Annotated in this window: 398 protein-coding genes and 4 pseudogenes (2 of these 402 running past the window's edge); 197 read left to right on the top strand and 205 right to left on the bottom strand. The window is 68.5% G+C overall.

Features of this window, described 5'->3' with window-relative positions; translation table 11 throughout:
* Window positions 1–2222: the 3' portion of a CusA/CzcA family heavy metal efflux RND transporter gene (locus LDO27_RS04285; protein WP_224039882.1), read on the top strand. The gene continues 955 nt to the left of window position 1, outside the view; the window shows 2222 of its 3177 coding nt (coding positions 956–3177); the start codon falls outside the window, past its left edge; the stop codon is at window positions 2220–2222.
* Between the two features lie 121 nt (window positions 2223–2343).
* Window positions 2344–3648: a hypothetical protein gene (locus tag LDO27_RS04290; RefSeq protein WP_224039884.1), complete on the top strand. Its 1305-nt coding sequence runs from the start codon at window positions 2344–2346 to the stop codon at window positions 3646–3648.
* A gap of 74 nt (window positions 3649–3722) precedes the next feature.
* Here the strand turns inward: LDO27_RS04290 and yjdN are convergent, their stop codons facing one another.
* The 3 genes from yjdN to LDO27_RS04305 all read right to left on the bottom strand — a co-directional run bounded on the left by yjdN (window position 3723) and on the right by LDO27_RS04305 (window position 6336).
* Window positions 3723–4139: a VOC family metalloprotein YjdN gene (gene yjdN / locus LDO27_RS04295; protein ID WP_224039886.1), complete on the bottom strand. Its 417-nt coding sequence runs from the start codon at window positions 4137–4139 to the stop codon at window positions 3723–3725.
* A gap of 89 nt (window positions 4140–4228) precedes the next feature.
* A complete protein-coding gene (locus tag LDO27_RS04300) occupies window positions 4229–5605 on the bottom strand; it encodes a heavy metal sensor histidine kinase (protein WP_377747383.1) in 1377 nt (458 codons plus the stop codon).
* Between the two features lie 56 nt (window positions 5606–5661).
* Entirely contained in the window at window positions 5662–6336 is a 675-nt protein-coding gene (locus LDO27_RS04305; protein WP_222206943.1) for a heavy metal response regulator transcription factor, read from the bottom strand.
* Window positions 6337–6556: 220 nt separating this feature from the next.
* Between LDO27_RS04305 and LDO27_RS04310 the strand changes: the two genes are divergently transcribed.
* Entirely contained in the window at window positions 6557–7000 is a 444-nt protein-coding gene (locus tag LDO27_RS04310) for a hypothetical protein (protein WP_224039888.1), read from the top strand.
* Window positions 7001–7020: 20 nt separating this feature from the next.
* Here LDO27_RS04310 and LDO27_RS04315 read toward each other — a convergent pair whose 3' ends face one another.
* On the bottom strand, window positions 7021–7365 hold the full coding sequence (locus LDO27_RS04315) for an H-NS family nucleoid-associated regulatory protein (RefSeq protein ID WP_224039890.1): 345 nt from the start codon (window positions 7363–7365) through the stop codon (window positions 7021–7023).
* A 401-nt stretch (window positions 7366–7766) separates the two neighbouring features.
* Here LDO27_RS04315 and LDO27_RS04320 point away from each other — a divergent pair, with 401 nt between their 5' ends.
* On the top strand, window positions 7767–8030 hold the full coding sequence (locus LDO27_RS04320; protein ID WP_222206946.1) for a hypothetical protein: 264 nt from the start codon (window positions 7767–7769) through the stop codon (window positions 8028–8030).
* Between the two features lie 199 nt (window positions 8031–8229).
* Here the strand turns inward: LDO27_RS04320 and LDO27_RS04325 are convergent, their stop codons facing one another.
* Window positions 8230–8592, bottom strand: a complete 363-nt coding sequence (locus tag LDO27_RS04325) for a c-type cytochrome (protein ID WP_222206947.1) — start codon at window positions 8590–8592, stop codon at window positions 8230–8232.
* Between the two features lie 155 nt (window positions 8593–8747).
* Between LDO27_RS04325 and LDO27_RS04330 the strand changes: the two genes are divergently transcribed.
* The 3 genes from LDO27_RS04330 (at window position 8748) to LDO27_RS04340 (ending at window position 10580) form a co-directional block, all read left to right on the top strand.
* Window positions 8748–9245, top strand: coding sequence for a hypothetical protein (locus LDO27_RS04330; RefSeq protein ID WP_224040810.1), 498 nt, complete (start codon window positions 8748–8750; stop codon window positions 9243–9245).
* Between the two features lie 133 nt (window positions 9246–9378).
* Window positions 9379–10242: an NAD(P)-dependent oxidoreductase gene (locus tag LDO27_RS04335; protein ID WP_224039892.1), complete on the top strand. Its 864-nt coding sequence runs from the start codon at window positions 9379–9381 to the stop codon at window positions 10240–10242.
* Between the two features lie 179 nt (window positions 10243–10421).
* The gene (locus LDO27_RS04340) at window positions 10422–10580 is read left to right on the top strand and encodes a DUF3309 family protein (protein WP_222206949.1); all 159 of its coding nucleotides are present in this window, start codon (window positions 10422–10424) and stop codon (window positions 10578–10580) included.
* Window positions 10581–10704: 124 nt separating this feature from the next.
* Here the strand turns inward: LDO27_RS04340 and LDO27_RS04345 are convergent, their stop codons facing one another.
* The 5 genes from LDO27_RS04345 to LDO27_RS04365 form a co-directional block, all read right to left on the bottom strand.
* On the bottom strand, window positions 10705–11613 hold the full coding sequence (locus LDO27_RS04345) for a lysylphosphatidylglycerol synthase domain-containing protein (protein ID WP_224039894.1): 909 nt from the start codon (window positions 11611–11613) through the stop codon (window positions 10705–10707).
* Window positions 11614–11716: 103 nt separating this feature from the next.
* Entirely contained in the window at window positions 11717–12943 is a 1227-nt protein-coding gene (gene clsB / locus LDO27_RS04350; protein WP_222206951.1) for a cardiolipin synthase ClsB, read from the bottom strand.
* Between the two features lie 276 nt (window positions 12944–13219).
* On the bottom strand, window positions 13220–14137 hold the full coding sequence (locus LDO27_RS04355; protein WP_224039896.1) for a c-type cytochrome: 918 nt from the start codon (window positions 14135–14137) through the stop codon (window positions 13220–13222).
* Complete coding sequence (locus tag LDO27_RS04360; RefSeq protein WP_224039898.1) at window positions 14134–15900, bottom strand: GMC family oxidoreductase; 1767 nt, start codon at window positions 15898–15900, stop codon at window positions 14134–14136. The genes LDO27_RS04355 and LDO27_RS04360 overlap by 4 nt, the downstream gene beginning before the upstream one ends.
* Window positions 15897–16724, bottom strand: coding sequence for a gluconate 2-dehydrogenase subunit 3 family protein (locus tag LDO27_RS04365; protein WP_224039900.1), 828 nt, complete (start codon window positions 16722–16724; stop codon window positions 15897–15899). Before LDO27_RS04365 ends, LDO27_RS04360 begins: the two co-directional genes overlap by 4 nt.
* Before the next feature lie 125 nt (window positions 16725–16849).
* On the opposite strand from LDO27_RS04365, the gene LDO27_RS04370 reads away from it, so the two are divergent.
* A complete protein-coding gene (locus LDO27_RS04370) occupies window positions 16850–17212 on the top strand; it encodes a hypothetical protein (protein ID WP_224039902.1) in 363 nt (120 codons plus the stop codon).
* Window positions 17213–17322: 110 nt separating this feature from the next.
* Here the strand turns inward: LDO27_RS04370 and LDO27_RS04375 are convergent, their stop codons facing one another.
* Window positions 17323–19347: a gamma-glutamyltransferase family protein gene (locus LDO27_RS04375; RefSeq protein WP_224039904.1), complete on the bottom strand. Its 2025-nt coding sequence runs from the start codon at window positions 19345–19347 to the stop codon at window positions 17323–17325.
* A 253-nt stretch (window positions 19348–19600) separates the two neighbouring features.
* Between LDO27_RS04375 and LDO27_RS04380 the strand changes: the two genes are divergently transcribed.
* Window positions 19601–20104, top strand: a complete 504-nt coding sequence (locus LDO27_RS04380; RefSeq protein WP_224039906.1) for a hypothetical protein — start codon at window positions 19601–19603, stop codon at window positions 20102–20104.
* 3 nt (window positions 20105–20107) lie between these two features.
* Complete coding sequence (locus LDO27_RS04385) at window positions 20108–20662, top strand: M23 family metallopeptidase (protein ID WP_224039908.1); 555 nt, start codon at window positions 20108–20110, stop codon at window positions 20660–20662.
* A 39-nt stretch (window positions 20663–20701) separates the two neighbouring features.
* On the opposite strand, the gene LDO27_RS04390 is transcribed toward LDO27_RS04385, so the two are convergent.
* Window positions 20702–21721 (bottom strand): zinc-binding alcohol dehydrogenase family protein, encoded by a 1020-nt coding sequence (locus LDO27_RS04390; RefSeq protein WP_224039909.1) that lies wholly within the window; start codon window positions 21719–21721, stop codon window positions 20702–20704.
* A gap of 189 nt (window positions 21722–21910) precedes the next feature.
* Here LDO27_RS04390 and LDO27_RS04395 point away from each other — a divergent pair, with 189 nt between their 5' ends.
* Both LDO27_RS04395 and LDO27_RS04400 read left to right on the top strand, forming a co-directional pair.
* A complete protein-coding gene (locus LDO27_RS04395; RefSeq protein ID WP_224039911.1) occupies window positions 21911–22849 on the top strand; it encodes a LysR family transcriptional regulator in 939 nt (312 codons plus the stop codon).
* A complete protein-coding gene (locus tag LDO27_RS04400) occupies window positions 22846–23745 on the top strand; it encodes a DMT family transporter (protein WP_224039912.1) in 900 nt (299 codons plus the stop codon). Before LDO27_RS04395 ends, LDO27_RS04400 begins: the two co-directional genes overlap by 4 nt.
* A gap of 9 nt (window positions 23746–23754) precedes the next feature.
* Here LDO27_RS04400 and LDO27_RS04405 read toward each other — a convergent pair whose 3' ends face one another.
* From LDO27_RS04405 to LDO27_RS04415, 3 genes are all read right to left on the bottom strand, one after another.
* A complete protein-coding gene (locus LDO27_RS04405; protein WP_224039913.1) occupies window positions 23755–25233 on the bottom strand; it encodes a GntP family permease in 1479 nt (492 codons plus the stop codon).
* Window positions 25234–25236: 3 nt separating this feature from the next.
* Window positions 25237–26289, bottom strand: coding sequence for a patatin-like phospholipase family protein (locus tag LDO27_RS04410; protein ID WP_224039914.1), 1053 nt, complete (start codon window positions 26287–26289; stop codon window positions 25237–25239).
* A gap of 173 nt (window positions 26290–26462) precedes the next feature.
* Window positions 26463–27548, bottom strand: a complete 1086-nt coding sequence (locus tag LDO27_RS04415) for a methyl-accepting chemotaxis protein (protein WP_224039915.1) — start codon at window positions 27546–27548, stop codon at window positions 26463–26465.
* Between the two features lie 324 nt (window positions 27549–27872).
* On the opposite strand from LDO27_RS04415, the gene LDO27_RS04420 reads away from it, so the two are divergent.
* Window positions 27873–28178, top strand: a complete 306-nt coding sequence (locus tag LDO27_RS04420; RefSeq protein WP_224039917.1) for a TFIIB-type zinc ribbon-containing protein — start codon at window positions 27873–27875, stop codon at window positions 28176–28178.
* A gap of 134 nt (window positions 28179–28312) precedes the next feature.
* Here LDO27_RS04420 and LDO27_RS04425 read toward each other — a convergent pair whose 3' ends face one another.
* Both LDO27_RS04425 and LDO27_RS04430 read right to left on the bottom strand, forming a co-directional pair.
* Complete coding sequence (locus LDO27_RS04425; protein ID WP_224039919.1) at window positions 28313–29293, bottom strand: Bug family tripartite tricarboxylate transporter substrate binding protein; 981 nt, start codon at window positions 29291–29293, stop codon at window positions 28313–28315.
* A 40-nt stretch (window positions 29294–29333) separates the two neighbouring features.
* Window positions 29334–30806, bottom strand: a complete 1473-nt coding sequence (locus tag LDO27_RS04430; protein WP_224039921.1) for an amidase — start codon at window positions 30804–30806, stop codon at window positions 29334–29336.
* 112 nt (window positions 30807–30918) lie between these two features.
* On the opposite strand from LDO27_RS04430, the gene LDO27_RS04435 reads away from it, so the two are divergent.
* Entirely contained in the window at window positions 30919–31842 is a 924-nt protein-coding gene (locus LDO27_RS04435) for a LysR substrate-binding domain-containing protein (protein ID WP_224039923.1), read from the top strand.
* 45 nt (window positions 31843–31887) lie between these two features.
* On the opposite strand, the gene LDO27_RS04440 is transcribed toward LDO27_RS04435, so the two are convergent.
* From LDO27_RS04440 to LDO27_RS04465, 6 genes are all read right to left on the bottom strand, one after another.
* Window positions 31888–32616 (bottom strand): enoyl-CoA hydratase/isomerase family protein, encoded by a 729-nt coding sequence (locus LDO27_RS04440; protein ID WP_224039925.1) that lies wholly within the window; start codon window positions 32614–32616, stop codon window positions 31888–31890.
* Window positions 32617–32627: 11 nt separating this feature from the next.
* Window positions 32628–33215, bottom strand: coding sequence for a cysteine dioxygenase family protein (locus LDO27_RS04445; RefSeq protein WP_377747371.1), 588 nt, complete (start codon window positions 33213–33215; stop codon window positions 32628–32630).
* Window positions 33216–33220: 5 nt separating this feature from the next.
* Complete coding sequence (locus LDO27_RS04450; RefSeq protein WP_224039927.1) at window positions 33221–34393, bottom strand: CaiB/BaiF CoA transferase family protein; 1173 nt, start codon at window positions 34391–34393, stop codon at window positions 33221–33223.
* 246 nt (window positions 34394–34639) lie between these two features.
* Complete coding sequence (locus tag LDO27_RS04455) at window positions 34640–35611, bottom strand: Bug family tripartite tricarboxylate transporter substrate binding protein (protein ID WP_222206977.1); 972 nt, start codon at window positions 35609–35611, stop codon at window positions 34640–34642.
* Between the two features lie 84 nt (window positions 35612–35695).
* The gene (locus LDO27_RS04460; RefSeq protein WP_224039929.1) at window positions 35696–36454 is read right to left on the bottom strand and encodes an SDR family oxidoreductase; all 759 of its coding nucleotides are present in this window, start codon (window positions 36452–36454) and stop codon (window positions 35696–35698) included.
* Window positions 36455–36558: 104 nt separating this feature from the next.
* Window positions 36559–37512: a 2-hydroxyacid dehydrogenase gene (locus LDO27_RS04465; RefSeq protein ID WP_222206979.1), complete on the bottom strand. Its 954-nt coding sequence runs from the start codon at window positions 37510–37512 to the stop codon at window positions 36559–36561.
* A 115-nt stretch (window positions 37513–37627) separates the two neighbouring features.
* Between LDO27_RS04465 and LDO27_RS04470 the strand changes: the two genes are divergently transcribed.
* Entirely contained in the window at window positions 37628–38779 is a 1152-nt protein-coding gene (locus LDO27_RS04470; protein ID WP_222206980.1) for a citrate synthase family protein, read from the top strand.
* Here LDO27_RS04470 and LDO27_RS04475 read toward each other — a convergent pair.
* The gene (locus LDO27_RS04475; protein ID WP_224039931.1) at window positions 38769–39251 is read right to left on the bottom strand and encodes a DUF421 domain-containing protein; all 483 of its coding nucleotides are present in this window, start codon (window positions 39249–39251) and stop codon (window positions 38769–38771) included. The two genes, LDO27_RS04470 and LDO27_RS04475, sit on opposite strands and share 11 nt — an antisense overlap.
* Before the next feature lie 121 nt (window positions 39252–39372).
* Here LDO27_RS04475 and LDO27_RS04480 point away from each other — a divergent pair, with 121 nt between their 5' ends.
* Window positions 39373–40725: a cation:proton antiporter gene (locus LDO27_RS04480; RefSeq protein WP_224039933.1), complete on the top strand. Its 1353-nt coding sequence runs from the start codon at window positions 39373–39375 to the stop codon at window positions 40723–40725.
* Window positions 40726–40733: 8 nt separating this feature from the next.
* The gene (locus LDO27_RS04485) at window positions 40734–41984 is read left to right on the top strand and encodes a DUF2254 domain-containing protein (RefSeq protein WP_224039935.1); all 1251 of its coding nucleotides are present in this window, start codon (window positions 40734–40736) and stop codon (window positions 41982–41984) included.
* A gap of 26 nt (window positions 41985–42010) precedes the next feature.
* Here the strand turns inward: LDO27_RS04485 and LDO27_RS04490 are convergent, their stop codons facing one another.
* The 3 genes from LDO27_RS04490 to LDO27_RS04500 form a co-directional block, all read right to left on the bottom strand.
* Window positions 42011–42148 carry a MarR family transcriptional regulator gene (locus LDO27_RS04490; RefSeq protein ID WP_222206984.1) on the bottom strand — a complete coding sequence of 46 codons (138 nt, stop codon included), beginning with the start codon at window positions 42146–42148 and terminating at the stop codon, window positions 42011–42013.
* 14 nt (window positions 42149–42162) lie between these two features.
* Complete coding sequence (locus LDO27_RS04495; RefSeq protein ID WP_224039938.1) at window positions 42163–43215, bottom strand: alpha/beta fold hydrolase; 1053 nt, start codon at window positions 43213–43215, stop codon at window positions 42163–42165.
* A gap of 202 nt (window positions 43216–43417) precedes the next feature.
* A complete protein-coding gene (locus LDO27_RS04500) occupies window positions 43418–43915 on the bottom strand; it encodes a VOC family protein (protein WP_224039940.1) in 498 nt (165 codons plus the stop codon).
* Between the two features lie 299 nt (window positions 43916–44214).
* Here LDO27_RS04500 and LDO27_RS04505 point away from each other — a divergent pair, with 299 nt between their 5' ends.
* Window positions 44215–45750 carry a lyase family protein gene (locus tag LDO27_RS04505; RefSeq protein WP_222207060.1) on the top strand — a complete coding sequence of 512 codons (1536 nt, stop codon included), beginning with the start codon at window positions 44215–44217 and terminating at the stop codon, window positions 45748–45750.
* Window positions 45751–45855: 105 nt separating this feature from the next.
* Here the strand turns inward: LDO27_RS04505 and LDO27_RS04510 are convergent, their stop codons facing one another.
* The 3 genes from LDO27_RS04510 to LDO27_RS04520 all read right to left on the bottom strand — a co-directional run bounded on the left by LDO27_RS04510 (window position 45856) and on the right by LDO27_RS04520 (window position 49293).
* Complete coding sequence (locus LDO27_RS04510) at window positions 45856–46683, bottom strand: hypothetical protein (protein WP_222206987.1); 828 nt, start codon at window positions 46681–46683, stop codon at window positions 45856–45858.
* 64 nt (window positions 46684–46747) lie between these two features.
* Window positions 46748–47194, bottom strand: a complete 447-nt coding sequence (locus tag LDO27_RS04515) for a tetratricopeptide repeat protein (protein WP_224039942.1) — start codon at window positions 47192–47194, stop codon at window positions 46748–46750.
* A gap of 356 nt (window positions 47195–47550) precedes the next feature.
* Window positions 47551–49293, bottom strand: a complete 1743-nt coding sequence (locus LDO27_RS04520; protein ID WP_224039944.1) for an ATP-binding cassette domain-containing protein — start codon at window positions 49291–49293, stop codon at window positions 47551–47553.
* Between the two features lie 395 nt (window positions 49294–49688).
* On the opposite strand from LDO27_RS04520, the gene LDO27_RS04525 reads away from it, so the two are divergent.
* Window positions 49689–50621 carry an MBL fold metallo-hydrolase gene (locus LDO27_RS04525; RefSeq protein WP_224039946.1) on the top strand — a complete coding sequence of 311 codons (933 nt, stop codon included), beginning with the start codon at window positions 49689–49691 and terminating at the stop codon, window positions 50619–50621.
* A gap of 132 nt (window positions 50622–50753) precedes the next feature.
* Here the strand turns inward: LDO27_RS04525 and LDO27_RS04530 are convergent, their stop codons facing one another.
* Window positions 50754–51650 carry a LysR family transcriptional regulator gene (locus LDO27_RS04530; RefSeq protein ID WP_222206992.1) on the bottom strand — a complete coding sequence of 299 codons (897 nt, stop codon included), beginning with the start codon at window positions 51648–51650 and terminating at the stop codon, window positions 50754–50756.
* A gap of 152 nt (window positions 51651–51802) precedes the next feature.
* Here LDO27_RS04530 and LDO27_RS04535 point away from each other — a divergent pair, with 152 nt between their 5' ends.
* Both LDO27_RS04535 and LDO27_RS04540 read left to right on the top strand, forming a co-directional pair.
* Window positions 51803–52456 (top strand): hydrolase, encoded by a 654-nt coding sequence (locus LDO27_RS04535; protein ID WP_224039948.1) that lies wholly within the window; start codon window positions 51803–51805, stop codon window positions 52454–52456.
* A 377-nt stretch (window positions 52457–52833) separates the two neighbouring features.
* Window positions 52834–53862 carry an alpha/beta hydrolase gene (locus tag LDO27_RS04540; protein WP_224039949.1) on the top strand — a complete coding sequence of 343 codons (1029 nt, stop codon included), beginning with the start codon at window positions 52834–52836 and terminating at the stop codon, window positions 53860–53862.
* A gap of 70 nt (window positions 53863–53932) precedes the next feature.
* Here the strand turns inward: LDO27_RS04540 and argC are convergent, their stop codons facing one another.
* Window positions 53933–54865, bottom strand: coding sequence for an N-acetyl-gamma-glutamyl-phosphate reductase (argC, locus tag LDO27_RS04545; protein WP_224039951.1), 933 nt, complete (start codon window positions 54863–54865; stop codon window positions 53933–53935).
* A 124-nt stretch (window positions 54866–54989) separates the two neighbouring features.
* Here argC and LDO27_RS04550 point away from each other — a divergent pair, with 124 nt between their 5' ends.
* Together LDO27_RS04550 and LDO27_RS04555 are read left to right on the top strand one after the other, a co-directional pair.
* The gene (locus tag LDO27_RS04550) at window positions 54990–55874 is read left to right on the top strand and encodes a LysR family transcriptional regulator (protein WP_224039953.1); all 885 of its coding nucleotides are present in this window, start codon (window positions 54990–54992) and stop codon (window positions 55872–55874) included.
* Window positions 55875–56070: 196 nt separating this feature from the next.
* Window positions 56071–57054, top strand: a complete 984-nt coding sequence (locus LDO27_RS04555; protein ID WP_224039955.1) for an NAD(P)H-quinone oxidoreductase — start codon at window positions 56071–56073, stop codon at window positions 57052–57054.
* Window positions 57055–57274: 220 nt separating this feature from the next.
* On the opposite strand, the gene LDO27_RS04560 is transcribed toward LDO27_RS04555, so the two are convergent.
* Window positions 57275–57769: a hypothetical protein gene (locus tag LDO27_RS04560; RefSeq protein WP_224039958.1), complete on the bottom strand. Its 495-nt coding sequence runs from the start codon at window positions 57767–57769 to the stop codon at window positions 57275–57277.
* Between LDO27_RS04560 and LDO27_RS04565 the strand changes: the two genes are divergently transcribed.
* Window positions 57768–58916, top strand: a complete 1149-nt coding sequence (locus tag LDO27_RS04565; RefSeq protein WP_224039960.1) for a LysR family transcriptional regulator — start codon at window positions 57768–57770, stop codon at window positions 58914–58916. The genes LDO27_RS04560 and LDO27_RS04565 overlap by 2 nt on opposite strands.
* Before the next feature lie 150 nt (window positions 58917–59066).
* Window positions 59067–59579 carry a GNAT family N-acetyltransferase gene (locus LDO27_RS04570; RefSeq protein WP_224039962.1) on the top strand — a complete coding sequence of 171 codons (513 nt, stop codon included), beginning with the start codon at window positions 59067–59069 and terminating at the stop codon, window positions 59577–59579.
* Between the two features lie 243 nt (window positions 59580–59822).
* Here LDO27_RS04570 and LDO27_RS04575 read toward each other — a convergent pair whose 3' ends face one another.
* Window positions 59823–60269: a carboxymuconolactone decarboxylase family protein gene (locus LDO27_RS04575; protein ID WP_222207003.1), complete on the bottom strand. Its 447-nt coding sequence runs from the start codon at window positions 60267–60269 to the stop codon at window positions 59823–59825.
* Between the two features lie 154 nt (window positions 60270–60423).
* Between LDO27_RS04575 and pdxR (LDO27_RS04580) the strand changes: the two genes are divergently transcribed.
* Complete coding sequence (gene pdxR / locus LDO27_RS04580) at window positions 60424–61842, top strand: MocR-like pyridoxine biosynthesis transcription factor PdxR (RefSeq protein WP_224039963.1); 1419 nt, start codon at window positions 60424–60426, stop codon at window positions 61840–61842.
* A 20-nt stretch (window positions 61843–61862) separates the two neighbouring features.
* Here the strand turns inward: pdxR (LDO27_RS04580) and LDO27_RS04585 are convergent, their stop codons facing one another.
* Window positions 61863–62927 carry a VWA domain-containing protein gene (locus LDO27_RS04585; RefSeq protein ID WP_224039965.1) on the bottom strand — a complete coding sequence of 355 codons (1065 nt, stop codon included), beginning with the start codon at window positions 62925–62927 and terminating at the stop codon, window positions 61863–61865.
* 206 nt (window positions 62928–63133) lie between these two features.
* On the opposite strand from LDO27_RS04585, the gene LDO27_RS04590 reads away from it, so the two are divergent.
* On the top strand, window positions 63134–64450 hold the full coding sequence (locus tag LDO27_RS04590) for an MFS transporter (RefSeq protein WP_224039967.1): 1317 nt from the start codon (window positions 63134–63136) through the stop codon (window positions 64448–64450).
* A gap of 40 nt (window positions 64451–64490) precedes the next feature.
* Here LDO27_RS04590 and LDO27_RS04595 read toward each other — a convergent pair whose 3' ends face one another.
* The 3 genes from LDO27_RS04595 to LDO27_RS04605 form a co-directional block, all read right to left on the bottom strand.
* Window positions 64491–65816, bottom strand: a complete 1326-nt coding sequence (locus LDO27_RS04595; protein WP_224039969.1) for an epoxide hydrolase family protein — start codon at window positions 65814–65816, stop codon at window positions 64491–64493.
* Window positions 65813–66244 (bottom strand): cupin domain-containing protein, encoded by a 432-nt coding sequence (locus LDO27_RS04600; protein WP_224039971.1) that lies wholly within the window; start codon window positions 66242–66244, stop codon window positions 65813–65815. The genes LDO27_RS04595 and LDO27_RS04600 overlap by 4 nt, the downstream gene beginning before the upstream one ends.
* A 161-nt stretch (window positions 66245–66405) precedes the next feature.
* On the bottom strand, window positions 66406–67353 hold the full coding sequence (locus tag LDO27_RS04605; protein ID WP_224039973.1) for a GlxA family transcriptional regulator: 948 nt from the start codon (window positions 67351–67353) through the stop codon (window positions 66406–66408).
* 110 nt (window positions 67354–67463) lie between these two features.
* On the opposite strand from LDO27_RS04605, the gene LDO27_RS04610 reads away from it, so the two are divergent.
* Window positions 67464–68633: an MFS transporter gene (locus tag LDO27_RS04610; RefSeq protein ID WP_224039975.1), complete on the top strand. Its 1170-nt coding sequence runs from the start codon at window positions 67464–67466 to the stop codon at window positions 68631–68633.
* Window positions 68634–68724: 91 nt separating this feature from the next.
* Here LDO27_RS04610 and LDO27_RS04615 read toward each other — a convergent pair whose 3' ends face one another.
* Both LDO27_RS04615 and LDO27_RS04620 read right to left on the bottom strand, forming a co-directional pair.
* Window positions 68725–70395: a tannase/feruloyl esterase family alpha/beta hydrolase gene (locus tag LDO27_RS04615; protein WP_377747385.1), complete on the bottom strand. Its 1671-nt coding sequence runs from the start codon at window positions 70393–70395 to the stop codon at window positions 68725–68727.
* A 260-nt stretch (window positions 70396–70655) separates the two neighbouring features.
* A complete protein-coding gene (locus LDO27_RS04620) occupies window positions 70656–71507 on the bottom strand; it encodes a thioesterase family protein (protein ID WP_222207015.1) in 852 nt (283 codons plus the stop codon).
* Window positions 71508–71705: 198 nt separating this feature from the next.
* Between LDO27_RS04620 and LDO27_RS04625 the strand changes: the two genes are divergently transcribed.
* On the top strand, window positions 71706–72692 hold the full coding sequence (locus LDO27_RS04625) for a tripartite tricarboxylate transporter substrate-binding protein (protein ID WP_224039977.1): 987 nt from the start codon (window positions 71706–71708) through the stop codon (window positions 72690–72692).
* 38 nt (window positions 72693–72730) lie between these two features.
* Window positions 72731–74395 carry an alkaline phosphatase family protein gene (locus tag LDO27_RS04630; RefSeq protein WP_222207017.1) on the top strand — a complete coding sequence of 555 codons (1665 nt, stop codon included), beginning with the start codon at window positions 72731–72733 and terminating at the stop codon, window positions 74393–74395.
* Between the two features lie 10 nt (window positions 74396–74405).
* Here LDO27_RS04630 and LDO27_RS04635 read toward each other — a convergent pair whose 3' ends face one another.
* Window positions 74406–74990: a MarR family winged helix-turn-helix transcriptional regulator gene (locus LDO27_RS04635; protein ID WP_224039979.1), complete on the bottom strand. Its 585-nt coding sequence runs from the start codon at window positions 74988–74990 to the stop codon at window positions 74406–74408.
* Window positions 74991–75716: 726 nt separating this feature from the next.
* Between LDO27_RS04635 and LDO27_RS04640 the strand changes: the two genes are divergently transcribed.
* Window positions 75717–76409, top strand: coding sequence for an N-acetyltransferase (locus LDO27_RS04640; protein ID WP_224039981.1), 693 nt, complete (start codon window positions 75717–75719; stop codon window positions 76407–76409).
* A 45-nt stretch (window positions 76410–76454) separates the two neighbouring features.
* Here LDO27_RS04640 and LDO27_RS04645 read toward each other — a convergent pair whose 3' ends face one another.
* The 3 genes from LDO27_RS04645 to LDO27_RS04655 are packed head-to-tail and all read right to left on the bottom strand — an operon-like array spanning window position 76455 to window position 80556.
* Window positions 76455–77489 carry an HlyD family secretion protein gene (locus LDO27_RS04645; RefSeq protein ID WP_222207019.1) on the bottom strand — a complete coding sequence of 345 codons (1035 nt, stop codon included), beginning with the start codon at window positions 77487–77489 and terminating at the stop codon, window positions 76455–76457.
* A 38-nt stretch (window positions 77490–77527) separates the two neighbouring features.
* Window positions 77528–79075 (bottom strand): MFS transporter, encoded by a 1548-nt coding sequence (locus LDO27_RS04650; protein WP_224039982.1) that lies wholly within the window; start codon window positions 79073–79075, stop codon window positions 77528–77530.
* Window positions 79072–80556, bottom strand: a complete 1485-nt coding sequence (locus LDO27_RS04655) for an efflux transporter outer membrane subunit (RefSeq protein ID WP_224039983.1) — start codon at window positions 80554–80556, stop codon at window positions 79072–79074. Before LDO27_RS04655 ends, LDO27_RS04650 begins: the two co-directional genes overlap by 4 nt.
* A 122-nt stretch (window positions 80557–80678) precedes the next feature.
* Here LDO27_RS04655 and LDO27_RS04660 point away from each other — a divergent pair, with 122 nt between their 5' ends.
* Window positions 80679–81308: a TetR/AcrR family transcriptional regulator gene (locus LDO27_RS04660; protein ID WP_224039985.1), complete on the top strand. Its 630-nt coding sequence runs from the start codon at window positions 80679–80681 to the stop codon at window positions 81306–81308.
* Window positions 81309–81333: 25 nt separating this feature from the next.
* Here the strand turns inward: LDO27_RS04660 and LDO27_RS04665 are convergent, their stop codons facing one another.
* Window positions 81334–82359: a LysR family transcriptional regulator gene (locus tag LDO27_RS04665; protein ID WP_224039986.1), complete on the bottom strand. Its 1026-nt coding sequence runs from the start codon at window positions 82357–82359 to the stop codon at window positions 81334–81336.
* Window positions 82360–82459: 100 nt separating this feature from the next.
* On the opposite strand from LDO27_RS04665, the gene LDO27_RS04670 reads away from it, so the two are divergent.
* The 14 genes from LDO27_RS04670 to LDO27_RS04735 all read left to right on the top strand — a co-directional run bounded on the left by LDO27_RS04670 (window position 82460) and on the right by LDO27_RS04735 (window position 96921).
* A complete protein-coding gene (locus tag LDO27_RS04670) occupies window positions 82460–83692 on the top strand; it encodes an MFS transporter (protein ID WP_222207023.1) in 1233 nt (410 codons plus the stop codon).
* 234 nt (window positions 83693–83926) lie between these two features.
* Window positions 83927–85375 carry a catalase gene (locus LDO27_RS04675; RefSeq protein WP_224039988.1) on the top strand — a complete coding sequence of 483 codons (1449 nt, stop codon included), beginning with the start codon at window positions 83927–83929 and terminating at the stop codon, window positions 85373–85375.
* A gap of 291 nt (window positions 85376–85666) precedes the next feature.
* The gene (locus LDO27_RS04680; protein WP_222205187.1) at window positions 85667–86353 is read left to right on the top strand and encodes a hydrolase; all 687 of its coding nucleotides are present in this window, start codon (window positions 85667–85669) and stop codon (window positions 86351–86353) included.
* 271 nt (window positions 86354–86624) lie between these two features.
* On the top strand, window positions 86625–87446 hold the full coding sequence (locus tag LDO27_RS04685; protein ID WP_222205255.1) for an alpha/beta fold hydrolase: 822 nt from the start codon (window positions 86625–86627) through the stop codon (window positions 87444–87446).
* Between the two features lie 115 nt (window positions 87447–87561).
* A complete protein-coding gene (locus LDO27_RS04690) occupies window positions 87562–89457 on the top strand; it encodes an amidohydrolase (RefSeq protein ID WP_222205186.1) in 1896 nt (631 codons plus the stop codon).
* Window positions 89457–89888 (top strand): DoxX family protein, encoded by a 432-nt coding sequence (locus LDO27_RS04695; RefSeq protein ID WP_224039989.1) that lies wholly within the window; start codon window positions 89457–89459, stop codon window positions 89886–89888. The genes LDO27_RS04690 and LDO27_RS04695 overlap by 1 nt, the downstream gene beginning before the upstream one ends.
* Window positions 89885–91498: an MFS transporter gene (locus LDO27_RS04700; protein WP_222205183.1), complete on the top strand. Its 1614-nt coding sequence runs from the start codon at window positions 89885–89887 to the stop codon at window positions 91496–91498. Before LDO27_RS04695 ends, LDO27_RS04700 begins: the two co-directional genes overlap by 4 nt.
* A gap of 30 nt (window positions 91499–91528) precedes the next feature.
* On the top strand, window positions 91529–91867 hold the full coding sequence (locus tag LDO27_RS04705; RefSeq protein WP_224039991.1) for a XapX domain-containing protein: 339 nt from the start codon (window positions 91529–91531) through the stop codon (window positions 91865–91867).
* A 59-nt stretch (window positions 91868–91926) separates the two neighbouring features.
* A complete protein-coding gene (locus tag LDO27_RS04710; RefSeq protein WP_377747231.1) occupies window positions 91927–93021 on the top strand; it encodes a porin in 1095 nt (364 codons plus the stop codon).
* Between the two features lie 172 nt (window positions 93022–93193).
* Window positions 93194–93400, top strand: coding sequence for a type II toxin-antitoxin system VapB family antitoxin (locus tag LDO27_RS04715; protein ID WP_222205176.1), 207 nt, complete (start codon window positions 93194–93196; stop codon window positions 93398–93400).
* Window positions 93397–93777, top strand: a complete 381-nt coding sequence (locus tag LDO27_RS04720) for a type II toxin-antitoxin system VapC family toxin (RefSeq protein ID WP_224039992.1) — start codon at window positions 93397–93399, stop codon at window positions 93775–93777. Before LDO27_RS04715 ends, LDO27_RS04720 begins: the two co-directional genes overlap by 4 nt.
* Window positions 93778–93958: 181 nt before the next feature.
* Window positions 93959–94567 carry a copper resistance protein CopQ gene (locus LDO27_RS04725; protein WP_224039994.1) on the top strand — a complete coding sequence of 203 codons (609 nt, stop codon included), beginning with the start codon at window positions 93959–93961 and terminating at the stop codon, window positions 94565–94567.
* Between the two features lie 160 nt (window positions 94568–94727).
* On the top strand, window positions 94728–95414 hold the full coding sequence (locus LDO27_RS04730; protein ID WP_224039996.1) for a response regulator transcription factor: 687 nt from the start codon (window positions 94728–94730) through the stop codon (window positions 95412–95414).
* Complete coding sequence (locus LDO27_RS04735; protein ID WP_224039997.1) at window positions 95395–96921, top strand: sensor histidine kinase; 1527 nt, start codon at window positions 95395–95397, stop codon at window positions 96919–96921. The genes LDO27_RS04730 and LDO27_RS04735 overlap by 20 nt, the downstream gene beginning before the upstream one ends.
* On the opposite strand, the gene LDO27_RS04740 is transcribed toward LDO27_RS04735, so the two are convergent.
* Complete coding sequence (locus LDO27_RS04740) at window positions 96912–97631, bottom strand: response regulator transcription factor (RefSeq protein WP_377747235.1); 720 nt, start codon at window positions 97629–97631, stop codon at window positions 96912–96914. The genes LDO27_RS04735 and LDO27_RS04740 overlap by 10 nt on opposite strands.
* A gap of 243 nt (window positions 97632–97874) precedes the next feature.
* Here LDO27_RS04740 and LDO27_RS04745 point away from each other — a divergent pair, with 243 nt between their 5' ends.
* The 8 genes from LDO27_RS04745 (at window position 97875) to LDO27_RS04780 (ending at window position 109814) form a co-directional block, all read left to right on the top strand.
* Complete coding sequence (locus tag LDO27_RS04745) at window positions 97875–98249, top strand: response regulator transcription factor (RefSeq protein WP_224039999.1); 375 nt, start codon at window positions 97875–97877, stop codon at window positions 98247–98249.
* 60 nt (window positions 98250–98309) lie between these two features.
* A complete protein-coding gene (locus LDO27_RS04750; RefSeq protein WP_224040001.1) occupies window positions 98310–103532 on the top strand; it encodes a trifunctional serine/threonine-protein kinase/ATP-binding protein/sensor histidine kinase in 5223 nt (1740 codons plus the stop codon).
* Window positions 103533–103670: 138 nt separating this feature from the next.
* Window positions 103671–104360, top strand: coding sequence for a hydrolase (locus tag LDO27_RS04755; RefSeq protein WP_222205148.1), 690 nt, complete (start codon window positions 103671–103673; stop codon window positions 104358–104360).
* 211 nt (window positions 104361–104571) lie between these two features.
* On the top strand, window positions 104572–105471 hold the full coding sequence (locus LDO27_RS04760) for a LysR substrate-binding domain-containing protein (RefSeq protein WP_224040003.1): 900 nt from the start codon (window positions 104572–104574) through the stop codon (window positions 105469–105471).
* A gap of 198 nt (window positions 105472–105669) precedes the next feature.
* The gene (locus tag LDO27_RS04765) at window positions 105670–106815 is read left to right on the top strand and encodes an NAD(P)/FAD-dependent oxidoreductase (protein ID WP_224040005.1); all 1146 of its coding nucleotides are present in this window, start codon (window positions 105670–105672) and stop codon (window positions 106813–106815) included.
* Window positions 106799–107107 carry a (2Fe-2S)-binding protein gene (locus tag LDO27_RS04770; protein ID WP_222205142.1) on the top strand — a complete coding sequence of 103 codons (309 nt, stop codon included), beginning with the start codon at window positions 106799–106801 and terminating at the stop codon, window positions 107105–107107. The genes LDO27_RS04765 and LDO27_RS04770 overlap by 17 nt, the downstream gene beginning before the upstream one ends.
* Window positions 107104–108594 (top strand): (2Fe-2S)-binding protein, encoded by a 1491-nt coding sequence (locus LDO27_RS04775; protein WP_224040007.1) that lies wholly within the window; start codon window positions 107104–107106, stop codon window positions 108592–108594. The genes LDO27_RS04770 and LDO27_RS04775 overlap by 4 nt, the downstream gene beginning before the upstream one ends.
* 245 nt (window positions 108595–108839) lie before the next feature.
* A complete protein-coding gene (locus tag LDO27_RS04780; RefSeq protein ID WP_224040009.1) occupies window positions 108840–109814 on the top strand; it encodes a Bug family tripartite tricarboxylate transporter substrate binding protein in 975 nt (324 codons plus the stop codon).
* A gap of 100 nt (window positions 109815–109914) precedes the next feature.
* Here the strand turns inward: LDO27_RS04780 and LDO27_RS04785 are convergent, their stop codons facing one another.
* From LDO27_RS04785 to LDO27_RS04805, 5 genes are read right to left on the bottom strand one after another with little or no spacing between them, the layout of a single operon-like run.
* Entirely contained in the window at window positions 109915–110526 is a 612-nt protein-coding gene (locus LDO27_RS04785) for a hypothetical protein (protein WP_224040011.1), read from the bottom strand.
* The gene (locus LDO27_RS04790) at window positions 110513–111160 is read right to left on the bottom strand and encodes an SCO family protein (protein WP_222205134.1); all 648 of its coding nucleotides are present in this window, start codon (window positions 111158–111160) and stop codon (window positions 110513–110515) included. Before LDO27_RS04790 ends, LDO27_RS04785 begins: the two co-directional genes overlap by 14 nt.
* Window positions 111157–111759: a c-type cytochrome gene (locus LDO27_RS04795; protein ID WP_224040012.1), complete on the bottom strand. Its 603-nt coding sequence runs from the start codon at window positions 111757–111759 to the stop codon at window positions 111157–111159. Before LDO27_RS04795 ends, LDO27_RS04790 begins: the two co-directional genes overlap by 4 nt.
* Before the next feature lies 1 nt (window position 111760).
* Window positions 111761–112438, bottom strand: a complete 678-nt coding sequence (locus LDO27_RS04800) for a cbb3-type cytochrome c oxidase subunit II (protein WP_224040014.1) — start codon at window positions 112436–112438, stop codon at window positions 111761–111763.
* A complete protein-coding gene (locus LDO27_RS04805; protein ID WP_224040016.1) occupies window positions 112428–114056 on the bottom strand; it encodes a cbb3-type cytochrome c oxidase subunit I in 1629 nt (542 codons plus the stop codon). The genes LDO27_RS04800 and LDO27_RS04805 overlap by 11 nt, the downstream gene beginning before the upstream one ends.
* A 490-nt stretch (window positions 114057–114546) precedes the next feature.
* Between LDO27_RS04805 and LDO27_RS04810 the strand changes: the two genes are divergently transcribed.
* The 3 genes from LDO27_RS04810 (at window position 114547) to LDO27_RS04820 (ending at window position 116787) form a co-directional block, all read left to right on the top strand.
* The gene (locus LDO27_RS04810; RefSeq protein WP_224040018.1) at window positions 114547–114846 is read left to right on the top strand and encodes a hypothetical protein; all 300 of its coding nucleotides are present in this window, start codon (window positions 114547–114549) and stop codon (window positions 114844–114846) included.
* Between the two features lie 300 nt (window positions 114847–115146).
* Window positions 115147–115887, top strand: coding sequence for an aspartate/glutamate racemase family protein (locus LDO27_RS04815; RefSeq protein WP_224040020.1), 741 nt, complete (start codon window positions 115147–115149; stop codon window positions 115885–115887).
* A 123-nt stretch (window positions 115888–116010) separates the two neighbouring features.
* Window positions 116011–116787 carry a GntR family transcriptional regulator gene (locus tag LDO27_RS04820; protein ID WP_224040021.1) on the top strand — a complete coding sequence of 259 codons (777 nt, stop codon included), beginning with the start codon at window positions 116011–116013 and terminating at the stop codon, window positions 116785–116787.
* A gap of 28 nt (window positions 116788–116815) precedes the next feature.
* On the opposite strand, the gene LDO27_RS04825 is transcribed toward LDO27_RS04820, so the two are convergent.
* Window positions 116816–117715 carry an acyltransferase gene (locus LDO27_RS04825; protein ID WP_224040023.1) on the bottom strand — a complete coding sequence of 300 codons (900 nt, stop codon included), beginning with the start codon at window positions 117713–117715 and terminating at the stop codon, window positions 116816–116818.
* A gap of 371 nt (window positions 117716–118086) precedes the next feature.
* Between LDO27_RS04825 and LDO27_RS04830 the strand changes: the two genes are divergently transcribed.
* On the top strand, window positions 118087–118908 hold the full coding sequence (locus tag LDO27_RS04830; RefSeq protein ID WP_224040026.1) for an NADPH-dependent F420 reductase: 822 nt from the start codon (window positions 118087–118089) through the stop codon (window positions 118906–118908).
* Between the two features lie 82 nt (window positions 118909–118990).
* Here the strand turns inward: LDO27_RS04830 and LDO27_RS04835 are convergent, their stop codons facing one another.
* From LDO27_RS04835 to LDO27_RS04845, 3 genes are all read right to left on the bottom strand, one after another.
* Window positions 118991–120292, bottom strand: a complete 1302-nt coding sequence (locus LDO27_RS04835) for a UDP-N-acetylglucosamine 1-carboxyvinyltransferase (protein WP_222205115.1) — start codon at window positions 120290–120292, stop codon at window positions 118991–118993.
* 183 nt (window positions 120293–120475) lie between these two features.
* A complete protein-coding gene (locus LDO27_RS04840) occupies window positions 120476–121975 on the bottom strand; it encodes a M81 family metallopeptidase (protein ID WP_224040028.1) in 1500 nt (499 codons plus the stop codon).
* A 60-nt stretch (window positions 121976–122035) separates the two neighbouring features.
* The gene (locus tag LDO27_RS04845) at window positions 122036–123367 is read right to left on the bottom strand and encodes an MFS transporter (RefSeq protein ID WP_224040029.1); all 1332 of its coding nucleotides are present in this window, start codon (window positions 123365–123367) and stop codon (window positions 122036–122038) included.
* Window positions 123368–123611: 244 nt separating this feature from the next.
* Here LDO27_RS04845 and LDO27_RS04850 point away from each other — a divergent pair, with 244 nt between their 5' ends.
* Window positions 123612–124580: a LysR family transcriptional regulator gene (locus LDO27_RS04850; RefSeq protein WP_222205246.1), complete on the top strand. Its 969-nt coding sequence runs from the start codon at window positions 123612–123614 to the stop codon at window positions 124578–124580.
* Window positions 124581–124593: 13 nt separating this feature from the next.
* Here the strand turns inward: LDO27_RS04850 and LDO27_RS04855 are convergent, their stop codons facing one another.
* On the bottom strand, window positions 124594–125550 hold the full coding sequence (locus tag LDO27_RS04855) for a LysR family transcriptional regulator (protein WP_224040031.1): 957 nt from the start codon (window positions 125548–125550) through the stop codon (window positions 124594–124596).
* 121 nt (window positions 125551–125671) lie between these two features.
* Here LDO27_RS04855 and LDO27_RS04860 point away from each other — a divergent pair, with 121 nt between their 5' ends.
* Both LDO27_RS04860 and ggt read left to right on the top strand, forming a co-directional pair.
* Entirely contained in the window at window positions 125672–126652 is a 981-nt protein-coding gene (locus LDO27_RS04860; protein WP_224040033.1) for a Bug family tripartite tricarboxylate transporter substrate binding protein, read from the top strand.
* A 60-nt stretch (window positions 126653–126712) separates the two neighbouring features.
* Window positions 126713–128338: a gamma-glutamyltransferase gene (gene ggt / locus LDO27_RS04865; RefSeq protein ID WP_224040034.1), complete on the top strand. Its 1626-nt coding sequence runs from the start codon at window positions 126713–126715 to the stop codon at window positions 128336–128338.
* Window positions 128339–128356: 18 nt separating this feature from the next.
* Here ggt and LDO27_RS04870 read toward each other — a convergent pair whose 3' ends face one another.
* The gene (locus LDO27_RS04870) at window positions 128357–129232 is read right to left on the bottom strand and encodes a LysR family transcriptional regulator (protein ID WP_224040036.1); all 876 of its coding nucleotides are present in this window, start codon (window positions 129230–129232) and stop codon (window positions 128357–128359) included.
* A 143-nt stretch (window positions 129233–129375) separates the two neighbouring features.
* Here LDO27_RS04870 and argH point away from each other — a divergent pair, with 143 nt between their 5' ends.
* On the top strand, window positions 129376–130896 hold the full coding sequence (gene argH, locus LDO27_RS04875; RefSeq protein WP_224040038.1) for an argininosuccinate lyase: 1521 nt from the start codon (window positions 129376–129378) through the stop codon (window positions 130894–130896).
* Between the two features lie 50 nt (window positions 130897–130946).
* Here the strand turns inward: argH and LDO27_RS04880 are convergent, their stop codons facing one another.
* Window positions 130947–131312 (bottom strand): RcnB family protein, encoded by a 366-nt coding sequence (locus tag LDO27_RS04880; RefSeq protein WP_224040040.1) that lies wholly within the window; start codon window positions 131310–131312, stop codon window positions 130947–130949.
* 170 nt (window positions 131313–131482) lie between these two features.
* On the opposite strand from LDO27_RS04880, the gene LDO27_RS04885 reads away from it, so the two are divergent.
* The 5 genes from LDO27_RS04885 to LDO27_RS04905 all read left to right on the top strand — a co-directional run bounded on the left by LDO27_RS04885 (window position 131483) and on the right by LDO27_RS04905 (window position 136999).
* Window positions 131483–131791, top strand: a complete 309-nt coding sequence (locus tag LDO27_RS04885) for a DUF1272 domain-containing protein (RefSeq protein ID WP_224040042.1) — start codon at window positions 131483–131485, stop codon at window positions 131789–131791.
* Window positions 131792–131952: 161 nt separating this feature from the next.
* Complete coding sequence (locus tag LDO27_RS04890) at window positions 131953–132900, top strand: LysR family transcriptional regulator (protein ID WP_224040044.1); 948 nt, start codon at window positions 131953–131955, stop codon at window positions 132898–132900.
* 75 nt (window positions 132901–132975) lie between these two features.
* Window positions 132976–134394: an FAD-dependent tricarballylate dehydrogenase TcuA gene (gene tcuA, locus LDO27_RS04895; RefSeq protein ID WP_224040046.1), complete on the top strand. Its 1419-nt coding sequence runs from the start codon at window positions 132976–132978 to the stop codon at window positions 134392–134394.
* Complete coding sequence (gene tcuB / locus LDO27_RS04900; protein ID WP_224040048.1) at window positions 134387–135586, top strand: tricarballylate utilization 4Fe-4S protein TcuB; 1200 nt, start codon at window positions 134387–134389, stop codon at window positions 135584–135586. Before tcuA ends, tcuB begins: the two co-directional genes overlap by 8 nt.
* 99 nt (window positions 135587–135685) lie before the next feature.
* Complete coding sequence (locus LDO27_RS04905; RefSeq protein ID WP_224040050.1) at window positions 135686–136999, top strand: NAD(P)/FAD-dependent oxidoreductase; 1314 nt, start codon at window positions 135686–135688, stop codon at window positions 136997–136999.
* 4 nt (window positions 137000–137003) lie between these two features.
* On the opposite strand, the gene LDO27_RS04910 is transcribed toward LDO27_RS04905, so the two are convergent.
* Entirely contained in the window at window positions 137004–137906 is a 903-nt protein-coding gene (locus LDO27_RS04910) for a LysR substrate-binding domain-containing protein (RefSeq protein ID WP_222205082.1), read from the bottom strand.
* Window positions 137907–138010: 104 nt separating this feature from the next.
* Here LDO27_RS04910 and LDO27_RS04915 point away from each other — a divergent pair, with 104 nt between their 5' ends.
* From LDO27_RS04915 to LDO27_RS04925, 3 genes are all read left to right on the top strand, one after another.
* Window positions 138011–138997, top strand: coding sequence for a Bug family tripartite tricarboxylate transporter substrate binding protein (locus tag LDO27_RS04915; protein WP_224040052.1), 987 nt, complete (start codon window positions 138011–138013; stop codon window positions 138995–138997).
* Window positions 138998–139000: 3 nt separating this feature from the next.
* A complete protein-coding gene (locus LDO27_RS04920; protein ID WP_224040053.1) occupies window positions 139001–140200 on the top strand; it encodes a M20 aminoacylase family protein in 1200 nt (399 codons plus the stop codon).
* 205 nt (window positions 140201–140405) lie between these two features.
* Window positions 140406–141587, top strand: coding sequence for an NnrS family protein (locus tag LDO27_RS04925; protein ID WP_224040055.1), 1182 nt, complete (start codon window positions 140406–140408; stop codon window positions 141585–141587).
* Between the two features lie 58 nt (window positions 141588–141645).
* Here LDO27_RS04925 and LDO27_RS04930 read toward each other — a convergent pair whose 3' ends face one another.
* Entirely contained in the window at window positions 141646–142446 is an 801-nt protein-coding gene (locus LDO27_RS04930) for an alpha/beta fold hydrolase (protein ID WP_222205075.1), read from the bottom strand.
* A 111-nt stretch (window positions 142447–142557) separates the two neighbouring features.
* On the opposite strand from LDO27_RS04930, the gene LDO27_RS04935 reads away from it, so the two are divergent.
* Window positions 142558–144036: an HD domain-containing phosphohydrolase gene (locus LDO27_RS04935; RefSeq protein WP_224040057.1), complete on the top strand. Its 1479-nt coding sequence runs from the start codon at window positions 142558–142560 to the stop codon at window positions 144034–144036.
* A 6-nt stretch (window positions 144037–144042) separates the two neighbouring features.
* Here LDO27_RS04935 and LDO27_RS04940 read toward each other — a convergent pair whose 3' ends face one another.
* Window positions 144043–144690 carry an FMN-dependent NADH-azoreductase gene (locus LDO27_RS04940; protein WP_222205070.1) on the bottom strand — a complete coding sequence of 216 codons (648 nt, stop codon included), beginning with the start codon at window positions 144688–144690 and terminating at the stop codon, window positions 144043–144045.
* Complete coding sequence (locus LDO27_RS04945) at window positions 144690–145124, bottom strand: GNAT family N-acetyltransferase (protein WP_222205067.1); 435 nt, start codon at window positions 145122–145124, stop codon at window positions 144690–144692. Before LDO27_RS04945 ends, LDO27_RS04940 begins: the two co-directional genes overlap by 1 nt.
* A gap of 98 nt (window positions 145125–145222) precedes the next feature.
* Between LDO27_RS04945 and pdxR (LDO27_RS04950) the strand changes: the two genes are divergently transcribed.
* Window positions 145223–146692 (top strand): MocR-like pyridoxine biosynthesis transcription factor PdxR, encoded by a 1470-nt coding sequence (gene pdxR / locus LDO27_RS04950; RefSeq protein WP_224040059.1) that lies wholly within the window; start codon window positions 145223–145225, stop codon window positions 146690–146692.
* A gap of 9 nt (window positions 146693–146701) precedes the next feature.
* On the opposite strand, the gene LDO27_RS04955 is transcribed toward pdxR (LDO27_RS04950), so the two are convergent.
* Both LDO27_RS04955 and LDO27_RS04960 read right to left on the bottom strand, forming a co-directional pair.
* On the bottom strand, window positions 146702–147103 hold the full coding sequence (locus LDO27_RS04955) for a hemerythrin domain-containing protein (protein WP_222205062.1): 402 nt from the start codon (window positions 147101–147103) through the stop codon (window positions 146702–146704).
* 61 nt (window positions 147104–147164) lie between these two features.
* Window positions 147165–148370 (bottom strand): globin domain-containing protein, encoded by a 1206-nt coding sequence (locus LDO27_RS04960; RefSeq protein ID WP_222205060.1) that lies wholly within the window; start codon window positions 148368–148370, stop codon window positions 147165–147167.
* 210 nt (window positions 148371–148580) lie between these two features.
* On the opposite strand from LDO27_RS04960, the gene LDO27_RS04965 reads away from it, so the two are divergent.
* Window positions 148581–149084, top strand: a complete 504-nt coding sequence (locus tag LDO27_RS04965; protein WP_224040061.1) for an RrF2 family transcriptional regulator — start codon at window positions 148581–148583, stop codon at window positions 149082–149084.
* 69 nt (window positions 149085–149153) lie between these two features.
* On the opposite strand, the gene LDO27_RS04970 is transcribed toward LDO27_RS04965, so the two are convergent.
* Window positions 149154–150119: a copper resistance protein B gene (locus LDO27_RS04970; protein WP_224040062.1), complete on the bottom strand. Its 966-nt coding sequence runs from the start codon at window positions 150117–150119 to the stop codon at window positions 149154–149156.
* Window positions 150119–151990 (bottom strand): copper resistance system multicopper oxidase, encoded by a 1872-nt coding sequence (locus LDO27_RS04975; protein WP_224040064.1) that lies wholly within the window; start codon window positions 151988–151990, stop codon window positions 150119–150121. Before LDO27_RS04975 ends, LDO27_RS04970 begins: the two co-directional genes overlap by 1 nt.
* 191 nt (window positions 151991–152181) lie before the next feature.
* Here LDO27_RS04975 and LDO27_RS04980 point away from each other — a divergent pair, with 191 nt between their 5' ends.
* Together LDO27_RS04980 and LDO27_RS04985 are read left to right on the top strand one after the other, a co-directional pair.
* Window positions 152182–152868 (top strand): heavy metal response regulator transcription factor, encoded by a 687-nt coding sequence (locus tag LDO27_RS04980; protein ID WP_224040066.1) that lies wholly within the window; start codon window positions 152182–152184, stop codon window positions 152866–152868.
* Window positions 152865–154265 carry a heavy metal sensor histidine kinase gene (locus LDO27_RS04985; RefSeq protein ID WP_224040821.1) on the top strand — a complete coding sequence of 467 codons (1401 nt, stop codon included), beginning with the start codon at window positions 152865–152867 and terminating at the stop codon, window positions 154263–154265. The genes LDO27_RS04980 and LDO27_RS04985 overlap by 4 nt, the downstream gene beginning before the upstream one ends.
* Window positions 154266–154314: 49 nt before the next feature.
* Here the strand turns inward: LDO27_RS04985 and LDO27_RS04990 are convergent, their stop codons facing one another.
* Window positions 154315–155511, bottom strand: coding sequence for an MBL fold metallo-hydrolase (locus LDO27_RS04990; protein ID WP_224040068.1), 1197 nt, complete (start codon window positions 155509–155511; stop codon window positions 154315–154317).
* A gap of 291 nt (window positions 155512–155802) precedes the next feature.
* Between LDO27_RS04990 and LDO27_RS04995 the strand changes: the two genes are divergently transcribed.
* From LDO27_RS04995 to LDO27_RS05025, 7 genes are all read left to right on the top strand, one after another.
* The gene (locus tag LDO27_RS04995) at window positions 155803–156720 is read left to right on the top strand and encodes an RNA polymerase sigma-70 factor (protein ID WP_224040071.1); all 918 of its coding nucleotides are present in this window, start codon (window positions 155803–155805) and stop codon (window positions 156718–156720) included.
* Between the two features lie 214 nt (window positions 156721–156934).
* The gene (locus tag LDO27_RS05000) at window positions 156935–158014 is read left to right on the top strand and encodes a substrate-binding domain-containing protein (RefSeq protein WP_224040073.1); all 1080 of its coding nucleotides are present in this window, start codon (window positions 156935–156937) and stop codon (window positions 158012–158014) included.
* Window positions 158015–158078: 64 nt separating this feature from the next.
* Window positions 158079–159101, top strand: coding sequence for an ABC transporter substrate-binding protein (locus LDO27_RS05005; RefSeq protein ID WP_222205042.1), 1023 nt, complete (start codon window positions 158079–158081; stop codon window positions 159099–159101).
* 58 nt (window positions 159102–159159) lie between these two features.
* Complete coding sequence (locus LDO27_RS05010) at window positions 159160–159993, top strand: ABC transporter permease (RefSeq protein WP_222205040.1); 834 nt, start codon at window positions 159160–159162, stop codon at window positions 159991–159993.
* 10 nt (window positions 159994–160003) lie between these two features.
* Window positions 160004–160915: an ABC transporter permease gene (locus tag LDO27_RS05015; protein ID WP_222205038.1), complete on the top strand. Its 912-nt coding sequence runs from the start codon at window positions 160004–160006 to the stop codon at window positions 160913–160915.
* Window positions 160908–161975, top strand: coding sequence for an ABC transporter ATP-binding protein (locus tag LDO27_RS05020; RefSeq protein ID WP_224040075.1), 1068 nt, complete (start codon window positions 160908–160910; stop codon window positions 161973–161975). Before LDO27_RS05015 ends, LDO27_RS05020 begins: the two co-directional genes overlap by 8 nt.
* On the top strand, window positions 161972–162817 hold the full coding sequence (locus LDO27_RS05025; protein ID WP_224040077.1) for a phosphodiesterase: 846 nt from the start codon (window positions 161972–161974) through the stop codon (window positions 162815–162817). Before LDO27_RS05020 ends, LDO27_RS05025 begins: the two co-directional genes overlap by 4 nt.
* A gap of 9 nt (window positions 162818–162826) precedes the next feature.
* Here LDO27_RS05025 and LDO27_RS05030 read toward each other — a convergent pair whose 3' ends face one another.
* The 5 genes from LDO27_RS05030 to LDO27_RS05050 all read right to left on the bottom strand — a co-directional run bounded on the left by LDO27_RS05030 (window position 162827) and on the right by LDO27_RS05050 (window position 166822).
* Window positions 162827–163960, bottom strand: a complete 1134-nt coding sequence (locus LDO27_RS05030; protein ID WP_224040080.1) for a mechanosensitive ion channel family protein — start codon at window positions 163958–163960, stop codon at window positions 162827–162829.
* A 113-nt stretch (window positions 163961–164073) separates the two neighbouring features.
* Window positions 164074–165240, bottom strand: a complete 1167-nt coding sequence (locus LDO27_RS05035) for an MFS transporter (protein ID WP_222205241.1) — start codon at window positions 165238–165240, stop codon at window positions 164074–164076.
* Window positions 165241–165442: 202 nt separating this feature from the next.
* Window positions 165443–165715 carry a hypothetical protein gene (locus LDO27_RS05040; protein WP_224040082.1) on the bottom strand — a complete coding sequence of 91 codons (273 nt, stop codon included), beginning with the start codon at window positions 165713–165715 and terminating at the stop codon, window positions 165443–165445.
* A 39-nt stretch (window positions 165716–165754) separates the two neighbouring features.
* Window positions 165755–166006 carry a hypothetical protein gene (locus LDO27_RS05045; RefSeq protein ID WP_224040084.1) on the bottom strand — a complete coding sequence of 84 codons (252 nt, stop codon included), beginning with the start codon at window positions 166004–166006 and terminating at the stop codon, window positions 165755–165757.
* A 57-nt stretch (window positions 166007–166063) separates the two neighbouring features.
* Window positions 166064–166822: an SDR family oxidoreductase gene (locus LDO27_RS05050; protein WP_224040086.1), complete on the bottom strand. Its 759-nt coding sequence runs from the start codon at window positions 166820–166822 to the stop codon at window positions 166064–166066.
* Window positions 166823–167040: 218 nt separating this feature from the next.
* Here LDO27_RS05050 and LDO27_RS05055 point away from each other — a divergent pair, with 218 nt between their 5' ends.
* The gene (locus tag LDO27_RS05055) at window positions 167041–167802 is read left to right on the top strand and encodes an SDR family NAD(P)-dependent oxidoreductase (RefSeq protein ID WP_224040088.1); all 762 of its coding nucleotides are present in this window, start codon (window positions 167041–167043) and stop codon (window positions 167800–167802) included.
* An 18-nt stretch (window positions 167803–167820) separates the two neighbouring features.
* Here LDO27_RS05055 and LDO27_RS05060 read toward each other — a convergent pair whose 3' ends face one another.
* Both LDO27_RS05060 and LDO27_RS05065 read right to left on the bottom strand, forming a co-directional pair.
* Window positions 167821–168603 carry a glycosyltransferase family 2 protein gene (locus tag LDO27_RS05060; protein ID WP_224040090.1) on the bottom strand — a complete coding sequence of 261 codons (783 nt, stop codon included), beginning with the start codon at window positions 168601–168603 and terminating at the stop codon, window positions 167821–167823.
* Between the two features lie 144 nt (window positions 168604–168747).
* Complete coding sequence (locus LDO27_RS05065) at window positions 168748–169008, bottom strand: phosphopantetheine-binding protein (protein WP_222205017.1); 261 nt, start codon at window positions 169006–169008, stop codon at window positions 168748–168750.
* Between the two features lie 379 nt (window positions 169009–169387).
* On the opposite strand from LDO27_RS05065, the pseudogene LDO27_RS05070 reads away from it, so the two are divergent.
* The 9 genes and pseudogenes from LDO27_RS05070 to LDO27_RS05110 all read left to right on the top strand — a co-directional run bounded on the left by LDO27_RS05070 (window position 169388) and on the right by LDO27_RS05110 (window position 179511).
* Window positions 169388–171162 (top strand): annotated as a pseudogene (locus tag LDO27_RS05070) (AMP-binding protein).
* On the top strand, window positions 171159–172136 hold the full coding sequence (locus LDO27_RS05075) for an LpxL/LpxP family acyltransferase (RefSeq protein WP_224040092.1): 978 nt from the start codon (window positions 171159–171161) through the stop codon (window positions 172134–172136). Before LDO27_RS05070 ends, LDO27_RS05075 begins: the two are co-directional and overlap by 4 nt.
* Complete coding sequence (locus LDO27_RS05080) at window positions 172133–172768, top strand: LolA-related protein (protein ID WP_224040094.1); 636 nt, start codon at window positions 172133–172135, stop codon at window positions 172766–172768. The genes LDO27_RS05075 and LDO27_RS05080 overlap by 4 nt, the downstream gene beginning before the upstream one ends.
* Window positions 172768–175269 (top strand): MMPL family transporter, encoded by a 2502-nt coding sequence (locus tag LDO27_RS05085; RefSeq protein WP_224040096.1) that lies wholly within the window; start codon window positions 172768–172770, stop codon window positions 175267–175269. The genes LDO27_RS05080 and LDO27_RS05085 overlap by 1 nt, the downstream gene beginning before the upstream one ends.
* The gene (locus LDO27_RS05090; RefSeq protein WP_222205010.1) at window positions 175266–176108 is read left to right on the top strand and encodes a polysaccharide deacetylase family protein; all 843 of its coding nucleotides are present in this window, start codon (window positions 175266–175268) and stop codon (window positions 176106–176108) included. The genes LDO27_RS05085 and LDO27_RS05090 overlap by 4 nt, the downstream gene beginning before the upstream one ends.
* 9 nt (window positions 176109–176117) lie before the next feature.
* Window positions 176118–176894, top strand: coding sequence for a class I SAM-dependent methyltransferase (locus LDO27_RS05095; RefSeq protein WP_224040098.1), 777 nt, complete (start codon window positions 176118–176120; stop codon window positions 176892–176894).
* A gap of 98 nt (window positions 176895–176992) precedes the next feature.
* Window positions 176993–178195: a beta-ketoacyl-[acyl-carrier-protein] synthase family protein gene (locus tag LDO27_RS05100; protein ID WP_224040100.1), complete on the top strand. Its 1203-nt coding sequence runs from the start codon at window positions 176993–176995 to the stop codon at window positions 178193–178195.
* A gap of 16 nt (window positions 178196–178211) precedes the next feature.
* Window positions 178212–179018 (top strand): beta-ketoacyl synthase chain length factor, encoded by an 807-nt coding sequence (locus LDO27_RS05105; protein ID WP_224040102.1) that lies wholly within the window; start codon window positions 178212–178214, stop codon window positions 179016–179018.
* 7 nt (window positions 179019–179025) lie between these two features.
* Window positions 179026–179511, top strand: a complete 486-nt coding sequence (locus LDO27_RS05110; protein WP_224040104.1) for a hydroxymyristoyl-ACP dehydratase — start codon at window positions 179026–179028, stop codon at window positions 179509–179511.
* On the opposite strand, the gene fahA is transcribed toward LDO27_RS05110, so the two are convergent.
* From fahA to LDO27_RS05140, 6 genes and pseudogenes are all read right to left on the bottom strand, one after another.
* Window positions 179508–180773 (bottom strand): fumarylacetoacetase, encoded by a 1266-nt coding sequence (fahA, locus tag LDO27_RS05115; RefSeq protein ID WP_222205001.1) that lies wholly within the window; start codon window positions 180771–180773, stop codon window positions 179508–179510. The two genes, LDO27_RS05110 and fahA, sit on opposite strands and share 4 nt — an antisense overlap.
* Window positions 180774–180817: 44 nt before the next feature.
* Window positions 180818–182161 (bottom strand): homogentisate 1,2-dioxygenase, encoded by a 1344-nt coding sequence (gene hmgA / locus LDO27_RS05120; protein WP_222204998.1) that lies wholly within the window; start codon window positions 182159–182161, stop codon window positions 180818–180820.
* Between the two features lie 70 nt (window positions 182162–182231).
* Window positions 182232–182498 (bottom strand): DUF2783 domain-containing protein, encoded by a 267-nt coding sequence (locus LDO27_RS05125; RefSeq protein WP_224040823.1) that lies wholly within the window; start codon window positions 182496–182498, stop codon window positions 182232–182234.
* A gap of 39 nt (window positions 182499–182537) precedes the next feature.
* Window positions 182538–184226: pseudogene (locus tag LDO27_RS05130) on the bottom strand (FAD-dependent oxidoreductase); the annotation flags it as partial.
* 65 nt (window positions 184227–184291) lie between these two features.
* A complete protein-coding gene (locus LDO27_RS05135; RefSeq protein WP_222204994.1) occupies window positions 184292–185251 on the bottom strand; it encodes an MBL fold metallo-hydrolase in 960 nt (319 codons plus the stop codon).
* Between the two features lie 352 nt (window positions 185252–185603).
* Window positions 185604–186017: a helix-turn-helix domain-containing protein gene (locus LDO27_RS05140; protein ID WP_224040106.1), complete on the bottom strand. Its 414-nt coding sequence runs from the start codon at window positions 186015–186017 to the stop codon at window positions 185604–185606.
* A gap of 251 nt (window positions 186018–186268) precedes the next feature.
* Between LDO27_RS05140 and LDO27_RS25620 the strand changes: the two genes are divergently transcribed.
* The 3 genes from LDO27_RS25620 (at window position 186269) to LDO27_RS05150 (ending at window position 187955) form a co-directional block, all read left to right on the top strand.
* Complete coding sequence (locus LDO27_RS25620; protein ID WP_322790806.1) at window positions 186269–186562, top strand: TetR/AcrR family transcriptional regulator; 294 nt, start codon at window positions 186269–186271, stop codon at window positions 186560–186562.
* Window positions 186445–186873 (top strand): TetR family transcriptional regulator C-terminal domain-containing protein, encoded by a 429-nt coding sequence (locus LDO27_RS05145; protein WP_322790810.1) that lies wholly within the window; start codon window positions 186445–186447, stop codon window positions 186871–186873. The genes LDO27_RS25620 and LDO27_RS05145 overlap by 118 nt, the downstream gene beginning before the upstream one ends.
* A gap of 119 nt (window positions 186874–186992) precedes the next feature.
* The gene (locus tag LDO27_RS05150) at window positions 186993–187955 is read left to right on the top strand and encodes an alpha/beta fold hydrolase (protein ID WP_377747238.1); all 963 of its coding nucleotides are present in this window, start codon (window positions 186993–186995) and stop codon (window positions 187953–187955) included.
* 196 nt (window positions 187956–188151) lie between these two features.
* Here the strand turns inward: LDO27_RS05150 and fdhF are convergent, their stop codons facing one another.
* The 3 genes from fdhF to LDO27_RS05165 all read right to left on the bottom strand — a co-directional run bounded on the left by fdhF (window position 188152) and on the right by LDO27_RS05165 (window position 193998).
* Window positions 188152–190974 (bottom strand): formate dehydrogenase subunit alpha, encoded by a 2823-nt coding sequence (gene fdhF, locus LDO27_RS05155; protein WP_224040108.1) that lies wholly within the window; start codon window positions 190972–190974, stop codon window positions 188152–188154.
* 76 nt (window positions 190975–191050) lie between these two features.
* Window positions 191051–192760 carry an NADH-ubiquinone oxidoreductase-F iron-sulfur binding region domain-containing protein gene (locus LDO27_RS05160; RefSeq protein WP_224040110.1) on the bottom strand — a complete coding sequence of 570 codons (1710 nt, stop codon included), beginning with the start codon at window positions 192758–192760 and terminating at the stop codon, window positions 191051–191053.
* 293 nt (window positions 192761–193053) lie between these two features.
* The gene (locus LDO27_RS05165) at window positions 193054–193998 is read right to left on the bottom strand and encodes a LysR family transcriptional regulator (protein WP_224040112.1); all 945 of its coding nucleotides are present in this window, start codon (window positions 193996–193998) and stop codon (window positions 193054–193056) included.
* A 395-nt stretch (window positions 193999–194393) separates the two neighbouring features.
* Here LDO27_RS05165 and LDO27_RS05170 point away from each other — a divergent pair, with 395 nt between their 5' ends.
* The 7 genes from LDO27_RS05170 (at window position 194394) to LDO27_RS05200 (ending at window position 202024) form a co-directional block, all read left to right on the top strand.
* Window positions 194394–195362: a LysR family transcriptional regulator gene (locus LDO27_RS05170; RefSeq protein ID WP_224040114.1), complete on the top strand. Its 969-nt coding sequence runs from the start codon at window positions 194394–194396 to the stop codon at window positions 195360–195362.
* 104 nt (window positions 195363–195466) lie between these two features.
* Entirely contained in the window at window positions 195467–195766 is a 300-nt protein-coding gene (locus LDO27_RS05175) for an HAD family hydrolase (protein ID WP_222204980.1), read from the top strand.
* A gap of 193 nt (window positions 195767–195959) precedes the next feature.
* On the top strand, window positions 195960–197141 hold the full coding sequence (locus LDO27_RS05180) for a CaiB/BaiF CoA transferase family protein (RefSeq protein WP_224040116.1): 1182 nt from the start codon (window positions 195960–195962) through the stop codon (window positions 197139–197141).
* Window positions 197142–197209: 68 nt separating this feature from the next.
* Window positions 197210–197947: a FadR/GntR family transcriptional regulator gene (locus LDO27_RS05185; protein WP_222204975.1), complete on the top strand. Its 738-nt coding sequence runs from the start codon at window positions 197210–197212 to the stop codon at window positions 197945–197947.
* A gap of 2 nt (window positions 197948–197949) precedes the next feature.
* Window positions 197950–198765: an enoyl-CoA hydratase gene (locus LDO27_RS05190; RefSeq protein ID WP_222204973.1), complete on the top strand. Its 816-nt coding sequence runs from the start codon at window positions 197950–197952 to the stop codon at window positions 198763–198765.
* A 139-nt stretch (window positions 198766–198904) separates the two neighbouring features.
* The gene (locus LDO27_RS05195; RefSeq protein ID WP_224040118.1) at window positions 198905–199900 is read left to right on the top strand and encodes a Bug family tripartite tricarboxylate transporter substrate binding protein; all 996 of its coding nucleotides are present in this window, start codon (window positions 198905–198907) and stop codon (window positions 199898–199900) included.
* Window positions 199901–200044: 144 nt separating this feature from the next.
* Window positions 200045–202024 carry a metallophosphoesterase family protein gene (locus tag LDO27_RS05200; RefSeq protein ID WP_224040120.1) on the top strand — a complete coding sequence of 660 codons (1980 nt, stop codon included), beginning with the start codon at window positions 200045–200047 and terminating at the stop codon, window positions 202022–202024.
* A 168-nt stretch (window positions 202025–202192) separates the two neighbouring features.
* On the opposite strand, the gene LDO27_RS05205 is transcribed toward LDO27_RS05200, so the two are convergent.
* Window positions 202193–202999: an alpha/beta fold hydrolase gene (locus LDO27_RS05205; protein ID WP_224040123.1), complete on the bottom strand. Its 807-nt coding sequence runs from the start codon at window positions 202997–202999 to the stop codon at window positions 202193–202195.
* 204 nt (window positions 203000–203203) lie between these two features.
* Here LDO27_RS05205 and LDO27_RS05210 point away from each other — a divergent pair, with 204 nt between their 5' ends.
* The 4 genes from LDO27_RS05210 to LDO27_RS05225 are packed head-to-tail and all read left to right on the top strand — an operon-like array spanning window position 203204 to window position 207092.
* Entirely contained in the window at window positions 203204–204013 is an 810-nt protein-coding gene (locus LDO27_RS05210; protein ID WP_224040124.1) for an SDR family NAD(P)-dependent oxidoreductase, read from the top strand.
* Between the two features lie 25 nt (window positions 204014–204038).
* Window positions 204039–204365 (top strand): c-type cytochrome, encoded by a 327-nt coding sequence (locus LDO27_RS05215; protein ID WP_224040126.1) that lies wholly within the window; start codon window positions 204039–204041, stop codon window positions 204363–204365.
* Between the two features lie 10 nt (window positions 204366–204375).
* Window positions 204376–204834, top strand: coding sequence for a (2Fe-2S)-binding protein (locus LDO27_RS05220; protein WP_224040128.1), 459 nt, complete (start codon window positions 204376–204378; stop codon window positions 204832–204834).
* Window positions 204835–204845: 11 nt separating this feature from the next.
* Window positions 204846–207092: a xanthine dehydrogenase family protein molybdopterin-binding subunit gene (locus LDO27_RS05225; RefSeq protein ID WP_224040827.1), complete on the top strand. Its 2247-nt coding sequence runs from the start codon at window positions 204846–204848 to the stop codon at window positions 207090–207092.
* A 197-nt stretch (window positions 207093–207289) separates the two neighbouring features.
* Here LDO27_RS05225 and LDO27_RS05230 read toward each other — a convergent pair whose 3' ends face one another.
* The 6 genes from LDO27_RS05230 to LDO27_RS05255 form a co-directional block, all read right to left on the bottom strand.
* Complete coding sequence (locus LDO27_RS05230) at window positions 207290–208255, bottom strand: GlxA family transcriptional regulator (protein ID WP_224040129.1); 966 nt, start codon at window positions 208253–208255, stop codon at window positions 207290–207292.
* A 270-nt stretch (window positions 208256–208525) separates the two neighbouring features.
* A complete protein-coding gene (locus tag LDO27_RS05235) occupies window positions 208526–212407 on the bottom strand; it encodes an autotransporter family protein (RefSeq protein ID WP_224040130.1) in 3882 nt (1293 codons plus the stop codon).
* Between the two features lie 570 nt (window positions 212408–212977).
* The gene (locus tag LDO27_RS05240) at window positions 212978–213751 is read right to left on the bottom strand and encodes a fumarylacetoacetate hydrolase family protein (protein ID WP_224040131.1); all 774 of its coding nucleotides are present in this window, start codon (window positions 213749–213751) and stop codon (window positions 212978–212980) included.
* A 127-nt stretch (window positions 213752–213878) separates the two neighbouring features.
* Window positions 213879–216008, bottom strand: coding sequence for an acetate--CoA ligase family protein (locus LDO27_RS05245; RefSeq protein ID WP_224040132.1), 2130 nt, complete (start codon window positions 216006–216008; stop codon window positions 213879–213881).
* A 113-nt stretch (window positions 216009–216121) separates the two neighbouring features.
* Window positions 216122–217351 carry a formyl-CoA transferase gene (gene frc, locus LDO27_RS05250; RefSeq protein ID WP_222204962.1) on the bottom strand — a complete coding sequence of 410 codons (1230 nt, stop codon included), beginning with the start codon at window positions 217349–217351 and terminating at the stop codon, window positions 216122–216124.
* A gap of 43 nt (window positions 217352–217394) precedes the next feature.
* Window positions 217395–219149 carry a thiamine pyrophosphate-binding protein gene (locus LDO27_RS05255; RefSeq protein ID WP_224040133.1) on the bottom strand — a complete coding sequence of 585 codons (1755 nt, stop codon included), beginning with the start codon at window positions 219147–219149 and terminating at the stop codon, window positions 217395–217397.
* 424 nt (window positions 219150–219573) lie between these two features.
* Here LDO27_RS05255 and sucC point away from each other — a divergent pair, with 424 nt between their 5' ends.
* The gene (sucC, locus tag LDO27_RS05260) at window positions 219574–220770 is read left to right on the top strand and encodes an ADP-forming succinate--CoA ligase subunit beta (RefSeq protein ID WP_224040134.1); all 1197 of its coding nucleotides are present in this window, start codon (window positions 219574–219576) and stop codon (window positions 220768–220770) included.
* Window position 220771: 1 nt separating this feature from the next.
* Window positions 220772–221656 carry a succinate--CoA ligase subunit alpha gene (gene sucD, locus LDO27_RS05265; protein ID WP_224040136.1) on the top strand — a complete coding sequence of 295 codons (885 nt, stop codon included), beginning with the start codon at window positions 220772–220774 and terminating at the stop codon, window positions 221654–221656.
* 84 nt (window positions 221657–221740) lie between these two features.
* Here the strand turns inward: sucD and LDO27_RS05270 are convergent, their stop codons facing one another.
* Both LDO27_RS05270 and LDO27_RS05275 read right to left on the bottom strand, forming a co-directional pair.
* Window positions 221741–222502 (bottom strand): GntR family transcriptional regulator, encoded by a 762-nt coding sequence (locus LDO27_RS05270; RefSeq protein WP_224040138.1) that lies wholly within the window; start codon window positions 222500–222502, stop codon window positions 221741–221743.
* 153 nt (window positions 222503–222655) lie between these two features.
* On the bottom strand, window positions 222656–223630 hold the full coding sequence (locus LDO27_RS05275) for a 2-dehydropantoate 2-reductase (protein WP_222204949.1): 975 nt from the start codon (window positions 223628–223630) through the stop codon (window positions 222656–222658).
* A gap of 236 nt (window positions 223631–223866) precedes the next feature.
* Here LDO27_RS05275 and LDO27_RS05280 point away from each other — a divergent pair, with 236 nt between their 5' ends.
* A complete protein-coding gene (locus tag LDO27_RS05280; protein WP_222204947.1) occupies window positions 223867–225486 on the top strand; it encodes a glucan biosynthesis protein in 1620 nt (539 codons plus the stop codon).
* 175 nt (window positions 225487–225661) lie between these two features.
* Here LDO27_RS05280 and LDO27_RS05285 read toward each other — a convergent pair whose 3' ends face one another.
* Complete coding sequence (locus LDO27_RS05285; RefSeq protein ID WP_222204945.1) at window positions 225662–225847, bottom strand: hypothetical protein; 186 nt, start codon at window positions 225845–225847, stop codon at window positions 225662–225664.
* A gap of 646 nt (window positions 225848–226493) precedes the next feature.
* On the opposite strand from LDO27_RS05285, the gene LDO27_RS05290 reads away from it, so the two are divergent.
* The 3 genes from LDO27_RS05290 to oxlT all read left to right on the top strand — a co-directional run bounded on the left by LDO27_RS05290 (window position 226494) and on the right by oxlT (window position 232711).
* On the top strand, window positions 226494–228266 hold the full coding sequence (locus tag LDO27_RS05290; RefSeq protein ID WP_224040140.1) for a hypothetical protein: 1773 nt from the start codon (window positions 226494–226496) through the stop codon (window positions 228264–228266).
* A gap of 95 nt (window positions 228267–228361) precedes the next feature.
* Window positions 228362–230422, top strand: coding sequence for a hypothetical protein (locus LDO27_RS05295; RefSeq protein WP_224040142.1), 2061 nt, complete (start codon window positions 228362–228364; stop codon window positions 230420–230422).
* A 963-nt stretch (window positions 230423–231385) separates the two neighbouring features.
* Entirely contained in the window at window positions 231386–232711 is a 1326-nt protein-coding gene (gene oxlT, locus LDO27_RS05300) for an oxalate/formate MFS antiporter (protein WP_222204939.1), read from the top strand.
* A gap of 131 nt (window positions 232712–232842) precedes the next feature.
* Here oxlT and LDO27_RS05305 read toward each other — a convergent pair whose 3' ends face one another.
* The 4 genes from LDO27_RS05305 to LDO27_RS05320 all read right to left on the bottom strand — a co-directional run bounded on the left by LDO27_RS05305 (window position 232843) and on the right by LDO27_RS05320 (window position 239113).
* Complete coding sequence (locus LDO27_RS05305) at window positions 232843–235959, bottom strand: efflux RND transporter permease subunit (RefSeq protein WP_222204937.1); 3117 nt, start codon at window positions 235957–235959, stop codon at window positions 232843–232845.
* A 7-nt stretch (window positions 235960–235966) separates the two neighbouring features.
* Window positions 235967–237130, bottom strand: coding sequence for an efflux RND transporter periplasmic adaptor subunit (locus tag LDO27_RS05310; protein ID WP_222204935.1), 1164 nt, complete (start codon window positions 237128–237130; stop codon window positions 235967–235969).
* A gap of 5 nt (window positions 237131–237135) precedes the next feature.
* Entirely contained in the window at window positions 237136–238488 is a 1353-nt protein-coding gene (locus LDO27_RS05315) for a TolC family protein (RefSeq protein WP_224040143.1), read from the bottom strand.
* Between the two features lie 157 nt (window positions 238489–238645).
* Entirely contained in the window at window positions 238646–239113 is a 468-nt protein-coding gene (locus LDO27_RS05320; RefSeq protein WP_222204931.1) for a cobalt-zinc-cadmium resistance protein, read from the bottom strand.
* Between the two features lie 274 nt (window positions 239114–239387).
* Between LDO27_RS05320 and LDO27_RS05325 the strand changes: the two genes are divergently transcribed.
* Window positions 239388–239801: a hypothetical protein gene (locus tag LDO27_RS05325; RefSeq protein WP_224040144.1), complete on the top strand. Its 414-nt coding sequence runs from the start codon at window positions 239388–239390 to the stop codon at window positions 239799–239801.
* Window positions 239802–239874: 73 nt separating this feature from the next.
* Here LDO27_RS05325 and LDO27_RS05330 read toward each other — a convergent pair whose 3' ends face one another.
* Together LDO27_RS05330 and LDO27_RS05335 are read right to left on the bottom strand one after the other, a co-directional pair.
* Window positions 239875–240342 (bottom strand): DUF2269 family protein, encoded by a 468-nt coding sequence (locus LDO27_RS05330; RefSeq protein WP_222204927.1) that lies wholly within the window; start codon window positions 240340–240342, stop codon window positions 239875–239877.
* Window positions 240324–241715, bottom strand: coding sequence for an SDR family oxidoreductase (locus LDO27_RS05335; RefSeq protein WP_224040146.1), 1392 nt, complete (start codon window positions 241713–241715; stop codon window positions 240324–240326). The genes LDO27_RS05330 and LDO27_RS05335 overlap by 19 nt, the downstream gene beginning before the upstream one ends.
* Before the next feature lie 18 nt (window positions 241716–241733).
* Between LDO27_RS05335 and LDO27_RS05340 the strand changes: the two genes are divergently transcribed.
* The 3 genes from LDO27_RS05340 (at window position 241734) to LDO27_RS05350 (ending at window position 244755) form a co-directional block, all read left to right on the top strand.
* Complete coding sequence (locus tag LDO27_RS05340) at window positions 241734–242288, top strand: hypothetical protein (protein ID WP_224040148.1); 555 nt, start codon at window positions 241734–241736, stop codon at window positions 242286–242288.
* A gap of 138 nt (window positions 242289–242426) precedes the next feature.
* On the top strand, window positions 242427–243854 hold the full coding sequence (gene dbpA, locus LDO27_RS05345) for an ATP-dependent RNA helicase DbpA (RefSeq protein ID WP_224040150.1): 1428 nt from the start codon (window positions 242427–242429) through the stop codon (window positions 243852–243854).
* 49 nt (window positions 243855–243903) lie between these two features.
* Window positions 243904–244755, top strand: a complete 852-nt coding sequence (locus LDO27_RS05350) for a PA4780 family RIO1-like protein kinase (protein WP_224040152.1) — start codon at window positions 243904–243906, stop codon at window positions 244753–244755.
* 23 nt (window positions 244756–244778) lie between these two features.
* On the opposite strand, the gene LDO27_RS05355 is transcribed toward LDO27_RS05350, so the two are convergent.
* Window positions 244779–245429 (bottom strand): FMN-binding negative transcriptional regulator, encoded by a 651-nt coding sequence (locus LDO27_RS05355; RefSeq protein ID WP_224040153.1) that lies wholly within the window; start codon window positions 245427–245429, stop codon window positions 244779–244781.
* Between the two features lie 90 nt (window positions 245430–245519).
* Here LDO27_RS05355 and pdxR (LDO27_RS05360) point away from each other — a divergent pair, with 90 nt between their 5' ends.
* The 5 genes from pdxR (LDO27_RS05360) to LDO27_RS05380 all read left to right on the top strand — a co-directional run bounded on the left by pdxR (LDO27_RS05360) (window position 245520) and on the right by LDO27_RS05380 (window position 250737).
* Window positions 245520–247016, top strand: coding sequence for a MocR-like pyridoxine biosynthesis transcription factor PdxR (gene pdxR, locus LDO27_RS05360; protein ID WP_224040155.1), 1497 nt, complete (start codon window positions 245520–245522; stop codon window positions 247014–247016).
* 119 nt (window positions 247017–247135) lie between these two features.
* Window positions 247136–248482: an erythromycin esterase family protein gene (locus tag LDO27_RS05365; RefSeq protein ID WP_224040156.1), complete on the top strand. Its 1347-nt coding sequence runs from the start codon at window positions 247136–247138 to the stop codon at window positions 248480–248482.
* A 232-nt stretch (window positions 248483–248714) separates the two neighbouring features.
* Entirely contained in the window at window positions 248715–249779 is a 1065-nt protein-coding gene (locus tag LDO27_RS05370) for a porin (RefSeq protein ID WP_222204905.1), read from the top strand.
* Window positions 249780–250011: 232 nt separating this feature from the next.
* Window positions 250012–250374, top strand: coding sequence for a hypothetical protein (locus tag LDO27_RS05375; RefSeq protein ID WP_224040158.1), 363 nt, complete (start codon window positions 250012–250014; stop codon window positions 250372–250374).
* A gap of 54 nt (window positions 250375–250428) precedes the next feature.
* Entirely contained in the window at window positions 250429–250737 is a 309-nt protein-coding gene (locus LDO27_RS05380) for a helix-turn-helix domain-containing protein (RefSeq protein ID WP_224040159.1), read from the top strand.
* Window positions 250738–250796: 59 nt separating this feature from the next.
* On the opposite strand, the gene LDO27_RS05385 is transcribed toward LDO27_RS05380, so the two are convergent.
* From LDO27_RS05385 to LDO27_RS05415, 7 genes are all read right to left on the bottom strand, one after another.
* The gene (locus LDO27_RS05385) at window positions 250797–251117 is read right to left on the bottom strand and encodes a hypothetical protein (protein ID WP_222204901.1); all 321 of its coding nucleotides are present in this window, start codon (window positions 251115–251117) and stop codon (window positions 250797–250799) included.
* A gap of 81 nt (window positions 251118–251198) precedes the next feature.
* Window positions 251199–252800: a BON domain-containing protein gene (locus LDO27_RS05390; protein ID WP_224040161.1), complete on the bottom strand. Its 1602-nt coding sequence runs from the start codon at window positions 252798–252800 to the stop codon at window positions 251199–251201.
* Between the two features lie 344 nt (window positions 252801–253144).
* Entirely contained in the window at window positions 253145–254938 is a 1794-nt protein-coding gene (locus LDO27_RS05395) for a thiamine pyrophosphate-requiring protein (protein WP_224040162.1), read from the bottom strand.
* A 29-nt stretch (window positions 254939–254967) separates the two neighbouring features.
* Window positions 254968–256065 carry a flavodoxin family protein gene (locus tag LDO27_RS05400; RefSeq protein WP_224040163.1) on the bottom strand — a complete coding sequence of 366 codons (1098 nt, stop codon included), beginning with the start codon at window positions 256063–256065 and terminating at the stop codon, window positions 254968–254970.
* 245 nt (window positions 256066–256310) lie between these two features.
* On the bottom strand, window positions 256311–256688 hold the full coding sequence (locus LDO27_RS05405) for a hypothetical protein (RefSeq protein WP_222204894.1): 378 nt from the start codon (window positions 256686–256688) through the stop codon (window positions 256311–256313).
* A gap of 161 nt (window positions 256689–256849) precedes the next feature.
* Window positions 256850–257380: a DUF4142 domain-containing protein gene (locus LDO27_RS05410; RefSeq protein ID WP_224040165.1), complete on the bottom strand. Its 531-nt coding sequence runs from the start codon at window positions 257378–257380 to the stop codon at window positions 256850–256852.
* 174 nt (window positions 257381–257554) lie between these two features.
* The gene (locus LDO27_RS05415) at window positions 257555–258178 is read right to left on the bottom strand and encodes a class I SAM-dependent methyltransferase (protein WP_222204890.1); all 624 of its coding nucleotides are present in this window, start codon (window positions 258176–258178) and stop codon (window positions 257555–257557) included.
* Between the two features lie 291 nt (window positions 258179–258469).
* On the opposite strand from LDO27_RS05415, the gene LDO27_RS05420 reads away from it, so the two are divergent.
* The 5 genes from LDO27_RS05420 to LDO27_RS05440 all read left to right on the top strand — a co-directional run bounded on the left by LDO27_RS05420 (window position 258470) and on the right by LDO27_RS05440 (window position 263689).
* Window positions 258470–258820: a hypothetical protein gene (locus LDO27_RS05420; protein WP_224040167.1), complete on the top strand. Its 351-nt coding sequence runs from the start codon at window positions 258470–258472 to the stop codon at window positions 258818–258820.
* Window positions 258821–259132: 312 nt separating this feature from the next.
* Window positions 259133–259420: a DUF3649 domain-containing protein gene (locus LDO27_RS05425; RefSeq protein ID WP_224040169.1), complete on the top strand. Its 288-nt coding sequence runs from the start codon at window positions 259133–259135 to the stop codon at window positions 259418–259420.
* The gene (locus LDO27_RS05430) at window positions 259420–261060 is read left to right on the top strand and encodes a PepSY-associated TM helix domain-containing protein (protein ID WP_224040171.1); all 1641 of its coding nucleotides are present in this window, start codon (window positions 259420–259422) and stop codon (window positions 261058–261060) included. The genes LDO27_RS05425 and LDO27_RS05430 overlap by 1 nt, the downstream gene beginning before the upstream one ends.
* Window positions 261057–261413 (top strand): DUF3325 domain-containing protein, encoded by a 357-nt coding sequence (locus LDO27_RS05435; RefSeq protein WP_224040172.1) that lies wholly within the window; start codon window positions 261057–261059, stop codon window positions 261411–261413. Before LDO27_RS05430 ends, LDO27_RS05435 begins: the two co-directional genes overlap by 4 nt.
* A gap of 80 nt (window positions 261414–261493) precedes the next feature.
* A complete protein-coding gene (locus LDO27_RS05440; RefSeq protein ID WP_224040174.1) occupies window positions 261494–263689 on the top strand; it encodes a TonB-dependent receptor in 2196 nt (731 codons plus the stop codon).
* 24 nt (window positions 263690–263713) lie between these two features.
* On the opposite strand, the gene LDO27_RS05445 is transcribed toward LDO27_RS05440, so the two are convergent.
* The 12 genes from LDO27_RS05445 to LDO27_RS05500 form a co-directional block, all read right to left on the bottom strand.
* Entirely contained in the window at window positions 263714–264958 is a 1245-nt protein-coding gene (locus LDO27_RS05445; protein WP_224040176.1) for a cytochrome P450, read from the bottom strand.
* Window positions 264959–265025: 67 nt separating this feature from the next.
* Window positions 265026–266024, bottom strand: coding sequence for a class I SAM-dependent methyltransferase (locus LDO27_RS05450; RefSeq protein WP_224040178.1), 999 nt, complete (start codon window positions 266022–266024; stop codon window positions 265026–265028).
* 337 nt (window positions 266025–266361) lie between these two features.
* Window positions 266362–267678 (bottom strand): MFS transporter, encoded by a 1317-nt coding sequence (locus LDO27_RS05455; protein ID WP_224040180.1) that lies wholly within the window; start codon window positions 267676–267678, stop codon window positions 266362–266364.
* A gap of 13 nt (window positions 267679–267691) precedes the next feature.
* Window positions 267692–269236, bottom strand: coding sequence for an amidase (locus LDO27_RS05460; RefSeq protein ID WP_224040182.1), 1545 nt, complete (start codon window positions 269234–269236; stop codon window positions 267692–267694).
* A 272-nt stretch (window positions 269237–269508) separates the two neighbouring features.
* Window positions 269509–269688 carry a hypothetical protein gene (locus LDO27_RS05465; protein WP_224040184.1) on the bottom strand — a complete coding sequence of 60 codons (180 nt, stop codon included), beginning with the start codon at window positions 269686–269688 and terminating at the stop codon, window positions 269509–269511.
* A gap of 138 nt (window positions 269689–269826) precedes the next feature.
* Entirely contained in the window at window positions 269827–270534 is a 708-nt protein-coding gene (locus LDO27_RS05470; protein WP_224040186.1) for a GntR family transcriptional regulator, read from the bottom strand.
* A gap of 194 nt (window positions 270535–270728) precedes the next feature.
* Window positions 270729–271724, bottom strand: coding sequence for a 2Fe-2S iron-sulfur cluster-binding protein (locus LDO27_RS05475; RefSeq protein ID WP_224040188.1), 996 nt, complete (start codon window positions 271722–271724; stop codon window positions 270729–270731).
* Between the two features lie 36 nt (window positions 271725–271760).
* Complete coding sequence (locus LDO27_RS05480; protein WP_222204870.1) at window positions 271761–272240, bottom strand: GlcG/HbpS family heme-binding protein; 480 nt, start codon at window positions 272238–272240, stop codon at window positions 271761–271763.
* Window positions 272241–272268: 28 nt separating this feature from the next.
* On the bottom strand, window positions 272269–273729 hold the full coding sequence (locus tag LDO27_RS05485; RefSeq protein ID WP_224040191.1) for an aldehyde dehydrogenase family protein: 1461 nt from the start codon (window positions 273727–273729) through the stop codon (window positions 272269–272271).
* A 99-nt stretch (window positions 273730–273828) separates the two neighbouring features.
* A complete protein-coding gene (locus tag LDO27_RS05490; RefSeq protein WP_224040193.1) occupies window positions 273829–274560 on the bottom strand; it encodes a TenA family transcriptional regulator in 732 nt (243 codons plus the stop codon).
* Between the two features lie 139 nt (window positions 274561–274699).
* Window positions 274700–275614, bottom strand: a complete 915-nt coding sequence (locus tag LDO27_RS05495) for an ornithine cyclodeaminase family protein (RefSeq protein WP_222204863.1) — start codon at window positions 275612–275614, stop codon at window positions 274700–274702.
* Window positions 275615–275694: 80 nt separating this feature from the next.
* Window positions 275695–276393 carry a sulfite exporter TauE/SafE family protein gene (locus LDO27_RS05500; RefSeq protein WP_377747305.1) on the bottom strand — a complete coding sequence of 233 codons (699 nt, stop codon included), beginning with the start codon at window positions 276391–276393 and terminating at the stop codon, window positions 275695–275697.
* Window positions 276394–276733: 340 nt separating this feature from the next.
* Between LDO27_RS05500 and LDO27_RS05505 the strand changes: the two genes are divergently transcribed.
* From LDO27_RS05505 to LDO27_RS05520, 4 genes are all read left to right on the top strand, one after another.
* Window positions 276734–278269 carry a hypothetical protein gene (locus LDO27_RS05505; protein ID WP_222204860.1) on the top strand — a complete coding sequence of 512 codons (1536 nt, stop codon included), beginning with the start codon at window positions 276734–276736 and terminating at the stop codon, window positions 278267–278269.
* Window positions 278270–278349: 80 nt separating this feature from the next.
* Window positions 278350–278655 carry a 2Fe-2S iron-sulfur cluster-binding protein gene (locus tag LDO27_RS05510; RefSeq protein ID WP_224040196.1) on the top strand — a complete coding sequence of 102 codons (306 nt, stop codon included), beginning with the start codon at window positions 278350–278352 and terminating at the stop codon, window positions 278653–278655.
* A 14-nt stretch (window positions 278656–278669) separates the two neighbouring features.
* Window positions 278670–278963 carry a ferredoxin gene (locus tag LDO27_RS05515; RefSeq protein WP_224040198.1) on the top strand — a complete coding sequence of 98 codons (294 nt, stop codon included), beginning with the start codon at window positions 278670–278672 and terminating at the stop codon, window positions 278961–278963.
* Window positions 278964–279006: 43 nt separating this feature from the next.
* Window positions 279007–279333, top strand: a complete 327-nt coding sequence (locus LDO27_RS05520) for a 2Fe-2S iron-sulfur cluster-binding protein (protein WP_222204851.1) — start codon at window positions 279007–279009, stop codon at window positions 279331–279333.
* A gap of 13 nt (window positions 279334–279346) precedes the next feature.
* On the opposite strand, the gene LDO27_RS05525 is transcribed toward LDO27_RS05520, so the two are convergent.
* The gene (locus tag LDO27_RS05525; RefSeq protein WP_224040200.1) at window positions 279347–279925 is read right to left on the bottom strand and encodes a MarR family transcriptional regulator; all 579 of its coding nucleotides are present in this window, start codon (window positions 279923–279925) and stop codon (window positions 279347–279349) included.
* 503 nt (window positions 279926–280428) lie between these two features.
* Between LDO27_RS05525 and LDO27_RS05530 the strand changes: the two genes are divergently transcribed.
* Entirely contained in the window at window positions 280429–281016 is a 588-nt protein-coding gene (locus LDO27_RS05530) for a BON domain-containing protein (protein ID WP_224040202.1), read from the top strand.
* Between the two features lie 33 nt (window positions 281017–281049).
* Here the strand turns inward: LDO27_RS05530 and LDO27_RS05535 are convergent, their stop codons facing one another.
* A complete protein-coding gene (locus LDO27_RS05535; RefSeq protein WP_222204844.1) occupies window positions 281050–281901 on the bottom strand; it encodes a LysR family transcriptional regulator in 852 nt (283 codons plus the stop codon).
* 113 nt (window positions 281902–282014) lie between these two features.
* Between LDO27_RS05535 and LDO27_RS05540 the strand changes: the two genes are divergently transcribed.
* Window positions 282015–282722, top strand: coding sequence for a haloacid dehalogenase type II (locus LDO27_RS05540; protein ID WP_224040203.1), 708 nt, complete (start codon window positions 282015–282017; stop codon window positions 282720–282722).
* Between the two features lie 12 nt (window positions 282723–282734).
* Complete coding sequence (locus LDO27_RS05545; protein WP_222204839.1) at window positions 282735–283526, top strand: aldolase; 792 nt, start codon at window positions 282735–282737, stop codon at window positions 283524–283526.
* Between the two features lie 60 nt (window positions 283527–283586).
* Here the strand turns inward: LDO27_RS05545 and LDO27_RS05550 are convergent, their stop codons facing one another.
* The 4 genes from LDO27_RS05550 to LDO27_RS05565 all read right to left on the bottom strand — a co-directional run bounded on the left by LDO27_RS05550 (window position 283587) and on the right by LDO27_RS05565 (window position 287789).
* Complete coding sequence (locus tag LDO27_RS05550) at window positions 283587–284987, bottom strand: flavin-containing monooxygenase (protein WP_224040204.1); 1401 nt, start codon at window positions 284985–284987, stop codon at window positions 283587–283589.
* A 16-nt stretch (window positions 284988–285003) separates the two neighbouring features.
* Entirely contained in the window at window positions 285004–286005 is a 1002-nt protein-coding gene (locus LDO27_RS05555) for an NAD-dependent epimerase/dehydratase family protein (protein ID WP_224040205.1), read from the bottom strand.
* Between the two features lie 114 nt (window positions 286006–286119).
* Window positions 286120–286791: a TetR/AcrR family transcriptional regulator gene (locus LDO27_RS05560; protein WP_224040207.1), complete on the bottom strand. Its 672-nt coding sequence runs from the start codon at window positions 286789–286791 to the stop codon at window positions 286120–286122.
* A 107-nt stretch (window positions 286792–286898) separates the two neighbouring features.
* Window positions 286899–287789 (bottom strand): alpha/beta fold hydrolase, encoded by an 891-nt coding sequence (locus tag LDO27_RS05565; protein WP_224040209.1) that lies wholly within the window; start codon window positions 287787–287789, stop codon window positions 286899–286901.
* Between the two features lie 260 nt (window positions 287790–288049).
* On the opposite strand from LDO27_RS05565, the gene LDO27_RS05570 reads away from it, so the two are divergent.
* Together LDO27_RS05570 and LDO27_RS05575 are read left to right on the top strand one after the other, a co-directional pair.
* Window positions 288050–288658: a CGNR zinc finger domain-containing protein gene (locus LDO27_RS05570; RefSeq protein ID WP_224040212.1), complete on the top strand. Its 609-nt coding sequence runs from the start codon at window positions 288050–288052 to the stop codon at window positions 288656–288658.
* Window positions 288659–288666: 8 nt separating this feature from the next.
* Entirely contained in the window at window positions 288667–289578 is a 912-nt protein-coding gene (locus LDO27_RS05575) for a LysR family transcriptional regulator (RefSeq protein WP_224040213.1), read from the top strand.
* A 38-nt stretch (window positions 289579–289616) separates the two neighbouring features.
* Here the strand turns inward: LDO27_RS05575 and LDO27_RS05580 are convergent, their stop codons facing one another.
* The 5 genes from LDO27_RS05580 to gudD all read right to left on the bottom strand — a co-directional run bounded on the left by LDO27_RS05580 (window position 289617) and on the right by gudD (window position 295858).
* Entirely contained in the window at window positions 289617–290414 is a 798-nt protein-coding gene (locus LDO27_RS05580) for an SDR family NAD(P)-dependent oxidoreductase (protein WP_224040215.1), read from the bottom strand.
* A 206-nt stretch (window positions 290415–290620) separates the two neighbouring features.
* Window positions 290621–292012 carry a sensor histidine kinase gene (locus LDO27_RS05585; RefSeq protein WP_224040217.1) on the bottom strand — a complete coding sequence of 464 codons (1392 nt, stop codon included), beginning with the start codon at window positions 292010–292012 and terminating at the stop codon, window positions 290621–290623.
* Between the two features lie 266 nt (window positions 292013–292278).
* Window positions 292279–293316, bottom strand: a complete 1038-nt coding sequence (locus LDO27_RS05590) for a LacI family DNA-binding transcriptional regulator (protein WP_224040219.1) — start codon at window positions 293314–293316, stop codon at window positions 292279–292281.
* Between the two features lie 114 nt (window positions 293317–293430).
* Entirely contained in the window at window positions 293431–294423 is a 993-nt protein-coding gene (locus LDO27_RS05595; RefSeq protein WP_377747306.1) for a Bug family tripartite tricarboxylate transporter substrate binding protein, read from the bottom strand.
* Between the two features lie 94 nt (window positions 294424–294517).
* Window positions 294518–295858 carry a glucarate dehydratase gene (gene gudD / locus LDO27_RS05600; RefSeq protein WP_224040222.1) on the bottom strand — a complete coding sequence of 447 codons (1341 nt, stop codon included), beginning with the start codon at window positions 295856–295858 and terminating at the stop codon, window positions 294518–294520.
* A gap of 147 nt (window positions 295859–296005) precedes the next feature.
* On the opposite strand from gudD, the gene LDO27_RS05605 reads away from it, so the two are divergent.
* Window positions 296006–296884, top strand: coding sequence for an aminoglycoside 6-adenylyltransferase (locus LDO27_RS05605; RefSeq protein ID WP_224040224.1), 879 nt, complete (start codon window positions 296006–296008; stop codon window positions 296882–296884).
* 5 nt (window positions 296885–296889) lie between these two features.
* Here LDO27_RS05605 and LDO27_RS05610 read toward each other — a convergent pair whose 3' ends face one another.
* Complete coding sequence (locus LDO27_RS05610) at window positions 296890–297741, bottom strand: LysR family transcriptional regulator (RefSeq protein ID WP_224040225.1); 852 nt, start codon at window positions 297739–297741, stop codon at window positions 296890–296892.
* A gap of 114 nt (window positions 297742–297855) precedes the next feature.
* Here LDO27_RS05610 and LDO27_RS05615 point away from each other — a divergent pair, with 114 nt between their 5' ends.
* The 8 genes and pseudogenes from LDO27_RS05615 to LDO27_RS05650 all read left to right on the top strand — a co-directional run bounded on the left by LDO27_RS05615 (window position 297856) and on the right by LDO27_RS05650 (window position 305813).
* On the top strand, window positions 297856–298641 hold the full coding sequence (locus tag LDO27_RS05615; protein ID WP_224040227.1) for an SDR family oxidoreductase: 786 nt from the start codon (window positions 297856–297858) through the stop codon (window positions 298639–298641).
* A gap of 25 nt (window positions 298642–298666) precedes the next feature.
* Window positions 298667–299392 (top strand): ribonuclease activity regulator RraA, encoded by a 726-nt coding sequence (locus LDO27_RS05620; RefSeq protein ID WP_224040228.1) that lies wholly within the window; start codon window positions 298667–298669, stop codon window positions 299390–299392.
* Window positions 299393–299515: 123 nt separating this feature from the next.
* A complete protein-coding gene (locus LDO27_RS05625; protein ID WP_224040231.1) occupies window positions 299516–300511 on the top strand; it encodes a Bug family tripartite tricarboxylate transporter substrate binding protein in 996 nt (331 codons plus the stop codon).
* Window positions 300512–300552: 41 nt separating this feature from the next.
* A complete protein-coding gene (locus LDO27_RS05630) occupies window positions 300553–301734 on the top strand; it encodes an alpha-hydroxy acid oxidase (protein WP_224040233.1) in 1182 nt (393 codons plus the stop codon).
* A gap of 111 nt (window positions 301735–301845) precedes the next feature.
* Window positions 301846–302442: a GbsR/MarR family transcriptional regulator gene (locus LDO27_RS05635; RefSeq protein ID WP_224040235.1), complete on the top strand. Its 597-nt coding sequence runs from the start codon at window positions 301846–301848 to the stop codon at window positions 302440–302442.
* A gap of 5 nt (window positions 302443–302447) precedes the next feature.
* Window positions 302448–303823 (top strand): annotated as a pseudogene (locus LDO27_RS05640) (cytochrome ubiquinol oxidase subunit I).
* Entirely contained in the window at window positions 303820–304842 is a 1023-nt protein-coding gene (locus LDO27_RS05645) for a cytochrome d ubiquinol oxidase subunit II (protein ID WP_222204803.1), read from the top strand. Before LDO27_RS05640 ends, LDO27_RS05645 begins: the two are co-directional and overlap by 4 nt.
* 14 nt (window positions 304843–304856) lie before the next feature.
* The gene (locus tag LDO27_RS05650; protein ID WP_222205218.1) at window positions 304857–305813 is read left to right on the top strand and encodes an oxygenase MpaB family protein; all 957 of its coding nucleotides are present in this window, start codon (window positions 304857–304859) and stop codon (window positions 305811–305813) included.
* 3 nt (window positions 305814–305816) lie between these two features.
* Here LDO27_RS05650 and LDO27_RS05655 read toward each other — a convergent pair whose 3' ends face one another.
* The gene (locus LDO27_RS05655; protein WP_224040829.1) at window positions 305817–307298 is read right to left on the bottom strand and encodes an MDR family MFS transporter; all 1482 of its coding nucleotides are present in this window, start codon (window positions 307296–307298) and stop codon (window positions 305817–305819) included.
* A 974-nt stretch (window positions 307299–308272) separates the two neighbouring features.
* Here LDO27_RS05655 and LDO27_RS05660 point away from each other — a divergent pair.
* Window positions 308273–308719 (top strand): RNA chaperone Hfq, encoded by a 447-nt coding sequence (locus LDO27_RS05660; protein WP_224040237.1) that lies wholly within the window; start codon window positions 308273–308275, stop codon window positions 308717–308719.
* Between the two features lie 59 nt (window positions 308720–308778).
* Here the strand turns inward: LDO27_RS05660 and LDO27_RS05665 are convergent, their stop codons facing one another.
* The 14 genes and pseudogenes from LDO27_RS05665 to LDO27_RS05730 form a co-directional block, all read right to left on the bottom strand.
* A complete protein-coding gene (locus tag LDO27_RS05665) occupies window positions 308779–309072 on the bottom strand; it encodes an EscU/YscU/HrcU family type III secretion system export apparatus switch protein (RefSeq protein ID WP_222204798.1) in 294 nt (97 codons plus the stop codon).
* The gene (locus LDO27_RS05670; protein ID WP_224040239.1) at window positions 309069–310400 is read right to left on the bottom strand and encodes a flagellar hook-length control protein FliK; all 1332 of its coding nucleotides are present in this window, start codon (window positions 310398–310400) and stop codon (window positions 309069–309071) included. Before LDO27_RS05670 ends, LDO27_RS05665 begins: the two co-directional genes overlap by 4 nt.
* Window positions 310401–310445: 45 nt before the next feature.
* Entirely contained in the window at window positions 310446–310781 is a 336-nt protein-coding gene (locus LDO27_RS05675) for a flagellar protein FliT (protein ID WP_224040241.1), read from the bottom strand.
* Between the two features lies 1 nt (window position 310782).
* Entirely contained in the window at window positions 310783–311220 is a 438-nt protein-coding gene (fliS, locus tag LDO27_RS05680) for a flagellar export chaperone FliS (protein ID WP_224040243.1), read from the bottom strand.
* A gap of 67 nt (window positions 311221–311287) precedes the next feature.
* A complete protein-coding gene (gene fliD, locus LDO27_RS05685) occupies window positions 311288–312721 on the bottom strand; it encodes a flagellar filament capping protein FliD (RefSeq protein ID WP_224040245.1) in 1434 nt (477 codons plus the stop codon).
* Between the two features lie 57 nt (window positions 312722–312778).
* Window positions 312779–313144, bottom strand: coding sequence for a flagellar protein FlaG (locus LDO27_RS05690; RefSeq protein ID WP_224040247.1), 366 nt, complete (start codon window positions 313142–313144; stop codon window positions 312779–312781).
* A 288-nt stretch (window positions 313145–313432) separates the two neighbouring features.
* Complete coding sequence (locus tag LDO27_RS05695; protein ID WP_224040249.1) at window positions 313433–314947, bottom strand: flagellin N-terminal helical domain-containing protein; 1515 nt, start codon at window positions 314945–314947, stop codon at window positions 313433–313435.
* Between the two features lie 711 nt (window positions 314948–315658).
* The gene (locus LDO27_RS05700; RefSeq protein ID WP_224040251.1) at window positions 315659–316534 is read right to left on the bottom strand and encodes a class I SAM-dependent methyltransferase; all 876 of its coding nucleotides are present in this window, start codon (window positions 316532–316534) and stop codon (window positions 315659–315661) included.
* Between the two features lie 65 nt (window positions 316535–316599).
* The gene (locus tag LDO27_RS05705) at window positions 316600–317226 is read right to left on the bottom strand and encodes an acetyltransferase (protein WP_224040252.1); all 627 of its coding nucleotides are present in this window, start codon (window positions 317224–317226) and stop codon (window positions 316600–316602) included.
* Between the two features lies 1 nt (window position 317227).
* The gene (locus tag LDO27_RS05710; protein ID WP_224040254.1) at window positions 317228–318520 is read right to left on the bottom strand and encodes a class I adenylate-forming enzyme family protein; all 1293 of its coding nucleotides are present in this window, start codon (window positions 318518–318520) and stop codon (window positions 317228–317230) included.
* Entirely contained in the window at window positions 318520–319197 is a 678-nt protein-coding gene (locus tag LDO27_RS05715; protein ID WP_222204776.1) for an SDR family NAD(P)-dependent oxidoreductase, read from the bottom strand. The genes LDO27_RS05710 and LDO27_RS05715 overlap by 1 nt, the downstream gene beginning before the upstream one ends.
* The gene (locus LDO27_RS05720; RefSeq protein ID WP_224040255.1) at window positions 319194–319481 is read right to left on the bottom strand and encodes a hypothetical protein; all 288 of its coding nucleotides are present in this window, start codon (window positions 319479–319481) and stop codon (window positions 319194–319196) included. Before LDO27_RS05720 ends, LDO27_RS05715 begins: the two co-directional genes overlap by 4 nt.
* Before the next feature lie 153 nt (window positions 319482–319634).
* Window positions 319635–320720 (bottom strand): annotated as a pseudogene (locus LDO27_RS05725) (DegT/DnrJ/EryC1/StrS family aminotransferase); the annotation flags it as partial.
* An 8-nt stretch (window positions 320721–320728) separates the two neighbouring features.
* Complete coding sequence (locus LDO27_RS05730) at window positions 320729–324220, bottom strand: O-linked N-acetylglucosamine transferase family protein (RefSeq protein ID WP_224040257.1); 3492 nt, start codon at window positions 324218–324220, stop codon at window positions 320729–320731.
* Between the two features lie 342 nt (window positions 324221–324562).
* Here LDO27_RS05730 and fliE point away from each other — a divergent pair, with 342 nt between their 5' ends.
* From fliE to alkB, 10 genes are all read left to right on the top strand, one after another.
* On the top strand, window positions 324563–324883 hold the full coding sequence (gene fliE, locus LDO27_RS05735; protein WP_222204767.1) for a flagellar hook-basal body complex protein FliE: 321 nt from the start codon (window positions 324563–324565) through the stop codon (window positions 324881–324883).
* A gap of 435 nt (window positions 324884–325318) precedes the next feature.
* The gene (fliF, locus tag LDO27_RS05740) at window positions 325319–327040 is read left to right on the top strand and encodes a flagellar basal-body MS-ring/collar protein FliF (RefSeq protein WP_222204765.1); all 1722 of its coding nucleotides are present in this window, start codon (window positions 325319–325321) and stop codon (window positions 327038–327040) included.
* On the top strand, window positions 327030–328022 hold the full coding sequence (fliG, locus tag LDO27_RS05745; RefSeq protein ID WP_222204762.1) for a flagellar motor switch protein FliG: 993 nt from the start codon (window positions 327030–327032) through the stop codon (window positions 328020–328022). The genes fliF and fliG overlap by 11 nt, the downstream gene beginning before the upstream one ends.
* Window positions 328009–328848, top strand: coding sequence for a flagellar assembly protein FliH (fliH, locus tag LDO27_RS05750; protein WP_224040259.1), 840 nt, complete (start codon window positions 328009–328011; stop codon window positions 328846–328848). The genes fliG and fliH overlap by 14 nt, the downstream gene beginning before the upstream one ends.
* A 1-nt stretch (window position 328849) precedes the next feature.
* Window positions 328850–330304, top strand: coding sequence for a flagellar protein export ATPase FliI (fliI, locus tag LDO27_RS05755; protein WP_377747307.1), 1455 nt, complete (start codon window positions 328850–328852; stop codon window positions 330302–330304).
* Window positions 330297–330749, top strand: coding sequence for a flagellar export protein FliJ (fliJ, locus tag LDO27_RS05760; RefSeq protein ID WP_222204757.1), 453 nt, complete (start codon window positions 330297–330299; stop codon window positions 330747–330749). The genes fliI and fliJ overlap by 8 nt, the downstream gene beginning before the upstream one ends.
* Window positions 330750–330772: 23 nt before the next feature.
* Window positions 330773–332275: a flagellar hook-length control protein FliK gene (locus LDO27_RS05765; RefSeq protein WP_224040264.1), complete on the top strand. Its 1503-nt coding sequence runs from the start codon at window positions 330773–330775 to the stop codon at window positions 332273–332275.
* A gap of 171 nt (window positions 332276–332446) precedes the next feature.
* Window positions 332447–333529: a bifunctional DNA-binding transcriptional regulator/O6-methylguanine-DNA methyltransferase Ada gene (ada, locus tag LDO27_RS05770; RefSeq protein WP_224040266.1), complete on the top strand. Its 1083-nt coding sequence runs from the start codon at window positions 332447–332449 to the stop codon at window positions 333527–333529.
* Window positions 333526–334272 (top strand): 2OG-Fe(II) oxygenase, encoded by a 747-nt coding sequence (locus LDO27_RS05775; protein WP_224040267.1) that lies wholly within the window; start codon window positions 333526–333528, stop codon window positions 334270–334272. Before ada ends, LDO27_RS05775 begins: the two co-directional genes overlap by 4 nt.
* 41 nt (window positions 334273–334313) lie before the next feature.
* Entirely contained in the window at window positions 334314–334973 is a 660-nt protein-coding gene (alkB, locus tag LDO27_RS05780) for a DNA oxidative demethylase AlkB (RefSeq protein WP_224040268.1), read from the top strand.
* Between the two features lie 21 nt (window positions 334974–334994).
* Here the strand turns inward: alkB and LDO27_RS05785 are convergent, their stop codons facing one another.
* Genes LDO27_RS05785 through LDO27_RS05795 form a run of 3 tightly spaced genes read right to left on the bottom strand, consistent with a single transcriptional unit; the run spans window position 334995 to window position 337378 of the window.
* Complete coding sequence (locus LDO27_RS05785; protein WP_222204745.1) at window positions 334995–335414, bottom strand: OsmC family protein; 420 nt, start codon at window positions 335412–335414, stop codon at window positions 334995–334997.
* Between the two features lie 40 nt (window positions 335415–335454).
* Window positions 335455–336351 carry a DUF3626 domain-containing protein gene (locus LDO27_RS05790; protein ID WP_224040269.1) on the bottom strand — a complete coding sequence of 299 codons (897 nt, stop codon included), beginning with the start codon at window positions 336349–336351 and terminating at the stop codon, window positions 335455–335457.
* 55 nt (window positions 336352–336406) lie between these two features.
* Entirely contained in the window at window positions 336407–337378 is a 972-nt protein-coding gene (locus LDO27_RS05795) for an AraC family transcriptional regulator (RefSeq protein ID WP_224040271.1), read from the bottom strand.
* A 308-nt stretch (window positions 337379–337686) separates the two neighbouring features.
* Between LDO27_RS05795 and LDO27_RS05800 the strand changes: the two genes are divergently transcribed.
* Complete coding sequence (locus tag LDO27_RS05800) at window positions 337687–338514, top strand: class I SAM-dependent methyltransferase (RefSeq protein ID WP_224040273.1); 828 nt, start codon at window positions 337687–337689, stop codon at window positions 338512–338514.
* 95 nt (window positions 338515–338609) lie between these two features.
* Here the strand turns inward: LDO27_RS05800 and LDO27_RS05805 are convergent, their stop codons facing one another.
* Entirely contained in the window at window positions 338610–340487 is a 1878-nt protein-coding gene (locus tag LDO27_RS05805) for a PhoX family protein (protein WP_222204736.1), read from the bottom strand.
* Window positions 340488–340796: 309 nt separating this feature from the next.
* Here LDO27_RS05805 and LDO27_RS05810 point away from each other — a divergent pair, with 309 nt between their 5' ends.
* Window positions 340797–343103, top strand: coding sequence for an ATP-dependent DNA helicase (locus tag LDO27_RS05810; protein WP_224040275.1), 2307 nt, complete (start codon window positions 340797–340799; stop codon window positions 343101–343103).
* Window positions 343104–343184: 81 nt separating this feature from the next.
* Here the strand turns inward: LDO27_RS05810 and LDO27_RS05815 are convergent, their stop codons facing one another.
* Window positions 343185–344159, bottom strand: coding sequence for a Bug family tripartite tricarboxylate transporter substrate binding protein (locus LDO27_RS05815; RefSeq protein WP_224040277.1), 975 nt, complete (start codon window positions 344157–344159; stop codon window positions 343185–343187).
* Between the two features lie 405 nt (window positions 344160–344564).
* Here LDO27_RS05815 and LDO27_RS05820 point away from each other — a divergent pair, with 405 nt between their 5' ends.
* Window positions 344565–346409 (top strand): CocE/NonD family hydrolase, encoded by a 1845-nt coding sequence (locus tag LDO27_RS05820; protein ID WP_224040279.1) that lies wholly within the window; start codon window positions 344565–344567, stop codon window positions 346407–346409.
* Window positions 346410–346524: 115 nt separating this feature from the next.
* The gene (locus tag LDO27_RS05825; RefSeq protein ID WP_224040281.1) at window positions 346525–347475 is read left to right on the top strand and encodes a LysR substrate-binding domain-containing protein; all 951 of its coding nucleotides are present in this window, start codon (window positions 346525–346527) and stop codon (window positions 347473–347475) included.
* A gap of 12 nt (window positions 347476–347487) precedes the next feature.
* Here the strand turns inward: LDO27_RS05825 and LDO27_RS05830 are convergent, their stop codons facing one another.
* Complete coding sequence (locus LDO27_RS05830; protein WP_224040282.1) at window positions 347488–348189, bottom strand: glutathione S-transferase family protein; 702 nt, start codon at window positions 348187–348189, stop codon at window positions 347488–347490.
* Between the two features lie 147 nt (window positions 348190–348336).
* Between LDO27_RS05830 and LDO27_RS05835 the strand changes: the two genes are divergently transcribed.
* Window positions 348337–349251 carry a LysR substrate-binding domain-containing protein gene (locus LDO27_RS05835; protein WP_224040283.1) on the top strand — a complete coding sequence of 305 codons (915 nt, stop codon included), beginning with the start codon at window positions 348337–348339 and terminating at the stop codon, window positions 349249–349251.
* Window positions 349252–349264: 13 nt separating this feature from the next.
* On the opposite strand, the gene LDO27_RS05840 is transcribed toward LDO27_RS05835, so the two are convergent.
* The gene (locus LDO27_RS05840; RefSeq protein ID WP_224040285.1) at window positions 349265–350500 is read right to left on the bottom strand and encodes an MFS transporter; all 1236 of its coding nucleotides are present in this window, start codon (window positions 350498–350500) and stop codon (window positions 349265–349267) included.
* 97 nt (window positions 350501–350597) lie between these two features.
* Here LDO27_RS05840 and LDO27_RS05845 point away from each other — a divergent pair, with 97 nt between their 5' ends.
* Window positions 350598–351512, top strand: a complete 915-nt coding sequence (locus tag LDO27_RS05845) for a LysR family transcriptional regulator (RefSeq protein ID WP_222204726.1) — start codon at window positions 350598–350600, stop codon at window positions 351510–351512.
* A gap of 22 nt (window positions 351513–351534) precedes the next feature.
* On the opposite strand, the gene LDO27_RS05850 is transcribed toward LDO27_RS05845, so the two are convergent.
* Window positions 351535–352452 (bottom strand): LysR substrate-binding domain-containing protein, encoded by a 918-nt coding sequence (locus LDO27_RS05850; RefSeq protein ID WP_224040287.1) that lies wholly within the window; start codon window positions 352450–352452, stop codon window positions 351535–351537.
* A gap of 101 nt (window positions 352453–352553) precedes the next feature.
* Here LDO27_RS05850 and LDO27_RS05855 point away from each other — a divergent pair, with 101 nt between their 5' ends.
* From LDO27_RS05855 to LDO27_RS05865, 3 genes are all read left to right on the top strand, one after another.
* The gene (locus LDO27_RS05855; RefSeq protein ID WP_224040289.1) at window positions 352554–353846 is read left to right on the top strand and encodes an MFS transporter; all 1293 of its coding nucleotides are present in this window, start codon (window positions 352554–352556) and stop codon (window positions 353844–353846) included.
* A gap of 79 nt (window positions 353847–353925) precedes the next feature.
* A complete protein-coding gene (locus LDO27_RS05860; protein WP_224040291.1) occupies window positions 353926–354438 on the top strand; it encodes a GFA family protein in 513 nt (170 codons plus the stop codon).
* Window positions 354439–354584: 146 nt separating this feature from the next.
* The gene (locus LDO27_RS05865; protein ID WP_224040293.1) at window positions 354585–355670 is read left to right on the top strand and encodes a PDDEXK nuclease domain-containing protein; all 1086 of its coding nucleotides are present in this window, start codon (window positions 354585–354587) and stop codon (window positions 355668–355670) included.
* Here LDO27_RS05865 and LDO27_RS05870 read toward each other — a convergent pair.
* On the bottom strand, window positions 355667–356254 hold the full coding sequence (locus LDO27_RS05870; RefSeq protein WP_224040295.1) for a TetR/AcrR family transcriptional regulator: 588 nt from the start codon (window positions 356252–356254) through the stop codon (window positions 355667–355669). The genes LDO27_RS05865 and LDO27_RS05870 overlap by 4 nt on opposite strands.
* Window positions 356255–356324: 70 nt before the next feature.
* Between LDO27_RS05870 and LDO27_RS05875 the strand changes: the two genes are divergently transcribed.
* Entirely contained in the window at window positions 356325–356756 is a 432-nt protein-coding gene (locus LDO27_RS05875) for a VOC family protein (RefSeq protein ID WP_224040296.1), read from the top strand.
* 28 nt (window positions 356757–356784) lie between these two features.
* Here LDO27_RS05875 and blaOXA read toward each other — a convergent pair whose 3' ends face one another.
* The gene (gene blaOXA, locus LDO27_RS05880; protein ID WP_224040298.1) at window positions 356785–357681 is read right to left on the bottom strand and encodes an OXA-1206 family carbapenem-hydrolyzing class D beta-lactamase; all 897 of its coding nucleotides are present in this window, start codon (window positions 357679–357681) and stop codon (window positions 356785–356787) included.
* A gap of 191 nt (window positions 357682–357872) precedes the next feature.
* Between blaOXA and LDO27_RS05885 the strand changes: the two genes are divergently transcribed.
* The 3 genes from LDO27_RS05885 to LDO27_RS05895 all read left to right on the top strand — a co-directional run bounded on the left by LDO27_RS05885 (window position 357873) and on the right by LDO27_RS05895 (window position 363219).
* Window positions 357873–359522, top strand: a complete 1650-nt coding sequence (locus tag LDO27_RS05885) for a hypothetical protein (protein ID WP_224040300.1) — start codon at window positions 357873–357875, stop codon at window positions 359520–359522.
* 164 nt (window positions 359523–359686) lie between these two features.
* Window positions 359687–362272, top strand: a complete 2586-nt coding sequence (locus LDO27_RS05890; RefSeq protein ID WP_224040831.1) for a penicillin-binding protein 1A — start codon at window positions 359687–359689, stop codon at window positions 362270–362272.
* A gap of 20 nt (window positions 362273–362292) precedes the next feature.
* Window positions 362293–363219: a LysR family transcriptional regulator gene (locus LDO27_RS05895; RefSeq protein ID WP_222204713.1), complete on the top strand. Its 927-nt coding sequence runs from the start codon at window positions 362293–362295 to the stop codon at window positions 363217–363219.
* Window positions 363220–363223: 4 nt separating this feature from the next.
* On the opposite strand, the gene LDO27_RS05900 is transcribed toward LDO27_RS05895, so the two are convergent.
* The 4 genes from LDO27_RS05900 to LDO27_RS05915 all read right to left on the bottom strand — a co-directional run bounded on the left by LDO27_RS05900 (window position 363224) and on the right by LDO27_RS05915 (window position 366787).
* Window positions 363224–364015 (bottom strand): enoyl-CoA hydratase, encoded by a 792-nt coding sequence (locus LDO27_RS05900; RefSeq protein ID WP_224040302.1) that lies wholly within the window; start codon window positions 364013–364015, stop codon window positions 363224–363226.
* 17 nt (window positions 364016–364032) lie between these two features.
* On the bottom strand, window positions 364033–365007 hold the full coding sequence (locus tag LDO27_RS05905; protein ID WP_224040304.1) for a Bug family tripartite tricarboxylate transporter substrate binding protein: 975 nt from the start codon (window positions 365005–365007) through the stop codon (window positions 364033–364035).
* 125 nt (window positions 365008–365132) lie between these two features.
* Entirely contained in the window at window positions 365133–366296 is a 1164-nt protein-coding gene (locus LDO27_RS05910) for a CaiB/BaiF CoA transferase family protein (protein WP_224040306.1), read from the bottom strand.
* 125 nt (window positions 366297–366421) lie between these two features.
* Window positions 366422–366787 (bottom strand): glyoxalase superfamily protein, encoded by a 366-nt coding sequence (locus LDO27_RS05915; RefSeq protein ID WP_222204702.1) that lies wholly within the window; start codon window positions 366785–366787, stop codon window positions 366422–366424.
* A gap of 218 nt (window positions 366788–367005) precedes the next feature.
* Here LDO27_RS05915 and LDO27_RS05920 point away from each other — a divergent pair, with 218 nt between their 5' ends.
* Window positions 367006–368121, top strand: coding sequence for an NADH:flavin oxidoreductase/NADH oxidase (locus LDO27_RS05920; protein ID WP_224040308.1), 1116 nt, complete (start codon window positions 367006–367008; stop codon window positions 368119–368121).
* 25 nt (window positions 368122–368146) lie between these two features.
* Window positions 368147–368509 carry a VOC family protein gene (locus LDO27_RS05925; protein WP_224040310.1) on the top strand — a complete coding sequence of 121 codons (363 nt, stop codon included), beginning with the start codon at window positions 368147–368149 and terminating at the stop codon, window positions 368507–368509.
* A gap of 28 nt (window positions 368510–368537) precedes the next feature.
* On the opposite strand, the gene LDO27_RS05930 is transcribed toward LDO27_RS05925, so the two are convergent.
* From LDO27_RS05930 to LDO27_RS05945, 4 genes are all read right to left on the bottom strand, one after another.
* Window positions 368538–369407: a LysR substrate-binding domain-containing protein gene (locus tag LDO27_RS05930; RefSeq protein WP_222204696.1), complete on the bottom strand. Its 870-nt coding sequence runs from the start codon at window positions 369405–369407 to the stop codon at window positions 368538–368540.
* Window positions 369408–369486: 79 nt separating this feature from the next.
* Window positions 369487–369738, bottom strand: coding sequence for a hypothetical protein (locus tag LDO27_RS05935; protein WP_224040312.1), 252 nt, complete (start codon window positions 369736–369738; stop codon window positions 369487–369489).
* 264 nt (window positions 369739–370002) lie between these two features.
* Window positions 370003–370236: a DUF2188 domain-containing protein gene (locus LDO27_RS05940; protein ID WP_222204692.1), complete on the bottom strand. Its 234-nt coding sequence runs from the start codon at window positions 370234–370236 to the stop codon at window positions 370003–370005.
* Between the two features lie 78 nt (window positions 370237–370314).
* Complete coding sequence (locus LDO27_RS05945) at window positions 370315–370572, bottom strand: DUF2188 domain-containing protein (protein ID WP_224040314.1); 258 nt, start codon at window positions 370570–370572, stop codon at window positions 370315–370317.
* Here LDO27_RS05945 and LDO27_RS05950 point away from each other — a divergent pair.
* The 6 genes from LDO27_RS05950 (at window position 370562) to LDO27_RS05975 (ending at window position 376021) form a co-directional block, all read left to right on the top strand.
* The gene (locus LDO27_RS05950) at window positions 370562–370891 is read left to right on the top strand and encodes a hypothetical protein (protein ID WP_224040863.1); all 330 of its coding nucleotides are present in this window, start codon (window positions 370562–370564) and stop codon (window positions 370889–370891) included. The two genes, LDO27_RS05945 and LDO27_RS05950, sit on opposite strands and share 11 nt — an antisense overlap.
* Before the next feature lie 44 nt (window positions 370892–370935).
* On the top strand, window positions 370936–372393 hold the full coding sequence (locus tag LDO27_RS05955; protein WP_224040316.1) for an MFS transporter: 1458 nt from the start codon (window positions 370936–370938) through the stop codon (window positions 372391–372393).
* Between the two features lie 151 nt (window positions 372394–372544).
* Window positions 372545–372979: a YciI family protein gene (locus LDO27_RS05960; protein WP_224040318.1), complete on the top strand. Its 435-nt coding sequence runs from the start codon at window positions 372545–372547 to the stop codon at window positions 372977–372979.
* A gap of 209 nt (window positions 372980–373188) precedes the next feature.
* Window positions 373189–373410, top strand: a complete 222-nt coding sequence (locus LDO27_RS05965; protein WP_222204683.1) for a hypothetical protein — start codon at window positions 373189–373191, stop codon at window positions 373408–373410.
* Between the two features lie 486 nt (window positions 373411–373896).
* Window positions 373897–374565: a response regulator transcription factor gene (locus LDO27_RS05970; protein WP_222204680.1), complete on the top strand. Its 669-nt coding sequence runs from the start codon at window positions 373897–373899 to the stop codon at window positions 374563–374565.
* 130 nt (window positions 374566–374695) lie between these two features.
* On the top strand, window positions 374696–376021 hold the full coding sequence (locus tag LDO27_RS05975; RefSeq protein WP_224040321.1) for a cobyrinate a,c-diamide synthase: 1326 nt from the start codon (window positions 374696–374698) through the stop codon (window positions 376019–376021).
* A gap of 7 nt (window positions 376022–376028) precedes the next feature.
* On the opposite strand, the gene LDO27_RS05980 is transcribed toward LDO27_RS05975, so the two are convergent.
* A complete protein-coding gene (locus tag LDO27_RS05980; RefSeq protein WP_224040323.1) occupies window positions 376029–377525 on the bottom strand; it encodes an alanine/glycine:cation symporter family protein in 1497 nt (498 codons plus the stop codon).
* 430 nt (window positions 377526–377955) lie between these two features.
* Here LDO27_RS05980 and LDO27_RS05985 point away from each other — a divergent pair, with 430 nt between their 5' ends.
* The 4 genes from LDO27_RS05985 (at window position 377956) to LDO27_RS06000 (ending at window position 383832) form a co-directional block, all read left to right on the top strand.
* Window positions 377956–378570, top strand: coding sequence for an HAD domain-containing protein (locus tag LDO27_RS05985; RefSeq protein WP_222204674.1), 615 nt, complete (start codon window positions 377956–377958; stop codon window positions 378568–378570).
* A gap of 176 nt (window positions 378571–378746) precedes the next feature.
* On the top strand, window positions 378747–379643 hold the full coding sequence (locus tag LDO27_RS05990) for a hypothetical protein (protein ID WP_224040325.1): 897 nt from the start codon (window positions 378747–378749) through the stop codon (window positions 379641–379643).
* A 170-nt stretch (window positions 379644–379813) separates the two neighbouring features.
* Complete coding sequence (locus LDO27_RS05995) at window positions 379814–382825, top strand: transglycosylase domain-containing protein (RefSeq protein WP_224040327.1); 3012 nt, start codon at window positions 379814–379816, stop codon at window positions 382823–382825.
* Window positions 382826–383001: 176 nt separating this feature from the next.
* Window positions 383002–383832, top strand: a complete 831-nt coding sequence (locus LDO27_RS06000) for a hypothetical protein (RefSeq protein WP_222204669.1) — start codon at window positions 383002–383004, stop codon at window positions 383830–383832.
* A 21-nt stretch (window positions 383833–383853) separates the two neighbouring features.
* On the opposite strand, the gene LDO27_RS06005 is transcribed toward LDO27_RS06000, so the two are convergent.
* The gene (locus tag LDO27_RS06005) at window positions 383854–384882 is read right to left on the bottom strand and encodes an LLM class flavin-dependent oxidoreductase (RefSeq protein ID WP_224040329.1); all 1029 of its coding nucleotides are present in this window, start codon (window positions 384880–384882) and stop codon (window positions 383854–383856) included.
* 102 nt (window positions 384883–384984) lie between these two features.
* Between LDO27_RS06005 and LDO27_RS06010 the strand changes: the two genes are divergently transcribed.
* Window positions 384985–385605, top strand: a complete 621-nt coding sequence (locus tag LDO27_RS06010; protein ID WP_222204665.1) for a TetR/AcrR family transcriptional regulator — start codon at window positions 384985–384987, stop codon at window positions 385603–385605.
* Between the two features lies 1 nt (window position 385606).
* Here LDO27_RS06010 and LDO27_RS06015 read toward each other — a convergent pair whose 3' ends face one another.
* Window positions 385607–386593 (bottom strand): DedA family protein/thiosulfate sulfurtransferase GlpE, encoded by a 987-nt coding sequence (locus LDO27_RS06015; protein ID WP_224040331.1) that lies wholly within the window; start codon window positions 386591–386593, stop codon window positions 385607–385609.
* Window positions 386594–386862: 269 nt separating this feature from the next.
* On the opposite strand from LDO27_RS06015, the gene LDO27_RS06020 reads away from it, so the two are divergent.
* Window positions 386863–387114 (top strand): GlsB/YeaQ/YmgE family stress response membrane protein, encoded by a 252-nt coding sequence (locus LDO27_RS06020; RefSeq protein ID WP_224040332.1) that lies wholly within the window; start codon window positions 386863–386865, stop codon window positions 387112–387114.
* A gap of 91 nt (window positions 387115–387205) precedes the next feature.
* Here LDO27_RS06020 and LDO27_RS06025 read toward each other — a convergent pair whose 3' ends face one another.
* A complete protein-coding gene (locus LDO27_RS06025; protein WP_224040334.1) occupies window positions 387206–391222 on the bottom strand; it encodes a BTAD domain-containing putative transcriptional regulator in 4017 nt (1338 codons plus the stop codon).
* Between the two features lie 431 nt (window positions 391223–391653).
* On the opposite strand from LDO27_RS06025, the gene LDO27_RS06030 reads away from it, so the two are divergent.
* The 3 genes from LDO27_RS06030 (at window position 391654) to LDO27_RS06040 (ending at window position 394622) form a co-directional block, all read left to right on the top strand.
* Complete coding sequence (locus LDO27_RS06030) at window positions 391654–393024, top strand: tetratricopeptide repeat protein (RefSeq protein ID WP_224040336.1); 1371 nt, start codon at window positions 391654–391656, stop codon at window positions 393022–393024.
* Window positions 393025–393249: 225 nt separating this feature from the next.
* Window positions 393250–394098 carry an IclR family transcriptional regulator domain-containing protein gene (locus LDO27_RS06035; protein WP_224040338.1) on the top strand — a complete coding sequence of 283 codons (849 nt, stop codon included), beginning with the start codon at window positions 393250–393252 and terminating at the stop codon, window positions 394096–394098.
* Between the two features lie 293 nt (window positions 394099–394391).
* The gene (locus LDO27_RS06040; RefSeq protein WP_222204651.1) at window positions 394392–394622 is read left to right on the top strand and encodes an IclR family transcriptional regulator; all 231 of its coding nucleotides are present in this window, start codon (window positions 394392–394394) and stop codon (window positions 394620–394622) included.
* 76 nt (window positions 394623–394698) lie between these two features.
* On the opposite strand, the gene LDO27_RS06045 is transcribed toward LDO27_RS06040, so the two are convergent.
* The 3 genes from LDO27_RS06045 to LDO27_RS06055 all read right to left on the bottom strand — a co-directional run bounded on the left by LDO27_RS06045 (window position 394699) and on the right by LDO27_RS06055 (window position 397748).
* Window positions 394699–395454, bottom strand: a complete 756-nt coding sequence (locus LDO27_RS06045; protein WP_224040340.1) for a flagellar brake protein — start codon at window positions 395452–395454, stop codon at window positions 394699–394701.
* A gap of 276 nt (window positions 395455–395730) precedes the next feature.
* The gene (locus tag LDO27_RS06050; protein ID WP_224040342.1) at window positions 395731–396294 is read right to left on the bottom strand and encodes a methylated-DNA--[protein]-cysteine S-methyltransferase; all 564 of its coding nucleotides are present in this window, start codon (window positions 396292–396294) and stop codon (window positions 395731–395733) included.
* Complete coding sequence (locus LDO27_RS06055; RefSeq protein WP_224040344.1) at window positions 396291–397748, bottom strand: DNA-3-methyladenine glycosylase 2 family protein; 1458 nt, start codon at window positions 397746–397748, stop codon at window positions 396291–396293. Before LDO27_RS06055 ends, LDO27_RS06050 begins: the two co-directional genes overlap by 4 nt.
* A 169-nt stretch (window positions 397749–397917) precedes the next feature.
* Between LDO27_RS06055 and LDO27_RS06060 the strand changes: the two genes are divergently transcribed.
* Both LDO27_RS06060 and LDO27_RS06065 read left to right on the top strand, forming a co-directional pair.
* Window positions 397918–398292: a PHA-granule associated protein 4 gene (locus LDO27_RS06060; protein ID WP_222204642.1), complete on the top strand. Its 375-nt coding sequence runs from the start codon at window positions 397918–397920 to the stop codon at window positions 398290–398292.
* A gap of 402 nt (window positions 398293–398694) precedes the next feature.
* Window positions 398695–399225 carry a hypothetical protein gene (locus LDO27_RS06065; RefSeq protein ID WP_224040345.1) on the top strand — a complete coding sequence of 177 codons (531 nt, stop codon included), beginning with the start codon at window positions 398695–398697 and terminating at the stop codon, window positions 399223–399225.
* A gap of 123 nt (window positions 399226–399348) precedes the next feature.
* On the opposite strand, the gene LDO27_RS06070 is transcribed toward LDO27_RS06065, so the two are convergent.
* Window positions 399349–400506, bottom strand: coding sequence for an acyl-CoA dehydrogenase family protein (locus tag LDO27_RS06070; RefSeq protein WP_222204638.1), 1158 nt, complete (start codon window positions 400504–400506; stop codon window positions 399349–399351).
* A 168-nt stretch (window positions 400507–400674) separates the two neighbouring features.
* On the opposite strand from LDO27_RS06070, the gene LDO27_RS06075 reads away from it, so the two are divergent.
* On the top strand, window positions 400675–401613 hold the full coding sequence (locus LDO27_RS06075) for a LysR family transcriptional regulator (protein WP_222204636.1): 939 nt from the start codon (window positions 400675–400677) through the stop codon (window positions 401611–401613).
* Between the two features lie 169 nt (window positions 401614–401782).
* Here LDO27_RS06075 and LDO27_RS06080 read toward each other — a convergent pair whose 3' ends face one another.
* The 14 genes from LDO27_RS06080 to LDO27_RS06145 all read right to left on the bottom strand — a co-directional run bounded on the left by LDO27_RS06080 (window position 401783) and on the right by LDO27_RS06145 (window position 419679).
* Complete coding sequence (locus LDO27_RS06080; protein ID WP_224040347.1) at window positions 401783–402769, bottom strand: Bug family tripartite tricarboxylate transporter substrate binding protein; 987 nt, start codon at window positions 402767–402769, stop codon at window positions 401783–401785.
* A gap of 304 nt (window positions 402770–403073) precedes the next feature.
* Window positions 403074–404588, bottom strand: coding sequence for an aldehyde dehydrogenase (locus LDO27_RS06085; RefSeq protein WP_224040350.1), 1515 nt, complete (start codon window positions 404586–404588; stop codon window positions 403074–403076).
* Entirely contained in the window at window positions 404585–405514 is a 930-nt protein-coding gene (locus LDO27_RS06090) for a DMT family transporter (protein WP_224040352.1), read from the bottom strand. Before LDO27_RS06090 ends, LDO27_RS06085 begins: the two co-directional genes overlap by 4 nt.
* Window positions 405511–406755 carry a Zn-dependent hydrolase gene (locus tag LDO27_RS06095; RefSeq protein ID WP_224040354.1) on the bottom strand — a complete coding sequence of 415 codons (1245 nt, stop codon included), beginning with the start codon at window positions 406753–406755 and terminating at the stop codon, window positions 405511–405513. The genes LDO27_RS06090 and LDO27_RS06095 overlap by 4 nt, the downstream gene beginning before the upstream one ends.
* 22 nt (window positions 406756–406777) lie before the next feature.
* A complete protein-coding gene (locus tag LDO27_RS06100) occupies window positions 406778–407851 on the bottom strand; it encodes a histone deacetylase family protein (protein ID WP_222204622.1) in 1074 nt (357 codons plus the stop codon).
* 42 nt (window positions 407852–407893) lie between these two features.
* Window positions 407894–409645 (bottom strand): thiamine pyrophosphate-binding protein, encoded by a 1752-nt coding sequence (locus tag LDO27_RS06105; protein WP_224040356.1) that lies wholly within the window; start codon window positions 409643–409645, stop codon window positions 407894–407896.
* A complete protein-coding gene (locus LDO27_RS06110; RefSeq protein WP_224040358.1) occupies window positions 409642–409983 on the bottom strand; it encodes a cupin domain-containing protein in 342 nt (113 codons plus the stop codon). The genes LDO27_RS06105 and LDO27_RS06110 overlap by 4 nt, the downstream gene beginning before the upstream one ends.
* A 77-nt stretch (window positions 409984–410060) precedes the next feature.
* Entirely contained in the window at window positions 410061–411518 is a 1458-nt protein-coding gene (gene gabD / locus LDO27_RS06115) for an NADP-dependent succinate-semialdehyde dehydrogenase (RefSeq protein WP_224040360.1), read from the bottom strand.
* A 27-nt stretch (window positions 411519–411545) separates the two neighbouring features.
* Entirely contained in the window at window positions 411546–412808 is a 1263-nt protein-coding gene (locus LDO27_RS06120; protein WP_222204614.1) for a 4-aminobutyrate--2-oxoglutarate transaminase, read from the bottom strand.
* Between the two features lie 90 nt (window positions 412809–412898).
* On the bottom strand, window positions 412899–414563 hold the full coding sequence (locus LDO27_RS06125) for an ABC transporter ATP-binding protein (protein WP_224040361.1): 1665 nt from the start codon (window positions 414561–414563) through the stop codon (window positions 412899–412901).
* Window positions 414564–414574: 11 nt separating this feature from the next.
* The gene (locus LDO27_RS06130) at window positions 414575–415414 is read right to left on the bottom strand and encodes an ABC transporter permease (protein ID WP_222204610.1); all 840 of its coding nucleotides are present in this window, start codon (window positions 415412–415414) and stop codon (window positions 414575–414577) included.
* Window positions 415411–416415 (bottom strand): ABC transporter permease, encoded by a 1005-nt coding sequence (locus tag LDO27_RS06135; RefSeq protein ID WP_222204608.1) that lies wholly within the window; start codon window positions 416413–416415, stop codon window positions 415411–415413. The genes LDO27_RS06130 and LDO27_RS06135 overlap by 4 nt, the downstream gene beginning before the upstream one ends.
* A 232-nt stretch (window positions 416416–416647) precedes the next feature.
* The gene (locus LDO27_RS06140) at window positions 416648–418252 is read right to left on the bottom strand and encodes an ABC transporter substrate-binding protein (protein ID WP_224040363.1); all 1605 of its coding nucleotides are present in this window, start codon (window positions 418250–418252) and stop codon (window positions 416648–416650) included.
* An 86-nt stretch (window positions 418253–418338) separates the two neighbouring features.
* Window positions 418339–419679, bottom strand: a complete 1341-nt coding sequence (locus tag LDO27_RS06145) for an ArgE/DapE family deacylase (RefSeq protein WP_224040365.1) — start codon at window positions 419677–419679, stop codon at window positions 418339–418341.
* A gap of 146 nt (window positions 419680–419825) precedes the next feature.
* Between LDO27_RS06145 and pdxR (LDO27_RS06150) the strand changes: the two genes are divergently transcribed.
* From pdxR (LDO27_RS06150) to LDO27_RS06160, 3 genes are all read left to right on the top strand, one after another.
* Window positions 419826–421421 carry a MocR-like pyridoxine biosynthesis transcription factor PdxR gene (gene pdxR / locus LDO27_RS06150; protein ID WP_224040367.1) on the top strand — a complete coding sequence of 532 codons (1596 nt, stop codon included), beginning with the start codon at window positions 419826–419828 and terminating at the stop codon, window positions 421419–421421.
* A gap of 79 nt (window positions 421422–421500) precedes the next feature.
* Window positions 421501–422940 (top strand): FAD-binding oxidoreductase, encoded by a 1440-nt coding sequence (locus tag LDO27_RS06155; protein ID WP_224040369.1) that lies wholly within the window; start codon window positions 421501–421503, stop codon window positions 422938–422940.
* A 77-nt stretch (window positions 422941–423017) separates the two neighbouring features.
* Complete coding sequence (locus LDO27_RS06160; RefSeq protein ID WP_224040371.1) at window positions 423018–424967, top strand: Kelch repeat-containing protein; 1950 nt, start codon at window positions 423018–423020, stop codon at window positions 424965–424967.
* Window positions 424968–425021: 54 nt separating this feature from the next.
* On the opposite strand, the gene LDO27_RS06165 is transcribed toward LDO27_RS06160, so the two are convergent.
* From LDO27_RS06165 to LDO27_RS06185, 5 genes are all read right to left on the bottom strand, one after another.
* Window positions 425022–425576 (bottom strand): dihydrofolate reductase family protein, encoded by a 555-nt coding sequence (locus LDO27_RS06165; RefSeq protein WP_224040373.1) that lies wholly within the window; start codon window positions 425574–425576, stop codon window positions 425022–425024.
* A 61-nt stretch (window positions 425577–425637) separates the two neighbouring features.
* Window positions 425638–426693: a vWA domain-containing protein gene (locus LDO27_RS06170; RefSeq protein WP_224040375.1), complete on the bottom strand. Its 1056-nt coding sequence runs from the start codon at window positions 426691–426693 to the stop codon at window positions 425638–425640.
* Window positions 426690–427688 carry a DUF58 domain-containing protein gene (locus tag LDO27_RS06175; RefSeq protein ID WP_224040377.1) on the bottom strand — a complete coding sequence of 333 codons (999 nt, stop codon included), beginning with the start codon at window positions 427686–427688 and terminating at the stop codon, window positions 426690–426692. The genes LDO27_RS06170 and LDO27_RS06175 overlap by 4 nt, the downstream gene beginning before the upstream one ends.
* On the bottom strand, window positions 427666–428679 hold the full coding sequence (locus LDO27_RS06180) for an AAA family ATPase (RefSeq protein WP_222204593.1): 1014 nt from the start codon (window positions 428677–428679) through the stop codon (window positions 427666–427668). Before LDO27_RS06180 ends, LDO27_RS06175 begins: the two co-directional genes overlap by 23 nt.
* 14 nt (window positions 428680–428693) lie before the next feature.
* Window positions 428694–429587 carry a trypsin-like peptidase domain-containing protein gene (locus tag LDO27_RS06185; protein WP_224040379.1) on the bottom strand — a complete coding sequence of 298 codons (894 nt, stop codon included), beginning with the start codon at window positions 429585–429587 and terminating at the stop codon, window positions 428694–428696.
* 75 nt (window positions 429588–429662) lie between these two features.
* On the opposite strand from LDO27_RS06185, the gene LDO27_RS06190 reads away from it, so the two are divergent.
* Window positions 429663–430733, top strand: a complete 1071-nt coding sequence (locus LDO27_RS06190; protein WP_224040381.1) for a VWA domain-containing protein — start codon at window positions 429663–429665, stop codon at window positions 430731–430733.
* 30 nt (window positions 430734–430763) lie between these two features.
* Here LDO27_RS06190 and LDO27_RS06195 read toward each other — a convergent pair whose 3' ends face one another.
* Complete coding sequence (locus LDO27_RS06195; protein WP_224040382.1) at window positions 430764–432023, bottom strand: CaiB/BaiF CoA transferase family protein; 1260 nt, start codon at window positions 432021–432023, stop codon at window positions 430764–430766.
* A 31-nt stretch (window positions 432024–432054) separates the two neighbouring features.
* Window positions 432055–432843 carry an enoyl-CoA hydratase/isomerase family protein gene (locus tag LDO27_RS06200; protein WP_222204585.1) on the bottom strand — a complete coding sequence of 263 codons (789 nt, stop codon included), beginning with the start codon at window positions 432841–432843 and terminating at the stop codon, window positions 432055–432057.
* A gap of 184 nt (window positions 432844–433027) precedes the next feature.
* On the opposite strand from LDO27_RS06200, the gene LDO27_RS06205 reads away from it, so the two are divergent.
* The gene (locus tag LDO27_RS06205) at window positions 433028–434002 is read left to right on the top strand and encodes a LysR family transcriptional regulator (protein ID WP_222204583.1); all 975 of its coding nucleotides are present in this window, start codon (window positions 433028–433030) and stop codon (window positions 434000–434002) included.
* Window positions 434003–434024: 22 nt separating this feature from the next.
* Here LDO27_RS06205 and LDO27_RS06210 read toward each other — a convergent pair whose 3' ends face one another.
* Genes LDO27_RS06210 through LDO27_RS06220 form a run of 3 tightly spaced genes read right to left on the bottom strand, consistent with a single transcriptional unit; the run spans window position 434025 to window position 437222 of the window.
* Complete coding sequence (locus LDO27_RS06210; protein WP_224040384.1) at window positions 434025–435008, bottom strand: Bug family tripartite tricarboxylate transporter substrate binding protein; 984 nt, start codon at window positions 435006–435008, stop codon at window positions 434025–434027.
* Between the two features lie 37 nt (window positions 435009–435045).
* On the bottom strand, window positions 435046–436125 hold the full coding sequence (locus LDO27_RS06215) for an acyl-CoA dehydrogenase family protein (RefSeq protein WP_222204579.1): 1080 nt from the start codon (window positions 436123–436125) through the stop codon (window positions 435046–435048).
* On the bottom strand, window positions 436122–437222 hold the full coding sequence (locus LDO27_RS06220) for an acyl-CoA dehydrogenase family protein (protein ID WP_377747310.1): 1101 nt from the start codon (window positions 437220–437222) through the stop codon (window positions 436122–436124). Before LDO27_RS06220 ends, LDO27_RS06215 begins: the two co-directional genes overlap by 4 nt.
* Window positions 437223–437536: 314 nt before the next feature.
* On the opposite strand from LDO27_RS06220, the gene LDO27_RS06225 reads away from it, so the two are divergent.
* Window positions 437537–438553 (top strand): Bug family tripartite tricarboxylate transporter substrate binding protein, encoded by a 1017-nt coding sequence (locus LDO27_RS06225; protein WP_224040388.1) that lies wholly within the window; start codon window positions 437537–437539, stop codon window positions 438551–438553.
* An 88-nt stretch (window positions 438554–438641) separates the two neighbouring features.
* Here the strand turns inward: LDO27_RS06225 and LDO27_RS06230 are convergent, their stop codons facing one another.
* A complete protein-coding gene (locus LDO27_RS06230; protein WP_224040390.1) occupies window positions 438642–438890 on the bottom strand; it encodes a hypothetical protein in 249 nt (82 codons plus the stop codon).
* Here LDO27_RS06230 and LDO27_RS06235 point away from each other — a divergent pair.
* Window positions 438889–439584 (top strand): GNAT family N-acetyltransferase, encoded by a 696-nt coding sequence (locus tag LDO27_RS06235; protein ID WP_377747270.1) that lies wholly within the window; start codon window positions 438889–438891, stop codon window positions 439582–439584. The two genes, LDO27_RS06230 and LDO27_RS06235, sit on opposite strands and share 2 nt — an antisense overlap.
* A gap of 22 nt (window positions 439585–439606) precedes the next feature.
* On the opposite strand, the gene LDO27_RS06240 is transcribed toward LDO27_RS06235, so the two are convergent.
* The gene (locus tag LDO27_RS06240; protein ID WP_224040393.1) at window positions 439607–439987 is read right to left on the bottom strand and encodes a tautomerase family protein; all 381 of its coding nucleotides are present in this window, start codon (window positions 439985–439987) and stop codon (window positions 439607–439609) included.
* An 83-nt stretch (window positions 439988–440070) separates the two neighbouring features.
* Here LDO27_RS06240 and LDO27_RS06245 point away from each other — a divergent pair, with 83 nt between their 5' ends.
* Window positions 440071–440928, top strand: coding sequence for a LysR family transcriptional regulator (locus LDO27_RS06245; RefSeq protein ID WP_224040395.1), 858 nt, complete (start codon window positions 440071–440073; stop codon window positions 440926–440928).
* Window positions 440929–441100: 172 nt separating this feature from the next.
* Here the strand turns inward: LDO27_RS06245 and LDO27_RS06250 are convergent, their stop codons facing one another.
* On the bottom strand, window positions 441101–441988 hold the full coding sequence (locus LDO27_RS06250) for a DMT family transporter (RefSeq protein ID WP_224040397.1): 888 nt from the start codon (window positions 441986–441988) through the stop codon (window positions 441101–441103).
* Between the two features lie 288 nt (window positions 441989–442276).
* Here LDO27_RS06250 and LDO27_RS06255 point away from each other — a divergent pair, with 288 nt between their 5' ends.
* Window positions 442277–442627, top strand: coding sequence for a YggL 50S ribosome-binding family protein (locus LDO27_RS06255; RefSeq protein WP_222204566.1), 351 nt, complete (start codon window positions 442277–442279; stop codon window positions 442625–442627).
* Between the two features lie 39 nt (window positions 442628–442666).
* On the opposite strand, the gene LDO27_RS06260 is transcribed toward LDO27_RS06255, so the two are convergent.
* The 6 genes from LDO27_RS06260 to LDO27_RS06285 form a co-directional block, all read right to left on the bottom strand.
* On the bottom strand, window positions 442667–444850 hold the full coding sequence (locus LDO27_RS06260) for a glycoside hydrolase family 55 protein (protein ID WP_224040399.1): 2184 nt from the start codon (window positions 444848–444850) through the stop codon (window positions 442667–442669).
* Between the two features lie 369 nt (window positions 444851–445219).
* Window positions 445220–446284 (bottom strand): ABC transporter ATP-binding protein, encoded by a 1065-nt coding sequence (locus LDO27_RS06265; RefSeq protein ID WP_224040400.1) that lies wholly within the window; start codon window positions 446282–446284, stop codon window positions 445220–445222.
* A 53-nt stretch (window positions 446285–446337) separates the two neighbouring features.
* Window positions 446338–447234, bottom strand: a complete 897-nt coding sequence (locus tag LDO27_RS06270) for a carbohydrate ABC transporter permease (RefSeq protein WP_222204560.1) — start codon at window positions 447232–447234, stop codon at window positions 446338–446340.
* Entirely contained in the window at window positions 447218–448150 is a 933-nt protein-coding gene (locus LDO27_RS06275) for a carbohydrate ABC transporter permease (RefSeq protein WP_224040402.1), read from the bottom strand. Before LDO27_RS06275 ends, LDO27_RS06270 begins: the two co-directional genes overlap by 17 nt.
* Window positions 448150–449553 carry an ABC transporter substrate-binding protein gene (locus LDO27_RS06280; protein WP_224040404.1) on the bottom strand — a complete coding sequence of 468 codons (1404 nt, stop codon included), beginning with the start codon at window positions 449551–449553 and terminating at the stop codon, window positions 448150–448152. Before LDO27_RS06280 ends, LDO27_RS06275 begins: the two co-directional genes overlap by 1 nt.
* Before the next feature lie 19 nt (window positions 449554–449572).
* A protein-coding gene (locus LDO27_RS06285; protein WP_224040406.1) for a TauD/TfdA dioxygenase family protein crosses the window boundary here: on the bottom strand, window positions 449573–450239 show its 3' portion. The gene runs 263 nt beyond the window's last position; only the last 667 of its 930 coding nucleotides appear in the window; its start codon lies beyond the right edge, outside the window; it ends in the stop codon at window positions 449573–449575.

Below are 450239 nucleotides of genomic sequence, written 5' to 3' on the forward strand. Positions count from 1 at the left end.
CCCTGCCGGCCGGCGTGCGCGCCGTCACCGTCTACGACCGCTCCGTGCTGGTGGACCGCGCCATCGCCACCGTCAAGCGCAATCTGCTCGAAGGCGCCGCGCTGGTCATCGCCGTGCTGTTCCTGTTCCTGGGCAACCTGCGCGCCGCGCTGATCGCCGCCCTGGTCATTCCGCTGTCGATGCTGCTCACCTTCACCGGCATGGCGGCGTACAAGGTCAGCGCCAACCTGATGAGCCTGGGCGCGCTGGACTTCGGGATCATCGTCGACGGCGCCGTGGTGATCGTGGAAAACTGCGTCAGGCGCCTGGGCCATGCGCGGCAGCAGGCGGGCCGCGCGCTGACCCGCGCGGAGCGGCTGGAGGAAGTGTTCGCCGCCGCGCGCGAGGCCAGGCGGCCGCTGATCTACGGCCAGCTCATCATCATGGTGGTGTACCTGCCGATCTTCGCGCTCTCCGGCGTGGAGGGAAAGATGTTCCACCCGATGGCGATCACGGTGGTGCTGGCGCTGGCCGCCGCCATGCTGCTGTCGGTGACGTTCGTGCCCGCGGCGCTGGCGCTGTGGCTCGGCGACAAGGTGGACGAGAAGGAGAACCGCCTGATGCGCTGGGCGCGGCGCCACTATGCGCGCGCGCTGGAGGGCACCATCGCCAATGCGCCGGTGGTGCTGACGTTCGCGGCCGTGACCGTGCTGCTGAGCGGGCTCGTCGCCACGCGCCTGGGCAGCGAGTTCATCCCCAACCTGAACGAGGGCGACCTCGCGCTGCAGGCGCTGCGCATTCCGGGCACCAGCCTGAGCCAGTCCGTGGACATGCAGCAGCAGATCGAGCGCAGGCTGGCCGCGAAGTTTCCCGAGATCGAGCGGGTCTTCGCGCGCACCGGGACCGCCGAGATCGCCTCCGACCCGATGCCGCCGAATATCTCGGACGGCTACATCATGCTGCGGCCGCGCGACCAATGGCCCGACCCGGCCAAGTCGCGCGACACGCTGCTCGCGCAGATCCAGGCCGAGGTCGACGAGCTTCCCGGCAACCGCTACGAGTTCTCGCAGCCGATCCAGCTGCGCTTCAACGAGCTGATCTCCGGCGTGCGCAGCGACGTGGCGGTCAAGGTCTTTGGCGACGACCAGGCAGTGCTCGATGCCACCGCGCGACGCATCGCGGCGGCGTTGCAGGCGGTGCCCGGCGCGACCGAGGTCAAGGTCGAGCAGACCACCGGCCTGCCGATTCTCACGGTGGCGGTGGACCGTGCGCGCGCCGCGCGCTACGGGCTCAACATGGCAGACGTACAGGACACCGTGGCGATTGCCGTGGGTGGGCGCGAAGCCGGGACGATCTTCCAGGGCGACCGCCGCTTCGCGCTCGGCGTGCGCCTGCCCGAGTCCGTACGTGCCGATCCGGCGGCGCTCGCGCGCCTGCCGATCGCGTTGCCGGCCGATGCGCGCAACTCGAATGCGGGCACCAGCTACATCCCGCTTGGCGAGATCGCCACCCTCGACGTCGCGCCGGGCCCCAACCAGGTGTCGCGTGAAGACGGCAAGCGTCGCGTGGTGGTGAGCGCCAACGTGCGCGGCCGCGACCTCGGCTCTTTCGTACTGGACGCGCGCGCGGCGTTGGAGCGGCAGGTGGCGATTCCAGCCGGCTACTGGATCGCCTGGGGCGGCACCTTCGAGCAGCTGCAGTCGGCCACCGAACGGCTGCGCATCGTGGTGCCGCTGGCGCTGGTGCTGGTCTTCGGGCTGCTGTTCGCCATGTTCGGCAACCTGCGCGACGGCCTGCTGGTCTTCACCGGCATCCCCTTCGCCCTGACCGGCGGCGTGCTGGCGCTGTGGCTGCGGGGCATCCCGCTGTCGATCTCGGCGGCGGTCGGCTTTATCGCGCTGTCCGGCGTGGCCGTGCTCAACGGTCTGGTGATGCTGTCCTTCATCCGCGGCCTGCGCGAGGGCGGCACGCCGCTGGACGAGGCGATCCGCGTGGGGGCCCTGACACGGCTGCGGCCAGTACTGATGACCGCGCTGGTGGCCTCGCTCGGATTCGTGCCCATGGCCATCGCGACAGGGACCGGCGCCGAGGTGCAACGGCCGCTGGCCACCGTGGTGATCGGCGGCATCCTCTCGTCCACCGCCCTGACCCTGCTGGTGCTGCCCGTGCTGTATCGCTGGGCCCATCGGCGGCGTCCATATGGATTGCCGATGGCCGGGGCCGACGCCGTGCCGCGCGCCTGAAGAGGACGGGAAGAACGGCACGGCTCTTCCCGTTTCCTTTAGCCGGCAGTCAGGACCGATAGTAGCGAGACCACACGCTGGCTACGATCGCCGCTCATCGTCTTTCTCCCTCCAGCACGATATGAGCCCGGTCCTGACCATCACCAAGCAAAGCTACAGCCAGATCGACGAGGCGGCCCGCAAGGCCGCCGAAGCCCAGCGCAATTCCCCCTCCCACAAGAGCCCTCGCTACTTCACGCAGAAGGGTACGGTCCAGCTGGCGGGCCGGCCCGCCCACATCACCTATCAGTACGACGCCCTGGGCCGATCGACCAGCTACGCGCAACTGGACGAGCAACGCGGCCTCGCACGGCGCATCTTCGACAGGTTCCGCGGCATCCAATTCGACGGCACGAAGCGCCTGTCCGCGGGGGAACTGAAGGACCTCCTGCAGCTGGAGGCCGAATTCGACAAGGAAAGATCGCGCTATGCGGAGCAAGTGTTCGCCAAGCCGGATGCAAAGCCGGCGGACGCGGCCGGGACATCCGGGCAAGCGCGGGCCGCGGCCGATTCCGGGCAGCCGCTCGCCGGCCCATCGCATGGCGCCTGGCGTTCCCCCATCACGATGCGCGACCAGACCATCCACACGGTGTTGCGCACGTATGCCGAAACGGCGGATCACTGGCCGCGCGCCGTCCGGCTGCTCCAGACGCCGCGCATTGCGGAGGCCGCGTGGACCAACCCGACAACGCTGCGCAGGCTGCTCGAGGGCTGCCCGGACATGGACGCCGTCAACGCGCTTGCCGCGAGCTATCCGTTCTTCCAGCCGACGGCGGACGTCCCGGCCGATCAGGCAAACGCCTTGCGCACCCAGGCCGGCCTGAAGGCGATGCTCAAGGAACACACGCTGGCCCGTACGGTGGAGAAGAATGTGGTGGCGCTGCTGGCGGACCCCGCCTGCGCCAATGTCCGGTCGTCGTTCGACGCGCTTGCGGCGAAGGGCATCGACACCTCGCTGTTGCACGAGATGCTGCGCGGCCCGCTGCAGATCGTCCGGATGCCCAGGCTGCTCGAGGCGCTCTTCGACAAGGCGGAAAAACTCGACGAAGCGGTCCAGTTGGCCCACGCGCTACCCTGGAACGCCCAGTGGTCCCTGAACCGGCTGCTCAGGCACCCCGGCGTTTCCGACAAGATGGTCCTCGATTGCCACGCGACCATCAAAGAGCACGGCATCGACGCCGTACTCCCTTCGTTGCAACGCTTCCTGACCGGCCGCCTGGACCCGGACGAAGACAGCCCGATGAACCGCTACGCGCGCCATATCATCTGGGGCAACGATGAGGTCCGGGAAGCCCTGGAAAGGGTGACGCGCGAGCCGGGCGCGCCGACGTGGCTGACCCGCTCCCACACGGACTCGGGCAAGCGGGAGGCAATGTCGGAAATCTGAGCCGGACGTGACACGGCCCGCGCAAGGCGGGCCGTTCGGGTGGATGGGCGGGATCCCGGTGCCGGTAGCTGCCGCTACTCGACCACGTTAACCATCCATGGCACGCCGAACTTGTCCTGGACCATGCCGAAGCCCTCGGTCCAGAACGTCTTCTGCAGCGGCATCATCGGCTGGCCGCCCACGGACAGCGCGTCGAAGCGCTGCTGCGCCTCGGCCAGCGTCTTCGCCGTGACCGACATGCTGAAGCCGGTGAACGTCTGGGCCGGCATGCCTGGCATGCCATCGGACATCATCACCTCGTTCTCGCCCATGGTGACGTTGGCGTGCATGATTTTCTCGCCCCACTCCTGCGGCATCGCGGCGGAACCTTCCTGATCGGGGGCCTCGTTGAAGCGCATCTTGTAGGTGACCTGCGCGCCCAGCGCCTCGCCGTAGAACGCCATCGCCTCCTCGCAACGCCCGCTGAAGAAAAGATAAGGCTGTACTTGCATAGCTGTCTCCTCGATGTTGGGGCCGCGACGGGCGCGTCCCCGTCTTGAAAAGGGCGGCGCCGTCCCACAGAACGGCGCCGATGGAGGCATTATGCGCCGGCGGGGCGGAAAGGAAACATCAGCTCGAGCACCGTCTGGCCCGCGTCGCTGCGGGCGGTCGCGTTGCCGCCATGCAGCCGCATGATGGTGTCCACGATCGCCAGGCCCAGGCCCGTCGAGGAAGCGGAATTGCTGCGGGCGGGATCGGCCCGATAGAAGCGGCCGAAGATGTGGGGCAGCGCATCGGGCGGAATGCCCTCGCCGGCATTGGCCACGCTGATGCGCGTGCCCTCGCCGGAGCGCTCCACCGCGAGCACCACGTTGCTGCCCACGGGCGCGTGGCGCAGCGCATTGTCCACGAGGTTCGTCACCGCGCGGCGCAAGAGCGTCTGGTCCGCGCGCACCGCGGCCGCGCCGGTCAGCGTCAGGCTGACCTCGCGGTCCGCCGCGACCGCCTCGAAATATTCCGCCACCTTGTCCAGTTCGGCCCGCGCGTCCAGCAGCCTGACCTCCATGGCCACCTGGGCATGGTCGGCGCGGGCCAGGAACAGCATGTTCTCGATCATGCGCCCAAGCCGGTCGAACTCTTCGAGGTTGGACTCCAGCAGGGTCTCGTACTCCTGGACCGTGCGCGCATGCGCGAGCGTGACTTCGGTCTGCCCGACCAGATTGCTGATGGGCGTGCGGAAATCGTGCGCCAGGTCGGCCGAGAATTCGGACAGCCGCGAGAAGCTGTCCTGCAGCCGGGCCAGCATGCCGTTGAAGGCCTCGGCCAGTTCGCGCAGCTCGGTGGGCTCGGCCGATGCGTCCAGCCGCGTGGCGAGCCGGCTGGTGGTCACCGCCGATGCCTTCTGCGCCATGCGGCGCAATCCGCCGAGCCCGCGGCGCGCGAGCAGATAACCGAGCGCTGCCGCCACCGCGGAGCCGCACAGCGTCGCCCAGAAGATATGGAGCCCGTACTCCTTCATCAGCGCCGCCCGGTAGCCCGCGTCGCGCAGCACCACGATCTCGACGGCCCGGTCGGTATCGCCGAGCTGGCCGAGCGCGGCAATGCCGCGCGAGGCCACGCCATTGCGGGGATACCAGGTCTGCAGCATGCTGCGGTCCGGCATCACCGTGGCCGGCAGCACGCGCAGCGGCGGTACCGACTCGTGGCGCGGATTCAGTGTCACCAGCGGCGCGCCGCGGCGCGTGCGCACCAGCAGGATCAGCCCCTCGTGGCCGAGCGCCAGGTCGGTGAAGCGATGCATGCCCGCTCGCACGTCCTCTTCGGTGGTCACCTCGGACAGCAGATGGCGCACGAGCAGCACCTCGCCCACCAGTTCGTTCTCGTCGCGCTCCTGCAGTTGCGCGGACAGCGCGCAGGCGAGATAGGTGCCCACCGCCACCAGGATCGCCGCCGCGGCGGCGCCGAAGGCCAACGCCATGCGGGCGGTCAGCGAGGCGGGGATCAACCGGTCCAGCACGCGCGGGAACAGCCGGGTCAAGAGGCTGCCTCGTCGAGCACGTAGCCCATGCCGCGCCGCGTGTGGATCAGCTTGCGCTCGAACGGATCGTCGACCTTGGCGCGCAGCCGTCGGATCGACACGTCGACGACATTGGTATTGCTGTCGAAATTCATGTCCCACACCTGCGAGGCGATCAGCGAGCGCGACAGCACCTCGCCACGCCTGCGGGCCAGCAATTGGAGCAGCGCGAATTCCTTGGAAGTCAGTTCGATCTTTTGCCCGGCGCGCGTGACGCGGCGGCGGATGGTGTCGATCTGCAGATCGGCCACGTCGATGATCTCGCTCTCGCGCAGCGGTCCCCGGCGCAGGATGGTGCGGATGCGCACCACCAGTTCGGCGAAGGCGAAGGGCTTGACCATGTAGTCGTCGGCGCCCAGTTCCAGGCCCTTCAGGCGGTCCGCCAGTTCGTCGCGGGCGGTCAGGAACAACACGGGCGTGTCCTTGTCGCGCCGCAGTTCGCGCAGCACCTGCCAGCCATCCATGCCCGGCAGCATCACGTCCAGCACGATCAGGTCGTAGCGCTGGTCGCGCGCATGGGCCAGGCCGTCCACGCCGTCGCTGGCCAGGTCCACCACGAAGCCCGACTCGGTCAGGCCCTTCAACAGATAGGCGCCCGCCTTGGGCTCGTCCTCAACGATCAATATGCGCATTTCACACTGCCTTTCCCGGACGGGCCGGTAAGAGGCCATACCGTACACGAGCGCGGAGCAACTGCCGCGAAGATTGCAAGATTGTCATGTTGGCGTAAGCGGGGCGAGCGGTTGGGCGCCGGTACAATGCCGCTTGTCCCAACGGCCCCGCCCGAGCCATCGCGCGGCCCGCCAGATTTCGCGCACCGGGCCACCGGTCCGGCGCGCCAGCCGTCTCCCGATGAAACGACTCCTGCTCTGCCTGCCGCTGTGCTTCGGCCTCGTCGCCGCGCCGGCCCTTTCCACTCCCAACGTGCCGGCCCACGGCGGCGCGGGCTGCGGCGCCGGCGAACCGGTGGCCGATATCTCGCTGATGGACCGCCACGCGGCGCTCAAGTCAGCCGCCGAGGCCGCCATCGCCGGCCAGGCGCAAGCAACATGCCGTGACGACGGGAAGCCGGCGCCGGACCGCCACGCGGCCGACGCCAGCCATGCCGGGCATCGTCACCATCGCGCGGGCCATCATCGCCATGGCTCGGGCGGCATGTGCGCGGCTACCACGCCGATCGCCCTGCCCGAGCTGATGCAGGCTCATCACGGGCGCGCCACGCCCCGCGCACCGTTCGCGGAACTGGCGGAATCGGCGCCGGCCCTGCCGCTGCACCAGGGCCAGGCCCACTGCTGAAAGACGCCCGGAGCCCGGGCTCATTCGACGCGGTAGAACTCCATCGACTGGCCCGCGTTGACCGCCCGCTGCAACCAGTCGGGCGGCTCGCCGATGCCATCCCACGTCTGGCCCAGCGCATTGCGGTATAGCACCGTACCGGCGCACGGTTCCGCGTGGCCTGGCGCGGGCGGCGCGGCAAGCTGCATGGCATCTGCGGCATCCGGGGCGGGCGGGGGTGGCGACGATCCCACGTCGTCGCTGGCGCTGGAGGCGGCGTCGAAACAGCCGGCGGCTTCCAGATCGTCCAGCGTCAGGCCATGGCGATCCATTCGCTCGCGGATCCACGCCACCGCGGCTTGTCTGGCTTCATCGAACTCGGACATGACTATCTTGAGCGCCCCGGCGGCGGCGAAGACGGCCGGCGAAGCTGAGAGGACAACAGGGAATCGGCACAGGCCGATGGGACTTTTCGGGATTCTACAGGGTGCGGCCAAGGGTCTGTCCGCATCACGCGCCTTTTGCCATGGCCGCGCCGCATGTGCAAGCGATCCGCACAGGAACATGGAAAGGCTGTGGCAGCCAAGCCGCGAAACGTCGAATTACGCAAGACCCGGCCGGCGCAGACACGACAACGGCTCCGGTTGGACTGCCGGAAAGACCCGCCGCAGACCTCTTGCTGCATGACAGCATTGTCATCCTGGAGTCATGTTCCCGTGCTGGGCGGTTTTCTAGACTGCTTCCCACGGCCGGCCCTTTTGGCCGCCGCATCTCCGGAGAAAACTACATGTCCACTCTCAAGCACGCCCTGCTCGCCACGACCCTGGTTGCCACGTTTGCCGGCACGGCAGGCCTGGCCAGCGCCGCCACGACCCGCAGCGTCGATCCGTATTTGGACGGCGCCGCCATCAGCGAACGCGACATCTTCACGGAAGGCGCCCGCACCGGCACCCGCGACCCGTTCACCGACGGCGCCCGCACCGGCACGCGCGATGCCTTCACCGACGGCGCCAACACCACGGTCCGCGATTCGCGCTTCGACGGCGCCTGATGCCGCGCTCGCCGGCCAGCCGTCCTGAACGCACCGCCCCGGCCGCCCACGCCCGCTCGACGATCCCCGGACCCACGCCGGCGCGATCGGGGCGGGCATGCCGCAAGGACCTGCCCGCCTTGCCACCCTGCCTCGCCCTCGCCTGACCGGTTCCGACCCGTTTGCCCTTCCCTGATCGCCGCCCGACCCGGCGCCCCCGCTATTGCGCGGATTGCAGGTAGGCCAGAAGATCCTCGACCTGCCCACGGTCGCCGATGCCGCGAAAGCGCATCGTGGTGCCGGGCACCACATCGCCGGGCGCCCGCACGAACGCCGCCAGCGACTGCGGCGACCAGACGATGCCCGACGCCCTCATCGCCGCCGAATACCGGTAATCCCCGGCGCCTGCGGCCGGCCTGCCGACGATCCCGTGCAGGTGCGGACCGAAGGTGCTGCGCGGCGCCATGCTGTGGCATGACGCGCAGCGGGCCTTGAACAGCGCCCTGCCGGCCTGGATGTCGGGAGCGCCGTGCGCGGCGGCATGGCAGGCCAGGAGCAGTGCGAACGAGAAGGCGTACTTCATGAGGCAAGGTGGAATCGAAGGGGCGCGCGCATTGTAGCGCCGGGCCGTGACGCTTTTCGTTGTAAGCTCCGGGCCTCACCCCGGCAAGGCGGCACGCCCGCCGCCAAGGCGCGCCCGGGAGCAACGACGCAAAAGGACAATACCAGGTGGCATCCCTGCATCAATCCGCGGAGTCCGTCCCCGAGGACGGCGCCGATACCATTCACGAACCGCGCCTGTGGCGCGACAAGGGCTGGACCGCCCGCGTCATCAAGAACGAGGACGGCGACGGCTGGGCGGTCGAGATGATCCGCGACGGCAGCAGCGAACCGGCGCTGGTCGGACCCTGGACCATGGGGCGCAACAAGGTCGATCCCAAGCCGCTCGACGCCACGGCGCACCAGACGCTGGTCAAGACCGCCTCCGAGGTGATCCGCCGCCACGAACAGCAGTTGCACGCGCGCCTGAACAAGCAGGTCGGCATCGACACCGACTCCGGGCCCGTCACCGTCCGGCTGGCCATCACGCCGGACGAGTTCGAGCCCTTCGGCACTCTGACCGCCGTCGATGCGCTTGGCGAGACCCTCGCGAGCGTCAAGGTGGCGCCGGACTTCCGCCTCACGCGCGACAGCGCGCAGCGCTGGGCACAAGGCGGCTTCGACAAGGTGCGATAGGCCCGGCTGCCTTGCACCACCCGCGTATACTCGCGGCCACGAGGCAACGACCTCCGGCGCGCCGCGGCCCTTGCCAGGGCCGGCACAGGGCGCGCCACCCTCTTGCAATCCTCATCTGAAACGGAGCAGCAGTATGCGCGTCGCATTCCTCGGACTTGGCGTCATGGGCTATCACATGGCCGGTCATCTGGCCGACAAGGGCCATCAGGTCACCGTCTACAACCGCACCGCCAGCAAGGCGGAGCGCTGGGTCGCCGAGTTCGGCGGCGCAAGCGCGCCGACGCCGGCCGAAGCCGCGCGGGGCGCCGAGGTGGTGTGCCTGTGCGTGGGCAACGACGACGACCTGCGCTCGGTGCTGGTCGGCGCGGACGGCGCGTTCGGCGGCGCGGCGCGCGACTGCGTGTTCGTGGACCACACCACGGCCAGCGCGAACATCGCGCGGGAGCTGTACCAGGTGGCGCGGGAGCGCGGCCTGCATTTCGTCGATGCGCCGGTGTCCGGCGGGGAAGTCGGCGCGCAGAAAGGCATCCTGACCGTCATGTGCGGCGGCGACCAGGCCGTCTACGATCGCATCGCTCCCGTGGTGGCCGCCTACGCGCGGGCGGTCACGCGCATCGGCGACGCGGGCGCCGGGCAGCTGGCCAAGATGGTCAACCAGATCTGCATTGCCGGCCTGCTGCAGGGCCTGTCCGAAGCCATCGCCTTCGGCGAGCGTTCGCAGCTCGACATGCGCGTGGTGCTGGACGTGATCAGCAAGGGCGCCGCCGGCTCGTGGCAGCTGGAGAACCGCGGTCCGACCATGATCGAGGGCAGGTTCGACTTCGGCTTCGCCGTGGACTGGATGCGCAAGGACCTCGGGCTGTGCCTGGACGAATCGCGCCGCAACGGCGCGACGCTGCCGGTGACCGCGCTGGTGGACCAGTTCTATGCCGACGTGCAGCGCGCCGGCGGCGGGCGCGACGACACGTCCTCGTTGATCAAACGTCTGCGCGATTGAGGCGGGCGCGGCGCAGCCGCCGGTATCGCGGCCGTCGTCCGATTCCTACATCGCTTTCAGCAAGCGCCGGGAGGGAAGACGGGGCACCGGGGCCTATCGTGTAGTCATGCAGTACGGAGCCGCTCTGCCTGGCAGCGGGCAGCCCGCTAACACGAAGGCCACCATCACAAGGAGCCCACATGTCCCTCGGTGCCATTCTTCTTATCGTCCTGATCATCGTGCTGATCGGCGCACTGCCATCGTGGCCGTACAGCAGCGGCTGGGGGTACGGTCCCAGCGGCGGGATCGGCCTGATCGTCCTGATCGTGGTGGCCCTCGTGGTCATGGGACGCATATAGTCGGACAACGACAACGCACGCAGCGGTCATGCGTCAGGGGCGTCTCATCGAGACGCCCCTTCTCGTTTCAGCACTTGCGTTTCGGCGCCTGCGTTTCCCATCTGCACGTCGGGGCCCGCCGCCCTCAGGCGGGCGCCGCGGCGGCCGCCTTGCGGTGGCGCACCTCCATCCAGAAGTACGCGGCCACCGCCGGAGCCATCGGCAGCAGGTAGTACATCGCCCGGTAGGCAACCAGTCCGGCCAGCAGCGCGTGGTGTGGAATCTCGCCGCCCAGCAGCACCAGGAAGACCGTTTCCAGCACGCCCAGTCCGGCGGGGATATGCGCGATGGCGCCGGCCAGGCTGCTGACCAGCACCACGCCGACCACGGCGGACCAGGAAGTCTCGTGCGGCAGCAGGGCATGGATGACGGTGGCGATGGTCAGCCAGTTCACCATCGACAGCGAGCATTGCATCAGCGCGAAGCGCAGCGATGGCAAGTCGAACGTATGGCCGCGCAGCACCAGGTGCCGGCGCTTGGCGAACGCGCAGGCCAGGATATAGCCGATCGCCACCGCCACCAGCAGCACGCCGCCCGCGCGCAGCAGCAGCGGATCGCGGCCCCATTCCTCGGGCAGCACCACGATGCCGGACGACAGCACCACGCCGGCGAGCAGGCAGTAGCCGATCCAGTTGGTTACCACCCCGATCGAGTAGACCTTGGCGATCTGCGGCGTATTGAGTCCCGCATGGGCGTAGAGCCGGTAGCGCAGGCCCAGTCCGCCCACCAGGGCGCCCAGGTTCAGGTTGAAGGCGTAGCTGATATACGCGATGGTCATCACGCGCGAGGCGCGCAGGTGGTGGCCGGCATAGGCCCGGCCCAGCAGGTCGAACGACGCATGCAGGCAATAGCTGAGCACCACCAGCGCGAAGGCCGGGGCCAGCGTGCGCAGCTGGAACGACTGCACCGCGGTCAGCACCGCGCTCCAGTCGATGGTGCTCATCTTGCGGAAGATCAGCACTACCACCAGCGAGACGAACAGGATGCCCAGCACGCGACGCACCAGCGCCCAGCGCGAACGTGGACGCTGGCGGCGCTTGGCCGTGGCAGCAGCGGAGGCCGGGGCCGCCGCTGGAGTCGGAGTCGGTGGCGCCATCCTATTCGGCCCCCCGCTTCAGGATGACGATGCGCCCGCTACCCTCCGATTCGGGCACCGGCGGCGACACCAGCGTCGGCGTATGCGCCGGCAGCCAGCCGGCCCAGGCGGGAAAGCGGCGCAGGAAGTGGAACATCAGCGTGGTGGCCGTGGTGTCGAAGATCGAGCGCGGTTCGCCCCGACTGGCCTCGATCTCCCGGCAGCGGCTGTCCATCAGCTGCTGCAGCTTTTCGCGCAGGTGGCGGGTGAAGACCGCATCGCGGATCACGAGATTGGCTTCGAGGTTCAGCGACAGGCTGAGCGGATCGAGATTGCTCGAGCCCACCGTCGCCCATTCGCCGTCGGCAAGGGCGACCTTGCCGTGGAAAGGGCGCTCGCAGTACTCGTAGATCTTGACGCCCGCGTCGTGCAGGTGGGCATACAGCATGTCGGCGGCGCGCTTGACCCAGGGCATGTCGGGGTTGCCCTGCAGGATCAGTTGCACGCGCACGCCGCGCCGTGCCGCATCGCACAGCGCGTGCAGCAGCCGGTAGCCCGGCAGGAAATAGGCGTTGGCGATGATGATCTCTTCCTTGGCCGAGCGGATCGCCTTGAGGTAATGCAGCTCGATATCGGTACGGTGCTTGTCGTTGTCGCGCGTCACCAGCAAGGCCGGGGTCGGCCCCACGGACTGCGGCGGCGGCAGGTCGAACTCGGGCGCGGGACGGCGCGGGCGTTCGTTGGCCTGCATCACGCCCATCAGGAAGCGATGCACGTCGCGCGCGATCGGGCCGTCGACCTCCACCGCATAGTCCTGCTTTGCCTGCGGACCGAAGTCCCACAGATGCTCGATGGAGAAATTGATGCCGCCCACGAAAGCCTTGACGCCGTCGATGGCCACCAGCTTGCGGTGGAGCCTGCGGAAGACGTTGGTGCGGATGCCGAACAGAGGGCGGCGTGGCGCGAAGATATTGAACTGCACGCCGGCCGCGACCATCCCCGTGATGAATTCGGCGGAGAGGTCGTGCGAACCGAAGCCATCGACGGTGATGGCCACGTGCACCCCGCGCTGCGCGGCGGCGATCAGCGCCTCGCGCAGCGCCTGTCCGACACGGTCGTCGAACAGGATGAAGGTTTCGAGCAGCACACACTGCTTTGCCTGCGCGATGGCGGCAAAGACAGCCGGGAAATACTCTTCCCCGTTCTCCAGCAGGCGGATGCTGTTGCCCTGGGTCCAGGTAAGGCTCATGTGGAACGACCTTGGCAGGCTCGCGTTGGTATCGGGTCCACTATAAGCAGAAAGGGTGCCACCGAGCCCGAACGCCAGCGCTGCCACGCGCCCACGCCTCGGAACCGGGCCGAAATGGCGGCCCCGCGGGGCGCTTTTTGCGTCGGCACGTTGAAAGATCGACAGCAGCACGGCGCCCCGGAGTCACTATTCGCCAGTCGAGGGAGGCACTTTGTTGCAATCCATACACGCCGCGCGAGTAAAGATGACTTGTCCGGTACCTCGGTGCGCAACAGCCTATCGTCCGCCCCCCGCATAGAAAGTGCCCAGGGCCCTGGCATCGTCCTCGGTCAGCCGTTGCGCCGCCGCCCGCATGACGGCATCGCCGTCGTTGCTGCGCGTGCCGCCCCGGAAGGCCGCCAGCTGCTTCACGAGGTAGTCGGCCGGCTGCCCGCTCAAGCGCGGCAACAGCGGCCCCTGCCCTTCTCCCGCGCCGCCGTGGCAGTTGGCGCAGGCCGGCAGGCCGCGGGCATTGTCGCCGATGGCATGCAGGGTTCCGGCGCGGCCGGAAGGGGCAGTCGTGACCAGCGTCACCGCGGGCGCCGGCTGGCCGGCGTAGTAGCGGGCAACCGCGGCAATGTCCTCGTCCTTCAGCGCCTTGGCGATGGGGCCCATCACCGGATCGTTGCGGCTGCCGCTGCGGTAATCCACCAGCTGCTTGGCGAGGTACTCCGCCGACAAGCCCGCCAGCGACGGGAACAAGGTGCCCGCCGGTGCGGGCGTGGATACGGTATGGCAGGAAATGCACGGCGCGGCGCCGGCCCCGTTGCCCGCGCTCGCGATGGTCTGCCCGCGCCCGCCCGCGCCGCCGGCCGCGTCGGGGGAGGCGGTCAGGATGCGCGACCACTCCGGGTCCTTCGGCATGAAGTCGGTGGATCGCCGGATCTGCTCGGGCGCCGGCGCGGCCAGTCCGGTGCCGGGAACCGGGGCCGGTGCCGAGGCCGGCATGGCCACGGAGCTCTGCCGGGCCTGCTGCGCCTGCTGCTGGCCCCGCCCCGCCTGCGAGCCGCCATCGCCGGGGAACCAGTCCGGCCACATCTGGAAGATGACGCCGTAGAGCGGAGATGCCCCCAGGACGATCACCATCGCCACGATGGGCCACACGCGCGGCTGCCGTTGGCCGGCTGCCGCCACCTGCTCGTCGTGGGTGTTCATGCGATCAGCCTTCCCGGCGCCTGCAGATAGTGCCGCTTGACCGCATCGGCGATCCAGTACGCCGTGGCGCCGACCGTGCCGGTCGGGTTGTAGTTGGAGTTCTGCGGAAACAGGCTGGCGCCGGTGACGAACACATTGGGCACATCCCAGCACTGCCCGAAGCGATTGACCACGCTGGTGGCCGGATCGGCTCCCATCGCGGCGCCGCCTGTCAGATGCGTCGATTGGTAGCTCGTGGCGGTAAACGGCCGCTTGCGCGGGCCGGCCTCCGTCGCCACCACGCCTCGCATGGCCTTGCCGATGCGCTCGCCGCGCTCCGTGAGGAACGCCGAGAGCCGGATATCGTTCTCGGGCAGATCGTAGGTGATGCGCAGCAGCAGCTGGCCCCATGCGTCGCGATAGGTCGGGTCGAGGTCCAGGTAGGCACCTCGCGTCGGCATGGCCGAGCCGGTGATGGTGATCGACGCCGAATGGTTGTAGTAGCGCCGCACCGCCTTCTTCCACTCGCTGCCCCAGGCCGGCGTGCCGCGCGGTGTCGGGTGATAGCCGATCGGCGCGCCGCTCACTACCTGGATCTGGATATAGCCGCCGCCGACGAAGCCGTGCGGCCCGTGGTCGAAATTGTCGGCGCTGAAGTCATCCATCGTCACGGCGGCGGCGCCCGCGCCCATGAATGGGTTGATATGGGTCTGCTCGTTGAAGAACAGGTTCACGCCCGAGGTCGTCTGGTGGGTGTAGTTGCGGCCCACCACGCCCTGGCCGGTGGCCGGATCGTAGGGCTTGCCGATGCGCGAGAGCAGCAGCAGCCGCACGTTGTTCACGCTGAACGCGCACAGGAACACCATCTCGGCCGGCTGGAATACCTCCTGCCCCGCGCCATCGACATAGACCACGCCCCGCGCCTTCTTGCCTTCCTTGTCCAGCTCCACGCGCAGGACGTGCGTGTCCGTGCGCAAGGCGAAGGTCTTGAGCTTCATCGCCACGGGCAGCACGCAGACCTGCGGCGACGCCTTGGCGAAGTGCTCGCAGCCGAAGTTGGAGCAGAAGCCGCAGTACACGCACGCGCTCATCGGCAGCCCTTCGCTGTTCGTGTAAGGGCGGCTGGCGAGCGCGGACGGCTGGATATATGGGTGATAGCCCAGCGACGCCGCGGCCTCGCCGAACAGCGCCGAGGCGAACGGCACGCGCATCGGCGGATTCGGATACGGGCGCGAACGCCATGGCTCGAACGGATTGCCGCCCTCCTGCACCTTGCCCTTCAGATTGCCCGCATAGCCCGAGGCGCCGATCAGATAGTCGAAGCGATCGAAGTACGGCTCCAGTTCGTCGTACGTCAGCGGCCAGTCCTGCGCGGTGATGTCCGGCTCGAAGATGCCCGCCCCATAGCGCTTGGTGTAGTGGCTGCGCAGCTTGAAGTCGGTGGGATCGAAGCGGTAGTAGGCGCCGGACCAGTGGCTGCCGGCGCCGCCCAGATGATTGGCCGGGTAGGCGAATTGCCAGCGCCGCATCGGCAGCGCGGTCTGGCTGGTGTTGTTGCGGAAGGTGAAAGTCTCGGTGGCGGTGTTCTGGTGCAGCGCGTGGCGGCGCGTGTACTTGAGCTCGTCATGCACCGCGGGCGCCTGGAAGTCCGGCGAGGGCCAGCGCGGCTGGCCGCGCTCGAGCACCACCACCTGCTGGCCGGCTGCGGCTAGTTCCTTGCCGATCACCGAGCCGGTCCAGCCACCGCCCACGATGACCACGTCCACTGCGGGAAGCGTCTTCATTGGCGCCCTCCCTTGGCGGGCTGGCCAGCGGGCGTGCCGCTCGCCCCGCCGCCGCCCCCGGCAGCCGCGCCGTGCCCCGCGTGGCCACCCCCGCCATGCATGCCATGGGCGTTGGCGATGGATACCGGCGGGCGCACATAGGGCACGTTGTGGCGCTCGATATCGTTGGCGAAGCTGGCATAGGCGCCGGGAAAGCCGACGAGTTTCCAGGCGACCATGTCGCGGTTGCCGCCATGGATCGGGTCGGAGAAGAAGCCCTCCATGGTGCCGTCCAGCAGCATCTGGAAGAACACCTTGGCCGGCAGCGCGCCGGTGTCGATCTCGCCGCGCTCGAGCGCGGAGAGCATCGCGTCCTGCTGCGCCGCTGACAGTTGCGCAAAACCCTTGTTGCCGTGGCGCTGGCGGCAGGCTTCATCCAGGCGCGCCAGACCGAAGCGGAAGCATTCGGCAGGGGTGAACGCGAGCTGGTAGCCCTGCTCCGGCGTGCCGGCGGCAAAGGGACCATGGCGATAGAAGTTGTCGCCGCTGCCCCATGCCCCCGCCAGTTGCCGGTCGAGGAATTCGGTCACCCCCGCCTCGCGCGCGCCGGGGCCGAGATCGTCGGCGGGTATGAGGCGCGCGACGATCGCGTCGATGGTAGTTCTTTCCCTGTCATTGAAGAATTGGGGAACGCTGGCCAGTCGCGGGGCGCCCCGTGCGGCGGTCCCGGAAGCGGCGCCCTGGCTGGCGTCCGCCGCCAGCCCCGCCGCCGCCGCGGTAGCCGGCAGACCGGTGCCGATCGCCTTCAACAGGATGCGGCGCATCGGCTTGAACGGTTCTGTCATGGCGTGCTCCCGTCAAAGAACGCCCAAAGAAGCAAGAACCGTGTCACGAGTGACGGTCACGCCAACAGCAATGCCGCGCTGGTACGGCGCTTGCCTCGGCTCGGGGACCACTACCGGAAACCACCATGACCATCATCAAGACCACCGTGCTTGCCACCGTGGCCGCCGCCGCGGCCGTCGCCTCCATGTCCGCGGCGCAATCCCAAGGTGCGCGGCCGGCCGGGTCCTCGGCTGCGGAAGGCGGCAGCGGTGCCGCCAGCGCGCCGGGCGCGGGACAGTCGGGCTCCCGCGCGGCTTCCGGTGCAACCAGCGGCGCAACCGATACAGGCAACAAATCCGGAGCCGTGGCGACGCCAGGCTCGCGCGGCTCGGGCGCCAACGACGGTGTGCAGGGCACCGGCGCTTCCGCGGGGTCGGGCGGCTCAGCCGACATGCGCCCGGGTCCGGGCACCGATGCCCCTTCCGGCAAGACAGGCAACAAGCGATAGCGGCAGCGATGGCGGTGGCTGCGGCGGCCCGCGCAACGGTCGCAGAAAGAAGGGCCCGGGACGCATGCCCCGGACCCCGGCAGGCGCGCTATCGCGCCGTCATCGTGCGGTTACGGCGTGAAGGTATCGCCCAGCACCACGCCTTCGCGCCGCGGATCGGCGCCGCCCACCAGCACTTGGGAGCCCCCGACCGTCGCGCGGATGATCGCGCTCAGTCCGCTGGACTGGTTGCCCACGCTGACCGTGTGCCCCAGATCGCGCAGCCCCCTGACCAGCGGATCGTTGTCGCCGGGCAGGCCGCCCGACGGCGTGCTGGTATCGACCATCGGGTGTTCGCCACCGACGATCGCGGAGACGTTGTTCGACCCGAAGTCGATCATCGACACGGCCTGCTGCGCGTCCAGCCCCCAGTCCAGCGCGCCGACGATCGTCTTGGCCACGTACTGGATGATGGTCGCGCCGCCCGGCGAGCCGGTGGTCATCGCGAACTCGCCGCGGGAGCCGTCCGCATTGCGCTTGAACACCAGTGTGGGCGCCATCGAGCTGCGGGGCCGCTTGCCGGGCTGCACGCGATTGGCCACCGGCTCCCCGCCCACCGTCGGCTGCGCGCTGAAGTCCGTCAGCTCGTTGTTGAGCAGGAAGCCGCCCGTCATGTGGTACGAGCCAAGTCCGGCCTCGATGGTGGTGGTCATCGCCACCACGTTGCCGTACTTGTCCGCCAGCGACAGATGCGTGGTGCCATGCTCCGGCACCAGCGGCGAGGCCAGCGGCACCGAACCGAAGTTGCCGGCGGGCGCCGGCAGCGTCATGGCCCGGGTCAGGCTGATCATGGACGCGCGCTGGGCCATATACGGCTTGTTCAGCAGCGTGTTCCAGCTGCCGCCCGGCAGCGGCACGAAGTCCGTGTCGGCCACGTACTTGTTGCGGTCGGCATAGGCCAGGTTGCCCGCCTCCGCCACCAGATGCACGCCCGTCACGCTGGGCCTGCCCCCGTTCTGATCGCGGACGGTCGGCGGGTACGCGGCCAGATCGAAGTTCTCCAGGATGCCGAGAATCTGCCCGACCGCGATGCCGCCCGACGACGGCGGCGGCATGCCGCACACCTCGTAGCCGCGGTAGGTGGTGCACACCGGCTCGCGCTTCTTGGCCTGGTAGTTGGCCAGGTCCGCCAGCGTGGTCACGCCCGGCGTGGTCGAGCCGCCGTAGGTCGTCTGGATCTTGTCGACGATGGCGCGCGCGATCGGGCCGTCCTTGTAGAACGCATCGGCCCCGCCTTCCGCCACGGCGGTGAAGGTCTGCGCCAATGCGGGGTTCTTGAGGATCGTATTGACCGCGCGCGGCGTGCCGTCGGGGTTCAGGAAGTAGGCGGCCATCTCGGGGTCGCGCTGGATATTGGCCACCGTGGTCGCGCCGGAGATGGACGCGGCCATGCGCGGCGGAATGGCGAAACCATCGTTGGCGATGCGGATCGCTGGGGCGAACAGGTCCTTCCACGGCAGCTTGCCGTGCTCGCCGTGCGCCAGCTCCAGCACGCGCAGCGTGCCGGGCGTGCCGATCGAGCGGCCGCTGCGCACCGCGTTGGGCGCCGGGGCGGTCTGGTCGGTGGCGGACTTCCACTGGAGGTAGTTTTCGTCGGCGCCGGCCGGCGCCGTCTCGCGTCCGTCGTAGGCGGTGACGCGCTTGCTCTGCGCGTCGTAGTGCATGATGAAGGCGCCGCCGCCGATGCCGGAGGACTGCGGCTCGACCAGGTTCAGCACCATCTGCGCGGCCACCGCCGCATCGACGGCGGTGCCCCCGTCCTTGAGAATGTTGCAGGCGACCTGGGTCGACAGCGGGTTGTTGGTCACCGCCATATAGGTCTTGGCGTACACCGTGTTCTTCGGCGCATAGCCGGTGGCCACTTCCGGCGCACCGGGCTCGCCGGGCAGCACCACGACCGGGCCGCCGGTGGAGCCGTTCAGCTCGCAACCGGTGGCCACGGGCGGCGGTGGCGGCTCCGGTGGCTTTTCCCCATGGTGATGATCGTCGTCATCGCCGCCGCACGCAGCGAGCATCAGCGCGGCTACCGCAGCGCCCAGCAGCCGGGAGCGTTGCGGGATGTTGGAGCGGAAAGAGGCGTGGGGCTGCTGTCGCATGGCATTTCTCCTTGCGGTGCGCGTGGCGCGCGTGGGCGGGATGTCTGGAGAGCGGGGATGAGGACGTTGCCGAGAACTCGCGCATCGCGGCTGCGCGCAGGCAATCGACAGGCGATGACCGTAACGGCGTCGCGCCGCAACACACAATCGGGCACGTTCTCGATTTACAGACTCAGGGTTGTCCCCGATACTGATGGGCGCTTTTGCACCCAAGGCGCATGCCATGCGTCTCGCTCACCGCGCGGAGCCCATCATGACCGTGCCTCAGATACTGGTGATCGTCGCGCTGTGCATCTATGCGGTGTATCGACAGACGGTGCGCAACGAACTGAAGGGGAAGTCGCGATTCAAGCTCGCGCTTATCTACGGCATCGTCGGACTTGCCGTCGGGGGCTTCTTCCTGCCCAGCTCGCCGACCTCGTGGGCCATCCTGCTCGGCGGCGTCGTGCTCAGCGCGATGATCGGCTACGCGCGGGGCAAGCTCACGCGGGTATGGGAAGAGGATGGCCGGCTGTACTCGCAGGGCACGCCGTTGACGATCGCCCTCTTCCTGCTGCTGATCCTCGCGAAGTTCGCGGCCGGCACCGTCGAATACCTGACCGGCACGTCGCAGCACGGCGGATTCGGCGAAGTCATGCTGCTGATCGCGATCATGGTCGCGTTCCAGGCCGAGATCGTCTGGCGCCGCGCGCTGGCCCTGCGAGGGGAGCGGCCTTTCCATGACGGCATGCGTGCGGACCCCGATGCCTTCGGCTGACCGATGACGGCGACGCGCTCATGGTCCGGCTGGATCTGGCTGCTCGTGCTGGCGGCCATCGTGTGGGCCGCGTGGCCATGGCTTGCACCGATGGTCGAGCGCACCGTGTTCGCCGCCCGGCTCGCCGCACAGCCGCCGCCGCAGTGGTTGCCCGTTCCCGTGCAAGGCGTGACGACGCGGGCGCTGCAGGACACCTGGAACGCCAGCCGCTCGGGCGGGCGCAAGCATCAGGGTATCGACATCTTCGCGCCGCGCGGCCGCCCGGTGCTGTCCACCACCAACGGACTGGTCTCGCGCATCGGCACGAACAATCTCGGCGGCAACGTCGTCTGGGTCATGGGCCCGGGACGGCAGATGCACTACTACGCGCACCTGGACCGCTATGGTCCCATCATCGAAGGCGACATCGTTGCCCCCGGCACCGTGCTCGGCTACGTCGGCAATACGGGAAATGCACGGGGCACGCCTCCGCATCTGCACTACGGGATCTATGCGGCGGGGGGTGCGATCAACCCGTATCCGCTGCTGAAGGCGGAGCCAACCGTGGAGGCTCGATGAGGCTGCGCGCTGCGGTCCGAGCAAGCGCCACCGCGACCATCAATCCCCAAACCCGCTCAACACGATCTTCCCCACGCTGCGCCCGCTCTCGATCAGCGCGTGTGCCTCGCGCAGGTTGGCGGCATTGATGCGGCCGAGGTTGCGGTTCACGGTGCTGGTGATCAGCCCGGCGTCGACCAGATCGGCCACTTCGTTCAGCAGGCGGTGCTGGGCGATCATGTCCGGCGTCTGGTACAGCGAGCGCGTGAACATCAGCTCCCAGTGGAACGACACGCTCTTGCGCTTCAGGGAAACTATATCCAGCGGTCCGGTGGGATCGTCGATGCAGGCAATGTGGCCCTGCGGCGCGACGACCTCGGCGAATGCCGGGAAATGCTGGTCGGTCTGCGTCAGCGCCAGGATGTAGTCCACCCCGCCCGGCACGATGGCCTTGATTTGCGGCGCGAGGGCTTCGCGGTGGTTGATGACATGGTGGGCGCCCATCTCGCGGGACCATGCCTGGCTCTCGGGCGTCGAGGCGGTGGCGATGATCGTCAGGCCCGTCAGCCGCCGCGCCAGTTGCGTGGCGATGGAGCCCACGCCGCCGGCGCCGCCGATCACCAGCAGCGAGCCCGCCTGGGCGGGTTTGCCGATGCGCACGCCGAGCCGGTCGAACAGCAGCTCCCACGCGGTGATGCTAGTCAGCGGCAAGGCGGCGGCTTCGGCGAAGCCGAGCGTCGCGGGCTTGCGTCCGACCAGCCGCTCGTCCACCAGATGCAGCGCCGAGTTGGCGCCCGGACGGTCCAGCGCGCCCGCGTAGAACACCGCATCGCCCGGGCGGAACAGCGTGGCGTCGGGTCCGGTGGCAACCACGGTGCCGGCCGCGTCCCAGCCCAGCACCTTGTCCGCGCCCTTGGGGTCCACGCCGGCCCGCACCTTCGTATCGACCGGATTGACGGCGATGGCTTCGACCCGGACCAGCAGGTCGCGGCCGGTGGGCACCGGGTCGGGCAGCGTCACATCCAGCAGGCTGTCAGGCTGGTCGATGGGTTTGGCTTGGCGGTAGGCAACGGCTTTCATGGCATGTCCCTGATGGTTGGAAGGTCGGCCGGCGCGGTAAGTGGTGGCGCGCCGGCGTGGTGTGCAGGCAGTGTGGCCTTTCCCGATACGCAGAAAAACAGGCATCATGCGCAAACACTTTCGCCGAAACGGCGTAAATGCGCCCGTGCTGCCGATGCATTGCCACCCTGAACGACCATGCAGTCCCCGATGATCCGCTCCGATGACCTGGCCGTGTTCGTGCGCGCCACTGATGCCGGCAGCTTTTCCGCGGCGGCCCGCGAACTGGGCATCACGCCCTCGCTCGCCAGCAATGCCGTGCAGCGGCTCGAACAGGCGCTGGGCCAGCGGCTGCTGATCCGCTCCACCCGCAGCCTGCGGCTGTCCGAGCGCGGCGAGCGCTATCTGCCGTACGCGCGGGCCATGTTGCAGAGCCTGGAAGACGGGCACGTGTCGCTCGCGGCGGCACATGACGACGCGCTGGCCGGCACGCTGCGGCTCTCCGCGCCGTCCGACCTGGGCCGCAACGTGCTGGTGCCCTGGCTGGACGACTTCCAGGCCGAGTATCCCCGCCTGGACCTGACGCTGAACCTGAGCGACCGCATGGCCGACCTGTTCCGCCAGCCGCTGGACCTGGCGTTGCGCTACGGCCACCCGCCCGATTCCTCGCTGGTAGCCCAGCCACTGGCGCCGGACAACCGGCGCATGCTGTGCGCCTCGCCCGCCTATCTGGAGCGGCACGGGCGTCCCGCTTCCCTCGACGATCTGGCGCGGCACAACTGCCTGCGCTTCATGCTGTCGGACGGCGTGCATGAGCGCTGGCGCTTCGATACGCCGGCGGGCTTGCGCACGGTGGTGGTGGCGGGCAACCGCGTCAGCGACGACGCGGATGTCGTCCGGCGCTGGGCGCTCGCCGGCCACGGCATCGTCTACAAGTCCAGCCTGGACCTGCACGACGACGTGGCAAGCGGCCGGTTGGTGTCGCTGCTGCCGGCGGGCTGGGGCGAGCCGGCGCCGCTGAACCTGATCTGCGCGCACCGGTCGCTGCTGGTGCCGGCGGTCATCCGCCTGCGCGACTTCCTGCGAGAGCGCTGCGCGCGGATGGCGGAAGAGCGCAAGCGGTTCGAAGCCGCGGAGCCCGTCCGGTGAACGACGGCGCCGTGGCGCGCCGCGCGCAGCCGCTGTGGCTCAGGGCCGGACCGGCGATCTTCCTGTTGCTGTGGTCCGGCGGCTTCGTCTTCCTCAAGCTCGGCCTGCGCGATGCCGATCCCCTGACCTTCCTAGCCCTGCGCTACGCCTGCGTGGTCGGCATCCTGGCGCTGCCATGGCTCTGGCTGCGACCCGCGCTGCCCGGGACGCCCGCCGCCTGGTGCCATCTGGCGATGGTGGGCCTGCTGGTGCAGGCCGGCTATTTCGCCTTCACCTATCTGTCCCTGAAGGCCGGCATGTCGGCCGGCGCGGTAGCGCTGATCACCTCGCAACAGCCCATCCTCGTGGGCCTGCTCGCGCCCGCCCTCGCCGGCGAACGGGTCGACCGGGTGCGCTGGCTGGGCCTCGCGCTCGGCGCCGGCGGTGCCGCCACGGTGATCGTCGCGCAGTCGTCCATCGAAGTGGCGACGCCGCTGGCGCTGCTGTTCGCGCTGCTCGCGCTCGCCGCGATGACGGCCGGCACCTTGTGGGAAAAGCGCTTCGGCACGGACGTGCATCCGGTCACCGCCAACCTCGTGCAGTACGCGGTCGCACTGGCCGTGACGGCGCCGCTGGCCTTTCTGCTCGAACCCATGCACGTGGCATGGACGCCGGAACTGCTCGGGTCGCTGGCTTATCTGGTGATCGGCAATTCCATCGTGGCCATCACGCTGCTGCTGGCCATGATTCGCCATGGCGAGGCCTCGCGCGTGTCGGCGCTGTTCTTCCTCGTGCCGCCCATGACGACGCTGATCGCGCTCGCGGTACTCGACGAACCGGTGCCCTGGCTGGCATGGCCCGGCATGCTGCTGGCCGCGGCGGGGCTGTATCTGGTGATGCGCCGGAGCGCGGGCTAGCGAGTCCTTTCAGAACGAGCCGAACATGCCGCCGAGCACGATCACGGTGATCAGGGCCACGATGGGCCCGACGATGCCGACCACCACGATATCCAGATAGCTCTCGCGGTGCGTGGCGCCGCAAACCGCGAGCAGCGTCACGACCGCGCCGTTGTGCGGCAGGCTGTCCAGCGTGCCGGCGCCGATCACCGCCACGCGGTGCATCAGCGCCGGGTCCAGGCCGCTGGAGGCGGCGATCTCCATATAGGTTTCGCCCAGCGCCTGCAGCGCGATGGTCAGCCCGCCGGAAGCGGAACCCGTGAGCGCCGCGAGCACATTCGTCGCCACCGCCAGCGATACCAGCGGTCCGCCCTCGATGGACAGCACCCAGTCGCGCACCAGCGCGAAACCGGGCAGCGCCGCGACCACGGAGCCGAAGCCGACCAGGCTGGCCACGCTCAATACCGGAAGCACCGCCGCGTTGGCGCCCGCGTCCATGGTCAGCCGCAATGCCGGCAGCCGCCGGAAATTCAAGGCCACCAGGCACGCGATGGCGGCCAGCAGCGCCACCATGACCGACCACACGCCGCCCACCTCCATGACGCTGGTGCTGCCCCAGAACGGATCCCCCAGATAGTCCAGGTCCAGGCGCGGCAGCACGACCAGGCTCATCAGCAGGTTCACCGCGATCACCACCGCCAGCGGCAGGATCGCCACCAGCACCGGTGGTCCGCCCGCGCTGCGTTCGCCGTGGTGCGTCTCCGCCGGATCGAACGCGTTGGCGACGATGGCGCGCTCGCGCACCAGCGCGTCGGCGCTGACATCGGCCACGCCATGCGGGGCGCGCGCCGCCACGCCGCCCGCCATCTCCACCCGCGCGCCCGGCGCCGCCCGGCGCGCGGCGCGTTCGGCGCGGCCGAGCCACCACAGCCCGAAGGCGAGCATGATGGCGCTGGCCACCAGTCCCAGGCCCGGCGCGGCAAACGGCGTGGTGCCGAAGAACGGCATCGGAATGGCGTTCTGGATGGCGGGCGTACCGGGCATCGCGGACATGGTGAAAGTGGAAGTCCCGAGCACGATGGCGGCGGGCATCAGCCGCGACGGGATGCCCGCCGCGGCGAACAGCGCCTGGGCCATCGGCGCGAGCACGAAGAAGGCGACGAACAGGCTCACGCCGCCGTAGGTGACCAGCGCGCCGGCCAGCACCACGGCCAGGATCGCGCGGCCCGAGCCGAGCCGGCGCGTCATCGCCTCGGCGATGGCGGTGACCGAGCCGCTGTCGTCCATCAGCTTGCCGAACAGCGCGCCGAGCAGAAAAAGGGGGAAGACCTGCGCGACGAAGCCGGCCGCGCTCGCCATGAAGGTCTGCGTCCAGTGCGCCAGCAGCGGCTCGCCGGCGGTGGCGGCCGCCAGCAGCGCGGCGGCGGGTGCCAGCAGCAGGATGCTCCAGCCGCGATACGCGAGCCAGATCAGCGCGCCGAGCGCGATCAGGATGCCGATGAGACCCATGGCTCAGACCTCCCGCAGCAGTTGATCGAGGTCGAAGGACGACGTCTTGCCGATGGCATCCGCGCGGGTCGCCAGAAAGTCCTCGGCGCAGCGCCGGCCCTCGTCGCGCAGCATGCACAGGAACGGCCATTCCGCGTTGAGCTTGGCGGTGTAGCCCAACTCCGGGATCTTGTCGCTGAGAATCTGGTGGATCCGCATGCCTGCCCACTGCGCGCCTTCGCAGTGGCCGGGATCGGCGACCTGGCGCAGCAGCGCGATCATGCGCAGCTCCTTGAACAGCGGCGAGTTGAAGGACACCTCGTTGATGCGGCTGCTGATCTCGCGCGCCGTGCGCGGCGTGCCGGGCCGCTCCATCGGATTGATCTGCACGAGGATCGTGTCGCGCGACTTGCATTCGCGCACCAGCGGCGTAATGGTGGGATTGCCGACATAGCCGCCATCCCAGTACGACTCGCCATCGATCTCCACCGCCTGGTACATCGTCGGCAGGCAAGCCGAGGCGAGCAGCACCGGCGCGGTCACTTCCTGGTTCTTGAAGACGCGCCCGCGGCCGGTGCGCACATTGGTGGCGGTGACGAACAGCTGGATCGGCGCGCGGGCCAGCTCGTCGAAGTCGATCACCTCGTCGAGGATCTGGCTCAGCGGATTGAAGCCGTGCGCGTTCATCGTGTAGGGAGAGATCACGCGTGCGGCGAGGTCCAGGGCCAGGAACATCGGCGAGGAGTCGATGGACCAGCGCCCCAGCAGGATATCGAGCGGACTGCGCCGGTAGGGGCTGAACAGCGCGGCTTCGGAGACGCGGCGCCAGAAGTCCTCGAGCGCGGCGCGCGCCCCGTCTGGGCCGCCGCGATGATGGCCGTGGACGAGCACCGCGGCGTTCATGGCGCCGGCCGAGGTGCCGGAGATGCCGTCGATGCGCAGCCAGGGCTCCTCCAGCAAGCGGTCCAGCACGCCCCAGGTGAATGCCCCGAAGGACCCGCCTCCCTGCAGGGCGAGGTCCACGAGCGCGGGCTCGCGGCCGGACGACGATTGCGATGCGGGACGGGATACGGCCATTGGAATCTCCTGCATGCCAGGGGCAATGCAGGTCATCTTAGGCCGCATTCCGGCAATGTGCGAGTGCAACATCGCCCGACTGCGCGCGTCCCCCGGGCACTGCACGCCTTTCATGTCGGCGCGATGACGGCCGGCCTGTCAAGCGCGTATGCCCCGAGCGCGGGCTGCGCGAGCTACGAGGCGGCGTCCGCCGCCTGCGCGATCACGCCGTACCAGCCCATGCCGCGATAGCTCTCGTAGCCGGGCGTGAGCGCATAACCGACCAGCGCGCCATCGCCTGCACGGTACGTGCCGATGGCCTGGCCCCCGGTATCGAGCGCGAAGGTCTTCGCTTCCTTCCCGCCCTGCCGCGCGCCGTCCTTCTGCCGCTTCGAGTCCGCGATGACGCGGCCGTCCGCATCGACCAGCATGCAGCGCGTGCGCCCCCGCTCCTCGTCGGTGAGCCGGACGCTGTCGACCACGGTCGAGGCCTGCTTCGCCCAGTCGAAGAACACCGCCAGCGCGCCGATGACCTTCCCGTCGGCGGCGCCGCCCGCGCGCACCGCGGTGGCGTATGTGGCCACCTCCGCGCCCTTCAGTTCGGCCACCGTATCGACGTTGGCGGTCGCGTACTCGTCGCCGGAGCGGGTGCGCAGCGCCGCGGCGAACCAGTCCTGCCGCGCGGCGTTGGCCACGCCCGCCACGGCGAATGTGCCCGGCCTTCCGTTGGCGACCACGCGGCCCTCCAGGTCCAGCACCCAGATGTCGAGATAGACGGTGTAGTTGTCCAGGATGACCGACAGCCGCCGTGCCGCGTGCGCGGCCGCCTCGGGCGAGCCCGCGGCCAGGCAGTCGACCACTGCGGCGTCGGTGGCCCACCACCGCACGTCGCACGAGCGCTCGTACAGGTTGCGGTCGATCACGTCGATCATATTCAGCGCCAGATCGGTCAGACGCTGGCCCTGCTGGCGCTCCAGTTCCGCGACCATGCGCTCGCTGATCGCGCCCAGCTCGGTGCCCAGTTCGCCGGTGAGGCGGCCGATGCGGCCGGACACGTCCTTGACCTGGTTCGCGACCACGGCAAAGCCGCGGCCCGCCTCGCCGGCGCGCGCCGCTTCGATCAGCGCGTTGATGGCCAGATAGGTCGCCTCGCGGTTGATCAGGTCGATATCGGCGATCTTGTCGCGGGAAATGCGGCGGACCTCGCGGGTCAGGTCTGCAATGACGGAACGCTGCGCCGGGCTCTGTTCCTGGCGCGGCGTTGCTGCTGCTACGGACATCCCAATTCCTCCAGATGGTGGGCGCAGCGGACAATGGACAGGCCGTTGCGGCGGTGCATTGTGCGGGGTTATCGACGCCATTTGCATGACGCTTTAGCCACCGGCTGGAGGGGTGTTGTGCCGCACAGTTGCGGTGCCGGGAAGGCGAGAACGGTGCGGGTTCGGGCCGCGTTGCACGCCTACAGTGCCATGGAAATCGCCGTATTGGGGCACGTTGCGCCCAGAGCCCTGGAGCGATTGGCGCGAGCCGGCCGCCCCCGCCGGAACCAAGCCTGTCCGCGGAGGGTCAGACCGTCGTATCCGACGACAACGTTGAGGTGAAGCATGGAATGTCCGGTCTGCCCCCAAACCGCTCTGGTGATGTCCGAGCGGCAAGGCATCGAAATCGACTACTGCCCCAAGTGCCGGGGCGTCTGGCTCGACCGCGGGGAGCTGGACAAGATCCTCGAGCGGGCGGTCACCGCGCAGCCGGCCGCGTCGGCACCGCCCCCACAGCAACCGCAATACCAGCCGCAGGCGCAGCCCGCGCCCTATGGCAATGCGGGCGGCTACGGCCGGCGCGATGACGACCGCTACCGCGAGCAGAAGTACTACAAGAAAAAGAGCATCTGGCACGAGCTCTTCGACTGACCTTCAAACCATGCCGGCCCGCACCGCGGGCCGGCTTCGCTTCGAGCCGGCGCGCGCATCCGCCGCCGGAACCCCGGCAAGTGCTTCCCCCCGCGCCGGGGCTATTCCCCTCGATCTCTCCGCTTCAATCCGCTTCAATCCGCCCGAATGTCCGCGCGCGCCGCCACGGCGCGCATCAGGGGCAATTCCTTGTCGATGCGCGCGCGCAGCGCGGCGCCGTTGCCGGGGGCCGGGCTCAGCCCCAGTTCCACCATCCTGGCCTTGGTCTGCGGCGCGCTGGCGACCTCCGTCAGGGCCGTCTCCAGCTTGCTGGCTACCGCGGGCGGTAGCCCGGCCGGCGCGAGCACAGCAAACCAGGTACCCATCTCGAAGCCGGGATAGCCGCTCTCGGCCACCGTCGGCACATTCGGTAGCGCCGGCAGCCGCTGCGCCGACAGCACGGCCAGCGGCTTGATCTTGCCGGCGCGGATCAGCGGCAGCGTGGCAACGATGGTGTCGACCGCCACCGGTACCTGGCCCCCGGCCAGTGCCGTCAGGCTCGGTGCGCTGCCGTTGAACGGCACGTGCACCATCCGGATACCGGTGGCCGACTTGAGCATCTCCCCGCCAAAGTGCACCGACGAGCCGGTGCCAAATGAGCCATAGGAGAACTTGTCCGGACTGGCCTTGGCCTGCGTCACCAGATCCTTCAGCGTCGCCACGCCGGCATTGGGATTGGCCACCAGCACCAGGCTCATGTCGGCCACCAGCCCGATCGGCGTGAAGCTCTTGTGCGGATCGAAGGGCAGGTTCTGGCGGATCGCCGGATTGAGCGTGACCGTGGTGCTCGACGCGAGCAGCAGCGTGTAGCCGTCGGGCGGGCTCTTGGCGGTCAGCGCGGCGCCCACCACGGTGCTGGCACCCGGCTTGTTCTCGACCACCACCGATTGCCCGAGCTTGTCGCTCAGCCCCACCGCGAGCAGGCGCCCGAGCACATCGGTGGCGCCCCCGGCCGCGAACGGCACGATCAGCTTGATGGGCCGGTCGGGAAACGCGCCCTGCGCATGGGCGCCGGACGCGCCCACGGCCAGCACACCGGCGAACAGCGTGGAAAGAATGCGGGGCAATGCGTTCATGACATCTCCTGGCAGGGGATGGATGGAGGAAAGGTTGGATTCAGCCGAGCAACGGGCTGCGCACGCGGGAAAAACCGCCGGCCAGGTCGTAGGCATGGCCGACTTCCATCACGGCGGCGTCCGCCTGGGCCGGGCCGATGATCTGCAGGCCGGCCGGCAGACCCTGCGGTCCCACGCCGGCTGGCGCCGCCAGCGCGGGCAGGCCCGCCATCGTGGCCGGCACCACGGTCTGCATCCAGCGGTGATAGGTATCCATCCCGCGTCCGCCCACAACGTGCGGCCAGTCCTCTTCCGCCGCGAACGGGAACACCTGAGCGGCGGGCAGCACGAGGAAATCGACGCGCTCGAACAGCGCGCGCAGCGCCTGATACCAGGCGGTGCGCACGCGCATCGCGGCATAGATGCGCGAGGCATCGAGCGCCAGGCCGCGCTCGATCTCCCACACCGCCTCGGGCTTGAGCAGCACGCGCTTGGCGGGGTCGCGGTACAGCGCCGCATTGGCGCCCGCCACGGCGAAACTGCGCAGATCGATCCAGGCCTGCCACAGGCTGTCCAGGTCGAAGGCCGGCTGCACCGGCTCGACGCGGCAGCCCGCCGTCTCGAAGTGCCGCAGCGCATCCGTGCAGACCTGCAGTACACCGGGTTCGGTTGGCAGATGGCCGCCCAGGTCGCCCAGCCAGCCGATGCGCGTGCCCTTCACGTCGCGGTCCAGCTGCGGCGCGAACGCGCCGGGCGGCTCGGCACGGCGCGTCAGCGGCAGTCGCGCATCGAAGCCGGCCTGCACGGACAGCAGCAGCGCCAGATCGGGCAGATTGCGCGCCATCGGGCCGGCCACGCTGAACTGCTGGAAGAACACCTCCTCGGTGGGGCCGTGCGGCACGCAGCCGAAGGACGTGCGCAGGCCATAGACGTGGTTGAAGGCGGCCGGCGTGCGCAGCGAGCCCATCATGTCCGAGCCGTCCGCCACCGGCAGCATGCGCAGCGCCACCGCGACACCGGCGCCGCCACTGCTGCCGCCGGCCGAGCGCGACGGGTCGAACGCATTGCGCGTGGTGCCGTAGACGGGGTTGTAGGTATGGCCGCCGAGCCCGAACTCCGGCGAGTTGGTGCGTCCCACGAACAGCGCGCCGCCCGCGCGCATGCGCTCGAACACCACGGCGTCGGTCTCGCTGACCTGGCCCGCGAACAGCGGCGAGCCCTTGGTCGTGACCATACCGGCTGCCGGCATGATGTCCTTCGGCGCCTGAGGAAAGCCATGCAGCGGCCCGCGGCTCTCGCCCCTGGCCAGTTCGGCGTCGCGCTCCCGTGCCTGCGCACGCAGCGCCTCCCGGTCCATGGGCGCGACGATGGCATTGACGGTGGGATTGAAGCGGTCGATCTGGTGCAGGTACGCGCCGAGGACTTCTTCGCAGGACACCCGCCGCGCATGGATGGCACGCGACAGCGCGACGGCGTCGAGCTCGACGATATCGCCGCACGAGGAGGCATTCGGGGAGGGCACGGAGGCGGTCATGGGCGGCTCTGGAACTTGGCGTTGGCGGACAGCATAGGGCAGGCGCAGGTTTTCCCGCAATCGACGATTATTTCAAATATCCTTGCGTGAAACGCAAACCGGGACAAGCACCATGCTATCGCATCGCCTGCAGGACACCTCGTTGCGCTACTTCCTCGAAGTAGTGCGATGCGGCTCGCTGACCGAGGCGGCGCAGCGGCTCAGCGTCACGGTGTCGGCGGTGAGCCGCCAGGTGGCCGCGCTGGAGTCGCTGCTCGGCGTGCCGCTGTTCGACCGCCATCCGCGCGGCATGGTGGCCAGCGCGGCGGGGGAAGTGCTTGCCGCCTACGCCTTGCGCGGCGCGCTGGAAGCCGACCGCGTGGTGGCCGATATCCAGGCGCTGCAGGGACTGCGCCGGGGACGCGTGCGGCTGGCCAGCTCCGCCGGCTTCGCCATCGAATTCCTGCCGCGCGCCATCGCCGCGTTTCGCGAGCGCTATCCTGGGCTGCATTTCCATCTGCGCGTGGCCCGGCCGGCGGAGGTCACGGCCATCGTGCTGCGCGGCGACGCCGACCTCGGGCTGACCTACAGCCGCGCCGCCGAACACGGCATCCGCGTGGAGCATCGCCAGCCGGCGCCCGTCATTGCCATCATGCGGCCCGACCATCCGCTGGCGCGCTTTCGCTCCGTCACGCTCGCGCAAATGCAGCCCTACCCGATCGCCCTGCCAGAGGCGGACAACACCGTGCGGCAGCTGTTCGACATCGGCTGCGGCGAGCGCGGCATCGCGTTCGATCCCGTGCTGGTCACCAACCATTTCGAGACGCTGACCCATTTCGTGATGCACGGCGGCGGCCTCTCCATCTCCGGCGAGGTCACCGTGCGGGACCGCGTGCGGCGCGGCGAACTGCATGCAGCGCAGATCCGCGAACGCGGCATGAAGGGGCGCGCGATCGAACTGCAGACGTTGGCGGGCAGGACGCTGCCCGAGGGCGTGCGCGGCTTCCTGGCGTTCCTGAAGGAGCAGCTGGCGGCCGGCGATGAAAAAGCCAGGTGAGGGCTTGAGCGCCGTTCTGCGCTGCGGTTGTGACCCCGCCGCTCGCTAGCGCGCTCCGGCAGCCCGCCTGGCCGCCGCCTGCCGCTCCACATACGCGGCTACCCGCTCGCGCAGTCCGGGCACCGCCGCGGAGCGCACCAGCGCGGCCAGGTCTGCCGCGTCATTCAGGTCGGCATTGCCATCGGTGGCGCGCACAAGCGCGGCGGCCGGCTGGGCAGGACCCGGCGGCGGACAGGTGTGCGGGGCCGCTTCCACGCGCGCCGTGGCAAGTCCGGCCGCAAGCGCCTCCTGGTCGTCGATCAGCCGGCCGTCCTTGATCCACGCGCGCGCGCGCCGCGCGCCGACATGCGCGGCCAGCCGGCGGCTGCCGAGCACCAGGCCGAATCCGCGCCATCCGGGGAACGCGAAACTGGCACCGGCCACGGCGATGCGTTCCGCACACGCCGCGAACAGGTCGGCGCCAGCGCCCATGACGCGGCCCTGCGCGACGGCGACGGTGTGGAACGGTGCCCGGTTCACGCGCTGCAGCAGGAGCTCGATGCGGGTGAAGCGGGCCAGCAGACTGTCATCGGTCTCGTCAGCCAGTCCGGACAGGTCGAAGCCGGTACAAAAATGGCGCCCCGCTCCCTCGATGACCAGGCATGCCGGCGGGCGCGACCCACAGGCATCGAGCGCCGCGTTCAGGGCGTCCACCAGTTCGCGCGACAGGGCATTGCCTTGCTGCGGGCGGTTCAGGACCACCCGGCAGACTTCGCCCTCGCGGCGGAGCAGCAATGGGGCGTCGCTCATGCCGGCGCCTTGCCGGCGTTGGCGTAGCCGGAGACGAATGTCTTCATCGCGCCGGTGGCGGGGTCGAAGACGTGCCGCGACTGCTTGCCGATGTCGGTGCCGTACACATGGATGCTGATCGACACGCGGTCGTCGTAGGCGTTGCGCACCACATGGATATCGCCGAGCGCCGGCGAGACGAACGCCACGTCGCCCGGCTCCAGCCGCTCCGGCTCGCCCACCGCCACCATGCCCGCCGGGCCCCGCGCATACGCCTGCCCCGTCTCGGCGCCGCGCAGCATGCCGATGGCCCCCCACGTGCAGTGGTCATGGATCGGCGTCTTCTGTCCCGGCCCCCAGACGAAGCTCACCACGCTGTAGCGGTCCTGCGGATCGGCATGCAGCAGGTATTGCCGGTAGTACTCGTGATGAGGCTCGGCGAAGCGGGGATCGAGCCAGTCGTCCCGTGCCACCAGCTGGCCCAGCGCCTGCCCGACGCGCTCGAGCAAGGCCGCTTCCGTCTGGCCGCCGTCCGCGACGATGGCATCCATGCTCGCGACGAAGCGGGCCAGCGGCTGGCCGTCTGCGTAAGGTGAGCTATCCATGGCGATTACTCCTTGTCGGTGCGTGCGTTGGCGATGTCCCGGCGTACGGCTTCGGAATGCTCGCCCAATGCGGGCGGCGCGCTGCGCACCGGCACGCCCCGGCCGTCGATCCGGACCGGCGACGAGAACGTGCGCGTGCGGGTGCCGCCGGGAAGGTCGATCTCGCGTATCCAGCGCATGTGGCCGACCTGCGGATCGTCCAGTGCCTGCGCGTAGTCATTGATGCGCGAGTGCGGCACGCCGGCTTCGCGAAAGACATCGATCCAGTGGCCGACGTCCTTCCGGACGAAGACCTCTTCCAGCAGCACCTTCAGTTCCGCCTGGTGGCGCGCGCGCAGGGTCGGCGACAGAAAGCGCGGGTCCTCCGCGAGCGCTTCCATATGCACCGCGCGCAGGACGGCCCGCCACAGGCCGTCGTTGCCCGCGGCAATGGCGAAGTAGCCGTCGGCGGCGCAGTAGGCCTGGTATGGCGCATTGCGCGGATGGGCGGACCCCAGCTTGCCGGGGCTGCGGCCCGTGCCGAAGTACTCGCTGGTCTGCAAGGCGCCGATCGCCAGCGTGCAGCCGAACATCGGCACGTCCAGGTGCGCCCCGCGGCCGCGCGCCTTCGCCTGCAGCAGCGCGCTGACGATCGAGAACGCGCCGTACAGTCCGGACGCGAAGTCGGACACCGGCACGCCGCACTTGACCGGGGCGTCGGAATCGCCGGTCACGCTCATCACGCCGGCGGCCGCCTGGATCGTCAGGTCGAACCCGCCTTCGGCCGCGCGCGGACCGGTCTGGCCATAGGCCGAGATCGAGCAATAGACCAGTTCCGGCCGCAGTGCCGACAAGGCGTTGTAGCCGAGCCCGAGGCGCTCCATCACGCCCGGTCGGTTGTTCTCCAGCACCACGTCGGCCTGGGCGCACAGCGCGAGCGCGACCTCCAGGTCCTCGGGGCGCTTCAAGTCGAGCACGACCGAGCGCTTGTTGCGGTTCAGCGAGGCGAAGTTCTCGCTGAACCCCGCGTTGATCGGCGGCCAGGAGCGCAACGTATCGCCGCCCGGTGGCTCGATCTTGATGACATCGGCGCCCATGTCGCCCAGCAACATGGCGCAGAAGGGGCCGGCCGCGACGGAGCAGAACTCCAGCACACGGACGCCGCGCAACGGCAGGTCTTCGGTCTGAACATCGGTCATGGCGTGATCGGGTTCCTTTTCGCGGATGGCAGGACGCTGGCGCCAGTCTAGAGTCGTTCCCTATTCCGGTCGAGACCTCCGCGAACCGATGCGGGTTTTCCAAGGCAAGCGATGCCGGCATACAGTCCGATCTCGCGGCCTGGACATCCCGCCGGTGCCACCGGGCCGACGGTTGTAACCGCGCTGAAAAAAAACCGCACCGGCGAACCAGTGCGGCGGCGATGGCGTCAATTGCGCGAGCCGGCTCTACTCCTGCTGGATGCCCGCCTCCTTCACCACCTTGCCCCACTTGGCCAGGTCGGACTTGATCAGTGCCGCATAGTCCTGCGGCGTGCCGCCCTGCACCTCGATGCCCGCCGCCTCCAGCTTGGCGCGCACCTCGGGCAGCTTCAGCACCGCATTGATCTCCGAATTCAGCCGGGCGACGATGTCCTTGGGGGTGCCCGCGGGCGCGAGAAAACCGCCATTGGTGTTCGCGTCATAGCCCTTCAGGCCCTGTTCCTCCGCTGTCGGCACATTGGGCAGGGCCCTGGACCGACTGCGCGTGGACACCGCGAGCGCGCGGACGTTGCCCGCCTTGACCTGTTCCTGGATCGCGCTGACGGTGTCGATGTAGAGCACCGTACGGCCGGCCACCAGATCCGGATGGGCCGCCGACGAGCCCTTGTACGGCACCAGCAGCGTCGGCGCGCCACTGACCATGCGGAACATCTCGGCGGCCATCTCCTGCGCGCTGCCCCGGCCCGACGTGGCGACCTTGGCCTCGCCCGGATTGGCCTTCATCCAGCTGACCAGTTCCGGGAGCGTCTTGGCGGGCAGCTTGGGATAGGCGGCGAACACCAGCGGAATCTCGTGCGTGTAGACGATGGGCTCGAAGCTCTTCTCAGGATCCCAGCCCAGGTTCTTGAAAAGAAACTTGTTGATGTTGTGGCTGCCGCCCACGATGCCGATGGTGTAACCGTCCGGCCTGGCGTTGGCCAGCACCGCGGTCCCCAGATTGTTCGACGCACCGGGACGGTTTTCGACGATGAAGGGCTGGCTCAGCTTGACCGCCAGCTTCTCGCCCACGACGCGGGCGATCAGGTCGATGCCGCCGCCGGCGGGAGCCGGGACGATGATGGTGACCGGGCGGGTCGGGTAGTTCTGTGCCGACGCCAGGCCGGGCGCCGCGATGGCCGCGGCGAGGGCAAGGGTCTTCATCAGCGTGGTGAGGTGCATCGTTGTCTCCGTTCGTGTTCTGGTCAACTGGTGTCGACTCTGGTGAAGCCCCCGCGCGCTGCCGCGGGGTGTAGTGCGGTCGCGTCAGCCGCGTCCGACGAAGGGCATCGCGCTGGCCATGACCGTCATGGTCAGCACGTTGGCCTCCAGCGGCAGCGAGGCCATGTGGCGAACGGCGTTCGCCACATGGGTCGCATCCATCATCGGCTCCGGCGCGATAGTGCCGTTGGCCTGCAGCACGCCGCGCGTCATGCGCTCCGACAGCTCGGTCAGCGCGTTGCCGATGTCGATCTGGCTCGCTGCGATGTTGAAGGCGCGGCCATCCAGCGCCAGCGCCTTGGTCAGGCCCGTCACCGCATGCTTGCTGGCGGTGTACGGCGCCGTGAACGGGCGCGGCGTATGGGCCGAGATCGAGCCGTTGTTAATGATGCGCCCGCCCTGCGGCGACTGGCGGCGCATCAGCCCGAAGGCTGCGCGCGCGCAAAGATAGACGCCGGTGACGTTGGTATTGACCACGTTGAACCACGTCTCGAGCGGCAGCTCGTCCATCGGCACGGCCGGTGCGTTGACGCCCGCGTTGTTGAACAGCAGGTCGAGCCGACCGAACTCGCGTTCGACGGTGTCGAACAGCGACTGCACGCTGGCCGGATCGGTCACGTCGGCCGGCAGCGCCACCGCGCTCTGGCCGCGCCCGACCGCTTCGGCGGCCAGTGCCTGCAACGGCTCGGCCCGGCGCCCGGCCAGCACGACGGTCCAGCCATCGTCGAGCAGCGCGATGGCGGTCATCCGGCCGACGCCGCTGCCGGCGCCGGTGACGAGGGCGATCTTTCTGGAAGCGTTCAAGGACACTCTCCTGGGTTGTCACGGGTTGAAAGGCCGGTACCGGTCGATGCGCCCCGCAGCGCCAATATGGTTTCGCTGGATCGCGCAGCCGGGTGGTCGGGGGATCAGGTGGTCAGGCTCATGGGCGGGCGGCCGCCGGCCAGCGCCACCGCCACGCTCTCCACCACCATTTCCGCCATCGTGGTCCGGGTCTCCCAGGTCGCGCTGGCGCGGTGCGCCTGCAGCGTGGTGCGGTCAGACTCGCGCAAAGCAATCGGCACGCGCGGTTCGTCCACGAACACGTCTAGGCCCGCGCCAGCGATACGGCCGGCAGCCACCGCCTCGGCAAGATCTTTCTCATTGACGAGCCGGCCGCGCGCCACGTTGACGAGATAGCCGCGCGGCCCCAGTGCATCGAGCACCGCCGCATCGACGATGCCTTCGGCCTTGTCGGCCGCCGCGCAGAGCACCAGCGCGTCGCTGTCGCACGCCAGTTCGCGCAGGTCCGCGACGAACCGGTGCGGCACGTCGTCCATCCGCCGCAGGTCCGTGTAGCCGATGGGACAGCCGAACGCCGCCACGCGCGTGGCCACCGCGCGGCCGACGCGGCCCATGCCGACGATGCCGACCCGCATGCCGCTGAAGCGGCGCGCCAGCGGAATGGCGCTCGGTTGCGGGTGCAGTTCCCACTGGCCTGCGCGCACAAAGCGGTCGCCGGCGCAGATGTTGCGGCAGGCCGCGATCAGCAGGCCGATGGCGAGGTCGGCCACGTCTTCGGTCAGCGCACCCAGCGTGGCGGTGACAGCAAGGCCGCGCCCGCGGCAGTAGGCCAGATCCACCGCATCGGTGCCCACGCCATTGATGGCCACCACCTTCAGCGCGGGTAGCTGCTCCAGCATGTCGCGCGAGATCCCGGTGTGCCCGCCGGTGATGACCGCCTCGATGGAAATGCCGTAGTCGCGCAGCCAGGCCGCCTTGTCGGCGATCTCGAAGTACTTGTGCACCTCGTAGCGCTCGGCGAGCCGATCGTTGATCGCGGGAATCAGGATGGGGCTCAGTTGCAGGATGCGCGGCTTCATTTGCGTGTGGGATCGGCATCGGGCCGTTCGTCAGGAGTTGGCTGCATGGTATGCAAAGCTTGATTCAAATGGCAATATTGATCTATTAAATCAATATCAAGCTCGGCGGACAGACATGGGAACCTGGATATCGATGGACGAGGCATGCCAGCGCCTGGGCGTGCGCCCGCAGACGGTCTATGCCTATGTGAGCCGCGGCAAGCTGGAGGTCATGGCGGATCCGGCCGACACCCGCCGCAGCCTCTATCGGGCGGAAGATATCGCCGCCCTCGCCCGCCGCAAGCAGGCCGGTCGCAAGCACGAAACGCTGGCGGCCAATACGCTGTTCGGCGCGGAGCCGAGCATTCCCACCGCGCTATCCACCTTCGTGCGGCAGCGCCTGTACTACCGGGGCCAGGATGCGGTTACGCTGGCTGCCTCGGCGACGCTGGAAGACGCGGCGCAACTGCTCTGGGATGCGCAGCGGGCCGTGGATTTTTCGTCGTCCACGCGCGTGACCAGCCCCGGGCGCGTGGCCGCGTTCACGACGCTGGCCACGCTGGCCGCCACGGGCCACTCCACACATGGGCGCATGACCCACGTGCTGCATGGGGAAAGCCAGGGACTTGTCGGCCAACTGGCCAACGCGTTCGGCGCGCACCCAGGACAGCAGCCGCTGCACCTGCGCTTCGCGCGAGGCTGGAAGCAGCCCGCGCGCGTGGCGGACCTGCTGCGGACCGCCATGGTGCTGCTGGTGGACCATGAACTGACGAGTTCGGCCTTCGCCGCGCGCATCGCCGCATCGACCGGCGCGTCGCTGCCGGCGTGCCTGCTGTCCGGTCTGACCACGCTGTCCGGCCCATTGCATGGCGATGCCTCGGGACGGGTGAAGGCGCTGTTCGAGGAAGTGAAGCGGCAGGGCGAGGACCACGTGATCGCCCACCATCTGTCCACGGGTCTGCCGCTGGCGGGCTTCGGGCATCATCTCTACCCCGATGGCGACCCTCGCGCGGCGGCGTTGCTCGCGCTGTTCGAGCCCCCGGAGGTCATCGCCCGCTTCATCGCGAAGGCGAGCCGGCTGACCGGCTTGCAGCCCAATATCGACGTGGCACTGGCCGCCATGGTGACGCACTACGGACTGCCGGACGATGCCGCCTTCGCGATGTTCGCGAGCGCGCGCAGCATCGGACTGCTGGCGCACAGCCTCGAGCAACTGGGTGTGGGCCAGGTAATTCGCCCGCGCGGGCGCTATATCGGGGCCATGCCCGACAAGGCGGCTACCGCCTGAGGGCGGTGCTGATCGAGCCGTCGCTCTCGAGAATCAGGGTCTCCACATCGGCGACATCGCGCCCGCCGGCGGCGCGTACCGCGCCGAGCGCGTCCTCCGGCGTAATGCGTTCCCGCTTCATCGCCTCCTCGCAGAACTGGCCGTTGCGCGCCAGCAGCGTCGGCTCGCTTCGTACCCATTTCGCGATGCGGCGCGATCGCACGGACAGGTAGGCCACGACGAACTGCATCAATATCAGCAGGCCGAGTGCGGTCGCGCCTTCCGCGAGGGCCACCGACTCCTGGAGCAGGACGGCGGACAGCGTGGAGCCCAGCGCGACCGTCACGACGAGATCGAACGCATTCAGTTTGGCCAGCGTCCGCTTTCCGGATATGCGCAGGAAGACGATAAGCGTGACATAGGCAAGGATGCCCACGGCCACCGTCCGCACGATACCCTCCCAGTTCTGAAACAGCATCTCTTCCCAGTCCATGAGGCGCCTCCGTCGTTCCACCCGAGTCTGGCCACGGCGCGTCAACGCGTCTGTCGGACGACGACGGGTTCCCTGCGTCAGCCATTGCCAGCATCCGGGCCAATGGTGGCCATCGGCCGACATGTTGCAGCGCACGCGTACTACCATGCAGCATGGTTGGACAGACCCGTCGCAGAGGTGGCGACCGCCGCGTGCGATGCGCCCGACCTGCCGCGACACGCTTCGCGCGAAGCACGCCATGACACTTTTCCAAGCCATCGCCATCCTGCTCACCGCTGCTGCCATTGGCAGCTATCTGAACCATCGCTATCTCTCGCTGCCCTCGACGATCGGCCAGATGGCGCTTGCCGTCCTGCTGTCGCTGGTCGTGCTGGGGCTGAACCATATCGGCTGGTTCGATGCCGATGCGCTGGCTGATTTCGTGGCGGGCATCGACTTCTCGGACCTGGTCCTTCACGGCATGCTCTCCGTGCTGCTGTTCGCCGGCGCCATGCACATCTCGCTGGCCGAGTTGCAGTCCGTCAGATACCCGGTGTTCATTCTCGCAACGGCCGGCGTGGTCGCAGCAACATTCATCACCGGCACGCTGACATGGTTCGCCGCGGACATCGTCGGGATCGACCTTCCCTTTATCTATGCGCTGCTGTTCGGCGCGCTCATCTCGCCGACCGACCCCGTCGCTGCGCTCGGCATCCTGAAGGAAGTGGGCATATCCCGGGCGCTCTACGTCAAGATCGGCGGCGAGAGCCTGTTCAACGATGGGGTCGGCGTCGTGATATTCCTTGCGGTGCTCGGCATCGCGTCCAATCCCGGCCCGATCGAATGGACGCACTTCGCCGAGGTTTTCCTGTGGGAGGCACTGGGCGGACTTTGCCTGGGCATGGCGCTGGGCTGGCTGACGTTCCGGCTGCTCAAATCGATCGACGAATACAAGACGGAAGTCATGCTGACCCTGGCGCTTGTCGCGGGCGGCTATGCACTCGCGGAATTTCTCCATATGTCCGCGCCGATCTGCATGGTGGCGGCCGGGCTGATCGTTGGCAATCAGGGCCGCCGCAGCGGCATGTCGCAGCTCACCCGCGAGAACCTCGATCTGTTCTGGGAACTGCTCGACGAGATATTCAACGCGATCCTGTTCCTGCTGATCGGCCTGGAGCTCATGGTGATCACGGTCACGATGCCGGCGGTCGCACTTGGCGGGCTGGCGATACTTGCCGTGTTGCTCGGGCGCTTCATCAGCGTCGGCGTGCCGATCACCGTCCTGCGCCGCTTCCAGGATTCGGAGCTGGGGACGGTGCGGCTGATGACCTGGGGCGGGCTTCGCGGCGGGATCTCCATCGCGCTCGCGCTCTCGCTGCCCGCGGGGCCGGCCAAGGAAATCATCCTGCCGATCACCTATATCGTGGTCCTGTTCTCCGTTCTCGTTCAGGGCCTGACCTTCCGCCGCGTCATCCAGCTGGTGACGCGCAACTGAGACGGCCCATGTCGCGCTTTACCTGGCTTCTGACCGAACTGTCGACGCGCCTATGGATTCGCGCCAGCATCTATGCCGTGCTGGCGGTCATTACGGCGCTGATCTCCATCTATGTACGGCACTACATCCCGGAGGACATACCGCAGAAGATCGGCGCGGATGCCGTCGACGGCATCCTCAACATACTGGCTTCCAGCATGCTGGCCGTGACCATCTTCTCGGTCAGTACGATGGTGGCCGCCTATGGCGCCGCCACGAACAACGCGACCCCGCGTGCCACGCGGCTCCTGGTCGAGGACAAGATCTCGCACAACGCACTCTCGACGTTCATCGGCGCGTTCATCTTCAGCATCGTTGGCATCGTGGCGCTGACGACCGGCGCCTACGGCAATACCGGCCGGCTGGTCCTGTTCGTGGTGACGATCCTGATCCTCTGCGGCATCGTCGTCACGCTGCTGCGCTGGATCGAGTATCTGTCGCGGCTGGGCCGGGTCAACGAGACGATCCAGCGCGTGGAGGAAGCCGCCAGCGCCGCGCTCAGGGAACGACTGGCGAATCCCTATCTTGGCGGCACGCCGATGCTGCCCGGCGACAAGGCTCCGGCGGATACGGTGCCGTTGACGACAGACGACATCGGCTATGTCCAGCACATCGACATGGGGCTGCTCTCGGACGTTGCCGGCAAGCGCGACCTGCAGGTCTATATCGCTGCGATGCCCGGAAAGCTGGTGCATCCGACCCAGCCACTCGCCTTCATCGGTGGCGCGTGCAGCGATGACGACAGGGCTCGCGCCGTCAAGGCATTCATCGTCGGGCCGGAGCGCTCGTTCCGGCAGGATCCACGCTACGGCATGGTGGTGCTGTCGGAGATCGCCTCGCGCGCCTTGTCGCCTGCCGTCAACGACCCGGGCACCGCCCTGCACGTGGTGACCGTCGGCCTCCGGGTGACGATGGCCTGGCGCCGCAGGCACGAGCTTGCCAGCCAGGAGGCACCGCCTCATCCGCGCATCCATGTACCCGGCCTGGCGGTGGCGGACCTTCTCGAGGACTTCCTGGGCCCCATCGAGCGGGATGGCGCGGCCCATGTCGAAGTGGGACTGGTCATGCAGCGTGCGCTGGCGGCATTCGCCCAAAGCGGCGACGCCGACCTGCGCGAAGCCGCGCTGCGCCATGCCAGCAGCGCGCTGGCGCGGGCGCAAGGGGTACTGAACGAGACCGAAATGGTCGCGCTGCGCGCCGTGGCGCCGGCCGGCCGATAGCGGACCGGCCCACGGCGTCCTCTTGCTCAGCGCCCGGAATCGTCGTCCTTCCGCGCGCGCATCAGGCCAGGCATGCCCGTCCACACGCAACGATGCGCCGCGCCGCCCAGTTCCGAGGCCAGCGCCGACAGCGTCATGGCCGCCAGTACCAGCAGTCTTCGCATGATCGCCCCCTTGGTCAGCGGGCGTCGACGTCGAGCACCGCCTGCGCGAACGCCGCCGGCGCTTCCTGCGGCAGGTTGTGGCCGATGCCGCCCGTCAGGTGCCGGTGCTCGTAACGGCCGGTGAACTTGCTGGCATAGGCGCTGGGCTTGGGGTGCGGCGCCCCGTTGGCATCGCCTTCCATCGTGATCGTCGGCACGCCGATGGTCGGCGCCGTCGCGAGCCGCTTTTCGATATCGTCGAAGCGTGGGTCGCCCGTAGCCAGGCCCTGCCGCCAGCGGTAGTTGTGGATGGTGATTTCCACATGGTCCGGGTTGTCGAACGCGGCCGCGCTGCGCTCGAACGTCGCGTCGTCGAAATCCCACTTCGGCGATGCCAGTTTCCAGATCAGCCGGTTGAATTCCCTGGTGTACTTCTCGTAGCCGGCGCGGCCGCGATCCGTCGCGAAGTAGAACTGGTACCACCACTGCAGTTCGGCTTCGGGCGGCAGCGGCTGCTTGCCGGCCGCCTGGCTGCCGATCAGGTAGCCGCTGACCGCGACCAGTCCGCGGCAGCGGTCCGGCCACAGCGCGGCCATGATGTCCGCGGTGCGCGCGCCCCAGTCGAAGCCGGCAACCACCGCGTTCCGGATGCCGAGCGCATCCATCAGCGCGATCATGTCGGCGGCGATAGCCGAGGGCTGGCCGTTGCGCATGGTGGCGGCGGACAGGAACGTCGTCGAGCCATAGCCGCGCAGATAGGGGATGATGACCCGATAGCCCCGCGCGGCCAGCAGCGGCGCTACATCGACGAAGCTGTAGATGTCGTAGGGCCAGCCGTGCAGCAGCAGCGCGACCGGCCCGTTGGCCGGGCCGGCTTCCGCGTAGCCGACCCGCAGTTCGCCCGCGTCGACATGCTTGATCGGCGCGAACTTCGTATGGCTGCCCGGCGCGGCCGGTGGCACCGGCGCGGATTTGAACTGCGCGGTCTGCGCCCGCGCGGCCTGGGCCATGCCCAGATGCGCCGCGGCGAGCGTCAGTGCCGCCGTACCCAGAAAGCCCCGACGAGGCAGATCGATCTTGTTAGACACTTCCCTCTCCTGTGCGTGTTGGAACTGGGCACAGTCTAGGAAGCCGGTGCATGCGGGATGTGTCAGGGGGCGGGGGGTTTTGTATCGCCATGTATATGGCGCGAGCGGGCAAACAAGTCGATACGGTGGCCGGTGCGGGGAACGACTCCCGGGCGGGTCCTGGCCGTGCCGCCGCCCGGGGAAATGGGCTGTCGCCCTGCCGTCAGCCCTGCGGCACGCTCCGTCCGGCCCTTGCCGCCTCGATAGTGGCGATGTCGATCTTCGTCATGCCCATCATCGCTTCGAAAGCGCGTTTGGCTGCGGCGCGATCCGGGTCGGTGTAGGCCGCGGTAAGCGCGCGCGGCGTGATCTGCCAGGACACGCCCCAGCGGTCCTGACACCAGCCGCATGCATTCTCGCGGCCCCCGTTGCCGACGATCGCGTTCCACAGCCGGTCGGTTTCCGCCTGGTCATCGGTGGCGATCTGGAACGAGAACGCCTCGTTGTGCGTGACCTGCGGCCCGCCGTTCAGCCCCAGGCAAGGAATGCCGGCCACGGTGAACTCCACCGTCAGTACGTCGCCCTCCTTACCGGAGGGATAGTCGGCCGGCGCGCGGTGAACCGCGACGACCGCGCTGTCGGGAAAGGTCGCTGCATAGAAGTTCGCTGCATCCAGCGCGCCGCCGTCGTACCACAGACAGACCGTGTTCTTGCTGATCATTTGTCACCTCCTGAAGCGTCGATAACAGGAATCCCATACCGGCACGGGCCCCGGGCGTCCACATTGCCCCCCATTTATTGCGGTCGGAACGGCCGCCGTCGCCGGGCTCCGCCAATGTACTACCCGATGCGCGGTTCGTGTCCGCCATCGCACCGGACCCGCGCCCGGCGGCGGCATGGTTCCCCGGCGGAAGCCGCGGCGGGTAGAATCCCCGGCGCGACACGCCTCGCCGAAGGCGATCCGCGGCAGCAACACGGATGGCCGGATCACACAACAACACGGACGACAAAGACAACACCATGCGCCACCGCAGCCCGCGCCCCGCCGCGCCCTTTCCCGCCACCCGCCGCACCGTGGTCGCCCTGCTGGCCACGCTATGCGCCGGCGTCGCCGCCGCCCAGCCCGCCGCCAAGCGCGACGAGTTCTTCTGGCTCAGCGAGATCAACAAGGCCACCGCCGTGATCAATGCCGAGCAGGGCCTGCTGGACAAGGCCACGGTACCGCGCGTGGCCGCCGGCATCGGCAAGGTCATCCAGGACGGCAACCAGCCTGGCGGCAAGCGGCCTTCCACCGTCATCACGTACGAGCCGCTGCTGATCCAGGCTGCCGGCGTGGAAGTCACGATGCTGCATGCCGGCCGCTCCAGCCAGGACATGCATGCGACCTACCGCGCGGCCATCATGCGCGACAACCTGCTCGCGCTTGCCGACCAGCTCAACAAGACTTCGCGCACGCTCGTCGCGCTGGCCGGCAAGCACGCCGCCACCATGGTGCCCAACTACACCAACGGCGTCGCCGCGCAGGCCAACAGCTACGGCCACTACCTGCTGGGCCACGCCGCCGCGCTGGAGCGCCACGCGCAGCGCATCCGCGAGACCTACGCCCGCGTCGACCGCTCGCCGATGGGCACCACCGTTCTGAACGGCACGAGCTGGCCGCTCGATCGCCAGCGCATGGCGGCCTACCTCGGCTTCGGCGCGCTGGTCGACAACGCCTACGATGCCGCGCAGATCTCGTCCGCGGAATATCCGGTGGAAGTGGGCGCCATCGTCACCAGCATCGCGCTGCAGGCCGGCAACTTCGTGGAAGACGTGATGACGCAGTACGCCCAGCCGCGTCCCTGGATCCTGCTGGCCGAAGGCGGTGGCAATACCTACGTGTCGAGCGCCATGCCGCAGAAGCGCAATCCGGGCCTGCTGAACAATGCCCGCCGCAATGCCTCCACCGCCATCACGCTCGCCATGGGCCCCGTGATCCAGGCCCACAACATTCCGCCGGGCATGCCGGACGCCAAGGAGGTCAAGCCGAACAGCGAGATGGTGGCGAGCGGCGTCACCGTCCTGAAGGACTGGGACCGCATCCTCGCCGCGCTGGTCGTCAGCCCCGAGCGCGCACTGGAAGAACTGAACAGCGACTGGACGGCCTCGCAGGAGCTTGCCGACGTGCTGATGCGCAAGTACAAGGTGCCGTTCCGCGTGGGCCACCACTTCGCGTCGGAGATCGTCGACTACGCCAAGGCCAACAACATCCGTCCGAGCGACTTCCCTTATGCCGAGGCACGCCGCATCTACCTGGAGGCGGGCAAGGAGTACAACACGGGCGAATTGCCGATGAGCGAAGCCGAGTTCCGCGCCACGCTGAACCCGCTGACCATCGTGAAGAACCGCGCCACCGTCGGCGGCCCGCAGCCCGCGGAGATGGACCGCATGCTCAAGGCCGCCCAGCAGCGGCTTGCCGCGCAGGAACAATGGGCCAAGACCAGCCGGGGCAATATCGACGCGGCGCTGGCCCGGCTGGATGCGGACTTCGCGCGGTTGTCGGGTGGAGGGAGGTAGGAAGCGCGATGTTGGGACGTAGCCCGGCACATGGGGTGTGCAGCCGTCCCTCGCCCGCCGGCCGCTGGCAGCGGCCGGCGGGATGCGCGCGAAGCGCGCGGAGAATTACGAGCCGACCTTGAGGCGGCCGCCGCGCCCCAGTCCGCCCTTCACTTCCTGGGCCTTGTAGTTGCGCAGCGAGACGACCATGTTGTTGTAGGCGTCCATGAATGCCGCCACGGTGGCCTTGCCTTCCGGTGTGCGGGAGAAACCGCCGAGCCCGCCCGCCGCACCGCCGCCAAACGCGCCGAGGGCAGCGCCGAAGTTGGTTGCCGTGGAATTGCCTTCGGAGATGGACAGCTGCACGCCCGAGCGAATATCGAACATGGTCAGGGTCACGACCGAAGCCTTGCTTTGCATCGCACCGCCCACGAGGGCACCGACACCGCCAAACAGGCTACCGACACCGGCGGCAAGCTGCCCCGTGGAGTCGTTGTCGATAATGATCGCGGGCTCCATGTAGTAATCCGCCGCGACGCGTTGGCCCTTCTGCTGCTTCGAGCCTGCGCGGAATTCGCCGGAGTTGCGCTGCTTGTCCGTGATGGCCGACAGCTTGCTTTCGGTGCGGTTGTTGCCCACCGACGTGATCACGAAGCAGTTCGACTGCTGCACGGCGAGGCGGATCAGCGGCTCGATGGTCGTGATCTTGGTAGCCGCGCCGAAGCTTGCATACCATTCCTTGCCACGACCATCGTCCACGGCCAGTGTGCCCAGGGGCGCGTCGCAGCGCTCCAGCGAGGCGTTCGCATTGACGCTGGCTGCTCCACCGGCCGCACCGGTCGCCGCCGTGGGCGCCGTGCCGCTGCTGACGACGCCGCCTCCCGGGGTGACACAGCCAGCCAGAGCCAGGGACGTGGCCACTACGGCCACGCGCAAAGAAGTCGTCTTGGACATGAAATCGCTTCCTGTTGACGCAGGTTGTTGACGCAGTTGAGGGAGAGAGATGGGGTGGGAAGGCTTAGCGTGGCTGCCAGCCGGATACGTCCCACACCCAGTAGTACGGAAAGCTGGTGTACCAGACGACCCAGGACTTCCGGTACGTCTCGCGTACCTGATACAAGCTCCGTTCGTCCTGCTTGGCCTCGCGGGCTTGCGCAAGCAGTTCCTTGGCTTCCTTGTTGCCCTTGGCCGCGGCGCGCGCCAGCCAGGCCTCCGCCTCCGCGGGGTCCGGACCCATTTCCTCGAAGCCCATCAGATAGACGCGACCGAGCGCCAGCTGGGCCTGCACGTGGCCGTTTTCGCCCGCCTTGCGCAGCCACTGCAGGGCCTGGTGGCTGTCGAGTTCGACACCGTCACCGCGCAACAGGCGCAGGCCGAGGTCATACGCCGCGTCCGGATTGCGCTCGGCCACCTCGGCGAGCGCCTGCATGCGCCGCTCGGCGTCGGTCGGCGCGCTGGGAGCCATACTCGGCGACGTAACGATTCGTCGGTCCTGATCGGCGCAGACGCTGCCGTTGCACACGCGGACGGTCGGCGACCGGGACAACTGACTCTCCGGCGACTGCGCCGCGCATCCGGCCAAGCCGACTACGGACACGCATGCCAAGTGAACGAAAAGACGCATGAAAAATCAGCCCGAAGGCCGCGGAGGCGGTTCGCAGGAACCGGAATGTAAGTAAACGTTTAGAGTGTAACAGTTGGCATGTAATCCCGGAAACACATGTTTTGCCTGAGCGAGGCGCTGTTGTGGCGTGGGCGCTACTCATTTCAGCCCAAGGTGGGGACGCAGGTTCGCGCTGATGACCGGCCGAGCCCGCCGGTTCAGGCGGCGCGCCGCGCCAGCACCTCGTCGCGCGGACCGGCATCGACGACGCTGCCGGCCTCCACCACCACGATGGTGTCGAACCGGGCCAGCAGGCTCGGCCGGTGTACCGAGGCCACGATGCAGGCGGTGGGAAAGGCGGCGCTCATGCGGTCGAACACCCGGCCCTCGGCCTGGGGATCGAGCGCGCTGGTCGGTTCGTCGAGCAGCAGCAGCGAACTGCCGCGCGCCGCCAGTGCGCCCCGGGCCAGCGCCAGCCGCTGCCGCTGGCCGCCCGACAGATTGCCGCCGCGCTCGTTGATGGGGCTGGCCAGGCCCTCCGGCAGGCGCTGCAGCACCTCGTCGAACACACCGGCATGCATGGCCGCGTGCAGCGCGGCCGCATCGGCCGGCTCGCCGAAGGTGAGGTTTTCCTGCACGCTGGCCTCGAACACCTCGGCTTCCTGCGGAATCAGGGTGGCCAGCGTTCGCAGCGCCGGCCAGTCGATCGCCACGCCGTCGCGCCGCAGTTCGCCCTGCTGGGGGTGATAGAGACCGGCGAGCGCGCGCAGCAGCGTGCTTTTGCCACCGCCGCTCGGGCCGATCAGCGCCACGCGTGCGCCGCGCCGCAGCAGCAGATCGACGCCATGCAGCCCGCCGCGCGCATCGTCCGCATAGCGCCATCCCACTGCGCGCAGTTCCAGCGTCTGCCATGGCGCGTCCGGCACCACCGGCGGCACCGCCCCATCGGGATCGCCGGGCGCATCCCAGATCGGCTCGGCGCTGCCGTAGTCGGTGTGCATGCGGGCAAAGCTCTGGAAGTTGGACGCCATTGCGCCGACCACCGAGGCGGCCTGCTGCGCGTACTGGTAGATCATGAAGACGGTGCCAAGCAGCACCGCCTGCCCCGGCTCGCGGGTCTGGAGCACGTAGACCACCACGAGAATCCAAGTCAGCCCCATGCCGAGCAGATCCACGGCGAACCACTTTCCCTCGTTGAACATGACCGCGCGGCGCAGAGGCGCCATCACCGCGTCCATGCGCCGGCCGAGCAGCTTGCGCGACGCGGCCTGCAGGCGCAGCCCGATCACCGTGCCGGCGTTGCCGACGAAGTCCAGCAACGCGGCCGCATAGCGGCGCTCCGCGTCGTTCTCGGCGCGGGCCAGCTGCATCAGGATGCGGTCGAAGCGCAGGATGATCAGCGCGATGATCACGTAGCCCGTCACCGCGATCGCCCCGCTGGTACGCGACAGCAGGGCCAGCGCGACGATCGGACCCACGAAGTTGAACGCGCTCTGCAGATAGCCGAACTGGTTCTGCGCGAACTCCGACAACGCACGGCTGGACTGCAGCACGCGGTGTTGCAGCTCACCCGAATGCCGGCCATCCCGCCAGGCCAGCGGCGCCGACGCGATGCGCGCATAGAGCTGATCGGCCAGCCGCTCGCGCACGCGCACGCCCACGTTGCGCTCCAGCACCCGGCCCGGACCGTGCAGCAGCCACGACAGCAGATAGATGCCGATGAGATAGACGATCCAGCGGCCCGCCGTGGCGATGCTGCCCTGCTGCAGCGCGTTGATCGCCTGCGCGGCCAGCCATGGCATGGTCAGCCGCAGCAACTGCGCGCCGGACAACAGCGCGGCGGCGCCGACCATCTGCGATCGCACGCCAACGGCATGGCGCCACAGCGCGCGATACAGATCGCGGGCGGCACTGCCGAGGCCGATGGCTCTGGAAGGGGATGTGGGATCGGACTTCGCCATGCGGTCATGACTCCTTTGCCGTGTGTCGCACCACCGGGCCGATGGAAGCCCTGGGGGCAAAGGGAACTATTGTGCCGGAGCGACGGATGACACGGATTCCCACATCCCAACCGGGATGTCGCGCCGACGGATGGACTATCCCTTCGCACCGACGGCTTCGCGCGACCGTGTCGCCGTGCTGGATCCCATCGCCTTTCCGCCGCGCATTGTTGTCCTCCGGACAACACACTGAAGGCCGCCGCGACCCTACTGCGCTTCGCTGCCCTTGCCTAGAATCCGTTGCAACGATGGTTGCACGAGGCGTGCGACGGTCGAGCAAGACGTCCGCACGACGAAGCGGACATCGGCTGCCGCGCGCCGCGGCTTGTCCCCAAACCCACACAGGACTACTGGAAATGAGCGAAACAATCCGCAACGTGCAGCCGGTTACCGCCACGCTCGGCAAGGAAGGTTCCGGCGAACTCGTGTCTTCCCGCTACGCCGTTCGCATCGGCGACGTCGATGTCGTACTGATCAGCGACGGCATCCTGCCGCTGCCGACCTCCGTCATGTCCACCAACGCCAGCGAGGCGGACCGCAACGAATGGTTCGATGGCCGCTTCCTGCAACGGGACATGTTCGACTGGGCGCTCAATATCGCGCTCGTGCGCAGTGGCGATCGTCTGATCCTCGTCGACTCGGGCGTGGGCGACGGCTTCGAATACTTCACGCGCGCCGGCCGCACGGTGATGCGCCTCGAAACCGCGGGCATCGATCTCAGCGCGATCACCGATATCGTGATCACGCACATGCATATGGATCATGTCGGCGGGCTGAACGTCGATGGCGTCAAAGCGAAGCTGCGGCCGGACGTGCGCATTCACGTAGCCGCCGCGGAAGTGGAGTTCTGGAAGGACCCGGATTTCAGCAAGACGGTGATGCCCGAAGCGGTGCCTCCCTCGCTGCGCAAGGCCGCCGCAAAGTTCGTGCAGCTCTACAGCGAGAACATCGTGCAGTTCGGCCAGACCGTGGAGATCGCCGCCGGCGTATCGGCACGCGTGACCGGCGGGCACACGCCCGGGCACTGCGTCGTCGATGTTGCTTCGAAGGGCGAGAAGCTGACGTTCGTCGGCGATGCGATTTTCGAAGTCGGCTTCGAAAAGCCGGACTGGCAGAACGGCTTCGAACACGAGCCCGAGGTCGCGACGGCAGTGCGAATTGCCCTGCTCAACGAAGCCGCTGAAACCGGCGCCCTGCTGGCCGCCGCGCACGTCGCCTTTCCCTCCGTCGGTCACGTTGCCAGGAACGGAGACACGTTCCGCTTCGTGCCGGTGCAGTGGGACTACTGATCGCCCATTGATCGATCATTGATCGCAGATCGATCGTGGCGGTCACCGTCGTGTTGAACGCCGCGTGTTCCACCAGGACTCGCGGCGCTCGTTCTTCCGCGGCGACACGGCGCCCGGCGTAAGGGCAAGACCCTACGTAGGGACCGCTCCCGAAACATGCGGCGCGTGTTCGAAGTACTTGATCAGCAGTTCGGTCAGCACCCGTATCTTTCTCGCGGGATTCTGACCCGCCGGGCGCACCACGTATGCACCCGCGGGAGGTATCGGATAGCGCTGCATGACAGGAACCAGCGCACCGGAATCCAGGTGTTCCTGGATGAGGCCATTGGGCAGGTAAGCGATCCCGAGTCCTGCTACGGCGGCGGCGACCAACGCACTGCCGTTGTCGGCCTTGAAGCGCCCCTGCGGGCGAACCGAGATGACTTTGCCGTCATCCATCAGTTGCCAGGCCTCCGTGCCCTGCATCAGCGCCTGATGGGCCAGAAGTTCTTGCGGCGTTTCCGGCGAGCCGTGCGCTTCGATATAGCCGGGACTTGCGACGACCGTCCCGTGGACAGGTCCCACGCATCGCGCCACCAGGTTGGAGTCCCGCAGATGGCCCAGCCGTATGGCGCAGTCGAAGCCCTCTGCAATGAGGTCGACGAAATGGTCGCTATAGCAGGCCTGGATCTGTAGTCGGGGGTGGCGTCGCGCCATTTCGGCGAGCACGGGCGCGATGTGCGTCGGCCCGAATGAAAGCGGCGCGGCGATCCGCAACCGTCCCCGAAGCTCCCCCTCCGGAAGAATCGTTTCCCTCGCCACGTCGATTTCGGCGCAGACACGCGCCGCATGGTCCCGAAACGTGGCCCCGGCTTCCGTCAACGCGGCGCCCCGCGTCGAACGCGCAAGCAGCTGAACGCCAAGTTCCGCTTCGAGCCGCATCAGCCGGCGGCTGACGATCGACTTCGACACCCCCAGGCGCAGCGCGGCAGGCGAGACGCCCCCGGCATCAGCCACTTCCACGAATGTCCGGAGCTCTTCGATATCCATCTGGCGTTCCTCGATGCGCGACACAGCTAGCCGCCGAATGGTACTACCGTGCCGCGGAAGGGAACAACAGAATACGGCTTCCAGGCAACGTCGCCGCCGGCGCATGTTTCCGGGAAACCAACCCCGCTCACAACGGCAATGAGGATCCATCCATGACTTTTCGCAACGGCCTTGATTCGCTTCTTCGTCCGGAAGACTCGGTACTCGTCCTGATCGACCACCAGCCTTACCAGCTCGCGAACGTGAACAGCCACGAACCGCAGATGGTCATCAACAATACGGCGGGCCTCGCCAAGGCCGCCAAGGCCTTCGGCGTGCCGACCATTCTGACCACGGTGATCGCTGCCCGCGGCGGCGCACTGTTTCCCCAGATCGCCGAGGTGTTCCCCGGCCAGGAGATCATCGACCGTACGTTCATCAACACCTGGGAAGACCGGAAGGTCGTGGACCTCGTCAAGGCGACGGGCCGCAAGCAGCTGATCATCGCGGGCCTGTGGACCGAGGTGTGCGTGGCGATGCCGACGATCCAGGCCCTCGGCGAAGGCTGGGACGTAACGGTGGTGACGGATGCGTGCGGCGGTGTTTCCGTCGAGGCCCACCAGGTGGCCATCCAGCGCATGATTGGGGCCGGGGCGAACATGATGACCTGGCTGGCGGTCGCCGCGGAATGGCAGCGTGACTGGGCCCGGGCGGAGCAGGCCGCCAAGATCACGGAAGTGATCACGCAGCATGCCGGCGGCAGCGGCATCGCGTACCTGTGGGAGCAGCAGCTGCTGAACACGCCGGTGCCCCGCAACGCCGCGTGATGTGAGGGGATGACGAGGCTTGAGCGAGCACGGCAAGGTCGCCGGGCCCGTCTCGAGCCGCGTCGTCCTCCCCGGATCGAGGGGTCTCGCGCGATTCCCCGCAACAGGAATGGCGCGGGCGAACGGCAGGAGCGATGCCTTCGCCCCCACGGTCGAAGTCCGAAAATTAAATCGCTTGCTATTTAATTTCTCGCGATATATATTCCACTTCACCGACAGCGAACACGTCAGGACCGAGGAATCAAGCCTTCTTGATGCCCTTGCCCTGCTTATCTCTGTCAACGACGACCGTAGTGCGGCAAATAAATAGCGCGCTATTTAATAGTACGTAATTCAATCCAGGCGATGCTGCCTCAACGAACAAAGGAGTGTTGAACATGAAATCGATCCGCAAATCCATCGTCGCCACCGCCATCGGCCTTGCCGCCGCCAGCGGCGCTGTCGCCCACGCCGCCGGCAGTGCCGGTGTGGAACATCACACCCAGGCCTTTCTCGAAGCGCTCGAAGCCGGCGGCGGCAAGCCCATCGAGCAACTGAGCCCCAAGGACGCCCGCGCGGTCCTGTCCGGCGCCCAGTCCGGCGTCAAGCTCACCCTGCCCCCGGCCGACGTGCGGCAGAAGACCATTCAAGTCGACGGGCGCGACATTTCGCTGACCATCGTGCGTCCCGCGGGCGCCAAGGGCACCCTGCCCGCGTTCATGTTCGTTCACGGCGGGGGCTGGGTATTGGGCGACTTCCCCACGCACGAGCGCCTGGTGCGCGATCTGGTCACCCATTCCGGCGCCGTCGCCGTGTTCGTCAACTACACGCCGTCCCCGGAAGCGCAGTATCCCGTCGCCATCAACGAGATCTACGCCGCCACCAAATGGGTCGCCGAAAACGGCAAGCAGATCGGCGTCGATGGCTCGCGCCTCGCCATCGCCGGCAACAGCGTCGGCGGCAATATGGCCGCCGCGGTCAGCCTGATGGCCAAGGACAAGGGCGCGCCCAAACTGCGGTATCAGGTATTGCTGTGGCCGGTCACCGACGCGAACTTCGAGACCGGGTCATACAACGAATTCGAGCAAGGCCACTTCCTCACCCGCAACATGATGAAGTGGTTCTGGGACAACTACACCACCGATCCCAAGCAGCGCGCGGAAATCTACGCGTCGCCGCTGCGCGCGAACGTCACGCAGCTCAAGGGGCTGCCTCCCGCGCTGATCCAGGTCGCCGAGAAGGACGTGCTGCGCGACGAAGGCGAGGCGTATGGGCGCAAGCTGGACGCGGCCGGGGTGCCCGTTACGGTGGTGCGCTACAACGGGCTGATCCACGACTATGGCCTGCTCAATGCCGTGAGCACGGTTCCGGCGGTACAGGCAGCGATGCGCCAGGCCGGCAATGAACTGAAAGTCCATTTGAAGTAAGTGATGGCGGCCGGCGGCGGGAATCCCGACCGCCGGCCGGGACGCTCCCAACGGATCGCCCGAGCGCGGATCACGATTGCAGCGCGAGCATCAGATCCAGATTCTGAACCGCCGCGCCGGATGCGCCCTTGCCAAGATTGTCGAACACCGCGGACAGCAGTACGTGTCCGTGCTCCTCGTTCGGAAACACGCCCAGGTGCATGTCGTTCGTACCGTTCAGCGCTTGCGGATCGAGGTGCGTCAACGCACGCGCCTCATCCGGCGGCACGACGCGCACGTGCGCCGCGTCCGCGTAGTGGCGGGCAAGGCAGGCGTGCAGCGCGGCACCGTCCACGCCGGGCGCGAGCAGCCGCAAGTCGAGCGGCACCGTCAGCACGATGCCCTGACGGAACGCGCCATACGCCGGGACGAACATGGGCCGCTGCGCCAGTCCGGCATGCGCCTGGATCTCCGGGGCGTGTTTGTGCGCCAGCGCCAGACCATAGACCTGGAACGAAGGCGCGTTGACGGCATCCTTCCCCTCGTACTCCTCCACGCCGGCACGGCCGCGTCCCGAGTAGCCGGACACCGCATGAATCCCGATGGGATAGCTGTCCGGTATGAGCCCCGCCTGCAACAGGGGACGCAGCAAGCCAATCGCCCCCGTCGGATAACAGCCGGGATTGGTTACGCGTCGGGCGCTGGCGATGCGTTCGGGTTGTCCAGGGGCCATTTCCGGAAAGCCGTATGTCCAGCCGGGCTGCGTGCGATGGGCAGAACTTGCGTCGATGACTCTCACGTCCGGATTCACGATGGCACCCACTGCCTCGCGTGCCGCGGCGTCAGGCAAACAGAGAATGGCGATATCGCAGGCGTTGATGGCTTCCGCGCGACGGCGTGCGTCCTTGCGCTCCGCGGCGGCAAGCGTGAACAGCGTGATGTCGGTCCGATTGCGCAGCCGTTCCCGGATCTGCAGTCCGGTGGTGCCTTGGTCGCCATCGATGAAGACGGTGGGATTGCTCATGCGAGGAAGCCTCCGAGGTGGGTGGAATGTACAGAAGGAACGCCCATGATCCCCTGGCGGATAGAATAGGAAAAGTTGAATTTCACAACGCTCACATTCACCTTTTCTGAACCTGGACGTCACCATGCGAGAGATCAGTCTGGACCGTTTGCGCACGCTGGTCGCGATTGCGGAGCGCGGCTCATTCGCCGACGCGGCGCGCGCGCTGAATCTGGCGCCGCCGACGGTCAGCCTCCATATCGCGGACCTCGAAGACCGCATCGGAGCGCCGCTGCTGCTGCGCAAGCGCGGGCAGGTAAGGCCGTCGGCGATCGGAGAGGTGCTGGTGGAGCGCGCGCGCCGGCTGCTGGCCGATGCGGAGCAAGCGCTGGACGATATCCAGCGCCAGGTGCAGGGGCTGGAAGGACGGGCGCGGGTCGGCGCGTCGACCGGCGTGATCGCTCACCTGCTGCCGCAAGCGCTCGAGGTGCTGCGCCGGCAGCATCCCGCCATCGACATTCAGGTCGCGATCCTCACCTCGCAAGAGACGCTGTCCCGGCTGGCGGATGGAAGGCTGGACGTCGGTCTCGTCGCACTGCCTCAGCCCCCGGTGGCCGGACTGGTGATCAAGCCTTGGCGCCGCGACCCCGTGATGGCCTTCATGCCTGCCCATTGGCGGTGTCCGGCCCGCGTCACGCCTGACTGGCTCGCCGCCCAACCGCTCATCCTCAACGATGCCACCACGCGTCTGTCGCGGCTGACCGCGGAGTGGTTCGCGACGGCCGGCCACCATCCCACGCCGCGCATCGAACTGAACTACAACGACGCGATCAAGAGTCTGGTGGCGGCCGGCTACGGCGCAGCACTGTTGCCACATGAAGCCACCACCCCACTACCGGACAAGCGCATCGTCATGCGTCCGTTGCGGCCGGCGCTATGGCGGCGGCTCGGCATTGCGCATCGTGCGGGGCACGTGGAACGTTCCACGCAACACGTACTGGATGTGTTGTGGGGTCTCCGATTGGTGTAGGTACGCATGCCTGGGCTACGAAGCCGAGCCCGCGCGAATCGGTTATCGCCCCATTCCCACTGTCGGCGCAGTGATGCAATTTTGCATCTGTGAAGCTGAAGATTGCCGCGCCCATTCATCGGTTCCCCGCCCTATACTGCGCGCCAATGGCCGGGCGACCGTCGTCCGGCGCTGCGCAATCGATCAGGGACAAACCATGAAAGCCATCACGTTCGCTGCATTCGGCGATGCCGACGTTCTGCAACTCACCGACGTTCCGGAGCCTGAGGTCCGGCCCCATGACCTGCTGGTGCGCAATCGTGCGGCCGGCCTGAATCGCGCGGATCTGACGCACAGGCGTGGCGGGTACGGGCGAGCCAACTTCGGCGACTCGGACATCATGGGTCTGGAGATTGCCGGCGAGGTGGTAGCGATCGGCGCCGAAGTGCAAGGTTTCGCCATTGGCGACCGCGTCATGGGCATCGTGGGTGGAGGCGGATACGCGGAGCTGGCACGCATCGACCATCGCATGGCCATGCGCGTTCCCGATGAACTGGACGACGTACATGCCGGCGCGGTGCCGGAAGTATTCGTTACCGCCTGGGAGGCACTGGGCCATCTCGGTCGGCTCGCATCCGGCGACACAGTGCTTGTCCATGCCGCGGCTGGCGGCGTCGGCTCGGCGGCGGTGCAACTGGCGCACGCGACAGGCGCCAGGGTGCTGGCGACGGCGGACGGCAGCAAGCGCGAAGCCGTACTCGGCTTCGGCGCCGATATCGCCATCGACTACAAGGCCGAAGACTTCGAGGCGGTGGTAAATGACATCACCGAGGGGCGCGGCGTCGACGTGATCGTCGATTTCGTCGGAGCGCCCTACCTGGCACGCAATATCCGCTCCCTGAACTTCGGCGGCCGGCTAGTACAAGTCGGCATCCTCGGCGGAATCGACGGCGCCGAGCTTCCGCTGGACCGCGTGCTGTACCGCCATCTGCAAATCATGGGAACGGTCATGAAATCGCGCCCCCCGGCCGTCAAACATGCCATGACCCGCCGGTTCGCCGATACGTGGCTTCCACGATTGGCGGATCGCACGCTGAAGCCGGTCATCGACAGCACGTTTCCGTTGGAGAAGGCAGCGGATGCGCACCGCCGCATGGAATCCAACCGGAATGTCGGGAAGATCGTGCTGACCATGGCGTAGGCCGGGACGGCGGGCGCCAGCCCCGTTCGGTCTTCTGCGCCTTCACCGCCGATGCCGCCTATGCCTGGCGCGAGGACACGACCGTGCCTGCGCTGGAGCCGGGCAAGTGGGCCGGGTTTCGGGTCCATCCCTATCCGCGCCGGCGCCAAGGGTACGCGCGGCCAACACTACTGCTGGACTTGGCGCAGGCCATCACGCTCCTCGGATGCCGGCGCCCCGCCTAGGCCCCCGACAGCATCATGCCGATCGCTCGCTTATCCTCGCTTGAGAAGTCCAGCTCCGTCATGGTCTCATGCAACGTCGACATGGCGTTGCGAAGGGCCGACGTAATGCCCGATACGGCCTCGCGCAGCGCGGCGGTCTTCAGCTCCCGCTGACGCGGCGTCATCGTCTGGTCCGCAGCCACCTCCGACAGCTCGGCGGCCTTCTTGCGCAGTTCGGCCTGTAGCTCGCGAATCTTGAGCATCAGGTCCTTGATTTCGTCCGGATACTTGCTCTTCTTGATCGCGCTGGTGACAGCGTCCGAGTCGCCGTCCGCCGACTTCGACAGGGTGCGCCCGCCGAAAGACAGCGTAATCCGGTTCGATGACGACTGTACGGGTGCGGTCGGGCGCGCCATCTGTTCTTTTCCGGCCGGCGGCACCGGCGATGCGCCCGCGGTCGGCATGATGTGCGGCATCGCGGAATTCGACATGTCGGCGGCAATCGTTTGCATGGTGTCGTTCCTGTTCTTGTCGCATGACCGTTGCGGCGGTCTCGCGGGGATCCATGCTAACCAAAGTCGTATGCACGCACCTGCGAAACTTTCTGATAGGGGTATCTGCGGCGTTGATGGCGGCTTCGATGCGTCGACTGATATTGCGATAGAGCGATACACTGCGCGCCGCCGCGCCTTCGATGCGGCACACTTTCCAGACGTAGTGAAGCCCATGGATGCCGCTGACCTGAAGTACTTCGAGACCGTCGCCCGACTTGGCAGCATGAACAAGGCGGCCACCGAACTCCACACCGTGCAATCGAACGTTACCGGCCGCATTCGGGCGCTGGAGGGCGAAATCGGTGTTCCGCTTTTTGTGCGCCATCCCCGGGGCGTCACCCTGACGCCCGCAGGGCAGCGCATGCTGCCGTACGCCGGACGCATCGGCAATCTGCTCGCCGAAGCGCGCCGCGCCGCATTGGACGAGGGTGAGCCGAGCGGCCCGCTGGTGCTCGGCACGCTGGAAACCACGGCGGCGCTGCGGCTTTCGCCGGCATTGAGCCGCTTCGCGCTTCGTTATCCGACTGTCGACCTGTCACTGATCACTGGAACCACTTCCAGTTTGACGACCCGCGTGCTTGACGGGCAATTGGACGCCGCCTTTGTCGCCGGTCCGGTCACCCATGCTGAGCTGCACGGCGAACCGATCTTTCGTGAGGAACTGGTGCTGGTGACGCCCGACAACATCCGGTCGATCGACGCCATCGGCGCCACGGCGAACCTGAAGACAATCGTGTTTCGCGTGGGGTGTTCGTACCGGCAGCGACTGGAAACGGTACTGTCCGGGATGGGCCTGGTGCTGGCCCGGACGTTGGAGTTTGGATCGCTGGATACCATCCTCGCCTGCGTTGCCGGAGGGGTGGGTGTCACGCTTCTGCCGCGCGGCGTCGTGGAGTCGTCCGGGCAGCGGCACGCGGTTCGTATCCATGCATTGCCGCCCGACATGGCGGGCGTTGACACGCTGCTGATCCGCCGCTACGACGCGTACCCGTCGAGCGCGATGCTGGCGTTTATCCGCGCATTGGGGGAATCGGCTTTGGCTTCCGCCGATGCGCCGTCGCGTGATCATAGCGCGCCATCGGCTGTGCCCGGGACGCGCGGGTGAGACCGACCTCGCGGAACGTCCGGTCGACGGCCCGGGCCAGCGCCTGTACGCCGTCCCGAGCAGACGACTCAGGCGCGCCCGGGCGTGTTCGCGAATCGCCGAAACACGGTGACGAGGCCGCCATCAACAGACATAGCTTTTGAGGTCAGCATGAATGTCCGTATCGAGCCCGCCACCGCAGAACATTTTCCGGCATTGCAGGCCATCGAGCTGGCTGCTTTCGATACCCTGCGCGCGGCGGGCGCCGTTTCGGGGGAGGCGAGCGCGAGCAGCGACGAGGAATTGCAGCGGTATCTCGACGCGGGCTTCCTCCTTGCCGCCTATGACGCTGGCGGTGAGCCGGTCGGCTTCGGTGGGGGCTATGTAGCAGAGCAATGGCTCCACATTGGCGAGGTCGACGTGCATCCTGACTGGCAGCGACGCGGCATTGGAAGACGCCTGATGGAGGCCTTGCTCGACATCGGCCGTGCGCGATCGCTGAAGGGCGCAACACTGACAACAGACCGCCACGCCCCGTTCAACGCGCCGTTCTATGCCACGTTGGGATTCGATCCCGTGGAGCCGGACGCCTGCCCCGCACGCCTGAAGACGATTCTTTCGGCGGAAGAACAAAAAGGTCTCGAGCCGCTGCGGCGCGTCGCCATGATGTGTGTTTTCGGGTAAGCGGATATGCCTGACGAAGGAGCCCGACCGGCGCGCTCGGCACTGCGGTGCCTCGAACGCGTGGTGCCCCTCCCTGCCACCGGTTACGTATGTCCGCGATGTGGCCAGAGACAAATCCCACCCCACATTCCCCTGCCACGGGCGAGGATGGCGATGGCCCCCGCAGCATCGGTTTGCGATCACCAGATCCCGGAGTGCTCCGAGCGGCCATGGAACGTCAATTCCTGTGTCGGTGAAGCGGGATCACGACTTGGCGGCCACAGGAAGCCGAAACGGCGCACCCAGTCGGTTGAACGCATTCATTGCCGCAATCGCGATCGTGAGATCGACGAGGTCTTTGGGGCTGAACTCAGCCGAGGCGGCGGCATACGCCTCATCCGAGGCATGCGTTTCGCTGACGCGGGTCACCTCCTCTGCCCAGGCCAGCGCGGCGCGTTCCTGATCGGAGAACAGCTGGTGCACCTCGTGCCAAACCGGTACCAACGTGATCTTGTCGATCGACATGGTTTTCCTGAGGTCCCGGCTGTGCATGTCGATGCAGTGGGCACAACCGTTGATCTGCGAAACGCGAAGGAACACGAGGTGGACGAGTTCCTCGGGCAGGTTGGTCTTCTTCGTGACGTAGTGGTGGATGCCAAACAGTGCCTTCGCGCCGTCAGGTGCGATCTCTTGCCAGTTCAAGCGGGTCATCTCAGTCCTTTCCAGTCGTTGATGTGAGTAGCGACGCGGTCCGCGCACCCCGGGCAGCCTATCGACTGCGGCCGCGATCCATGTCATAACGCCACGTTACTCCGCCGGGGATTGGAGAAACAGGCCCAAAAACTGCCAAAACGACTGACCCAAGATGACTGACCCGAATACGCCCGCCGCGCTTTCCATCCAGGTGGACCCTGCCACCGCCGTGCCTATCGGCGACCAGATCCATGCGAGCCTGCGACAGGCAATCGTCGAAGGCCGGCTGTTACCCGGGCAGCGGTTGCCTTCCGGCCGGGACCTGGCCGCGCAGCTCGGCGTCGCGCGCGGCACCATCCGCGTGGCCTACGATCGGCTGATCGCCGAGAACCTGGTGTTCGGCGCTGGGTCTGCGGGCACACGCGTATGCGCGCGGCTGCCCCCCAGCCAGGCGGACGACGAGGCGCCGCTCGATGGGCCTTTGGCGGGTTTCACCCGCCCATATTCCAGCGCCCCGCTCCCGTTCCAGATGGGCGTACCCGCCCACGACGCGTTTCCCGCCAAGCTCTGGGCGCGCATGCGGGCGCGTGCCGCACGCGCAGATGCCAACGCTTACACCGCCTACGCCGACCCGCGCGGCGAATCTGCGCTGCGGGCCCAGATCGCGAGCCACCTGGCCGTCAGCCGGCAGATGCACTGTCACCCCGATCAGATCATCGTCACCAGCGGATACCGGCAGGGCCTGATGCTGGCGCTGATGGCACTGCGGGCGCACGGGCGCAAGGTGTGGCTCGAAGAGCCGGGTTATCCGCTGGGAAGGCGCGCGCTGGAATTGATGGGCGCCGCGATCGAACCCGTGCCGGTCGATGCCGAGGGGCTCCGCGTGGAAGATGGCATCGCCAGCGCGCCAGACGCCGTGCTGGCGCTGGTCACCCCGGGCCAGCACGCACCGCTGGGCGTGACTCTGTCGCCGGCACGAAGGCACGCCCTGCTCGACTGGGCGGCAACCACGGGCGCCTGGATCATCGAAGACGACTATCTCGGGGAACTGCAGCTCGACGGCCGGGCGGCGCCGGCCCTTGCCGCTGGCGAAGGTTCCAAGCGCGTGATCCACATCGGCGCGTTCAGCAAGACGATCAGCCCGGCGCTGGGCCTCGGCTTTGTCGTCGCCCCGCGCTCCGTGGCGGAGCGTCTGGTGGAAGTCTGCGCCGTGTTGGCCCCGGCGCCTAACCGGACCACCCAACTGGCGATCACGGAGTTTCTGGCCGATGGGCACTACCTGCGGCACCTGCGGCAGATGAAGGCGCTATATGCCGACCGCCGCAGCCTCGCGTTAGCGCGTTTGAACGAGGTCCTGCCGGGCACCATGACGGCGGGCCTCGGAGTGATCGCACCGCTCCCGCCGACCGTCGACGACTGCACCGTTGTCGGCATTGCCCGCGCACGCGGCCTCGCGCCTTCCGCTCTCTCCGCGTGGTACCTTCGCCGCCGTCACGCGCAACGCGGCTTGCTGCTGAGCGCGACGAACCTGCGCCTCGACAACGTCGAGGCCGCCTGCGCGACGCTCGGGAGAATCGTTGCATCCCGTTGAGTCGCAGCCCACAGCCCCCTTCACCGCCTGAACCACAACAACGACAGCCCGCAGGCGGCAATCAGCAGCGGCACCGCTACCGCCACCAGCAGGGCACTGATCTCGACCTCCTTGGTCTCCAGCGCAAACTTCGCGCTGAGCTGTCGGTACACCTGCGCAAGGTGCGCCGCCGAGCCGGCCTGGAAGTATTCGCCGTCGGTCAGCGCCGCGATCTCGCGCAGCGTGGGTTCGTCCAGCCGCACGGCGTCGAAGAGCCCGGGCGCTGCCGCGCCGTCGGCCGGGGGCTGGCCGAAGCCCACGGTGTAGACGCGCACGCCGCGCTGGGCGGCCATGCGGGCGGCGTCCAGCGGGTCCGGGCCGGTGGTGCGGCGGCCGTCGCTGAGCAGGATCACGGCGCCGTGCGGGTAGGAGCCGGGTTGTGCCGGTGGCAGTTCCTGGTCCCGTTTGCGGACGGCTTCCGCGGCCGCGGCTTCGGACAGCGATCTGCCGCTCGGTCCGGGGGCCAGCTTTTCGCCGCTGAAGAGGATGGCTTCGAGGTCGATGCCATCGTTGGGCATCAAGACGGCCAGTGCCTGGATCAGGCCGCTGCCGGTGGCGGTGCCGTGCTGGAGCTGGAACCGTTCGATGGCGTCCAGCATGTCGCGCCGGCTGTCGGTGGGGGTCTGCACCACGGTGGTCGTGGCGGCAAAGGAGACGATGCCAAGGCGCACACGGACGGGCAGCCCGACGATCAGGTCCCGCGCGGCCTGCTGCGCGGCGGCCATGCGGGTGGGTGCGACGTCGGTCGCGGCCATGCTGAGGGACGTGTCCATCGCGAGCACCAGTGTGACGGTCTCGGAGGGCAGCGTGACGGTGGCGGTGGGACGGGCGCAGGCCAGCAGCGCCGCGCCCAGCGACAGCAACAGAAGCAGCGGCGGGATGTGGCGCCGCAGCCGTCGGTAGCGGCCCTGCGCGGCCCGCGGCAGCGCAAGGCTGGAGTACGACAGCGCGAATTTCTTGCGCCGCCCGATCGCGTAGACGTAGAAGGCTGCCAGCAGGGGAAGCAGAAGCAGCAGCCAGAGCATTTGTGGCCACAAGAACTGCATGCCCCGCTCCTTGGCGCGTGTTAACCCGATGGTACTGCGTTTTCCATTGGCCCCGAGAATCCTCGCGCTCGCCGCCTTCACCGGGGCGATCGGCCGCCAACGCTAGAATGTCGGATCGACGCCACCACCCGCAGACGGACCAACCGCCAACGCCCCGGGCAGGCACGCGCCCGCCCCCTTCGGTCCGTCCCCACACAGTTGAGGCTATGACGAGCACTTCCATCACCCTGGAAAAGGGAATCCAGACCGCCGGCGTGGGCAAGTTCCAGTACCGCCTGTTCGTGATTTTCGGGCTGGTGTGGATGGCCGATGCCATGCAGGTGCTCTCCATCGGCTTCAGCGCGCCCTCCATCGCGAGGACCTTCGACGTGCCGATCCCGCAGGCCCTGCAGACCGGGACGGCCTTCTTCGTCGGCATGCTGATCGGCGCCTTTGTCTTCGGCCGCCTGGCGGACCGCATCGGCCGGCGGCCGGTGCTGATGACGGCCGTCCTGGTCGATGCCGCCTGCGGCGTGGCCTCGGCGTTCGCGCCGGACCTGTGGTGGCTGATGGCGCTGCGCTTCCTGACCGGCATCGGCGTCGGCGGCACGCTGCCCGTGGACTACACCATGATGGCGGAGTTCCTGCCGAGCGACCGGCGGGGGCGCTGGCTGGTCCTGCTGGAATCGTTCTGGGCAGTGGGCACCATCCTGCTGGCCCTGCTTGCGCTGGTGGCAGCCTCCTATGGCGACGATGCCTGGCGGGTCATCTTCTTTGTCACGGGCATTCCGGCCTTGATCGGCGTGGTGCTGCGGCTCTATATCCCCGAGTCGCCGTTGTTCCTGCACCGCAATGGCCGTTCGGAAGAGGCGCGCCGGGTGCTCGCGCGGGTGGCGAAGGTCAATGGCAGCAGCGCGGACATTCCGCCGTTGCTGAGCGACACGAGCGAGCGCAAGTCGGTGTTCGCGCTGTTCTCCGCGCGCCTTCGCCGACGCACGATCGGCCTGCTGGCGGCCTGGGCGCTGATTTCCATCGCCTACTACGGCGTGTTCGTCTATTTGCCGATCCGCCTGAGCGGCCAAGGCTTCGCGTTCATGCGGGGCGAGGTGTTTCTGGTGATCCTCGCGCTGGTACAGCTACCGGGCTTCGGGCTGGCCGCGTATGGCGTGGAGCGCTGGGGCCGCAAACCCACGCTGATCGGGTTCCTGCTGCTGAGCGCCGTCGGCTGCATGCTGTACAGCCTGGGCACGGCACAGGCCTTGGTCGTCGGTTCGACGCTGCTGATGAGCTTCGCGCTGCTGGGCACATGGGGCGCGCTGTATGCCTTCACGCCCGAGGTATATCCCACCGACCTGCGGGCGACCGGGATGGGCACCGCCGGCGCCATCGCGCGCTTTGGCGGCCTGTTCGCGCCGGCGATCATCGCACCGGTGATGAGCACGCATTTCACCTTCGCGCTGGCGATGATCTCCAGCATGCTGGTCGGCGGCGCCCTCGCCATCGCCGCCGTGAACGTGGAATCGCGGAATCGGGCGCTGGACTAGCGCCCGATTCCGGTCGGTCCCGACGGGGCGCCCGCCGTCCTCAGCGCAGCGCGCGAAACGCCGCGCGCACCTCCGCGCCGAACAGTTCCGGCTCTTCCCACGCCGCAAAGTGGCCGCCCTTGTCCACGCGGTGGTAGTAGATCAGATTGCGATAGGCGCGCTCCACCCAGTGCCGCGGCGGTCGATAGACCTCCCCGGGAAAGATCGTCACGGCCGCCGGCACCGCGATGCCTCCGCTTGCGGGACCGGCTGTGCGGTTGCCGGCGTTCAGCGGATGGCTGTCCCAGTAGATGCGTCCGCTGGACGGGCCGGTGTTGGTCAGCCAGTACAGCGTGATGTTGTCCAGGATATCGTCGCGGCCCAGCGCGCGTTCCGGATCGCCGCGGGTGAATACCCAGTCCGCCAGCTTGTCGTAGATCCAGGCGGCAAGTCCCACCGGCGAGTCCGCGAGGCCATAGGCGATGGTCTGCGGCCGCGTGCCCATCAGCGCCGCATAGCCGAAGCCCTTGTCGAGAAAGTCCCTCGCTTGGTCGAACACGGCGCGCTCCTCCGGCGTGAGCGTCGCCGGCGCGGGATCGCCACTGCGCAGCGCCCGGCCGACCTCCGGCGGAATCGTGGTGGCGCGTTCGATGCGGTTGACGTGAATGCCCAGCAAACCCGGCGGCGCCTGCCGGCCCATCGCGTCTGCCACGATGGCGCCCCAGTCGCCGCCCTGCGCGACATAGCGGCTGTAGCCGAGCCGCGTCATCAGGATGTCCCAGGCGCGGCCGATGCGCTCGGGGTTCCAGCCGGCATGGCGCGGCGCCTCCGAGAAGCCGAACCCCGGCAGCGAGGGCAGCACGAGGTGAAACGCGTCGTCGGCACTGCCCCCGTGCGCGGTGGGATCGGTCAGCGGCCCCACGCTCTTGAGCAGTTCCAGCACGGAGCCGGGCCAGCCGTGCGTCATGATCAGCGGCAGGGCCTGCGGATGGGGCGAGCGGATGTGCAGGAAGTGGATGTCGAGCCCGTCGATGCGCGTGACGAACTGCGGCAGCGCGTTGAGCCTCGCCTCGGCCTTGCGCCAGTCGTAGTCGCGTTCCCAGTAGCGCATCAAGGGCCGCAGCCGATGGCGCTGCACGCCCTGCGTGCGGTCGTCCACCGTTTCCGCGTCGGGCCAGCGCGTCGCAGCCAGGCGCCGGCGCAGGTCGAGCAGTGCCGCCTGCGGAATGTCCACGCGGAACGAACGGATCGCGTCCGACGCGAACGGCGGCGCGACCTCGGCGGCGGCCGTCACGGGACGAAGCGCGGTAAGCGCGGCCGCTGCCGCGCCACGCAGCAGCAGGGCGCGGCGCGACGGCATGGCGGGTGCGGTCGAACCGGTCGTCATTGCGCGTGCCCGTGGGCCGGCGTCGCGGACTTGCCCGGCGCGACCAGCGGGGCTCCCTTCGTCACGATATAGGTCGCCAGCTCCGATGCCTTGCCGCTGCCCACGTTGCGCGCCGAGTGGCCCGTGCCGGCCGGGATGAAAAGGGCCTCGCCGGCCTTCAGCGTGACCGGCGCCCTGTCCTCCAGCACGTATTCGAGCGAGCCTTCGAGGACATAGGCGATTTCCTCGCCGGGATGCGAATGCGTGGGCGCGAACGCCGCGGGGGCGAAGTCGACACGCACCTGGACGACCTCGCGTCCGGGTGCGCCGATGTCCTGCTGCAGCAGATCGGTACGGTGGATGCCGGCAGCCTGTGCATGCGCGGCATGGGCTGCCAAAGCACCACCGGCGATGAGCAGCGCCGCTGCCAGGGATCGAGCCTTTGTCATGGGTATCTCCTTTTCGGTAAGGCCCACGTGCCGGGGCCAGTACCGGCATTGCACCCGAGGCGCGTATCCGCGATATATCGATGGTCTCGGCTTCCCGTATCGCCCTGTGTGCGCGCCCGCGGCTGACACATTGCGATACGAAGCCGCGCGGCCTGGATGCGCTAGCGCGCGCGGCTGGCCCGGCCGGATTGGCGCACGGCCTGCGGCGCCTGCCCCAGCGTGCGCAGGAACGCGCGGCGCAGGCGTTCCCTGTCGCCCAGGCCCACTTCACGGGCGATGATGTCCATCGTATGGCGCCCCTGCTCCAGCATCAGCCGCGCGGCCTCCACGCGCAGGTGCTCGATGGCCTTGGCGGGCGACTGGCCGGTCTCCGCGCGGAACGCCCGGCTGAACTGGCGCGGACTGAGGCTGGCGACGCCGGCCAGCTCCTCGACCGACAGGCTGCCGCGCAGATTGGCGCTGGCGTAGTCGATGGCCTTCTGGATGCGGTCCGACTTGGGCCCCAGTTCCAGCAGCGCGGAGAACTGCGACTGCCCGCCGGCGCGCCGGTGATAGACCACGAGCTTGCGCGCCACGGTGCGCGAAACCTCGTCGCCGTGGTCGTTCTCGACCATGGCGAGCGCAAGGTCGATGGTTGCCGTCATGCCCGCCGATGTCCAGACCGGCCCGTCGACGATAAAGATCTGGTCGTCCTCCACCGCCACCTGCGGAAAGCGGCGCTGCAGTTCCGGGGCGAAGCGCCAGTGGGTCGTGGCGCGGCGCCCGTCCAGCACGCCGGCCTCCGCCAGCACGAATGCCCCCGTGCAAGGGGCGGCGACGCGCCGGGACACCGACACCGCGCGCCTGACGAAATCGAGCACGCCGGCAGAGACCGCGAAGACCGTTTCGACGCCGGATCCGAACATCACGGTATCGAAGACGGCGTCGCCGAAGGGCTCCGTCTCCACCCGGAAACCGGCAGACGAAGCGACCAGCCCGCCGGTTTCTGACAGCAGCGTCACCTCATAGGCGGCCTCCCCCAGCGCGATATTGGCCGTCTCGAACACCGTGATGGCGGCGAAACCCATCAGGTTGAAGTCGGGGAACACGACGAATCCGACCTTGTGCATACGTCACCTGTCTCATGTCCTAAATCACCATTATTTATGACATTTGAGACAAAACCAAGCCACCCTATGCTGGCACTGTCTTCTTCACCAGCCTTCTGCAAAGGTCAACCATGGATCGTCGCTTACTCATGCTTGCCATCGGCATGTTCGCCATCGGCACGGACAACTTCGTCGTCGCGGGCATTCTTCCCGGCGTGGCCGCATCCCTGCACACCACGCCAAGCCTTGCCGGCCAGATGGTCACCGTCTACGCCCTGTCCTACGCGCTGATGGCGCCGGTGATGGCGGCGCTGACGGGCGGCTGGCCCCGCAAGCCGCTGCTGGTGTCCGCGCTCGCGGTCTTCGTCGTCGGCAATATCGTCACCGCGCTGGCCACCGACCTGAACACCGTGCTGCTCAGCCGCGCGGTGGCGGGCCTGGGAGCCGCGATGTTCACGCCCACCGCGCTGGGCGTGGCCGCCCTGCTGGCCGATCCGGCCAGGCGGGGCCGCGCGCTCGCCACCGTCACCGCGGGGCTGGCCGCCGCCACGGCGCTCGGTGCCCCGCTCGGAACCTGGATCGGCGGCTTCGGCGGCTGGCGCACCACGCTGTGGTTCGTCGCCGCCGTCGGCCTGGTCTCGATGCTTGGCATCTGGGCGCTGCTGCACGCGGTGCCGCAACCGGCGCGGATCACACTGCGGCAGCGGTTGGCGCCGGTGCGCGACCTGCGCATCGCGCTGACGCTGCTGACTTCGCTGTTCGCGTTCGGCGGCTTCCTGATGGTCTATACCTACGCCGGGCTGGTGCTGTCGCGCGTAACCGGCGGCGACGAAAGCGTGCTTGCCGGCATGCTGCTGGTGTGGGGCGTGGCCGCGACGGTCGGCAACATGCTGGCCGGCCGTCTGGTGGACCGCTTCGACAGCCGGCGGGTCATCCAGGTCGCGCTCGGCGTGGCGATCGTCAACTTCGGCGCGCTGCCGTGGACCGCCGCCCATCCCGCCACGGCCGTGGTCGCGCTGACGATCTGGGGCTTGATCGGATGGGGGCTTCTCGTGCCGCAGCAGCACCGGCTGGTGTCCATCGCACCGGAGGTGGCGCCGCTGCTTCTGGCCCTGAACAACACCGCTGTCTACGGCGGCCTCGCCTGCTCGGGCGCGCTCGGCGGCCTGGTCCTGCTGTTCCTCGGGCCACAGTACCTGAGCCTTGCCGGCGCCGGCCTGATCGCCGTCGCCCTGGCGCTCACCACGCTGATCCCGGCCACCGCCGCACAGGCACGCTGGGCGGGCGCTGCCCGCGCATGACGCGCCGGCACACCGCGCGCTGCCCCAACGCAAAAGCCCCGGCAATCGCTTGCCGGGGCTTTTCCATTGCCGCGTTGCCTGCGGCGCGGCCCTACTGCGTCGCGCAGGTAAAGCTCGCCGCCACGTTGATGTCCCCCGTGCCGTTGTACTTCGGCCAGGACGGGTATTCGCACAGCGGCCGCGTGCGGCCGGGCACGCCGATGGTGTCCGCCACCGTCTGCGCCGGTGGCGCCGTGCCCCGCTCGACCCAGTTCTCCAGTGCTGTCAGCGAATCCCACGACGCGTTGAACGTGGTGCTCACCGCATGGCCATAGCCCGGGATCTCGTAATAGCGCATGAAGCTGGCGACGCGGCCGGCGCCCATGGTGGCCTGCACCCGCTCGTAGTACTGCGCCGTGGCGCGGGTACTGACCAGCGCATCGTGCGAGCCGTGCGCCATCAGGATCTTGCCCCCCTTGTTGGCGAAGGCGGACAGGTCCGCGCGGTTCACGTCCTGGATCGCGGTGAGCTGGCTGATGCGCGCCTCCCACGGTCCCGGGTTCTGCGGATCCAGGGTCAGCGAGTCGAAATTGGGATCGCGCGTGACGAAGAAGCGCACCCACTGGTCCCAGAACACGCTGAAGTACGGCGCGGTGGCGGGCATCGGGCTGGCCGGCTGCACCAGGTTCCATGCCAGCGAGATCACCGTGGCCTGCGCCGCCTGCGTACCCGCCATGCCAAGGTCGGTGCCCCAGACGTTGAAGCCGGGATACTGCGTCTCGCCGCTGCCCAGCGTGTAGTTGAACGTGATGGGCGTGTTGTAGACGTTCAGCGCCGCGATCTGCGGATCGGAGAGACAGTTGTCGCCCGTGTCGGCGCCGTTCGCGCAGCGCAGCGGCGCGCCGTTGAACTGCGCCGTGGCCGGATTGAAGGTGGCGTTGCACGCCGGGACGTTGCTGACCACGTTGTCCCGTGCGCCGTCCAGCGTGTCGCAGGCCGCCAGTGAGGCGTCGTACAGCGTCCTGCGCTTGGCCTGGTTGAGGAAGGCGCCCGGCGCGGCCAGCGCGCGGGTGATGCGGCCAAACTGCAGGTCCAGGCTGGCGGCGTTCCACGCGGGATACAGCACGATGGCGCCGTCCCAGTCCTGCGGCCAGCGCTGCACCACCGCCAGCGCCTCGCGCCCGCCGGTGGAGCCGCCGGCGAAGTACGCCTTGGTGGGGCCCTTGACGCCATAGCGGGTCTTGATCAGGTGGAGCGCGGTATCGCGGGTTTTCTTCAGCGCGTCGCCGGAGAAATTGCGCAGCGCCTCGTCGTTGACGCCGAAGGAGCCGTCGCGGCTGCCGAGCGGGCCGGCCTGGTGGCCGGAATCGCTGGAGAACGTGGCATAGCCGCGGCCGAGCGGCGTGGCCTGGCTCGTCGGGCCGGCCGGCACGTTGCCCTGCGGCGATGGGATGGAGCCGTTGTAGCCGCCGCCGCCGAACATCATGACCTTGCTGTTCCAGCTCGCGGGCAGGTTGACCTCGAACTTGATCGGTGGCGCGGCGGGGTCGACCGGACGGATATCGCCGGTGACCTTGCAGTACTCCCCGGTGGCTTGCGCGCCAGTGCCGCCGGCGGGCACCGTGGTGGCGGAGGTGACCACCGCGCCGTTGGTCGGCAGGCCGATCTCGGCGGCCGCGACGGTGATGCCGCCCAGTTCCGCGCAGCTGCGCGGCTTGCTGAACGGGTCGTCGTCATCGTCACCGCCGCAGGCCACCAGCATCATCGTCGCGCCGGCCACCATGGTCAGCAGCATCGCACGGCGCCGCATCGGCGAACCGCAGATTGTTTTCGCTAGCACGTGTTCTCTCCAGTCTCCGTTGGTGTCGTCGCCGGGATCCACAGACAGCAAGAGCAAAAACCGGCGCAGGCCGTGCTGCCGCTCTGGCGGGCAGCGAAGGCCACCATATGCCCGCCTGGCGAGACGGTCAATCGGGATTGGGACGGGGGTGCGCCTCCCTTCGCCGGACGCGCGACCGTGGCATGGGTCAGCGATCGCTTTCGTTACCCCGCCGGGGCGGCCGCCTGCCGGGGCTTGATGACCAACGCCTGCTGCGCGACGCCGATGCGGCCGAGTTCGTCGTGCAGCGTCGAGACGGTGAGCCCGATGCCGCTGGGCTGCACCACCGTCGTGGAGTCGACGCCGACCCACTCGCCGCGGGGCGGCCGGTGCAGCGACACCGTCAGGTCCGCGTTTGCGAACACGAAGCGGTCAAGCGGCACGGCCCAACTGATGCCATTGCCGAAGTCGGCCGCCGCGGCGGCGCGCGCGGCGCCGGACGCGGTCCAGCCGCGCACCAGCGGGACCCGCATCCGGAACCATACGGCCGCCCGCCCCGGGGCGGTTGCCGAGCCCGCGGCCACGCGGCTCTCCATCGCGGTGTAGTGGAAGGACGTCTGCATCGCCATGCCGGGAATGCGCAGCGGCTCGTCGCAAGCATCGGGCGGTGGCAGTTCGGGCGCCATCGGGGTGGGCGACAGATCGAGTTCGCGCTCGCGGATGAACATGGCAACGCCGCGCACCACCGGCATGCCCTCGTGGAACAAGCAAACCTCGACGCGCCGCACCGATCCGCCCGGCTGCACCGCGGCGCTGGCGATCAGCGGCGCGATCGGCACCGGCCGCAGGAATTCCAGCGTGAGCCTCGCCATCGCCCAGCCCGGCTCGTCGCCGAGCTGCCGTTCGGCGATGGCCGTCAACAGCGCGGCCGGCGCGCCGCCGTGCTGCGCGCCCGGATGCCAGGGGCCGCGCGCCAGTGCCGATGGCAGGATGTCGTCGCCGCTGCAGCGGAAGACGCTGTCGGCGTCAGCGTCGTTATCGTTATCGTTGCGGGATTCGTTGTCGTTCGGGGACACAGGCATTCTCCGTGAGGTATTTCCGGGGGACGTGGGGCTCGCCAGTCCGGCCCGCCGCATGGTGCACCGCGAAATGCAGGGTGGAAGTTCCGGCCCGGGGTACTGTACACCTGCCGGGCGGATAGTTGATTTGATCAATTACCCCGGCTGCTCGTACATTGCCAGCGATCCTCAGCAGAAGGATTTCCAGGAGACCCCATGTTTTCGCCATCCCTCGCCCGCGCCGGCGCCCGAGCCGTGCTCGCCACCGCGTTGGCCATCGCCGTTTCCCACACTACCCCCGCCCTTGCCCAGAAGCTGGAAGGCCCGCTGAAGCTCGTGGTCGGCTACGCGCCGGGCGGCGCCTCCGACCGCGCCGCGCGCATCGTGGGTCAGGCGCTGCAGGACAAGTACGGCGTCACCGTCATCGTCGAGAACAAGGCCGGCGCGGGCGGACGCCTCGCCGCGCAGCAGTTGAAGAGCGCGCCCGCGACGGAAAACGCGCTGATGCTGGGCAATCCCGCTGTCATGGTGGTGGCCCCGCTGGTCTTCAAGGACACCGCCTACGATCCCGAAGCCGACTTCACGCCGGTCTCGCTGGTCACCACCTACGACTTCGCGGTGGTTGCGGGCACGCGCGTGCCCGTGCGCGAGATGACCCATCTGGTCGCATGGCTGAAGGCCAATCCGGAGAAGGCGTTCTTCGGCGTGCCCGCCACCGGCAGCCTGCCGCATTTCTTCGCGCTGATGCTGGGCGACCGCGCGTCGCTGAAATCCGATGTGGTGGGCTACAAGGGCTCCGCCCCGCTCGCCACCGACCTGCTGGGTGGCCAGGTGCCGGTCGGCATCGATACGCTGGACACCGTGCTGCCGTTGCACCAGGGCGGCAAGGTAAAGATCCTCGCGGTCTCGGGCAACACGCGCTCGCCCTTCGCCAAGGACATCCCTACGCTGAAGGAAGCGGGCATCGATCTGGCCGCCGACGGCTGGAACGCGTTCTTCGCGCCCAGGGCAATGCCTGCCGCCAAGGTCAAGGCCCTGGCCGCCGCGATCCAGTCGGTGATGGCGGACCCGGCCGTGAAGCAGCGCTTCCTGTCGGCCAACATGCAGCCGGTCTCCACCTCGCAGGACGAGACCGTGCGCGTGCTCAAGGCCTACAAGGCGCAGTGGCAGCCGGTGGTCAAGCGCAGCGGCTTCCAGCAGTAGCGCCGCCGCACGGCAACACCTTACGGAGCAAGCAAGCCATGGCGCGCAACATCCTTTTCATCATGTGCGACCAGTTGCGCTGGGACTATCTGTCCTGCACCGGTCATCCCACCATCCGCACGCCGAATATCGACGCCCTCGCCGCGCGCGGAGTGCGCTTTTCCCGCGCCTATGCGCAGTCCACCATCTGCGGTTCGTCGCGCATGAGCTTCTACACCGGCCGCTACGTGGACTCGCACGGCGCCGCGTGGAACAACTTTCCGCTCAAGGTCGGCGAGATGACCTTGGGCGACTATCTGCGCCCGCTCGGCCGGCGCACGGTGCTGGTCGGCAAGACGCACATGGCGGCGGACACCGAAGGCATGGCACGGCTGGGCATCGATCCCGACTCGACCATCGGCACCCGCGTGGCCGAATGCGGGTTCGATCCGTACGAGCGCGACGACGGGCTGCACGGCAGCGGCCCCGCAGGCCGCTACGACCCGAGGCCGGTGCGCTACAACGAGTACCTGCGCCAGCTCGGCTACGCCGGCGACGACGGCTGGGACGACTGGGCCAACGCGGGCGAGGACGAGCACGGCAACCTGCTCTCCGGCTGGCTGCTGCGCAATTCGACCCGCCCCGCGCGCGTGGCCGAGGAGCATTCGGAAACGCCGTACATGACGCGGCGGGCCATGGAGTTCATCGACGACGCGGGCGACCTGCCGTGGTGCCTGCACCTGTCGTATATCAAGCCGCACTGGCCCTGCATCGCCCCCGCGCCGTACCACGCCATGTATGGCGCCGCCGACGTGCCACCGCCGGTGCGCAGCGAAGCGGAAAAGGCCGACGCGCATCCGATCTACCAGGCCTTCCTGCAATCGCGCGTGAGCAAGTCGTTCTCCCGCGACGAAGTGCGCGAGGCGGTGATTCCCGCCTACATGGGCCTGATCACGCAGATCGACGACCAGATCGGCGTACTGATGGCGCACCTGGAGAAGAAGGGGCTGACCGGCGAGACGATGATCGTGTTCACGTCCGACCATGGCGACTATCTGGGCGACCACTGGATGGGCGAGAAGGATCTGTTCCACGAGCCGTCGGTCCGGGTGCCGCTGATCGTCGTGGACCCGACCCCCGAGGCGGACGCCGCGCGCGGCTCGGTTTGCGATGCGCTGGTCGAGGCCATCGATCTGGTGCCGACCTTCGTGCAGGCGTGCGGGGGCACCGCGCAGCCGCACCGGCTCGAAGGGCTCGCCCTGCAGCCGTGGTTGCACGGCCAGCGGCCCGAGGCGTGGCGCGAGTACGCGATCAGCGAGTACGACTATTCGTCAACCGGCGCGGCCGTCTCGCTGGGCGTGCGGCCGCTGGACGCGCGGCTGTTCATGGTGGCCGACCGCCGCTGGAAGTACATCCACGCGCCGGGCTTCCGGCCGATGTTGTTCGATCTGGAAAGCGACCCGGAGGAGCTGCGCGACCTCGGCGCGGACCCGGCGCATCGCGAGCAATGCGAGCGCATGTATCAGGCGCTGGCCCGATGGGGCCTGCGCCAGTCGCAGCGCACCGCCATCAGCGACGAACGCATCGCCGCCATGCGCGGCGCCTCCGTCCGTAAGGGCATCCTGCTGGGGTTCTGGGACGAAAGCGAGCTGCCGGACGAACTCGTTCACGAGAAATGGCGCGGCGCGCGCGCGGCGCTGGCCCGGCGGGGGCCGACAGGCTGACGTCGCCTGCTTATTCGCCGTCGCGCTCGCCGTCGCCCGGCCCCGGCCACTGCGGCCGGGCGGCGCTGCCGCGCCATCGGCTCGCGCTGATTTCCGTGGCGAACTCGTGGTTGACCCGCTGGGCCTGCTGCGTCAGGTCGTCCAGCAACTCGTCCAGCAGCGCCAGCCGCTCGGGCGACAGGCCGGCGACCAGCCGGGCATTGATGGCCGCGATATCGGCGAACAGCGCCCGCTGCAACGTCGTGCCGAGCGTAGTCAGCTCGACGGTGGCGCGGCGCTGATCGCCCGCCACGCCACGGCGCCGGATCAGGCCCTTGCCCGACATCAGCGTAATGGCGCGCGACACTCGCGCGCGGTCCAGATGGCATTTGCCGGCCAGTTCCGACGGCGACTGCGGGCCGTGGGCCGCGAGCAGCCCGAGCATGTGCCATTCGCGGCGCGAGACGCCGTACTTGCCTTCGCACAGGCGGATCACCGCCGCGCCGCTGGCGGCCATCAGCCGCGCCAGGCGGTAGTTCAGAAGATCGGTGATATCGGCGGGCTGCGCCAGGCTGCCCTCGCGGGGAGCATTCGCCGCGTTCGGATTGGTGGTCACGAAAGATGCCGGTGGAACCTGAAAACCGGCATCTTACTGCGGGGCCGCGGCATGGCTCCGCGCGCGCGGGCCAACACCGCCCCGCCCCTCCCAAGATCGCTGACGGCATGCGACCCGTTCAGGCGCAAGTGGCGCAACTGCTGCGGTGAGGGCCGCCTGCGCTCCAGGAACGAAGCCGCGCAGTGCGCCATGGGCGCGCGCGGCTTGACCGGGTCGCCGCGATCTGGCATATAGGTCCATCGGCGCCGCCCGGTATCGAACGCCGCGCCGACTCAGGATTCCCCACCACTCCTCTCCAGCCGATGACCACGCATCCGTCCCACGCAACGCTTCGCGCGCATGCCCCGCATGCCGGCGAGGCGCGCGTGCACGGCGGACTCGCCCGCGTCTACGGTATCGGCCGGACCCCTGCCCCCGCGCGCACGCCGCGCGTCACCGCCGTGCTTTCCCTCGCCGTGCGAGGGGTCGCGGACTGAACAGTCCCAAGCCAACCTTCCTCGCACGGCCGCTCCCCCAAGCGGGCGATCCTTCGCCCATCGTTTCCACACGCGACTTTGGGAGAGTCACCATGCCAGCGATCTATCGCATGACGCTCTGCACGATAGCGGTCATCGCGCTGCTGTACCTGGTCCTGCGCGGCTAACGCGCGGCTCGCACCCGGACAGGGGCCGGCGCGCCCCTGCCTTGCGCTCCCACGTCGTCGCGACTGCCTCCGGGAGGTCTCGCTTGTCCTTCGCCATTCCTTCGTTCGCCAACCCACTCGCCTTTGCCCTGCCCTCGCCGCGTCCGCTCGCGCTGCGCATCGACGTGGAACTCGATCAGGTCGAATTCGACCGCGAATTCCAGACCTTGTACGACCGCATGCAACGGCGTGGAGACTGCCTGTACGACATGCCGGCGCTCGAACTCGACATGCCAGGCCTGGTGCTGCGCGTGCGCGAGGCGGACGGCGAGTTCTATGTCTACGTGGAGGACCGCTTGCGGCAACGGCTCGCCGGCTACACGGTCTTCAACCGGCTGATCGAACTGAATCGCCGCGCCGACCGCTATTTCCGTGCTCCGCATTCGCGCTTCGCGGCGCCCTACCGCCGCCGTGGGCTGGCCACCGCCATCTACCGCTGCGCGCTCGACGCGGGCCTGTGCCTGCTGAGCGGCGCGCGGCAATCGCCGGCAGCGCATGCGCTGTGGGCATCGCTGTCGGGACAATACCCACGCGGCTACGCCGACCTGGGTGGGTGCGGCGACAAGACGCCGGCCTACCTGGGAGAGACAGTGCAAGAGGACGTGCTGCAACGCCTCTCCACCCGCATGCTGTTGCTCGGCCGGGGATGGACGATCGACGCGCTGGTCGCTGCGGCGGCGATGCGTTGCCACGGCCGCGGCGGGCCCACCGCGGGCACGGCCGCGGCGTCGCGCTGATGCGCACGGGGCTCTCGTGCCGAAGTCCGCCGCGGCAAGAGGGCGTCAGCCCCTGACATCGACCTCCGGCTGCACCGACATCCCCACCCTCAGGCGCTGGGCGTTGGCCTGGCCCGGATCGAGCGCGATCCGTACCGGCAGGCGCTGGACGATCTTGGTGAAGTTGCCGGTGGCGTTATGCGGGGCGATGGTCGAGTAGCTGACCCCGCTCGCGGGGCCGACGCTGTGCACGCGACCGGTGAATACCTCGCCCGGCAGCGCATCGACGGTGAGGCGTACCGGTTGCCCCGGCCGCATGCGCGCGAGCTGCGTCTCGCGGAAATTCGCCTCGACGTAGATGTCGGCCAGCGGCACCACCGTCATCAGCGGGTCGCCGACCTTGGCCAGATTGCCCACGCGGATGTTCTTGTGGCCGATGGTGCCGGCGATAGGCGCCGCGATGCGGGTGTGGGACAGGTTCAGCTCGGCCTGTCCCAGTGCCGCCTCGGCCTGCGCCACGGCCGCGGTTGCACGCTGCGTCTCGGCACGCAGGATGGCGAGCCGTTCCGTTTCGGCTTCGAGCACGGCGCTGTCCTTGCTGTGCTGGGCGTCCTGCACGCGCAGGCGCGCCTGGGCCTGCTGGCGCGACTGTTCCGTGCCCGAGCCGTCGGCGGCGAGGCTGGTGTAGCGCTCGAAGTCGGCACGGGCCAACTGCCGGTTTGCCGCATCGGCCGCGAGCGTCGAGCGCGCCTGGCGGATGACCGATTCCTGCACTGCGGTCTGCGCCTTCAGCGCCTCGGCGGTGGCCCGCGCGCTGTCCAGCATGGCCTTGGCGCTGCGCACGGCGATGAGGTAGTCGCGATCGTCCAGGCGCGCGAGCGGCTGTCCGGCCTGCACGCTCTGGTTGTCAGCGACCAGGACTTCGGTGACCAGGCCCGCGACGCGCGGCGCGACCACGGTGATATCGGCGCGGATATAGGCGTCGTCGGTCGACTGCGTGCCCGAAGAGGCTTCGGGCCGGTTGGCGAGCAGGGCCAGCAGTGCCGCCGTCGCGACGACGGCGCCCCCGACCAGCAGTTTGGATGTCTTGGTGAGTGTCATGATGCGGGTGATACCGGGCTGAGTGACTTGACTTGGTGTCAGGATGCCGCCGCCTTGCGCGGCGACGGGATGTATTGCAGGGCGAAGGCAAGCGGGATCAGCGCCACTGCCAGCACCGCGAGCAGCAGGTAGGCATCGGCGACCGACAGCACGGCGGACTGGCCCGCGATGGTCGCCGCGAGATCCGGCGGCGCGGGCGCCTGTGCCATTGCCGCATGGTCCAGCAGCATTTCCTTGTGAAAGCGCGAGCGCAGTTCGACCACGCGCAGGATCAACGCCGATCCGACCAGCGAGCCGAGCGCGCGCAACAGGTTGACGATGCCCGCCACGAACGGGCCTTCCATCGGCCCAACCACGCTGGTGGCCAGGAACAGCATCGCCACCACCGCCATGGGCTGCCCGACCGCCTGCAGGCCCTGCGCCAGCGCGAACTCTGCCCACATCCACTGCGAGGTGAGGTGCGCGCCCAGCACGCAGGCCGCGGCTACGCACGCCAGGCCGACGGCCAGTACGGCCCGCGCGTCGACCCAGCGGCGATACAGCAGCAGCGACACGGCGGGCGCGATGACCAGCTGCGGCAGGCCGATCATCAGGCCGACCGGTGCGCTCTGCAGCGGGCGGTAGCCCCAGGCTTGCCCCAGATGCGTGGCCGGCAGCAGCGATCCGGAGAGAAACACCACCAGCAGGCAGACGAAGATCGAGAAACCCAGCCCGAGATTCCTGCGCAACAGCAGTTGCAGTTTGAGGAACGGCGATGGGTGGCGCCATTCCGTCCAGAGGTAGAACGCCACCAGCAGGCCCCCGGCCAGCAGGCTCGCGCGGATCAGCGGCGAAGCGAGCCACTCCAGCCGGTTGCCCTGGTCCAGCGCCACCGTCAGCAGCGCGAGGCCGACGACGCCGAAGGCCATGCCGAACCAGTTCGCCTGCGCGAAGCGCTCGGGACGCACCGGATCCCGCGGCAGACCCCATGCCACCAGCATGGCGGCCGCGACATTGGCGGGGACGATCTGCCAGTAGACCATGCGCAGGGCCGGCCACTGGTCGGTCCACAGACCGGCCAGCCAGGTGGAGACATTGGGCGCGAACGTGGCCGTCATGGCGTACAGCGCCAGCGCATAGAGGCGGATCGACGGCGGCAGGAAGCGCAGCGCGGCCATCATCAGCAGCGGGATCATGGTGCCGCTGGCCATGCCCTGCACGAAGCGCATCCCCAGCAGCAGATCGATGTCCCTGAGGAACGGCAGCAGGCTCGCGATGCCGGAGGCGGCGAGCAGCATCAGCAGGTGAAAGCGGCGCAGGCCCAGCGTCACGGCAAACCAGCCGGCCAGCGGCATGGCGATGACCTCGCCGGCTGCATAGGCGGTGGCGAGCCACGAGCCATCGTCGAGTCCGAAGCCGTTGGCGCCGCGGATGTCCGGCAGCGTCAGCGTGCCGACGCGGCTGTTGATGCCGGCGGTCATCGCCGCGACGAAGACGCCGAGCAGGCCGAGCGCCAGGCGCGGGCCGAAGGCCGCCACCGGGGGCGCGGCCGACGGTGGCGCGGCCGCACCAGGCGGCATGGCGACGGTCGCCGGCATCCCGTTCATTGCGCGCTCCCGGCGAACGGCGCGCGGGAGGCCGCGTGCGACGCGGGTGGCGGCGCCCATCCGCCGCCCAGCGCCTTGTAAAGGTGTACGACGGCCACCACGCTGCCGGTGGCCGCGTCGCTGAGTTCCAGTTCGCTTGCCAGCACGCCGCGCTGCGCCGTGAGCACGGTCACGTAGTCCGCCACCCCGGCGCGATACGACGCTTCGGCGGCCTGCAAGGCCTCACGATTCTGGGCGAAGGCCTCTTCCAGCGCGGTCCGGCGTTGCTGCTGGGCGACCAGCGCATTCAACGCGTTGTCGACCTCGTGCCAGGCCTGCAGCACGGTCTGCCGGTAGGCGATGGCGGCCTCGCGCTGCCTGGACTCGGTCAACTCCAGCGTGCGGACAAGGCGCCCTCCCTCGAAGATCGGCAGATGGATGCGCGGGCCGACGAAGAACTGCGTGGACGACCACAGCCCCAGGTCCTGGGCGTCGAACGCCTGCACGCCGAACCCGCCGGCCAGCGAGATGCGCGGATAGAAGTCAGCCTTGGCGGCGCCGATGGCGGCGGTCGCCGCGTGCAGCCGCGCCTGCGCGGCCTGGATATCGGGCCGGCGCTGCGCCAGTTCCGATGGCACGCCGACCGGCAGGCGCGGTGCGGCGCCGGGCAGCGGGCGCGCCTCGGCCAGTTGGGCGTCGAGCGCGCGCGGCGGCTGTCCGACCAGCAGGGCCAGCGCGTTCAGCAGCACGCCGTGCTGATCGCGCAGCTGCGGCAGCAGCGCGTCGACGGCGGCGAGCTGGGCGCGGGCCGATGCGAGATCGAAGCGTGTCGCCACGCCGTTGCGCTGCCGGCTCTGCGCCAGTTCCACCAGATGCGTGGCGATGGCGTGGTTCTGCCCGGCGATGGCGAGCCGCTTCTGCACGCCACGCAGCGCCAGATACTGGCGTGCAATCTCGGCGGACAGCGAAACCTGCGCGCCGCGCTGCTCCTGCATGGTGGCTTCGAGGGAGGCCAGCGCGCCTTCGCGCTGGCGCCGCACCCTGCCCCACACATCGAGTTCCCAGCTCGCATCGAAGCCCGCCTGCCACAGCTCGTGGGCGGCCGTGCTCGCGCCCAGCCGGGCCATCGGGCCGTTCTCGCTGATGGCCTGGCGATCCATACCGGCCTTCAGGCCGACGCGTGGAAACAGCGCCGCCATCACGATGCCGCTGCGCGCGCGGCTCTGCTCCACGCGCTCCGCGGCCGCCTGCAGGCTCAGGTTGCCGTCCCAGGCGCGCGCGATCAGCGCATCGAGCACCGGGTCGTCGAGCAGGCGCCACCAGTCGCGTGGCACTGGATCGTCCGCCAGCGCCTGCACCGGCTGGCCGTCGCGGGGCTGCATGGTGGCGGCGGCCGAGGCGGCCTGCGGCGGTTCGAAGTCCGGGCCCACGGCGCATCCGGCGAGCAGCGCGGCCGCTCCCAGGAATCCGTGCCATCGGCCAAAATGCGTGACGAAAGACATGCTCGATCCAGTAATCCGAAAAATAAACTAAACCTATCGGTACAGGATGCTATGCTACGTGGCGAGACACGTCAACTTTTTTAAACCGCTCGGTACACATGAAAAAGCGCGATACGACATCTGTGGAAAACGCTCCCGAAGCCGCCCCCGGTCCCACCGGCAAGGCGCTGACCGTGCTGGACGCGGCCCGCGACGTCTTCCTGACACACGGCTTCGCCGGCGCGACCACGGACATGATCCAGCAGGCCGCCGGGGTGTCCAAGGCCACGGTCTATGCCCACTACGGCACCAAGGAGAACCTGTTCGCCGCGGTGATCGACCGCCAGTGCTCCGAGCACATGAATGCGCTGCGCGGGCTCGGCACGTTGCCCGGCGGCATCGAGGCGGTGCTGCGCGCACTGGCGCACGCCTACCTCGAGTTCGGTCTGGCGCCCGCGGGGCTGGCGCTGTTCCGCGTGTCCGCGGCCGAGGCACCGCGCTTCCCGCAGCTGGCCCGTACGTTCTATGAGAAGGGCCCGAAGGTGTACTGCGGCATCGTTGCCGAGCACCTGGAACGCGCGGTGCAGGCCGGCGAACTGGAACTGGGCGATACCACGCTGCAGGAGGCCGCGGCCCTGTTCTTCAGCCTGGTGCGCGGCCAGGCGCAGCTGGAGTCCCTGCTGCACGCCGAGCGCAAGCCCACGGCGGCGCAGAAGAAGCGGTGGGTCGAACTGGCGCTGCGGACGTTTTTCGGGGCGTTCGGTACGCGCTAGACGGCACGAGCGTGCCGCCCGTCCGCTATGCCCGCGCGGATACCACCGCCTGCACGGTGCGCGACGACAGCGCCTTTGGCACGGCGACCCGCATCTCGTCGACGAAGCTGCGCAGCTTGGCCGGGTAGTAGCTGGCGTAGGGATAGATCAGATACATCGGCAGCGGCTGCGCGTGCCATTGCGGCAGCAGGTGGACCAGCTCGCCGCGGGCGATGTCTTCGGTAAACAGCCAGCTCGAGCCGACGGACACACCGAGCCCGAGCAGCGTCGCGCTGCGTAGCGCATACAGGCTGTCGGTGCTGATGCGCGGCTGGAAGACGACGCGGCGGCGCTCGTCCGTGCCATCGCGCGTCAGCGAGATATCGGTGCGGTAAAAGGTCCGCATCGACAGCCACGGCAGCCGCTCCAGGTCCTCCGGCTCCCGGGGCTGCGGCATCCCGTGCAGCAGTTTCGGCGACGCCACGACAACGCGGGGTACGTCGCCGAGACGGATCGCCACCGTGCCGGGGTCCTGCACCTCGCCGACATGGATGGCGCAATCGATCGCGCCGCCCACGAAGTCCGGCATATGGTCCTCCAGCAGCCATTCGACCGACACCTTGTCATGGCGGCGCACGTAGTCGGCCAGCGGCCCGATCAGCAGCTGCTGCCCGAACGCGTGCGGCACCCACACGCGCAGCGTGCCTTCCGGCTCGTGCCGCACGCCGCGCAGGTCCTCCTCGAAGTTGGCCCAGTCGGCCACCAGCGTCTTGGCCCGCTCGAAACAGCGCTGGCCATCCTCCGTCAGCTTCATGCCGTGGGTGGATCGCTGCAGCAGCCGCACCTTCAGCAGCGCTTCCAGCGCCTTGAGCCGGCGGCTTACGGTGGGCTGCGTCGTGCCGAGCTGCGCGGCAGCCTGGGACAGGTTGCCGGCCTGCACGATGCGCACAAAGGTCTGCACCAGTTCGATGCGATCGCTGCCAGCGGCGCGCAGCGTGGTTTCCACGCTGCCGCCCTCGTCGCCCGTCGGGGCCTGTTCCGCCTGCCGCATGTCCTGCCTCTCCTGCTTCATACCGTTCCCGTATAGCTGTTGTACGCCGCGCGCCTCTACCGGGCGGGCCCGTGCTGCACCACACTGCGAGCCAACACAACTTCCCTCCAAGGTATCGATCATGTCGTCGCTACAATCCGCGCCCGCCACAGCCGCCACCGTGCGGGCCGCCCAGGCGCCCGCCGCTTCCCTGCCCGGCCGGCTCGTGCTGCTGCTGTCGGCGGGCGCGGGGCTGTCCGTCGCCTCCCTGTACTACAGCCAGCCGATGCTCGGCATCATGGCGCCCGATCTGGGCGCCTCCAACGCGGCGGTGGGCTTCGTGCCCACGCTGACGCAGCTCGGTTACGCGCTGGGCATCCTGCTGCTGGCGCCGCTGGGCGACCGCTTCGACCGCCGCCGCATTATCCTCGCCAAGTCCGTGGCGCTGGGCCTTGCCCTGCTGCTCGCGAGCTTTTCCTCCGGCATCGGCGTGCTGCTCGCGGCCAGCCTGGCGATCGGGCTGGCCGCGACCATGGCGCAGGACATCGTGCCGGCCGCCGCCACGCTGGCGCCCGAAGCCGAGCGCGGCAAGGTCGTGGGCACGGTGATGACCGGCCTGCTGCTCGGCATTCTGCTCTCGCGCGTGGTCAGCGGCTTCGTCGCCGAACAGTATGGCTGGCGCGCGATGTTCGTGGTCGCGGCGGCCAGCATCGCCGCCATCGGCCTCATCGCACGGCGTGGCCTGCCCCGCTTCGTGCCGACCAGCAATCTCTCGTATGGCGCCCTGCTCGGTTCGCTGCTGACCCTGGTGCGCCAGCACCCCGCGCTGCGCCGCGCGGCGCTGGCCCAGGGGCTGCTGGCGGTCGGGTTCAGCGCGTTCTGGTCCACCCTCGCCGTGATGCTGCATGGCGCCCCCTTCCATCTGGGCAGCGCGGCGGCGGGCATGTTCGGCCTTGCCGGTGCAGCGGGCGCGCTGGGCGCCCCGATCGCCGGCCGCATCGCCGACCGCCGCGGGCCCGAACTGGTGACGCGCCTTGGCGCGGCCCTGACCGCCGTCTCGTTCGCTTCCATGCTGTTCCTGCCCATGCTGTCGGGCCCCGCGCAGCTGTGGGTCATCGCGGCCAGCGCCGTGGGCTTCGACCTTGGCGTGCAGGTCACGCTCGTCGCCCACCAGACCATCGTCTACGGCATCGATCCCGGCGCCCGCAGCCGCCTGAACGCGGTGCTGTTCGTCAGCATGTTCACCGGCATGGCGGCCGGCGCGGCAATGGGCGCGCTGCTGCTGGCCCGCTTCGGCTGGACCGGCATCGCCGCGATGGCCACGCTCTCCGCCCTGGGCGCGCTCGCCGTGCGCCTGCTGCCGTCGCGCCGCTGATGCGCCGGTGCGTGCGGACGGAACTGTGCGGGTGGGCGGCCGCGCTGTCCACCCATACCAAAAGACAGTTCCCGCCGCCTCCCTTTGTTCCTATGCTGCGCGGCCAGGGTCCATGAGCCGACGTGGCGCTCGTGGACCTGCCGCAGGACGGCAGCACATGGAAGGCCGCCCGCTGGCGGCCTTTTTCATGCCCGCCGACAACCCACCGCAAACGAACAACAACGAGAGGTCACGATGAGCAGCAACGACAGCAAGGACATCCTCACCACCGCCGCCGGCGCCCCGGTCGCCGACAACCAGAATTCGCTGACCGCCGGCCCGCGCGGACCCATGCTGCTGCAGGACGTGTGGTTCCTGGAAAAGCTCGCCCACTTCGACCGCGAGGTCATCCCCGAGCGGCGGGTACACGCCAAGGGCTCGGGCGCCTTCGGCACCTTCACGGTGACCGACGACATCACCCGCTATACCAAGGCCTCGATCTTCGCCCAGGTCGGCAAGCAGACCCCGCTGTTCCTGCGCTTCTCCACCGTCGCCGGCGAGCGCGGCGCGGCCGACGCCGAACGCGACGTGCGCGGCTTCTCGGTCAAGTTCTACACCGACGAGGGCAACTGGGACGTGGTGGGCAACAACACCCCGGTGTTCTTCGTGCGCGACCCGCTCAAGTTCCCCGACTTCATCCACACCCAGAAGCGCAACCCGCGCACCAACCTGCGCGACCCCATCGCCGTGTGGGACTTCTGGTCGCGCCATCCCGAATCGCTGCACCAGGTCACCATCCTGATGAGCGACCGCGGCGTGCCGCAGAACTACCGCCAGATGCACGGCTTCGGCTCGCACACCTACTCGTTCATCAACGAGGCGGGCGAGCGCTTCTGGGTCAAGTTCCACTTCAAGTCGATGCAGGGCATCGCCAACTGGACCAACGAGGAAGCGGCCGCGGTGGTGGCCAACGACCGCGAGAGCGCCCAGCGCGACCTGTACGAGAACATCGAGCGCGGCAATTTCGCGCGCTGGAAGCTGCGCGTGCAGATCATGCCCGAGGCCGACGCGGCCACCTACCGCATCAACCCGTTCGACCTGACCAAGGTCTGGCCGCACAAGGACTACCCGCTGATCGACGTGGGCGTGCTGGAGTTGAACCGCAATCCGGACAACTACTTCGCCGAGGTCGAGCAGGCCGCGCTGAACCCGTCCAACGTGGTGCCGGGCATCGGCTTCTCGCCGGACCGGATGCTGCAGGGCCGGCTGTTCTCGTACGGCGACGCGCAGCGCTACCGGCTGGGCGTGAACCACCACCAGATTCCGGTCAACGCGCCGAAGTGCCCGTTCCACAACAGTTTTCACCGCGACGGCGCGATGCGGGTCGACGGCAACCAGGGCAGCAAGCTGAACTACGAGCCCAACCGGCTGGGCGCCTATGGCGCCAGCGCGCGGGCGAGCGAGCCGCCGCTGGCCGTCGGCGACCAGGCCGACCGCTTCGACCATCGCGAGGACGGGGACTACTACAGCCAGCCCGGCGCGCTGTTCCGCCTGTTCGACGAAGGCCAGCGCCAGCGTCTGTTCGGCAATATCGCCGCGGCGATGCAGGGCGTGCCGATGGAGATCGTCAGCGTGCAGCTCGAGCACTTCCGCAAGGCCGATCCGGCCTATGGCGAAGGCGTCGCGCGAGCGCTGGGCCTGTAAGCGCGGGGGTCACCTCGCGACGGTGGCGTGGCGGGACGCACTTATACGAAGAGGTGATGGCGCCGGTGTGTCCCGGGCACTACGCTTCGACCGACCCGTGGACGCCACCCGCGGGACGCGCGCCAAAGCCGCGAACCGGCCCCGCCGCTAAGTTGAAGTTTTTTGAACGTGTATGTGAGAGATGAGCGGTTTTAGGGATCACATTTCTCCGTATAGTTCATCCCAACGCAGCGAAACAAACCAACCGCGACGTTGCAATAAATTCACCGAACTAACCTAAAGGAAGAAATCATGTCGAACGCCAAGCTGGAAGTCCTGACCCCGCAAAACAGCCAACTGATCATCATCGACCACCAGCCGCAGATGGCCTTCGGCGTGCAGTCGATGGACCGCCAGACCATGAAGAACAACGTGGTCGGCCTGGCCAAGGCGGCCAAGATCTTCGATATCCCCACCACCATCACCACCGTCGAATCGGACTCGTTCTCGGGCTACACCTACCCCGAACTGCTGGACGTGTTCCCCGGCAAGCAGACGCTGGAGCGCACCTCGATGAACTCGTGGGACGACCAGAAGGTGCGCGACGCGCTCAAGGCCAATGGCCGCAAGAAGGTGGTCGTCGCCGGCCTGTGGACCGAAGTCTGCAATACGACGTTCGCGCTGTGCGCCATGCTCGAAGGCGACTACGAGATCTACATGGTGGCCGACGCCTCGGGCGGCACCACCAAGGAAGCGCACGACTACGCCATGCAGCGCATGGTGCAGGCCGGCGTGGTACCGGTGACCTGGCAGCAGGTGCTGCTCGAATGGCAGCGCGACTGGGCCCGCCGCGATTCGTATGACGCGGTGATGAAGCTGGTCAAGGAGCACTCCGGCGCCTACGGCATGGGCGTGGACTACGCCTACACGATGGTGCACAAGGCCGAGCAGCGCACCGCCACCCCGCACGAGTCGATCGCCCCGGTCGCCGCTCGCTGATCACCGCCAGAACTCTCGCGATCTCCCGGCAAGCGGCGCGCCGCACCACGGCGCGCCGCCCCGAATCCTCTTTCCCGACAGGTCCACAGACATGAACAACAACAAGGTCGAACAGACCACCGAAGCCCTGAATCCCGCCCGCCGCAAGCTGATGATGGCAGGCGCCACCACCTTCGGCGCCGCAGCCGTGGCCACCTTCGGCGCGGCCCAGCAGGCCGACGCCGCCCCCGCGAAGTCCACCACACCTCAAGCACGACAAGGAGCGAAAGCGATGCAGACGATCACCACCAAGGACGGCACCGAAATCTTCTACAAGGACTGGGGCTCGGGCCGCCCGGTCGTGTTCTCGCATGGCTGGCCGCTGAACTCGGACGCGTGGGATGCGCAGATGCTGTTCCTCGCGCAGCGCGGGTTCCGCGTGATCGCGCACGACCGCCGCGGCCACGGCCGCTCGGGCCAGCCGGCGCAGGGCAACGACATGAACACGTACGCCGACGATCTGGCGGCGGTGATCGAGGCACTGGACCTGAAGGGCGCGACGCTGGTCGGCCACTCCACCGGCGGCGGCGAAGTCGCCCGCTATATCGGCCGCCACGGCACCAAGCGTGTCGCCAAGGCCGTGCTGATCGGCGCGGTGCCGCCCACGATGGCCAAGAGCGCCGCCTACCCGAACGGCCTGCCGCTGGAGGTGTTCGACGGCATCCGCAAGGGCGTGGCCGACAACCGCTCGCAGTTCTACCAGGAACTGGCCGTGCCCTTCTTCGGCTTCAACCGCCCGGGCGCCAAGGTCGCGCAGGGCACCATCGACGCCTTCTGGGCGCAGGGCATGACCGGCGGCATCCTCGGCCAGTACGCCTGCATCAAGGAATTCTCGGAAGTGGACTACACCGAAGACCTGAAGAAGATCGACGTGCCCACGCTGATCCTGCATGGCGAGGACGACCAGATCGTGCCGATCGGCAACTCCGCCCAGCTGTCCGCCAAGATCGTTCCCAACGCCAAGCTGAAGGTGTACCCCGGCGCCTCGCACGGCATGTGCGTGGTCAACGCCGACCAGGTCAACGCCGATCTGCTGGCTTTCCTGCAGGGCTGACGCCATGGCTGCCGATCAGGACAACCCCAAACGCGACGGCGTGCCGCTGAGCCGCCGCCAATTCATCGCAACCGCCGCGGCACTTGGCGCCGCGGCGGCCGGACGGAGCTTCGCCATGACCCCTTCCTCCACCCCTGAACTCGTGCTCGTCAACGGCAAGTTCACCACCCTCGACCGCTCGCGCCCGCAAGCCGAGGCCGTCGCGATCCGCGATGGCCGCTTCATGGCCGTGGGGTCGAAGGAGGAGATCATGCCGCTTGCCGGACCCGCCACCAAGGTGGTGGACCTGCAGGGGCGCCGTGCGATACCGGGCCTGATCGACAGCCACATGCACATCATTCGCGGTGGCCTGAACTACAACATGGAGCTGCGCTGGGACGGCGTGCGCTCGCTCGCCGATGCGATGCGCATGCTGCGCGAGCAGGTTGCGCGCACGCCGGCGCCGCAATGGGTGCGCGTGGTCGGTGGCTTCACCGAGCATCAGTTCGTGGAAAAGCGCCTGCCCACCATCGAGGAACTAAACGCCGCCGCGCCCGATACCCCGGTCTTCATCCTGCACCTGTACGACCGCGCGCTGCTGAACGCGGCCGCGCTGCGCACCGTCGGCTATGACAAGAACACGCCCAACCCGCCGGGCGGCGAGATCGTGCGCGACAAGGCGGGCAATCCCACCGGCCTGCTGCTGGCGCAGCCCAATGCGGTGATCCTGTACTCCACGCTGGCCAAGGGCCCGAAGCTGCCGCCCGAGTACCAGAAGAATTCCACGCGCCATTTCATGCGCGAGGTGAACCGCCTGGGCGTCACCGGCGTGATCGACGCGGGCGGTGGCTACCAGAACTATCCGGACGACTACCAGATCATCGAGGAACTGCACCGCGATGGCCAGCTGACCGTCCGTCTTGCCTACAACCTGTTCACGCAGAAGCCGAAGGAAGAGCTGGCCGATTTCAGCAGCTGGGCCGGCAAGGTCAAGCCCGGCCAGGGCGACGATCTGTATCGCCACAACGGCGCCGGCGAGATGCTGGTCTACAGCGCGGCCGACTTCGAGGACTTCCGCGTGGCGCGTCCCGAGATGCCGCCCAACATGGAGGCCGACCTCGAACCGGTGATCCGCCTGCTCGCCGAGAAGCGCTGGCCGTGGCGCCTGCATGCGACCTACGACGAGACCATCGGCCGCGCGCTGGACGTCTACGAGAAGGTAGCCAAGGACGTGCCGTTCAACGGCCTGCACTGGTTCTTCGACCACGCGGAAACGATCTCCGACCGCAATATCGACCGTATTGCCGCGCTCGGCGGCGGCATCGCCGTGCAGCACCGCATGGCCTTCCAGGGCGAGTACTTCGTCGAACGCTACGGCGCGAAGGCGGCCGAGGCAACGCCGCCGGTCAAGCGCATGCTCGAGCGCGGGGTGAAGGTCGGCGCCGGCACGGACGCGACCCGCGTGGCCTCGTACAACCCGTGGGTCTCGCTGTCGTGGCTGACCACCGGCAAGACGGTCGGCGGCATGGCGCTGTACCCGCAGGCCAACCTGCTGGACCGCGAAACGGCCCTGCGCCTGTGGACCGAAGCCAATACCTGGTTCTCCACCGAGGAAGGCAAGAAAGGCCAGATCAAGGCCGGCCAGCTCGCCGACCTGGCCGTGCTGTCGGCCGACTACTTCGCCGTGCCCGGCGACGAAATCCAGGACATCACCTCGGTGATGACGCTGCTGGGCGGCAAGGTGGTCTACGGCGACGGCGAGTTCGACAAACTCGCCCCGCCGCTGCCGCCCGCGATGCCCGACTGGGCACCGACGCGGCGCTACGGCGGCTACCAGCCGCGCAAGCCCGACGCGAAGCAGGCCATGCTGCAGAAACAGGCCATGGCCGCCGCCTGCGGCTGCGCCAGCTCGTGCGGCGTGCACGGCCACGCGCATGCCGGCGCCTGGGGCGCCAACGTGCCGACGTCCGGCAACCGCGCCGACAACAACGCATTCTGGGGCGCGCTGGGCTGCTCCTGCTGGGCCATCTGATGGCGGCCCCGATCAATGCGCGCCGCGCTGCCCTGCTGGGCAGCCCCACGCTGCAATGGGTCGCGCTGCTGTTGCTGTGCGCGGCCTATCTGCAAGGTGGCATCAACAAGGCGGCCAATCTCCAGGGCGCAGTCGCCGAGATGCAGCACTTCGGCCTGTCGCCCGCGCTGCCCTTCGCCATCGCGGTGATCGTGCTGGAACTGGGCGCCTCCGCCATGATCCTGGCCAATATCCAGCGCTGGCTCGGCGCGCTGGCGCTGGCACTGTTCACGCTGGCCGCCACCTTCATGGCCAACCGCTTCTGGGAAGTCGCCGGCCCGGAGCGCTTCATGGCGGAGAACGCCTTCTTCGAACACCTCGGCCTGGCGGGCGGCTTCCTGCTGGTGGCCTGGCATGACTGGAACACACGCCGCGGAGACCGTACGCCATGACGCAGCAAACCGCCCCATCCCCCGCGGCGCCCGCCAGCCAGGGCAGCTTCGCGCCGCTGGCGCAGGGCACCTTCGCAGTGCTGTGGGCCGCCACCGTGCTCGGCAACGTCGGCAGCTTCATGCGCGACGTGGCCAGCGCGTGGCTGGCCACGGACCTGTCCGGTTCGCCCGCCGCCGTTGCGGCCATCCAGGCCGCCGCCACGCTGCCGATCTTCCTGCTGGCGCTGCCGGCCGGCGTGCTGTCGGACATTCTCGACCGCCGCCGGCTGCTGATCGGCATCCAGATCGGACTGGCGCTGGTCAGCGGCACGCTGATGGTGCTGGCGCACACGGGCACGCTGACCATCGAGCGGCTCGCCGCGCTGGCCTTCTTCGGCGGCATCGGCGCGGCGCTGATGGGCCCGGCGTGGCAGTCCATCGTGCCGGAGCTGGTGCCGCGCACGCAGCTCAAGAGCGCGGTGGCGCTCAACGCGCTGGGCGTCAATATCGCGCGCGCCATCGGGCCGGCCATCGGCGGCCTGCTGCTCGCCAGCGTGGGCGCCGCGGCCACTTACGGGATGGACCTGCTCAGCTATGTGCTGGTGATCGCGGCCCTGGTCTGGTGGCGCCGCGCGCCCAGCGGTGTGGACCCGCTGCGGGAACATTTCTTCAGCGCCTTCCGGGCGGGCCTGCGCTTTACGCGCGCCAACCGCCGGCTGCATGTCGTGCTGGCCCGCGCTGCCGTGCATTTCGCCTTCGCCAGCAGCGTGTGGGCACTGCTGCCGCTGGTGGCGCGGCAACTGCTGCAGGGCGGCCCCGGCCTGTATGGCGTGCTGCTTGGCGCGGTCGGCGCCGGCGCCATCGGCGGCGCGCTGATCCTGCCCAGGCTGCAGCGCCGGCTCGATGCGGACGGCCTGGTGCTGGCCGCCGCGCTCGCATCGGCGGTGGTGATGGGCAGTCTCGCGCTGGCGCCGCCGACATGGCTGGCGTTGCCGCTGCTGCTGGTGCTCGGGGCGGCGTGGATCATCGCGCTGACCACCCTCGGCGGCACCGCGCAGGCCATCCTGCCGAACTGGGTGCGCGGCCGCGCCCTGGCCGTCTACCAGATGGTGTTCAACGGTGCGATGACCGCGGGCAGCCTTGCGTGGGGCTTTGTCGCCCAGGCGCTGGGCCTGTCCAGTGGCCTGCTCGTCGCCGCCGCCGGGCTCGCGCTGTTCGCACTGATCATGCACCGCGTGAAACTGCCCGCCGGCGAGGACGATCTCGCGCCGGCCAATCACTGGCCCGAGCCCGAGGTGGCCGCAGAGGTCGAGCACGATCGCGGCCCGGTGATGATCCAGGTCGTCTACCGCATCGCTCCGGAGGACCGCACCGAGTTCCTGCGGGCCATCCATCGCCTGTCGCAGGAGCGGCTGCGCGATGGTGCGTTCAACTGGGGCGTGATGGAGGACGCGGGCGATCCGTCGCTGATGACCGAGTGGTTCCTGGTGGAATCGTGGGCCGAGCACCTGCGCCAGCACCGCCGCGTGGCCCATGCCGATGCCGACCTGCAGCGCGATCTCGCCCGCTTCCATCGCGGCCCCGGCGCGCCCGAGGTCAGGCACCTGATCGCCGCGGCGCCGCCGCGCTGACCTTCCCATCACCGAACGTTGGAGCACGCAGTGAAACTCTATCTTGTCTCCCTTGGCGCCGGCATCCTGGTCGGTGTGCTGTACGCCCTGATGCAGGTGCGCTCGCCCGCTCCGCCGGTGGTGGCCCTGGTCGGCCTGCTTGGCATGCTGATCGGCGGCCAGATCGTGCCGCCGGTGCAGCGCCTGCTGGCCGGCGAACCGGTCACCATGGCGTGGTTCGGGCGCGAATGCGTGCCGCAGATTACCGGCCTGCCGCCGGCGGCCGGCAGCGCGGCCGACGGGGCCGCGGCGGCCACCGCCCCCGCCGACGCCCGCCCGGGCCGCAGCGCCACCGCACCCGGCACCGACGACATCGGCTGCAAGGGCTGACCCTTCTCTTCCGGCGGTGGCACCCGCCGCCGGAAGCCCCGCTTCACCCAAGGAATCCCATGGCATCAAACCTGTCGGCGTGCATGCTGACGGCGTGCGCGCTGGGCGCGTCCGGCGCGCACGCGCAATCCTCCGTGACGGTCTATGGCCGCATCAACACGGCGCTGGAGTATGCGCACGCGAGCACGGCCACCGACGGCACGCGTGTTGGCGGCGTCGGCCGCCTGACCAACAACCGCTCGGTATTCGGCCTGCGCGGCGAAGAAACGCTGGACGGCTCGCTGAAAGCCATCTGGCAGATCGAAAGCACGATGGCGATGGATACGGGCGCCGGCGAGATCGCCGCGCGCAACACGCGCATCGGCCTCACTGGCAGTGCCGGCACGCTCTTCATGGGCAACTGGCACACGCCGTACACCGAATCGACGCTGGCCTACGATCCGTACTATCCGACCACCGCGGGCTATATGGCCCTGATGGGCAACGGCTCGGCATCGTCCAGCAACAACATCGAGGACACCAGTTCCTTCGACCGGCGCCAGAAGAACCTGCTCGTGTACAAGACACCGGCGTGGGGCGGGCTGTCCGGCGGCATCGCGTGGGGAGTCAACGAAGAGAAGACCACGGTGCCGCGCGACCCGGCGCTGTACTCGTTCGCCGTCGGCTACGACCGGGCGGGCCTGAACCTGACGGCGGCCTACGAGGTCCACCAGCACTACCAGACCGCGGGCCGCAACGACGACGCCATCAAGATCGGCGCCGCCTATCAGTTCGGCGATACCCGCGTGGCGCTGGTGTACGAACGCCTGCACTATCGCACCGCCACCGGCGATCTGACCCGCAACGGCTACTACGCCTCACTGGTGCAGAAGCTCGGGCCCGGCTCGGTGCGGCTGGGCTTCGGCGTGGCAGGCAACGGCCATGGCGATGCGCAGGAAACCATCGGCTTCTTCCGGGCCGGTCCCGACACCGGCGCGACGCAGATCACCGTCGGCTACGACTACCCGCTGTCGAAACGCACCGCTGTGTACGCCTACTACAGCCGCATCGACAACAAGCGGCATGGCGCCTACGACTTTGCGATCAACCAGCTCGGCGTCAGCGAAGGCAGCGATCCGCAGACGGTGGCGCTCGGCGTCAGGCATAGCTTCTGAGGCGCCCGTCAGGCTGTCTGCCTGCTTGGCCTGCCGTCCGCGGGAAAGAGCCGGGTTGTGGTGAGCGCCTGCGGCGCCATCGGCCTTTCCATGGGCAATCCCCGCCGTGACACCCTTGCTACGATGCGCGGATCGATGCATATTCGCATCAATATTGAAGCGGAGAAGCCCCATGCGCACTACTGTCACGATCGACGATTCCCTCTATGAGAAGGCGCTGGAAATGGCTGATCCCGGCATGGACAAGGCGGACCTGTTTCGAGAAGCGATCAAGACATTCGTGCGGGTGCAGGCGGCCAAGCGCCTCGCAGCGCTGGGCGGCAAGGCGCCCGCCATGGCCAGCGTGGCGCGGCGTCCGGGGAAGCCGGCCGACCAATGAGAGTCCTGATCGACACGTCGATATGGGTGGAGCACTTCAAGCAACGCAATGAAGGGCTCGTCGCCCTGCTGGAAATGGACCTTGTCCTCACGCATCCAATGGTGGTGGCGGAGATCGCTTGCGGTACGCCTCCGGCGCCGCGCAAGCGAACGCTGCATGATCTCGGGCTCCTGCAGGAATGCCACAGCGCGAGCACGCCGGAGTTGATGGCGTTCATCGAGCGGGAAAAACTGTACGGCCTTGGCTCTGGCCTGATCGACCTCGCACTGCTCGCTTCCACGCTGATCACTCCGGATGCCCGGCTCTGGACCCTGGACCGACGCCTGATGAATCTGGCAAAGCGGTTCTCCGTGGCATACGGCCGGAAAACGCACTGATGCTCGCCAGGCAACGGCGTTCCCGGTTCACTTTTATCACATCAATTAATTTGAATAAGTAATCCGACAAACGCGCTGCATCCGCCTCTTTCCCTGCCCTATAGTTCAGTCATCGGCGCGACACACAGCAAGCGACGAACCGACGAATAACTTCAACAACTTAGCGATAGAGAGAGAAATCATGACCAACAGCGCCCTCACCAAGTTCCTGCCCGCCCTGACCCTTGCCCTGCTCGCCGCCGGCGGCGTGCAGGCAGCGCCCACCAGCGGCTCGGCAGATTCCTACGGCTATCAGTTCCGCAGCGCCCCCGGCCCCGTGCGCGACGTCTATACCGACGGCGCCCGCATCGGCAATGTGGATGTGTTCACCGAAGGCGCCCGTACGGTGGCCAGCCTCCGCGACGCCTTCACGGACGGCGCCCGCAGCCGCGATGCCTTCACCGACGGCGCCCGCAGCGGGGACGTCGATGTGTTCACCGAAGGCGCGCGCATCGTCGCCGGCCTGGACCGCACCGGCGTGTCGTCGGTCCCGGGCCGCACCCGCGACGCCTACACGGATGGCGCGCGTGGCCGCGATGCCTTCACCGACGGTGCCCGCAGCGGCGATGTCGATGTCTTCACCGAGGGCGCGCGCATCGTCGCCGGCCTGGACCGCACCGGCGTGTCCTCCGCCCCGGGCCGCACCCGCGACGTCTACACGGATGGCGCGCGTGGCCGCAACGCCTACACCGATGGCGCCCGCAGCGGGGACGTCGATGTGTTCACGGAAGGCGCGCGCGTGACGGTGTAAGTCCATCGGACTCCGCACGGCCCGGCCCCCTAATACCTTGGTAGTAAGGGGGCCGACGCGCCCCCCGGATAGTGCAAGAATGCGCCCGCGAAGGCTTCGCGCCCTCGCGGCCAACGGCCGGCGTCCAGCCGCCGTGGCGAACCCTGGCAAGGAGCGCATCTTGAACACTTCCGCCCGTCCCGCCCCGGACCCCGCCTCGAGCCCCATCGTCTATGTAGTGGATGACGACCCCGCGATGACCACCGCCCTGTGCGGACTGCTGCGGTCCGTGGACATCGGCGCCGAGCCCTTCCACACCTCGCAGGACTTCCTGGCCTACCCCCGCCCCGACGCGCCGAGCTGCCTGGTGCTGGACGTGCGGCTGCGCGGCGGAAGCGGGCTGGCCTTGCAGGACCAGCTCAACGCGATGCACGATCCGCTCCCCGTCGTCTTTATCACCGGCCATGGCGATATCCCCATGACGGTGCGCGTGATGAAGGCCGGCGCCGTGGACTTCCTGACCAAACCCTTCACCGATCACGATTTTCTCGATGCGGTCGGCGCATCGCTGGAGCGCGATCGCGAACGCCGCGCGCAGCGGCGGTCGGCGGACGACCTCGCCGCCCGCTATCTCGCGCTGAGCGCCCGCGAGCGCGAAGTCATGCAGCATGCGGCCTCGGGGCTGATGAACAAGCAGATCGCCGACAGGCTCGGCATCAGCGAGGTCACGGTCAAGATCCATCGCGGCAATGCCATGCGCAAGATGCAGGCACGCACCTTCGCCGACCTGGTGATCATGGCGCACGAGGTGGCCGGCACGGTGCCCCCGCAGCCGCAACCGACGGGCGATGAGCGGCGAGCCGCGTGACGGGCGCGGCGGGCACGGCGGCATGCCGGCCATGATGCCGCCGCCATGGGCCTGGCAGTTCAGCGCCGCCGCCGGCACGGCGGCGGCCATCTTCTACGTGGACACGCGACCGGGCATCGACTACGCCATCGCCGTGCTGTACGTGGTGGTCGTCATGCTGGTGCAGCCGCTGCTGCATGCGCGCGGCATCCTGCATGTGGCGCTGCTCTGCATGGCGTTGACGGTGCTGGCCCTGCCCGTCTCGGCGCGCGGCGAACCCCACGCCAACTCGATCGCGCGCTGTACCGTGAGCCTGGCCGCCATCGCCATTGCCGGTCTGCTGGCTTACCGCAACCGCATGGCATTCGACCGCATTCGCGGCCAGGAGGCCGAACTGCGTCGCGTGGCGGCACTGCTCGCGGGCTCGCAGGCGCTCAGCGCAACCGGCAGCATCGGCCTGGACCCCGGCCGGCACAGCGTGGTTTGGTCGGAACAGGCCGCCCGCATCTTCGGGATCGACTTCGCGCAGCAACCCACCATCGAAGCGCTGTTCGAGCGGGTGCACCCCGACGACCACGCCGCCGTCCACGCCGAACTGGAAAAAGCACGGCGCGGCGCGGCTCGCCTCGAGATGGAGCACCGTATCGTCACGCCGGACGGGCAGACCCGCTTCGTGCGCTACGTCGCGCATCGCGTCGATGCCAGCGGCGACGCCCCGGAATACCTCGGCGCGCTGATCGACGAAACGGCAACGCGGCAGCAGAACGATGCGCTGCATGCGCTGCAGAACAAGCTCGCCCATGTGGCACGCGTGACCACGCTCGGGGAAATGGCGGCTTCGCTGGCGCACGAGCTGCGCCAGCCCCTGGCCGCCATCACGCTCGACGCAGCCACCGCCGCACGCTGGCTGGGGCGCGCGCCGCCCAACGTGCAGGAGGCCGTGGCGGCGCTCACGCGCGTCGGCGCGGAGGCGCAGCGCGCGGACCAGGTGATCCGCGGACTGCGGGCGATGGTGGAGCCCAATGGCCAGAGCGGAACGCGGTTCTCGCTGGCGGAGGCCACCAGGGAAATCCTGCCGCTGCTGCGGTGCGAACAGGAACGCAGCGGCGCGCGCATCGAACTGGCCATGCCATCGTCGCTGCCCGAGGTACTGGGCGATCGTGTGCAGATCCAGCAGGTGCTGATGAACCTGGCGCTCAACGGCCTGCAAGCCATCGCCCCGGGCGGCAACGGTAACGCCGCCGCGGCCAGCGTGGTCAGGATCTCCGCGGAAGAGGCGGTGGACGGCCGGATCGTCGTCGGCGTGGCCGACAACGGGGCGGGCATCGCACCGGAATGGCAGGCGCGGATCTTCGAGCCGTTCGTCAGCGACAAGTGCAACGGCATGGGAATGGGCCTGTCGATCTCGCGCTCGATCGTCGAGCGCCATGGCGGCTTGCTGATGGTCTCGTCGGCGCCGGGAAGAACGGAGTTTTCGTTCACCCTGGCCACCGCCGGCGGCCCGGCGGCGACGCGACTTCAGGCGTGAGGATCGGGATGGCGAGCCGCCGGCGCGGGCGGATCGGTTGCGCGTGCCCCGGCTTCGGCCGGCACGAGCAGCCCGAGGGCCTGCGCCAGCAGTACCAGATCGGCAAAGGTGCGCGCCTGCATCTTGCGCATGACCTGTCCGCGATGGATCTTGACGGTGGCCTCGCTGAGCCCCACGGTGCCGGCAATCTGCTTGTTCAGCAAGCCCGAGGCGGCCAGCGTCATTACCTGCCGCTCGCGCGGCGACATTGCCTCGAAGCGCGCGCGCAGCGCCAGCGCCTGTTGCGCCTGCGCCCGGCGCTCGCGCTCCCGTGCCAGCGCGGCGAACACGGCATCGAGCAGTTCGCTTTCGCGAAATGGCTTGGCGATGAAATCGATTGCGCCGGCCTTCATGGCGGTGGCGGTCATCCGCACATCGGCATGGCCGGAGATGAAAACGATGGAGAATGGCTGCTCGGACTGGGGCAGGCGAGCCTGGAGATCGAGGCCGCTGGCGCCGCGCAGGCGGACATCCAGCACCAGGCACGTCGGCGCGTCGACCCGGGCGGCGGCCAACATTTCCTCGGCGGAGGCGAAGGCGCGCGCGGCCAGGCCGACGGAGCGCAGCAGGCTGACGAGCGCGTCGCGCACGGCGGCGTCGTCGTCCACCACGAGCACCATCCCATCCTGCGTGGCCTCGCCACCTTGCGAACTTGCTGAGATGCTGGTCAAGAGAGAATCCGAAGGCCCAAATGCGTTTCACCGGCCGTCCGCCCCTGGCGGCGGACGACGCGCCGAATATAGCAGACCACATTGCGCATGCGTGCGGCATGACGGCGACGCAACGGCCGGCCCGGCGGTTTCCCCGCCAATACCACAGTATGATTCCGCCCTTGCCCCCGTGCGGTTATTCTTGCCGTCAAGCGATGCGGGCCCAGCCGGCTCCGGTCATCGCTACCACCACCAGGAACGCTTGTGAACGCCGCTCCAGTCATTGCGGTCGTCGACGACGATGCTTCGGTCCGCCAGGCGCTGGGCAGTCTGCTGCGCTCCCTCGACATGCACGTGGCCCTGTACGAAAGCGGCTCGCAGGTGCTGAGCGCCGTCGATACGCAGGCCATGTCCTGCGTCGTGACGGATATCCAGATGCCCGGGATGAACGGGCTGTCCCTGTGTGCCGCGCTGCGCGAACGCGGCCTGCGCATGCCCGTCATCTTCATGACGGCCTTTCCCGAGGAGCGCTACCGCCAGCAGGCGGCGGACCTTGGGGCCTTCTGCTTCCTGAGCAAGCCGTTCGTGGAAGCCGACATCATCCGCTGCATCGAGGCGGCGCTGGAACCGGAGGCATAGTCCCGCCCGTGCGGCACACCGCTACACTGCTGCCTGTCCATCCCCCAGGCAATGCGCATCATGGCAACCTCGAGCCGTAGTCCAACCGTATCCGAGCCGCCGTTCGACGAGGCATGGCTGGCCCGGTGCGCGCATGTCCTGCTTTGCAGCGAGGACGGCATCGCCGCCCATCGACTCGAAGACCCGGCCACCGGCAAGCGCTGGCGCACGCTCAGCGCGCCGTGGGAACCGGACGCCGGATGCCGCCGGCTCGAGCATGAAATGCGCCTCGCCCCGTTGCTCGATGCCGCCTGGGCCGTGGTGGCGCTCGCCGCCATCCGCGCCTCCGACCGCCTGTTCCTGGTCTTCGGGCACGAGGAGGCGCCCACGCTGGCGCAGGCCCTCACGGCCGAGCCTCCGTCCGTTGGCGCCTTCTTCGATTTGGCGATCGGCGCTGCACGCGCCGTTGCGGCGGCCCACGCGCAAGGGGTGGTCCACAACGATATCCGGCCGGCCAATCTGCTGGTCGACGCCTCCTTCCACGTGCGGCTGAAGGGCTTCGGCCATGCCAGCGCCGCGGGCAGGCCGCAACCCGCATACCCTCCGCGCGATTTCGCCATGCCTTATATGGCGCCCGAAGTCGTACGGCAGAATCCTGCCGCCGCCACGGTGCACAGCGATCTCTACGCGCTCGGCGTCACGCTGTACCAGGCGCTGACCGGCACCCTGCCCCTGCGCGCGGACTCGGCCGCCGGATGGCGGCATGCCCATGTCGCCGTGGAGCCGGTGCCCCCGTCCGCGCGCCGGCCGGATGTGCCCGAGATGCTGAGCCAGCTCGTGCTCAAGCTGCTGGCCAAGGATCCCGGCGGCCGATATGGAAGTGCGGCCGCCTTGCTCGCCGACCTGCTGCGCAGCCGCGCGCAGTGGCAGGCCGAGGGACGCATCGCCCCGTTCGCACTCGGCGTGGCAGGATCCCTGCCGGCGCTGGCGTTGTCCGGCCGCCTGTTCGGCAGGGCGGCCGAAATGGAACAAATGGACGAAGCGCTGACGAACGTGGCACGCAGCGGCAAGCCCGGAATCGTGCTGCTGGGCGGCGCCGCGGGCGCGGGCAAGTCGTCGCTGGCGGACCACCTGTGCCGCCTCGCCGCCAGCCGGGGCGCGCGTTTTGCCGTGGGCAAGAGCGATCAGTTGCAGCGCGACATCCCGTACGCGCCGTTGGCCCGGGCGCTGCGCGCCCTGACCATGGCGGCGCTGGGCGAGGATGGCGACTCGCTGGCGCGTGTGCGGGAGCGCCTGCTGCGCGGGCTCGAGGGCCAGGGCCGCGCCATCGCCGAGATCGTGCCGGAGATCGAGCACGTGATCGGGGCGACCCCCCCGTTGAGCAGCGTGCCGGCGCAGCAGGCGCGCACGCGCGTTCACAGTGCGATCCTGCATGCGTGCGCGGCGTTCGCCGAGCGCGGCCGTCCACTGGTGCTGTTTCTCGATGACCTCCAGTGGGCCGACGAATCCACGATGTCGCTGCTCGAGGCGTTCGCCGTGCGGCCGCCGGAAAACGTGCTGCTGACGTTGGCCTACCGCGATCACGACCGGGTGTTCACGCAGTCGATCGGCTGGCTGCGCCACGCGGACCGTGCTGGCGCCCTGCGCCTGACCCGCATCGCCGCCGGCCCCCTGCCCCCCGAGGACCTTGCGCAATGGGTTGGCACGGCGCTGGGCGCCGGCACCGGGCAGATCGATGGGCTGGTACGCGTGCTGCACGAGAAGACCGCGGGCAACCCGTTTTTCGCCCACCAGCTGCTGCGCACGCTGGTGGACGACGGCGCGCTGCGCTACGACGGCGAACAGGGACGGTGGCTGTGGAACGAGGCCGATCTCGCCCGGCGGCAGTACTCCGACAATGTGGTCGACCTGATGCTGTGGCGCCTGGAGCGCCTGCCGGCCGCCGGCCGCGACATGCTCCGGCATCTCGCCTGCATCGGCCTGCGCTGCGACGACGTCCTGCTGGCTCGCGTCGCCGGCACGACCGAGGAGCGGGTCAGGGAGCAGCTGGAGCCTTGCGTGGAAGCCGGGCTGCTCGCGCGCGAGTCCGCGGGCTATGCCTTCGCCCACGACCGCGTGCTCGAAGCCGCCTACGCCCTGACCGCGGCCGGGGACAGGCCCAGCGCCCACGCGCGTATCGCCAATCTGATGATCGCCTCCTGGCGCGACGACCTGGCCGACCATGCCTTCGAGATCGCGAACCAGATCGAGCGCGCCGCGCGGCATGAACTGTCCGTGCAGGAGCGCGTGGCATTCGTCCGCGCCCTGACCATGGCGGGGCGGCGCGCGCGGAACGCCGCCGCACTCGCGCAGGCGACCAGCTATGTCGCGGCCGCCGCCGAGCTGATGGACGCGTCATGGTGGTCGTCGCATTACGCGCTTGCCTACGATGCGAGCCTGTTGCGCTGCGAATGCCTGCTGGCCCAGGCCGATCTGGCCGGCGCGGCGCGGGAGATCGACGCCCTGCTCACCCGCCGGATGCCGGCGCTGGACCACGCGGCCGTGTACCGGCTCAAGGCGACCCTGCGCACGCTGCACTCGGACTACGAAGGCGCCATCGAGGCCGCCCAGACCGGCCTGGCGCTGCTGGACGTGCCGCTGCGGCGCGCGCCATCGCCGGCGCAAATGCGCGAGGCCCGCGATGCCGTCACGCGCGCATTGGACGGCCGGCCCATCGCGGCATTCGGGCAGCTGCCGGCAACGGCGGACCGTCGCATCGAAACCGCGATGGGTCTGCTTTCCACGCTGATCTCCTCCGTATTCGTCAAGGACGGCATCAGCTTCCTCCATCTGGCCAAGATGGTGGAACTGAGCCTGCGGCACGGTTGCACGCCGGAATCCGCCTATGGGCTGTCGTGGTATGGCGTGTACCTGGCGGCGCTGTATGGCGAGTACGAGGAAGGGCTGGACTGTGGCCTGGCGGCGCTGGCGCTGATCGACCGCCACGGCTACGAAGCGCAGCGCATCGCCACGCTGGTGGCGCTGGACCAGGTCAGCCCGTGGACGCGGCCGCTGCCCTATGCGTTGGCGCATGCCCAGCAGGCGGTGGCGCGCGGGATGGCTTCCGGCGACCTCGGCATGGCGAGCTACGCCAGCAACCACATCGTCTCGGACCTGCTCGTGATGGGCGAGCAGCTCAGGCTGGTGGAAGACGAAATCGCGCGCGGGCTCGCGCTGATGCGCGTGATCCGGTACGAGGATATCCATCTGATCCTCGATGCCCAGCACCGTCTGGTGCGACACCTGCGCCATGGGAGCCCCATCGCGCCGGCGGGCGACGCGAACGGTACCGCGCGTCCCGATGCGGCCGAGGGCGCCCGGCGCAGCAATTCGGAGCCCACCCGCTTCTGGATCTGGCTCTACGACGGCATGACCGCCGTCTTCCTCAATGACCCGGAACGCGCCGTCGCGAGCCTGGAGCGCGCCGCCGATCTGATGTGGGCCGCCATCTCGCACATCAACACCGCGGATTGCCGCCTCTATCTGGCCCTGGCCACGGCGCACTCGCCGCGCGCGGCGGGACAGAACCGGGAAGCGATCGACGCGCTGGTCTCCCATCGCGACCGCTTCGCGCACTGGGCCACCCTGAACGGCTTCACCTTCCAGAGCAAGCTGCTGCTGATCGACGCCGAGATCGCACGCCTGCGCGGCGACCCGCTGCAGGCGCTGCGGGACTACGAAGCGTCGGCGAACGCGGCCGGGGTCGCGGGCTTCGTCCACGAGCAGGCGCTGGCGCACGAGTACGCTGGCCAGTTGTGCCTGGCCAGCGGCCTGCAGACGGCGGCGCGCGAGCACCTGCGCCACGCGCGCGCGTGCTACCGCCGCTGGGGCGCCGACTACAAGGCGGCGCTGTTCGATGCCGAGCACCCGTTCCTGGCCGACCACCGCGCGCGGGAGGCGGCCGTGATCGTGCCCGGCGCGGGGCAGGCCGCGCTCGACTGGGAAACCGGCGTGAAGGCCGCCCAGGCGCTGACCCAGGAAGTCGTGCTGGAGCGGCTGATCGAAACGTTGATGACGAACATGGTCGTCCATGCCGGGGCGCAGTACGGCGTGCTGGCGATGATGCGCGCCGGCGCGCCGGTCATCGAGGCGTGCGCGCGCGTCGAGGGCGGCAAGGTGGCGGTGACGCTGGGCCCGACGGCGGCCACGGCGGACGCGATTCCCTCGGCGGTCCTGAACAGCGTGCTGCGGACCAAGGAGCGCCTCGTGCTCGACGATGCCATGGTGGACGCGCCGTCGCTGCATGCCAGCGGCGCACTGGGACGACCCCTGCGTTCCGTGTTGTGCCAGCCGCTGATCCGAGGCGGGACGCTGATCGGCGTGTTCTATCTCGAGAACAACCTGGCGCCGGGCGTGTTCGATGCCACACGTACCACGGTGTTGCAGGTGCTCGCACCGCAGGCCGCGATTTCGCTGGAGACGGCGCGGCTCTACGCGCAGCTGATCGACGAGAACAATCGCCGCGCCGAGGCCGAAGCCGGACTGCGCAGCGCCCGCTCGGAGCTGGTGCGCAGCTCACACCTGACCGTCATGGGCGGACTGGCCGCCTCGATCGCGCACGAGATCAACCAGCCGCTGACGGCCATCGTCACATCGGTCGACGCCAGCCTGCGCTGGCTGAACCGGCCCGCGCCCGACGTCGCCGAAGCGATGGCCGGCCTCACGCATATCCGTGAGAACGGACTGCGCGCCGCCGATATCGTCCGGGCGCTGCGCGCGCTGGCCAAGCAAGCGCCGGCCGTGCTGGCGCCGCTGGTCGTCGACGATGTCGTGCGCGACGTGCTCGCGCTCACGCGCATCGACATCGACGCGCGGCAGGTGCGGCTGCGCACCCAGCTCGATGCCCGCGCCGCCACGGTCGAGGCCGACCGCGTGCAGCTGCAGCAGGTGGTGCTGAACCTGGTCACCAACGCGCTCGACGCCATGGCCTCGGTGCCGGAAAGTTCGCGGGAGCTGCTGGTGACCTCCGTGGTGGAGCACGATCACGTCGTCGTTCGCGTGCACGACCAGGGGACCGGCATCGATCCAGACACGCTGGCTCATATCTTCGACCCCTTCTTCACCACCAAGGCAGAAGGCATGGGCATGGGCCTGGCCATCTGCCGCTCCATCATGGAAGCGCATGGCGGCACGCTCGATGCGCGGACGCGCCCCGGCGGCGGCAGCGTGTTCGTGTTCCGGTTGCGCGTGCGGCAACCGGAACGCCGCTCCGCCAAGCCGGAGGAGAGCGGTCGCCACGGCCCGGAATCCGGCGCAGACACTTAATCAAAATATTTGCACAATACTGTCAGGACTTGTTCGCATAGCGTGCACATTTCGTCCGTATAGTTCACCCCAACGCAGCGAAACAAACCAACCGCGACGTTGCAATAAATTCACCGAACTAACCTAAAGGAAGAAATCATGTCGAACGCCAAGCTGGAAGTCCTGACCCCGCAAAACAGCCAACTGATCATCATCGACCACCAGCCGCAGATGGCCTTCGGCGTGCAGTCGATGGACCGCCAGACCATGAAGAACAACGTGGTCGGCCTGGCCAAGGCGGCCAAGATCTTCGATATCCCCACCACCATCACCACCGTCGAATCGGACTCGTTCTCGGGCTACACCTACCCCGAACTGCTGGACGTGTTCCCCGGCAAGCAGACGCTGGAGCGCACCTCGATGAACTCGTGGGACGACCAGAAGGTGCGCGACGCGCTCAAGGCCAACGGCCGCAAGAAGGTGGTCGTCGCCGGCCTGTGGACCGAAGTCTGCAATACGACGTTCGCGCTGTGCGCCATGCTCGAGGGCGACTATGAAATCTACATGGTGGCCGACGCCTCGGGCGGCACCACCAAGGAAGCGCACGACTACGCCATGCAGCGCATGGTGCAGGCCGGCGTGGTACCGGTGACCTGGCAGCAGGTGCTGCTCGAATGGCAGCGCGACTGGGCCCGCCGCGATTCGTATGACGCGGTGATGAAGCTGGTCAAGGAGCACTCCGGCGCCTACGGCATGGGCGTGGACTACGCCTACACGATGGTGCACAAGGCCGAGCAGCGCACCGCCACCCCGCACGAGTCGATCGCCCCGGTCGCCGCCTCGGTCTGACACGGCGCGATGGTGTGCACCCTCTCCCGCCAGCGGGAGAGGGCTGGAGGTGAAGGGGACTGCCCGCAATGCCGGCACGCGCCGGATCACCGCGATCCGTGGCCCCTCCTCGTTGCCCCGAGCCGACGCGAATACCGCGCAATCCCTCGATCCCAAAGCCGCCACTGTCAAACAAGCTAGTATTGGCCGGATCCGCGTTCAGTGATTCGGTATGAAATTCAAGGAAATCTATGCCTTTCGCGCCGTGATGCGCACCGGCTCGATGACGGCGGCCGCCAACGAGCTGTACACCTCGCAACCCAACGTCAGCCGGCTGATCGCGCAACTGGAAGCGTCCACCGGACTGACGCTCTTTACCCGCAGCGCCGGACGGCTCGCGCCGACGGAGGAAGGCCTGGCCTTCCTGCGCGAGGTGGACCGCACCTTCGTCGGCCTCGAGGCCCTGAAGGACGCGGCGCGCAACATCCGCCAGTTCGGCGCCGGCCGGCTGCGCATCGCCACCGTGCCGTCGCTGGCGATGACCGTGCTGCCGCTGGCGCTGCAACGCTTTCATGCCGACCATCCCGACGTCTACGTGGCCATGGAAACGGGCAGCACGCAACTGGTGGCCGACCGCGTCGGCAGCCGCTACTGCGACCTCGGGCTGGTGTCCTACCTGCCGCCGGCCGCTGTCACCGAGGCGCATCCGGTCGCCGAGCTCGAGGGCTGTTGCGTGCTGCCGCCCGGCCACCGCCTGGCCGAGCGCGACTTCATCACGCCGGCGGACCTCGCCGGCGAATCGTTTATCTCGATGGCCCATGGCGACGGCCTGCGCGCCGCCGTCGATGCCGCCTTTGCCGCCGACGACCGCAGGGTGATGCATTTCGAGACGCCGTACGGCGCCACGATCTGCAACATGGTCGGACTCGGGCTGGGCGTGGGCATCGTCAACCCGCTGGTGGCGCGCATGTACCGGCACACCAATATCGTGGTGCGCCGCTTCGAGCCGAGCGTGCCGTTCGTCAGCTATCTGCTGCTCGCGCGCAACCGGCCAGCCAATCTGCTGGTTGACCGCTTCATCGCGCGCCTGCGCGAAGCCATCGCCGCCGAGACGGAAAGCCTGTCCGCGTAGCACCCCATCAGTTTTTCGTATGGGCGCCTGACAGACTCGTATTTGCGTCGACGAGACACCCTCCGCATACTCGCCTGAAACCGCGACACCGGTGCCGAAGCCGCTTTCGGCCCGCGTTGCCACCGATTTCCCGCGAGTCCCCACATGATCTCTGACAGGGCCCAAGGTCCGCTTCCGCTGCGCTGGAGGAAGTCCTGAATGGGCAATTCCTCCACCACCTCTTCGCTTCCGGTCTTCGATGTCGCCGTCGTCGGCGGAGGCCTGGTTGGCTCGGCCGTGGCCTACGGCCTGCGCGGCCAGGTCGGTTCGGTCGCCGTGCTCGACGAGGGCGATGTCGCCCTGCGCGCTTCGCGCGGCAATTTCGGCCTGGTCTGGCTGCAAAGCAAGGGCTTCGGCATGGGTGCCTATAGCCGCTGGACGCTCGGCTCGGTGCGGCTGTGGCCAAGGCTCGCCGCGCAGTTGCTCGCGGAGACCGGCGTCGACGTGGCGCTCGAGCAGAAAGGCGGCCTCACGCCGCTGATGGGCGACTACGAGATCGAGGCCCGGCTGGCCTGGGTCAACAAGCTGATGTCGCAGCCGGGCGTCGAGCCCTACGAATGGAAGCTGCTGGACCATCATCAGGCGGCATCGCTGGTGCCGGGGCTGGGCCCCGACGTGACCGGCGCCATCTGGACGCCGCACGACGGCATCGTCAACCCCCTCAAGCTGCTGCGCGCCTTCCATATCTCGTTCGGCCAGAGCGGCGTGCGCTATCTCCCGCACCACGGCGTGACCGCGATCGCTCGGTTGCCGGGCGGCGACTTCGCGATGGAAACGCCCAACGGCAGCGTGCGCGCCCGCAAGATCGTGCTCGCCGCTGGCCTGCGCAACGGCGAACTGGGCCGCATGGTGGGCACCCATCTGCCGATGGCGCCGCAGCGCGGCCAGATCCTGGTGCTCGAGCGCACGCGCCGGCTGCTGGATACCCCCATGGTGACGCTGCGCCAGAACGACGAAGGCAGCTGGCTGGTCGGCGACTCCCAGGAAGACGCGGGTTACGCCGACCACGTGACGACGCTGCCGGTGCTGGCCACACTGGCCGACCGCGCGGTGCGCACGCTGCCGGCGCTGCGCGAAGTGCGCGCCGTGCGGGCGTGGTCGGCGCTGCGCGTGCGGGCCCAGGACGGCTTTCCCGTCTACGAGCAATCGGCCAGCCATCCCGGGGCCTTCCTCGTGACGTGCCACAGCGGTGTGACGCTGGCCGCCACCCATGCCATGACCCTGGCCCCCATGATCGCCGCCGGTGCGTTGACACCGGAGCTGGACACCTTTTCGACCCGGAGATTCCATGTTCAGACGACTTGACGCACCCGTCGTGCAAGCCGCCCGCCGTACGGTTCGCGTGACCGTGGACGGCGTCGCGCTGGACTGCCGCGAGGGCGACAGCGTGGCCGCCGCGCTGTTCGCCGCGGGCGTGCAGGCTTGCCGCGACACCGCCGTCTCCGGCGCGGCGCGCGGCCCCTTCTGCATGATGGGCGTCTGCTACGACTGCCTGGTCAGCATCGATGGCCGCCCCAACCAGCAGGCCTGCATGACCCCGGTCCGCGACGGCATGACCGTCCTGCGCCAGCTGGGCGCGCGCGAGGTGGCGGCATGAACGCAAGAGACTCCCTTTTCCCCGAGATTCCGGCCTACGACCTGCTCGTGGTCGGCGCCGGCCCGGCCGGCCTGGCCGCCGCCACGCGCGCCGCGGGCCTGGGCCTGTCGACCGCGCTGATCGACGAGCAACCCGCACCGGGCGGCCAGATCTACCGCGCGGTGTCCACCACGCCGGTGCAGGACCGGGACATCCTGGGCGCGGACTACTGGCATGGCCTGGAGCTGCTGGAACCGTTCGCGCGCAGCGGCGCGCGTTACCTCGCTTCGTCGACCGTCTGGTCCATCAACCGGATGGAGCCGCGGGCCGAGGGCGAGCCGTCCGGCTTCGAAGTCGCCTATTCCGTCAACGACGCGGGCGCGCAGCCGCAGGCGAGCCTGCTGCATTGCCGCCACATCGTCCTGGCCACCGGCGCGCAGGAGCGGCCCTTCCCCATTCCCGGCTGGACCTTGCCGGGGGTGATCACGGCCGGGGCGGGGCAGATCCTGCTCAAGACCTCGGGCGTGGTGCCGGAAGGCCGCACCGTGCTGGCCGGCGGCGGGCCGCTTCTGTACCTGCTGGCCTACCAGTACCTGAATGCCGGCGTGAAGATCGAGGCCATCCTGGAAACCACGGCCGGCAGCCAGTGGCTGCAGGCGCTGCCGCACGCCTGGAACTTCCTGCGTTCGCCTTACCTGGGCAAGGGCCTGACGCTGATGCGCGCGGTGCGCAAGGCGGTGCCCATCGTCAGCGGCGTGACCGCGCTGGAAGCCGTGGGCGGCGCGAGCGGCCAGCTTGCCGAAGTGCGCTATACCGCCGCGGGCCAACCACGCTCCATGGCCGTCGACCAGCTGCTGCTGCACCAGGGCGTGGTGCCCAACACCAACCTGTCCCGGGCCGTCGGCGCCGAGCATGCCTGGAGCGAGCGGCAGGACTGCTGGGAGCCGGTGGTCGATGCCTGGGGGCAGAGTTCCGTGCCGCAACTGAGCATCGCCGGCGACGGCGCCGGCATCGCGGGCGCCGTCGCGGCCGAACACCGTGGCCGCATCGCCGCCGTGCAGGTGGCCGCCGCGCTGGGCCGCATCGATGCGGCCACGCGCGACCGCGAGGCCGCGCCGCATCGCTCGGCACTGAATCGCGCCACGCGCGGCCGGGAATTTCTCGAAGTGCTGTACCGCCCCGCGCAGCAGTTTCGGCGGCCGGTGGGCGACACCATCGTGTGCCGCTGCGAGGAAGCCACTGCCGAGCAGGTGCGACAGGCGGCCCGCATGGGTTGCCAGGGCCCCAACCAGATGAAGGCGTTCCTGCGCTGCGGCATGGGCCCCTGCCAGGGCCGCTTCTGCGGCTTGACCGTGACCGAGCTGATCGCCGACGAGCAGCAGCGCCATCCGCGCGACGTCGGCTACTACCGGCTGCGCTTTCCGACCAAGCCGGTCACGCTGGGAGAAATCGCCTCGTTGCCGCAGACCCAGGCATCGCGCGAGGCCGTCGTGCGGTTCAAGAAGTAAAGGTGCAACGGCCGGCCATGCGTGCATGCACGCGAGCCGGGTCGGCCGGGGCACAGGCAGTATCGCGTCGCAGAACGCGTCGCCGGGCCGCCATGCGGGCCGGCGCAGAGCAACAACAAGGCGAGCACCGCGAGGTGACGAGCGACGGGGCGCATGCCGCTCCGGCGGCGGCATCCGAGGGCTCCCGACGATCCAGTGCAGCAGCGACATCCTGAGAGGATTTCCCCATTCCACGAGGACCAACCATGGCTTTTTTCAAGATCGTTCCCGCTGTCGTGCTGGCGCTGGCTGCCACGCAAACCACGCAGGCCATCGCCCAGGACTTGCCGCCGGGCCCCATCCGCATGCTCGTCGGCTTTGCCCCGGGCGGGGGCAACGACGTCATTGCGCGCGTCGTCGCCACGCAGTTCCAGCTCAACACCAAGGAAACCATGGTGGTGGAGAACCGGCCGGGCGGCGGCAGCACGCTGGCCACCGCGGAAATGGCGCGCGCCACGCCGAACGGCTCGGTGCTGCTGCTCGGCTCGGTGGGCGGGCAGGCTATCGCCCCGTCGGTCTACAGCAAGCTGCCCTACGATCCCGTCAAGGGCGTGCAGCCCGTCTCCCTGGTGGCCAAGTCCGCCAACGCGCTGGTCGTGAACAACGCGCTGCCGGTGAAGAACGTGCAGGAGCTGCTCGCCTATGCCAAGAGCCGTCCGGGCGAACTGAATGTGGCATCGCCGGGCAACGGCACGATCTCGCACCTGTCGGCCGAGCTGTTCAAGAGCATGGCCGGCGTGGCCATCACCCACATCCCGTATCGCGGCGATGCGCCGGCCATGCAGGACGTGATGGCCGGCCAGGCACAGCTGACGTTCGCCAGCCTGCCCTCGGCCAAGGCCGGCGCCGATTCCGGCAAGGTCCGCATCATCGCGGTGACCAGCGCCAAGCGCGTGGAGACCATGCCGGACGTGCCGACCATCGCCGAGTCCGGCGTGCCGGGCTACGAGGTGGTGTCCTGGTACGGCGTCTTCACCACCGGCGGCACGCCCATGCCCACGGTCAAGCGGCTCGCACAGGAAATCGCCGCCGTGGTGGCGCAGCCTGCGGTGCGCAATTCCATCAGCAAGCAAGGCATGGAGCCGAGCGCGCTCGGACCGGTGGAGTTTGCGCAGCTGGTGAACCGCGATGCGCAGAAGTGGGACAAGGTGGTGAAGAGCGTGGGCATCAAGCTGGACTGATTCCCTCACATTCGTAGTCCTGGGCTCGGGCATCGCAGGATGGCCCGGGCTTTTTTGTCTAGAGCCGGCGGACCACGCGTTCACGGCCCACGCCCGCGCCTCAGATCGTCGGCTCCCCGGTCCCCACGCCGAGCTGTCTTCCCAGCGCGACCAGCCACAGCACCAGTCCGCCGATGGCCAGCACGCCCAGCGCCTGTCCCGCACTGGCCTGCTGGTTGGTCAGGTAGACGCTGCACAGCTGCTGCGGCGCGGACTGATAGAGCATGCCAGCGAACAGCGTCATGGCCACCCAGTTGATCGCAAAGAACGCCTGGACCACCATGCCGGCGCCCGGCCACGACAGGCCGGCGGCTAGACCCGCCAGCACCACGCTCGCCACCTTCGCGATGCCGACGGCCGGCTGCAATACCGCCATGTCCAGCGCCACCGGCAGCATCCAGTAGCTGGCGACCACGGTCGCGAAGGCCAGACCCGTCAGGCCCCGGGCATTCCAGCGCGCGCGCGCCGCGCGGCCGTAGCGTCCAACCCAGCGCGAGATCCACAGTCCCACCAGACACAGCAGCGGCAGTTCGAGCGCCATATGGCGGGCCATCGACGCTTCCAGCCACGGCGCCGCCAGTCCGAGTACCGCGAGCGCCGCGCCGGGCAGCCAGGGGCCGACGGCGGGCCGGTCATGCCAGCGCACCGGCGCGGGAAAGCTAATGGCGCGCATGGACCATGTCGGCCAGCACCACGTCGGGCCGGTCGATGTCGTAGGCGCGCGCCAGCCGTCCGTGCGCGTCGATCAGGAAATAGGCCGCGTTGTGGGAATAGTCGCCGAGGCCATCGGGCAGCACCACGACGCCGAAGGCATCGAGCAGCGCCGGCAGGTCTTCGTCCCGGCTGACCGTGGCAAGACGCCAGAGCGCGGGATCGGCGCCATTCTTGCGGCCGTAGGCGCGCAGCACGTCGGCGGTATCGCGCCAGGGATCGAAGCTGATCGACAGCAGCCGGTAGTCGCCCGCGAGTCCGCGCCGCACGAGCTCGGCCTGCAAGTAGGCCTGCCCCGATGCGCTGCTGCGGCACACCGTGACGCAATGCGTGTACAGCAGCGTCACCACCGTCTTTCTGCCGTCGCCCGCGGCGGCCAGCGGCATGCGGGCGCCGTGCGCATCGGTCAGCTCGATCGCAGGCAGCGTGGCGGGAGAACGCGCGAGGTCGACCTGCCGGGCGCCGTCCGACGTCACGACGCGAAAGCCGCGCGTGGAGACGCCGAACAGCAGCGCGGCCAGCGCGGCGAGCAGCGCGATCGCGCAGCCGGTCCGCAGCCAGCCCTGTCGCCCCCGCGGCTCGCCCGGCGCGTTCATGTCCTGGCCGGCTTGGGCAGCTCTTCCACGCGCCACGGCGTCTTGCGCGACTCGGCTTCCTTGCGCGCGGCCGCGACGGTGGCGGCGTCCACCGCCGGCGCGCCATTGCCCCACTCCGCGCGGATATGCGTGAGCAGCGCGGCGATCTCCGCGTCGCCCAGCTGTTCGCCGAAGGCCGGCATGGCACCGTTGTAGGTGGCCCCCAGCACCTCCACCGGACCGGTGAGTCCGTGCAGCAGGATCTGCGCGGGAATCTGCGCGTCGCCAGTGACGAACGGCGAACCGGCCAGCGGCGGGAAGACACCCGGCAAGCCCTGGCCCGTGGCCTGGTGGCAGGCCTGGCAGTTGGCGGCATAGAGCTGCTTGCCGTCCGCCACGCGGCCGCCTCCGCCTGCGGCCTGCGCCAGCGTGGCGGGGTCGCGGCGATCGCCCAGTTCCGCCAGGCCGTCCGCGCGCTGCGTCCAGATATAGCCGATGGCCCAGATCACCATGCCGGCCACCACGCCCAGCACCAGGCGCGGCACGGGATTGTGCTTCTCGTAGGGATCGGCGTTCTCGCGGCCGCGGATGTCGCGGCCGATGTCGGGGTCCGTGTTCATGTCATTTCCCCGCGGCGGAGATGGTGGAATCGGCCTCGCCGGGCTTGCCCGGCTGGCCGGCGAGGTCCAGGGCCGCGGCGACGCTGGCCTCCGTCGGCGTCAGCACCGGATAGGTGTGCTTCAGGCCGGTCAGGTATGCGACCAGATCGACAGCCTGCGGCGTGGCCACGATGACTTTGCCGACCGGCGCGACACCCGGTGGCAGCGACACCACGCGATCCTCCTTGCCGACCCGTTCCTCGGGCTTGGCCTCGAACAGAAAGCGGTACGAGGGCATGATGCTGTCCGGCACATAAGCGCGTGGCTGGTACAGATGCCCCAGATGCCAGTCCGCGCTCGGCTGGCGCACGCCGATATTGAACAGGTCCGGCCCGGTGCGCATGGTGCCGAGCAGCGGCGGCGAGTCGTAGTGGTAATCCGCCGCCACGGACGGGCGGCCCCATCCGCGCTGCGCATCCGCGATGCCCGCCCCGGTGGAGCTGGGCTGCTGCGTATGGCAGGCGATACAGCCGTTCGCGATATACACCTCGCGGCCGCGCAGCTGCGCGCTGCTGTAGGGTGCGAGTTCCTCGGGAGCCGGCACGTCCTTCAGTTGCAGGAACGGCACGACGATCATCGCGCAGGTGGCGAGGGACAGCGTCACCATCGCCCCGCCCACCAACTTCAGTTCATTTTCCATCGTTCAAGGCCAGCGAAAGGGATGCGAGGCGGTCCTGCTGCCGGGCCTCGGCAGGGCGCAGCGCCATCAGTGCGAAGTGAAAGGCGAAGACCAGGTGGCCCAGGGTCATGATCGCGCCGCCGACCGAGCGTCCCTGCAGCCACGGCAGCGTGACTGCCACCGATTCCATGAACGGCCGGGCGGGGTCGAGCAGCGCGAGCCCCTGCAGCACGCCGCCAATGCTCAGCGCGATCAGGTACACCGCAAAGCCGAGCACGACCAGCCAGAAGTGGGCCGCGATCAGCGCCGGCTTGGGCCACGGTGCGTCCACGATGCGCGGCATGGCGAAGTAGATGCCGCCGAAGATCACCATCGTGACGAAGCCGTACATGCCCAGATGGGCGTGCGCCACGGTGAAGTGCGTGAAGTGCGTGATGGCGTTGAGCGAGCGCAGCGCCTCGAACGAGCCCTGCACGGAGGCCAGCGTGTACATGATCGCGCCCAGCACGATGAAGCGCAGCGTCGGCGACTGGCGCAGCACCCTGAAATGCCCCTTCAGCGTCAGATGCTGGTTCACCGAGAACGCCACCACGGGGATGATCATCATCACGCTCTGCACGATCGACAGCGTGATGAGCCAGCCGGGCACCGGCCCGCCGATCAGGTGATGGGCGCCGACCTGGCCGTAGAAGAACGCCAGCGTCCAGAAGCCTAGCAGCGACAGGTTGTACGACTGCACCGGCCGGCCGATGATCTTGGGCAGGAAGTAGTACACCGACGCGAGCGACAGCGGCGTGTAGAACAGGCCCAGCACGTTGTGGCCGAACCACCAGTTCATCGTCGCCTGCTCCACGCCGAAATGGACGTTCGGCACCTTGGCGACGATGTAGAGCACCGGAAACCAGAACAGCGCCGCGCCCATGTACCAGACGGAGACGTACAGGTGATGCACGCGGCGGCGCTGCAGCATCAGCACCAGCGGCACGCCGATCAGCATGCCGCCCAGCGCGAACAGCACGCCGATCTGCCAGGGAATCTCCAGCCATTCCATGCCGGCGTTGATGCCGGTGGCGATGGCGCCCAGGCCCGCGACGAGGCCGGCGTTCCACAGCAGCGTGCCCGCCAGCGTGAAGCGTCCCCCGGTGAGCGGCGTGCGCAGCAGGCGCGGCATCATCCAGATGGCCAGCCCCAGCAGCCCCATCGGCGCCCAGCCGTAGGCCACCGCGTTCAGATGCAGCGTACGCATGCGCCCGAAGGTCTGCCACGCCTCGTCGGCCAGCAGTTCGGGCATATGCAGCTTCAGCGAACTGACCAGACCGGCGACCGACGCCACCACCAGCCACACCACGGCGCAGCTCATCATCACCAGCGAAGGCAGCGCGGTGGAGCGGTCGGCGTCGCGCCGGGACGAGAGCTCCGCGTCCAGGTCGGCCTGCTCGGCCTCGCTGCGGCCGGAGGCCGCCACGGCCACCGGCTGGCGCGCCGGGTCCTCGGGCGTGCCCACCTCGCCGGTGGCGAAAATCGTTCTCGCGCCGCTCGACTCCAGGTCGAACAGTCCCTTTCTGAGGGACCAGATAAACGCGAACAGGCCCGCTATCGAGAGCAGGAAGGTAATCAGCAACAGACTGGTGGGATCCATGATGTGTCCTGATACGGACGAAGGCGGCTGGGAGGTGGCTCCCACGGGTCGCGGGAGCTGTCAGGGCGAATGCTATGCGTCGGCCAGATCGATAAACAGGAGCAGATGCGCTCCAAAAATGCGGATCAGGGGGCACAGGGGGCGGTGAATTGTCGCAGTGCGGCATATGTCACCGTGGACCGGACGGCTCCGGACCCGGGCGGCTAAAAATGCACATCGGACGAGTTAAAGTTACAAAAAAGATTAATTTGTTACATCGATCGGCGAAGGCATATGGAGCCGCAAACCCATAGGAACTGCCCCGGTCCTTGCCACGCCGCCGCCCCGCAAACCACGCCGGGCAACGGTTTCGGCGTGTAGCTGCCCCCCTCGACACAGCAGCGCGCAGGCCGGCCGCCGGCCTGGCACATGGTTTGCGCTTCACTCCTCCGGCACCGCCACACCAACAAGCGGCGGGCACCTCGATAGAGTCTCTTTACGGGAAGGCATCATGTGGATCAGAACTCTGGCGCTCCCTGCGGCGGTGAGCGTGGCATGTGTGCTGGCGGGTTGCGCCGGCATGGGCGCGGACGACGGCGCCGAACTGGCGGACGGCGGTTTCGGCGAGGACCCCTGGCGGCAGACCCGGGCGGCAACATCGTCGGTCGTGCTGCCGGTGACCCAGACGGGGGCCGGCATTGCGGTCATCCGGCAGGGCCTTGCACGCGCCAAGGCCAGCGAAGCCGGCGCGGCCGGCGGTAGCCACCGTTTGACCGAAGCTGCCGTCGACACGTATCCGGCCGGGGGCTAGCGCCCAGGTCCGGCCGGACCGTTCCGGCTCCATGGGCATGGGGCCGGTTTCCACGACAGCGGCGCCGGTCTTCCCTCCTTTTTCGTTTATCTCTCCCTCTGCCTCGCGGCCATCTTGGGTGGGCGCTCGCTCGCGTTGACCCTCAATTGCCGATTTCCATTGACAGGCGGGATGCGCCGTCATACAAAGCCGTAAACAGATTTACGCGTTTTTGTAGACAATCCTGCGGACAATACGGCGGCTCGCGACCGGTCATCCGGCCCGCGAGCCCACCGATTGCCGGCGCATGCGCTCGGTCCCATGAAGCTGAAGATCATCAATCCGAACACCACGCGGAGCATGACGGACAAGATCGGCGGGTGCGCGCGTGCGGTGGCCGCACCGGGCACCGAAATCGTGGCCGTCAGCCCCGGCATGGGACCGGCCTCGATCGAGAGCCACTACGACGAGGCACTGAGCGTGCCGGGGTTGCTCGAAGAAGTCATCAAAGGCGAGCGCGAAGGCGTGGATGCGTACGTGATCGCCTGCTTCGGCGACCCGGGCCTGTACGCGGCGCGAGAGGTGGCGCGCGGCCCCGTGATCGGCATCGCCGAGGCGGCCATGCATATGGCCAGCCTGACCGGCACCGGCTTCAGCGTCGTCACCACGCTGGCGCGCACCTGCAATATCGCCTGGCATTTGGCCGAGCGCTATGGCCTCGCGCGGTTCTGCCGCAATGTCCGCGCCAGCGACCTGGCGGTGCTGGACCTGGAGCGGCCGGGCTCGGACGCGCGCCGCATCATTACCGAGGCATGCCGGCAGGCGCTTGCCGAGGACGGCAGCGACTGCATCGTGCTGGGCTGCGCGGGGATGACCGATCTGTGCGCGGAGATCGCCGACGCGATCGGCGCGCCGGTGATCGACGGCGTCACCAGCGCGGTGAAGCTGGCCGAGGCGATGGCCGCGCTCGGCATCGCGACCAGCAAGCGCGGCGACTGGGCGCATCCACCGCCGAAGGCGTATAGCGGCATGCTCGAGGGCTTTGGCATGGCGCGGCGATAGGCTTGTGCCGGGCAACTCCTGGGCAGCCCGACAAGCGGGTGCGCTCTGACCGGCCGCGCGCATTGTGTACGATACGCCCGACCATCGTCGTCGATCCTGGCGACGAGCCGACCGCTTTCCTCCATGCCAACCACGCGCAACGCTTCGCCGAACATCCAGACCGCATCCGCATCCCAACGCCGGACGGGCGGCTCGTCCGACAATTCGCGCGACAGCGGCGATGGCCCCGATGCCGCGAACAACGAGTCGATCTATCTCGGCCTGCTGACCGCGATCATGGAACACCGCCTGCTGGCGGGTACGAGACTGGTGGAGGAGCGCCTGTGCGAAGTCACGGGCGCGAGCCGGGCGCGCATCCGCCAGGTCTTCGCCCGGCTCGCCCATGAGAAGCTGATCACGCTGGTGCCCAACCGCGGCGCCTTCGTTTCCAGCCCCACGGTCGAGGAGGCGCGCCAGATCTTCCAGGCTCGCCGCTTCGTCGAACCGCAGGTGGCCGCCGTGCTGGCTCAGACGGCGACGCCCGCGCGCGTGCGCAGCCTGCGGCGTCATGCGCAGGAAGAGGACCGCGCGCGTGCCCGGGGCGACCGCGCCGCGATCATTCGCCTGTCAGGCGAATTCCATATCCTGCTCGCCGACATGGCCGGCAACCCCATCCTCGAAAAGCTGGTGCGGGAGATGGTGTCGCTGACCTGCCTCATCATCACGCTGTACGACCGCCCGGGCGCGCCGGCATGTCCCGAACACGAGCACGCCGGCCTGATCGATGCCATCGAACGCGGGGACGAGCGCGAAGCCAGCGCCCGCATGGCGGACCACCTGGCGCACATCGAGCAATCGCTAGACCTGTCGGTGCGCGACAGCGGCGCGCCCGACTTCCGCACCATCTTCGGCAAGCGCTGAGCGTTCCCGCCCGGCCTGGCGGCGCGAATCAGCGTGCGGCCTGCGCCAGCATGCTGTCGATCTTGCGGTCCTTCTGTTCCCAGATGTCGCCCAGCCAGCGATGAAATTCCGCGCGGAACGCGGGGTCGGTGTCGTAGTCGCCGCGGCTCAGCTCGGGCGGGATGGGCAGCTCGCGCACATCGACCATCACCCGGCCGCATTGGCCGCAGGCCAGTTGCCAGAAGCTCGGCGTGCCGTCCGGATAGGCGATGGTGACGTCTAGCAGCGACTGGAACCGCTCGCCCATGGTGTTGATCGCCAGCGCCATGGCGCCCGCGCGGGGCTTGAGCAGGTGGCGGTAAGGCGAGGACTGGGCGCGATGCTTGGCGTCGGTAAAGCGTGTGCCTTCGGCGAAGTTCATCACGCTGGTCGGCACCAGCGCGAACTTGGCGCAGGCGCGGCGGGTCGTTTCGCGGTCCTGCTTGCGCAGCTCCGGCCGCTTGCGCAGCGCCGCGCGCGAATGCCGGCGCATGAACGGAAAATCGAGCGCCCACCAGGCCAGCCCGATCACCGGCACATAGATCAGTTCCTGTTTCAGGAAGAACTTCAGCATCGGGATGCGGCGGTTCAGCACGCGCTGCAGCACCAGGATATCGACCCAGGAGCGGTGATTGCAGTTCACCAGGTACCAGCCCGCATAGCGCAGGTTCTCGACGCCGGTCACCTCCCAGGGTTCGCGCTGCAGCAGCCCGATCCAGGCGTTGTTGCAGCCGATCCAGCCCGCCGCGAGCTGGTTGAGCATGGCGTCGATATGCCGGCGCACGCCCGGCACGGGCAACAGCACCTTGAGAACGGACAGCGCGAACACCGGCACGCACCAGAAGATCGTATTCAGGGCCAGCAGCACGAAGCTCAGCACGCCCAGCGGGAAAGTCAGCAGCTTGCGCATTACCTTGCCTCCCAGGGAGCCGGACGGGAGGGAAAACACCGGCCGGCGGCCGGGCGTTCGCGAAGCGGGAGATGCGATAGCGATGTCATGGGTGGGGACCGAACGAGGAGGATTGCGGCAGCCCGGCGACATCGATGCCGGCAAACCGCCGAAAAGCCGCGATTATAGCGGCGCGGCCATCGCACCGGCATGGGACGGACCCGCACGGCACTGCCTTTGCGCGGGGCACGGGCACTACCCCACCCGCGCGCGGCTGCACTAGACTGGGATTCGCAATGCCCGTCGCACTGGCCGTGGCAATCCCATCTCGAAAAGTACTTCGCCCGCCTGCTTCGTTCGACCCGCCCGTGCTTCATTTTGCAGGAGCCGCCATGCCCGCCCCCAGATTCGATTCCCCGCACAGGCGCGAACTGCGCCCTGGCACGACGCAAGCTCTCGCTGACTCCGCGACACCGGCGCACTTGCCCGACGCGCAGCGCCGGTCGATTCTCGGCGCGGCATGCGCCCTGCTGCTGGGCCTGGCCGTGCTGCCCGGCACGCCGCGCGCGCAGCCGCCGCTCGCGGCGAAACCCATGCGCATCGGCGTCATCGGCGCCGGCCGCCTCGGCGGTGCCGTCGGTTCGCTGTGGGTAAAGGCCGGGCATGAGGTACGGTTCTCCTCGCGCCACCCCGACCAGCTGAAGCCGCTGGTCGACGGGCTGGGCGGTCGCGCGTCGGCCGGCACCGTGGCGGAAGCGATCGCCTTCGCCGACGTGCTGCTGCTGGCCGTGCCGTACCGCGCCGTGCCGGACGTCGGCAAGGAACATGCCGCGGCGCTGCGCAACAAGATCGTGCTGGACGCCACCAACGCATTTCGCGAACGCGACGGCGCGGTCGGCGAAGAGGCCATCGCCAACGGCATTGGCCTGACCACCGCGAAGTACCTGCCGGGCGCGCGCGTGGTCCGCGCGTTCAACTTCACGGGCGCGGCGGAATTCAGCCGCGACAGCAATCGCCCGCAGGGCCGCATCGCCGTGCCCATCGCAGGCGACGATCGCGCGGCACTCGACATCGCCGCCCAACTGGTGCGCGATGCGGGCTTCGAACCGGTGGTAGTGGGCGGACTGGCGACCGCGAACCGGTTCGCACCGGGCGGCCCATTGTTCAGGCAGATGGAAAGCGCGGAGGAACTGCGCAAGCGGTTGGGGCAGTAGGTCGCCTGCGCCGTGGATTTTCTCCGCTCTCCCGCAAGCGGGAGACGGCGCGAACCCGGGGCATTCGCGCGCTCCCCTACGCTTACTCCTCGCTGGTCCACTCCACGTGGACACCCAGGCTGCGCAGGTTTTCCACGAAACGCGGATGCGCGCGGCGGATCGGCGTGGCGTTGCGGATCTCCGAGCGCCCTTCGACGCTGGCCGCCACCATGAACAGGGCGATCGCCACGCGGATGATGTAGGGGCTCTCGACCACAGCCGGCGTCAGCGGGTTGCCGCCGAACGTGATCAGCCGATGCGGATCGGACAGGAACACATGGGCACCAAACTTCGACAGCTCGCCGGTCCAGCCCAGCGCGCCGTCGTAGACCTTGTTCCAGAACATCGCATTGCCCTGCGCCCGCACGCCGAGCGCGATGAAGATCGGCAGCAGGTCCACCGGAAAATACGGCCACGGCGCGGCCTCCACCTTGGTCAGCACGTTGCTGGTGAAGGGCGTCTGGACTTTGAGCGGGCCGCTGCGCGTGGCGCGCGACCAGCCGTCCTCGTGCGTGATCTGCACGCCGAACTTGGCGAAGGTGCGGTCGATGAGCGGGAAGTTGGCAGGCACGCTGTTGCGCACGACCACATCGCCGCCGGTAATCGCGCCCAGCGCCAGGAACGTGGTGATCTCGTGGAAGTCCTCCTCGAAGCGGAACTCGCCGCCGCGCAGCGGATGGCCGCCATGCACGGTCAGCCGCGACGTCCCGATGCCCTCGATGCGCGCGCCCATCATCGTCATGAAGCGGCAGAACTCCTGCACGTGCGGCTCCGACGCGGCGTTGGTCAGCGTCGATACGCCCGCTGCGGCCGCCGCGCAGAGCACGAAGTTCTCCGTGGTGGTCACCGATGCATAGTCCAGCCAGTGGTCCGTGGGCGCCAGCACGCCGCTCGCGCGCACCAGCAGCGAGCCTTCGGCCCGCTCGACCACGCCGCCGAACGAGCGGAAGATGTCCACGTGCGGATCGATCTCGCGCACGCCAAGCGTGCAGCCCTTCACGTTGTCCTCCAGCCGCGCCACCCCGAAGCGCGCCAGCAGCGGCGGCACCAGCATGATCGACGAACGCATTTCCTCGGGCAGCCGATGGTTGGCCGCGTCGAACGCCGTGTCGCGGTGATGCAGATCCAGCGTGCCGGAAACGTAGTCCATCCGCACCTCGCTGCCGAGCGTGCGGAAGATGTCGAGAATCTTGCGCACGTCGGTGATATCCGGCACGCCATGCAGGCGCAACGGCTGGTCGGTCAGCAGGGTGGCGCAAAGCACCGGCAGCACGGCGTTCTTGTTGGCCGAGGGAACGATGCGGCCGCGCAGAGGCGTGCCGCCGTGGACGATGAGATTGGACATGGAGCCGGGTCGGGTATTCGGGGAAGCGGGAAAGGCGCAGGAGCGCGCACAACGGCGGTAAACGAAGCGGCGTGCAAATCGCACGCCGCAGAATTGACCGCAATTGTACTTGGCTTGGGCCCTCACCGTCGTCCGGCGGGGACGGCACTGCCCCCGGGCGCGGGCAGTATGTCCGTAGTGGCTTCAGCTTCCCCGGCCTTCGCCGAACACCGGGCCCAGGGGCCGCAGCCGTATTCCACGCGCCAGCCGGCTCCAGGGCAGGTCCGCGGGATCGGCCAGCATCGGACCGGGCGCCTTGGCCACCAGCACCGCCTCGGCGATGGGCTGGAAGTCGGCGCGGAAATGCACCGAACTTTTGTTGACCAGTATCCGCATGCGCTCCGGCTCGATGCCGACCGCACGATACAGGTTGCGATCCAGCATCTGTACCTTGGCCGAGCTGACGGCGATCTGCACGCCGTGCAGCGAGAGCCGGGCCGAGGGACCAAGATCGGCCTGCATGCCGGTCATCATCGGGCCATCGAAGCGGCAGCGCCCGTCCGACAGTTGCTCGACCCGGTAGGTGGCGTGCAGCGGCGCGTCGCCCTCGACGCCGGAATGGCCGCCCAGCCCGATGGTGATCTCGCGGCCCACGCCCGCCGCATGCGCGGCGCGCGCGGCCTCCGGGTCGAACATCAATCCGAGCGCCGCGCCTTCGGCGCCGCACCGGATCAGCGCCCGCAGCATGCCGGTGGTATCGGAATTGCCACCGGCGCCGGGATTGTCCTGCGTGTCGGCGATGACCACGGGGCGCGCGGCATCGCCGGCAATACGTTGGGCCTCGCGCACTGCGTCGTCGGGCGACAGGAAGGGCACGGCCCATTCGGACTCGCGGCCCGCCACGTCGGCGTACAGGCGGTCCACGGTCTCGCGCGCGGCCTCGGCGGTGGTGCCGTAGGCCCACACGACGCCGCCGCATTCCTCGAAGTCGGCCGCAGGGAAGCCGGGCGTGAACGATACCGATGCGACCGGCCCCGTCTCCAGGGCTGCCAGGCTCGCATAGATGCCCCGCGCCGGTTCGAGGAACGTGCATTGCCCGTTGATGGGAATCAGGAACGGCAGCCGGCGGCTGGACTTCGCCAGCCTGCCGTGCTGCATCAACCTGCGCAGCAAGGCCGCGGCGCGCTCGCCGGTCTCCGCCATATCGACATGCGGGTAGGTGCGATATGCCACCAGGCCGTCGGCCGCATCGAGCATGCGCTGCGTGACGTTCGCATGCAGATCGAGGCTGGCGACGATGGGCACACGCGAGCCGACCGCCGCGCGCAGGCGCGCCAGCAATTCTCCCTCTCCATCGTCATGGCTGACGGTGACCATCGCACCATGCAGGTCCAGGTAAATGGCATCCACCGTCTGCGCGCGCGCCGCGGCCTCGATCTCGCCGGCGATCCGCTCGAAGGCGTCGTCGTCGACGTGCGCCGACGGCGTCGCGCCCGCCCAGATCACCGGAAGCAGCGTGGCTCCCTGCCCTTCCATGGCTCGCACGAAGCCGCCGATGGCGATATTGACGTCCCGCAGAGCGAGCACATCGGCGCCCCGCGCCATGGCCGGGAACATCTCCCCGCGGACGAAGTGGTCATAGGTGGCCCGCGAAGGTGCAAAGGTATTGGTTTCGTGCTGGAAACCGGCGATCAGGATACGCATGGGACGGTGGCAGCTGAGGGGCGCGGCGGACGTGCCGCGCCGAAGTGGGGAAGAAGTGCGTCAGGCACGCGGCAGCCGGTTCAGCACGATGGCCAGACCGCCCACGACCAGCAGCGCCACCATTGCATAGAGGCCGCCGTTCAGCGAGCCGGTCAGGCCCTTGACCGCACCGATCAGGGTGGGGCTCAGGAAGCCGCCCAGCAGCCCGATGCTGTTGATGAGCGCAATGCCGCCCGCGGCTGCGGGGCCGCGCAGATAGCTCGAAGGAATCGCCCAGAACACCGTGTACGAGGCCCACATGCAGGCCGTCGCAATCGTGATGCTCGTCAGCGCGAGCGCGAGGTGGGACGCGGTCATCGTCGCCACCGCCAGCGCGGCCGCGCCGGCGAAGGCGAGCAGCGCGCAATGCCAACGGCGCTCCTGCCAGCGGTCGGAACTGCGCGCGAACACCACCATGAACATGGCCGCGGCGACATAGGGCAAGGCGGAATACAGGCCGATCTCCATCGTGTCGGCCACGCCGGCCGCCTTCAGTATCGTCGGCAGCCAGAAGCTGACCGCGTAGATGCCGCTGATCAGGCAAAAGTAGCCCAGCGCCAGCAGGTACACCCGCACGTCGCGCAGGACCATGCGGAAGTCGTGATGGCCCCCGGCCTGATGCTGGCCGATATCGGCGGCCAGCAGCGCCCGCTCGCGGTCGTCCAGCCACTTCGCGTCCTGGGGCCGGTCGTCGAGATAGCGGAAAGCAACGATGCCGATCAGCACGCATGGCAGCCCTTCGATCAGGAACATCCATTGCCAGCCTGCGAGGCCGTGGGCCCCGGCGAACGCCGTCATGATCCAGGTCGACACCGGCCCGCCGAGCATGCCGCCGATGGGCCCGGCGAGCATCACCACCGCCATCACGCGGGCCATGCGCGCGCCGGAGTACCAGTACGTCAGATAGAAAATCATGCCCGGTGCAAAGCCCGCCTCGAATACGCCGAGCAGGAAGCGCAGCACGTAGAAGCTGGTGGCATCGGTCACGAACAGCATGCACGCCGAGGTCGCGCCCCACAGCACCATGATGCGGCTGATGGTCTTGCGCGCGCCGATGCGGGCCAGCAGCAGATTGCTGGGCACCTCGAACATGACGTAGCCCAGGAAAAAGATGCCGGCGCCCAGACCGTAGACGGCGTCGCTGATGCCGATGTCCTGCTGCATCTGCAGCTTGGCAAAGCCGATGTTGACCCGGTCCAGATAGGCGAAGACGTAGCACAGCAGCAGGAAGGGAAGCAGGCGCAGGCTGACCTTGCGATAGGTCGCTGCCAGGTCGGCCTGCGTGGCGGCGGGAATATCGGCCAGGCGGTCGGCCGGGGGCGCGGCTTCGGTCCACGAAGAAGTCTGGGTCATCGTTGTCTCCACGCTTGACACGAGCAGGTTGGGGAACGCGGGGTGGCGCGAGGCGATCGCAGACGATGGCAGTCGCCTGCGATGCGGCGCCAGTCAGCCGCACCGGCACCGCGGTCGATTCTGCGGGTGCACGGCATTGCGGAACAAGAGCCATGGCAGTACGATTCCGTTGCCTTTTGGTCAACGCTGTCGCGCGGCCCCCTCTCCTTTGCCCACCACCTCGCCCGATTCCCGACGCCCCCCAATGCCAGTCGATCCGCACCGCACACCCGCCTTTCCCTCAGGTCTGAGCGAGCGGCGGCTCCAGTATTTCGTCGCGGCCGTCAACGCCGGCTCCATCCGCGCGGCGGCGGACCGGCTCGACGTCGAACCGTCCGTGATCAGCCGCCAGATTCGCCAGTTCGAACTCGAATTGGGCATCACCTTGCTGGAGCGGCGCGGCCGCGGCGTGACGGCCACGGAGGGCGCGCATCTGGTGCTGGACTATTACAGGGAACGGCTGGCGGGCGAAGAGACGCTCCTCGCCAGGCTGGAGGAACTGAACGGCCTTCAGCGCGGGCAGATACGCATGGTCGCGGGGGAAGGATTCATCGACGAGCTGATCAACGCCGTGCTGCACGAGTTCGGCCAGAACCATCCTGGCATCGAGGTGACGCTGGAGCTGATGAACGTTAACGAAGTCGTGCGCCACGTCGCCGAAGACCACGCCCATGTCGGGTTGGCCTACGCACCGCCCACGCACCCGGCCATCCGCGTGCTCGCCAGCCGCTCGCAGCCCGTCTGCGTCATCGTGCGCCCCGACCATCCGCTGACGCGGCGCCGAGGCGCACTGAACGTGCGCGATATCCTCGCGCATCGCGTCGGGCTGATGACGCCCGGGCACGGACTGCGGCACCTTATCCAGATGGTCGAATTCGCCGAACGCGTCCGCTTCGCGCCGGGCCTGACCACCAATTCCATCGCCGCGCTGAAGCACTATGCAGCCGCCGGCCTGGGCCTGACCTTCATGCCGGCACTCGCCGTCTCCCGCGAGATCGCCGCCGGCCAGCTGGTCGCGCTTCAAACAGACAACACCATCCTGCAAGGCGCCGACGCGCAACTGATCGTGCGGTCGAACCGCCCCCATTCGGCCGCTGTCAGCCGCCTGCTCGACCATCTGCGGGCGATGAGCGTGTTGAGTGGGGATGGCGCACGCAGAACGCGGCGCAAGTAGCAAGGCGTGCCCGCTACGCGTGGATTCGGGCGGGGCTCTGCATAGGTCCCGCCTGGAGCCGCAAGGCATCGACGAACGCATGCAGCACTTCGTCGTCGCCCCCCTTGCGCCAAACCGCCCCCACCGGCCCGAACGATTCCTTCTCGGCCACTGGCACCACATGCAGCAGGCCGAGCGACTGCATGTGCAGCGCCATGGCCTCGGAGCACACGCCAACGTAGTCGGTGTCCCGGAGCACCGCCTCCAGCGTCACCACCGAGCCTGTCTCCACCCGCGGCCGCAGTCCCGCGCCACCGTGTTCCAGCAGCACCGTATCGAGCCGCGTGCGCATCAGGGTCTCGCGCTGCGGCATCACCCAGGGGAACGGGAACAGTTCGGCCCATTGCACAGAGCGCGCATGGGCCAGTGCGTGATGCGTGCCGACCACCACCGCCATTCCGTCCTCGAACAGGACCTCGTGCGCCAGGTGCGCCCCGAACGCGCGGGTGTCGATGGAGCCCACGATCAGGTCGAACTCGCGTTTCTCCAGCCGGTCCAGCAGGGTGTTGAACGCGCCCTCGGTCACCTGGATCGACACGTTGGCGTTCGCCGCCTGAAAGGCCACGATGGCGCGCGGAATCAGATGGGCAACGCCCGCGACCACGCTGCCGACATGCAGGCGCGCCACCGCGCCGCGCGCGATGGAGCCCAGTTCGTCGTGCGCCCGCGAGATCTCGCCGAGCACGCGTACCGCCAGCCGCCGGACCGCCTCGCCGGCGGGCGTCAGCTGCACGCGCCGCCCGCGCACGGCAAGCCTTACGCCCGCCAGTTCTTCCATCTCGCTGAGCCAGTGCGACACGGCGGACTGCGTCATGTGCAGCCGCTTGGCGGCGGCCGAGAGCGTGCCGGCATCGATGAGGATCAGAAAGGACTCGAGGTGGCGCACGCGCAGCCGCCGCGCCCACGCAATGCTGTCGAAGGATGGTTCCATGAGCAAATGCTAATACATGCATCGGAACAATTCACTAGGTGGACGGGGCAGGCAGTGCCAATAATGCCGGGCGGCAACGCAATACGCTGTGTTTCGACGGACATACTGACTGCCATCAACTATGAGAAAACCTGCCAACCACAAGATCGCCGTTTCCCTCGCCATTGCGTTCGGCGTAGCCGCACCGAGCTGGGCCTGCGAGCCGGGCTCGGGCCGTCCGATCCGCCTCGTCGTGTCCCAGCAGGCGGGCGGCAGCACCGACACGCTGGCCCGCATGTGGGCGGAGCGCGTCGCCAGGGAAATCGGCACCACCGTGCTGGTGGAGAACCGCGCCGGCGCCGGCGGCATCATCGCCGCCAAGTACGTGCTGAGCCAGCCTGCCGATGGCTGCACGCTGTTCCTGGCGGGCGTCTCGCAGATGGTGCTCAACAAATTCACCTACAAGCCGCTGCCGTACAAGCCGGAGAGCGACTTCGTGCCGGTCTCGATGCTCGCCACCGTGCCTTTCGTGCTGGTCGCCAATCCCCAGACCGGCTTCCGCACGCTGAAGGAGCTGACGGAGGCCGCCAAGGCCAAGCCCGACACGATCAACTACTCGTCGTCGGGTAACGGCAATTCCACGCATCTCGTGGTCGAGCTGCTGCAGAAGCAGCTGGGCATCCGCCTGGCGCACGTGCCCTACCGGGGCGAGCCCGACGGGCTGGTGTCCACGGTGTCCGGCGACACGCAGGTCATGGCCCCGGTGCTCAGCACCGCGCTGCCGCAGATCAAGGCGAGGAAGGTCGTGCCGCTGGTGCTCTTCGCCTCCAGCCGCGCGCCCGAAATGCCCGACGTGCCGACGGCCGCGGAAGCGGGCCTGAAGGGATTCGAGGACATCGGCTGGAGCGGCATCGCGGCCAGGGCCGGCACCCCGCCCGCCGCCATCAAGACGCTGCATGCCGCCAGCCAGAAATTTCTCGCCGACGAGGCGGTCGTCGCCAAGCTCAAGGCGATGCAGGTCATGCCGATGCCGGGCCCGTCCGGCAAGCTGATGGAGCTGACCGTGCGCGATACCGCGAAATGGCAGAGCGCGGTCGGCGACCTGGACCTGAGCGCGAAGTAAGTCGGCGTTGGGCCGCGCCGCATCGCAGGCGACACGGCATCGCAATCCCAGAGGAATGTCATGAATCGTAGTGGAATGGTCTCGTGCCCCCAGCCGGAGGCGGCGGAATCGGGTATCGAAGTGCTGCGCGCCGGCGGCAATGCCGCGGACGCGGCCGTGGCGTGCGCGCTGGCGCAGACGGTGGTCGATCCGCTGATGTGCGGCATCGCCGGGTTCGGCACGGCGGCGGTCTACATGCCGGGCACCGGCACCCACGAGTACATCGATTTCCACGCCACCGCGCCGGCGCGGTGCAAACCCGATATGTGGGAACACCTGCTGGAAGGCGAGGCGCGCGACGGCTTCGGCTTCTTCATCAAGGACCGGCTCAACGATATCGGCTACCAGTCGATCGCCACACCGGGCACGCTGCGCGGCTTGGAGGCGCTGCACCGGGCCCACGGCCGGCTGCCGTGGAGCGAGGTGGTGCAGCCCGCGATCCAGTGGGCGCGCGACGGCTTCTTCGTGCGTCCCGGCATGTATGCGTTCTGGATCGACGAAGCAACCCTCGGCCGCGCGAGCAACCGCGAGCGGCTGGCCTACAGCGAATGCGGCCGGCGGCTGTATTGCCGGCCCGACGGCTCGCCGCTGCCGGTGGGCGCGCCTCTGCGCAATACCGACTACGCGGACACGCTGGCGGTCATCGCGCGCGATGGTGCCGATGCCTTCTACACCGGCGAGATCGCCGAACGCATCATCGCCGACATGGAGGCCCACGGCGCCCTGCTCGCCCGCGACGACCTGGCCGCCTACCGGGTGAAGACGACCGCCCCGCTGTTCGGCACCTATCGCGACCGCCGCATCTCGTCGAACCAGCCGCCCGGCGGTGGCGCGATGCTGATCGAGATGCTCAATATCCTCGAGGACTTCGACCTGCGGGCGTTGGGCCACAACACGCCGGAGTACATCCGCATCGTCTGCGAGGCGATGAAGCAGGCCACGCTGGACAAGGACCGCCATATCGGCGACCCGGCGTTCGTCGACGTGCCGCTGGAGCGCCTGCTGTCCAAGGCGCACGCGCTCGACGCCGCGCGACGCATCCGGGCGGGCGAGCGGATCGAGATCCCCCGGGTCAATCCGGGCTATGCGGTGCCCAGGGACACCACGCACCTGTCCGTGGTCGACGGCGACGGCAACTGCGTTGCGCTGACCCACTCGCTCGCCATGCCTTCCGGCGTCATCACGCCTGGCCTGGGCTTCCTGTACAACGGCTGCATGGGCGTCTTCGATCCGCGCCCCGGCCGCGCCGGCAGCATCGCGCCCGGCAAGAGCCGTTTCACGTCCTCCTGCCCCAGCATCGTGTTCAAGGAGGACAAACCCGAGATCGTGACCGGCGCGCCGGGCGGCACGCAGATCGCCATGGGCGTGCTGCAGAGCATTCTCAATGTGGTGGACTTCGACATGCCGATGCAGCCTGCCGTGTCGGCGCCGCGCTTCTCGTCCACCAGCAACGCCATCGACGTGTGCAACCGGATTCCGCGCTATGTCACGCGGGAGCTGGAGCAAGCGGGCTACCAGGTCATCCGCAACCCCTACAACTACACCATCGGCTGGGTGCATGCGGTGCGGATGGTCGACGGGCGGCTCGAAGGCGGCGCGGACCCGGGGCGCGACGGCGTCGCGCTGGAAGTCGCGCTGCCGGGCTGACGCGCGCAGCGCCGGGCGTCAGCGCCCGGCGACGCGTTGCAGGCAGTCGAGAAATGCGGCGGCCATCGCCGGCGCCGCATGCTGCTGCGCGCGCAGCACGTAGCTCTGGAAGGGAATGGCCGGCTCGAAGGGAATGGCCTTGACGCCGGCCAGCCGCAGGCTGCGGCTCACCATCGGGTTGACCACGCTTACCCCCAGCCCCATGCCGACCATCGTGCAGATGGTGGCCGCGTAGGGCGTCTCCAGCGTCAGCCTGCGGCCATCCGGCACGAACGCGGCATCGATCAGCGCGCGCGTGCCGTCGCCGTGCGTCAGCGAGATGAACGCCTCGCCATCCAGGTCCCGCGCCACGATGCGGCGCTTCTTCGCCAGCCGGTGCTGCGCCGGTACGATGCATACGCCGTTCTCGTTGCGCAGCAGGCCCGCGCTCACTCCCGGCGTGTCGGCCACGTAGGACACCAGCCCGATATCGCAGAAACGCGTGGCGGTCCATTTCGCCACGGTCGGGGAATCGCTGGTATGAACGGCGATGGGCACGTCCGGATAGCGCTTGCGGAACTCCAGGATCGCGGGCGACATCACGCTCATCGCAATCGCGGGCACCGCGCCCACGCGCAGCGTGCCAGCGCCGAACTGGCGGATGGCCCGCGCCGAATCCCGCACGCTGTCGAGGCCGACGAAAGCCCGCTCCACGTCCCGGAACAGCACCTCCGCCTCGGCGGTGGGCATCAGCCTGCCGGCCATGCGTTCGAACAGGCGAAAGCCGCTCTCCCTTTCCAGTTGCGCGATCACCCGGCTGATGTTGGGTTGCGAGGTGTGCAGCTGCGTTGCCGCCGCGGTCATCGAGCGCGTGAGCATCACGGCGCGGAAGGTCTCGATCTGCTTGAAGTTCATTGGGTGCTCCGCTTCGACATGCCGCCGATGGTATATCAGAAGCGTATGGGAACATGGAAACTGCTGATTTGACGATATGACAGGCGATTTCCATACTGGCGCCACGACTCACGCGAATTTCGCAAGCCAAGGTGGAGCCCAATATGGAATCGAAGGTCAGCCGTCGCCTGAAGCAAACCACCGCGCCGGAGGTCTGCGAGCACATCTACCTGCCGCGCCTGCAGCGCGAGTTCGGCAGCGGTTTCCGCTATCTCACAGACATCAACCAGGCGCATCTGCTGATGCTGCACGGCGCCGGGCTGATTCCCCGGCCCATCGCCGCACGGATCGCGCGGGCGCTGTGCGAGATCGAGGCGCAGGGCCCCGAGGCCGTGCCGCTGGACCCTGCGCGCGAGGATGCCTACTTCAACTACGAGGCGCGGCTGATGGAGGTGGCGGGGCCTGACGCGGGCGGACGCCTGCACGTGGCGCGCAGCCGCAACGATATCCTCGCCACGCACGACCGCCTGCGGGCCCGCGACGCGGGGCTCGCGCTGCTCGATGCGCTGTCCGCCGTGCGCAGCGTCGCGCTCGAGCGCGCCGCGCAGCATGCGGATGCGGTCATGCCCGGCTACACGCACCTGCAGGCCGCGCAGCCGATCACCTACGGCTATTACCTCGCGGGCGTGGCGGACGCGGTGGGCCGCGATATCGGCCGGCTGCGGCACGCGCTGGCCGGCCTGGACGCCTGCCCGCTCGGCGCCGGCGCGCTCGCCGGCACGGCATTCCCGATCGACCGCGAGGCCACGGCACGGTGGCTGGGCTTCGAGGCCAGCGTGCCGAACTCGCTGGATGCCGTCGCGTCCCGCGATTTCGCCTGGGAGATGCTGTCGGTGCTCGCGATCGCGGCCGTGACCTGGAGCCGCGTCGCGCAGGACCTGTTCGTGTGGGCGACGCCGGAGTTCGGCCTGATCGACTTCCCGGACAGCGTGGCCGGGACTTCGAGCATCATGCCGCAGAAAAAGAACCCGGTCGTGCTCGAATACCTGAAAGGAAAGGGCGCGCATCTGATCGGCCTGCTGACCGCGGCGCTTGCCACCGTCAAGACTTCGCACTTCACGCACACCGGCGACGGCAACCGCGAGAGCATGCGCGGCTTCTGGGAAGCCACCGACGAATGCCTGCGCTGCGCGCGCCTGCTGCGGCTGGTGATCGAGTCAGCCACGCCGCAGCGCGACAACATGCTGCGGCGCGCGCGGCGCGATTTCTCCGCGGCCACCGATCTCGCCGATGCGCTCGTGCGCGAGGCCGATGTATCGTTCCGCGAGGCGCATCACATCGTCGGCGCAGTGGTACGGCAGGCGCTGGACGCGAGCCTGCCCGCCGACGAGATCACCAGCGCGATGCTCGACGCCGCCGCGCTGGAGCAGGTCGGGCGGCCGATGGGGCTGAGCGAGGAAGCGGTACGCCGTTGCCTCGATCCGCGCGCAGGCGTCGCCGCCCGCATGGCCGCGGGCGGTCCCGCTCCGGTGCTCGTGCTGGAAAGCGTGGCCAGGCAGCAGGCCGCGTGGCGCGCCGACGGCGAGGCCACCGCCATGCTCCGCCGGCGCGTGGAGCTGGCGCGCGAGGGGCTCAAGCGCGATATCGCGACCCTGGCGGGCAATGGCGATGGAGGTCGCGGCTGAGGCGCCCGCCCGGTCAACGTTGACCGCGGTGGCGCCACGGCAGCGGCTTCTCAGCGGCCGCTGCCCACCTGCACCACCACCCCGGTCGGGGTAGCCACCAGATAGTATTCGCCGCCGATGCCGACCCAGTGATGGCCGCGGCGCGGTGGCGGCAGGCCGTAGCTGCGCCAGTCGTCGATCACGTACTCGCGATCGCGGTAGTCGCCCTGCACGCGGTCGCCCTTGCGCAGTTGCCCGGGGGGGCCATAGCCGCCGGGGCCGCGGCCCTGCGCCTTGCCCTGGGCACCGGCGTGGTCGGCATGTCCCGGCGGGCCGCCCTTGCCGGGCTGGCCCAGCGCTGCCGGCGCGTGCAGCGCGAGGGGTGCGACCAGCGCCGATGCGGCGATCAGCGTCTTCACCATCTTGTTGCCATGCATCGCATTTGCCTCCATGGGTCTGGCAGACGTGCCGACCTTAGCATGGCCCCGCCCCCGCCACCCGGCGACATGCGCGGCACCGTGCGGCGCGAGGGCTTTGCCGGTCCTTCCGTGCGCCGTAATATGGCGGCCCACGCACCGCGAACGACAGCCATCCAAGGAGAATGACAATGCTGGAACTCAGGCCGAGCTGCGAGCACTGCAACAGGGCGCTGCCGCCCGCGTCCACCGACGCGCGGATCTGCAGCTACGAATGCACCTTCTGCGCGCGCTGCGTGGACGAGGTGCTGGGCAACGTGTGCCCCAACTGCGGAGGCGGCTTCGCGCCCCGCCCGGTGCGGCCGGCCAGGGACTGGAAGGGAGGCAACAGCCTGGCCCGGCATCCGGCCAGCACGGTCGCCAAGTACCGGCCGGTGGACCCGGACGCGCACGCGGCGCTGGTGGCCCGGCTGGCTGGCATCCCGCCGGAACAGCGGTAGCAACAGGCCGCGGCGCTCGCGCATGGAGGGCGCTCTGTATCCGAAATGGCCGGAAATCGGTAAGCCGGCGCATTTTGGCTACCATGCTGCCTTTGAACGCACGGGCGGCCCCGCAAAGGGCCCGCAGTGCGTCAGGGGTAAACCCGGGGGGAAGCGAACAGATGGAACTGCGGCAATTGCGGTATTTCGTCGCCGTGGTGCAACACGGCAGCATGGGCAAGGCGGCACTGGAACTGGGTCTGGTCACGTCGGCGCTCAGTCAGCAGATCAGCCGGCTCGAGAGCGAACTGTCGACCCGCTTGTTGCAGCGGACCTCCAGCGGCGTGGTGCCCACCGATGCTGGCCTCGCCTTCTGGCGCCAGGCCCAGCTCGCGCTGCGCCATATCGACAATGCGGCCGAGGCGGCCCGCCATGCCAGGCTGTCCGGGCACGTGAGCGTGGGCCTGCCGCCCAGCACCGCGAGCGTGCTGGGCCTGCCCTTCATGCAGGCCATGCGCGAGCGCTATCCGGACGTGCGGCTGCGCATGGTCGAAAGCCTCTCCGGCTACCTGGCCTCAATGCTGAGCGGACGCGAGATCGACCTGGCCATCCTCTTCAATAACGAGCCCGCGCAGCGCTGGAGCGTGCTGCCCCTGCTGCAGGAGCGGCTGTTCGTGATCGGCGCGCGCGGCATGGCGGGCATGCCGCGCGGCGAGAGCACCAGCCTCGCGGCCCTGGCCGCGCTGCCGCTGGTGATGCCCAGCGGCGGCCACGGCCTGCGCGCGCTGCTCGCGACGTGCTTCCAGAACGAGGGCACGCAGCCGCGCATCGTGGCCGAGGTCGACGGCCTGGCCATCCTGATGGATGCGGTGCAGGGCGGGCTCGGCGCCACCATCCAGCCCGGCGCCGCGCTCGCGCGCACGGACGCGGCGCACTTCGAGAGCGTGGCGGTGGCCGACCCGCGCGCCGTGCGCCCGAACCTGCTGGTCAGCCTGTCCGACGACGAGCTGTCCCCCGCCGCCCTTGCCGCCCGCGTGGTACTGACCGACGTCGCCCGCACGCTGGTCAGCCAGGGGCGCTGGCCGGGCGCGACCCTGCACCAGCCGCCTGCCCCTGTTCACGAAACCTGAACCCCCCTCCTCTGTCCGGCGATGGCGCGCCGCACCGGCTCGCGCCTATAGTGGCGCCCGGCAAGGAGGATTCGGATGGTCGACGTACTGGTAATTGGCGGGGGCAATGCGGCCCTGTGCGCCGCGCTGATGGCGCGCGAGGCGGGCGCTTCGGTGCTGGTTCTCGAATCGGCCCCGCGCGAATGGCGCGGCGGCAATTCGCAGCACACGCGCAACCTGCGCTGCATGCACGACGCCCCGCAGGATGTGCTGGTCGACGCCTATCCCGAAGAGGAATACTGGCAGGACCTGCTCAAGGTGACCGGCGGCCTCACCAACGAGGCACTCGCGCGCCTGGTGATCCGCGCCTCGTCGACTTGCCGTCCGTGGATGCGCAAGCACGGCGTGCGCTTCCAGCCGCCGCTGTCCGGCGCGCTGCACGTGGCCCGCACCAACGCCTTTTTCATGGGCGGCGGCAAGGCACTGGTCAACGCGTACTACCGCAGCGCGGAAGCGATGGGCGTGCAGGTGCGCTACGACACCCCGGTGGATGCGATCGAACTGGACGGCGATCGCTTCGTCGCCGCGCGCAGCGGCGAGCAGCGCTTCGAGGCGAAAGCCTGCGTGCTGGCCGCCGGCGGCTTCGAATCGAATCTCGAATGGCTGCGCGAGGCCTGGGGCCAGAACGAGCGCGGCGAATGGCCGGCGGACAATTTCCTGATCCGCGGCACGCGCTTCAATCGCGGCGTGCTGCTCAAGTACATGATCGAGGCCGGTGCCGATGCCATCGGCGACCCGTCGCAATCGCACTGCGTCGCCATCGACGCGCGCGCGCCGCTGTACGACGGCGGCATTTGCACCCGTATCGACTGCGTATCGCTGGGCGTGGTGCTGAACAGCGACGCCGAACGCTTCTACGACGAGGGCGAGGACTTCTGGCCCAAGCGCTACGCGATCTGGGGCCGGCTGGTGGCCCAGCAACGCGGCCAGATCGGCTATTCCATCATCGATGCCAAGGCCATCGGCCGCTTCATGCCACCGGTGTTCCCCGGCGAGAAGGCCGACACGCTCGACGAATTGGCGCGCAAGCTCGGCCTGCCGGAAGACAAGTTCGTGCGGACCATCGAGGACTACAACCGCGCCTGCCGCGTCGGCACCTTCGACCATACGGCGCTGGACGATTGCCATACCGAGGGCCTGACGCCGGCCAAGACGCACTGGGCGCGGCCCATCGATACGGCGCCGTTCTATGGCTACGCGCTGCGGCCCGGCATCACCTTCACTTACCTGGGGCTCAAGGTCAACGACAAGGCCCAGGTGCATTTTGGCGGCAAGCCAAGCAGGAACCTGTTCGTGGCGGGAGAAATGATGGCTGGCAACGTGCTCGGCAAGGGATACACAGCCGGGGTCGGCATGTCGATCGGCACCGCCTTCGGGCGTATCGCCGGCACAGAGGCGGCGCGGGCGGCGACCGCCGAGCGCGCCGGTGCAGCAAGGGAGGCGGTCCATGCATAAGCTCGAAGCCCTGACCCGCGAGGCGCGCGACCTTGCCGCCACGCCGGACGCCGCGCCCTCGGGCCGGTCCGCCACCATCCGCGTGCTGCCGCTGACGGCCAACGAAAGCGAAGTTGCGCGGCAAATGCAGATCTGCAATGCCTGCCGCTATTGCGAAGGCTTCTGCGCGGTCTTCCCCGCCATGACGCGCCGGCTGGAATTCGGCAAGGCCGACGTCAACTACCTGGCGAACCTGTGCCACAACTGCGGCGCCTGCTATCACGCGTGCCAGTACGCGCCGCCGCACGAATTCGCGGTCAATGTGCCGAAGGCCATGGCCAAGGTCCGCATGGAGACCTATACCGAATATGCATGGCCGAGCGGCTTCGGCCGGCTCTATCGCAACAACGGGCTGACCGTCGCCGTGGCGCTGGCCATCGGCCTCGCGCTGTTCCTGCTGCTCGCCGTGGCGATGAACGGTTCGCTGCTGCGCAGCGGCCTTGCCGGCAACTTCTACGCGATCTTCCCGCACAACCTGCTGGCCGGCGTGTTTGGCGCGGTATTCGGCTTCGCCGTGCTCTCGCTCGGCGTCGGCGTGCGCCGCTTCTGGAAGGCGGTGGCCGCGGGCACGGCCAGCGTGCCGGCGGTGGCGGAAGCGACGAAGAACGTGCTGGCGCTGACCTATCTCGACGGCGGCCATGGCGACGGCTGCAACGAGGCGGACGACAAATTCACCCTGGCGCGCCGCCGCTTCCACCACTTCACGTTCTACGGCTTCATGCTGTGCTTCGCCTCCACCGTGGTGGCCACCGGCTATCACTATCTGCTGGGATGGCAGGCGCCTTATCCGCTGACGAGCCTGCCCGTGCTGCTGGGCACGGCGGGCGGCATCGGGCTGTTGATCGGGCCGGCGGGACTGCTGTGGCTGAACCTGCGCCGCGATCCGGCCCACGGCGACGTCGCCCAGCGGCCGATGGACCGCGGCTTCATCGCGCTGCTGCTGCTGACCAGCGCCACCGGCCTCGTGCTGCTCGCCTGGCGCGATGCGGCGGTCATGCCGGCGCTGCTGGCCATCCATCTGGGCGTGGTGATGGCGCTGTTCGCCACGCTGCCCTATGGCAAGTTCGCGCACGGCATCTACCGCTCGGCGGCGCTGCTGAAGTCGGCGATCGAGAAGCGGCAGGCCAACAACCTCAAGCTCGGTTCGGACTGAGACCGGCGCCACACGCGGCGCACGCGGTGCACGCGGGGAAAGCCCGCACGGCCGGCGCTGTACAATGCGCTGGCCGTTTTTTCTTCTCCCCTCCCCCTCATGACGCTCCCCGCCACGCCTTCCACCACTGCGCCGGTCACCGTGATCGGCGGCGGCATCGTCGGCCTGTCCTGCGCGCTGCAATTGCAGCGCGACGGCCATCGGGTCACGGTGATGGAGCGCGCGGGGCCCGGCGAGGGCTGCTCGTTCGGCAATGCCGGCTGCATCAGCACCGCGTCGGTCGTGCCGATGGCAATGCCGGGGATGCTAGGCAAGGTGCCGTCCTGGCTCGTCGATCCGATGGGGCCGCTGACCGTGCGATGGTCCTACCTGCCGCGTGCTCTGCCCTGGCTCGTGCGCTGGATCCGCGCGGGCACGCGCGAGCAGGCCCGCACGACATCGCACGCACTGCATGCCTTGCACTCCGGCACCTATCCGGGCTATCGCTCGATGCTCGATGCGGACCAGTACGACGATCTGATCCGCACCCCCGGCCATCTGTACGTGTGGCGCAGCGCCGCGCTCGGCGACGGCGACCTGCTGGCGCAGTCGATGCGCGATGCGCTCGGCATCGAATCGCAGTGGCTCGGCGCGGGCGAAATCCAGGACCTGGAGCCCTCGCTGACCAAGGACGTTCGCACCGGCCTGCTGCTGCCCGAGAACGGCTTCACCTGCAATCCCGAACGCCTCGCCAAGACGCTGGCGGCCAACTTCGTCGCTGCCGGCGGCACCCTGCTGCGCCGCACGGTGCTGGGCTTCGAGATGGGCGAACACGGTCCGCGCACCGTCTATACCGATTGCGGCTCGTATCCGGTGGCGACGCTGGTGATCTGCGCGGGCGCGTTTTCCACGCGGCTCGCCGGATCGCTTACCGATGTGCGGATTCCGCTGGAGACCGAGCGCGGCTATCACGCCATGCTGACCCGGCCGACCGTGGCGCCGGGCCGGCCCATCATGGACTGCGAGAACAAGTTCATCGCCACGCCGATGGAGCACGGCCTGCGCATTGCGGGGACCGTGGAGATCGGCGGACTCGATGCGGCGCCCGACTTCCGGCGTGCCGCGGTGCTGGCCGAGCATGGCCGGCGACTGTTCCCCGGGCTATCGTACGAGAGCGACAGCAGCTGGATGGGGCATCGGCCCTCCACGCCCGACGGGCTACCGGTCATCGACCGCTCCGACCGCCATCGCAATGTCTATCTCGCCTTCGGTCACGGGCATCTGGGCATTACCGAGGCGCCCGGCACGGGGCGCCTGATCGCCGATCTGGTGCGCGGCCGTCAACCCTTTATCGACCCGGCGCCCTTTGGCCTGCGGCGCTTCGGCGCTGTTGCCGGACACGCCGCCACGGCCGGCGACGTCACCGCGGTCTGAGTCGTCAGCCTGCGACCGGCTGGCCCAGCGCCTCGGCCTTGACCCAGGAGACGAAGGCCTGTTGCTCCGTCGACAAGGGCGCAGTGGCGTCGTTGCAGATGAAATACCCGCGGCCCGTGGACACCGGCAGGTCGAAGGGCATGACGAGTTCGGCGTCCTGCAACTCGCGCTCGACCAGGCAGGGCTGCACGATAGCGACGCCCATTCCCGCCTTGGCCGCGACGATGAGGTTGATGCTCAGATCGAAGCCCGGACCGAGCCGCGGCACGCCGCCGATACCGGCCGCATTGAACCAGCGTGCCCAGTTCTCCGGAAAGTTCGTATGGTGCAGCAGCACGGCGCGCGGCATATCGGCCGGCGTCCGCAGCCGCGGCAGCAGCGCGGGCGCGCATACCGGCACGACATCGCGTCCCAGCAGATATTCCGCATTGAGCCGGCTCGGCCAGCGGCGCCGCGGCCGTTTGACGTCGATCCACACATCCACGTCGGTTCGTGTGAAATCCTCGTCGTGACGAAACTGGCGCAGCTCGATGTCGATGCCGGGGTGGATGGCATGAAAGCGTGGCAGCCGCGGCATGAGCCATTGCGTGCCGAGCGTCGGAATCACGCTGAGCCGCAGGCGCGGGGAGGCGGCCGGACGAGCAAAGGCGGTCGCCGCGGCTTCGAGCGCCATCACGTGCCGCTCGGTCAGACCATATAGCTGCTGTCCCTGCGCGGTCGGGGTAACGCCGAAAGGCGAGCGGTCGAACAGGCGGCAATCGCCCAGATGCTGCTCCAGCCGTTGTACCGCACGGCTCACCGCGGCTTGCGTCACACATAACACTTCCGCAGCCTGGCGGAAGCTGCCCAGCCGGTAGACCGCGAGGAAGGCGTGCAATTCCACCAGGGAGGGCGAGCGCAGTTTCATGGGGGGCGATTATATCAAGTCATCACCCCTGACGATTTTGTCGCTTGCCGGGTGCGCGGGGCTCGCAGAGACTTGGTCCCAAGCCAACTCTGCTGCCTCCAAAGATGACCCACGATCGCCGCAAATTCCTCCGCACCGCCGCCGCAGGCGGACTGGGCATGCTCGCCTTCCCCGCCATCGGGCAGTCGAAGTACCCCGCCAAGCCGATCACACTGGTGGTGCCCTTCTCCCCTGGTGGCTCGGTCGACAATTCCGGCCGGCTGATCGCGGATCGCCTGAGCCGGTTGCTCGGCCAGCCCGTGGTGGTGGAAAACCGCGGCGGCGCCGGCGGCGCCATCGGGTCGAGCTTCGTCGCCAAGGCCGCGCCGGATGGCTACACGCTGATCGTCACCTCGCAAAGCACGCATGTGGTCAACCCCGCGGTCAACCCGAAGCTGCCGTACGACGCGATCAAGGACTTCGCGCCGATCACGCTGATCGACCGGCTCGCCAACGTGCTGCTGGTCAGCGCCAATCTGCCGATCCAGACCTTCGACGATCTTGTCAAATACGCACGCGCCAATCCCGGCAAGCTGAACTACGCCAGCGCGGGCACGGGATCGGTATCGCACCTGAGCATGGAGCTGCTGAAGAACCAGGCCAATATTCCGATGGTCCACGTGCCCTACCGCGGCGCGGGCGTGGCACTGACCGACCTGATTGCCGGCAACGTGCAACTGGCCTGGAACAACCTGTCCTCCAACCTCGCCAATATCCGCAACGGCAAGCTGCGCGCGCTGGCGGTGGCCTCCCCCTCGCACGTGCCCCAACTGCCGGGCGTGCCCACCTTCGCCGAACTGAAGCTGCCCGACCTGAACCTGACGTCCTGGACCGGACTTGCCGCGCCGGCGAACACGCCGGCGCCGATCATCCAGCAACTCTATGTCGCCACGCGCCAGATCCTGGACGACCCTGCGACCCGCGCCGCCTGGGTCGAACGCGGCATGATGGTGCCGGAAAACGTCACGCCGGCCGCCTACCGTGCCGAGATCGCCGAGCGCATCCGCTTTTACCAGCGCGTCGCCAAGGCGAACAACATCACGGTCGAGTAAGGCATGACGGCTTCCGAGGCATCTTCCCAGTCCTATACCGAAGTGGCCGACCTGCTGCCGCTGCAGGCCGAACTGGCCGCCATCCGCCATCATCTGCACCAGCACCCGGAACTCGCGTTCAAGGAGCACGGCACCGCTGGGTATATCGCCGGCAAGCTGCGCGAGTGGGGCTATGCAGTGACCACCGGCATCGCCGGGACCGGGCTGGTGGCGACGCTGCAGGCCGGCTCCGGGCCCCGGCGCCTGGGCCTGCGAGCCGACATGGACGCGCTGCCGATCCAGGAGGCGACCGGCCTGGCCTATGCCAGCGCCAATGCCGGCGTGATGCATGCCTGCGGACACGACGGCCACTCCGCCATGCTCCTGGGCGCGGCGCTCTGGCTGGCGCGCACGCGCCGGTTCTCCGGCACCTTGCACCTGATCTTCCAGCCGGCCGAAGAGCGCGGCTTCGACAGCGGCGGCAAGGCGATGGTGGACGCGGGTCTGTTCGACCGCTTCCCGTGCGACATGGTCTTCGCCATGCACAATCACCCGGGCGAGCCGCAGGGCCATTTCATGGTGCGCTCCGGACCCTTCATGGCCGCGGGCGACCGCGTGTTCGTCAAGATCAAAGGCGTGGGCGGTCACGCCGCGCGGCCGCACCAGACTGTCGATCCGCTGGTTGCGGCGTCCGCCGTGGTGATGGCGTTGCAGACCATCGTCTCGCGCAACGTCGATCCCAATGACCCGGCCGTGGTGACGGTGGGCCGCCTGCGTGCCGGCGACGCGCTGAACGTGATTCCCGCCGAGGCCGAGATCGGCATCAGCGTCCGCTCCTTCAGTCCCGCGGTGCGTGCCCTGCTGAAGGAGCGCATCTGCACCGTCATCGATGCCACCGCCAAGGCGTACGGCGCCACCGCCCAGATCGACTATGTGGAGGGATATCCGACCGTGGTCAACGAGCCGGAAGCCACCGCGTTCGCGGCGCAGGTTGCCGCCGAACTGGTCGGCGAAGAGCGCGTGGCGCGCGACTATCCGCAGCTCATGGGCAGCGAGGACTTCGCTTACATGCTGCAGGTCTGCTCCGGGGCGCTGATCCGCATTGGCAATGGCCCGGCCAGCAACGGCCGCGGCTTGCACAATCCTGGCTACGACTTCCACGACGGCAATCTGGCCATTGGGGCTGCGCTCTGGTGCCGGCTGGCTGAACGGTTTCTGCGGTAAGCCGCTCGCGCCGATAGTGTGGGCGCCACGGGTGCCGGACGGCACGTGCGTCCCGGCGCAGCACGGACACCTCCACCGCCTGAGCGGAGTCGCCCATCCGATACACGCGTTGCGAGGACGGACATCCCGCTGATAAGATGCATTACTAACGCATCTTTGAGGCCGGACCGATTCCATGACAGGCGGCCCGGCGAACGGAGCCATGATGTCCGAGCGCAGCCACCTTGCCACTTCCCTTGCCGACTGGCCACCGCTACGCCTCGGCTTCCGGCCCTTCTACCTGCTCGCCGCGGCTTGCGCCGTCGCGCTGATGCCCCTGTGGCTGCTCGTCTTCACCGGCAGGACGCAGCCTGCCTCTGCACTGCCGCCGGTGCTGTGGCATGGCCACGAGATGCTGTTCGGCATGTTCGCCGCGGTGATCGTGGGCTTCCTGTTCACCGCGGGCAAGACATGGACCGGGCTGCAGACGCCGCGCGGGCTGCCGCTGGCGATGTTGGCTGCGCTGTGGCTGGCCGCGCGCGTCGCCGCGGTGACCGGCCCTTATCCACTGTTCGCGCTGCTGGACCTCGCGTTCCTGCCAATCGCATCGGTGACGTTCGCCCGGCTGCTGATCCGCTCGCGCAATTACCGCAACCTGGGCGTCGCCGCCATCCTGGGGCTGCTGGCGCTTGCCAACCTCTGTTTCCATCTTGGACTCGGCGCGGTGCCGGCCCTGTCGCCACGCGGCGCGCTGCACGCCGGGCTGGCGCTGCTCGTGCTGCTCGAAACCGTGATTGCCGGCCGCGTCATTCCGCTCTTCACCCGCAATGCCGTGCCCGGCCTGGACACCGCGGTGCCGCCATGGCGCGAGCGGCTGGTCATGGCAGCAACCGCGATGGGTCTGACGCTGTGGCTCGCCGGTGCGCCGCCGCTGTTCGCCACGCCGGTACTCGCTGCCGCCGCCGTGCTGCATGCATGGCGGCTGGCAAGCTGGCGGCCCTGGGCCACGCGGGGACGACCCATCCTGTGGATCCTGCACCTGGCCTACGCATGGTTACCCGTCGGCCTGGGCTTGCTGGCCATCGCGCTGGGGCGCGGACAATCCGACTCGCCCCCGCTGCACGCACTCGCCGTTGGCGCCAGCGCCGGCCTGATGCTGGCAATGATGACGCGCAGCGCGCGCGGCCACACGGGCCGCACGCTGCAGGCTTCGCGCGTGGACGCCTGGTCCTATCGCCTGATCCTTCTGGCGGCGGCGTTGCGAGTCGTGGTGCCGATGCTTCCCGCGGCATGGTTTCTGCCGGGCATGGCGATGGCCGCGCTGGCCTTCGCCGCGGCCTTCCTGCTGTTCGCCTTGTCGTATGGGCCCTGGCTGCTGACGCCGCGGCTGGACGGGCGCGACGGCTGACATAGCGCCGACGGCCCGGCGGTCGGGCCCGTGCCGCCGGCAATGACCGCACCGCCGTTCAGCCGCGCGCCGCGCGGGCCGTGCGCACTGCCTCCAGGATGACCTTGGCCACGTCCTCCGGGCGGGATTGCTGGGGCACATGGCTCGTCGGCAGGCTGGTGATCCGCGCCTTGATGCGGGTTGCCATCGCGCGCTGCAGTTCGGGCTGGATCATGCGGTCCTTCTCGCTCACGATGTACCAAGAAGGCCGTCCTTTCCACGCTGCGCCGGTGGTCGTCTCGCCGAAGGCCTTGGCCTGGATCGGCCCTTGGGTGGCCGCCATCACGCGCGTGCGTGCCGGCGGCAGATCCTGCGCGAAATCGGAGGCGATGGCCGCGGCCGGCAGCGACAAATACCCTTCCGCGTCGGCCACCAGCTTGGCGATGCCCGGCGGGGTGGGATACCCCTTGCCCAGTTCCTCGGTGGACTGCCCCGCATCCGGCGCGAACGCCGCCACATACACCAGTGCCGATACCTTGTCGCTCTGGCCCGCCTCGGTAATCACCGTGCCGCCCCACGAATGGCCCACCAGCACCACGTTGCCCGGCTGGTTGTCGATGGCGCGGCGCGTGGTCGCGACATCGTCGCGCAGCGAGGTCAGGCTGTTCTGCACGGCCTGCACCTTGATGCCCTTGGCCTGCAGCAGCGGAATGACCCTGGCCCAGTCCGAGCCGTCGGCAAAGGCGCCGTGAACGATGACGACGGATGGATCGCCGCCCGATCTGGCGGCCGCGATGGCCGGTCCGGCGGCTGCGGCGAGCCCGCTGGTCGACAGCGCCGCGATGGCGGATGCGAGGATAATGGCGTTCCGATTCAACATGGTGGTGCTCCTGTCAATGACACGGCCTTTCCGTGACTGGAGCCAGTATCGGGATTCGACTCGCCTGCTTGCATCGGACATTTATCCGACCCGCCCATCGACAGTCCGCCCATGACCCTTCCCGCGCCCGATTCCGGCTTCATCCAGGCCCGCGACGCCATGCTGGCGCTCGCTTTCATCGGCGATCTCAGCATGGGCCGTCCGACGGACCACTCGCCGCGCACCGCGCGGCTGGCGGCGTGGCTCGCCCTGGCGTCGGGCGGTTCCGGGGCAGACTGCGACGCCGCGCGCTGCGTGGCCTTGCTGCGATGGTCTGGCTGCACCGCCAACGCGGCGGGATTCGAATCGCTGCTGGGCGACGACGTGGCGGGCCGCGATGCGCTGCTGACACTGACGCTGCCGCCGCTCGCGCCGCGGGAACAGCAGCGCATGCTCCCGCTGGCGGAAATCCATTGCGAGGTCTCCGGAGAAATCGGCGTCATGCTCGGCATGGGGCCACAGGTGGTCGCCGGCCTGCGCCATATCTTCGAGCGTTACGATGGGGAAGGCATGCCGGGGGAACTGGATGGCGCCGACGTGCCGGAGGTCGTGTATCGCGTCAACCTGGCCAGCGACCTGGAGATCCTGTCACGCGCCCACGGCGTCGAACGCGCGCTCGCGCATGTCGAAGCCAATGCCGGCCAGCGCTATCCGCGCCGGCTGACGCAGACAGCGCTGCGCGAGGCGAAGCGCTGGCTGGCGGAACTGGACGGAATGGACGACGACCTGCGCGACGGCTTGCGCGACGATATTCGGTCGGGCGACGCCCCGACGGTGCCGCTGGCGCTCGTGGGCGACGTGATCGATCTCAAGCTGCCATGGATGGCGGGCTATTCGCGCCAGGCCGCGGAACTGGGGCTCGCCGCGTCACGCGCCATCGGGCTGAATGCGACCGCAGCGGCAGCCGTCCAGCGGGCCGCGCTGATCCATGGCATCGGACGAGCCGCCTTGCCCAACCGCCTGTGGAACACGCCCGGCAGACTCCATGCCGCCGACTGGGAGCGCGTGCGGCTGATGCCCTACTGGACCGACCGCGCCGCCCGCCGCCTGCGCGGCCTGGCGGGCGAGGCCCGGCTTGCATCCTGCGCCTATGAACGGTTGGACGGCAACGGCTATTTCCGCGGCCTGTCCGGCGACATGCTCGGCCAGGATGCGCGCGTGCTGGCGGTGGCGATTGCATGGACGGCGCTGCGCGCCAGGCGGCCCTGGAGGGAGGCGATGTCCGCGCGGGAGGCGGCCGCCGTGTTGCAAGGTGAAGCGGCGAAGGGCCGGCTCGACCCGGTAGCCGTCGATGCCACCATCGCTACGGCCTGCGGACGCAGCGCGCGTATCCCGGAGACGGTGTCGCGGGCCTCCGCGCTGCTCTCCGAACGGGAAACCGAAGTCTTGCGCCGCATCAGCCTGGGCGAGAGCAACAAGGAAGTCGCCCGCGTGCTGGCCATCAGCCCGAGCACAGTACGCACGCACATGGAGAGCATCTTCCGCAAGCTGGAATGCACCACGCGCGCAGCGGCGACGCTGAAAGGCTTTACGCTCGGGCTGCTGCAGTAGCGCCGCTCAGGCGGGCGCGAACGAAGGGACGAGTGCATCCAGGCTGCTTTGCAGCCATTTCCGCGCATCGGCCTCCACCACCGCCAGCGGTGCCTCCGAGAACGCCAGACCCGTCGATGCGGCGAAGCTCACGCTCTTCAGACCGATCACGCCCAGCGCGGCCCGCAGGTACGGCCGGAAGAAGTCCGGCTGCGTCGGCGGTTCGCGGAACATCCCGCCGCCGGCGGACACGGCCACCAGCGTGGGCCGGTCACGCAACAGGCCAACCTTGCCCTGCGGCGTGGTGTGGAAGGTCACGTCGCGGCGCACGACATAGTCGATCCACGTCTTGAGGGCGGCCGGCACGGTGAAGTTGTGCACCGGCGTCGAGATCACCAGCAGGTCTGCACGATCCAGCTCCGCGATCAGCTCGTCCGAGACGGCCAGCGACGGGCCATAGCGGGCCCGCGCCTCGGCGATCGGCACCACCAGCGATTCGGCGTATTCGGCCGACAGCGGCGGCAGCGGCTCGATGCCGATCCGGCGCTCGGTCAGCCGCACGGTCCTGCCGAGATGGGCCTCGATCGGTGCGATCAGTTCGCGTCCGAGGTGGCGGCTGGTGGAGCGCTCGCGGCGCGGGCTGCAGTCGATCAGCAGCAGTTCGAGAGGTTTCATCACAGGTCCTTGCTGAAGTGCAGCCCCATCGCAAGCAGGCCCACACGAAAATAGAAGCGTTGCGCGAGGCTGTTGGACAGCGCGGTGTCCAGCACGAGGCGCCGGCACGATTGCGCGCGCCCCAGGTCGGACAGCGCGGCCAGCAGCCGTTCGCCGTGTCCTTGACCGCGCCGGTCGTCCGCGCTCACGAGGTCGTCGACGTACAGAAAGCGGCCGTGGATCAGATTTTCCAAGGGCCGGTAGCCGGCGAGCGCCACGGGCCGGTCGCCGGCCCAGGCGGCGAGCACGCGATAGCCCTGCTCTCGCTGTCGGGTCACCGCCGCCAGCAAGGCGTCGGGGGTGCGCAGGTTGGGACGGAGCTGGCGCATGACATCGAAGCAGGCGATCAGTTCGGCTTCGCTGTCGGCGTGTCGGATCGTTGGCGTGTCTGTCATGGCGGCTGGGGCGGCGGAGGTCGAAGGGATCATGGACCGCAGTATGGGTTTTCGATGGCACAATCAACAGGTCCACTTTTTGACGATTCGACTAGGCCATGACCGCCAACCTGCTACGCCTGGAACCGCGCGCGCCGACCCCGTTGCACGAGCAGGTCTACCAGCGCTTCAAGGCGCTGATCGGCCAGGGCCGGCTCGCGCCGGGGCAGCGGGTGCCTTCCTTGCGCGTACTGGCGGGTGAACTGGGGGTAGCGCGCGGCACGGTCGAGGTCGGCTACGACCGGCTGATCGGCGAAGGATATCTGGTCGCGCGCGGTCCGGCGGGGACGTTCGTCGCGGACGGCGTGGCCGGCGCCGGCATGCGCCGCGCCAAGGCGCCCGCCGCCGACGCCCTGCCGGCTGTCGCGCCCGCGCTCGACAGCCTCGGCGAGTCGGACGACGGCGCCATCCGCCCGCTGCAACTGGGCGTGCCGGCCGTCGATGTGTTTCCGCGCAAGCTTTGGGCCCGGCTGGTGGCCCGGCAGGCGCGGCTGCCGGGATCGCTGGCCAAGCCGCCGTCCGCAGGCCATGCGGCGCTGCGCGAAGCGCTGTCGGCGTACCTGCACCGCTCGCGCGGCATCGATGCGGCGCCCGCGCAGGTCTTCGTCGTGCCCGGCTACACCGCCGCGCTGGGGCTGGCGGCGGATGCCCTGCTGTCGCCGCGCGACCGCGCCTGGGTCGAGTGTCCCGGCTATCCACCCACCACGCAGGTGCTCTCGCGGCTGGGACATCGGGTGCGGCCCATCCCGGTCGACGAGGAAGGCATCGATGTGGCATGGGGACGCCGGCGCTTCGCCGACGCTCGCCTCGCCGTGGTGACGCCCTCCCACCAGAGCCCGACCGGCGTTTCGCTAACGCTGGCGCGGCGCGCGGCGCTGCTGGACTGGGCGGGCGAACGCGGCGCGTGGATCTTAGAGGACGACTACGACGGCGAATACCGCTACCGCGGCCATCCGCTGCCCGCGCTCAAGAGCCTTGATCGCCTGGACCGCGTGATCTACGGCGGCACGTTGAGCAAGGTGCTGTATCCCGGCCTGCGCCTGTCCTACGTGGTCGTGCCGCAAAGCCAGGTAGGCGCATTCGAGGCCGCCAGCCGGCGCGCGCTGCATGGCGGATGCCCGGAACTGCTGCAGGCCGTGGCGGCGGAGTTTATCGAGCAGGGACACTTCGCCCGGCATATCAAGCGCATGCGCGCGTTGTACGCGAAGCGGCGAGCGCTGCTGGCGGCGGCGTTCGCGCCATATGCCCCCCTGGGCCTGACCGTGCAGTTGCGCGAAGGCGGCATGCATCTGCTGGTGGCGCTGCGCGACGACATGGACGACGTGGCGCTGGTGCGCCGTGCGCGCGAAGCGGGCTTCGGGCTGCAGGCGCTGACCGACTGGCGCCAGGGCGCGGACGGACCGCGCGGACTGATGGTCGGCTTTACCAACGTGGCCACCGCGGGACAGGCGCAAGACGTGGTGCGGCGCCTGATGGCGGCGCTGGGCCTGCCCGCACCACGGTCCGGGCGCCGCGGGCCGGCGCCCTGAACCCGCCCTTCAGGCGAGCGAGGGCTCGCAGTGCTGCCGATAGGCGGGATAAAGCCGGATCTCCTCGCGCGTCATGCGCTGACGCAGCTGCGAGATGGCGCGGCCGAAGGCGCGCGCCTGGTCCAGCGATCCGCCCGGCTGCCCGTGCCCGTCGAAGAAGCCCAGCAGTTCGGCAGAGATGCGCTCCATCTCCGAGGCGTACTCGGTCGCCAGCGCCGCGGTCGCGCCGGTCCGCCGCATGGCGGGATAGAGCTGATGGTCTTCGTGGGCGAGATGGGCCACGACCAGCTGCCGCACGCGCGCCAGCGTGCGCCTGCCGGCTTCCGAACTCAGTCCCTCCGCGCGAAGCTGGTCCAGCAGCCCGTAGATCTGCCGGTGTTCGTCGAGCATGTTGTCGATCAGCGAGGTCATCCCTGGCGCTCCTTTGGTTGGCATGGAGAGCGGCGCGCCGCGGCGGCGGCGCCGCAGTGCTTTACAGCAGGTCGTCGAGCAGGTCGGGGCCGAACACCTCGCGATGGATGCGATGCGCGGCGACGCCGCGCGCCTGCAGCGTGGCGCGCTGGGCCTGCATGAACGGCAGCGGGCCGCACAGGTAGAAGTCGGCGTCCTTGCCGATATCGCGCAGCACGATGTCCGCATCCATGTAGCCCGGCAACGCGTCGCGGCCCAGGATCGTGGCGGGCTCGGCCGACTCCAGGAAGTAGTACGTGCTCAGGTGGGCGAGCTTGCCGCCGGCCGTGACCACGTCGTCGACGTGCGCCAGATGGGAAGCCGCGCGGGCGGCGTGGCCGAAGACGATGCGGCGCTGCGGATTGCACTGCGCCAGCGTGTTGAGTGCCGAGATCATCGGCGTGATGCCCACACCGGCGGAGAGCAGCGCGATGGGCGCATCGCTATCGACATCCGGGGCGAAGTCGCCGAACGGCTGGCTGACCATCAGCACGGTGCCTTCGCTGGCATTGTCGTGCAGCCAGTTCGACACCGCACCCTGGGGCCGCTCGACATCGCCCGGCTCGCGCTTGACCGAGATGCGCCACGTGCGACCGTTCGACACATCGGACAGGCTGTACTGGCGCTGCTGGAACACACCGGGGGAGAGCTCCACCACCACCGACACATACTGTCCGGGCTGGAAATCCGCGAGCATGCCGTCGCCCACGGGCGCCAGCGTGAAGGAAACGATGTCGTGGCCCTGCTGGCGCCGCTCGACCACGCGCACGGGCTGGCGATGGTCGGGGCCGCTGTCGGTCTTCACGTACAGCCGCGTCTCGGCGGCGATCAGCTCGCCCGCCAGCACCCAGTAGGCTTCGTCCCAAGCGGCCATCAGTTCCGGGGTGGCGGCCTCGCCGAGGACTTCGCGGATGCCGTTGAGCAGATGCTTCCCGACGATGGCGTAGTGGCTCGGCTTGATGCCGACGGCGGCATGCTTGTGGACGATGCGGTTGACCACCGGGCCCAGCGCGTCAGGGGTGCGGTGGTTGGCGGCATAGGCGAACACCGCCGCTGCAAGGGATTGCTGCTGGGAGCCGTTCGCCTGGTTGCCCATGTTGAACAGATTGGTCAGCTCGGGACGATCCGCGAACATGTTGCGGTAGAAGGTCTGCGTGATGGCCAGACCATGCGCTCTGAGCACCGGCACGCTGGCATCGATCAGGGGTTTCGAGGCTTCCGACAGCATTGCATTCTCCAAAGATGCATTTTACGTACAACAAAAAGGGCGTAACGCGACCGGACTGGATTCCTTGCGGCAGGGCGCGCCCGGTGGTGCGTTGCAGCGATTCTAGTTAAAGATGCACTAGCAATGCAACAAAAACCACGAACCGTTTGTTGTTAAAGATGCATCGCCAGGCAATGTTAATATGCCGGTCTCCCCGTCGTGCCCACCGCCATGAAGCTCACCGACTACACCGACTACAGCCTGCGCGTGCTGCTCTATACAGCGGTGCATCCGGATACGCTGGTCACGATCCAGCAGATCGCCGACACCTTCGGCATTCCGAAGAACCATCTGATCAAGATCGTGCAGCGCCTGGGACAGGAAGGCTTCCTGCATACCGTGCGCGGACGCACGGGCGGCATCCGGCTGGGCATGCCCGCCCAGCGCATCGTCATCGGCGACGTGGTACGGGCCACGGAGCCCGACTTCAAGATGGTCCAGTGCTTCCGGGACCAGGATGGCGACCACGGGGGCTGCCCCATTCAGGGCATCTGCGCGCTGCAGGGCGTGCTGGGCGATGCGCTGCGGGCGTTCTTCGAGGTGCTCGACGGCGTGACGCTGGCCGACGTCATCGCGCAACCGGCGCTGGCCGTCGCGCTCGGCGGGACGGCCAGCGTGCCGCTGACGGGATTGCGCGCATCCGCCGGAAAAACGAGGGCACGTGCGCGCGCCTGAGCGCGGGCGAACGGAAGCCGCAATGGCCGGACTGTCGTCCCCGCGACGGTCGTCCCTCGCGCGGAATCATCAATACCAGATGCGCACCCCGGCAACGACGCGGGTCTCGCCCCGGCGATCGCCGGCCGCGCGCATCATGTCGGCCGTGTTGCCGAATGCCTGGTAGCGCTCTACCCCGATATACGGCGCGAACTGGCGGCTGATCTCGTAGCGCAGGCGCACGCCGGCCACGCCGTTGGACAAGCCGCTGCCGATGCCGACCTCCGGATCGCTCTTGCCGTACAGGTTCGCCTCGACGCGCGGCTGCAGAATCAGGCGCTGGGTCAGCAACAGGTCGTATTCGGCCGACAACCGCAGCGCGGTGCGCCCGCCGGTGCCGACATAGGCGGTGGCGTCCACCTCGAACCAGTACGGCGCCAGGCCCTGGATGCCGAACGCCAGCCAGTTGCGCGGCGGCCTACCATGGCCCGCATCGTTGCGCACGCCCAGCTGGGTGTCCCAATAGGACGCCACCGCGTGGCTCCACAGCAGTTCGGTGCGCGCTTCGTGCACCCTGCCGCGCGCGACATCGCCCTCGGCCTTCACGACGAGCCGGTTGTAGGTGCCGCCCAGCCACGCCTGAGCCTCGTAGGCGAGCGCGTTGCCATCCGGGCCATGAACGCCTTCGAGCCGGTCGACGAGCAGGGACGAGAACACATGCTCGTCCGCCATCATCATGCCGTGCCCGTCGTGGCCGCGCTGGTAGCCGCCGGAATAGGCATGCGGGTCGCGGGCATCGGCGGGGGCGCGGCCGCCTTGCATCTTCATGTCGCCGTGGTCCATGGACGGCCGCGCGCCGGTGCCCTCGGTCGCCGCGGCCGCCGGCGCCGGCGCGGACCCGTGATGGCGATGGTCATGGTGGTCGGCGTGCTGTGCCCAGACCTCGCCGGCGCCGGCAACGGCCAGCACGGCCGCGGCGATGGCTTTCGCGGCGGTGCCGATGGCCGGCCTGCGGGTGTGCGGCTGCGCGCCGCGTGCGTTCGTGTGCGGATGCATCAGGCCACCACCACTTCGCGGAACATGCCCGCGTCCATATGCAGCATCAGGTGGCAGTGCCAGGCCCAGCGGCCCGGCGCGTCGGCGGTCACCAGAAAGGTGACGCGCTGGGCCGGCTGAACGCCGAAGGTATGCCGGCGCGCGAGAAATTCGCCGTCCGGCGTCTCCAGCTCGCTCCACATGCCGTGCAGGTGCATGGGGTGGGTCATCATCGTGTCGTTGTGCAGGATCACCCGCAGGCGTTCGCCATGGCGGAAATGGACCGGCGTCGACTTGCCGAATTCCACGCCGTCCATCGACCAGGTGTAGCGTTCCATGTTGCCCGTAAGGTGAAGTTCGACTTCACGGCCCGGACCGCGCGGGTCCATGGGGCCGCCGATGGTGTGCATGTCGGCCAGCGTAAGGACGCGGCGGCCGTTGTCGCGCAGGCCGACACCGGGGTCGTCGAGATTGGTGCGGGCCATGTCCACGCGCATGTCGGTACTCGGTCCATATTCCGTGCGCGCATGGCGCGCGATCTTGCTGGGCACCTTGAGCGGGCCGGGCGCCGCCATGCCATGGCCCGCGTGCTGGCCGTGGTCCATGCCGGCGTGCTGGGCGTGGTCCATGGCGGCGTGCTGGCTGTGGTCCATGCCGCCGTGACCGCCGTGGTCGCCGTGACCGCCGTGGTCGCCGTGAGCGCCATGGCCACCGTGCGTCCCCGCGCCCATCTCGCCCATCATGTCCGCCATCGACAGCCACTGCGGCTTGTCAAGCTCGGGCACCGCGGCCTGCAAGCCCGCGCGGGTCGCCAGCGTGCCGCGCGCATAGCCGCTGCGGTCCATCGCCTGCGAGAAGATGGTGTACGCCTCGTCCTGCGGCCGGACCAGGACATCGCAGGTTTCCCCGGGTCCGAAGCGGAATTCGTCCACCGTGACCGGCTCGATATCCTGCCCGTCCACCTGCACGACCCTGAGCTTCAGGCCGGGAATGCGCACGTCGTAGAAGGTATTGCCGGCCCCGTTGATAAACCGCAGCCGCACCGTCTCGCCCCGGGCGAACAGGCCGGTCCAGTTGCCGGCCGGGGTCATGCCATTGGTGAGGTAGGTCAAGGTCACGCCCGACAGGTCTGCCAGATCGGTCGGACTCATCCGCATCTGGTTCCACATCCTGCGTTTGTCCAGCGCCGACTTCAGCCCCTCCTGCGATATGTCGCGGAAGAAGTCGACCACCGTAGGCTGGTTGTAGTTGTAATAGTCGCTCTGTACCTTCAGCTTGGCCAGCACCCGCATCGGATCCTCGTCGGTCCAGTCCGACAGCAGCACCGTGTAGTCGCGGTCTGCGCGCACGGGGTCCGCGCCGGCGGGATCGATGACGATGCCGCCGTAGACGCCGGTCATCTCCTGGAAGCCGGAATGCGAGTGGTACCAGTAGCTGCCGCTTTGCGCGACCTTGAAGCGGTAGGTGAAGGTCTGCCCCGGCGCGATGCCAGGGAAGCTGATGCCCGGCACGCCGTCCATCTCGTACGGCAGGATGATGCCGTGCCAGTGGATCGAGGTCGGCTCGCGCAGACGGTTCGTCACCCGGATCGTGACCGTTTCACCCTCGCGCCAGCGCAGTGTCGGCCCCGGCAGCATGCCGTTGATGGTGGTGGCCATGGCGGGCCTGCCGGTGAAGTTGACCGGCGACTCGGCGATCACCAGGTCGAACTCCGTCCCGCGCAGCACCGGCGCCGTGCCGAAAGCGGTCTCGGGCGGCGCAGCGCCGGATTGCGACGCAGCACCGCCCGCCCAGCCCACGCCGGCCAGCACGCCGCCGGCGACCAGGCCCTGGACGAATCGCCGGCGTGGCAGGCTCGGCCATGACGGCCCGGACGGGAAATAGGATCGCATCGGGATATGTCCTCTGTTCTCGGGAAGTGCCGCGCACCGGCACGGCTTCGGCAGGGTAACGAGACCGAGGCTACGCTCGACTTACCCGATCATTACATTCCGGTAATGTTGGCGTCATCCGCGCGCGCCGCTCGTTACACTTGGCGGGCGCAGGACCCCTTGCTCTCTGCCGCTGACACGGAACGCTGAACATGAAACTGCTTGTCGTCGAGGACGAGGCCAAGACCGGCGAATACCTGCGCCAGGGCCTGACCGAAGCCGGCTTCGTCGTCGATCTGGCTCTCAACGGCCTGGACGGCGGCCATCTCGCGATGACGGAGCCCTATGACCTGCTGATCCTCGACGTGATGCTGCCCGACGTCGATGGCTGGCGCATTCTCCAATCGCTGCGCGCGTCCCACAACGCCATGCCGGTGCTGTTCCTGACCGCGCGGGACAGCGTGGCCGACCGTGTCAAGGGCCTCGAACTCGGCGCGGACGACTACCTGGTCAAGCCCTTCGCCTTCTCCGAACTGCTTGCCAGGGTGCGCAGCCTGCTGCGGCGGGGCCATGCCCAGGTCGCTCTGGATCGGCTCGAGGTCGGCGACCTGGTGCTGGATCTCGCGCGCCGCCGTGCCACCCGCGCCGGGCGCCGCATCGCACTGACCGGCAAGGAGTTCTCGCTGCTCGAGCTGCTGGTGCGCCGCCGCGGGGAGGTACTGCCGCGCTCGCTGATCGCCTCGCAGGTGTGGGACATGAATTTCGACAGCGACACCAACGTGATCGACGTTGCCATCCGCCGGCTGCGCGCCAAGATCGACGACGACTTCGACACCAAGCTGATCCAGACCGTGCGGGGCATGGGCTATGTCATCGACGGTCCCGAGGACCCGGCCTGATGCCCCGCCTGTCGCTGACCACGCGCCTCACCGCTTTTTTTTCGCTGACGTCCGCGGCCGTGCTGTTGGGCCTGGGCATCATGATCGCGTGGGCCATGGATGGCCATTTCGCACACCAGGACTACGCCGTGCTGGGCGAGAACATCGCGCTGATCCGCAAGATCGCGGCCGACACCCCGCCCGCCGCGATGCCGGCGAGGTTCAACGAGGCGCTGGAGCACCATCCGGGCTTCGTGGCACGCGTGCAGCATCCGGATGGCCGGCTGCTGTATGCCAGCGAGGGGTTCGACTTCGGCATCGCGACCGCGGCCGCCGCCGCGCTGCCGCCGGGGCGCGATACCTTTGACTGGCAGCAGGATGGCCGCGAGTATCGCGGCATGCGGGGCACGGTGCCCGCGGCAAGCCAGCCGGCCGGCGTGCTGCACGTGCTCGTCGGCTCGGACACCGAGATCCATGCGCACTTCATGCGCGAGTTCCGCCGCTCGCTCGCGCTCTATATCGGCCTGGCCGCGCTGCTCAGCGGCGTGTTCGGATGGTGGGCCGCGCGGCGCGGCCTCGCGCCGCTGCACACCATGGCGGCGCGCGCGCGGGCGGTGACGGCGAACCGGCTCGACGAGCGCATGCCGGTGGAGGCCGTCCCCGTGGAGATGGCAGACCTCGCCTCGACGCTGAACGCGATGCTGGCCCGGCTGCAGGACGATTTCCGCCGCCTGTCCGAGTTTTCGTCGGACCTCGCCCATGAACTGCGCACGCCCATCACCAACCTGATGACGCAGACCGACGTGGTGCTGTCCCAGCCGCGCGATGCCGGCAAATACCGCGACGTGCTCGCCTCCAACGCGGAGGAACTGCAGCGCCTGTCCCGCATGGTCTCGGACATGCTTTATCTCGCGAAGATGGAGCACGGCATCACGCTGCCGAGCGCCGAGGACATCGAGCTGGCCGACGAGGTACGCGCGATCTTCGACTTCTACGATGCGCTGGCCGAGGACAAGGCGGTCCGCATGGCATTGCACGGAGGCGGCCGCATCGTGGGCGACCGCCTGATGCTGCGGCGCGCGCTGAGCAACCTGCTGTCCAACGCCCTGCGCCATACCCCGCCGGATGGCGCGATCGCGGTCGAGATCGCCGCGACGCCGGCGACGGTGTCCCTCGCGGTCGAGAACGAGGGGCAGGACATTCGCCCCGACCTGCTGCCCTCGCTGTTCGACCGCTTCTTTCGCGGCGACAAGTCCCGCGCCCGCCCGGAGTCGGACAGCGTGGGCCTGGGCCTGTCGATCACGCGCGCCATCGTGCAGGCCCACGGCGGCACCATCTCGGTCCAGTCGGCCCACGGCAGGACGCGCTTCACGCTGACCTTCCCCGTCCGGCACGGCCCGCCAGCGGCGCCGGGCTAGCCGGACGGTCGCACGGCGCCATCCGGGACCCAGGGACCACCAGGGACCACTACCCCGCGCAATACCGGCTGTGGCGATTGCCACGGCGGCCGTCGCGCCAGTAGTCGTTGCGGTAGTCGAAGGTCATCAGGCCCGGGCGCACATAGTCGTAGGGATCGTGCAGGCCCCGAATCTCGGGACGGTCAGCCGCCGGGATGGCGAAGATGTCGAACTGGCGCTGGATCGCCTGCACGTAGAACATCGACGCACCGATATTGAAGTTGTCGGTATGGGTCATGAAGAACACCTTGGGCTGCAGCGCGTTGATGTACATCGTGATGTCGCGCACGCCGTTGTTGGCCTCGCCGATGCTGACGCCGGCTCCCAGTTGCACGTCCGTCTTGGGCAGCGTGGTGAAGAACTGCAGCAGCGCGGGCGCCTGCTCCTTCAGCGGGCCGGCGGTGTCGTGCCAGGTGAAGGTGAAATCCGATCCGCCCACAGTGAACTGGTACATGATGGAGACCGCGCCGCCCGCACCGGCCATCGTGCGCGTGTCGCGCGAAGGCGGCGGGTTCGGCGGGAACAGCGTATCGACGCGCGGGTCGCGCACCGCGTTGATGGGATTGCGCGGCAGGGTCGGATCGACGGGCACCAGCGCCGAATGGACATGCTTCCACGCCGTGATGCACAGGTCCGGCGCCAGCGCGCGCAGCGTGCGCACCTCGGCGCCGGGCGCCGAGCCGGGCGTCGTGATGGGCTGGCATCGCACCATGGTGCCGGCGCCGAAGATCCGGGACGCGTCGCCCTGCATCGCGGTGCAATGTTCCGCCGCGCCGTAGATGGTGGCACCGGTGAGCCCCGCGATATAGGCCGCGTTGTCCGCGTGGTCGCCATGTCCGTGGCCGATGAAGATCGCCTCGGGCCGCAGGTCGACCAGGTCCTGCACGGTGGCGGGCACATAGGCGCGCCGGTCGGCGAGGCGATAGATATACGAGTCCAGGAAGAACACCCTGCCTTTGGCCGCGACCGCGAACGAGGCCACGCCGAACCACGAGAAGATGACCTTGTCCTCGCGGATACGGCCGGTCCTCTCGTCCACGTTCTCCGGGCCGAAGAAGTGCTGGCGCGCCTTTACCATCGCAGCGACCGCGGCCGGGTCGTCGCGCCGCGCCGCGGCGTCGTCCCCTCCGGACTGGGCGGACGCCAGCGACGGCGTGCCTGCCAGGGCGAGGGCCGAGGCCAGTAACGCAAGACGGGATGCAATCATCGCGTGTCTCCTACATTGCACCGACAAGACCCCACGCCTGGCGGTTGTTCGCCACCGCCTCGATCCACCCGCACGCCCATCCACGTGCCGGCGCATCCAGCATAGGAACCGGCGCGGCGAAAGCAAACGTAGAGACATTGCCTGACCGGCAACGCAGGGGAATGCACCACGCCGCGGCGGCAATGCGGCCTGCCCGGATGTTGCGGCGGCCCGTCATCCGGTTACCCTATCGGTCGCACGGCATGCGTGCCCGAAACGGATAGCCCCGCGGCACACCAAAGACGCCCGCCCATGGAAAACGCGCAAGACCACCACGACCCGACCCTGATGTTCGAACGGCTGCGGCCCCGGCTGCAGGCCATCGCCTACCGCATGCTGGGCTCTGCCGCCGAGGCCGAGGAAATCGTCCAGGACGCGTGGCTGCGCTGGCACGAGGCCGATCGCACCGCCATCTGCAACGCCGAGGCATGGCTGGTTGCCGTGGCCACCCGGCTGTCGATCGACCGCCTGCGCGCGGCGAAGGTGCAGCGCGAGCACTACGAGGGGATCTGGCTGCCGGAGCCGCTGCTGTGCGAGTCGCCGCCCACGCCGGAGGACGTGGTGGAGCATGTCGACAACATCTCGGTGGCCTTCCTGCTGGTGCTGGAGCGGCTGGCGCCCGAGGCCCGCGCGGCCTTCCTGCTGCGCGAGGTCTTCGATGCCGACTACGGCGAGATCGCGGCAACGCTTGGCAAGTCGGAGGCGGCCTGCCGCCAGCTGGTGCACCGCGCCAAGGCGCAGGTGCGCAGCGGCGGGGCGCGGTATGCCATTTCGGCGGACACCCACCGGCGGCTGCTGACGCGCTTCGCACAGGCGCTGTCGGCGGGGGATTTCTCCTCCATCAACGCCATGCTGGCCGAGGATGCGGTGCTGCTGGGCGACGGCGGCGGCAAGGTGCCGAGCTTCCCCCAGCCGCTGCTCGGCGGGCGGCGCATCGCGCAGCTGTTCTTCGCCACCCGGCTGCGCTTCGGTGCCGCCGTGCGCGTCGAACTGGCCGCGCTCAACGGTCGGCTCGGCGTGCTGCGCTTCATCGATGGGCAACTGGAGTCGGCGCAGTCGTTCGAGACGGACGGCGAGCGCATCCTGCGCATCCAGGTGCAGCGCAATCCCGACAAGCTGGCCCGCATCGCCGCGGCTCGGTTGGACGGCCCGCCGATCTCGCCCCACTGAGACGCGCGGCGGTCGGCATCGGCCTGTCTCCGCCAGGTTGCCGTGTCATCGCGCTGTCATTTGCGCCTCGCACAATCCGCTTCGTTCGTTCCGCCGCAACGGCGCCGCGCTCATCGCCGGCGCCGTTACGGCGCACCGCACCACGGGCCGTCCTTGACACCCGTTTTTTTGCGGCTTGAATGAAAACGTTTTCATCCGAGGACAGCCCGATCCCATGACACGCAAAGCCGTCTCCCCTGCCGTCCCGCCCGCGCCCGCCAATAGCGCGACGCTGGTGAACGTGGCCGCGGCGGCAAGCGTGTCGCTGGCGACCGCCTCGCGCGTGTTCAGCAATCCGGAGCTGGTCCGCCAGGACACGGCCGAGCGCGTGCTGCGGGCGGCCGGCGAACTGGGCTTTCGGCCCAACCTGCTGGGCGCCAAGCTGCGGGCCCAGCGCACCCGGATCATCGGGGTCATGCTGCCGACGCTGGAGAACGCGGTGTTCGCGGAATGCTGGCGCGGCATCGAGGAGGCCGCGCTGGCCCAGGGCTATTCGCTGATGCTGGTCACGAGCCGCTACGACCCGGACCGGGAGCGCGAGCGCATCGAGTACCTGCTGCGGCACCGCGTCGACGGCATGGTGCTGACGGTGGCCGATGCGGCGCGCAGCGCGGTGCTGGACCAGCTCGACGCCGAGGGCGTGCCCTACGTGCTGGCCTACAACCAGGCCGCCAGCCGCGGCAAGCGCTATTCGGTGTCGGTGGACAACCGCCTGAGCGCGCGCGCCGGCGTGCAGACGCTGATCGCGGCCGGCCACCGCCGCATCGCCGTGGTGTCGGGCGCGTTCGTCGCGTCCGACCGGGCCCGCCAGCGCCACGCCGGCTATCAGGACGCGATGCGCGCCCACGGCCTGCAGCCCATGCCGCCGCTGTCGATGCCCGCGCATACGCCCACCCATACCCCCGCGGAAATCGAGCGCATCCGGCTCTTCGTCACCGCGCCGCGGGCGCCCACGGCGCTGTTCTGCACCAACGACATGCTGGCGATCGGCGTGATGTCGATCCTCAAGCGCCTCGGGCTCGCGGTGCCGGATGACATCTCGGTGCTCGGCTACGACGGCATCGCCCTGGGCGGGCTGCTGGAGCCGCCGTTGACCACCGTGGTGCAGCCGAACAGCGAGATCGGCGCGCGCGCGCTGGCGTGCCTGCTGGCGCGGCTCGACGCCGCGCTGCCGGGTCGGGCCGCCACGCTGCCCCGAACGACGCTGCTGCCGCACGTGCTGCGCGCCGGGGCCACGGTGGCCCCACCCCCCTAGCCCGGCCCGTATCGATCACCGTTTCGCCTTCCTTCACCGCCTTATCCAACCCAAGGAGTTCATCATGCAATCGACTTCGTCCTGGCTGCGCCACTTGCGCTGGCTGCTGCCGACCGTCGGCGCGGTCGTGTTCAGCCACGCCGCGGCGGCGCAGACCGCGATCTGCTACAACTGCCCGCCGGAGTGGGCGGACTGGGCCGCGCAGATTCGCGCCATCAAGGAAAAGACCGGCGTCACCGTACCGCACGACAACAAGAACTCGGGCCAGTCGCTGGCCCAGATCGTCGCCGAGAAGGCCAGCCCCGTGGCCGACGTGGTCTACTACGGCGTGACCTTCGGCATCCAGGCGCAGAAGGAAGGCGTGACCGCGCCCTACAAGCCGGCCAACTGGAACGACATCCCCGACGGCCTGAAGGACCCGCAGGGCAACTGGTTCGCCATCCACTCCGGCACGCTCGGCCTGATGGTCAACGTCGACGCGCTGCGCGGCAAGCCCGTGCCGCAATCGTGGGCCGATCTGCAGAAGCCCGAGTACAAGGGCATGATCGGCTATCTCGATCCGGCCAGCGCCTTTGTCGGCTATGTGGGCGCGGTGGCGATCAACCAGGCCATGGGCGGCTCGCTGGACAACTTCGGCCCCGCGCTGAAGTTCTTCAAGGACCTGCAGAAGAACCAGCCGATCGTGCCCAAGCAGACCGCCTATGCGCGCGTGCTGTCGGGCGAGATTCCGATCCTGCTGGACTATGACTTCAATGCCTATCGGGCGCGCTACAAGGATCGCGCCAACGTCGCGTTCGTGATTCCCAAGGAGGGCTCGGTGGTCGTGCCCTACGTCATGAGCATGGTGAACAAGGCCCCGCATCCCGCCGAAGCCCGCAAGGTGCTCGACTTCGTGCTCTCCGACGCCGGCCAGGCGCTGTGGGCCAACGCCTACCTGCGGCCGGTGCGGGCCAAGGCCGTGTCCAAGGAAGTGGAGGCGCGCTTCCTCCCCGCCGCCGACTATGCGCGTGCCAAGACCGTCGACTACGGCAAGATGGCCGATGTGCAAAAGGCCTTCAGCGACCAGTACCTGAAGGAAGTGCGCTGATGCCGCGCCGGGACGCCTCGCGTCCCGGCCCGCCGCCACCCATGGAGAGCCCCGCACCATGACCCCTCGCACCCGCGCCCCTTCCGGCCGCGCGCTGATCGTGTTCGCGCTGCCCGCCCTGATCGTGTTCCTGGCCTTCTTCTGCCTGCCGATGGCCAAGCTGCTCGCGGTCAGCGTGGCGGGCGACGACGGTGCCGGCGTGTACTGGACCGTGCTGTCCAGCCCGCGCTATCTGCACAGCCTGCTCTCGACGGTGCTGCTCTCGGCCACCGTCACGCTGGCCACGCTGGCTATCGCCGGCGTGGCGGGTACCTTCCTGCAGCGCCATCCGGTGCCCGGCAAGGCGGTACTGGTGGCGATGCTGACGTTTCCGCTGGCGTTCCCCGGCGTGGTGATCGGCTTCATGGTCATCATGCTCGGCGGCCGCAACGGGCTGCTGGCTTCCGTCGGCGACCTGCTCGCGGGCGAGCGCTGGACCTTCGCCTACGGCATGACCGGCCTGTTCGTCGGCTATCTGTATTTTTCCATCCCGCGCGTGATCCTCACCGTGATGGCCGCCGTGGAGAAGCTCGACGCCTCGCTGGAGGAAGCGGCCCGTTCGCTGGGCGCCGGCCGCTGGCGCGTGGTGCGCGACGTCATGCTGCCCGCGCTGATGCCGGCCATGATCTCCAGCGGCGCGATCTGCTTCGCTACCAGCATGGGCGCATTCGGCACGGCCTTTACGCTGGCCACCCAGCTCGACGTGCTGCCGCTGACGATCTACAACGAGTTCACCAACTATGCCAACTTCGGCATGGCCGCAGCGCTGTCGATCCTGCTCGGTGCCGTGACGTGGGCCTTGCTGGCGGTGGCCCGCCATCTGTCGGGCAACGCCGTTGCCGCCACCGCCTAGGAGCGCGACCATGAAGACCATCCGCCGTGGCTCCGCCTACTGGGCGCAACTCGCGCTGACGCTGCTCGTCTGCGCATTCATGACCGTGCCCGTGGGCCTTTCCGTGCTGGCCGGCCTGACCAACAACATCTTCGTCGGGCTGGAAAGCGGGCTGACCCTGCGCTGGGTCGGCGAAGTGTGGGGCCTGTACCGCAATACCATCTTCCTGTCGCTGCTGATCGCGCTCGCTTGCCTGGCCTGCACACTGGTGCTCGGCGTGCCCGCGGCCTACTACATGGCGCTGCGCCGCAGCCGCATGACGCGGCTGATCGAGGAACTGCTGATGCTGCCGGTCGCGATCCCCGGGCTGGCGACGGCCCTCGGGCTGATCCTGCTGTACGGCAGCCTGTCGTGGCTGCGCACGAGCTGGGTCTTCATCCTGATCGGCCATGTGCTGTTCACCCTGCCGTTCATGGTGCGCTCGGTGCTCGCGATCATGTCGGCCATCGACATCCGCACGCTGGAGGACGCCGCGGCGAGCCTTGGCGCCACGCGCATGCAGCGCTTCTTCACCGTGGTGCTGCCCAATTGCCGGCAGGGCATCCTGGCGGGCGCCCTGATGGTGGTCACGCTGTCGGTGGGCGAATTCAACCTGACGTGGATGCTGCATACCCCCACCACCCAGACCCTGCCGGTGGGCCTGGCCGACAGCTATGCGTCGATGCGGCTCGAGATCGGGTCGGCCTACACCATCGTGTTCTTCCTGATGATCATTCCGCTGCTGGTGGTGATGCAGCTGGTCTCGGCGCTCGGCGCCCGTGCGCGGCGGCATCCGCTGCCGGACACGCCGGTGCCGCTTGCCGCGTCGATGACCGCACCGCCCGACGATGCCGCGCGCGCATCGCAACCCCAGCCACAGACCGAGGCCCCCCGCCATGCATGAACCCACCACCATCGCCCTGCGCAACTGCGCCAAGACTTTCCCCGACGGCACGCGCGCGCTCGAGCCGCTGGACCTGGACATCGGCGCCGGCGAAACCGTCGTGCTGCTGGGGCCGTCGGGCTGCGGCAAGACCACCACGCTGCGCATGATCGCCGGGCTCGAATTCCCCGACGACGGCGGCGAGGTCCTGTTCGGCGGCGCGCCTGTCACGCATCTGCCCATCGAGCAGCGCGGCGTGGGCATGGTGTTCCAGAACTACGCGCTTTTCCCGAATATGACGGTGGCCGAGAACATCGGCTACGGCCTGCGCGTGCGGCGCATCGACGCGCAGAGCCGCAACCGCCGCGTGGACGACATGCTGGCGATGATGCAGCTTGGCGCCTTCGCCAACCGGCGGGTCGACCAGCTCTCCGGCGGCCAGCGCCAGCGCGTGGCCCTGGCCCGCGCCATTGCCGTGCAGCCGCGCGTGCTGCTGCTGGACGAGCCGCTGACCGCGCTCGATGCCAAGCTGCGCGACGCGCTGCGCGCGGACATCAACCGTCTGCTGCGCAGCCTGCGCATCACCGCGGTCTATGTGACCCACGACCAGGCGGAAGCCATGGCGCTGGGCGATCGCATCATCGTGATGGACAAGGGACGCATCGCGCAAAGCGGTACGCCGCAGGACATCTACCGGCAGCCGGCCAATGCCTTCGTGGCCGACTTCATCGGGACGATGAACCGGCTGCCGGCGGCGGCCGAGCGGGAGGTGTGGCGGGTGCCCGGGGGTGCGGTGCCGCGCGAGGGGCGCGACGTCGAAGGCGCGCAGGCCGAATTGATGTTCCGGCCAGAGGACGTGACGCTGGCCGATGCCCCGAATGCGGGCGACGCGCACCTGACCGGCAGCGTGGTGACCGCGCTGTTCCTCGGCCACGCGACGCGTTTGCTGGTCGATGTGGGCGCGCCGGCGCCGCTGGTGCTCGATACCGCGCGACGCGACCGCTGGGCGGCCGGCGACCGCGTGGGGCTGCGCATCGATACCAGCCATCTGCTGACGTTGCCGGCGGGGAGCGCGGCATGACGCAGACGCCGTATCTGGTGGCCCATATCACCGATCTGCACATCAAGGCCGGTGGCAAGCTGTCCTATCGCCGCGTGGACACCGCGGATGCGCTGCGCCGCTGCATCGATACGTTGCACGCGCTGCCGCAGCGTCCCGACCTGGCCATCGTGACCGGTGATCTGGTGGACTTCGGCAGCGAGGACGAATACCGCTTCCTGCGGGGCATCCTGGCGACGCTGGCGATCCCGGTGCGCCTGATGCCGGGCAACCACGACAGCCGCGCCGCGCTGCGCCAGGTCTTCCCCGATCATGGCTATCTGTTCCAGGTGGGCGATGGGGAGGCCGCGGTCCACTATCGCATCGACGAAGGGCCGCTCACGCTGATCGCCTTCGACTGCACCGTACCGGGACGCAGCGGCGGCCGCGTGGACCCGGCCGCGCTGCCGTGGCTCGAAGCCGCCCTCGCGCAGGCGCCCGACCGCCCCACTCTGCTGATGCTGCACCATCCGCCCTTTCACACGGGCATCGGGCATATGGACCAGCAGGGGCTCGAGGACGCCGGGCGGCTCGAAGCCGTCGTGCGGCGCCATCCGCAGGTGGAGCGCGTCCTGTGTGGCCATCTGCATCGCCATATCGCCCGCCGCTTCGGCGGCACCGTCGCGATCACCGCACCGGGCCCGGCGCACCAGGTGGCGCTGGACCTGGATCCCGCCGCGCCATCGCGCTTCCGCATGGAGCCGCCGGGCTTCCTGCTGCACTGGTGGCATCCGCTACATGGCCTGGTCACGCATGCCGCCGCGATCGGCGATCACGGCCCCGCACATCCGTTCTTCGATGCGCAGGGCAAGCTGATCGACTGAGCCGGGCGGTCAGCCGCGCTGCGGATCGCGCGACATGCGCACGCTGTAGAGACCCTTGATCGCGCTGCCGTCGCGCTCGCGGGAGCGCTCGCCGTCGCCGGCGATATGCAGCGTCTGGGTGGGCACCGCGAAGGTAATGCCGCGCTTGCCCAGCTCCGTCATCAGCTTGAGGTTGATGTCCTGCTGCACGTCCATGTACGTGTTGTAGCCGGGGTCGGTGACGAAGTAGACCACCTCGAACTCCAGCGCGCTGTCGCCGAAGCCCTTGAAGTGGGCGCGGTCGAACCGCGTCGTGCCGGCGGTCTCGACCGCCGCGCGGATCAGCGCGGGAATCTCGCGCAGTTGCTCCGGCGAGGTCTGGTAAGGCACGCGGAAGCCGAACTGGATACGGCGTTCGGACATCCGCTTGTAGTTGTGGATGGTGTTCTTCAGCAGCTCGGTATTGCCGCAGACGATCTCCTCGCCGCTCAGGCTGCGGATACGCGTGGTCTTCAGGCCGATATGCTCGACGCTGCCGGCGATATCGCCGAAGACGATGAAGTCGCCCTGCTCGAAAGGCTTGTCCAGCCCGATCGCCAGCGAGGCGAACAGGTCGCTGAGGATGCTTTGCACCGCCAGCGCCACCGCCACGCCGCCGACGCCGAGGCTGGCGACGAAGGCCGTGATATTGACCCCCATGTTGGCCAGCACCGCCAGCAGCAGCACGGACCACAGCAGCGAGCGCAGCGCCCAGGACATCATGGTGGTGATGACGGGGTTATGCGCGGTGACGCCTTCGCCCGTCAGCCGGTCCCGCGTCCAGATGGTGACCCCGCGATTGATCCAGATGGCAATCTGCACGCCGATCACCAGGAACCACAGGTGACCGATGCGGGTCGCCCACTTGGCGGGCAGGGCGAGGAATTCGGAGCCGATCAGCAAGGCCGCGAACAGCAGCAGCGTCGTGCTGGTGTGCTTGATCATCTCGGCGGCCAGGTCGATGGACCGGGCGCTGGTCCGCGCGGCGAGCGTCTCCAGCCGCGAGGTCGCGAGCCGCAAGGCAGTGGAAAGTACGAGGTAACTGACAATGGCGGCGACTGCCGCATAGAGCCAGTCTATGGCGGAAATGCCGAGGAATACGTTGAGGTCGAGCCACTGCTTCATGCGCTTCTCCGTTGCCGTAAGGGGTGGCGATAAGGGGTAACCCTAGTTCTGGCGACGGAGTGGGCCGATAGTTCCCTCGATCGGGCGAGGATCGGCAAGCGGCAGGCTGGCGCTCAGGTCGGTACGGGTGCGGGGGGACGCGGCCGGGTGGACAGCGCGAAGAGGATCTGCGCGGCGCCGGCGACCAGGCCCAGCGCGACGCCGCCCTGCCATGCCGCGTTGTAGGAACCGAAAGCGTCGTAGATCAGCCCGCCGCCGAACGCGCCGACGAAGCTGCCGAACTGATGGCTCATGAAGGCGACCCCGCCCAGCATGGCCTGCCAGCGCAGGCCGAACGTCTCGGCGATCCAGCCCGCGACCAGCGGCGCGACGCCCAGCCACAGGAAGCCCATCACGGCGGCGAACACCAGCGTGCTTTCGGGCGTGGGCAGCGACGAGAAGTACCAGATCAGCGCCAGCGAACGGATGGTATAGATGGCCCCGAGCAACAGCAGCTTGTTGACACGGCCGCCGGCCCAGCCGAAGAACACGCTGCCCAGCACATTGAAGCCGCCGATCACGCCCAGCGCTTGCGCACTCAACATCGGGTCCATGCCGCAGACGTCGAGATACGACGGCAGGTGCGTCGTGAGGAAGACCAGCTGCATGCCGCACACGAAGTAGGCCGCCGCCATCACCATGAAGGGCGCATTGCGCAGCGCGGTGCCAAGGGCCTCGCGCGCGTTCTGCTGCGCGCCCGCAAAGGCCGGCAGCGGCAGGCGGTCGACCCGGCCGGCGACCCACGCGGCGGGCAGCATCACCAGCGCCAGCACGATGAAGGCGGCGAGACCGACGCGCCAGCCGTAGGCCTGCGCGGCGACCTGCCCCACGGGTGCCGCGATCAGCGCGCCAATGGACCCTGCGCCCGAGACGATGCCCAGCACCGTGCTGCGCAGCGCCGGCGAGACGGGACGGGCCGCGACCGCCATCGAGATGGCGCTGCCGGTACAGGCCATCGAGGCGCCGATTGCCACGCCCGCTCCCAGCACCACGCCGACCATGCTGTGCGCGGTGGCCAGCAGCACCAGCCCCACCGCGTACAGCAGCGCGCCGCCAACCATCAGCGGACGGAAGCCCACGCGGGCTGCCCAAGCGCCGGCCCACGGCTGCAGCAGGCCCCAGGCCAGGTTCTGCACCGCGATGGCGACGGTGAAGTCGGACACCGAAATGCCTACGTCGCGGGTGAGCGGCGGCATGAAGATGCCCAGGCTCTGGCGCAGGCCCATGGCCAGGCTCAGCATCACGGAGGCGCCGATCAGGATCGGCAGGGCGGGACGGAGTTCGTTCAGGCGGGAAGACACGGCGGGGACTGTCTCGGCTCGTTGTTATTGTGTCGGCGTACCGCGGGCAGCCGTGAAGAGACAGGCCGTGCAAACCGATGTGTGAATCGAGCGTAAACCCGAAGCCGGTTCAAGTCAATTGAGCCGCACGCGCGCACGGCCGCTACGGCTCCGAATATGGGCGGTCGGTGCGTGGCGCATCTGGCAGCTGGGCGTCCAGCGATTGGCGGTAGCGCAGGCAACCTTCGAGGAACTGGGGCCACGCCGGCACGACGGGAACCGGGTCAGAGCGCTCGGGCAGCAGGGCCCACAGGTCGGGGTGATGCCAGCACAGTTCGTGCCCGCTGCTGTCGCGATGCCGGCGTATGCCGGCGCGCAGCCTCTTCGCCTCGGCGATCAATTGTTCGCGCGACATGCCGTCGAGATCCTCGTCCATGGCGACTCCTTGGCTTGTGTCCGGCCAGGCCCAGCCGATCTACAGCAGCGGCGGAGGCCTGCGCTTGTACCAGGCGTAACCGGGCTCGACATCGGCCGCGCCCGGATTGCCGACGCTGTTCGGATTTTCCGAGACCATCGTGACGAAGCCGACGGGCTTGCCGGCCCGCTGCTGCGCGCGCAGGTCCTCGCACCAGGCAAGCACCGCGGCCAGTTCGGTCGAGTCGAAGTCCTGCGCATGGGCGCTCGGCGCGCCCGACTCGTCGAAGGTCGTCCAGTAGACCTTGTACATATCTCCAGGGCTTCGGGCGGGCGGCCACCGTGGCCGCCGTGTCTCATTGTAGTGCGCTCAACCGCGGCCGACGAACGGCATCCGCGTCGCCATCACGGTCATGAACTGCACGTTGGCATCGAGCGGCAGGCTGGCCATATGCACGACCGAGCGGGCCACGTGGGCGACGTCCATCAGCGGCTCCGGCGCGATCTCGCCGTTGGCCTGCATCACGCCGCGCGCCATCCGCGAGGCCATGTCCGTGCCGGCATTGCCGATATCGATCTGGCCGCAGGCGATGTCGTGCGCGCGGCCATCGAGCGAGAGGCTCTTGGTCAGGCCCGTGATGGCGTGCTTGGTCGCCGTGTACGGGACCGTGTTCGGACGCGGCGCATGGGCCGAGATGGAACCGTTGTTGATGATGCGGCCGCCGCGCGGGTCCTGCGACTTCATCAGCGCGAACGCGGCGCGCGCACACAGGAAGGCCCCGGTCAGGTTGGTATCCAGCACCGCCTTCCATTGCGCCACGGGCAGTTCGTCGATAGGCAGCGCCGGGGCATTGATGCCGGCGTTGTTGAACAGCAGGTCCAGCCGGCCGAAGCGCTCGCGAACGGTGGCGAAGAGCGCGTCCACGGAGTCCGGATCGCTGACATCGCACTGCACCGCCAGCGCGGTGTGGCCCTGCCCGATGGCCTCGTCCACGAGCGCCTGCAGCGATTCGGCTGTGCGGCCCGCGAACACCACGCGGTAGCCCTCCCCGAGCAGCGCCAGCGCGACCGCCTTGCCGATTCCCCGGGCCGCGCCCGTTACCAGTGCCACCTTGCCTTGCTGTGTCATTGCCGATTTCTCCCGTTGGTCGGGCGCGGGCCAGCGAGGCGGCCACGCCGGTTGTTGGTCTTGGGCGCCAAGTGTGCCACGGGCGGCGGCATGGGGAGAAGGCGCTACACCGCCCCGGCCGGAGCCGCCCTGCGTCAGCCTGCGTCCTACCCTCCGGAACCTTTGCGCCGGCGTTGCATCCACCCAGCATTGGCTGACATCGACAACAGGAGTCGAACATGGACCGCTTCAATGGCAAGGTAGTGATCGTGACCGGAGCAGGCTCGGGGATCGGCGCGGCCGCCGCGCGCCGCTTCGCCGCGGAAGGCGCCAGCGTGGTGCTGGCTGGCCGCACCCGCGAGAAACTGGAGCGCACCGCCGCCGACATGCCCAAGGACAAGACGCTGGTGCAGGCGACCGATGTGTCGCGGCTGGAACAGGTCGAAGCGCTGGTCCAGGCCGCGGTCGCGCGTTTCGGCAGGCTCGACGTGATGGTCAACAACGCCGGCGTCGCCCCGGAAGGCCGCCTCACCGAAGCCAGCATCGAGGACTGGCGGCAGGTCATGGCGATCGACCTGGACGGCGTGTTCCACGGCTGCCGCGCCGCGATGCCGGAACTGCTGAAGACCCGCGGCAACATCGTCAACGTGTCGTCGGTGTCCGGCCTGGGCGCCGACTGGAACATGTGCTTCTACAACGCGGCCAAGGGCGGCGTGACCAACCTGACGCGCGCGATCGCGATGGACTACGGCAAGGAAGGCGTGCGCGCCAACGCGGTATGCCCATCGCTGACGCGCACCGACATGACCGAGAGCATGTTCGGGGACGAAGCCCTGATCGACAAATTCCGCGAGCGCATGCCGCTGGGGCGCGCCGCGCAGCCGGACGACGTCGCCGCGGTGATCGCGTTCCTGGCGAGCGACGATGCGCGTTTCGTGACCGGGGTCAATTTGCCGGTGGATGGCGGGCTGATGGCGTCGAACGGTCAGCCGCCGCAGTAGAAAGGGATAGCGGACGCCCTACCGCGTCGCCGCACCCCGCCACCGCAAGCCCAGCCGCCGCAACATCATCCCCGGCAGCCGCCACAGGAATCCGCCGACCAGCCGCACGTGCATGGCGCTGAGCAGGATGTTGTCGCGCAGGTAGTTGAAGTGGGATACGCCGCCTTCGTCCTTGCGGAAATAGCGCACCGGGGTATCGACGTTGATCGGCGGCACGCCGCGCCAGCACAGCCGCACGACCACTTCGGGATCGAAGTCGAAGCGCCGCATCCAGCGATGGCCGCGCATGACCTCGCACAGCGGCGCGATGGGATAGACGCGAAAGCCGTACAGCGAATCGCCGATGCCGGCCCACAGCGTCTCCAGATCGATGAGGGCATTGCAAAGGCGCCGGCCATAGACGCGCACGCGGGGCGCGCTGTCGTCGAAGACCGGCCTGCCCAGCACCATCGCATCGGGGCGGCGGCGCGAGGCCTGCATCAGCGTGCCGATCATCGCGGCCGGATGCTGGCCGTCGGAGTCCATGGTCAGCACGTGGGTGAAGCCCTGCGCCGCGGCCACCTCGCAGCCGTGCAGCACCGCGGCGCCCTTGCCGCTGTTGACGGGCAGCTCGATCACGCGCAGGCCATCGTCGGCCGCGGCCTGCGCGCGCAGCCACGCGGCGCTGTCGTCGGTGCTGCCGTCGACGACGACCCATACGGGATTCCACTGCGTGCGCGCCTCGCGCACGACCTCGCGCACCTTGGGGCCGGGGTTGTAGCTGGGGATCAACACCAGGTGAGTGGTCGAAGCATCGTTCATGGCGTCCATCCGTTCGATATCCCAGCCCCGCATCGAAACGCGCGGGCGTGTCGGCGCGCGCTGCGCGCCCTGATTGCAGCATAGACCGCCCGGGCGCAATTACCACTGGCGCGGACCGGGCGTCGGCGCCCCGATGGCAGGGGCTTACTTGGTGCGGTGCTCGGCCGTGTAAGCGGCCAGGCTGCCGAGCGAGGCGTAGATCTTCTGGTTGTCGGGGTTGTCCGAACGCAGTTCGAAGCCGTACTTCTTCGAGATCAGCAGCGCGATCTCGAGGACATCGATCGAATCCAGGCCGAACCCTTCCCCATACAGGGGCGTGTCGGCGGAGACGTCAGCCACCGACACTTCGGTGATGTCGAGCTCGTCGATGATCATTTGGGCGAGTTCGGTTTCCAGTTCGGTCATTGTCGCTTTCAGGGGATCAGGAAGGGGCGCCACGGGCGCGCGGACCCAGACCGGCCGCGCGTGATTTTGTGACGCTAAAGCCGCTCCGGGCAAGGCCGGGCGGCCGTTGGGCCTGCGGTATACTCCCGCACCGCCCAGGGCGCAATGCTACCAAGCGCTGCACATGGGCACCAAGGCACGAGAACTTTGGTAACAACATCGCCGCCCCTGCGCGCGAAACGGTTTGCCGCACCGGCGGTCTGTCTGTTGTACGGATCCCGCGCGTGTGCGATTTCTCTTGTGCCCCTTCGCTTTGCCTCATGCCAGACTCACCTCGCATCGCCATGCCGCCGGGCAGCGGCCTCCATGGCACCGACCCGCGGCCGCGCCCTGGATCGTCATGACCTCCGAACTGCCCTTGCTCGCGCATGCCTCGGCCAACGCGACCGTCGCCTACCGCCACGGCCTGCGCGTTACCGCGCGGCAATTCCTCGATGACGTGGACCGCGCCGTGCGCTGCCTGCCCGCCGGTGGCCATGTGTTCAACGTGTGCGCGGACCGCTATCTGTTTGCCGTGGGCATCTGCGCCACGCTGGTGGCCGGCAAGGTCAGCCTGCTACCGCCCGCCCAGACGCCCGACATGATCGCCCAGTTGGCCGCGTTCGCGCCGGACGTGTTCTGCCTGCATGACGGCCCGGACTGCGATATCGCACTGCCGCGCGTGCGCCTGCCCGAGATGGCGGCCGGCGGACAGGCATCCGGGCACGAGGACGACGCGCCGTTGTCGCCGCCATCCATCCCCGCCGACCGCATCCTGGCCTACCTTTTCACGTCGGGCTCCACCGGGCGCCCCGTCCCCCATGCCAAGCGCTGGGGCGCGATGGTCGCCAATGCCCGCGCCGCCGCCGCGCGCCTGGACCTGCCGGCGCTCGGGCCCGGCGCCGGGCTGGTGGGCACCGTGCCGCCGCAGCATATGTACGGGCTGGAATGCACGGTCATGCTGCCGCTGCAGGCGGGCATCGCGCTGAGCGATGCGCGGCCCTTCTACCCCGCCGATATCGCCGCGGCGCTCGAAGCCGTGCCCGGCCCCCGGATACTGGTTGCCTCGCCGGTACACCTGCGCGCGCTGCAGCACTCGACGGTCACGCTGCCGCCGCTCGCGCTGATGCTGTCGGCCACCGCGCCGCTCGCGCCGAAGCTGGCCCGCGAGGCCGAGGCCCGGCACCGCGCCCCGCTGACGGAAATCTATGGCAGCACCGAGACCGGCCATATCGCCATGCGCCGTCCCACGCAGACCGCTGCGTGGGAACTGCTGGGGGGCATCGTGCTGCGTCCCGGCCCGCCCGATACCGATGGCGAAGACACCGTGCTCGCTCAGGGCGCGCATCTGGCGCAGCCGGTCGCGCTGAACGACGCCATCGAGATGCTCGACGGCGGCCGCTTCCTGCTGCACGGGCGCAAGGCAGACCTGATCAATATCGCGGGCAAGCGAACCTCGCTGGCCTATCTGAACCAGCAGCTGCTCGCGCTCGACGGTGTAACGGACGGCGTGTTCGTGATGCCGCGCGACGACGAGCGCGGCGGACTCGCGCCGGTGGCGCGGCTGATGGCCGTGGTGGTCGCCCCCGGCCTGCGCGCCGCCGATGTCCAGCGCGGGCTGCGCGAGCGCATCGACGCCGCCTTCCTGCCGCGGCGCGTGCTGTTCGCGCAGGCCCTGCCGCGCAACGCGACCGGCAAGCTGCCGCGCGAAGCGCTGGACGCGCTGGTAGCCAGCCTGCTGTCCGGTCCACCAGCCACCCTCGCGGGCCACGATGGCGACCGCGACCTGGATTTCGCATGAACCTGCAAGACCTGTCCCCACCCGCGGCGTCATTCGCCATCGCCGCTGACCATCCCGCGCTGCCGGGCCATTTCCCCGGCCGTCCGATCGTGCCTGGCGTGGTGCTGCTCGATCAGGCCCTGCTGCGCATCGCCGCGGCGCTGGGCCGGCCCATCGACCGTTTCGAGATCGGCACGGCCAAGTTTCTCTCTCCCGTTTCGCCAGGCGAATGCGTCGATATCGACTATGCGGTGGCAGCGGGCGGCACGATCCGCTTTTCGCTGGACGTGGCCGGTCGTACGGTGGCCACCGGCAGCCTGACGCCGGCGGCCGCCGCGGCGGAGGAAGGCGCATGAAGCCGTTGAGCAAAGCGCCGTCGGCCGGCGACACCGACTGGTCGCGCCAGCCCGAGCGCAGCAACACCACGCTGCTGCGCATCATGACGTGGATCTCCCTGCGGCTGGGCCGGCGCGTGGCCCGCCTGCTGCTGCGTCCGGTAGTGGGCTATTTCCTGCTGTGCTCGCCGGCGGCGCGGCGCGCCTCGCGCGACTACCTGGCCCGGGCGCTGGGCCGGCCGGCCGGCTGGCGCGATGTCGCGCGGCACATGTCGGCCTTCGCCGCCACCATCCACGACCGGGTCTACCTGCTCGCCGGCCGCTACGATCTGTTCGATATCCGCGTGCATGGCGAGCCCTGGATCCGCGAGGTGGTCGGCAGCGGCGAAGGCGCCTTCCTGATGGGCGCCCACCTGGGCAGCTTCGAGGTGATACGTGCCATCGGCCGCCAGCACCCCGGCATGCGCGTGGCCGTGACCATGTACGAGGACAACGGCGGCCGCATCAGCCAGGCGCTGGCCGCCGTCAATCCGCTGGCGGCCCAGGATGTGATTCCGCTGGGCCGCCTCGACGCGATGCTGCAGGTGCGCGCGCGCCTGCAGCGTGGCTACCTGATCGGCCTGCTGGCCGATCGCACCATCGACGGCCGCGCCACCGATCCGCGGCAGCCCTGCGAATTCCTCGGCGCCCCCGCGACATTTCCGACCGGTCCGCTGCGCATGGCCGCCATCCTGCGCCAGCGCGTGGTGTTCATCTCGGGGCTGTACCGTGGCGGCAACCGCTACGACGTTCATTTCGAGCCCATCGCCGACTTCACCGAGACGCCGGCGCCCGAGCGCGAGGCCGCGGTGCAGGCCGCGCTGGCGCGCTATGTGCGACTGCTGGAGCAGCAGTGCCGCGATGCGCCCTACAACTGGTTCAATTTCTACGACTTCTGGCAGCCGCCCGCCGGGCAGCCCCCTGCGGCCGCCGACGCCATGGACGACGCCGCATGAACACGACACGCTATCGCGCCGCGCTGCGCCTGCTGCTCGTTGCCGCGCTCGCCGCGCCCGCCGCGCTGCCTCCGGCCGCCGTCGCGGCGGAGTCGGCGCCGCGTGCAGGCAGCGCCCCGGCCGCGTGGGGCGTGGACCAGTTGATGGCCGCGCTGGCCACGCAGAAGTCCGGGCGCGCCAGGTTCGTGGAGACCAAATACCTGGCCATGCTGGAGCGGCCGGTGGAATCGAGCGGCGAACTCGTCTTCGTCGCGCCGGACCGGCTCGAGAAACGCACGCTCAGTCCCAAGCCCGAGAGCCTGACACTGACGGGCGACATGATGACGGTGGAGCGCGCCGGCAGGAAGACCGTCATTCCGCTGCAGAACTTTCCCGAGCTGGCCGGCTTTATCGAGAGCCTGCGCGGCACGCTGGGCGGCAACCGCGACGCGCTGGAGCGCTACTACCGCCTGTCCCTCGAAGGCCAGGCCGCGCGCTGGACGCTGACGCTGACGCCGACCGAGCCGCGCATGGCCGCGGCCATCCACACCATCCGCATCGACGGCGCCGGCGACAAGGTGCAGAGCGTGGAGATCCGTCAGGCCGACGGCGACCGCTCGGTGATGCGGATCACCCACGCCGGCGCGCGCTGATGGCGGGCACGGGCCACCCCTCGCTGCGCCATCGGCTGGCGCGCGGTCCCGCCCGATGGGCAGTGGCCGGCTGGCTGCTGTTCGTCGCCGCATGCGCGGTCGTCATCTCCGGCACGCGCTTTACCGCCGACCTGTCAGCCTTCCTGCCGCGCGCCCCGACGCCGGAGCAGCGCCTGCTGGTGGACCAGCTGCGCGACGGGCTGGTATCGCGGCTGATCCTGGTCGGCATCGAAGGCGGCGACGCGGCGGGGCGGGCGGCGGTGTCCCGGGCGATGGCAGCGGCGCTGCGCAGCGACGGGCAGTTCGCCGCGATCCAGAACGGCGAGCCGGTGACGCGGCAGCAGGACCAGCAATTCCTCTACGCGCATCGCTACGCCCTCAGTCCCGAGGTGACCCCGCAACGCTTCAGCGAGGCGGGTCTGCGCGCCGCGCTTGGCGAGTCGCTCGACCTGATCGCGTCGCCGGCCGGCATGTTCGCCAAGTCCCTGTTGCCCCGCGACCCCACCGGCGAGGTGGCCGCGCTGCTCGGCGAGTTCGATGCGGGCGCCACCCCGGCCATGCGCGATGGGGCGTGGGTGTCGCGCGACGGCGAGCGCGCGGTGCTGCTGGCGCAGACCACCGCGGCGGGCTCCGACACCGACGCGCAGGAGCGGGCAATGGCGGCACTGCGCGACGCCTTCCAGTCCGCGGCGGGGCACGCCACGCCGCAAGCCGCGCAGGCTGCCCTCTATCGGCTCGTCATGTCCGGTCCCGGCGTCATCTCGGTCAATACGCGCGACACGATCAAGCGCGAGGTCCAGCGCATCGCGCTGCTCAGCGCCGGCGTGATCGTGGCCCTGCTGTGGTTTGCCTATCGCTCGCTGCCGGCGCTGCTGCTGGGCCTGCTGCCGGTGGCATCCGGGGTGCTGGCGGGCATCGCCGCGGTCAGCCTTGGCTTCGGTTCCGTGCACGGGCTCACGCTGGGCTTCGGCACCACGCTGATCGGCGAGTCGGTGGACTATGCGATCTATTTGTTCGCACAGGCGTCGGGCCGCGCCGGCGCCGAGGACGACGCCGAGGCACGCCGGCCGCGCTGGATGGCCGGCTTCTGGCCTACCGTGCGGCTCGGCGTGCTGACTTCGATCTGCGGATTCGCGTCGCTGCTGCTGTCCGGTTTCCCGGGGCTGGCGCAACTCGGGCTGTTCTCGATCGCGGGGCTGGCCGGCGCCGCGCTGGTGACCCGCTTCGTGTTGCCGCATCTGGTTCCCGCGCGCTTCCGCATGCGCGAGCTCGCGCCCCTGGGCCAGCGCGCCGCGCGCCTGGCCGTGCACGCCCGGCGCCTGCGCTGGCCGGTGGCCGTGCTGCTGGTGGCCGCGTGCGCCGTGCTGGCAGGCCAGCGCGAGCGGCTGTGGAGCCACGAGCTGGCCTCGCTCAGCCCGGTGCCCGCCGACGTACAGGCGCTCGATACCGCCTTGCGGGCCGATGTGGGCGCGCCCGATGTCCGCTATCTGGTCGTGGTGTCGGGACCGGACCAGGAAACGGTGCTGCGCGGCGCCGAACGCATCGGCGCGCGGCTGCGGCCGCTGGTCGCCGACGGCACCATCGGGGGCTTCGAGAGCCCCGCCCGCTATCTGCCGAGCGAGGCCACGCAGCGCGCCCGCCTGGCCAGCCTGCCGCCGCGCGACGTGCTGGCGCAGCGGCTGGACGCGGCCGGCGCCGGCATGCCGTTCAGGCCCGGGCTGTTCGCGCCCTTCCTCGACGATGCGCAGGCCGCGCGCAGTGGCGCCCCGCTGCGGCGCGAGGACCTCCGTGGGACCTCGATGGCGCTCGCGGTGGACGCGCTGCTCACGCGCGACGGCGAGCGCTGGAGCGCCACGCTGCCGCTGCGGGCCCCGGCGGGCGGCAAGCGCGGCGAGGCGCTCGACACCGGCGCCATCCGCGCCACCATCGCGCAGGCGGGCGTGCCCGATGCGCTGTTCGTGGACCTGAAGGGCGAATCCGACCGGTTGTACGCCGGCTATCTGCGCGAGGCGATGCGGCTGTCGCTGGGCGGGCTGGTCGCCATCGCGGCATTGCTGCTGGTGGCGCTGCGCTCGCCGCGGCGGGTGGCGGCCACCATGCTGCCCCTGGCCGCCGCCGCGCTCCTCGTGACGGCCGGCCTCGCTCTGGGCGATCGCCAGCTATCCTTGTTGCATCTGGTGGGCCTGTTGCTGCTGGTAGCGGTAGGCTCCAACTATGCACTGTTCTTCAACGGGGCCGCGCAGCGTGGTGCCGGCCCGGCCGCCGGCCTGCCGCCGGGCACGCTGGCCTCGCTGCTGCTGGCCAACGCCACCACGGTGGCCGGCTTCGGGCTGCTGGGCTTTTCGACGCTGCCGCTGTTGCAGGCGATCGGGCTGACGGTGGGCCCTGGCGCCGTGCTGGCACTGCTGCTGTCGGCCATGTTCGCGCCAGCGGCCGTGCTGGCGGGAGGCCAGGCCGGCGAGGCGGGCCACCGCGGCGACGACAAGGAGACGACGAGATGAACACCCTGCCCGACGCGGTTCACCACCAGCCGGCGCAGTTCGCGCGGCCCTGGCGTCCCTCCGCGCTGCTCGGCGGTACGGCCGCGCTGCACGTGGGTGCGCTTGGCGCGGTCATCGCCCAGCCCGGCATGCTGCCGTGGGCCGCGGCGTCGCTCGGCGCGGCCCATCTGCTGCTGGGCACCGCCGGGCTGTGGCCGCGCAGCACGCTGCTGGGGCCCACCCTGCTGCGGCTGCCGCCGTCCGCCGCGGGCTGCATCGCGCTGACGTTCGACGACGGACCCAATCCCGCGCTGACGCCGTACGTGCTGGACCAGCTGGATGCCCACCGGGCCCGCGCCACCTTCTTCTGCATCGGCGAACACGCCCGCCGCCACCCCGACCTGGTCGCCGAGATCGCGCGGCGCGGCCATGCCATCGAGAACCACAGCGAGCACCACCGGCTGCATTTCTCCACGTTCGGGCCCGCCCGTATCCAGCGCGAAATCGCCGAGGCGCAGCAGGTACTCACCGAGCTGAGCGGGCAGACGCCGCGCTTTTTCCGCGCGCCCGCGGGCCTGCGCAACGTGTTCCTGGAGCCTGTGCTGTGCCGCCTGGGGCTACGCCTGGCGGCGTGGACGCGGCGCGGCTTCGATACCCTCTCCGACGCGAACGCCGACCGCGTGACGGCACGGCTGGTGCGCCGGCTGGCCGGACGCGACATCCTGCTGATGCACGACGGCAACCCCGGCCACGAGGCGGGCGGCCGGCCTGTCATCCATGCCGTGCTGCCGCGCGTGCTCGCCGCCATCGACGACGCGGGGCTGCGCCATGTGACGCTGCGCGAGGCGGTGGCCCCGTAAGCTCGATCGATGCGCCAAACGCCAGCACCGCATCATGCGCACGACGAGGCCGCGGCACGCGCCATGGTGAATGCGCTGGTGCGCGACGCCAGCCTGCGCTATCGCCACGCCGGCCACTTTCCCTACCACTTCGCGCGCTTCAAGCTGCGGCGCGATCCGGTGTTCCGCATCGCGCTGGCGGCCGGCCTGATTCCCGACGGCGCCCGCATCCTCGACCTGGGCTGCGGCCAGGGACTGCTGGCGGCGTGGCTGCTGGCCTCGCAGCGGCGCCATGGACCGGCCTGGCCCGCGCACTGGCATCCACCGCCGCGCCCGCGGGCATTGGTCGGCATCGAACTCACCGGAGCGGACGTAGCCCTCGCCCGCGCTGCGCTGGCGGGACCGACGGAGTGGCCCATCGACATCGTCCAGGGCGATATCCGCGCGATGCCCGACGGGGCCGGCGCCTACGACCACGTGGTGATGCTGGACGTGCTGCATTACCTTGACTACGCGGGCCAGGAAGCCGTGCTGCGCCGGGTCCGGTCCAGCCTCGCGCCGCACGGCTCCGTGCTGCTGCGGGTGGGCGATGCCGGGGCGGGGCTTCAGGCCCGCTACAGCCAGGCGGTGGACCGCACGGTGCAATGGTTGCGGGCGCGGCGCGCCACGCCGCTGTATTGCCGCCGCGCCGGCGACTGGCGCACGCTGCTGGCGGGCCACGGCTTCGCGGTGCGGGAAATTCCGCTCCCGGCCGACGCCCATGGTGCCAACGTCCTGATGGTGGCGCAGCGCGCGGCGGGCGCATGAGGGCGGCGGGCCCGCGATACGTCGTTTGCTACAATTTCCCCGCCCCGGACCCGTCCGCCTCAGGATGCCCGGGCCGCCGTCCCCACTGACAATACGCTGTGTCCCCCCTGCTGCTTTCAAGCTTTACCGCCACCAGTTGCCTCGGCCGTGGCCTTGACGCCACCCTGGCCAGCCTGCGCAACCAGGCGGGCGGCCTGGCGCCGTGCCGCTTCGGCACCAGCCGGCTCCAGGCCTATATCGGCGAGGTGGCCGGTGTCGACGACGAAGTGCTGCCGGACGCGTTGGCCAGCTTCGATTGCCGCAACAATCGCCTTGCCAGCCTCGCACTGCGCCAGGACGGCTTCGCCGAGGCCGTCGCGCAGGCCATCGCCCGCCACGGCGCCGGCCGCGTGGCGGTGATGCTCGGCACCAGCACCGGCGGCATTCTCGAAACCGAGCAGGCCTATCGCCGCCGCGACCCAGCGACCGGCGCCCTGCCCGACGACTTCAACTACGCACGCGGCCACAGCCCCTACGGGCTGGCGGACTTCGTGCGTCACTATTTCGGTCTGAAGGGCCCGGCCGCGGTGATCTCGTCGGCCTGCTCCTCCGGCGCCAAGGTGTTCGCCTCGGCACGGCGCATGATGCAAGCCGGGCTTGTCGACGCGGCCATCGTCGGCGGCGTCGACACCCTGTGCCATACCACGCTGTACGGCTTCAATGCGCTGGAGCTGGTGTCGCCGCAGCCGTGCCGCCCCTTCGACGCCGCCCGCAACGGCATCTCCATCGGCGAAGGCGCGGCCTTCGCGCTGCTGGAAAGGATGCCCGCCAGCCCCATTGCGGACGACGCGGTGCTGCTGCGCGGCATCGGCGAGTCGAGCGACGCGCACCATATGTCGACACCGCATCCGCAGGGACTGGGCGCGCGCATGGCGATGCGCCAGGCGCTGGAGGACGCCGGCTTGGAGCCCGGCGATATCGACTACATCAACCTGCACGGCACGGCCACACGGAACAACGATGCCGTCGAGGGCAAGGCCGTGCTCGACATGTTCGGCGCCACGCCGTGCAGCTCGACCAAGGGCGCGACCGGACACACGCTGGGCGCCGCGGGCGCGATCGAAGCGGTGATCTGCGCGCTGGCGCTGCGCGAAGGCCTGCTGCCCGCCGGCATCAATACCACCGTGCCGGACCCGGAGCTGCCGCTGGACTATCTGCTCGCGAACCGCCACCAGCCGGTGCGGTACGCGCTTTCCAATGCCTTCGGTTTCGGCGGCACCAATTGCAGCCTGCTGTTCGGCCGTGCCGACGCGTTGCGCTGAGGGCATCGGGACCATCATGGCACTGCACGCATTCATCGAAGGGGTCGGACTGGTAGGCCCCGGACTGTCCGGCTGGGCGCAGAGCGCCGCCGCGCTGACCGGCGCCGCGCCGTATGTCTCGCGGCCGACCGAGCTGCCGCCGCCGGAGGGCTTGCCGCCCGCCGAGCGCAGGCGCACCGGGCCCGCGGTCAAGCTGGCGCTGGCCACCGGCCGCGAGGCCATCGCGGCCAGCGGGCGCGACGCGGCCACATTGCCCACGGTGTTCAGTGCCTCGGGCGCGGACGGGCACAACTATCACGCGATCTGCGAGGCGCTGGCCAGCGACGATCCGCTGCTCTCGCCCACGCGCTTCCACAACTCGGTGCATAACGCACCCGCCGGCTACTGGGGCATCGCCACCGGCGCGATGACGCCGTCCAACGTGATGTGCGCCCATGACGCCAGCTTTGGTGCCGGCTTGCTCGAGGCACTGTGCCAGGCGGCCACGCAGCGCGGTCCCTGCGTGCTCATCGCCTACGACACCGATTACCCCGATCCGCTGCGCCACAAGCGGCCGATTCCCGATACCTTCGGGCTTGCGCTGGTGCTTTCCCCGGAACAGGGCCCGCACAGTCTGGCGCGGCTGGCGCTGGAGCTGGTGCCCGCGGAGCAGGCGCCGGCCGACCGCATGGCCGATCCTCTGCTCGAAACCCTGCGCGCGGCCGTGCCCGCGGCGCGCGCGCTGCCGCTGCTGCAGGCGCTTGCGGCCGGCGGCGAGCGGCAGGTCGTGCTGGATTATCTGGACGACGTGGCGATGCGCATCGCGCTCGCGCCATGCCGCTGATGCCGCGATGACGACGCAGCCCCCGCTGGGCAGGGACTGGATCGCGGCACGTATTCCGCATGCGGGCTCGATGTGCCTGCTGGACCGGATCGTCGCCTGGGGCCCCGACCATATCCGCTGCGAGGCCGACGGCCACGGGCGGCCCGACCATCCACTGCGGGCCGAGGGACGGCTGGCCGCGGTCTGCGGCATCGAATACGCCGCGCAGGCCATGGCGGCGCACGCCGCCGTGCTCCACGCGGGCGCCGCGCGGCCGCGCATGGGCTATCTGGCCAGCGTGCGCAAGGTAGAGATCCATGTCGCGCGGCTCGACGTCTACCCCGCCCCGCTCGCCATCGAGGCGAGCCGCATCGGCGGCGACGCCGGCAATGTGCTCTACGCTTTCACGGTGCGGGCCGGCGAGCAAGTCCTGCTGGGCGGCCGGGCGGCCGTCATCCTCGACGTGCCGCCGGATCTTCCGTCCGGCGCGAACGACGACAGCGACAACGCTTAAAGCTTCACCGCCGGCAGTATCACGCCGCTCACTTCGCCGAAGCCGACGCGATAGCCGTCGCCCTGGCACCAGCCCGTCATCACCACCTCGTCGCCATCCTCGAGGAACCCGCGCTGCACGCCTCCGACCGTCAGCGGCTGCGCGCCGTTGCGCGTCAGCTCCAGCAGGCTGCCGTAGGAATCCGGCGTGGTGCCGCTGATGGTGCCCGAGCCCATCAGATCGCCCACACGCACGTTGCAACCGGAGATCGTGTGGTGCGCCAGCTGTTGGGCCATGGTCCAGTACATCGCGCGAAAGTTGGTGCGGCTCACGCGTTGGGCCTGCGCGGCGCCGGCCGGTCGCAGCGCGACCTCCAGCTCGATGTCGTAGGCGTTGGGCGCTTGCTGGCGCAGGTACGGCAGCGGCTCCGGCGATTGCGCCGGATTGTCGCGGCGGAACGGCTCCAGCGCCTCCATCGTCACCACCCACGGCGAGATGGAGGTGCCGAACGTCTTGGAGTTGAACGGCCCGAGGGGCACATACTCCCACTGCTGGATATCGCGGGCGCTCCAGTCGTTGAGCAGCACCATGCCGAACATGTGCTCGCTCGCCTGCGCCGTGCCGACCGGCTCGCCGAGCCGCGACTCCTTGCCCACGATAAAGCCCATCTCCAGTTCGTAGTCGAGCTTGCGGCACGGCCCGAATTGCGGGCGTGGCTCGTTGGGTAGCTTGAGCTGGCCGTTGGGCCGATGCAGCGCGGTGCCGCTGACCACCACCGAACTGGCGCGGCCGTTGTAGCCGATGGGAATCTCCAGCCAGTTCGGCAGCAGGGCATTGTCCGGATCGCGGAACATGCGGCCGACGTTGGTCGCGTGCTCGCGCGACGAATAGAAGTCGGTGTAGCCGGGAATGGCCACGGGCAGATGCAGCGTGGCGCTTGCCATCGGCACCAGCGCACGCTGGCGCAGCGCGGCGTTGTCGCGCAGTTCGGCGTTGTCGGCGGCGAGCAGCGCGGTCAGGCGTTGACGGGTTTCCGACCAGACCGGCTTGCCGAGGGCAACGAAGGCATTGAGCGTCCCGCTTGCGAACGTGCCCTTGGCGCGGGCCGGCAGCAGGCCGGCGTCATCCAGCGCCGCCAGGTCGACGATCTGGTCGCCGATAGCCACGCCGGCGCGCGGCCCCTGCCCGTCCGTCGAGAAAATGCCGTAGGGAAGGTTCTGCAAGGGGAAGTGGCAGTCGGCGGCATTGGCCGCTTCGATCCAGCTGGTCTGTCGTTTGTCCATGCGATGTCGTCCTGCTGCGATTGCGTATCGTGGTGTGGGCGCGCTCAGCGCACCTCGGGATTGAAATGCTTGCGGATGCCCTGCCAGCAGCGGTAGTAATCCGCCTGCAGTTCGGCCGACGCCATGGCATACGGGGTCGGCCGAATGACGCCGGGCGTCTCGAACATGAAGGCCATGGTGTCGGCGATGCGATGCGGCACGGTCGTATCGGCGGCGCTGGCCTTGGCAAAAGTCTCCGCGTCGGGACCGTGGCCGCTCATGCAGTTGTGCAGGCTCGCGCCGCCGGGGGAGAAGCCCTCGGCCTTGGCATCGTAGGCGCCCGCGATCAGGCCCATGAACTCGCTGGCGATATTGCGGTGGAACCAGGGCGGGCGGAACGAGTGCTCCATCGCCAGCCAGCGCGGGCCGAAGATCACGAAGTCGATGTTGTCGACGCCCTCGGTGTCCGAGGGACTCTGCAGCACCAGGAAGATCGACGGATCGGGATGGTCGAAGCTGATCGACCCGATGGTGTTGAAGCGCCGCAGATCGTACTTGTACGGCGCGTAGTTCCCATGCCAGGCCACCACGTCCAGCGGCGAATGGTCGATGCGCGCCCGCCACAGATTGCCCTGGAACTTGGCCAGCAGCTCGAAATCGCCCTCGCGGTCCTCGTACCAGGCCACCGGCGTCTGGAAGTCGCGCGGATTGGCCAGGCCGTTGGAGCCGATCACGCCGAGGTCGGGCAGCTTGAACAGCGCCCCGTAGTTTTCGCAGATATAGCCGCGCGCCTCGCCGTCGGGCAGTTCCACGCGAAAGCGCACGCCGCGCGGGATCACCACGATCTCCTGCGGCTCCACCTCGAGCCGGCCCAGCTCCGTCGCCAGCAGCAGGCGGCCCTGCTGCGGCACGATCAGCATCTCGCCGTCGGCGTTGTAGAAGAACCGGTCCGTCATCGACCGGTTGGCCAGATACAGATGGATGCCGCAGCCGGTCATCGCCTCGGGGCCGCCGTTGCCCGCCATCGTGACGATGCCATCGACGAAATCGGTCGGCATCGAGGGCATGGCCGGCGGACTCCAGCGCATCTGGTTGGGCGACGGCGCGACGGCATCGAAGCGGCTCAGCAGGCGCGGCTGCTCGGCCGCGACAAAGGGCTCGTGCACGGCGGCCGGACGAATCCGGTACAGCCACGAGCGGCGGTTGTGCGCGCGCGGCGCCGTGAAGGCGGTGCCGGACAGCTGCTCGGCATAGAGGCCGTAGGCCACGCGCTGCGGCGAATTCTGGCCCTCGGGCAGCGCGCCCGGCAGCGCTTCGGTGGCGAACTCGTTCGCGAAGCCGGTCTGGTAGCGCAGCGCGCTGGCATCGGCCAGCGTCGCGGCGGCGGGGTTCAGTGTGGTCTGGGTCATGAGTGGCGTCGTCCTTTCGGGGATTGACGGACTGGATCGGAAGGCTGCCTCGCCGGCGGGTGCGCGGGCATCATGCGGCGACAGGTGTCACCGGCAGCGCCGCAATCGCGTCGGCGGCCGCACGCTCGGTGCTGGCATCCACCGTCGCGCGGCGCGCAAGCGCCATCGCTTCGCGCAGCACCGCGCCGTTGCCGATATGGTTGGCGAGCAGCAGGATCAGGTGAGCGTTGGCGGACTGGCTCTGCGCATCGGTCAGGTCGCGATGCATGTCGATCAGCGCTTCGTAGACATCGTCGGGGCGATCCAGGTGCGGATCGGTGAGCAATTGCGCCGCCACCGCGGCGTCGGGCGCGACATCGGTCTGCCCTGACGTTGCGGCCGCGGGCAACGGCGCTTCCCTGCACAGCGCGCGGCGCAGCGCGGCTTCGATGCCCGCGGCGTCCACGTCGCGCCACCGCGCGCACACATGCTGGTCCGGGCGCAGCAGGTAGCAGGTGCCGGGTTGCCCGTCGTAGCGGCGCGCGATCAAACCTTCGGTGTCCTCGACCACGACGGCATCGGGCGACAGCGACGTGGGCGCACTGGCGCGCGGCACCACGCACAGCACGCGCAGCGGCACGCCCTGCGTGTCGATGCCGGCCAGCGCGGTCAGCGCCTCTGGCCGCAGGCCGCGCTCGTCGCCGAAGACCATGACGGTGAAGTCGCCGCCGACGTGGCGCAGCAGCCAGCCGTCGCCCGCGGGCGCGTCGGAGCACGGCGCGCCGGGAACCATCGCCCCGGCGAACGGCGCCGCATCCGGCGTATTGAGCGGCGACGCGGTCAGCACCGCCGGCACCGACAGGCGGCCGCTGTTGACCAGTTGCCGCGCAAACCCGTGATGCCGCGCAAGCCGCAGCACGCCGTCGCGGAAGGTGCGGCTCGCCGGCGTCTTGGGCGTGATGAAATCGGTGGAGCGCGAAGAGTTCAGGATGTTCTCGTCCGCGGCCGCCTCGCGCTCGCTGGCATAGGTATCGAGCAACGCCTCGGGCGCGGTGCCGTCGAGTACCAGTCTGAGCTTCCACGCGAGGTTGTCCGCGTCCTGCACGCCGCTGTTCGCGCCACGTGCGCCGAAGGGCGAGACACGATGCGCTGCGTCGCCGGCGAACAGCACGCGGCCATGGCGGAACTTGTCCATGCGCTGGCAGGAGAACGTGTAGACGCTGACCCACTCGAGCGCGAACTCGACGTCGTCGCCGAGCAGGGCCTTGATGCGGGGAATCACGCGCTCCGGCTGCTTCTCCACGTCGGGATCGGCGTCCCAGCCGAGCTGGAAGTCGATGCGCCAGACGTTGTCCGGCTGGCGGTGCAGCAGCACCGACTGATTGCGGTTGAATGGCGGATCGAACCAGAACCACCGCTCGCTCGGAAACGCCGCGGCCATCCTGACGTCGGCAATGAGGAAGCGGTCGCGGAAGGTGCGGCCCTTGCTCTCCAGTCCCATCATGCGCCGCACGGGACTGCGCGCACCGTCCGCCACCACCACATAGCGGGCCCGCATCTCGTAGGGCCCGTCGGGCGTCTCCACCGTCAGCGCCACGTGGTCGGCGCGTGGCGCCAGCGCGCCGACGCGGTGCTTCCAACGCAGCTCGAGCCCGTCGAGCTCGGCCGCGCGCTCGACGAGGAAGCCCTCGAGGTAGTACTGCTGCAGATTGATGAAGGCCGGCCGATGATGTCCGGTCTCGGGCAGCAGGTCGAAGCTGTACACCAGCTCGCGGTCGAAGAAGACCTTGCCCACCTGCCAGCGCACGCCCTTGTCCATCAGCCGCTCGGCGCAGCCCAGGCGGTCGAAGATATCGAGGGTGCGTTTGGCGAAGCAGATCGCGCGCGAGCCGGTGGACAGCGTGCAGTCCTCGTCGAGCAGCACGACGGGCACGCCTTGCTGCGCGAGGTCGATCGCCGTCGCGAGCCCCACGGGGCCAGCCCCGATCACGGCGACGGGATGCACCGCATCGGGCCGCTGCGTCCCGCCCCGCTGTTCCGCGCAAGGCCGGTACTCGAACGTGCGCGTCTGAAAGTCGTTATCCATGGTGTCTCCATCCACCCGCCACGGTCGCTATCGCTGTTCTCTGGCGTCGATGCTGTCTGCCTGCGTCAGTCCTGCAGCGCGGCCCACATGTCCTTGTCGCGCTCCGCGGTCCACACGCGTGGATGCTTGATGCCGCTCGCTTCGTCGTAGGCACGGGCCACATCGAACGGCAGGCAGTGCTCGTAGATGAAGACGTGGCCGAACTTGGCGTCCATCGCCGCGCGGGTATGCGCCATCGCACCCTTCAGGTCCAGCTTCTTCTCGACGGCCTCGCGGCCGCGCTGCAGCAGCGTGGTGACGAAGTCGCGCGTGTAGTCCAGTCCCTTGGCGACCTCTTCCGGCGTGGTCAGGGCGGGACCGCGTCCCGGGACCAGCGCCTGGGGCTCCAGCGCGCGCAGAGCGTCCAGCGTGGCCGGCCATTCCTCGAGCTGCGCGTCGCCGCAATAGCAGGCGGCGTCGTACTCGACCAGATCGCCCGAGAACAGGATTTTCTGCGAGGGGATCCACACCACGGTGTCGCCCTTGGTGTGCCCGGGGCCCAGATGCATGATCCGGACTTCGAGCTTGCCGAGGAACAGCGTCAGCTCGCGCTCGAACACCACGGTGGGCCAGGTCAGCCCCGGCACCGTTTCCACGCCGGCGAACAGGCGCGGGAAGCGTTCGATCTCGGACTTCATGTCCGCCTCGCCGCGCTCCACGATCATCTCGTAGGTGCCGCGGCTGGCGATGATGTTCTGCGCTCCTTCGGCGAAGTACGCCGAGGCGCCAAGCACGCGCACCGCGTGATAGTGCGACAGCACCACGTGCTTGATGGGCTTGTCGGTCACCGAACGGATGCGGGCGATCAGGTCCTGCGCCATCGCGGGGGTCGCCGTGGTATCGACGATCAGCACGCTGTCGTCGCCGATGATGACGCCAGAGTTCGGGTCGCCCTCGGCGGTATAGGCGTAGGCGTTGTCGGACAGCCGGGTGAAGGTGACCTGCTTTTCCTGCAAGTCGGCCCGGGACGCGAAATCCTTGGTCATGGTGTCTCCTCTCTGTGGGGGCGGGCGGCACCGTAGGGAATGCCCCTCGGACGCCTTGAATTACGTTATGCGTAATGGATTTACCAAATCGTAATCACCGACTCAGGACATGTCAAACCCTATTTGGTCGCGCGCGGGCGCCAAAACTCGGCAGCTGGCGATGCCTTGGACTAGCGGGGGTGGAACGGAGGAAAGCGCAGGAACGGCGCGCGGCCCGTTGCGGGCCGCGTGACAGGGACGGAAGACAGGGGCGCACGCCAAAGGCGACGCGCCTGGCGCGCGCCGCGGTGCGGCTCCGTCGATAGGCGCGTCAGTGGGGCGAACAAGCCCCGGCCGGGCGCCGGAGAGCCAATCAGGCCGGCTTCTGGCCCTCGCCGGAGGAGGCGCCGAAGCTGCCGCCCGTCGAGCCCGCGCCGGCAGACGCGCCGGAGGACGCGCTGGAAGCCGAGGACGCGGACGCGCCCGAAGGCGGCTGGCCGGCCATCGAAGCCGCCGTGACGCCGCCGTTGCGACTCGCGATAAAGGCATTGACGTCGCTGGCCAGATGCTGGGGCGCGAGCACGACTTCCAGCCCCAGCGCCTCGCAGGCAGCGAGGAAAGTCGACATGCGCGGATCGGCCTGGCCCGATTCCGCCCGCAGGTACGCTTCGCGGGAAATCCCGGCTTTGCGGGCGACGTCCTCCTGCTTTAGCTTGCGCGCACGGCGCAAGGCCCGCAGTTGCCGGAACGGTTCGCTAGCGCCTCGTGGCACGGCTGTACTGTTCATATCGGTCTCCAGTCACCAGTGAAAATAAAAGTGCGCGGACGTGCATTCGAGTATAGGGCACGCTTTGCGTTCCGTATGTAATCGAGAAAACACTTTTACAGATTTCTTGACCGGCCTCCGGCGCGGGTCCCAGACACCGGCAAGAGCAGGCGAAAGCATTGTCACGGGCCTGTGCTTGGACAATAGCGAAAAGGTCATATCAACGGCAAGTACGCATTGACAAACCGACCGGTCGTGCTAATCTGCACCGCATGCAAAAAGGACAGCTCACTCGTACCGCCATCGTGGAAAAGGCCTTCGACACCGCCTCGAAAGTTGGCTTCGAGCAGTTGTCGCTGGCGGACCTCGCGGCCGATACGAACCTTTCCAAAAGCGGGTTATATGCCCACTTCAAATCGAAGGAGGCATTGCAGTCGCGGTGCTGGAGTTGGCGATCGGGCGCTTCGCCCAGATCGTGGTCCATCCCGCCCTGCGGCAGCCCCGTGGCGCCGCGCGGTTGCGGGCGTTGTTCGAGGGCTATCTGGAGTGGATTGGCGGCACATTGAGCCAGGGCCGGTGCATTTTCATGGCGTTGAGCCAGGAGTACCGCGACAGGCCGGGCGCGATCCGCGAGCTGGTGGTGGCGTCCATGAAGGACTGGCACAGCACCCTGGCGCGGGTGGCCGCGGACGCCATCGAGGACGGGCAGTTCTCTTCCGAAGTAGACCCCCGGCAGATCGCCTTCGAGGTCGTAGGCATTGGGATGTCTTTTCAACAATCGTACAAATTACTTGGACGTGACGACTCGGAGACACTGGCGCGACGGGCATTCGAAGCGCTGTTGATGCGCGCCTGCACACCGCAGGGTACCGCCTGAGATTCCCGGCGGTATTTTTTTAAAAGAAAAATAGCACGACTGGTCGGTCTTGTTCGGATGCCACGGCAACGCATCCTTTTGAGCCGGCCGGATACCAGAGACGAGGATGGAGGTGTGTCGTGGCACAAGCTTATTCGTCATCCCTGCAGAGGCGCCTTCCGCAGCGCACCGTACCGGTGTGGCGCAGTGCGGTAGCGGCCCTGCATCGCCTGCGCTGGCAAGCCGCCTCGGCGCTGGTTCCCGCACTGGCCGCGCGCGCCTTCGAGCGGCAATGGTTCGGACTTCCCGCGGGCCCGCGCGATGCGGCCAGCGAGGCGTGCCTTGCCCAGGCGCGTGCCGACTGGGCACTGGTGACGGGCGCCGGGACGAGCCGCCGGGTGCGCGTCTACCGGTGGGGCCAGCAGGGGCCGACGGTGCTGCTGGCCCACGGCTGGGGAGGCCATGCCGGGCAATGGCATGCCGTGGTGCCGGAACTGTTGGCGGCGGGATATCGCGTGGTGGCGTTCGACGCGTTGTCGCACGGCGCCTCCGATGACGGCGCGCTCGGGCCGGCCCGCAGTTCGCTCGTCGAGATGTCGCGCGCCCTGCTGGCCGCGGCCTGGCATGCGGGCCCCATCCATGCGGTCGTCGCGCACTCGCTTGGGGCCGCCGCCACCGCGCTGGCGCTCCGCGAAGGCCTTCCGTTACAGGCCGTGGTGATGATCGGGCCGCCGGCAGACATGCAGCGCGCGTCGACGTCGCTGGCGTGGCAGCTCGGCATCGGTCCGGGCGTGGTGGCGCGCATGCAGCGCAACAGCGAACGGTGGCTCGGCATGCCCTGGTCCGCGTTCAATGTGCCGGACATCGGCCGGGCGCGCCGGGTGCCGCCCACGCTCGTGGTGCATGACCGGCAGGACAAGGAGGTGCGCTGGGAAGATGGCGCGGCGATCGCCGGCGCGTGGCCAGGGGCGAGGCTGCTCACCACCGAAGGGCTCGGGCATCGGCGCATCCTGCGGGATGCGGAGGTGATACGGCGTACGGTGGCGTTCCTGCGGCAGGCGGGCGCCGAGGCGCCAATGGCGGCGGGTTTGATGGCGGTCTAGCGCTTTCCCGCCAGCCAGCGCCTCGCGAGCGGACCCGGCATGACCGGGATTCTCCCCACTTCTTGATCGCCAGCGGGGGCGCGGCGTCAGCGCGCCGCCAAAACCGGCGCTTGCATTTCTTGGCCGTTAGTTGCGAAATGCGGCGGCAGGCAAGGCTACTCCCGTAGCCTTGCCCGCTCGCCGAGCCACTAACGCTTCACCGATACGCCGCCAGGATCTGCCCGCCGCCATAGCTGGATTGCCCGGCCACCTCCCCGCCCAGCGTCATCCTGATGGCGCAGTACTTGAACTCGGGGATCTTGCCGAACGGATCCAGCGCGGAATTGGTCAGCTTGTTGATGGCCGCCTCGTAGTAGCAGAACGGCACGAAGACCGCTCCGCGCGGCGTGCCATCGTCGGCGCGCGCATACAGCGAGACCTCCCCGCGGCGCGACGTCAGCGTGACCACGTCGCCCGGCTTGCCGCCGAGCACGGCAAGGTCCAGCGGATGCACCAGCGCCACCGGATCGGGCTCGATCGCGTCCAGCACGCCCGCGCGCCGCGTCATGCTTCCGGTATGCCAGTGCTCCAGTTGCCGGCCGGTGATCAGCACCACCGGATAGTCGCTGTCCGGCTTCTCGGCCGCGGGAATGATGTCGGCGGGCACGAAGCGCGCGCGGCCGGAAGCGGTCGGGAAGGCGTCGGTGAAGATGACCGGTTCGCCCGCGTCGCCCTCCTCCCGGCACGGATAGGTCACCGCATGGTCGCGCTCGAGCCGCTCCCACGTAATGCCGCCGATGCTGGGCATGGCGCGGCGCATCTCGTCGAACACGTCGGCCACACTGTCGTAGTGCCAGTCCAGGCCGAGCCGCGCCGCCAGCTGCTGGATGATCCACAGGTCCTGGCGCGCCTCGCCCGGCGGATCGATCGCCTGCCGGCCCAGCTGCACGATGCGATCGGTGTTCGTGAACGTGCCCGTCTTCTCGGGAAAGGCCGACGCCGGCAGCACCACGTCCGCCAGATATGCGGTCTCGGTCAGGAAGATGTCCTGCACCACCAGGTGGTCGAGCGAGGCCAGCGCCTCGCGCGCATGTCCGGCATCGGGATCGGACATCGCGGGGTTCTCGCCCATGATGTACATGCCCCGCACCTCGCCGCGCTCGATGGCCTGCATTACCTCCACCACGGTCAGCCCCGGCTTGCGGTCCAGCGTCGTGCCCCACAACGATTCGAAGCGCTCGATGGCGGCGGGATCGTCCACGCGGCGGTAGTCCGGATACATCATCGGGATCAGCCCCGCATCGGAGGCCCCCTGCACGTTGTTCTGCCCGCGCAGCGGATGCAGGCCCGTGCCGGGCCGGCCGATCTGACCAGTCATCAGCGACAGCGCGATCAGGCAGCGCGCGTTGTCGGTGCCGTGCACGTGCTGCGACACGCCCATGCCCCACAGGATCATCGAGCCCTTCGAGGTCGCGAACAGCCGCGCGACATAGCGCAGCGTTTCCGCGTCGATGCCGCAGATGGGCGCCATCGCCTCGGGGCTGTACGCGGCGACGTTGCGCTTCAGTTCCTCGTAGCCGATGGTGCGGCTGTCGATAAAGCCCTGATCCACCAGCCCTTCTTCCACGATGACATGCATCATGGCGTTGAGCATCGCCACGTCGGTATCCGCCTGGAACTGCAGGAAGCGATGCGCGAAGCGCGCCAGGTCCGAGCGGCGCGGATCCGCCACGATCAGCTTGGTGCCGTTCTTCACCGCGTTCTTGATCCAAGTCGCCGCCACCGGATGGTTGACGGTGGGATTGGCGCCGATCACCAGCACCACCTCCGCCTTGCCCACATCCATCACAGGATTGGACACCGCGCCCGAGCCGATGCCCTCGAGCAGCGCCGCCACCGACGAGGCGTGGCACAGCCGCGTGCAATGGTCCACGTTGTTGCTGCCGAAGCCCGTACGCACGAGCTTCTGGAACAGATAGGCCTCCTCGTTGCTGCCCTTGGCCGAGCCGAAGCCCGCCAGCGCCCGCTTGCCGTGCGTGTCGCGGATCTGGGCGAGCTTGCCGCCCGCCAGCGCCAGCGCCTCCTCCCAAGTGGCCTCGCGGAATACATCCAGCGCGCGCTCGGGGTCCATCACGGCATCGCCGCGCTTGGGCACGCCTTCGCGCCGGATCAGCGGCACGGTCAGCCGGTGGGGATGCTGCGCGTAGTCGAAACCATAGCGGCCCTTCACGCACAGCCGCTTCTGGTTGGCGGGACCGTCCCGGCCCTCGACGTAGCGGATGCGGTTGTCCTTGACGTTGTAGGTCAGCTGGCAGCCGACGCCGCAATACGGACAGACCGAATCCACGCGCTTGTCCGGCACCGACAGCGCCGCGTCGCGCGCCGGCATCAGCGCGCCGGTGGGACATGCCTGCACGCATTCGCCACAGGCCACGCAGGTGGACGCGCCCATCGGGTCGCCCATGTCGAACACGATGGCCGCATGGTCGCCGCGAAACGCAAGCCCGATCACATCGTTGACCTGCTCGTCACGGCAGGCGCGCACACAGCGCGTGCACTGGATGCAGGCGTCCAGGTTCACCGCGATGGCCGGATGCGACAGGTCGGGCGCGACCGCCTCGCGCGGCGCGAAGCGCGGCTTGCCGATGCCGAGCCGGGCGGACCAGCGGTCCAGCTCGTTGTTGCGCGTGTAGTCCGCCTCGGGCATGTCCGACTGCAACAGCTCCAGCACCATGGCCTGCGCCTTGCGCGCGCGGTCCGATGCCGTCTCCACGTTCATGCCTTCCGCGGGATAGCGGCAGCACGACGGAGCCAGCACGCGCTCGCCCTTGATCTCCACCATGCAGGCGCGGCAGTTGCCGGCCGGCTCCAGGCCGTCCTTGTAGCAAAGATGCGGCACGTCGCAGCCTTCGCGCCGCGCCACCGCGAGCAGCGTTTCGCCCGGTGCCGCGACGACCTCGCGGCCGTTCAGGCTGAACGTGATGGTGGCTTCGGACGAGGCCTGGACAAGCGCGCTTTCGGCGCGGGTGAGTGCGTTCATGGGGCGTCTCGTTATGCGTTGCGGGCCTCGCCGTGTGGCGGTGGCCGCTATCGTGTCGTCGGTCTCGGCTTTCGGCTCAGGTCAGCTCGTGCGGGAAATAGCGGATCACGCAGTCGATGGGGTTGGGCGCGGCCTGGCCCAGCCCGCAGATCGACGCATCGCGCATCACCGCCGACAGGTCGCCCAGCGCCTCCAGATCCCATGCCGGTGTCCCGATCAGGTCCAGCGCCTTGGCGGTGCCCACGCGGCACGGCGTGCATTGGCCGCAGGACTCGTGCTTGAAGAAATGCATCAGGTTGCGCGCCACGTCCACCGCCCGGTCGTGATCGGACAGCACCACCACCGCGGCCGAGCCGATAAAGCAGCCATGCGGCTGCAGCGTGTCGAAGTCCAGCGGGATGTCCCCCATCGCGGCGGGCAGGATGCCGCCGGACGCGCCGCCCGGCAGGTAGCCATAGAAGCGGTGCCCATCCAGCATGCCTCCGCAGTATTCGTCGATCAGTTCGGTCACGGTGATGCCGGCGGGAGCCAGATGCACCCCCGGTCGTTTGACGCGGCCCGACACCGAGAACGAGCGCAGCCCCTTGCGGCCGTGCCGGCCCTCGGAGGCGAACCAGTCCGCGCCACGCTCCAGGATGTCGCGCACCCAGTAGAGCGTCTCGAAGTTGTGCTCCAGCGTGGGCCGCCCGAACAGGCCGACCTGCGCCACATAGGGCGGGCGCAGCCGCGGCATGCCGCGCTTGCCTTCGATCGATTCGATCATCGCGGACTCTTCGCCGCAGATATAGGCCCCGGCGCCGCGCCGCAGATGGATCGGCGGCATGTCCGCCAGCGGCGGATCGGCGCGCAGCGCCGCGATGGCTTCGGTCAGCACCGCCCGGCAGCCCGCGTACTCGTCGCGCAGATAGATGTAGATGGCCTCGACCCCAACCACGCCCGCCGCGATCAGCATGCCTTCGAGGAAGCGATGCGGATCGCGCTCCAGATAGACGCGGTCCTTGAACGTGCCGGGCTCGCCTTCGTCGATATTGATCGCCATCAGGCGCGGCGCCGCCTCGGCCCGCACGATGCGCCATTTGCGCCCCGTGGGGAAGCCCGCGCCACCCAAGCCGCGCAGCCCGGAATGCTCCATCGTGGCGATCACGGCCTCGGTATCCATCTGCCCGCTGGCGATGGATTGCAACAGCCGGTAGCCGCCCTGCTCGCGATACGCGCCGAGGCCGATATAAGGCTCCGGCTCGTGGCGCACCGCACCGGCCTGCGCGGTTTCCGCAATCCGTTCGGCGCTGGCGCGATCGACCGGGTTCTGCCCCACCAGCGCCGCCGGCGCGCGTTCGCAGCGGCCGATGCAGGGTGCCGCGACCACTCGCACGTCGGCGCCGAGCACGTCCGGTAACCGGGCCAGCAGCGCTTGCGCGCCCGCCAGTTCGCAGGCAATGCCTTCGCACACGCGCACGGTCAACGACGGCGGCGGCGCGATGCCACCGTCGGCGTCCTCGCGGACCACATCGAAATGGTGATAGAAGGTCGCGACCTCGTAGACCTCGGCCTGCGCCATGCGCATCTCGTTGGCCAGCGCTGCGAGATGCGGCATGGCCAGCTGCCCGTAATGGTCATTGATCTTGTGCAGATGCTCGATCAGCAGATCGCGCCGGCGCGGCGCGTCGCCGAGCAGCGCGCGCACCTCGGCCAGCGCGGCGGGGTCGACCTGCCTGCCCTTGGGCTGCCGCCGCTTGCGGGCCTTGCCGATGCTCTCGACCGCGATGGGAATGACGACCTGGTTCATGGCAGTGTCGATGTCTCTCGGTATCGTTGTAGTGGTCCAGGCATTCGGTCCGGCTCGTTTCCCGTTCGCTGCCTGGCTTCCATGGGTATCCCGATCATAGCGCGATCGTCTGCCGCTTCGACCGTTTGGAGCGCTCTCTGCTATACAGTATGTGATATATCAAGCGAGTCAAGGCGGATTTAGCCTGAGGGTCCGCCTGTGGTGGGTACTGCGGGACAACAGGCAGGGCCCGGAAGTCTCCTTCCTGCACGCCCGGTCGTTGCCCGCGCCGGGTTCAGCCCGGCGCAACCGACTCAGCTCAACAGTTCTGGCTGGAGGCGCACAAGCTGCGCGGGCACCTCGGCCGGACGCTCGACATACTCGAGCCGCTTCATCGCATCCCAGATCGCCGCCGCATTGGGCTTGAGCGACCTGCTCTTGCGCCGCACCAGCATGACGGTGGAAACCACCTGCGGCCGCAACGGCCGGCACACCACGCCGGCATGCACGCCGCCCTCGCGCGAGCGCGCCGGCACGATGCCAACGCCCTGCCCCATCCGCACCATGCCGAACACCGCGGAGAAATGCCCGAGCAACTGCAGCGAATCGACGCGCACGTGATAGTTGGCCAGGGCGCGCTCGACCGTGGGCCGCACGCCGCAGTTCTGGTCCAGCGTCAGCACGCGCGCATCGTTCAGGTCGCCCCAGGCGATGGACTCGCCGGCGGCCAGCGGATGGCCGGCGGGCAGCACCGCGTGATAGGGGTCCTGGCACAGCGGCTCGCAATACAGCTCCTCGCACGACGACGGATCGATGGCCAGCCCGAAGTCCACCTCGCCGCTGCGCACGCAGTGCAGCACCGCGTCCTGCGCCTTGTCGCGCAGCGCGACACCGATGGCGGGCCACGCTTCGCGGCAACCGGCCAGCCATGCCGGCAGCGACATCGACGACAACACCGGATCGGTGGCGATATGCACCACGCCCTGGCAAGGCCGCGCGCCGCCGTGGCTGTCGCGCAGGGTCTGCTCGACTTCCTCGATCAGATGGCAGATGCGTTGCGACAGATGCTCGCCCGCGTCCGTGAGTTCCACCTGGCGCGTGGTGCGATCGAACAGACGCTGGTCGATTTCTTCCTCGAGCTCGCGCACGCTGCGGCTGATGGCCGATTGGGTCAGGCCGAGTTCCACGGCCGCCTTGGTAAAGCTCTTTTGCCGCGCGACGGCGGCAAACGCTTTCAATTGGGGAAGCGAGACATTCATGGCCGGGTCCTCCCGCGTTGCACGCGCGGCAGGGCCGGGGCAGTGCCCTCACCAGTTCCGGCCTGTGGCGTGCGTTGGCAAACGAACGTCCCACGGCCATTGCAGGGCGCAATGGCCGGCGCGATACGGTGCGTCATAGCTTGTCTCCTGTCTGCTCGCGACCGTGGGGATCGCGGCGCAAGTCTTCTACGGCGCCAGTGAAATCCGGCGTCCATGGCTTCCGGCTTGCTGCGGTATTGCCGTTTCCCTTGCGCGTCGCGATAGCGGCATCGACACGCTCGCCGTCATTGCGGCAGGAATCGGTGGATTGATGCTAGAGCAAAATAGGATCACCGAAGCATAAATCTTTCTACTACTATCATTGACGATTCCATATACATGGGGAGACGCCGGATATGAAGAACGCCACGCTGCGTCAGCTCAAGGTCTTCGAAACGGTCGCTCGCCATCTGAGTTTTTCCCGCGCCGCGGAAGAACTGCATCTGACCCAGCCCGCGGTCTCCACGCAGGTACGGCAGCTCGAACATCATGTGGGATTGCCGCTGTTCGAGCAGCTCGGCAAGAAGATCTACCTGACGCCGGCCGGCGTGGAAATGCTGCACTACAGCCGCAGCATCATCCAGCAATTCCGCGAAGCCGAAGACGCCATGGCGCAATTGCGTGGTATCTCCGGCGGGCGCCTCAATGTCGCCGTCATCAGCGCCGGCGACTACTTTTTTCCGCGCCTGCTAGCCGAATTCATTTCCCGCCACGACGATGTCGCATTGAATCTGGCGGTGCACAACCGGGAGGAATTGCTGCACCAGCTCGCGGGCAACATGACGGATCTCGCCGTCATGGTCCGGCCGCCCGAAGGCATGGACACCATCAACGAATCGTTCGCGCCCCACCCTTACGTGATCGTCGCCGCGCCGGACCATCCGCTCGTCGGCAAACGGCGCATTCCGCTCGCGGCCCTGGCCGACGAACCATTCATCGTGCGCGAGAAAGGATCCGACACCTGGAATTCGATGCAGGAGGGCTTCGCCGGGCGGCTCACCAACCTGCGCGTCGCGATGGAGATCAAAAGCACGGAGACGATCAAGCAGGCTGTCATTGCCAACATGGGCATCGCCTTTCTGTCGGCCCACACGGTGGCACTGGAACTGCGGACAGGCCATCTCGCCGTGCTCGATATCGAAGGCTTTCCGGTGATGCTCAACTGGTATGTCGTCCACCGGAAGAACAAGCGCTTGCCCCCCGTCGCGCTCGCCTTCAAGCATTTCCTGATGGAGGACGGCGCCACGCTGATCGAGCGGATCACGGGCGTCGATACCCTGCTCCATCCGCGCGCCTCCGACCCTCCAGCTTTCGCGCATGTATAGGGAATGGCTTATGGTCAGCTGTTGTAACTTTAATTATCGTTAATTCATGGTCGACTCTATGCTGCTTTCAAGTTCCACCGAAGCAGAACAGCAAGGAGTCCGCCATGAACGACGTCCAGACCTACGCCGCGGCCACCCCGGCACGCGCGCCAGTACATGTCCCGACCGACATCCAGCTTGCCGCCTATAACGCCGCCTTCAGCGAACTGGAATTGTCGTTCCGCTGGGACCGGGCGATGTACGAATGGCTGTGCGGCATCGATTGCGAGCGCACCCGCGTGGCGCGCTACATCGAGGAATACCATCCGCATTTGTTGACGGCCTATGACGCGGACTTTCTCAGCCAGCTGATTTTCGACAAGAAGAACGACTATCTGCGCAGCGTGGGTCGCACGCCCGGCTAGGCCGCGCCACTCTCCCACCCGGCATCCGCCGGCGTCGCCCCTTGGGGAGACGCCGGCTTTTTTGCGTTGGGCCCGGCGCCCGAACCGGGCGCTAAGCGTAAACACCAGTCTTGCCGCGTTCCATCCTGTCAGATAGGATGTCCAACATCCTATCAGTTGACCTGATGGCTACAAGAACAGACTGGAGACAACCGTGGCACAAGGCCCGCTTTCCCGCTTTACCGTCCTGGACCTGACGCGCGTGCGTTCGGGGCCCGCGGCGGTGCGTCAGTTCGCCGACTGGGGCGCGACCGTCATCAAGATCGAAGAGCCGGGGCTCGCCCCCGATGACAAGCCCGGGGGCTCCGCGCAGATCCCCGACTACCAGAACACCCACCGCAACAAGCAGAGCATCACGCTCAACCTGAAGCACCCCGAAGGCAAGGCGCTGTTCCTGGACCTGGTGCGCAAGGCCGACGTGGTGGTCGAGAACTACCGTCCCAGCGTGAAGTTCAAGCTGGGCATCGACTACGAATCGCTGCGCAAGATCAACCCGCGCATCGTCTATGGCAGCGTGTCCGGCTTCGGCCAGGACGGCCCCTATGTCGATCGGCCGGGGCTGGACCAGATCGCCCAGGGCATCGGCGGCATGATGTCGGTGACAGGCGAGCCCGGTCGCGGCCCGATGCGGGCGGGCATTCCCGTGGCGGACCTGTCCGCGGGCCTGTTCTGCGCCATCGGCCTGCTGGTCGCGCTGCTCGAGCGCGAGTCGTCGGGCGAAGGCCAATGGGTGCAGACGTCGCTGCTGCAATCGCAGCTGTGGATGATGGACTTCCAGGCCATGCGCTGGCTGATGAACGGCGAAGTGCCGGGACAGAGCGGGAACGACCACCCGACCAGCGCACCCACCGGCGTGTATCCGACCAAGGATGGATACATGAACATCGCCGCGATGGGCAACGGCATCTTCGCGCGGCTGTGCAAGGTGCTCGAGATCGAGCCGCTGATCGAGGACGAGCGCTTTCGCAGCGTGCCGCTGCGCGCGAAGAACCGTCCCGCGCTGAACGAGGCCATCGCGGAGCGCACGCGCACCCGCACCACCGAAGAATGGATTTCCCTGATGAATCAGGAGGGCGTGCCGTGCGGGCCCATCCTCGGCATGGACGAAGTCTTCGAGGATCCGCAGGTCAGGCACCTGCGCATGAGCGCGCCCGTGGACCATCCCCGGCTCGGCAAGATCTCGGTGGTGGGCCAGCCCGTTGTCATGAGCCGCACACCGTTCGGCCAGCCGACGCCGGCACCCGAGACCGGGGAACACAATCGCACGGTGTACGAGACGATGCTGGGCCTGGACCCGGCGCGCATCGAGGCGCTCGCCCGGGAAGGCGTGATCTGAGGGACGCTAACATAGCCGCCGTGTATGGCCTGCCGGCGAGGCAAGCCACCATCCATGACGGAGCTCCCATGAAGGATCACCCAGCCACGGCGCCGCGCGACTTCACGCGCCTGAGCCGCCCCGACAACCTGCCCGACGATATCGCGCACCAGATCCGCGAGCGCATCCTGAACGGCACGCTGGCGATGGGCCAGCGCCTGCCCACCGAGCACGAGATGGCCTCGGCGTTCGATGTCAGCCGCAATGTCGTGCGCGAAGCGATCGCCCGGCTCAAGCTGGCCGGCTACGTGGAAACGCGGCGCGGTACGGGCTCGTTCGTCGCGCAGGACATCGGCAACCGTAACTTCGAGATCGTCAAGGGCGAGCTGCTGCAGGGCGATGCGCTGGAGCACGTGTACCAGCTGCGCGTCGAGATCGAGTCGGGGGCGGCGGCGCTGGCGGCGCAGTTTCGCACCGAGGCCCAACTGGACACGCTGCGCCTCGCGCTGGCAAAGGTGGACAGCGCGGGGAATGACCTGGAGCAAGGCGTCGATACCGCGCTGGACTTTCACCTGGCCGTGAGCTCGGCCACCAACAACCCCTATTTCATCCGGCTGATGGCGCATCTGAGCCGGGTCATCCACGACGCGGTGCGCACGCTGCGCACCACGTCGACCGGCACCGCGCGCATCTCGGAGATCGAGCAGGAGCATCACGCGATCTTCGACGCCATCGCGGCGAAAAACCCCGAGGCCGCGCGCCAGGCCATGCGCCGCCACCTGGTCAACGGCATGGAACGCCATCTGGCACTACGTTCAGGAACATGAGCATGGATACGACACGCATTCTGGAAGGGGAGATCACCGACGCCCTGTTGGTCGAGAAGCGCGGCAACGCGGGGTGGATCACGTTCAACGATCCGCAGCGGCACAACGCCGTGTCGTTCGACATGTGGGCGGCGGTGCCCAAGGCCCTCTCTGCCTTCGCCGAAGACGACGACGTGCGCGTGGTCGTACTGACCGGCGCGGGCGAACGCGCCTTCGTCAGCGGCGCCAACATCTCGCAGTTCGACAAGCTGCGTTCCGGCGAAGATGCCGTGACGGCCTACGAACAGGTTGCGGAAGCCGCCCAGCTCGCGCTATACGACTACGCCAAGCCCACCATCGCCCGCATCCGCGGCTATTGCATCGGCGGCGGCCTCAATATCGCCCTGTGCTGCGACATGCGGATCGCCTCGGACGACAGCACCTTCGCCATTCCCGCCGGACGGCTCGGCCTGGGCTACCGCCTGACCGCCATCCGCAACCTCGTCGGCGCCGTCGGCGCCGCCAAGGCCCTCGAAATCTTCCTGACCGCCGCGCGCTATTCCGCCGCGCAAGCGCAGGCGCTCGGTCTGGTCAACGCGGTGGTGGACGCCGTGGACCTGGACGCCACCGTGCAGACCCGCGTCAACCAGATCGCCGCCAATGCCCCGCTCACGCTGCAGGCCGGCAAGCGCATGATCCGCCAGCTGCAACAACTCGGCCCCGAGGTCGACGTCGAAGCGATGAAAGCGCTCGTGATGCAGTGCTTCGCCAGCGACGACTACCGCGAAGGCAAGCTCGCCTTCGCCGAGAAGCGACAGCCCGTGTTCAAGGGCCGCTGAAGCGGCCGCCAGCATAGAGAGAACGACGGGGCCGGCCAGACGCGACGCAGATCGCGCTGACCGGGCCCGACAACAAGCATGGCGATACCGCCCCGCACCAGCGGGATGGACGCCGCCGCAATACAACAGGAGACACACCATGAAGACGCCTTCGACACCGCTGGCGGTGGCCGCCGCATGCGCTTTTTCCGCGGTTGCAGCCCTGACCGTCGCGAGCCCCGCATACGCGCAGTATCCGCAGCAGCCGGTCAAGATCGTCGTCGGCTACGCCGCCGGCGGCACCACCGACATCCTGGCCCGCTCGCTCGCCGAACAGCTCGCGGCCGAGCTCAAGCAATCGGTCATCGTCGAGAACAAGCCCGGCGCGGCCGGCAATGCCGCGGCGGCGTTCGTCCAGCAATCGGCCCCCGACGGCTACACCCTCTTCATGGCCACGGTGTCCAGCCACGGCATCAACCCCGCGCTGTACAAGAAGACCCTCGGCTATGAGCCCGTCACCGGCTTCGAGCCCGTCAGCATGGTCGCCTCGATCCCGCTGGTGCTGATCACCAACCCCAAGCTGCCCGCCAAATCCGTGCCGGAACTCGTGGCGCTGGCCAAGCAGAAGCCCGGCGAACTGAACTACGCCTCGAGCGGCAACGGCTCCCCGGTGCATCTTGCGGGCGCGATGTTCGGCCAGAACGCCCAACTGGAGCTCGTCCACGTGCCCTACCGCGGCGGCGCGCTGGCCAACACCTCCGTGATGGCCGGCGAGACGCAGCTGAGCTTCGCCACGCTGCCCGCCGCCCTGCCGCAGGTCAAGGCGGGCCGGCTGCGCGCGATGGCGGTCACCACCAAGGACCGCTCGGCGCAGCTGCCGGATGTACCAGCAATGCGAGAATTGCCCGGGTTCAAGGGTTTCGAGATCAATACGTGGAATGCCCTGCTGGTGCCGAAGGGCACGCCGCAGCCGGTCATCGATACTTTGAACAAGGCGGTTGGCAAGGTGCTGAGCTCCCCAAAGCTGGCGCAGCGCTTCAATCAGGAAGGGGCGACGCCGGTGGGCAGCAGCCCGAAGGAGCTGGCGCGGTTTGTCGATGCGGAGTTGAACAAGTGGGCGGGGGCGGTGCAGCAGTTGAATATCAAGATTGATTGAAAGATACCGCTTGGGTTAGCGCCCACCCGGGCGCCTGACGACCCCCTCCCGGTCGCTTCCGGGCCCTTCCAGTGCGTGATGCCGATGCGTCACACCAGCGTAACGAGATGTTCCTACGCTTGCGCATCACAACTGGAAGCCAGCATGTTCAAAAGATATAGCCTGCACCATTGCAGCCGGATCGGCGCCATCGCCGTTATGCTGCTCGCCCTGGGCGGATGTGGCAGCGATTCGGACGATCCGGCCGCCCCGCTGCCCGGGGTTTCGGACCCCACTCCCACTCCCGCGCCCGCCCCGCTGCCCCCTGCCAGCGACAAGACGCTGCGCATCGGCGTGCTGCCCGACACGCAGGGCAGCGCTTCCGGCGTCGCGGAGCACCCGATGCGCGCCGCCCTGGACAAGCTTGCGCAGGAAGGCGCCACCATCGTGCTGATGGCCGGCGACCTCACCGAGAATGGCACCGCGGCCGAGTACGCGCAATGGCGCGCCATCGCCAGCCGTTACACCGACCGCATGGTCTTGCTTCCCATCATGGGCAACCATGACAACAAGGGTATCGACCAGGACTATTTCGACACCGTCAGCGAGCTGATCCCCGCCGACGCGAAGCACATGCCCGGCTCGAAGTTCAAGAACTATGCGTTGGTGCGCGAGAATGTGCTGTTCATCAACATCTCGTACGACTGGCTGCCTTTCGCCTACGAGTTTGTCGAGAAGCAGATCCGCGAACACCGCGGTCAGGTGGAGCACATCATCCTGATGACGCACAACTCGCTGGTCGGCAATCGCTACGGCATGCTGCGAGAGAAGATCCTCGAAGGCTATCTGTCCGAGCCGTCGGACGCGGCCTTCCGTGACGTCTACGACAAGTTCCGGGCGCTTTTCGCCGAGAACGACGTGATCTATATCGCGGGCCACGAACATATGTATTCGCGCAGCCAGATCCGCGACGCGACGCAGCGCCCGTTCACGCAGATCGTTGCCGGCAGCGCCGCCTACAAGGGCTACGAGAACCGGTATGGGGAAAACGAACAGGTACAGAACACCCTCATGGTGAAAGTGGCCGGCGACGTGTCCGGATCGATCGACACCAACGTGTCGCTGTTCACCGTGCAGGGCGCCGCCATCGACTACCAGGCGTTCTACGCACCCCACACGGTGTACGCCAACACCGACGGCCCGAAGGAACTGGCCGCGCCGGCCTGGCGCCTGTTCGACCGCTTCACGCGGACCGCCACGCGCTGCGACAAGATCGTCTATCCCGCCAGCCTGCCCGCCGGGATCCAGAGCAACAACGTCTACGACGCCAGCTATCGCACCAGCGCCTGCGCCTCGCCCGCCGGCCAGAAGGCCCGCATCCTGGACGGCCGCAACGACGTCTTCAACCGCTATGACACGCGCACGCGCACCATGGCCGTCGAACCGGGCGTAACGTACGCCAGTACCAACCGGGAACTGGAATCGCTGATGTACCGCTACATGTTCGTCCGCGATGAAAGCTGGCGCCGTAACCTGAACAACAGCCAGCGCGCGCGGGTCATCAACGAAGGCACGGCGAGCGAAGCCGTCGAGATCCGCGAAACCACCATCGACCTGTCCAAGCTGGTGTCGCTATCCTGGAAAGCGAAGACAGGCGAAACGCTGTCCGACGTCCTGGTGATCTCGGGTATCAATGGCCAGACCGGCATGTACACGGATCCCTATGGCCGCCTCAAGGACATCACCGCGGAAACGGGGCTGGCCGGCAGCTATGGCGATGGCTCGGAACTGGGCAAGGCGCCCGTCACGCTGCCCGCGGGCACTACCCGCGACTGGGAACTCAAGCCGGGCCAGACCGGACATGCCTACGTGCTGGAGTTCACGCTGCCAAGCGATGCCGCCGGCGAGCGCGTCGCACTGGCTCGCTGGGATGGCAAAGCGTGGCGGGCACTGACCGACGCGGGTTGCATCAGCAAGCAGCCCTATCACCCTGACTACCTGAGCAAGTCCCTGCCGGCCGATGTCGGAGGCGCCTGCGCCAGCGTCACGCTCGTCGGTCTGGATGCAGCACGCCGCGTGTTCTGGGCCCGGCTGCACGAGGACGGGCAGTTCGCGGTCATTGCTACGAGCTCGGCGACCCCATAGCGGACGGGCGGCAACGGCGGGCCTGTCTCGCCGGCCCGCCTGCCGGGCGTCGTATCACTGTCCGCGTCGCGAATGGCGCGGACAGTGATACGACGCCTTCCGACCCTTCTGCGTCGTTCAGCGATTTCCTGCCAGTGGCCGGAAGCTGCGTTGACATAGCCACCGGCGCTACGCCAGAAAGCGATCAATCTGCGCAGCAAAGTCATCCGCCTCCTGGAACAGGAAGGCATGGCCAGCATCGGGATATAGGACCAGTTTGGCGTCACACGCCTGCTGTGACAGCACGAACGAGCGGTACGCAGGCAGGATGACGTCGCGCGCGCCGTTGGCGACGAGCATTGGCAGGCGCAGTTCGCTCGCGCGATGTAGCACGCCCTGCCATGACGAGATCGCCTTGATCTGCGCCATAAACGCCTCGGCCGTGACGACAGGCCCGCGGCCCGGTTGTTCGGCAATGCGAGTCAGCGAGGTGCGGCCCGCAGCAACGGCGGATTCGGTCTCGGGATAAAACAGAAACAGAAAGTCGTCGATGTCGTTGGCCGGGCGCGTCATCACCTGCGGCACTTTCGGATGAGGTTGCTGGCCGTCGGTGATCGTCCCGGGGCTCGAGCCCGCCACGATCAGACGCCGCACCAGATGCGGCGCGTCCAGTGCCAGCTGCTGAGCCACGACCCCGCCGAGCGACCAGCCCAGCAGGTCCACTGCCTGATAACCCAATGCGTCGATCACTGACGCAGCCACCGCGGCCATGCCGGTGATGGTGTCCGGCACGACGCCCTCGGATCGTCCGATGCCGGCACTGTCGAACCAGATCACCCGTCGGTCGACGCTCAACTCCTTGATGAAGGCGGGGTCCCAGTCATCCATCGTTCCGCGAAAGCGCTGCAGCAGCAGGAGCGGAATGCCGCCGTCGGGGCCCGCTTCGCGTGCGGCAAGGCGGCCATGGGGTGTCTCGATGTCAAAGGTCCGTGCCATGATCATTGTCCTCGATGGGCAACTTGCAAAGCGTATGGCCGAACGTTGGCCACTGGATGACATAAACGCGGCGCTTTCGGTCGTTGCTGCGCGGCCTTCGGGTTGTCCTAAAAGGATGTGTTTACGTCAGGACGCCGGAGGGCGTCCTCCCTATGCTTCCGTGTGCCGTCAAGGCACACCGCGCAATCACCAACAGGGATAGACATGTCATCACCACTCGGATCCGCTCTCGTCACCGGTTCGTCCTCCGGCATCGGCGCCGTTTACGCCGATCGCCTCGCGGCCCGAGGCTACGACCTCATTCTGGTTGCACGCAACGAGCAGCGCCTGCGCGAGCGTGCCGACAAGCTCGCGAGCACGCACGGGGTGCAAGTGGACGTGCTTGCCGCGGATCTGACCGATGCCGCCGACCTGCGACGGGTGGAAGCCAGGCTCGCCGAAGACGATCGCATTACCATGCTCGTCAACAACGCCGGTTTCGGCGGGGCAGGCACGCTTGCACAATCGCCGGTCGATGACATGGAGCGCATGATCGACGTGAACGTCACGGCCGTCATGCGCCTGTCGTATGCGGTGGCGCCGGCGTTCGTCGCGCGCAAGGCTGGCACGATCATCAATATCGCGTCGATCGTCGCGGTGGCCCCCGAGATCCTCAATGGCGTCTACGGTGGTTCCAAGGCATTCGTGCTGGCGTTCAGCCGTTCGCTGAAGAAGGAACTGAGCGATAGCGGCGTCACGGTTCAGGTGGTACTGCCCGGCGCGACCGGCACGGAGTTCTGGGACATCGCCGGTCTGCCGTCCTCGAATCTGCCGGAGAGCTGGGTGATGACGCCCGAAACGCTGGTCGATGCCGCGCTGAGCGATCTCGACGCCGGTCTGTTCGCCTCGATCCCATCGTTGCAGGATGACAGGCAATGGCAGGCATGGGAGACCGCGCGCGAAGCGATGTCGAACCATCTGTCATCGCGCACGGCCGGGCCGCGCTATGCCGCGCGCGCCGGCAACAAGAACTGAACCAAAGCAGCAGGCACGTCCCGACATGAACAAAATCATCGCACCCCTGGTTACGGTCGTCTCGGCCGCAACATTCGCCCTCATCGCTCAACAACCGGCACAGGCAAGCGAGGCGCTGGCGCAGCAATTCGCCTGCGTCGGTTGCCATCAGGCCAATGCGCGTCTGGTCGGTCCGTCGTGGAAAGAGATCGCCACCAAGTACAAAGGCAACAGCAAGGCCGCGCAGCAACTTGCGGCGAGCATCAAGGCCGGAGGCAGCGGCAAATGGGGCGCGGTACCCATGCCGCCGCAGCCGCAGGTGCCCGACGCCGACGTGAATGCGCTAGCGCAGTGGATTCTTTCGCAAAAATAAGGAGGCGTCGATGACCACGCTGAACGTCAACGGCAAGACAGTAGATGTCGATGCCGATCCTTCCACGCCGCTGCTGTGGGCCTTGCGCGATAACCTCGGCATGACCGGCACCAAGTTCGGTTGCGGCATGGCCGCATGCGGCGCGTGCACGGTCCATATCAACGGCACCGCGACGCGCAGCTGCGTGATGCCGATCTCGTCGGTGGCGCAGGTACGCGTCAATACGATCGAAAGCATGGGCGACGACAAGGTCGGCCGCGCCGTGCTCGACGCATGGATCCGGCACGACGTGGCGCAATGCGGCTACTGCCAGAACGGACAGGTGATGAGCGCCGTAAGCCTGCTGCGCACCAAACCGAAGCCGACCGATACCGATATCGATCAGGCCATGGCGGGCAACATCTGCCGCTGTGGCACCTATCAACGCATTCGCGCGGCGATCAAAGATGCCGCGCGCGCCATTGCCTGAGGAGCGCCAGCATGCGTGGATTGGAATCTCTGGCAGGCGGTCGCGGCGCAGGCGTGTCGCACGACACCATCGTACCGATGTCGCGTCGCGGCTTTCTCAAGCTCACGGGCATGGCTGGCGGTGGACTGGCACTGGGTCTGGCGGGCGGGACCGATCTCGCCCAGGCGGAGGGCGGCGCCAAGTCGAACCCCCCGTCGCCACCGCAGGCGTTCGTGATCATTGCCCCCGATAACACCGTGACCATCGCCGTCAATCGGCTCGAGTTCGGTCAGGGCGTGCATACCGCGCTGCCGATGGTGCTGGCCGATGAACTCGATGTGGACTGGAAGAACGTCCGGTCGATACTGGCGCCTGCGGGCGACGCGTATCGCGACCCCGGCTTCGGCATTCAGATGACCGGTGGCTCCACCGCGCTGATGCATTCGTTTACGCAGTATCGCGAACTGGGAGCGCGCGCCCGCGCGATGCTGGTGACGGCGGCCGCCAGACAATGGAACGTGGACCCGGCGAGCTGTTCGGCCATGCAGGGCGTCGTCACCTCGGGCTCGCATCGCGCTACCTATGGTGAACTCGCCAACGCCGCGATGGCGTTGCCGGTGCCACAAGACGTGGTGTTGAAGGACCCGTCCCAGTTTCGCCTGATCGGCAAGCCCATGCCGCGTCTGGATGCCGCATCGAAGCTGCGCGGCGATCCGGTGTTCGGCATCGATACGCGTCTTGACGGCATGGTCGTGGCCGTGGTGGCGCATCCGCCGCGCTTTGGTGGCAAGGTGAAGTCGTTCAACGCGGACAAGACGCGCGCGATCAAGGGCGTGATCGAGGTGATGCAGGTTCCCGTCGATCGCGGTGGCTCCGGTGTGGCGGTGGTCGCCACCGGATACTGGCCTGCGAAGCAGGGCCGTGACGCGTTGCAGATCGAATGGGAGGATGCGGGCTCGAAGGTCAGCACGCAGGCGCTGTACGAGGAGTATTCGACGCTGGCCATGCAGCCAGGACTCGTGGCGCTTCCGTTCGAGAACGGCGCCATGCAGCAGGCGCTCTCCGGTGCGGCGCGCGTAATCGATGCCGAGTATCGGCTGCCCTATCTTGCCCACGCGCCGATGGAGCCGCTCAACTGCACCATGCAGGCCGAGATCAGCGGCAACAGGGCGACCAGCGTCAAGGTGTGGGTCGGCTCGCAGTTCCAGACCGTCGATCAGGAGGCCATTGCGCGTACGCTGTCGCTGCCGGTCGAGAAGGTCACGCTGAACACGATGATGGCGGGCGGTGGCTTCGGCCGGCGTGCCGTGCCGACGTCGGACTATCTGGTCGAGTCGGCCGGTGTGTTCCGCGCATGGGTCGCCAAGGGCCGTACCGAACCGCTCAAGGTGATGTGGAGCCGCGAGGACGATATCAAGGGTGGCTACTATCGCCCGTTGCACGTCCACCGTGCGCGCATCGGGCTCGATGCGAAGGGGCAGGTTGTGGGCTGGCAGCATGCGATCGTTGGCCAGTCGATCGTCATGGGCACGCCATTCGAGGCGGTGCTGGTGAAGAACGGCGTGGATGCGACCATGACCGAAGGCATCGTCGAGAACGAATATGCGTTGCCGATGCAGGTAACCGCGCATCATCCGAAAGTCGACGTGGCCGTGTTGTGGTGGCGTTCGGTCGGCAATACGCATACGGGCTTCGTCAAGGAGACCCTGATCGACGAGATGGCCACCGCCGCGAAGCAGGATCCGGTGGCATGGCGCATGGCGCGCCTCGATGCCAAGCGTCATGCGCGGCATCGCGCCGCGCTCCAGCTCGCCACGAAGCAGGCCGGCTATGGCAAGCGCAAGTTGCCGAAGGGGCAGGCGTGGGGCGTGGCGGTGCATGAGTCGTTCGGTACCGTCGTAGCCTATGTGGTCGAGGTGTCCGTGGTGAAGGGGGAAGCGCGCGTGCATCGCGTCACGGCCGGCGTGCATTGCAATCGCGTGGTGAATCCGCTCACCGCCGAGGCGCAGGTGCAGGGCGCATGCATCTTCGGGCTGTCGATGATTCGACCCGGCTTCGCGATCGAGATGGAGAACGGTGTGGTTCGCAACAGCAACTTCCCGGACTATCCGCCGCCGCGCATGCCCGATGCCCCGCGTATCGATGTGTTCTTCGTGCCGTCGGAGGATGCGCCCGCAGGTCTGGGCGAGCCCGGTGTGCCGCCGATCGCCCCTGCGGTCGCTAACGCCTTGTTCCGGCTTACCGGTAAGCGCCAGCGGCAGTTGCCGTTTGTGCTCTGATCGGGTGGTGTGGTGGGCATCGTGAAACAAAACGTGGTGCCCATCGCACAACTCCTGTCCACCAGATCTTACCGCCGAGGGCCTCGACGAGCCATTGAGAGATGGACAGGCCCATGCCCATGCCGCGCGTGGATCCACGCCTTGATGCCGGACCAATCCTCGATGAGGATCGGCATCGGCGCATAGCGAACACCCCGTCAAGCGTCGATATACGGGGATCGCAGGTCAACTTGGTCGGCGGTGTCGTTGCGGCGCAGGCTGCTGGGCGAAGCGCCGTACGCGCGCACGAAGGCCCGGCGCATGCGATCGCGATCGGCGAAGCCGGTGTCGCGCGCGACGGTATCCATCGGATGACGACCGGTCTCGAGCATGGCGCGCGCGGCTTCCAGTCGCAGCATTTCGACGGCCTTGGCGGGCGACTGGCCGGTCTCTTCGCGGAACACGCGGCTGAACTGACGTGGCGACAGCCGCGCGGCGTCGGCGAGTTCTTCCACGGTCAGGGCATTGCGCAGATTTTCCTTGGCGTAGATCAGCGCGCGTTTGACGCGATCGCTGCGCGGCTCGAGTTCCAGCAGCGCCGAGAACTGCGATTGCCCGCCCGGTCGGCGGTAGTAGACCACCAGCCGTCGGGCGACATTGCGCGCCAGCACGGCGCCGTGGTCATTCTCGATGAGGGCCAGCGCGAGGTCCATCGCCGCGGACATGCCGGCCGAGGTCCAGATATTGCCGTCCTGCACGAAGATCCGGTCTTCGTCGACGCGCACCTGAGGATAGGTTTCCTGCAAGCGTCGCGCGTGCAGCCAATGGGTCGTCGCGGTGCGACCGTCCAGCACGCCCGCTTCGGCGAGTACGAACGCACCGGTGCAAATGCCAGCGACGCGGCGCGCCTCGCCGGCCGCTCTGCCGATATATGACTTCAGGCCGGGATCGAGCGGCCCGGGCGCGCGAATTCCGGCGACCATCAGCGTGTCAGGCATCGTGTCCAGCGCGGTCGTCACGATTCCGAGGCCGATCGTCGAATGGACGAGCCCTCCGTATTGGGAGAGGATCGTCATGCGGTAACCCTCTTCTCCGAGCTCCGCATTGGCCAGCTCGAACGCGGATAGCGCCGAGAGACCGATGACCTGGAATCCGTTCTCCAGTATCAAGCCAATTTGCCGCATCACTTCTTTCTCTCTACGTCAGCGTCTCGATGTCCATTCCCCGAGACCAACAGCAAATCTATTCGCGACGCATAAACCGAGTCAACTAATCGGGACGTATCGTTCATCACATCCCGACAAGATGTCCGGAAAGTCGGCGAATACGTCTGGCTGGCGATTGACGGCAGGCGCTGTGGCAAACGGCCATTGCGTGAGGATCAACACGAGATTCACATCGCAGTCCCCGGAAATGGAAGCGTATTCCCCGATCCCGTTCAGGGCCGCCCCTGGCTAAAACCGCCAACGCACCCCAACCGTGCCCGTGTGGTCCCGATTGCCGCCACCAAGCTGCCCCGTATATCGCAGCCCGAGCGTCGCCGTTCGAGAAATTGCGATATCGGCGCGCAGCTCCGCCAGGGCCGCGTTGCGGGCGATGGGCGCGCCGGTGACGGTGAATGGCTGGCTGCCATCGAACGCCAGCGTGGTGGATGGATTGACGTCGCCAAACGCATGGCGCCAGCCAGCCCCGGCGTAGAACGCCACGTCGGTGTCGCCAAGCTGGATGCGCGTGCTGCTACGCAGGCCCAGGGTCGTGGTGGTCAGCGTGTTGCGGTCGCCGGGGCTGTGCAGGGCCGCCGAGCCGCCAGTCTCCGCGAAGCTGCGCGTGCGCGTATCGCTCCATGCCACGCCGGCGTAGGGCTCGAGCTGCGTTGCCGCCGAGACCGGCATGGCGAAACTTGCCTCGGTGAAGACCTGCGCCGTGCTCGCGTGGTAGTTCGCGCTCAGTGATTGCGCCATGCCGCTGCCCAGGCTGGCCTGGCGGTCAGTGTCGGCGTCGTGCCAGCTGTAGGCGGTGCCGAACAGCCATTTGAGCTTGCCACCCCCAAATGCGAAGGCCCGGCCGCCATACAGCGTGGCGCTGTAGGAGTCGGTAATGGCGCGCGACGATCGGTCGTCGACGCGCAGCGTGCTGTTGGCGTAGCCGAATGCGCCGCCAATGCGCCAGCCGTTCCCCACCGCGCCGTCGCCGCCGAGGTAGAAGCCGCCGGCCTGCTGCCGCACGCGCGCCGCGTTGCCGTCGCCGTCGAAAGTCTGCCAGTTGCCTAGCACTTCGACCCAGAGCGGCTGGGCGGCCGACACCGGCAGTGCGGCCGCGGGCAGCGGGCCGTTGAGCTGGGCGATCGGCGCGCCGGGCAACAGGCCCGCGGACAGGTTGTCCCGCAGGTGGGTCAGCGGCACGGCACGTGCGCCGCCCGCCAACGTCATCAGTCCGTTCGTCACGCTGGCATGCGCCTCGCCGGACAGGCTGTTGAAGACCGCTGGCGGCGCACCCGCCGGCAGCGTCACGATGGCTTCATGGAGCGCGTTGCTGTCGGGCAGCGACTCCAGCGCGTTGGCCACTGCGCGCTGGTTGTTCGTCACGGCCGCATCCGCAAACCGGATCGGTCGCACCACACCGCCTCCCGTGCCACCGTTGCCTTCACCGTCCCCGCCGCCAGTGCCCGGATCGGCCGGGCTCACCGGGTCGACCACCTGCTTGCGCTGCAGGGCCAGCGTGACTTCATTGGCGCCGTAGGTCAGGGTCGGATCGAGAAACGCGTAGTTAGAACTCACCGAGGCGAAGCGGCCCTGCATCGCGCCCGCAGTGAGAATGCTGTAGCGGCGCGTTGATGCGAAATTGCCCTCCGGCCCCACATGGAGCACCGCGCCACCCAGTGTGGCGGTGCCGGTGACCAACACGCGGTCGCTGGCGCTGGAGTCCGGGTCGGCCTCGACCAGATAGGTCGAGCCGGCGTCGAGCCGCAGGTCGCCGTTCACGGTCAGCGTGCCGATGGAATTGCCCGGCGCCAACGTGCCGCCCGCGGCGATCACGGTGCTGCCCACACTCCCGTTGCCGGCCAGCGTCGCGCCGCTGTAGATGTCCACGGCGCCGGCCACGCTGCCGTTGACGACCAGCGTGCCGCCGTTCACCTGCGTGGCGCCGGTATAGGTGTTGGTCCCAGCGAGCGTCAGCGTGCCGGCACCGATCTTGACCAGCCCACCACCGGTGCCGCCGCCCGGGCCACCGTCCTCGATCATGCCGCTGACGGTCGTGCTGCTGTTGTCGCTGCCCACGGTCAATTGATTGCGGCCCAGCAGGAAGCGCCCGGCCCCGGCAATGGAAGCGGCCGTCAGCCGGTTGTTGAACGCGGGGCCGTTCGTGCCCGAGAAATCGACCGTGCCGCCCGCATTGGCAACCAGCACGGCATTGCCCGGCGTGCTCCAGCCCCGGAATTCGGTGAGGCTGCCACTATGGGTGGTGACATGGCTGTTCCCGCCACTGCTGCCGTCCTGAAACGACATGATCCCGCCGCTGTTGACGATGGTGGCATCGGCGGCCGTACTGCTGCCCAGCAGGTAGGTATAGCCGCCGTAGTTGGTCACCTGAGCATTGCCGAGCGTGCCGGCGTCATACAACTCGATGTAGCCGCCGCGGTTCTCGATCTGCCGCCCTCCCAGGTCGAATCCGCCTTTCATCTGCAGCGTCGCGCTGCCGTCAGCGCTGATCGGGCCGCTGCTGCCCAGCGCGCCGGGCACGTTGGCGACCAGTATGCCGCCGTTGACGTGGGTGCCGCCGGCGAAGGTGTTCACGCCGTTTACTTCCATCGTTCCCGCCCCGGTCTTCGTCAAGCTGCCCGGGCCGTCGATGACGCCGTTGTGCGCAAATACGCCGCTTGTCACTTCAAAGGTGCCGCCGCCGGTGCCCAGCGTGGTCGCGCGTCCAGTGGACAGTGTCGCGCCGGTTCGCAGCGTGCCGCCATCGAGGCCGAGCGTGCCGCCCGCCGCCCCGAGGCCGGCGTCCGTGGAAATCGCCAGCGTGCCGCCATGGATCTGCCAGCTGGTGGTCGCGGAGGTGGTTCCTGTCAGCGTCCATACCGACCCGCCGATCTTCTCGAAATGCTCGAAACCGCGGTAGGTGCCTCCCACGTCGAAGCGGCTCACGAGGAACCCGTCGAGGCCGTCGTCCCCCGCCAGCACGAATGTGTCGCTCGTGCCGTAGGCATCGATGGGGCCCACGCTGCTGCCCCGCCAGTGTTCGAAACGGTTGGTACCACCCGTAAACCGGACGGCCGCAACGTCGGCGCCCCCCGAATAGATAATCCCTTTGTTGACGATGGTCAGGTTGCTGCCGACCACGCCGGTGCCGCCGCTGCCGGCGGTGCCATTGGCGACGGTGGACGCGTCCGCATTCACCCCCCCAGCCCCGCCGACGCCGCCCTGGCCGCCGCGGACAATGCCTTCGTTGATCAGCGTCGAGCCGTTGGCCAGTTCCATGCCATTGCCGCCCTTACCGCCATTGCCGCCCCTGCTCCCGTAGTAGTAGACGCCGAAGTCTCCACCGCGGCCACCCGCGCCGCCGTTGCCTCCGAACACCAGCGCTCCGCTGCCAACATGCACGGTGGTCGCGCTACCCACCGACATGCCGACGCCACCGTCACCGCCCGCGCCGGCGCCCACGGTATCCGCAATGTCTTTCGATCCCCCTCCGTTCCCGCCATTGCCCCCCAAGCCGCCGAACACACTGACGCCTGCCACCGCAATGGCCCCCCCGCCGCCGTGGATCAGGCCGTACCCGCCCCCTCCGCCCCCACCGCCGCCGCCCATATAGTCGTTCGGCAAACCTGTCGGAGCCAAGCCGCCATCGCCCCCCTTGCCGCCAAAGCCGCCTTGCACGTAAGTTGAAATAGTGACCGGCGCGGTGCCCAATACCACGCCATCCGCGCCGCCCCCGCCCCCGCCGCCGCCGGAGCTCTGGAAAAAGTTGTCATCGAAGACGCCGTTGCTGCCGTTGCCTCCATGTCCACCGGGCCCGACGCCCGCGGTGCCCCCTCCGGGAACGGGCATGGGTTGGCCGTCGATGACCCCGCCTCTGCCCCCCGCCGCCCCGCGTGCCCCGCCACCGCCGCCCGTGCCGTCGCCATAGGGCACCGGATTTCCATCCATGCCGGCCATGCCTGGGAAGACGCCGCCGATACCACCGGGCAAATAGAAGTCGAAGCCCCCACCGCCGCCGTTGCCGCCAGCGGCCTGCGCCAGCGGCGTGGCTACGGAGATCATGAGGATGGAAACGGCGCGAGCAATGGCGCGCAGGCCCGGCTGCCCGCCGGCGGTGACCCTGGAGTGTTTTTTCATGCGTTATCTTGCCGGCTTGGCCGACGCCCCGTTTTTTGTCAGGTGGCCGGGGCACATTGGTGCCATGGCTCACGTTCGCATTTCTTATGGATGTCCGACGACTTGACGCCGGCGGCCTTACCGAATCGGATTCTCGCAAATAGCGGAATTGATGGAAATGCGGGGATGGGGACGGTTGGCCTTAAAACAACGGAGGCAATTGCCAGGGCCGGGCTTGGCGATATTGGCTCGGGGATGCGCAAATCTATAGCGCCGACAACGAGTCCAGAGCGAGAGGCGACAACCCGAATCGCTTATTGGGACGCCCGCTTCCAGCCGCCATCGAGAATGATGGCACTGGCCACGATCCAATATGGCTGGCGCGCAAGCGCATACCGCCCGGGAAACGGGCGGTATGAAAAGGAAATGGCGCTGACAGTGGATGCGACGTAGAGAAATGATATGGAGATATTGGCCACGTTCTTGACTGGGCGAAAGGCGAATCCCGCCCAGTCGATCGCGCGCCCCCCCTACGGTACTTTTCTCCGTTGGAACCTCGATGAGCTCTCCCGGAGAGCCGGAAAACGCTCCTCACCCCCTCACATGATTCACCAGCGACCCAATGGCCTCGATGGTGACCTCCACCACCGCCCCATCCTTCATCGACCCCACCCCCAACGACGTCCCGCACGCGATCACATCCCCGGGCATCAACGTCACGTCCTGCGAAATCCGGCTGACCTGCTCCTCGGGCGAGAAAATCATGTCGCTCAACGGATAGTTCTGCCGCTCCACCCCGTCCAGCCGCGTCACCACACTGGCGTTGGGCCAGTCCAGTTCGGTAACGATGGCCGGCCCCAGGCAGCCGAAGGTGTCGAAGCCCTTGGCGCGGCACCACTGCGGAAAATTCGGGTCTTCGCCGATCAGTTCCGCCGCGGTCACGTCGTTGACGATGGTGTAGCCGAAGATATGGCTGGCGGCCTCGCCGACCGGTACGTTGCGGCTCTTGCGGCCGATGACGATGCCGAGCTCGCCCTCGTAGACGATCTTGCCGCCGTAGCTCTTGGGGCGTTCGATGGCGTCGCCGGGCCCGGCGAGCGAGGTCGCGGGCTTGATCAGGAACAGCGGATGCAGCGGCACGGGCTTTTCGAGCTTGCGGGCGAGCGCGTGGAAGTTGTTCCACAGCGCGACGATCTTGGCCGGCTGGCACGGGCTTAGCAGTTGCAGCCCTTCGCGCGCATGCGTGGCGCCCGTGGGGCTCGGGTCCTCGTAGCCCGGGCCGTCGTATTCCACCACGCGCTTGCCGTCGATCTGGCCGAAGCGCGCGCGCCCGTCGGCTCCCAGGTAGCGAATCCAGGTCTGCACGGTTGTTCTCCCCCTTCGCACGAGGGCCGCGTCTTGCGGCTGGCCTCGTGATCTCTCGGACGGACACGGGCACTGGCCGCGCCCGTGTCCCCTCCCCTTTTCAGTCGTGGCGATCGCTATGCCGCCTTCAGATCTTGCCGGCTCCCCGCGCCCACTTGTACTTGGCGCCCAGCACCGCCACCGGGATTTCGGTGGAGTATGCGTAGGCCGGCACGCCGTTCGCGTACAGGTGTTCCGCGGCTTCCTCCACCTGTACGTCGCCCGCAAGCGAGGCGACGATGGGCTTCTCGATGCCGCGCGCGGCCATCTCTTCCTTGACCTCGATCACGAGCTGCGCGAAGACCATCGGCGGGGTGATGATGGTGTGCCAGTAGCCGAGGATGATCGCGTGGATGCGCGGATCCTCCATGCCCAGCCGCAGCGTGTTCTTGTAGGTCGACGGCGGCTCGCCGCCGGTGATGTCCACGGGGTTGCCGGCGGCGCCGAACGGGGGGATGAACTTGCGGAAGGCGGCGTCAAGGTCTTCGGGCATGGTCATCAGCGACAGGCCGTTGTCGACGCAGGCGTCCGACAGCAACACGCCCGAGCCGCCGGCGCCGGTGATGATCACCACGTTCTCGCCCTTGGGCGTGGGCAGCTTCGGAATGCCGCGCGCATATTCAAGCAGGTCGCGCAGCGAGCGCGCGCGGATCACGCCGCACTGCTTGAACACGTCTTCGTAGATGCGGTCGTTGCCCGCCAGCGCGCCGGTGTGCGAGCTTGCGGCGCGCGCGCCGAGGCTGGTACGGCCGGCCTTGAGCACCACCACCGGCTTGACCTTGGAGACGCGCCGCGCGGCTTCCGCGAAGGCGCGGCCGTCCTTCAGGTCCTCGCAATGCTGGGCGATGATCTCGGTGTTCTCGTCCTGCTCGAAGAAGGTGAGCAGATCGTCTTCGTCGATATCGGACTTGTTGCCCAGGCCGACGATGGCGGAAACGCCCATCTTGGCGGAGCGCGAGAAGCCAATGATGGCCATGCCGATGCCGCCCGACTGCGACGACAGCGCGGCCTTGCCCTTGACGTCATAAGGCGTGCAGAACGTGGCGCACAGGTTCTTGGGCGTGTAGTAGAAGCCGTAGATGTTCGGGCCCATCAGCCGGATATTGTGCTTGCGGGCGATGGCGACGATTTCTTCCTGCCCTTCCACGTTGCCCGTCTCGGCGAAGCCCGACGGGATCAGCACCGCACCGGGAATGCCCTTGCGGCCCACCTCTTCCAGCGCCTGCGCCACCAGCTTGGCGGGAATCGCGAACACGGCCACGTCGACGTTGCCCGGCACGTCCAGCACGCTCTTGTAGGCGGTCATGCCCATGATCTCGCCGGCCTTGGGGTGGATCGGAAAGATCTGTCCCTGGTAGCCGCCGTTGATCAGGTTCTTCATCACGGAATTGCCGATCTTGCCGTCCTCGGCCGAGGCGCCGATCACCGCGACCGTGTCGGGGCGCATGATGCGGTTCATCTGCGTGACGATCTCTTCCTGGCTCGGCCGATAGCGCTCGGGCTGCGCGGCGAAATCCACCACGATGCGCACGTCGGCGGCGATCGCGCCGTCCTTGCTGGCGAACACGGGGTTCAGGTCCAGCTCGGAGATTTCCGGGAAGTCGGAGATCAGCTCGGACACCCGCTGGATCATGCTGGCCAGCGCCTCCCGGTTCACCGGGTCCGCGCCACGCACGCCCTTGAGGATGTCGGCCGCGGCGATGCCGTCGAGCATCGACAGCGCGTCTTCCTGCGAGGCCGGGGCCAGGCGGAACGTAATGTCCTTGAGCACCTCGACCAGCACGCCGCCCAGGCCGAAAGCCACCAGCTTGCCGAACGACGGATCGGTGACGGCGCCGATGATGACTTCCTGTCCGCCGCCGATCATCTGCTGGACCTGCACGCCGAGGATGTTGGCGTTGGGGTCGTACTTCTTGGCGTTCTCGACGATGGTCCGGTAGCCGGCCTCCACGTCGGCTTCGGTCTTCAGGCCCACCAGCACGCCGCCGGCCTCGGTCTTGTGCAGGATCTCCGGCGAGACGATCTTCATCACCACCGGGAAGCCCATCTGCGTGGCCAGCTCCACCGCATTGCTCGGACTCTTGGCCACGCCCTCGCCCGGCACCGCGATGCCATACGCATCGCACACCAGCTTGCCCTCGGGCGCGGTCAGCGCGCTGCGTCCTTCTTCCTTTACGGCGGCGAGGATCTTCCGCACCGCGTCCTTGTTGTGTGCCATGTCAGGCCTCCATCAGATTCGTGGAATGCATTGGGGCTGGCCCGCCGCGCGCGAGGGCGCGGGGGCCCGCAGACTTCACCGGAAAAAACGTGCAAGCGGCGGCGTGCGCCGTATCAGACCGCGCCGGCGGCGCGCAGCGCCTCGATCTGCGCCGGCGTGCGGCCCAGCCATTCGAGGATGTCGCGCGTGTGCTCGCCCAGCAGCGGCGAGCGCTCGACCTCCACCGGCGAGGCCGACAGATTGATCGGGCAGCCCAACTGCACATAGCGCCCGCGCTCGGGATGATCCAGCTCGACCAGGTAGCCGCGGTCGTACATCGACTGGTCCTCGATCAGGTCCTTCATCGAGAGGATCGGGCCACACGGCACATCGACCTCGTTCAGGGCCTGCATCACTTCGAGCTTGCCCATCGTGCGCGTCCACTTCTCGATGATGGAGAAGCATTCCTCCAGGCATTTGAGGCGCGCCTCGGGCGTGGCGAACTGCTCGTGGGTGATCAGGTCCTCGCGGCCGCACAGGCGCATCAGCGGCTCCCAGCCCTGCGGCTGGACGATGACGTAGACGTAGTCATTGGGGCCACCGGGGGCGCAGCGCAGCGCGGCGCCGGGCTGGCCGCCGCCCGAGGCATTGCCCGCGCGCGGCACGAAGTCGCCGAACTCCTTGTTGGGATACTCGCGCAGCGGTCCCGCCGCCAGTCGCTGCTGGTCGCGCAGCTTGACGCGGCACAGGTTCAGCACCGAGTCCTGCATCGCCACCTCGACGCGCTGGCCGCGGCCTGTCTTCTCCCGGTGCAGCAGCGCGGCCAGGATGCCGACCACGCAGTGCACGCCGGTGCCCGAATCGCCGATCTGCGCGCCCGTCACGGTGGGCGTGCCGTCGGCGAAGCCGGTCGTCGACGCGGAGCCGCCCATGCATTGCGCGACGTTCTCGTAGGCCTTGCAGTCCGCGTACGGGCCGGGACCGAAGCCCTTGATGGAGGAATAGATCAGGCGCGGGTTGATCGTCTGCAGGCGATCCCAGTCGAAGCCCGCGCGGTCGAGCACGCCGGGGCCGAAGTTCTCGACCAGCACGTCGCATCTGGCGACCAGTTCCTCCAGCACGGCCTTGCCCTCGGCCGTCTTCATGTTCAGCGTCAGGCTGCGCTTGTTGGAGTTCAGCATGGTGAAGTACAGGCTGTCCGCGTTGGGCACATCCCGCAGCTGGCTTCGCGTGATGTCCCCCCGCCCCGGCAGCTCCACCTTGATGACATCCGCGCCCAGCCACGCCATCAACTGCGTGGCCGACGGGCCTGCCTGCACATGCGTCATATCGAGAATGCGCACACCTTCCAGTGCTTTGCTCATGGCGTTGTCTCCTCGCCCTCGTCGATCTTTGTGGGATGGGTGATTACTTGTACATGGTCTGGTTCTTGGTGCCAGGCGCGTACTCGCGCGGATCGACCCAGATGTTGATGACCGCGGACTTGCCGGTGCGCTGGATCGATTCGCGGCCGCGCTGCAGGGCCGCGGCGATGTCCTTGGGGTCGCGCACTTCCTCGCCGTAGCCGCCCAGCATCTCGGCGAACTTGCTGAACGGCACGTCCGACAGCAGGTTCCCCACGTTGCCGCGCTCGTCGCCGTACTTCGCCAGCTGGCCGTAGCGGATCTGGTTCATCGCCGAGTTGTTGCCGATCACGGCGAGATAGGGCACGCCGAAGCGGTTGGCCGACTCCATGTCGAAGGCCGTCATGCCGAAGGAGCCGTCGCCGTAGTAGCAGAGGATTTCCTTGCCGGGATTGGCCAGGCCCGCCGCGATGGCAAAGCCCGTGCCGACACCCAACGACCCGAGCGCACCCGGGTCCATCCACTGGCCGGGACGACGCGGACGCACCGCCTGCGCGGAGATGGTCACCACGTCCCCGCCGTCGCCGATATAGACGGTGTCGTCCGACAGGAACTCGTTGAGCTCATAGGCCACGCGGTAGGGATGGATCGGCGTGTTGTCCGACTTGAACAGCGGCATCAGCTTCTCGGTGGCGACGGCCTCCGCCTCGGTGAGCTTGCCCATCCACTGCTTGCGCGCCTGGCGCTTGTCGTTCTTGATGCGGCCGCTGGCGGCCTGCAGCACCGCGCCGAGGATCGCGCCCGGGTCGCCCACCAGACCGAGGTCGATGTCGCGGTTCTTGCCGACGGTGCGGTAATCCATATCGATCTGCACCAGCGTCAGTTCCTTGTTGATGCGCTTGCCGTAGCCCATGCGGAAGTCGAACGGCGTGCCGACGATGATCAGCACGTCCGCATTGGAAAACGCCTGCGAACGGGTGCGATCGAAATGGTGCGGATCGCCCGGTGGCAGCAGCCCGCGGCTCGCGCCGTTGAAGTAGCCGGGGATATCGAGCCCGCGCAGCAGCGCGATGGCTTCCTCGTGGCCACGCGCGGTCCAGACTTGCTGGCCGTAGAGGATGGCCGGACGCTCGGCGTTGACCAGGATGTCCGCGAGCTTCTCGATGTCGCGCGGATCGCCGATGGAGCGCGTCGAGGCGCGATAGCGGCCGGGAGTCGGAATCACCGCGCGGGACAGGTCCACTTCACGGTCGAGCACGTCGCGCGGAATCTCGAGGTAGGCAGGTCCCGGCGCGCCGTTGAAGCATTCGCGCGCGGCCATCGAGATCATGTCGGCCACGCGCTCGGTGCTGGGGATGCTGGCGGCGAACTTGGTGATCGGGGCCATCATGTCCACGTGGGGAAGGTCCTGCAGCGAGCCCATCTTGTGCTGGGTCAGCGCGCCCTGCCCGCCGATATGCAGCACGGGGCTTTCCGAGCGGAAGGCGGTCGCCACGCCGGTGACCGCGTTCGTGCAGCCCGGACCTGCGGTGGTCACCACGCATCCCAGTTTGCCGGTCTGGCGGGCATAGCCGTCCGCGGCGTGCGCCGCGACCTGCTCGTGGCGCACGTCGATGATGCGGATGCCCTCGTCCACGCAGCCGTCGTAGATATCGATGATGTGCCCGCCGCAGAGCGTGAAGATGGTGTCCACGCCTTCGTTCTTCAGGGCACGCGCCACCAGATGGCCGCCGGATACGACGCCGGCCTCCCGGGTCTTCTGTTTCAGGGTGTCTTCGGCCGTGGTCGATTCGGACCGCAGGGATACGACTGCAGACATGTCTTGGTCTCCTCGTTGACTTGTGGGCGATGGCGGATTGCGGGCCCTGTCGGCCCGGCATTGCACCTTGTCGCTGTCTTTTCGCCCGGTCGGGCGGCACTACCGTCTTGCGACGTCCGGGGATCATTTAGCACGATCTTGATGACATACCGTATGTGATATATCAGAGAAGAACAAGGAGAAAATGGTATTGGTAGGGCGTATTTCGACGCGGCGTTGCAGCAATATTGGCTGCACGTTCCATGACGATGAGCGCTGTTTCTGAAAAACGCTCGATTCAGTCGGACCGCTCACAAGCGCCGGGATTTCATCTCAACGGCCTAACGAGTTCCCCTTGGAATGCCGTGATATATCACATACGATATTTCTCAGCGCCAACGCGGACCCGCGCTGAGAACAGGCGCACTACCGAAGCGAGGAGACTGTGAACATCCACGAATATCAAGCCAAGGAACTGCTGCGCCGGTACGACGTGCCGGTGCCGCGCGGCGCGCTGGCCTTTACGCCCGAGGACGCCGGCATCGCGGCCCGCAAGCTGGGAGGACCCATCTGGGTCGTGAAGTCGCAGATCCACGCCGGCGGCCGCGGCGCGGGGCGCTTCGCCGACGATCCCAACGGCAAGGGCGGCGTGCGCGTCGTCAAATCGGTGGACGATGTCACAGCACAGGCCCGCCAGATGCTGGGCGCGGTGCTGGTGACCAAGCAGACCGGCGAGGCGGGCCGCAAGGTGCAGCGCCTGTATATCGAGGAAGGCTGCGATATCGCGCGCGAGCTGTACCTGGGCATGCTCATCGACCGGGCCACCTCGCGCATCACGGTGATGGCCTCGACCGAAGGCGGCATGGATATCGAAGAGGTGGCCGCGCGCGCCCCGGAGAAGATCCTCAAGGTGGCGATCGATCCGGCCACGGGCATCCAGCCGTTTCACGCGCGCCGGCTCGCGTTCGGCCTGGGCCTGAGCGGCAAGCAGGTGGGCGCGGCCACGCGCTTCATCCTGGCGGCCTATCGCGCGTTCACCGAACTGGACGCGTCGATCGTCGAGATCAACCCGCTGGTCGTCACGCGCGAGGGCGAGATGGTCGCCCTCGATGCGAAGTTCAACTTCGACGACAACGCCCTGTTCCGGCATCCGGACATCGAGGCCATGCGCGACGAGGCAGAGGAAGATCCCTCCGAGTCCGAGGCGGCCAGACACGGGCTGAACTACGTGAAGCTGGACGGCAATATCGGCTGCATGGTCAATGGCGCGGGGCTGGCCATGGCGACCATGGACATCATCAAGCTCTATGGCGGCGAGCCCGCCAACTTCCTGGACGTGGGCGGCGGCGCCACGCGCGAGCGCGTGACCACGGCGTTCCGCCTGATCCTGAGCGATCCGAACGTGCGCGGCATCCTGGTCAATATCTTCGGCGGCATCATGCGCTGCGACGTGATCGCCGAGGGGGTGGTCGCGGCCGCGCGCGAGGTCGACCTGACCGTGCCGCTGGTGGTGCGGCTCGAAGGCACCAACGTGGAGCTGGGCAAGGCCATCCTGCGCGATTCCGGGCTGCCCATCCTTTCCGCCAGCAACCTCGCCGAGGCCGCCGAGAAGGTGGTGAAGGCCGTCCACGGAGACAAATGACATGGCCGTCCTGATCGACAGCAATACCCGGGTGATCTGCCAGGGCTTCACCGGTGCCCAGGGCACCTTCCATTCCGAGCAGGCCCTGGCCTACGGCACGCGCATGGTCGGCGGCGTGACTCCGGGCAAGGGCGGCGAGACCCATCTCGGGCTGCCGGTGTTCGACACGGTGGCCGCCGCGGTGGACCATACCGGCGCGGACGCCTCCGTCATCTACGTGCCGCCCCCGTTCGCGGCCGATGCCATCCTCGAGGCCGTCGATGCCGGCGTGGGCCTGGTGGTCTGCATCACCGAAGGCATTCCGGTGATGGACATGGTGCGGGTCAAGCGCGCGCTGAACGGCTCGCGCACGCGGCTGGTCGGGCCCAACTGCCCGGGCGTCATCACGCCGGGGCAGTGCAAGATCGGCATCATGCCGGGCCATATCCACCGGCCCGGCAATATCGGCATCGTCTCGCGCTCGGGCACCCTCACCTACGAGGCAGTGGCGCAGACCACCGCGGCCGGGCTTGGGCAATCGACCTGCATCGGCATCGGCGGCGATCCGGTCAATGGCACCAACTTCATCGACTGCCTCGAGATGTTCCTGGCCGACGACCAGACCGAGGGCATCATCATGATCGGCGAGATCGGCGGCTCGGCGGAGGAAGAGGCGGCGCAGTTCCTGAAGGACAGCGGCACCGGCAAACCCGTGGTGGGCTTTATCGCGGGCACGACCGCGCCGCCGGGACGGCGCATGGGCCATGCGGGCGCGATCATCTCCGGCGGCACGGGCACGGCCGAGGCGAAGATCGCGGCGATGCGCGAGGCGGGCATCCATGTCTCGCGCTCGCCGGCGGAGCTGGGCGAGACCATGGCGCGCGCCATGGCCGGCGCCCGGGTGTAGCGGTCCCAGGGGCGTTTTCGGAGCCCAAAAGAAAAACGGCGGATCGTCCGCCGTTTTTCTTTCGCAGGGCCGTGGGCGCGTGGATCAGTCGAGGAAGTCGCAATGCTTCTGCACGTAGTCCGCCAGGTCCAGCGAGTGCTGGCGCACGAGCTTCTCGGCCAGTTCGGTATCGCGCTGCTCCAGTGCCTCGATGATGCGCAGATGGTCGACGATGGAGCGGGAGGCGCGGTCGCTCTGCGAAATGGTCATCTTCCGGATCGCGCGCACGTGAATGAAGATATTGCGGATCGTGTCCATGATGATCTGCGACTTCGACAGTTGCACGATCGCCTGATGGAACGCGATATTGGCGTCGGAGTACTCCTCGATATGCTCGGCCGGCGTGGTGTCGCGGAAGCTGTCGAACATATGCCGCAGCCGGGCGATCTCCTCGTCGGTGGCATTCACCGTGGCCAGCCGCGCGGCCATGCTCTCCAGGGCGGCCCACATCTGGATCATCTCGACGATCTCGCGCTTGGACTTGCGCATGATGTAGATGCCGCGCCGCGGCACGGTGCGCAGAAACCCCTCCTGCTCCAGCAGCGTCATGGCCTCGCGGATCGGCGTGCGGCTCACGCCCAGCGCCTCGCTCAATACCCGCTCGTCCAGCCTGATTTCCTCGCGCGATTGGTAGATATCGGCGTCCGCAATGGCCTGGCGCAGCATCGCATACGCCTGATCGCGCAGGCTGGCGCCAGCGTTGATCGGTTGCAGGGACAGCGCCAGTCCGGCCGAGACATCGGGCGGAGATGGAATGGCGGGAACGGGGGGCACAGGAGACAGCTCGGATTGGCTTTGCACTGACATGTATTTACTCGTTGGGACGTCGGCCAGGCGGGCCGCCCAGGCCCGGCAGCCTGCCCCGTCTTTCATATAAGGTATATCACAACAAGCCGTGTGGATGGAACGAAGCGCGCGCGGCCGGGCCGCCGGCATTGGGCCCGGCTGGCAACGGCCGGTTTATGCGGCCTGTGCCATTCTTTCCCGCTGCTTGATCAGCGACAGCACGGCGTCGATCATGGGCGTGGGCTGCCCCACGAGCCGGCCCATCTCCTGGACCACCGTCAACAAGGGATCGATCTCCATCGCGCGGCCGGCCTCAAGGTCCTGCAGCATGGAGGTCTTGTGCGCCCCCACCGCGCCCGCTCCATTGATGCGCCGCTCCACGTCGACCCGGAAATGGACGCCGAAACGCTCGGCGATGTCCTTCGCCTCCAGCATCATGCTGCGCGACAGCGCGCGCGTGCCGGGGTCGGAGGTAATGACGTCCAGCGTGGCATGCGTCAGCGCGCTGATCGGGTTGAAGCACAGATTGCCCCACAGCTTGAGCCAGATCTCGTTGCGGATATCGTCGCGGATCGGCGCGTCGAGCTCGGCCGCTTCCATCATCTCGCTCAGGTGCCGCACGCGCTGGGAGCGGGTGCCATCGGGCTCGCCCAGCGGAAACTTGTTCCCGTAGACATGCCGGATCACGCCCGGCGCGACGATCTCGGCGGCGGGGTACAGCACGCAGCCGATCGCGCGCTCCGGCCCGATGCCGCGCCACTGGCGGCCGCCCGGATCCACGCTCTCCAGCGTGGTGCCGGCGAACTCTCCGCCATGCTTGTGGAAGTACCAGTAGGGAATGCCGTTGACGCCGGTGACCACGGCGGTGTCCGGCCCCAGCAGCGGCTGCATCAGATCGACGACGCCGGGCACCGAATGCGCCTTCAGGGTAATGAACACATAGTCCTGCGGGCCGAGTTCGGCCGGGTCGCTGGTGCAGCGCACCTTCTGGACGCGCTCTTCGCCGTTGATCTGCAGGGTCACGCCCCGTTCGCGCATGGCCGCCAGATGCGGGCCACGGGCGACAAAGCTAACTTCCGCCCCAGCGCGCGCCAGTTGCGCCCCGATGTATCCGCCGATCGCGCCGGCGCCGTAGATGCAGACTTTCATAGAGATGTCTCCTCACTGCATGGTTTTATTGATATATCACATACTATATTCCAGTCGAGGAAACGCAACCTCAATCTCGCGCCTCCGCCGTGCGGCCTAAGCCGGCCGATGGCGCGGCATCGTCGGCTACTATGTCGCCTGCTCCATGCCAGCCCGGGCCCTCGCGAACTTTTGGACCCGGCGCGTCTTCTAAGCGACTTCCCATTTCGCGCGTTGCGCCAAGGACCTGCCTGCCGATGATGAATCGCCGTACTCTCCTCCTTTCCGCCACGGCCTCCGCCGCTCTTGCCGCCCTGGGCATCACGCCGTCCGCACTGGCCGCAAGCCGCATCAAGCTGGGAGAAGGACGCCCGTTCAGCTACGACACCCTGATCGCCCGCGCCAAGACACTGGCCAGCCAGCCCTACGTCGTGCCGCCCTCGCCGCCGGGCGCCATCCTCGACAAGATCGATTACGAAGCCCACGGCAAGATCCGCTTCAACACCAGCGACGCCCTCTTTGCTGAGGGCCCGGGCCAGTTTCCGGTGACCTTTTTCCATCTGGGCACGTTTTTCCGCGTACCGGTGCGCATGCATGTGATCGACGCGGGCAAGAGCGGTGCCACCGCGCGGGAGATCGTCTACGACGAGTCCTATTTCGACATGCCGGCCGACAGCCCGGCCCGCAAGCTGCCGCGCGGCAGCGGCTTCGCGGGCTTTCGCTTCCAGGAAAGCCGGCTCGGCGACCAGAAGGCGCTGGACTGGAAGAAGAACGACTGGGTGGCGTTCCTCGGTGCCTCGTACTTCCGCGCCATCGGCGAGCTGTACCAGTACGGCCTGTCCGCGCGCGGCATCGCCATCGACGTGGCCGAAGCCGGAAAGCCGGAGGAGTTTCCGATCTTCACGCACTTCTATTTCGAGGCCCCCGAGCCCAAGAGCAATTCGGTCACGGTGTATGCGCTGCTCGACGGCCCCAGCATCAGCGGCGCCTTCCGCTTCGTGATGGAGCGCGGCAAGGGCGTCATCATGGACATCGACTGCGCGCTGTTCCTGCGCAAGGACGTGGCGCGGCTGGGCGTGGCGCCCCTGACCTCGATGTTCTGGTTCTCGGAGTCGGTCAAGTCCACGGGCGTGGACTGGCGGCCCGAAGTGCATGACTCGGACGGCCTGGCGCTGTGGACCGGCGGCGGCGAACGGATCTGGCGCCCGCTGAACAACCCGCCGCGGACCACGGCGTCGGCCTTCGGCGACGAGAATCCGCGCGGCTTCGGCCTGCTGCAGCGCGACCGCGCCTTCGACCACTATCAGGACGGCGTGCTGTACGACAAGCGCCCCAGCCTTTGGGTGGAGCCGCGCGATGGCTGGAAGGCCGGCTCCGTGCAGCTGATCGAGATCCCCACCGACGACGAGATCCACGACAACATCGTCGCCATGTGGGTGCCCAAGGAGCCCGCCAAGGCGGGCAACGAATATCGCCTGCGCTACCGCCTGCACTGGCTCGCGGACGAGCCCTACCCCACGCCGCTGGCGCGCTGTGTCGCCACGCGGCTGGGCAAGGGCGGCCAGCCCGGCCAGCCCCGGCCAAACGGCGTGCGCAAGTTCATGGTCGAGTTCAAGGGCGCGCCGCTGGAAAAGCTGCCGTTCGGCACCAAGCCCGAGGCGGTGCTGACGGCCTCGCGCGGCACCTTTTCTTATGTCTTTACCGAGGCCGTACCCAACAACGTGCCCGGCCACTGGCGCGCGCAGTTCGACCTCACGGTCGACGGCAAGGACCCGGTCGATATCCGCCTGTTCCTGCGCCTGAACGGCAAGACGCTGTCCGAAACGTGGCTGTACCAGTACCACCCATTCCGGGATAACGGCATCGTGGCAGGCTGAGGCTCAAAGGGCGACCGTCCCGCGCGGGGGGCGGCTGCCGGACACAAAACAAAACCGGCGTGGTCGCCTGTTCAGCGACCACGCCGGTTTTTTGCTTCCAGGCGATGCGAGGTCCGGCGCCACATCGGCACCGGCTGCCCGGAATATCGTGCTACTTCAAAGACCTGGCGATCATTCAGCCGTTCGCGTAGACCACCTGGGCCTTGCGTGCTTCGGCTTGCAGGCGGCTCAGCACGCCCTGGATGGCGGCGATCGCGCGCTTGACGTCGTGGGCGAAGCCCAGGTTCGGGGTGCCGAGTTCGCGGTCGATCAGATCGCGTTCGAGTTGGTCGGTCAGCTTGATATCGGATTGTGCATTCATGATGTGCTTCCTTCAGGGATAACCCTCTTGGGGTTTTCCCGAATTGTAGCAAAGGAATTGTCGCGGCGCAGCATTACGCAATAGTACGTATGCAAGAAAGCAACAGCCTCCGAGTCGCCGCTAAGTCGCGACGCGTGGGCGAGCGCCTGTTCGGAGCCGGCACAGCGCGATAACTTCATGATTGCAGTGCAGCATGCGCACGATGATCCACTTGCATGACGGGACCGTGACGAAGGAAGCCGCCATGCCGAGCCGGCGATCCCGCAGCGGGGCGACCGGCCATGTCCTCCGGCAACAAGCCAGCGCTTACAACAAGCCCAAACAATTAGGCAAGTCTCAAAACTCCGCAAAACCAAAAGTCAGGTTCACTTTGCGCAGGTTTTGAAAGAGCACTCTATAGACTGCAAGGCAGACGGCACGTGCGGGCAGGGCAACCGCGCCGCAGAAGAAGGCCGTCGAACTCTCCCTCGGATACACAAGCTCGAAGCGGCGGATTTCATGCCGGACCATGGCGCATAGGGCTGCGCAGGCGCGACACCTCGAACCGTGTTCGCCGTTACGCCCCTCGCTATCCCCGGCGCAGTGCAATGCCGTCAGATACCCGACAACGATGCGGCCCACCGGCCGGGACAAGAGGAGACGGGGGATGCTGAACGCGAACAGGGTCGGGCCATCGGAGCCCGTCCAATACGGAGACAGAAGAACCGGACTGAACGGCCGCCGCCATGCCGCGCAGGCGGGCCATCCCGAGGAGGAGGGCTTGCTGAGGACGGAGCACGGCGCGAACCGGATTGCGGTCGTCGTACCGACCGATGTCAGGAACCTCGCCTGGCGCGCGTTCTACGGCATCTGGAGTGTCGTGGGCCTGGCGAGGACGTCGGCGCGCATCGCCCTGGCAGCGCGCGGCACGCACGGCGGTACCGTGGCCATCGTGGCGGGCGCCGGCGCGGTGTTCGCACCGGTCGCAAGCCTTGGCCTGGCGGCGGTCGAATCCGTCCTCGCCGCGGCCAGCTTCGTCGCCACGCTGATCGAAAAGCGGCGGGCCGGCCAAGCCCTGAGGACCGCCGAGCGCAAGCAGCTCGACGCGATCGGGGCGCTGACGCGGCATCTGCGCAGCCGCCGCGAGAACGAAGCGAGGCACCGGCAGGTCTCGCGGCCGCGCCTGGCGGCGGCCGCGGAAGACATCGTTCCGGATGAAGCCGCGGCGGACGCGCCCGGCGAGCCGCAGCCTTCGGCCGCGCCGGACATGCAAGAGGTGGAAACCGACGTCCTGCGCCGCGCGGCGCGCGACGCGGTATTGGAACGCGCGCTGACCGCGGCGAGGCATCGGGAGGGCGAATCCGCCGTGCTCGACGCGGGCCTGACCCTGATGCGCGACACCGTGGTCCAGAGCGCGCTCGTTGGCAGCGCGACGGCCCAGACGCTGAAGGAACTGGCGTTCGATGTGGCCGTCGGGCTGAAACAGGCGACGTTGTCCAGCACGATACTGGGCGTGGCCATGGGCGCGGCGCATATCGCAACGGGTGCCGTGCAACTGTGGCGCGCAGTGAAGAACCTGTTCAGGCAGAAGGGAGCGATCGCCGCGATTTCGGCGGCGAAGCGTCGTCTGCTCGGCGGGTCGGACGATGTCCTGTCCGCACGCGAGCGCCGCCACAAGCAGAGGATCGCCGCCAACATTGGCGGCGGCGTGCTCGATGCATACACCCGAAGCCGCCAGGCGCACCGCGCCAGCGCCATCCGGACCGCGATCTGGTCGGCCCTGCGCATCATCTACGGCTCGAGTTCCGCGTCCGTCGGTATCGCATCGATCGTGCTGCTGGCTGGCGCCGCGAGCGGCGGAGCCGCGATTCCGATCGTGCTGGCCGCGCTGAGCACGGCATGGCTGCTGTTCGCGGGATACAAGCTCATCGCGGGCAGACGGGCCCAGGCGCGCGAGCAACGCAAAGCGGCCGGCTTCGCCGAGGCGATGAAGCGCATGACCGGCCATGCCGACGTCGCACGCGCGCTGCAGGACTGCACGCTGCACGATCTGCACGCCCTGCCCTCCCTGCATCGCGAGCTGGATCTGGACAGCAACAAGTACTACCGCGCCGCGCTGCTTGCCCGGTACCTGCACATCGAGAGCGAGACCGGCAAGAACACCGACGTCGGCCTGAAGGAAGCGCGCGTGCAAGCCTCGGCCGCGCTGCAGTTGATCGGGGTACCGCGCGAGCTGACGCATCTGCTCAAGCGCAGTTCGATGGAGGCCAGGTATGCGTGGATCCTGGGCTTCCTGAACGGCCACGACAACCGCGGCCTGCTCGAGACCGACCCGGCGGTCATTGCCGCGGTCGGCGCCACAGCCAGTGTTGTCGTGGCATGCGATCACGACGCCGGCACCGATCTCGTCGCGTCGTCCTGCGTCGAACCGCTCGCATAGTCCAGGGCGCCTCGGCCGAGGCACGCCTGCGCATCGCTACACGGCCCCGCCGCCACGGCGGCGGGCACAACCACTCCTCCCTTGCTCATGTCGCCATGCCAATCGACCATGCCATCACGTCATACGCCAGCACCGCCATCGCCCGCCATGCGCAGTCCGCGCCCGACAAGCCGCCGCCGGGCGCGCGCGAAGGCGCCGCCGCCGCCGGGGCGAATTCGGTCGAAGCCCGATATCGCCGCGCCCGCCGCGCCATCGAAGACGACCGCCAGCGGGCGGTGGATGCGCGCCGGCCGCGACACTGCTGCGCCCTGCTGAACTCCATCGCGGATCACCATATCGAGACGATCGCCAGCTATCTGACGCCGCGCGATCGCGTGAACCTGCGCCAGGCATCCAGCCGGCTGCGCGATGCCCTGCGCAACGACGCGTCGCTAGACCGGCTCACCATCAAGATCGCCAAGGTCTTCTCGCCATCGCTGCTGCGCAGGACGCTGACCGAGATCGACCGCTTTCCCATCGCCCGTCCATCGCTGATCGCGCTGCTGCCCGAGCGGCTCATGCGGTTCTGTCCCCCCCATGCCTTGCGCGGCCTCCGGATGATGGTGGATGCCATTGAAACGCTGCCCGTGGAACAGCGAGCCGGGCCGCTGGCCAGCACCGGCGCGTTGCTGCGCGATCGCCAGCGCGGGCGGGCCGTCCACCATCGCGATCATCGGACCATGGAGGCGCGGGTGATGGCCGCGATCCAGCGCCTGCCGACCGCGCTCCGTGGCCGACCGCTCGCGGCCGTGCTGGACGCGGCCTCCACCGCCTATACGGATCGGACCGCCAGGGCCCGCGACATGCTGCTGCAACTGGACGAGTACCCGCCCGACGAACGCGCCGCGCTGCTGGTGGCCTTGATCGAGCAGTTCGACCACCTGTGCGGCGCGCCGGACAACGCGCTGTGGGACGGGATGGTGGATGTGGCGCTGGCCCTGCCGCCACCCTGCCAGCCGGAACCGCTGCGCGCGCTTGCCTCGCATCCCGGCGCCGCGCCCACGCTGGCCCGGGAGCGCTGGGACCACCTCGCGCAGCTTTGCCCGATGCTGCCGGAGGAAAGCCGCACCGCGATCTGCCGTGGACTGGCGGGCACGCTGCTGCGCCTGCCCAACGTCAGGTGCGTTCCCGATACGAGACCGCGGGTGGAATGGCTGATCCGCGCCATTGGAGACCTGCCCACCGCGTCGCGGCTGCCGGTACTGGAGGCGCTGGCGCCGAACCTGCTCAGGGCCGGCTTTGGCGACTGCTGGGAACGCGTGCTGCGCTACATCCGCGACCTGCCCTGCGAGCGCCGTGCCGGGCCGCTGCGCGCGCTGGGCCGGGGCATGTGGGAAGCGCAGGCGCGCGATGTCGAAGCGCATTTCTCCCCCACGCTTCTTGCGGAGGCGCGCGAACTGCCGCCCCAGGACGTGGCACCGCTGCTCGGGGAGTTCGTGGAAAGGGCGGGCACGCTGGGCGAACTCGACCGGCTGTTCGACGCGTGCCTGGCGCTGCCGCTGGCACTGCGTCGATGGGCCCTCGCCGCCCTCGCCCGCAAGCCTTGCTGGGTGTTCGCGGACAACGCCAAGCCCATCTGCCATGTGATGCTGCCCATGATCGATGGCATGGACGCCGCGCACCGCGCGCAGGTGGTCGGAGCGCTGCTGGAGACCGCATTCCATTGCAGGGATGCGTGCCGGGAAGACGTGCCCACGCGCGGCATGCCGGCGACGACATGGCTGGCGCTGGAGCGAACGTTCGACGGGCTGCCGCCGGAGCACAAGGAACAGGTGCTGCTCGGGATGACGGAGCTGATCAAGGATCCGATGACGCCGGCGTGGAACTGGATTCTGCAGTCCACACGCAAGCTCCCCGCCGCCCACCAGCCCCAGGTGCTGTGGCTCCTGGCCTCGGTGCCCTACCTGACCGAGACGCTTGCCGATATCCGGCCGGTGCGCATGGTGGCGGCGGCGATCGGCGCCTTGCCGCGCCATTACCGCTCGATGCCGTTGTGGGCGGTCCAGCGCGCCAGGGACAATACCGACGACAATCCGCTGGCGGTGATTTCCCATTTGCAATGCCGGTGGTCGATATTCCGGCAGGCCGCAAGCCTGCCGGACGAAGACCGGCTTTGATGGAGCGCCAGGCTTTCACGCAAACGGCGTCCGCAATACGCCGGAATTTCCCGATTCCTTTTTGCCATTGCCGGCGATAAACCTGCCGCGACGTTCCGGCATCCGAATTGACGTTTCATTGCGGTAATCCGCATTTCCTATTCCGCTTTTTACTGAAACGCGCTGCAAGTTTAGGTGGCGGATATATCGCGATATCGCAAACTTTCCGCTTTGCGCAATGTGCAATTCTTCTGATTCCGCCCGCATCCTGTCCGAGCACTGACTTGCTTTCTCGTGCAATCGGATTCCCCGCGGGCATGGACGCGAGATCCCCGTCCCCGTCGCGAGGCGACGAACCGCCGCGCGCGCCCGTGCGGCACCGCGGCAATGTCGTGGTGCGGCGCAGGAGCGCGCCGTTTTCGCTTATGCAGCGTGCCCGGCGCTTATCGCAAATGGGAATAAACCTCGCGACGGCGGTTGGCGCGGCGCTTCCCCGAGCCCGCGCCGCCTTGATTTTCATGGGCTTCCGATGGTCATGAAAAAGCCATGTGAATAATGGTTTTTCATTGAATCCGGTACTGACACGATTGGGTGAAAACCCTGCCGTTTCTTTCGCTTGACTTACTTGATATATCACATACTTTGTATCTCATCGCTCCCGCACTCACAGACAGACGAGGATCGCGATGTCAGTTCGGTGTCCCGTTAGAAGGCAGGAAATGCCCGGGACAGTCATGGAAATGGATCGACACGCAGGCCTGCCGCACCGCCGGTTTTTGGCAGTTCGTGCTTTCCCGCCCCGCATTCATGCGCGGGTGGCGAACGGTTATTTCCATGTCTCGAGCGAACGTATAACGAGAACATCGAAACCATGATCAGGAGACATTAAATGCCAGCGGCCATTCCCAAACTGAGGCGCAGTGCATCCGCGTACCCGTTCATCGCATCGGACTGTAACGATCAACACGATCCAAGGAGCGCCCAATGACTAATCCATCGGCTGCGGCGTTTAGCCCCAATCCCGCCTTCTCCGAAAAAACGCGCTGGATGCAACTGGTGGTCGGCGTCATTTGCATGGTCGCCACCGCCAATATCCAGTATGCGTGGACGCTGTTCGTCCCTGAAATCCAGGAAACGTACGGCTGGCCGCGCGCACAGATCCAGGTCGCCTTTACCGTCTTCGTGCTGGTGCAGACGTGGCTGGCGCCGCTCGAAGGGTATTTCATCGACAAGTTCGGCCCGCGCATGATGGTCGCGTTCGGCGCGCTGTTCATGGGCGCATCCTGGGTCATCAACGCGCAGGCCACCACGCTGATGGGTTTCTACCTCGGCGCGGCGGTCGGCGGCATCGGCGTCGGCTCGATCTACGCCACCTGTATCAACAACGCGCTGAAGTGGTTCCCCGACCGGCGCGGCCTGGCGGTGGGCCTGACCGCGGGCGGCTACGGCGCGGGTTCGGCGGCCACGATCCTGCCCATCGCGGCCATGATCGAATCCTCGGGCTTCCAGGAAACGTTCTTCTTCTTCGGCGTCCTGCAAGGATCGCTGGCCTTCGTCGCGGCCTGGTTCCTGCGCGCGCCCAAGGCGAGCGAAGTCAAGCCGTCGCAAAAGCTGGTGCAGGCGACGCGCGACTACACGCTGAAGGAGGCGCTGTCCACCAAGCTGTTCTGGCTGATGCTGGCGATGTTCATCCTGGTCGTGACCGGCGGCATGATGGCCGTGGCCCAGCTGGGCGTCATCGCGAAGGATCTCGGCGTGAAGGACTTCCAGGTCGACCTGCACTTCTTCGTGATGGCCGCCCTGCCGCTCGCGCTGATGCTCGACCGGATCATGAACGGCATCTCGCGGCCGCTGTTCGGCTGGATCTCCGACCACATCGGGCGCGAGAAAACGATGGTGATCGCCTTCACGCTGGAGGGGCTGGGCATCATCGCGCTGGGCTACTTCGGCAGCAACCCGTACGCCTTCCTGATCCTGTCCGGGGTCGTGTTCCTGGCCTGGGGCGAGGTGTACTCGCTGTTCTCGGCGCTCGCCGGCGATGCGTTCGGCACCAAGCACATCGGCAAGATCTACGGCGTGCTGTACACGGCCAAGGGCATCGGCGCGCTGTTCGTGCCGATCGGCAACCTGATCATGGAAGCCACGGGCACCTGGTCCACCGTGCTCTACACGGTTGCCACCATGGACCTGATCGCGGCATTCCTGGCGCTGATGGTGCTGCGTCCGGTCCTTGCGGCGCATGTGCTCAGGTCCAGGAACCTGTTCACACAGGAGCGAGCGGCGGCCGGCGGTGCGCCAGTGGGTGCCTGAGCATCGGAACCCCGCAGAGTGCAACGCCGAATGTGAGCGGGCTTCCTCGGAAGCCCGTTTTTTTTTGCGCTCGCCACGGGAAAAAAGACCGCCAGCGCAAGGCTGGCGGTGTAGCTGGAAGAAAGCGGGGATCAGACCGACACGTCGGTCGGGTCTTCCTTGCGGTCGTCGAACCAGCGGTACAGCGTCGGCACCATCACCAGCGTCAGCAGCGTCGAGGTGATCAGGCCCCCGATCACCACCACGGCCAGCGGGCGCTGGACTTCCGAGCCCGGGCCCGTGGAGAACAGGAACGGCACCAGACCCAGCATCGCGATGGTCGCGGTCATCATCACGGGGCGGAAACGCTGCGTGGCGCCCTGCACGATGGCCTTGTCCAGATCGATGCCCGAATCGCGCAGGGTGCGGATATACGACACCAGCACCACGCCGTTGAGCACCGCCATGCCCCACAAGGCGATGAAGCCCACCGAGGCCGGCACCGACAGGTACTCTCCGGTGACGAACAGGCCGATGATGCCGCCGATCGATGCGAACGGCAGCACCGTGATGATCAGCGTGGCGAAGCGCACCGAGTTGAACAGCAGGAACAGCAGGAAGAAGATCGCCGCGATGGTGACCGGCACGATGATCTTCAGGTGGCCCATGGCGCGTTCCATGTTCTGGAACTGCCCGCCCCACTCGAAGTAGTAGCCTTCCGGCAGCTTGACCTTGCTTTCGGCCGCCTGCTGCAGTTCGGCCACGAAGCCGCCGAGGTCGCGGTCCTTGACGTTGATCATCACCACGACGCGGCGCTTGGCCATTTCGCGGCTGATCTGCGCGGGACCGTCGGTGACCTCGATCCTGGCGACGCTTTGCAGCGGCACCTGGATGCCCGTGGGCGTGGTCACCAGCAACTGGCGGATCGAGGACACATCGTCACGGAAGCGCTCGGGCAGGCGCACCGCGGCCGCGAAGCGCCGCTCGCCCTCGAAGATGTCCGTGGCGCGCTTGCCGCCGATCGAGATCTCGATGATGTCGTGGATGTCCGACACATTGAGACCATAGCGGGCAATCGCCTGGCGGTCGATTTCGATGGACAGGTATTGCTGCCCCGAGACGCGCTCGATACGGATATCCTGCGAGCCCTGGATGCCGCCCGCCACCCGGGCCATTTCGCCCGCCAGCTCGCGCAGCTTGTCCAGGTCGTCGCCGAAGATCTTCACCGCGACGTCGGAACGCACGCCGGAGACCATTTCGTCGACGCGGTCCGAGATCGGCTGCGCCATCACGATCTGCACGCCCGGAATGGCCTTGAGCTTTTCGCGGATCTCGTTGGCGATATCGTCCTGCGTCCAGCCATCGGGCCACTCGTCGCGGTCCTTCAGGCTGGCGATCGGCGTCGATTCGTTCTGGCCCTGCGGGTCCGCCGGGCTTTCGCCGCGGCCCACGCCCGAGACCACCGACTTCACGCCCGGCACGCTCAGCACGAGCCGGTTGGCCTCCTTCTCCAGCTTGATCGACTCCTCGAGCGAGATGTTCGGCACGCGGTCGAGCGCCGGCACGATGGAGCCTTCCTTCATTTCGGGAATGAAGGACGTGCCCAGCAGCGGCACGATGGCCAGCGTCGCCACGAACGCCACGATGGCGCTGACGACCGTCTTGCGGCTGTTGGCCAGCGCCCAGTGCAGCATGCGCAGGTAGTAGCGCTTCATGAACGCGATCACGCGGGTGTCGTGCTCCGCGCCGCCCTTGAGCAGGTAGGACGAGAGTACCGGCGACAGCGTGAGCGACAGGAACAGCGAGATCGCCAGCGCGATCGAGATGGTGAACGCCAGCGGCGCGAACATCTTGCCTTCCATGCCCGAGAGCGTCATCAGCGGCAGGAACACCAGGATGATGATGCCCACGCCGACGATCACCGGCGTCGCCACCTCCTGCACCGCCTTGACCAGCACCTCGCTCTTGGTCAGCGACAGCTCGTCGCGTCTTCCCAATCGCTCGAAGGCGTTTTCCACCACCACCACCGAGCCGTCCACCATCAGGCCGATGGCGATGGCCAGCCCCCCCAGAGACATCAGGTTGGCCGACAGCCCCACCTCGTTCATCACCATGAAGGTGAGCAATGGCGTGAGCACCAGCGTGGCGAGCACGATGATCGACGAGCGCACGTCGCCCAGGAACAGGAACAGCACGATCACCACCAGCACCACGCCTTCGAGCAGCACCTTGGTGACGGTCCACAGCGCGGAGTCCACCAGTTCGCTGCGGTCGTAGTACGGCACGATCTGCAGCTTGCCCGGCAGCATGCCGCGCTCGTTGATCTCGGCCACGCGCGCCTTGACGCGGCTGACCACTTCCTTGGCATTGCCGCCGCGCATCATCATCACGATGCCGCCGACCGCCTCGGTCTGGCCGTTCTTGACCAGCGCGCCCTGCCGTACCTCATGCCCGATCGTCACATCGGCCACGTCGCGCAGGTACACCGGCGTGCCGGCCACCTCCTTGAGCACGATGCTGCCGAGGTCTTCCACGCCCTTGGCCAGGCCCACGCCGCGGATCAGGTACTGCTCGGCGTAGTGCGGCAGCACGCCGCCGCCGGAGTTGGCGTTGTTCTTGGCGAGCGCCTCGTACACCTGCTGCACCGAGATCTGGTAGTGGCGCATGCGGTCCGGATTGACCAGCGCCTGGTACTGCTTGACGTAGCCACCCTGGGAGTTGATTTCGGCGATGCCGGGAATCGAGCGCAGCAGCGGCCGCACCACCCAGTCCTGCACGATGCGGCGCTCCGAGAGCTCCTCCTGCGTGAGCTCGCGGTCGCCGTCGTCCGGGCGGTCCAGCGTGTACTGGTACACCTCGCCCAGGCCCGTGGAAACCGGGCCGAGCACCGGCGTCACCCCTTCGGGCATGCGCCCGCCCACTTCGATCAGGCGCTCCATCACGAGCTGCCGCGCGAAGTAGACATCGGTGGCGTCGGTAAACACCAGCGTGATCAGCGACAGGCCCGCCTTGTTCAGCGAGCGCATTTCCTCCAGGCCGGGCAGGCCGGTCATGGCCATCTCGATCGGCACGGTGACGAAGCGCTCGACCTCTTCGGGCGAGCGGCCTGCCGCTTCGGTGGCGATCTGGACCTGCACGTTGGTGACGTCCGGGAAGGCGTCGACCGACAGCTTGGTCGCCGCGCGCAGCCCGAAGAAGAACAGCACCACGGCGATCACGCAGACCACCAGCCGCTGCTTGATAGCGGCTTCGACTAACGCTTTCATCATGGTCGGATCAGCCTTGTTCGATGCGCTTGCGCTCGTTGTCCAGATGGAAGGCGCCGCTGACGACGATGCGGTCGCCCGCCTTCACGCCGCTCTGCACCACGCGCATGCCATCGCTCTCCGCGCCCAGCTTGACCTTGACGGCGCGGTAGTAGCCGTCCGGCTGCTCGACATAGACCTGCTCGTCGTTGCCGTCGCGCACCACCGCAGAGGCCGGCACCACCAGCTGGTCGACCGGCTTGCTAGCGATCAGCATGCTGGCCAGCATGGCGGGCTTCAGGCGCCCGTCGCGGTTGTCCAGCTCGGTGCGCACCAGCACGGTCCGCGATTCCGGATTGACCGTGCGGCCGACATAGATCAGCTTGCCCGCGATGCGGCCGTTGCCCGCGCCCAGCGAAGGCACGTCGATGTCCACTGTCTGGCCCTCGGCCACCATCGCGGCCTGCTGCTCGGGCACTTCGGCGACGACCCACACGCGCGACAGGTCGGCGACGGTATAGAGCGCGTCGGCCGGCTGTACCACCTGGCCATGCGCAACGTTGCGCTCGACCACCGTGCCACTCACGCTGGCGTGCACGGGCGAATACGAGTCGATGCTGCCGGTCTTGGCCAGCTTGGAAATGGCCGCCGGCGACATGCCGAGCACGCGCAGCTGGTCGCGGTAGGCGCGCATCTCGGCCGAGGCGATGGCGTACTCGCTCTCGCGCCGTTGCAGCTCGCCGCGGCCGATCACGTCGGCGTCGAACAGCTGGCGCGCGCGTTCGGCGTTGCGCGACTGCAGCGTCGATTGCGCCTCGGCCTTCAGGAAGGCCATCTGCGCCGCGCCCAGCTCGCTGCTGTGCAGGCGCGCGAGCACCTGGCCGGCCTTCACTTCCTGCCCCAGGATGGCGTACAGGTCGGTGACGCGGCCGGTCACGCTGGCGCCGATGCGCGCCACGCGCTGCTCGTCGAAATCGATGCGGCCGGCCACGTGCAGCACTTCGCTGAACGGGCTGGTCGAGACCGGCGCCACCTTCAGCGTCTGTTGCAGGTTGGGTTCGGGCTTGACGGTGCCGGGAGGCAGCTTGGCGGCCTCGACGGTCGGCACGGGCTCGTCGGAGCAGCCGGCGACACCGGCGACGGCCAGGAACACGGCGGCGGCCGCCGCCAGGGAACGGAGGGTATAGGGGCGCATGATGATTACTTGGATTCGGTGGTAGCGGTCGGAGCCGCGGCGGGCGCAGGCGCGGCGGGCGCAGGCGCGGCGGGCGCCGGCGTCTGGCCGGACGTGTCGAAGTCGGCGGGGGTCACCAGCGGCGGCGCGGTGCCGGGCACCACGGTAAGCAGGCGTTCGATCTGGATGGCGGCGACCTGCTGCTCGTACTGCGCGGCGATCAGTTCGTTGCGCGCGCCACGCAGCACGCGCTGGGCATCGATGAAATCGAGGATGCCGCGCTCGCCGAAGCGGTAGGCGGCTTCGGCCACGCCAAGGGCGGACTCCGCCTCGCGCACGATGCCGGACTCCAGCGCCGTAGCCTGGGCCTGGGTGATCTCCAGTTGCCGGTAAGCCGATTCCAGTTCCTGCATCAGCTCGAACTGGCGCAGTTCGTAGGCGGTGCGGGCCTGCACCGCCTGCGCGGTGGCCTCGCCCACCGGACCGCTGCGGCGGTCCCACAGCGGGATGGTCAGCACCAGGCCGATCTGCGAAACCTTGTTGTCCGGCTGGCGATCGGTGCTGGCGCGCAGCGCGACCTCCGGCAGGCGCAGCGAGCGCTGGTAGTCCACCGACAGGTTGGCGCGTTCGAGCTCCATGCGGCGCTGGATCAGCTCCGCATTGCCGGTATCGAGCCGCTCGCGCAGTACCGTCAGGTCGGGCAGCGCGGGCGACTGCCCGAGGCTGCCGGCCAGCGTATAGACCGGCGGCAGCGCCCCGCCCACCTGCTGGCGAAGCGTGGCCTTGGCCTGGTTCACCCGCAGCTCGGCGCTTTGCAGGTTCTTCTGCGCGGCCAGCAGTTCGGTCTCGGCCTTGATGAGTTCATAGCGCGGCGCCTCCCCGACTTCCACGCGCAGCCGGGCGCGGGAATGGATCTGGCGCATCATCGCCAGGTCTTCGCGGGCCGCGGCCAGTTCGCTTTCTCGGCGCAGTACGCCGAAGTAGTTGGTTTTCACGCGGGCCGCGAGGTCGGCGCCGAAGGCCTGCCGGCCCGCTTCCGTGGCGTCCAGGTTGCGCGTGGCGATCGCCTCGCGCAGGCTGCGCTGCTGCGGATAGTCCAATCGCTGGGTGATGGCGTAGCTGGGCGCGTTGCCCGAGGCAGCGCCGGGCTGGCGCGCCGACTGGCGGCCGTACATCACTTCCACTTGGGGATTCGGGTAGGCCCGCGCGCTGGTGATGGCGGCGGTGGCGGCGTCGACACCGGCCTGGGCGGCCTCGACGCCCTTGTTGGACGATTGGGAGAGCGACAGCAGCTGCTGCAGGGTGAAGGTCTCCTGGGCAAAAGCCGGAGACGCCCCAAGCGACAGCGACGCTAGCAGGGTAAGCGTAAATATCTTCATGGCGAGAAAAGGCAGGCCGGACAACGGCGCGCCCGCCTCTTGCCGCGCGGCATGGCGGCAAAAAGCAGTGTCGCCGGCCGTGGTAACGGCCGGAGCGGGCGCACAGTATGGGGGGCGCTACCCCGATGCGCGGACGCGCGCCGGGGTGCTCAGACGATCAGGCGAGGGAAATGGGCGGCTTGAACAGCGCCACCAGGGCAGGCGGCGCGGCGCCGGGGGAAACGGGGGAGATATCGCCGGACGGCAGCGTCACGCGAACGACCGGCAGCGCGAACAGCGCCATCGATTCTTCGAGCTCGTCCAGCACATCGGGAGGGTCCAGCAGATCGGCGGACCAGATATTGCAATAGCCGGGATGATGGCGCTCCTGCACCAGGTCTTCCGGCTGCAGTCCGTCGTCGCCGGGCGCGACGACATGGCCGGCATCCTCGTCGGCCTCGAGACCCAGGGCTTCGCGCCCCGCGGCCTCGGCCAGCAGCTCGCGCAGATGCGCCAGGTCGTCCGTGCCCGCGAGCGCCATGCCGCCCTTGCTTGCGCCCGTTCGCTCGGCATGTGCGTTCGCCGCCGCCCCGAAGGACAGCAGCGACAGGCACAGCGCGACGAGAATCAGGGCCAGGGCTCGCATGAAATGTGTAAAAAACGCCTCGCTGTCGTGCCATCTTGCAAGCCGGTGCTTGCAACGACGGGGCGGCATGACATTGATGCGGCACAGCATTGTAACCGAATGAAAGCGATAGACAGGGTTTCCCCGGGGCTTGTTCCCGCAAATACCCATTGAGCTTCACTCGGGGGCGGTCGACGGATCGCCGGCTCGGGCGCCGGCTGGTCCGGCTCCTGCTTGTGCTGGTCCATGAGCGGCACTGCGATGCCATGGATCAACCCAGAGCAAGGAGACCACGATGCGTAGGCAAACCCCATGGATTCTGCCCCTGGCGGTGGCGGCCGCGCTGGCCGCCGGCACGGCGGCGGCCCAGCCGGCCGGCGTGCGGACCGACGACGAACGGGGCAGCACGACCGGCACCTCGCCCGTGCCGAAGGACGTCAAGCGGCCGGGCACCAGCGCGGCCTCGGAGACGCGCAGCAACCCGGGCGGGCTCGGCAGCGCCGCCACCGGCGGCCCCGGACCGGGCCCGGGAAGCCCCGATCCGCGCGGCGTGCCGTCGGCCAGGCCGGCAACCACGACGCCCTCTGCCTCCGACGCCAAGGCGCAGGCTCCGGACGCGCCGGGGCTGAAGGGGCGGGAACGGTCGCCGGCAAGGACTGGCGGCGCCAGCATCGACCAGACCCGCGAGCCGAACACCAAGGCCGACTGAGGCCGGTCCTGCCCGGGAACGAGAAGGGGCGGCCGCGGCCGCCCCTTTTTGTCGTCCGGGCTGTCTCCCCCGCTCAGGTCATCGGCTTGGCGACCATCAGGTAGAAAATCGCCAGGAAGCTGAACAGCGCCGGCACCCCGAGCGCGAACCACCAGCGAAAGTACAGCCAGTAGGCCGGGGGCAGCGGCTGCACCGCCGCGGCCGCCTTGGCGGTGACATCGCGCATGCGCGTCTGCAGCCAGACCACCGGCAGCCAGCAGGCGATGGCGACGACGTACAGGATGATCGACCACTTCAGCCACGGCGCCTGCCACGCAAACCCCGCGATGCGCACCAGGTAGTAGCCGGTGAGCGGCTGCAGTACAGCGGTGGTCGCCGTGAAGAGCCAGTCCGCGATCACGACATGGCGGCTGGTGACGGCCACCGCGCGGGTGTCCCGCGTCAGCGTGGCGGCCAGCAGGTAGAACGCGCTGCCCACCCCGGTGCCAAACAGGAAGGTGCTCGACAGGATGTGGATCCACTTCAGCGTGACATAGTCCATCGCTTCGACTCCAGGGTGCCGAGCAGCCAGATGGCGGCCAGCATGGGCAGGTTCTTGGTGAGCGGCCCATAGGGATGGAGCCAGAATTCGGGCAGCCGCACGCTGATGATGACGGTGTAGCCCAGGATCAGCGCGGCCTGCGCGGCCCACAGCAGCCGGCTTCGCCAGGGCGTGAAGCACAGCACGCCGAACAGCAGGTCCAGGCCCGCCGCCCCGTACAGCGCCAGGGGCGCGAGCGCGGCCGGCACGCCGGCGCGGGCCAGCAGCGCATAGCTCTCCTGCACCGGATACAGCCCCAGCGAGACGACGCCGGTGACGATCCACACGAGGCCCACGGCTGCGCGCAGGATCGGCAGCTGCCACGCAAGCACGGCCTCGGAACGCGCCGCGCGGCGCCACTCGGGCGGCACGAAACGCGCAACCGGTCGCGGCGCACGGCCCAGGGCGTCGCGCATCGGCCCGGCATCGGCGGTATTGCCGCGCGCGAGCATCGATAACGCGTCGCGATCGAGCAGGAAGCCCGGCATCGCCAGGCCGATGACCGGCAACGCCAGGCGCATCAGCGCGCTGCCCAGCGGCAGTACCCGCAATCGGCCGGGTTGGCCGTAGGCCTGGCGCAACCCCTCCAGATAGGCGCGCAGGGTCATGGGCTCGGGCCCCACCACGGGCAACCGCCCGCGCGGCAGCGGCAGTCCGTGCGCGTGCCGCTCCGCCAGGCGCAGCACCAGCGCCACCAGATCGTCGACATGCACGGGCTGGATGCGCTGGCGGCCGCCGTCGGGCAGGGCCAGCAGCGGCAGCGTGCTCAGCATCCCGAACAGGCGCGCGCTGGTCCCTCCCGGGCCGAACACGAGCGAGGGTTGCAGGATCACGCCGTGCAGCGGCTGCGCGGCCAGGAAATCGTCGGCCGCCTTCTTGCTCAGGTGGTAGGCGGTGGTGGCGTCCTCGTCCGCGCCGAGCGCGGACAGCTGGATCACGGTGCGCACGCGGGCCCGCGCACAGGCGCCGAACAGCGCGATGGGCGCATGGCGGTGCAACAGGTCGAAGGTCTGGCGCCCCGTCTCGCGAAAGATGCCGACGGCGTTGACGACGATGTCCACGCCATCGAGCGCCGGCAGCCACGCTTCGGGCGTCAATTGGGTCGTGTAGTCGACGGCACGATATTCGCATGGTGCCGATGCACCGCGCGCTGCCATCCGCTGCGGATGGCGCACGCCGCCAATGACGCGAAAGCCGGCCTGCGACAACGCGGCGACGATGCGCGCGCCCAGGAACCCGCGGGCGCCGGTGACCAGCACCGTGGTGCCCGCCGGCCCTGCCCCGCGCGGCGCCCCGTCCGCGCCCTCGCCGCCGCGCGGCCGGGCCGATTCCATCATCTCCGTGGAGGACCCATGACCAAGCTGACCGACGCCACCCATATCCTGGAGCGAGCGATCGTCTCCGGCACCAGCGCCAGCGTCGTATCGACCATCGCGCTCGCCTGCGCCGGCCATTTCGATTCGCGCAGCGCCTACGCGCCGACCAATGCCATCAGCCACTGGATCTGGGGCGACCGCGCCCTGCACGTCGACCGGCCGGCGCCGCGGTACACCGCGGTGGGTTACGTCATCCATCATGCGACATCCGTGTTCTGGGCTGCCTTCTATGAAGCGTGGGTGGAGCGCTCGCCGCGAAGCCGGCAACCGATGGCGGTGCTGACCGCGGGTCTCGGCATGGCGGCGCTGGCCTGTTTCGTCGATCTCAAATGCACGCCACAGCGGCTGACGCCGGGCTTCGAGCGCCGCCTCTCCGGCGGACCGCTCGCGCTGGTCTACGTCGCCTTCGGCCTCGGCCTGGCCCTCACCACGCTCTGGCGCAACCGGCGCGAGCAGCGGGACCAGCGCGAGAGCGCACGCCCGCAGCCTGACGATGGCACCGTGCTGCACGAAGCCAACGAGCCGGCCTGACCCTGCCCTGATGGCCCTGCGATGCAAGACACATTCCCGGGCGGTGCCATGTGCCGCGAGGCACCCCGGGAAGCGGCTGCGGTGGCCGTTCTTACACGGCATTGCAGGAATGCCCATCGCCCCTCGTTATAATCCCGCATGACCTCGAGCCCCTCCCAGCCCGCACCGGGCACCGCCGGCAACGCCGCGCCGGATTTTTCCCGCCTGCCCCTGTCGCCCGCCACACTGGCGACCCTCGCCCAGCTTGGGTACCACACGATGACGCCGATCCAGGCCGCGAGCCTGCCGATCGCGCTGGCGGGGCACGACCTGATCGCCCAGGCGAAGACCGGCAGCGGCAAGACGGCGGCCTTCGCCCTGCCGCTGCTGGCGCGGCTCGACGCGCGGCGCTTCGATACGCAGGCGCTGGTGCTGTGCCCCACGCGCGAACTGGCGGAGCAGGTCACGCAGGAGCTGCGGCGACTGGCACGGGCGGAGGACAACGTGAAGATCCTGACCTTGTGCGGCGGCACGCCGATGCGCCCTCAGGTCGATAGCCTGGCCCACGGCGCGCATATCGCCGTCGGCACGCCGGGCCGCATCATGGACCATCTGGAGCGCGGCAGCCTCGATCTGCGCGCGCTCAATACGCTGGTGCTGGACGAAGCCGACCGCATGCTCGACATGGGCTTCTTCGACGATATCGCCTACGTGGCCCGGCAATGCCCCAAGGAGCGGCAGACGCTGCTGTTCTCGGCCACCTACCCGGAGGGCATCGAAAAGCTCAGCCAGCAGTTCCTGCGCAACCCGAAGCAGGTCAAGCTGCAGGAGCAGCACGACGCCGCCAAGCTGCGCCAGCGCTTCTACGAGGTCGACGAGGGCGACCGTCTCAATGCGGTGGGCCGCCTGCTGGACCACTATCGGCCGGCGAGCACGCTGGCCTTTTGCAATACCAAGGCGCGCTGCCGCGATCTGGTCGATCTGCTGCGCGCGCAGGGCTTCGAGGCCCTCACGCTGCATGGCGAGCTGGAGCAGCGCGAGCGCGACCAGGTGCTCGTGCAGTTCGCCAACCGCAGCTGCTCCGTGCTGGTGGCAACCGACGTGGCGGCGCGGGGGCTCGATATCGCGCAGCTCGAGGCGGTGATCAACGTCGACATCACGCCGGACCCGGAAGTCCATATCCACCGCATCGGCCGCACCGGCCGGGCGGACCAGGAGGGGCTGGCGCTGAGCCTGGCCAGCATGAGCGAGATGGGCCGGGTCGGGAATATCGAGCAGGCGCTGGGCGCGGAGGTGGAATGGCACCCGCTGTCCGAACTGAAGCCCGCCAGCGGCGAACCCCTGCAGCCGCCGATGATCACCGTGCAGATCCTCGGGGGGCGCAAGGAGAAGATCCGCCCCGGCGACGTGCTCGGCGCGCTGACCGGCGAGGCCGGCTTCAGCAAGGAACAGATCGGCAAGATCAACGTGACCGAGATGTCCACCTACGTGGCGGTGGACCGCGCCATCGGCCGCGAGGCCGTGCGCAAGCTCAACGACGGCAAGGTCAAGGGCAAGCGCGTGAAGGCGCGCCTGCTCAAGGAATGATGGCCGCCGCGGCAAGGCCCGCGCCGCCGCGCCGGCGCGGGTGTGCCCGGTGAAGACGCCGAAGCGCATCCAGCCCCTGGTGGAAGAGGGCATGGTCGACGAGGTGGTCCGCCAGTTGATGAGCGGCAAGGAAGCGACCGTCTACGTCGTTCGCTGCGGCGAGGAAATCCGCTGCGCCAAGGTCTACAAGGACGCGGCGCAGCGCAGCTTTCGCCAGGCCGCCACCTATCAGGAAGGCCGCAAGGTCAAGAACAGCCGGCAGGCGCGCGCGATGGAAAAGGGCACGCGCTACGGCCGCAAGGTGGCCGAGGAAATCTGGCAGAACGCCGAGGTCGACGCGCTGTACCGGCTGGCCGCCGCCGGCGTGCGCGTGCCCCAGCCCTACCAGTGCTTCGAGGGCGTGCTGCTGATGGAACTGGTGGTCGATGCCGACGGGCACGCGGCGCCGCGTCTTAACGATGTCGCGCTGAGCGAGTCCACGGCGCTGGAATTTCACGCCGCGCTGCTGGAGCAGGTCGTGCGCATGCTGGCAGCGGGCGTGGTCCACGGCGACCTGTCCGAATTCAATATCCTCGTGGCCGCCGACGGCCCGGTCATCATCGACCTGCCGCAGGCCGTGGACGCCGCCGGGAACAACGACGCGCGTCCGATGCTGGAGCGCGACGTCGCCAACCTGGCCGCGTACTTCGGCCAGTTCGCGCCGGCGCTGCACGGGACACGCTACGGCGCGGAAATCTGGCAGCACTATCAGGCCGGCACGCTGCGGCCCGGCATGACGCTGACCGGCCACGTTGCCGAGGACCATCGGCCCGCGGACGTGGCGGCCGTACTGCGCGAGGTGGAAGCGGCGCGGGCGGAGGAAGAGGCGCGGCTGCGCATGCTGCAGGGCACGGCCGAATAGCCGTCGCCGCGCGGCCCGCCGGCTCAGCCCGGCACCGGGCCCTTGGCTGCCACCAGCGCGGCCATCGGCTCGGCCGTCGGACCTTCCGCTCGCAACCCTTCCACCACACCCAGCCGGTCCGGTTCCGGGCGGTTCTGGCTGACCTTCCATTTGCCCTCGATGCGCGCGATCGGGATCTCCACGCCGACGATGCCGCGGATCATCGCGGCAAGGTAGTCCTCGGGCGCATCCTCCACCGCCCAGGGCGCGGGCCGTGGCGCTTCCTGCATGGCGGTCAGGTCCGCGATCTGGCGGCGCAGCCAGGCGGGCCCGTCCTCGCCGTCCACGACACGCGGCGTGCCCCAGGCATGGACGGTGGCGTAGTTCCACGTCGGCACCACCTTGCCGCTTTCCTGCTTGGACGGGTACCACGACGGGCTCACATACGCATGCGGCCCCTGGAAGATCACCATGCATTCCCCGGCCTGGCGCAGTTCCTCCAGTTGCGCATTGGCGCGCGCCAGATGCGCCCGCAGCGTGCCGCGCTCCCCTTCGCCGGGGTACAGCATGAAGGGCACCGGGTTGGCCATCAGTCCGCCCGGCCCGGCGCTCACCAGCCAGCCGAGCGGGTGGGCGCGGATCAAGCCGTGCTGGACGTCCAAGCGGTCTTCGCGGAATGCCTGGGGCAGGTACATGGTGGTCTCGCAAGGCGTGTCGATGCACCAAGACTAGCGTGCCTGTGGCACCATCCCTAGACCCACGAACACCAGAACTTCTAGGGCCACATGGATCTCTCGCTGCTGTTGTCCGAACTGGGGCCCCCGGGCGCGGCCCAAGGCGGCTCGCGCCAGCAGCGGCTGTATGAGCGCCTGCGGCGCGCCGTGCTGGACGGCACGCTGCCGCCCGGTACCGTTCTGCCCGGCTCGCGCGTGCTGGCGGCCGAGCATGGCCTGGCCCGCAATTCGGTGATGTTCGCCTACGAGCAACTGAAGGCCGAGGGCTTCCTGGTGGCGGACCGGCTCGGCACCCGCGTGGCCGGGCTGCCGATCGCCCTGCGCGGCAAGGGTACGGCGGGCGCCGGCACGCCCGGCGCCGCGTTCTCGGCGCGCGCCGCGAGCCTGGACCGCTTTCCCACTGCCGACGCATACCTGCCGTTCACCGGCGGCGTACCGGATCTGAATGCGTTTCCCTGGCGGGCGTGGGCCCGGCTGCTGCAGCAGGCGTGGGGCGAGGTCAGTGCGCGGCACCTGGCCTATTCCGCGCCGGGCGGCGAAGGCGTGCTGCGCACGGCCATCGCCAATCACCTGCGGGCCACGCGCGGACTGGCGTGCGGCGCGAGCCAGGTGTTCATCACCTCGGGCGCGCAAACGGCGCTCGACATGTGCGCGCGCCTGCTGGCCGATGCCGGCGACGTGGCGTGGATGGAAGATCCGGGCTATCCCGCGGCGCGGGCCGTGTTCCGTGCGGCCGGTCTGCACGTGGTCGACGTGCCGGTGGACCCCGAAGGCATGATGGCGATGGACGCCCGGCGCTGGCGGCGCCAGCCCCCGCGCGTGGTGTTTCTCACGCCCTCCCATCAGTATCCGCTCGGCTCGGTGCTGAGCCTGGAGCGCCGCCTGGGACTGCTGGAGCGCGCACGGGCGCATGGCACCTGGCTCATCGAGGACGACTACGACAGCGAGTTCCACTACGGCAGCCGCCAGATCACCGCGCTGGCAGGCTTGGCGCCCGATGCTCCGGTGGTCTATGTCGGCACCTTCAGCAAGTCGCTCTACCCGGCCCTGCGCATCGGCTACATGGTAGTGCCGCAATGGGCGGTCGAGCGCATCACGGCCGGCCTGCAAGCGCTGTTGCGGCCGGGACAGGCGGTGGAACAACGCGCGCTGGCGCGCTTCATCGATTCGGGCGCACTGGCCCGGCATCTGCGCGCCATGCGCGAGCGCTATCGCACCCGGCAGCAACGGTTGCGCCTCGCTCTGGAACGGGCGTTCGGCGATTGCATCGCCATTCTCGGCGGCGCGGCGGGCATCCATTTGACCGTCGTGTTCGCGGCGCCGATCGACGATGTTGCGCTGGCCGCCCGTGCCGCCGCGCTCGGCGTGGTGGTCCAGCCGCTGAGCGCGTACCGGGCACCGCGCAGCGTGCGGCGCGGTCCGGCCGGCCTGCTGCTGGGCTACGGCCTGGCGGACGACGAGATGATCGAAAGCCTGGTGGAGCGGCTCGTGCGGGCCTATGCCGCAACGGCGCCGGCGGCCGCCGCTGGAAACTGCGGACCGACGTAGTCCGTCCACGGCTGGCATGGGTGATGCAACGGAGCGGGGAACGCCGGGCTTGCACCGCCGGCGGACTTCCCTGTCACCATCGCGGCCCGCTTGCGTCGCTCCTACCATCGCTGAACGCCATGCCCAACGAAATCTGGGGTGAGGTCGCGCCGGAGCGCGGCCCCGAACTCGACACCGTGCAACTGATCGCCGAAGCCGCGCAGCGCCTGCCCGCGCCAGGCGACGCGGACTTCGGCGCGGCGCTGGACCGTTTCGCCGACTGCCGCGTGGTGCTGCTGGGGGAATCGACGCACGGCACGGCCGAGTTCTACGACGCGCGCGCGGCCATCACGCGCCATCTGATCGAGCACCACGGCTTCACGCTGGTGGCCGTCGAAGCGGACTGGCCGGACGCCGCCACGATCGACCGCTATGTGCGTGGCCGCCCCAGCCCCGGCCATGTCGAGCCGCCGTTCCGGCGCTTTCCGACCTGGATGTGGCGCAATACCTCGGTCGAACGCTTCGTCGAATGGATGCGCGGGCACAATGCCGGCCTGCCGGAGGCGCAGCGCGCCGGGTTCTTTGGGCTCGACATCTACAGCCTCGGCAGTTCGATGGCGAGCGTGCTGGGGTATCTGGATGACATCGATCCCGACGCCGCCCGCGCCGCGCGCGAGCGCTACGGCTGCCTGTCGCCATGGCGCGCGGCCCCCGCCGACTATGGCCATGCGGTGCTGACCGGCAGGTATGGCGACTGCCAGGAACAGGTGATCGCGCAACTCAAGTCATTGCTGGAAAACCGGCTGGACTATGCGCTGGCGGGCCGCGAGCAGTTCTTCGACGCCGCGCAGAACGCCCGGCTGGTGGCCGCCGCGGAACAGTACTACCGGCTGATGTACCAGGGCTCGGCTGCGAGCTGGAACCTGCGCGACACCCATATGTTCGACACCCTGGAGCGCCTGCTCGAGGCTGGCGGGCCCACCGCCAAGGCCGTCGTCTGGGCGCACAACTCGCACATCGGCGACGCCGATGCCACCGCGATGGGACGCGATCACGGCGAGCTCAATATCGGCCGGCTATGCCGCGCGCGCTTCGGCGACACGGCGGCGCTGGTCGGGCTGTCGACCGCGTCCGGGACGGTCGCCGCCGCCTCGGAATGGGATGGCCCGATGGAGCGCAAGGCCGTGGTGCCGCCACGGTCGGACAGTTACGAGCATTTGCTGCACCGTACCGGCCTGGACCGCTTCCTGATCGATCTGCGCGAGGACATCAACCCCGAGATGCGGGCCGCGCTGATGTCGCCACGCCAGGAGCGGTTCATCGGCGTCATCTACCGCCCGGATACCGAATTCCACAGCCATTACGCGTTCGCGTCGCTGCCGCAGCAGTTCGATGCGCTGTTGTGGTTTGCGCACACCGGAGCCGTCGAACCGCTGCCTACGGCCGCCCGGCCAGGCATGCCGGATACTTACCCGTTCGGCGTGTGATGCACCCGGGCGGGGCTATCCAGGCTTCGTGGCAGGCACATTTCGCCTCCATTACAAACGTGTAATGGAATAACGGCTGGATTCATTTTCGGACTATTGCCTTATTCGTGTCACATAAAGTGATCAGGATGGCGCCTGTCCGCGGCGTCAGGTTTACGGGTCGAGCCATTGCCAGAATCGCCGGCGGCGAATCATCCCGATCCATTACCACCACAATCCAAGAGAAAACACAGTGAAGAAAGTTCTCCTTGCCATGGCAGCAAGCGCCGCGGCTTGCGCCGCGCCGGCCGCATTCGCACAGTCGACCACCAACGTCACGCTGTACGGCATCGTCGATGCGGGCGTCGAGGTCATCAACAATGTCGCCGAAGGCACGGGCGGCGGCACCGCCGTGCGCATGAACTCGGGCAACCTGTCCGGATCGCGCTGGGGCCTGCGCGGCACCGAGGACCTGGGCGGTGGCCTGAAGGGCATCTTCGTGCTGGAAAGCGGCTTCGACATCGACACCGGCCGTTCGGCCCAGGGCAGCCGCCTGTTCGGCCGCGCCGCCTATGTCGGCCTGTCGGGCAATTTCGGCGCCGTCACGCTGGGTCGCCAGCAGAATGCGCTGTACGACCTGTTCGGCGCCTTCGACCCGATGGCCGTGGGCCCGCGCTACTCGCTGAACAGCGTCGATTCGCTGTTCAACGGCCGCGCCGACAACGCCATCAAGTACACCGGCAAGTTCGGCGGCCTGACCGCGACCGGTTTCTACAGCTTCGGCCGTGACGGCAACGGCGAAGTCCCGGGCGAGGCCAAGGTAGCCCGCAACTTCGGTGGTGGCCTGTCGTACGCGGTGGGCGGTTTCTCCGTGGGCGCCGCCTACGACCAGTTCCAGGGCGCCACCGTGGCGCTGCAGGACCGCGCCGCCAAGCGCGCCGCCTTCGGCACGGCCTACGCCTTCGGTTCGGCCAAGGTCTTCGCCGGCTATCGCTGGATGAAGGACGACGGCACCGGCAGCGCCACCGCCGCTCCGGCTCGCAGCAACCTGTACTGGGCTGGCGCGAACTACAAGTTCACCCCGGCGTTCCAGCTGACGGGCGCGGCGTACTACGACGACAACAAGAACAACGACCGCGATCCGTGGATGTTCGTTCTGTCGGCCGACTACGCGCTGTCCAAGCGCACCGACGCCTACCTGAACGTGGGTTATGCCAAGAACAAGAACGGCTCGACGCTGGGCCTGAACGGTTCGGGCACCGCCATGCCGGGTGAAAACCAGACCGGCGCCACCATCGGCGTGCGTCACCGCTTCTAAGCATCCTCCGCCCGGCGGCGCGCCGCCGGGTCATACAGCTCATATCGACCTTTCCGTGCAACTGGCGGTAAGGACGTTCGGCCGGTAGCGATACCGGCCATTTTTGTTTCCGATGCCTATAAGCGCCTTTTATGGCGCTTACTGACGACAGCGCGATTCCATCTTGCATTTCCACGACTACTGTATATCCTTACAGTACCTGTACACACATACAGTAGTCGAGGAGCCCACGATGGAACATCTGATCCGCATTCAGAACGAGTACGACAGGCAAGTCCTGGTGTGGCTGCGCGCCCGTATCGGCGATACGGCGCTGGAATCGGTGGCCCGCCGCCTGGGCGGGGAGCGCAAGCCCTATCTCTCGATGATCTGCCGCACGCTCAATATCCGCCCGCCGTCGCGCAGCGCGCTGCGCGCGCAGCAGGCGCGCATCAACCGTGAAGTCGGCGATCGTTACCTCGCCTCGATCCGCAAGATGCTGGCCGAAGGGCCTGCGGCGCGCGATCCGCGGCCGTCTGCCATCGAGCGGCAAAGCCGCACTGGCCGCACGGCGGCAAGCTCCCGCATCGGCGCCGATGAACGCTATAGCTTGTAGCGCCCTCCGCCATTCCGGCACAGATTTCCGGGTTTTGTATCTAGCCCTTTCGTCATGAGTTTGCTTCGTTCCTGTTTTGGACAGGCGTTACGCGCGGCGCGCAAATACCGCTCGCTGCCCCAGGAGGGCCTGGAGGTCGTGTCGAGCCGGACCTACATCAGCAGCCTCGAGCGCGGGCTCAAGAGCCCGACCCTGGACAAGGTGGAACAGATTGCCAGCGCACTGAACCTTCACCCGCTGAGTCTTCATTGCTATACGTACGTGCGCAACCGGTCGGCGTCCGAGCAGCGCGAGCTGCTGCGCACGATTCGCCGGGAAATCCGCGAGCTGATAGCCAGCGAGAAACAAAGCGGCGCCGCGTGAAGCGGCGCCGCTCTTGCCTCCAAGGCCCAGGGCCGTAGCGACCCTTCGCCTCCAGACAGTCAGACCTCGCCGCGGCCGGGCGGGCGCTCCTCGCGCCTGTCGGTCTGGTCGGCCTTGTCGGCGGGCATGTCGGCGGGGATGGATTCCGCCGCATCCTCGACCCGTTCGAAGATCTCGTCCTCGGGATTCATCGGCTCATCGCCGATATCCTCGCGCGGTCCGGGCCGGCGATCGGGCAGGCCGTCGATGGCCATGTCGCTGTCGATGGCTTCCACGTCCAGGTTCGGGTCCAGGGTACTCGGAATCGACAGGCCGTCCTCGGCGCCATCCTGCGCGGCGTCGCGTCGTGCCAACTGATCGGGATCCTTGCTCTTGCTCATGGCAACTCCAGTTGTCGGTAATGCGGCCGAAACCGTTGCGGGCGGGAGGGCGGACGCGCCCTCCGCGAGACGCCCTGCAGCTCAGGTCACGGACTTGGTCGGATTGGTGGTGCCGCCGTAGGGCTCGCCCCCCTTGGGCTGGCGCTCGCCGCTGCCCAGTTCGAGGCCGCCACCATAGCTGCTGGCGGTGCTGCCGGTGGCCTCGCCGGCCGAACTGATGCCGCTGATGCGCTGGTCGCCGCCGGCCGCACCCTGGCTGGGGCCGCCGCTCTCGCCCTGACGCTGCACGCGCACCTGGTTGTCGACGTCCTTGACGCCGAAGCAGTCATCCGCCACGTCCTCGATGCGGTACTTCTGCCGCCGGTCATTGACGCTGCCGGTCAGCGTGACGACGCCGTCCTTCACATTGACCTCGACGTGGCCGACGTCCAGTCCGCTTTCGTGCGCGAGACGCTCGCACACGTCCTCGCGAATGCGGTCGTCCGAGCGCTGATAGCCCTTGGGCATGACGCGGCGCTGCGTCTGGCCGGCCTGCACGCCGCCCATGCCGGCGCCGGTGCCCGCGCCGGTGAAGCCTTCATACGCGTACTCCTGACCGTGCGTGTGCTGGCCCATGCGGCGGCCTTCGTCGGCGGGCCAGCCGCCCGGGCGCCCTCCCGCGCCGGGACGCTCGCTGAGCGGAAAGCCGCCGCCCTGGTCGCGCCAGCCTTCGTCGTGCCAGCGCGCCTCCGAGGCCCAGCCCTGCATCGACGGCGTCTCGGAGTCCGAAATGCCATAGGCGCCGGCATACAGCTCGCGCGTACGCGGATCGTCGGGCTCGGCGACCGAGCGCCAGGGCCGGCGGGTCTGGTCGGGGAAGGGTCCGCCGCCGCGATGGCGCCGTTCCTCGTCGGCACCGCCGCCGCGATATTCCATGTCCTCGCCCATGCGCTGGCGCATGCCCTGGTCATCGTACCCCTGCCGGCCCGTGCCCCATTGCTGCTCGCCTTGCCGGCCGCGCCGCCCCTGTTGTCCGCCCTGCCACTGGCCTTGTTGAGAGCCCTGCGATTGCCACCGTTGCCCGCCCTGCGGCGAATCCATCCCGCGGCCCTGGCGCTGTGCGCCGCCGTAGCCCTGGCCGTAGCCCTGGCCCTGGCTCTCATCCCGTCCGTAGCGCTGGCCTTCCATCCCGCGCCCGCCGCGCTGCATCCCTTGCATGCCCTGCTCGCCGCGGCCACGGATGCCTTCGCCGACGTCGCCGCCCCAGCCGCGCCCGCCGGCGCTATAGCCCTGGTTGCCGTGGCCGGTGTGGCGGCGTTCGCCATAGTCCTCGCCATAGCGCCCTTCGCCGTAGCCCCATTCGCCCGATGCGGCGTTGCGCCAGCCCTGTCCCTCGCGCCAGTCGCCCCGCTCGCCGCGGCTGCCCTGCGTGCCGCCGTCGTAGCGGCCGCCGCTGTCGCGCGCGCTCAGACCTTCGTCCATGTCCTGGTTACGGCCCCGTGGATGGCGTTCGTCGCGGCCCAGGTAGCCGCCTTCGTCGGGCCAGCCGTGTCCCTGGTCGGGACGGGTGCCTCCATAGGACGAATCCCTGGCGTGGGACTGGCCGCGCGGCCGCGCCCATTCGTCCTCGAATGCCTCGTCGCGCCGGCTGTCGCGGTCTTCCCAGCTGCCTCGGCGGTTGCCTTCGAATCTGCCCTGGTTCATGTCTGTCTCCACGTTGTCAAAAGGAACAACCGGTGGCGCCGCGTACCGCCGCGGCGATGCACCCGCATCGAACGGCCCAGATGGCCGCCAAGGCTTGTGACGCCTTCGTTTCACGGCATAGGTGCGCATGGAAGACGCAGTGTCGTCGCGCCCGCTCGCCACCCGCATCACCCCGTTCACGCAAAATCCGTTCCCCCGCAGCGCGGCGGAACTGTGTGCGCTAACCGGCTTTCGCGCCACACCCGCCCCGATAGGCTGGTGGGGCGCGAGAACATTGACCGCTCGCGTTTTTTGGCGCCTCTCTCGTTCCCCGGCGGAGAGGCGTCCTTTCTGCGATGGCCTTGCTATCGCGGCGGCGCGGGGAAGATCTCCGCCCACATCTCGCGCGCGGTGGCGCGCAGCACCGCACGCGCATCGGCATCGCCGCTCACCAGCGCGCTCAGATAGTTGCGTACCGATTTGGCGGGCACATGGGGCGGGATCGGCGGCACGTTGCGGTCGGTCAGCACGTCGAGCACCACCGGCCTGTCCGCGGCGAGCGCGCGGTCCAGCGATGCGCCGAGATCGCCGGGGTTTTCGACGCGGATGCCTTCCAGCCCCAGCATGCGGGCGTAGGCGGCATAGTCGAATGCCGGCACGTCCTGCGATACGGCGAAGCGCGGATCGCCGCCCATCGCCCTCTGCTCCCACGTCACCTGGTTCAGGTCGCCGTTGTTCAGCACCATCACCACCAGGCGCGGATCGCTCCATTCCGGCCAGCGGGCCGCCACCGTGATGAGCTCGTTGATGCCATTCATCTGCATGGCGCCGTCGCCTTCGAGCGCGAAGGCAACCCGCTGCGGATAGGCGAACTTCGCGGCGATCGCATACGGTAGCGCCGGCCCCATGCTGGCCAGGCCGCCGGACAGCGATCCCATCATGCCGCGGCGCAGCCGGATGTCGCGCGCATACCAGTTCGCGGCGGTGCCGGAGTCCGCGCAGACGATGGCCCCATCGGGCAGCCGCGGCGACAGCTCCCAGAACGCCCGCTGCGGATTGATGGGCACGGAATCGTCCATCGCGCGGCGCTCCAGCACGCGCCACCACCGCTCCACGTTCTGCTCGACGCGGTCGCGCCAGCCGCGGTCGGCACGCGGCTGCAGCCGTGGCAGCAAGGCGGCGAGCGTGGCGCGGGCATCGCCAACCAGCGGCACCTCCATCGGATAGCGCAAGCTGAGCTTGCGGCCATCCAGATCGATCTGCACGCCGCGCGCCTGGCCCTCGGCCGGCAGGAATTCGGAATACGGAAACGACGAGCCGACCATCAGCAGCGTGTCGCACTCGCTCATCAGGTCCCAACTGGGCTTGGTGCCCAGCAGGCCGAGCGCGCCGGTGACATAGGGCACATCGTCGGGCACCACCGCTTTGCCCAGCAGCGCCTTGGCAACGCCCGCGCCCAGCCGCTCGGCCACGGCCATGACCTCGTCGGTGGCGTGCAGCGCGCCGGCGCCCACCAGCATCGCGACCTTGCTGCCGGCATTGAGCACGGCGGCGGCGCGGTCCAGGCTGTCGCTGTCGGGCACCACGACCGGCGGCACATAGCCCGCCCCGCTATGGATGGTGCCGTGCTCCGCCGGCGGTTCGGCAACCGCCGGCATGTCCTGGATATCGTTGGGCAGGATCACGCAGGTCACGGTGCGCTGGTCGCGAGCGATGCGGATCGCGCGGTCGATCAGATGCCGGACCTGCGCGGGCGTGACCGCCATCTGCACGTACTCGTGCGCGACATCCTTGAACAGCGACAGCAGATCGACCTCCTGCTGATAGTCGCCACCGAGGGCGGCGCGGCGCTGCTGGCCCACCAGGCACAGCACGGGCTGGTGGTCGGCCTTGGCATCGTAGAGCCCGTTGAGCAGATGGATCGCACCGGGGCCGGAAGTGGCCAGGCACACGCCCACCTCGCCGGTGAACTTCGCATGCGCGCACGCCATCATCGCGGCGCTTTCCTCGTGGCGCGTCTGGATCAGCCGCGGCCCGTCCTGCGCGCGCGCCAGCGCGCCGAGCATGCCGTTGATGCCGTCGCCGGGATAGCCGTAGATGCGGTCCACGTTCCAGAGCCGCAGCCGTTCGAGGATGAAATCCGACACTGTCTGAGTCATGCTGCTCCTTGGGCGCCAGCCGGCGCGGTCTATTTGAGCCGTGGCGGCGTCAGTTCGCGGTCCGGCGGGTCGAGCTGCCCCGCGCGCCGCTGCGCGACCGCGCGCGCCACCGCGGCGGCCACGTTGGCCACCTCGCCCTGCACGCCGGTATCGGCGTCCAGCTCGGCATGGCTGGTGGCATACGGCTTGTAGTAGCCGATGAAGCGATCGAGCACGGCCTGCGCGCCCGCGGGGATCAAGCCCATCCAGTCCAGCCAGTCCGCCAGGGCGCGGCGCACGCCTTCGATGCCCGCCACGTCGCCATGCACGACGACGCCATACACGCGGCCGGCCAGGTGCTTCGGGTAGTCCCACCCGTCCAGCTCGATGGCCTTGGCAAGCTGCGCGTCCTTGCCGCATGTCGCGCTGGGGTCGGGGTTGCCGCCATCGGCGCAGACCAGCCGGTCCATCATCAGCTTCAGCGGACTGGCGACCTGGTACCAGTAGACGGGCGTGACGATCATCACGCCGTGACACGATGCCCAGCGCTCGTAGATCTCGTTCATCCAGTCGTTGACCTGATCCAGCGAGTGGTTGGGATAGCAACTGCAGGGCCAGTGGCACAGCGGCATCGCGGTGGACACGCAGCCCTTGCACGGATGGATGTGGCGGCTCGGGTCCGAGGCCAGCAGGCTCAGGTCCAGCAAATCCACTTCCATGCCTTCCGCTTGCAGCCGCGCGCGAGCCAGCTGCGCAAGGCGCCACGACTTCGATATCTCGCTCGGGCAGGTGTAGTCATTGCGCGAGGCGGCGCACACCAGCAGCACGCGCGATGGCGTGGCCGGGTCGGCCTGCCGCCGCTGCGCCGCCGCGATGGCTTCGCTGGCCGCCACCCATTCCTCGGAAAGGTCGTAGTCGGGATTGGCGCGGTCCGGTCCGGCCTTGACCGTCACCGGCGCCTTGCGCTTGTTGGAATAGGCGTCCCATGCGATCGCCTCCAGGCGCTCGATCGCCGCGTCCTCGCGGCGAAATTCGGGATCGTAGAAGCGCGCCAGGAAGCGCTGGCGGAACACGTCGCGCGAGACCGGTTCGGTCACCTGTCCCTTGCGCACATCACGAGATTGCGCGGTGTTGGAGGGTCGTGCCATGGGCGGGGAGGCTCACGTGGAACATGCCCCCGGGCATGCAAGACGAACGCCACCCTTGCGCCCCGCGCGGCAAACCGCGCCCGTGCCGTGGATTGCGCCGCCCGCCGGCGTAAAAAAGGCTGCCCGCGTCCTGCCTGGCCGCGAGCAGCCCTTACAACAGGCTGCGGTAAGACATGTACATTCTTCAGCGCGTTTTTTTGTCGGGAGCGGGGTAGCCGTAACTCTCGGCTGCCGACGCCCCCTTATCAGCGCCCCTGTGTCGACCCCTTTGCGCCGCTGTTGCCGCTGCCCCCGGTGGCGCCGGAACCTCCGGTTCCTCCCATGCCAGACCCGCTGCCTGTACCGCCACTGCCACTACCACTGCTGACACCGCCGCTGCTGGTGCCGCTCTTGCCGCCCGTGGCGCCCTTGGTCGGCGCCTCGGTGGGCTTGCCCGGCGAGACATCCGACGCCGCTGTGCCCGGGGCGCGATCCATGCCGGACTTCGCGCCGCTGCTGGTGCTCGGGCCGGTGCCCATGGAGCCTCCCCCGGAGCTGGAGCCCGAGCCCCCGCCGCCGCCGGCCTGCGCCCATGCGGCGGCGCCGAACAGCGAAGCCAGCGTTATCACGACGATACGTTTCATGGTCTCTCTCCTTGATGAGCCGTCGATGCGCGGACAGGTCCGGCCCGATGGTGTTGGCGAACTGGTGTTGGCGGACCATTGGCGTCTTCGGCGCGCCGATGGCGATGCGCGCGCACGCGCGTGCGTCCCTCTGCCGGGGCAACATCACGGCGGGGCATGGCTTACTTCGGCACCTGCGCGGCCATCTTGCGGGCCATCTCCAGATGGTGCTCCAGCGCCGGCAGTGTCTTTGCGGCGAAGGCCTTGATATCCGCGTCCCTGGCCGATTTGGATGCGTTGCGGAACAGGGTCACGGCCTCGTTGTGCGCCTTGACGCCGATCTCCTCCGCGTACTGCCTGTCGAAGGTGGCGCCGCTCAGGGCGCCCAGCGCCTCTAGCTTCTTCTGGTCGTCGTTGGGCGGCGAGCCCGGCAGCTCCACGCCCTTCTGCGACGCTAGCCGCTTGAGCTCGGCGTCGGCCGCCGTGTGGTCGTTCACCATCTGCGCGGCGAAGCTCTTGACCGTGGCGTTCGATGCCTTGGTCGCCGCGAGCTTGCTGGCTTCGATCTCGAGCTGGCCGCTTTGCGCAGCCTTCTTCATGAACTCTTCATCGGAGGAAGCGGGGGCGGCGCGCGCGGCCTGCATCGGCAGGGCGGCCGCCAGCAGCAGCGGTGCCACGAATCGGAACCACGCAAGGCGGTGTGGCTTTGTCACGGTGGTCTCCTTCATGGGACACGGACGGTGCGGGAACGGCGATCTATTGCAGGGCAACGGCGCAAGTTCCATGCCGAACGGCGCCACGGGAGATACAGCGTGCGGTCCATCCGGCAGCCGCACTTTCTACATGGCGGCGTAAAGTTTGCGCGGGCAAGGGGCCCGCGTCAGGGCTCAGCCGCCCTGGCCGCGCTGGCGCTCGCGCGTGGTCGGGCCCAGGCCGTCTGCGCACCAGGCCTGCATCACGAAGTCCGTCTCGACATACGAAGCGCATGGCGCGAGCCCGGACTGCTGCTCGAGCGTGCGATGCACCTGCTCCGCCGACGAGGCCTGTTCGTCGAACGGATGGCGCCAGTGGCAGGCGAGCAGCATGCCGTCCTCTGTCAGCGACGCCCGGATGTTGCGCGCCATGTCCCCCACCTCCGCCGGCGTGAGGTAGTAGCCGAATTCGCTGACCACGATCAGATCGAATGTGCCCTCGGGCCACTGGCCCGGCACCGTCAACTGCGCCACGCGCACGTTGGATTCGGCGCGCACGCGCTCGCGCGCCGCCTGTACCGCGCGCGGGTGGCGGTCCGTCGCCAGCAGGCTGTCGCAGCGCGCCGCGAGCGCGCTGGTGGTTTCGCCGTTGGCGCAGCCGGGCTCGAAAGCGCGGCGGAAACGGGGCCGGTCCAGCATGGCCAGCAGCAGCGCGCGCTTGCGGGCCTCGAACCAGTGCGAGCGATAGCGCCACGGGTCATCGCCATGGGCATAGACGGCATCGAAGTAGGACGCGGGCGTGGAGACGTGTTGGGTCATGTGGCGTCGATTCCGGGAAAGAAGGATCGCGAACGGCGGCCGGAACATGCCGGAGAGATCCGTCGGCAGCGCGCGGCCCACATGGCCTCCAGCGAATTCCGGGCCTGCACCGCACGCGGCGCGACCGCTTGCAAACTGTCGTCCGATTCCTACACCCCTTTCAGGCATGCCCCGGTAAGAGCGGTTCCGCCGCGGGCCTATCGTTGAGTCACGGGAGCACGACGTTCGATGGGCAGCACGTACCTTCGACGCAATGCTCGATCCAGCAACGAACTTCCGGAGGGATCTCACATGAAACGACTTCTGAGCACTGGCGCGCTGGCACTGTGCGCTGCACTGGCACTGCCCGCCGTCGCCCAACAGGCCCCGCCCGCTTCGCCGAATCCGAGCGCCCCGCCGGTGGAAGGCAACCCGCCCAGCAAGGGCATGAATTCGGGCGCGACCGGCACCACCGGCAGCTCCGGCATGAGCAGCTCGGGCATGAGCAGCTCGGGCACCAGCGCCACGGACGGCACGAGCACCAAGAAGTCCGGCGGCGAACGGGCCAAGAAGCCCCGCCAGAAGGATGCGGCCGCGGCACCGACCGCCGACGCGCCATCCGGCCCGAAGGGCGATTCGCCGGATCCGGCCACCAAGCGCTAAGCGCCAACGCGCCGCGCCTCATGCGCCAGCCACGCTGGGCATGAACCGACGGGCACCCTGCGGGGTGCCCGTCCTGTTTTTCCGGGCACTGATTGCAAACCCGCCCTAACGTTGCGCATTAGCCGCATCTGGCGAGTGCGCGTGACCGGTTTCCGACAGAGACCTACAATTTATAAATGATAACGATTATCATGCGCGTAATTCGCGTATGCGGTGGCGGCGCTGTTGCCGTCCGACAGCCGACCCCCGCGTTCGCCTGACCGAACCACCGAACCGCCGTTGCCTCCGGCACCGGCGTGCAAGTCCCACTCCATGCCTTCCAGTTCGTTGCTCCGCTACCGGCTCGCCGTAGCTTCGCGCGCCGTCGCCGCCATTGGCGGCGGGTACGTGCTGGCCGCGGCCGCCACCACCGTGCTGTCGTTGGTCCTGCCGCTGTCGCGATCCGAGGCCGTCGTGACTGCGACGCTGCTGTCTTTTCTCGTGTATGCCGGCGCGGTGATCTGGGTGTTCGCCGCCCGAAGCGCGTGGCGCGCGTGGATCGGCATCGCGCTGCCGGCCGCCGCCCTCGGTCTGGCGGGTCTCGCGCTCGGGAGAGCCTGATGCGCGCGGGATTGCGGCAATCGATGGCGTGGCTGCACAGCTGGTGCGGCCTGGTGGTGTGCTGGGTGCTGTTTCTCGTGTTCTGCGGCGGCACCGCGAGCTATTTCAAGGAAGAGATCTCGTTGTGGATGAAGCCCGAGCTGCATCGCGCGGCTTCGGCGAACAGCCCCCGCTTCGACGAGGCGCAGGCCGCCGACCAGGCCTTGCGCTATCTGGCGGCAAACGCGAGCCACGCGGAGCGCTGGTTCATCAGCCTGCCGGACGAGCGCCGCGGCGCGGTCAGCGTACTGTGGACCCCGGCACAGCCCAAGTCAGCCGCCAAGGGCCAGGCGCCGGGGCGCCGCTTCGAGACGCGGCTGCTGGACCCCGTCACCGGCGCGGAGCTGCCGGTGCGCGAGACGCGCGGCGGCGAATTCCTCTACCGCCTGCACTTCGATCTGCACTACATGCCGGCCGTGTGGGCGCGCTGGATCATCGGTTTCTGCGCGATGGTGATGCTGGTGGCGATCATCAGCGGCATCATCACGCACCGCCGCATCTTCGCGGACATCTTCACGTTTCGCTCGGGCAAGGGGCAACGCTCCTGGCTGGACGCGCACAACGCGAGCGCCGTGCTGGCCCTGCCCTTCCATCTGATGATCACGTACACCGGACTGGTGTCGCTGATGTTCCTGTACATGCCGTGGGGCATCCAGGCCGCCTACCCGACCGACCAGCCCGCCTTCGAGGCGGAGGTGTTCGGACGCGCGCCGCGGCCCAAGGCGTCCGGCCAGAGCGCGACGCTCACGCCGATCGCGCCGCTGCTGGCCCAGGCGTCGCAGCACTGGGGCGGCGCGGCACCGGGACGCATTGCCGTCGCGCGTCCCGGCGACGCCAACGCCGTGATCACCGTCACGCGCGCCGGCGGCCGCGAGATGGCTTCGAGGGCGCCGACGGTCGTGTTCAACGGCGTCACCGGCGAGCGCGTGTCCACCTTCGGCGACGACACCGCCCCGGCCAACGAGACGCGCGGCGTCATGGTCGGCCTGCATATCGCGCACTTCGCGCCCGATCTGCTGCGCGGCCTGTTCTTCCTGTGCGGCCTGGCCGGCTGTGCGATGGTGGCCACCGGCGCCGTGCTGTGGGGCGTGCGCACGCGCCAGACCTATGCGAAGACGCTGGCCAGCGGCGGCCGGGTCGGCTTCGGCCTGCGGCTGGTCGAGGCGCTCAACATCGGGGCCATCGCGGGCCTGCCGATCGCCTTCGCCACGTATTTCTGGGCGAACCGGCTGCTGCCCGTCGACCTCGCCCAGCGCACGGACATGGAGATCCGCTGCTTCTTCGCGGCGTGGGCCACTGCGGCGGTGCTGGCGCAGATTCGCCCGACGCGGGGCATGTGGCGCCTGCAACTATGGATCGCCGCGGCCCTGTTCGGCGGCATTCCGTTGCTCAATGTCTTCACCACCGATTCGCATCTGGGCGTCACGTTGCTGCGCGGCGAGGGACCGGCCGCGGTCGCCGGTTTCGACCTGACCGTGCTCGCGCTGGGCGCGTTCTTCGCCTGCGCCGCCTGGAAGCTCGGCAAGCGGCGCGCGCAACCCGCCAGGACGGCGCCCGACGCGGCCGGCGCGGCGCGCCCCGCCGTGCGGAGTCCCGCATGAGCGCGATGCTGGCATTCGTCGCCAGCCTGGCGCTGGCCTTCAGCGGCTTCGGCGCGCTGAGCATGACGCTGGACCGGCATTACGCGCAGGTCCACGGGCGCGGGGCCGAGCCGCCGCCCGCCCTGCTGCCCTACCTGCATGGGCTGGGCTGGCTTGCACTCGGCCTGGCACTGGCCTCGCACGTGGGTGCCGAGGGCTGGGCGATGGGCACGCTGTACTGGGTCGGCACGCTGACCGTCAGTGGCGTCGCGCTCGTGCTGCTGCTGTCCTATGCGCCGCGCACCGCGCCGCGCCTCGCGCCGTGGGCGGCGGCCGTCGGACTGGGCAGCTTCGCGCTGCAGCTGGCCAACTGAGCCGGACACCGGCCGTTTCCTTCCCCGCATCGACAAGACAACAACACGCTCTTCCGAGCAAAACACACGGGAGTTTTACCTTGCCATCCGCCAGTCATCGCGCACGCGCCTCGCGCGCGCTTTCGTCGCCCGCAGCCCGCCTGCGTCCCCTGGTCACCGCGCTGGCCCTTGCGGGCGCGCTGCCGTCCGTCGCGCTTGCGCAGGCCGAGCCGGTTCCGGGCGGCGCCGCGCAGGCCAGCAACCTGCCGCAGGTGACCGTGCGCGCCGAAAGCACGCCGGACCAGTCGCCGCCGCCGTACGCTGGCGGGCAGGTGGCGCGTGGCGGGCGGCTCGGCATCCTGGGCAACCAGGACATGATGGACGTGCCGTTCAGCATCACCGCCTATACCGCCGAGACGATGCAGAACCAGCAGGCGCGCTCGATCGCCGACGTGCTGGCCAACGATCCCGGCGTGCGCAGCAGCCTGGGCTTCGGCAATTTCTCTGAGACTTTCGTCGTGCGCGGCTTCCAGCTGACCGGCGACGATATCGCCTACAACGGCCTGTACGGCATCGCGCCGCGCCAGCTGGTGGCGGTCGAAGGCCTGGACCGGGTCGAGATCTTCAAGGGGGCGAGCGCGTTCCTCAACGGCGTGACGCCGGGCGGCTCGGGCATCGGCGGCGGCATCAACCTGCAGCCCAAGTTCGCCACCGCGCAGCCCATCACGCAGGCGACGCTGGACTACACCAGCGACGCGCAGGTCGGCGGCCACGTCGACATCGGCCGGCGCTTCGCCGACAACCGCATCGGCGTGCGCATCAACGCGCTCGCGCGCGGCGGGGATGCCGCCGTGGACAACGAACACCGCAACCAGCGCCTGTTTACCGCGGGCATCGACTACCAGGGCGACCGGTTCCGCATCTCCGGCGACTTCGGCTATCAGAAGCAGACGGTGAACCAAGGCCGCTCGACGGTCAACCTGACCAACGGCATCATTCCGCCGGTGCCCTCGTCCACCACCAACGTCGCGCAGCCGTGGGCCAACACGATGCTGGAGGACACCTACGGCACCATCCGCGCCGAATACGACTTCGCGCCCGCATGGACTGCCTACGTGGGCCTGGGCGCGCACCATATCAACGAGTACGGCAACTACTCCTCGCCGCGCGTGGCCGGCAACGGCTTCGGCACGGCCTCGCGGCTGACCGTGCCGTACAAGGGCGACAACACCGCGCAGGAAGTCGGCGTGCGCGGCATCTTCCATACCGGCCCGGTCAAGCATCAGCTCAACGTCGCCTGGTCCGGCACGCAGACGGAAAAGGCCACCGCCTTCGAGTCGTCGGCGTCGTTCCCCACCAATCTGTACAACGGTGCGCCGGTGCCGCGCCCCGCCACCAGTTCGTCCTCGGGCAACATGGCGGATCCGGGCGTGACCGGGCGCACCAACCTGAGCAGCTTCGCGGTGTCCGATACGGTCTCGTTCCTGCAGGACCGCGTGCTGATCACGGCCGGCGTGCGGCAGCAGAACATCAAGGTGCGCGGCTACAGCTACACCGGCGTGCAGACCGCCGACTACGACGAGTCGGCCACCTCGCCCGCGTTCGGCCTGGTCGTCAAGCCGGTGCAGAACGTGTCGCTCTACGTCAACCACATCGAAGGGCTGGCGCAGGGCCCGACGGCCCCGAGCACGGCCGACAACCGCAACGAAGTCTTCGCGCCGATCAAGTCCAAGCAGAACGAGGCCGGCGTGAAGTGGGATGCCGGCAAGTTCGGCACCACGCTGGCGGTGTACCAGATCGAGCAGCCCACCGGCGTCACGCAGAACAACGTGTTCTCCATCGCGGGCGAACAGCGCAACCGCGGCGTCGAGCTGAGCGGCTTCGGCGAACCGGTGCGCGGCGTGCGCCTGCTGGCGGGCATTGCCTACATCGACACCAAGCTGAGCGGCACCGCGAACGGCGCCAACGACGGCAACCGCGCGGTGGGCGTGCCGAACTACACGCTGAACGTGGGCGCGGAATGGGACCTGCCGTGGCTGGCGGGACTGACGGTGACGGGTCGCTACCTGCAGACCGGCCGCCAGTACCAGGACGTGGCCAACCGCGCCAGCCTGCCGTCGTGGAACCGTTTCGATCTCGGCGCGCGCTATCGCTTCAAGGCCGCGCAGCAGCGCTACACCATCCGCGCCGCGATCGAGAACGTCGCGGACAAGGACTACTGGGCCTCCAGCTATGGCGGCTATCTGGTCCAGGGCGCGCCGCGCACCTTCAAGGTGGCGATGACCGTCGACTTCTGACGCCGCGGGCGCGGCGCCCGCCGGTCACCGCAGCGGCTCGACACCTGCGAGCACCACGCGGCTGGCCGGCAGCGCCGGCATTCTGGCCAGGGACACGCGCAGGTCCTGCGCCGGCACGGTGTAGGCCATGCGCGTGGTCAGCATCTGCAGCGCCAGCTTCATCATGTCCGTGGTCATCCATTCCCCGGGACAGCGGTGGTGCACCTCGTGCCGGCCGCCGCCTTGCGGCACGAAGGCGAACGCGGACGGTTCCCGCCCGAGAAAGCGCTCCGGATCGAACTCGTCCGGCCGCGACCAGATGCGCGGGTCGTGATTCGTCGCATACAGATCCAGCAGTACGCGCACGCCCCTGTCGAACCGATGGCCCCGCCATGCGAACGCCTTGCAGGTGCGCGCGGCCACCATCGGAAAGAACGGGTAGTAGCGCCGCACCTCGTCGACGAAGGCCTGCATGGCCTCGTCCTCGCCCAGCCTCGGCGCCCACTCGGGATGTTCGTGCAACACCAGCGCGCAGAACGCGACATAGCGGGCGATCGCCACGGTGGGCCGCAGCGTATTGATCAATTCGACCGCGGCGGTGCGTGGGTCCAGCAGCTTGCCATCGGGTTCCCGGTGCCATGCCACCACCGGCAGCGGCAGGTGTTCCGCCACCGCCAGCCGCCCCTTCCTGACATCGCGGATCAAACCCGCGATCCACGCCTCGGTCACCAGCCGGCCCCAGCGCGCGCGCCAGTAGCGCGGTCCCACACCGCCCGCGCCGTCGATCATCGCGCCGAAATGGCGCGCACGCCGGCCGGCGTCCCGTTCGTCGAGTGGCACGCCGGCCCAGGCGCAGACGGCCTTCGTCAGCAGTACCTGCGTGTCGTCCAGCACCACGGCATGGCCGGTGTCGGACCATCGTCGCAGGCAGGCGGCCCATTGCGACGCGGCCTCCCGCCATAGCCTTACCCTGGCCTCGCCGGTCAGCAGGCGCAGGAACATCGCCTTGCGCTGCCGATGCGCGTCGGCATCGAGCGATTGCACGCCGCCCACGCCCAGCAGGCTGCGCTGCGCGCGCAGCGGCATCGCGCCGACGCGTACAAAGCGCTCGGTATCGTAAAAAAGCGTTGCGGCTTCCTCGCCGTACAGGCAGATCGCGCGCTGCAGCAGCAGGCGCATCTCGAAGAAGTCGGTGTCCAGCGAGCGGAAGCGGTTCAGGCCGAACAGATACCCCTCGCGTCGCAGCGCAAGCGTACTGTCGAAAGAAGGGTCGCGGGGAAAGGGCTGCACAAAGCCCGCAGCCGCAAATTCCGTTCCAGTCGCTCCGTGGCGCGACGACACGCCGCGCCACGCGCGGCTAGGCCCTGCGCCTGGTCGCCACGCAGAGCACGCTGAGCGCGGCCTCGGGCGAGGCCGGATCGATGCCCGAGAGGCGCTGCGCGAAGCGGATCTTCAGCGGCTGGCGGCCCATCGTTCCCGTCAGCACCTCGCGGCCGACATAGTGGCTGTGCGGATAGAGATCGACATCGAACCCCAGCGGCTGCAGCGTCGAGCGCAGCAGCTCGTTGGTGACGCCGTCGCCGGGCCGGTGGTGCAGCTCGGTGGCCAGCGCCCACTGCTGCTCGTTGTCGCCCGCGGTATGGCCGCCGCGCTGCATCCAGCGGTACAGCGGCAGGCGCAGGCGCCACAGCATCAGCGCGAGTCCGCGGAAGTGCCACGCCGTCTTCTGCGGATCGTGGTCCAGCACCAGCACGCCACCGGGACGTACCAGCCGCGCCGCTTCGCGCAGGCCCCGCTGCATGTCGTCGAAATGATGCAGCGAGCCATTGATGGCCACGACATCGGCGATGCCCGAGGCCAGCGGCGTGTTCTGCGCGTCCGCCAGCAGCGGCACATAGCCGACGCCCGCGGCGCGCTCCAGGCTGCCCATGGCGATGTCGACCCCAATGGCCATTTTCGGCTTGCCGCCCAGCGTGGCAAGCAGATTGCCGGGGCCACAGCCCAGGTCGACCAGCACCTTGTCGTCGAGCGTGCCGATCGCGGCGTGCCAGCGCTCTCGCAGCTGCGGGTAGCGATGCACCGCGGCCAGCCAGTCGTCCATCCACTTCGGATGGCTGAAGTAATGCGCGTTGGCGCGCATGCCGTCGGTGAAGTGGCGGATCCGGGCTTCGGGAATGATGCCGCCGGACAGCCTGGTGTCCGCCTTCAGGTAGGGCTGCAGCGATTCGCCATAGCCGAGGGTTTTCCGCCCCGCGGGCTGCGCGCCGGACTCGCGCGGCGGATGCGCGCCGGCCACATCGGCTGGCGATTTGGCCTCGAAGGAGGATTGCAGGTCGGATAGCAGGGAAGGATTCATGTCGGTACCGGGTCAGATGTCGCAGCCTCGCGCCTGGCTGCACAAGAAAGCGCGGAGTTGAATACGACACCGCGCGCGATGAATCTGGGACGGTGGCGGCGATGACGAGGTATCCCGGCCGGGCCGGAGTGGCGGCGCACCATTTCCGATACGCCACCTGGCTGAATCTAGGTACCTTTACCCCCCGGCGCAAATCGTCCATTTGGCTATTCCGTGCGGCAGCATACAGACGGTTACAGCTTCGTTACACTTGGCCGGCCGCGTTTTGCACGTCGTTCTGGACCGGCCGCCCGGGCGCGGAGGCGCTCACGGGCCACCACGCCCCAGTCTTCGGTGCTCAGGCGATTTTGCCGCCCGCCGGCGTGAGCGCCACGTCCGCGCTCGCGCGAGGCTGGTCGTCATCGCCGCCTCCGGCCTGGCCGAGGTCGATGCCGCGCGTCTCGGGCAACAGCGCCGCGGCGAGCATGACCATCGCGTAGCCCACCCCCGCGACGATGGCGATGGCAATCGCCAGCGACGTCCGGCCGGTGCTCAGCCAGCCAACCGACAGCGGGAACAACGAGCCGATCACGCGGCCGAGGTTGTACGACACGCCGTAGCCGGTGGCCCGGATATCGTTCGGATACGACTCCGAGATCGTCGCGCCGATGCCGGAAAACACGCCCTGCATCAGCACGCCGAGCGGGAAGCCGAGGAACAGCATCGAGGTGTTCGACACGGGGATCACCATGTAGACCAGTGCCATCACGAAGGCGCCGGCGGCGAAGGCGATATAGGTCAGCCGGCGGCCCCAGCGGTCGGTGGCATAGGCGCCCGCGATATAGCCGACCAGCGAGCCGAAAATGGTCATCGCCAGATACGAACTGGTGCCGAACACCGACAGGCCGCGCTCGGTCTTCAGGTACGTGGGCAGCCAGGTGGCGATCGCGTAGTACGCGCCCAGCATGCCACCCGACAGCAGGCTGCACAGCACGGTCTTGCCCAGCAGCGGCTTGCGGCAGAGGCGGGCCAGTTCGCCGAGCGCGGAACGCTCCTTGCGCGCGGTGCGGCTTTTCACGAAGATTTCCGGTTCCTCCAGGTTGCGGCGCAGATAGACCACCACCAGCGCGGGCAGGATGCCGAGGAAGAAGCAGACGCGCCACGCCGTCTCCGCGGGAAACAGATGGAAGGTCACCGCGTAGGCGAGCGCGGCGGCGCCCCAGCCGAACGAATAACTGCTGGCGGTCAGGCCGGAATACTTGCCGCGGTGCGCGGGGTTGCGGATCATCTCGGTGACCAGCACCATGCACAGCGACGATTCGCCGCCGAATCCGAGGCCCTGCAGCATCCGGAAGGCCATCAGTTGCTCCGGCGTATTCGCCAGGCCGCACAGGAAGCACGCCACGGCAAACACCACGATGGTCCAGCGCAGGACCCGGACCCGCCCATAGCGGTCCGCCAGCAGGCCGGCGCCGATGGCGCCGACCAGCGACGACACCAGCGTCCAGGTCACGATCGCGCCGGCCGTGGACTTGCTCATGTTCCACTGCGTCAGCAGCGTGGAGATGAGGAAGGAATAGATCATGAAGTCGAACACGTCGACCGCATGGCCGAGGAAGGCGCCGTAGAACCCCTTGCGCTCCTTGGCCGATAGCTCCTTGAACCAGTCCAGCATGATCGCTCCTTTGTCAGTGGTGGGCGGCGTGCGGGAATTCGCCTACGCCGGTACGGCCTCTCGCCGTGAGGGAAGCGCGCGGCGGCCGGAAGGCGTAACCGGCGGCCTCCAGCAGCTGCGCAAAGCGGATCGAGGTGAGGTCGGCGAAGCGTGCGGCGACGATCTGCACGCCGACGGGCATGCCGCCCCGGCCGCGGCCGATGGGTGCCACGGTCGAAGGCAGGCCGCACAGGCCGGAGTGGCCGGCCCAGAACAACTGGCTGGTGAGGGGCTGGGGACGGCCGTTCACCTGCAATTGCCGCTGCCACGGCTCGCCCGCCTCGTCCAGCGCGAAGGCGGTGGTCACGGCGGCGGGGCACAGCATCACGTCGTGATGCAGGAAGAAGCGGCGCCAGGCTTGCGCGAACCGTTCGCGCGCCTGTTGCAGCAGGAGCCACTGCCGGTGGGGCAGCACGGCGCCCACATACTGCAGCGATGCATAGCCGTGGTCGTCTGGCGTAGCGGCCGCGGCGCGGTCCAGCGCCGCGGCGAAGGCGGCATCGTCCATATGGAGCGATGTGGTGGCGCGCAGCAGCAGCACGTAGACGCGCCACAGTTCGCTCGCGTCGAATTCGGGGCGAACGTCCCACTGGACGGTGGCGCCTTGCCGCTCGAGCCAACGTCCCAGGCGGACGATCTCGCCGCTGACCTCCTCGTCGGCCTCGGCAAGCGGATGACTGGGCAGCACGGCCACGCGGAAGGAAGACAGGCCGGCGCGCGGGCACGGCGGCAGGTCCAGACGGAAGGCCAGCGCGTCGTCGCCGTCGGGGCCGGCGATGGCGCGCAGGATCAGCTCCAGATCGCGCGCGCTGCGCGCGACCGGCCCGGCGACGTTGATGTCCTGCATGCCGAAGCCGTGCGGCGCATTGCCGTGCCCCCGCAACGGCACCAGGCCCAGGCTGCTCTTGTGGGAGAAGACGCCGCAGTAATGGGCGGGATTGCGCAGCGACGAGCCGATATCGGAGCCGATATCGAATACGCTCATGCCGGCGCACACGGCGGCGGCGCTGCCGCCGGACGAGCCACCCGGCGTGCGGCCGGGGTCGTGCGGGTTGCGCGTGGTGCCGTACACGGCGTTGTAGCTCTGCCAGTCGCGCAGGCCGAGCGGAACATTGGTCTTGCCGAGCAGCACGCCGCCCGCCGCACGCAGACGCGCGACCACCGCGGCATCCCCGCTGGCGCGGTGGTCGCGCCGGGCCGGGCTGCCGCAGGTGGTCGGCCAGCCCGCCACGTCGAACGATTCCTTGATGGAAAAGGGAATACCGTCGAGCGCGCCGAGCGCCTCGCCGCGTTGCCGCCGGTGATCGCTGCGCAGCGCCGCTTCGCGCGCCGCGTCGAAATCGGCGATCACCATGGCGTTGATGCTGGCGTGGTGCTCCTCGTATGCCTGCCGGCACCACGCCAGCAGGTCGCAGGCGCTGGCGCGGCCTTCGTGCAGCCATTGCGCAGCCTGCCACATCGGCAGATAGCGCGGTTCGTGCTGGCCGTCGCCAGCGTGCGGGAAGTCCGGCAGGCTCACGTTTGCTCCGTTTCTTCTTATCCGCAGCCGGGTGGCGCGGTGGGGACGGCAGGGCAATACAGTGCTCGGTATACTATATTCACTTCACAGAAGTGACAAGGCGACATTTGGCGGATGGCGGGCCGACCGCGAATGAGCAAGCGCCGTGCCGTGGGCTCGGGCAGAAAGGAAATGCGTGGGGAGGCGTATGGACGGGGCGTAGATCACTGCGCCCGCGGGCGTGCCGGCAAGACGGCCGGCACCGGAAGGGGGTTTTCTTGAGGCCGCGCGCGTCAGGTGGCGCGGGCGCCCGGACGTTTGCGGCCGAACAGTGCGCCGAAGAAGCGGCAGATATCTTCGTGGCGCAGCGGAATCAGGGGAGTAGCGTGGCGCACCGCATCGCGCGCCGCATAGTGCTTCAGCAGTTGGACACCGACCGGCACATCGAAATACTGGGCGTCGGGTTGAGTCATGGCAAACACCTATTGAATATCGAAACGGTGCACAGTATACAAAATTATTGTGCAACGCGCCATACGCGTGCATACACGCGCTTCAATGCGGTGCGCGGCGCCCAGGCCGCGCCGCCATGACATCAATGCCGGCCGTTATCAGGCCGCACGGGTCTGGTCGGTGACGGGGAGGTCGGCGGCCTTCGCCGCGCTGTAGACATGGCGCGCCGCGAGCAGCGCGGCAAGATCGGCGTCGCCGGCAATCACCGCCTGCAGGATCTGCGCATGCTCGTCCCAGTTCTGGCGGGCCCGCACGGCATTGGCCGGGCCGAACAGCGCGGCGGTGCGCTCGCGCAGAGAACGCATCATTTCCTGCAGCACGCTGTTGGCGGCGATATTGCCGAGCACTTCGTGGAAGCGGTTATTGAGCTCGATCAGCTCGTCGGCCCTGCCCTGCGCCGCCGCGTCCATCCCCTCCCGCAGCACGGCCTCCAGTTCGGCGATCAGCGCCGGATCGCGGCGTTGCGCCGCGAGCTTGGCGTTCAGCCCTTCGAGCGTGGCACGCACCTCGACCATCTCGCGGGCGACGTGGGGGGACAGCGTGGCCACCGAAGCGCCGCGGCGCGGCTCGATCAGGACCAGGCCCTCGGCGGCCAGCGCGCGCAGCGCTTCGCGCACGGGAATGCGTGACACGCCCAGTTCGATGGAGAGCTTGTTCTCCACCAGCCGTTCGCCCGGCGCATATTGCCCCTTGAGGATGCGTTCGCGCAGCTTGTCGGTGACAAGGGCGAACAACGGCGAGTGGCTGGCGCCCAGGCTCACGACATCCGGTTCGGGCTGGGCACGCGAGGAGGGGTTGGCTGGCATATCGGAAGACAGGCGGAAACGCGGTGTTCGAGGCGCGGGAGGGATGGGCGTCCGCGCGGGCCCATCGCCTGGACCCGCTGCCGGCCCTCCGGCGGATGGGCGCCATTGTATACCAGCGCCCACCCGCGACGACACCCCCGTTCTTGCGCTTTTCCGCCGCCGTTTGCACCGGCGGCCCCCCGCCCGTCTCGCGGCTAGCGTTGGAAGGTGAAGGCGTCGGCGTACAGATAGTCCGGGTCCGCGCCGCGCGCGGCGAAGCTGCGCTTCGCGTCGCGGATCATCTCGGGAGAGCCGCACAGGTAGACGGCATGCTCTGACAGGTCGCCGAGGTCTTCCGCCACCGCGTGGTGCACGTACCCGCGCCGTCCCTGCCATGCCGCATCGGCGCGCGACAACACCGGCACGTAGCGGAAGTCGTACAGGCGCTCGCCCCAGGCCGGGATGTCGTCGTGCAGGTACAGATCCTGCGGCGTGCGCATGCCCCAGTAGAGCGACACCGGCGGGCAGTCGGGATCGTCCATCAACGATTCGAGAATGCTCTTGATCGGGGCGATGCCCGTGCCGGTCGCCACGAACAGCAGCGGACGATAGTCCTTCGGCCGGTAGAAGAAGTTGCCGTGGGGCATCTCGACCTTCAGGGTATCGCCGGGGCGCAGCCGCGCCAGCGTGCCGTCGGTGAAGGCTCCGCCGGGAATGCGCCGCACATGCAGGTCGACCAGCCCGGCACCGGGCACCGAGGCCATCGAGAAACTGCGTGCCAGGCCATCTTCGGAAAACAGTTTCAGGTACTGGCCCGGCCGATAGTCCAGCGCGTCGACGTGGGGCAGCGCCAGTTGCAGGTGCACGACATCGGGCGCGAGCGCCCTGACCTGCCGCACCGTCGCGCTGTGCGTCTGCGGCGCGGCGCACGCCTCGTCCGGCGACGCCTTGCTCACCACCAGGTCACCGCGCGGCAGCGCCTGGCAGGCGAGCGCATAGCCCGCCGCCTCGTCCTCCGGCTCCAGTCCCATCGGTGGCTCGTCATAGGCCACAGCGCCCTGCACCACCTTCAGCCGGCAGGTGCCGCAGCCACCGAGCTGGCATTCGTGGCGCAGCGCGATATTGGCGCGCAACGCGCCTTGCAGCAGGGTCTCGCCTTGCTCCACGGCGAACGACTCGCCCGTTTCGAAGATCTGGATGCGGTATGACATGGGTGACTGCCGGGGATCTGACGGGGAATGGGTGGCTCAGCGCTTGATGTCCGCCTGCACCAGCACGGACATTTCCTGCGGCGCTAGCAGGTCGCGCAGCGCTTCCAGCGCCGCGAGGCCGGCCTGCGTGTCCTGCTCGCCGTTGCCGCCGCTCAGGCCGATGCCGCCGATCACCTCGTCGTTCACCACGATCGGAAAGCCCCCGACGAAGGCCGCGAACCGGCCCTCGAAGCTCAACTGGATGCCGAAGGCTTCGTTGCCCGGCAGCGCCGGCCCGTTGGGCGGCTGGGTGAACAGATGCGTGGAGCGCTTGTGCCCCGCCGCGGTAAAGGCCTTGTTCCACGCGATCTGCGGACCCGTGATGCGCGCGCCGTCCATGCGTTCGAGCACCAGCGGGAAACCGCCCTCGTCCACCACGCAGATCGATTCGAGCACGCCGATCTGTTCCGAACGCGCGATCGCGGCCGCCACCATATGGCGGGCTTCCTTCAGTTCCAGCTTGATTGCCTTCTTCATTTTGCGTTTTCCCGATGTCGTTGCGCGTTCAGCAGCCGCGATACACGGTCTTGGTCTGCGTATAGAACTCCAGCCCCGCCCGCCCGGATTCGCGGAAGGTCGAAGTGCTGGACCGCTTCAGTCCGCCGAACGGTGCGTTGACGAGATTGCCCGTCGTCGTGCGGTTGATCTTGACCGTGCCCGACTCGATATCCGCGGCGAACTGCTGGATGTGGCGCGGGTTGGAGGTCACGATCGCCGCCGACAGGCCGTAGTCGGTGTCGTTGGCCTTGGCGATCGCATCGGCATAGTCGGCGCATTCGATGATGGCGATGACCGGCCCGAAGATCTCCTCGGTGGCGATGCGCATGCCCTGCATCACGTCGGTAAATACCGCCGGCGAGACGTAAAAGCCCTTGTCCATGCCGTCGGCGGTCAGCCGCTCGCCGCCGCACAGCAGCGTGGCTTCGCGCTTGCCCACGTCGATATAGCCAAGCACGGTCTCGAGCTGCCTGCGCGTCGCCAGCGGACCGACGTCCATTCCCGGCGTCATGCCGCTGCCGATCTTCAGCGCCTTCACACGTGCCAGCAGCCTCTCGGTGTAGGCCGCGCGCACCGACGACACCACCAGCACGCGGCTGGTGCCGGTGCAGGCCTGCCCACTGAGCGAGAAGCCGCCCTTGATGGTCAGATCCACCGCCTTGTCCAGGTCGGCATCTTCCATCACGATGAGCGGGTTCTTGCCGCCCAGTTCCATCTGCGTGCGCGTGGTCATCGGCACAGCGCGGTGGATCTGCTCCCCCGCGCGCGTGGAGCCGGTGAAGGAGATGGCGCGCACCGGGGCGGACTCGGTGATCGTGGGACCGATCTCGCCGGCGCTGCCGGTGATGAAGTTCAGCACGCCCTTGGGCAGGCCGCCCTTGACCAGCGCTTCGGCGAGCCGATAGCCGCTCAGCGGCGCGTCCGACGATGGCTTGAACACCACGGTGTTGCCGGTGATCAGCGCAGGCGCGATCTTGCGGGCGGGAATCGACACGGGGAAGTTCCACGGCGAAATCACCGTCACCACGCCCAGCGGTTCGCGCAGCATGTAGACGAGCATCTCCGGGTCGTCCTGCGGGAAGGTCTCGCCGCCGAAGGTCTGGCCCTCCACCGCGTAGAAGCGCAGCGTCTGCGCCGAGCGCAGTACCTCGTCCTTGCTCAGGTTGAGCGGCTTGCCTTCCTCTCGGGTCAGTTCGCCGGCGATGGCCTCGGCATTGGCTTCGAGATGATCGGCCGCGCGATTCAGGATCGCGGCGCGCCGGGAGATCGGTGTGCGCTTCCACGCCTGGAACGCCGCGGCCGCGGCGGCAACGGCAGCGCGCGCGTCCTCGGCGGACGACGCCTGGAACCGTCCGACGATATCGCCGGTGTCGGCCGGATTGACGTTGTCGAAGGTCCGGCCCGTCCGGCTCCGGGTCCATTCGCCGTCGATGTAGTTGAGGAATTCGTCCTGCTGTCCGACTGTCATGATGCAGATCCGCTGGAAGGAAAGAAAAAGGGCGCCATCACGGCCGGCGCCCGCGCACTCCGTCGGCGCGGCGCCTCTGGCGCCCGGCCGACGGACCGCTCACGCGGCCATGTCCAGCTCGGGCAGCGGGATTTCCTTTTCCACGTAGTCGTAGTACAGCGCCGTCGTATAGAGCAGGCGCATCTGCGCACCGATCTCGCAGATCTTCAGGCAGCGCTGCTGCAGCTCGGGCGTGTTGGCGTGTTCCAGCACGATCTGGTAGCCGCGTTCGCCATGGATCTCGTCCGAGACGATATGCAGGTCGAAGAATTCGACCTCCTCGTCGGTGAAGTTGTACTTCTCGCGCAGCGTGGGCGTCTGCTTGCGATAGATCGAGGGCACCTGCGATTCGAGGCCGACCACGAGTCCCGCGACCGCGACGATCGGGTCTTCGCGCATGGCCACCGCGTAGCACCACGATTGCAGCGCCCGCGTGGTGGGCGACATGTTGTCCGGGTCCACGACGCGCTCGCGCGTGGTGCCGCAGGCTTCGGCGAAACGGATCAGCAGATCGGTGTGGCGGTCCCCCCCGATCTCTTCCTCGTACATGTTGGCCAGCAGGAAGTCCTTGGCCTCGGTGTAGCGGTCCGGCGTGCGCGCGTAGACGTAAGCCAGATAGTCGGCGAAGGGACCGACATAGTGGTAGTGGTTCTCCGCCCAGCGCGCCAGATGGGCGCGCGTCAGCTTGCCGCTGGCCCATGCCACGCTGAAGGGTGCCTTGTTGGCGCTCTTGCCTTTGATCGCCTCTTCGAGGGCGCTGCGGAATTCGTCTCGGTTCATCAGTTCGGCCATGTCTTGGACTCCTGGTTTGGCGTGGGGGCGATGGGCGGCGGTGGGTTGGTCCTGTGCCGCTTGGTTTCTGTATACTATATACATTAATGGATCTGGATCAAGCGTTTTAGGCGGGAGCGGGGGTTTTCCCCGGACGGGGTTACAAGCGTCCGATCCTGTCCCAGGCGAAACCGGCCAGCGCGACGTCCTCGAGGCCCACTCCCACCGACTTGTAGATGACGATGTCATCGGGATCGCGGCGCGCGGGCGCAGTACCAAGGACCACGTCGGCCAGTTCCACCACCTTGTCCCCGGGCAGCACATCGGCCCCGGCGAGCACGATGTCGCCCGCCTCGCGCGTCGATTGCGGGCGCCACTCCACCACCACCGCGGCGGCCCGCCGCAGCGCCGTGTCGTCGAGTTCCCGGGTATGGGGCAGGCTGGAGCCGATGGCGGCGACGAAGGCCCCCGGCTTCAGCGCCGAGCCGGAAAACAGCGGCGTGACCGAGCGCGAGGCCGTGACCACGATGTCCGCTTGCGCAGCGGCGGCCTCGGGCTCGGCGAACTGCACCGGAATGCCGCACTGTTCCGAGAGGCGCTCAGCCACCGTCGCATCGGCATAGGGGTCCGACACAAGGATGCGCTCCAGCGGCAAGGCGGCGCTCAGTTGGGCGGCATGGGCAGTACCCTGCGTGCCCGCGCCGAACAGCGCCAGGGTGCGGGCGTCTGGCCGCGCCAGCCGCCGCGCCGCGACCACCGTGCACGCGGCAGTGCGCAGGCGCGTGATGGCACCCGCGTCGAATGAGGCCAGCGGCCGGCCATCCTCGGTCGAGAAGATCAGGATGACGAAGGAGAACTGCCCCGCGATGGTGGTGTAAACCTTGGCGCCCGCCACCCGCTGGTCCGGTATCACCGCGCCCAGCGTCGACAGCTTGACCCCGCCCGCCTCCGTGCGAATACGTTCCTGCATGGCCGCGCGTCCGCGGCCGAAGCTGGCAAAGGCGTCCTCCATAACGCGCTGCGCGTCTTCGGGTGTGACGTGGCGGTCGATCAGGTCGTCGGAAATATGTCGCATACGGACTCCGGGGGTCGTGTGAGCAAGACGCCCGCGCCAGCGGCCGGGCGAGGGAAAGTGGAGCGCCGCGGCGCGGCGGATCAGCCGGGCCAGGCCAGCCGCACCAGCACGCCGCACGCGCCGGCGGTACACAGCGCCAGCAGCAGGGCGCGGACCGCGGCGGGAGAAAAGCGGCCGCGCAGGCGGCTCGATGCCGCGAAGCCCGCGAGCAGGAATGGCGCGAGGCTGGCGCTGAGCAGCAGCTCCGCCAGGCCGAAGCGCCCTGCCGCCGCCAGCATCAGCAACGACAGCACGGCGCCGCCGCCGAGCACGCTGCCCGCGGTGGCGCGCATCTGCGCCGGCGACAGATGCTGCATGACGATGGCCACCGGCGGCGCGCCCACCGAAGTGATGGTCCCCATGAAGCCCGAAGCGGTGCCCGCGATGGCGAGATTGCCGACGGACGGACGCACGCGCCAGCCCAGCAGGCTCAACACCACCGCTGCGAGGATCGACACCGAAAAGACGACGGCCAGCGGTTCGGGCCGCAGCCACGAAATGGCCAGCACCGCCAGCGCGCCGCCGATGGCGCGGCCCGACAGCGCGGAGCCGGCAAGCGGCCACGCTATGGCGCGCCGCTCGCGCACGGCGGACAGCAGCGAGACGCAACAGCCCATCGCCAGCAGCGGGCCGGGAATCAACTGGGGGAAGAAGAGCGCGGCCACCGGCGCGGACAGCATGGCGAAGCCGATGCCACCGATGCCCTGCAGGCAGGCACCGGCAAACATCACGGCGCCCATCGCGGCGTACTGCGGACCGGACATGCCGGCGGGCCAGGAGGAGGCCAGGAAGGACAAGGTCATGCCGGATCGGAGAGTGAAGTCGCTTTGTCGGTATACAGTCTACATAACTAAAAGCAATAGATGCAACCACAGCGTGCACGGCGCACCGCAATGCAGCGCCGCGATTCCCCGTATTCGGCGTAGGAACGCCATTTCCGGGCACGGACGCACTATTTCGGGTAGGCGCAAACCCTGACGATTTTCCGCTTGTTCGGGCGCGATGCTTGAATATAGTATACGAGCACGGCCGGCACACCGATCGGCCGGACATCACTACACCTCGACCCCCGGAGCAGTCATGCAACATGAAGCCGTGATCGGTGCCGCGCACTGGATCTATTTGTCTGGGGTTGCCGTCATCGTGCTGACGATGATCCTGCGCGCCAACGTCGTCGTGCCGTCCATCGTCGGCACCTGCCTGGTTGTCTTCGCGCTGACGGGCAGCCCGGTGGCCGCGCTCGGCGGCATCTTTTCCGCCAGCCTGGTGGCGGCCAAGGAGTTGTTCAACATCTTCCTGGTCATCGCGTTCATGACCGCCCTGCTCAACGCGCTCAAGACGTTGCGGTCGGATATCCGCATGGTCGAGCCGTTCCGGGTGGTGATGAAGAACGGGCATTCCGCATTCTTCATCCTCGCTGCCATCACCTATGTGATCTCGCTGTTCTTCTGGCCCACGCCGGCGGTACCGCTCGTTTCGGCGATCCTGCTGCCGGCGGCCATCGCCGCCGGCCTGCCGCCACTGGCCGGCGCGATGGCGATCGCCATCGCCGGCCAGGGCATGGCGCTGTCGTCGGACTACGTGATCGGCGTTGCGCCCGGCATCAGCGCGAAAGCCGCCGGGGCCGCCGTCAGCGCCGCCGTGGTCGCGGATCGCGCGCTCACGCTATCGCTGATTACCGGCGCCATCGCGCTGTGCCTGGCTTATTTGTCCATGCGCAAGCACATCGTGCCTGCCAGCGGCGCGCTGCTGGACCGCTGGCAGGCGCGCGCCACCGGAGCCCAGCCCGCCGTCGATGGCGGCACCTTCGACAAGGCCGAAATCGCCCGCGGCACCAGCCACAGCGAGCCGCTCGCCACCGATACCAATATCGAGGCAAGTCTGGCGATGGTGGCGCGCCGGCGAGTGAAATGGTCCAAGTGCTTTGCGGTGGTAACGCCCATCGCATTCCTGACCGTGGTCGCGGTGATGGTGCTGCCCAAGCTCGGCAGCGGCCTGACCGAACTGAAGGGCGGCGACGCGGCCGCGCTGGTGGGCGGCGTCGCCGCCGTGCTGATGATGCTGGCGACGCTGGCGGCCGAAGGCCCGCGCAGGATGCTGGACGTCTGCCCCGAACACATCACGGACGGCTTTGTCTTCGCCTTCAAGGCCATGGGCTCGGTGCTGCCGATTGCGGGCTTCTTCTTCGTCGGCGCCGGCGAAACGGCGGCGCAGATCCTCGGCCTGCCGCCCGGCAAGGCGCCGAGCCTGCTGTTTGAGCTGATCCAGGCGTACCAGCATCTGATCCCGGACAACCATGTGCTGGTGGCCTATGGCGTGCTGCTGGTGGGCATGATCACCGGCATCGACGGCTCGGGCTTCGCCGGGCTGCCGCTGACGGGCACGCTGGCCGGCGCGCTGGGTCCGGTGGTCGGCTTCGATCCCGCGACGCTGGCCGCGGTGGGCCAGATGGGTGCGGTGTGGACCGGCGGCGGCACGCTGATCGCCTGGTCCTCGCTGATCGCCGTGGCGGGATTCGCCCGCGTGCCGGTGCTCGAGGCGGTGCGCGCGCTGCTGCTGCCGGTGGTGATCGGGCTGGCCTGCTCGACCGCGGCCGCGATGCTGCTGTGGTCCTGAACCTGTGGATTGCCCGGCCGCTGGCCCCATCGCCCGCGGTCCGGACGGATTGATCAAGCGTTGTTAGCAGGATGAGCCTTATGCCAAGAGTTCTTTTTCACAAGCACGGCCAGGTCTTCGAGGACGAGGTCAAGGACAACACGAATCTGGTGGTACGCGCCGGCATCAAGCAGTTTCCCTATCCCAACCTGCGCTACGAATGCGGCATGGGCAAATGCTCCAAGTGCGCGTGCCGCGTGCTGGCGGGCGCCGAACACCTGCCGGCGCCGAACTGGAAGGAAAAGAAGCAGCTCGGCGAGCGGCTCGACCAGGGCTATCGCCTCGCCTGCCAGCTGTGGATCTCGCACGATATCGAGCTGGCGCAGGACGAGGAAATCGCCGCATAGGCGCGGGGCATGCCATGTACGTGATCCTCACCAGCCGTCCCGGCCAGTTCCGCACCGAGCCGGTCGATGGCATGAACGAAATCGAAGCCTACGACTACGGCTTTTACGGCAGGACCATCGCGCATTTCGTCATCGCGGAAGTGGACCGCCCGGTCAAGGTGCGCGTGGTCGAAGACACGCCCGCCGCCATCGTCAACCACGTGCCCTCGAAATTTCTCGAGCACTTCGACACGCTGGACGCTGCGCGCGCCGAACTGCGCAACCTTGCGCGCTTCGGCAGCATGGACATCACCCTTACCCGCGTATGAGGCCAGCCGACACGGCGCCTCGAACGGACCCTTTGCATCGACCATGATCCAGATCACCTTTCTCACCAATGACAACAAGGTCGTCTCCGCACCGCCGAACAGCAATCTGCTGCGGGTTTCGCTGCGGGAAAAAGGCGGCATCCCCTTCAAATGCGGTGGCGGCCTGTGTGGCACATGCCGTTGCCGCATCGAGAGCGGACGCGAGCACACGGACGACGTGAAGGCCAAGGAAAGAAAGCACCTGACCGAGGCTGACATCGCCGACGGTTATCGCATGGCGTGCCAGACCTTCGTGCATGGGGACATCAGTGTGTCGTGGCAGAGCAGCAGGACGGCACCCGCGGTTGCCGAGGAGGAGCGGCAGGCCTGAGCGGCCGCCGCGCCTACAGCCTGCAGTCGGCCGGCGCGGCAGTCCCGCCGGCGAGATTGCGCATCAGTGCTTCGTGACAGGGGCCGCAGCACGGCGCCGCAGCCAGTCCATCGCAGGGGCGGCGCGCCTGCCTGGTGCGGTGGTCGTCCAGCGTTTCCTTCATCCGTTGCAGCAGCAGCCCGAGCGTGGCGCGCTCGTCCACGCTGAACGGCGCGGCGGAGACCGAATGCAGCGCCTTCACGCCTTGCTCGATACGCGACAACCGGGCGCGCACGGGCTCCAGGATGTCGGGCCTGGCAGCGGGGTCGCCTGGCGCGCACGGACGGCCCTGCCCGTCGACGAACACGATCCAGGAATCGGCATGCAACTGCTCCAGCAGATGCTCGGCCAGTTTCGCGTCGACGAAGACAGCGCCGCGATAGCCCTGTCCCCGCTCGAACTCCCCTTGCGCGATCGCTCGCAACAACAGCAACTTGGCGTAGGTCAGACCCGACGCCGACAGCGTCTGGTCCAGTGCGCCCTGCCATGCCGTGACGGCATCGATCAGAGCCACGACGGTCGGTTCGACCGACTCGTTCGGTTTTGTCACCATGCGCCGACACCCCCCTGTGATTATTTATGCGCTTCTCTTGCGGCCTGGGTCGTCCTTTGGCGACACCGGAAGGCCGTGAAATCCGGACGGAAATGTCCGGCTTCAAGACTTAACTTACTGGTTTCTTACAACCCTAACAGAAAGGTATGTCGGGTTGCCCCCTCACTACGGGAAAACGCTGACAACGGCGCTACGGCACGTGCGCGGCAGTTCGCACCGGCGGGATCTCCACGATTCACAAGTTCGCAAGCCGTACGTGACGCGCGCCTGGCGGCCGTTACAAGCGCGCGGGAAAACTTTGCACCGCGCGTAACGCCGCACATCGCGACGGCAATGCGGCGGCGCACGAAGGCCCCGGAACCGCTTGCGAGCACCGGCGTTGCGAAAGCGCCGACGTAGCCATCCGGAGGAACGTTTCTTGCGCTCGTTTCGATGTCGCGCGCGCACCGGTCCAGGCTCGGTTGCGCGACGCGGTGGTTCCAATGCAATGACGGAGAGCGAACATGAACGATCGTGGCAATGCACGCGCCAACCCCAACGGCAACGCGCCCGGCCAGCGGCGGATCGCGTCGGATGCAAACGAACGCGCCGGTTACGGCACGGAAAACTGGAGTGCAGAGCGCGTCGGACGCGGCGACTTCAGCCGCGGCATGGAATGGTTTCCCGAGGACGAACGCACCGGCGAGGTACTGGAAACGTGGCGCCACCGCGGCTATGGCGGCGGGCGCGGCGCACGCGCCAACGCGCACTACACCCATGGCAATCCGGGCGGAGTGGGCCACGGCTATGGCGAGGGCAGCTATGGCGTCGCGGACGCCGAGCGCGCGGGGCAGCAGGACACGCCCCGGCGCCCCCGGGTATGGCCCAAGGGCTATCAACGCTCGGACGAGCGCATCCGCGAGGAGGCGATCGATCGCCTCGGCCGCGAGCGCGACATCGAGCTCGCGCAGATCACGCTGGATGTCGCATCCGGCGTGGTGACACTGGGTGGCACGGTGCAGGACCGGCGCGCCAAGCGCAGGATCGAAGATCTCGTGGACGAAGTCGACGGCGTGACCGAGATACGGAACGACATCCGCGTCTCTCGCTGATGCCGGCACGCGCGAGGGGCGCGCGAGGTGCCCTCAGCCCGCCGGCAATCGTTCCACCAGGAAATCCACCAGCGCCTGCTGCGCCACCGGCAGCAGCCGCGCTGCACCGACCAGCGCAAGTTCGGTCGGCGCGGGCGCGGCGAAGCCGGCGCGGCCGGTCAGCACCCGATGGTCCCGCTGGACCGCGGTCGACGGCAGCAGGCTGATGCCGAGATTGGCCGAGACCGCCGCCTGGATGCTGGGCAGGCTCTGGCTGGTAAAGGCGATGCGCCAGCGCCGGCCCGACGATTCCAGCGCATGGATGGCGCGGTTGCGGTACAGGCAGCCCTGACCGAACACGAGCAGCGGCACGGGGTCCTGCCGCAGCGCCAGTTCCTTGCCGGCTACCCAATGCAATTTTTCCGGCCAGCGCGCCAGCGCCGTCCCGCTGCCCGCGTCGCGTTTGACCAGGGCGAGGTCCAGGTCGCGCTGCGCGATCTTGCGCTGCAACTCGACGCTCAGGCCGTTTTGCGTGTCGAGCCGGATGCCCGGATGGCGCTGCGCGAAGCCGGAGAGCAAGCCGACCAGGCGCTGCACGTCGAAGTCCTCCGGCACGCCCAGCCGGATCGCCCCCACCGCGCCGCGCGTGCGCATCAGCGCCTCGGCCTCCTGCGCCAGGTCCACGAGCCGGCGCGCATAGCCGAGCAGCCGCTCGCCCTCCTCGGTCAAATGGACCGCCTTGCCGGCCCGCTGGCGCAGCAGCAGCGGCTGGTCCAGCTGCGCCTCCAGCTTGCGGATCTGCTGGCTGACGGTGGACTGCGTGCGGTTGACGCGTTCGCCGGCGCGCGTGAAGCCTCCGGCATCCACCACGGAGACAAAGGTCTTCAGCAGTTCGAGATCGAGCATCGTGGCCTCAAAATCGGATTTGCAAATTTACTTCGCATCATAATTTAATTTTCCAATGGCGCGCGCGGTCCTTAGCATGGGGCATCTTCACTATCCACGATCGCGAGGCTCGCATGACACCCACCACCCGCCCCGAATGGCTGACCTTCGACTGCTACGGCACGCTGATCCAATGGGACGAGGGCCTGCTCGCCTACGTCGGCGAGCTGCTCGCCCGCAAGGGCAGCCCCGACGTCGATCCCGGCAGGTTCATTGCCATCTACGACGAGCATGAGCACCGGCTCGAACAAACCCCGCCGCATCGCACGTTCCGCGACATCTCCGCGCTGTCGCTGCAATACACGCTCCAGGCGCTGGGCCTGCCCTACGAGGCCAGCGATGCCAGCGACCTGGCCGCGCATATCGCGCGCATGCCGCCCTTTCCCGAAGTCGTCGACACGCTGGCCTGGCTCAAGGCGCAAGGCTTCCGGCTTTGCATCGTGTCCAACACCGACGACGCCATCATCGCCGGCAACGTGGCGCAACTCGGCGGGCATATCGACCGGGTCGTCACCGCGGAGCAGGCGCGGGCCTACAAGCCATCGCCCCGGCTGTTCGACCACGCCCACCGGGAGCTCGGCGTACAGCGCGACGAACTGCTCCACATCTGCGCGAGCCCGCATCTGGACCTGACCGCGGCGCGCGACATGGGCTTTCGCTGCATCTGGATCGATCGCGGCACCGTGCGCAAACCACTGCCCGACTATGTACCGGACGCGGTGTTGCCCGACCTGGCACAAGTGCCCGCCGTATTCGATACTTGGGGCTGGACCCGGCACTGAAGGAAGAAAACGATGGCACATGAACTGAGCGCGACCCGCCCGAGCCCGGGCTGGCACCGGCAGGTGTCGGTGGACGATCCGCGCGTGCGGCAGGCCCGCGTGGATCTGGCGGCCAGCCTGCGCATGGCCGCGCGGCTGGGGCTGGCCGAGGGCATCTGCAACCATTTCTCGGCGCTGATACCCGGCGTGCCCGACGTCTTCGTGGTCAATCCCTATGGTCTCGCCTTTTGCGAGGTGACGGCCTCGAGCCTGCTGGTGTGCGACTTCGAGGGCAACGTGCTGGCCGGCGACGGCCGGCCGGAAGCCACCGCTTTCTTTATCCATGCGCGCCTGCACCTGAACAAGCCGGGCGCGGTGGCGGCCTTCCACACCCACATGCCCAACGCCACCGCGCTGGCCATGGTCGAGGGTCCCCCGCTCGCCTGGGCAGGCCAGACGGCGCTGAAGTTCCATGGTCGCGTGGCCGTGGACGAGCACTTCAACGGCCTCGCCCTCGATACGCACGAAGGGGATCGCATCGCCACCGCGATGGGGGATGCGGACATCCTGTTCCTGAAGAACCACGGCGTGATGGTCACCGCCCCGACCATCGCCGAGGCGTGGGACGACCTGTACTACCTGGAGCGCGCGGCCGAGGTGCAGGTCCGCGCGATGAGCACGGGCCGGCCGCTGCAGCCGGTGCCCGACGAGATCGCCCGCAAGACCGCGGGACAGATGCGCGAGGGCGACCCGGAGAGCGCGCGGCTGCATCTGGAAAGCGTCAAGCGGATCCTGGACCGGCACGAGCCTGACTATGCGAGCTAGCGCGGCGGCGCATCCGATGGCCGCGCGGATACCGGCGCGGGTGACGGCGCGGGTGCCGGGTCAGACCCCGGCTCGCTGCCGCCGCATGTCCCCGAACAACTGCTTCGCGTACTGCCGGAAGTCCACCTCGAGCGTATAGCGGGCGGACCCGACGAAGCGCCGTGCCACATAGTCGTTGTGCCGGCGCACCTCGCTCGCCATGACGTCGCGCTGGGGCAGCGCGGTCTCTCCCGCCAGCACGGAGGCCAGCCAGCGCGCCTGGATTTCCACCAGCGGAATGGTGGGGCCGATGGGCTGCACGAGTCCCAGCAGGTAAAGGCCGGGCCGGTCGGGCGGCAGCATCCGCCGATAGAGCGCCACCGGCTCCTCGCCGACCGCGAACACCTCGGCGTCGAGAAAGGGAAAGCTGGCCTTGTAGCCCGTGGCATGGATGATGGCATCCACCGCCTCGCGGCTGCCGTCCTCGAACACGACGTGGCCGCCGTCGAGGCGGCTGACATTGGGCTTGACGCGGATCCAGCCGTGGCCGCAGTACGGCAGCAGTTCCTGGCTGAGCGTCGCGTGCTCGCGCCAGATCTCGTGCCGCGGGCGCGGAATGCCGAAGCGCGCCTGATCGCCCGTGACCGGATAGGCCAGCCAGCGCATCAGCGTGCGCACGACGCGCGTGGGCAGATGCAGTCGCCGGCCCAGGAACGAGGACCAGCGATCGGTGGGAATGCCCATGATGTACTTGGGCATGACCCACGCGCTGCGGCGCGTCGACAGGAACGTGGCGCGCGCGGACTTGCACACGTCCACCGCCACGTCGACCGCCGAGTTGCCGATGCCGACGATCAGCACGGACTTGCCCTGGAACGGCTCGGCCGTGCGGTAATGATGCGAGTGGATCTGTTCGCCGTCGAAGGTGCCCTCGAACCGTGGCCAGCGCGGATCCCACAGATGCCCGTTGGCGACGATCACGGCGCGGTAGCGCCCCGCCGTGCCGTCGGCCAGCGTGACGCGCCAGCTGCCGTCGCGCAGCGGCTCGACCTTGTCGACCCGACTGTTGAAGCGGATATGCGGCCGCACGCCGAAATGTCCGGCGTAGCTTTCGAGGTATTCGAGCACCTGGTAGTGCGACAGGAAGTCCGGATAGCGCGGCGGAATCGGAAAGTCGGAATAGCCCAGGTTGTTGCGGCTCGTGTCGATATGCAGGCTGCGGTAGGCGGACGACATGCCGTTGTCGTTCTCGTACCGCCACATGCCGCCGATATCCGAGCCCAGCTCGAAACAGTCGAAGGCGATGCCCTTTTCCTTGAGGGCCTTCGCCGCCGTGACGCCGGACGACCCGGCGCCGACGATGCAGACGGGAAGGCCGGCGATATCGGAGGTGACATCGGCGGTGACATCGGCGGTGGTGGCCGCGTTGGCCTGGTCGCTGGCGCGCATGGACGGCGTTGCCCCTTGTGTCGGTCGCTGCATGGTGGTCGCGTGCCGTTCAGCGGCTGTCGGCGCTGCTGTCGGCCCGTCTGTCGGCCCGTCTGTCGGCGAGATGGCGGGCGACGATCTCGTCGATGCTGGCATCGGCACGCAGGCCCAGCCCGGTCGCGCGGCAGGAAACGAACTCGCGCGGCCAGCCGTCGACGATGCGCTGCAACTCCGGGTCGGGCGCGTGGCGGATGCGCGCGGCCGCCGCCGCGCCGCCATGCCTGCCCACCGCGGCCACCATGTCCGCGACGCTGACCGTCAGCGCCGGCAGGTTCATCGCGCCGCCGTGCGGCAGCGCGTCGCGCGGGAGGTCGTGCAACGCGATCAGCGCGCGGGCCACGGCGTGGGCCGACGCCACCGGCAGCCGCGTGTCGGCACGCAGGCCGCACACCGCATCCCGTCCGGCCAGCGGCTCGCGCACGAGGGCGGCAATGCGGTCGGACACCGTGGGCGTGGGCGAGCCGGGACGTATCAGCACGATGGGCAGCCGCAGCGCGCGGCCATCGATCCTGCCCTTGCGGGTTTCGTCGGCCAGCAGCAATTCGGCAATGGCCTTGTGGGTGCCGTAGGTGGTGTCCGGCGCGGCGCGCATGCGGTCGTCGACCACGTCGGGCAAGGCGCCGCCGAACACGGCGATCGAACTGGCGAAGACCAGCCTGGGGCGCCGTATGGCCTGGTCGATCAGGCCGCGCAGCGCTTCGACGTTGACCGCATACGCCGACGCCGCATCGCGTTCGGCATCCAGCGTCAGGCTGGCGGCAAGATGGAACACGCTGTCGGCCTGCAGCGCGGCGAGCTCCCGTACGAAGGCGGGATCGCCCAGGTCGCCGGCGAGCCCGCGCGTTGCGAACGGCGCGTGGGGCGAGGCGGGCGTGGGAGCGCGATCGGCCAGCCACAGCGTGTCGATCGGTTCGGCCTTCCCTTCGGCATTGTTCAGCCGTCCCGCCTCGTATAGCGCCTCACGCAGCGCCGAGCCGATAAAGCCCGCCGCCCCCGTTATCAGTACGCGCATGTCTCCGTCTCCCCGAGCATCTTCGGAAACATACTACTCAGTAGGTTTTCTTGACGCAAGACTGCGCCGCGGGGATGCGGGATTGTCCCTATCGGCTCGAAGCCGATAGCCCGTTCAGGATGCCGCCCGCTTGTGTGCCGACGCGCTGCGCCCGCGCCGGGAAGGCGCCGGCTGGCGCGCGCGCACGCCGTCGATGAGCGTCCTGACCATCTGGTCGGCCAGCCGGGCGCGGGCATCCGCGTCCGCATCGGCTTCCGGCCGATACCAGATCAGCGACCACTGGATACCCCCCAGCAGGGTCTTGACCGCGATGGACACATCGACGTCCGCCAGCGAGCCTTCCTGCCTGGCGGCGCTGACCTGGTCCTTGAACAGCTGCTCGAAGCGATCGCGGCTGGCGATCAGTTCATCGAGCGTGGCGCGCTGCCCCGGCGTGGTCGCGCCGAAGCGATGGATCTGCACGCCCTGCGCCACCACGCTTTCGAACGTATGGTGTTCCAGCACCGCCATCGCATGGGCACGCAACATGGCGGTCAGCACCGTCATCGCATCGCCCCCGGTCTGGCGCGCCGGCTCGATGGCGGCAAACAGATGGGCCATGCCCTCGCGATGCACGTCGAAGAACAGCTCCACCTTCGACGCGTAGTGATGGTAGACGCGGCCCTTGGTCGAACCGAGGCGCCGCGCCACGTCGTCGATGCTGGTGGCGTGGAAGCCCCGTTCCATGAAGCACTGCGCCGCCTGCGTAAGGATTTCCTGCTTGCTGGGAGTCCTGCCTTCTGCCATTTGCCGGGTCTCGGGAATTCGCTCAGACGAGACTATAGCGGGCGCAACCCGGGCAGGGCGGCGCAGGCGGCATCCGAGGCGCCGCCCTGCCTCGCCGCCCACGCCGTTCAGCGGGCCGGGGGTGCCAGCACTTCCAGGATCCGCCGGCCGATGTAGTCCGCGTGCGTCTCCAGCGCGAAGTGGCCGGTGTCGAGCAGTTCCACCACGGCATTGGGATTGTCGCGCCGGTAGGCCTCGGCGCCCGGGGGGATGAAAAACGGATCGTGCTTGCCCCAGATCACCAGCGTCGGCACCTGCGTGCGGCGGAAGAATGCCTGGAAGGCGGGGTACAGCTCGAGGTTGTTGGCGTAGTCCAGGAACAGGTCGAGCTGGATGTCCTTGTTGCCGGGGCGCTCCAGCAGCGCGGCGTCCAGCGTATAGGACTCGGGCGCGACACGGCGGGGATCGTCCACGCCATGCACGTACTGCCAGCGCGTGCCTTCGAAGTTCAGGATGGCGTCGTGGACCACCTGGCGATTGGCCGGCGAGGGATCGGCCCAGTAGGCCCGGATCGGCGCCCACGAATCGCCGAGCCCGTCCAGATAGGCGTTGCCGCTCTGCGAGACGAAGCCTGTCACACGCTCGGGATGGGCCAGCGCGAGGCGCAGCCCGGTCGGCGCCCCGTAGTCGAACACGTACATGGCATAGCGCTCGAGCCCGAGCGCATCGACAAAGTGGCCCAGCGTCCTGGCCAGCGCGTCGAAGGTATAGACATAGCCCCGTTCATCGGGGACCTCGGTGAAGCCGAATCCCGGCAGGTCGGGCGCGATCACGCGGAAGCGCGTGGCGAGCTGGGGAATCAGATGGCGGAACTGGTGGGAGGAACTGGGAAAGCCGTGCAGCAGCAGCATGACCGGCGCGGCGGGGTCGCCCGCCTCGCGGTAGAAGACACGCACGCCGTCGGCATCGGCGTAGCGGTATTGGACGGTGGCATCGAAGGGTGCGGCGGTGGTCGTCATGTCGGGCCTCTCTTGGGTTTTAGTAACCATATATATCGACTCTTGCAGGTTACATCGTGAGCGCAGTATTGTCGCGGCAAGGTAACCTGTCAAGTGTTTTTTAAAGGTTACGAATTGGTGCAAAGCGCCATTGCCGTAGACCATCATGGCCGCGAGCAACCCGCGCCGGGCGTAGAACCGGCGCGGGTATCGATGCGATGTAACTGCATAGGGATTCCTCCATCGGTTACAATCACAGCAGCCCATTACGCCCTTTTCCGATGACGGACGCCCTTTCCGACGAAGTCCGGCCGGCCCTGGCCGACGAGGCCCACATGGTGGCCGACCATCCCGCGCTGGACATGCTCAATACCGGCGGCGACATGCCCGACGGCCGCGCCTTCGAGCACTGGCGCGACGACGCCGACGTGGCGCGGTGGCTGTCGCGCACCGCCTGGCCCGTGGATACGAAGCGGACCGCATGGGCATCCGGGGAACTGGTGTCGGCCGCCAGGGAGTTGCGCGAGGCGGTGCGCGGTCTGGTGACCGGCCGCAAGACGGGACGCGCCGCCGACCCGGAACCGCTCAACCGCTTTCTGCGCAAGGCGATCAGCTATCCACGACTGGTCTGGCATGCGGGCGGCAATCCCGAGCTGGTACGCGAAACCGAGGCCAGCGGCGCCGCAGGGGCGCTGTTGCCGCTGGCGGAAGCGGCAGCCGAACTGCTGGCGAGGGGCGACTTCGCGCTGGTGCGCCAGTGCGAGCATCCCGAATGCGTGTACTGGTTCTACGACCGGACCAAGTCGCATCGGCGCCGCTGGTGCAGCATGGCGCTGTGCGGCAACCGGTACAAGGTGGCCCAATACCGCAAACGGCAGTCCGACGCGTAGGCCCCACCATGAAGCGGCAATTCGACGACCTCCAGCTTGGCAGCATCGAACTGTTCTGCCTCGCCGCGGAGCTGAGCAGTTTTACCGCCGCGGCGGTGGCGGCCAGCGTCACGCCGGCGGCGGTCAGCCGTTCGGTCTCGCGGCTGGAGGCGCGGCTGGGAGTCCGGCTGTTCGTGCGCACCACGCGCCAGATCCGGCTCACCGACGAAGGGCGCCTGTACTACGGCGAATGCCGCGAAGCGCTGGCGCGGCTCGTCGATGCCGAACGTCGGGTCACGGGTCAGCATGGCAGCCCGGCCGGGCTGCTGCGCGTCAGCCTGCCGACGCCCTACGCGCACTATCGCGTGCTGCCGGTGCTGCCGGAGTTTCGCGCGCGCTATCCGCAGGTGCAGGTCGAGGTGCATATCAGCAACCGGAACGTCGAGTTCGCGGACGACGTGTATGACCTGTCGGTGCGCGGCAAGGCGCCGGACGATTCCAACCTGATCGCGCGCAAGCTCGAAGACGCCGAGTTGGTGCTGCTGGCTTCCCCCGCCTATCTGGCGAGGGCCGGAACGCCTGCCACGCTGGAGGATCTGCATGCGCACGACTGCATCCAGTTCGACCTGCCCAGCAGCGGCCGCCGCCTGCCCTGGGCGCTGCGCCAGGACGGCGAGGACATCGACGTCATCACCACGGGCAACTACGGCTGCGCCGAGGATGTGCTCGGCGGCGTGACGCTGGCCCGCGCGGGTGCGGGCATCTTTCAGACCTACCGCTTCGTGGTCGAGGCCGACCTGCGCGATGGCGCGCTGGTGGAGGTGCTGCCGGCGTGCGGCGGCGCCACGCGGCCGTTCGTGCTGCTGTACCCGCACGCACGGCACATGTCGCTGCGGGTACGGGCCTTCGTAGATTTCCTCGTGGAAAAGTTCGCCCACTGAACGCTGGCGTACCGCGTCGCGCGGTACGCCCGGGCCGCCTACCAGTGGCCGGCGGTGGCGCCGCCGTCCACGGGCAGCACCGCGCCGCTGGTGTGCCGCGCATCGGTCAGATACAGCACGGCGTCCACCACGTCCTGCGTCGCGCCGATGCGTCCCGACGGTTGCAGCGTCCTGAGGAAATCATGCGCCTGCGGCGTATGCATCGGGGTATCGATGATGCCGGGCGCGACCGCGTTCACCTGCACGTTGTACGCGGCCAGTTCGAGCGCCAGCGCGCGCGTGGCCTGGTTCAACCCGCCCTTGATCAATACGGGCAACAGCGCCGGCACCGACAACGTCGGCTGCATCGCGATGCTTGCCGTGATATTGACGATATGGCCCTGGCGGTTGGCGCTCATATGGCGCGCGGCCTGCTGCGTGATGTAGAAGAAGCCCTTCAGGTTGGTGCCGACGATGTTCTCGACATCCTCCTCGCTGTAGTCGGCGACCGGCTTGGCGATAAAGATGCCCGCATTGTTGATCAGCACATCGACGTTGCCGAAGCGCTCGATGGCGCGCGCGAAGATCGCGGCCGCGATGCCGGGCTCGGCCACGTCGCCCGCGACCGCCAGGAAGTTGCCGGGATTGCCGAGCTTGTCGGCCGCCGCGTGCAGGCGTTCGAGCGAGCGGCCGTTGCCGACCACGTTGTCTCCCCGTTCCAGGTAGGCCCGCGCCAGCGCGAAGCCGATGCCGCTGGAAGCACCGGTAATGACGACGGTGCGGGGCGGGGTCCGCGAGTGCGTCGATGTGGTGGATGTGGGGGATGTGGCCGAATGGGCCTGTGCAACGGTGTTCATGATGTGGCTCCGTCAAAGGACGTATCAGGTTGCGGCCAAGGGAGAAGCGGTGCGTCCTCCGCTGGCCTTGGTCGCCACTATAGGAACCCGATCCTCCCCGATAAATCGCGTGGACGGAACATGACTTGATACACGGCGGAATGAACGCGCGCTGTGTGGCGATACGGGCGATACGGGCGATACGGGCGATACGGGGCGATGCCTGGCTATGCCGACGGCAGCGCCGACGGCAGCGTCAGGCGAAACGTCGTACCGTGCCCCGGCGCGCTGTTGACCGTCACCTGACCGCCCAAGGCCCACGTCAGCGTACGAACGATGGACAGGCCCATGCCCAGGCCGGCATGGACGCGGGTGCTGGATGCATCGAGCCGGGTGAACGGCTCGAACAGCTTGTCGTGATCGGCCGGATCAATGCCGGGGCCGGTGTCGCTGACGGCGATCTCCACGGCCGGCATGTCGGGGCTGCCGCCGCGCCGCAGGCTCACCGTGACGGTGCCCGCATCGGTATGGCGCAGCGCGTTGGCCAGCAGGTTGCCCACGATCTGTCGCACCCGGCGCGGGTCGGACACCATCCGGTGCGTCTCCATGTCGTGCGTGCATGCGATCGCCACGGGCCTGCCTGCCGCCTGCCGCCCGGCGTCCTCCACCAGCTCGCGCAGCAACGCGGCGATGTCGAACTCCGCGATTCGCAATTCCAGCTTGCCCGCTTCGAGCAGGGCGTAGTCGGTCAGGTCGTCGATCAGTTGCAGCAAGTCCTGCGCGGCGCCTCGGATGCGTGAGATCGCCAGCCTGTCCGCTGCGCGGTGCCGATGGGAGAGCAGCACATCGACGGCGCCGGCCATCGCGTGCAACGGCAGGCGGAGTTCGTGGCTGACCATCGCCAGCAGGGTATTGCGCGCCTGGATGGTCGCGCGCGCTTGCACGGCATCGCGCCGCTCCGCCAGCAGCGCCGCACGCTGCCGCTCGATGGCGCGCCGGCGTCGGTGCAGCCCCAGCACCAGGTGCGCCAGCGCGGCGCCGCAGAGCAGCACGACGACGGCGCTGGCCCGCAACAGCCGGTCGCGCTTGTGCAGGACATCCTGGAAGGCGCGCTCGCGCTGCTGCGTCTCCAGGAGGCGAACGTTGTTGAGCAGTCCGTGCAGCGGGAACCAGTACTGCTGCGCGGTCCGCAGCATGTCCTCCGCGGCGTAGGGATCGTGCGGCAGGCTCGCCATGCCGGCATCGAGCCGGCTCATCATGGCGCGCAGCTGCCGCATGGCATCGTCGTACTGAGGAAGTCCGGCCCCGGAAGCCGGCACGGCGGGCGGTGTCAGGATGGCGAAGGCGGCGTGCAGGTTGGCATGCCGGTGGACCAGTTCATCGGCACGGGCATCGCGCCCGGTCGTGTACAGCAGCAATTGCCGTTCGAACTGCAGATACGCCAGCTGATATCGCGCCACCGTCCACACGTAGCCTTCGCCCGTTCCGGCGGCGGTGGCCGGACTGGCCGGCGGCAACAGCACCGTGCAGAAGACGTAGACCCACAGCGCGGCCGCCGTCAGCGCCGCCGCGGCCAGCATCAGCGTCGGCTTGTTGCCCCAGCGTCCTCGTCCAGTCATCGCTTGCCCGCCCACATCTGCGCGGGCGGCGGCAGCGCTCGCCGCCCTGCCCTGTGTCCGCCCGCTGGTTGCCTGGGGGAACAGTGGCCACCGCCGCATGCGTGCGCGGCCTGGCGTTGCGTGACCACCGGTTGTCACGGCGGATGGTCGGGGCAAGCCCTATCGGTTCATTGCGGAAAACCACCACGGTTGCCGGTTCCTGGCGCGATGCGGGCGTCGGCCGATGGCATGTCATGACTGACATGGGACTGGTACCGCGCGCGGGCTCAGGCGCTCGCGCGTTGAACGATGGTGAAGCCGACGTCGAAGATGCGAGTCTCGAGCGGTTGGCCCAGCGCACGGCTGACGATGCAATGCGCCGCCAGTTCGCCGATGCGCGGACCATCGACGCGCACCGTGGTCAGCGCCGGATCCAGCTGCGCGGAAAAATTCAGGTCGCCGAAGCCGACCACCGCCAGCCTGCCCGGCACATCGATGCCCTGCGCGCGCGCCTCGATCAATACGCCAAGCGCGAGCGCGTCGGAGCTGCAGAAGATCGCGTCGGTATCGGGATGTTCCGCGAGCAGCGCCCGCAGCGTTTCCCGCCCATCGCCGAGCATGGCCGGCGCGGTGACGAAGCGCGCTACGGGCTGCCCCACGCCGAGCGCGCGGGCCGACTTGGCGAACGAAGACCAGCGGCGCTTGGACCGTACGTCGTCCGCGCCGATCAGCGCGAGTTTCTTGCGGCCCCTGCCGACCAGGAAGCGGCTGACCTCGCGCCCCACCGCCTCGTGCGAGAAGCCGACCAGCACATCGAGCGGCTCGGGCGTCAGGTCCCACGTCTCGACGATGGGGATGCCCGAGGCGAGCAGCCTGCGCCGGCCCTCGTCGGTGTGCACCACGCCGGTCAGCACGATGCCGTCAGGCCGGCGCGAGATGATGTCGGTGATCAGCTGGTCCTCGCCCGCCGAGCTGTAGCCGCTCTGGCCGACCATCAGCTGATAGCCGCGGCGCGCGAGGCCGGCGGTCAGTGCGCCGATGGTGTCGAGGAAGATAGGCCCGGTGAGGGTGGGCAGCACGGCCGCGATCAGCCGGCTGCGGCTGGAGCGCAGCGCCTTGGCGGCGCTGTTGGGCACGTAGCCCGTGCTCTCGATTGCCGCGCGCACCTTGGCCACGGTCGCGGCGGAGAGGTTCTCCGGCGCATTGAGTACGCGCGACACCGTCATGGCCGACACGCCGGCGAGCTGGGCAACGTCCTTCAGGGTAACGCGGATATGCGGGCCCTGGATGTCGGCGGGAGGGGGGACGGAGCGGGTGCGGGCCATGCGGCATTGTACTTGAGCGCATGTCCGCGACTGGCCGCCGGCAAGGATGGCGAACGGCCCCCTCGCCCGTTGGGACAAGGGGGCCGCGACGGTCCGGCCAGCGCTCGCGCCGGGTCATTCCAGCGTGATGCCGCCCTTCTCGATCACTTCCTTCCACCGCTTCAGTTCCTGCTGCTCGAAGGCCGCGAACTGCTCCGGCGTGTTGGCCACCACCTCGAAGCCTTGCTCGCTCAGCTTCTTCTGCATGCCCTCTTCCTTCAGCGAGCTGACCAGGGCGCCGTGCAAGCGCGTTTTCACGTCGGCGGGCAAACCCTTGGGCGCCGCCGCGGCTTGCCAAGAATACACTTCCACGTCCTTCACGCCGCCTTCGGCCATCGTCGGCACGTCGGGCAGTACCGGCGAGCGCTTGCCCGACGTTACGGCCAGCGCCTTGAGCTTGCCCGTGCGGATGTGCTGGAGCACCGCGTTGACGTTCTGGAACGATACGTCGACCTGACCGGCCAGCAGATCCGAGATCGCCGGCGCGCCGCCCTTGTACGGCACGTGCAGCCCTTCGGCGCCGGTCTTCTGCCAGAACAGCGCGGCGGTCAGGTGGTCGGACGAGCCGGCGCCCGAGTTTGCGAAGGTGACCTTGCCGGGGTTCTTCTTCATATGAGCCACGACTTCCTGCAGGTTGCCGGCCGGGAATTTCGGATTGGCGACCAGCACGTTGGGCGCGCGCACGGCCACGGTCAGCAGGTCGAAGTCCTTCGCCGGATCGTAGGCCAGGTTCTTCTGCAGGAACGGATTGACGGCGTAGACGCCGATCGAGGCAACCATCATCGTGTAGCCGTCGGCGGGGGCGCGCTTGACATAGGTCGCGCCGATCGCGCCGGTGGCGCCCGGACGGTTCTCCACGACGAAGGGCTGGCCGAGCTTCTCGTTGAGCGGCTGCGCCAGCATGCGCGCGATGGTGTCGGTGGAGCCGCCCGGCGGGAACGGCACCACGACGGCCACCGCCTTCTGCGGCCATGCGGTGGAAGCGAAGGCCGTCCCGGCCACGGCGGCACCGGCCGCGACGCCGATGGCAATCGCGGCGCAGCGGCGGGCCAGCGCGGCAAGGCCCATGCGAGGGGAGTTGGAAGATTGGCTCATGTTGTCTCCTTGTATGACCAGATGTCCTGTCGCGCCGCCCCGGTGCATGCCGGGTGCGGCAGCGCGTTCAGCGCACCATGCAGGGCAGCTTGTTGTTGAATTTCCAGTTGGGGATCAGGAACTGCATCGCCATCGCGTCGTCGCGCGCTCCGAGGCCCTTCTCCTGATACAGGCGGTTGGCACGCGCCAGCGCCTCCATGTCCAGCTCCACGCCGAGGCCGGGCGCCTTCGGCACCTGCACCATGCCGCCCTCGATCTTCAGCGGATTGCGCGTCAGGTGTTCGCCGTCCTGCCAGATCCAGTGCGTGTCGATGGCCGTGACCCGGCCCGGCGCGGCGGCGGCCACGTGCGTGAACATCGCCAGCGAAATATCGAAGTGATTGTTGGAATGCGAGCCCCAGGTCAGGCCCCACTCGGCGCACATCTGCGCCACGCGCACCGAGCCCTGCATCGTCCAGAAGTGCGGGTCGGCCAGCGGAATGTCCACCGAGTGCAGACGCACCGCGTGCCCCATCTGGCGCCAGTCGGTGGCAATCATGTTGGTCGCGGTCGGCAGGCCCGTGGCGGTGCGGAACTCCGCCATGATCTCCCGGCCCGAATAGCCCTCCTCCGCGCCGCACGGATCTTCCGCGTAGGCGAGGATGCCGTGCTTGTCGCGGCACAGGCGGATCGCATCGGCCAGCAGCCAGCCGCCGTTCGGATCCAGCGTGACGCGCGCCTTGGGAAAGCGCTCGTGCAGCGCGATGATCGCTTCCATCTCCTCCTCGCCGCGCAACACGCCACCCTTGAGCTTGAAGTCATTGAAACCGTAGCGTTCGTAGGCCGCCTCGGCCAGCCGCACGACGCCGTCGGCGTCCATGGCCACTTCGTTGCGCACGCGGAACCACGCGTTGTCGGCGCCCGGCTCGGTGCGATAGTCCAGCGTCGTGCGCTTGCGGTCGCCCACGTAGAACAGGTAGCCGAGCATTTCCACGGCATCGCGTTGCTGGCCTTCGCCCAGCAGCGCGGCGACGGGCACGTTCAGGTGCTTGCCCAGCAGGTCGAGCAGCGCCGCTTCGAGCGCGGTCACTGCGTGCACCGTGATGCGCAGGTCGAACGTCTGGTTGCCGCGGCCGCCGGCGTCGCGGCTGGCGAAGCGGGTGCGCACGTCGTTGAGCACGGCCTGGTAGTGCCCGATCGACTGGCCCACCACGTTGGTGCGGGCATCGAGCAGCGTCTGGCGGATGCTCTCCCCGCCCGGCACTTCACCGACGCCGACGTTGCCGGCGCTGTCCTTGAGGATCACGATGTTGCGCGTGAAGTACGGGCCATGCGCGCCCGACAGGTTCATCAGCATGCTGTCGTGGCCTGCCACGGGCACGACTTCCATTTCCGTCACAACGGGACAATCCAACTTTGCTTGCAGCACGACACCCTCCGGTAAATCCGCGATACAAGTTAGTTTAACGTTAACATAGAGGGCCATGGTAGCACGGGAAAACACCGAGCCGGCAAGCAGGGGCGTGCGGTGCCGCCGGTGTTGAGGTAACGTTGCCCTTTTGTCCGGGAGCCCGCCTTGTCCACCCTGACCATGCTTCGGGACGCGCATTTGCAGCGCGTCATCGCGTGGGCCGAGCATGAGGACAATATCCTCGCCCTGATCCTGACCGGCTCGCTTGCGCGCAACGATGGCACCGCGGACGCGCTCTCGGATATCGACATCGAGCTGATTGCGCGCCATCCGGCCCGGCTCGCCGCCGACGAGCGCTGGCTGGGCGAAATTGGCGAGCTCATCACCGTCTTGCGGCTGAACGCGGACGACGGCCAGGAATGGCCGACGCGGCTTGCCATCTACTCACCCGGCGTCAAAGTCGATTTCACGTTGGCCGGCGCCGGGCGGGTGTCGGCAATGAGCAAGGCGCGGAAGCTGGACCCGCTCTACCGGCGTGGATACAGGGTGCTGCTCGACAAGGCCGGCCTGGCCACCAACCTGCCCGTCTCGCCCTTTGCACCCCCGAGGCTGGCTCTGCCTTCACAGCAAGCGTTCAGCGACGCCGTCGAGGAATTCTGGTTCGAGGCATCGCACGTCCCCAAATATCTCGTGAGGTCCGAGTTGTGGCCGGCCAGGCTGCGGGACTGGGCCATGAAAGAGCTGCTTCTGCGCATGCTGGAATGGCACGCGCTCGCCAAGGGCGACCCCGCGCCCGACGTATGGCACAACGGCCTGCGCATGGACACCTGGCTGGATAGCGGTGTGCGCGCCCAACTCCACGAATGCTTTGGACGGCTCGACCCCGTCGAAGCCCGGCGGGCGTTCGACGCAACCATCGGGCTCTACAGCCGCGTGGCCAAGGAGACGGCCGGCCTCGCCAGGCTGCGATATCCCCAGCCCGTCGAAGACGGCATCCGCAGCGCAAACGCGCTGGTGTTCGGCCTCGAGAACCGCGGCCGCTGACCGGCTCACTGGTCGACCATCGCCTCGAACAGCCGCGCGTACTGGGACTGCCTCGGCCACAGGAAGCCGAGCTGGCGCACGGGACAGTCGCCCACCAGCGGCAGCCGCGCCACGCCTGGCGGCACCGCGGCCGCCTGGTAGCAATCCGGCACCAGCGATACGCCCAGCCCCATGCTGACGAGCAATAGAATGCCGTCCGGCGAATCGAGCTCGAAGCGCTCCTGCGGATGCAGGCCGCGCTCCTGCAGATACTGCTCGGCAAGCAGGCCGCCCCAGGTGCGGCGGTCGTAGCGGATCATCGGCTGCTGCGCCAGCACCGTGTCCGGGTCCTGTCCGGCCAGATGCGCCGGGGCCAGCAGCACCAGCGGCTCGGTGCGCAGCGTGTGCCAGACATAGGCCTTGGGGAGCTTGAATGGCGGCTCCACCAGCAGCGCGGCATCCACCTTGCCTGTCACCACCTGGTGGTACAGCTCGTGCGAGGTGCCGATCTCCATGGTCGCGTCCAGCCGCGGATGGCGCAGCGCGATATAGCGCAGCAGCGTCGGCATCACGTTGGTCAGCGCGGTGCGGATGGTGCCGATGCGCAGGCCGCCGGGAAAGCCTTCGGTCGAGACCGCCATCTCCAGCTCGCGCACGTCGCGTTGGAAGCGGCGCGCACGGGACAGCAGCCGCGCGCCGGCCTCCGTGAGCCGCACGAAGCGGCCCGAGCGCGTGACCAGCGGCGCGCCGAGCTCGCGCTCCAGCGCGCGCAGCCGCTGCGACAGCGCGGTGGGCGTGATGTTGATGCGCCGGGCGGCCTCGGCCATGGAGCCGCATTCCGCGACCATGACGAACGTATCGATAAATCGGGTTTCCATGGCATCGATTGGGAATCAACAAAAAGTGGATTCTGAACGCGAGAAAACGCAATTGTCTTGGAGTTTGCGGGTGCCCACAATAGCCGGACAAACCAATAAGGAGGAGACAGACCCATGGATCTCGGCATCGACGGCAAGGCCGCGCTGGTACTGGGCGCGGGCGGGGGACTGGGCGGCGCCATCGCCCGCACGCTGGCCCGCGAAGGCGCCCGCGTCGCGGTGGCGGACATCGACGCCCAGTCGCTGGCGCCCGTGGTGGCCGATATCGAAGCGGCCGGTGGCAAGGCCCTTGCGCTGCAATGGGACCTGGCCGATCTCGGTGTCGTCGAGGCCCGCGTAGCCGCAATCGAAGCAGCGCTGGGTCCGGTGGACATCCTCGTCAACAACACGGGCGGCCCGCCGCCGACGCCGGTTTCGGGCCAGGACGCCGCGGTCTGGCAGCGCTGGTTCCAGGCCATGGTGCTGTCGGTGGTCACCATCACCGACCGGGTCCTGCCCGGCATGCGCGAGCGCGGCTTCGGCCGCGTGATCACCAGCACGTCGTCGGGCGTCGTCGCGCCGATCCCGAACCTGGGGCTGTCGAACGCGCTGCGCACCTCGCTGGTGGGCTGGTCCAAGACCCTGGCCGGCGAGGTGGGCCGACACGGCATCACCAGCAATATCGTGCTGCCGGGCCGCATCGCCACGCCGCGCATCCGGTTCCTCGACGAGCAAAAGGCCGGGCGCGAGAGCCGCGCCGTGGAGGAGGTCCGCGCGCAGAGCATGGCTTCCATTCCCCTCGGCCGCTATGGCGAGCCGCAGGAATACGCCGACGTGGTCGCGTTCCTCGCGAGCGCGCGCGCCGCCTATGTCACCGGCTCGGTCATCCGCGTCGATGGCGGCCTGATTCCCAGCATCTGAACCCAACCACCCTGCGAGGCTAGCCATGTCCGTTGAATCCCTGCCGCTGGACGCGCGCACGATCGAAGTGCTGTCGAAAGTCACCACCGCCACGCTGACCACGGTGCTGCTCAAGAAGGGCCTGCGCAATGTGTGGATGCGCGGCGCCATGCCGCTGCACGCGGACAGCCCCCGGCTGGTCGGGCGCGCGTTCACGCTGCGCTTCGTGCCGGCGCGCGAGGACCTTGCCACCCCGGCATCGTGGTCCTCGCCGATTTCCACGCGCGCCGCCATCGAGGACATGCCGGCCGGCTGCATCGCGGTCGTAGATGCGATGGGCGTGAAGGACGCCGGCATCTTCGGCGACATCCTGTGCGCACGCATGGGCAAGCGCGGCGTGTCCGCGCTGGTGACCGACGGCGTGGTGCGCGATGTGGACGGCGTGCGCGGCACGGGGCTGCCCGTGTGGTGCAGTGGCGCGGCGGCGCCCCCGTCGGTGGCCGGACTGACCTTCGTCGCATGGCAGCAGCCGATCGGCTGCGGCGGCGTGGCCGTGTTCCCGAACGACGTCGTGGTGCTCGACAACGACGGCGCCGTGCTGATTCCGGCCGACCTGGTCGAGGCGGTCGTGAGCGAAGCGGAGGAGCAGGAGCGCCTGGAGGGCTGGATCATGCAGCAGGTCGAGGCCGGCGAGAAGCTGCCGGGCCTGTATCCGCCCAACGAGGAAAACAAGACTCGCTACCAGGCCTGGCGCGCGCAGCAGAAAGACTGACGCCTGCCGTAGCAAGCCGGCCGCGCTCGCGCCGGCACAAGGACAACGCCCGCATCCGGCGCGCGTTGCGGGAACGGTCGTGCCCGACACGTCCGTCATCACAACAACACCAGGGGACAACACATGACACAAGCCCACGCGGCATCGCGCCGTCGATTCGTATCCACATCGCTGTACGCGGCCATGGCGCTGGCCATGGGCGGCGCGCACGCGGCAACCGACTACCCCACCAAGCCGGCCACGCTGCTGGTCGGCTTCTCCGCGGGCGGGGCCGTCGACCAGGTCGCACGGCTGGTCGGCCAGGGGCTGGCCAAGGACCTCGGCCAGTCGTTCGTCGTGGAAAACCGCGCGGGCGCGACGGGCACCATCGCCGCCGACCTCGTGGCGCGCGCCAAGCCCGATGGCTACACGCTGCTGCTGGGCACGCAGTCGACGATGGTGGTCGCCCCGGGGATGTATCCGAAACTGCGGTTCGACCCGGTCAAGGACTTCGCACCGGTATCGCTGATCGCTTCGGTGCCGCTGGTGCTGGTGGTGCATCCGTCGCTGCCGCTGCATACCGTGCAGGACGTCATCAAGTACGCGCGCGAGAAGAACGGCACGCTGAACTATGCGTCCTCCGGCCCCGGCGGCCCGCAGCACGTCGCCGCGGAACTGTTCGCGACGATGGCGGGCGTGCAGATGGTCCATGTGCCCTACAAGGGCGAAGCCAATGCCATCGCCGACGTGCTGGGCAACCAGGTGCCGCTGATGTTCAGCAACCTGCCGACGCTGCTGCCGCACATCCGCAGCGGCAAGCTGCGCGCGATCGCGGTCTCGAGCCTGGAGCGCGCGCCGAGCGCGCCGAGCATTCCGACGGTCTCGGAAGCCGGCCTCAAGGGCTTCGAGGCACTGACGTGGTTCGGCCTCTACGCGCCGGCCGGCACGCCCACCGACGTTGTGCAGAAGCTGGAGCACGGTGTGAAGCTGGCCATGGCAAACCCCGACACGCGCGCCAGGATGGCTGCGCAGGGCATGAAGGTGGAGGCGTCCGACAGCGCCACGTTCAGGCAGTACATGGCATCGGAGAGCGTCAAGTGGGGCGATCTGGTGCGCAAGTCCGGCATCAAGCCGGAGTAGCCCGACGCCGCCTCCACTGCCTTCGCCACGACGAGAACCCCATGCTGTGCCTGGATGATTTCGAGGCGGCCGCGCGCCGCCGCCTGCCCGCGCCGGTGTTCGGCTACATTGCCGGCGCCGCGGAGCGCTACCGCTCGTTCCAGGGCAATCGCGACGCCTTCGACGACGTGGGCCTCGTTACGCGCGTGCTCGTCGACATTTCCCGCCGCTCCACCGAGACCACGCTGTTTGGCCGCACCTACGCGTCGCCCTTCGGCATCGCGCCGATGGGCCTGGCGGCGCTGTCCGCCTATCGCGGCGACATCGTGCTCGCGCAGGCCGCGGCGGCGGAGAACGTGCCGATGGTGATGAGCGGATCGTCGCTGATCCGGCTCGAAGAGGTGGTGCGGGTCAACGCCGACGCGTGGTTCCAGGCGTATCTGCCAGGCGACCAGCCCAACATCGTCGCGCTGATCGAGCGCGTGCGCGCGGCGGGCTACGGCACGCTGGTGATCACGGTCGATACCCCGGTGCCGCCCAACCGCGAGAACTTCGCGCGCGCCGGCTTCTCGGCCCCGCTGCGGCCCAGCGCGAAGCTCGCGTGGGAAGGCATCACGCATCCACGCTGGCTGTTTGGCACGTTCCTGAAGACCGTGTTGCGTCATGGCGTGCCGCATTTCGAGAACAACTACGCCACACGCGGCGCGCCGATCCTGTCGCCCAACGTGCAGCGCGACTTCTCGGATCGCGGCCATCTGGACTGGCGCCACTTCGCGCTGATCCGCAGGCTGTGGCCCGGCACCCTCGTGATCAAAGGCATCCTCGACGCCCGCGACGCCCGCATCGCGGTGGACGCGGGCGCGGACGGCATCATCGTCTCCAACCACGGCGGGCGGCAGCTGGACGGGGCGGTGGCGCCGCTGCGCGTGCTGCCCGGCATCGTACGGGCCTGCCCCGGCGTTCCGGTGATGCTGGATAGCGGCGTGCGGCGCGGCAGCGACGCCATCAAGGCGCTGGCGCTCGGTGCGCGCTTCGTGTTCGTGGGCCGCCCGTTCTGCTACGCGGCCGCCGTACAGGGGTTGTCCGGCGTGCGCAAGGCCATCGAGCTGATGAAGCAGGAAATCTCGCGCAACATGGCGATGCTGGGGGCGACCAGCGTGGACGCCATCGACGAGAGCTTTCTGTGGCCTTCGCCGCAAGGCATGGCAGCCGGCCCGGCGGCGGCGAGGGTAGCCGGGGCCTGACCGGGAGGCGCCCGGGCAGCGACAACCTGCCGCATCCGGCAGGCGCACGCACCCGAGGAGTTTCGTCTAAACTTTCAGAAATTACTGAAAGTTAGAAAAGCGCCCTCACCCATGCAGCTATCCCCCCTAGTCCAGCGCTTTGTCCTTCACTTCGGCGAAATGGGCAACCGCTGGGGCATCAATCGCACCGTGGGGCAGATCTATGCCCTTCTCTTCACCTCTCCCGACCCGCTCAACGCCGACGAGATCGCGGAGGCACTTGGCTTCTCGCGCTCCAATGTCAGCATCGGGCTGAAGGAGCTGGACTCCTGGAACCTCGTTCGGCTGTCGCACCTCCCGGGCGACCGCCGCGACTACTACTCCGCGCCGGACGACGTGTGGACCATTTTCCGCACACTGGCCGAGCAGCGGCGGCGCCGCGAGATCGATCCCACGCTGTCGATGCTGCGGGAGGTGCAGCTCGAAAGTGCCTCGACGGCCGCCGACCGTCATGCGCAGGCGCGCATGAAGGAGATGTACGATCTGATTTCCCTGGTGACCGGATGGTTTGGCGATATCCAGAAGCTGGACGTAGCCACCCTGGAGAAGCTCATGCGGCTCGGCGCCCGGGTAACTAAGCTGGTGGAAGTGAAGGACAGGATATCCGGCGCCCTCGGCAGCGACGCAAAGCGCCCGAAGCGCAAGTCCACCCGCACCGGCAAGGAGTGACGCCCATGTTTTCCACGCTGGACCCCATCCTGCTCGCGCGTATCCAGTTCGCGGCCAATATCACCTTCCACATCCTGTTTCCCACCATCAGCATCGCGCTGACCTGGGTGCTGCTGTTCTTCAAGCTGCGCTTCAACAAGACGGGCGACGACCGCTGGATGGCCGCCTATCGCTTCTGGGTCAAGATCTTCGCGCTCACCTTCGCGCTCGGCGTGGTCAGCGGCATCACCATGAGCTTCCAGTTCGGCACCAACTGGCCCGGCTACATGGAGCGCGTGGGCAATGTGGCCGGGCCCCTGCTGGCCTACGAGGTACTGACCGCCTTTTTCCTGGAGGCAACGTTCCTCGGCATCATGCTGTTCGGCATGCGCCGCGTGAGCAACCGCACCCATACCATCGCGACGCTGCTGGTGGCCGGCGGCACGACGCTGTCCGCCTTCTGGATCCTGGCGCTGAACTCTTGGATGCAGACCCCGCCGGCTTCGAGATGATCGATGGCCGCGCCCATGTCACGAGCTGGCTGGAAGTCATCTTCAATCCCTCCTTCCCCTATCGCCTGGTGCACATGCTGATTGCGTCGGGGCTGACGGTGTCGTTCCTGCTGGCCGGCATCTCGGCCTATCGCTGGCTGCGGCGCGACCGTGCGCCGGAGGTGCTGTCGTCGCTGCGCACCGGCGTGTTCGTCGCCGCCGCGCTGATCCCGCTGCAGATCGTCGTCGGCGACCTGCATGGCCTGAACACGCTGCACCACCAGCCCGCCAAGATCGCCGCGATGGAAGGCATCTGGACCACTGGCAAGGGCGTGCCGGCGGTGCTGTTCGGCTGGCCCAATGCGCTGACCAAGAGCAACGACTTCGAGATCGCGGTGCCAGGGCTGGCCTCGTTCTACCTGACCCATGCATGGGAGGGCGAGGTCAAGGGCATCGACGCCTTCCCCGAGCACCCGCCGGTGCTGCCCATCTTCATCGCGTTCCGCGTCATGGTCGGCATGGGCCTGCTGATGCTGGCCGTTTCGTGGCTGGGCGCATGGCAGCTGCGCAAGCGCGGCGAACCGGCGCGGTGGCTGGCGCGTGTGCTGGTGGCGATGACGTTCTCGGGCTGGATCGCGCTGGTCGCGGGCTGGTATGTGACCGAGATCGGGCGCCAGCCGTACCTGGTGTACGGGGTGCTGACCACGGCCGAAGCCGCCTCCGACGTGCCGGCCACCATGATCGGCGCGACGCTGGCGATGTATCTCGCGCTGTATGCGGTGCTGATCGCCGCCTATGTCTCGGTGGTGTTCTACCTGGCGCGCAAGGCGGGCAGCGATCCCGCGCCGGACCGCCCCGAGATCGAGACTCCCCAACCCGTGGTGCCTGGCGATATCCGGAGCGCAGAATGACCGACCTCACCCAACCCGCGGGCTGGATGCCGCTGGTCTTCCTCGCCCTGATGGGCATCTCCATGCTGGTCTACGTGATCCTGGATGGCTACGACCTCGGCGTGGGCGTGCTGCTGCGCCGCGCCGACGACGCCGACAAGGACACCATGATCGCGTCGATCGGCCCGTTCTGGGATGCCAACGAGACGTGGCTGGTGCTCGGCGTGGGGCTGCTGCTGACGGCCTTTCCCATCGCCCACGGCGTCATCCTGACGCACCTCTATCTGCCGGTGGCGCTGATGCTGGTGGGGCTGATCGTGCGGGGCGTGGCGTTCGACTTCCGCGTCAAGGCGCGCGCGCACCACAAGCCGTGGTGGAACCGCGCCTTCTACGGCGGCTCGCTGCTGGCCAGCTTTTCGCAGGGGCTGATGCTCGGGCTGTATGTCACCGGCTTCCAGTACGAATGGTTCGACATCGCCTTCGCCGTGGTGGTGGGCCTGTGCCTGGTGTCCGGATACTGCCTGCTGGGGGCGGGCTGGCTGATCATGAAGACGGTCGGGCCGCTGCAGTTGCGCGCCATGCATTGGGCACGGCGCACGCTGTGGCTCACCGGCGTCGGCATCGCGGCGATCTCGCTGGTAACGCCCTGGGTCAGCGAGCGCATCTTCGACAAGTGGTTCTCGCTGCCGAACATCATCCTGCTCGCGCCGATCCCGCTCGTCACGCTGGCGCTGTTCGTCATCATCGACCGGCTGCTGCGGCGCATGCCGGCCATGCATGCGGTGGGCAACGACCACTGGGCGTGGGTGCCCTTCGTCGGCACCGCGGTGATCTTCCTGCTGGCATTCATCGGCCTGGCGTACAGCCTGTTTCCCTACCTGGTGGTGGACCGCATCGATATCTGGCAGGCGGCGAGCGCGCCCGAGTCCCTGATGGTGATCCTGATCGGTGCGGTGATCGTGCTGCCCACCATCCTTGGCTATACGATCTATGCCTACCGGGTCTTCTGGGGCAAGGCCACGGACCTCCAATACTATTGAGCGACCGGGACACGATGGGCGGCGGCCACGACACCACGCAAGGGCGGCAGGACAGGCAGCAGAGGCAGGAGCGGCCCGTGGGCCGCTGGACCGCGAAGGTCCGCACCCACGCGGGCGCGCAGGTGCGCGCGATCACGCGGAGCAATTCCGGCCTGACGCTGGACTACGACAATCCACCCGGAGACCCGGGCCTGTTCGGGCCGGAGGCGGTCTGCTGGCGGGTGCACGGCGACTTCCCGGCGATGCTGGCCGGCGGCGTCAGCGCGCTGCTGCTGCAGGCCATGCATCCGCTCGCGCTGGCCGGCGTGTGGGACCACTCCACCTTCCGCTCCGACATGCAGGGGCGGCTCGGCCGCACTGCGCAATTCATCGCGGGCACCACCTATGGCAACCGGGCCGACGCGCTGAAGCTGATCGAACGGGTGCGGCGCATCCATACCGGCGTGCACGGCATCGCCCCCGATGGCCGGCCCTACGCGGCCAGCGATCCGGCGCTGCTCACCTGGGTCCATGTGGCGGAAGTCTCCAGCTTTCTCGCGGGCTACCTGCGTTATGTCGGACCGCTGAGCCGGGCCGAGCAGGACCGCTACTACGGCGAAGTGGCGACGGTGGCGGAAATGCTCGGGGCCAGCGACGTGCCGCGGACCCGCGCGGACATCGACGCCTATCTGGAAGCGATGCGGCCGCAGCTGGTGGTCAGCGACCGTACCCGGGAAGTGGTGCGGCTGGTGTTGGCGATGCCGGTGCCCAGCCCCCTGCTGGTGCCCGCCGTGCGCATCATGGCGGACGCCGGTATCGCACTGCTGCCGCCGTGGGCCCGGCGCGAACTGCGCGTCCATGGCGCGGCGTCGCTGCGGCGGCCGGCCGCGCTGGCCGCCATGCGCCTGCTGGCCCCGGGCCTGCGGTGGGCGCTCGGTGGCGGACTGGCGGCGCGCGCACGGCGGCGGGTGGCCAATCCGGCGAAGGCCTGACCGCTATTCGACGCTGGCGGCGACCGGCTTGGCGCTGCCGCGCAGCGTCGCCTCCGTCAGCCGCGCGACCAGGAAGGGCGCCACCAGCGATACTGCCGCGCTGAGCAGGAACAGCGTGCGGAAGGCGCGCTCCGCGGTCGCGCGCACCAGCGCGGCATCCGCGCCCGCGCCCAGGTCCAGCACCCGCCGGAACATGCTCATCAGCACATCCTCGCCCGCCTGCAGGCCGTCGGTCGCCATGCCGCTGTAGCGCAGCAGCGCGATCAGCACCGTGGTGAGCACCGCCACGCCGACGGCGCCGCCCAGCATGCGCGAAAACGCGGTCAGCGCGGTGGCCACGCCCACCTGGCTGGGCGGCACGGCATTCTGCGTCGCCACCAGCCCGCTGGGCAGTTGCAGGCCGATCGCGAGGCCCAGCACGACCATGACGATCGCCGTCAGCGGCACGGCGCCGGGGCTGACGAAGGCGAGCGCCGCGATGGCCAGCGGCGCGACCGTCGCGCCGGTCATCTGCAGCGGCTTGTAGCGGCCCGTGAGCGTCATCAGCCGGCCGGCGACGAATGCGCCGAAGGGAATCGCCAGCGTCAGCGGCACCAGCCGCAGCGCGGCCTCGTCGGCCTGCGCGCCACCGACGACCTGGAATCGCAGCGGCAGCAGCACGGACATCGCGATCAGTTGGAAGAAGCACAGGAACAGCGTGATGCAGCAGATCGCCACCGTCGGCACGCGCAGCATCGCCAGCGGGATCACCGGATCGGCGGCGCGGCGCTCCTGCCAGACGAAGCAGGCCAGGCCCACCAGTCCCGCCAGCAGCAGCCCGAGCGTGTCGGCGCGCCACAGTTCATGCCCCTGCCCCAGCCGGGTGAGAAACACGAGCACCCCCGTGAGACCGCCGCCGAACAGCAGCGCGCCGAGATAGTCGATGCGCTGGCGCCGGCCGCCGGCCGGCAGGTGGCGCAGCGCGCGCCGGACCACGATCAACGCGAGCAACGCCAGCGGCAGGTTGATCCAGAAGATCCAGCGCCACGACAGGTAATGGGCCAGATAGCCGCCGATCACCGGACCGGCCATACTTGCCACCGCCCACACCCCGCTCACATAGCCCTGGTAGCGGCCCCGGTCGCGCAGCGGCACCACGTCGGCGATGGCGGCCTGCGAGACCGAGATCAGGCCGCCGCCGCCGAGGCCCTGAAGGATGCGCGCCACGATCAGTTGCGGCATGGTCTGGGCCAGCGCGCACGCGATCGAGGCAAGCAGGAACAGCACGATGGCGAACGACAGCACGGAGCGGCGGCCCAGCACGTCGGAAAGCTTTCCGTAGATCGGCGTGGCCACCGTCGAGGCGATCAGGTAGGCGGACACGACCCACGCCATCAGTTCGAATCCATTGAGCCGCAGCGCGATCTCGGGCAGCACCACCGCCACGATCGATTGCTCCAATGCCCCGAGCAGGATCGCCAGCATCAGGCCGAAGATTACCTGCATCACCGGCACATCCGGCGGCGGCTGCACCGGCTCGGCGGCCGTGCGCTGCGCCGCCCCGGGGGCGCCGGACGCGCCTGCGGCGGCCGACAGGGAATGCGGAGGAACTGGGCGTGAGGCGGAGGCGGTCATGAGACGCATCTGGACGGGGGAAGGCGGCGGGGGCGCGAAGCGCCTGGCGGGCGGCGACGGCGATACCGGACTCGTCCGATTCGGTATACAAAGGCGCTATTGTAGGCGCCGCTGCCCGATCATGCTGGCCAAGTGTGCCGCAACGTGCCTCCCAGAAGTCGCAACGTGCCGCCAAAGATACTTTTGCAGCACTTTTTGTGCGATGCAAGTGAGAAATAAAGGGGAAAACCTAATGTATTTGAGTGATGACAAGGAGGCAAAATGTCATCTAATGGTGGCGTGTCAGGAAGAACGGCCCAGCGCCGTCGCCCGCCACGGAAGGTAGAAAAAGCGCGGATGCAAAAAAAAGAAGCCCACGCGCGGGGTGCTCGTAGGCTTTCCAGGACTTCCAGGAGCCGTAAGGCTCAGTGCGAATATAACGTCGCGCAGATGAGATGTAAATCGGCTTTCCATCGGTAGAAATCCTGATGGAAAATCTCCGCGTTCCCGCTAATTGTTACGCTGTCGTCGCTTACTGAGGTGTCGGCACGTATCGCACACCGCGGGACGCCACGGCAGGCCCCTCGCCCAACCCGCCGCCCAGTCTGCTCGCGTCGTCGCGCCGAGCAGCAAACGACGGCGCGGCGCCGATCCACGGCCGGACGTGAAACGCTCCTCCGGACGCGGATGGTCATCCCCTCTTCGCTTTGACGGCAGCCGCCGACCGTCTCACGACCCCGCGGCCGTGCTCGCCGTGAGCCGTTCCACGCACCGCTTTCGGTTTTCTGAAGCCGACACCTATTTTTATTGCTTTATCCCGGCCAAAATCGGTCGATAGAACTCTGCAGAGTTCTTCCGGAGTCGTCGTGAAGCATCAGGAAACCAGAAGTAAGCGTCCCGGACGGAAACTTCAACAGCAGCAACTGGCCATTCACAGCGCCAGCCGGCTTCCCGTTGTCATCCATCTGTCCAACGGGACCCGCTTGCGCGGCATCGTCGTGGGCTCGGACGAGTACATGGTGCTCCTGGCCATGCATGACGGCGACACCAACCCCCAACTGATCTACAAGCATTCCATCTCGGCGGTGACGCAGGTTCCCGCGGATGTTTCGCTGCCGGCCGACGAGATGCCGGACTCGCCGGACTTCGTGCCGATCTTCGTGCCGCGCACGCGGACGCGGCGCAAGCGGCCGCCGGCCAGACGTCGCGAGGTCGAATGTGCCGACACGCCGGCGCCCGACGCGGAAGCGCCGGCCGCGGACAGCGCGCAGGCCGCCCCGCTGCTGGCGCTGCAAGGCACCGTCACGGTGTAGGGAATCGTGGAAGGCCGCCCGGAACCGGGCAGCAGGCGGCGGCGCCGGCCCCGGCGCGATCAGGCCGCGGCGGGATCGAGGTCCGCGCGTTCCACCGCATAGAGCCAGGCGAGCAACTCGGCGACGGCGACGTACAGTTGCGGCGGAATCTGGGAATCGAGATCGACCTGCATCAGCAGGTTCACCAGGGCCGGCGAATCATGCACGTAGACGCCAGCTTCCCTGGCGCGGGAAATGATCGAGTCCGCGACCACGCCGTAGCCCTTGGCCACCACGCGCGGCGCCCCGTCTCCCTCCTCGTAGCGCAGTGCCACCGCGCCGGCGCGCGGGTCCTTGTCCGCGGGCGCGCTCATGGCCGCCCCCGCTTGTCATCGGGCAGGCCCGGGCTGACCGTCAGCCGCATCAGCACCAGACCGTTGGCCGACAGGTTGCCGGAGAACGCCGAACGCGAGTCGTTCAGGCGCGACGCGGTCTCGCCGCGCACCGTCGACACGGTGGCTTCGAGCCCGGTGCCGTTCAGCGTGAGCCGCGCCTCGACGCGCCCAAGCCGTGGCAGGTCGATGACGAGCTTCGTCGACCACGGTTGTTCGTCCGCGGCGCCGCCGGTGTCCCCCTGACGGCGCGACACTTCCCATTCCATCGGCACGTCGGGCCACGCTTCGCCGCTCCAGCGGAATTGCTGCGTGGCGAGCAGTTCGAGCTGCTGGCGCACGAGACCCTCGGTCGCGGGATGAATCGGGTTGGCGGCCGGCGCCTCGGTGCGGGCGTTGCCGGCGGGCGCCTCGCCGCCGGACGACGATGGCGGGGTTACGTCGAACACGACCTCGGCACGGCGCGCGTGGGCGCCCTGTGCCACGGACTCGTAGGCGACCGCGGCATTGGCGGTCTGCCTGGCAAGCAGTTCGGTGGGCGAGCGCGCCGGCAACGGATCGAGCTGGCGCGCTCCCTTTTTGGCCACCGGCGTATCGGCGGCCGGCCGCTCTCCCGGGCGGGCGGCGCCCTCTTCGGCCTTGGCCTGCCCAGGTTCGCCGGCAGCGGGGCCCGGCAGCATAGGCAGGGTCGCGGAGGGGGACGATCCGCTCGGCGCGGGCAGCAGCAACACAGGCGCGGCGGGCGCTCCAGGGGCGCCGTGCGGCTGCCCGCCCATGGGGCCACCGGCCTGGCCCGGCGCCGGAGCGTGCGGTGCCGGCGGGCTTGCCAGCCGTGCCTGCGGCTCGCCTCTGACCTCGGCCAGCGGGCGCGCGCCTTGCACCCAGTCGGCCAGATGGCTTTCGTAGAACAGACCGCTTTGCTGCAACAGTTGCGGCAGCGCCTGGCGCAGCGCCGTGGCGAGCTGCGCGGGCGTTCCACTGGGGGCCGAGCGCAGCACGGGCGCACCGGGCGGTGCGGCCATGCCCTCGCCGTCCAGCACATGCAGGATGGCGCGGGCGGCAAAGCTGAGCGTTTCGCGCGTCGAAGTGGTCTGGCCATGCGCGGCGCCGCTCCCGCCGCCCCGCTCGGTGGCCGCCGTGCCGACACCCGCTCGAATCAGCGTGTTGTCGCCAGGCGCGACGCCGCCGTCCGCCGTGGGAAGCACGGGCAGCAGCGCGGCCAGTCGCGAGACCGGCGGCGCCGAACGGTTCAGGGCCTCGCCGCCACGCATCAGCGTGGACGGATCGGGCGTAACGGGAATGCCTGCCATAGTGGGTAGCGGACCGCCGCTAGCGACGGTCCGGCACGGGCGGCGTCAGAAAGGGACGCGGTAGGTGTGGCCGAGGTCGAGCCGGCGACGGGCGGTGCCGAGCAGATCCGAGAGCCGTTCCCATTCGGGAACGAGTATCTTGCGGATCGCGGCATCGTACGACAGGATGCGTTCGAGCTTGCGGTGGCGCACCGCGCGCTCCTCCTCGGACAGCGCGCGCGGCAGATCCTGCGCGGTACGCAACACTTCGACCTGCTGGCTGTAGACCTGCTGCAAGCCGTTCATCGCGTCCCAGTTCTGCGCCTCGCACGCTTCGAGCATTTCCCTGCAGATGCGCTCGAGCTCTTCGTAGCAACGCAGCAGCGGACTGGCGGTTCCCATGTCAGGCCCCCATTGCCGCACGTTGTACATCGGCCTGTGCCTGTCCGGCGTCGTTCGCCTGGCCCGCCTCGCTCCATGCGGAGGCGAGGCCTTCGAGCAGCCCGTCGACTTCGTCGAGCAGCGCCACGTCGTTGCGGATATTGGCGAGCATCAGGCGGCGCGCCATGTATTCATAGAGCTGTTCGAGATTGGCCGCGATCTCGCCGCCCGCCTCGTGATCCAGCACGGCGCGCAGGCCGTTCTCGACGATGTCGATCGCCTTGGAAATCGCGTCGCCCTTCGCGGCGACATGGCCCGTCGACATCAGGAATTTCGCGCGCGCGATGGCGCTGCGGGCGCCATCGAACAACATCACGATGAGCTGATGCGGACTGGCGCTCATCACGCCGGTGTGGACGCCCAACGTGGCATATGCGTTCGCGGCATTGCGGGCATACATGGTGTGCTTTCCTTGGAATATTCGGTTTCAGCCGGCGCGGACGCCGGCTGGGCCATGCCGGGTACGCTTACTTGTTGTTCCCGTTCATGGCGTTGAACTGCTGGGTCAGATAATTGCTGGTGTTGTTCATCTGCGAGACCAGCGTGTCGAGCGCGGCGAACTGGGCGCGATAGCGCGCGATGGTCGCTTCGATGCGTTCCTCGGTGGTCTCGTAGAGATCGTCCAGGTCGTCGAGCTGCGTCTTGGCGCCTTCGGTCGCCACGGTCAGCGAGCCGCCGGTACGGGTGTAGCTGGTGATCTTGTCCGACAGCGCGCGGCCCACGCCGCCGGTGGTGCCGTCGCCGGCGAACAGCTGCTGCATGCCGGCCAGGTTGTTCTCCACCGCGGCCGTGAACTTCTCTTCGTCCACCTTCATGGTGCCGTCGAGCTGGAACTCGATGCCCACGTCGCCCAGCATCTTGTACGGCGACGTGCCGCCCTGCGGCGTATTCATGATCGTGCGCAACTGCACCTGGATATTGCGCAGCGTGCCGTCGCCGGTCAGCGCGGCATTCGTTTCCTCGTCCACGTCGAACGCGGTCAGGTCCGCGATCGTCGATTGCAGCTTGTTGTACGCGCTGACGAATTCGTCGGCGGCGTTCTTCATCGCAGCGGTATCGCGCGTGACCTTCAGCGTGCTGGTGCCCAGCGACACGGTGGTGAGCGTCACGCCCTGGATGGCTTCCTTGAACGTGTTGCTGGTGCTGGTGACCACCATGCCGTTGATGGTGGCCTTGGCATTCGTGCCGCGCAGCGTCTCGGTCGTGCCGCTGGGCTGCGTGGCGGCTTCCGGATCGTAGCCGATGGCGTTGGCCACCGTGCCGGTGCCGGTGATGCGCATGGTCGAGGCTTCGCCGGTCTCCTTCGAGGTCAGCACCAGGCGGTAAGGCGTGCCGCTGCCATCGTTGACGATACTGGCCGTGACGCCCATGTCCGCCTTGTTGATGGCGTCGCGCATGCCCTGCAGCGTGTTGTTGGTGCTGTCGATGGTGATCGACTTGGTCTTGCTGGCGACCGGGGTGAATTCCGGATCGATGTAGGTGCCGGAGGTTTCGTCGTAGCCGGTGGTGGTGCCGAACTCGAACGTCAGCGTGCCGGTGCCGACGGCGGTGTCGGTCTTGGCAAAGCCCTTGGAGGCCAGCGATTGCGCCTGCGCCAGGCGGTTGACCGTAACCGTGTAGTCGCCGTTCACAGCCTTGGCCGTGGCGGACACGCCGATGATGCCCGACGTGCCGAGCGAGGTCTTGGCCGCGCTCCAGGTGTCGTTGCTCATCATCGCCTTGGCGGCCTTCTGGTAGGCCTCCAGCGCGCTCTTGAAGCTGCCGTAGCCGGAGATCTTCGCTTCCGTATAGGCCTGGCGCGACTCGATCACCTTCAGCTTGCTGTTTTCCGCCGCTTCGAGGTCGTCGAGCAGGTCGCTCAGGGGGAGGCCGGAGCCGATACCGATGGAGGAGACCGCCATGTTGTTGTTCCTTGCTAGCTAAGTTTCACTGTTTCGATTGCCGAACCGCGCCGCGGCTCACGCCTTCTGGCTGACCAGCAGCCCCTGCAACTTGTTCATGGCGCGCGAGACGCGCAGGAATTCTTCCGACGGGATCTGGCGGATGACATCGCCGGTGTCGCGGTCGACCACGGTGGTCACCACATGCCGGCTTTCCTTGTCGATGTCGATCCGCAGGCTGACCCAGGTGCCCTTGAGCAGGTCGTTCAGCTCGGCCACCTGACCGGCCAGCTCCGCCGGCGGCTGCTCGTCCGCCGGCTTGCCGGCGGCGGCCTGCGCGCCCACGGGTGCCCCGCTGGCGGAGACCGGTGCGCGCGGTGCGGACGGGGCAGTGCCCAGTGGCCCGGCGGGCGCGTTTACCAAGGCAGTGGCGGAAGCTTCCATGATCGGGTCCGTCGAAGGCTGGTTCGTCGATAGTTGTGCTGCTGACCGGTTGCTGCGGCGTGAAGCCGGATCTGCGGCTTCGCGGAACGCTGAGGAAGAGGCCAGGCCGTTCGCACGGCGTGCCTGAACACTTCCTCAGAATTCCGGGCCCTGGGCAAATGGCGACCCGCCGATGGCGGCCCACTTGCCGAGGGCTCCGGCGAAAAACCGGACCAGCCGGTGAGGCTGGCCCGGTTTTCCCGGCCCGGAGATGTTCTTCCGGGATACTGCGTGTTACTGAACCTGCGATTAACGCAGCAGCGACAGCACGTTTTGCGTGGTCTGGTTCGCTTGAGCCAGCACCGAGGTACCAGCTTGCTGCAGGATCTGCGCACGGGTCATGTTCGACACTTCCACTGCGTAGTCAGCGTCTTCGATACGCGAACGGGCGGCGGACAGGTTGGTGACCGTGTTGTTCAGGTTGTTGATGGTCGATTCGAAGCGGTTCTGGATTGCACCCAGGTCGCTACGCAGCGAGTCAACGGTTGCCAGAGCGGAGTCCAGCTTCGACAGCGGGTCGGCGGTCAGCTCGTCGCCCAGCGTCACAGCGCCGGTCGAGGCGTTGACGGTGGCTTCGAAGAACACTTCGGCGCCGTCGTCGTTCTGGCCCTTCACGACATACTTCGTGCCATCTGCCAGCGGGGTCTTCAGGGCGTGCAGGGCCGGGCTGCTGCCAACCTTGGTCGCGTCCAGACCGCTCAGGTCCACGGTCACTGCGGAACCCGGGACACCCACTTCGGTCAGCGCGCTGCCAACCGTAGCAGCCGTCGTAGCAGCCGACGAGTCGTACGAAACCGTACCAGCCGATGCGTCGACCGTCGCGGTGATGAACGTCGAACCACCGTCCAGCGACACGTAGTACGAACCAGCCGAATCCAGGTGCAGCGTCGCGGTAGCGGCGGCGTTCGCGTCGGTACGGCCAACGATGTCGTCGGCAGCCACGATCATGCCACCACCAACGTGCACGTCCTGACCGGCAGCGGCGGATGCCGTGGCGGCCACCGACGTCGTCGAGTCGAACTCGAGCGCGTTGGTCGTCGAGTTGTACGTAGCAGCGTAGAACGTCGAGCCGCTGTCGTTCGACACGTACAGGGTGTCCGGATCTGCGTCGTCGACGTAGATTTCCCAGGCGGAGCTGCTGGCGGTGTCGGTGAACTCGAGGTCGGTCACAGCGATCGTGCCGGCGGTCAGTTCGGTCGTTGCGGTCGTGGCCACGTTGGCCTTCTGCAGCGACTTGCTGATGTCGTAGGAACCCAGGCCCAGCGTGTCGGCCGTGATTTCCTTCAGGTTGATCGAGATGGTCTCGCTGTCCTTCGAACCAACTTGGATCGTCAGGGTGTTGTCCTTGGCGAGAACCTTCACGCCGTTGAACTGGGTCTGGCCCGACACGCGGTCGATTTCGTCCAGACGCTGGGTGATTTCAGCCTGGATCGAGGTCAGATCCGAATCCGAGTTCGTGCCGTTGGCAGCCTGGGTCGACAGTTCGCGGATACGTTGCAGGTTGTTGTTGATTTCGTTCAGCGCGCCTTCGGTCGTCTGAGCGATCGAGATACCGTCGTTGGCGTTACGCGAAGCTTGCGTCAGGCCCTTGATGTTGGCGGTGAAGCGGTTGGCAATTGCCTGGCCAGCAGCATCGTCCTTGGCGCTGTTGATGCGCAGGCCCGACGACAGACGCTGGATCGCAGTGTTGAGGCTCGACTGCGAGGTGTTCAGGTTGTTCTGAGTCATCAGAGACAACGTGTTGGTATTGATTACTTGCGCCATGGCGGCTCCTTGTGATCTGAAAGAATTAAGGCTTTCCGGCTATCGCCGTAACGCTGGCTGCCCACCGAGCAGTGTGTAATGCGCCACCGTTGTTGAGGTTATCGTCGGTGCCCCAGAAACCTTTAGCGTCGATTTGACATCACGCGGCTTCGCCTAATCCTTTTCAGTCTGTGCGCCATCCGGGAAGCCGGTCTGCCGTTCCGCCCGCAGGCGGCTCACGACCCGGAATCCCTTGCCAGTGGCCGGTTTCCGGCCAATCCGCCGGTCCCGCTGGAAGGCGTGGACCGCTGTTGCAAGTAATTTTTAAATCACGTTTAAAACCGCCGAAAGACCCGCCTAGACCCTGGCGACGTCATGGACTTTGACGATTTTTTGGCTCTGTTCCGCCTTTTGGCGGCCCCTCGCGGGGGCGCCGGGCGTCCATTCCGGACGTCAACGGGACCGGATGGTGCGACGTACACGCCATCGGACATTGCCAGGTGCCAGAGTACCCGCTGGCCGAGGATTCTTTAGAGGGATGTCAGGGGGAAAAGCGGCGCTTTTCGGGGTATTGGCGGAAGGGTGGTTGGCGCCGCTATATATATATAGGGGGCCGGCGGGGCATGGACGACGGTCGGGAGAAACGAAAAAAGCCGCGGCGCGGCTTTTTTGGTTCTGGTCCAGGAATGGAGTCGCGGTCGGGGCCGTCACCCTCCACCGGTCAACATCCCCTCAAAACCCCTTCCAGTAATCCACGAACCCCCGCTTGTAGATGAAATACCGGCACTGCAGCTCGGCATTGATCCGCTCGATCACACTCTCCAGCTCGCCCAGCTTTGGATTGTCCTGCTTGAACAGGAACCAGCTCTTGGCCTGCGGGGCGTAGACCGACGCGCCATAGCCCCACTGCGCCATCAGCACCGCCATGCTGGCATTGGTGTGGAACGCCGTATGGACGACCGGGTCGAGGTAGAACCAGTTCGGGTCCGCCGGCACCCGTTCGCAGACGACCGAATGCATCATCAGCACACCGTCGTCGGCCACCAGGGCGTCGACGTCGTCCAGGTCCTTGCGCTCCAGCACGTGCTCGAACATCGCGCTGTTGATCACGAGGCCGTACTTGCCCAGCGCGGTTTCCTCCACGTATTCGAGCGTGTCGTCGCCCCCGGTCACGTAGCGGTCGAAGATCCTGATCTTCGCGCCGAAATACTTGCGGGCAAACTTGCTGAGCGTGCCGTAGCCGGCCGCATAGTCCAGCGCATCGTCCAGATCGAGCACGCCGTTCCGGGCAAGCATCAGCATCGCCAGCGCCTGGTCGGCGTAGGGGGGCTGGTTGATGCCTTCGTTGCCTGCCTCCACGCTGTGATGGAAGGCGGCGTTCAGTGCGACCCAGTGCTCGGGCGACAGTGCCTTGTGCGTGGTCGAGGCGACGAAGCCGCACTCGCTGCAACGCGCGTAGTCCACCTCCAGCGAGGGGAACGGCGCGCCCGGCGGCAACGTGGCGTAGCGCTTCGAGAAATAGGGCTGGCTTGCCGATCCGCAGATCATGCAGGCATGGTCGGCGGCCGGCGACACGGCAGGCGACGCGAACAGGGATTGCTGGCTCATGGAGAAATGGCGGGGGCGCTGGATGGGGCGTCGCCCCGTGACAAGGTTGACTGGCTCGACGCGGGCTACTTCTCGAACGCGCGCATCCGCCTGGCGGGGTTGCCCATGACGGTGGCGTCGTCAGGCACCTCGGAGAACACCACGGAGCCCGAGGCCACGGTGGCACGGGCGCCGACCTTCACGCCCTGCAGGATCGTGGAGCCGGATCCGATCAGCGTGCCCTCGCCGATCTCGCTGAAGCCGCCCAGCTGGGAGCCCGGATTGATCTGCACGCAGCGCCCGACCGTGGCGTCGTGCCCCACGCCGCAACAGAAGTTCAGGTAGCTGAGGGCGCCGAGCGTGACATTGGGCGACACCACGCACTGGGGAGACACGATGACCCCCTCCTCCAGCCGCGCCCGCTCCGACACCACGCTGGACGCATGGACCAGCGACGGAAAGACGAAGCCCAACGGCTTGAGCCGGTGATGAATCGCGCGCCGCACCGCCGGATCGCCGATGGCGATCACCACGCTGGCGGTGCCGACGAGCCCGGGCGTGACCTCGCCCTTGAACAGCGTGCCGGGCAGGCCGAACTGGCCGTGCTCGTCATGATTGGTGCTGGCATAGCCCACGATGCGCACCGCGTCCGCGAAGGCGGAGGTGAACTCGCGCGCCAGTCCGCCGGTGCCGATCACAAGGATGTCAATCATCTCAAGCCCTCTTGAAACGGTGGCCGACACTGACGCTTTCCAGCCGGATGCGCTTGGGCACCATGTGCGCCTGCAGCTTGTCCTTGAGGAAGGCGGCCAGTGCGTCCTTCTCCAGCGCGCCGTCGGCCGGCTGCACCGTCAGTTCGACGTGCTGGCCGGTGATCGGGTTCTGCCGCGCGTACGCCTTGACCAGCGATACGCCGGGGTAGTCCAGCGCAACCCGCTCCACCTCGGAGGCCATGAACTTGAGCCCGCCGACGTTGATCACCTCGCTGGTGCGGCCCACCACCTTGTAGTAGCCGTCCTTGACCTCGACGATGTCCTTGGTGTCGTACCAGCCGTCCGCGTCGAACGGCGATGGCGCATTGAGGTAGCCGAGCATGCGCGAGCGCGAGCGGATCTGGAGCACGTCGTCGACCACGCGGGTCTCGACGCCCTCGCCGCCCACCTTCATGAACAGGCTGTCCCGGGCTTCGGACTTGACGCGGACGATGCCGAGCTCGGACATGCCGAAGGTCTGGCGGAAATCGACCTGCGGCAGCAGCGCGCACAGCGCGTCCAGCGTCGGCTGGTCCATCCGTTCGGTGCCGTAGGTGATCAGCTTCAGGCAGGGCGGCACCATGTCGGGCACCGCGCCGCTCATCAGCATCATGCGCAGGAACGTCGGCGTGGTCGGCAGCACCTCCACGTCGAAGGCGCGGCAGGTTTCCAGCACCGAATGCACGGTGCGGGCCTGCGGTGCCACCACCACGCCCTTGTTGAACAACGTGTGCAGCAGCGTGTTGATGCCGCCGATATGGTCGAACAGCAGGAAATTGATCGTGCGGCTGGTCGGGCGCGGTGTCTCGAAGCGCTTCAGGAACAGCGTGAGGTCATGCAGGATCGCCTTGGGCCGCCCCGTCGTGCCGGTCGAGAACAGGATCAGGCCGGCATGCTGGTCGCGCCGCAGCGCGTCGATCAGCGCATGGCTGTCCTGGTGCGCGCGCCGGCGGACCGCGTCGCCGTCGATGATCACGTCGACCTGCGCCTGCTCGAAGAAGTAGTCGTGCTGTTGCGCGGTTTCCACCGTCAGGGGCACCACGATAGCGCCAAGGTCGATCAGTCGCAGCAGCGTCAGGATCGACGACGGATTGAAGTCCCCGATGATGGCGACCACGTCGCCGGGCTTCACCTGCGACAGGTCCACCGGGTTTTCCGCGGCGATCTGGGAAAACTTCAGTTCATTGCCGTTGTGGATCAGGAAAGCGTAATCGACGTCCTTCCAGATCTCGCTCAGCTTCGCGATCAGCTTCATCAGGCGCCACCCACATGGAAGACTTGCCCGGACAGCGAGCGGCTGCGCGCGTCGAGCAACAGCTCGACCAGGTCGCTGACCGCGTCCGGGGTGAATTGTTTGGGAATGATCTGCCGCGACACGATGCCCTCGATCTGCGCGGACGTGATGCCCTTGAGCAGCGCGGTGTCGATGGGGCCCGGCGCGATGCAGTTGACGTTCACGCCGAAGTCCGCCATCTCGCGGGCGAACGCCCGCGTAAAGCCCTCCACGCCCGCCTTCGACGCCGCGTAGATCGATTCGCCCTTCAGCCCCAGCGCCACCGCGATGGTCGAGAAGTTGATGATCGAACCGGCCCTGTTGCGCAGCATCAGCGGCGCGAACAACTGGCAGCAGTAGATGGTGCCCAGCAGATTGGTATGGACGATGTTGCGCGATACCTCGGGCGGCGTGGTGACCGCCAGGTTCATCGAGGCGATGCCGGCCGCGTTGACCAGGCCGGCCACCTTGGCCCCATCCGCCTTCAGCGTCTTGATCACCGCCTTGACGTCGTCATACGACGACACGTCGCAGCGCATCGCCGGGAACGGCACGCCCTCGACATTGCGTGCCAGCCCGAGCACCGGCACGCCGGTGGCGATCAAGCGCTCGCAAATGGCGCGGCCCAGGCCCTTGCTGGCCCCGGTGACGACGATCATTGCTGCGCTTCCCGCTGGCGGGCGAACTCTTCCGCCAGCGTGCCGGCGGTGCGGAACATGCTGCGCGACTTCGACATGGCGGCGGCCGAGGTCCAGTCGAACTCGAAGCCGAGGTCCGCGGCCTTGTCTTCCAGCGCCAGGCACAGCTCGACCAGCTTCATCGAGTCGAGCAGGCTGCCGTCGCCGATCAGCGGCGTACCGTCGGAGACCGCCAGGGTCTTGTCTTCGGCCAGCTCGCCGATCAGGGCGAAGATCTCTGGCTTGAGGGTGGCGACGTCGGACATGGGTGTATCAGTGGTGAAGATAGTGAACTGGACAGCCCCGGCCCCGGGCGGGCGGGGGCCGATGCATCAGGCCGCGACGCCGCTCATATAGGCGGGCGGCGCGTCCACGACCGGGGCGAACGGGAAGCCGGTGCGCGCCGGCATCGGATAGTCGGCGATCAGGTCCGCCACGCGCTCGACGTCGGCATCGGCCAGCGCCGGATAGATCGGCAGGCACAGCACGCGGTCGGCGGCATCGGCGGCCACCGGCAGGTTGCTGCGCGAGGCCGACGGCAGCCCGCGATAGACCGGGAAATCCGAGATCAGCGGATAGAAGTAGCGCCGCGCATAGATGTCGTGCTCGCGGAACTTCTGGTACAGCGCATCGCGGGTCAGCGGATAGGCGTCCGACACCAGGATGGGGAAGTACGAGTAGTTGGCGGTCGTGCCCGGCATCGGCGGCAGGCAGTGGATGCCCGGAATATCGCCCAGCAGCACCCGGTAGCGGGCGTCGATCTCCTTGCGGCGCGCCAGCGCCTGGTCGATATGCTGCAGCTGGAGCATCCCGAACGCCGCGTTGATCTCGCTCATCTTCCCGTTGATGCCGGGTGCGACCACGGTGACCTCGTCGACGAAGCCGAAGTTCTTCAGATGGTCGATGCGCTGCTTGGTCTTGGCATCCGGGCAGATGATCGCCCCACCCTCGAAGGTGTTGAACACCTTGGTCGCGTGAAAGCTGAGCACCGACAGGTCGCCATGGCGCAGGATGCTGCCGGCGGCCGTGTGCACGCCAAAGGCATGCGCCGCGTCATAGATCACGCGCAGGTTGTAGTTGTCCGCGAGCTTCTGGATCGCATCCACGTCGCACGGGCGGCCATAGCAGTGCACCGGCATGATGGCGGTGGTCTGCGGGGTGATGGCCGCCTCGATGCGGGCCGGGTCCAGGTTCAGCGTCTTCGGGCACACGTCGGCGAACACCGGCGTGATGCCGTTCCAGTGCAGCGAGTGCGCGGTAGCGGCGAACGAGTACGGCGTCGTGATGACCTCGCCGGAGATGCGCAGCGCCTGCAGCGCCGTCACCAGCGCCAGCGTGCCGTTGGCGAACAGCGCGAGGTGCTCGACCCCGAGGTATTCGCACAGCGCCTTCTCCAGCTGCTGGTGGTAAGGGCCGCCATTGGTCAGGATCCGGTTCTCCCAGATCGACTCCAGGTAGGGAATGAATTCTTCCAGCGGCGGCAGGTAAGGCTGCGTGACGTAGACAGGATTTTTCATGGCTCGATCGTGAAGCTGGTTGCCGGCTCGCTGGCGCACCAGGAGGCCCACATCTTGCGCATGGCCTTCTCGAGGCCGCGCGCCACAAAGTCGGGACGAAGCAGGGACGACGTTTCGATGCGCTGGCGCATGCCGGCGCGATGGGCGGCCAGTCCCGGGATATCGTTGGCCCAGCGCACGGCCTTTTCGACCAGTTCGTCGGCCGATTCGGAGACCCAGTCGCTCAGGCCCACCTGGTGCAGCACGCCGGAGGTCTGGCGCGACACGCGCGTCTCGCCGCTCAGCGCGAGGATCGGCACGCCCATCCACAGCGAGTGGCACGTGGTGGTGCCGCCCGTGTAGGGGAAGGTATCGAGCGCGATGTCCACCTCGTTATGCATCGCGAGGTAGGTCTTCATCGCGACGTTCGGCCGCGTGCGGATACGGTCTGCGGAGACGCCGAACCTGGCGAAGCGCTCCTTGATGCGGACGGACAGGTCCGCATCCATATTGCCCATGAAGATCCTCGAGTCCGGCACGCTGGTGAGCACACGCCCCCACAGCGCGAGCACGTCGTCGCTGATCTTGGTGTAGCGATTGAAGCTGCCAAACGTGACATAGCCATTCTTCATCGCCGGCGATGGGCCGACCGGCGCGCTGTCGGGCGACGGACGGAACGTGAATGCGGCGGGCAGGTACACGAGCTTTTCGGTGAACTGCGCGTCCAGCACGCCCGGTGCCGCGGCATGGCTGTCGGTGATGAAGTAATCCATCTCCGCCAGGCCGGTGGTTCCCGGATAGCCGATCCAGCTCACCTGCACGGGCGCGGGGCGCATGGCGAACGCGGTCAGTCGATTGCCGTCGGTATGGCCGGACAGATCGAACAGGATGTCGATGCGATCCTGGACGATCAGGTCGCGCAGCTGCGCCTCCGTCATCGAGCGCACGCGCCGCCACGATTTCGTCAACGGCTTGACGCGCTCCGACGTCCTGTCGTCCTGATCGCCGGTGTGATAGGCATAGATCTGGTATTGCTCGCGGTCGAGCTCCTCCCAGATCGGCTCCAGGAAGTTCATCACGGCGTGCTGGCGCAGGTCGCCCGAAACAAAGCCCACACGCAACGGGCGCGCCGGATCGCGGTCGTTGGCATGGCGCTTCTGCACCTGCCCACGCGCACGTTTCGCCGCCATCTCGCCGAAACTGCGGTGCTCGCGGAACAGGTCCTTCGCGCTGTAGCACGACCGGTGCGACATCAGGAACAGCATATTGCTCTGCACCGCGTGCAGCTGCGGATTCAGTTCGAGCGCGCGGCGATAGCTGGCCTCGGCCATATTCAAGTCGCCGCTCTCGCTGTACACGATGCCCAGCATGTTGTGGGTGCGATCGAACCTAGGATCCAACTTCAGCGACGCCTGCAGGCATCCCAGCGCCGCGTCGAATTTGCGCGCCCAGCGCAGGGCCAGCGCCAGCCGGTTGTACTTGACGGGATCGGTCGGCTTGAGCAGGACCGCCCGGTTGGCGATCTGTTCGGCAGACACGTACCGACGGTGTTCGACCAGCATGTCGCTGAACTCGGTCTGTGCGTCCGGATCCAGCGCCTTGAGCGATATGGCGCGCCCCATGGCGACCAATGCGTCGTCGGCACGGCCCTGCTGCTTGAGCAGCCGGGCCAGGCTATGCCAGCCGTCGGCGGACGCCGGATGGTTCTGCAACAGCGCGCGCAGCTCGGTCTCCGCCTCCGGCAGTTTGGCGGCATCCCACAGGGTCTGGATGCGCACGAAATCGTTGCGCAGCGCGCGCGACAGCGCCTTTGCCTGCGCGGTCTGTTGCACCCCGGCGGTGGCGGCATCGCGCAGCACGTGGGTGAAGTGGGCTTCCATCCGGTGCCACCAGACGACATCGCGCCAGTCGTTTCGCGTGCTCAGCGCCTGGTAGTGGTCGGCCCACGCCTGAGCGGAACCGGTCAGCAGGCCCTGGTCGCGCAGGCGCTCCATCAGGCCCGGAATGTCGAGCGGGTTCTCCCGTTCCGGCTCCTCGGCAGCGGCCGCGCTCTCGCGGCACAGATGGGCTGGCGCCGCGGCGTCATCGCCGCGCAGGAATTGCGCTTCGTCGGCGCTCAGCGCGAGCTGGACGGGCGCGTGCCACAGCGACCACGTGCCTAGTTGTCCGCCGTCCGGCTGCGCGTCCAGCGCGGCGCGCAGATGCGGCAGCAGACGCAGCGAGGCGGCCGTGTCAACATCGTAGGGCGTGGCCTCGGCGGCCATGCGCAGAATGCCGGCGCGCAGCATGGTCTCCAGGGCCTTGCGCACCGACTGGCGCAATACATCCTTGTCTTCCCATGCCTGGTCGGGCATCGCCGCTGCCAGGTCGGCGACGCTGCAGCTCGCAGGCCACGACGCGGTCAGCGCGGCCATGACGGCGGCCACGCGGGTATCGCCGGTCACGATGCTGCGTCCAGCCTGGTTGCTGTACCGGCGGCGATCGATGGGCACGCCCGGCTCGGCGCGGTGCATGCGGAACACCCCGGCGAAGCGCAGAGCGTCCAGGCGGCTCAGGTCGGGGGCCGACAGGCACTGGCCCGCGCGTTCCTGATGCACCAGCATGCTCTGACGGAACTGGCGGCCCACCGCGAAATCGAGGAATTGCTGGCGCACCGCCGCGGTCTGGCCCAGTCCCTTCAGGCTGCTGAACAGCGCCACCTTGGCGCCGAAGGTCTGGGGAATTTCCTGCTCGGGCTCCGCGTCGCCGATATGCACCAGCCCATGCTGGACTACCGTATTGGCAAACTCGATGAAGTAGCCCGCGGAAGGCGCGCCGTCCTGCAGGAACTCCGTCGCGAGCTCGTCGTCGGACAGGCCCTTGGCGTAGTCGAGCATCGGCGCCAGCGGCGAGGCGAGGCGCGGGTTGTCGGCCAGGCATTCGCTGAACATGGTCAGCATGGTGCGCGCCTCGGCAATGCTCTCGGCGATGCCGGACGCGGCATGGCCGGCGAACTGCATGGCATCGCGCAGTACGTCCTTGCCCTTCCATCCGGGCAGCGTGTGATAGCTGACGAATGCCACGCCCAGCGGCGACAGCAGCTGCTTGCACAGCGCCAGCAGCGCGTGGCCCAGCTCGTCCGGTACCGTGCCGTAGGTCTGGTGCAGCACGATGTAGTCGAACTGCCCCAGGTCCGCGACGAGATCGACCTCGCCCATGACATGGAAGCGCACGTTTGCCGCACCGAGCCGGGCCGCGTTTGCCCGGGCCGTTTCCACATCGTCGGGGTTGGCGTCCACGCCGACCACGTGCGCGCCGGGATAGCCCAGCGCGAACGGGAACAGGTTATCGCCGACACCGCATCCCAGCTCCAGCACCCGCGCCTGCGCCAGCGGCACGGTCTCGATGCCGTAGAGATGGGCCGCCGCCCGCAACTGGATGGGGGAGCTGGCAAAGACGGTGCGAGGCGCGGCTTGCGCCTGCTCTTGCGGCGCCGCTTTTTCGCCGATGACGGTGTCGGATAGGTTCACAGAGGGATTTCCCGGCGTGCGTACGGATGAATCGGAAGATGGCGCTGAGCGTATCAAGCCACCCTCCCGGCCAATCCCAAGAACAGAACCGGAATGAGCGGGCATTTCGCGCCCTGCCGCGAGCCGCCGCCCCTGCGCGTGCGCGAGCGGCGTGCCGCAATCGGCGGAAATAGCCGGTTTTTCGTCGGGAGTTCCCCTGATCGTCCGCAGCCCGAGCCGATATGCTTCGTCGGGCCGAATCGGGAAGGGGCAAGGTGTGCCGCCGCCGCGCATGCCGACCCGCCGATCGCAGACCGACCAACCTTGACCGGCCAGGCAACGCCGGCCGCAAGCTACCGAACCATGAGCACAATCGCACCCATCGAAGGCATGATCCAGCAGCTGCGCGGCATCGCGCAGGGCGCCACCGGCGCACCGGCCGGCGCCGCCGAGGCATCCTCCGGCGGCTTCGCCGGCGAACTGCAGCGCACGATGCAACGCATCAACGCCAACCAGGAAAAGGCCAACGGTTTGGCCGAGGCGTTCGAACTGGGCAAGCCCGGCGTGGCGCTGAACGACGTGATGATCGAGCTGCAAAAGGCCGGCATCTCGTTCCAGACCGGCGTGCAGGTCCGCAACCGCCTGGTCCAGGCCTACCAGGAAGTGATGAGCATGGCGGTGTAAGGGTCGGGCAAGGACTCTCCCCGCACTTGCGCATCGCCGACGACGGCCCTCCGCTCGCACCGAGCCGGGGGCCGTTTTCACGCCCGCAGAGAGAGGCGAATCCCGGCCACCCGCGAGGCCGGCAGCCGCCGCCACGGAAATTTCGCCCCATCCGGGGAACTCCCCCTAAAAACTCGCCCTATTCGGCCGATTGTCGCGGGCGCGACTGCACGATCATCTCTACCGTGCCGGACTTGGCCGACGAGCGCCCGCTTTTCGCGGTGCGGCTACGGCGGTCCAGCCCCCCACTCGATCAACTTTCGCAGGAGTACGCGTGTCTTGTCTGCAGCGTAACGTGAGCCATGCCGGCATCGGCGGGAGCGCCCCGGGCGCGTCTTGCGGCCCGATGGCCCGGACGGCCCGGACGGCCTCGGCGTCCAACCAGGAGTCGCGTCGATGAACGCCGCCGTGGCCAGCCTGACGAACACGTCAGCGGTTTTTGAACGGATCAAGGCCAATCCGAAGCTGCCCCTGATGCTGGGCGGCGCGGCACTGGCCGCCGCCATCGTGGTCGGCGTGCTGTGGTCCCGCGCGCCTGACTACAAGGTGCTGTACAGCAACCTGTCGGAGAAGGACGGCGGCGCCGTCATCGCCTCGCTGCAGCAGATGAACGTGCCGTACAAGTTCGCCGAAGGCGGCGGTGCGGTCATGGTGCCGGCCGACAAGGTGCACGAGCTGCGCCTGCGGCTCGCGTCCCAGGGTCTGCCCAAGAGCGGCACGACCGGCATGGAGCTGATGGACAACCAGAAGTTCGGCATCAGCCAGTTCGCAGAGCAGGTCAACTACCAGCGCGGCCTGGAGGGCGAACTCGCCCGTTCGATCGAATCCATCGCCGCGGTGGAATCGGCGCGCGTGCATCTGGCCATTCCGAAGCCCACCCTGTTCGTGCGCGAGCGCCAGAAGCCCACCGCGTCGATCGTGCTGCAGCTCTATCCGGGCCGCGCCATCGACGAGGGCCAGGTCGCCGCGATCAGCCACATGGTGTCGTCCAGCGTTCCCGAACTGACGCCCAAGGCCATCTCCATCGTCGACCAGCACGGCAACCTGCTGTCGGGCAACGGCACCAACGAGCGCATGCTCGACGCGACCCAGCTCAAGTACGTGCAGGCGCTGGAGCGCACCTATGTGCAACGCGTGGAAGCCATCCTCGCGCCGATCCTTGGCCAGGGCAACGTGAAGGCCCAGGTCACCGCCGACGTCGACTTCAATATCGTCGAGCACACCGACGAGTCGTACAAGCCGAACCAGGACCCGACCCGCGCCGCGATCCGCAGCCAGCAGTCGAGCGAGTCGAACCAGCAAGGCGGCTCGCCCGTCGGCGGCGTGCCCGGCGCGCTGTCGAACCAGCCGCCGCTGCAGGCCACTGCGCCGGTCGCGACCCAGCAGCCGCCGCGTCCCGGCCAGCCGCCCGCGCAGCCCGGCCAGCAGCCCGGCCAGCAAGGCGCGCAGGCGCAGAACGCCCAGGCTCAGGCACAGGCCGCCGCACCGGCCGCGCCCACCGGCCCGAGCAGCAGCCGCCGCGACTCGACCACGAACTACGAGCTGGACCGCACGGTGCGCCACGTACAGCAGGCGCCCGGCGGCATCCGCCGCCTGTCGGTTGCCGTTGTGGTCAATCACCGCACGGTGGTCGGCGCCAACGGCAAGCGCGTCACCGAGGCCATTCCGGCCGCCCAGCTGGCGCAGATCGAGAACCTCGCCAAGGAAGCCGTGGGCTTCAAGGGCGACCGCGGCGACTCGCTGAATGTGGTCAACAGCCCGTTCACCTCGGATGTCGTGGAAAAGCCGGAACTGCCGGTGTGGAAGCAGCCTGAAATGATCGAACTGGCCAAGACGGTCGCCGGTTACCTGGCACTGGCACTGCTGGCGATGTTCGTGTGGTTCAAGGTGGCGCGCCCGATCGTGCGCAAGTACACCGCGCCGCCGCTGCCGCCGCCCGCCGAAGAACAAGCGTCCGAAGCCATCATGCTGCCGGTGGAAGATCCGGCCGATCCGGAAGTGGTACGACTTGCAGCCAAATACGAAAGCGATCTCGCCCTGGTGCGCGACGCCGCGCAACGCGACCCGCGCCTGGTCGCCAGTGTGATCAAGAACTGGATGAGCAGCGATGAACGATGAGGGATTGCAGAAGAGCGCCATCCTGATGATGTCGCTCGGTGAGGATTCCGCGGCCGAGGTGTTCAAGCACCTGGCGCCGCGCGAGGTCCAGAGCCTGGGTACCGCCATGGCGCAGTTGAGCCAGGTGACCCGCGAGCAGATGGCGGAAGTGCTGGCCGAATTCCGCGCCGAGACCGAACAGTTCCTGGCGCTGAACGTGGATTCGAGCTCGTTCATCAAGAGCGTGCTGAACAAGGCGCTGGGCGAGGAACGTGCGCTGTCGGTGATCGAGGACATCCTCGAATCGCGCGACCCGGGTGCGGGCATCGATTCGCTGAACTGGATGGATGCCACCTCGGTGGCCGAGTTGATCCGCGACGAGCATCCGCAGATCATCGCGACCATCCTGATCCACCTGGACCGCCAGAAGTCGTCCGAAGTGCTGGCGCTGTTCACGGACCGCCTGCGCAACGACGTGATCCTGCGTATCGCGACCTTCGGCGGCGTCCAGCCGGGCGCCCTGCAGGAGCTGACCGACGTGCTGACCAAGCTGCTGGCGGGCCAGAGCCTGAAGCGCAGCCGCATGGGCGGCGTGCGCACGGCCGCGGAGATCATCAACCTGATGAGCACCACGCAGGAAGAAGCGGTCATCGCCGGCGTGCGCCAGCACGATACGGACCTCGCGCAGAAGATCATCGACGAGATGTTCCTGTTCGAGAACCTGATGGAAGTGGACGACCGCGGCATCCAGCGCGTGCTCAAGGAAATCGCCACCGAGTCGCTCATCGTCGCGCTCAAGGGCGCGCCGGCGGAGCTGCGCGACAAGTTCATCCGCAACATGTCGACCCGTGCGGGCGAGATGCTGCGCGAGGACCTGGAAGGCCTGGGCCCGGTGCGTGTGTCGCAGGTCGAAGCCGAGCAGAAGAACATCCTGCAGGTGGTAAGGCGCCTGGCCGATGCCGGCGAGATCCAGATCGGAGCAGGCGACGATGCCTACGTCTAATCCCTACGCGAGCGGCGGCGATTTCCGGGCGGATGCGTTCGGGGAGCGCCACGCCGAAGCGCGCGCGCCCGAACAGCGCGCCCAGCGCTTCACCGGTTTCGACGAGCTGAACGCGCCCTCGGCGCCGCCGGCCGGCGCCATCGCCTCCTCGCGCCAGCAGCCCAATGGCTGGCAGCGCTGGAAGATGGTGTCGCTCGATCCGCGCGACAAGCTGCCGCCGGCGCCGGCCTTCGTGCCGAGCGAACCGGCACCGCCGCCGATCGACTTCGCGGCCATCGAGGCGATGCGCGAAGGCGCCCGCAAGGAAGGCTACGCGCAGGGCTATACGCAGGGACAGACACAGGGCTATGGCGACGGCCATCGCGAAGGCTATGCGCGCGGACTGGAAACGGCCCGCAGCGAGGCCGCGCGGCTGCACGACCTCGCTGCAACGTTCAGCACGGCGCTGCGCCGGGTGGACGAGGAAGTGGCGCAGAGCCTGATCGCGCTGGCGCTCGACGTGGCGCGCCAGCTGGTGCGCCAGACCGTCGCGGCGGAGCCCGCGGTGCTGCTGCCGGCGGTGCGCGAGCTGCTGGCGGCCGAACCCGCGCTGGCGGGCTCGCCCTGCCTGCTCGTCCATCCGGACGACGTCACGCTGGTGCATACGCACCTGCAGGGCGAGCTGGAAGCCGCGGGCTGGGTAGTGCGCGGCGATGCCGCCATCGCGCGCGGCGGCTGCATCGCCAGCGCGGCGAGCGGCGAGATCGATGCCACGCTGACCACGCGCTGGAATCGGGTCGTCAAGGCGATGGGCCGCGACGAACCGTGGGAGCCGCCGCATGACTGACATGACGACCGACGCGCGGCCCGAAGCGGCGGCGCCCGCCACCGACAGCGGCCTGCACGGCCAGCGCTGGCGCGATGCGCTGCGCGTGGCGGCCACCAACGTTGGCCATATCGACAGCAAGCGCAGCGCCGGCCGGCTCACGCGTGCCGCCGGCCTGGTGCTCGAGGCCGTGGGCGTGCGCATGCCCGTGGGCAGCGACTGCCTGATCGAAGTGCCGGGCCACGGCAAGGACGACGGCCCGCGCCTGGCCGAGGCCGAAGTGGTGGGCTTCGGTGCCGACCGCCTGTACCTGATGCCGCAGTCCGACGTGGCGGGGCTGCTGCCCGGCGCGCGCGTCTATCCGCTCGAGCCGAGCCCCATGCCGACCGGCGACAACAGCCCGCGCGAACCGGGCTCCAAGCGCCTGCCGGTCGGAGAGGGCCTGCTCGGCCGCGTGCTCGATGCCGCCGGCCGCCCGCTCGACGGCCTCGGCCCGCTCAATGCCGCCCGCGAGGTGCCGCTGGCCGGCGCCCAGATCAATCCGCTCACGCGCGCGCCCATCGAAACGGTGCTGGACGTGGGCGTGCGCGCGATCAACGGCATGCTCACCGTCGGCCGCGGCCAGCGCATGGGCTTGTTCGCGGGCTCGGGCGTCGGCAAGAGCGTCCTGCTGGGCATGATGGCGCGCTACACCAGCGCGGAAGTGATCGTGGTCGGCCTGATCGGCGAGCGCGGCCGCGAAGTGAAGGACTTCATCGAGAACATCCTCGGCGAGGAAGGCCGCGCCCGTTCCGTGGTGGTGGCCGCCCCCGCCGATACTTCGCCGCTGCTGCGCATGCAGGGCGCGGCGTATGCGACCCGGCTGGCCGAGTACTTCCGCGACCAGGGCCGCCATGTGCTGCTGATCATGGATTCGCTGACCCGCTACGCGATGGCGCAGCGCGAGATCGCGCTGGCCATCGGCGAGCCGCCGGCCACCAAGGGCTATCCGCCCTCGGTCTTCGCCAAGCTGCCGACGCTGGTCGAGCGCACCGGCAATGGCCCGGAAGGCGGCGGCTCCATTACCGCCTTCTATACCGTGCTGACCGAAGGCGATGACCAGCAGGACCCGATCGCCGATTCGGCGCGCGCCATTCTGGACGGGCATATCGTGCTCTCGCGCAGCCTGGCCGAATCGGGCCACTACCCGGCCATCGACGTGGAAGCGTCGATCAGCCGGGCGATGACCGCGCTGATCGAGCCCAACCAGTTCGCCTCGGTGCGCCGCTTCAAGCAGCTGATGTCGCGCTACCAGCGCAACCGCGATCTGATCAGCGTGGGCGCCTATGTGCCCGGCGCCGATCCGGAGCTGGATCTGGCCATCCGGATGCATCCGCGCATGGAAGCGTTCCTGCAGCAGGATATCCACGAGCGCGCCGGCTACGACGCGTCGATCGAGCAGTTGCACAGCCTCTTCGACAGGAGCCAACATGGCTAAGCCGTCCACCCTGAACACGCTGGTCGACCTGGCGCAGGACCAGACCGATATCGCCGCGCGCGAGCTTGGCAAGCTGCAAGCCCTGCGCACGCAGGCGGAGCAGCAGCTCACCGCGCTCACGCAGTACCGCGAGGAATACCGCCAGCGCATGCAGGCGCTGATGCGCGACGGCATGACGTCCAGCCGCTGGCACGACTTCTCGCAGTTCCTCGACTCGCTCGATCTCGCCATCCGCCAGCAGGGCGAGGCGCTGGCCCGCGCCGAGGCGCAGTTGCTGGCCGGCCGCGCCAACTGGCAGCAGCAAAAGCGCAAGCTGAACTCCTTCGACACGCTGGTCACGCGCGCCGAAGCGCGCGAGCAGAAGGTCGCCGACCGCCGCGACCAGCGCAACATGGACGAATTCGCCGCACGCGCCGCGCGCCTGCAGCTGGTCGCCAAACACTGAGTGGGCGCGAGCCCAGCCATACGATGATCGATATCTCGCAGATTGTGAACAGCGCCGCCAATGCGGCGACGCAGGCCAGCCGGCCCGCCAGCCAGAACGCCGACGCGGCGTTCGGCAGCGCACTGGGCCGCGCCCGCGAGGCCGCGGGCAAGAGCGACAAGGCCAACAACGCCGAGAGCGCCCGCCCCGCCGCTCAGGCCGGCAAGACGGAAAAGCCGCAACAGGCCGACAAGGGCAATCAATCCGATAAGGCCGATAAGGCCGACAAGGCCGACGGCGCCGCCGGCAAGGCCGCCGACGCCGACACGCCCCGCGCCGACCAGAACGCCCGGCCCGACGACAAGGCCGTGGCCGGAAAGCCGGCCGGCGATGCCGGCAAGGACGACGCGGAGACGGAAACCGAGCAGGCCGCGATCGACCCGAACGCATCGGCCGCCGCCGCCGCGCTGGCCGCGCTGCTGGGCGTGCCCGTGCCCACCCCGGCGCCGGCCGCCACGGTGCCGACCGGCGCGGCCGGCACCGCCGCCCTGCCGGGCACGGGCGCCGATGCCGCCATCGGCCTGCCGGCCGCGGCGTTGCCGAACGCTGCCACCACCGCGGGCACGACCCCCGAGGGCGATGCCGCCGCCGGCTCGACCTTCGCGACCGACACCCTGAACACCATCGCGTCGCAACGCGCCGCGATGGCCGCCACGGCCGCCCAGGGCGATGGGGCGCCGGACGCCACCACTGCCACCGGCACGGCCCCGCAGGGCACCGATCTGGCCGCCGCCCTCAAGGCGGCCATGAGCGCCAGCGCCGGCAGCCAGGGCGGCGCCCAGTCCGGCACCGGCCAGCAGCAATCCGGCCTGCCGCAGCAGCAGGATGCGCCGCAGGCGGCCGCCGCCGACGCGGCCCGCGCTCTGCCGGCCGCACCGATCGTGCCGGCCGCGCAGGCCGCCACCGACACCGCCGCACCGGACGCCCTCGCCGTCGACACCGCGGCGCAGGCTCCGGTCGCCTCGGATCTGGCCGCCACGACGCTGGGCACCGCGTCGGCCGGCACCGGTACCCTGTCGCGGGCCGCGGCCCCGACCGTTGCCCCGCCCGTGGGCGACCACGAGTGGCCCCAGGCCCTGAGCCAGCAGATGGTGCGCCTCTCCACGCAGGGCAATCACACGGCCGAGCTGCAGCTGAACCCGCCCGATCTCGGTCCGCTGAAGGTCGTGCTCAATGTGGTGAACGACCAGGCGCAGGCCAGCTTCGTCTCGCCGCATGCCTCGGTGCGCGCGGCCGTGGAAGCGGCCCTGCCGCAACTGCGCTCAGCGATGGCCGAAAGCGGCATCCAGCTCGGCCAGACGTCGGTCGGCGGCGAACAATACGCCGGCCAGCCGGGCAACGGCCAGCAACAGCAGCAGCCGCAGCCGGGCCAGCGCGGCCAGGGCTTCTCGCAGTTCGGCCTGGAATCGCCGCAGGCGCCCGCACCGGCCCGCACCGCACCGCAGCCGCGCCAGCTGGCGCGGGGTGAAGTGGATACCTTCGCCTGAGCCTTATCGACCCGGTAAGCTCCCCTCTCCCGCCAGCGGGAGAGGGAGCAAGGCGCGGCCACGCGTCTCTTCGGAATTCAATCGCAAGACCCGGAGTGCCCCGGCGCGCGATCGTCCCTATCATGCAATCAACACCCGACCTCATGCCGCATGCGGCACGGAACGATTGCCATGAACACCATCGCTGAACCGCACACCAGCCCCGCCGACGCGCTGACCGACGACCCCCGCTGGCGCGCCGTGATCGAACGCGACGCCAACGCCGACGGCACCTTCTTCTACTCGGTGCGCACCACCGGCGTCTATTGCCGGCCTTCCTGCGGCGCCCGCCGGCCGCTGCGCGAGAACGTGGGCTTCCATGCCACCGCGGCCGATGCGGAGCGCGCCGGCTTCCGCCCGTGCAAGCGGTGCAAGCCCGGCCAGCCCACGCTGGCGCAACGCCACGCCGCCATGGTGGTGGCCGCGTGCCGCCAGATCGAGAGCGCCGACGAGCCGCCCTCGCTGGCCACGCTGGCCGCCGCGGCCGGCACCAGCCCGCACCACTTCCACCGCATCTTCCGGCAGATCACCGGCGTCACCCCGGCGGACTATGTCAGCGCCCATCGCGGCCAGCGGGTGCGCGAACGCCTCGCACGGGGTGCGTCGGTGACCGAGGCCATCTACGACGCGGGCTTCCAGTCCAACGGCCGCTTCTACGCGGAGGCCGCCCGCACGCTCGGGATGAAACCGTCGACGTACCGTGCGGGCGGCCGCGACACCGACATCCGCTTCGCCATCGGCCAGTGCTCGCTCGGCGCGGTGCTGGTCGCCAGCACCGCGCAGGGCATCTGCGCGATCTCGCTGGGCGAGGATCCGGATCCGCTGCTGCGCGAGTTGCAGGACCGCTTTCCCGCGGCCGAGCTGATCGGCGGCGATGCCGATTACGAGCGCGTGGTGGCGCGCGTCGTGGCGATGATCGAAGCGCCGGGACAGCACGAGGCCCTGCCGCTCGACGTGCGCGGCACGGTATTCCAGCAGCGGGTCTGGCAGGCGCTGCGGGAGATTCCCGCAGGGGAAACGGCGAGCTACGCCGAGATCGCGCAGCGCATCGGCGCGCCGGCCGCGGTGCGCGCGGTCGCCCAGGCATGCGGGGCCAATACCATCGCGGTGGCGATTCCGTGCCATCGCGTGGTGAGGCAGGATGGCGCGCTGTCGGGCTACCGCTGGGGCGTAGAACGGAAGCGCCAACTCCTGGCGCGGGAGGCCGGGCAATGAGCGAAGCCGCTGCCCGGATCGTGCAGCGCCAGCGCGCGGAAGAGGACCCGCGCGTGCGGGCACTGGACTGGGACGAGATCGCCGCGCGCCTGGACAGCCACGGCTACGCGGTGCTCCCGCGCCTGCTGGCGCCGGCGGAATGCCGCGCACTGGCCGGTCTCTATGACGACGCGTCGCTGTTCCGTAGCCGCGTGGTGATGGCCCGTCACGGCTTTGGCCGCGGCGAATACCAGTACTTCGCCTATCCGCTGCCGCCGCTGATCGCGCAGTGGCGCACGGCGCTCTACCCGCCGCTGCGCCAGATCGCCAACCGCTGGCATCGCGCGATGGGCATCGAGGTGCAGTTTCCCGCCACGCACGCCGACTTCCTCGCGCGCTGCCACCGGCATGGCCAGCACCGGCCCACCCCGCTGCTGCTGCGCTATGCCCCGGGCGACTACAACTGCCTGCACCAGGATCTGTACGGCGAGCACGTATTCCCGCTGCAGACGGCGATCCTGCTGTCCGCGCCGGGCGAGGACTTCACAGGCGGCGAGTTCGTGCTGACGGAGCAACGGCCCCGCATGCAGTCGCGGCCCAGCGTGGTGCCGCTGGGCCAGGGCGATGCGGTGGTCTTTGCCGTGCATCACCGGCCGGTGCAGGGCACCCGCGGGGTCTATCGAGTCAACCTGCGCCACGGCGTCAGCGAGGTTCGCAGCGGGCAGCGGTTCACGGCGGGTATCATCTTCCACGACGCGCAATAGGCGCGCCCGCTCCCAGCCATTGCCGCCCCGCGGCACCCATCATGACGTTCGACCTGTTCGACAACCTCGCCGAAGCGGCGCCGGAACCCGCCATCGAGCCGCTGGGCGACGGCGCCATGGTGCTGCGCGCGTTCGCCCGGGCCCGCGAGGAGGCGCTGGCGCGAGCCATCGCTGCGATCGCCGAGGCCGCGCCGTTCCGCCATCTGATCACGCCCGGTGGGTTCCGCATGTCGGTTGCCATGACCAACTGCGGCAAGGTGGGCTGGGTTTCCGATCGCACCGGCTATCGCTACGATCCCGTCGATCCGCAAACGCAGCGGCCGTGGCCCGCCATGCCGCCCGTCTTCGCCGAACTGGCCCGCGATGCCGCGGCGCGGGCCGGCTACCCCGGCTTCGCGCCCGACGCCTGCCTGATCAACCGCTACGCGCCCGGCTCGCGGCTGTCGCTGCATCAGGACCGCGACGAACTGGACCTGGACGCGCCCATCGTCTCTGTCTCGCTGGGCCTGCCCGCGGTGTTCCTGTTCGGCGGGCTGCGCCGCGCCGACCGGCCTGCTCGCGTGCGCGTGGCCCATGGCGACGTGGTGGTATGGGGCGGACCCTCGCGCCTGGCCTACCATGGCGTGGCCCCGCTGGCCGACGGCGATCATCCCGCCTTCGGGCGCGCGCGCCTGAACCTGACGTTCCGCAAGGCGCGCTAGGTTCGCCGCGCACGCGGCCGCCTACTGTTGGCCCGCCCCCGCCGCTTCCCGCGTGGTGCCGATCGGCGTGCCCGCCTGAAGGGTCTTGGTGACCGGCGTCTTGCCGGCGATGTCCAGCAGCCGCTCCCATTGCTCGTCGCTCAGCGGCGCCGATGTGGCGAGCACGCGGTCGATGCGCGCGTTGCCGTCCCGGTCCTTCAGCAGCGTCAGATCCACGCGCAGATCGCCCAGGTCCCAGCCCTTGCGCTCGGCGTACATGCGCAGGGTGATCGCCGTGCAGGCTCCGAGGCCCGCGAGCACCAGGTCGTACGGCGCGGCGCCCGCGTCCTGTCCGCCCGCATGCGCGGGCTCGTCGGCGATCAACCGGTGCGCACCGGTGGTGACCTCGTGGCGATAGTTGGGGCCGGCGGCCCGGACACTGGCTTGCGAGACAGCTTTCATGGCGATGCGCTCCTGTCGGTGATCTGCATGGTGAGAAGAATCAGGCATTATCGCCGCCCGCTGCCGCCTGCTGGCCGAGGTCGCCGAAGCGGGCGACGTAGTGCCACACCTTCTTGAGGCATTGCGGATCATGCTCGCCGGTGCTCGCCGCGTCCCCGATGATGGCCGGCGTCAGCCAGCCCTCGCGCGCGATCGCAAGGGCCAGGGAGACGGGCTCCGGTCCGCGGTAATCCGGATAGCGCGAGAGCGCGTCCACATGCAGCCGGAAGCCGGCATGCCACTCCACCGAGCAAGGCAGCGCGCGCGCCAGCGCCTCCACCTGCGTGCCCCGGTAGCAGGGATCGAGCACCAGTGCCTCGACATCGCGCGCCAGCACCAGCGGCCCGTGCACATGCGCCTCGATATAGTCGTCCAGCGCATCGCGGCAGTCGGCCTGCGCGTGCGCGACCAGCCCCATGCGCGCGGCCACGCCGAAATGCACGGGGTCGAACACGCTGTCCGGATAGCAGAAGGTCGTGCGGGCCAGCACCTCGGCACGCAAGCGCAGATGGGCTGAGCCGAAGCGGGGCGAGCCGCCGGTAGCGCGGCGCCGATGGTCAAGCGCCCCGTACTTCGGGCGCTCGGCGGCGGGCGCGTCATCGTAGGCCGCGCCGAAGATGCGGCTTTCCCAGCGCCAGCGGTCGCCGCCCGGATGGGCGGTGAGGCCCCCATTGCTGGTGCCCGTCTCGAATTGGGAGCGGTACACGCCATCGCGCGCGAGCGCCTCCAGGATGGGCATGCCGCGCTCGGCGCGGTCGGGGTGAAAGTTCAGCGTGACGCGCAGCGAGGCGTCGATGGGCGCGCCGTCGCTGCGGGCGGCGACATGCGCCAGCGCGCGGTCTTGCGGTGAGCCGGGCGCGGGAGACCACGGGGCGGAAGCGGGACAGGCAACGGACATGGCGTTGGCCGGGCGAACACGATAAACCCCGTAATCTACACCCGCCCCGAAGCGGTCAGCCCATCCGGGCCCGCGATGCCTGCGTGCGGCGCCACGCCGCCGGCGGCGCGCCGAATTCGCGCCGGAACGCGCGGCTGAAGGCCGTATCGGTCTGGTACCCCACGTCCTCCGCAATGCGCGCGAGCGGCGCATCGCTGCCACACAGCAGATTGGCGGCCAGCATCATGCGCCACTGCGTGAGGTACTGCATCGGCGAGCAGCCCACCAGATGCTGGAAGCGCTCGGCCAGCACCGAACGCGACGTTCCGGCCTCTCGCGCCAGTTCCTCCAGCGTCCACGCATGCGCGGGACGCCTGTGCAGCGCGTTGAGCGCCGCGCCCACCACGCGATCGCCCACGCCCGCCAGCCAGCCGACGCGCTCGTCCCCATGCTCGTTCATGTAGAGCCGCAGCACTTCGATGAACAGCGCCTCGGCAAGCCGCGCCAGCACGCCGGCGCGGCCGGGCGCCGGGGCACGCGCCTCGCTCAGGGCGTAGCGCACGGTGGCCTCCAGCCAGTCGCCCGCATGCGAACCGCGCACGTTGACCCGCATCAGCGGCGGCAGAGCGGCAAGCAACATGCGCGCAAGCCGCGCATCGCAGGCGAGATAGCCGCACACCAGCCGCGTGCAAGCGGCGCCCTCGCCATGGCCGGCCCGGCGCGCCGGGCGCGACAGCTGCGCCTGCAGCGGCGCGCACATCGCCGGCGGCAGGCCGGGCTGCGAGCACATCCGGTGCGCTTGACCCTGAGGAAATACGACGGCGTCGCCGGCCGTCAGCGATACCGGCGCGGTGCCGTCCATCTCCACCCAGCAGTCGCCCTCGGTCACCAGATGGAAGATCACCACGCTGTTGGCGCCCGGTTCCAGCAGCGGCGCGACGGCGTCGGCATGCGCGGAGTGGTAGCACCACGGCGCACGGAAGCGGGCCTCGACGAACAGGGCGCCGAGCAGCCGCACCAGGCGCAGGGTCTCGGACAGCGCGTCCATCACCGTCGCCCCGCACCGGCTGGGCGCGCGGCCCCGGGCACTGCCTCGCCGTTGCGCTTGCTGACCATGGCAGCACCCTCCCTGCCGTTCGATGTTCTGGATTGTGGTGCGCGCCGCGCGCGAAGCCAAGGAATCGTTGGGCGGTCTTGCCGGACGCTCGGGCAGGCAGTGGCGACGCGTGGACAGGACGGCGCGGCGCCAACGCGGCAAAGTGCGCCACGGGCAAGCCATTCGATCCCATCCGAACGAAGCGACCCGCGCACCGCGGCGGCAACGGACCGCGGACCGACGATACAAGGAGCAAGAACATGGACGCACCCAACACCACTCAGGCCCCGGACTTCGCCGCGGTCAAGACGCGCCAGCAGGCCGCATGGGCCAGCGGCAACTACGCGGTGATCGGGGTCACACTGCAACTGGTCGGCGAGTCGCTCGCCGAAGCCTGCGACCTGCGCTGGGACGAGAAAGTGCTGGACGTGGCCGCCGGTAACGGCAACGTCACGCTCGCGGCCGCGCGGCGGGGCTGCAAGGTGATCTCGACCGACTATGTGCCGGCGCTGCTGGAGCGCGGCGCCAAACGGGCGGACGCCGAGGGGCTGCAGGTGGAATTCCGCGAGGCCGACGCGGAAGCGCTGCCCTTCGACGATGCCAGTTTCGACGCGGTGGTTTCCACCTTCGGCGTCATGTTCACGCCGAACCAGCAGCAGGCGGCGTCGGAGATGGCGCGCGTATGCCGCCCCGGCGGACGGATCGGCATGGCGAACTGGACGCCCGAGGGCTTTATCGGCCAGATGTTCAAGACGCTGGGCAAGCACATGCCGCCACCGGCCGGCGTGCAGCCGCCATCGCGCTGGGGCGTCGAGGACAATCTGCGCACCATGTTCGGGGAGCAGGCGGCGGAGATCACCGCCAACAAGCGGTTCTTCAATTTCCGCTATCGCTCGCCGGCGCACTTCATCGAGGTCTTCCGCACCTGGTACGGGCCCGTGCACAAGGCGTTCGCCGCGCTGCCGCCGGAAGCCGGCGCCGCGCTGGAGCGCGACCTGTCGGCGCTGATGGAAAGCCTGAACAAGGGCGGGCCGAACTCGCTGGTGATCCCGGGCGAGTATCTGGAGGTCGTCATCAAGCGCCGTTAGCCGACGCAGGAAGCAAAAAACCGCGGCCCTGGGGCCGCGGTTTTTTGCTTGTCTGCCGGTTCCGCGAGAGCGGGACCGGCATGGTGGCTACAGCATCAGGCGCCGATCGGCTTGCCGTCCTTGTGGCGCACGACGATCGTCGAGGAGCGAGCCGGCAGCGAGGCGCTGGGCCACTGCTTGGTCGGATGCTGGATGTTGATGAAGAACGTCGTCAGGTCCGGCGTGTAGGCGATGCCGGTGATTTCGCAACCCTCCGGGCCAACCAGGAAGCGCTTGCACTCGCGGGTGACCTGGTCGACGAAGTGCATCGAGTTCGCACCGAAGACGCTGGTGGTGCTCGAACCCGTGCCGGCGTCGGTCTGCACCCACAGGCGGCCCTGCGAATCGACGCGGATGCCGTCCGGGCTGGAGAACGTGTCGCCCTTGATATCGCCCTTCAGGTTGGCGGCCGAGAGCGACGGGTCGCCCGCGAGCAGCAGGATTTCCCACTGGAACGTCGTGGCCAGCGGCGAATTGCCCGTTTCCTTCCAGCGGATGATGTGGCCATGCGGGTTGTTCGCACGCGGGTTGGCGGCATCGACCACCTGACGGCCGCCGTTGTTCGTCAGCGTGCAGTACACGGTCTTGTCCAGGCCCACCGTGATCCACTCCGGACGATCCATCAGCGTGCCACCGGCCACGCGGGCGGCCGACTTGGTGTTGATCAGCACGTCGGCTTGCGTCGCGAAGTTGACGGTCACCGGGGTCTGCGGACCTTGCGAGACATTGCCCGGATCGGTCGCGCCGACCAGCAGGCCGTTCTTGCCCTGCGTCAGTTCCACCCACTCGCCCGTGCCGTTTGCGTTGAACTTGGCAACGTACAGCGTGCCGTTGTCCAGCAGGTTCATGTTCGCGGCGCGGTTGTTCGGATCGAACGCGGCGTTCGGGATGAACTTGTAGATGCAGCCCGGCGTGCCGTCATCGCCCATGTAGAACGCGACGCGGTTGTTGGCGTCCGTCATGAACGCGGTGTTCTCGTGGTCGAAACGGCCCATCGCGGTGCGCTTGGTCGGCGCGCCCAGTTCGTTGAGCGGATCGATTTCCACCACCCAGCCGTAGCCTTCGTCGGCATTGGTGGGATCGAGGTAGTTGTTCTGCGTTTCTTCGCAGGTCAGGTACGTGCCCCACGGCGTGGCGCCGCTGGAGCAGTTGTTCAGCGTGCCGACCACGGTGGAGCCCACCACGCTGGCGGCGGGGCCCGACACGCGGTACAGCGTGTTGCCGGTGTAGCGCTTGTTATAGCGCGAGTTCTTCTTGACCTGCCACTTGTTGTTGGCGAATTCGACTTCGATGACCGACACGCCGACGTGCGACAGCGCCAGGCGCTTTTGCTCCGGCGTGGCGGTGGCGCCGTCGTAGCTGTAGCCCGACGGGAACAGCAGCGCCGAATCCAGATTCTCGTGGTTGATCGCCAGCAGGCCGCCCTTCTGCGGGTCGACACCGGGGATCGCGAAGAAGTGCATGCCGTCGTGCTGGCCACCGGCCTGGCGCTCGGTATCGGCCGACGATTGCAGCGTGCCGGTGTAGCCCACCGAACCTGCTTCGACGGGGTCGCCGGCCGAGAACAGGACTTCGTACGAGTAGTTCTCCGGCAGCGTGACCGTGTCGGCCGTCACCTTGTCGGCGACAGGCGTGAAACGCACGCTGTAGTCCAGCGGCTCGGCCGGGGTCGGGCCAGGAACCGGTGCGGGAGCGGGCGCTGCGCCCGGGCCCGGTGCCGGAGCCGGTGCGGGGCCGTCGTCATCACCACCACAGGCTGCGAGCAGGCTGCTGCCACCGAACACGGACAGCAGCGACATGCTCAGGCCACCGCGAAGGATCTTGCGGCGCTCAGGGTTGGCGGCAACGATGTCTTCGAGCATCTGGCCGGGAACGGTGACAACGCCTTGAGCTTCGCGGTACGGGGCGCGAGCCTTATCAGTGAGATACGACATGAATAGGGACCTCCTTCGTTTATGGGGCCCGCCGCATGGAAGGTGTGCGGTGGGTTTTGATCGGGCCCGATAGTAGAGAGGTTCTGTGACCGTACCGTTACACCTTGTATCTTTCAGCAGGCATTGGCATGCGGCAAACCGGCAATGGCGGCTCGCCAAACCTGGACGGGAAAGCGGCTCGGAGAACGGCTGCGCCGCAGCGCTCGACGACGCGGGTAGCAGGGGCCGGATGAAGGCGCCCGCCGCGGGGGCGGCATACTGTATATTCATACAGTTTTTCGCTTTACCTGCCTTGCCAGCCCCGTCCCCATGGTTCCCGCTTCCACCCCGCCGCAAACCTGCGCCGACAGCACGCCGCGCTACACCGTTGCCGTGCGCGCGCTCTGCGAGTTCACGGCGCGCGCCGGCAGCCTGGACCTGCGCTTCACGCCCTCGCCCACCGCGCAGGAGGGCATGGCCGGCCACGGCGTGGTGACGGCGCGGCGACCTGCCGGCTACCGGACCGAGATCAGCCTGTCCGGCCAGTTCGGGACACTGGTGGTGCGCGGACGCGCGGACGGCTACGATCCGGCGCGCAATCTGCTGGAAGAAATCAAGACGGTGCGCGGCGAGGCGGTCGAGGTGCCGGAGAACCACCGCGCGCTGCATCTCGCGCAGGCCAGGGTGTACGGCTGGCTGCTGTGCCAGCAACTGGATCTGGCCGAACTGGACATCGCGGTGGTGTATTTCGACATCGTCAGCCAGCGCGAGCAATCCCGTGTCGAACGCTACGATGCCGCCGCGCTGCGTGCGTTCTTCGAAGACCAGTGCCGGCGCTTTCTGCAATGGGCGGAGCGCGAGGTCGCGCATCGCACCGCGCGCGACGGCGCGCTCGCGGCCCTGACCTTTCCGCATGCGGGCTTCCGCACGGGGCAACGCGAACTGGCCGAGACCGTCTACAAGGCCAACGTCGCCGGCCGCTGCCTGATGGCGCAGGCCCCCACGGGGATCGGCAAGACCATCGGCACGCTGTTTCCCGCGCTCAAGGCCGTTCCCGGCCAGCGCATCGACAAGCTGTTCTTCCTGTCGGCGCGCTCGACCGGCCGCGCGCTCGCGCTGGACGCCATCGCCGTACTGCGCCGGCAGACGCCCGCGCCGCCGCTGCGCGTGCTCGAACTGATCGCGCGCGACAAGGCATGCGAGCATCCCGACCTGGCCTGCCACGGCGAGTCGTGCCCGCTGGCGCGCGGCTTCTACGATCGCCTGGCGGCCGCGCGGGCCGCGGCGTGCGAGCTGGCCACGCTGGACCGCGACAGCGTGCGCAACGTGGCGCTGGCGCACGGCATCTGCCCCTACTACCTCGGCCAGGAACTGGCGCGCTGGAGCGACGTGGTGGTGGCCGACTACAACTACTACTTCGACCGCAGCGCGATGCTGTATGCGCTGACCGCGGCCAACGAATGGCGCGTCAGCGTGCTGGTGGACGAAGCCCACAATCTCGTCGAACGCGCGCGTGGGATGTATTCCGCGGAACTGGACCAGGACACGTTCCGCGGCGTCAGGCGCCACGCGCCGGCCTCGCTGCGTACCGCGATGGACCGCGTCCATCGGCAATGGAATGCGCTGGCGAAGGCGCAGTCCGACGACTACTGTGCCTATCCCACCGTACCCGCTGCGTTCGTGACGGCGCTGGAGCAGGCGGGTGCAGCCCTGCTCGACCACCTCGGAGAACACCCGGCCGAGCACGACGCCGCGTTGCAGCGCTTCTACTTCGACAGCCTGCACTTCTGCCGGCTGGCCGAGCAGATGACGGAGCATTCGCTGTTCGACATCACGCGCCGCGCCGCACGCGGCGCCGCGCGCGCAAGCACGACCGTCTGCGTCCGCAACGTCGTGCCCGCGCCGTTCCTGCGGCCGCGCTTCGCGGCCTCGCATTCGACCACGCTGTTCTCGGCCACGCTGAACCCGCGCGAGTACTACACCGACATGTTGGGGGTGCCCGAACGCACCGCATGGGTCGAGGTGGCCTCGCCGTTCGAAGCGGACCAGCTGTCGGTCCGCATCGCGCGCCATGTCTCCACGCGATTCGCCCACCGCGCCCGCTCGATGCCCGATATCGTCGCGCTGATGGGCCGGCAGTACGAAGCCACGCCCGGCAACTATCTCGCCTTCTTCAGCAGCCACGACTATCTGCAGGAGGCCGCGGCGCTGTTCGTGCAACGCTATCCGGACATTCCATGCTGGACCCAGGTGCGCGCGATGAGCGAGGCCGAGCAGCAGCAGTTCCTGCAGGCATTCCAGCCGGGTGGCCGTGGCATTGGCTTCGCGGTACTGGGCGGCTCCTTCGCCGAAGGCGTGGACCTGCCGGGCGACCGCCTGATCGGCGCCTTCGTCGCCACGCTGGGACTACCCCAGTTCAATGCGGTCAACGAGCAGTTTCGCGAGCGCATGGAGCGGCTGTTTCGCCAGGGCTACGAATACACCTACCTGTATCCGGGCCTGCGCAAGGTGGTGCAGGCCGCCGGGCGCGTGATCCGCACCCGGCAGGACCGGGGCGTGGTCCACCTGATCGACGACCGCTTCGCACGCGCCGAGGTGCGCCCGCTGCTGCCGCGATGGTGGCAGGTGCAGGCATGAGCCGGACCGCCGGCGACCCCGCGCGCCGGCGGCCCTCTCGATGCACGCGCTACGTTGCCGGTGTCCGGCACGTTGGCAACGTCAGGAGTTCTGGATGCCGCGCTGCTGGATGAAGTCGCCCCATACCTTCGCGTCCGACACCGCGCGCTGCTTGATGGCACCGGCCGAACCGGACAGCGGCTCCAGATAGAGCCCCGCCAGCTTGTTCCTGACCTGCGCATCGTTGAGGAAGGCCTGCACCGAGGCGTTCAGGCGAGCGACGATCTTCGGATCCATGTCGGCCGGCCCGAGCAGCGCATACCAGCCCGGCATTACCGGCACATCGAGCCCCGCTTCCCTGACGGTCGGCACATTGGGAAGCTGCTGCGCGCGCTTCTGACCGACGATCGCCACGGGCACCACGTTGCCGCCGCCGATCTGCGGCAACGCCGCACCCAGCACGCTCACCATCGCATCCACCTCGCCGCCGATCACGCCGGTCAGTGCCGGGCCCGAGCCCTTGTAGGCCACGTGCGTCAGCTTGATGCCCGCCTTGTCGGCCAGCATTTCCATCGCCAGGTGCGTGGAATTGCCGACGCCCGCGCTGCCATAGCTCAGCCCGCCCGGCTTGGTCTTCGCCTTCTCGATGAAGCCGGCCATGGACGTGATGCCGCTGGCCTTGCTCGCCACCAGCACGAACGGGGTATCCACCACCGGGGCGATGAAGGTGAAGTCCTTCTGCGCGTCATACGGGAGCGACTTGTACAGATGCTGGTTGAAGCTGACCTGCGATACGCCGGCGAGCAGCACGGTGTAGCCATCGGCCGGCTGCTTGGCGACGAAGGATGCGCCGATGATGCCGTTGGCGCCGGGCCGGTTGTCCACGACGACGGACTGCCCGAGATCCTTGCCCAGCTTCTCGCCCAGCAGGCGCGCCACCACGTCGCCGCCCGAACCCGCGGACTGCGGCACCACGAGACGGATGGGTCGATTCGGAAAACCCTCCTGCGCTTGCACGCCGGCGGCGGTGAATGCGAACACGCCAGCCAGCGCGGCGGAAATCAAAGGTCGGAACATCAGTACTTCTCCCGTAAAAATGGAACGCGGTGCAGGCAGGCGGGCGGCGAATGGAGGGCCGCCTCGTTGGGTGTCGTGCGGTGGACCGGGCTCCCTGCCTGACCTGGACCGATGGTAAGAACTCGTGCGGCGCGCGACCAATACGGAATGCCGATGCCGCCATAGGATCGGCCTATGCCCCCATAGGGTTTGCACCAATGACGACCATGTGCTGTCCGGCCGCTGGCCTTCATCCTCAAGATGGTGCCGACGTGCACAGCGCTGGTTCGACATTGCACCCCCGGCCCTGCAACCACTTCGCGGGCCATAGGCCGGCCCTATGTCCGCATCGCAATTTCGTCTTTCCGCGCCTGCGGAGGCGCTGCTTACCATGCACGCACCCTCACTTGCCCCGACCCGATTCCCATGTCTGATCGCGATACCCAGGGCAGCGCCTGGAAGGTGCCGGCCTCGGCCTACCTGCAAACCCGTCCCTCGCAGTTCACGGTGCCGGACCGCCCCGCTTCGCGCCATGTGACGATGCGCGACGGCTGCCGGCTCGCGCTGGACGTCTACGTGCCGCAGCCCGTCGCCGGCGCGGCACACGCGTCCGCGCCCGGCACCTATCCGACCATCGCAATTTTCACGCCCTATAACCGGCGCTTCCGCCAGAGCGCCCCGGGCGCCGAGCCCAGTCCCAACGCGGCCAAGTATCGCGATGCCTTCGTGCCGAAGGGGTACGCGGTGGTGGTGGTCGACGTGCGCGGCACCGGCGCGAGCTTCGGCACGCGCGACACGCTGCGCTCGCCCACCGAGCGCGACGACTATTTCGAGATCGCCGATTGGATCGTGGCCCAGCCATGGTCCAACGGCCGCATCGGCTCGACCGGCATCTCCTATCTCGGCGCGGCAGCGTGCTTCCTGGCCAGCACGGGCCACCCCGCGGTCAAGGCCATCGCCCCGCTGTTCTCGGTCTCCGATATCTACAGCGAGCAGTTGTATCCGGGCGGCATGCTGTCCAAGGTCTGGGTCGAGGCCTATGATGACCTGATGGTGGCGCTGGACCAGGACCGGCGCGACATGGTCGCGCGCTTTCCGTACTTCAACGATCCGCGCTTCGACGGCCCGGAGCGGGTTGACGACGATACCGACGGCAGCCTGCTGCGGGCCGCCATCGCCGAGCACCGCAACAACTTCACGCTGGCCGATCTCGCCCCCGAATTCGCCTTCCGCGACGGCGCCGCGCTGCACGATCCGAAGCTCGATTCCGGCAGTTGCAGCCCTTACCGCTACCTCGACGGCATCGCGCCGGACGTGGCGGTCTACAACATCTCCGGCTGGTACGACGGCGGCGGCTATGCGAACGGCGCCATCACCCGCTTCCTGTCGCTCCCCACGCACGACAGCCGGTTGCTGCTGGGACCGTGGGACCACGGCGCGCGCACCAATGTCTCGCCGTGGCGCGAACGTGCCGCCTCGGATTTCCCCTTGCTGGCCGAGGTGCTGCGCTTCTTCGATCATCATCTGCTGAACATGCCCACCGGGTTGGACGAGGAAGCGCCGGTCCACTACTACAGCATCCACGACAATGCCTGGCACGCCGCGCCGTCGTGGCCGCCCGCCCCCGCGCACCGGCGTCTCCATCTCGCCGATGGCGGCGAGCTGGCTGCGACGATGCCGGCCGCCGAGGCGCGGCTCGACACCCAGGTCAGCTTCGACTGGTCCACGGGGCGCAACACGCGCTACGAGCGTCTCGGCGCGGCCAATATCGAGGACTACTACACGGACTGGGACGAGCGCGTTACCGCGCTGCCTGCCTTCGACACGGCACCGCTTGACGCGCCGCTGGCCATCGCCGGCCATGTCGTGGTGAATCTTCGCATCGCCTCGTCGCAGCCGGACGCCGCGGTCTTCGTCTATCTGTCCGAAGTCGAGGCATCCGGCCGCGTGCGCTATATCACCGAGGGCATGCTGCGCGCGCTGCATCGCAAGACCGCGCCGTGCCCACCGGAATACCGCACCACGTGGCCGTACCGGACCTTCGCCGCCGCGGATGCAAGCCGCCTGGTGCCCGGCGAGGCGCAGCCGCTGGAGTTCGCGCTGTTGCCGGTGGCGTGGGAACTGGCGGCCGGCAGCCGGCTGCGCGTGTCGATCGCGGGAGCGGACCGGGGCCACTTTCCGCAGGTGCCGCACGGGCGGCCGCCGCGCCTGTCGCTTTGCATCGGCGGCGAGAATGGTTGCCATATCGAGGTGCCGGTCCGCGCCGGGTGACCCGCCGCGCGGGGAGGCGCGTCCGTGAAGGGTCGGCCAGGGTGCCGGCGCGGCGCAATGCTACAGTCCGGCCCTGGCCACGCACTCCTTGCCGACGCACCGTCGCCCTCGCAACATGGACCTCAGACAGCTTCGATATTTCGCGCGCATCGTGGAGCTGGAAAGCATCACCGCCGCGGCTGACGCGCTGCATATCGCCCAGCCTTCGCTAAGCCAGCATGTGGCCAATCTGGAGGCCGAGCTCGAAGCCAAGCTGCTGGTGCGCGGCCCCTTCGGCGCGCGGCCTACCGAAACCGGCCATATCCTGTATCGCCACGCCAAGATGGTGCTGCGCCAGATGGAAGAGGCCAAGGCCGCGGTGCGCAACGGCCGCGACGTACCATCGGGCCATGTCAGCGTGGGGCTGCCGACCAGCACCTCGCGCGTGCTGGCGCTGCCGCTGCTGCGCGCCATCGCCGCGCGCTTTCCCGACGTGACGCTGGAGATCGTCGAAGGCTCCAGCGCGGACCTGGCCGAAGCGCTGGCGCTGCAGAAGCTGGACGTGGCGATCGCGATGGACGTGCAAGCCCGCCCCAACATGCAGTCCGTCGCGCTGCTGGACGAGGCGCTGATGCTGGTTGGCAAACCCATTGCGCATCGCGACCACACCGTCACGCTGGCCGAGGTGGCGGCGCTGCCGCTGCTGTTGCCGAGCTTTCCCAACTCGGTACGGGTGTTGTCCGACCGCGCGTTCGTCAGCGCAGGGCTGCAATGCCAGCTGGTCGCCGAAACCAGCGCCGTATCGGTCTTGCTCTCGGCCGTGCGTGCGGGCATGGGCTGGACCATCCTGCCCTGGTCGGCGCTGGCGGCCGAGGACGACCACGGGCTGGTGAGCCTGCGCATCTCCGACGCCGTGCTCAAGCGCCGCGTGAGCCTGTGCATCTCGGCCTCGGCGCGCCAGAGTCTGGCCTGCCGCTCGGTGGAGCAGGCCCTGCTGACGCTGGTCACCGAGCTCGTCGACACCGGCCAGTGGCTGGAAGTCGAACTGCTGCGGCCCAGGCCGACGGAGAACACCGCCGGGGCCTGAGCCGGCCCGCCGTCAGGCCCGCAAACGGCCGCGCAACGCTTCCAGCGCCACGTGGCCCGCGAACCCGCCGGTAGTGCTCGCAGGCCGCTTGCGCTCGATGGCATCGGCGAACGCCACGGCAGGGTCGCGCCGAAGGGATTGCAGGTGACGGTGCAGGTGGGGGTAGGTCTCGACGTTCAGCACACGGTGGTATTCCGCCCAGCGCGCGATCCCCGCGAAGTAGGCATCCGCCACCGTGCGCTTGTCGCCCCCGTCGATCCATTGCCTTGTGGCGAGCAGCCCGTCCAGATAGCGGCATGCGGCGGCTACCTGCTTGCGCCCGAGCTCGCGCAGCATCGCCTGCCTGGGAGGATCGGCCTCCATTTCGTAGGCCGTCCATAGCGGCGCGAAGGCGTGGAAAAAATCCGTGTTCAGGTAGGCCAGCGTCTGGTTGAGCCGGTCATACGCGGCCGTGCCCTGCGCATAGCCGAGCCGATGGTCGTCGCGGGCCGCCAGATGCAGCAGGATGGCGCCGCTTTCGTTGATCACCCGGTCGTCCTCCGTCAGGAACGAAGGGGTGAGGTTCAGCGGATTGACGTGCGCGTACAACGCCGGCCAGGGATGCTCCAGCATCTCGATGCGGCTCAGGCGGTAGGGAATCCCCAGCCATTCCAGCGCGACGATGCTGCCGAAGGAGCAGCCCTGCGGTACACCATAGAAAAGTACGGGATCCATCGTGGTTCTTTCCTGATCGTTGAGGAGTCTTCGGTCCGCACAGGTTGTGCGTCCGACCTACGCAGGAAAGATATAGGCGTGGACGCTGCCGCGATAGACGGGATTCTGTAGACTCACCGTCCATATATGCAGACGACGCGAGTGCCCGTGCTAAATCTCAATGACCTCTATGTCTTCGCCAGGGTGGTGGACCACGGCGGCTTCGCCGCCGCGTCCCGCGCGCTGGGGCTGCCCAAGTCGACGCTGAGCAAGCGCGTGGCGGAACTGGAGCGCCATCTGGGCGCGCGGCTGATCCAGCGGACCTCGCGCAGCTTCGCCATGACGGACACCGGCCGGGCCTTTTACCGCCATGCCGCCGCGATGCTGATCGAGGCGGAGGCGGCGGAACAACTGGTGCAGGGCCGCCTGGCCGAGCCCAGCGGCGTGCTGCGCCTGACCAGTTCGGTGACCACCGCGCAATTGCTGCTGGCGGACGTGCTGCCCGAGCTGTCGCGCCGATATCCCCGGATGCAGGTGATGCTGCATGCCACCGACCGCTTCGTGGACCTGGTGCACGAGGGGTTCGACATTGCCGTGCGCGACCATGCCGCGCCGTTGCCCGATTCCGATCTCGTGCAGCGCCGCGTCGGCTTCGAGCCCTTTCATCTGGTCGCCTCCCCCGCGTACCTGGCGCAGCGCGGCGTTCCGGCCGGGCCGGACGACATCGCCGGGCACGATGGACTGTTGACCGCGCTGAACGCCACGGCGCCCGGCGAAGCCGCATGGCGCCTCAGGCACGACGGCGGCGAGCAGGCGCTGGCCAGTCCGTGCCCCCGTTTTTTCGCCAACGAGCCCAACACGCTGCTGCGCGCGGCGACGTCGGGGCTAGGCATCGCCTGCCTGCCCGACAGCCTGTGCGCGCCGGCGCTCGCCGCCGGTGAGTTATCCCGCGTGCTGCCGGCATGGACCGCCGGCGGCATGACCACGACGTTGCTGGTATCGCACCGGCGCGGTCAGCTGCCGGCGGTACGGGCCGCGCTGGACTTCCTGGCCGACGCGATCGGCGGACGGCGCGCGGTGTAGCGCGGGTCCGCCGTCAGCAGGCCCGCGCCGCCGCGGCGCCAGGCGCCGCGCGCCCGCTGCGTTCCAGCCGCACGCTCCACAGCGCCACCGCCAGCGCGGCCAGCGGTGCCAGCGCGGCGACCCACGGCAGCGCGGTCAGTCCCGCGCCATGGGCGATCACCACGCCGCCGAGCCACGCGCCGGCGCCATTGCCGAGATTGAACGCCGCGATGTTGAAGCTGGACGCCAGGTTCTGTCCCGGTCCGGCCGCGTACCGCAGCACACGCAGCTGCAGCGGCGACACGGTCGCGAACGCGGCAATCCCGAGCAGGCCGACGAACGCGACGATCGCGACCTGGCTGTGCAGAGCGAAGGTCATCGCCGCCAGCACCAGCGTCAGTGCCAACAGCGTTCCCAGCACGGCGCGCGTGGGCCGGTGGTCGGCCAGGCGACCGCCGAGCAGATTGCCGACGATCATCCCCGCGCCGAACAGCAGCAGGATCGGCGACACCATGCTCTCGCCGAACCCGGCCACCTGTGTCAGCAGCGGCTGCACGAAGGTGATCACCGCGAAGATGCCGGTGGACTGCAGCACGGTCATCGCCAGACCCAGCAGCACCTGCGGCCGCGCCATCGTCCGCAGTTCGTCGGCCAGCGCCACCGGGGCGCTGTCGTCGCGGCTGCGCTGCACCAGCAGCGCGATCACCAGGAACGAGACCACGCCGATCGCCGTCATGGCCCAGAACGTCGAGCGCCAGCCAAGGTGCAGGCCGAGCCAGGCGCCGGCCGGCATGCCCAGCAGCGTCGCCAGCGTCAGGCCCGAGAACATGATGGAGATGGCGGACGCGCGCCGCTCGGGCGGCACCAGGCCGGTGGCCACCACAGCGCCGACGCCGAAGAAGGTGCCGTGGGTCAGCGACGTGAACACCCGCGCGATCATCAGCGTGGTGTAGTCCGGCGCGAGCGCGCAGGCCGCGTTGCCAACGGTGTAGATGGCCATCAGCCCGAGCAGCACGGCCTTGCGGGGCATCCGGCGGGTCAGCAGGGTGAGCACGGGGGCGCCGGCGAACACACCGAGCGCATAGCCGGACACCAGCATGCCGGCGGCGGCGATGGTGACGTCCAGGTCCGCCGCCACCTGCAGCAGCAGACCCATGATGACGAATTCCGCGCAGCCGATGCCGAACGAGCCGGCGGTCAGCGCATAGAGCCCCATGGGCAGGCCGGAGCGTCCGGCGGAGGATGAGGAAGGCGAAGCGGTGGCAGGCATAAAGCGGTTCTCCCGAGGAAGGCCGCAGTGTGCGGCTTTGCATCTTCAGTGAAAACCGGCATGATCCATAAACACTTTCAGTCTTCTGTTGATAATCATGGATCGCATCGGGGATATCGGCCTCTTCCTGCGCGTGCTGGACCTCGGCTCCATCAGCGCCGCCGCACGCGCCCTCGGCCTGTCGGTGGCGGTGGCAAGCCAGCGGCTGAAACGGCTCGAGCGCGAACTGGGCGTGCCGCTGCTGCACCGGACCACGCGGCAGCTGCATGCGACGCCGGAAGGCGCCATCCTCGCGGAACAGGGACGGGCGCTCATCGAAGACCTGGAAGCGCTGGGGGGCTCCCTGCGCCAGGCCGGCACCGGAGTCGCCGGCACGCTGCGCATCACCACCGCGGCATCGTTTGGCCGCCAGTACATCTCGCCGCTGCTGCCGGAATTCATGGCGCGGCATCCTGGCCTGAACCTGAGCATCAACCTGACCGACCAGGTGCTCGATCTCGTCGGCGCCGGCATCGACCTGGCGATCCGTATCGGCACGCTGGACGACTCCACGCTGGTCGCGCGCAAGATCGCCAACAACCGGCGCGTGCTGTGCGCCTCCCCGGAGTACCTGCGCCGCCACGGCACGCCGGCGACACCGCAGGACCTGACCGCGCACGAATGCCTGCTGCAGGCAGGCGCGCACGGCCGGCACGACACGTGGCGCCTTGGCGACGGCCACGGTGGCGAGACCACGGTGCGGGTGCGCGGCCGTATCGAGAGCAATGCCGGCGAACTGCTTGCGGACGCCGCGCTGGCCGGCCTCGGCATCGCGCAGCATTCCGTATGGCATGTGTGGCGCGAGCTGCGCGACGGCCGGCTGGTGCAGGTGCTGCCCGGCTACCCGATTCCGGATACCGGCATCTATGCGGTCATGCCCCAGCGGCGGCTGGTGCCGCCACGCGTCAGGGCGTTCGTCGAGTTCCTCGCGCAGGCGCTGGGGGACAACCCGCCGTGGGAGGCGCGGCGGTGACGCGACGCCCTGCCCGTCGCCATCATGCCGCCCGCCGCCCCAGCGACGCCGGAGGCGAGCGCACCGCATCGAGCACGATCGACGCCAGCCGTTCCGCGGCCGGCGTCGCAGCGGAAGGGGCCCGCAACAGCACGAGCGGCAGGGCGGGCAGCGCCGGCAGGCCATCACGGCGGGCATCGAGCACCGTCACGCTGGCCGGCACGCCATAGTCGGTGCGCACGGTCACGCCCAGGCCGGCCGCGGCGGCGGCCCACAGCCCCGACAGACTGGGGCTGGTGAAGGCGATACGCCACGGAATGTGCGCCCGATCCAGGGCCGCCGTCGCGGCCGAAAAGAACGCGCAAGGACGGTCGAACGCGACCAGTGGCAACGGCTCGCCGCTCGATGGCCGCCATGCCGCGGTGGCCGAGCCGATCCAGCGCATTGGCGCCTCGGCCACGAGCTCCCGCGACACCCCGGCGCGCGCGTCCGCCGCGCTGGTCGCGGCGTCGCCCCACACCAGGGCGAAGTCCAGCTCGCGCGCGCCGATGCGTGCCAGCAATTCCACGTTGCGGGCGACTCGCGCCTCGATGCGCACCTTGGGATGGGCCCGCGCAAAGCGGCCCAGGACGTCGGGCAGCATCGCCTCGCCGAAGTCCTCCTGCAGGCCCAGACGCATCCAGCCGTCCAGTTCCGCGCCGCGCGTTGCGGCGGCTGCCTCGTCGTTCAGCTCGACCATGCGGCGGGCGTAGTCGAGCAGTGTCCGGCCGGCATCGGTCAGCGCCAGCCCCCTGCCCGACTTGCGAAACAGCGGGACACCGGCCTGCTCCTCCAGCTTCTTCATCTGCGCACTGACGGCGGAGGTGGACCTTCCGACCCGGTCGGCGGCGCGGGCGAAGCTGCCGAGGTCGACGCCGGTCACGAAGCTGCGCAGCGCCGCGAGATCGAAATTGGTGCCCATGAACCATCCTGCTTTGTTGAACGATCACCGCAATTCTTTGCGATATTCAGGACGGACGCAAGCGGCGACACTATGCCCGTCTTCTCGTTCAGGACCAGGCAATGCAAAGTCACCGCCCCGCCGCCCTGGCGCCCGCCCGGGTCCCGGCTCCCATCCCAGCCCCTTCGCCGGCCAGCGCCGCCCCTTCCTCCCATCGCTGGAAAGTCCTCGGCGTCGGCGTGGCCGCCAACGTGAGCTTTTCGGCCGCCGCCGCCGGCATTCCCACCACCGCGGTCTGGCTGCGCGCCGATTACCACCTCGGCAATGCGCAGCTCGGACTCGTGCTCGGCTCGCTGGGACTCGGCGTGGCGTTGTCCGAACTGCCGTGGGGCCTGGCCACGGACCGCTGGGGCGACCGTCGCGTGCTGCTGACCGGCCTGCTGGCCACCGCCATCGCGTTGCTCGCCATGGCCGTCTTCATCGTCCCGTCCGGCCCCGCCGTGCCCGGCGTGGCATGGGTGGCCACCGCCATGGCCTGCGTCGGCCTGCTCGGCGGCAGCGTCAACGGCTCCAGCGGCCGCGCCGTCATGCGCTGGTTCGGGCAAGGCGAACGAGGGTTCGCCATGAGCGTGCGGCAGACGGCGGTGCCGCTCGGCGGCGGCCTCGGCGCGCTGCTGCTGCCGTTGCTCGCGGCCTCTCATGGCTTCGTGTGGGTCTATGGCACGCTGGCCATGCTGTGCGCGGTATCGCTGGTCCTGGCATGGCGCTGGCTGCATGAGCCGCCCGGCATCCAGCACGCCCCGTCCCGCGACGCCGTGCACTGCCGCGGGCCCCTTCGCGACCCCGGCATCTGGCGTGTGGTCTGGGGCATCGGCATCCTGTGCGTGCCGCAATTCGCCATCCTGACGTTCGCCACCGTGTTCCTGCACGACACCGTCCATCTGGGGGTAGCCGGCATTGCAGCGACCATGGCGGCCATTCAGCTGGGCGCGGCCATCACGCGGCTGTGGAGCGGCCGCCTGACCGACCGGCGCGGCAACCGTCGCAGCTTCCTGCGCGCCGCGACGCTGGTCGCGGCGGCCTCGTTCGTGGCACTGGCCGCGATGTCCCTGCAAGGATGGACCACCGCGGCCCTTGCGATAGCGGGCACCATCGCCGCCGGCATCTGCGTCTCCGCGTGGCATGGCGTCGCCTACGCGGAACTGGCGACGATGGCCGGTCCCGAGCGCGCCGGCACCGCGCTGGGCATGGCGAACACCATCGTATACCTCGGCCTGTTCGTCACCCCGCTGGCCATTGCGCATTGGCTGCCGTTGGCGTCATGGAGCGGCGTGTGGTTTGCGGTGGCCGTGTGCGGACTAGCGGCCTATCCGCTCTTTCCGCGGCCGTCGACTACCCCGCGCGGGGATCGCTAGGCCACGATCGCGGCATGCGAGGCGGCGAACGCACGCCCCGCTGGGGGGTCATACCGCAACACGCCAACTGGGAGACAGCATGCATCTCGAAGGTTCCTGCCACTGCGGCGCGGTCAGCTTCACCGTCGAAGCGTTCGCCCCCTATCCCTACATGCACTGCCACTGCTCGATCTGCCGCAAGACGGCCGGCGGCGGCGGCTACGCCATCAATATCGGGGCCCACAACGACACGCTGAAGGTGCGGGGCAGCAAGTACCTCGGCGTCTATCAGGCCATCATGCGCGAGCCCGGCAAGCGCGCGACACGCTCGCCGGCGCGGCGCAACTTCTGCATCAAGTGCGGCAGCGCGCTGTGGCTCTGGGACCCGCGCTGGCCGGACATGCTGTATCCCCATGCCTCCGCCATCGACACCCCGCTGCCCCGCCCGCCCGAGGTCGTCGAGGCCTCGCTGGAGTCGGTCGCACCCTGGGTCGACGTGCCGCGCGGCAAGGGCCACGTGCATTGCGACACGTGGCCGGAGGAGTCGCTGGCGGAATGGCATGCGCGGCATGGGTTCACGCAGGCGGCAGGGGGAAGTGGGGATGGGGACTGACGGCCAATCACCGTCGGTGTGTCGAAGAATGGGCAGACGGTTCGCACGCCCTGATGGGAGTCCTATTCCGGCATTGCCGCCGGTGCGGCGGATCCGGATAATCGGGCGGATGCCGGCCGCGCCGGACCGCCGACCACCCTTGACGAATGCCCGACGACACATTGCTATCTGCCGACTACGCAACCTGGCTGGCCGACCTCAGGAATCGCGTTGAAGCGGCTCGTCGCCGCGCCGCGCTGTCGGTGAACCGCGAGCTTGTCTCCCTGTATTGGCAAATCGGGCGCGACATCCTCGATCGACAGCAGCAGCAGGGCTGGGGCGCACGTGTCATCGACAAGCTGGCACACGACCTGCGAGCTGCGTTTCCTGACATGAAAGGGTTCTCTCCGCGCAACCTGAAGTACATGCGCGCGCTCGCGGAAGCCTGGCCGACCGGCGAATTTGTGCAGCAGGCTGCTGCACAATTACCGTGGTTTCACCTTTGCACACTGCTCGACAAGATAAAAACCAGTGAACTGAGGGAGTGGTATGCCCTCCGTGCCGCCGAAAACGGCTGGTCCCGCAACGTCTTGGCAATGCAGATCGAAACCCGCCTGCACGAACGCGAGGGCCGGGCCATCACCAATTTCGCCGACCGTCTCCCGGCGGCCCAGTCGGATCTCGCGCGCGACGCACTGAAAGACCCCTACATCTTCGATTTCCTTGGCCTGACTGAAAGGGCGCAGGAACGCGATATCGAGCGGGCCTTGACGGAACATATCACCCGCTTCCTTTTGGAACTGGGAGCTGGTTTCGCCTTTGTCGGACGCCAATACCGGCTCGAAGTCGGTGGCGACGAATTTTTTATCGATCTCCTGTTCTACCACCTGAAGCTACGCTGCTATGTGGTGGTGGAACTCAAGACCACACCGTTCAAGCCCGAATATGCAGGACAGCTCAACTTTTACCTCTCCGCCATCGATGCCCAGGTAAAGACGGACAAGGACAACGCGTCGATCGGTCTTCTGCTATGCAAGGAGAACAACCGGCTCGTCGCTGAATATGCATTGCGGGGGATTGCCAAGCCGATGGGGGTCGCGGAATATCAACTAATGCGGGAAATCCCCGCGCCTCTTACAACCGACCTTCCGTCCATTGAGGCGATCGAAGCGGAACTTGGGGCAGAAGCCGCCGCGCGCGATCTCGCGGCCGCAGACCCCGGCAACAGCATGACGCCCTCTAACGACAACTAGTCCAACGCCCGCTCCACAATCCTGACCATCGCCGCCCGGATCGCCACCGCGTCGCCGCCGGCGTCGATGGCCAACGCGGCGCGGTCGAATGCCGCCGACAGCAGCGTGGCAAGCGCGTCGACGGTAACGGGCGGACTCGGCCCGTCGCCCAACGCCGCCTCCAACCCCTCCCGCAGCGTCCTGCCCGCATGCGCCTCGTCCAGCGCGAAGATCTCCGCGCTGCCCAGCACGGCCGGCCCGTCGATCAGTAGTAGTCGGGTGCGCCCCGGCACCGTCATCGCATCCAGATAAGCCTTGCTGCCGGCGACCAGCGCCTTGCGCGCGGAGCGCGTGTTGGGCGCCGCGGCCTCGATCTCGGCCGCGACGGCGCGGGCTTCCTCTTCCAGCACGGCGCGGAACAGGTCCTGCTTGTCGGCGAAATGGTGGTACAGCGCGCCGCGGGTGATGCCGGCCGCCGCGACGATCGCCGGCGTGGACGTGGCGGCATAGCCCTTGTCGATGAAGGCGGCCCTCGCCGCGGCGAGCAAGGCGCCGCGGGTGGCTTCGGTGCGCTCGCGGTTGGAGCGGCTGCTTTTATTTTGCATACATACAGCCTGTATGTTATAACTCGAGAAAAGATACAGCCTGCATGTTAATCGAACCGGAGGACGCACGATGAAAACCACCAGCTTCTACCCCGTCATCATGACCGGCGACGTCGCCGGCACCGCCGCCTTCTACCAGCGGCATTTCGGCTTCCAGGCGCTGTTTTCCGCGGACTGGTACGTGCACCTGCAGTCGCGCGAGGATGCTGGCGTCAACCTCGCCATCCTTGACGGCCAGCACCACACCATCCCGGAGGTGGGCCGCTCGCGCGCGTCCGGCGTCATCCTGAACTTCGAGGTCGACGACCCGGACGCTGTGTACCGGGACCTGCAGGCGGCCGGCCTGCCCATCCTGCTCACGCTGCGGGACGAGGACTTCGGCCAGCGCCACTTCATCACCGCGGATCCGAACGGGGTGCTGATCGACGTGATCAAGCCGATTCCGCCGAGCGCGGAATTTGCCGCCGCCTACGAGGCCGGCGCGGTGCCTGGCGCCGACTGAATCGCCAGGCAGCCCATGCGGAAACGGCCTAGAGCACGCCCATTTGCCGCAGCGCGGCGCGGGTGATATCGAAGCGCGCTTTGGCATGCTCGGGCCGGGTGATGTCCAGGTTGATCGCGAACAGATAGGACTCGCCCCCGCGCTCGACCCAACCGATCCACCAGCCGACATCCGGGCTGACGTTGTCGGCCCATCCCGTCTTGCCGCGCAGCGTGTAGTCCGCCGTGCTCTCGTTGACCATGATGCTCTTGACCTGTGCGTAGGTGCGCGGCGAGAACGGCAGCGACTCCGCGACGAGTTGGCGCAGGAAATCGATCTGGTCGTAGGCCGTCACCCGCAGCTTGCCGTTGAGCCAGAACTGGTCGATGGGGCCGCTCAGGTCCTGGTTGCCATAGCGGGCCGCCGCGAAGTAGCGCTGGTAGGGCGCCCGCCCGACGCGGCGGGCCAGCGTCTGATAGGCCGGCACGCACGAGTTCGGAAAGGCCACGCGTAGCGGCACGTCGGCATTGCAGGCGGCCGGCAGCACGGCCTTGCCGCCAACCAGATGCACCCGGCCATTCCACGGCAGCCGGTCGTTGTCCACATCCTTGACCGCGCCGGTTTCCAGGCCGATCAGCGAATTGAAGATCTTGAAGGTGGACGCCGGCACGTAGCCGCGCGCGGCGCGCTCCGGGTTGTAGGCATGCAGCCGGTCGCGCCTTGGGTCGTAGATCAGCAGCGTGCCGTCGGTGCCGGCCGCCTGGAACAGCGCTGCGGCGTCGAGCGGCACGGCCGGCTTGCCGCGGGCGGGACTGCTCAGTGGCGATGAGCTGGGAATGGCTTCCCGGGCGGCAGACGTGCCGTCGCCGGACTGGGCGTGTGCCATCGTGCCGAGGCACAGCGCCAGCGACAACGAAAGGGCAAGACGAAGGGGGTATCTGGACATGGTCTTCTTATGGATATCGTCTGGGTTCGCGGATATCCCGCTGCAGGAAGGAGCGGGACGACTGGGAGCCAGGCCTGGCACACGAGGCGCAGCATAGGAGCGCCGCAACGCGAAGCCAAGGCGGCTATCCGTAACCTCCGTAACATGGCATGCTGGCGCCTCGTAACGAACGCCGTCTTGCGCCCTCCCTCATGCCAGTCACCACCATCGACCTGTCGCCGCCCTACCGGGTCAACGGCGAGCCGGCACGCTACCAGTCGCTGTGGCTGCTGGCCCGCGTCTGCCTGGCCGCGCGCACGGGCGGCTGCGCCGTGTCGGCCGCTCAGTTGCAGGCGCGCTTTCCCGATGCGGCCAATATCCGCATGCTGGTCTCGCGCGCATTTGCGGATTTCGCGCGCTGGGGCGTGCCGGTGGGCTGGGGACCCGATCGCGGCGCCGGGGTCGCCCACCTGAATCCCGCGCGACGAAGCCGGGGACCGTTCTGGATCGAGGCGGCGGCCTGCAAGCGGCTGCGCTTCACGCTCGGCACACGCCCCGCCGCGGACGATGCGCTCGCGCGTTTCCTCGGCCCCGGCAGCACCGACAACGGCGCGCGCGATGCGCGGGACCGCGAGGGCGACGGCCTTGCCTACGTGATGCGCGACATCAGCTACTGGAGCCATCTCACGCAGGCGATGCGCGACATGCAGGACGGTGCGGGCGGGGGCACGCAGCATGGCATCCACGCGCTGCGGGCCGCCCAGCGCCGCGCCACCGACGACTTCCAGCATGCCTTCGCACTGCTCAAGGAAAGCCTCGCGTGGCGGCGTGCCGACGACCTCGCGCGCAGCCGCACGGCGCTGCGGCGCTTCGACCGTATCGTCGGCACCGGCATGGTCGACAGCGCGCTGCCGACCTTCGCCGCGATGGCGCGCGTGGTCCGCGCCTGGGAGCACTATGCCGGCAACCGCTTCGACGCCGCGCGGGCAGAACTGGACAGCCTCGAAGCCGAACCGGCGCTGGCGCCTGTGGTGCGCTACAACCCCCGCGTGCGGTTCGAAGCGCTCAACCTCGGCGCGCTGATCCACAAGGCAGTCGCCATCCGCGACATGGACTGGGAACCGCAGGTGGCGCGGCAGGCCGCGGCCTTGGCGGTGGCGGGCTTCTCCGGTGCGTTGCAGTCGGCCTATGAGGCCGACTCCGTCGATGCCGCACAGCACGTGGCGGCCAATATCGGCCTGTGCCTGTGGCTGTTCTGGAATCATCGGCTGGTCGATCCGGAACGCGCGTGGCCGGCCGGGCAGGTGCAGCGGCAGGCCGTGCGCTGGCTCGGCCTGTCGGAATGGATCTGCGACCGCTTCGGCGTGGGCGGGGGCTCGGCATGGAACATCATCTTCCTGCTGCGCATCGCCCGCGGCAACTGCGTGCCCGTGGCGAGTGCGTCGGGCCCGACGATCGACGCGTTCCGCGCGCAGCAGCCCTTGTCGCTGGCCGAGGCCGTCGACGCCCTGCGACCGTTTCACGCGCCGTTCTCGCGCGCCAAGGGCTTCATCAGCTGGTCCTCGCTGGCCGGCTTCGCGCTGGACGAGCACGACGCCGGACACGTGCACTACGGCGCCCTGCAACTGGCCAACCTGTTGTTGGAGGCAAGCTGGTTCCGCGCCTACGAGCAAGGCATCACGCCATCGGCCTGCGAGGCCGTGGAAAGGCTGGCCGGGCAACTGGGCGCGCTGCGGCCGGCGGAGCGGCGCTTTTTCGGCGCGGCCATCGACGCGCTGCCGGGCGAATTGCAGGCCGCCGCCGCGGACGCGGCGCGCGCGGCGCGGGGCAAACGCCGGCCGGCGCCGGCGCGGGCCGCCTGACCCGCGGCCGGGCGTCCCGGCCCATTTGGTAGCATGCGGACTTTTCCGCGAGATGGAATGCCAGCGTGAAGCGCCCCAACGAAGCACCGCCGCAAGACACCCCAGAGAACACGTCGGCGCCCGCGGACCGCACACTCGAGCCCGGATCCGACCTGCCCGGGCGCATGCCGGTCGGCGCCCGCGCACAAGGCGCCGCAAGCCGCATCTGGCAGCGGCTGAGGCATCCCACGTGGCGGGGCGTGGCGATCGCGGCGGGGGCCGTGCCGGCCCTGCTGGCGGTGTACGCGCTGATCCTGATACCCTTCACGCCCGGCATCAGCGATATCCGCAAGGCCAAGCTGGAGCAACCAGCGCAGGTGCTGTCCGCCGACGGCAAGGAACTGGCCGTCTTCAAGCGCGCCAACCGCGACTGGGTCAAGCTGGCCGATATCTCGCCCAACGTGATCGCCGCGTTGATCTCGACCGAGGACCACCGCTTCTACCAGCACCATGGACTGGACTGGCGGCGCACCGCTTCCGCCGCGCTGCTGACCTTCTCCGGCGATCGCCAGGGCGGCTCCACGATCACGCAGCAGCTGGCCCGCAATCTCTACCCGGACGAGGTGGGCCGCGCGCCGACCTTCACCCGCAAGCTGAAGGAGGCCATCACCGCCTTCAAGATCGAGGCCCTGTACACCAAGGACGAGATCCTCGAGACCTACCTGAACACGGTGCCGTTCCTGTACAACGCCTACGGCATCGAGATGGCGGCGCGCACCTATTTCGACAAGTCGGCCGACCAGCTCGACGTGCTCGAGAGCGCCACGCTGATCGGCATGCTCAAGGGCACCAGCTACTACAACCCGGTGCTCAATCCCGAGCGCGCCGTGGAGCGGCGCAACATCGTGCTGGGGCAGATGGTCAAGCGCGACCGGCTCGACGCCGCGCGCTACGAGGCGCTGAAGAAGCGGCCGCTGCGCATCGACTTCGAGCGGCAGACCGCGCCCAACGGACCCGCGCCGCACTTCGCGCAGCACCTGCGCAAGTGGCTGATCGCGTGGGCCGACAGCAACGACTACAACATCTACACCGACGGCCTGGTCGTGCACACCACCATCGACTCGCGGCTGCAGGCGCTGGCCAACCAGGCCGTGGCGCGCCAGGGCGAGCGGCTGCAGGGCGTGGCCAACGCGGTGTGGTCACCGCGCTCCGCCTGGGGCAACAACCGCGAGCTGGTGCACGCCTTCGTGCGGGAGACGCGCGAATACCAGGCGGCGATCGAGGCGGGCCAGAGCGAGGAGCAGGCGCTCAAAAGCCTGCTGGCGGACGCGGCGTTCATGCGCACACTGCGCGAGCAGAAGACCATGATCCAGGCGGGCTTTCTGGCGCTGGACCCGGTCAGCGGGCAGATCAAGGCGTGGGTCGGCAGCCGGGATTTCGCCAGCGACGCGTTCGACCACGTGCAACAGGCACGGCGCCAGCCGGGTTCCACGTTCAAGCCCTTCGTCTACGGCGCGGCCTTCGAGCAGGGCACCAGTCCCGACACCACGCTGGTCGATCAGGTGGTGGAAATTCCGCTCTCCGGCGGCGAGGTATGGCGCCCCAGCGATGCCACGCCGCCCAGCGGCCGCCCCATGACCCTGCGCGATGGCCTCGTCTATTCGCGCAACACCATCACCGCGCAACTGATGCAGAGCGTGGGGCCGAACCGCGTCGCCCGTCTGGCGCGCGCGATGGGCGTGCGGCACAGCGAGCTCGATGTCGTGCCCTCGCTCGCGCTGGGCACCAGCCCCGTGACGCTGAAGGAAATGGTGTCCTCCTACGGCACCATCGCCAACGGCGGCAGCTATATCGAGCCCACCATGGTGCTGCGCATCGAGGACCGCGACGGCAACGTGCTCGAGGAATTCCACCCGCCCGCGGCGGAGCGCGCGCTGCCGGCGCGCGCGGCCCACACGTTGCTGGACGTGATGCGCGACGTCGTCGAGCGCGGCACCGGCTCGAGCATCCGCCGTCGCTATGGCATCCGCGCGGACGTGGCCGGCAAGACCGGCACCACGCAGGACAACGCCGACGGCTGGTTCATCCTGATGCATCCGCAACTGGTGGCGGGCGCCTGGGTGGGCTTCAATGACAGCCGCATCACGCTGCGCAGCGACTACTGGGGCCAGGGCGCCCACAGTGCGCTGCCGATGGTGGGCGACTTCTTCCAGCGTTCGCTGCGCGCCAGGGTCATCGATGCGCGGGTACGGTTTGCCGAACACCAGGAATCCAGCTTCTTCGATCCGGTGATGAAGCAGATCCAGGGCTGGTTCGAAGACCCGGCCGCGCCGGCATCCGAGGCGGAACCGGCGCCCGTACCGCGCCGCACGGCCCCACCGGTCGACGTACCGACCGAAGCGGCAACCGCTGCGGAGCCCGCGCCGTCGGCGCCGGAGGAAACGATCGAGCCGGCACAGGAAGCGCCCGGTTCCACGCCGCTCGAGACCGGCGCGCAACAGGTGTTCCGGCAGGCCGACGGATCGGCACCGCTGGCGCCGCCCGCCTCGGCGCCCGCGCCGGTTCCTTCCCCGGCTTCCCCGGCGCCGCAGACGGTCCCGCGGCCAGCGCAACAGCAAGCACAGCCACCACAGCAAACACAGCAGCAGCAGCAGCAGCAGCCGTCAACGCCGTCGCCGCCGCAGCCGTCCGCCGTGCAACCGGACGTGCCGCCATCGAACCCGCCGGTTCCGGCGGTGCCAGCGGAGCCCGCTCCGGCGACCGCGCCGTAAGCATTCGAGGAGGAACACGCATGCGCTACGAACTGACGGACCTGCGGCTGTTCCAGGCCATCGCGGAAGCCCAGAGCCTGTCCAGCGGCGCAGCCGCCGTGCATATCACCGCGTCGGCCGCCAGTTACCGGCTGAAGAATCTCGAACAGGCGATGGGCACGGCGCTGTTCGTGCGCAACTCGCGCGGCATGGACCTGACGCCGGCCGGCGAGACGCTGCTGCGCCACGTGCGCGAGCTGCTGCTGGGGGTGGAGCGCATGCACGGCGAGGTGGGGCGGTTTTCCGCGGGATTGAAGGGGCATATCCGCCTGCTGGCGAACAGCAGCTCGCTCAACGGCTTCCTGCTACCCAGCGTCGGCCGCTTCCTGCTCGCGCATCCCGACGTCAATATCGATCTGGAGGAGAGGTCGAGCCAGGCGATTCTGAACGCCATCGCGGCGCAGGAGGCCGATATCGGCGTGATGGCCGGCGAGTTCGACACGGCCGGCGTGCGCGCCATGCCCTATGCGGTGGACGAACTGATTCTCGCCGTACCCCTCGGGCATCCGCTCGCCGCGCAGGATGCGCTGCGCTTCGGCGCCGCGCTGGCATTCGACTTCGTCTGCATGAGCCGCGCGAGCAGCAACTTCCAGTTCCTGCGAGAGAATGCCCAGCGCCTGGGCAAGAGCCCCAATGTCCGGCTGCATGCGCACAGCTTCGAGGCGGTATTGTCGCTGGTGCAGGCCGGTGTCGGCGTGGCACTGGTACCGCGCAGCGTCGCGGCCGCCGTGCTGGCCACGGGCCGCATCTGCGCGGTCCGGCTCGCGGAACCGTGGGCGCGGCGAAAGCTGCATCTGATCGTGCGCGCAGACGGCAAGCTGCCCGCCTTCGCGTCCGCTTTCGCGCAATTCCTGCTCGAGGATCCCGAGGTGGCGGCCACCCGCGAGCCGGGCACCGCCGCGGACTAGGCGCTCAGCGCTTGCGGTCCAGAAATTCCTGCATATAGCGCCGCGGCTCGCCAGTCTCGAAGGCGCTGCCGAACTCCGCCACGCTGCGCGCGATGGATTCGTCCAGCGGCGCGTCCTCCCATTCGCGCAGCAGGCGCTTCTGCTGGCGCACCACGGCGGGACCAAACCCGGCAAGCAGCGCGGCAACGCGTGCCACTTCCGCATCGAGCTCGGCCAGCGGCACGACACGGCTGACCAGCCCCCAAGACAGCGCCTCGGGCGCGTCGACGACCTCGCCCGTCAGCAGCAGCCACTGGGCGCGCGCATTGCCGACCAACCGGGGCAGCAGCGCGGCATGGATGACGGACGGAATGCCGACCTTCACCTCCGGCATGCCCAGGTGGGCATTGTCCGCGGCAATGCGGATGTCGCAAGCCAGCGCCAGCTCCAGCCCGCCGCCGAGGCACCAGCCGGGCATGCGCGCGATCACGGGCACCGGGAAATGCCGCAGGGCATCGCACAGGCCGCGCAGTCCGGAGATAAAGCGCTCGGCGCTGTCCCGTTCGAGCGCCGCCATCTCCTTGATGTCGGCCCCGCCGATAAAGCCCTTCTCGCCCGCCCCCTGCACGACCAGCACGCGGGTGCGCGCATCGCTCGCGAGTTCGGCCACCGCGCGCGTCAGCGCGGCGATCACCGGAGTGCCCAGGATATTCAGGGATCCGGCATCGCGTATGGTCAGCGTGGCGATGCCGCGCTCGTCGATGGCCGTATCCGCGTAGCGGCGCGTTTCCAATTGCGTGTCGTCTGCCTGGCTCATGGTGTCCGCCCCTTACGTTATTGCAGCTTGGTGAAATGGATGTCCTGGACGACCTTCTTCCAGTGCTGGTTCTGCGCGCGCACCAGATCGCCGAAGGCCTTGCGCGACATCGGCGCCGGAATCGCGCCCTGCTTTTCGATGGCGGCCACCACCTCCGGCTCGGCCAGTACCTGACGCACCGCGGCGTTGAGCCGGTCGAGCACGGCGTCGGGCGTGCCTGCCGGCGCGCCGAGGCCAAACCAGGACGGATTGTTCATGGCCGGCAAGCCGGCTTCGGCATAGGTCGGCACGTTGGGCAGCACCTTGAGCCGCTGCTTGGCGGCCACCGCCAGCGGACGCAGCCGTCCGCCCTGGATCAGGCCCGAGGACGAGGGGATATTGTCGAAGACCACCTGGATCTGGCCCGCCACCGCATCGTTGAGCGCCGGTCCCAGGCCCTTGTACGGAACATGCAGCATGCGCGTGCCCGTCTCGTTCATGAACAGTTCGCCATTCATGTGGCTCAGGCCGCCGTTGCCCGACGAGCCGAACGAGTACTTGCCGGGTTCGGCCTTCAGCAGCTTGATGAAGCCCGCGAGATCGTTGGCCGGAAAGGCGGGATTGACCACCAGCACGTTCGGCACATCGGCCAGGTTGCTGATCGGCGCGAAGTCCTTGACCGGGTCGTATGGCGTCTTCGCATAGACGTTCGGGTTGACGGCATGCGAGCTTTCCACCTGCATCACCAGCGTGTAGCCATCGGCCGGCTGCTTGGCCGCGTACGCGCTGCCCACCGCACCGCCGGCGCCGGGGCGGTTCTCGATCACCACGGGCTGCGTCAGCACCGCGCCCAGGCGCGTGCCGACGATGCGGGCAATGATGTCGGTGGTGCCGCCAGCCGCATAGGGCACGATCAGCTTGATCGGCTTGTCGGGATAGGTCGCGGCGTGGGCGCCGCTGGTCAGGCCGGCCGTGGCGAGCAGGCAGGCGATGGCGAGGTGGGTTCGGGTCATGCGATGTCTCCGTCTTTCAAGCGTGGTGTGTTGTGGTTCGTGTTGCGGCTCGGGTGGTCGTGCGATGCGAGGTGACCAGCCACGCCGGTGGCCGCCACGGCAACCGCGGTAACCGGCGTGGCCGCCTATGCCACCCGACCGTGCTCACCGAGCAGCGGCGGCGGCATCGGCGGGGTGCCGTCGCCAGCGGCGCCGGCCAGCATCGGATTGCGCACCATCGGAATGCGCCCCGCCACCGGGTGCCGGGCGAACTGCAGCAGCTTGCGGTGGCGCACCTGGGGATGGTCGAATACCTCGCGCAGCGTATGGATCGGTCCCCACGGCACCCCGGCCGCATCGAACGCGGCCGTCCAGTCGGCACGGGTGCGCGTGGGGAACACATCGGCGAGCATGGCGCGCAGCGCCGGAAGATTGTCGATGCGCGCGGAATTGGTGGCGTAGCGCGGATCGGTGGCGAGCTCGGGCCGCCCGGCAACGCCGCAGAAGCGGACGAACTGCGCATCGTTGCCGATCGCCAGGATCAGGTGGCCGTCGGCGCAGCGGAAGACCTCATAGGGCGCGCAGTTCGGATGCGCGTTGCCGCTTCGCTTCGGGTTCTCGCCCGACACCAGATAGTTGCTGCCCTGGTTGGCGTTCATCGCCACCGCGACATCGAGCAGCGCGATATCGAGGCGCGCGCCGCGGCCCGTGGTGTGGCGCTGGTACAGGGCTGCGAGCACGGCGGAAGTGGCGTACATGCCGGTGGTCAGATCCACCACCGCCACGCCGGTACGCAGCGGTCCCGCCCCCGGCTCGCCGTCGGGCTGGCCGGTATAGCTCATCAGCCCGCCCATGCCCTGGAACACGTAGTCGTATCCCGGCTTGTCCGCCATCGGCCCGCTCTGGCCGAAGCCGGTGATGGACAGATAGATCAGGCGCGGATTGAGCGCCTGCAGCGATTCGGCATCCAGTCCATAGCGCCGCAGCGTGCCCGCCTTGAAGTTCTCCACCAGCACGTCGGCCTGCAGCACCAGCCGGCGGATTTCCTCGGCACCTTCCGGCGTGGCGTAGTCGATCGCCACCGAGCGCTTGCCACGGTTGCAGCAGATGAAATAGGCAGACAGGCGCTCGTCGCTGTCGGTGGCCTGCAGATAAGGCGGCCCCCATCCGCGCGTGTCGTCGCCGCGCAGGGGGTGCTCGACCTTGGTGACCTGCGCCCCCAGGTCGGCGAGGTTCTGCGTGCACCATGGCCCCGCCAGGATGCGCGACAGGTCCAGCACCTTGATCCCTTCCAGGGCCCTCTCCAGCATGGCGACTCCGCATCGAAAACACTGCGGCCGAGTATAGGGAGGGGGTAGCCGGCGGGCCAGTTCAATGTATCGAACGAAGCGTTCGCGGGATTCGAACGGGCGCCGCGACGGGGCGGCGCCGGCGCCTACTCCGCGGGCGACTGGCAGAAGCGGATGCGATTGCCGAACGGGTCCGCGATCTCCATGACGCGCCCCCAAGGCACATCCTCGATGCCCGGCTTGGCATAGGTGTATTGGCGGCCCGCAAGCTCCTCGTGCAGCGCCTCGATATCGTCCACCAGCACGAACATCGCGGAGCCGGGCGTGGCGTCGCCATGATGCTCGCTCAGGTGCAGCGTCAGGTCGCCGCGGCGCACCTGTAGATACAGCGGGAAATTGTCGTCGAAGCGGTGTTCCCACTCGACCTCGAAACCGAGGAAGTCCACATAGAACTCTTTCGCCTTGGCCTCGGAAAAGATGCGGACGATGGGAATGGCAGGGGTCATGTGCATCGGCTGTCCTCGATGTCGGTTGGATGCGTAGCAGTCTATACGAGCGCGAGGGCCGGGAAGGCGGCCAGCGCTCTCGCGCCCGTCGCGGTAGACTCTCGCGACGATATCGGACGCCCCGCGTGCAAGCCTACTCCGGTTCCGCCGGCGACATGCCCCGGCCGGTGCCCGCGCCTTCTCTCCCCGACCCCGGCCGAAGCCGGATCACAGAGGACCTTTCCATGAGCCGACTATTCGAACCCCTGTCCCTGGGCGAACTGCAACTGGCCAACCGCATCGCGATCGCGCCGATGTGCCAGTACTCCGCCGACGAGGGCAACGCCACCGACTGGCACATGATCCACCTGGGCAGCCTGGCGCTCTCCGGCGCTGGGCTGATGATCCTGGAGGCCACGGCGGTCTCCCCCGAGGGCCGCATCAGCCCCTATGACCTGGGCCTGTACTCGGACGAGAACGAAGCCGCGCTGGGCCGCGTGCTGGCGGCCGTGCGCAAGCACTCGCCCATCGCCGTGGGCATCCAGCTCGGGCACGCCGGCCGCAAGGGTTCGAGCCAGGCTCCGTGGGACGGCGGCAGCCAGATCGCACCCGACGCGCCGCTCGGCTGGCACACGGTGGCGCCTTCGGCGCTCGCCCATGCGCAGGGCGAGATCCCGCCGGCCGCGCTGGACCGCGCGGGGCTGGACAAGGTGCGGGACGACTTCGTCGCCGCGGCGCGCCGCGCGGACCGGCTCGGCATCGATGGCATCGAGATCCATGCCGCGCACGGCTACCTGCTGCATCAGTTCCTGTCGCCGCTCGCCAACAAGCGCGACGACGAATACGGCGGCAGCCTGGAGAACCGCATGCGGTTTCCGCTCGAGGTGTTCGACGCGGTCCGCGCGGCCTTTGCCGCGCACAAGCCGGTGTGGATGCGCATCTCCGCCACCGACTGGGTGCCGGATGGCTGGGACATCGAGGGCACGGTGGCACTGTCGAAGATTCTGAAGACGCGCGGCTGCGCGGCCATCCATGTCACCACCGGCGGCGTGTCGCCCGCGCAGGCCATCAAGCTGGGGCCAGGGTACCAGGTGCCCTATGCCCAGCGCGTCAAGGCGGAAGTCGGTCTGCCCACGATGGCCGTGGGCCTCATCACCGAGCCCGAGCAGGCGGAAGCCATCATCGCGAATGGCGAGGCGGACATGGTGTCGCTCGCGCGCGCCATGCTCTACGATCCGCGCTGGCCGTGGCATGCCGCCGCCCGGCTGGGCGCGCACGTCAACGCCCCCAAGCAGTACTGGCGCTCGCAGCCGCGCGAATTCAAGGACCTGTTCGCGGGCTCCAGCTTCGGCCAGCGCTGAACGCCCGCGGCCACAGGAGACATCGATGACCGTCCGACGCATCGTCGCGAACCTGCCGGCGGCAGATCCCAATGCCGCGCGCGCCTTCTACCAGTCGCTGCTCGGTCTGGAGGTGATCATGGACCATGGCTGGCTGCTGACCTTCGGCGGCGACGGCACCGCCCGTCCCCAGGTCAGCATTGCGTCCGAAGGCGGATCGGGCACGCCGGTGCCCGCGCTGTCGATCGAAGTCGATGACGTCGATGCCGTCTACCGGCGCGCGTGCGACGGCGGTCTCGACATCCGCTATGCATTGACCGACGAGCCCTGGGGCGTGCGGCGCTTTTTCGTGTGCGACCCCTTCGGCAACGTGATCAACGTCCTGTCTCATCTGCCCGCCGCCCCCTAGCCGTGCATCGCAGGCGCGGCGCGCACCGCTATTCGTCGGTGACCATCCTGCGCACCCACTCGTGCACGAGGCGGACCTGTGGCGAGGCGTCATAGCGCGTCGATGCCATCAGGAAATAGCGATGCTCCGACGCGACGGAGATGGGCGAGAGCCGCACGAGCTGGCCGGTGCGCAGCGGATGCACCAGCAGCGAGCGCCTGCCGCAGGCGATACCCTGTCCGCGCATGGCGGCATCGAGCATCAGGCCGGTATCGGTGAAGGTCGTTACCCGGTTGCCACGCGGCACCGGGACCCCGGCTTCGCGGCACCACCGGTCCCACCCATGCCGCGTGTGGGCCAGCATCATCGCGCCTTCGAGCAGCGCCGGCATGGCGCGATGGCGCAGAGAGCCCAGATAGCCGGGCGCCGCCACGGGGAACCAGTCGTCGTGCCCCAGGTCCAGATGCGGCTCGTCGGGACGCGCGCGCGTGAAGCGCAGCGCGATATCGGCCTCGCCCTGCCGCGGCACGATGAGGCGGCTCGTCGGGTCGATCTCGATGCAGATCTGCGGATGGCTGCGCTGGAAGTCGGGCAGCGCGGGCAGCAGGCGGAAGCGCGCGAACGATGGCAGCAGGCTCACGCGCACGACATTGGCATCGCCCACCGGCGCGAACGCGCCACCGAGGGTGGCCAGCGCCTTGCGCACCGGCACCAGCAGGCGCTCGGCGTCGGGTGTCGGCGTCACGCTGCGCGTGGTGCGCGCGAACAGCGCCATGCCGCACAACTGTTCCAGTTCGCGAATGCGGTGGCTGACGGTACTGTGGGCCACCGCCAGTTCCTCGGCGGCGCGATGAAAACTGCCGAGCCGCGCGACGGCTTCGAAGGCGAGCAGCAGGGGAATCGGCGGAATATGGTTCATGGCGGGGCCACCGGCGCGGCGGGCACGGCCTTGGGGCGGGCCGGATTCCCCGGCCGCGCGGGCCATGTTCGATGCGCGATCATAGCGCACGCCGCGCGCGCCATGTCCAACCGAGCAGCGCCACGAAGCCGACCGGGCCCCATACGTTGAGCAGTTCGTCCACTGCGGGCAGCAGCGGCCGCGCAGCGAGCGCCTGCCCGCCGGCATGGGCCGTCTCCATGGCGATCAGCACGAGCCAAGCGGATTGCAGCGGCAGACTGGCCGTGCGTGCGTACCCGAAGGCAACGGCCGCCGCGACGGGCAACAAGGCAATGGCAAGCAGGGAAAGCATGGCGCGCTCCTCGTGGACGGGGTCGATCCGTGGCATCGATGCCCGCCACTGTAGAGCCATGGCTTGCCTGCGTTGATGAAAGATGCGGCGGCATTGGTCAGCGTCACCCACCAATGTGCGCGGTGCAAGCGCACCCCGCATGCGTGGACGGCGCTTCCCAAAAGCAAGCGGTCCGGCGAATGCCGGACCGCTGGGTTCCCGAAGGGAAGACGTGGGGTGGAATGGGCCGGTGGCGCGATGCGCGACCGTGCACCGGGCGGCGGGCTAGGCGAAAGCCGCCGCGCGAAGATGGTTCACTGGCATCAGCGGCTGCACGGCCTGCGGCGTCGCACCACAGTCGTCCTCGACCCGGCATTCCACCTTCTGCCGCCGCGCCGCCGCCATGCCGATCCGGACCGCCTCGTCGCGGCTGGCATGATGGGAAATCGCGAGCGCGGACCCTTCGACCTTCAAGTCCCAGCCGGCCTTGGCCGGCACCACGTAGAAATTGCGAGACATCGCGTTCTTCTCCGAGGAGTGGAAAGGAGCGATATGGATGTTAGAAAGGAAGTCGTGGCGTCAATATAAGCGTCCGTCCTACATGGCCATGCCGAAGGGCATGCCGGTGCGGTATTCCAGACTATCGCGCCACGAGGGCGTGGCCGGGGCCACCGGCGCCTTCTCCACGCGCCCATCGGCGGTGTGCAGCATCAACTCGACCTTCTGCCGCCTCGCGAGCGCGGCCCCGGCCTTGACGGCCTCTTCCGGCGTGGCATGGTGGGACTCGGCATAGCGTGCGCCAAGCCGGGTCACGTCCCAGCCTTCGCGATAGGGGATGACATGAATGGGTTCCATCGCATTGTTCTCCCAGGATGACGATGGTCCATTGTGCGCCCGCACGCAGCCGCTCCAGTATCCGGCGCTGTCCGACACGGACAAGCGCCTCGCGCGGTTTGCGCATGGCACCATGCTACGATCCGCGCCACTCAACGAGGACCACATGTTCACCTGCCAAAACCAATCCTGCCAAACCACCTGGGAACGTAAGGACGTGACCGTAGTCAACGAAGGCCAGGGGCCGCTTTTCCGCTGTCCCATCTGCGGCGCGCGCAATATGCTGGTGGCCAAGACCCGGCCCGACGGCGAAGTCGTCTACACGCAGCGCCGGTCCTAGCCACCCCCGGAGTCTTCGTCCTCCGGCCCGCGGAGGATGCCCGTTTGTCCAGCGCTCCCGTCCAGACCAGCGACAGCGCCCACATCGCGCATACCGATATCCCGGCCCGCCTGGATCGCCTGCCGTGGTCGCGCTGGCACTGGCGCGTGGTGCTGGCCCTCGGGGTGGCATGGGTGCTGGACGGGCTCGAAGTCACGCTGGTCGGCTCGCTGGGCGGCGTGCTGCACCGCGACGACACGCTGGGCCTGAGCGCGACCCAGTTCGGCTGGTCCGGCTCGCTCTATATCGCCGGCGCCGTCATGGGCGCACTGGTCTTCGGCCGGCTGGCCGACCGGCTGGGGCGCAAGAAGCTGTTCATCGCCACCCTGGCCATCTATATGGTGGCGACGCTCGCCACGGCGTTCTCCCCCAATTTCGCCTTCTTCGCGGTATGCCGGTTCGCCACCGGCCTGGGCATCGGCGGCGAATACGCGGCCATCAACTCCGCCATCGATGAACTGATCCCGGCCCGGATCCGCGGCCGCGTGAGCCTGGCCATCAACGGCAGCTTCTGGCTCGGGGCCGCGCTGGGCGCGTGCCTCAGCCTCGTGCTGCTGGACGAACGCGTGCTGGGCCCGGCGTTAGGATGGCGGGTGGGCTTCGCGCTCGGCGCGGTGCTGTCCATCGCCATCCTGATGGTGCGCCGCGACGTGCCGGAGAGCCCCCGGTGGCTGATCGCGCATGGCCGCGGCGACGAGGCGCGGCGCATTCTCGACCGGATCGAGGCTGAGATCGTCGCGCGCGGGGGCGCGTTGCCGCCGGTATCGGGGCCGCCCGTTCCGGTGGGACGCGGCTCGCCGCCACTGCGAAAGATCCTGCGCGTCATGCTGCACCAGTACCGCATCCGCAGCGTGGTGGCGCTGGCGCTGATGATCTCGCAGGCGTTCTTCTACAACGCGATCTTCTTCACTTACGCGCTGGTGCTGACACGCTTCTACGCCGTGCCCGAAGCCCGCGTCGCGCTCTACATCTTCCCCTTCGCGCTGGGCAACGTGCTGGGTCCCCTGTTGCTGGGCCCCCTGTTCGACCGGGTCGGACGGCGCAGCATGATCGGGCTGACCTATGTGCTCTCCGGCATCGGCCTGGCGCTGACCGGATGGGCCTTCGTCAACGGCTGGCTCGATGCGCGCAGCCAGGCGCTGTGCTGGTCGGCTGTGTTTTTCCTCGCCTCGGCGGCCGCGAGTTCGGCCTACCTGACCGTCAGCGAGGTCTTTCCGCTGCAGATGCGGGCGCTGGCCATCTCGATCTTCTTCGCCATCGGCACCGGCGCCGGCGGCTTTGCGGCGCCCGCGCTGTTCGGCGCTCTGATCGAGAGCGGCAGCCGCGAGGCGGTCGCCGCCGGCTACGCACTGGGCGCCGCGCTCGTGGTGGCGGCGGGCCTGCTGGCTTGGCGCTTTGCCGTCGACGCCGAGCGCAAGCCGCTGGAAGACGTGGCGGCACCCATGAGCGCCGACGACGGCTAGCGTGGCAATGGTGCGCACGGGCGCGAGCGGGTCACCCTCGGGAAAACCCTCGGCCCGCGGATGTCGATTTCGGCGTGCGCGGATCGACTAGCCAATAAGACAGCCACCGTATGACACGGCGCTGTCGCCACCGAACCCCAAGGAGATAGCGATGCGATTCATGGTCATTGTGAAGGCGAACCAGGACAGCGAAGCGGGCGTCATGCCGAGCGAACACGTGCTCGCGGCAATGGGCAAGTACAACGAGGAACTGGTGAACGCCGGCATCATGCTGGCGGGCGAGGGCCTGCACCCGAGTTCGAAGGGCGTGCGCGTCAAGCTCACCGGCAAGGACGCCATGGTCACCGACGGCCCGTTCGCGGAAACCAAGGAGCTGATCGCCGGTTTCTGGATCTGGAAGGTCAAGTCGCGCGAGGAGGCGATCGAGTGGGCCAAGCGCTGCCCGAACGCGGAAGGCGAAGTGTTCGAGCTGGAGCTGCGCCAGATCTTCGAGGCCGAGGACTTCGGCGCAGAATTCACGCCGGAACTGCGCGAGCAGGAGGAGCGGCTGCGCGCGCGCATCGCCGCGGATGGCGGCTCGCAGTAGGAATGCGCGCGGCCCGGGCCGGCCGGCCTCGGGGCAAAGGCGACTTCTTGCGGCAACCATGACAATTCCGGCTGTCGCCGTGCTCAGAATTAAAAAAGCTGAAATGGCAAATTTCACGGCGCTGCCATACATTGCAGACATAGTTGCCATGCATGCGCGGGCCGCCTTTCGGCCGCGGTCCCGCCTTGCCCCTGACAGGAGCGCGGACCATGTCCGGACCCGAACCATTCGCCGAAGAACGCGACGTCCCGTGGGAAGCCGACGGGTCGCCGCCGCCCGGAACGCCAGCCCCGGCCGCTGTGTACTACCGGCTGCCCGATACGCCCGAAGGGCACCATATCAAGGAGTACGCAAGCGGGCTGCGCCAGCTGGTCCGCTTCGTCGGCGTCGAGGAGCAGGTGGTCAGGTACAGCCTGACCGACCCCGGCTGACCCCGTCTCCCCCTGCCCAATGGACAGGACTGCAGGCCCGCATGAAATGCGGGCTTTTTTTTGCGCCGCCGGCAGACCTGCGTGCGTGGACCGGCAGGCGGTTGCTTGTCGCACATCGGCTTGCGGCGGCCGTTGCAGGGTAGCAAGCCCGCCGGTTTCGGGTCATGCATCGCGACCGATAGTGGTCTGAACCGGTGCATTCCTGCGAACTCATTTGGTTTTCGGATTTCTCGCATCGCGCAATGGCGAGGCCGTGGTTATCCTGCACCCACATTTCCAACGCTTCCGGCTGGTTCCCGTTTGGTCGCAAGCCGAGGACATGTGCGCAGGCCTTGCGCCGTAGATACCGTGGCGCAGTGTCGGCGTCTTTTCAGCGCCGCACGACCTTCTCGTGCGGCGTTTTTTTCTTCGGGGTGCGGCACGCCTTCGCCGGCCATCGCGGCGGGGAGCGGCGTCGCGATCGTCCCCGCGCACAGGAATCGAACCATGGCCTTCAAGATACTGGTCGCCGACGACCACCCCGCCATCGCGCTCGCCATCCGCAATGTGCTGGAATGCGAAATCGGCTGGGAGGTCTGCGACGACGTGACCACCGTCGACGATCTCGTCCGCGGCATTGCCACCCACCAGCCCAACGTGGTGGTGACCGACTACCACATGCCCGGCAGCGCGACCAAGGACGGACTGCGCATGCTCAACAGCCTGCGCCGTTGCGAGCCGACGCCCGCCATTGTCGTCTTCACCATGATGACGAACGCGATGATCCTGCGCGCGATGGTGGATCTGCCGGTGCAGGGCCTGCTGCTCAAGGACTCGCCGCTGGACGAACTGGTCAAGGCGCTGCGGCGCGTGCAGCGCGGCCTGCGCTATATCGGCAAGTCGGCCGCGGCCGTGCTGGCACAGGCCCGCGCCTTCTATCCCTGTGGCGACGATGGGCGCATGAAGCGCCCGCTGTCGGTGCGCGAGACCGAGGTGCTGCGGCTGTACCTGACCGGCAAGTCGGTGACGCAGATCGCCGGCGTGCTCAGCCGCAGCGTCAAGACGATCAGCCGCCAGAAGAACTGCGCCATGCAGAAGCTGGGCGCCACCAACGACCGCGAACTGTTCGACTTCGCGGCGCGCCAGGATCTGGTATTGCCGGCCAATACCGGCTGAGGCGCGGCGCACGGGCGAAGCGGCGGGCGGGACGGCGCAAGCGGGCGATATAATCGCCGCGCCTCTCTCCTTCCCCTTTTCCACCTCATTGGCGGCCAGGACCACGGTCCGGGTCCGCTGCCGCAACGCCATGCCCCATTCCGCTTCGCCCGAACGCTCCGCACTGCGTGTGCCCGCCCTGCTGGTCGCCGCCCCCGCGTCCGGCCAGGGCAAGACGACGGTGACCGCGGCGCTGGCGCGTCTGCATGCGCGCGCCGGCCGCCGCGTGCGCATCTTCAAGACCGGCCCCGATTTTCTGGACCCGACCATCCTTGCCGCGGCCAGCGGCACCGCCGTCCACAACATCGATTTGTGGATGACGGGCATCGACGACGCGAAGGCGCGGCTGGCCGAGGCCGCCCGGACTGCCGACCTGATCCTCGTGGAAGGGGTCATGGGACTGCACGATGGCGAGCCCAGCAGCGCGGATGTGGCCCGTCGCTTCGGGCTGCCGGTATTGAGCGTGATCCAGGCCGGGGCGATGGCGCAGACCTTCGGCGCGCTCGCGCTGGGGCTTGCCAGCTATGGGGAGCCGCTGGCGGCCATGCACGTGCTTGCCAACGGGGTGGGATCGGAGCGCCATGCCGGCATGCTGGCGGCCAGCCTGCCGGCGCATATCGGCTGGGCTGGCGCCATCGCCCGGGATGCCGAGGCGGCATTGCCGGAACGGCATCTCGGCCTGCTGTCGGCCGACGAGATGCCCGACCTGCCCGCGCGCCTGGACCGCCTCGCCGATGCGCTCGCCGGCCTGCCCATCGCGCGGCTTCCGGAACCGGTCGCCATCGACGACGTGCCGCCACCGGCGGCGCTGCCTGACCTGCTGGGCGGCGTGACCATCGCGGTCGCGCGCGACGCGGCATTTCGCTTTATCTATCCGGCCAATCTGGATACGCTGCGCGCACTCGGCGCGCGCGTGGTGGAATTCTCGCCGCTGGCGCAGACCCATCTGCCGCCGTGCGATGCGCTGTGGCTGCCGGGTGGCTACCCCGAACTGCATGCCGCCGCGCTGGCCGCGAACGGGCCGATGCTGGCCGCCTTGCGCGATGCGCACCGCGCCGGCATGCCGATGCTGGCCGAATGCGGCGGCATGATGGCCTTGTTCGACACGCTGGTCGACAAGGCCGGCGCCGCCCATGCCATGGCCGCGCTGCTACCCGGCACGGTGCGGATGCAGCGCCGTCTGGCTGCGCTGGGCCACCAGCAGGTCGCCCTGCCGGAGGGCGCGTTGCGCGGCCATACCTTCCACTATTCGACCGCCGACAGCCCGCTCACGCCGCTGTGCCACGCGCGTTCGCCGCGCGATGGCGGCCAGGGCGAGGCGGTGTTCCGCCACGGAGCGCTGACGGCCAGCTACGCCCATCTGTACTTTCCGTCCAATCCCCTCGCGGTGGCGGCGCTGTTCCGCCGCCACGGCTGAGCCGCCGCTATTGCGGGTCGCGGGCGGGCAGGCCCAGTTGCGGCTCGATGAACTGCGGCTTGTCCCGGGTCTCGGCCGCGCGCTTCTCCCAGAACACCGCGTTGGGAATGTCGAGCGGCAGCGGCGAGAACTGCGGATCGCGCCCGGCCCGCTTTTGCGCTTCGTAGTCGCGCAGCGCCTTGAGCGCCGGCTTCTGCAGGATCAGGATCGCCACGATATTGAGCCAGGCCATCAGGCCGACGCCGATATCGCCCAGCGCCCACGCGACCGTGGCGGTCTTCACGCAGCCGTACAGCGTCGCGGCCAGAATGGCGATCTTCAGCAGGAACACGGCCCACGGGCGATGCAGCTTGCGGTTGATATAGGCCACGTTGGTCTCGGCGATGTAGTAGTACGCCACGATCGTGGTAAAGGCGAAGAAAAACAGTGCGATGGCGACGAAGGCCGCGCCAAAGCCGGGCAGCACGCTTTCCACCGCCTGCTGGGTATAGCCGGGTCCCGCCTCCATGCCGGCGATGCCGGTATGCAGTTTCTCGCCCGCGGTGCCCACCACGTTATAGGCGCCGGTGATCAGCACCATGAAGGCGGTGGCCGAGCAGACGAACAGCGTGTCGACGTAGACCGAGAACGCCTGCACCAGACCTTGCTTGGCAGGGTGCGACACTTCGGCGGCGGCCGACGGATGCGGGCCTGTGCCCTGTCCCGCCTCGTTGGAATAGACGCCGCGCTTGACGCCCCACTGGATCGCCATGCCGATCACGGCGCCGAAAGCGGGCTCGAAGCCGAACGCGCTGCGGAAGATCAGCGAGATGACGCCCGGCAACTGGTCGATATTCAGCGCGACGATCACGCAGGCCACCAGGATGTAGCCCAGCGCCATGAAAGGCACCACGATTTCGGCAAACTTGGCGATGCGCTTGACGCCGCCGAAGATGATCAGCCCCAGCAGGATGACCAGCACCGCGCCCGTGACGGCGGGATCGATGCCGAAGGAATTGTTCATGCCGGCGGCGATGCTGTTCGACTGCACCCCGGGCATCAGCAGGCCGCAGGCCACGATGGTCGCCACGGCGAATATCCACGCGTACCAGCGCGTGCCCAGGCCCTTCTCGATGTAGTACGCGGGACCGCCGCGATACTGGCCGTCGACGCTTTCCTTGTAGATCTGCGCTAGCGTCGATTCGATATAGGCGGTGCTGGCGCCGAGGAAGGCCATCACCCACATCCAGAACACCGCGCCCGGTCCGCCGAACGTAATGGCGGTGGCGACGCCGGCGATATTGCCGGTGCCGACCCGGCCGGAGAGCGACATGGCCAGCGCCTGGAAGGGGCTGACACCCTGGGCCGACGACTTGCCGTCCAGCATCAGCCGGATCATTTCGAAGAAGTGGCGCACCTGGGCAAAGCGCGTGCGGATCGAAAAATACAGGCCGACGCCCAGGCATAGATAGACCAGCGCAGGGCTCCAGACGATGGCGTTGACGGCGTCCACAATGTCGTTCATGGCGGTGTCTCCGAGAGATCGGTATGGCGGAAAGGGCGTAACGATACCGCAAAGGCGTCCGCATTCGATATCGGACGGCTTCTGAAATGGTAGTAGCGCCGCATGCTGCAGTGCGCCATCCCCTTCCGCAATGCCGCTGTTTGGCCCCCTGCGGCTGCTTTGGCAGCCTTTCCTTGCTTTTCGGCCGTTCTCCTCGCCGCGCGATTCTTCTTCCTCGGCTCACGCGAGCTGTCATCCGATCCGGCCGATGCGGCGTTATCGCTTGTGTCGACTCGAAACAATTCCGCCGCGCACGGTGCGGTTTTTACGTCGACACGCATCAAGTTACAGAACTGTTTCATCTCCGGGCACGTTTCGGCACTCCGGAACCCCGGCCGGGGGGCGTAACCTCATTCCATCGCAACATTGCTCTAGCAGCGCAGAGGAAAATATGTCTGAACGCATCATCCTGCTCGACGTCCCCGGGGTTCTGTATTCCACCCGCTCGGCCGCTCGGCTCGGCGGCATCCCGGACTCGGGCACGCTGCGCGACGTCAAGCTGTTCGATCCGATTGCCCTGGGTTTCATCCGGCGCCTGTTCGGCCTGACCGGCGCACGCGTGGTGCTGTCCGACAGTTGGCGCCGCGGCACCCCGGCCGCCATTCTGGGACAACTGGACCTGCAGGTCGAAGCCATGATGCCCCCCGTCGAGGGCGGTCCCGGCGCCGAGATCGCGGCCTATCTGGCGAGCCGGCCGGCTCCGCAGGGCTACGTGATTTTCACCAGCCGGCCCGAAGCCATGCCGGCCGGCCTGGGCGCAAACCTCGTTGCCGTGGATCCGGCCCAGGGGCTGACGCTGGATAACTTCAAGCAGGCGCTGGACGTGCTCGGCGTGGCCTGCCCGTCCACCCTGTATCCGCAGCCGGCGGCGGACGCCGGCCTGCAGGCTCGGCTGCTGCAGCTGCGCCAGCAGGCCAGGACCGCGGCCCGCGCGGCGATCGGCCACGAACTGCCGCTGCCCGACACCGCGGACCGCCTGCGCGCCGCCGCGCTGGCGCACGCATAGGCGGCGCGGCACCGCCGCCAGGCGACCGTGCGCACGCAGTGCGCATCGAAGCAAAACGCCCCGGCCCCGTCCGGGGCGTTTTGCCGTACGCCGCGCCTCCGGCCCCCTCGCCATCCCGCATAGCCAACGCCGCGTGCCCTCTGCATAATGCCGCCATCCGGCAAGCGGGAGGGGACATGAACGTTGCACACCGCCGCAGCTGGGCACGGGCCGCCCTCGCAGCCCCGGCCTGGCTGGGGACCGCGCTCTGTGCCATGGCATCGGCCCAGACGGCGCCGGCACCGTCGCTCGCGTCCGTGCCATCGGCATCCGCATCGTTGGCGGCCGGTGCGGCGGCCACGGTAGAGCGCCCGCCCGTGTGCGATGCGCCCTGGTTCCGCAGCGGCGCCCGGGCGCAGCTCGAAGCCGACGGCGACATGCCCATGTCCATCACCATGCGCGTGCGCCATCCCAGCGCGAGTCCGGAAGGCTGCTCCGCCTGGATCGATATCCAGTCCAAGTCCGCGCTGGCCGCGATCATGGGTCCGCCGGTCATCATGGACCAGGTGCACAAGATCACGTTCGACCGGCTCGACGGCTCGCCCGATGGCCGCATCAGCAGCCAGCGTGCCACCATCAACGCCCAGGCCCGCTACACGCGGCTGTTCGGCGAGGCCTCGTTCCAGGGCACCGGCATGTTCGCCTACGCCGGGCACGACATCCGCGAGGGCGCCACGCTGGCCGGCGAGATGCTCAGGTCCAGCGCCGACCTGTCGATCCACACCCTCGCCACCGACGAGCAGGTCACGACCATCCGCGTGCCGCACGCGTCCATCTATATCGGCGAGCGCCACGTGGGCCGCAGGCAGACCATCGACACCGCGCTCGGCCGCCGCGAATGCCTGCCCATAACGTACGACAAGCACACGTCGCTGGGGCTGGTCTATATCGGCGAGGAGGTCGAGGAACTGGAGCCGTTCACGATGCAGGTAACCGACTGGTACTGTCCGTCGGAGGCGTTCGTGCTGCGCACCGTGATCAAGCAGGACGGCAAGGCCCAGGAAATCGATACGACCGCGATCGGCGCGCAGTAGCGCCCGCGTCGGATGCCGTAGACCTCACAAACTAGGGACATTCCCGAAATCGGCGAAGTTTTTGCGCAACAGCCATACTCAAGCGCCCCGGTTTCCCCCGATACTATGGCGACAGGTGGGGCGTCTCGCCCTACCCGATCCGATCACCACGCATCATCCGAATCCGAACCGTGTCGCGGCGTGCATGGCGTTATGTTCTAGTGCTGGCCATCGTGGGCAGCGCCTGCTATGTTGTCGCTCACCTGATCGCCGACGAGGTCAGGACATCGCGCTGGCAGGCACACTATCTGTCGCAGTTCGGCAAGCGACTGAGCTATGCCGCGCAGCCCGGCCCCAGCGACAGCATCCGCTTTCCGCAAAGCGGTCCCTACGACCACCGCCTGGGCTATTCCAGCATTCCGCATTACACCGAACGGCTCGAGGCACGCGGCTTCGTGCGCGAGGCGCAGGTCCGCATGTCGCCCGACCTGCTCGAATACCTGAACATGGGCTTGTTCGCGCCCTATCGCGAGAAGACGCAGGCGGGCCTCGAACTGCTCGACTGCAATGACCGCGCGGTATCGCGGCAGCGCTTCCCGCAGCGCGAGTATGCGGGCATCGGCGACGTGCCCGTGCTGCTGAGCAAGGCGCTGCTGTTCGTCGAGAACCAGGGCCTGCTCAATCCCGAATACCCGACCCGCAATCCCGCACTGGACTGGCGCCGGCTCTCGCGGGCGAGCCTGGACCAGATGCTGCGCATCGTCGACAAGTCGCGCGACACGCCGGGCGGCAGCACGCTCGCGACGCAGATAGAAAAGTATCGCCATTCCCCCGAGGGCCGCACCACGTCGGTCTCGGAGAAATTCCGGCAGATGGGCTCGGCCTCGGTGCGCGCCTATCTGGACGGGCCCGATAGCGTGCGGGCGCGCGAACGGATCGTGGTGGACTACCTGAACACGGTGCCATTGGCCGCGCGCAACGGCTACGGCGAAGTCCACGGCATCGGCGACGGCATGTGGTACTGGTACGGCGAGGACTTCGACGAATACAACGAACTGCTGCGCGCGGCCGCGCGCGGCACGCCCGGCAAGCGCGAGGCCCAGGTCTTCAAGCAGGCGCTGTCGCTGATCATCGCGCAGCGCCGGCCGTCCTACCACCTGCGCGGCTACGAGACCGGCCTGGAGCCGCTGACCGACAGCTATATCCGCCTGCTCGCCAACGCGGGCGCGATCTCGCCGGAGCTGCGCGACGCCGCGCTGGCTGCCTCGCTGCACCGCACCCCGCCCCCGGGCCGCGACGACACCGAGCCGTTCGTCACACGCAAGGCCGTCAACCAGGTGCGCGCCGACCTCTCGCGCGTGATCGGCATCCAGAGCCGCTACGATCTGGACCGGCTGGACCTGACCGTCGGCAGCAGCATCAATACGGATGCGCAACGCGTGGTGACGGACGTCCTGCTGAAGCTGCGCGACAAGCAGGGCGCCCGCGAACTCGGCCTGTACGGGCACAACATGCTGCGCGACCACGACGACCCCTCGCGCCTGAACGCGAGCTTCACGCTGTTCGAGCGTGTAGGCAACGTGAGCTTCCTGCGCGTGCAGGCAGACAATATCGACCAGCCGTTCGACCTGAACAGCGGCGCACGGCTCAATCTGGGCTCGACCGCGAAGCTGCGCACGCTGGTCACCTACCTGGAGATCGTGGCCGAACTGCACGATCGCTTCGGCGGCCTCACGCGCGCCGAACTGCTGGCGCTGCCGGTGGCGCCGCAGGATGGCCTGAGCCGCTGGGCCGTCGACTATCTGGCCAAGGCCAAGGACGCGGAGCGCGACCGGCCCGCGATGCTCGAAGCGGCGATGGAGCGCAAGTACGCCGGCGGCGCCGGCGAGGCGTTCTTCACCGGCGGCGGCCTGCAGGCGTTCAGCAATTTCGAGCGCTCGGAAACCGTGCCTAACATGACCGTGCGCCGGGCCTTCCAGCACTCGGTCAACCTGGTGTTCGTCCGCATGATGCGCGACATCGTGCGCTACGAGATCTATCGCGCCCATCCGGACGCCGCCGACATGCTGGCGGATCGCGCCGCACCCGAGCGGCGCGTGTGGCTCGAGCGCTTCGCCGATCAGGAAGGCAGCGCCTTCCTGACGGGCTTCTATCGCCGCTACCAGGGCCTCGATCACGAGCGCCGGATGGCGGTGCTGCTGCAGCGTACCAAGCCCATCGCGGTGCGCACGGCGGTGTCGCTGCGCAGTGGCGACCCCGATATCGACGAGCAGCGCTTCGCCCGACTGATGCGCGAGAAGCTGCCGCAATCGGGCCTCGATGACGAAGACCTCTCCACGCTGTACCGCAAGTACGCCAAGGACAAGTTCTCGCTCAACGATCGGGGCTACCTGTCCAAGGTGCATCCGCTGGAGCTGTGGCTGGTCGACTATCTGCGCGAGCGGCCGGATGCGACGCTCGAACAGGTGCTGCGCGACAGCGCCGAGGTCCGCCAGGAAACCTATAGCTGGCTGTTCAAGACGCGCAGCAAGTACGGACAGGACAACCGCATCCGCACGCTGCTGGAGCAGGACGCCTTCGTCAAGATCGGCGAGCGGTGGCGCCGCCTGGGCTACCCGTTCGAGACGCTGACGCCTTCCTACGGCACTGCGATCGGCGCCTCCGGCGATCGTCCCGCCGCGCTGTCCGAGCTGATCGGCATCGTGCTGAGCGGCGGCGTGCAGCCCTATACCGAAACGCTTCGGCGGCTGGACTTCGCGGTGGGAACGCCCTACGAGACGCGCTTCGCACTGCGCCCGCTGGCGCGCCAGCGGCTGCTGCCGCAGGACGTGGCCACGGTGGTACGGCGCTCGCTCACCGATGTGGTCGAGAGCGGCACCGCGCGGTCGATGCTCGGCGCGTTCCCGCCCGACCCGCGGCTCGCGCTCGGCGGCAAGACCGGCACCGGCGACCATCGCCATATGGTCTATGGACGCGGCGGGCGCGTGATCGCGGTCAAGACCGTCAGCCGCTCGGCCACCTTCGTGTTCGCACTGGGCGACCGCTACTTCGGCACCGTCACGCTGCATGTGCGCGGGCCCGAGGCGGCGCGCTACGCGTTCACCAGCGCCCTGTCGTTGCGCCTGCTGCGCGGCCTGGCCCCCAGCATCGTCGCGATGAACACGCCCGCCGACGCGTCGGCCTCCCTGCGCTGCAAGCACTGACGTACACCCGCGGGCCCCGCACGCGGCCCTTGTGTTCGGTGTCCCACCAAGCCGGCGCTCCGGGGCGCCCCCAACGCGGTCCGCCGGCTTTACCGCACGCTTCGCACGTGCCTACCATTGCCTGACAACAAGAAGCACCACGATACATGCCAGGCAATGGCAGGGGGAGCGGGTCGTTGGACAACTACATCGAAGAATATTGTGCGCGCATCCGGCGGGCGGGCGCGGGTTCCGTGATCGGCAAGCCCGTGGTGGTGGAACGCAATGCGTCCTACATCATGAGCTACGTGCCATTCGAACACACCAACCCCGAAGCGCGGCTGGCAGTGGTCAGCACGACCCCGGGCCATACGCATGTGAAGCTCGCCGCCAGGCTGACGGAGTCGCTGTTGCGCGCGCACTCGCCGGGACGCACCATCCAGCGCGAAAACAAGCGTCAGGTCGAGCTGGGCGGGCCGCTGGTGCGTCCAAACCTGATCCGGATGCTGGACCATTTCGGCATCCCGCCGCTGGTTGGCGTGGAATCGGCCAGGTCGCTGTGGGACGAGGACTTCGCGCTGCTGCAGCCGATGGCGCTGCTGCCCCATGCCACCACGCGCCGCGGGCTGGCCTTCGATGGCACGCTGGAGGAACTGCTGCGCGAGCCGATGCTGCGGCACGCATTCGATACCCTCTTCCTGCCCCAGCTTGCCCGCCTGCCGCAGGACGCGCTTTGCATCGGACTCGGACGTACGGCATGGGCGGGGCTGTGCCATGCCGCCGAACGCGGCGCGATCTCCCGTAAGCAGTTGCTGGGCATGATGCCGGTGCCGGCACGCGCCGGCAGCATGGTCAGGTACTTTCTGGGCGAGGTGGCGGCGCGCGACCTGTCGAAGAACGATCCGGTTCGTCACCGCACCGCGTGGCTGGACGAGGCGCGCGACGCGCTGACGGCGCGGGTGCGCGCGCTCGCACAGGCCGCGCGTCCGGACGCGCCCGGACCTGCCATGGCCAGCGTGGTGGCCTGAGCGGCAGCGAGCCGCAGGGGCCTATAGCGCCGGCGCGGTGGCGGCCACCAGCTGGCGCCCGGCTTCGGCGGCGATCTCGAACGAGCGCAACCGCGCCCGGTGGTCGTAGATCTGCGCGGTCAGCATCAGCTCGTCGGGGCGCAGGTCGTCCACGAACTGCTGCATGCCGGCCCTGACCGTCTCGGGGCTACCCACCACCGAACAGGCCAGCGAGCGGCGGATATGCGCGGCCTCGGTCTCGTTCCACATCGACTCGATATCGTCGACCGGCGGCCGGATGCGGCCGGGCGTGCCGCGCACCAGCGCGAGGAACTGCTGCTGCAGCGAAGAGAACAGCCGCCGCGCCTCGTCGTCGGTATCGGCGCCGAACACATTCAGGCCCAGCATCACGTAGGGCTTGTCCAGCGTGGCGGACGGCCGGAAGGTGCGGCGATACAGGTCCACCGCCTGGCGCATGAAGCCCGGAGCGAAGTGGGAGGCAAAGGCGAACGGCAGCCCCATCGAGGCCGAGAGCTGGGCGCTGAACAGGCTCGACCCGAGCAGCCACAGCGGCACCTTCAGTCCCGCGCCGGGCACGGCGCGCAGGCGCTGACCCGGGCGCGGGTCGTCGAAGTACGCCTGCAGCTCCTCCACGTCCTGCGGGAACGTATCAGCGGTATCGTGCGTGGCGCTGCGGCGCAACGCACGCGCGGTCATCTGGTCGCTGCCCGGCGCGCGGCCCAGGCCCAGGTCGATCCGGCCGGGGAACAGCGCCTCCAGCGTGCCGAACTGCTCGGCGATCACCAGCGGTGAGTGGTTCGGCAGCATGATGCCGCCGGAGCCGACGCGGATGGTGGACGTACCGTTGGCCACGAAGCCGATCAGCACGGAGGTGGCGGCGCTGGCGATGCCGGGCATGTTGTGATGCTCGGCGAGCCAGTAGCGCCGGTAGCCCCAGCGTTCCGCGTGCTGGGCCAGGTCCAGCGAATGGCGCATCGACTCGCCCGCGTCGCCGCCTTCGGGAATGGGCGACAGGTCGAGCAGGGAATAAGGTACGGAGCTGGCTTGCATGCGGCTTTCCTTGGCGGCACGCAGGAACATCGCGGACCGCAACTATTTCAGAACGATCACTATATTAATCAGGGCTGGCGCCGGTGGCAACGCAAAAATATAATGACCACTATGGAAAAGAGTCTATCGGCCCCCGCGCGGGGCAGGCCCCGCCAGTTCGATCGCGACGAAGCGCTGGCCAAGGCCGTATCGCTGTTCTGGCGCCACGGCTATGCCTCGACGTCGATCGCCGCGCTGACCGATGCGATGGCGATCACGGCGCCCAGCCTGTATGCGGCCTTCGGCAGCAAGGAGCAGTTGTTCTACGAGGCCGTGGACCGCTACGCGGACACGCATGGCGCGCAGCTGTACGCGCCGCTCGCGGCCGAGGGCCCGGCGCGCGACGCGATCCGCGCGCTGCTGCACGCGGCCGCGACATCGTTCTCGGCCAAGGGAAATCCCGCGGGATGCTTCTTGATGGCGGGGACCAGCCACGCCGCCGACTGCGCATATATCGAGCAGACGCTGACGAAGCGGCGCCGGGAAAAGGAGCGGGCGATGCAGGCGCGCATCCAGCGCGGCATCGACGCCGGCGAACTGCCCGCCGATACCAGCGCGGCGCAGCTCGCGAAGTACTTCCATACCGTGATGCAGGGCATGTCGATGCAGGCGCGCGACGGGGCGTCGCGGGCGGCTCTCGTGGCCATCGCCGATACCGCGATGCTGGCCTGGCCCGGACGCTAGCTCAGCGTACCGGCTTTGCGTCGCGGGCCAGGTCCGCCTCGCTCTGGGCGCCATCGTCCTCCTGGCCGGCCTGGCCATGCAGGCGCCACCACTCCTCGAAGCCGCCGGCCAGTGCCCACGTGTTGCCGTAGCCGGCGCGCTTGAGCCGCTCGGCGAGGATGGCCGCCGAGACCTCGTTGGGACACGAGCAGTAGATCACGATATCGGCCGTCTCCGGGTGCCCGGCGAGAACCTCCAGCGGCGAGTCCGGATCGACCACCAATGCGCCTGGAATGCGGTCCAGCGCGTCGTCGCCGTGCGAGCGGACATCGAGCACCACCGGCAGGCGGTCCGCCATGCGGCGCGCCTCCAGTTCGGTCACCGTCATGCGCGGAATCCGCCGCGTCCGGCGCAACAGCCGGATGCGCAGCCAGGCGCGCCAGCCCACGAAGGCGACCAGCGCGGCCAGCACGGCGAGCAGCGCCAGATGGCCATAGTGGCTGAAGGCGGCGAGGATGGCGTCGATGAAGTCGCTGAAAGCCACGCCCACCATCAGCGCGGCGCCGGCCCATACCACCGCGCCGATGGCGTCGTAGAACAGGAAGACCGCGAACGGCGTGGCGGTCATGCCCGCCATGGCGGTGGACAGCGCGCCCGCGCCGGGCAGCAGCTTGGCGAACACCAGCGAGCGCGGTCCCAGCCGGATATACAGCGACTGGGTCTGGCGGATGCAGGCATCGGGCGACAGCGACACTTTGCAGATCGTACGCAGCATCGGCTGCCCGAGCCGCTTGCCGGCGAAGTACCACAGCGTATCGGCGATCAGGCAGGCCGCGACGACGGCGCCCAGCACCGCCGCCAGCGAGGGGCCGCCCTCGCGCATGCTCAGGGCGCCGGAGACGAACAGCATCGGGTAGGCCGGGATCGGCGCCCCGGCCTGCTCGATCAGTACATTCAGGAACACCAGCATCAACCCATGGGTTTCCAGCAGGACTTGCAATTCACCCACCACGACCTCCGTATTTGGCCCGCGCGCGGCGCAGGCGCGCCGCGGCAAGGCAGTAGTGTGCCAGCCCGGGCGGCACTGTAGCCAGCGCGCGCTTGCATGGCGGCGTCAAATCCATTGAACATCACTGGTGCGGCCGCGGGAACAATGCGCCGCGCCCCCGGCAGAGGAGCAAGGCGGCGCGCGGTACGCTTCTTAATGTCGGGCGCCCATGGCATGATGGCGGCAAGGCGGCGCGGACTCCCCTTGCCGCCCACAACTGGGAGATGCATATGATGTCATTCCTCGGTACGGTGCTGGTCGGTGTGGTGGTCGGCCTGATCGCTCGGGCGATCAAGCCCGGCGATGACAAGATGGGCTGGATCCTGACGATCCTGCTCGGCATCGCGGGCTCGCTGGTCGCGGGCTACGTCGGACGCGCGGCGGGCTGGTATCAGCCGGGCGAGCCGGCAGGCTGGATCGCCTCGGTGATCGGCGCCATCGTGCTGCTGCTGATCTACGGCATGGTGCGACGCAAGGCCTGACGCACTCCACGCGGGGACGGGCGACACGCCCCGCTCCCCGCATTCCCGCCTCCCGCTATCCTCACGCCCCGAGCGTTCCGTCTCGCGGGCACTATCCCTGCGGCCGTCCTATCGCGGCCAGTGCCGCGTCGATGCGGTACAGCGGCTCGATCAGGCCCACGTCGAGCGCCTGCTGCCGCAATGCGCGCAAGCGCGCCATCACCGCCTCGTCGGCGCCGCCGCGCCCAGCCGCGGCCAGCGCGCGCGTGCGCTCCACCAGGAAGGTCGCCCACGGAAAGGGCTCCCGGCTGATATAGGCTTCGAGTTCCGACGCGTAGCGCTCCGCGTCGTCCCACCTTCCCGCGTCCAGCGAGACCTCGATCGCTGCCTCGTGCAGATCGAGATAGCAATGGCTGACACAGCCCTGCGCCAGGATGGCGACGCCCTGCTCCAGCGCGCGCCGCTGCTTGTCCGGGTCGCGCGTCGTGCGGGCGATAAAGCCAAGGATGGTGGGGCCCGAATAACGCACCCCGGAAGCGTGCCCGAGCGCGAGCGCCTCGTCGAGCATGGGCTCGGCCTCATCGACACGCTCCTGCTTGCCCACGGCGAGGCCGACCCGGGCCATCAGTTCGGCCTCGAAGCGGCGTGCGCCCAGCCGGTGGGCGACGGCCAGCGCCCGCCGTCCCATCGCCTCTGCCTTGACCCAGTCGCCGATCCACTGCTCGACCGATACCATCACGTCGCAGCCAAGGATTTCGATGCGCGCGTCACCGATGCGCCGGGCGATGCGCAAGGCCTCCTCGCACGCGGTCAACGCGCCGCGCACATCGTTGCAGTACAGGCACAGCGCGCCGATCATCGGCAGGTTGGCGCCCTCGATGCGGATAAAGCCGCGTGCCCGGGCCAGCTCCACGCAGCGCTCGAAATGCGTGCGGGCGGTCAACATGCGGCCCTGCTGGTAATACGCATCGCCCAGTCCGCCGAGCGCGCGCGCGGCCGCCAGCGGCGAGCCGGCGGCGTCGGCATGATGCAGCGCACGCTGGTGCGCGGCCAGGCAGGCCTCCAGATTGCCCACCGGGAAATGGACATTGCCGCGCAGCGACTCGATCTGCGCGAGCACATCGGGCCCGCCACGCGCCGCCGCCGCGCGCTGGGCCTCGTCCAGCGCGTGCAGCGCCTCCTCGTAGCGATCCAGCAGCCGCTGCGCGGACGCCACGCCGATCCACGCGCGCGCCCGCTGGGCATCGTCCGCGGCGGACTCCACGGCCTGCCGGAACGCCGCCAGCGACTCGGCGGGCTGGCCCAGATCGAGCGTCAGTTCCCCGCGCAGGCACGCCAGCGACTGGCGTGCCGCGCCGTCGCCCGCGATGCGCAGCGCGCGGTTGGTCAGCCGCAGCGCGCGCTCGTTGCGGAAATGCGCCGCCTCGTGGCGCGCCGCGAGTTCATAGGCACGCGCCGCGCCGGGATCGTTGGCGGCGTCCAGATGCTCGGCGTACAGCGCCGGATCGCGTCCTTCGTACCAGCCGGCCGCGCGCCGGTGCAGGTCCAGGCGGCGCGACTTCAGCAGCGACGCGTAGACCGCCTCGTGGATCAATGCGTGCATGAACAGGTAGTCCTCCCCCTCCGGCCTCGCCATGGCGTGCTGGACCAGCCGTTCGCACGAATAGCCGGCGTCGTCGAGCACATGCCGCAGCGCCGCCGGCGCAAAGCGCTGTCCCAGTACGGCCGCCGCCTGCAGCGCCTGCCGCTCGGCATGCGGCAGGCGATCCAGCCGTGCCAGCACGATGCTTTGCAGCGTGCCGGGCAGCGCCTCGTCCTCGGCATGGCCGTTCCCCGGCGCCGCGACATTGCGCAGCAGCTGATCGAGGAAAAGCGGGTTGCCCTCCGCCCGGCGGATGCACGAGTCGGCGAGCGCCGGGTCCAGGCTGCGATAGCGCGCCGCCAGCTGGCGCGCCTCCGCGTCGTTGAGGGGGCCGAGGTCGATGGTGGTAAAGGCCGCGCCCGACGCCGCCGCGCGCCACGCGTTGTCGAGCGGGTCCTGTTCGGCGCGCACGGTCAGCGCGAGAGTGAAGCGGTTGACGCGCGTGGCGCAAGCGAGCTGCGCCAGGCATTCCAGGAGCGCGGGCTCTGCCCAATGCACGTCCTCGAACACCACGAGCAGCGCCTTGCCGGCGCTCCGGCGCGTGGCCAGCGTGGTGACGAAGCGATGCACGCCGCGCTGGCGCGAGGCCGCATCCATCGCCGCCAATGCGGCGGCCTGCGACGGCGGCTGCGCCAGCTCGAGCAGGTCGTACGCGAACGGAATATCGTCCTCTTCGACCTGCCCCTGGCTCACCGCGCGCGCCACCAGCGTGGCCCGTGCCTGGGCGTCCGTGCCGGGCGCGACGCCGAGCAGGCTGCGCACCAGCACACGCAGCGGATCGCCGCTGCTGCCCGCGCCGAAGTCCAGCACCAGCGCGCGATGCGCCTCCAGCCCGTGCTCGCGCGCCAGCGCGACGAAGCGCTCGGCCAACCGGCTCTTGCCGATGCCGGCCTCGCCGCGAATCACCACCACGCGGCCGCGGCCCGAGCGCAGGCAGTCGTCGGCGACGCCGGCCAGTTGCAGCAGCTCGCCCTGGCGGCCGACGAAGGCGTGCTGCGGCGGCATCTCGTCCGCGCTGAGCAGGCGCCGCACCCGCCAGAGCTTGATTGGCTCCGGAACGCCCGGCATGGTCATGTCCGCGACGAAGTCGGTTTCCAGCCGGCCGGGCAGCGCGAGGCAAACCCGGTTGGACACCAGCGTCTGTCCGGGCTGCGCGTGTTCCATGACCTGCACCGCCACGCTGACCGGCGCGCCGGTCAGCGTCATGCCGGCCTCGCCGAACGCCGCCAGCACCTGTCCGCTCGCGGCGCCGACGCGCGCCAGCAGGCCGCCACCGGCCGGCAGATCGCGCAGCGCGCCGTGCAGGGCCACCGCCATGTGCAGCGCGCGCTCCGCGTCGTTGCCGTGGGCGACCGGCACCCCGAACACCACGGTCATCCGCGGCCCGATATCCGCGGTCAGCCGGCCGCCGCACGCGGCCGCCAGCGACCTGGCCCGTTCGCGCCAGCGCGAGAGCACGTCGTGCAACTGCTCGGGGTCGATGCCGGCGGCCTCGGCGGCGGCGTCATCGATGCTGGCCACCACCACCACGGCGTGGCGCAGTTCGGGACCGGATGGTGCGATCGGCAGCTGCTGCGCTGCCGCTGCGGGCGGCGACGGCGCGGGGCGCGCCGGAGCGATGGCGGGTCCGGCCTCCGATGGCGTGGGCCCGGCGGTCGTGGGAGTCGTGGCGGGCCCGTCCGCCATGTCGCCCGGCGCCGCGAGCGCCGTGTCCCGCGGCGGGGCTTCCCCGCGCGGCGGTGCCGGCGCGCCGCGCCGCGCGCGCAGGATGGCGCGATGCAGCGCCTCTGTCTCCGGCTCGGGCGATACGCCCAGCTCCCGTTGCAAGGCGCCGTGGCAAAGCCGGTACTGCTTCAGCGCGAGAGCCTGCCGGCCCTGCTTGTCGTACAGCCGCATCAAGGACCGGTGCGCGCCCTCGTTCAGCGTATCGAAGGACAACAGGCGCACGGCGGTGGCGATGGCGCGGTCCGCCTCGCCCGACTGTTCGTAATGGGCAAGCAGGCGGCCCAGCGCGTCGAGCGCCACGCCGCGCAGCCGCTCGCGTTCGATGGCCAGCCAGTGGTCGAATGCCGGCGCGGCGGCATGCACGCCTTCGAGCAGATCGCCACGGTACAGCGCGATCGCCTGCTCCAGCGCGGCAGGCGTGCCGTCCCGCAGGCAGCGTTCGAACTCGACCACATCGACCTGGGCGCGGCACAGCCCCACGCGATCCGCGTCGGCGACCAGGGCCTGCTGCGCCTGCAGCCCGGCGTCCTCCAGCGCCTTGCGCACCGCCGACAGCGCCTGGCGCAGGCTGGTGCGGGCCTGCTCGGCATTGCTGTCGGCCCAGAACAGCGCGGCAAGCTTGTCGCGCGGCTGGGCCCGGCCTTGGGACAACGCGAGGTAGGCGAGCAGCGCGCGCGCCTTGCGCGCGCTCAGCGGGAGGGGAGTACCGTCGGGCGAACCGATATACAGGCCGCCGAGCAGATCGAGACGAAGGTCGGCCATGGCGTTGGGGGCTGGAAAGTTCCGTTATAGGCCACTGCGGCGCCCCCTGCGACGCGGAAAATCGCCCATAGCGCACCCGAAACGTGAAAAGTTCGAATCGGCGCGCTTTCACGCTTTTCACGGCGTGCGCGCGGCGCGTTTACGGTGAATGCCGTTTGCGAGACTGCGCGTTCTTGCGCCAGATTCGAACTTTCACGCTTCTTTGACGCTGGCGCCTACGGCACGCTCACGGCCCGCGCCTACCCTGCCTGATACCGGGTCCCGCTCCTCTTGCTTGGCAAGCACCCCCGCACCTCCCCGGTGCCACGGCGTTCCAGCGACGACTTCGGTGTTTGGGCATCGGCCATCGCATGCGTCTCCGCTCCCGGCGGCGCCCCCGATGGCGCAGGTCTGGCCCACTGAAACTCTGTCGAACCAGCAAGGATTGCGTCATGGTACACACTGATTTGCGGCATCTTTCCGTCTCTTCCCGGAACGCCAGCTCGCTGGAACGTTTCGAGGCCGCACTGGAACTGCTTCACGGTTATTACGGGGACCCGCTGACCCTGGTCGACCACGCCATCGCGGAAGACCCGGACTTCGTCATGGGTCACGCGCTGCGCGCGGGACTGATGATCACCGCCGGCGACGGCGCGGTGCTGCCGTTCCTGCGGCAAAGCGTCGAGGCCGGCGAGGCACTGCACAGCCTGGCCAACGAGCGCGAGCGCCGCCATATCGCCGCGGCGCGCGCCTGGCTCGATGGCGACTTCTCCCGTTCGGTGCGCCTGTACGGCGACATCGTGATCGACTACCCACGCGACAGCCTGGCGCTGCAGATCGCGCATATCGGCGATTTCCTGCTGGGCCAATCGACCATGCTGCGCGATCGCATCGCTCAGGTGCTGCCGCACTGGAACGCGGGCGTACCCGGCTTCGGCTACGTGCTCGGCATGCATGCCTTCGGCCTGGAGGAAACGCACCTGTACGGCCAGGCCGAGGAGCGCGGCCGCTTCGCGCTGGAGCTGAACCATCGCGATCCGTGGGCCATCCATGCCGTGGCGCACGTGATGGAGATGCAAGGCCGCCAGGAAGCCGGCATCGAATGGCTCAGCGCGCGCGAGGCCGACTGGTCGCAGGACAACATGATGGCCGTGCACAACTGGTGGCACCTGGCGCTGTTCTATCTGGAACTGGGGCAGACCGACTGCGTGCTGGCGCTGTATGACAAGCGCATCCGCGACAGCCGCTCGTCGGTCGCGCTGGATCTGATCGACGCCTCGGCCATGCTGTGGCGCCTGCATCTGCGCGGCGTCGACGTGGGCAACCGCTGGCACGAGGTGGCCGACGCCTGGCAGGCGCGTGGCGCGGAGGGGCTGTCGGCATTCAACGACGCGCATGCGGCCATGGCCTACCTGGGCGACGACCGCGCCGACGCCTTCCAGGCTCTGATGGCGAGCATGCGCCGCGCGGCGGCGGGCCATGGCACCAACGCCATGATGACGCGCGAGGTGGGGCTGCCGCTGGCCGAGGCGCTGATCGCCTTCGAGGCGTGCGACTACGATCATGCGGTGGAACTGCTGATGCAGATCCGCGTGATCGCGCACCGTTTCGGAGGCAGCCACGCGCAGCGCGACCTCATCAACCTGACGCTGATCGAGGCGGCGCTGCGTGGCGGCCGCGCCAACCTCGCCTGCGCCCTGGCCGCCGAGCGCATGGAGCTGCGGCCGATGAATCCGAGCCTGAGCAAGCTCGCCCAGCGCGCCTCGGCGCTGTATCGGGAGGCGGCGGACGCCAGCGAGATGCCCCAGGCAAAGGCGGCATAACCCGCGGCGGCGGGCGGCGGCGGGCGTACGCCGGCCAGTCACGGCAGGCCGCCGGGAAACGCACAGCAGGAGGAGGGCAACAAGAGGACGGGGCCGGCGGCATGCGATCCGCCGGCCCACCGTCCCTCGCCCCTGGCCGGGGCCGCGGGCCATTTGTCCGTACGACGCGTTGCGGTTTAAGATGCGCGATTATCGAACAATCGCCCACCCGGCAACGTCCCGTCCATGGCCGCCTCTCTCCCCCTCGGCGCGGCGCTGGCCCGCGTCGATACCTTGCGCACGGCCAACCCCAAGCTCGATCAACTCGACGGCTTTTCCGGCGATCCCAACTTCATGCTCTCCCTCGCGCGCGGCCTGACGGTGCTCGAGGCATTTTCCGAGCGCAAGCGCCCGCTGACGATCTCGCAGGTCGCCCAGCGCACGCGCCTGTCCCGCGCCTCGGTCAGGCGGTGTCTCTACACGCTGGAGCAGCTGGGCTACGTCAGCCAGGAGGGCGGCCAGTTCGCGCTGCGCCCGCGCGTGCTGCACCTGGGCCATGCCTACTTCTCGTCGACCTCGCTGGTCTCGCTGGCGCAACCGGTGCTCGACGCGCTCAGCGCGACCATCGACGCCACCTGCGCGCTGGCCATCCTCGACGACACCGACATCCTGTACCTGGTGCGCTCGGAAGTGCAGCGGGTACTCACCCACGCGCTCGGCATGGGCAGCCGCCTGCCGGCGTACTGCACCTCCAGCGGGCGCCTGCTGCTCGCGCATCTGCCGCCCGCCGCGCTGGAGCAGTTCTTCGCGCGGGCCGAACTGCGGCCGCGCACGACGCAGACCAAGATTTCGCGGGCCCAACTGGAGCTCGCCTTCGCCAGCGCGCGCGAGCTGGACTATGTGCTGGTCGACGAGGAACTGGAGCCGGGCCTGCGGGCGATCGCCGTGCCGGTGCGCTCGCTCGAAGGCCAGGTGGTGGCCGGCATCAGCGTGAGCGTGCGGTCCGCCGATGCGAGCGAGCAGGAGATGGTGCTGCGCCTGCTGCCGGCCATGCGGGATGCGGCGGCCGATATCGGGCAAATGATCGCAACGTGACAGATTGCGCCGGAGGCGCTTGTCGCATCCTTACGACACGGTTGGCGATATTGGCACGGTGGCGTCGCGGGCGTCATACGGGGCGTTTCCCCCGCGCCGCGTCCCGCACTCCGGGCGCTTCTTCGGCGAACAGGCGCGCTTTAGCCGCCACAGACGGGGGGTCGGCGCGGGAATTGGCCGAAGAAACCCTCGATGCTTTGTCAATCGGAACGCGTGGAGTTTGGATAGAATCCACGATCATTGGCGAAAATCGACAGATTGCGCCGAGTTAATGACTTCCACGCAACATCGATATGACTTTCGACGACATCTCGCTTGGCGCTATCGTCGCAGACCTGCGTACCGGGGAACGGCCGTTGATGCCGGCGGAGCAGGCCTATCTGGCGGAGTTGCGACAGCGTATCGCTGCCGGCTCCGAAAACCTCTGGACGATCCTGGAAGACGCCGGCATGCCGTCGAATGGCCGCTTCTCGACCGACGTCGCCATGGCGCTCACGATGGTCGCGCAGACCAAGCCCCAGTAAGACCGCAAGCCAGCGCCCGCTCAGGGGCGCTTCGTCGCATCGCTGGTCGGGTCCGCACGCAGCGGACCGTCTCTCTTCAGCCGCGGTGGGCCAGTTCCAGTGCGAACACCAGGCGTTGCAGCGTGTTCTCGACCCGTCCGTCCACATTGGCGAACGAGCAGCCGAAATGGTGGATCGCGCTTTCGTCGCGTCCCACCAGCCAGTGCCCTACCACCACCAGATCCAACTCGAGCTTGCCCAGCTCGCGGAAATCGAGCTTGGCGCGGGCCATCTTCGTGCCCAACGGCAGTACCTCGTCGCTGACGGTCTTGCTGCGCAGGCCGGCGCCGGACAACGACAGGTCCGAGATATCGAGCTGCACCGACTTGCCCCCATCGAGGCGCACCTCGCAGCTGTAGCCGCGCGTGACCAGCGTGCGCGCGCGGAAATGGCGGCGGCGCTGGAAGTGGTAGACCTTGTCGGGGAATGGCGCGCTGAACGCCGGGCCGCCTTCGTACTGGACCGGCGTGGGATTGCCGACCACGAAGTTGACGGGCACGCCGCGCAGCGAGGCGGAGAAGGCGTTCTCGGACGAGCCCTGCACGGCCTCCGACTCGCTATCGGTGCGGCACCAGTCGAAGATGAACGAGCGGCTGGCTGGATCGACCTTCAGCACCGTGGTAACCGTTTCCACGCCGCGCGCGGCCCGCACGTTGATGATGCACTTCTGCCACGACAGGTCCCGCAGCACCGTGCCGATCTGCGAGCTGTGGGTCAGCCGGTAGCGGTCGTCGTCTGACGAGGACGCCGCGCTCTCGGCCGGGGACGAATCGGTGGACGGTGTGAGACTCATGAAATCACGCAATGCCTGAAAGGTTGCCGGCAGATCGCGAATACGCGGCAACGGGGTGGGATCGGCGGGCCAGTGCGACCACCGGCAAGCAGCGCCGCATGGTAAGCGCGCCGCCCGGGACGGCGCAAGGGGCCGCCCCGGGGAATCGCGCATCGTCGCACGAAGCGCAGACTCTATGGCAGAAACGGCGTCGTGCGGTGAAACTTTAGCCAGACTTGCGGGGGGTTGCCATGCCGCGGCGGCCCGCGGCGCGCGGCATCACCGCGCGGGCGGCTGTCAGGGCCGCAATATCGCCATGGCCGGTGCGCCATCGGCACCGGTGTGCCGGCGCAGCAGCGGCAGCTCCGGCGCCGTGGCGACGCCCTCGAGCCGCAGCAGCGCGCGCTTGCGATCCGTGCCCCCGGCATAGCCGGTCAGGTCGCCGGCGGCGCCGACTACCCGGTGACAAGGCACCATCACGGACAAGGGGTTGCGCCCCACCGCGCCGCCGACGGCGCGCGCGTGCGTGGGGGGCAGGCCCAGCTCCGCGGCGAGGGCGCGGTACGAGACCGTCGCACCGAACGGAATGCCAGCCAGCGCCTGCCATACCGCCTGCTGGAAGGCGGTGCCGGACGGATGCATCGGTACGGAGAACCGCTGCCGCACGCCGGCGAAGTATTCGGTCAGTTCGTCCGCGGCGCGGTCAAGCAATGCCCGGTTGCCAGGCGCGTGCGCATCGGGCTGGACCACGTCGGGCGGATAGTATTTCTGGCCGGTGAAAAACACGCCGGTCAGCCGCTCCTGCCTTGCCCGCAGCAATACCTCGCCAAGCGGGCTGGCAACGATGCGATAGCTATTCATGTCGGCTCTCCTGTCTGAATGTCCTGGTAGCGCTGCCACACGTGCATGGCGGCGTAGGCGCGCCACGGCGCCCAGCGCGCCGCGTGCTGCTTCATCGCGCCGATGGTGTGGATGCCCAGCGTCTTGCGCAGCGCATAGTCGGTGGTAGGAAAGGCGTCGGGCCAGCCCAGCGCGCGCATCGCGATGTACTGGGCGGTCCAGTCGCCCACGCCTTCGATCGCGCGCAGCCGCGCCACGGTCTCCTCCGGCGGCGCGCTGGGATCCAGTGGCAGACGCCCCGCCTCGACCTCGCGGGCGATGGCGGCGATGGCCCGCCCCTTGGGCGCCGATACGCCGGCGGCGGCCCACTGACCGCCGGCCAGCGACGCGAGGCTGCCCGCCGTGGGAAAGCACCGCAGCAGCGAACCCGCCGGCGTGGGCAGCGGCGCGCCGTGGCACCGCGCCAGTTCGGCGAGAATCGCCCGGGCCTGCCGGACCGAGATCACCTGGCCCACCACGGCGCGCACCGCGATCTCGAAGCCGTCGACCGCCCCGGGCAGCCGCATGCCGGGCGTGGCATCGGCCAGGGCACCCAGGTGGCGGTCGACGATATCGGGCCGGCAGCCCAGGTCGCACAGCCGGCGCACCCTGCCCAGCGCCTGCGGAATCGCATGTGCCAGCGAGCCGGACAGCGTGACGCGCAGCACATGGCGCTGGGGCACATCGGCGATCCGGACCCAGCCGGCATGGCGGCGGCCGCCGCTTTCCAGAGCCAGCGTGCGGGCATAGTGGCCATCGGCGACGTGTTCGACGCCCTGCACCGCACGCGCGGCGAGAAAGTCGAGCCACGCCTGCCAGGCGAAGGGCGGGCGGTAGCCGAGCTCGAACACCAGCTCGTCGGCCGGCAGCCCGCCGTCCGCGCGCTTGCGCATCGCCGTGGGCGCCAGACCGTAGCGCGACTTCAGCACGTCATTGAAACGTCGCACGCTGCCGAAGCCGGAGGCCAGCGCCACCTCGGTCACCGGCAGCGCCGTATCCGTCAGCAGCCGTTTTGCCAGCAGCAGCCGTTGGGTCTGGGCATATTCCAGTACAGTTACGCCGAACTGGGCGAGGAACAGCCGGCGCAGATGGCGCTCCGTCACGCCGATTCGCGCGGCCAGCGCCGCGACGCCCGCCTCGGCCATGAAACCCTCGTCGATCAGCATGGCCGCCGCCTGCGCGAGCCTGCCGGACAGTTCGGCGGCACCCTGCCCGGGGGCCAGTTCGGGGCGGCAGCGCAGGCAGGGCCGGTAACCGTGTTTCTCCGCGGCGGCCGCGGTGCCAAAAAACGTGCAATTTTCCGGCTTGGGCGTGCGCACGGTGCAAACTGGCCGACAATAGATGCCGGTCGAGGACACACCCACGAAGAAGCGTCCGTCGAACCGGCGATCGTGCGAGACGACTGCCTTGTAACATGTGTCGGGGTCGAGGTTCATGCGTCCATCGTACCTTGACGGAGACTCAAGACTAGCTGGAATCGGACACGCGAGCGGCGCCCGCTCCGCGCTGTCCTGGCCGCCCTCCCCTTGGCACCGCCATTAATGCTTGCCGGGGCTGGGTTTCTAACTGTATATTCGTACAGTGTTTTGTCACAAAGAGGTATGGATGGCAATCGTGCGAGCTGGCAGCAAGACCGAGGCGCTCAGGCTCCTTGCGTCGAAGGATGTGCTGGCCCTTGAGCTGGACTATGAGACTGGATGGCAGGACGCCGTCGAACTTGGCCGCCTCGGCGAGAAGCGCGGCATCAAGGTGCAATACCGCGGTCAGGAAAGTATCGCGGTTCGCTCGCGCGAAGCCCTGATCGACGGGCTCGCCAAACCCAAGACCACGTTCCGGCAGCGCAACCTGTATTGCCAGTTCGATCTGGGCGCCCTGCCCGATCACGAATTGCAGGAACTGGAAGCCAAGGCCAGCCGTCTGGGCGACTACATCCTGGCGGGACACCTGCTGCGACAGATCGACGGCACCTGGCCGCAATAATCCGCATGGGCCTCGTGGTCCCATCGCGGGTTCGCCGTTCGACGCGACACGCCCAATGCCGCGTCCGGGGACGGTCTTCCGGCCACTGACTTCCGGCTGACACTTTCAGCGTATTTCCGAAAGAAAGACGTTTTTCCGCGGTTCAGCATGGGCTCTTCCATTGCAGCCCGTGTCGCATTCCGCGACCTCACCCCGCACTACCCGCTGTTCCGCACGCGCCGTCCCGCGCCGCCTCCCGTATTGCGCCCCTGCGCCGATACGGCCCCCGCATCCGGACAGCCTGCGCAAAACGACACGAACACACAGCGGGCGAGCACCGGGCCGCATGGCCGCTCACCGGGGCAACAAGAAGACGCAAGGCCGACAAGAAAAAGCAGAAACGGTCAGGAGACCCGAAACACGATGTCAGCTGATCTGTACGAAGCCAGGGAGCCGCTGGTGCGGTGCCTGAACGAGACGCTCGCGGTCTGGGAAACGACGTTGGACCGCACTCTCTCCCAATCCGGGGTATCGCTGAAGGAGTGGCGCCTGCTCGGTTATCTCGCCAGCGGCGACCGGCTGGGACCGGCCAGCAACGACGAATCGCGGCAGACCCCGCGCGCCGCGCCGCGCGAGCCCGATCCCTGGCTCAACGCGGCCGAGTTCGAGGCGATGATCGAAAGGCTGGAAGAGGAAGGATGGCTGGTGCGCGAGGATGCCGACGAACGCATCCGGCCGGTGCCGGTCATTGCGCAGGCGGCCAGCCAGCGCATGCAGCGCGTGGGCCAGTCCATCAAGGCGCTGCAGTCGGTGTGGGTCTCCGCGCTGAGCCGCGAGGAGCGGGCCACCATGATCACGTATCTGAGCCGGATGCAGCGCCAGCTGGATGCGTATGCGAAGCGGCGGCAGCCGAGCGAGGATGGTGCCGCGGCGGCAGATGGGGAGGAGGGTTAGCAGGCGGGCGTTGGCAGGCTGGCGGGCCGCCACCCTCATCCCGACCCTCTCCCGCGGGCGGGAGAGGGAGAACACGGTCGGTTCGCCCCGGGCGTGAGGAGACCGCCCGCCGGCGCCCAACAATCAATCGCGCAGCAATTGCTTCGCAATGATCATCTGCTGGATCTGCGTCGTGCCTTCATACAGGCGCAGCAGACGCACGTCGCGATAGAAGCGTTCGGCCTTGTATTCCGCAATATAGCCGGCGCCGCCGTGGATCTGCACCGCGCGGTCCGCCACGCGGCCCACCATTTCCGTACAGAACATCTTCGTGCACGAGGCCAGCATGCTGACCTCGGGATCGCTCTTGCCCGGCGTCTTGGCGTCGTAGCGCTGGGCGCAATCGCGCACCATCGACAGGCCGGCGTACAGTTCGGCGCGGCTGTCGGCCAGCATGCCCTGGATCAGCTGGAAGTCACCGATCGGATGGCCGAACTGGCGGCGCTCCTTCGCGTACGCCACGGCATCGTCGAGCAGGCGCTCGGCCATGCCGCAGGCCAGCGCCGACAGGTGCAGGCGGCCACGATCGAGCACCTTCATCGCCGTCTTGAAGCCCACGCCCGGCACGCCGCCGATGATATTGGCCGCCGGCACGCGCACGTTCTCCAGCACCACATCGCACGTCTTGGTGCCGCGCTGGCCCATCTTCTTGTCCGGCTTGCCCAGCGAGATCCCCGGCGTGTCGGCCGGCACGATGAAGGACGAAATGCCGGATGCGCCCGGGCCGCCGGTGCGCGCCATCAGCGTGAAGGCGCCGGCGCGCGGGGCGTTGGTGATGAAGCGCTTGGTGCCGTTGATCACATAGTGGTCGCCGTCCAGCTCGGCCTTGGTCTGCAGCGAGGCGGCGTCGGAGCCGGCATTGGGCTCGGTCAGCGCAAACGAGATGATCAGTTCGCCGCTGGCGATCTTCGGCAGATACGCCTGCTTCTGCTCCTCGGTGCCGTCCATCAGGATGCCCTGCGAGCCGATGCCGACGTTGGTGCCGAAGACGGAGCGGAACGCCAGCGCGGTATGGCCGAGGTCATAGACCACATCGCATTCCTGCGCCATCGACAGGCCGATGCCGCCGTAGTTTTCCGGGATGGAGATGCCGAACAGGCCCATCTCCTTCATGTCGGAGACGATGTCCGCCGGCACGTCGTCGGTTTCCTCGAGGATGTCTTCGGCGGGTTTGAGGCGCTCGTCGATAAAGCGCTGCACCGAGGCGCGCAGCAGCGAGAAGGATTCGGCGTCGAGGGTCATGGCGGTCTCCGTGGGTGTCCGTGGGCACGGCATCGTGCGATGGTCGTCATGGTACGCCGCCGGGCGATTTTGACAATCCACGCCAGCTTGGACAGAATGGATAGTCTTTTTTGACAATCAATGGTGGCGCCCCATCGCCGGCTGCGTCGCCCTTTCCCCCCACCTCCCATGGACCTGAACGCCCTGCGCCTGTTCGTCGATATCGTCGACGCCGGCAATCTGTCGGCCGCCGCCCGCAAGCTGAAGATGACCCGCGCCAATGTCAGCTACCGGCTCAAGGCGCTGGAGGAGGAACTAGGCGTGCAACTGCTGCGCCGGACCACACGGCATGTGGAACCCACGCCGGTGGGCGCGGGGCTCTACGAGCACGGACGCAACATCCTCGGCGAGGTGGCGGCCGCCAATGCGCTGATCAGCAGCATGGGCAAGACGCTGCAGGGCCACGTGCGGCTGTCGGTGCCGACCGGCCTGGGCCATTCGCTGCTGTCTCCGCTGCTGGTGCAGTTCAAGCACCGGTATCCGGACATCACGCTCGACGTGGTGTTCGACAACCGCATCCACAATCTGGTCTCCGAGGACGTCGAAGTGGCGCTGCGCATCATCTCCACGCCGCCAGACTCTGTGGTGGCCACCGAGATCGGCGAGGTGGACTGGCTGGTGTGCGGGTCGCCCGGCTACCTGGCGACGCACGAGCCGCCGCGCGAACTGGTCGATCTGAAGCGGCACGGCATCGTCTGCGCCTCGCCCATCGGGCAGAAGCTCAAGGTATTCGGCACGCGCGATCCTTCGCCGCATGCGCCGCGCGACCATGTGCTGCTCGAACCCACGCTGAGCTCGGAGAACTTCGCCTTTCTGAAGGAGGCCGTGATCGGGGACGTGGGGCTCGGCCTGTTTCCGCTGTACGCGGTGGGCGCGGAGATCGAGGCCGGGACGCTGGTGTCCGTGCTGCCGGATTACCGCATCAGCCTGTTCGGCAGCCGGCTTTATATGCTGACCATGCCGAACCGATACCAGACGATGGCGACGCGGTGTCTGCTGACGTTTTTGAAGGGGGAATTGCAGGCGGCTTGGCCGCGGCTGGGGGTGAGGACCGAACCGTCGCATTGAGCGGGCGGTCACCCTCACCCCCGGCCCCTCTCCCGCTGGCGGGAGAGGGGAGCAAACCTGCTGGCTTCGGATCGCGTTTCGGTGTTCTTCCCTCTCCCGCACGCGGGAGAGGGGCGAGGGGCGGGGGTGAGGGTGACCGCATCCACGAGCCCCGCCGCCAATCCGCGCATCACTGCATCGTCAACCCCGACTGCTTCACCAGCTGCTCCGTGCGCGGGATCTCCGCGTCGACCATCGCCCGGAAGTCCGCCACGCTGCCGCCGCGCGGTTCCGCGCCGGTGGCGGCGAGCTTGTCGCGGAACGCCGGATCGGCCAGCTGCCTGTTGATCGACGCATTGAGTTTGGCCACCACGTCGGCCGGCGTGCCCTTGGGCGCGACGATGCCATACCACGGCGCGATGTCGTAGCCGGGATAGCCCTGCTCCGCGATGGTGGGCACGTCCGGCGCCATCGCCGAGCGTTTCGCGTTGGAGACGCCCAGCGCGCGCAGCTTGCCTGCCTTGACGTACGGCAGCCCGGTCATGATGGTGTCGAAGTACATCGACACCTGGCCCGAGAGCAGCGCCGGAATCGCTTCGCCGGCGCCCTTGTACGGCACGTGCACGATGTCGATGCCGGCCATGGCCTTGAGCATCTCTCCCGCCATGTGCGAGGTCGTGCCCGCGCCGAACGAGGCATAGGTGAGCTTGCCGGGATTGGCCTTGGCGTAGGCCACCATCTCCGGCAGCGTCTTGAACGGCAGCGACGGATGGGACAGCAGGATATTCGGCGTGAAGGCCACTACCGCGACCTTCTCGAACGCATCCGGGTCGTAGCTCAGTTTCTTGTACAGGAAGCGGTTGGTGACCATAGACGCCGGCCCCGACATCAGCAGCGTATAGCCGTCGCCCGGCGCACGCGCCGCGGCCTCGCTGCCGATCATGGCGGCGGCGCCCGGTTTGTTCTCGATCACGAAGCTCTGGCCATACTCCTTGGCCAGCGCCTGCCCGAGCTGGCGCGTGATCAGGTCGGTGGCGGCGCCCGGATTGAACGGCACGACGATCTTCACCGGCTGCCGTGGCCACGCGGAATCGGCATGACCGGGCAACGATGCGGTGAGGCCGGCAAGCGCGGCGACGGCGAGACAGGCTCGGAGAAGGCGGAAACGGACTGGCATCGACATACCTCTGTTGAGCGAAGGAAATGCGTCCTGCCCGGGGGCCGGACGAAAGAGCATGGCAGCGAACGGTCGCCGCCATGCGCACGGGGCCATGCATCGCAACAGCCGTGCCATGCGAATCGCGCCCCGGAGCGCGCGAAATCCCGCAGAAAACGGCTTAAAACGGGCGTACGTCTCCCGCCGGACTCGATGGCTCGAGGCCGGCCCACACCGCGCACGCCGTGCGCACCATCGTGTCCGCATCGCGCTCGCGGACGCGGCATGGCGCACCGCTTGGGGGCGCCGCGCCGCGATCGGATGTCTACGCCAGACTGATCCAGGTGGTCTTCAGATCGGTGTACTTGTCCAGCGCATGCAGCGACTTGTCGCGACCGGAGCCCGACTGCTTCACGCCGCCGAAGGGCACGGTGATATCGCCATCCATGTAGCAGTTGACCCAGACCAGCCCGGCGCGCAGCTGCCTCGAGACGCGATGCGCGCGCGCGAGGTTCGATGTCCACAGGCCGGAACCCAGCCCGTACGGAGAATCGTTGGCCATGCGCAGCGCTTGCTCTTCGGTATCGAACACGGTCACCGCAAGCACGGGGCCGAAGATCTCCTCGCGGACGATGGACAGCGTCTGCGCCGGGCATTCGAAAATCGTGGGCTGCACGAAGTAGCCGCCGCTGTCGTCGCGCACGCGGGCGCCGCCCATGCGCAGGCGCGCGCCCTCGCGCTGGCCGGCCGCGACATAGGACATCACCCGGTCGAGCTGGCGCGCATCGACGATGGCGCCCATCGCGGACGCGGGGTCCAGCGGATCGCCCGGCTGCATGCGCGCGGCGCACGCCTCGAGCTTTTCCATGAATGCGTCGTAAATCCCGCGCTGCACGTACAGCCGCGAGCCCGCGATGCAGATCTCGCCCTGGTTGTTGAAGATGCCGATGGCCGCCGCCTGCGCCGCGCGGTCCAGGTCTGGACAGTCGTCGAACACGATATGCGGCGACTTGCCGCCGCATTCGAGCCATACCCGCTTCAGGTTCGACTGGCCCGCATACTCCATGAAGCGCTTGCCGGTGGCCGTCGATCCGGTGAAGGCGATGCAGTCCACGTCGGGATGCAGACCCAGCGCCTGTCCGGCCTGTGCGCCCAGGCCCGGCACCACGTTCAGCACGCCTGCTGGAATGCCAGCCTGCGCGGCCAGCTCGGCCAGGCGCAGCGCGGTCAGCGGCGATTGCTCGGCCGGCTTGAGCACCACGCTGTTGCCGGCGGCCAGCGCGGGCGCCACCTTCCAGCTGGCCATCAGGAGCGGATAATTCCACGGCACCACGGCCGCCACCACGCCCAGCGGCTCGCGCGTAATGGTGGCCAGCACGTTGGCATCGGTGGGCGCGATCTCGTCGTAGATCTTGTCGATCGCCTCCGCGTACCACGCATAGGTGCGGGCACATTCCGGAATGTCGTACAGCAGCGTATCGGCGATGGGCTTGCCCATGTCCAGCGTTTCCAGCAGCGCCAGTTCCTCGCGATGCGTCTCGATCAGGGCCGCCAGCCGCAGCAGCACGGCCTTGCGCTCGCGCCGCGGCATCGCGGCCCAGACGCCCTGCTCGAACGCCCTGCGCGCCGCCGCGACGGCGCGGTCCACATCGGCCTGGCCGCACGCGGCGACCCGGGCCAGCAGCGCGCCAGTCGCCGGGTAGATGCTGTCGAAGGTGGCGCCGTCGGCGGCATCGCACCATGCGCCGTCGATATAGGCCTGGCTGCGCAGGCCGCCGCTGCCGCCGGCCAGCGCCTGGGCGCGCTCGCGCCAGTAGGACAGATCGTGAAGTTCGCTCATGGGGATTGCCTCGAATCAAGGGAGGAAGGGGCGCGTGCGAGGCGCAGTCCGCGCGCCGGCAGGGTCAGCGACAGCCCGGCGGCGACGATCAGCGCGATGCCGGCCAGCGCCGGTCCATCCGGCCAGCGGCCGAACCACCATGCGCTGTAGACCAGCGCCAGCAGCAGATGGAAATAGTTCAGCGGCGCCAGCGTGGAGGCCGGCGCACGTTGCAACGCCAGGATCAAGAGCACCTGGGCCAGCGCGCTCATGAAGCCCATCGCCAGGATCGCCATCCAGTCGACGAGACCGGGCCACACCGCGGGGAGGAAGAACGGCGCGGGCAGCGCGGTGGCGATCATGCAGATCACGGCCGCGAAGCCGTACTGCACCTGCGCATCGACCTTGCCCGCCATGCGCCGCGTCAGCAGCTGCAGCAGCGCATAGCCCAGCATGGCGGCCACCATCAGCGCCGTGCCGAGCCACGACAGCTGCCCGCCCGGGCGCACGATCAGCAGCATGCCGGCGAAGCCGGTGGCCACCGCGAGCCACTGGCGCGCGCCGACGCGCTCGGCCAGCAGCCAGGGCGACAGCGCGACCACCACCAGCGGCGCCATGAAGTAGATCGCCGTGGCCTCGGCCAGCGGCATCCACAGCAGCGCGGTCATGAAGCAGGTGCCCATGACGGCCAGCATCAGTCCGCGCAGCGTGAGCAGGCCGCGGTGCGGCGTGCGCCAGAAGCGCAGCCGCCCCGAGCCGGCGAGCATCGCCAGGGCCACGGCCATCGTGGCCGCGTAGCGTACGACGTTGAGAAAGGGCGCGGGATAGCGGCCGACCAGATGCTTGGCGGTGGCGTCCACGGTCGCAAACAGCATCACCGCGCAGAGGAAGAGCGCGCCGCCGCGCCACCAGCCCTCGCCGCCGTCGCGGCCCGCGGCGGCGCTCACGTGCCCGCCCGCGCCACCATGGCGCCGAGCAGCACGTTGGCCCCGGCCTCCAGATGCTCCGGCCTGGCGTCTTCGATCTCGTTGTGGCTGATGCCGTCCTTGCACGGCACGAAGATCATCGCCGTGGGCGCGACGCTGGCCATATAGACCGCGTCGTGGCCCGCGCCGGTCACGATGTCCTGATGGCTGTAGCCGCGGGCCGCGGCCTCGCTGCGCACATGGCCGATCAGTTCGGGCGCGAACGGCGTGGGCGGGAAATACTGCACGTCGCGCACGTCCACTTCCAGCGGCGTGCCGGTGGTGGTGCCGTTCGCCAGCGCCGCGCACGCGGCGCGAAAGCGCGCGTCCATCTCGGCCAGGCGCCCAGCGTCCTCATGGCGCAGGTCGACGGTGAAGGTCACCGCGCCGGGAATCACGTTGCGCGAGGCGGGATGGGCGTTGATCACGCCGACCGTGCCGCGGCCGTGGGGCGCGAAGTCGTTGGCGATGCGCACGACCTCCTGCATCAGGAAAGTGGCGCCATACAGCGCGTCGCGGCGCAGCGGCATCGGCGTGGGCCCGGCATGCGCCTCCATGCCGGTCACGGTCACGTCGTACCAGCGCAGGCCCAGCGAGCCGGTCACCACGCCGATCACGTTGTCGGCCCCTTCGAGAATTGGCCCTTGCTCGATATGCGCCTCGAAATAGGCGCCGACCTGGCGGCCACCCACTTCCGCCGCCCCGGCATAGCCGATCGCCTGCAATTCGTCGGCCACGCGCTTGCCGTCGCGGTCGGTGGCGTCCAGCGCGGTCTGCAAGGGAAAGATGCCGGCGAACACGCCGGAGCCCATCATCACCGGCACGAAGCGCGTGCCTTCCTCGTTGGTCCAGATCGCCACCTCCAGCGGCGCCTCGGTGCGCACGCCGTGGTCGTTCAGCGTGCGTATCACTTCCAGCCCCGCCAGCACGCCGTAGCAGCCATCGAACTTGCCGCCCGTGGGCTGCGTGTCGATATGGCTGCCAGTCATTACCGGCGGCAGCGCGTCGTTGCGCCCCGCGCGGCGGCCGAAGATGTTGCCGACGCGGTCCACGGTCACCGTCAGACCCGCCTCGCGCATCCAGCCGGTGACCAGATCGCGCCCCTGGCCGTCCAGCGCGGTCAGCGCCAGGCGCGCATTGCCCCCCTTGGGCGTCGCGCCGATGCGCGCCAGGTCCATCAGGGATTGCCACAACCGCTGGCCGTCGATCTTCAATGTCGTCATGTCGATCTCCTCGAAACGTTCGCTACGCCATCGCGGGCGCGAAGCCGGACAGGAAGGCATCGAGCGCCGCACCGATGGCGTCGACCTCGTAGCCGCCCTCCTGCACCACCACGGTTGGCACGCCCAGCGCATGGATACGCTCGCCGATGCCGCGATAGCCGTCCATGCCCACGGCCAGTACGCTGATGGGATCGTGCTCGTAGGTGTCGAAGCCCAGCGACAGCACCAGCGCCTGCGGGCGGTAGTCGCGCAGCGCGTTGAGCGCGCTGTCCAGCGCCGCGAGAAAGCCGGTGTCGCCGGTGCCGTGCGGCAGCGGGAAGTTCAGGTTGTAGCCATAGCCCGCGCCGTAGCCGCGCTCGTTGGCATAGCCGGTATAGAAGGGGTAGTACGCGGCGGGATCGGCATGCAGCGAGATCGTCATCACGTCCGAGCGCTGGTAAAAGATCTGCTGTGTGCCGTCGCCGTGATGGGCGTCCACGTCCAGCACCGCCACCTTCTCGAAGCGCTTGAGCAGAGCCTGCGCGGCGATGGCGGCGTTGTTGACGTAGCAGAAGCCGGCGGCGCGGTCGCTGTGGGCGTGATGGCCGGACGGGCGGCACAGCGCATAGGCCATGCCGATGCCCTGCTGCTGCCCGCAGACATGGTCGGCGGCCGCCACCGCGCTGTGCGCCGAACGCAGGATCGATTGCCAGCTGTGCGGGCCGAGCGGGCAGCTCAGGTCGCCCAGGTAGTAGCCGGCCTGCGCGATCACCGAGTCGGTGGGGCAGTCGGGGCGGCGGGTCTGGTCAACCTTGCCGTTGTGGTACGGCGATAGGTTGGGCAGCACCTCGATGCCCGGCTCGAATCCGGGCCGCGCCAGCGCCTGCCACTTGTCGTAGGCACGCGCGAGAAAGTCGAGATAGGCCGGGCTGTGCACGGCCTCCAGCGGCGCGCGGCCATAGTCGGGCGCGGCGGCAAGATCGATGCCGCGCGCGGCGAGCGCGGCCTGCAGCGCGGCGGCGCGTGCGGGCACGTCGGTGGGCTCGCACAGCCGGCCCGCGCGCATGAACTGGCGCGGCTGGTGGAGCAACTGGTCATCCGAGAAGAAGGCACGCATATCGTAAGGGCGTAGGGGGTGGGGCGTGAGGGGCGCGGTCGGTCAGGGCGCCGCCTGGGATTGGGATTGGGATTGGCGCGCCAGCGCGGCCTCGCGGATCTGCGTCAGCGTCATGCCGGGCGCGATGCCGTCAGGGTCGTAGCGAAGCTCGATCAGCGCCGGCAGCCGCTGCGTGCTGGCGAACGCCAGCGCCCGCGCGAAGGCCGGGCCGAACTCGGCATCGCTCGCGACCACTTCGCCATGGCCGCGGTAGGCCCGCACCAGCTCGCTGAAATCGGGGTTGTCGAAGCCCAGAGCGATGGTGCGCCCGGGAAATTCGCGCTCCTGGTGGGCGCGGATGGTGCCCCACATGCCGTTGTTGAACACCAGCACGACGATCCCGAGCCGGTACTGCATCGCCACGCCCAGTTCCTGCAGATTCATCTGGAAGCAGCCGTCGCCGGCATAGCAGACCACGGTGCGCTCCGGGTGTTCGAGCTTGGCGGAGATCGCGGCCGGCAGGCCGTAGCCCATCGAGCCCACCGTGGGGGCGAGGCTCGTGCCGATACCCTTGAAGCGGTAGTAGGCATGCGGAAACAGCGCGTAGTTGCCGGCGCCGACGGTGATGCAGGCATCCTCGGGCACATGGTCGCGCACATGGCAGGCGGCCGCGTTCAGGTTCAGCGGGCCCGGCGCGGGGGCGGGCTCCTGGCGCGAAAGATAGTCGTCACGCGCGGCGCGGGTCTGCGCCGACCACACGGGCTCGCCCGCCGGCCGCAGCCCATCGACCGCCTGCGCGAACGACACCACGTCCGCCGCCACCGGCAGCGCGGCCTGGAACACGCGCCCCAGCTCGTTGGCATCCGGATAGACATGTACCAGCCGCTGGCGCGGCAGCGGGCTTTCGACCAGCGTATAGCCTTCGGTGGTGGCCTCCCCCATGCGGGTGCCCACCGCGATCAGCAGATCGGCGTCGCGGATGCGCCCGCGCAGCGCCTCGGTCATGCCCCAGCCCACATGGCCGGCGAAATGGGGATGATGGTTGTCGAAGCACTCCAGGCGGCGCCAGGCCACGCCCACGGGCAGCGCAAAGCGCTCGGCGAAGCCCTCGATCTGGCGCATGGCCTGCGGCGTCCAGCCGGAGCCGCCGACGAGCAGAAAGGGCCGCCTGGCGTCTGCCAGCAGCGTGGACAGCGCGCTCATCGCCTGCGGCGTGGGCGCCGAATGCGAGCGTTGGTAGCGCGGCAGGTCGGCCACCGCGGCCTTGCCCCACAGGGTGTCCTCGGGCAGCGCCAGCACCACCGGACCCGGCCGCCCGCTGGTCGCCACGGCAAACGCGCGCGCGATGAACTCGGGGATGCGGTCGGTGCGGTCGATCTGCGCCACCCACTTCGCCATCTGACCGAACATGCGGCGGTAGTCGATTTCCTGGAAGGCCTCGCGCTCGTAGAAATCGTTGCCCACCTGGCCGACGAACAGGATCATCGGCGTGGAGTCCTGGTAGGCGGTATGCACGGCGATGCTGGCATTGGTGGCGCCCGGGCCGCGCGTCACGAAGCAGATGCCCGGCTCGCCGGTCAGCTTGCCGTAGGCCTCGGCCATATAACCCGCGCCGCTTTCCTGCCGGCACACCACCGGCTGGATCGCGTCCTGATGGTCGTACAGCGCGTCGATGCACGGCAGGTAGCTTTCGCCAGGCACGAGAAACACACGCTTGACGCCGTGGATGCGCAATTGTTGTACGAGGATCTGCCCGCCGTTGCGCTCGGCCGTCTCCGGGCCCCGCCCCACGGTGCTCGATGCTGCTTCTGTCATTGCCTGTTTCCTCCGTGCGCCTTGCCGCATGACGCCTGCCCGGCGGCGCCCGCTGTCTTGATCTCGATTTCGACGAAGACGCATTCGCCCTCGTGCGCGTTGATGACGTTGTGCTCCACGCCGGCCGGCCGGGAATAGGCGCGGCCGGCGACCAGCTGGCTGGTGACCTCGCCGTCCGCGGTCTGCAGCAGCAGCGCGCCGGTGGTCATCGGCACCACCACGTAGTCGTAGCCATGGCGGTGGAAGCCGGTCTCGGCGCCGGGCGCGAAGCGCCATTCGGTGACGATCACGCGGTCGTTGTCGACCTGCACGGTGGGCACTGCCTGGGGTCTGGTCATGCTGGGCACTCGCTATGGACGGCGCTGAGCCGGTGAAGGTGAAGCCGCGCCCCCGTCCCGCGGGGGCGGGCGTGAGGTCAGCGGTCGACGCCGCCCATGCACAGGTACTTGATCTCGAGGTAGTCATCGATGCCGTACTTCGAGCCCTCGCGGCCCAGTCCCGATTGCTTGACGCCGCCGAACGGCGCCACCTCGTTCGAGATCAGGCCGGTATTGATGCCCACCATGCCGTACTCCAGCGCCTCGGCGACGCGCCAGATGCGGCCGATATCGCGGCTGTAGAAGTACGACGCCAGACCGAACTCGGTGTCGTTGGCCATGCCGACCACCTCCTCGTCGGTATGGAAGCGGAACAGCGGCGCCAGCGGTCCGAAGGTCTCCTCCTTCGCCACGCGCATGGCCGGCGTCACGTCGGCCAGCACGGTCGGTTCGAAGAAGGTGCCGCCCAGCGCGTGGCGCTTGCCGCCGGCCAGCACGCGGGCGCCCTTGCCCAGCGCGTCGTCGATATGCAGTTCCACCTTGCGCACCGCATCCTCGTTGATCAGCGGGCCCTGCAGCACGTCGGGTTCCACGCCGCTGCCCACCCTCAGCTTCGCTACCGCGGCGACCAGCTTCTGCGCGAACGCGTCGTAGACCTTGTCGTGCACGTAGAGCCGGTTGGCGCAGACGCACGTCTGGCCCGCGTTGCGGTACTTGGAGGCGATGGCGCCCTCCACCGCCGCGTCGAGATCGGCGTCGTCGAACACGATGAACGGCGCGTTGCCGCCGAGCTCCAGCGACAGCTTCTTGATGGTGTCGGCGCACTGGCGCATCAGGATGCGGCCGACCTCGGTGGATCCGGTGAACGTCAGCTTGCGCACCACCGGATTGCCGGTCAGCTCGCCGCCGATGGCCTTGGCGTCGCCCGTCACCACGCTGAGCACGCCCGCGGGCAGGCCCGCGCGCTCGGCCAGCACCGCCAGCGCCAGCGCCGACAGCGGCGTGTCCTCCGCCGGCTTGAGCACCATCGCGCAGCCAGCGGCCAGCGCCGGGCCCACCTTGCGCGTGATCATCGCCAGCGGGAAGTTCCACGGCGTGATGGCGGCGCAGACTCCCACCGGCTCCTTGACGACCACCAGCCGCTTGTCGTTCGCGGGCGTGGCCAGCACATCGCCGCAGACGCGCTTGCCCTCTTCGGCGAACCATTCGAGGAAGGACGCCGCGTACACGACTTCGCCCTTGGCCTCGGCCAGCGGCTTGCCCTGCTCGGTAGTCATCAGCAGCGCGAGATCGTCGGCGTGCGCGAGCATCAGCTCGTGCCATTTGCGCAGCACGGCGCTGCGCTCGCGCGCGGTACGGCGGCGCCACTCGGTCTGCGCAGCACGCGCGGCCTCGATGGCGCGGCGCGTTTCCGCCGCGCCCATCTTCGGCACATTGCCGATGGGCGCGCCGCTGGCGGGATCGGTGACGGGGAAGGTCTCGCCGCTGTCGGCGTCGGCCCAGGCGCCGCCGATAAACGCCTGCGCGCGCAGCAGGCCGGTGTCGTTCAGTTGCATCGTGTACTCCGGTTGAGGTCGCGGGGATCAGCGGACCAGCACGTCCTCGAGGATGTCCAGCCCTTCGTCCATCACCGCGTCGGGAATGGTCAGCGGGAACAGGAAGCGGATGACGTTGCCGTAGACGCCGCAGGACAGCAGCAGCAGTCCCTTCTCCAGCGCGCGGTTCTGCACCTCGCGGGTGAACTCCGGGTCAGGGCTGCCGTCGGCCTTCTGGAATTCCACCGCGACCATGGCGCCCAGGCCGCGCACTTCCGCCATTTGCGGCACGCGCGAACGCAGGCCGTGCAGACGGTCCATCAGCCGCTCCCCGAGCGCCGCGCCGCGCGCGACCAGTTTCTCTTCCTCCAGCACGTCCAGCACCGCCAGCGCGGAAGCCACCGCCAGCGGATTGCCGGCATAGGTGCCACCGAGCCCGCCGGGCGCCGGCGCGTCCATGATCTCGGCGCGCCCGCACACCGCCGACAGCGGCATGCCGCCGGCCAGGCTCTTGGCCATCGTGGTGAGGTCGGGCGCCACGCCGTAGTGCTCCATCGCGAACAGCTTGCCGGTGCGGCCGAAGCCGGTCTGCACCTCGTCGGCGATCAGCAGGATGCCGTGCTCGTCGCAGAGGGCGCGCAGCGCCTTGACGAAGGCGGCGGGCGCGACATTGAAGCCGCCCTCGCCCTGCACCGGCTCGAAGATGATGGCGGCCACGCGCTTGGGGTCGACGTCTGCCTTGAACAGGTGTTGCAGCGCCTTGAGCGAGTCCTCGACCGAGATGCCATGCAGCTCGCCGGGATACGGCGCGTGATAGACCTCCCCGGGGAAGGGACCGAAGCCGACCTTGTACGGCACCACCTTGCCGGTCAGCGCCATGCCCATCATGGTGCGGCCGTGGAAGGCGCCCGAGAAGGCGATCACGCCGGGCCGGCCGGTGGCGGCGCGGGCGATCTTGATGGCGTTCTCGACCGCCTCTGCGCCGGTGGTGAAGAACGCGGTCTTCTTGGCCGACTGGCCGGGCGCGCGCTGGTTGATCTTCTCGGCCAGCTCGATATAGCTGGCATAGGGGACGATCTGGTAGGCCGTATGGGTAAAGCGCTCCAGTTGCCGCTGCATCGCCGCCACCAGACGCGGATGGCGGTGACCCGTGTTGAGCACCGCGATGCCGGCCGCGAAGTCGATATAGCGGCGGCCCTCCACGTCCCAGATTTCCGAATTCTCGGCCCGCTCGGCGTAGAAATTGCACATCACGCCCACGCCACGGGGCGTGGCGGCATCCTTGCGGCGGACCAGTTCGGCGTTCTTCATGGTTTGCTCCATATGGCTTGGTTGGGCGCGCGGACGGTGTCAGGGTCGGTCGATGTCCGCGCGAATTCGGGTTGAGGTACGGGTGCGGGTTCAGGCAGCGGCGCGGATCGCCTTCGGATCCCACTCCTTGCCGGGAATCGCGGCGATCAGCCGCTGCGTGTAGTCGTGCTGGGGCGCATCGAAGATCTGGGCCGGCGGCCCTGACTCGACCACCTTGCCCTTGTGCATCACGATCACGTGATGGCAGATCTGGGCGGCCACGCGCAGGTCGTGGGTGATGAAGATCAGGCCGATATCGAGCCGCTTCTGCAGCGCGGCCAGCAGCTCCAGCACCTGGGCCTGCACCGAGACATCGAGCGCGGACACCGACTCGTCGGCCACCAGCAGCTTGGGTTCGAGCGCGAGCGCCCGGGCGATGCCGATGCGCTGGCGCTGGCCGCCCGAGAACTGGTTGGGATAGCGGTCGAACGCCGAGGGCTCCAGGCCCACCAGCTCCAGCAGCTCGCGCGTGCGGGCGTTCGCCTTGTCGCGCGGCACGCCATTGGCGACGGGGCCGTCGCTGATGATCCGGCCCACGGTATGGCGCGGATTGAGCGAGGCGAACGGATCCTGGAAGATCATCTGCACGTCCTTGCGCAGCGGACGGAAGCGGCGCTCGGACAGGTGCGCGATGTCCTGCCCCTGGAACAGCAACTCGCCGCCGTCGATCTCCGTCAGACGCAGCAGGCATTTGCCGATGGTCGACTTGCCCGAGCCGGATTCGCCGACGATGCCCAGCGTCTCGCCGCGGCGCACGGTGAAGCTGACGCCGTCGACCGCATTGACGACGCGCTTGCGCGTGAACAGCCCGCCGCCGGACACATACGTCTTGCGCAGCGCACGCACCTCGAGCACCGTCTCGGCGGCGCGGCTATCCGGCTCGCCGCAGCGGCCGTGCGGCACCGCGCCGATCAGCCGGCGGGTATAGGGATGCTGCGGGTGGTTCAGCACCTGCTGCGCGGGTCCCATCTCGACCAGCACGCCCTTCTCCATCACCGCCACGCGGTCAGCGATCTCCGCCACCACCCCGAAATCGTGAGTGACGAACATCACCCCCATGCCCTTCTCGGCCTGGATGCGCTTGATCAGCGCAAGGATCTGCGCCTGCGTGGTGACATCGAGCGCCGTGGTGGGCTCGTCGGCGATCAGTAGCGCCGGCTCCAGCGCCAGCGCCATCGCGATCACCACGCGCTGGCGCTGCCCGCCCGAGAGCCGGAACGGGTAGCTGTGCACCAGCGTGGCGGGGTCGGGCAGCCCGACGAACTCGAGCAGTTCCAGCACGCGCCGCATGCGTGCCTCGCCGGAATAGGCGTGATGCACGCGCATGACCTCGGCGATCTGGTCGCCCACGGTCATCACCGGGTTCAGCGCGGACAGCGGCTCCTGGAAGACCATCGCCATGTCCTTGCCGCGCATCGACAGCAGCGTGGCTTCGTCCTGCGCCAGCAGATCCCTGCCCTGGAACAGGATGCGGCCGCTCTGCGGCTTTAGGTACGGCGGCAGCAGGCCCATGATGGCATTGGCGCTCATCGACTTGCCGGAGCCCGACTCGCCGACGATGCACAGGATCTCGCCGGCGTGCAGGTCGTAGGACACCTCGCGCACCGCGTGGGCGCGGTCGCCGCCGGCGGGCAATGCGATGGTCAGGTCGCGGATCGACAGCAGCGGCGCGTTGCCCTGGAGCTCGTTCACGGCGTGAGGATGCTTGTTTGACATGGCTGGCTTCCTCATTCGCCGCGGCGGCGCAACTGCGGATTCATGGCGTCGTTCAGGCCTTCGCCGATCAGGTTGATGGACAGCACCGTCAGCAGGATCGCCACGCCGGGCCACACGCTCATCCACCAAGCTTCGCGGATCATGGTGCGCGCCGCGCCGATCATGAAGCCCCAGCTCATCATGTTGCGGTCGCCCAGCCCCAGGAAGGACAGCGCCGATTCGGTCAGGATCGCGGTCGCGACCATGAACGAGGCCGAGACGATGATGGGCGACATGGCATTGGGCAGGATCTGCGTGGCGATGATGCGCAGCGGCTTCTGGCCGATGACCACCGCGGCCTGAACGAACTCGCGCTGCTTCAGGCTCAGGAATTCGCTGCGCACCAGCCGCGCGACCGGCGGCCACGACACCACCGAGATGGCCGCGACGATGGAATAGATCGACGGATTGAAGATGGCCACGATCACCACGGCCATCGCCAGCTGCGGGATGGTCTGGAAGAACTCGGTGAAGCGCATGAGCGCGTCGTCGATGCGTCCGCCGCAATAGCCGGCCACCGAGCCGATCAGGATGCCGAACAGCAGCGCGACGCCGGTGGAGATCACCCCGACCAGCAGCGAAACGCGCGCGCCGTACAGCATGCCGGCGGTGATGTCCCGGCCCAGCATGTCGGTACCGAACGGATACGCCGGGTCGGCGAACGGATGCACCAGGGGGTCCGCCACCATCAGCCACGGCGAGTCCTCGTACAGCACCGGCGCGAAGATCGCGAAGGCGATCACGGCCAGCAGCACCAGCAGGCCGGCGACCGCGCCGTAGTTGCGGCAATAGCGTTGCAGGAAGGCTTTCATGCCGTGGCTCCCTTGCCGCCGACCGAGATGCGCGGATCGATGAAGCGATACAGCACGTCGGTCAGCAGGTTGAAGAAGACCACCAGTGCGGAGGTCACGAAGAAGATGCCCAGCAGCAACTGGTAGTCGCGCTGCAGCAGCGCGTCGAACATCAGCCGCCCGATGCCCGGCCAGGAGAACACCGTCTCGGTCAGCACCGCGCCGCCGGCCATCTGGCCAAGCTGGATGCCGGCGAAGGTGATCACCGGCAGCAGCGCGTTGCGCAGCACGTGCACGCGGATCACGCGGTTGGCCGGCACGCCCTTCGCGCGCGCCGTCTTGACGTAGTCCATGCCCATCACTTCCAGCATCGATGCGCGGGTCAGCCGCACGTACACCGCCATGAAGAAGCAGCCGAGCGAGACCGTGGGCAGGATCATGTGCAGCGCCACGTCCTTGACGCGCGCCATGCCGGTGTACCCCGCGCCGATGGTTTCCATGCCGAAGGCCGGGAGCCAGCCCAGCACCACCGAGAACAGGATGATGGCCATCAGCGACAGCCAGAACAGCGGCGTGGCATACAGCAGCAGCGCGCCGGACATCACCGCGCTGTCGATCCAGCGGCGGCGGTTCTCGTAGCGGGTGCGCGCGGCGATGACGCCCAGCAGCACGCCCAGCACGATGGAAAACACGAAGGCGCCGCTCATCAGCAGGAACGTCGCGGGCAGCCGGTCCAGGATCAGGTCGAGCACCGGCAGGTGATTGCGGTAGGAGTAGCCCAGGTCCAGCTGTGCCACGCCCTTCAGGTAGATGGCGAGCTGGGTCATCAGCGGCTTGTCCAGGCCGAACTGCTCGCGCAGCTGGCCGACGAAGGCGGCGTCGCCGGCGCCCGCCTCGCCCGCCATCACCGTGGCGGGGTCGCCGGGCGCGAGCCGGATCAGGAAGAAGTTGATGATGACCACGCCGAGCACGACCACGATGGCCTTGCCCAGACGGGATATCAGGAAGGAAAGAAAGTTCACGGCGAGCTCCACGCGGGCGATCTGCGGGTGTGTTCTCCCCTCTCCCGCGCGCGGGAGAGGGGCGGGGGTGAGGGTGACCGCTCGCGATACTGCGGACGCTTGAACCACCCCTCACCCTGACCCTCTCCCCGTGAGGGGAGAGGGGACCGGTATTGGTGAATCGGTCGCGATCGCAGCATTGCCACGCCCGGTGACCGCCCCCCAACGAAGTACACCGGTCCCTGGGACGACCTCAGTTCTTCTCGATCGAGACGTTGTCGAACGACTCGTTCAGGCCGATGGCCGTCGTCACCAGGTTCTTCACGTTCTTGCGGTAGAGCGTGGGGAACTCCAGCTCGAACAGGTTGCCGTTGGCGACCTCGGTGACGAGGATCTTCTGCACCTCGCTATAGAGCTTCTGGCGCTCGGCTGCGTCCATCGTCGCGCCGGCCTTGGCCCACAGCTCGTCCGCCTTCGGGTTGTTGTAGCCCTGCACGTTGGCGAACGGCGTGCCCTTGACGATGTTGCGGGCCACGTACAGCCGCTCCACGCCCAGCGCGGGGTCGCCGTACTGGTAGGTGTAGGTGGTCGTCAGGTCGAAGTCCCAGTTGCTGACGCGGGCCGCCCACGTGCCGGCGTCGGCCGATTCGATGCTGACCTTGAAGCCGATCTGCTCGAGCATCTGCTTGGTGTACTCGTCCAGGCGATCCCAGTTGGCGCCATACGAGGTGGCGAGAATCTTGACCGGGTACTGGCCGACATTGACGCCCGACTCCTTGATCAGGTCGCGCGCCTTCTTCAGGCTGAACTCCATGTTCGGCATGTTCTTGTCGAAGAACAGCGTGGTCGACGCGAAGGGGCTGACCGCCGGCTTGCCCATGCCGAAGAAGATGTTGTTGACGATCATGTTGCGGTTCAGCGCATGCATGACCGCCTGGCGGACCTTGACGTTGTCGAACGGCGGCTTGCGCTGGTTCATCAGCATGCTGGTCATCGGCGAGAACAGCTCCCAGCCCTTGGTGGTGTACTCCACGTTGGGCAGCGCGCGCAGGCGCTTGACGTCGACGTTGTCGACATCGCCGCCGCGCAGCACCTGCACGTCGCCCTTCTCGAACGCCACCGCGCGCGAGGCGGAGTCGGGAATCACGTAGAAGACCAGCTCATCGAGGTACGGCTTGCCCTTCTTCCAGTAGTTCGGATTCTTGGCCAGCTTGATATAGGCGCCCTTCTTCCATTCCTTGAACATGAACGGGCCGGTGCCCACCGGCTTCTGGTTCGCCGGATTGTTGCGATAGTCGGTGCCCTCGTACAGGTGCTTGGGCATCATCGGCATGGTGCCGGTCTCGAACATCGAGATGAACGGCGGGAACGGCTCCTTGAGCTTGATTTCCACCGTGCTGTCGTTGACCGCGCGGATCGAGGCCATGTACTTGTTGAGCACGGCACGCGTGCGCACGTGCACTTCGCGCAGCAGCTTGTCGATGGAGAACACCACGTCGGCGGAGGTGAACGGCTTGCCGTCGTGCCACTTCACGCCGCTTTGCAGCTCGAACGTGTAGGTCAGGCCGTCGGGCGAGATCTTCCACGACTTGGCCAGTTCGGGCTGCGGCTTGAGGTCCGGCGAGTACGTCAGCAGGCCTTGGTAGATCTTGCCGGCCACGTACTGGGTGGGCGCCTGGGAGTTCAGGGCGCTGACCAGAATCGGCGGCTCGGGCTGGACGATGCCGGACAACGTGCCGCCCACGGTCTGGGCGGCGGCGTTGCCCGAAGGCAGGGCCAGCGGCAGCAGGGACAAACCCGCCGCCGCGATCGCTAGCGAAGCCAGGCGCTGTTGAAGGCGCGTCGTAACTCGTTTCATCGGACCGTTTCCTTGTCGTTGTGAACAGCTGGAACAGAAGTGCACTGCTTCTACTTCGATCGTGAGGCGGCGGACGCCGTCCGGCGTCACGCGTCGCCGAGCGGCTCCACGCCGCACCAGTCGTGCATGAACTGCGCAAGCGTGGTGGCGACGCGCACCATGCTGTCGAGCGACACGGACTCGTCGATGCCGTGGATGTTGCGGGCCACCGGGCCGTAGCAGGTGACCGGCGTATCGAGCATCAGGCGGAAATGGCGGGCGTCGGTGGTGGCGGTGGTGGCTTCGCGCGCCACCGGCACGCCGTGCACCTTGCGGTGGGCGTCGGCCAGCGTCTGCATGCTGGGCACGTCGAGATCGAACTCGCAGCCCGGCGCATGAAAGCCTTCGTAGCGGATGGTCAGTTCGAGATTGCTGGCAAGGCGGTCCACGGTGGCGCGGATGCGCGACTCCACGAGCGCCTTGGTCTCGTCGATATCCATGTGCGGATAGAAGCCGATGCGCACACCCAGCGTGCAGGTGCACGGCACCGACGAATTCCATTCGCCGCCGTGGATCTGGCCCAGGTTGAAATTGATCGGATGCGCGTGGTCGCGGTACACCGGCGGACGGTTCTCGGGCAGGTTCCACTCGGCCTCGAGCTCGCGCAGGTCCGCCATCACGGCCACGCCGGCCTCGACCGGATTGACGCCGGTGGTCATGTAGGCCGCATGGGCGGGCCGCCCGGTCAGTTCGATGAACATCCAGTAGACGCCGACCTGCGCGCTCATCAGGCTCTCGCCCAGCGGCTCGGGAATGATCACCGTATCGAACGAGGCCAGCTTGCCCGCGCCCACCGCGCTGCGCAGCGCGGCCACGGTGGCCAGCGCCCCGTTGCCGGTGTTCTCTTCCTCCAGCACGGCGTTGAAGCCCACCGCGCCGGCGGGCTGCACGCCCAGCGCGCGCAGCGCCTTGAACGCCGCCAGCGCGCAGACGATGCCGGCCTTCATGTCGCCGGCGCCGCGGCCGTAGAGCCAGCCGTCCTCCACCACAGGGGTGAACGGCGGGTTGCGCCACATCGATTCGGGGCCGGTGGGCACCACGTCGAGATGGCCGTTGAACAGCACCGAACGCCCGCCTTTGGTCGGCGGACGATGCGTGGCCAGCAGGTTGTAGCGGCCGCCGTCCGGACAGCACGGCGGCGAGAACAGCGGCAGGTCGCGGATGGCATCGGCGCGCAGATGGATGCGTTCGGACTCCAGGCCCAGGTCGCGCAATGCCGCCTCGATGAAATCGGCGGCGGGCTGCTCCTGGCCCGAGGGGCTCGCTGCCGCGACAAAGCCGGACAGCGTCTCGGTCATGTACGGCAACAGCGCACGCACGGCGTCGGCGATGTCGGTGGTGGTGAGCTGGCGTTGCGAATGCGCGGATGGACTTGCCGAGACTTGCATATGCGCTCCCTGGACGCCGTGGCGACCTTGTTCCCTATGGACTCGCCGGAGCGAAAGCACTTGCACCGGCACGCGATGGGTGGGAAATTAACGCACAGTTGGCACCATAGATAGGTCCATATTTGCGGTTTTAGCTGGAGCCATTTTTGAAAGAGTCGATTTTGTCCGAGCTGCTGCTGCAGCGGCTGGAGCGGCCGACGGACGGCGCCACCGACAAGGCCGGCGGGCATATGAACCGCCAGGTCTACCAGATCATCCGGCAGGAGATCCTTGCAGGGACTATTCCCGCGGGGTCCAAGCTGCCCGCCTCGCGCATGCTGTCGAAAGAGGTCGGCGTCTCGCGCAATACGGTGCTCTACGCCTACGAGCAGTTGCTGGCCGAGGGCTATGTCACTGCGTCGACGGGAAGTGGCACCTTTGTGTCACACACTTTTCCCGACCATAGTGCATTGCACAAGGTTGGCGCCGGAAGTGGCACCATGTCTGTGCCTGCACTGCAGCAAAGCCCGAACCGCTTTGCGCTCTCGCGGCGTGGGCAGCATCTCGTGTCCCATGCCGGGGCATCGGATCGCCAGTGGGGTGCGTTCATGGCAGGCGTGCCCGACGTATCGCTGTTTCCACGCGCGGTTTGGACGCGCCTGCTGAACAAGCACTGGCGCGAGCCACGCCCCGAACTGCTGACCTATGCGCACAACGGCGGATATATGCCGCTGCGCCGCGTGCTGGCCGAGCACCTGCGCCTGGCGCGCGGGGTGCGGTGCGATCCCGAACAGATCATCATGACGACGGGCATCCACCAGGCCATCGACCTGATCGCCCGGCTGCTGGCCGACCCGGGCGACAAGGCATGGATGGAAGACCCCGGCTACTGGGGCACGCGCAGCCTGCTGGCCAACTCCGGCGTGGAGCCGATTCCGGTGCCGGTGGACAGCGAGGGCATCGCCCCCGATGCCGCCACGCTGCAGAACCCGCCGCGCTTTATCTTCGCCACGCCGTCGCACCAGTACCCGCTGGGCACCGTGATGAGCCTGTCGCGCCGGCGCATGCTGCTGGAATACGCGCGGCAGCGCGGCGTGTGGATCGTCGAGGACGACTACGACAGCGAATTCCGTTTCGAGGGCCGCCCGCTCGCGTCGCTGCAGGGGCTGGACGAGCACGACCGCGTGATCTACATGGGCACCTTCTCGAAGACGCTGTTCCCCGGCATCCGCATGGGCTTCATGGTGCTGCCCAAGCCGCTGGCGCCGCACTTCGCCACCGGACTGTCCGAGCTGTTCCGCGAAGGGCAGCTGATCCAGCAGGCCGTGCTCGCGGACTTTATCGAGGAAGGCCACTACGCCACGCATATCCGGCGCGTGCGGCTGCGCTATGCGCAGCGGCAAAGCCTGCTGCGCGAGGCCATCGCGGAGCGCTTCGGCGCGGACTGGCCGACCTCCACCCACGAGGCCGGGCTGCATCTGGTCATGCATCTGCCGCCGGGCGCCGACGACCTGGGCATCAGCATGGCCGCGCGCACGCAGGGCCTGAGCGCGCGCCCGCTGTCGCGCTACTACAGCGACACGGCGCAGGCGCGCCAGGGCATCCTGATGGGCTATGCCTGCGTGCCCGAGGAGGAGATCGGCCCCGCGTTCCGCAAGCTCGCCGAAGTCATCGAGCCCGCCATGGAGCATCTGGCCCGCATGCAGCAGCCGCGGCGCGAGCCGGCGGCCTCCATCAACCGCGAGGCTTGGAGCGGCGCGTAGGACGTTGCGAGCGCCGGCGCGCCGCCGGTTTGCTGCCTTTGACGATCAACCCATTCTTTCCGCTACGAGAACCTTGTTCATGTCCACCGCCATCTCCGCCCAAGCCCCGTCCGTCAACACCGAGGCCTTGCTCGCCGAACTTGCCGCCGTGCTCGACGCGGCCGGGCTGCAGACCGGCGACGCCATCGAGACGCGCTTTCGCAAGGACTGGTACGCGCCGCTCGATCCCGTGCCCCCCGTGGCGGTGGCGCGCCCGCGCAATACCGCGGAGGTTTCCGCCGTGCTGGAGATCTGCAATCGCCATCGCCAGCCCGTGGTGCCCCAGGGCGGGCTGACGGGCCTGGCCGGTGGCGCCACGCCCGCCGGCGGCGAACTGGTGCTGTCGCTGGAGCGCATGCGCGGCGTCGAGGAAATCGACGGCCAGGCCGGCACCATGACCGTGATGGCCGGCACCACGCTGCAGGCCGCGCAGGAGGCGGCGCGCGCGGCGGACTGGCTGCTGCCCGTGGACCTCGGCGCGCGCGGCAGCTGCCAGATCGGCGGCAATATCGCCACCAACGCCGGCGGCAACCGGGTGATCCGCTACGGCATGATGCGCGACCAGGTGCTGGGGCTCGAAGCGGTGCTGGCCGATGGCACCGTGATCACCTCGATGAACAAGATGCTCAAGAACAACGCCGGCTACGACTTGCGCCAGCTGTTCGTCGGCACCGAAGGCACGCTGGGGGTCGTCACCCGCGCGGTGCTCAGGCTTGCCCCCCTGCCGGCCACCACGCAGACGGCGCTGTGCGCGCTGTCGCGCTACGAGGACGTGGTGCAACTGCTGCGCCATGCCCAGCGCCGGCTGGCAGGCCGGCTGTCCGCGTTCGAGGTCATGTGGGCCGATTTCTACGAACTGGTCACGACGCGCGTGTCCGGCGTGCGCGCGCCGCTGCCCGCCGGCCATGCCTTCTACGTGCTGCTGGACCTGCAGGGCGACGATGCCGGCCAGGACGCGCCGGCCTTCGAGAGCATGCTCGAAGCGGCGATGGACGCGGGATGGATCCAGGACGCCGCGGTCGCCGCCAGCCACAAGGAGGCGCAGAGCTTCTGGCAGCTGCGCGACGCGGTGGCGGAATTCCCGGTGATGTGGGCGCCAAATGCCGCGTTCGACGTAAGCCTGCCGATCGGGCAGATCGGCATGTTCGCCGAGGCGCTGCGCATGGCGGTGCTGCGCCAGTGGCCGCGCGCGGAACTGGTCAACTTCGGCCACGTGGGCGACAGCAACCTGCACGTGAGCGTGTATCTGCCCGACGTCTCGCTGCACGACTTCCCCGAGCACGAGATCAGCGAGGTGGTCTATCGCGTGGTGCAGGACTTCGGTGGCAGCATCTCGGCCGAACACGGCATCGGCACGCACAAGAAGCCCTTTCTCGGCTGCTCGCGCACGCCGGAGGAACTCGGGCTGATGCGGGTGCTGAAGCGGACGCTCGATCCAAACCATATCCTCTGCCGGGGCCGGGTCATCGACTTGGAGTAATCTCTCGTCCGAGCCGCGGGATGCATCACGTGCTGAAGCATGCCGCTTCCAAGAACAACAACCAACGGGTTCGGGTCATGACCTCTACCGCCATTCTTTCCGCGCCGCGCACGGAACGCCGCCGGCTGCCCCATTCCTTCTGGCTAGCCGTTTTGCTGTGCGCATGCACGCTGCTGTCCGCCTGCTCCAACGGCGACGATGCGCAGGCGCCGGCGGGCCTGAGCTACGCGATGACCTCCGCCGTCTACGAGGCCGGCGAACCCATCGTGCCGAACCGGCCCAGCGTCAGCGGCGGCGCCGTCGAGCGCTACACCGTGGCGCCGCCGTTGCCGGACGGGCTGGCGCTGGACGGCACGACCGGCGTCATCGCCGGCACGCCGCGCTCCGTCAGCGCGCCCACGCTGTACGTCGTGACCGCGACGAACGGCGGGGGCAGTGCCACGGCCCGGGTGCAGATCGAAGTGCGCAACACCCCCGCCGCGCCAGCCGGACTGGCGTACCGCGAGCCGGCCGTCACCTATACCGTGGGCGCGCCCATCGCCGCCAACACCCCCACCAGCAGCGGCGGGCCCATTGCCGCCTACCGCATCGCGCCCGCGCTTCCAGCGGGCCTGGCGTTCGACACGCAGACCGGAGCCATCACAGGCACGCCCACTGCCGTGTCGGCAGCCGCCAGCCATACCGTGACCGGCAGCAATGCGGCGGGCGAGACGACCGCGACGGTGCAGATCACGGTGCAGGCCGCTGCAGTGGCGCCGGCCAGCCTGAGCTACAGCACGCCGGTCGCGCTGTACGTCAGGGGGGAAGCGATCGTGCCCAATACAGCGGTGCTGAGCGGCGGCACGGCGGCCACGTTCTCGGTCAGCCCGGCGTTGCCGCCGGGCCTGAGCCTGAATACGGAGACCGGCGTCATCGCCGGCACGCCGACCACCGTGCAATCCCAGGCGACGTACACGCTCACCGCGAGCAACGGCGCGGGCAGCGTCCAGGCGCAGGTGCGGATCGCGGTCACGTCGCGCGGCAGCTGGACAGCGGCGGCCCCTTTGCTTGTGCCCGCGCACTATTCGGCTGCGACGATGTTGCCCACTGGCAAGGTGCTTGTCGCGGGCGGCTTTGCGGCCGGGGGCAGCACCAGCACGGCGGCTCTCTACGACCCTGTCGCCAACACATGGACAGCCACGGGCAGCATGGCTACTCCACGGTCGGGGCATGCCGCCACGCTGCTCAACGACGGACGCGTGCTCGTCACCGGTGGCGACATCGGCGGCACGATGGGTACGGCTTCGGCGGAAATCTATGAGCCCGCCACCGGCACGTGGCAGAGCGCTGGCGTCATGTCCGAAGTTCGTGCGAACCATACTTCCACGCTGCTGCCGGACGGCAAAGTGCTGGTCATTGGCGGCTATGACAGAAGCGGAAGTCTGCACTTCTCGGACACGGCGGAGTTGTACGACCCGTTCACGGGCACATGGTCGGTGCTGGCCACCCGACTTGCCGCAGGGCGGGCTCAGCATGGGGCGACACTGCTGCCGGGCGGCGCCGCGATACTGTTGGCCAGCGGCGTCAATTCTTCCGGCTTTGTCACAACGGCGGAGCTGTTCCCGGTGGATGACAGCGGCGCCACCACGCCGGTCGCAGGACCCTCCATGTCGAACAACGTTGCGCAGTCCGTGCTGCTGCGCGACGGCAAGGTCCTCGTCATCGGCGATGGCGGCACCACGAGCTGGCGTTACGACCCGGCCACGTCCGCATGGACGAGCGGCACCATGACACTCCGCCGCTCACTGCCCGTGACGATGTTGCTGGCCGACGGTCGAGTGCTGGTGGCGGGCGGCGCAGGCGATGGAGGTGTCCGGCTGGCCAGCGCAGAAATCTACAATCCCGACACCAATAGCTGGACCTGGGCAACGCCCATGTCAGTGGCGCGCGGTGCCGCCGTGGGAACGTTGCTGTCGGATGGCAGTGCCTTGGTGATCGGAGGATTCGATGCCGGCGAGGTGGCTTCCGTGGAGCGCTTCCAGCCGTAGCACCACTGGTTCGCTCGCCTCTTCCGCTTGCGGGAGAGGCGAGAAATGCGTCGTCTAGCCGCGCTGGACGTCATAGCGCAGCTCGCACATGCCGCCGCCCATCTGGCGGACCGACGTCAGCTGCAGCACCGGGCTGAGCACCCGGCGCGGGAACAGCGGCTTGCCGCGGCCCAGCGTCACCGATCCCACCTGCAGGATCAGTTCATCGAGCAAACCCGCATCGAAGAACTGGCCGGCGAGATCCCCGCCCCCAACGATCCAGACGTTCTTGCCGCCCGCCGCCGCCCGCATCTGTGCGTGGGCGTCGCGCACATCGCCATTGACGAAGCGGATATCGGCCCGCTCGACGAGCGGCAGTTTTCTGCTGGTGAAGACCCACGCCGGCTGCGTATAGGGCCACGGCGAGCCCGTCTCGGCGGCGACGGTGTCGGCGTGGCGCAGCATCCATTCGTAGGTGGACGAGCCCATCGCCAGCGCGCCGACTTCGGCGATGAACGCGGGATAGCTCGACTCATTGATGTTGCCGAGCGGGAACAGCCATTCGAGCGAATCGTCCTCCGTGGCAATGAAGCCGTCCAGGCTGGTCGCGGTGAAGTATTGGGTTTTCATGGCAGTGTGCGGCTCCCGGGAAAGTGATGAAGACCGCCATGGTACTGCCGGCCGCCCCGCGCTACATCACCCTTCCGAACCACCACAGCGACAGCAGCCCCGCGCAGCCGGCCAGCAGCGCGCCGAGCGCCGCGAAGAAGGCGGTGAGCTCGACCTGGTCGCGCTTGTCCAGCGTCAGACGGGCGTTGAGCGTCTGGTACACCCGCTTCAGTTGTCCGGCTTCCTCCAGGCGGAAGTAGTCCGCCGCGGTCGCGTCGGCGACCTGCTTCAGTACCTGCTCGTCGAGCTTGACGCGCGCCGACCAGCCGTCGGCCGTCAGCACCACGCCCTCGGTCGTGCCCACCCCTACGGTGTAGATGCGCACCCCATGCGTGGCGGCAAGCTGCGCGGCCTGCAACGCCGCGGGCCCGGCATTGCTCTCGCCATCGGAGAACAGCACGATCGCACCGGCGGCATAGGAGCCGGGCGCGACCGGTTCGCCGCTGGCCGCGGCCGGCGGTCTCTTCGGCGGCGAGGCGTCGTCGTTCAGCAGCCGCTCGGCTTCGGGAATCGTCTGCGGCAACAGGGTCGTCAGCGCAATCAGCAGGCCATTGCCCAGCGCGGTGCCGCCCTGCGGCTGCAGCCGGTCGATGGCCGCGGCCACGTCGTCCTTGCGCCGGCTGGGCGCCTGCGCCACCGCGGCGGTGCCCGCCATCGCCACCACGCCCACGCGCACGCCCGACGGCTGGGCCTGCAGCAGGACCTTGGCCGCCTGCTGCGCCGCGCGGATGCGGCTGGGCTTGACGTCCTGCGCGCGCATGCTGCCGGACAGGTCGACGACCAGCATCACGGTCTCGATGCGCGAGGGCAGCGTCAGCACGGCGTGGGGTCGGGCGATGGCGAAGATCAGCGCCGTCAGGCCCAGCAGCGTCAGCAAGGGAGACACATGCCGCCGCCAGCCCCCGTTCCCCCGCATCGCGAGGCCGATGGTCTTGAGCGCGGGATGGTCCACCGTCGCGCGCCGCCGCCCGTCCAGCCAGAAGTAGGCGGCGGCCAGCAGCAGCACCAGCGCCAGCAGCCACAGCATCCGCGGCCACAGGAAGCTGAAGACAGGCAGGCGGCTGAAGGCGTCGATCATGCTGCCCCCTTGGCGGCGCCCTGCTGCCGGCGGCGCTGGCGCGCGAAGTGCAACAGCGCCAGGTCCAGACGGGCATACGTGGACAGCGTCAGGCATTCCACGCCGGCGCGCACGAAGGCAAGGCGCAGTTCCTCCTCGCGCGCCTGCGCCGCCGCGGCGAAACGCTTCCTGAAGGCGGGGTCGTGCGTATCGACGAACATCTGCTCTCCGGTTTCGGCATCCTGCAGCACCACCAGCCCGAGATCGGGCATGTCCACCTCCAGCGGATCGACCAGCCGCACGGCGACGACTTCATGCCGGCGCGCCAGCAAACCCAGCGACGCCTGCCAGCCGGGCGCGCTGATGAAGTCGGAGACGACGAACACGACCGAGCGCCGTTTCGCGGCGGCGCGGGCGCGCTCGAGCAGGTCGCGCAGCCGGGTATCGCCGGGCGAGGCGGCCGGCGTGGAGCGCATGCGCGCGAGCAGGTGCAGCAGCTGGCGGCGCCCGGAGCGCGCCGGCACCACGAGCGGCCCCGCGTCCTGGGCCCCGCCGTAGAGCACCGCGCCCACGCGGTTGCCATAGCGCGTCAGCAGCAGCGCCATCACGGTGGTGAAGTCGCTCAGCAGGTCCCGCTTGCGCACCTGGCCGGAGCCGAAGTCGATCGAGCCGCTCAGGTCCAGCAGAAACCACACGGCCACCTCGCGGTCCTCCTGGAACTCGCGCACGTGCGGCGTCTGCAGCCGCGCGGTCACGTTCCAGTCGATATGCCGCACGTCGTCGCCCGGGTGGTATTCGCGCAGGTCGGCCAGATCGAGTCCGAAGCCGCGGAACAGCGTGCGGTAGTCGCCCTGCAGCATGCCGTCGAGACGGCGCACCACGGTCCACTCCAGCCGGCGCAACAGCGCGTCGGTCTGGTCGGGAACGACGCCCCCCGGCCGTGCGGCGGCGGGCGCGCCGTCGGCGGCGGGTGCGTCCGGCGCGCGCCGGCGCCTACCGAGCAGCCGCGCGAACATGGGCCTCCATGGGACGTTCGGGCACCGGCAGGGCCGCGAGGATGCGCGTGATCAGCTGGTCCGCGGTGATGCCGTCGGAAATGGCCTCGTAGGACAGCGCCAGGCGGTGGCGCAGCACATCGGGCACCAGGTCGATGACGTCTTCCGGCAGCGCGTAGTGCCGGCCGCGCAGGAACGCCAACGCCCGTGCGCCCTCGATCAGCCCGATGGTCGCGCGGGGGCTGGCGCCGAAGGACACGTAGCGGTCCAGGTCGGCCAGGTCGTAGGCCCCGGGCTTGCGGCTGGCGGCCACCACGCGCACCGCGTACTGGATCAGGCCCGGGTCGACGTACACCTTGCGGCATTCCTCCTGCAGCGCGACCAGGTGCTCGGGCGTGGCGATCGGGGCCACGCTGATGCGCGGACCGGTCACGCGGTTGACGATCACGACCTCCTCTTCCTCGCTGGGATAGCCCACCAGCACCTTCATCATGAAGCGGTCCACCTGCGCCTCCGGCAGCGGGTAGGTGCCCTCCGTCTCGATCGGGTTCTGCGTCGCCATCACCAGGAACGGCGCCGGCACGCGATGGCTTTCGCCGGCGATCGTGACCTGCTTCTCCTGCATGACCTCGAGCAAGGCGCTCTGCACCTTGGCCGGGGCGCGGTTGATCTCGTCGGCCAGCAGCAGGTTGGCGAAGACCGGGCCGCGCACCGTGGAGAACTCCCCCGTGCCCTGGTGGTACATGCGCGTGCCGATCAGGTCCGCGGGCAGCAGGTCGGGCGTGAACTGGATGCGCTTGAACGTGCCGCTCATGGTGCGCGCGAGCGTATTGACGGTCAGCGTCTTGGCCAGGCCCGGCACGCCCTCCACCAGCAGGTGTCCTCCGGCCAGGATGGCCACCAGCACCCGTTCGAGAAAGTGGTCCTGGCCCACCACCACGCGCTTCACCTCGTACAGCAGGCGTTCCATCAGGTCGGCGCTGTCCGGCGCGCTTCTGGTCTGGTCGTTCATGGGTCGTTCGCGTCCTAGAAAGGCGAAGCGCCGACGGAGCCGCCTGCGCTTTCGATGGTGATGGCAAAACCGATGCCAAGGAAGGTGCCGCTCTTGTTGGGGTTGAGGATGGCGGTGACGATGCCCACCACCTCGCCGTTCATGTTCACCAGCGGTCCGCCGGAGTTGCCCGGGTTGGCCGCGGCGTCGAACTGGATCAGCTTGTCCAGGTGCTCCTTGTTGTCGGGGGAAATGAACTCGCGGTCCAGCCCGGACACCACGCCGGCGGACACCGACGGACCGATGCCGAACGGAAAGCCCACGGCGACGACTTCGGAGCCCGGCGCCAGTTCGCGGCTCGATCCGAGCGTGGCGGGGGGCAGGTCGTCGGGCATGGACTTGGCCTGAAGGATCGCCAGGTCTTTTTCGGGGAGCGCCTGCAGCACCACGGCCTCGGCGGTGTGGCCATCGTGGAAGCTGATCTCCAGGCGTGCGGCATCGGCGACGACGTGATGGTTTGTGATGATGATGCCGCTTTCGGTGACCACCACGCCGGATCCGATGTGACGGATCTCCGGCTCGCTGGCGGGCGGTTTGACCGTAGCCTGATCGCTCGGCCTGGTGGACGGGGAGGATTCGGGACGCTTCGCCCGGGTGCCGGGCTTGGCCGGCGGCGAGGAGGCAGCTTCCACTGGCTTTGCCGCCGGGAAGCTGCGGATGGCGACGACCGACTGGCGTACCGCCTCGGCGGCCCGCGCGGTGCGCGACGGGAGGCTCTTGGTCTGCAACGTATGCAGCACCGCGGCGTCGATATCCGCCTGCTTGAGCACACGCGGCTTGGGCTGCAGCAGCCAGGCCGACCCGACGCCCGCCGCGAAAACAAGCACGATGGCTACCGAGACGCATCCATAAATCGTCACTCGCTTCATCGCAGCTCCCGTGGTCCGGTCCCGCCTTTAAAAAAACAGTACCATCCTTCTTAACCACGCGCCAAGGAGCAGGGCATGCAGTTTCTCTGGCCGCACATGCTTTGGCTGCTGCTGGCACTTCCCGTGCTCGCGGCCTTGTACCTGTATCTGATCGCGCGGCGCAAGAAAGTTGCCCTTCTGTACGCGAGTCTTGCGTTGCCGCGCGCGGCCCTCGGCCCGGGCCAGCGGCTGCGACGCCACATTCCTCCCGTGCTGTTCTTCCTCGCGCTGGCCGCGGCGCTGCTGGCATGCGCGCGTCCCACCGCCAATGTCACGCTGCCGGCAGATACCGTCACGCTGGTGCTGGCCATGGATGTCTCGCGCAGCATGGAGGCGAGCGACGTGGCGCCGACGCGGATGAGCGCGGCGCAGCAGGCCGCGCGCGAACTGATCGTGGGTCTGCCGGCCAATGTGCAATTGGGCATCGTGTCGTTCGCCGCGACCGCCACCGTGGTCCTTACGCCCACCAGCAACCGCCACGACATGCTCGAGGCGATCGACCGCTTCCAGCTCCAGCGCGGCACCGCCACCGGCAGCGGCCTGATCCAGGCGCTCGCCGTGCTGTTTCCCGACGACGGAATCGACCTCGAAACGATCCTGTTCGAAGGCGCGGCGGCTGCGGCCGGCGCCGGACGGCGCGCCGTGCCGCTGGACGAGGCCACCGCGGCCGATGCGGCCCGCAAGCGCGAGCCGCCGCCCCCGGCCGCGCAGCCCGGCTCCTACCGGCATGGGGCGGTGATCCTGCTCAGCGACGGCCGGCGCACCACCGGGCCCGATCCGGCCGAGGCGGCCCGCATGGCGTCGCAGCGCGGCGTGCGCGTCTATACCGTGGGCTTCGGCTCGCCACATGGCGGGACGTCCGGCGAGCCGGCGCTGTCCTACTACATGCAGCTCGATGAACCTTCGCTGCGCATGGTGGCGACGATGACCGGCGGCGAGTATTTTCAGGCGGGCTCGGCCGCCGACCTGAGCCAGGTCTATCGCCAGCTCAGCGCCCGCTTTGCGCTGGAGCGCAGGGAGACCGAGGTGGGCGCCCTGCTGGCGGCGGCGGCTGTGGTGCTGCTGGTGCTGGCCGGCGCGCTGTCGATGCTGTGGTTCCGCCGCTGACCGCGGCAGCGCCGTAGCTCCCGGCGACCTTTACTGGCTGTCGGCGCGACGCGGCCCCATCAGTTCGATCACCTCCAGACTGCTGAACCCGGCTTCGCGCAACACGGCCTCGGTGTCCGCGCCCAGGGCCGGCGCGGGCCGCCGGATGCCGGTCGGGGTCGCCGCGAAGCGGGCCGTGGGCCGGATCTGCCGGATCGGCCCCACCACGGGATGGCACGATTCCTCGAACAGCGCCACCTCGCGCAGGTGCGGATGCGCCGGGAGGTCGTCCAGGCCGTAGATGGGCGTGGCCGGAATGTCCACCCGCTCGCACAACGCCATCCATTGGGCCGTGGTGCGCTCCGGCGCAAGCTCGCGCAGATGCCCGTACAGCGCCTGGATATTGGCGTTGCGCTCGTGCCGGCTGGCGATGTTGTACCGGTGCGCCAGCTCCGGCTGCCCGGCCTCGGCGAAGAACGCCTGCCAATGGCGTTCGGTATAGGGCAGCAGGCTCATCCACCCGTCGGCCGTGCGCACCGGCTTGCGCCCGCCCTGCAGCAGCCGCGCGTAGCCGGCCTTGCCGGGGTTGGCCGGGAACGTCATGCCGCCCATGTGCTCGGTCAGCACGAAAGCCGCCATCGTCTCCAGCATGGGCACCTCGACGTACTGGCCGCGGCCGTGCCGCTCGCGATGGAACAGCGCGGCCAGCACCGCGTTGGCCACGGCCAGGCCGGTGGTCTTGTCGGCGATCAGGCTCGGCATGTAGTCGGGCTCGTCGCGGTTCACCGAGGCGGCGCCGACGAAGCCGCAGGCCGCCTGGATGATGTCGTCGAACGCCGGCTTGTCGCGATCGGGCCCGTCCTGCCCGAAGCCGGTCGCCGCGCAGTAGACGATGTCCGGTTTGATCGCCGCCACCGCCTCGTAGCCCAGCCCCAGGCGCTCGATCGCGCCCACGCGCATGTTGTGCACGACCACGTCCGCGGTGGCGATCAGCCGGCAGACCGCCTCCAGCCCGGCCGCGGTCTTCAGGTCCAGCACGATGGAGCGCTTGTTGCGGTTCAGGGCGAGAAAGATCGAACTCATGCCCGGGTGGTGCACGACCCCGTTGGCGCGCATCAGGTCGCCTTCCGGCGCCTCGACCTTGATGACGTCGGCGCCGAAGTCGGCGAGCAGCTGCGTCGCCATGGGGCCCAGCACCACCGAGGACAGGTCGATCACGCGCACACCGTGCAAGGGCCCGGTGCCCGCCGGCGCGGCCGGACGGATACCGGCGGCTTCGACGTCCTCGCCATCGCCCTGAGCGGGTCCCATGTGCCGATTGTGGCTTTCCATTCCGGCTCCCTCAGCGGCCAACGAAACGCGGCAGGCGGCGCTCGGCCATCGCGGCCACGCCTTCCTTGAAGTCCTCGGTGGGGAACTGGGTCAGCTGCGCCGCCAGCTCCTGCCGGTTGATGGCCTCGATGCGGTCGGCCAGCCCCTGCCGCAGGGTGGCGCGGGTGCTCTGCACGGCCAGCGGGGCGGACACCGCGATGTCCTGCGCCAGCGCCCAGGCCTGCGCCAGTTCCTCGCCGGGTTCGACGAGCACGTCGGCCAGCCCCAGCTCCACCGCACGCGTGCCGTCGATGCGGCGGCCCGTGTAGAACAGCAGCGCCGCCTGCTGCTCGCCGATCAGGCGCGGCAAGGTCAGGCTCAGGCCAAACCCCGGATGAAAGCCCAGCCGGTTGAAATTGACGCTGAAGCGCGCGTCGCGGCTGGTCACCCGGAAGTCGGCCACCAGCGCGAGGCCGACACCGGCGCCCACGGCCGCGCCATGCACCGCCGCCACGATGGGCTTGCCCGTGCGGAACAGCCGCATCGCGTGCTGGTAGAACGGGCCGGGATCGCGCTGCACCGAGCCGTCCTCGGCGCCGAAGTTGGCGCCCGCGCAGAAGGACTTGCCTTCGGTGGCGAGCACGATGGCGCGGCAGGCGGCATCGCGGTCCAGCGCGTCGAAGGCATCGGCCAGCCGCTCCATGGTCGGCGGATCGACGTAGTTGTGCGGCGGCCGGCGCAGCGTGACCTGGGCCACGTGGCCGTCGGTGCTGACCTGCACCACATCGTTGGAGGCGGGGTGGACGGCTTGGCTGTTCATGGTCGGAAGTCCTTGAGGTGAGCGGTCACGCGGCGCGGCCCACCCGGCGGGCAGACGCGTGCGTGCCGCGATGCGAATAACGGGTTATTTCGATGCCGATATAATCGGCCGCGTGTCCACCGGACCACGACGCCTTGCCCGGCAAGGCATCGGCGTGCGGACCAACGACAGACAAAGGACATCGATGGAGCGAGGAGACAACGCGCCCGACGCGGACAACGCGCAGGCCAGCCGGCGCCTGCCGCTGGCGGACCTGCGCAAGCGGGACCTGAACCTGCTGGTGGTGCTGGCGGCGCTGCTGGAGAGCCAGAGCGTGAGCGATGCCGCCAAGCGCCTGGACAGCACCCAGCCTTCCACCAGCCGCATGCTCGAGCGCCTGCGCGATGAACTGGGCGATCCGCTGCTGATCAAGAGCGCGCTGAAGATGCTGCCCACGCGCCGCGCGCAGGAACTGCGGCCCGTGCTGGAAACGGTGCTGCGGCAGATCGAGGAGATCTACAACCAGGCCGCGCGCTACGACCCCGCGCTGGAAACCGGCTCCTACGCGATCGGCATCAACGACTCGCTGCAGGCGGTGATCGCCCCCGACTTCCTGCTCCGCCTGCGCGACACCGCGCCGCGCGCCCGCGTGCGGATGCAGCCGGTGCCCATGCCCAGCGGCGTGGGCGCGCTGGCCAGCGGCGCCATCGACGTGATGGTGGCCTTCCACCCGGTCGCGCACGAGTCGCTGCGCTCGGAGCCGCTGTTCAACGCGCAGTTCGGGCTGCTGTGCGCGGCGGACCATCCCGACATCGGCGCACGGCCCACGCCGCAGCAGCTCGCCCCGCTGCCCTGCCTCGACATCTCGCAATTCGGCCTGGTGACCCGGCTGATCGACCGCTACTTCGCCGACCACGGCTGCCAGCGCGCCATCGTCGGCACGCTCACCAGCTATCTCGCCGTGGCCGACGCGGTGGCCGGCACCAACCTCTATGCCATGGTGCCCGGCTATCTCGCGCCGCTGCTGTGCCGCCATCCCGGCGTGCGCTTCTGCCCGGTGGAAAGTCCGCTGCTGTCGATGCCCGTGCATCTGTGCTGGCACAACAACGTGCACACGCACCCCTTCGTGTCGGTGCTGCGCACGCTGCTCACACAGTCGGCAGCGCGGCTGGCCGCGTAAGGAACGGGCGTCTCGCACGGGCCTACTCCGCGCGGATGCCGGTGGCCTGCGCCACCTTCCTGAAGCGCGCGGTCTCCGCCTCCTGGAAGCGGCGCATCGCGTCGGGATCGTAGGGCATCAGGCTCGATCCGGCCTTGGCCAGGTAGGCCGCCGACTCCGGCCGCTTGAGGATGGCCTGCATGGTGGAGGCGAGCCTGGCCACGATATCGTCGGGAGTCTGCGCGCGCACATAGAACGACACCCAGCTGTACTGCACGAAGTCGGCATAACCGCTCTCGCGCACCGTCGGCACGTCGGGCAGTTCGGGATGGCGCTGCTCGCCCGATACCGCGAGCGCGCGCAGCTTGCCCTGCCGCAGCAGGGGCAGCGCGCCGCCGGTATCCACCAGCGCCAGATCGAGCTGCTTGCCGAGGATGTCGGTCATGATCTGCGCCTGCCCCTTGTACGGAATATTGTTGAAGCGGATGCCGGCAAGCGTGCCGAACCAGGCCGCGGCGAGCTGGTAGCCGGCCGAATAGGTGCCGATGTTCAGCGCACGGTCCTGCCGCTTTGCCGCGGCGGCGAGATCGCCGACGCTCTTGAGCGGCGAATCGAGCGGTACCAGAAACACGTTCATGTTACGGCTCAATCCCGAGATGGGCCGCAGATCCGTCAGCGGATCGTAGGGCAGGTTCTTCGTGACGATGGGATTGACCGAGATCGGCGAATTGCTGGCGAGCAGGATGGTGTAGCCGTCCGCCGGCGCGCTGTTGACGGCCTGGATGCCGATCACGCCGTTGGCGCCAGGCTTGTTCTCCACGACGACGGGCTGGCCCAGTTCGCGCGCCAGCGCCTCGCCGTAGTAGCGGGCCGAGTTGTCCGAGCCGCTGCCGGGCGTGAACGGCACGACGATGCGCAGGGGGCGCGAAGGGAAGTCCCGCGCGCTTTCGCCGGCGCGGGCGGAGGCTGCGAGGGCGATGCCGGCCGCGGCGATCAGGCCGGCCAGCAGGCGTTGCTTGCGAATCATGTTGTCTCCGGATGAAGGTGGCATGGTCGGCCGTCGTTCAGTCTCCAACGGTGGCGGTCAGATCGGTCCACAGGGCGTCGCCCCCGCGGCGGATCGCGCGGCGGCCGATCTCGCCGGCCCAGTGGGCCTCGCTGCCGTATTCGGCGCGCCACGCCCACAGCCGGCGGGTGGACTGGTGCAGCGAATGCTCGTGCGTGAAGCCGATGGCGCCGTGGACCTGGTGCGCGATCGACGCCGCGCGACCCGCCGCCTGGCCGCAGACGACCTTGGCCACCATCGCCTGCCACGCCCAGTCCGGCTGGCCTGCGCGAGCGCAGGCGGTGGCCACCGCCATCCGCGCCGCCACGGTCTCGTTGGCCAGCACCGCCAGCTGCTGCTGGACCGCCTGGAATTTGCCGATCGGACGCCCGAACTGCGTGCGCTCGTTGGCGTACTGCACGGTCTGGTTCAGCACGTGTTGCAGCACGCCCGCGATGGCGATGGCGCGCATCAGCGCCCCGAGGGTGGCGGCAGGGCCGGGCAGGCCCGCTGGGTCGCCAGGCGCGGCGGCGGTGGCGGGGACCGGCCCGAACGTGAGACGGTCGCGCGGCTCGTTGGCCAGATTGGCGCCGGTCTGCACCGCACCGCCCTCGACGGGAGCCAGCAACCACACCGGCGCGCCGGGCGCGCCCTGGCGGGCCGCCGCGTCGGTGTCGACGGCCCGCACCAGCACATGACCGACATAGCGGCCCCACGGCACGTCGACGGATTCGGCCAACCGCCACGCCCCGCCTTGCAGCGTTGCCGCCGGCGGCCGGGCCAGATCCGCGATGCCGAGGGGACCGGCCGGCATCGGCAGTCCGAGCCGCGCCAGCAGCCACCCCGCGACGGCGGTATCGGCAAACGGGAGCGGTGCGCGCGCCGCGGCCAGCAGCACCGGCAACGCCTCTTCCCAGCTTGCCTGTGCGCCGCCGTCGGCTTCCGCCGCGAACACGCGGGTGAGCCCGCTGTCCTCCACCCGCTCCCACAGCTGGGCCGGCCACATGCCGTTCTCCAGCGCGTCGATGCGGGTCGGTGTGACTTCATTGCCGAAGAGCCGCTCCGCGCTCTCGGCCAGCATGCGTTCCAGTTCGTTCATCGGACCCCCAGCCCCTTGGCGATGATGCCCCGCAGGATTTCGCGCGTGCCGCCACGCAGCGAGAACGACGGCACGACCTGCGTCAGATAGTGATGCGTGGCGACGAACGGCGAGCCGTCGCGCCGCAGTTCGTGGCCGAACAGCTGGTGCGCGACCTCGGGAATGCGCTGCTCGAACAACGCGCCCATGTCCTTGACGTTGGCCGCCGCCACCTGCGGGTTGTCGCCACGGTGGAGCATCGCGGCGATGCCGCGCGACATCTGCCGCAGGTTGCTCAGCTCCGCCACCAGCATGCCGAGTTCGACCGCATGGCGCGCGTCGGCCGCGTCGGCGTGGTCGATCATTTCGGGCAGCAGCGCGTAGCTGCTCAGATAGCGCTCGGGACCGCTGCGCTCGAAGGTCAGCTCCGCGGTGACCTGCGCCCAGCCCTGCCCTTGCGCGCCGATCAGCATGCGCTCGGGCACGAACACGTTCTCGAACACCACTTCGTTGAAGCTGTCCTCGCCCGCCAGGCTGCGGATGGGCCTGACCTGCAGGCCCTCGGATCGCATGTCGATCAGGAACTGCGACAGGCCCTTGTGCTTGTCGTCCGCTGCGCGGTCGGTGCGCACCAGGGCGATCATGTAGTGGGAGCGGTGCGCGTTCGAGGTCCACAGCTTGGTGCCGTTGACTACCCAGCCGCCGTCCACGCGGTCGGCGCGGGTGCGGATCGAGGCGAGGTCCGAGCCCGAGTCCGGCTCGCTCATGCCGATGCAGAAGCGCAGCTCGCCGCGCGCAATGCGAGGCACCACCTCGCGCGCCACCGACGGATCGCCATAGCGCATCAGCAGCGGCCCGCTCTGGCGCTCCGCCACCCAGTGCCCGCCCACCGGCGCACCGGCGGCCAGCAGTTCCTCGAGCACCACGTAGCGCTCGAGCATCGAGCGCTCCTGCCCGCCGTACTCGCGCGGCCATGTCATGCCGATCCAGCCCTGCGCCCCGAGCGCGAGGCTGAATTCGGGATCGTGCCCGCCCCAGCTCTTGGCGCGCTCGCGGCGCGGCCGGTCCGGCATCACGCGGGCAAGGAATGCCCGCACCTCGGCGCGCAGTGGCGCCATCGGCCCGTCAGGCTCGGCGGGCCGGATCGCAATCCTGGCGGCTGTATCCACGCTGTCTCCTGTGCTTGTGTGCTTTTGTGCTTGTGTGCTTGTCTGCAAGGTCACGGGCAGCTTATCGAGCGGGCCCGGCCTCGCCTATGGCACGGCCGGCATATCGGAAATTCGTTGCGGGCAGGCGCGGACGGCGTTCGTCGGCGCATACCGGGGCGCGCATAAACGATATGCCGGACCCAGAATTGCCTCGGCGGCGCGCGGGCCGTTAGGCTGTTCTCCCAGGCAATCGACGGCGGACAAACCGCCGCGCAGGAGACAAAGTGACCACCACGATCGAATCGACAACGCCTGCCTCGCCCAAGCGCCGCCGGCTGATGGCAATGGCGGCCGCCCTGCCGGCGGCGTTCGCGGCGCCGCGGGCATTCGCGCAAGGCGACACGGCCGGCTTTCCGGCGCGCCCGGTGAAGTTCATCGTGCCGTTCCCGCCGGGCAGCGGCACCGACACCAGCGCACGCATCTTCGCCAAGAAGATCGGCGATATCACGGGCCAGCCGGTCACCGTGGAGAACAAGCCGGGCGGCAACGGCTTTATCGGCGTGCAGACCGCGCTCAACGCGCCGGCGGACGGCTACACCGTCTTCATCGGCAGCAATTCCACGCTGTCGACCAACGCGGCCACCTTCCGCAAGCTGCCCTACGATCCGCTGACCGACTTCGCACCGATCAGCCTGCTCACGCGCGGCCCGTGCCTGATCATCGTGCCGCCCAATTCACCGTATCGCTCCGTCGACGATCTGGTGGCCGACGCGAAGAAGCGGCCGGGCGCGCTCAACTACGCCAGCGGCTCGATGTCGTACACGCTGTACTCGGAATGGCTCAACGACATGACGGGCATGCGCACCACCGGCATCAATTACAAGGGCGCCGGCGATGCCATCAATGTGACCCTGTCCGGCACGGTGGACTTCGCGGTGGTCGATGCCAGCGGCGCGATCGAGCTGGTCAGAAGCGGCAAGCTGCGCGCGCTCGCGTTCACGGCGCCGCAGCGCACGCCGCTGCTGCCCGACGTACCGAACGCGACGGAAGCGGGCATCCCGCAGTTCCTCGCCTACAACTGGGTGGCCGCGGCGGTTTCCGCCAGGACGCCGCCGGAGGTGGTCAAGCGCTGGTCCGCGCTGTTCCATCAGGCGGCGGAAACGCAGGAACTGAAGGACTACTACAAGCGGCAGTCGACCACGGTCATCATGTCGAGCCCCGCGGAGATGCGCCAGTACCAGCAGGAGGAAATCCAGCGCTGGAAACAGCTCGCCTCGCGGGCGGGGATTGCGTTGCAGTAGGGTTTGCGTCAGCCGGTCGCTGTTTTGCTCCCCTCCGCGCCAGCGGGAGAGGGGAGAAAACCATCGCGCTTGAAAAGTCTGGGGCCCTTCACCGCCGTTCGCGATCGCTTTGCGCCGGCATCGGGCGCTCGGAAATCATGGGGCCGGTGTCCGAGTCCGCGGTCATGGTGGTATCGGCGGGGGTGTCGCCCGGCCGCGCCGGCCGGCGGTCGGACGGGCGGGCGGCGGCGCCTGCGCCGTTCATCTCTTCGTCGCGTGGACCCAGGGCCGGCACCGGCTGGCCGTCCGGTCCGAGCTTCTCCGAGCCGGGTTTGGTGGTGTTGGGGGTATCGCTCATGGTCGTCTCCGCATCGTTGGCCGCAGGCAGACGAGCAACGGTGCAAGTTCCGTTCCCATCCGTTTCCTTGGTTCCCGCGGCGCGCGAACTGCGGTATAAAGCGCTTCCTCCATGCAGCCGCACCGCGCCCGCCGCCATGTCCGCTCCCACGCTCACCAGCTCGCGACTGATCCTGCGCCCCTGGCGGGAAAGCGACCTGCCCGCCTTCGCGAGCATGAACGCCGACTCGCGCGTGATGCAGTTTTTTCCGGCCACGCTAAGCCGCCAGGACAGCGATGCCTTGGCCGCGCGCATCCGGGCAAGAATGCAGGAGCATCCGTTCGGCTTCTGGGCCGTGGAAATTCCCGGCGTGGCGGACTTCGCCGGCTTCGTCGGGCTGTCGATCCCCGCCTTCGAGGCGCATTTCACGCCGTGCATGGAGATCGGCTGGCGCCTCGCCGCGCCGTTCTGGGGCTGCGGCTATGCGACCGAGGCCGCGACGGCGGCACTGGACCACGCCTTCCATACGCTGAAGGTGCCGGAGGTCGTGGCATTCACGGCTACTTCCAACCTGCCGTCGCGCGCGGTAATGGAACGTCTTGGCATGCTGCACGATGCCGACGAGGACTTCGATCATCCAGCCGTACCGGAGGGGCATGCGCTGCGCCGGCACGTTCTCTATCGAATCAAAAAGCAGGGCTGGCGGCCACGTTGACCGCCGGGTTTGCCCACGGATCTCAGGCGTATTGCGCCACCCCATGCCCCAGGGACCAGTTCTCCCTGGCGACTTCCACCAGGTTGATGAACACGTCCTCCGGCCGGACACCCGGCGCCTCGCCGAGCCGTTCGGCAGTCCGCCGGAACAGCGCCTTCTTCTGTTCGATCGTGCGGGTATTGTTCGCGGTGATCTGGATGAATACGAGCTCGTCGCTGCGCGCGACATCGAGATAGGACGCTCCATAGCGGAAGTTCGCGGCGTCATGTTCCGTCATGACCATGAACTGGTCGTCTTCCGGCACGTTGAACGTCTCGCGCATCGCCTGGTAGATGCCATCGAAGATGGCCTGCCTGTAGGCAGCCGGTTTTCCGGAGCGCAGCGAGATATGTACGAGTGGCATCGTGGTGTTCCTCCTTGTTGACCCGCTTTATCCTAGCTATTCTTCTGCGTTATCCCCATTTATTTCAGTGATAAGGGTTTGATATGGCAGACCGTCCGCTCGACCTCGATGCCGTCAAGGCGTTCGTTCGGATTGCCGAGCTGGGCAGCTTTACGCATGCGGCCAGCGCCATGCGTACGACGCAGGCCGCGATGAGCCTGAAGCTGAAGCGGCTGGAGGACAGGCTGGGCTTCCGGCTGGTGGAGCGCACGCCCCGCTACGTGGAACTGTCCGCGCGCGGCGCGGCGTTTCTCGAGCACGCCCGCGAACTGCTGGAAGCGCACGATCGCGCGCTGTCGGCGTTTGCCGGGGCGCGGCAGCGCCTGACCATCGGCATCAGCGACCATGTCGCGGGGCCGGAGCTTCCCGCGCTGATTGCGCGCATGAATGCGCAAGACCCGGAACTGCTGATCGAGATCCGCATCGGCTCGTCGGGCGACCTGCTGCAAAGCTTCGACCGCCGTGAGCTCGATACGGTGATCGCGCGCCTGCATGTCGGCCGCGGCGACGGGCAGTTGCTGGCGCAGGAGCAGCTTGGCTGGTTCGCCGCGCCCGGCTGGCAGCATCGGCCCGACGAACCGCTGCCGCTAGCCACGCTGGCCGAGCCATGCGGCGTGCGGGCGCTGGCGGGGTCGCTGCTCGACGCGGCGGCTGTGCCGTGGCGGGAAGTGTTCGTCGGCGGCGGCGTGGCGGCGGTCGCCTCGGCCGTCATGGCGGGACTGGGCGTTGCCGCATTGGCGCCCCGGATGCTGCCGTTCGGCGCCGTCGACATGGGATCGAGGCTGGGGCTACCCGAGCTGCCGGCACTGCCGGTGTTGCTGCACACCAGGGTGAAGGATGGCCGTGCCGCCGACGCGCTTGCGGCGCTCGCCGCCGCCTTCCGCAGCGCGATCCGGCACTGACGGACCCGCGATCTCCACGCCATGGCGCAGAGGGGACAAGTCCTCCATTTGTTCCCCGGCCGGCGAGGCCGACCTTGCATTCGCCTGCATATTGGCGCCGCTGCGCATGGGGCATTCCCGCGACCGGCTGCCGAGCTCCTGCCGTGCGGCCACCCTCACCGCCCGCCCGCGGTCACGCATTCAGTGTCGAAGCCCTTGCCTTTGGAATCGTCATCGCGGCGACCCCCGCAACGACACATGCCAGTCCCAGCCACGCAGACTTCGACAGTGATTCCCCAAGGAAGGCAATGCTTATCCCGACGCCAATGGGAACCCTGAGATAGGCCTGGGCCGTGACACCGACCGATCCGAGCGTTTGCACGAGTCGAAAATAGAGGACAAACGCAGCTGCCGTCGAGAAAACCGCCAGTGCGAACAGTGCCATGACCGATTGCCACGAAACATGGAGAGTCCACGGGCGGTCAACGACCAGGCTGAAGGGAACAAGCAGGGTGGCCCCTGCAATCAGCGAACCCGCCGCGGTAGCGGCTGGCGGAATTCCATCGAAGCTGCGTCCATAGATTGCCGCTGCGGCGTAACAGACCGCCGCCGTGACGAGCGCCAACTGCGGCACCAACTGCCGTCCGAGTCCTTCCAACGCGTTGACACCCACCACGAGGCATATACCGGCAAGCCCGAGAATTACGCCTAGCAACTTGAGAGGCGCGATATGTGCACGGCCGGTGATAAACCAGGTTGCGAGAAATGCAAATACGGGCGAAGTCGAGTTGAGGATAGTCGCCAGACTCGCGTCAACCGAACGTTCGGCCCATGCAATAAGCGTGAATGGGAAAACACTGTTCAACAACGCCTGCACCAGCAACCGGCGCCACACCCGGGCGTCGCTCGGCATCGAGAGTCGTTGGACCTTTATCCATAACAGCAGGACCGCGGCGGCAATCACCGTTCTGGCGGCGATCAGCGTAATCGGCGGGATGGTCTCGACGCCGATCTTGATGAGTGTATAAGACGCTCCCCATAGTGTCGATAGGATCAGAAGCAGAACCAGGTCAGGCGCCATGCCCGCCCTGCCCGCGGATGCGGCCTCTATTTTGGACAATTCGTTTTCACCTCGATGGGAGCCACGCGCCTCGTGGCCGGCCTCCGGTGAATTGTGCACGCCGCCTCGGCTGTAATGCTTCAGCCCGAATTGAAATGTGGATTGCTATCGTGGCCAGTGTTTCCGCGCACCGTCGGCGCAGCATGTCGGCTTCGCGGCGACGCCCCGCACGGAACGGCGATGATCCGATTATTTACCCCTTCCCCAAGCGTCTGCCACAATAGCGGCCAATTCATTCGCGGAGAAACCATGAAGGCAGCCCACCACTACAACGCCCGCCAACGCAAGAAGCATCGCGTCGGCGAATTCCAGGAAATGGGCTTCGAGTTTTCCGCCGATCTCGCGGACGCCACGGCGGCCAATACCGACGATCTGCTGGGACGCTTCATCGAGGAAGCCGTAGAGCCCGCCGAACTGGCGGTGGCGGCGGGTATCAACGACGGCGCGCTGCATGGCTTCGCCGTGGCCGGCGGCAAGCGCGGCTCGGTCACCCCTGAGCAGCGCGAGCGCCTGGAGCAATGGCTGCGCAATGCCGGCGCCTTCTCCAACGTGCAGGTCGGCCCGCTGCGCGATGCCTGGCACGGCGCGGACAACGCCTGATCGCCCGGCAGGTCCGTGCCCGGCGCGCCCGCGCCGGGATCACGGACCGTTGTACCGCACCAGCGCCCCGGTCGGTCCGCTCGACCCGCCGAACCACTGCTCCACGCTGGCCTGGTTCTGCTCCACCAGCACCGAATAGTTGTCCTTGAAACTGTTCGGGAAGAAGATGCGGCCGGGACCTCCCACCCGGTTTCCCCGCACCAGGATGCCCGACAGCGCCGCCCCCGGCATGCCCTGCACCGCGAGTCCCCGCTGCACGTTGGCCTTTTCCGTCGCCGCGAGGAAAGCCGGATTGCCATCCTCCATCACCGTATTGTCCAGGCAGTCGATATTGAACGTCGGCAGATAGGTGTTCTTGCCATACGGGCCGTAGGCCGCGATGGCCATGCCGTCGCCCGCGTTCATGTTGTAGTTGTTGTGGATCACGCTGTCGAACACGCCGCCGAAGAACAGCACCGAGTTCAGCGCATGCCCGTGCATGTTGCGAAATTCGTTATGCGCGACGGTGATGTTGGTATAGGCCGTGGTCAGGTTGATCACCGACGTCGAGTCCGGCACCACGTCCCACGGTTTGGCCAGCTCCAGCGCCCGTCCGCGAATCGACTTCAGGAAGCGGTACTGGCCCACGCCCGTGCCGGCGATGATCGAGATCGCGACGTTCTCGGGATTGCTGGTGCCCACCATGTCCCAGTTCGGATCGTGCGCCAGCATGACCAGGCTGGGCGTGCCCGCCGCCACCCGGCCGATATAGGCGCCGCCCCCGCCGTCCGTGGTGAAGAACTGGTTGGTCGGGGCATACGTCATGTTGCGGAACAGGTTGTAGCCCACATAGAGGTTGCGCGTGGCGTTGGCCGTGGTGCCGCTGATCATCGGCCGGCCCGCGCCGATCACCACGCCCTCGTTCAGCCCCTCCGGCGCGCCCAGCACGTTCCGGGTGACGATCACGTTCTGGCTGTTCTGGATCGCGTAGTCGCCCTTGTTCGAGCGGATGCCCGACAGCAGCACGCCGTCGCCGTAGGTGATCAGCACCGATTTGCGCGCGTCGATGGTGCTGTTGACGATGCGCAGGTCCGGGCCGGACAGCTTGACCACTTGCGAATCCTCGGCGCCCTGTGTGTAGTCGGCCGACACGGCGAACGTGACGCGATGGATCAGCACGTGGCCGTGGGTGCGCGGGTCGCTGCCAAGGCTCGTGGCGGCGAGCATCGCATCGCGGTGCGGGGCGCGGATGGTCATCGATGCCACGCCGAAGTACTGGCTGCCCTGCACCCACGCCGGCGGCGTCGCGGCGCCCGACCCCGCCTTGCCGACGAGGGCGGTCGCGTCCTCGCCCTCGCCGACCAGGTACTGGTACGGACGCAGGACGATGGGCCGGGAAATCGCGAACTGGCCGGCCGGCAGCCTGACGATGGTCTTGACGCCATTGCTGCGGTTCCTGTCCAGGCAAGCCTGCAGCGCGCCGGCATTGTCGGTGGTGCCGTCGGTGTTCAGCCCGGTGCAGGTGACCACGTTCGGCGCCGGCGGCGCGGGATGGATCTGTATCCGCACCGGCAGCGCCGATGTCGCGTCCTTCTGCCCGGAACCGATCCACAGATGGTAGGCGCCGGGCGCCAGGTCGGCGGGTACGGCGGCGGTCAGCGCCGTGTCGTCGGCGCTCTCCACGTTCAGTGCATAGCGCTGGTTGCTGGCGGACTGGAGGTAGGCCTCCCTGTTGCCGCCGATGTTCTTGCCGAACACGCGCAGCTTGCCGCCCGCCTCGGCACCGCAGTTGTGCAACTGGTGGCGCGGGGCTTCGAGGCTGTCGTCGGTGGCGGGCGTGCCTACGATCCACTGGATCTCGGGCTGGTTGATCATGCCTTCCACGGCCGGCACGGCCGCATCGGCATCCTCGATGCGGTAGGCCACCGGCCCGTAGCGCACATTGGCCGGAATGGTGAAGGCCAGGCCGGTGGAACTCAGATTCCGGCCCGCCACGGTCAGCGAACTGGCCCGCACCGCCGCCTGCCAGTCGAAGGTGCCCGCCGTCAGGGGGGCCAGCCGCACCGTCTTCGGATTGGTGGTGAAGGCCCCGCTCATCAGCACGGTCTGGCCCGGCCGGTTCTGGCGGGAACTCCAGAAGACCGCGTTCTTCGTGTACACCGGATCGTTCGCCGGCCGCAGGTTATTGACGTCGACGAACACCGCCGACTTGTCCGAGCCGACATCCCCGTTCTTGCCGATCATGGGGTTCGTGCATCCCGGCAGGGTGGCGGCGTTGAGGATCGGTGACTCCGTGGCGGCGGCAGGCGGCTGCCAGCCGGCGAGCCCGATCATGGCCGCGGACAGCCACAGGGCCCGGTATCCGCGACAGCCGCGGCGCCCGCGCCCCTGTTCCAGCCAATTCCGGCAACCGGAGGCGCGCTCGGCGATCCGATGGCGATGTTTCGTTTCGTTCGACGACATGGTTCGATTCTCTGTCCGCGCGAAGCAAGCGCGAAGTTACCGTATCGTCGCGATCCATCCCGCTCTGTGCGCCACCGCACGGAGTTGTCAGGCGGTGTTGCCGTTTCCTGTGCGCCCTGCTGCCTTTCCCTGCCGTCCGCCCCCCTCGCTTCAGTTCAGCCGCCTTCCCGAGGACGCATCGAACAGATGGACGTGCTCCGCACGCGGCGTCAGCACCAGCCGGCCGCCTGGGCGTGCGTCGACCCGGTCGCGGAAGGCCGCGACCAGGTCATGGCCGCCCAGCCGCGCGGCGATCTGCGTCTCGGAGCCGGTCGGCTCCACCACCACCACATCGGCGCCGATGCCGTCCCCGCCGAGCGCGAAATGCTCGGGCCGCACGCCGTACAGCACCTCATGGCCATCGGCCGCCTCGGGGGCGTGCGCCAGCGGCAGCCGCAGCCCGCCCTCGGTGCGCACGCAAGGCCCGCCCTCGCGCTGCACCCGCCCCCGGAAGAAATTCATCGCCGGCGAGCCGATAAAGCCCGCGACGAAGGCGTTGCCCGGCCGGTCGTACAGCGCCAGCGGTGCGCCGGCCTGTTCCACCTCGCCGTCCCTGAGCACCACGATGCGGTCGGCCATGGTCATCGCCTCCACCTGGTCGTGCGTGACATAGAGCGTGGTGGTGCCCAACCGCTGGTGCAGGGCTTTGATCTCCGTGCGCATCTGCACGCGCAGCTTGGCATCGAGATTGGACAGCGGCTCGTCGAACAGGAACGCGTCGGGCTGGCGCACGATGGCCCGCCCCATCGCCACGCGCTGGCGCTGGCCGCCCGAGAGGCGGCGCGGGGTACGGTCGAGCAGCGGCGACAGGCCGAGCGTCTCGGCCACCGCGGCCACGCGCCGCGCGATCTCCGCGCGCGGCACGCCTTGCAGTTTCAGCGCGAAGCCAAGGTTCTGGGCCACCGTCATATGTGGGTACAGCGCATAGTTCTGGAACACCATGGCGACGTTGCGATCGCGCGGCGCCACGTCGTTGATCAGCCGGTCCCCGAGGCGGATCTCGCCGCCGGTGACCGGCTCCAGTCCCGCCACCATGCGCAGCAGCGTGGATTTGCCGCAGCCGGACGGCCCCACCAGCGCAACGAACTCGCCGTCGCGGATATCGATCGAGACGCCATGGATGACTTCGAGGGCACCGTAGTGCTTGCGCAGATTGCGGATGGAGATGGATGCCATGAGCTAGTGGAGTGGGGGAAAGCGAAGATGTGTGGGAACACCGCCGGCGTGGCTCAGTCCTTGACGCCGCCCGCGGTGAGCCCGCGCACCAGGTACTTGCGCACCAGCATCGTGAAGACGACCACCGGCAGCATCACCAGCGTGCCGCCCGCGGCGATCTTGGTCCACTCCCAGCCTTCGTACTGCAGGAAATTGACGATGGCCACCGGCGCCGTCACCGCCTGCGTGCGCGTGAGGATCAGCGCATAGAAGAAGTCGTTCCACGAAAAGATGAAGCACAGCACCGCGGTCGCCGCGAGCCCCGGGGCGGTCAGTGGCAACGTCACGCGCCAGAACGCCGACCATACGCCGCAGCCATCGATCCATGCCGCCTCTTCCAGCGCCTGCGGCACGGCCTCGAAGAAGCCCTGCATCAGCCAGATCACCACGGCGAGATTGAAGGTCAGGTAGACCAGCGCCAGTCCCCACACCGTATCGAGCAGGCCCAGCCAGCGGTAGGCGAGAAAGAAGGGAATCGTGAACGCGATCGGCGGAGCCATGCGCGTCATCAAAATCCACAGCGCGACGCGGCGACGCGCGCGGAAGCGCCAGCGTGTCAACGCATAGGCCGCGGGCACGCCGAGCAGCAGCGACAGCACGGTGGACAGCCCGCTGACCAGCAGGCTGTTGCCGAACGAGCGCGCGAAATTGCCCTGCCACAACGCGCGGAAGGCCTCCAGCGTCGGGGCGAACAGCAGGCTGTCGTCGAACGCCGCTTCGGCGGGACGGAAGGCGATCTGCATCAGCCACAGGAAGGGAAACATCAGCACCAGCAGCAGCAGGAGCGCCAGTGCGGTGCGTGCATGCCGCCGCACCCATGACACCGCCCTTTGCCAGGGGCGCGTGGTGGCCTGCGCGCTATCGCTCCGGACCTCCCGCAGTTCGTCGAACGTACTAGTCGTCGCGCTCATTCGCATCGCTCCCTTTGAGGCAGCTGATCAGCCAGCTCAATGCAAAGACACCGGCCAGCATCACCACCGCGATCGCGCTGGCGTAGCCCCAGTAGGAAAAGTTGAACGCCTGGATGAAGCCGTAGAAGTTGGTGACCTCCGTGACCGTGCCCGGCCCGCCATTGGTCAGAACGTAGATCAGCGGGAACGCCTTGAAACTGTCGATCAGCCGGAACAGCGCGCACACCACCAGCACGGGCCGGATATGGGGCAGCACGATGAAGCGGAACAGTTGCCAGCGATTGGCGCCGTCGATGCGCGCGGCCTCCAGCGGATCGTCTGGAATCATCTGCAGCGCGGCCAGCACCATCAGCATCGTGAACGGAAACCACTGCCAGGTCTCGGCCACGCTGATCGCCCATAGCGCCGTATCCGGGTTGGCGATCAGCGAGCGCACCGGCAGGCCGAAGGCGTCGAGCGCGCGATGCAGCGGGCTCACGTCGGGCGTGTAGAGGATCTTCCAGATCAGGGCCACGACGATTGGCGGAAGCACCATCGGGATCAGGAACACGGAGCGGATTGCCGTCAACACGCGCGAGTGCGCGTTGAGCAGCAGCGCGATGGCCAGCCCCAACGCCAGTTGCAGCGTGACGCTGGACAGCGACAGCTTGACCTGCACCCACAGCGAGCCGGTGAAGCGCGGATCGTCGAGCAGCGCGCGGTAGTTGACCAGCGGATCGGCGAAGCGGAACGTCCCGGCGGCGTCCTGCAGATTCAGCGGCGTGAGGCTGACCACCAGCAGGGCTACCGCCGGCACGACAGTGATGGCGCCGAGCACCAGCAGCGCGGGAGCGAGCCCCAGCAGAAAGGCGCGGCGACGCTGCGCATCCCAGCCGCCGGCCGATGCGCCGGTACGAGTCAGGGCTTGTGTCGCCATCAGACCGCCACTCCCGCGCGCTTGAGCTCCGCGATGGTGGCGATCTGCGCCTGCTTCATCGCCCCGGCCGCACTCTGCTGTCCCGAGACGATCAGCTCGATGGCCTTGTTCAGTTGCTGGTCCACCTGCGGATAGACGGACACCGTGCGGTACTTCATGTAACCCAGCTTGCCCGAGAGCTCGATGGAGTCCGTGCACAGCTTCGCGATGTCATAGCCGTTGATCACCTGGCGCTTGCGGAACACCTCGGCATCGATGTCCGAGCGGCGCGACGGCGAGCCATAGCCGGCCGCGACGGCGCGCCGCGTGATGGCCTTCGAGGTGGCCCAGACGATGAACTGCCACGCCGCCTCCTTGTTCCGGCTGCCGACGGGGATGCCGTAGCCATGCACCGCCGTGCCGGGAAAGCGCCCCGCCGGCCCCTTTGGCACCAGCCCCCATGCGGCGGTCTGCACGGCCTTGCTGGAGGCCGGGTCGCCGACCTGCGACAGGTAGATCTGCCCGAGCGTGCTGAAATTGCTGCGGCCCGCCTTCAACGCCTGCACGGTCTGGTCCGGCGTATAGGACACCACGCCGTCGGGCCCGAACTCGCGCAGCAGGCGCGCGAAATAGTCGGCGGCGGCGATGGCCTCCGGGGAGTCGAGGGTGGGATAGAGATCGTCCGGCGCCTTGCGGAACACGTCCCCACCGAACGCATGCAGGTACGGCGGGAAAGTCCAGCCGTAGTGGTTGTCGGTCACGAAGCCCGCCACGCGCTCCTTGCGGTTGACGGCCTTGAGCACTTTGACCAGATCGTCGGTCGTATCGGGGTAGGCCAGGCCCTCTCCCTTGACCAGATCGAAGCGCGACGAGGCGCTGATGGTGACCTCGGCCGTCCACGGAATGCCGTACAGCCTGCCGTCCCGGCCCGTCTCCGGCGCCCGCGCGCCCGCCAGGAAGTCCTGGAAATCGAAGTCAGCCGGCGTCTGCGCGCGATCGTCGAGAAAGCCGTTCAGGGGCGTGAGCCAGCCGGAATTGATCCAGCGGCTGGAATAGATGAAGGTGACGTTGACCACGTCGAAGCCTGCGCCCTTGGTGGACAGCTCCAGATCCACGCGCTGGTTGTACACCGGGAACGACGGCGTGTCGAAGTTCACCCGGATGCCCGTGTGCGCCTCGAACTCCGGCAGCCACTGGCGCAGCAGCTTCTGGTAGGGCGCGCTGAAGGCGGACACGTTGAGCGTGACGCCGGCGAACTTCTTCGCGCCCTGCGCGAAGGCCGGCGCGCCGAGCAGCGTGCCGGCGCCGAGCGCCGCGCCGGCGCGCAGCACGCGGCGGCGGCCCGCGTCGGGGGTTGGACCTGTGGCTGGTCGAAGTTCGGGATGGATGGCGGCGTCGGTGATGAGGGGGCCCGCGGTTGTCATGTCGCTGCGATCTCCGGTATCACTGCGCCGCGGCGGCGGTCAGGTCGACACTGCGCCGGCCATCCACGCTCACCGGCACATCGCCACTGACGGTCACGCGCCGCACCACGCGGTGCGCGTCGCCATAGTCGTTGAGCGCATAGTGCTGCGTGGCGCGGTTGTCCCAGATCGCCACGTCGCCCTGCGACCAGCGCCAGCGCACCGTGTTCTCCAGCCGCACCACGCGGCTTTGCAGGATGTCGAACAGGTGGCGCGACTCGCTGGTGGACAGCCGGGCCAGCCGTTTGACGAAGTGCCCCAGCATCAGCGCGCGCTCGCCGGTCTCCGGGTGCACGCGCACGACCGGATGCTCGGCCTCGATCACCGTGCGCGTGAAGATCGCCCGGTACTGTCTGCGCCCGGCTGTCTCCTGTGCGCTCGCGCCCTCGCTGACGCGGCTCTCCGCATAGTCGAAATCGTTGCCGTGAATGGCCCACAGCCGGTCGGCGATCGCCTTCAGCTCGTCCGGCAGTCCTTCGTAAGCGGCCACCGTGTTGGCCCAGACGGTGTCGCCGCCCAGCGGCGGCAGCACCACCGCCCGCAGGATGCAGACCTTGGGCGGCGCGACGCGGAAGGTCACATCGGTGTGCCAGGAATCGGCGCGGCCGCCGTGGCGCGAGTCCAGCTCCAGGAAGCGCGTGCCATCC

Source organism: Cupriavidus respiraculi (genome assembly GCF_914271545.1).
Taxonomy (GTDB): Bacteria; Pseudomonadota; Gammaproteobacteria; order Burkholderiales; family Burkholderiaceae; genus Cupriavidus; species Cupriavidus respiraculi.

What these genes read in the sequence shown, in the direction of transcription:
- LDO27_RS05870 (WP_224040295.1), bottom strand. Translation starts at nt 356,254, where the DNA reads ATGCAAAATAAAAGCAGCCGCTCCAACCGCGAGCGCACCGAAGCCACC.
- LDO27_RS05500 (WP_377747305.1), bottom strand. Translation starts at nt 276,393, where the DNA reads ATGGGCGCCGTGATGTTTGCCGGTGCCTGCCTGCAGGGCATCGGTGGC.
- LDO27_RS04905 (WP_224040050.1), top strand. Translation starts at nt 135,686, where the DNA reads ATGACGCTCCCCGCCACGCCTTCCACCACTGCGCCGGTCACCGTGATC.
- LDO27_RS04450 (WP_224039927.1), bottom strand. Translation starts at nt 34,393, where the DNA reads ATGACCGATGTTCAGACCGAAGACCTGCCGTTGCGCGGCGTCCGTGTG.
- LDO27_RS04430 (WP_224039921.1), bottom strand. Translation starts at nt 30,806, where the DNA reads ATGACCGCCTCCGTGCCCTCCCCGAATGCCTCCTCGTGCGGCGATATC.
- LDO27_RS05910 (WP_224040306.1), bottom strand. Translation starts at nt 366,296, where the DNA reads ATGCTGGAGAGGGCCCTGGAAGGGATCAAGGTGCTGGACCTGTCGCGC.
- LDO27_RS06145 (WP_224040365.1), bottom strand. Translation starts at nt 419,679, where the DNA reads ATGCAAGTCTCGGCAAGTCCATCCGCGCATTCGCAACGCCAGCTCACC.
- LDO27_RS04685 (WP_222205255.1), top strand. Translation starts at nt 86,625, where the DNA reads ATGCAGACGATCACCACCAAGGACGGCACCGAAATCTTCTACAAGGAC.
- LDO27_RS04680 (WP_222205187.1), top strand. Translation starts at nt 85,667, where the DNA reads ATGTCGAACGCCAAGCTGGAAGTCCTGACCCCGCAAAACAGCCAACTG.
- LDO27_RS06030 (WP_224040336.1), top strand. Translation starts at nt 391,654, where the DNA reads ATGGTACACACTGATTTGCGGCATCTTTCCGTCTCTTCCCGGAACGCC.
- LDO27_RS04355 (WP_224039896.1), bottom strand. Translation starts at nt 14,137, where the DNA reads ATGAACACCCACGACGAGCAGGTGGCGGCAGCCGGCCAACGGCAGCCG.
- LDO27_RS05040 (WP_224040082.1), bottom strand. Translation starts at nt 165,715, where the DNA reads ATGGACGAGGATCTCGACGGCATGTCGCGCGAACAATTGATCGCCGAG.
- LDO27_RS05655 (WP_224040829.1), bottom strand. Translation starts at nt 307,298, where the DNA reads ATGCAGGTAATCTTCGGCCTGATGCTGGCGATCCTGCTCGGGGCATTG.
- LDO27_RS04420 (WP_224039917.1), top strand. Translation starts at nt 27,873, where the DNA reads ATGGAATGTCCGGTCTGCCCCCAAACCGCTCTGGTGATGTCCGAGCGG.
- LDO27_RS05850 (WP_224040287.1), bottom strand. Translation starts at nt 352,452, where the DNA reads ATGGGCACCAATTTCGATCTCGCGGCGCTGCGCAGCTTCGTGACCGGC.
- clsB (WP_222206951.1), bottom strand. Translation starts at nt 12,943, where the DNA reads ATGAGCCTTACCTGGACCCAGGGCAACAGCATCCGCCTGCTGGAGAAC.
- LDO27_RS06195 (WP_224040382.1), bottom strand. Translation starts at nt 432,023, where the DNA reads ATGGGACCCGCTCAGGGCGATGGCGAGGACGTCGAAGCCGCCGGTATC.
- LDO27_RS04550 (WP_224039953.1), top strand. Translation starts at nt 54,990, where the DNA reads ATGCGAGAGATCAGTCTGGACCGTTTGCGCACGCTGGTCGCGATTGCG.
- LDO27_RS05165 (WP_224040112.1), bottom strand. Translation starts at nt 193,998, where the DNA reads ATGAATGTCTCGCTTCCCCAATTGAAAGCGTTTGCCGCCGTCGCGCGG.
- LDO27_RS06125 (WP_224040361.1), bottom strand. Translation starts at nt 414,563, where the DNA reads ATGTCAAACAAGCATCCTCACGCCGTGAACGAGCTCCAGGGCAACGCG.
- LDO27_RS06070 (WP_222204638.1), bottom strand. Translation starts at nt 400,506, where the DNA reads ATGACCCTCGACGCCGAATCCTTCTCGCTGCTGCGCGCCTCGGTGCAG.
- LDO27_RS05980 (WP_224040323.1), bottom strand. Translation starts at nt 377,525, where the DNA reads ATGAACGACATTGTGGACGCCGTCAACGCCATCGTCTGGAGCCCTGCG.
- LDO27_RS04775 (WP_224040007.1), top strand. Translation starts at nt 107,104, where the DNA reads ATGAACGCAAGAGACTCCCTTTTCCCCGAGATTCCGGCCTACGACCTG.
- LDO27_RS06200 (WP_222204585.1), bottom strand. Translation starts at nt 432,843, where the DNA reads ATGAACAGCCAAGCCGTCCACCCCGCCTCCAACGATGTGGTGCAGGTC.
- LDO27_RS05190 (WP_222204973.1), top strand. Translation starts at nt 197,950, where the DNA reads ATGGATACGACACGCATTCTGGAAGGGGAGATCACCGACGCCCTGTTG.
- LDO27_RS05140 (WP_224040106.1), bottom strand. Translation starts at nt 186,017, where the DNA reads ATGAACAGTACAGCCGTGCCACGAGGCGCTAGCGAACCGTTCCGGCAA.
- LDO27_RS04750 (WP_224040001.1), top strand. Translation starts at nt 98,310, where the DNA reads ATGGCAACCTCGAGCCGTAGTCCAACCGTATCCGAGCCGCCGTTCGAC.
- LDO27_RS04935 (WP_224040057.1), top strand. Translation starts at nt 142,558, where the DNA reads ATGACCCTTCCCGCGCCCGATTCCGGCTTCATCCAGGCCCGCGACGCC.
- LDO27_RS05775 (WP_224040267.1), top strand. Translation starts at nt 333,526, where the DNA reads ATGAGCGAAGCCGCTGCCCGGATCGTGCAGCGCCAGCGCGCGGAAGAG.
- LDO27_RS04610 (WP_224039975.1), top strand. Translation starts at nt 67,464, where the DNA reads ATGGATCGTCGCTTACTCATGCTTGCCATCGGCATGTTCGCCATCGGC.
- LDO27_RS05715 (WP_222204776.1), bottom strand. Translation starts at nt 319,197, where the DNA reads ATGATCGTCGTCACCGGGGCCAGCAAGGGCCTGGGCCGCGCCATTTGC.
- LDO27_RS05540 (WP_224040203.1), top strand. Translation starts at nt 282,015, where the DNA reads ATGACACCCACCACCCGCCCCGAATGGCTGACCTTCGACTGCTACGGC.
- LDO27_RS05535 (WP_222204844.1), bottom strand. Translation starts at nt 281,901, where the DNA reads ATGCTCGATCTCGAACTGCTGAAGACCTTTGTCTCCGTGGTGGATGCC.
- LDO27_RS04785 (WP_224040011.1), bottom strand. Translation starts at nt 110,526, where the DNA reads ATGCGCGCCATTAGCTTTCCCGCGCCGGTGCGCTGGCATGACCGGCCC.
- fliS (WP_224040243.1), bottom strand. Translation starts at nt 311,220, where the DNA reads ATGTATGCCCGCAATGCCGCGAACGCATATGCCACGTTGGGCGTCCAC.
- LDO27_RS05585 (WP_224040217.1), bottom strand. Translation starts at nt 292,012, where the DNA reads ATGACTGGACGAGGACGCTGGGGCAACAAGCCGACGCTGATGCTGGCC.
- LDO27_RS04560 (WP_224039958.1), bottom strand. Translation starts at nt 57,769, where the DNA reads ATGCAAACGATTGCCGCCGACATGTCGAATTCCGCGATGCCGCACATC.
- LDO27_RS04965 (WP_224040061.1), top strand. Translation starts at nt 148,581, where the DNA reads ATGAAGCTCACCGACTACACCGACTACAGCCTGCGCGTGCTGCTCTAT.
- LDO27_RS05310 (WP_222204935.1), bottom strand. Translation starts at nt 237,130, where the DNA reads ATGCGCCCCTATACCCTCCGTTCCCTGGCGGCGGCCGCCGCCGTGTTC.
- LDO27_RS05830 (WP_224040282.1), bottom strand. Translation starts at nt 348,189, where the DNA reads ATGGATCCCGTACTTTTCTATGGTGTACCGCAGGGCTGCTCCTTCGGC.
- LDO27_RS05435 (WP_224040172.1), top strand. Translation starts at nt 261,057, where the DNA reads ATGAGCGCGATGCTGGCATTCGTCGCCAGCCTGGCGCTGGCCTTCAGC.
- LDO27_RS05235 (WP_224040130.1), bottom strand. Translation starts at nt 212,407, where the DNA reads ATGAAAAAACACTCCAGGGTCACCGCCGGCGGGCAGCCGGGCCTGCGC.
- LDO27_RS04695 (WP_224039989.1), top strand. Translation starts at nt 89,457, where the DNA reads ATGGCGGCCCCGATCAATGCGCGCCGCGCTGCCCTGCTGGGCAGCCCC.
- LDO27_RS04690 (WP_222205186.1), top strand. Translation starts at nt 87,562, where the DNA reads ATGACCCCTTCCTCCACCCCTGAACTCGTGCTCGTCAACGGCAAGTTC.
- LDO27_RS05945 (WP_224040314.1), bottom strand. Translation starts at nt 370,572, where the DNA reads ATGGAACCCATTCATGTCATCCCCTATCGCGAAGGCTGGGACGTGACC.
- LDO27_RS05650 (WP_222205218.1), top strand. Translation starts at nt 304,857, where the DNA reads ATGGGCGGCGGCCACGACACCACGCAAGGGCGGCAGGACAGGCAGCAG.
- LDO27_RS05170 (WP_224040114.1), top strand. Translation starts at nt 194,394, where the DNA reads ATGAAGAACGCCACGCTGCGTCAGCTCAAGGTCTTCGAAACGGTCGCT.
- LDO27_RS04305 (WP_222206943.1), bottom strand. Translation starts at nt 6,336, where the DNA reads ATGCGCATATTGATCGTTGAGGACGAGCCCAAGGCGGGCGCCTATCTG.
- LDO27_RS05015 (WP_222205038.1), top strand. Translation starts at nt 160,004, where the DNA reads ATGAAGACCATCCGCCGTGGCTCCGCCTACTGGGCGCAACTCGCGCTG.
- LDO27_RS05000 (WP_224040073.1), top strand. Translation starts at nt 156,935, where the DNA reads ATGACACGCAAAGCCGTCTCCCCTGCCGTCCCGCCCGCGCCCGCCAAT.
- LDO27_RS05625 (WP_224040231.1), top strand. Translation starts at nt 299,516, where the DNA reads ATGACACAAGCCCACGCGGCATCGCGCCGTCGATTCGTATCCACATCG.
- LDO27_RS06085 (WP_224040350.1), bottom strand. Translation starts at nt 404,588, where the DNA reads ATGAGCGAACTTCACGATCTGTCCTACTGGCGCGAGCGCGCCCAGGCG.
- LDO27_RS06075 (WP_222204636.1), top strand. Translation starts at nt 400,675, where the DNA reads ATGGACCTGAACGCCCTGCGCCTGTTCGTCGATATCGTCGACGCCGGC.
- LDO27_RS06180 (WP_222204593.1), bottom strand. Translation starts at nt 428,679, where the DNA reads ATGAACGACCAGACCAGAAGCGCGCCGGACAGCGCCGACCTGATGGAA.
- LDO27_RS04655 (WP_224039983.1), bottom strand. Translation starts at nt 80,556, where the DNA reads ATGTCTTTCGTCACGCATTTTGGCCGATGGCACGGATTCCTGGGAGCG.
- LDO27_RS06140 (WP_224040363.1), bottom strand. Translation starts at nt 418,252, where the DNA reads ATGAAACGAGTTACGACGCGCCTTCAACAGCGCCTGGCTTCGCTAGCG.
- LDO27_RS05565 (WP_224040209.1), bottom strand. Translation starts at nt 287,789, where the DNA reads ATGACGACCACCGCCGCACCCTTCGATGCCACCGTCCAATACCGCTAC.
- LDO27_RS06280 (WP_224040404.1), bottom strand. Translation starts at nt 449,553, where the DNA reads ATGACAACCGCGGGCCCCCTCATCACCGACGCCGCCATCCATCCCGAA.
- LDO27_RS05670 (WP_224040239.1), bottom strand. Translation starts at nt 310,400, where the DNA reads ATGGCAGGCATTCCCGTTACGCCCGATCCGTCCACGCTGATGCGTGGC.
- LDO27_RS05820 (WP_224040279.1), top strand. Translation starts at nt 344,565, where the DNA reads ATGTCTGATCGCGATACCCAGGGCAGCGCCTGGAAGGTGCCGGCCTCG.
- LDO27_RS04840 (WP_224040028.1), bottom strand. Translation starts at nt 121,975, where the DNA reads ATGCGTATCCTGATCGCCGGTTTCCAGCACGAAACCAATACCTTTGCA.
- LDO27_RS04970 (WP_224040062.1), bottom strand. Translation starts at nt 150,119, where the DNA reads ATGCATCCGCACACGAACGCACGCGGCGCGCAGCCGCACACCCGCAGG.
- LDO27_RS05335 (WP_224040146.1), bottom strand. Translation starts at nt 241,715, where the DNA reads ATGGAATCGGCCCGGCCGCGCGGCGGCGAGGGCGCGGACGGGGCGCCG.
- LDO27_RS04885 (WP_224040042.1), top strand. Translation starts at nt 131,483, where the DNA reads ATGCTGGAACTCAGGCCGAGCTGCGAGCACTGCAACAGGGCGCTGCCG.
- LDO27_RS06270 (WP_222204560.1), bottom strand. Translation starts at nt 447,234, where the DNA reads ATGAGCGCGACGACTAGTACGTTCGACGAACTGCGGGAGGTCCGGAGC.
- LDO27_RS05620 (WP_224040228.1), top strand. Translation starts at nt 298,667, where the DNA reads ATGTCCGTTGAATCCCTGCCGCTGGACGCGCGCACGATCGAAGTGCTG.
- LDO27_RS04940 (WP_222205070.1), bottom strand. Translation starts at nt 144,690, where the DNA reads ATGAAACCTCTCGAACTGCTGCTGATCGACTGCAGCCCGCGCCGCGAG.
- LDO27_RS05710 (WP_224040254.1), bottom strand. Translation starts at nt 318,520, where the DNA reads ATGAAGCTGATCGCGAAGCTGAGCGAGATCTGGAAGGACGTCGATTAC.
- LDO27_RS04555 (WP_224039955.1), top strand. Translation starts at nt 56,071, where the DNA reads ATGAAAGCCATCACGTTCGCTGCATTCGGCGATGCCGACGTTCTGCAA.
- LDO27_RS04815 (WP_224040020.1), top strand. Translation starts at nt 115,147, where the DNA reads ATGAAGCTGAAGATCATCAATCCGAACACCACGCGGAGCATGACGGAC.
- LDO27_RS05915 (WP_222204702.1), bottom strand. Translation starts at nt 366,787, where the DNA reads ATGCACATGACCCCTGCCATTCCCATCGTCCGCATCTTTTCCGAGGCC.
- LDO27_RS05270 (WP_224040138.1), bottom strand. Translation starts at nt 222,502, where the DNA reads ATGTCAGTGCAAAGCCAATCCGAGCTGTCTCCTGTGCCCCCCGTTCCC.
- LDO27_RS04480 (WP_224039933.1), top strand. Translation starts at nt 39,373, where the DNA reads ATGTTGCAGCGCACGCGTACTACCATGCAGCATGGTTGGACAGACCCG.
- LDO27_RS05415 (WP_222204890.1), bottom strand. Translation starts at nt 258,178, where the DNA reads ATGACCCAACACGTCTCCACGCCCGCGTCCTACTTCGATGCCGTCTAT.
- LDO27_RS04505 (WP_222207060.1), top strand. Translation starts at nt 44,215, where the DNA reads ATGCGCCACCGCAGCCCGCGCCCCGCCGCGCCCTTTCCCGCCACCCGC.
- LDO27_RS06020 (WP_224040332.1), top strand. Translation starts at nt 386,863, where the DNA reads ATGATGTCATTCCTCGGTACGGTGCTGGTCGGTGTGGTGGTCGGCCTG.
- LDO27_RS06155 (WP_224040369.1), top strand. Translation starts at nt 421,501, where the DNA reads ATGTCCACCGCCATCTCCGCCCAAGCCCCGTCCGTCAACACCGAGGCC.
- LDO27_RS05695 (WP_224040249.1), bottom strand. Translation starts at nt 314,947, where the DNA reads ATGGCGCAAGTAATCAATACCAACACGTTGTCTCTGATGACTCAGAAC.
- LDO27_RS04435 (WP_224039923.1), top strand. Translation starts at nt 30,919, where the DNA reads ATGCTATCGCATCGCCTGCAGGACACCTCGTTGCGCTACTTCCTCGAA.
- LDO27_RS05290 (WP_224040140.1), top strand. Translation starts at nt 226,494, where the DNA reads ATGCTGAACGCGAACAGGGTCGGGCCATCGGAGCCCGTCCAATACGGA.
- LDO27_RS05990 (WP_224040325.1), top strand. Translation starts at nt 378,747, where the DNA reads ATGAACGTTGCACACCGCCGCAGCTGGGCACGGGCCGCCCTCGCAGCC.
- LDO27_RS05950 (WP_224040863.1), top strand. Translation starts at nt 370,562, where the DNA reads ATGGGTTCCATCGCATTGTTCTCCCAGGATGACGATGGTCCATTGTGC.
- LDO27_RS04380 (WP_224039906.1), top strand. Translation starts at nt 19,601, where the DNA reads ATGACCGTGCCTCAGATACTGGTGATCGTCGCGCTGTGCATCTATGCG.
- LDO27_RS05480 (WP_222204870.1), bottom strand. Translation starts at nt 272,240, where the DNA reads ATGAAGAAGGCAATCAAGCTGGAACTGAAGGAAGCCCGCCATATGGTG.
- dbpA (WP_224040150.1), top strand. Translation starts at nt 242,427, where the DNA reads ATGACCTCGAGCCCCTCCCAGCCCGCACCGGGCACCGCCGGCAACGCC.
- LDO27_RS05905 (WP_224040304.1), bottom strand. Translation starts at nt 365,007, where the DNA reads ATGACCCGAACCCACCTCGCCATCGCCTGCCTGCTCGCCACGGCCGGC.
- fliF (WP_222204765.1), top strand. Translation starts at nt 325,319, where the DNA reads ATGAACGCCGCCGTGGCCAGCCTGACGAACACGTCAGCGGTTTTTGAA.
- tcuB (WP_224040048.1), top strand. Translation starts at nt 134,387, where the DNA reads ATGCATAAGCTCGAAGCCCTGACCCGCGAGGCGCGCGACCTTGCCGCC.
- LDO27_RS06065 (WP_224040345.1), top strand. Translation starts at nt 398,695, where the DNA reads ATGTCAGCTGATCTGTACGAAGCCAGGGAGCCGCTGGTGCGGTGCCTG.
- LDO27_RS06060 (WP_222204642.1), top strand. Translation starts at nt 397,918, where the DNA reads ATGGCAATCGTGCGAGCTGGCAGCAAGACCGAGGCGCTCAGGCTCCTT.
- gabD (WP_224040360.1), bottom strand. Translation starts at nt 411,518, where the DNA reads ATGCAACTGAACGACACCGGCCTGCTGCGCGCGCAGGCGTTTATCGGC.
- LDO27_RS04800 (WP_224040014.1), bottom strand. Translation starts at nt 112,438, where the DNA reads ATGGAAAATGAACTGAAGTTGGTGGGCGGGGCGATGGTGACGCTGTCC.
- LDO27_RS05845 (WP_222204726.1), top strand. Translation starts at nt 350,598, where the DNA reads ATGGATCGCATCGGGGATATCGGCCTCTTCCTGCGCGTGCTGGACCTC.
- LDO27_RS04735 (WP_224039997.1), top strand. Translation starts at nt 95,395, where the DNA reads ATGAGCGGCGAGCCGCGTGACGGGCGCGGCGGGCACGGCGGCATGCCG.
- LDO27_RS05645 (WP_222204803.1), top strand. Translation starts at nt 303,820, where the DNA reads ATGACCGACCTCACCCAACCCGCGGGCTGGATGCCGCTGGTCTTCCTC.
- LDO27_RS04395 (WP_224039911.1), top strand. Translation starts at nt 21,911, where the DNA reads ATGATCCGCTCCGATGACCTGGCCGTGTTCGTGCGCGCCACTGATGCC.
- LDO27_RS05095 (WP_224040098.1), top strand. Translation starts at nt 176,118, where the DNA reads ATGCGCCAAACGCCAGCACCGCATCATGCGCACGACGAGGCCGCGGCA.
- pdxR (WP_224040059.1), top strand. Translation starts at nt 145,223, where the DNA reads ATGACCGCCAACCTGCTACGCCTGGAACCGCGCGCGCCGACCCCGTTG.
- LDO27_RS05555 (WP_224040205.1), bottom strand. Translation starts at nt 286,005, where the DNA reads ATGCGCGTACTGATAACGGGGGCGGCGGGCTTTATCGGCTCGGCGCTG.
- LDO27_RS04415 (WP_224039915.1), bottom strand. Translation starts at nt 27,548, where the DNA reads ATGTCCGTAGCAGCAGCAACGCCGCGCCAGGAACAGAGCCCGGCGCAG.
- LDO27_RS05675 (WP_224040241.1), bottom strand. Translation starts at nt 310,781, where the DNA reads ATGGGAACCGCCAGTCCGCTGCTGCGTTGCTACGAAGAGCTCGAGCGC.
- LDO27_RS05930 (WP_222204696.1), bottom strand. Translation starts at nt 369,407, where the DNA reads ATGAACCATATTCCGCCGATTCCCCTGCTGCTCGCCTTCGAAGCCGTC.
- LDO27_RS05580 (WP_224040215.1), bottom strand. Translation starts at nt 290,414, where the DNA reads ATGAACACCGTTGCACAGGCCCATTCGGCCACATCCCCCACATCCACC.
- LDO27_RS05550 (WP_224040204.1), bottom strand. Translation starts at nt 284,987, where the DNA reads ATGCAGCGACCGACACAAGGGGCAACGCCGTCCATGCGCGCCAGCGAC.
- LDO27_RS04915 (WP_224040052.1), top strand. Translation starts at nt 138,011, where the DNA reads ATGACCCACGATCGCCGCAAATTCCTCCGCACCGCCGCCGCAGGCGGA.
- LDO27_RS05470 (WP_224040186.1), bottom strand. Translation starts at nt 270,534, where the DNA reads ATGCCAGCCAACCCCTCCTCGCGTGCCCAGCCCGAACCGGATGTCGTG.
- LDO27_RS05055 (WP_224040088.1), top strand. Translation starts at nt 167,041, where the DNA reads ATGGACCGCTTCAATGGCAAGGTAGTGATCGTGACCGGAGCAGGCTCG.
- LDO27_RS05340 (WP_224040148.1), top strand. Translation starts at nt 241,734, where the DNA reads ATGACCAAGCTGACCGACGCCACCCATATCCTGGAGCGAGCGATCGTC.
- LDO27_RS05195 (WP_224040118.1), top strand. Translation starts at nt 198,905, where the DNA reads ATGAAGACGCCTTCGACACCGCTGGCGGTGGCCGCCGCATGCGCTTTT.
- LDO27_RS06080 (WP_224040347.1), bottom strand. Translation starts at nt 402,769, where the DNA reads ATGCCAGTCCGTTTCCGCCTTCTCCGAGCCTGTCTCGCCGTCGCCGCG.
- LDO27_RS04830 (WP_224040026.1), top strand. Translation starts at nt 118,087, where the DNA reads ATGCCCGCCCCCAGATTCGATTCCCCGCACAGGCGCGAACTGCGCCCT.
- LDO27_RS05475 (WP_224040188.1), bottom strand. Translation starts at nt 271,724, where the DNA reads ATGTCATACCGCATCCAGATCTTCGAAACGGGCGAGTCGTTCGCCGTG.
- fdhF (WP_224040108.1), bottom strand. Translation starts at nt 190,974, where the DNA reads ATGAACGCACTCACCCGCGCCGAAAGCGCGCTTGTCCAGGCCTCGTCC.
- LDO27_RS04300 (WP_377747383.1), bottom strand. Translation starts at nt 5,605, where the DNA reads ATGGCGTTGGCCTTCGGCGCCGCCGCGGCGGCGATCCTGGTGGCGGTG.
- LDO27_RS04960 (WP_222205060.1), bottom strand. Translation starts at nt 148,370, where the DNA reads ATGCTGTCGGAAGCCTCGAAACCCCTGATCGATGCCAGCGTGCCGGTG.
- LDO27_RS05875 (WP_224040296.1), top strand. Translation starts at nt 356,325, where the DNA reads ATGAAAACCACCAGCTTCTACCCCGTCATCATGACCGGCGACGTCGCC.
- LDO27_RS06105 (WP_224040356.1), bottom strand. Translation starts at nt 409,645, where the DNA reads ATGACAGAAGCAGCATCGAGCACCGTGGGGCGGGGCCCGGAGACGGCC.
- argH (WP_224040038.1), top strand. Translation starts at nt 129,376, where the DNA reads ATGGAATCGAAGGTCAGCCGTCGCCTGAAGCAAACCACCGCGCCGGAG.
- LDO27_RS05035 (WP_222205241.1), bottom strand. Translation starts at nt 165,240, where the DNA reads ATGCTGAGCCTGGCCATGGGCCTGCGCCAGAGCCTGGGCATCTTCATG.
- LDO27_RS05075 (WP_224040092.1), top strand. Translation starts at nt 171,159, where the DNA reads ATGAAGCCGTTGAGCAAAGCGCCGTCGGCCGGCGACACCGACTGGTCG.
- LDO27_RS05060 (WP_224040090.1), bottom strand. Translation starts at nt 168,603, where the DNA reads ATGAACGATGCTTCGACCACTCACCTGGTGTTGATCCCCAGCTACAAC.
- LDO27_RS04850 (WP_222205246.1), top strand. Translation starts at nt 123,612, where the DNA reads ATGCCAGTCGATCCGCACCGCACACCCGCCTTTCCCTCAGGTCTGAGC.
- oxlT (WP_222204939.1), top strand. Translation starts at nt 231,386, where the DNA reads ATGACTAATCCATCGGCTGCGGCGTTTAGCCCCAATCCCGCCTTCTCC.
- LDO27_RS05295 (WP_224040142.1), top strand. Translation starts at nt 228,362, where the DNA reads ATGCCAATCGACCATGCCATCACGTCATACGCCAGCACCGCCATCGCC.
- LDO27_RS05305 (WP_222204937.1), bottom strand. Translation starts at nt 235,959, where the DNA reads ATGATGAAAGCGTTAGTCGAAGCCGCTATCAAGCAGCGGCTGGTGGTC.
- LDO27_RS05705 (WP_224040252.1), bottom strand. Translation starts at nt 317,226, where the DNA reads ATGATTGACATCCTTGTGATCGGCACCGGCGGACTGGCGCGCGAGTTC.
- LDO27_RS06120 (WP_222204614.1), bottom strand. Translation starts at nt 412,808, where the DNA reads ATGAAGAACGCCGAACTGGTCCGCCGCAAGGATGCCGCCACGCCCCGT.
- LDO27_RS06095 (WP_224040354.1), bottom strand. Translation starts at nt 406,755, where the DNA reads ATGACGACATTGAAGATCGACGGCCAGCGGTTGTGGCAATCCCTGATG.
- LDO27_RS04845 (WP_224040029.1), bottom strand. Translation starts at nt 123,367, where the DNA reads ATGACCCAGACTTCTTCGTGGACCGAAGCCGCGCCCCCGGCCGACCGC.
- LDO27_RS04475 (WP_224039931.1), bottom strand. Translation starts at nt 39,251, where the DNA reads ATGGACTGGGAAGAGATGCTGTTTCAGAACTGGGAGGGTATCGTGCGG.
- LDO27_RS04310 (WP_224039888.1), top strand. Translation starts at nt 6,557, where the DNA reads ATGAAACGACTCCTGCTCTGCCTGCCGCTGTGCTTCGGCCTCGTCGCC.
- LDO27_RS06025 (WP_224040334.1), bottom strand. Translation starts at nt 391,222, where the DNA reads ATGGCCGACCTTCGTCTCGATCTGCTCGGCGGCCTGTATATCGGTTCG.
- LDO27_RS05365 (WP_224040156.1), top strand. Translation starts at nt 247,136, where the DNA reads ATGCCCAACGAAATCTGGGGTGAGGTCGCGCCGGAGCGCGGCCCCGAA.
- ggt (WP_224040034.1), top strand. Translation starts at nt 126,713, where the DNA reads ATGAATCGTAGTGGAATGGTCTCGTGCCCCCAGCCGGAGGCGGCGGAA.
- LDO27_RS04385 (WP_224039908.1), top strand. Translation starts at nt 20,108, where the DNA reads ATGACGGCGACGCGCTCATGGTCCGGCTGGATCTGGCTGCTCGTGCTG.
- LDO27_RS04715 (WP_222205176.1), top strand. Translation starts at nt 93,194, where the DNA reads ATGCGCACTACTGTCACGATCGACGATTCCCTCTATGAGAAGGCGCTG.
- LDO27_RS05160 (WP_224040110.1), bottom strand. Translation starts at nt 192,760, where the DNA reads ATGAACCAGGTCGTCATTCCCATCGCGGTCGAGAGCATCGGCAAGGCC.
- LDO27_RS05065 (WP_222205017.1), bottom strand. Translation starts at nt 169,008, where the DNA reads ATGACCGAACTGGAAACCGAACTCGCCCAAATGATCATCGACGAGCTC.
- LDO27_RS05520 (WP_222204851.1), top strand. Translation starts at nt 279,007, where the DNA reads ATGATCCAGATCACCTTTCTCACCAATGACAACAAGGTCGTCTCCGCA.
- LDO27_RS05490 (WP_224040193.1), bottom strand. Translation starts at nt 274,560, where the DNA reads ATGGCCGAACTGATGAACCGAGACGAATTCCGCAGCGCCCTCGAAGAG.
- LDO27_RS06185 (WP_224040379.1), bottom strand. Translation starts at nt 429,587, where the DNA reads ATGAAGCGAGTGACGATTTATGGATGCGTCTCGGTAGCCATCGTGCTT.
- LDO27_RS05215 (WP_224040126.1), top strand. Translation starts at nt 204,039, where the DNA reads ATGAACAAAATCATCGCACCCCTGGTTACGGTCGTCTCGGCCGCAACA.
- LDO27_RS04930 (WP_222205075.1), bottom strand. Translation starts at nt 142,446, where the DNA reads ATGTTGAATCGGAACGCCATTATCCTCGCATCCGCCATCGCGGCGCTG.
- LDO27_RS04600 (WP_224039971.1), bottom strand. Translation starts at nt 66,244, where the DNA reads ATGACAAAGGCTCGATCCCTGGCAGCGGCGCTGCTCATCGCCGGTGGT.
- LDO27_RS04470 (WP_222206980.1), top strand. Translation starts at nt 37,628, where the DNA reads ATGGGAACCTGGATATCGATGGACGAGGCATGCCAGCGCCTGGGCGTG.
- LDO27_RS04525 (WP_224039946.1), top strand. Translation starts at nt 49,689, where the DNA reads ATGAGCGAAACAATCCGCAACGTGCAGCCGGTTACCGCCACGCTCGGC.
- LDO27_RS05525 (WP_224040200.1), bottom strand. Translation starts at nt 279,925, where the DNA reads ATGGTGACAAAACCGAACGAGTCGGTCGAACCGACCGTCGTGGCTCTG.
- LDO27_RS05805 (WP_222204736.1), bottom strand. Translation starts at nt 340,487, where the DNA reads ATGTCGTATCTCACTGATAAGGCTCGCGCCCCGTACCGCGAAGCTCAA.
- LDO27_RS05815 (WP_224040277.1), bottom strand. Translation starts at nt 344,159, where the DNA reads ATGTTCCGACCTTTGATTTCCGCCGCGCTGGCTGGCGTGTTCGCATTC.
- LDO27_RS04855 (WP_224040031.1), bottom strand. Translation starts at nt 125,550, where the DNA reads ATGGAACCATCCTTCGACAGCATTGCGTGGGCGCGGCGGCTGCGCGTG.
- LDO27_RS05465 (WP_224040184.1), bottom strand. Translation starts at nt 269,688, where the DNA reads ATGACTCAACCCGACGCCCAGTATTTCGATGTGCCGGTCGGTGTCCAA.
- LDO27_RS04795 (WP_224040012.1), bottom strand. Translation starts at nt 111,759, where the DNA reads ATGAACACGGACCCCGACATCGGCCGCGACATCCGCGGCCGCGAGAAC.
- LDO27_RS04375 (WP_224039904.1), bottom strand. Translation starts at nt 19,347, where the DNA reads ATGCGACAGCAGCCCCACGCCTCTTTCCGCTCCAACATCCCGCAACGC.
- LDO27_RS05865 (WP_224040293.1), top strand. Translation starts at nt 354,585, where the DNA reads ATGCCCGACGACACATTGCTATCTGCCGACTACGCAACCTGGCTGGCC.
- LDO27_RS05485 (WP_224040191.1), bottom strand. Translation starts at nt 273,729, where the DNA reads ATGACAGTCGGACAGCAGGACGAATTCCTCAACTACATCGACGGCGAA.
- LDO27_RS04880 (WP_224040040.1), bottom strand. Translation starts at nt 131,312, where the DNA reads ATGCATGGCAACAAGATGGTGAAGACGCTGATCGCCGCATCGGCGCTG.
- pdxR (WP_224040155.1), top strand. Translation starts at nt 245,520, where the DNA reads ATGGATCTCTCGCTGCTGTTGTCCGAACTGGGGCCCCCGGGCGCGGCC.
- LDO27_RS05080 (WP_224040094.1), top strand. Translation starts at nt 172,133, where the DNA reads ATGAACACGACACGCTATCGCGCCGCGCTGCGCCTGCTGCTCGTTGCC.
- LDO27_RS05985 (WP_222204674.1), top strand. Translation starts at nt 377,956, where the DNA reads ATGTCTGAACGCATCATCCTGCTCGACGTCCCCGGGGTTCTGTATTCC.
- LDO27_RS05825 (WP_224040281.1), top strand. Translation starts at nt 346,525, where the DNA reads ATGGACCTCAGACAGCTTCGATATTTCGCGCGCATCGTGGAGCTGGAA.
- LDO27_RS05970 (WP_222204680.1), top strand. Translation starts at nt 373,897, where the DNA reads ATGGCCTTCAAGATACTGGTCGCCGACGACCACCCCGCCATCGCGCTC.
- LDO27_RS06040 (WP_222204651.1), top strand. Translation starts at nt 394,392, where the DNA reads ATGACTTTCGACGACATCTCGCTTGGCGCTATCGTCGCAGACCTGCGT.
- LDO27_RS06050 (WP_224040342.1), bottom strand. Translation starts at nt 396,294, where the DNA reads ATGAATAGCTATCGCATCGTTGCCAGCCCGCTTGGCGAGGTATTGCTG.
- LDO27_RS04910 (WP_222205082.1), bottom strand. Translation starts at nt 137,906, where the DNA reads ATGAAACTGCGCTCGCCCTCCCTGGTGGAATTGCACGCCTTCCTCGCG.
- fliI (WP_377747307.1), top strand. Translation starts at nt 328,850, where the DNA reads ATGACGACCGACGCGCGGCCCGAAGCGGCGGCGCCCGCCACCGACAGC.
- LDO27_RS05510 (WP_224040196.1), top strand. Translation starts at nt 278,350, where the DNA reads ATGCCAAGAGTTCTTTTTCACAAGCACGGCCAGGTCTTCGAGGACGAG.
- LDO27_RS05935 (WP_224040312.1), bottom strand. Translation starts at nt 369,738, where the DNA reads ATGCTTTCCCTGCTTGCCATTGCCTTGTTGCCCGTCGCGGCGGCCGTT.
- LDO27_RS04630 (WP_222207017.1), top strand. Translation starts at nt 72,731, where the DNA reads ATGGCGCGCAACATCCTTTTCATCATGTGCGACCAGTTGCGCTGGGAC.
- LDO27_RS06100 (WP_222204622.1), bottom strand. Translation starts at nt 407,851, where the DNA reads ATGCGTGCCTTCTTCTCGGATGACCAGTTGCTCCACCAGCCGCGCCAG.
- LDO27_RS05810 (WP_224040275.1), top strand. Translation starts at nt 340,797, where the DNA reads ATGGTTCCCGCTTCCACCCCGCCGCAAACCTGCGCCGACAGCACGCCG.
- LDO27_RS06240 (WP_224040393.1), bottom strand. Translation starts at nt 439,987, where the DNA reads ATGCCACTCGTACATATCTCGCTGCGCTCCGGAAAACCGGCTGCCTAC.
- fahA (WP_222205001.1), bottom strand. Translation starts at nt 180,773, where the DNA reads ATGGACAAACGACAGACCAGCTGGATCGAAGCGGCCAATGCCGCCGAC.
- LDO27_RS05225 (WP_224040827.1), top strand. Translation starts at nt 204,846, where the DNA reads ATGCGTGGATTGGAATCTCTGGCAGGCGGTCGCGGCGCAGGCGTGTCG.
- LDO27_RS04790 (WP_222205134.1), bottom strand. Translation starts at nt 111,160, where the DNA reads ATGAACGCGCCGGGCGAGCCGCGGGGGCGACAGGGCTGGCTGCGGACC.
- LDO27_RS04535 (WP_224039948.1), top strand. Translation starts at nt 51,803, where the DNA reads ATGACTTTTCGCAACGGCCTTGATTCGCTTCTTCGTCCGGAAGACTCG.
- LDO27_RS05320 (WP_222204931.1), bottom strand. Translation starts at nt 239,113, where the DNA reads ATGCGAGCCCTGGCCCTGATTCTCGTCGCGCTGTGCCTGTCGCTGCTG.
- LDO27_RS04485 (WP_224039935.1), top strand. Translation starts at nt 40,734, where the DNA reads ATGTCGCGCTTTACCTGGCTTCTGACCGAACTGTCGACGCGCCTATGG.
- fliG (WP_222204762.1), top strand. Translation starts at nt 327,030, where the DNA reads ATGAACGATGAGGGATTGCAGAAGAGCGCCATCCTGATGATGTCGCTC.
- LDO27_RS06220 (WP_377747310.1), bottom strand. Translation starts at nt 437,222, where the DNA reads ATGGCGCCACTGCGCGCCGAGGTGCGGGCATTCCTTGCCCGCGTGATG.
- LDO27_RS04340 (WP_222206949.1), top strand. Translation starts at nt 10,422, where the DNA reads ATGTCCCTCGGTGCCATTCTTCTTATCGTCCTGATCATCGTGCTGATC.
- LDO27_RS05390 (WP_224040161.1), bottom strand. Translation starts at nt 252,800, where the DNA reads ATGAACCAGGGCAGATTCGAAGGCAACCGCCGAGGCAGCTGGGAAGAC.
- LDO27_RS04710 (WP_377747231.1), top strand. Translation starts at nt 91,927, where the DNA reads ATGGCATCAAACCTGTCGGCGTGCATGCTGACGGCGTGCGCGCTGGGC.
- LDO27_RS04530 (WP_222206992.1), bottom strand. Translation starts at nt 51,650, where the DNA reads ATGGATATCGAAGAGCTCCGGACATTCGTGGAAGTGGCTGATGCCGGG.
- LDO27_RS04325 (WP_222206947.1), bottom strand. Translation starts at nt 8,592, where the DNA reads ATGAAGTACGCCTTCTCGTTCGCACTGCTCCTGGCCTGCCATGCCGCC.
- LDO27_RS04625 (WP_224039977.1), top strand. Translation starts at nt 71,706, where the DNA reads ATGTTTTCGCCATCCCTCGCCCGCGCCGGCGCCCGAGCCGTGCTCGCC.
- LDO27_RS05255 (WP_224040133.1), bottom strand. Translation starts at nt 219,149, where the DNA reads ATGTCTGCAGTCGTATCCCTGCGGTCCGAATCGACCACGGCCGAAGAC.
- LDO27_RS05575 (WP_224040213.1), top strand. Translation starts at nt 288,667, where the DNA reads ATGAAGCGGCAATTCGACGACCTCCAGCTTGGCAGCATCGAACTGTTC.
- LDO27_RS04700 (WP_222205183.1), top strand. Translation starts at nt 89,885, where the DNA reads ATGACGCAGCAAACCGCCCCATCCCCCGCGGCGCCCGCCAGCCAGGGC.
- LDO27_RS06110 (WP_224040358.1), bottom strand. Translation starts at nt 409,983, where the DNA reads ATGACCAGACCCCAGGCAGTGCCCACCGTGCAGGTCGACAACGACCGC.
- LDO27_RS04765 (WP_224040005.1), top strand. Translation starts at nt 105,670, where the DNA reads ATGGGCAATTCCTCCACCACCTCTTCGCTTCCGGTCTTCGATGTCGCC.
- LDO27_RS06230 (WP_224040390.1), bottom strand. Translation starts at nt 438,890, where the DNA reads ATGAGCGATACCCCCAACACCACCAAACCCGGCTCGGAGAAGCTCGGA.
- LDO27_RS05085 (WP_224040096.1), top strand. Translation starts at nt 172,768, where the DNA reads ATGGCGGGCACGGGCCACCCCTCGCTGCGCCATCGGCTGGCGCGCGGT.
- LDO27_RS04360 (WP_224039898.1), bottom strand. Translation starts at nt 15,900, where the DNA reads ATGAAGACGCTTCCCGCAGTGGACGTGGTCATCGTGGGCGGTGGCTGG.
- LDO27_RS04290 (WP_224039884.1), top strand. Translation starts at nt 2,344, where the DNA reads ATGAGCCCGGTCCTGACCATCACCAAGCAAAGCTACAGCCAGATCGAC.
- LDO27_RS05700 (WP_224040251.1), bottom strand. Translation starts at nt 316,534, where the DNA reads ATGAGCCAGCAATCCCTGTTCGCGTCGCCTGCCGTGTCGCCGGCCGCC.
- LDO27_RS05515 (WP_224040198.1), top strand. Translation starts at nt 278,670, where the DNA reads ATGTACGTGATCCTCACCAGCCGTCCCGGCCAGTTCCGCACCGAGCCG.
- LDO27_RS05665 (WP_222204798.1), bottom strand. Translation starts at nt 309,072, where the DNA reads ATGAGCGCGCCCGCGGACAAGGACCCGCGCGCCGGCGCGGTGGCACTG.
- LDO27_RS05885 (WP_224040300.1), top strand. Translation starts at nt 357,873, where the DNA reads ATGCCAGTCACCACCATCGACCTGTCGCCGCCCTACCGGGTCAACGGC.
- LDO27_RS06160 (WP_224040371.1), top strand. Translation starts at nt 423,018, where the DNA reads ATGACCTCTACCGCCATTCTTTCCGCGCCGCGCACGGAACGCCGCCGG.
- LDO27_RS05860 (WP_224040291.1), top strand. Translation starts at nt 353,926, where the DNA reads ATGCATCTCGAAGGTTCCTGCCACTGCGGCGCGGTCAGCTTCACCGTC.
- LDO27_RS04720 (WP_224039992.1), top strand. Translation starts at nt 93,397, where the DNA reads ATGAGAGTCCTGATCGACACGTCGATATGGGTGGAGCACTTCAAGCAA.
- LDO27_RS05385 (WP_222204901.1), bottom strand. Translation starts at nt 251,117, where the DNA reads ATGAGCAAGAGCAAGGATCCCGATCAGTTGGCACGACGCGACGCCGCG.
- LDO27_RS05505 (WP_222204860.1), top strand. Translation starts at nt 276,734, where the DNA reads ATGCAACATGAAGCCGTGATCGGTGCCGCGCACTGGATCTATTTGTCT.
- LDO27_RS04995 (WP_224040071.1), top strand. Translation starts at nt 155,803, where the DNA reads ATGGAAAACGCGCAAGACCACCACGACCCGACCCTGATGTTCGAACGG.
- LDO27_RS04335 (WP_224039892.1), top strand. Translation starts at nt 9,379, where the DNA reads ATGCGCGTCGCATTCCTCGGACTTGGCGTCATGGGCTATCACATGGCC.
- LDO27_RS04760 (WP_224040003.1), top strand. Translation starts at nt 104,572, where the DNA reads ATGAAATTCAAGGAAATCTATGCCTTTCGCGCCGTGATGCGCACCGGC.
- LDO27_RS05855 (WP_224040289.1), top strand. Translation starts at nt 352,554, where the DNA reads ATGCAAAGTCACCGCCCCGCCGCCCTGGCGCCCGCCCGGGTCCCGGCT.
- LDO27_RS06010 (WP_222204665.1), top strand. Translation starts at nt 384,985, where the DNA reads ATGACCACTATGGAAAAGAGTCTATCGGCCCCCGCGCGGGGCAGGCCC.
- LDO27_RS05800 (WP_224040273.1), top strand. Translation starts at nt 337,687, where the DNA reads ATGGACGCACCCAACACCACTCAGGCCCCGGACTTCGCCGCGGTCAAG.
- LDO27_RS04510 (WP_222206987.1), bottom strand. Translation starts at nt 46,683, where the DNA reads ATGTCCAAGACGACTTCTTTGCGCGTGGCCGTAGTGGCCACGTCCCTG.
- LDO27_RS04410 (WP_224039914.1), bottom strand. Translation starts at nt 26,289, where the DNA reads ATGGCCGTATCCCGTCCCGCATCGCAATCGTCGTCCGGCCGCGAGCCC.
- LDO27_RS04585 (WP_224039965.1), bottom strand. Translation starts at nt 62,927, where the DNA reads ATGCAGTTCTTGTGGCCACAAATGCTCTGGCTGCTGCTTCTGCTTCCC.
- LDO27_RS05690 (WP_224040247.1), bottom strand. Translation starts at nt 313,144, where the DNA reads ATGGAAGCTTCCGCCACTGCCTTGGTAAACGCGCCCGCCGGGCCACTG.
- LDO27_RS05450 (WP_224040178.1), bottom strand. Translation starts at nt 266,024, where the DNA reads ATGAATCCTTCCCTGCTATCCGACCTGCAATCCTCCTTCGAGGCCAAA.
- LDO27_RS05785 (WP_222204745.1), bottom strand. Translation starts at nt 335,414, where the DNA reads ATGAAAGCTGTCTCGCAAGCCAGTGTCCGGGCCGCCGGCCCCAACTAT.
- LDO27_RS04565 (WP_224039960.1), top strand. Translation starts at nt 57,768, where the DNA reads ATGGTGTCGTTCCTGTTCTTGTCGCATGACCGTTGCGGCGGTCTCGCG.
- LDO27_RS05400 (WP_224040163.1), bottom strand. Translation starts at nt 256,065, where the DNA reads ATGGCACGACCCTCCAACACCGCGCAATCTCGTGATGTGCGCAAGGGA.
- ada (WP_224040266.1), top strand. Translation starts at nt 332,447, where the DNA reads ATGAACACCATCGCTGAACCGCACACCAGCCCCGCCGACGCGCTGACC.
- LDO27_RS06130 (WP_222204610.1), bottom strand. Translation starts at nt 415,414, where the DNA reads ATGAAAGCCTTCCTGCAACGCTATTGCCGCAACTACGGCGCGGTCGCC.
- LDO27_RS04990 (WP_224040068.1), bottom strand. Translation starts at nt 155,511, where the DNA reads ATGATTGCATCCCGTCTTGCGTTACTGGCCTCGGCCCTCGCCCTGGCA.
- LDO27_RS04675 (WP_224039988.1), top strand. Translation starts at nt 83,927, where the DNA reads ATGAGCAGCAACGACAGCAAGGACATCCTCACCACCGCCGCCGGCGCC.
- LDO27_RS05025 (WP_224040077.1), top strand. Translation starts at nt 161,972, where the DNA reads ATGACGCAGACGCCGTATCTGGTGGCCCATATCACCGATCTGCACATC.
- fliH (WP_224040259.1), top strand. Translation starts at nt 328,009, where the DNA reads ATGCCTACGTCTAATCCCTACGCGAGCGGCGGCGATTTCCGGGCGGAT.
- LDO27_RS04445 (WP_377747371.1), bottom strand. Translation starts at nt 33,215, where the DNA reads ATGGATAGCTCACCTTACGCAGACGGCCAGCCGCTGGCCCGCTTCGTC.
- LDO27_RS05795 (WP_224040271.1), bottom strand. Translation starts at nt 337,378, where the DNA reads ATGGACGCGCTGTCCGAGACCCTGCGCCTGGTGCGGCTGCTCGGCGCC.
- LDO27_RS04835 (WP_222205115.1), bottom strand. Translation starts at nt 120,292, where the DNA reads ATGTCCAATCTCATCGTCCACGGCGGCACGCCTCTGCGCGGCCGCATC.
- LDO27_RS06260 (WP_224040399.1), bottom strand. Translation starts at nt 444,850, where the DNA reads ATGATCGGCAAGAACGGGGATGTCGGCTCGGACAAGTCGGCGGTGTTC.
- fliD (WP_224040245.1), bottom strand. Translation starts at nt 312,721, where the DNA reads ATGGCGGTCTCCTCCATCGGTATCGGCTCCGGCCTCCCCCTGAGCGAC.
- LDO27_RS04645 (WP_222207019.1), bottom strand. Translation starts at nt 77,489, where the DNA reads ATGACACTCACCAAGACATCCAAACTGCTGGTCGGGGGCGCCGTCGTC.
- LDO27_RS04805 (WP_224040016.1), bottom strand. Translation starts at nt 114,056, where the DNA reads ATGGATCCCACCAGTCTGTTGCTGATTACCTTCCTGCTCTCGATAGCG.
- frc (WP_222204962.1), bottom strand. Translation starts at nt 217,351, where the DNA reads ATGAGCAAAGCACTGGAAGGTGTGCGCATTCTCGATATGACGCATGTG.
- LDO27_RS05030 (WP_224040080.1), bottom strand. Translation starts at nt 163,960, where the DNA reads ATGAAGCAGTGGCTCGACCTCAACGTATTCCTCGGCATTTCCGCCATA.
- LDO27_RS04920 (WP_224040053.1), top strand. Translation starts at nt 139,001, where the DNA reads ATGACGGCTTCCGAGGCATCTTCCCAGTCCTATACCGAAGTGGCCGAC.
- LDO27_RS05010 (WP_222205040.1), top strand. Translation starts at nt 159,160, where the DNA reads ATGACCCCTCGCACCCGCGCCCCTTCCGGCCGCGCGCTGATCGTGTTC.
- LDO27_RS04455 (WP_222206977.1), bottom strand. Translation starts at nt 35,611, where the DNA reads ATGCACCTCACCACGCTGATGAAGACCCTTGCCCTCGCCGCGGCCATC.
- LDO27_RS05765 (WP_224040264.1), top strand. Translation starts at nt 330,773, where the DNA reads ATGATCGATATCTCGCAGATTGTGAACAGCGCCGCCAATGCGGCGACG.
- LDO27_RS06255 (WP_222204566.1), top strand. Translation starts at nt 442,277, where the DNA reads ATGAAGGCAGCCCACCACTACAACGCCCGCCAACGCAAGAAGCATCGC.
- LDO27_RS05135 (WP_222204994.1), bottom strand. Translation starts at nt 185,251, where the DNA reads ATGACCAAGGATTTCGCGTCCCGGGCCGACTTGCAGGAAAAGCAGGTC.
- LDO27_RS05790 (WP_224040269.1), bottom strand. Translation starts at nt 336,351, where the DNA reads ATGTCCGTTGCCTGTCCCGCTTCCGCCCCGTGGTCTCCCGCGCCCGGC.
- LDO27_RS05975 (WP_224040321.1), top strand. Translation starts at nt 374,696, where the DNA reads ATGCCCCATTCCGCTTCGCCCGAACGCTCCGCACTGCGTGTGCCCGCC.
- tcuA (WP_224040046.1), top strand. Translation starts at nt 132,976, where the DNA reads ATGGTCGACGTACTGGTAATTGGCGGGGGCAATGCGGCCCTGTGCGCC.
- LDO27_RS06175 (WP_224040377.1), bottom strand. Translation starts at nt 427,688, where the DNA reads ATGTTCGCGCGGCTGCTCGGTAGGCGCCGGCGCGCGCCGGACGCACCC.
- LDO27_RS05720 (WP_224040255.1), bottom strand. Translation starts at nt 319,481, where the DNA reads ATGTCCGACGTCGCCACCCTCAAGCCAGAGATCTTCGCCCTGATCGGC.
- fliJ (WP_222204757.1), top strand. Translation starts at nt 330,297, where the DNA reads ATGGCTAAGCCGTCCACCCTGAACACGCTGGTCGACCTGGCGCAGGAC.
- LDO27_RS05205 (WP_224040123.1), bottom strand. Translation starts at nt 202,999, where the DNA reads ATGGCACGGACCTTTGACATCGAGACACCCCATGGCCGCCTTGCCGCA.
- LDO27_RS06205 (WP_222204583.1), top strand. Translation starts at nt 433,028, where the DNA reads ATGGAGCGAGGAGACAACGCGCCCGACGCGGACAACGCGCAGGCCAGC.
- LDO27_RS05020 (WP_224040075.1), top strand. Translation starts at nt 160,908, where the DNA reads ATGCATGAACCCACCACCATCGCCCTGCGCAACTGCGCCAAGACTTTC.
- LDO27_RS04540 (WP_224039949.1), top strand. Translation starts at nt 52,834, where the DNA reads ATGAAATCGATCCGCAAATCCATCGTCGCCACCGCCATCGGCCTTGCC.
- LDO27_RS04590 (WP_224039967.1), top strand. Translation starts at nt 63,134, where the DNA reads ATGACGAGCACTTCCATCACCCTGGAAAAGGGAATCCAGACCGCCGGC.
- LDO27_RS04755 (WP_222205148.1), top strand. Translation starts at nt 103,671, where the DNA reads ATGTCGAACGCCAAGCTGGAAGTCCTGACCCCGCAAAACAGCCAACTG.
- LDO27_RS04955 (WP_222205062.1), bottom strand. Translation starts at nt 147,103, where the DNA reads ATGACCTCGCTGATCGACAACATGCTCGACGAACACCGGCAGATCTAC.
- LDO27_RS06235 (WP_377747270.1), top strand. Translation starts at nt 438,889, where the DNA reads ATGGTCGTCTCCGCATCGTTGGCCGCAGGCAGACGAGCAACGGTGCAA.
- LDO27_RS04490 (WP_222206984.1), bottom strand. Translation starts at nt 42,148, where the DNA reads ATGCGAAGACTGCTGGTACTGGCGGCCATGACGCTGTCGGCGCTGGCC.
- LDO27_RS04980 (WP_224040066.1), top strand. Translation starts at nt 152,182, where the DNA reads ATGAAACTGCTTGTCGTCGAGGACGAGGCCAAGACCGGCGAATACCTG.
- LDO27_RS04925 (WP_224040055.1), top strand. Translation starts at nt 140,406, where the DNA reads ATGTCCGAGCGCAGCCACCTTGCCACTTCCCTTGCCGACTGGCCACCG.
- LDO27_RS05110 (WP_224040104.1), top strand. Translation starts at nt 179,026, where the DNA reads ATGACGACGCAGCCCCCGCTGGGCAGGGACTGGATCGCGGCACGTATT.
- LDO27_RS04320 (WP_222206946.1), top strand. Translation starts at nt 7,767, where the DNA reads ATGTCCACTCTCAAGCACGCCCTGCTCGCCACGACCCTGGTTGCCACG.
- LDO27_RS05005 (WP_222205042.1), top strand. Translation starts at nt 158,079, where the DNA reads ATGCAATCGACTTCGTCCTGGCTGCGCCACTTGCGCTGGCTGCTGCCG.
- LDO27_RS04945 (WP_222205067.1), bottom strand. Translation starts at nt 145,124, where the DNA reads ATGACAGACACGCCAACGATCCGACACGCCGACAGCGAAGCCGAACTG.
- LDO27_RS05245 (WP_224040132.1), bottom strand. Translation starts at nt 216,008, where the DNA reads ATGGCACACAACAAGGACGCGGTGCGGAAGATCCTCGCCGCCGTAAAG.
- LDO27_RS04780 (WP_224040009.1), top strand. Translation starts at nt 108,840, where the DNA reads ATGGCTTTTTTCAAGATCGTTCCCGCTGTCGTGCTGGCGCTGGCTGCC.
- LDO27_RS05630 (WP_224040233.1), top strand. Translation starts at nt 300,553, where the DNA reads ATGCTGTGCCTGGATGATTTCGAGGCGGCCGCGCGCCGCCGCCTGCCC.
- LDO27_RS04370 (WP_224039902.1), top strand. Translation starts at nt 16,850, where the DNA reads ATGACCATCATCAAGACCACCGTGCTTGCCACCGTGGCCGCCGCCGCG.
- LDO27_RS05570 (WP_224040212.1), top strand. Translation starts at nt 288,050, where the DNA reads ATGACGGACGCCCTTTCCGACGAAGTCCGGCCGGCCCTGGCCGACGAG.
- LDO27_RS04890 (WP_224040044.1), top strand. Translation starts at nt 131,953, where the DNA reads ATGGAACTGCGGCAATTGCGGTATTTCGTCGCCGTGGTGCAACACGGC.
- LDO27_RS05430 (WP_224040171.1), top strand. Translation starts at nt 259,420, where the DNA reads ATGCGCGCGGGATTGCGGCAATCGATGGCGTGGCTGCACAGCTGGTGC.
- LDO27_RS05615 (WP_224040227.1), top strand. Translation starts at nt 297,856, where the DNA reads ATGGATCTCGGCATCGACGGCAAGGCCGCGCTGGTACTGGGCGCGGGC.
- LDO27_RS04515 (WP_224039942.1), bottom strand. Translation starts at nt 47,194, where the DNA reads ATGGCTCCCAGCGCGCCGACCGACGCCGAGCGGCGCATGCAGGCGCTC.
- LDO27_RS04870 (WP_224040036.1), bottom strand. Translation starts at nt 129,232, where the DNA reads ATGAACTTCAAGCAGATCGAGACCTTCCGCGCCGTGATGCTCACGCGC.
- LDO27_RS04315 (WP_224039890.1), bottom strand. Translation starts at nt 7,365, where the DNA reads ATGTCCGAGTTCGATGAAGCCAGACAAGCCGCGGTGGCGTGGATCCGC.
- LDO27_RS04670 (WP_222207023.1), top strand. Translation starts at nt 82,460, where the DNA reads ATGTCGTCGCTACAATCCGCGCCCGCCACAGCCGCCACCGTGCGGGCC.
- LDO27_RS05050 (WP_224040086.1), bottom strand. Translation starts at nt 166,822, where the DNA reads ATGACACAGCAAGGCAAGGTGGCACTGGTAACGGGCGCGGCCCGGGGA.
- LDO27_RS05275 (WP_222204949.1), bottom strand. Translation starts at nt 223,630, where the DNA reads ATGAAAGTCTGCATCTACGGCGCCGGCGCGATCGGCGGATACATCGGG.
- LDO27_RS04770 (WP_222205142.1), top strand. Translation starts at nt 106,799, where the DNA reads ATGTTCAGACGACTTGACGCACCCGTCGTGCAAGCCGCCCGCCGTACG.
- LDO27_RS05230 (WP_224040129.1), bottom strand. Translation starts at nt 208,255, where the DNA reads ATGCGGCAAATTGGCTTGATACTGGAGAACGGATTCCAGGTCATCGGT.
- LDO27_RS05595 (WP_377747306.1), bottom strand. Translation starts at nt 294,423, where the DNA reads ATGGGCCTTGCCGCGCTGGCCCGCCGCTGCGCCGCGATTGCCATCGGC.
- LDO27_RS04425 (WP_224039919.1), bottom strand. Translation starts at nt 29,293, where the DNA reads ATGAACGCATTGCCCCGCATTCTTTCCACGCTGTTCGCCGGTGTGCTG.
- LDO27_RS05425 (WP_224040169.1), top strand. Translation starts at nt 259,133, where the DNA reads ATGCCTTCCAGTTCGTTGCTCCGCTACCGGCTCGCCGTAGCTTCGCGC.
- fliE (WP_222204767.1), top strand. Translation starts at nt 324,563, where the DNA reads ATGAGCACAATCGCACCCATCGAAGGCATGATCCAGCAGCTGCGCGGC.
- LDO27_RS06245 (WP_224040395.1), top strand. Translation starts at nt 440,071, where the DNA reads ATGGCAGACCGTCCGCTCGACCTCGATGCCGTCAAGGCGTTCGTTCGG.
- LDO27_RS04605 (WP_224039973.1), bottom strand. Translation starts at nt 67,353, where the DNA reads ATGCACAAGGTCGGATTCGTCGTGTTCCCCGACTTCAACCTGATGGGT.
- LDO27_RS04575 (WP_222207003.1), bottom strand. Translation starts at nt 60,269, where the DNA reads ATGACCCGCTTGAACTGGCAAGAGATCGCACCTGACGGCGCGAAGGCA.
- LDO27_RS05635 (WP_224040235.1), top strand. Translation starts at nt 301,846, where the DNA reads ATGCAGCTATCCCCCCTAGTCCAGCGCTTTGTCCTTCACTTCGGCGAA.
- LDO27_RS05280 (WP_222204947.1), top strand. Translation starts at nt 223,867, where the DNA reads ATGATGAATCGCCGTACTCTCCTCCTTTCCGCCACGGCCTCCGCCGCT.
- LDO27_RS05315 (WP_224040143.1), bottom strand. Translation starts at nt 238,488, where the DNA reads ATGAAGATATTTACGCTTACCCTGCTAGCGTCGCTGTCGCTTGGGGCG.
- LDO27_RS05530 (WP_224040202.1), top strand. Translation starts at nt 280,429, where the DNA reads ATGAACGATCGTGGCAATGCACGCGCCAACCCCAACGGCAACGCGCCC.
- LDO27_RS05940 (WP_222204692.1), bottom strand. Translation starts at nt 370,236, where the DNA reads ATGTCTCGCAATTTCTACGTGGTGCCGGCCAAGGCCGGCTGGGACTTG.
- LDO27_RS04365 (WP_224039900.1), bottom strand. Translation starts at nt 16,724, where the DNA reads ATGACAGAACCGTTCAAGCCGATGCGCCGCATCCTGTTGAAGGCGATC.
- LDO27_RS06275 (WP_224040402.1), bottom strand. Translation starts at nt 448,150, where the DNA reads ATGGCGACACAAGCCCTGACTCGTACCGGCGCATCGGCCGGCGGCTGG.
- LDO27_RS04570 (WP_224039962.1), top strand. Translation starts at nt 59,067, where the DNA reads ATGAATGTCCGTATCGAGCCCGCCACCGCAGAACATTTTCCGGCATTG.
- LDO27_RS04390 (WP_224039909.1), bottom strand. Translation starts at nt 21,721, where the DNA reads ATGAAAGCCGTTGCCTACCGCCAAGCCAAACCCATCGACCAGCCTGAC.
- LDO27_RS05890 (WP_224040831.1), top strand. Translation starts at nt 359,687, where the DNA reads ATGCCGGTCGGCGCCCGCGCACAAGGCGCCGCAAGCCGCATCTGGCAG.
- LDO27_RS04820 (WP_224040021.1), top strand. Translation starts at nt 116,011, where the DNA reads ATGCCAACCACGCGCAACGCTTCGCCGAACATCCAGACCGCATCCGCA.
- sucD (WP_224040136.1), top strand. Translation starts at nt 220,772, where the DNA reads ATGGCCGTCCTGATCGACAGCAATACCCGGGTGATCTGCCAGGGCTTC.
- LDO27_RS05900 (WP_224040302.1), bottom strand. Translation starts at nt 364,015, where the DNA reads ATGAGCCAGGCAGACGACACGCAATTGGAAACGCGCCGCTACGCGGAT.
- LDO27_RS05560 (WP_224040207.1), bottom strand. Translation starts at nt 286,791, where the DNA reads ATGGCAGAAGGCAGGACTCCCAGCAAGCAGGAAATCCTTACGCAGGCG.
- LDO27_RS05495 (WP_222204863.1), bottom strand. Translation starts at nt 275,614, where the DNA reads ATGCGACATATTTCCGACGACCTGATCGACCGCCACGTCACACCCGAA.
- LDO27_RS06045 (WP_224040340.1), bottom strand. Translation starts at nt 395,454, where the DNA reads ATGAGTCTCACACCGTCCACCGATTCGTCCCCGGCCGAGAGCGCGGCG.
- LDO27_RS05210 (WP_224040124.1), top strand. Translation starts at nt 203,204, where the DNA reads ATGTCATCACCACTCGGATCCGCTCTCGTCACCGGTTCGTCCTCCGGC.
- LDO27_RS04810 (WP_224040018.1), top strand. Translation starts at nt 114,547, where the DNA reads ATGTGGATCAGAACTCTGGCGCTCCCTGCGGCGGTGAGCGTGGCATGT.
- LDO27_RS06210 (WP_224040384.1), bottom strand. Translation starts at nt 435,008, where the DNA reads ATGATTCGCAAGCAACGCCTGCTGGCCGGCCTGATCGCCGCGGCCGGC.
- LDO27_RS05045 (WP_224040084.1), bottom strand. Translation starts at nt 166,006, where the DNA reads ATGTACAAGGTCTACTGGACGACCTTCGACGAGTCGGGCGCGCCGAGC.
- LDO27_RS06215 (WP_222204579.1), bottom strand. Translation starts at nt 436,125, where the DNA reads ATGAACGAACTGGAACGCATGCTGGCCGAGAGCGCGGAGCGGCTCTTC.
- LDO27_RS05325 (WP_224040144.1), top strand. Translation starts at nt 239,388, where the DNA reads ATGCGTAGGCAAACCCCATGGATTCTGCCCCTGGCGGTGGCGGCCGCG.
- LDO27_RS04595 (WP_224039969.1), bottom strand. Translation starts at nt 65,816, where the DNA reads ATGACGACCGGTTCGACCGCACCCGCCATGCCGTCGCGCCGCGCCCTG.
- LDO27_RS04520 (WP_224039944.1), bottom strand. Translation starts at nt 49,293, where the DNA reads ATGGCGAAGTCCGATCCCACATCCCCTTCCAGAGCCATCGGCCTCGGC.
- LDO27_RS05405 (WP_222204894.1), bottom strand. Translation starts at nt 256,688, where the DNA reads ATGAAACGTATCGTCGTGATAACGCTGGCTTCGCTGTTCGGCGCCGCC.
- LDO27_RS04650 (WP_224039982.1), bottom strand. Translation starts at nt 79,075, where the DNA reads ATGAACGGGATGCCGGCGACCGTCGCCATGCCGCCTGGTGCGGCCGCG.
- alkB (WP_224040268.1), top strand. Translation starts at nt 334,314, where the DNA reads ATGACGTTCGACCTGTTCGACAACCTCGCCGAAGCGGCGCCGGAACCC.
- LDO27_RS05610 (WP_224040225.1), bottom strand. Translation starts at nt 297,741, where the DNA reads ATGGAAACCCGATTTATCGATACGTTCGTCATGGTCGCGGAATGCGGC.
- LDO27_RS05330 (WP_222204927.1), bottom strand. Translation starts at nt 240,342, where the DNA reads ATGGACTATGTCACGCTGAAGTGGATCCACATCCTGTCGAGCACCTTC.
- LDO27_RS05545 (WP_222204839.1), top strand. Translation starts at nt 282,735, where the DNA reads ATGGCACATGAACTGAGCGCGACCCGCCCGAGCCCGGGCTGGCACCGG.
- LDO27_RS05420 (WP_224040167.1), top strand. Translation starts at nt 258,470, where the DNA reads ATGAAACGACTTCTGAGCACTGGCGCGCTGGCACTGTGCGCTGCACTG.
- LDO27_RS05920 (WP_224040308.1), top strand. Translation starts at nt 367,006, where the DNA reads ATGAGCCGACTATTCGAACCCCTGTCCCTGGGCGAACTGCAACTGGCC.
- LDO27_RS04405 (WP_224039913.1), bottom strand. Translation starts at nt 25,233, where the DNA reads ATGGGTCTCATCGGCATCCTGATCGCGCTCGGCGCGCTGATCTGGCTC.
- LDO27_RS25620 (WP_322790806.1), top strand. Translation starts at nt 186,269, where the DNA reads ATGCAAAAAGGACAGCTCACTCGTACCGCCATCGTGGAAAAGGCCTTC.
- LDO27_RS05840 (WP_224040285.1), bottom strand. Translation starts at nt 350,500, where the DNA reads ATGCCTGCCACCGCTTCGCCTTCCTCATCCTCCGCCGGACGCTCCGGC.
- blaOXA (WP_224040298.1), bottom strand. Translation starts at nt 357,681, where the DNA reads ATGTCCAGATACCCCCTTCGTCTTGCCCTTTCGTTGTCGCTGGCGCTG.
- LDO27_RS04725 (WP_224039994.1), top strand. Translation starts at nt 93,959, where the DNA reads ATGACCAACAGCGCCCTCACCAAGTTCCTGCCCGCCCTGACCCTTGCC.
- LDO27_RS06170 (WP_224040375.1), bottom strand. Translation starts at nt 426,693, where the DNA reads ATGATCGACGCCTTCAGCCGCCTGCCTGTCTTCAGCTTCCTGTGGCCG.
- LDO27_RS05185 (WP_222204975.1), top strand. Translation starts at nt 197,210, where the DNA reads ATGAAGGATCACCCAGCCACGGCGCCGCGCGACTTCACGCGCCTGAGC.
- LDO27_RS05285 (WP_222204945.1), bottom strand. Translation starts at nt 225,847, where the DNA reads ATGAATGCACAATCCGATATCAAGCTGACCGACCAACTCGAACGCGAT.
- LDO27_RS05960 (WP_224040318.1), top strand. Translation starts at nt 372,545, where the DNA reads ATGCGATTCATGGTCATTGTGAAGGCGAACCAGGACAGCGAAGCGGGC.
- LDO27_RS05455 (WP_224040180.1), bottom strand. Translation starts at nt 267,678, where the DNA reads ATGCTGGACTGGTTCAAGGAGCTATCGGCCAAGGAGCGCAAGGGGTTC.
- LDO27_RS06005 (WP_224040329.1), bottom strand. Translation starts at nt 384,882, where the DNA reads ATGCAAGCCAGCTCCGTACCTTATTCCCTGCTCGACCTGTCGCCCATT.
- yjdN (WP_224039886.1), bottom strand. Translation starts at nt 4,139, where the DNA reads ATGCAAGTACAGCCTTATCTTTTCTTCAGCGGGCGTTGCGAGGAGGCG.
- LDO27_RS05200 (WP_224040120.1), top strand. Translation starts at nt 200,045, where the DNA reads ATGTTCAAAAGATATAGCCTGCACCATTGCAGCCGGATCGGCGCCATC.
- LDO27_RS05895 (WP_222204713.1), top strand. Translation starts at nt 362,293, where the DNA reads ATGCGCTACGAACTGACGGACCTGCGGCTGTTCCAGGCCATCGCGGAA.
- LDO27_RS05090 (WP_222205010.1), top strand. Translation starts at nt 175,266, where the DNA reads ATGAACACCCTGCCCGACGCGGTTCACCACCAGCCGGCGCAGTTCGCG.
- LDO27_RS04615 (WP_377747385.1), bottom strand. Translation starts at nt 70,395, where the DNA reads ATGGTGGCCGGCGCGACGATGATGCTGGTGGCCTGCGGCGGTGACGAT.
- pdxR (WP_224039963.1), top strand. Translation starts at nt 60,424, where the DNA reads ATGACTGACCCGAATACGCCCGCCGCGCTTTCCATCCAGGTGGACCCT.
- LDO27_RS05375 (WP_224040158.1), top strand. Translation starts at nt 250,012, where the DNA reads ATGGAACATCTGATCCGCATTCAGAACGAGTACGACAGGCAAGTCCTG.
- LDO27_RS05380 (WP_224040159.1), top strand. Translation starts at nt 250,429, where the DNA reads ATGAGTTTGCTTCGTTCCTGTTTTGGACAGGCGTTACGCGCGGCGCGC.
- LDO27_RS06035 (WP_224040338.1), top strand. Translation starts at nt 393,250, where the DNA reads ATGGCCGCCTCTCTCCCCCTCGGCGCGGCGCTGGCCCGCGTCGATACC.
- LDO27_RS05925 (WP_224040310.1), top strand. Translation starts at nt 368,147, where the DNA reads ATGACCGTCCGACGCATCGTCGCGAACCTGCCGGCGGCAGATCCCAAT.
- LDO27_RS05355 (WP_224040153.1), bottom strand. Translation starts at nt 245,429, where the DNA reads ATGTACCTGCCCCAGGCATTCCGCGAAGACCGCTTGGACGTCCAGCAC.
- LDO27_RS06250 (WP_224040397.1), bottom strand. Translation starts at nt 441,988, where the DNA reads ATGGCGCCTGACCTGGTTCTGCTTCTGATCCTATCGACACTATGGGGA.
- LDO27_RS06055 (WP_224040344.1), bottom strand. Translation starts at nt 397,748, where the DNA reads ATGAACCTCGACCCCGACACATGTTACAAGGCAGTCGTCTCGCACGAT.
- LDO27_RS06165 (WP_224040373.1), bottom strand. Translation starts at nt 425,576, where the DNA reads ATGAAAACCCAATACTTCACCGCGACCAGCCTGGACGGCTTCATTGCC.
- LDO27_RS06190 (WP_224040381.1), top strand. Translation starts at nt 429,663, where the DNA reads ATGCAGTTTCTCTGGCCGCACATGCTTTGGCTGCTGCTGGCACTTCCC.
- LDO27_RS04825 (WP_224040023.1), bottom strand. Translation starts at nt 117,715, where the DNA reads ATGCGCAAGCTGCTGACTTTCCCGCTGGGCGTGCTGAGCTTCGTGCTG.
- hmgA (WP_222204998.1), bottom strand. Translation starts at nt 182,161, where the DNA reads ATGACCCAGACCACACTGAACCCCGCCGCCGCGACGCTGGCCGATGCC.
- LDO27_RS04860 (WP_224040033.1), top strand. Translation starts at nt 125,672, where the DNA reads ATGAGAAAACCTGCCAACCACAAGATCGCCGTTTCCCTCGCCATTGCG.
- LDO27_RS05175 (WP_222204980.1), top strand. Translation starts at nt 195,467, where the DNA reads ATGAACGACGTCCAGACCTACGCCGCGGCCACCCCGGCACGCGCGCCA.
- LDO27_RS05965 (WP_222204683.1), top strand. Translation starts at nt 373,189, where the DNA reads ATGTCCGGACCCGAACCATTCGCCGAAGAACGCGACGTCCCGTGGGAA.
- LDO27_RS05590 (WP_224040219.1), bottom strand. Translation starts at nt 293,316, where the DNA reads ATGGCCCGCACCCGCTCCGTCCCCCCTCCCGCCGACATCCAGGGCCCG.
- LDO27_RS05105 (WP_224040102.1), top strand. Translation starts at nt 178,212, where the DNA reads ATGGCACTGCACGCATTCATCGAAGGGGTCGGACTGGTAGGCCCCGGA.
- LDO27_RS04465 (WP_222206979.1), bottom strand. Translation starts at nt 37,512, where the DNA reads ATGAAGCCGCGCATCCTGCAACTGAGCCCCATCCTGATTCCCGCGATC.
- LDO27_RS06265 (WP_224040400.1), bottom strand. Translation starts at nt 446,284, where the DNA reads ATGGCATCCATCTCCATCCGCAATCTGCGCAAGCACTACGGTGCCCTC.
- LDO27_RS04665 (WP_224039986.1), bottom strand. Translation starts at nt 82,359, where the DNA reads ATGAAGCAGGAGAGGCAGGACATGCGGCAGGCGGAACAGGCCCCGACG.
- argC (WP_224039951.1), bottom strand. Translation starts at nt 54,865, where the DNA reads ATGAGCAATCCCACCGTCTTCATCGATGGCGACCAAGGCACCACCGGA.
- LDO27_RS05220 (WP_224040128.1), top strand. Translation starts at nt 204,376, where the DNA reads ATGACCACGCTGAACGTCAACGGCAAGACAGTAGATGTCGATGCCGAT.
- LDO27_RS04975 (WP_224040064.1), bottom strand. Translation starts at nt 151,990, where the DNA reads ATGCGATCCTATTTCCCGTCCGGGCCGTCATGGCCGAGCCTGCCACGC.
- LDO27_RS04500 (WP_224039940.1), bottom strand. Translation starts at nt 43,915, where the DNA reads ATGATCAGCAAGAACACGGTCTGTCTGTGGTACGACGGCGGCGCGCTG.
- LDO27_RS05395 (WP_224040162.1), bottom strand. Translation starts at nt 254,938, where the DNA reads ATGACTCAGACAGTGTCGGATTTCATCCTCGAACGGCTGCGGCTCTGG.